Source organism: Nocardioides bizhenqiangii (assembly GCF_034661235.1).
Classification (GTDB): Bacteria; Actinomycetota; Actinomycetes; order Propionibacteriales; family Nocardioidaceae; genus Nocardioides; species Nocardioides bizhenqiangii.
Window position 1 is genome coordinate 622461 of the sequence record NZ_CP141059.1, and the last position, 452264, is coordinate 1074724.

Sequence of the window (452264 nt, forward strand, 5' to 3'; positions counted from 1 at the left end):
TCTCGCCCTCGTCGATGGTCTCGAGCCGGTTGATCGCACGGCACAGCGTCGACTTGCCGGCGCCGGAAGGCCCGATCACGACCACGACCTCGCGGCGGTCGACCTCGAGGTCGATGTCCTTGAGCACGTGAACGTTGCCGTAGTGCTTCTGGACCCCTGACAGCCGCACCAGCGGCTGATCGGTTCCACCTGCCGGCGTGGCAGCGTGTTCCTCCTGCACCGTCATGTCAGGCGACGCTAGCCCTGCGCTAGACCATTCGGCTAGACCGCCACTCCGGACGGGATCATTCTGTGACCCGGCGCCCGCCCTCGACGTACCGGCTCAGAGATCCCGCACGTAGCGGTGGCACGGTACGGCGATCGGCCCGTCGGGACCGTCCGCCTGGTAGTCGAACCCACCGTCATCGACCCAGCCGCTGCGCTCGTAGAACCGCCGCGCGCGGGCGTTCCCGGCCGCGACCGCGAGCCAGGCTCGAGAGTGCCCGTTCGCGGCGATCTGCCGCTCCGCCTCGGCCAGCAGGAGGCCTGCGATCCCGGAGCCGCGGGCGGCGCGGTCGACGTACACCTGCTCGGCCTCGTCGTCCACGATCACCGTGAAGCCGACGACGTCGCCGTCGATCGTCGCCACCGTCGTCTGCGGCACCCGCTCCACCGCCCGGTGGTCGAACGACGCGTCGGTGCGCGCCTCGATCAGCGCCGGCGGCGTGTGCCCGAGGTGCCCGTCGCGCCACCCCTCTCGCCAGATCCGTGCGATCTCAGCCGCGTCCGCCAGCGTCGCCGGCCGGCGCTCGGGAGTGCTCATGCGGCGAGAGTACGACGGCAAATGCGCGCGGCCCCGCCAAGGACTGACGGGGCCGCGCTCGAGGGGTGGATCAGCCTCCTCGGGTGAGGCGGCGGTACTGCCGCGCCACCTCTGACCCGCTGAGGTCGGTGTCGAAGAACATCAGCGTGTCCATCCGGCAGTTGCACGGGTTGCGCTCGGTGCCGTTCTGGGGGAACGAGCCGCCGATCTTGATGCCGCGCGGGTCCGTCGGCGACGTACCGCTGCCGTCGAGCTGCCAGGGGTCGCCCGCGTTGGTGTAGAAGCCGTCGAGGGCCTCACCGTTGCGGTAGAGCGCCATCTCACCGGTCGTGTAGTCGAAGGTCGCGGCGATGTGCACCCACTCGTCCTGCGGGAGCAGGTCCCGCCAGTCCTCCGACGCGGCGAACGTCTGCGACGCACCGGTGTCGATCCGCCGGCCGAGCGCGACGAGACGCAGCTCGCCGTTGACCTGGATCAGCTCCAGCAGGGCGCGGACGCCGTGTCCGTCGGAGTTGCCGCTGAGCACTCCGGCGAGACCGATGGCGTTGTAGCCGGCCGTGGGGTTGGTGCCGGTCATCTTGAACCAACCCATCACCGTGATGCCCTTCGCGCCGTTGAAGGCCGAGAGCGACTCCTCACCGTCCGCGTCCCACACGCCGGCTTTCCACGCCTGGCCCGTGGGCGACTCGGCGGCACTGTGGATCTGCAGCGCGTTGTTGCTGCCCGGGTAGGCGCCGTCGTCGACGCGCATCCGCTCACCGCCGTTGATCAGCTGCAGCAGCGTCCCGGACGACCCCTGGTCCTCCTCGTAGGCGTCGTTGGCCGCGAACGGGTGCTCGAAGTCGTACGCCGCCACCAGGTCGTCGGCCAGGCCCGGCTCGATCTCCTTCGGGACGGGCGCCCGCTTGGTGTCGACGACCTTCCAGATCTTGCCGTTGCCCTTGGCGAGCAGGAACAGGTTGTTCTCGGAGTCGGTGCCGAACCGCAGGTCGATCCGACCGTCGCCGACGAAGTCGGGCATCCGCATCCGGGTGCCGTCGGTGTCGTACAGCGCGAGCTCGTGGATCGGCGCCTCGGTCGCGGCGTCGTCGTCCATCTCCTCCAGGTCGGTGTAGAAGACACGCCCCTCGACCAGGTCACCGAAGACGTACTTGCCCTTCAGACCGCTGAGGTCGCCACGGTGGACGAGGCCACCCGAGATCGCGTGCCCGGAGTCGGAGTTGCACGGCCAGTTCGCCGGCGGGTCGTGGTCGTAGGAAGCGACCGGGTAGTCGTAACCGGCCTGCGCCATCTCATCGGTGAGCGGGTAGAGGTAGCACTGGTTCTCGTTCCGGTAGGCGAGCCGGCCCTCGATCACCGGCCAGCCGAAGTTGTCGCCGGCGTCGACGTCGTAGACCGCCTCGACCGCGTGCTGGCCGATGTGCCCGAGGAACATCCGGTGCTCACCGCCGACGTCCCAGCTGAACCGGTGCGGGTCGCGCATACCGACTGCGTAGATCTCGCCGAGCGCACCCGGCTCGTCGACGAACGGGTTCGTCTCAGGGATGCCGTACTGGCCGTTCGGGCTGTTGTCGCCCAGCGGGTCGATCCGCAGGATCTTGCCCGACGGGGTCGACATGTCCTGCGGCACGTCGCTGCTGACACCGATGCCGCCGTCGCCGACGGCGAGGTAGAGCAGGCCGTAGTCCTCGTCACCCGGAGCAGCGGTGTGGTTGAAGTCGATCTGCTGGATCGCGTGGATCTGGCCACCGAACCGGAACCGGAAGATCTCCCGGCTGGTGCCCGCGAAGGTGTCGGCCGACGGGTCGTCGGCGGTCCACTCCGTCACCACGCTGGTCACCGAGCTCGACGTCAGCCGTTGCGGCGGGTACGTCGACTCGCCCGGCGCCGTCGGCACCTCGGTGTGGACGGTGTACAGCTTGCCGTTCTCACCGAACTCCGGGTGGAAGGCCGCGAAGCCGAAGCCGGACCCCAGTCCGCGCCAGGACAGGAAGTGGGGGAACCGCTGCTTCACGTCGAGGTAGACGTGCTGCTGCCCGTCCTCGAGCAGGTAGAGCGTGCCGTTGAGGTCCGGCACCTGCAGGCGGCCCGATCCGTCCGGCAGCTCGCCGACGTAGTTGATCCGGTTGTGACGGCTGCCGATCCGGCCATCGGTCACGGGCCCGTTCGGCGTCGATGCCGGCAGCTGGGCGTACTCCTCGAGGACGAGACCGAGCGTGGACGGCACCGGGTCCTGGGGGATCGGATCGGTGATGGGTGTGTCGAAGTGGTCGTCGGCGGTCGCCGGCGACGCGAGCGGGTTGAGGGTCGCGGCGAGCAGCAACGCTGCCGCGGCACCCACCCACGATCGGGTCGTGCGCATGGAATGGTGTTCCTTTCCGAGAGGGTTTCAGCGAGCAGTGCCGACGACGGCCGGCAGCAGCGTGGCGGGAGGCTCAGCCGGAGACACGCTCGACCCCGATGACAGAGAAGTGCCTGGTGCGGCCGTAGTTGTCGAACGATCCGAAGCCGACGCGACCGCCGGCGTACGTCGTGTCGGTTGCGGTCATCAGTGGTTCGGACGAACCGTCGACGTAGACGGCGATCTCGCCGGTCGTCGCGTCGTAGTCGACCCGGACGTCGTGCCAGTCGGTGTCGTCGATGGCGGGCGGCGCGCCGACCGAGCCGTTCCATTGGTCGTCGATCCGCCGCCGGTCCGCGTTGTCGACCACGAAGATCCCGTTGTGCGGGTAGATCGTGTTGTCCTGCGAGAGGTGCGCGTAGTAGAAGCGGGTCGGTGACTGGTAGTTCCACACCACGATGACGTCGCGGTTGCTGAACTCGACCGGCTCGTCGATGCGCACCTCGGCGGTGATGCTGACCGAGGACAGCTCCGGACCCTGGGTGACGACGGCGTACTCGAACGGGCGTCGCGGTCCGCCGGGATTGGTGCCGCGCTCGGTGAGCACGACCTGGCCCCGCTCGAACGCCCACTTCGCGTCGGTGAGCGGGTCCCAGTGCTGCGGCGTGGGTGCGGCTTGCACCCGGACCGTGGGTGGGGCGACGACCTCGTCGGCCGCCGCCCCACCAGGGGCAACCACCAGTGCTGTCCCGAGAACGGCACCGGCGGCGAGGCCGGCGGCGCGCTTGCGTGTGCGATGCATTTGCTCAGTCCTTCCGAGTAGGCGAGATTCCCCCATGGGTCCGGGTTGGCTACACGTGCGGCTCCACGAGCTCGACGTAGCGGCGGGCGAGGGTGTCGAGGACGGCGTGGCCGTCGGCCTCCCACACCTCGGCGTTGAAGATCTCGACCTCGACGTCGCCGCGGTAACCGGCAGCGGCGACGCAGCGGGACAGATGGGCGAAGTCGATGTGTCCGTCGCCCATCATCCCGCGGGAGAGCAGCGCGTCCGGGGGGAGCGGCGTGATCCACTCACACACCTGGTAGCTCGCGATCCGCCCGGCAGCACGGGCGATCTGGTCCTCGATGCCCGGCTCCCACCAGACGTGGAACGTGTCGACGACGACACCGACTGCCTCGGTGGGCAACGGCTCGGCGATGTCGAGCGCCTGCGCGAGCGTGGAGACGACGCCGCGGTCGGCCGCGAAGATCGGGTGCATCGGTTCGATGGCGAGGCGCACGCCCACCTCGAGCGCGTGCGGCACCAGGTCCGCGACCGCCTGGGCGGCGCGGGCACGAGCACCGCGCAGGTCCCGGTCGCCGGCGGGCAGACCGCCCGGCACGAGCACCAGGCACGGTGCACCGAGGGCTGCCGCCTCGTCGAGCGCGCGGAGGTTGTCGTCGTGACGTGACCGCCGCTCCGCACCGTCCGCCGCCGTGAAGAACCCGCCCCGGCACAGGGAGGAGACCCGCAGGCCGGCGTCGCGGATCATCGCCGCCGCAGCGTCGACGCCCGCTACGGCGAGCGGCTCGCGCCAGACGCCGATCGCCGGGATGCCGTGCGCGGCGCAGGCTTCCACGGCCGTCCGCAGCGACCACCCGTCGACGGTCTTCTGGTTGAGCGACAGCCGAGCCAGCCGCGGGTCGCCCGGTGCGGGTGTGTCCATCCGCGCGGGCGCACGCGACGGCACGTCGAGCGCGGTCGTGTCTTGTGGGGTGCTCATCGTGCCGCCCCGGCGGACTCGAGCCACAGCCGCATCCGGTGCGCCGCCAGTGCCGGGTCGGGCAGCAGCCGGGCGTCGTTGGCGAGTGCGAACAGCCGGCCGAGGTGGACCACGCTGCGCGCCGACTGCAGGCCGCCGACCATGGTGAAACCGGGCTGGTGGCCGCAGAGCCACGCGAGGAACGCGATGCCGGTCTTGTAGTGCCAGGTGGGCGTCTCGAACACATGCCGCGAGAGGGGCAGGGTGGGCGCCATCTCGGCGTCGTACGTCGCGAGGTCGCCGCGGTCGAGCGCGGCCAGCGCCGCCGAGGCTGCCGGGGCGATCGCCGCGAAAGCCCCGAGCAGGGCGTCGGAGTGGTGGCTGCCGTCGCCGCGGATGAGGTCGGGGTAGTTGAAGTCGTCGCCGGTGTAGAGCCGTACCCCGGCCGGCAGCGCGGCGCGGAGCGCCGTCTCGTGCTCCGCGGACAGCAGCGAGACCTTCACGCCGTCGACCCGGTCCGCGTGCGCCGCGACCAGCTCGAGGAAGGTCGCCGTCGCCTCCGCGACGACGGGCGACCCCCAGTACCCGCGCAGCTGCGGGTCGAACGCCTCGCCGAGCCAGTGCAGGATCACGGGCTCGCGCACCTGGCCGAGCAGGTCGGCGTAGACCTTGAGGTAGTCGTCGGGGCCGGTGGCGGCCGCGGCCAGCTGGCGTGACGCCATGACGATCACCTGCGACCCGGTCGACTCGACGAACCCGACCTGGTCGAGGTAGGCCTCGCGCACGTCTGCCACCGTCCGCAGGTCGGCGCGGTGGTCGGTGCCCGCACCGGACGCGATCCGGGCGCCCAGGTCCTGTGCCTGCTCGGCGCTGCGCCGGACCAGCTCCTGGACCGCGGGCCAGTCCAGTCCCATGTTCCGTTGTGCGGTGTCCATCGCCTCGGCGACGCCGAAGCCGTAGCGGAACAGGTGGCGCCGGAAGCCGAGAGTGGCGTCCCAGTCGACGACCGCCGGCGCCCCGGGCACGTTCTCCCCGCGTGGATCGGCGACCACGTGGGCCGCGGCGAACGCGACCCTGCTGGTGAACGGCTGGGGGTGCTCGACCCACGCGCGGTGCTCGTTGAGCACGACGCCCTCCCACCCGCCGTCGGCGAGCGGGATGTCGACCCGGTCGGTGGGCGTCATCGCGCCGGCAGCTCGATCCGGCGGCCCTCCGCGGACGACCGGAGGCCGGCGTCGACGAGGCGCAGTCCGCGCACGCCCGCGGCGAAGTCGTACGGGTGCGGCCGGCCGTGGTGCACGTCGAGCAGGAACTGCTCCCACTGCGCGCGGAAGCCGTTGCCGAAGGTGCGGTTGTCCGGCACCTCCATCCACTGGGCACGGAAGTCCTCGGCGGTGGGGACGTCCGGGTTCCACACCGGCATCGGCGTCAGCTCCCGCGGCTGCACGCGGCAGCCGAACAGGCCCGCGACCGCCGAGCCGTGGGTGCCGTCGACCTGGAACTCGACCAGCTCCTTGCGATCGACCCGCACCGCCCAGGACGAGTTGATCTGGGCGATCACGCCACCGGCCAGCTCGAAGATGCCGTACGCCGCGTCGTCGGCCGTGGCTTCGTACCTCCGGCCCTCTTCGTCCCAGCGTTCGGAGATGTGGGTCACGGCCTTGGCGGTGACCGCCTCGACCGCGCCGAACAGGTTCTCGAGCACGTAGTTCCAGTGGCAGAACATGTCGAGGACCATCCCGCCGCCGTCCTGGGCACGGTAGTTCCAGCTCGGCCGTTGGGCCGGCAGGTAGTCGCCCTCGAACACCCAGTAGCCGAACTCGCCGCGGACCGAGAGGATCTGGCCGAAGAAACCGCCGTCGATCAGCCTCTTCAGCTTGATCAGCCCGGGCAGGTAGAGCTTGTCGTGGACGACGCCGTTGACGATGCCGTGCTTCTCCGCGGCCGCGACCAGCTCCTCGCCCTCGGCGACGGACTCGGCGATGGGCTTCTCGGTGAAGACGTGCCTGCCGGTGGCGGCAGCCTTGAGGATCGCCTTCTTCCGCTCGGTGGTCAGCTGCGCGTCGAAGTAGATCGTCGCCGGGTCCTCGGCGAGCACGGCGTCGAGATCCGTCGACCAGTCCGCGATCCCGTGCTCGTCGGCCATCCGGGCCAGCTTGTCGGCGTTGCGGCCGACGAGCACCGGCTCCACCTGGAGCCGACCGCCGTCCGGCAGCGGGACCCCGCCGTCATCGCGGATCGCCAGGATCGAGCGGAGCAGGTGCTGGCGGTAGCCCATCCGGCCGGTGACGCCGTTCATCAGGATGCGGTAGGTGGTTTCAGGCATGTCTGTCCTCGTCGTGGGTCCGGGGTCGCCGGTCAGCTCTTGGTGGTCACGGGCTTGGGTCGGCCGCCGAGGTAGAGCTCGGCCAGCTGCGGGTCCCGGAGCAGCTCGGCGGCGGGACCGGAGATGTGGACCCGGCCCAGGTCGAGCACGCAGCCGAGGTCCGCGGTCTCGAGCGCCCGGCGGGCGTTCTGCTCGACGAGCAGCACGGCGGTCCCGGCATCCCGCATCCGCACCACCTGCTCGAACACGGTGGCGGTCGCCTTGGGGTCGAGGCCCATCGAAGGTTCGTCGAGCAGCACCACCCGCGGGCTGACCATGAGCGAACGGGCGAACTCCACCTGCTTCTGCTGCCCGCCCGACAGCGCGCCGGCGAGGGCACCCCACCGCTCCGCGACCACCGGGAACAGGTCCTTGACGAACCCGATCCGCTCGGCGATCTCGGCCTTGTCGGTCAGGGAGTAGGCGCCGAGGCGGACGTTCTCCTCGACCGTCATCTCCTTGAACACGCTGTGTCCCTGGAGGACGTGGGAGAGGCCGGCGTGCAGCATCTGCTGCGGATTGCGGTCGGTGACGTCCTTCCCGGCCACCCGGATCGTCCCTGCCCGGGGCCGCAGCATGCCGCTGGCGACCTTGAGCACGGTCGACTTGCCGGCACCGTTGGGTCCGACCAGGCAGACCACCGCGCCCGGCGGCACCTTGACCGTGAGACCGCGGAGCACCAGCGCCGCGCGTCCGTAGCCCGCCTCGATGTCCTCGAGCTCGAGCAGGTACTCAGATGCCAAGGTAGGCCTCCAGGACTCGGGGGTCGTTCTGCACGACCGATGGCGTTCCCTCGCAGATGGGCCGGCCCCGGTCGAAGACGACCACGTGGTCGGACAGGCTCATGACGAGCTCCATGTTGTGCTCGACGACGATGAACGTGCGGCCCTCGGCGTTGAGGGACCTGATCAGGCCGGCGATCCGGTCGATCAACGCCGGGTTCACACCGCCGGCGGGCTCGTCGAGCATGATCGTCTCCGGCTCGGCCATCAGGACTCCTGCCAGCTCGAGCAGCTTCTGCTGCCCGTAGGACAGGTCACGCGCCTCCGTGCGCTCGAGGTGCTCGATCCCGACCCTGGTGAGCAGCTCCCGCGCCCGGTCGATGTCGGCGGGATGGTGGGCAGAACGGACCAGGCGCGGGAGGCTGGTCGCCCGCACGGCGGCGAGCACGTTCTCCAGCACGGTCATCCGCGGGAAGATCCGGCACAGCTGGAAGCTGCGCCCGATGCCCGCCCTGGCGATCCGGTGGGGAGCCCTGCCCGTGATGTCCGTGCCGTGGAACGTCACGGTGCCGGCGTCGGGTCGGATCATGCCGGTGACGCAGTTGAAGAACGTCGTCTTGCCCGAGCCGTTGGGCCCGATCAGGGCGTTGACCTTGCCGCGGTGGAAGCCGACCGATGCGCCGTCGACGGCCTTGACGCCGCCGTAGGACTTGCGGAGCCCGTCGGTCGCCAGGGCGATCTCGACCTCCGTTGCCGGCGTCGCGGGGTGTTCCTGGGCGGTGGTCATGAGGGTGCCCCTTCCGTGACGCGCCGTGCGGTGCCGGGCTGCTCCTCGTCCTTGCGTCGCTCCTCGGCGAGCTCGGCCTGGCTGACCTCGCGGATCGATGAGGCCTGGGGCCGGAACCGTCGGATCTGCTGGCTCACCGCCGGGATGATGCCCTCCGGCATGAACAGCACGACGATGCCGAGCAGGAGCCCCATCGCGACGATGTGGAACTGCGAGTCGCCGTACTCGGCCTTGAAGAACTCGACGGCGTAGCCGACGATCACGGCTCCCAGCAGCGGACCGAAGAGGCTGCGGATCCCGCCGAGGAGACTCATCAGCACCATGTAGGCGCCGGCCAGGATCGAGAACTGGAACACCGGGTCGAGGAAGCCGAACCACAGCGCGTAGAGGCCGCCGCCGAGGGCGGTGATGAAGGCCGAGATCACGAACGCGACCAGCTTGTAGTTGAAGGTCGGGACGCCGAGGGCCTGCGCCTTGTCCTCGTCCTCGCGGATCGCCTTGAGGCCGATGCCGAACTGCGAGCGGTCGATGAGCCACCACAGCAGCAGCGCGCCGGCGAGGAGTGCCGCGTGAAGGTAGTAGAAACGCTCGTGCTGCTCGGGGCGGAGCACCTCCGGGCCGAAGGGGCGGGGGATCCGCAGGCCGTTGGAGCCACCGGTGAGCTCGCTCCAGGACTGGAAGACCAGCAACAGGATCAGCACGAGTGCGATCGAGACGATCACGAACGACGCGCCGCGCACCCGGAGGCTGGCGATGCCGATGGGGACCGCCAGGACGGCGACGAACAGGCTGCCGCCGACCAGCGCGACCCACGGGTCCCAACCGGTCTCGATGATCAGCAGGCCGGTGGCGTAGCCGCCGAGGCCCGAGTACGCCGCGTGCCCCAGCGACATGTAGCCGGTGAGCCCGCCCATGAAGTTCCAGCCGGTGGCGAGCACTGCGTAGCTCATGATCACGACGCCGACCGAGAGGATGAACGGGTTCGCGGCCATGCTCGGGAAGGACAGGATCGCGCCGGCGAGGACGAGCAGGCCGAGCACCTTGAGCGCCACGGCCAGGCCGTTGCGGGACGTGCGTGCGTGCTCAGAAGCGCTGGGCAAGACGACCTCCGAAGAATCCCTGGGGACGGACCATCAGGGTGAGGAACAGGGCGATGTAGAAGAACGTCTGCGCCCAGGTGGTGCCGAGCGGGATCTGCAGCAGGCTCTGACCCAGACCGAGCAGCATCGCCGCGATCGCGGCGCCGGGGATGCTGCCGAGACCACCGACGACGATGATCGCCATCAGCGGGCCGATCCAGTGCCAGTGCAGCGAGGGGTAGATGGTCGCGTCGAGCGACAGCGCGGTGCCGCCGATCGCCGCAGTGGCCAGGCCGATGCCGAACCCGTAGCCGGCGATCCGGTCGGTGTTGATGCCGACCAGGCGGGCCGCCTCGGGGTGCTGGATCGTGGCCCGCAGCGCCTGTCCGAACTTGGTCCGCGTGAGCAGCAGGAAGAGCGCCAGCAGCGAGACGGCAGCAAGGCCGAAGGCGATCAGCTTGACGACGGCGATGTTGGCTCCGAAGATCTCGAAGTCGCCGCCGCCGTAGGACAGCCGCACGCGCCGCTGGGTGCCGGACCAGACGAAACCGAGCATCCCCTCGATCACCAGGGCGATCGAGAAGGTGAGCAGCACCGACATCATCGTCAGGGACGACGGGTTGAGCCGGCTGATCAGGAGTCGCTGGACCGCGACACCCATGACGAAGAACAGGGGCACCGTCCCGATCAAGGACACCAGCGGATCGATCCCGGTCTCGGTGGAGAACCACCAGGCGAGGTAGGCGGCGAGGATCAGGAACGCGGAGTGCGCGATCATCACCACCCGCATCACGCCGAAGTAGAGGGTCAGCCCGGCCGCCAGGAGGGCGTAGAGCCCTCCCAGCAGCACGCCGAGCACGATGCTCTGCAGGAGCAGGGACATGGGGTTCAGGCCTCGCTTCGGGTCACCAGCGGGGCTTGACCGGGATGAACTCGGCCTCGGCCAGGTCCTCGGGCAGGACGATCCGGATCTCCCCGTCGACCCACTGCTGGATCATGTGCGCGCCCTGCGGCCGGCCCTGGTCGTCCCACGTCAGGGGACCGACGACAGTGTCGACCTCGTTCTCACGGAGCCAGTCGATCAGCTGCTGCTGGCACTCCGGATCGGGGTCCGCACACTCGACAGCCTCGACTGCCGCCGCAACCACCTGGCCGGTGGTCCACGCGTTGGCCTGGTCCTCGGCCGGCGGCTCGCCGTGCAACTCGGTGTAGAAGTCCACGAACTCCTTGTTGGTCGGGTAGTCCGAATGCGGCGTGTAGCCAGTGGGCGCGATGATGCCCTCGGTGTTGCCGCCGATCGCGCTCTCGAACTCCGGCTCGGTAGGCGCCGTCGAGAACGCGGCCATCTCCGGCTGGTAGTCGAGCTGCTGGAGCGCCAGGATCATGTTCACGGCGTCCTGGTACTGCGTGCCGCCCACCACCATGTCGGCGTCGCTGTCGGCGATCTTGGCCGCGATGCTGTCGAAGTTGGTCGTGTTCGGCGGGTAGACCTCGTCGACCACGATCTCGACGCCCATCTCCTCGAGCCGGTCCTTGAGTCCGTAGGCCGTGCCCATCGCGAACGGGTCGTCCATGGACGCGACCGCGGCGGTCTCGGGCCGCTGGTCGGCGGGCATCTGCTCGATGTGGTCGGCCAGGTAGTTGTAGTGGTCGTCCGCCACGGCCGGTGCCGCGTAGAAGAGGTTGTCGAAGCCCTGCTCGAAGACCTCCGGCGCGGCGCCCGCCGGCTCGACGAACAGGAACCCGTAGTCCTGCGCCACCTGGGCGGCGGGGATCACGAGGCGCGTCGAGAACGGGCCGACGACGAGGTCGACCCCTTCCTGGTTGATCAGCCGCTCGTAGTCGGAGGCCACCCGGTCGGCGCTCGACTGGTCGTCGAGGATCTCGAGCTCGACCTGCTTGCCGAGCAGACCGCCGTTCTCGTTGATGTACGCGGCCCAGGCCTCGTAGCCGCGTTGGATGCCCTTGCCGGGTTCGGAGTAGTCACCCGTCAGCGGCAGGGAGATGCCGATGGTGATCGTGTCGTCGTCGCCGGACCCGCCTTCGTCACCGGAGCTGATGCAGCCGGTGAGGGCGAGGCTGCCGGTGACGGCGAGTGCGGTGAGCCGGAGGCGGGGGGAGACCTTCATGTCGCTCCTCGAAGAGTGGGACGTAAGCGCTTTCGCAAGCGCTTTCAGGTACTCTATGCACACCGATCGGCCTGTGGCAAGGGTCACAACCCCGTCCATGGACGCCGATCCTCTATCGCGAAGGGGTGGGGCGTTGGCCAAGCCGCAGTCGAGCGTCCGGCTCCAGGACGTCGCCGAGGAGGCGGGGGTCTCGATCGCCACGGCGTCCCGGAGCCTGTCCGGCACGGCCGGCGTGAGCGAGTCCGTGGCCGAGCGGGTCCGGGAGGTCGCGCAGCGGATGGGGTACGTCGTCAACGTGCACGCCCGCAGCCTGGCCGCGGGCACGTCTCGCTCGGTCGGGCTCGTCGTGCACGAGATCGGCGACCCCTACTTCGCGGAGATCGCGAGCGGTGTGCTCCGCGTCGGGACCCGCGAGGGACTGACCGTGCAGATCTGCCACAGCGGCCGCGACCCGGACCGCGAGCTCGAACAGATCAGGATGCTCGTGGCCAACCGCGTGGGCGCCATCATCATCGCCGGGTCGGGGTTCGTCGACCCGGCGTTGCAGGCCGCCGCGAAGCGGGACCTGCAGGCCTACCGCGACCAGGGTGGCCGGGTCGCCGTCATCGGGCGGCACCACCTCGGGGTCGACGCCGTCCTCCCGGAGAACGTCAAGGGCGGGCGGGCGATCGCCGACCACCTGATCGGTCTGGGTCATCGGCGGATCGCCGTAGCCACGGGCTCGACCGCACTGACAACGATCGCCGACCGCCTCGCCGGTGTCGAAGAGGCGTGCGCGGAGGCCGGTATCAGCTTCGCCGACGTACCCGTGGTCGTCGCCGAGTTCACCCGCGAGGGCGGCAAGCTCGCGGCCGAGGAGATCCTGCGCGATCACCCCGACGTCACGGCGGTGCTGTCGCTGAACGACGACATGGCCATCGGCGTCCTGTCCGTGCTCCGGGCACGCGGCGTCGCGGTGCCGGAGCGGATGTCGGTGTCGGGGTTCGACGACGTGGCAGTGGCCGGCGACCTCGCTCCTTCGCTCACCACGATCCGGCTGCCGATGGTCACGATGGGCGAGCTCGCCCTCGAGCTGGCGCTGAAGGCTCCGGGCAACCGACCGCGTCGTCGCTCGGCCGGCCACGAGCTCGTGGTGCGCGACTCGACGGCGCCGCCGCCGGCATGACCGGACGGACCGCGCGGGTGATGCTGGCGCCCGACAAGTTCAAGGGCTCCCTCGACGCGGCCGGGGTCGCGGCAGCCGTCGCCGGTGGGCTCCGGCGGACCCGGCCGGACGTGGAGGTCCGCTGCCTCCCGGTCGCCGACGGCGGTGACGGCACCCTGTCGGCCGCGCGCGCCGCCGGCTTCGCGCTGGTGCCGGTGGCGGTGCACGGGCCGACGGGTGAGCCGGTCGACACCGCGTTCGCGCGGCGCGGCGCGACGGCGGTGGTCGAGATGGCCGACGCCTGCGGGCTGGGCCGGCTGCCGGGTGGGGTCGGCGCGCCGCTGACCGCGTCGTCCCGGGGGCTCGGTGAGGTCCTCGTCGCGGCACTCGACGCCGGCTGCCGGGAGCTGGTGGTGGGCATCGGCGGCAGCGCGAGCACGGACGGCGGCGCCGGGATGCTGGCGGCTCTCGGAGCACGGGTGCTGGACGAGACCGGAGAGGTCGTCGCCGACGGTGGAGCGGCGCTCGCAGCGGCGGTGACCCTGGACGTTGAGGACCTGCACCCCGGCCTCCGGGACGCCAGGATCCTCGTCGCCTGCGACGTCGACAACCCGCTGACCGGCCCCGAGGGTGCGGCCGCGGTCTACGGTCCCCAGAAGGGCTGCACGCCCGCGGACGTCGTCCTCCTCGACGCGGCCCTCGATCACTGGTCCGACGTCGTCGCCGACGCCGCCCCGGAGGTTGCCGACGCCCGCGACGTCCCGGGCGCCGGCGCCGCCGGCGGCGTCGGCTTCGGGCTGCTCGCCGTGCTCGGAGCGGAGCCGCGCCCCGGCATCGACCTGCTGCTCGAGCTGCTCGGTTTCGACGAGGCGCTGGAGGACGTCGACCTTGTCGTCACGGGCGAGGGCTCCTTGGACGACCAGAGCCTGCGAGGCAAGGCGCCCATCGGAGTGGCCACCCGCGCCCGGGCCGCCGGCATCCCCGTGGTCGCCGTCTGCGGCCGGCGTCTGCTGACCGACGCCGAGCTCCGTGCCGCAGGCATCCTCCGCGCCTACGCGCTGACGGACATCGAGCGCGATCTCGACACCTGTCTCCGCTCACCCACGCCTCTCCTGGAGCGCATCGGCCAGCAGATCGGGCACACCCACCTCCCCCCGACTGCCAACTAGGTGGGGCCGCGGTGCGCCGACGGGGTCTCCGAGCGGCGACGGTCACGTCGCGCGACTCACGAGAACAGGTCGGCTCTTCTCGCACTTCAGAGCGGGTCGCAGGGCGCGAGGTTGTCCGGCTCGTGCGCGATCTGCGGGCCGAGGAGCTTGTTGAGCCGGTTGTAGGCCCACCGGGAGTAGAGCCCGATCGTCACCTGGTCCGACTGGGAACCGCCGCCTCCGTTGCCCCAGTCGTCCGAGCCGAGCCAGGCGGCGTAGCGTGTCGTGCCGTCCTCCACCCAGGTCGCGGTCATCTCCTTGTTGTGGGTGAAGACATAGGGCCGGCTCCTGCGCCCGGTCCTCCAGCAGCCGTCCTCGAGCCTGGCGCCCGCCTCGCGCACTGTCCGCACGACCGAACGCGCGACGTCAGGTCCCACGACCACGGTCAGGCGGGCGCCCGCCTCGACCATCGCGGCCAGCTTGCGGGCCAGCCAGGCACCGCGGAAGCCCTGCCAGGAGTACATCGCGATGGTCATGCGGGTGCCGGAACGGGCGGGGATCGATCGGAGCCGTTCGAGGACGGGGTCGTTCGCCCTGGTGATCGACGTCGACGGGAAGAAGTAGAGGTCCCAACCGTCACCGGACTTGCGCCTCTGGGGGTTCCCGCCGACGTACCGGTCCTTGGCCGAGACCTGGAAGATCCTCTGCACGGGGTCGTACAGCTCCGGACCGGGCAGGGTCACCATCGCGGAGTACGAACGGCTGTCCGGTGGGTCGCCGTTGTTGTACGAGCCGATCATCGTGACCTTCCTCGTCCGACCGACCCTCGAGAACTGCCAGACCTTCGCGTGCATCGCCGAATTGCCGATGTCGTTGCCGCGGGCGGTCTTGCGGGTCCACACCACCCAGGAGCCCCGGCGCCCACGGGCCCGGCCGGCGCGGATCATCTCGGTCAGCCGGGCGCCCTCCCAGGACACGGGGATCGGGCGCCCGTCCGGTCCGCCGTACAGGACCGCACGGATGTTGACGCCCCGCCGGTACGCCGCCCGCAGGGCGGGCCAGGTGATCGACGACGACAGGAAGAACGACATGATCGAGATCGTCGAGCCCCGCGGCGCGTGCTCGATGTAGGTCCGGAGCTGCCGGGCGACGTTGCCGCGGCTGCGGATCGGGTCGCTCATCGTCATCCTCGGGGCGACGGTGAAGGCGCGGTCCTGTGCCACGGACTTCGCTGCCTGCGGCAGGTCCCCGGCGGCAGGAGCCATCGTGGGCCCCGCCAGGAAAGGAAGCAGTACGGCGAGCGTGGCCGCCCATCGGATCACGACTGCGAGACTAGCCGCGTCGGAGAGTCCTTGGTTGCGCTCGGCTGACCTCTCCGAGTTCTTCCACGGGCCTACCCTCGCCGTACCCTGGAGGACGCCATGACCACCACCGCAGCGCCCCGTACCTACGAGGTCCGCACCTACGGGTGCCAGATGAACGTCCACGACTCCGAGCGACTCTCGGGGCTGCTCGAGGACGCGGGTTACGTCCCCTCGGGTGACGGTGACCAGGCCGACGTGGTCGTCTTCAACACCTGCGCCGTGCGGGAGAACGCGGACAACAAGCTCTACGGCAACCTGTCCCACCTGGCGCCGATCAAGGCCGCCAACCCCCACATGCAGATCGCCGTCGGCGGCTGCCTGGCCCAGAAGGACCGCTCGACCATCACGGCCAAGGCGCCGTACGTCGACGTCGTCTTCGGCACCCACAACATCGGGTCGCTGCCGGTGCTGCTCGAGCGCGCTCGGGTGCAGGAGGAGGCGCAGGTCGAGATCCTCGAGTCTCTCGAGGTCTTCCCGTCGACGTTGCCGACCAAGCGGGAGTCGGCGTACGCCGCCTGGGTGTCGGTGTCGGTCGGCTGCAACAACACCTGCACGTTCTGCATCGTCCCGAGCCTCCGCGGCAAGGAGAAGGACCGCCGGCCGGGCGAGATCCTCGCCGAGATCGAGGCGCTGGTGGCCGACGGCGTCTCCGAGGTCACCCTGCTGGGGCAGAACGTCAACAGCTATGGCGTGGAGTTCGGCGACCGGCAGGCGTTCTCCAAGCTGCTGCGCGCGTGCGGGCAGATCGAGGGGCTGGAGCGGGTGCGCTTCACGAGCCCGCACCCGGCCGAGTTCACCGACGACGTGATCGAGGCGATGGCCGAGACGCCCAACGTGATGCCGCAGCTGCACATGCCGCTGCAGTCCGGCTCCGACCGGATCCTGAAGGCGATGCGCCGGTCCTACCGGCAGACCAGGTACCTCGGCATCATCGACCGGGTCCGTGCCGCGATGCCCGAGGCCGCGATCACGACCGACGTCATCGTCGGCTTCCCCGGCGAGACCGAGGACGACTTCCAGGCCACGCTCGACGTGGTGCGGGCGGCGAGGTTCTCCGGTGCGTTCACGTTCCAGTACTCCAAGCGCCCCGGCACCCCCGCCGCCGTCCTCGACGACCAGGTCCCGCCCGACGTCGTGAAGGATCGCTACAACCGCCTGGTCGACCTCGTCAACGAGATCGCGTGGGAGGAGAACAAGAGACTCATCGGCCGCGACGTCGAGCTCATGGTCTCCGAGGGCGAGGGCCGCAAGGACGCCGCGACCCACCGGCTCTCCGGACGCGGTCCCGACAACCGCCTCGTCCACTTCGAGGCCGACTTCAGCCAGGTCGACGGTGAGGCCCGGCCCGGGGACCTGGTCACGGTCGGCATCACGTACGCCGCCCCGCACCACCTGGTCGCCGACGGACCGGTGCGCGCGCTGCGCCGTACTCGGTCGGGCGACGCGTGGGCCCTCCGCCAGGGCATGGCGCCCGAACCCGCAGGTGTCACGCTCGGCATGCCGTCCGTCGGCGTACCGGCCCCGCTGCCCGACGCGCCAGTCTGCGGCTGAACGTCGGACCTAGGATCGGCGGGTGCCCGCTGACGCTCCCACGATCCTGGCCACCTCGGGTGGCGCCGTCGCCGCCGACCGGATCCGGTGGTCGGTCGGACCGCTGACCGACTACGCGATCGAGCTGTCCGGCGTGACCGGCCGCGCTCCGCGGGTCTGCTTCCTGGCGACCGCGACGGGCGACAACCCGCAGATGATCCGCGACTTCTACGACATGGCGCAGGAGGCGGGGATCCACGGCAGTCACCTCCAGCTGTTCACCATGCCGAACGTCGACGACATGCGGGAGCTGCTGCTCGGGCAGGACGTGATCTGGGTGTGGGGTGGCAGCGTCGCGGGGCTGCTGGCGATGTGGGAGCTGCACGGCGTCGACGACCTGATGCGGGAGGCCTGGCAGGCCGGCGTGGTGCTCACGGGCGTCTCGGCGGGCTCGATCTGCTGGCACGTCGGCGGCACGACGGATTCCTTCGGGCCGGACCTGCAGCCGATCACCAACGGGCTCGGTCTCGTGCCCTACTCCAACGGCGTGCACTACGACTCCGAGGAGCAGCGACGGCCGCTCTTCCAGTCCCTGGTCGCCGACGGCACGCTCCCGGCGGGCTACGCCACCGACGACGGCGTCGGCGTGATCTACCGCGGCACCGAGTTCGTGGAGGCGCTCGCCGAGCAGAAGGACAAGGCCGCCTACCTCGTGGAGCGCGGGCCGGACGGTGCCGTCGAGACCCGCCTCGAGACGCGACTCCTGCGCTGATGGATCCGTTCCTCGAGGCGGGCATGTCGCTGACCCCGCTCGACGGCGGCTGGTCCGGGGAGACCTTCCTCGCCGACGCCGGCGGCGAGCGGACCGTCGTCCGCATCTATGCCGACCCGCGGCACCCTGAGCACGCGGCCGAGATCACGGCGTCCCTGCTCCGACTGGTGCGCGGCCTGCTGCCGGTGCCCCAGGTCCGGGAGGTACGGCGCGCCGACTCCGTCGGCGGCACCCCCGCGCTGCTCGTGACCGAGCTGCTGCCCGGGGTCAGGGGAGACCTGCTGCTCCCGACGCTCGACGGGACGGGGCTCCGTCGTACCGGCGCCGCCGTCGGGGAGATCGCCGCCCGGCTCGCGGGGATGCCGACGCTGCGGGCCGGGATGTTCGTCGACGGCGACCTCACGATCGGGCCGTTCGACGCCGACCTCCAAGCGTGGGTCGACCGCAACCGCTCCGCGCTCGCAACACACGGCTGGACGGACGCCGACCTCACCCGGCTGGCGGCGCTCGCCGATCGGGCCCAGGCGACGCTCGACACCGTCGTCCGCACCAGCCTCGTGCACTCCGACCTCAACCCGAAGAACCTGCTCCTCGACCCCGGCACCCTGGCCGTCACCGGCGTCCTCGACTGGGAGTTCGCACACAGCGGCCATCCGTTCACCGACCTCGGCAACCTGCTGCGGTTCGACCGGCACCCCGACTACGTCGCCGGTGTCCTCGCCGCCTGGACGTCCCGGCACGGGACTCCCGACGACGAGGCGTTGGACCTCGCCCGCGCCGCTGACCTGGTGGCACTGGTCGACCTCGCCGCCCGCAGCGGGACGAACCCGGTCGCCACCGCCGCCGCGACGCTGCTCCACGCCATCGTCGACGCCGACGACTGGCACGCAGCGCCCGACTGACCGAAGACCGCGTCCACCGCGCGCGCTCGCGCCATCCAACCCGAGGCCGCCCCGCCCGAGCGATCCCCCGATCGACTCGGACGGGACGGCGGTCCCTCTCCCCGGTCCGCCCGATCGAACGAGCCCCACACTCGCTCGATCTGGGCGGCTTCTCGCTCCCTGTGTGTTGGCTGGGTTGGTTTCGTGTTCAGACCACCGAGAGGTGCGGCCGGGCCGGATCGAGCGCCCCCACGGTGCGCTCGGTCGGCCCGGCCGACCTGTCGGTCCCACCGTCGACGCCGGCCCGAGCGGCCCCCCAGCGCTGCTCGGACCTCGACGACGGGGTAGTTGGCACGTCTCGCTCCTGGAGCAAGCGGGAGGTGCGTGCCATCCGCAGCATCAGCGATGCCGACGGAGTGACGTTTCCCGAGATGTAGGTGGAGAGGCGAGACGGCGAGGTGCCCACCCAGAGGGCGAACTCCCGCTGGGTCACGCCACTGTGGGACACGATCCGGCGCACCTCGCCGGCGACCTGCTCGCGCTCGTGCTCCTTGTCGTGCTCGCGACACATCTCGGTGAACCGGTCGACGACCTCGGCCACCTCCGGCCGGGCCGCCTGCCGCGCGAGATCGACGAGGAGACGGGAGTACGGCGACCACGGGGTGGCCGCGATCATGGCGAGGTGGTGGCGCCACTCGAGGACGCTGCCACCGTCGACCACCCCGACCAGCTCTGCCTCGGTGCGGATCACCGGGAGGTGGAGGTCGAGGTCGACACCCTCGAGCAGGAGGGCGATCGTCGAGTCGTGGATCGGTCCGGCGACCGGGTGCGGCGACGCCGCGACCATCCGGCGGAGGGCGATCGTCGTGATCGGAAAGGTCGGGTTGGGCTCGATGAACCGCGCCGCACGGTGCTGGACAGCGGCGAGCCGTTCGACGCCGAGCAGGCAGCCGAGCTCCGTCAGGGTGACGAAGTCGGGGTCGTCGCCGAACGCTGCGATCCCGACCAGGTTGGCCAGGACCCCGCAGTTGAGCGATGCCTTCGGGTTCTGGCGGTGCCGCTCGACCAGACTCAGGAACCGGTTCCACTCCCGGCAGTGGGTGTCGGGCACCCGGTCGCTCCGGGCGAGCACCGCGGCCACCATCCGGTGGAACTCGCCGCCCCGGGAGTCGGACTCGGCGGCGGCGGCGTAGGAGGCGTGCAGAGCAGCCGCATCCAGCGTGGGACCAGCGACGTCGGCGGGTCCCGGCTGCGGGCCACCTGCCGCGGCAGTGCGGGAGCGGGCACGGTAGGCAGCAAGGGACGCGGGTGCGGCCGCGGGTGCGCGGTGCGGATTGACCATCGGATCCCGTCCTCTTGCTGGTGCGGTGGCTCTGATGGCCACCGCGTTCTCCCACCAAGACGGGATGAGCCCGCGAACATCACGCTATTTCCGAAATTGCTCCGAGAAACTTCTCGGCAGGCATGATGGTGAGGTCCCTCGTTCCTCGGAGCGGGGGTCGCATCGTGGGGCGCATCGGGTGCCTCCCGGCTATCACCGAGGCAACCCATGGCTGATCTCCCTCCCAGCAGCGGGCACGACGCGCACACCGCGCTGCTCGAGCGCGCCCGCGCGGGGGACCGGGACGCCTTCGGTGAGCTCTACGCCCGCGAGGTCGACGCCGCCCGGCGGCTGGCCCGGATCCTCGTGGGGGAGCAGGGTGCCGACGAGCTGGTCTCCGAGTCGTTCGCGCGGGTGCTCACCCAGCTGCAGGCCGGCCGCGGGCCCACCGACGACTTCCGTGCCTACCTCCACGTCACCATCCGCAACGGCTTCCGTGACGGCCTCCGCGCTCCGAAGGAGTCGCCGTCCTCCGACCAGCCGTGGCTTCTCGACGACGTGCTGCCGCCGGTCGAGGAGCTGGTCGATGACCTCGACCGCGAGGTCGCGGTCACCGCGCTGGCGACGCTGCCCCTGTCGTGGCAGCGGGTCTTGTGGCACCTCGAGGTCGAGGGCCGCAAGCCTGCCGAGGTCGCCAACATCCTCGACATGGACGCCGGCGCGGTCTCGTCGCTGGCCTACCGCGCTCGCGAGGGCCTGAAGCGCGCCTACCTCGACCAGCACTTCCGGGCGGCGACGGGCGGGCAGTGCGGCTGGACGCAGAGTCGGCTGTCGCAGTACGTCCGCGGCGACCTCAGCCCCCGGGCCCAGCAGAAGGTCGCCGACCACCTCGACGACTGCGACGCATGCCGCGCGGCCTTGGCCACGCTCGACCGGGTCAACCGGAAGCTCGCGGCCTGGCTGTTCCCCGTCGTCCTCTGGGGTGCCGCGAGCGCGGACAAGGGCGCGCTGGCGTGGCTTGTCGCTGCGGGCGGTGCGGGCGCGGCCGGGGGAACGGCGACCACCGGTACGGCGACCAGCGGACCCGCCGGATGGGTCAGCGGCGCGACGTCCAATCCGATGGTCCTCGGCGCGGCCGCCGTCGTAGTCGCGGCGGCCGTCGTCGGTGGAGCCTTCGCCCTCGCGGGGGACGATGACGAGGGCGGACCGAGCGACAGCATCGGTGCCGAGCCTTCTGCCACCGATGCTGCGGCGCCGCCGTCGAGCGAGCCCCCGACCCAGCAACCGCCAGGCAGTCGATCACCGGCCAACCGTCCGCCGACCGAGGCGGTGGCGCCGGCCGGGGTGCCGACGGATATCCCCTCCTCGCCGACGCCCCCCGTCGACCCGCGCCAGCCCATCGAGCCCACCGGCCCGATCGAGCCGACGGAGCCGACCGAGCCGACCGAGCCCACCGAGCCGACCGATCCCACCGGGCCTCCGACCGAGCCGCCCGTCATCGTCGTGCCGGAGTCACCGATCGCGATCGAGATCTCGCTGTGCGGTGTGCTCGGTTCGCTGGTCATCCCCGATACCGTTGGCGTGCACTACGAGCTCGTGCTCGGTGACGGCCTCGAGGGGCGCTGGGTGGTCGAGGCGACGGCGCTGAACGGCTACGTCCTGGCCGCGGGCTCGGTCAAGGTGTTCACGGGCAACCTCGGCGACTTCCTGCCGTGCCTGCGCATTCTCGGGACCGAGGCCACCCCGACCGCTGCTCCCGACGCGGACCCGTGGACCCTCACCGCGACGACGGACATCGTGGACCGCACGTCACATCACGTCGCTGCGACCTGGAACTTCTCCGACGACATGATCGTGCAAGCCGCGACTGCGGGATGGGCCTGCGATGCGCCCGGAGGTCTCTACTTCGTCTACACCTGCACGTTCGACTACACGACTGATCCGCCGCCGCCGTTGAGCTTGACGGTGGTCGACGACCAGCCCGTGCCGAGGGACTCTCCCATCGGCACGGTCTCGCTTTTGGTGGACGGCTCCGTCGTCGACTCCTCCCTGTTCGACGGCGGCGCCGTGGCCGCCGTGCGGCAGAGCCGGCGCGGCCCCGGCGACGGCACGGAGCGGACGGTGACCGAACCGCCGCCGGCCGCAACCCCGACTCCGCAACCGGAGCCAGAGCAGGGGCCGGCGCCTTCGCCGGTCCCCGAGCCGGAGCCCGAGCCCGCGCCGCAGCCCGAGCCGGCACCCGAGCCGGCACCCGAGCCCGCACCGGAGCCGGAGCCCGCACCCGAGCCGGAGCCCGCACCCGAGCCCGAGCCTGAGGAGTCACCGGCACCACCGCCGCCATCGACCCCGGAGGAGTCGATGCCGCCGGACCAGCAGGTCGAGCCGGACGTCTAGAAGCCGAAGTGCGTCAGCGGCGGCACCGTGCCCGCGCGCAGCGCATCGAGCACGAGCCGTTCGTGCGGCACGACCGGCTCGGGAAGCGCGTCGTAGGAGAACCAACGCAGGTCGGCGCACTTGCCGGGTTCCACGATCCGCGGCTCACCGCTCCAGGAGCGGGCGGCGAAGAAGAAGTCGATGCGCTCGTCGATCGGGAGGTCGTGCGCCGTCCGTTGCATCGCGGTGAGGAACTCGAGCTCGACGTCGGTCACGTCGACCTCCTCGGCGGCCTCGCGGCGCGCCGCGTCCTCCGCGGTCTCGCCGCGCTCGACGTGGCCGGCTGCCGCGGCGGCCCAGTGCTCGTCCATGTAGCCGGTGCCGCGCCGCAGCTGGAGCAGCACCTCGGTGCCGGCGCCGGGACCGGCACGCAGGAAGAAGACGTACGACGCCGGGACCACCACGAAGCGCTCCGCGCCCGTGGCAGGGTCGTGCACCGTCACCTGATGTCGTCGTTCTTGCCGTCGAGACGGTCGAGGGCGTCCTTCGCCTTGTCGGCACCGGTGTCGAGCTTGTCGCCGTGCTTGCCGCCGGTCTTCTTGTCGACCGCGTCGGCCGCCTTGTCGATGCCGTCGGCGATCTTGTCACCGTGGCTGTCGACGGCCTTGGTCAGCTTGCCCTTGGCCTTGTCGAAGAAGCCCACGAGACACCTCCTGAGGTCGGCCGACCCGTCCGGGCCGCGTCCGATCAACATTATCGGGTTGGCAGACTGCGACCATGGACGAGCGCGGCAGCCGACGAGCGGTCACCCCGATCGTCGCGATCGTCGGACCGACGGCGGCCGGCAAGACCAGCCTCTCGCTCGACCTCGCCGAGCGACTCGGCGGCGAGGTCGTCAACACCGACGCGATGCAGCTCTACCGCGGCATGGACATCGGTACGGCGAAGCTCCCCGTCGCCGACCGTCGTGACATCCCGCACCACCTGCTCGACCTGCTGTCGGTCCGCCAGGCCGCCACGGTCGCAGAATTCCAGGGCTGGGCGCGCACGGTGATCGGCGACCTGCGGGCAGCGGGGAAGGCGCCGGTGCTGGTGGGCGGGTCGGCGCTCTACACCCGGGCGGTGCTCGACCGGTTCGAGTTCCCGGGCACCGACCCGGACCTGCGCGCGAAGTGGGAGGCCGAGCTCGCCGTACGCGGCTCCGCCGACCTCCACGCCCTCCTCGCCGAGCGCGACCCAGAGGCCGCCGGACGGATCCTTCCCGACAACGGCCGCCGGATCGTCCGCGCGCTCGAGGTTATCGAGCTCACGGGCCGGCCGTTCTCGGCGACCCTCCCGCGCCTGGAGTACGTCGATCCCGCCACCGTGCAGGTCGGCCTCCGGATCGACCGCGAGCTGCTGGAGCAGCGGATCGAGCAGCGGGTGGCGGAGATGTTCGACGGCGGGCTGGTCGACGAGGTGCGCCGACTACTCGCCGAGGGCCTCGCCGACGGCCGGACGGCGTCCCGCGCGATCGGCTACCAGCAGGTGATCGCCCACCTGGCCGGTGATCTCACCCTCGACGAGGCCCGCGCCCGCACGGTGATCGCGACCCGTCAGTTCGCCCGCAGGCAGCTGGCCTGGTGGAAGGACGACCCCCGGATCACCTGGGTCGAGCACGACGCCCCCGACCGGGTGGAGCAGGCGCTCGCAGCAGTGCGAGCCCTTCCGGTGGTCGAGTAGGCCGAGCGCCCTGGCGCGAGGCCGTATCGAGACCCCGCGACCGGAACCGGTGGTCGAGTAGCCCGAGCCGCCAGGCGAGGGCGTATCGAGACCCCGCGACCGGAACCGGTGGTCGAGTAGCCCGAGCCGCCAGGCGAGGGCGTATCGAGACCCCGCGACCGTGCCTGCTCGCGGTGGGTTGGTCGCGTAGCGGCGTCTCGATACGTCGCTCGCTGCGCTCGCTCCTACTCGACGACCGGAACCGGTGGTCGAGTAGCGGCGTCTCGATACGTCGCTCGACTGCGCTCGCTCCTACTCGACGAGCGGAGCGGAGCAAGAACGGTCAGGCGCACACCAGCCCGTCGGGGTGAGACTGGGTGCATGACCGACACCCCGCGCGACCGGCTGCGCGAGCTGCTCGATGCCGTGCTCGACGAGGACAACCGCACCCTCGACGACATGGCGGGCGACGCCTACGCGTCGCCGTACCACTTCAACCGGCTCCTCTCCCGCAACGCCTACGAGGCACCGGTGACGATGCGCCGCCGGGTGATGCTCGAACGGGCGGCGTGGCAGATCCGGCAGGGCATGAGCGTCACGGACGCGGCGTGGGAGGCGGGGTACGAGTCGGTCGAGGGCTTCAGCCGCGCCTTCACCCGGGCGTTCGGGCATCCGCCGAGCGCCCCCGCTGACACCCACTGGCTGCCGGCGAAGAACGGGATCCACTTCCACCCACCGATGTCGCTGTGGGTGCACACCACGGAGCAACCGATGAACCCACTGACCGGACAGCTCGTCGAGCACGACCTCGACGACACCCGCCAACTGCTCGAGATCGCCAAGGGCCTGCCCGACGAGGAGTACCGCAAGGAGCGCTTCCCCGCCCACACCGTGCTCCGCTGGGACGGCGAGGACTCCTCCATCGTCAACGTCCTCGAGCACCAGGTCTTCACCAAGGAGGTCTGGCTGGCCGCGATCGAGGGCACCGACTTCCCGCAGGAGAGGGCCAACGACCCGGCCACGCTGCTGGAGCGGCACGACGCTGCCGCCGCACGCTGGCTCGGCTTCGTCCGTGACACCGAGAGCCGCGGCGCCTGGGACGACCGGCTGATCGACGCGCTCTGCGACCCGCCGGAGAGCTTCCAGATTGGCAGCGTGGTCGCGCACGTGCTGACCTTCGCGGCGCACCGGCGCCAGCTGGCGCGGCAGATGCTGCGCGGCGCCGGCGTCGACGTCGACGACGGCGACCCGATCAACTGGCTCCGCGCCCGCCGCGGGGAGGACCGAGGAGACGGAGCAGACGGAGCATGACGAAGCTGACCTACTACACCGCCACCACCCTCGACGGCTACATCGCCGACCCCGACGACTCGCTCGAGTGGCTGTTCCGGCAGGACCAGGACGAGAAGGGCCCGCTCAACTACGACGAGTTCATCAAGGACATCGGCGCGATCGTCATGGGCGCGACGACGTACGAATGGGTCCGGGCGAAGCACCCCGACCAGTGGTTCTACTCGATGCCGTCGTGGGTGATGACCCATCGCGACCTGAAGCCGCCGGTCATCGAGGGCGTGGACGCCGACGTGCGGTTTGCGTCCGGCAGCGTCCGCGAGGTGTACGACGCGATGGTGGCTGCCGCGGGTGGCAAGGACCTGTGGGTGGTCGGTGGAGGCGAACTGGTCGGCCAGTTCGCCGACGAGGGGCTGCTCGACGAGGTGATCACCTACATCGCGCCGGTCACGCTGGGCGCCGGCCGGCCGATCCTCCCGCGCCGGCTCGACCTGGAGCTCCTCGAAGCCACCCAGAACAAGGCGTTCATCGCCGCCCGCTACCGCTACGTCGGGCCGCTCACCGAGGACCGTCGACCGGCCGCTGACTGAGCCGCGAACGCCCTCGACATCCGGGGCGCCCGGGAGCAAGGTAGGGGCCACGGCTTCGATCTCTCGGGAGGATCCATGCTCCGTCGTACCGCCGCGCTGGTTGCTTGCGGCGCCCTCACCACGACCCTGCTCACGTCTCAGGTCGCCGACGGCAGCAGCCCCGGCGCGACGCAGGTGGCCGTCCAACGGCCCGCGCCGCCGAAGGACCCCGTCGCGGTCGGGCGGGGCGGAGCAGTGAGCTCGGTCGACCCCTACGCCTCGCGGATCGGACGCGGCGTGCTGGCCCGCGGCGGCAACGCGGTCGACGCGGCGGTCGCGATGGCGGCAGCCCTCGGCGTGACCGAGCCCTACAGCGCAGGGATCGGCGGGGGCGGCTACTTCGTGTTCTACAACGCGAAGACCGGCCGGGTGACCACCATCGACGGCCGCGAGACCGCACCCGCGGCGATGGAGCCCGATGCGTTCATCGACCCCGCGACCGGCGAGCCGTACCCGTTCTCCCCGGACCTGGTCACCAGCGGCGTCTCCGTCGGTGTGCCCGGGACACCGGCGACCTGGGCGACGGCGCTCCGCCGGTGGGGCACGCTCTCACTGCGGTCGGCGCTCCGGCCCGCCGCCGGGCTGGCCCGCGACGGCTTCGTCGTCGACCGGACCTTCCGGCTCCAGACCAAGGAGAACGCGGCAAGGTTCCGCACCTTCGAGCCGACGTTCGACCTGTTCCTCGACGACGGCCTGCCGGTGGTCGGCAGCCGGTTCCGCAACCCCGACCTCGCCCGCACCTACGAGCGACTCGGCAACCAAGGGACCGACTGGTTCTACCGAGGTCGGCTGGCAGCGGAGATCGCGGCAACCGTCCAGGACCCGCCGCTGAGCGGCCGGACCGACCTGCCGGCACCGCCGGGAAGCATGACGAGAGCTGACCTCGCTGCGTACGAGGCGCTGCTGCAGGCGCCGACCCGGGTCGGCTACCGCGGCTACGACGTCTACGGCATGGCGCCGTCGTCTTCCGGCGGGACGACGGTCGGCGAGTCGCTCAACATCCTCGAGCAGTTCGACCTCGGCGCGATGCGGCGGCGGGACGTGCTCCACCACTACCTGGAGGCGACCGCGCTCGCGTTCGCCGACCGCGGTGCGTACGTCGGCGACCCGGCGTACGTCGACGTCCCGACCGAGGAGCTTCTCGACGACACCTTCGCCAGGGAGCGGGCCTGTCTCATCGACCCCGACACCGCCGCCACCAAGCCGGTCCCGCCCGGCGACGTGTCGTCGTACGACGGGGTCTGCGCAACGCCGCGTGACGGTGCGACCGATCGCGACACCGAGGGCCGGTCGACGACCCACCTGACGGTGGCCGACCGCTGGGGCAACGTGGTCGCCTACACGCTGACCATCGAGCAGACCGGGGGTTCGGGGATCGTGGTGCCGGGCCGCGGGTTCATCCTCAACAACGAGCTGACCGACTTCTCGACGGTCTACGACCCGGACGACCCCAACCGGATCCAGCCCGGCAAGCGGCCGCGCAGCTCGATGTCGCCGACGATCGTGCTGCGTGAGGGGCGCCCGGTGCTGGCGCTCGGATCGCCCGGCGGGTCGACCATCATCACCACCGTCCTCCAGGTGCTCGTCAACCGGCTGGACCTCGGCATGACGCTGCCCAACGCCGTGGCCGCGCCGCGCGCCTCCCAGCGCAACACTGCCGCCGTGACCGCCGAGCAGGCCTTCATCGACACGTGGGGCCCGGTGCTCGAGGACTACGGGCACCAGCTCGTGGTCGCGGGGCCACCCGGCACCAGCCGCGCGGAGATCGGGGCGGTGGCCGCGATCGAGCTCGGCCGGCGGGGGGCGATGACCGCCGTCGCCGAGCCGACGCGGCGGGGCGGTGGCGCGGCGTACGTCGTCCGCCCTGCCGGATGACCACCCCTGTGGTCGAGTGCGAGGCCGCCCGCGGCCGAGCCTCGAAACCACCTACCCTTGAGTGGTGACCTGGACCGAGATCTCCTCCGAGGCCGAGCTGACCGCCCTGCTGGGCGAGCCCACTGCTGCTGCGCTCGGGAAGGAGCGGTCCGCGTTGGCCGACGTGGATCGGGCCTGGTTGGCGGCTTCGCCGTTCTGCGTCGTCGCGACCGCGGACGCCGCCGGCAACCTCGACGTCTCGCCCAAGGGTGATCCGGCCGGCCTGCTCGCCCACGTCGTCGATGACACGACGATCGCGATCGCCGAGCGGCCCGGCAACCGCCGTGCCGACGGCTACCGCAACATCCTCAGCAACCCGCACGTCGGCCTGAGCTTCCTCATTCCCGGCCGCGGCGACACGCTCCGGATCAACGGCCGCGCCCGGCTGGTCAGCGACGCCCCGTTCTTCGACGCGATGGTCGTGAAGGGTCACCGGCCGCTGCTCGCGGTGGTCGTCGAGATCGACACCGTCTTCTTCCACTGCGCGAAGGCGTTCCTGCGCTCGCAGCTCTGGGACCCGGAGACCTGGGATCCCGACGGCGTCGTCCCGCGCCGCGCCGTGATCTCGCACCGGATGGAGAAGAAGGACAAGAGCGTCGCCGAGCTCGACGCCTACTACGGCGAGAGCTATCTCAAGGGGCTGTACGGATAGCAATGGACAGCTATCCCTTCCTCAAGGGGCACGGCACCGAGAACGACTTCGTGCTGCTGCCCGACCACGACGGCACCGTGCACGGCGAGCTCGGCGCGGAGCGGGTGCGCGCGCTGTGCGACCGGCGGGCCGGCATCGGCGGTGACGGCGTGCTGCGCGTGATCCGCACCGAGCAGATCGACGCGGGCCGGGGCCAGCCCGCCGAGTGGTTCATGGACTACCGCAACGCCGACGGGTCGCTGTCGGAGATGTGCGGCAACGGCATCCGGCTCTTCGGGCGCCACCTCGCCCTGGACGGTCTGGTCGACCCGGCCCAGCCGGTGCCGATCGGCACCCGCGACGGCATCAAGACGCTCACCTTCGCCGGCGGCCGCGCCGACGGCGAGATCACCGTCGACATGGGTACGCCGAAGGTGCTCGAGGAAACCGAGGTCTCCGTCGTCGTGGCCGGCGTGGAGCGCCGCTGGCCGGCGCTGCACGTCGACATGGGCAACCCGCACGCCGTTGCCTGGGTCGACGACCTCTCCGACGTCGGGCCGCTCCACGACGCACCCGTCCACGACGATGCGGTCTATCCCGACGGCGTCAACGTGGAGTTCGTCGTACGGCGCGGGCCGGCCCACGTCGCGATGCGCGTCCACGAGCGCGGCTCCGGCGAGACCCGTTCCTGCGGCACCGGAGCGTGCGCGGTGATGGTCGCGGCGGCCTTCGCCGACGACGCGGCACGCGACACCGACTACCGCATCGACCTCCCCGGCGGCTCCCTGCGGGTCAGCTGGACCGCCGACGACCGGGTCCTGATGACCGGCCCCGCCGTCCTCGTCGCCCGCGGCAGCACCGACCTGTAGCCGAGAGCTAGGGACCTTGGTCCTGCCGGATTCCCGAGACGGTTCTCACACGTCCATGGGATTATCGGAAGCGGCACCGAGGGTGCTGGCGCGTCCGGACCACGGGCGGTCAAAGGGGGAAGCGGCATGGATGCCGAGAGGAATGCAGGCGGGGCGTACGTCGCTCTCGGCGGTGGCCTCGCGATCATCGCGCTGTTCGGCGTGCTCATGGGCAGCACCGCCGGCACGGTCGTCTACCTGCTCGGCGGGGCGTACGGGACGACGTTGTCGATCGTGGGGGCCCGGCGGATGCCTCCGGCGCGCCGACACATCTGGTGGGCGTTCGCCGTCGCACAGATGATGTGCCTGCTCGGAGACTCCCTCTTCTCGCTCTACGAGGACGTCCTGCACATCGATCCCTTCCCCTCGATCGCAGACCTCGCCTATCTGGCTCAGTACCCGGCGCTCGCGCTCGGCATGTTGTGGCTGATCCGGAAGCGCCGACGAGGACGTGACCGAGCGGCGTTCCTCGACGCCGCCATCCTCACCACCGGGCTGACGGTCGTCGGGACCGTCTTCCTCGTCACGCCGGCGGCCGCCCTGGGAGGGACGACCCGGCTGAGCCAGTTCGTCGCCGCGGCGTACCCCGCCGGTGACCTGCTGGTCCTGGCGCTGGCGGTTGGCATGCTCACGGCAGGCATTGCGCGTAACGGCGCCCTCTGGACGCTGGTCGTGGCGATGGCAGCGCTGCTGGTCGCCGATGTCGTCTATGTAGCGAGCGTCGTCAACGAATCGGCCTATCCCAGCTGGATCGACTTCGGCTACCTGATCTCCTACATGGCGCTGGGCTTCGCTGCTCTCCACCCGTCCGCCGACCTGCTCTCCGAACCGGGACCCGACCGGCCGTCGCAGGTCACCGTGCTGCGGCTGGCCATGCTCGGCGGCGCGCTCATGATGGCGCCGCTCACCAGCCACGTCGCCCACCTGACCGGCGTCAGCCACGGCAAGTGGGTGGTCTTCGTCGGTGGCTGCGTCGCTGCGTTGCTCGTGGTGCTCCGTCTCGGGGACCTGGTGCAGGACCTCCAGCGCAAGGCGATCCAGCTGGCCGCCCTCGCCCGGCGGGACAGCCTCACCGGCGTGCCCAACCGTCGTACCTGGGACCACGAGCTGTCCCGTGCCTGCGCCATCGCGCGCGAGGAGGGAACGCCGTTGACGGTGGCCGTTCTCGACATGGACAACTTCAAGCGGTTCAACGACACCTTCGGTCACCTGAAGGGCGACCTGGTCCTGAAGGAGACGGCGGCGGCGTGGTCCTCGATCCTCCAGGGCCGGGGTGTCCTGGCGCGGTTCGGGGGCGAGGAGTTCACGGCGCTCATCCCGAACGTCGCGGCGCACGACTCGACGGCGGTGCTCGAGGAGCTGCGGCGAGCGGTGTCGCACGGTCAGACCTGCTCGATCGGCGCGGCCACCTGGGACGGCGTCGAGACCCCGGGGGGCCTCGTGTCCCGCGCCGACCAGGCGCTCTACCACGCCAAGCGCTCGGGCCGGGACCGGATCGCGATGGCAGAGGGACAGTCGGCCGCGGTCGTCGCCCAGATCGATCTCGCCGACCCGGCACTGCCCTCGCTGCGTTCGGTCTACCAACCCATCGTGGACCTGCGGTCGGGGGAGATGGTGGGGCGTGAGGCACTCAGCCGGTTCGCCGGCCAGGAAGCGGGCGAGGTCTTCGCCCGCGCCGCTCGCGACGGCACCGGGAGCTGGTTGGAGACGGCGGCGATCCGGTCCGCTCTTGCCGGCTGGGACGGTGAGGGGTTGCTGGCTCTGAACGTCAGCCCGCACGCCTTGCTGAAGCCGCACGTGCGCGACGCGTTGCCTCCGGACCTCGACGGGATCGTCATCGAGATCACCGAGGCCGACCTCGACACCTACACGACCGAGGTGATGCTCGTGATCGACGAACTGAGGGCCGCCGGCGCGCTGATCGCGATCGACGACTTCGGGGTCGGCTTCTCCAACATCCACCGGGTCGTCACCATCCGCCCCGACATCGTCAAGCTGGACATGTCGCTGATCCGCGGCATCGACGCGGACTCGGGGCGGCAGGCCGTGATCGCCGGCGCGATGGTCTTCGCCACGCAGACGAAGTCGCAGGTCGTCGCCGAAGGCATCGAGACCCCCGCGGAGCTGGACTGCCTCATCCGCCTCGGCGTCCGGTTCGGCCAGGGCTACCTGCTCGGCATGCCGGAGCCGCTCCTCATCACCCCGCAGCAGGCAGATCCCGCCATCCGGTAGCGGAATCTGTTCTCGATACAGTCCGCGCCATGGAACTCACCGGATCATCCGCCATCGTCACGGGGGGCGCGTCGGGCATCGGCGCCGCCTGCGCCCGTCAGCTCGCCGCACGCGGAGCGACCGTGGTCGTCGCCGACCTGCAGGCCGACAAGGGCGAGGCCCTCGCCGAGGAGATCAAGGGCGTCTTCGCCCAGGTCGACGTCACCAGCACCGAGCAGATCGCGGCGTCGGTCAAGGCCGCTGCCGAGATCGCCCCGCTGCGCGCACTGGTCAACTCGGCCGGCATCGGCTGGGCCCAGCGCACCATCGGCCGCGACGGCACCGTCGAGTCCGCGCACTCGCTCGAGGCCTTCCAGAAGGTGATCGCGATCAACCTGGTCGGCACCTTCGACATGGTGCGCCAGGCCGCGACCGCGATGAGCACCAACGAGCCCGACGCCGACGGCTGCCGCGGCGCGATCGTCAACCTGGCGAGCGTGGCCGCGTTCGACGGCCAGATCGGCCAGGCGTCGTACTCCGCCTCGAAGGGTGGTGTCGTCGGCATGACACTTCCGGTCGCCCGTGACCTGGCCGCATCCGGCATCCGGCTCAACACCGTTGCTCCCGGGCTCATCGACACCCCGATCTACGGCGAGGGCGAGGCGTCGGAGGCGTTCAAGGCCAAGCTCGGCGAGAGCGTGCTCTTCCCGAAGCGCCTCGGCGTCCCGGACGAGCTCGCGTCGATGGTGATGGAGTGCCTCACCAACTCCTACATGAACGGCGAGGTCGTCCGCGTCGACGGCGGCATCCGGATGCCACCGAAGTAAACCCGGAGGTTTCCCGGCGCGGGGGACCAAACAGGGCGACCATGGGCGCAAGATGTCGCGCGCAGGACGGTTTCTCGTGGTCACCGCGGCCTGGGCGATCCCGCTCGCCTGGATCGTGGTCGCGTTGCTGTCCGGACCCTCCGACGGCACGGCCGTGTCGGTGAGCGCCACCGACGAGGACCAGCGCTCGGGCTCGGGCGTCAAGGTGCTCCGTGCGTACGGCGACACGCCCCTGGCCGAGGGCGACACCGTCCTGGGGATCGGGGGACGCGCTGTCGACGACTGGCTGTCGGCGGGCGGCTCCGGCAACTGGGCGTCAGGCGAGACCGTGAGCTACGAGATCCGGCGCCCGGCAGCCGAGATCGACCACATCATCGATGTCGAGGTGACGCTCACCCGGTACCCGATCGCTGATGCGGTCGGAGCGAACCTGTCCACGATCTCGCTCGCACCGATGCTGCTCGCGTTCGCCTCGTTCGCCTTCTGGCGCCGACCCGGGTCGATCGCCGCGTGTGCGTTCCTTGCCGCCGCGGCCCTGTTGCCGGCCGGGTTGACGTCGTGGCCCCTCGGCCCGGGTGCCATCGACCTCGCCGGCTCTCGCGGGACCTGGCCGCGGATGGTCGGCGAGGGGGCCTTCGCGCTGGGGTGCGGAGCGTTGCTGCTGGCGGCGCTCGCACTCGGCCCCCCGGCGGAATGGTTCCGGCGCCGGCCGTGGGTGGTCCCGGCCGTGGTCGCGGTGCCGTTCGGCGGGTACCTCGCCTGGGTGCTGGCCGTCGCGAACCGACATGACGCGCAACCCGATCGCCTGCCCGTGCTCATCTCGGCCGCGGTCCCGGCGTTGGTGGTCGTCCTCGTGCTGACCTACGTCCGCGCGGAGCGACTCGAGGAGCGGCTCGCCCTCAGGCTGCTGCTCCTTGCCGTGGTCGGCGGGGTCGCAGTCCGCATCCTCCTCGTCGACGTGCCCTCCCGCCTCGGTGACTCGGCACTCGTGCCGTGGGAGATCCTCGGCCCTCCACTGGTGGCGGCGGTGCTGGCCAGCGGAGTCGTCGCGGTGCTGCACTACCGGCTCGAGGAGGTCGAGCCGACGGTACGGCGGGCGCTCGTCCAGGCCTTGCTCGCGACGCTGGTCGGCAGCGTGTTCGTGGCGCTCGTCGGCGCGGTGAACCTCGCCTCGGACACGTCCTTCGAGGCGATGGTCGCCGGCGGAGTCCTCGCCCTGTTGATGCTGCCCGTCGCCGTGGCGCTGCGGCAGACGGTCCGGCGACTTGTCTACGGCGACCGGGCGTTCCCGGGCCGCGTGGTGTCGGAGCTGCGGCGGCTCGACCCGCTGACCGTGCCGGCGGAGGCGCTCGAGGAGATGCTCCGGCTCCTCGCCCGGCGTCTTCAGCTCGCCTATGCGTCGATCGAGGTCTTCGGCGAGAGCGGGCTCGACCCGATCGAGGCATCGATCGGCGAGAAACGGGGGCGGACGACGGACATCGACCTGGTTGCGGGCGGCGCCACGCTGGGCCGGATGCAGCTCCAGGTCGCCGCCGGCCGTGACCCCTTCGGGCCGGGCGACCGCCGACTCCTGGCGGACGTGGGTAACCAGGTGGGCGCCCTGGTCCAGGCGGTGTCGATCAACCGGGAGCTCCAGCGCTCGCGGCAGCGCATCGTGAGCGCGCGGGAGGAGGAGCGTCGCCGGGTGCGACGCGACCTCCACGACGGCCTCGGGCCTTCCCTGGCGACGCTCGCGATGGGCATCGACGCCGCCCGCGACCTGGTCGCCGACGATCCCGCGAAGGCTGCGGCTCTGCTCGGCCAGCTGTCGGACCAGACCCGCGCGGAGATCACGGAGGTGCGCCGGCTCGTCGACGGCCTGCGACCCCCTGCGCTCGACCAGCTCGGGCTGGTCACGGCGCTCCGGCAGCGCGCCGACCAGCACAACCTGACGGCCGGCTCGACGCCGCGGGGCGGGCTCACCTGGTCGGTCGAGGCCGACGACGACGTCGAGCCACTGCCCGCGGCGGTCGAGGTGGCGGCCTACCGGATCGTGATCGAGGCGGTCGCCAACGCCGTCCGGCACAGCTCGGCGGGGAGCTGCGTCGTGACCCTCCACCGGGACGACGACGCGCTCCGGATCGAGGTGCGGGACACCGGCGTCGGCATCCCGTCGGATCCCGTGCCAGGCGTCGGCCTCGGCTCGATGCGGGAGCGCGCCGAGGAGCTCGGCGGCACCTGCACGTTCTCGCCAGGTCCCGACGGCACGGTCGTCACCGTGCGGCTCCCTCTGGAGCCGCCGTCACACGGAAGCACGAGGTAGCCATGGAACGGGTGCGCGTCATGGTGGTCGACGACCACGACAACTTCCGGCGGGGCCTGGAGGCGATGCTCTCCTCCGCCGACGGGTTCGAGCTCGTCGGCACAGCCGCGGACGGGCGTACGGCGGTCGAGCTGGCGCTCGAGCAGCAGCCCGACGTCATCCTGATGGACCTCCACATGCCGCGGCTCAACGGGGTCGAGGCAACGGCCCGGATCGTGCAGTCGTCACCACACATCGGCGTCCTGGTGCTGACGATGATGGAGGACGGGGACTCGGTCTTCGCGGCAGTCCGGGCCGGGGCACGGGGCTACCTGCTCAAGGGAGCCAGGCGCATCGAGATCCTCCGTTCGATCGAGGCGGTCTGCGACGGCGAGGTGATCTTCGGGCCCGGCATCGCGGACCGGATGATGACGTACTTCCGCGGGGTCCGGATCAAGCCCACGACGCAGGCCTTCCCGCAGCTCACCGAGCGGGAGCGGGTCATCCTCGGCCGGATCGCCGAGGGCCTGGAGAACGCTGAGATCGCCCGTGAGCTCGGGTTGTCGGTCAAGACGGTCCGCAACCACGCCAGCAACATCTTCGCCAAGCTGCAGGTCGCACATCGGGCGCAGGCGATCATCCTCGCCCGCGAGGCCGGCCTCGAGTGACGGACCCGCTAGCAGCCGCGGTCGACGCGGGCGTCGTTGCGGACGTCGTCGCCGATGCGTTGAGCCGCTGCCTCGTCCGGGATCAGCACCTGCGCGCCGCCCGACGTGATGTCGTCGGTGCCGGTGAGGACGCACGTGGTGACCCGGTCGGGGCGGATCTGCGTCACGGCCTGGGCGAGCCGGTAGAGGTCGGTCGGGGCGAGATTGGTGTCCAGACCCTGAAGGGCCGCCAGCGCGCCGCCCTCGATGAACCCTTCCTCGTCCTCGCGGGCCAGGAGCCGGCGCAGGATCCCCATCATGATGTCCTGCTGATGGGCGGAGCGGGCGAAGTCGTCGCCGGTGACGTCGCGGGTGCGGGCGTAGGCAAGCGCTTCGGCGCCGTCGAAGTCGTTGGGTCCCCGTCGTACGCCGAGGTCGGGAACCGGCTCGTCGGCCTCGACGGTGACGCCGTCGACGGTGTCCACCAGGTCGCGGAAGCCGTCGAACCCGGCGATCACGAGGTAGTGCGGCGTGATGCCCACCAGCCCGGCCACCAGGTCCAGGACCAGCCCCTCGCCGCCTACTTTCAGCGCGGCGTTGATTCGGTCGGACCCGTCCGGGAACTCCATCCAGAAGTCGCGGGGGATGCCGATGCCGGCCGCCCGGCGGGACGGGATGTTCAGCCCGACGAGGTGGATGGCGTCGGTGTTGCCCTCCTCGTCCGAGCCGAGCACCAGGATCCAGACGACGTCGTCGGCGAAGTCGACGGTCCGGGCGGTCTCGACCTCGGTGAGGCTGATCCGGGTCGGATGCACTGCCGAGTCCGGCACGACCAGGCCACCGATGGCGAGCACCGCCGCGAGTGACACCAGTCGGGTCAGGGCGCGACCGCTCATCACGAGACCGCTCCCTCGACGGTCCCGCCGTCGTCGAGCGCGACGTCGTACCCGAAGACCGACCAGGCACCCCGCTCGCGGACCAGCATCAGCCGACCCTGGAGCGTGGCCGTCGACGTCGTGCCGTCCTGGGTCACTTCGAACCGGAAGTCGACGGCGGCCGTGGCTGCCACGACCCCCTCCGGCGGCGCGAACAGGGACAGCCGGGCGCTGAGGGATGAGGCCCGCACCGAGGAGGCGTCGTCGAACCCGGTGCCGGTGAGGACCTCGATGTGGGTCGTCGCGGAGCGGGCCGCTCGCGGTGTGAAGTCCTCGAAGGACCCGATGAAGTCCTGCCGCGGATAGTCACCGAGGAAGGCGCCCGAGACGTAGCGGGACAGCACGTCACCGACCTCGGTCTCGACCTCGATCCGGGCGTCGCCGTCGAGGTCGTCGGCGCCGTAGGCCAGCTCGAGGTGGAGGGCGACCTCGTCGTCCGTCGGGGTGCTGTCCTCGGGGTCGTCCCCCGAGCAGGACGAGAGCGCCAGCAGGCATGCGGCCGACGCCACGGCGACGCGGGTCAGCATCCCGGCGGAGCCGGTGCCGCGGTTGCTTCCCGGCGTGCGGGCCATGGCAGCCATGATGACGCATGCTCCCAGGCCCGGGATCAACTCGCCGACACTGTGTTGTAGGTCGGCAGGTCGAACTCGTCGAGATTGTCGTGGGCCGGGTGCCGGAGGCCGACCGGGCCCACGGCGTACCCCCGCAGCAGGTTCTCGGTCACGGTGCCCACGAAGCTCCTCGCCCGGTCGCCGAGCGGGTCCTCGCAGGAGTCGATGAGGGCGCAGCCCCACCGCAGCGTGCCCGCCGCGAAGACGCCGGCGCCGGACGGAGTGGTGTAGTAGACGGACTGGCTCGACGTGATGACGCCACGGCAGTCGTACGTCGTGTGGCTGAGCACCTGCATCGGGCGCGGCGTGAGCCGGTCCGGATACACCCGGTCGGCCTCGAGCCCGACGAGCTCCTCGATCCGGTCGCCGCGCTCCATGCCGGTCCCGCGGAACGCCCACCAGCCCGGCGTGACCACGACGTAGTCCTCCTCGACGGGGTAGCACTCGTACTGCATGCCGACCAGGTCGTGCTCGGGACGAGCGACCGGCGGATCGCGGAACCGCGACGTGGCGTTGGCGGGATCCCGGTCCCGCAGCGGATCGAGGTAGGCGTCGCTCCGGTAGCCGACGACGGTCCGGTTCGCTCCCGACGGACCTGACGAGAGCCGGATCCTCCAGTACATCGTGTTGGCACCGAGGAACGCGAGGTTGGTGCCGGCGTCGCGAGCCTGCATGACGGTCCGGCGCATCCCGGTCGTCCAGTACTCGTCGTGGCCCATCGAGACGTACCCGCGGGCACCCGCCAGGACGGCCGGACGGGCATCGAGGTCGATGTTCGCGAAGTACGAGAGCGGGATCCCGAGGCTCTCGGCGCGCACCACGATCGGCAGGGCCGCAGAGCGGTAGTCGTTGGCGCCCGGCGCGCCGTTGTAGGGCCGGTCGAAGCTGACGGCCCAGCTCCGCGCGCCGCCGTCGGGACCCTCGTACAGGCTGTAGCCGCCCCACTTGTTGTACGCCTGCCAGGTGGTCACCGGTGCCACCAGCGCAACAGTCCCCTCGGCGGATCGCGAGGACACGACGTAAGGCACCTGCGTCTCGGACCCGGTGCCGGTGCGGAGCTTGAGCACGTAGTAGCCCTCCGGCCAGCCGGTCGTGTCGAGGACCAGGCTGCGGCGCCAGGGGGCGACCACGGTCCGGGTGGCCGCCGGAAAGAGGACCGCCTCCGCCTGCCGCTGGCCCTGCTGACGCCTCGATCGCCAGACGAGGTGTCCCCAGCCGTGCCGGTAGGCGCCGATGCGGTACGCCGACACCCGCCAGGTGTCCGCGGACGTCGAGACCTTGAGACCGACCCGGGTCCCCGCGGGCGCGCTGGCGCGCGTCGCGTACGCCTCGATCCGGCCGTCGAACGCACCGGGACCCAGTCGCCAGTCGTCACTACCGACGAAGTCCTCGGCCGATTCGTCGTCCGGAGCGTCGGCATCCACGACCGGTCGTTCTCCGTCAGGTCCGGCCGCCCGCTCCGCGCGCTCCGCCTGCTCCGCCCGCTCCGTCGGACCCGCGGACGACCCGGATCCGCAGCCGGAGACCAGGAGAGCTGCCGCAACGCCCGCCGCCACCATCGACGTCCTCATCAGGACCACCTCCTCGCGGTGGCTGGTCCACCGCTGAGGTGACGCTGCGCCGCGGGCGTGTCCCGCGAGATGAGCCCGCAGTCCCGGTCGTCCCGGGAGGATCGGTCAGCGGCGTCCCGGGTCCGGGACCGAAGCGCCAAGAGTTGCCCGGCCGGTCATCCGGCTTTCCGCCGCCGCATCCCACCCGGTCGCTCGCCGCCGATTTCGTCGGGGCACGTGGGAATGCTCTGGGACCACCAGTCCACTCTCGGCGAACTGCGGGTCGGGCGACGGGCGACCGTCGCGAGCGGCCTCGGTGTGACCGCGGTCCCCCTGCTCGGGCTGATGGGCCGGGGTCCGTCGCTGGTCAGCCGCCGTCGCGACCTGACCTCCGGCGCCCGGAGCGGCGAGGTCACCACGAGCTCCGCCGTGCTGTGGTCGCGCGCGGCCGAGCCGGGCCGGATGATGGTCCGGCTCGGCAGCGGCGCGCGGCGCCGTACGATCCGCGGGCCGTGGACCGACGGCCGCACCGACCTCACCGCGCGGATCCACCTGACCGACCTCGCGCCGGGCCGCGAGTACGACGCCACGGTGTGGTTCGAGGACCACGACGGCTCGAGGAGCGTGCCGCACCCGCTGACGTTCCGCACCGCGCCGATCCACGCCGCCGCGCAGTCGATCGCCTGGGCGGGCGACATGAACGGCCAGGGCTGGGGCATCGACCGGGCGCGCGGCGGCATGACCACGTTCCGCCGGATGCTCGACGTCCGGCCCGACCTCTTCGTCCACGTCGGCGACACGATCTACGCCGACGAGCCGATGGTGGAGTCGGTGGAGGTCGAGGACGGCTCGACCTGGCGCAACGAGCTGACCGCCGAGGTGATGGTGGTGGCGCAGACGCTGGCGGAGTTCCGCGGCCGGCACCGCTACCCGCTGCGCGACGACAACGTGCGCGACTTCTACGCGGCCGTGCCGTCGGCGGTGCAGTGGGACGACCACGAGACCTGCAACAACTGGTGGCCGGGGGAGATCATCGACGACGAGAGGTACGACGAACGCCGCGCCGACGTCCTCGCGACCCGCGGGCGGCGGGCCTGGCAGGAGTACCAGCCCGTCCCGGTGCGGCGCCTGGTCCCGCGCGACGGCGACGGGTTCGTGCCGACCCGGATCTACCGGAGGATCCCGCGCGGGCAGCACCTCGACCTGTTCCTGCTCGACACGCGCAGCTTCCGCGGACCGAACCCGGACGTCGACCCGGCCGTCGTGCGTCGCCGGCTCCAGGTCGGCCTGCTGGGGACCGAGCAGGAGGACTGGCTGATCCGGGAGCTCCGCGCGTCGACCGCGACCTGGAAGATCATCTCGGTCGACCAGCCGCTGTCCGCGCCGCCGTCGCGGACCTACGACCTCGACGGCGTCTCCAACGGCGACGACGGCCGGCCGCTGGGACGCGAGCACGAGATCGGGCGGGTGCTCTCGGCGATCAAGCGCCATGGGATCAAGAACGTCGTCTGGATCACCGCCGACGTGCACTACACCGCCGCTCACCACTACGCGCCGGAGCGAGCGACGTTCACCGACTTCGAGCCGTTCTGGGAGTTCATCTCCGGTCCGCTGCAGTGCTCGCCGTTCACGTTCCGCAGCGACGAGATCGACCGCACCTTCGGCCCGGAGACGGTCTTCGCCCACGGCAAGGTGGAGGACCTGGACGTGATGATCGCGCCCCGGCCCGACAACCAGCACTTCGGCGCCCTCGACCTCGCGGCGAGCGGCGATCTCACCGTCCGGCTGCACGACGGGACGGGAGCGGTGCTGTGGCAGACCACGTTGGAGCCCGAGCCCGGGTCCCGGCAATCGTCGGTCTGAGGCACACTGCTCCGGTGCACCCGGGAGTCGTCGCCGTCACCGGAGCGACCGGTCGGGTCGGCGGCCGCGCCGTCTCACGCCTCGCCGCGGCCGGCGTGCCGGTGGTCGCACTCGCCCGGGATCCGTCCCAGGTCGCGGGCGGCGTCGCGTGCCGGCTGTTCGACTACGACGACCCGGACTCGATGAGGATCGCGTTGGCGGAGGTCGCGGCCCTGGTCTTCGTGTCGAGCGACGGTGAGGCGGACGTCGTGCTCCGGCAGCACCTGGCGGTCGTCACCGCGGCCGCCGACGCCGGCGTACGACGGGTCGCCTACCTGAGCAGCATCGACGCCGATCCCGGCTCGCCGTTCTGCTACGGCCGCACCAACGGGGCGACCGAGCGGGCGCTCCTCGCCGCGATCGAGGACGTCCGGGTCGTGCGGGCTGGGCTGTTCATCGACTTCGTCCACGCGCTGATGGGCGACGGTGCGGTCCGGCTCCCGGACGCCGGCCGGTTCGCCACGGTGACCCGCGACGAAGCGGCCGACGCGCTGGCCGACGCCGTGCTCGAGGACGGTCCGACGATCCGGACCGCCGCCGCGCCGGGCGACCGCAGCTTCGCGGAGATCGCCGCCGAGCTCGACCGGGAGTTCGTCGCCGTCACCCTCGACGACTACCGCACCGCATTGATCGCCTCCGGGGAGGACCCGTGGTGGTGCTACGCCTACACCTCGATGATGCAGTCGATCGCGGAGGGCCGCTGCGTGCCGTGACGAGCGCTCACTCGGCCAGCTCGGCCCGCTCCGCGTCGGTGTAGGCCTCCATCATCGGCGCGGGGGCGGCGGACCCGGCCGCGGCGTGGGCCGCGCGGGAGGTCCGGAGCTTCGCCATCTTCTGCGAGCTCATCGCCATCGCCTCCTTGGTCTTCCCGCGCCCGTAGGTGACCGAAGCGGCGGCGGAGACGCCGAGGCTGACCCCGACCTCGATCGCGTCCTGGTCGGCGCCCATGTAGAGGAACTGCCAGGAATAGTCCTTGGTCTGCTGCTCGACCAGCGCCTTGATCGCGGGGTGGGTCCACTCCTGGCTGGCGTTCTCGTAGCCGTCGGTCATCACCGCGACGATGACGGTGCCGGGCCGCTGGTCTTCGGGCAGCGCGGCCAGCTCGGCGCCGGCCGTCGTGATCAGGCGGCCCATCGCGTCGAGCAGCGCGGTCGAGCCGCGGGGCTGCAGGTCGAGCGGGGGTACGTCGGCGATCGGGCGGTCCGAGTAGACGACGCCGTACTCGTTGTCGAACTGCGCCAGCGTCACCCGGCACTCGCCGGCGGTCTTGCGCTGCTCGTCGACGAACGCGGCGAATCCGCCCTCGGTGTCGGTCTTGATCGACTGCATCGACCCGCTGCGATCGAGGAGGAAGTAGAGGTGGGTGAGGTCCGCTCGGGTCATCGTGACTCCGTCCCGGGAGCGAGCGTTCCCCGCTCCCTACTTGGTGGGTCGACGCGGCTTGAACCGCATCGGGGCCGGTGCCGCCGCCGGTTGCCGCGGCACCCCTGACTCCAGGTCGTACTTCGCTCTCTCGACGCCCGAGGCGGTCACCCGGCCCCGGTCGTCGGCGTAAGCGCTGAGGGTGCGGGTCCGGGCCAGCCGCGGGCCGACGGCGTTCTCCGTCAGCCCGGCCTGCGCCCCGGCACTCCGGAGCGACGCCTGGCCGGTCAGCACGGCGGCCGCCATCGACTCGTCGATCAGCTCGGTCAGCCGGTCGGCCGCTTCCCGGAGGTAGGGGAGGGCTCCGACGGAATCCTTGCCCTCTGCTTCGTCGAGAGCGCGGCGTACGCCCGCCAGTTGAGCCGACCCCACCCTGTCGGGCCCTTCCGCAACATCCGACGGGTGCGGGTCGACCGGTTGATCCTGGGTCATGCCGGCGACGGTACCGCACAAACTGCGGATACGCAAGAAATGCGGTAGCGCACTTCGTGCGGGCTTCCGCGATCCAGCCGATAATCGGGAAGCCATTACCGTGCCCCGTGGTTACGCTGGACAGACTTATGACGAACCACGCAGAAGACTTCTCGCTCGACGCCGAGCTCAGGCAGACCGCCGACTGGGAGGCCGACGACATCGACCTCGCCGCCGACGGCGACGAAAGCTGGCAGTCCGGCTACGCAGACCCCGACCCCGAAGAGGTCACCAGCGGTGACCTCGACCTCGCCGCGCGCCACGAGCTGCGCCGCGTCGCCGGGCTCCGCACCGAGCTCGAGGACATCAGCGAAGTCGAGTACCGCCAGCTCCGCCTCGAGCGCGTCGTGCTGGTCGGCGTCTGGACCGACGGCACGATCGAGGACGCCGAGAACTCCATGGCCGAGCTCGCGCTGCTCGCCGAGACCGCGGGCTCGGAGGTGCTGGACGCGATCTACCAGCGCCGCCAGAACCCCGACCCGGCGACGTACGTCGGTCGCGGCAAGGTCGACGGCATCCGCGAGATCGTGCAAGCGACCGGCGCCGACACGGTGATCTGCGACGGCGAGCTCGCACCGAGCCAGCTGCGCAACCTCGAGGACAAGCTCAAGGTCAAGGTGGTCGACCGCACTGCGCTGATCCTCGACATCTTCGCCCAGCACGCGAAGTCCAAGGAGGGCAAGGCCCAGGTCGAGCTGGCCCAGCTCAACTACATGAAGCAGCGGCTCCGCGGCTGGGGTGGCAACCTCTCCCGCCAGGTCGGTGGCCGGGTCGCCGGCGGTGCCGGCATCGGTGGCCGCGGTCCTGGCGAGACCAAGATCGAGACCGACCGGCGGCGGATCAACGACCGGATCGCCAAGCTGCGCCGCGAGCTGAAGGCGATGACCGGGACCCGCACCACGATGCGCCAGGAGCGGCGGCGCAACCTCGTGCCTTCCGTCGCGATCGCCGGCTACACCAACGCCGGCAAGTCCTCGCTGCTCAACCGGCTGACCGGGGCGGGCATCCTCGTCGACGACTCGCTGTTCGCCACGCTGGACCCGACCACCCGGCGCACCCAGGCGTCGGACGGCCGGGTCTACACGTTGAGCGACACCGTCGGCTTCGTCCGCCACCTCCCGCACCAGCTGGTCGAGGCGTTCCGCTCGACCCTCGAGGAGGTCGCCGAGTCCGACCTGATCGTGCACGTGGTCGACGGCTCCCACGTCGATCCAGAGGGACAGATCAGTGCCGTGCGCGAGGTGCTGGCCGAGATCGGCGCCGCGGGGATCCCCGAGCTGGTCGTGATCAACAAGGCCGACGTCGCCGACCCGCTGGTCGTGGCCCGGCTCCAGCAGCGCGAGCCGCACTCCGTCGTGGTCTCCGCCCGCACCGGCGAGGGCATCGACGACGCGCTGGCGGCCATCGAGGCCGACCTGCCGCGGCCGCAGGTCGAGTTCGACGCCCTGGTTCCCTACGCCCGCGGCGACCTCGTCGACCAGATCCACCGGCTCGGTGAGATCGACAAGCTCGAGCACACCGCCGACGGCACCCGGATCGCCGGGCGGGCCACCGCGGCACTGGCGGGCGAGCTCGCGGCGTACGCCGTCTGAACCAATCAGCCGGCTTGACTTCAAGTTCGGTTGAACTTGAAGACTCGTCCGCATGACGACGACAGCCGACACTGCCGCAGCTGTTCCGACCGCTTCCGAGCGATCGGGCCGACGGGCGACGATCGTGGCGCTGACGGTGATCGCGGGGACGGTCATGATCCCGCTCGACGTGACCGTGGTCGCCATCGCACTGGCGCGGCTCTCGGAGGAGACGGGCGCGTCGCTGCCGGTGATCCAGTGGGTCAGCACGGGCTACACGCTCGCGCTGGCCACCGTGATCCCGGCGGCGGCCTGGGCGATGGGGAGGTACGGCGCGCGCGGCGTGTTCCTCGGCGCGATCGGAGTGTTCACCGCCGGCTCGCTGCTCGTGGCCTGCTCGTGGGACGCGGGGAGCCTGATCGCGTTCCGGGTGGTCCAGGGGCTCGGCGGCGGGTTCGTGATGCCGGCCGCGATGACGCTGGCCCTGCGCGCAGCGCCGGAGGGTGAGCGCGGCCGGGTGATGTCGCTGCTCGGCCTGCCGATCCTGGTGGGTCCGGTGCTCGGGCCGCCGCTCGGCGGCTGGCTCCTCGACAACCTCTCGTGGCGGTGGATGTTCCTGGTCAACCTCCCGGTCGGGCTGCTCGCGATCTGGCTGGCCCGCCGCAACCTCCCGAAGCTGCCGGGCGACCGCTCGGTCGGCCTCGACCAGCGGGGCCTGCTGCTGCTCGCGCCGGCGATGGCGCTCCTGGTCCTCGGCACGTCCCTCGCGGACGGGTCCCTGGTCACGGTCGGCGTGCTCCTGCCCGTCGTCGCTGGATTGATCCTGCTCGTCGGGTTCGCCCGGCACTCGCTCCGTGCCCGGCATCCGCTGCTCAAGGTGCGGCTGCTCGGCAACCGGCTCACCGGAGGCGGCGCGCTCGTGCTCGTGCTGTTCGTCGGCGGCTACTTCTCGACGCTGCTGCTGGTGCCGCTCTACTTCCAGGTGGCGCGCGGTGAGTCGGCCACCACCGCCGGGCTGCTGATGGTGCCGCAGGCGGTGCTCGCCGGTCTCTCGATCCAGGTCTCGGGCCGCCTGGTCGACCGGGTCCCCGCGCTGCGGGTCATCGGCACCGGCATCGCCCTCGCCGCGGCCGGCTACGGCGGCTTCGCACTCATGCTCGGGGCCGAGACGTCGTACTGGGTGCTGGTGCCGTTCCTCATGCTGGGCACGACCGGAGCGGGCGCCACGATGCTGCCGACCATCACGATGGCGACGCGGCACCTCGCGGACGCCGACATCCCGTCCGGCAGCACCACGATCAACGTGCTCAACCAGCTCTCGACCTCGCTGGTCACCGCGGCGGTCGCGGTCGTCCTCGCCGCCGCCCTCGCGTCCCGGCTGCCCGCGCTGGCCGACGGCGGGATCGGCGATCTCCAAGCACTTCCCGCGGCCGCGCGGCTCGCCGCCGCCCCTCAGGTGAGCGACGCCGTCCAGGTCGCGATGCTCCTCCCCGTCGGACTGATGCTCGCCTCGCTCGTCGTGGCGGTCGGCGTGTTCCGCAGTGCCGGCCGATGACGGGCTGCGGCGGGCTGACAACGATTCGGGGATTCGGCGGACAGGAGAGGCCCGGCCGTCGGACCATCTCCGGGTGCGCATCCGGGGAGCATGGTTGGTCGCGGTCGGCCTGACCGTCGCCGTTGCGACGACCGGACTCCTCGTGATGACACACGCCGGTGCCGACACCGACCGGTGCACCGAGTTCCGCGCGGCGGCGAGGGAGCGAGCGGAGCTTGTGACCGGCACCGGGGACGACGTGCTCGTGATCGGCGACTCCTACTCGGTCGGACTCGGGGTCCGGGCGGCCGAGAGCTGGCCGACCCGGCTGGCCGGCCGGGTCGAGGTGGACGGGTTCTCCGGGTCGGGCTTCAGCCGCGACGCGAGCTCGTGCGGTTACCTCTCGTACGCCGTTCGCGCCGCCCGCTCTCTCCCCGACGAACCGGGACTGGTGGTCGTCGAGGGCGGTCTCAACGACGTCGACCAGCCCCGGCAGGCGATCAGGGAGGGCTTCGCTGCCCTGGTGTCGGCACTGCGCGGACGACAGGTGCTGGTGGTCGGCCCCGCGCCCGCGCCGGACCGGGCCGCCGCCGTCCCCGCTGTCGACCGGCTGCTCGCCCGCCTCTCCGAGGAGCACGGCGTCGGTTATCTCTCGATGCTCGACACCGACCTGCACTACCTGCCCGACGGCCTCCACCTGACCGCGGACGGCCACCGGGAGTTCGGCGACCGTGTCGCCGCGGCGCTGTCTGCCGGCGCCGCTAGGTTGACCGGGTGAACGAGACCCTCCAGCTCACCGCGCTCGTCGCTGCCACGATCACGATGGGCCTGTCCGCGGGCGTCTTCTTGCTCTATGCGCACACGATCATGCCCGGGCTCAAGACCACTGACGACCGAACCTTCGTGGTCGCCTTCGGCGCGATCGACCGGGCGATCATCAACCCGGTCTTCATGGTGTCCGCGTTCTTCGGCGCGCTGGTCTTCACCACCGCGGCCGCGCTGCTGCAGCTCGACGAGGAAGCGTTCGGCTGGATCGCTGCCGCGCTCGTGCTCTACGCCGCCCTGGTGGGCATCACCGTGCGGGTGCACCTGCCCCGCAACGACGCCCTGAAGGCGGCCGTCGCCGAGGGCGAGCCGGACGACCCGGCTGCGACGCGGTCGGCGTTCGGCGAGGCGACCTGGGTGCGCTGGAACTGGGTGCGGGTGGCGCTCAACCTCAGCGCCTTCGGCCTGCTCTGCTGGGCGCTGGTGGTCGCCGGCGACGCCGCTGGTTGAGGACGGCCTCTGTCCGTGAGGTGGTTTCGAGGCTCCTCGCTGCGCTCGTCGCACCTCAACCACCGGGCGGTGCGCCGCTGGTTGAGGCGTGAGGCCGCCCGCGGCCGAACCTCGAAACCAAGGCCCGTCGGTCAGTTCGCTGTCTCGCTCTGCTTGCTGAACACTGCGTCGAACGCCGTCGCGGGCGGGTCGTAGTCGAACCTCCGGAGGAACGCCAGCGCCTCCGGAGCGCCGTGGAGCCGGTCCATCCGGGCGTCCTCCCACTCGACCGAGACCGGCCCGTCGTACCCGACCGCGGTGAGCGCGCGGAAGCAGTCCTCCCACGGCACGTCGCCGCGGCCGGTCGACACGAAGTCCCAGCCGCGGTGCTGGTCGCCCCACGGCAGGTGGGAGGACAGGATGCCGTTGCGGCCGCCGCCCATCCGCATCCGGGTGTCCTTGCAGTCGACGTGGTAGATCCGGTCGGCGAAGTCGGTGATGAACGCGACCGGGTCCAGGCCCTGCCACATCATGTGGCTCGGGTCCCAGTTGAGGCCGAACGCCGGCCGGTGCTCGATCGCCTCGAGCGTCCGCACGGTGGTCCAGTAGTCGTAGGCCATCTCGTTGGGGTGCACCTCGTGCGCGAACCGCACGCCGCACTCGTCGAAGACGTCGAGGATCGGGTGCCACCGGTCCGCGAAGTCCTGGTAGCCGGCCTCGATCCGGTCGGCGGGCGCCGGCGGGAACATCGCGACGTACCGCCAGACCGACGACCCGGTGAACCCGACGACGGTGTCGACGCCCATCTTCTGCGCGAGCCGCGCGGTCAGCCGCATCTCTTCCGCGGCCCGCTGCCGCACGCCCTCGGGGTCGCCGTCGCCCCACACCCGGTCGCGCACGATCGCCTGGTGGCGGAAGTCGATCGGGTCGTCGCAGATCGCCTGTCCGGTCAGATGGTTCGAGATCGCCCAGCAGCCGAGCCCGTGCTTGCGCAGAATCTCGAGGCGCCCCTCGACGTAGCCCTCCTCGTCGACCCGCCACGCGTCGAGGTGCTCGCCGGACACGGCGATCTCGAGCCCGTCGTACCCCCACCCGGCCGCCAGCTCCGCGACCTCCTCGAGCGTGAGGTCGATCCACTGGCCGGTGAAGAGCGTGAAGCGCTTGCCCATCGGTCCTCCTCGTGTTCTGCGGCTCGGTCTACGGCTGAGTGTGTACGACGTCCACGCGCCCGCCGCGTTGCCCGGCCGACTCCTCGATCGCTCCGAGCACCTTCTGCACCGCGAGGCCGTCCGCGAACGACGGGGCCGGGTCGGTGTCGGACGCGATCGCTGTCAGCAGCTCGGCGGCCTGGATCGTGAACGTGTGGTCCCACCCGAGCACGTGGCCGGGCGGCCACCACGCGCCGACCCAGGGGTGGTGCGGCTCGGTGACGACGACCCGGCGCGCGCCGGCCGCCTCGCCGCCGGGGCCTTCGAGCACCTGCAGCTCGTTGAGCCGTTCGAGGTCGAACGTGATCGACCCGTGGTCGCCGTACACCTCGAGGGCCAGGGCGTTCTTGCGCCCGGTCGCCATCCGGCTGACCTCGACGCTCGCCACCACGCCGTTCGTGGTCTCGAGCGTTGCCCACGCCGCGTCGTCGACGGTGACCCGCTCCGGACCGTTCGGCCCCGGGCGGGTCGGCACGAACGTCCGCAGGTGGCCGGCCGCCGACACCACGCGATCGCCGAGCAGGTGCTGCACCTGGTCGACGACGTGCGAGCCGAGGTCACCGAGCACGCCGGAACCGGCGGACTCCTTGCGCAGCCGCCAGGTCATCGGAGCTGCGGGATCGGTCAGCCAGTCCTGGAGGTACGACGCTCGCACCTGCCGCACGCTGCCGATCCGGCCCTCCGCGATCAGTCGTCTGGCGAGCTCGAGCGCGGGCACCCGCCGGTAGTTGAAGCCGACCATCGTCCGCTGTCCGTGCTCGCGCGCGGCCTCGGCCGCGGCGACCATCCGCTCGGCCTCGGCGACGGTGTTGGCCACGGGCTTCTCGACCAGCACGTGCTTGCCGGCCTCGAGCGCGGCGAGCGTGATCTCGGCGTGGGTGTCGCCGGGCGTACAGATGTCGACCACGTCGACGTCGTCGCGGGCGATCGCCGCGCGCCAGTCGGTCTCGGCGTCGGCCCAGCCGTACCGCGTCGCGGCGGCCTTCACCGCCGCGGCGTCCCGGCCGACGAGCACCTGCTGCCGGACCGCCGGGGTGTCGGGAAAGAACGCGCCGACGTTGCGCCAGGCGTTGGAGTGGGCCTTACCCATGAATGAGTAGCCGACGACGGCGACCCCGAGCGGCTTGCCATGTCTGCCGGTCATCGGGTGCCTCCGGTCGGTGCGGCGGGCTGGACGGCGCGCAGGAAGGCGAGGCCGTCGCGGGCGAGGTCGTCGGGGGAGGCGGCCAGCGGCCGCCAGATCGACGCGGCCACGGCGATCGCGGCGTTGTCGGGGGTGAAGCTCTCGATGTTCAGCGGGCCGTCGTAGCCGACCTCGTCCAGCGCCGCGAGCAGCGCCGGCCAGTCGGTCTGGTCGCCGCCGGGGGCTCCGCGGTCGCTGCCGCAGACCTGGACGTGGACGAGGTGCTCGCCCGCGCGCCGCACGGCGTCGGCGCTCGATCGCTCCTCGACGTTGAGGTGGTAGCTGTCGAGCGCGAGCCCGAGGCCGGGCCCGAGCAGCGGACCGAGGCCCTCCAGCGCCTGGTCGACGGTGTTGACCAGCGAGGTCTCGTAGCGGTTGAGCGGCTCGATCCCGATCCGCACGCCGCGCTCGCCGGCGTACGCGACGACCGGCGCGAGATTCGTCCGCCACTCGTCGTACGCCGCCGCGCGCGTGTCGTCGTCGAGCCGCCAGACCCGTCCTGTCTGGGCGTAGAACGGCCCGCACACAGCCGCTGCTCCGACGCCCTCGGCGAGGTCGACGCAGGCTCGCAGGTAGTCCTGGGTGCTGGTGACGGTCTCCGGGGAGGTGGAGACCAGGTCGCGTCCGGGAGCCATCGCCCCGACGACGTACGGCGTCAGACCGGTCTCGGCGAGCACGTCCCGCGTCGGACCGGCGCTGATGTCGCCGTCGTTCTCCAGCGGCAACTCGACCGCGTCGAAGCCGAGCGCGGCGATGTGCCGGAGCAGGTCGGGGAGGTTCGCGTCCGTGAGCGGGGAGGTCCACACCCACGTGTTGACGCCGATGGCTCTCACGGTGAGGCCTTTCTTGGGGGGAAGGTGCTCGACGGGCGGCCCCGCACCTCAGCCACCGATGGAGCCGATGGCTGAGGTGCGAGCGCCGAGCCCGCTACTGGCGTCTTACGGGATCTACCGGTCCTGCCACGCGTCGGGATAACCCGGCAGGTCCTCGCCGCCGAACTTGGCGTAGTGGCCCTCGGGCATGCCCTCGTTGGCCTCGAGGTACTGCGCGCGCTCGTCCTCGGTGATCGGCTCCTGCGGGAGCACCCACTCGGCGGGGATCTCCTCGCCCTTGGCGATCTTCTCCACGGCCAGCAGCGGGGTGCGCCACTGGAAGTTGGAGTAGACGGGGGCCAGGCCGGTCAGGCCGGTCTCCTCCCACGCCCGGAGGAAGCTCATCTCGTCCTCACCGGTCATCACCGGGTACTCGACGCCCTGGTCCTCGAACGCCTCGATCGCCGCGACGGCGCCGTCGCCGGCGTCCATCCACACCCCGTGGACCTCGCCCTGCACGAGCGCGTCGGTGATGATCTTCTTGATCTCGGCCGGGTCGGCTCCGGTGAAGTGGTCCTCCGCCTCGATGCCGTTCTCCTCGAAGATCTTCTCCGCGGCGGCCCAGCGGGTCTCGAGCACGTCGACGCCCGGGAGGATGCGCAGCGCGATCACCCGGTCACCTTCCTCGAGGTTGTCCACGAGGAAGTTCGCCGTCGCGATGCCCCACGCGTAGCCACCGATCGGGTGGATGAACGTGGTCGCGCAGTCGGTCTCGACACCACGGTCGAAGACGATCACCGGCTTGCCGGTGTCGCACGCCCGCTCGACCGCCGGGGTCAGCGCCGCCGTCGAGTTCGGCGAGATGATGAAGACGTCGCAGTTGCCCTCGCTGATGAAGTAATCGATGTCGGCGATCTGGGTGTTGTCGTCGTCACCGGCGTCGCGGGTCTCCATCTCGGAGATGACACCGCTCTCCTCCAGCACCTCGAGCTGCTGGTTCATGGTGATCCAGCCGGTCTGGCGCCACGGGTTGGAGATCGACGCGTTGGCGAAGCACACCTTCATCGCCTCCTGCGTGGCGAACTGCGAGGTGTCGGTCATCGGCCCGTCGATGTACTGCAGCCACGGCTCGTCGGGGTTGCCCTCGAACGTGGCGGTCATCTGCTGTTCCTGCTCGTCGTAGTCCGCCTGGACGAACCACTCGTCGCTGGAGGACTCACCACCCTCCTCCTCCGACGTGCTGTCGGTGGCGCCGGTCTCCTCGTCCGGCTCCTCGGTCGAGCACGCAGTGAGCACGGCTAGCACCGCCACCCCCGCGAGCACGCCAGTGATCTTCGATCTCCTCATCGGTTTTCTCCTGTGTTCGTGCCCGGGGCGGGCGGTGTGGGTTCGGTGGGTGTGGGGGTCGAGGGACGACGCCCGAACGTCCAGGCGCGGGCCGCGACGGCGACCGCGACGATGATGATCAGGCCCTGCACGGTGTCGCGCCACGTGGACTCGACCTCGAGGACCGTGAGGAGCGTGAAGAGCAGCTCGAGCGCGAACGCGCCGGCCGCGGCGGAGAGCACCCACCCGCGTCCGCCGCCGAGGACGACGCCGCCGAGGACGACGGCCGTGATGGCGGCGAACTCGTAGCCCTGACCAACGCTCGGGTGGACGCCGGCGTACCCCACGAGAAGCACCCCGGAGACGGTGGCGGCGATCGAGGAGAGCATGAAGGCCCGGGTCTTGACCCACCACACGCGGGAACCGGCGACGTGCGCGGCTTCGGGGTTGTCCCCGACGGCGAGCAGGGTCCGGCCGAACGGGCGGCGCATCAGCCAGGCGGCCGCGACGGACAGCACGGCCAGGATGATCAACGGGTAGGGGATGACCTCGACGACGGGCACGTCCTCGATGACGCCCCGGCCGAGCTGACGGAAGTCGTCGTTGGGCGGGGCGTCCGCGGCGCCACCGGACTGGTAGCGGACCAGGCCGGTCAGGGCGAGCATCATCGCGAGCGTCACGATGAAGCTGGGCACCCGGAGCAATGTGGTGACCAGTCCGTTGACCAGGCCGATGAACGCCCCGAACCCCAGCATGATCACGAGCCCGGTCAGGTTGCGGCCGGTGTCGTCGCCGATGTAGTTGCCCGCGATCACGACCTGCGCGGCGATCACCGCGCCCATCGAGAGGTCGAACTCGCCGGAGACGATCACGTAGTACTGACCGATGGCGGCGATGGCGATCGGCGCGGTGCGGCCGAAGAAGCGGATGATGACGCCGGGGTCGCCGAAGTTGGGGTTGGCGATGATCGTCGCGACGAGGAGGGCGATCGCGAGGAGGAACACCGCGCCGCCCGGCATGCTGACCGCGGCCAGCGTGCGAACGGCGAGCCCGTGCGCGTGGTTGGGGAGGACATCGCGCGGCGGCGTCGTCGTACCGGTGGTGCTCACTTCGCCTCCTGGAGCGCCGCGTCGAGGACTCCTGGCCGCTCGAACCGAGCGGGTCTGCGGTCGATGTCGCGGCGGGCGTAGACCGCGACCGCGGCGACGATGACGACCCCGCGCACCACGTTGCGCAGGAACGAGTCGGTCTGCATGACCGCCATCACGTTGTCCATGACGGCGAAGATGGTGACGCCGGCGATGGTGCCGGTGATGTTGCCCTTGCCGCCGGCGAGCAGGGTGCCGCCGAGGACGACCGCAGCGATCGACATCAGGTCGTACTGGCCCTGGCTTCCGATGGTCGGGTTGCCGACCGAGAGCCGAGCCAGGAGCAGCAGGCCGGCGACGGCGGCGAGCAACGAACAGAGCACGTGGGCCGTGATGATCGGCACCGACGTGCGGATGCCCGACAGCCGCGCGACCTCGGCGTTGCCGCCGACGGCGTAGAGGTGGAGGCCGGTGCGGGTGCGTCGCAGCAGGACGATCGCCACCGCGGCGCACCCCAGCATGATCAGTGTCGAGACCGGCACCGGACCGATGAAGGAGATGCCGATGGTGCGGAACGACTGCGGCGCGGAGCCGTGGTTGCCCTGGTAGTTGGTGGCGATGTAGCCGCTGATGATCAGCCCCATGCCGAGCGTCGCGATGAAGCCGTGGACGTGCAGCAGGCTGACGAGCATGCCGTTGACGAGCCCGATCGCCGCGGCGATGGCGAGCGCCAGGAGCACCGCGGGCAGCACGTTGCCCGGCTGGCCGTCCATGGTGCCGGCCGCGATCACGCCGGTCAGGCTCGCGACGAAGGGCACCGACAGGTCGAGGCTGCCACCGAGGACGACGAGGGTCTGTCCGATGGCGATGAAGCCGAGGATGCTGGTGGCGGTCAGGATGTCGCGCAGGTTGCCGGTGCTGAAGAAGTTGCGGCCCTCGATCGCAGTGAGGACGAAGCCGAGGACCACGGCGGCGACCAGCACCAGCAGCACGATCCCGGTCGAGGTGAGCCGTGCGGAACGGCTGGCGAGGCGTGTGCGTTCGGACGCGTGGGTCGCGCTCATCGGTCCTCTCCCTTCGAGGCCGCGGCGCCGGTCGCCAGCTGCAGGACCGTCTCCTCCGAGGAGCCGGCCGGCAGCTCCCCGGCGAGGCGCCCGTCGCGCATGACGAGGATCCGGTCGGCCATGCCGATCACCTCCGGCAGCTCGCTGGAGACCATGAGGATCGCGACCCCCTCCTTCGCCAGCACCCGCATCAGCTCGTAGATCGCGTGCTTCGCTCCGACGTCGATGCCGCGGGTCGGCTCGTCCATCAGCACGACCTCGGGCCGGGTGGCGAGCCAGCGGGCGAGCACGACCTTCTGCTGGTTGCCGCCGGAGAGGAACTGCACCTCCTGGTCGAGCGCGCGCGCCGCGACCGCGAGGTTGCTCAGCAGGCCCGGGACCTCCCGCCGCGCCCGCCCGGTGCGGCGCGGGAAGACCGCGCGGACGGGGCCGAGCGCGTTGTCGAGGATCGACTGGTTGAGCGCGAGACCGGTGGCCTTGCGGTCCTCGGTGATCAGCGCGATCCCCGCCCGGACAGCCGATCGTGGCGACCTCGGTCGGACCGCCCGCTCGTTCACCTTCATGGTGCCGCGGGTGAACGGGGTGACGCCGAAGACCGCCTCCATCAGCTCGGTGCGACCCGAGCCCTGGAGGCCGGCGATGCCGATGATCTCGCCGGCGCGGAGGGTGAGGTCGATGCCGTCGACGTAGCCGTTGCCGGCGCCGTGCAGCTCGAGTCGGGTAGTGCCGACCTCGGTGCCGGCGACCGGGTCGGGGAAGAACGACGACATCTCCCGGCCGACCATCAGCCGCACCAGCTCGGCCTCGTCGTACTGGGACGCCGGCCGGGTGGCGACGTGCCGGCCGTCCTTGAGCACGGTGATCGTCTCGCAGAGGTCGAAGATCTCCTTCAGCCGGTGGGAGACGTAGAGGATCGCGACCCCGCGGGCCGTCAGGCCGCGGATGATCGAGTAGAGGAGGCCGACCTCGTGGTCGGCCAGCGCTGCCGTCGGCTCGTCCATGGCGATGATCCGCGCGTCGAAGCTGACCGCCTTGGCGATCTCGACGATCTGCTGCTCCGCGACGGAGAGGCTGCGCACCCGCTGCTGCGGGCGGAGGCCGGTCACGCCGAGGTCGTCGAGCAGCGTCTGGGTGTCACGCTGCATCCGGCCGACGTCGACGAACCCGCGTCGACGCGGCTCGCGGCCCAGCCAGATGTTCTCGGCGACGGTGCGCTCGGGGAGCAGGTTGAACTCCTGGAACACCGTGGAGATGCCCGCGCCCTGGGCCTGCGTCGGGTGGTGGAAGCTCACGGTGCGGCCGTCGAGCTCGACGGTGCCGCGATCGGCGGTGTGCACCCCGGCGAGGATCTTCATCAGCGTCGACTTGCCGGCGCCGTTCTCGCCGACCAGGCCGTGCACCTGCCCGGCGCGCAGGTCGAGGTCGACGTCGGCCAGGACGGTGTTGCCGACGAAGCTCTTCGTGAGTCCCCGGGCACGGAGCACGACGGGGGCCTCGTCGACGCGAGCGGGATCGGTCTCGGTGGGCCGATCGGTCTGCAGCGGGTGCGGCACGCGGTCACTGTGGCACGCGTCACCCACTTCTGTCGAGAGGTTGTCAAAAGTTGATTGCTGGACGTACTGAAGTCCGCGTGGTTGACTCCTGGCGTGCGGCCCAGCGACATCTTCGACCTCCTCAGGGACGGTCAGCCGCGGACCCGGGCCCAGCTGGTCGAGGCCACCGGACTGGCCCGATCGACCATCTCCGCCCGGCTGGACGCGCTGATGCGCCTCGGCCTGGTGGTGCCGTTCGGCGGGGTCTCGACGGGCGGTCGCCCGCCCTCGCTGCTGGCGTTCAACCCCGGTGCCCGGGTGGTGGTCGGCGTCGACCTCGGCGCCACCCACGCGACCGCCGCGATCGCCGATCTCGACGGCCGGATCCTCGCCGAGCGGTCGGTGCAGCTCGACATCGCGCTCGGGCCGGAGCGGGTGCTCGGCTGGGTCGACGACGTGGTCCGGGAGCTGCTCGCCGACCAGGGCCGCGACGTCGCCGAGCTGGCCGCGATCGGGATCGGGCTCCCCGGGCCGGTCGAGCACTCCACCGGCCGCGCCATCAACCCGCCGATCATGCCGGGATGGGACCGGTACGACGTGCCGGGCCACGTGCAGCGGGCGTTCGCCGTACCCGTGCTCGTCGACAACGACGTCAACATCATGGCTCTGGGCGAGCAGCACGCGCACCTGCGGGAGGTCTCCGACCTGGTGTTCATCAAGGTCGGCACCGGCATCGGCGCCGGCATCATCTCCGGCGGCACGCTGCAGCGTGGCGCCCAGGGCACCGCCGGCGACCTCGGCCACGTCCACCTGCCCCGCGCTGCCCACGTGACCTGCCGGTGCGGCAACCAGGGCTGCCTGGAGGCGATCGCGGCGGTGCCGGCGCTGGCCGCGGCGGTCCGCAGCGCCGGCGTCGAGCTGGCCCACGACCACGACGTCGTGGCCCTGGTCCGCGGCGGCGACCAGCAGGCGATCCAGGTGGTGCGCCAGTCCGGCCGGGATCTCGGCGAGGTCCTCGCCACCCTCGTCAACCTGGTGAACCCCTCGGTCATCGTGATCGGCGGTGGCCTGGCGGCCGCCGGTGAGGGGCTGCTCGCCGGGATCCGCGAGGTGGTCTACCAGCGGTCGCTCCCGCTGGCGACCGAGCACCTCCGCATCGTCACGTCCCGCGCCGGTGAGCGGGCCGGCGTGATCGGCGCCGCCGCGCTCGCCATCGGACACGTGCTGGCGCCCGAGTCGATCGACCGGGCCGTCGAGCGTGCCGCCACCGCGGAGATGTCCGGCGTGTCCGCTGGTTGAGCTGTCGCCGCTGGTTGAGGTGCGAGCGCAGTCCGCTGGTTGAGCTGTCGCCGCTGGTTGAGGTGCGAGCGCAGTCCGCTGGTTGAGGTGCGAGGCCGCCCGCGGCCGAGCCTCGAAACCAAGAACTCCTTGTGGAGGCGGCGCTGTAGGTGTCCGCGTCAGCGCCTAGGGTTCCGGGCATGCCTGGGGTCGACCACGAAGCGCTGCGCGCCACGCTCGCCGCGGCCGTCGAGGCGCTCGGCGGCAGCGAGCGGCTGGGTCAGATCGCGATGGCCGAGGCGGTGGCCGAGTCGATGGCGGCACCATCGGGGCGCCGTCACCTCCTGGTCCAGGCCGGCACCGGCACCGGCAAGTCGCTCGGCTACCTCGTCCCCGCCCTGCATCACAACAAGCGGGTCGTCGTCGCCACCGCGACCCTGGCGCTGCAGCACCAACTCGTTGAACGTGACCTGCCGCGGCTGACCAAGGCGGTCGAGGGCCGGACCGGCGTCGACACGTCTTACGCCGTGCTGAAGGGCCGTTCCAACTACGCCTGCCTCCACCGGATCCGCGAGGGCGTGCCGGACGAGCAGGGCGAGCTGATCAAGGCGGAGGCCGCGCTCGGCGCGCTCGGCAAGAAGGTGCTCGCGCTGCGGGAGTGGGCCGAGGGCGAGGCGAAGGCCGAGGGCACCGGCGAGAAGGACGCCGCCCCGCGCCACACCGACCGTGAGTGGCGGCAGGTCAGCGTCACCGCGCGCGAGTGCCTCGGCGCCACGAAGTGCCCGTTCGGCGAGGAGTGCTTCGCCGAGCGCGCGCGGGAGAAGGCCCATCGCTCCCACCTGATCGTCACCAACCACAGCCTGCTCGCCATCGACGCGATCGAGGGCGTGCCGATGATCCCCGACTACGACGTCGTGGTGATCGACGAGGCGCACGAGCTCACGGCCCGGGTGACCCAGGCGGCCACCGACGAGCTCTGGGCGTCGGAGGTCGAACGGGCGGCCCGCCGCTCGGCGCGGCACGTGAAGTCCGACTCCGGCGACCCGGCCGGCGACCTCGAGGACGCCGCCGGCGCGCTGCGGGCCGCAATCGGCGAGGCCCGGCCGGGCCGGTTCGACGCGGTGCCCGACGACCTCGCCGACGCGCTGTCGCTGGTGCGCGACGCGGCCCGTGCCTTGGCCAGCGCCTTCCCCAAGGCCGACGCGAGCGACGAGGCCGACGCGGGGCTCACCCAGGCCAAGGGCAACGTGCAGGAGCTGTTCGCGACCGCCGACCGGATGGCGGCCAACGCCGACTCCGACGTGCTGTGGCTGACCGAGGGCACCGACCGATTGCCGCCCCGGCTCTGCATCGCGCCGCTCCAGGTGTGGGGTCCGCTGCGCGACATGTTGCTCGCCGACAAGACCGTGGTGATGACGTCGGCGACCCTGATGCTGGGTGGCGACTTCACCTCCGTCGCCACCTCGGTCGGCCTGAAGGCCAGCGAGCGGGTGCCGCTCGGATCGGTCGAGGAGATGGAGGACGACGCCGAGCCCTGGGTTGGCCTCGACGTCGGCAGCCCGTTCGACTACGGCAAGCAGTCGATCCTGTACGTCGCCCGCCACCTGCCGCAGCCCGGGCGCGACGGCCTCGGCACCGCCCAGCTCGACGAGATCACCGAGCTGGTCGACGCCGCCGACGGCCGCACTCTCGGCCTGTTCTCGAGCCGGCGAGCGGCGGAGACGGCGGCCGACTACGTCCGCGAGAAGTTGCCCCACCTCACGACGCTGGCCCAGGGCGACGCGCAGCTGCCCGAGCTCGCGCGGCAGTTCGTTGAGGACCCGCACACCTGCCTGTTCGGCACTCTCGGCCTGTGGCAGGGGCTCGACGTCCCGGGCGACACCTGCCAGCTGGTGATCATCGACCGGATCCCGTTCCCCCGCCCCGACGACCCTCTGATGAGCGCCCGTCAGAAGGCGGCCGACCAGGCAGGCGGCAACGGCTTCATGCAGGTCGCCGCGACCCACGCGGCCCTGCTGCTCGCGCAGGGGTCCGGCCGGTTGATCCGCACCCACGAGGACAGAGGTGTGGTCGCCGTACTCGACCCGCGGCTGGTCACCGCCCGCTACGGCAGCTTCCTCAAGGCCAGCCTGCCGCCGATGTGGACCACGACCGATCCGGCCGTCGTCCGCAAGGCGCTGACCCGTCTGTCCGGGACGACGGAGTGAGACCGGGCCGCCCAGACCCGGATCACGCCACGTTGCGCCGGCGGAGGTAGGCGGTGAGCGGTGCGGGCAGCTCCGCGGGACGATCGCCCCAGTCGTAGACCACGACGGTGCCGGCGAGCACGTCGTGCAGTGCGCGATGCCGACTACTGGTCAGGATGGGCAGCAGGCCGAGGCCGAGGAGCGCCGTGCTGAAGGGGAAGGTCAGCGCCCGGAGGGCCGCGGCCCCTGGCCGTAGTGGCGAGGTGTCGCGGCTGACGATCTTCAGGCCGACCAGGGCCTTGCCGACGGTGCGACCGGTGATGGTCGTCGCCGTCACGATGTAGACGACGGCCCAGGCGCCGAGTGCGATCGCCGCGACGAGCCCGGAAGCACCGCGCACCGAGACGTCGAACAGCGCCTGGCCCACGAACTCCGTCAGGCCGACCAGCGCCGAGTAGGACAGCAGGATGACACCGAGGTCCACGCCGGCGGCGACCGCGCGACTGGCCGCTCCCGCGAACCGACCGCTCACCTGCTCCCTGTGCGATGAACGGGATCCGGGCACGACCGCCGGCGCGACCGGGTCGGGTGGCCGGCGGCGCATCGCCCGGATGAAGATCCGCTCCAGCAGGGTGTCGACACCCACGAGCTGCCGGCGCGCAGAGTCCAGCACGCCTCCGGCGAGCTGGCCCGACGTCTCGGCAACCAGCTCGGGGATGCCGGCCCGACGGACCAGCTCAGCCAGCTGGACATCACTGAGCAACGCATTGAGATCGACCCTGGCCAACAGCCGGTCGACGTCGATCCGGTCGAGCAGGTGGTTGATGTCGATGCGGTCCAGGAACGCGTCGAGGTCGAGGTGATCCAGGATCACCTCCGGCGGTACGGCGTCGACCACCCGGCCGGTCACCGCACCGGCCATCCGCCCGATGAGCCCGGGTCCCTCCGCCGACGCCATGGACACAGCCTCCCACGCCCGTTCCGGTGTAGTTTCCGAAAGCGATGAGTCGTTCCGCGGCGGGTCCTACCGCCTTCGTCCTGGGCGGAGGCGGGCTGCTGGGCGCGGTCGAGGTGGGGATGGTCCGAGCCCTGTTCGAGCGCGGGATCGTCCCTGACCTGGTGGTGGGCACCTCGGTCGGTGCGCTCAACGGCCTGGTGGTGGCGAACGACCCGACGTCCGCCTGCGTCGACCGGCTGCGTGACCTCTGGACCGAGATCGCCGAGGGGGGCGACGTCTACGCCGATCGGGCGTGGACGCAGCTGCGCCGCGCGTGGCGGACCGGCACTCACCTGCACTCGGCGGAGCCGTTGCGTCAACGCCTGGAGAGGGAGTTCGCGGGCGTCCGGTTCGAGGACCTCGCGGTCCCGTTCCAGTGCTGTGCGTCCCACATCGAGCGGGCGTCGGAGCACTGGTTCACGACGGGCCCGGTCGTCCCGGCGGTGCTGGCCTCGGCCGCCGTACCAGGGCTGTTGCCGCCGGCGGAGGTCGACGGCGAGCACTACCTCGACGGTGGGATCGTGAACTCGATCCCGGTCGGGCGCGCTGCCGAGCTGGGCGCGCGCCGGATCTTCGTGCTCCAGGTCGGTCGCGCCGAGCGGCGGTTGAGCCCGCCACGCCGGCCCTGGGAGGTCGCCCGGGTGTCCTTCGAGATCGCCCGCCGGCACCGGTTCCATCGCGAGCTGGACGCGTTGCCGGCCGACGTCGACGCCTATGTCCTGCCGTCCGCCGTCACCGCGGACGACGACTCGCCGTTGGCCTACCGGGACGCCTCGGCAGTCCACCGGCGGATCGAGGCGGCCTACCGGGCCGGACTCACCTATCTTGCGGAGGTCGCATGATCCATCCCGCGATCGCCTGGGTCATCCGACGGTTCGTCCTCGCGCCGCTGCTCATCCTGCTGACCGTGACCCTGTGGACCAGCCTGCCGCTGTGGTTGCTGGCGACCGGGATCGCGTCGGCGTTCGTCCCCGGCTGGTTGCGACCGGTGCGCCTGCTCTGGGTCGGGCTGCTGCACCTGACGCTGGAGACCCTGGCCCTGGTCGCCCTGTTCGCGCTGTGGATCGGCTCGGGATTCGGTTGGCGGCTACGCCGGCCGTGGTTCGAGCGGATGCACTACGCGATCATGCGGACCTACCTGGTGGTCTTCTTCCGGGAGGCGCGGCGCGTGCTGCGGCTGAAGATCGAGACGGTCGGCACGGCGCCGGACGCGTTCCCAGGGCATCCGCTGCTGGTGTTCTGTCGTCACGCCGGCGTGGGCGACTCGTTCTCGATCATGTACGCGTTGATGCACTGGTACCACCGCGAGCCGCGGATCGTGCTCAAGGAGATGCTCGCCTGGGACCCGGCGCTGGGCGTGATGCTCGCGCGGGTGCCGAGCCGGTTCGTGTCGCACCGTCCCGGTCGGGATCTCGAGGCCGAGGTCGGCGACCTCGCCCGCCACCTCGACGCCAACGACGCGTTCGTGATCTTCCCCGAGGGAGGCAACTTCACGAAGGGGCGGCGCACCCGGTCCATCGCCCGGCTCCGGAAGCTCGGCCGCGAGGACATGGCTGTCCGCGCCGAGGCGATGTCCCACGTCCTCGCGCCGCGACCGGGCGGCGCGCTCGCAGCGCTCGAAGCATCGCCCGAGGCAGACGTCCTGCTGGTCGCGCACACCGGGCTCGACCACATCGACTCGCTCGGCGACATCTGGCGCGAGCTGCCGATGGACAAACGGCTGCAGATGGGGTGGTGGCGCGTGCCCCGGGATGAGATCCCCACGGGTCGCGAGGAGCAGATCACCTGGCTCTTCGACTGGTGGCAACGGATCGACGACTGGGTCGACGAGCACAAGCCGGAAGAGCTACCGCGCTAGCGATCACACCCGCCGGAGGACCGCCGTCACCTTGCCGAGGATCGTCGCGTCGGTGCCGTCGATCGGCTCGAACGCGTCGTTGTGCGGGAGCAGCCAGACCCTGCCGTCCTTGCGCTGGAAGGTCTTCACGGTGGCCTCGCCGTCGATCATCGCGGCGACGATCTCGCCGTTCTCGGCGGTCGGCTGCTGGCGGATCACGACGTAGTCGCCGTGGCAGATCGCGGCGTCGATCATCGACTCACCGCTGACCTCGAGCAGGAACAGTTGGCCGTCGCCGACGAGCTGGCGGGGGAGCGGGAAGACGTCCTCGATCCGCTCCTCGGCGAGGATCGGGCCACCGGCCGCGATCCGGCCGACCATGGGCACGTTGGTGGGGACGGGAGCGGAGTCGCCGAAGCCGGTCTCGTCGTACGACGTCTCCGACGCCGAGCCGACCGCCTGCCGGCGCATGGTCTCGGGCAGCACGACCTGGAGGGCGCGGGGGAGGCTGGGGTCCTTCTTGAGGAAGCCCTTCTCCTCCAGCACGCGCAGCTGGTGGGCGACGCTCGAGGTGCTGGTCAGGCCGACGGCCTTGCCGATCTCGCGCATGCTCGGGGGATAGCCGCGCTGGTCGATGCAGTCCTTGATGTGCTGGAGCACTCGCTGCTGCCGCGGCGTGAGCCCGCTCGCGTCGGGCGGGCCGTCGGGAAGCTCGCTGACCTTCTTCGCCCTGTCGTTTGGCATGGCTCGACGGTAACCCCAATCACACCTCGGTTTCAAACATCTGTTCGAACCTGCGTGTCGCGACACGCCCTCGAACAAACTTTCGAGCCGGTCCTTGAACCGTTCGAACAAGTGATCTAGTCTCGTACATGTGTTCGATCGAACTGTTGATCGAACGGTCTCTGTCGGAGGTCCTCGATAGACATCACTCGAACACACCAGATCCCCCGGGCTCCGAGAGTCGGAGCCCTTCCCCCGGAGGTCACACGATGAGCACGATCACTTTCACCCCGCAGGTCAGCTACAGCGCTCGTCAGGTGCGCCTCACCCGGCGTGGCCGGCTGGTGGTCTTCGGTTTCGGGGTGCTGCTGGCCTTCGCGCTGGGCGTGTGGTTCGCGGCCGGTTCGGTCGCCACCCAGGACGCCGGCGTCAAGCAGGTGGAGGTCGTGACCGTCGCTCCCGGCGAGACCCTGTGGGACATCGCCGCCGACGCCACCGCCGTGACCGGCGAGGGCGACGTGGGCGCCATGGTCGAGCGCATCCAGGAGATGAACAGCCTCGACTCGAGGATGGTCCTCGCCGGCCAGACGCTCCGGATCCCCACCGACTGACGACCCGGTGGTCGAGTAGCCCGAGCCGCCAGGCGAGGGCGTACCGAGACCCCGCAACTGAACAAACTTCGTCCGCGACCTCGACCCCCGCGGACGACAGGGCCCACTGCCCGGGCCCGAAGGGGAAGACGAAGGGCGGACCCGTGACCCCGGGTCCGCCCTTCGCGCCTTTCGTCGGTGGTCGAGTAGCCCCGAGCCGCCAGGCGAGGGCGTATCGAGACCTAGCCGCCGTAGCCGACGAGGGTCGGTCTGGCTTCGATCGCTTCCAGGTTGGCGGGCGCGCCCTCGATCGTGACGCTGCCCGGTACCGACTGCCACGCACCGCCACCGACCCGGTAGTCCGCAACCCAGGTGGTGTCCATCGCCGGCCGGTAGTCGCCCTTCTTCAGGTAGTTGTGGGTGATCAGCAGCTTCGGGTACGGCGCGCCGGGCTTGCTGGTCGTGATCGACTCGCCGTCACCGAAGTGCCAGGTGTACGAGTGCGCCCAGATCCGCAGGTCGACCCGCTGCCCGAGCAGGGTGACGGTCCGGTTGAGCGTCCGCTCCTCGGTGAAGAAGTTCGTCTTGAAGTTCACCAGCGTCTGGCCGCCCGGAGGCTGGATGGAGAAGGTCGAAGGCGGGAGGGAGATCCGACGGAATGCGGTGGCGACGACATCGTCGGTGACGACCGGCGGCCCGCCATCGGAGGGGCACCAGTAGGAGTCGTTCACGCGCTGCCCGTTCGGGAGCTCAATCCACGAATGGATCTTGAACGTGCCGTCCGGACAAGTGAGCTCGCCAGTGCACACTCCGACACACGCTGGCTCTTGGCGGTAGGTCCCCACTTGCTGAACAGGGTCGGTCGACGGCGGGACGGTCGACCCGCCGTTCGACTCTTTTACGCCAGTCGCAAAGCTGTCCTCGTCGGCATCGACCCATGGATCGTCGAGTGCTGCTGCGTCGCCGAATCGCAAGGTCAGCACAATCAATATGAGCGCAAGTAGGCGACTCATGGGACGTCCAAGAATGTGATCTGCCACGAGCCGTTTGCACGCTCCAGCCCGAAGAGGAAGTTGAGCTCGCCAGCTCGCACGTTCTGGTTGAGGTCGCCCGCGCCAACGGTTCGGGAGCGGTTCACCTTGACGCGCGTCGACACGTTCCAAGCACCGCTCGGCGTTTGCCCAGGAATCGCCTTCTTGAGTTCGAAGCTGCCGCCGAGAATGCGGCCTCCTCGCTTGTAGACCCGGCTGATGGATTTGATCCCGCCGTTGCAGCCTTCGCACGAGGGGACCGACAGGGTGCTGAGAAGGCGGACATCGCCTGTGCGGCGGGCAAAACTGACGACCTGCCAGTAGTACTGGACGAACGCCGTAGCCCCTTCCTTCGTCTCTGGTTCGGCTTCGACCGGAAGTGTCGGTTCCACCGGCCCGGTCGGGGTGGGCTCGGTCGTCGCACTGGTGGGAGGCGGAGCAGGCTTGCTGCTGGACTCGAGCGGCTGCGGGGGATCCTCTTCGTCCTCACAGCCCGCCACAAGCCCGGCGATCAGCAGCGCGGTGACTCCGATTGCCGATCGTCCGCGGAGAGTCACGGTCATGCAGGCCTCCCGAGATGAAACGCCGCCCTGACCCACGGGCGGGGGCACGAAAGTACCGCGGAATCTCGTTCCGCCGACACCCCTCGATCTGCTCTGTGGAGAGTGGGCGCTCGACGCGAGTTGCCGCTACGTATGGCTGTCGACCGCCCTAACGAGCAGCCCGCTTGCCGCCCTTGGGCGCGCCCGGATCCTTCTTCGGCTTGGGATCCGGTGCTTTGGTGAAGCCGAGCGCGCGGGAGAACCGCGCGACCAGCATGAAGCCGAGGAACAGGCAGGCGACGGCGCCGACGGCCGCGACCGCGAGGTAGCCCCATGCTTCGGAGTCGTTCTCGTGGCGGGCGGTCGAGCCGAAGTCGATCGCGGCGTAGACCAGGTAGCCCCAGGCGACCACACAGAGGGTGATGCCGATGGCGAGGAGGAGCAGCACAGGGCGGAATCCCTGCTTATGGCGCTCACCCGCGCGCTTCCCGCCGCTCACTGGGGCATTCTGTCCGATGCACCAAGCCCGAATGGTCAGGACCCGCCAACCGGCCCAGGACCGCTCATGTCCCCACAAACGCTGAGCGGTCCCGGACCGGAGGACTCTCCGACGTTACGCCCGATCGCCGCCGGACGCCATCAGCCATCAGGACGGTTTCGCGTGCTACTTCGGCGCCACCAGGTAATTGACGATGACGCGGTTGGAGTCGGTCACGGAAAGCGTGACCGTGTGGGAGGCCGTCGCGTAGACGCCGCTGATCGCGCTGCCGTTGTCGACCGGCTCCTGCACGACCGTGGCGCCCGCGCCGGTGAGCGTGGCCTCGGCGTCGTCGTACGCCGCCTGCTTGTCGCCGCCGGCGGGTCCGACCTCGACCGTAGTGGTCCAGGTCTTGGAGTTCTTCGCGTAGGTGCCCTCGATGATCTCGCCGTCGACGACCGGCACCTCGTCGACCGGGAAGTCCTTCGGCAGCTCACCGGTGGTGACGTTGAAGTCGGTGCCCTCGATGTTGATGTCGCTGCCGTCGATGTCGGCGTCGATGCCCTCCTCCTCGAGGGCCTTCTCCGCGGCGTCCTCGCCGATGTTGCTGCAACCGACGAGGGAGACGGCCAGGAGCGCCGTGGGGACGGCAACGAGCAGGCGGCGGGTACGACGGAGCTGGTGCATGACGGCCTCCAGGGCTGCGCAGAAGTGGGGTGCGACATGGGTTCGGTCGCGCGGCCTCGAGGCCAGGTCGAACGTTAGCGACGGGAGGCTTCCCCGGGATCGCCCTTTCGAACGATTCGACCCCCATCTGAGACGGTTGTGAGACGTCGACACGCAGGTCGACACGCCGCACTTCCGGCGGTCAACAAGCCCCTGACCTGCGCAAACGTGACCCAGACAACATTCCTCGGACCAGTTTCCGGCGTTCGCTTGCACGCCTAGTGGCAGAGGCGTAGTGTCACCACAACATCTAGTACTTACAACGGTGTAGTTCTCCACATCTAGTTCACAGAACCGGTGCCCGAACTGCACAGCTAGAGCCGGATTATCCACAGGAGCGGCCCGATCGAGGGTCTAGTTCGCCATGCCCAACGCACGCCGAGCTTGTCGAGGCGCCAGAGAGGGGGATCGTCGCATGCACTGCCCGTACTGCAAGCACGTCGACACCAAGGTCCTCGACTCCCGGGTGTCCGACGACGGCTGCTCGATCCGGCGCCGCCGGATGTGCCAGGACTGCGAGAAGCGGTTCACCACCGTCGAGCTGATGCAGCTCACGGTGCTCAAGCGCTCCGGCGCCACCGAGCCGTTCAACCGGGAGAAGGCAGTCGCCGGCGTCCGGAAGGCGTGCAACGGCCGGCCGGTCACCGAGGACGAGCTCGCCCGCCTCGGTCAGGAGGTCGAGGACCAGCTGCGGCTCGCCGGGAGCCCCGAGATCGCCGCCCACGAGGTGGGCCTGGCGATCCTGGCCCCGCTCCGCAGGCTCGACGAGGTCGCCTACCTGCGCTTCGCGAGCGTCTACCGCGGCTTCGAGTCCGCCGACGATTTCGAGGCAGAAATCGCCCTGTTGCGGATGGAGCGAGCCGACGCGGTTGTTGTACAGGAGACACCCGCACCAGCCCCCTCGGGCTGACCCCAGACGCCCGGGCAGGTAGTGGGGAAGCTGCCTGTCCGGGCCACCAACTTCCGGCATCGAACTGTCGGTGCCACCAGCAACACTCATAACCGATGCGGACACCCAGCCAGGGGGATCAGGAGAGTCATGACCGAGACGGCCAGCTCAGCAGCGACAGGTACGACGGGCGCCCGCAAGGGCCTCACCATCAACCGCGTCTTCAGCAGCGAGGGCGTGCACCCCTACGACGAGATCAAGTGGGAGCGGCGCGACGTCGTACAGACCAACTGGAAGACCGGTGAGACGGTCTTCGAGCAGCGCGGCGTGGAGTTCCCGGACTTCTGGTCGGTCAACGCGAGCACCATCGTCACGACGAAGTACTTCCGTGGCGCCGTCGGCACCCCCGAGCGCGAGACCGGCCTCAAGCAGCTGGTCGACCGGGTCGTGAAGACCTACACCAAGGCCGGCGTCGAGCACGGCTACTTCGCGACCCCGGCCGACGCGGAGACCTTTGAGCACGAGCTCACCTGGCTGCTCGTGCACCAGTACTTCTCCTTCAACTCCCCGGTCTGGTTCAACGTCGGCACCCAGTCGCCACAGCAGGTGTCCGCCTGCTTCATCCTCTCCGTCGACGACTCGATGGACTCGATCCTGAACTGGTACAAGGAAGAGGGCTTCATCTTCAAGGGCGGCTCCGGTGCCGGCCTCAACCTCTCCCGGATCCGGTCGTCCAAGGAGCTGCTGAGCAGCGGCGGCACGGCGTCCGGCCCGGTGTCCTTCATGCGCGGTGCCGACGCGTCCGCGGGCACCATCAAGTCCGGCGGCGCCACCCGTCGCGCGGCGAAGATGGTCGTGCTCGACGTCGACCACCCCGACATCGAGGAGTTCGTCGAGACCAAGTGGCGCGAGGAGGACAAGATCCGCGCCCTGCGCGACGCCGGCTTCGACATGGACCTGGGCGGCAAGGACATCACGTCCGTGCAGTACCAGAACGCCAACAACTCGGTCCGGGTCACCGACGAGTTCATGCGCGCGGTCGAGGACGGCAGCGAGTTCGGGCTGCGCGGACGCAAGACCGGCGAGGTCATCGAGTCCGTCGACGCCCGCACGCTGTTCCGCAAGATCAGCGAGGCCGCGTGGGCCTGCGCCGACCCGGGCCTGCAGTACGACGACACGATCAACGACTGGCACACCAACCCGGAGACCGGTCGGATCACCGCGTCCAACCCGTGCTCGGAGTACATGAGCCTCGACAACTCGTCGTGCAACCTGGCGTCGCTCAACCTGCTGAAGTTCCTCAAGGACGACGACACCTTCGACGCCCCGCTGTTCGCGAAGGCCGTCGAGCTGATCATCACCGCGATGGACATCTCGATCTGCTTCGCCGACTTCCCGACCGAGGCGATCGGCGACACGACGCGTGACTACCGCCAGCTCGGCATCGGGTACGCCAACCTCGGCGCACTGCTGATGGCGATGGGCCTGGGCTACGACTCCGACGGCGGTCGGGCGATGGCGGCCACCATCACGAGCCTGATGACCGGCACGTCGTACCGCCGCTCGGCGGAGCTCGCCGACATCGTCGGCCCGTACGCCGGCTACGCCCGCAACGCCGAGGCGCACAACCGGGTGATGCGCAAGCACCAGGCGGCCAACGACGAGGTGCGCACGTTCCACATCGCCGACGCCGACGTGCACAAGCTGGCGACGGAGGAGTGGGCGCGGGTCGTCGAGCTCGGCAAGGTCAACGGCTTCCGCAACGCGCAGGCTTCGGTGCTCGCGCCGACCGGCACCATCGGCTTCATGATGGACTGCGACACGACCGGCATCGAGCCGGACTTCTCGCTGGTCAAGTTCAAGAAGCTGGTCGGCGGCGGCTCGATGCAGATCGTCAACCAGACGATCCCGCGGGCGCTGAAGAAGATGGGCTACGACGAGGAGAAGATCGAGGCGATCGTCGCCTACATCGCCGAGCACGGGCACGTGGTCGACGCGCCTGGTCTGAAGACCGAGCACTACGAGGTGTTCGACACCGCGATGGGTGAGCGGTCCCTCAAGCCGATGGGCCACGTGAAGATGATGGCGGCCTGCCAGCCGTTCCTGTCCGGTGCGATCTCGAAGACGGTCAATCTGCCGGAGTCGGCGACGGTCGAGGAGATCGAGGACATCTACCTCCAGTCGTGGAAGCTTGGCCTCAAGGCCACCGCGATCTACCGCGACAACTGCAAGGTCGGCCAGCCGCTGTCCGACGGTGGCGGCAAGGCCAAGAAGGACGCCGCCGACGCTCTCGACGCCGCAGCCGCGGTCGTGGAGAAGGTCATCGAGAAGGTCGTCTACGCCCCGACCCGCAAGCGGCTGCCGAAGTCGCGCCAGTCGCGGACGACGTCGTTCACCGTGGGCGGCGCCGAGGGCTACATGATCTCCGGCGCCCACGACGACGGCCAGCTCGGCGAGGTCTTCCTCAAGCTCGGCAAGCAGGGCTCGACCCTGGCCGGCGTGATGGACGCCTTCTCGATCGCGGTCAGCGTCGGCCTCCAGTACGGCGTGCCCCTGGAGACCTACGTCTCGAAGTTCACCAACCTGCGCTTCGAGCCCGCCGGCCTCACCGACGACCCCGACGTGCGAATGAGCCAGTCGATCATGGACTACATCTTCCGCCGCCTGGCCCTCGACTACCTGTCCTTCGACGCCCGCTCCGCCCTCGGCATCTACTCCGCCGAGGAGCGCCAGCGCCACCTCGAGACGGGCAGCTACGAGCCCGTCGAGGAGACCGGCTCTGCGAGCGAGCTCATCGAGGACCCGGCACCCTCCGCTGGTCGAGTAGCGCCGAGCGCTAGCGAGGCGCGTATCGAGACCCCGGAAGTCGAAGAGGCCGAGATCGTCATCGCCGACAAGGCCCCCGGAGTCCCGCAGGCACGCACGTCAGCCGAGCTCCTCGAGCAGATCACCGGCCACGCCGTCGACAGCCCGCTCTGCATGACCTGCGGCACCAAGATGCGGCCGGCTGGTTCGTGCTACGTGTGCGAAGGCTGCGGCAGCACCAGCGGTTGCAGCTGATCACCAAGCGGGCTCGGAGGGCGGTCGCCGACTGAGGCCGCCCTCTGCCTCTTGGTGCAGAGGTAGTCCAACGGCTCAAAGAGTTGCGACTCAACCCGGGGAGGGGTGGCGCATCGGCGACACGACGCCCTCATCGCACACACCCGTGCGTTCTGATGTCATCTGCGCAGTGTCAGGGAGCGGACAACCCCTTGAGCTTCTTACTCTTGCCACGTAAGGCCACCTTGCGCGGACGAGCGAGTTCGTCCTTATCCGGGACAGCTGCAGTTGTGGTCAGCGCATCCATGTGAAGGATGTAGACGTTCCGGAACCGTTGGACGTCGAACACGTCGCTCGCCACCGGGCGGCGCTTAGCGGTGACGAGGCCAGCGCGTCGAAGTTCTTGGAGGCCGGCGGAGCGGGTGTCGTGAGAAAGGGAGTAACGGAGATTCGCGACCTCGGGTGAGAACCAGAGCTCCTGATCGTCCCTCTTGCCTACTTGTTCGGCGAGCAGGACGAGAAACATTGCGGTGCCTGCGGCGGAGAGTGTCGCCATCCAGCCAGAGGTCCAGAACGTCGGTGGTACCTGTACGTATCGATCACCGGCGAGGGAGGCTAGGTCGGCGCCCTTCGTCCTGGCCTTGTTGAAGACCTCGCCGGGTACGCGATACCTCTTGCCTGTTCCAAGCTCGTTCAGCAGGGTCACTCGGTTCGGCAGCCCGGCCTGCGCTGCGACGGTCACGAAGTTGTTCTCTTCGAGCCAGGAGATTGCGTCGTTGACACGACGGGCGCCCTTTCCACTCGGGTCAGGGAGGTCGAGGAGGGTTGCCCAAGCGCGCGCTGGATACGCGACATCGTGGGGCGGAGCCGCGGCCAACCACAGCATGGACAAGTAGGTCTTCATTCGGACTTGACCCCCACGGCCCCCCCGCAGCATCCGCGCGAGTGGCGTGGGGCCACTCGTGTCGTTGCGTTCGATGAAGACGCGGCGAAGCTGCGCGGTTCGGTCTCGGCTGCGGTGCGAGAGCGACAGCGCCGCCGCCAAGGCGTCTGGAGACGGTCTGCGCATGGTCACCTCGCGTTGCTTGCGTCGCGCCGGGCGGTAATAGTTAGTCATTAACCGGTAATTAATTAGCTATCACGTAGTGGTCAATACAAGCGTATCTTCTACTGCGATGCAAGGGTAGGGGTAGCTGCGGGCTACAACCGCTCATTATCGGTACAAGGGTGGTAGTGATGCACCCCAGGAACGCTAGACCTGGATCCACCTGCGAGTGTACTGTCGAGGGACGGCGGAGGGACATCGATCCGGACCTGTCACTGGCGGCCTGAGGTAGTCCTCAGGAGGTGGCTGGGACGGCACCGGAGAGAACCGAAGTCGAGCGGCGGCAGCATCCATGGGCTATGTCCTAGGCCGGCAGGCGAGCCAGGATCCGGCGGCAGATAGGGGCCGGGGGTACGTGTCCCGAGTTCCCATATCCGCCCCGGGCCGCCGCGCCCCACATCGTCGGCGACGCCGGAGGAGATCGAGGACATCTACCTCCAGTCGTGGAAGCTCGGCCTCAAGGCCACCGCGATCTACCGCGACAACTGCAAGGTCGGCCAGCCGCTGTCCGACGGTGGCGGCAAGGCCAAGAAGGACGCCGCCGACGCCGCCTCCTTGCTGGTCGAGCCTGTCGAGACCAAGGTCATCGAGAAGGTCGTCTACGCACCGTCCCGCAAGTGGCTGCCGAAGTCGCGCCAGGCCCGCACGGCGCCGAGGGCTACATGATCTCCGGCGCCCACGACGACGGCCAGCTCGGCGAGGTCTTCCTCAAGCTCGGCAAGCAGGGCTCCACCCTGGCCGGCGTGATGGACGCCTTCTCGATCGCGGTCAGCGTCGGCCTGCAGTACGGCGTGCCCCTGGAGACCTACGTCTCGAAGTTCACCAACCTGCGCTTCGAGCCCGCCGGCCTCACCGACGACCCTGACGTGCGGATGAGCCAGTCGATCATGGACTACATCTTCCGCCGCCTGGCTCTGGACTACCTGTCCTTCGACGCCCGCTCCGCCCTCGGCATCTACTCCGCCGAGGAGCGCCAGCGCCACCTCGAGACCGGCAGCTACGAGCCCGTCGAAAAGACCGGCAGCCCGTCGGAACTCATCGAGGACCCCGCGCCCTCCGCCACGACCGCCGGTGGTCGAGTAGCGCCGAGCGCCAGCGAGGCGCGTATTGAGACACCCGAAGCCGAGACGCCGACGGTGATCGATGCCGAGGTGACCGAGGATCCCCTCGCCGGCGCCCCGAAGGCCGCCCGGTACGTCAGCCGAGCTCCTCGAGCAGATCACCGGCCACGCCGTCGACAGCCCGCTCTGCATGACCTGCGGCACCAAGATGCGGCCGGCTGGTTCGTGCTAAGTGTGCGAAGGCTGCGGCAGCACCAGCGGTTGCAGCTGAGCAACACACAAGAAGCACGCCGAAGGGCGGTCACAACAGGCGATCGCCCTTCGGAACCCCTTTGGCGTCGATCAGGCATCGACGCTGATCTGCCGGGTCTTTCGCGGCTTGCTAGACACTTCTCTGCAGGATCGGTTCTGACCAGCCTCGGTCTAGGTGTCCGGCGGAGGGTTCTGTACGCGGCTCCCATCGAGCTGGGTGTGGCTCTCTTCCGGTCTGCAATCCGTAGGGCACCGTGGCGAGCCGCAACGCGCGGGTGGTGCCAAGGTCGGAGCAGCAGTTCCCACCCTCGCCGTCACTATCAGTATGAGGCGGGGATGGAGACACTATTGCGCGTCTGATTATCGGGGTCGACGTTCACAAGCTCTCAGCGACCATCAAGGTCGTCACCCGACAGAACTGCTCGGAAGTGGCCGATTCAGCGCCGGCCCTGCCGGTTGCACCGAGGTAGGTCTACGCGAAAGCCAGGCAGGACACCGGCGCCGGGCGGCCGAGGGGAGCAACACGCCCGGCGCTTTGTGTTGTACCTGCTCGAGGCTGGTGAGGAGGTGGTGGACCTGACGGCCAGGCTGGCGGCTCGGGCTCGCCTCTCCGATACCGGCCATAACCGCAAGACCGATGTCCGCGACGCCCATTCCATAGCGATCTCACGGGGTCTGCACCACCGAGCTTCGCGTGCCGTGGCCGACGGTGAGCTCGAAGCAGCTGCGGATCTGGGCGCCGGGGTCAGTGGGCCGAACAGAAGCAGAATGAACTGCCGCAGGCGTAGCAACTTGGACGCCCACTGCATCGCTTACAACCACAGCCGAGAATCGGCTCAGTGTGGTGCCGCACGTCGACGTCGTTGGTGTTGTCGTAGTCGACGTGACAGGTGGGACAGGTCAGCACCGACGTTCCCCTCGTAAGTGGTTCAGCTTCGCAAGAATCTGGAGTCCTAGCGATTGGGTCGCTCCACCTCGCAACCGTACCAACTTCCAAGGCCTTAAGGCCGACATAGCCCGCTCATCGGCGATGATTGCGGGCGACGCAAACGTTCGCCAGGTGAGACTCCAAGTTGCTACGAAGCGGCTGCGGAGAAGTCTAGCCTCGTGCTCAGCGTGCTGATGTCTGCAGCGACGGCGCTTGGGGATGCCTGATTGCGAAGCTTGCGCGCGCGATTTAGCTAGCAGTGGGGCGCGGCAATCTGGGCTCGAGAAAGAGCCGAACGGGCGGCCTGAAGTCGTCCCTGACGGGAATGGTTCCGCGGTAATCGATCTCTCGATTTTCGTAGTACCATGCGTCGTTCCCCGACACCGCCCCAGGTTGCCAGCGGCTAATTCCACGCCGTCTTCCGTCGAATACGACCAAATACCCCTTAACCTCGTGGCCAGGATTGCGTTCGTACGCATCATCCAAGTAACCCGATAGTTGTGGCACTCCCTCACGCGCACGCGAATCCGCGTACGAGTAGGAAGCCAGTCGGGTGTTTGTTTCTTCCAAGCACTTGCCGACCCATTTTACCTCGAGCAGCGCGATGTGTGTGGTAAGCGACCAAGTGACTTCGATATCGACCGGTTCCGTCTCCGACTGATTCTGTTCCTCGTTGACCCGGATCGCTTGATGATCTCGTAGGGAGGACCTCAAATGTTGTGCCAAGGATTCGCGCATGATGATTTCGGGATGATTGACGAAAGCCAGCCTGCGTCCTTGCCCGTCGTCTGCCCACACCGTCTTCAAGATCTTGCATGTGCCCTTGCTTGCGAGCCGTTCGTGATACCAGCTTAAGGAGTCCTCGAGTTCCCAAAATGTTGGCGAGGCAATTGCGCTAGGATATCCATTCGGATTCGGCACACTAACGTGCCCGTCAGGCAGAACAATTGCCTCGGTCCCGTCGCCGGAAGCGTTCGAATACCAGTACACGACCGCCGACAGCGCCATCGCGTTGATATCATCTGAACCGAGGGGTCGTCCGCGTGCCGTGCCGTCGGCCATGACTTCGACGACTGCCCCGGCCGAAAGGCTGTTCAGTTTGTAAGCCGTATCGAGCTGGCTGCTAACGCTGGGGTCAAGCACACCCCCTGGAGCGATACTCGCTACAACAACGAGGCCCTCCGGAAAGCTCTGAGGCGACCGAACTCGGTAGATCCTCTTCACGGTTGCAAGAACAGCCTGCAATCGCTCAACACCAGGCGCTCCATGGGCGCGCTCGACGTGAACTTCGAACAACTGCTCGGCGATCCCCGCCATGACCTCACTGTCGTAAGTCATCCGCCGACCTGTCGGTCCGGATCTGCCGCGAGGTAACTTAGCCAAACCACTGTGGGTACCATCAGGTTTGACCGTGAGGATCCGTCGCCAACAGCTTCGCGCAACCCGTCGAATTGCTCGATTACCAACCCGAGGCTGGTGTCGTCAAGGAGTCGTTTGCGCCGCATGAACGCGATGGCGCGCCGCAGTCCCGGCTCCCGATTTAGCGCGTCCGAAATTGATGGAAGTGTCATCGACATCGAGGCCGCGATGCTCGCGGAGAGGTATCTAACGCGCCTCATGTTAGGGGCAAGCCTGCTTTGAAATGCTACCTCTTCGCGGCCGGCCGCCGAGGCCTGAAAGATCTTCTCGGAGCGGACGATCCATCCGACCCGCTGGCATTGCTGCGCGGCCTCGTTCAGAGTGGTCGAAAAGGGGGCGCCGAGATCGGTGACTGAAAAGCCGAACTCCCATGCCGATGCATCTTCCCCGTCGTAGACGGACATCAAGCATCCAAGATAGTCCAACGTCTGCAATTCAGCCACTGACAATCCAGTGTTCGGATCCGCCGAGCTGACCAGGAACAACGTGTCGAACACTGCAGGAACCGAGATCAATTGGATGCGCCGTTCAATCGTGCCTCGATGTCACCGTAGGCTGCCTCAAAGTCCGCCTGGGCGTCTTGTTGAACCGACGTTAGATCTGACCACTCCGTCATCCGAACGAGTTCCATCTTTTCGTTCCTGCAGATCGTTGCCAGTTCTAGCAGCAATTTCGACGTGTTGATGTTCGCCGTCATGATCACGTGATCCTCTGCTCCTGCGAACAAGCCGAACATCCGTCCGGCGCGGCCCTCGTACGCAATGTCGAGTGAGCCCTCAGGTGTGTCGATGTAGAGCGTGGCGGGCGCCTCCAGGCTCGACAACTTACGTGCGAGTGCCATACGGAGAGCAATGTCGACAAAGAATCGCTGGCTTTCGGAGAGTGTGTCTGCCGCGGGCCGCTGGGTTCCCTGCAGCGTCAGGGACAAGCCCAAGTGGTGGCCCCGTCGCTCCAGGTCGACTTGCAACGGCACCCCCAGGAACTCGAACGCCAATTCTTGGAGCAGGGGAACGAACTCGTTCTCCATCTCAGCAAAGCGCCTGCCGAGGTCCTGGCGGAGGACATCAAGAGAGGCGATAGCCTGATCGCGGCGTTGAAGTGCCTGCTCCTTCTGTTGCAGGAGGTCCGCGATTTCTCGTCTAAGTCCGGCACGGGCGTCGTCGACGACGCCGGCATCGCCGCTCCCGCGCAGCAATGCGCGGGTGTTCGCCGCGCGGAAGGTCTCGAGTGTCGTCCGAGCACTTCGGATGCGCGCGTCCGCCTCGTCCAGAGCGCGGACCTTTCGAGACACATGTTCCCGCAGGGATCGGACATCTTCGCCCGCGTCGACCAGGCGTTGACCGAGTTCGGTCAGCCGTGTGGCGAGCGCCGCGGCACCTTCAGCTGTCTCCGCGCTCAGGGCGGATGTGCATAACGGGCACCTCGAGGACTGAAGTAGGTCATTCACAGCGTCGCGAACGGCTACGTCAGCCGTGCCGCAAATGCCACAGGTTTGCTCCTCGAGGGCCGCAATCACGAGCGGATGCAGCCGTGCGGCAGACGCCAGGGCGACTCGCTCGCGGAAGGCTTCTTCGTACGCCTGCCTGGCAGCAGCCTCACCGATTCCAGCTTCGTCCAGTCGGGCTTGGGCATCTTGCACAGATGCCACGAGCTCGCCGTGTTCGGCGCCGGCAGCGTCTAGTTCGGTCAGCATCCGTTGATGCTCGGCTTCTAGGTCCCCATCCTCACTTTGAGATTCACCTCCCAAAGCTGCCTCTAGGGCGTCGAGGCGCTTGCGAACTCCGGTGGCCTGCCACTGGAGATTTCGGACCTTCGACTCGCTCGAGTCGTAAGCGCGTTGCAGAGCCTCGGCGCGCTCAGCTGATTCCGCCGAGTAACCGAAAGCGAGGAAGAGTGCTTGCTCGGAGATCCGATCGGACCAAAAGAGCAAATGACGTTGCTCATCGAAGGTCAAAACAAACCATTGGAGGAACACCAGTTGAGCGAAAGAGTTGAGGCCGGTAGCTTCGATGATCTCGTTGACATACCTGCCGTGGCGCTCGGCATCGGTCACTTCCGCTCCAGAGAAGTCGATGGTTTCTCCATTCTCGCGAGTTATCGAAAACGCTCGCAGACCCGTCGGCGAGAACATGCCCCTGGTGAGGTGGAACCGTTGCGTCCCGACCGCCAGTTCGATCTCTACTTCCGCAATTTCGTGATCATTTGGCGAGATTCGACCGTCGAAGTATTTGGTTGAGTAACCTGAAATATCTTCATAGAATTTTGAGGCTCCGAGGAAATTTGTCCCCGGCTTGGCCACCGTGCCGGTGACGGCAAAATTGAGCGCGGACAGAAAGGTCGATTTTCCCAGGCCGTTCGCGCCTGCCAAGCAGAAGACCGACTTCTCAAAAGCGACCTCTATCGTTCGGGCTCGGCTGTAAAGCGAGAAGTTCCGCAACGTCATTCGGGTCGGCACCGGCAATGTGACCGATCGGTGGTCTGGCATTTGCGCTCCTTGTCCGGAAACTTCGGCTACCTCGATTGGCAGTTCGTCGCGAGTGGGCATCAATGAGGGCTTACTCCGACGCTGGCTTCGACGCAAAAATCGCCGTCTCGCGCAGGAATCGGGAAGCTGACCGACGCCGCGTCGGAACCCGCGCCACCTCAAGTCGGTCCACGTTGAGCCCTGCTAGCTCGGAAAGTCGGGCGATAAGGAGATCTGCTGCAATAAGAAGTTGCTGATCGTGGGATCCGTGCAATGAGTTTCCCACAACGCAGACCATCTGCCCGCCCTTTCGCAAGCATCGTTCTACTTTTAACAGTGTGGTGAACATGTCGTCGACATAGCCTAAGACCAATTGTCGTCGTGCCGACCTATATCGGTCCGCCGGTATTACCGCCAACAGTGGGCTGACAAGATCTTCGATCTCTCGCCGGTGGGTCGAATCGTGAAATCTGTATTCCTCCTGCCACTTCAGACTTCCGTGGCTCCGAAGGGATGTGCGCCGCTGAGCCCGGAACTCGTCGTGACTATTAATGAAGTTCAGGAACCAGGTTTCTAGTTTGTACACTTCGGTGTAATCAATATTGTTGGGGTACGGCGGCGAAAAAAGGGAGAGATCGCTCGCGGCTTCGTCTGTTGGCGGTACCTCAAAATCACGGACGTCGCCGTGATGGGACCGGCCCGTGATTGAAACGGGACGCCGAGGGAGATCCTCATGAACGATCTCGGCGATAGCCTTGAACCAACCGAACGGATCGTTCGTGCGAGGTTCTGTGACCCGCCTCAAGGCCCGACCGTCTTTTCGCAGGAAGCTCGATGGTTCGATAGTTGCTGCCAGGCAAATCATCAGCAGCCTGCGTTCCACACTTGAGGCCGGCGACCCCTTGATTGCCTGACGGAGCCGGAGAAGGCCTAACAGGCTGTCCGAATCAAAGTAGCCGGACCTGAAGGTAGCGAGGGCGGGCGCCTCGAGCGAGTCTGGATCGACGACTTGGCTAGCCTCGACGACAGAAGCCGCGAGCGCGTCGAATTCCGTTGGGGGATGCTGCGCTGCGGCCAACTTGGCCGACGAGAGTAGGTGCAAGAAGGGGTTGGCCTCGAGCCCCATATACGAGGCCCGCGACAACTGACCGTCGGTGATCATCTGGACCAGAGTTGCAGCGACGGTGCCAGAACCAGCAAACGGTTCGAAAACCGTCAACTCCTTTAGGTCCGCGAGCCCTGTATCTTTGAGGACGCGTGGTAACAACTGATACGAAAATGCTTCCTTTAGGTGGAACCAACGGTGCATCGGCTCGTCGGAGTTTCCAGTCGGAACAACCAAGGCGCCGTAGTCCCCAGTGGAAGCCTCCTCGAAGCACTCTGCGACTTCCTCGTAGTGCCGCTCGAGACGATCTGCGGCACTCATGCGTTCCACCCAGCGAGGCTTGTCACGGTGCGTAGTACGTCGCGATCCATGGCACGCGTCAACGATAGAGCCAGTGGACGCTGCGGGGGGTGAGCATCGCAGATTTGCGTCGGCACGGGCCCGTGATGAGGGAAGTCGCTGTCATCGCCGGTCCCGGGTAGCCACAGAGTTGTGATGCCACGGGTGCCTTGCCGCACGCCGGCGATCGGTTGGAGGCCGCTCCATGGTGGGTGGAACGGCGCGCAAGGGCGGCAGATCACTGTGTCCTCGCACCCCTATTCTCTGTAACGGTGGGATGGAAGTAGTCGTAGAGGGCGACGTCGATCGGATCGTTGAACCGAAGCATCATGCGCACGACATTGAGCGGGTGACCGTCGGCGTTGGGCATCGTCGTCTCCTCCCCGTCGTGCGACGTTGCCTGACCGAGGTAGTACGAGCCACTACCTTCGGCATCGTCCTTCTTGACAAAGACGTGGATGGCGACCGCGTTGTTGACGATCGGGACGACCTCGCGGCTCTTGAGCGTGAGGCGGTTGCGCGTGTACCAGAGCATTGTGGTCCGGTCGACGAGCCGGTCTCCGTAGGCCGTGCTGACGGCGATGTCGTCCGCTTTGTGCAGCGTTACGAAGACAGGGCACACCCCGGTCTCGACCTCGGTCTTGTAGCCATAGAGCGTCGAAGCCCAGTTACGCGGCCAGCCGAGGAGACGGCACACCTCCTTGCGCGAATACTGGAGGCCGGGGGTGAAGACCTTGGTTGGGTGGTAGCGAGCTTTGACCAGCTCGGCACCGGTCGTCCGGAGGTCATCGACAGCTGCACGGAAGGTGTCATTGCCGCCGTACGAGGCGATGAATGCTTCCGAGAGGGATACCGAGCCGTCGCCGCGTCGTGTGACGATCGGATCCTGGTAACGCTTGATGTCAGCTTCGGCGTGACGCTCAAGCGTGAACGTGTCGATCGCGCTGGCGACGACCCGGTCGTCGTGAGTGAGACCAGCCTCGTTGAGGCGAGCTTGGATGGTGGACGGCTCGACCCGTCCGCCTGCCAGCAGGGTGCCGAGGAGAACGAGTTCGTGTCCGCGCTTCGCGGGCAACACCTCGTGGGAGAGCAGGCCTAGCGCCCGCGTTTCGGCGGGGGAGAGGCCCGACTCGACCTTCAGGATTGCCTGCACCAATGCCGGGTAGTGCTCCCGCTTCGTCGCCAAGAGGATCGGGTCGACAGATTCGAATCGGAAGAAGTCACCCAGGGTCGGTACCCCGCCCACTCTGTCCTGCATCTCCAGCATGGCCGCCTTGATGCGCTGCATCTTGTCTAGCGTCGTTTCGGCTATTGCCTTCAGGACCCGCTGCTGAGAGATCTTGTCGAACCGGACACTCGATAGGCCGGGCAGGACGCCCGACTCTTCTGCAGCGATCAGATTCTTCCGTAGCGACTCCTTGTTGAGCGACTCGTCTCCGAAGAGCGCGATCGGGATGAGGAAATTGTTCGCGTAGTTGCCGATGAAGTCGATGACGACTAGGTACTCCTTCGCCTCCGCCTTGCGGAGTCCTCGGCCGAGCTGCTGCACGAAGACGATCGCGGACTGCGTCTGACGAAGCATGACGACCTGATTGATCGACGGGATATCGACGCCTTCGTTGAAAACGTCGACGGTCAGGATGTAGTCGAGCTCGCCGTTCTCGAGCCGCGCAACCTCGGCCTCTCGGTGTGGGATCGAGTCGTCGCCAGTGAGCGCGACCGTGCGCAGGGTCTGTCCGCGCAGCGTGCGCTTGTTGAGCTCGTCCGAGAGTGCCCTCGCCTCGGCCTTCCTGCTACAGAAGATCAGGCCTCGCGGCGGGACCCCGGCCTGGCCGTAGGTCTCGAGGGCACCGATGAGGTGCTTGATGCGATCCGGAGCGATGAGGACGGCGAGATCGCTGTCGTCAGTGATCGTCGTCCCGTCGTCGTAGACCACCTCCGCCACGCCGTAGTAGTGGAACGGACTCAACATGTCTTCCTCAAGCGCGTGATTGAGGCGGATCTCGTACGGCACGTTGTAGTCGAATAGTTCGTAGACGTTGAGACCGTCGGTGCGCTCGGGTGTTGCGGTCATGCCTAACAGGAAGCCGGGGGTGAAGTGCTCAAGGATTCGCCGATACGTTGTCGCGCTCGCCCGATGCGCCTCATCGATGATGATGTAGTCGAAGTCGTCCGATGCGAACTCAGCAAGAACCTGAGGCTGCGACAGTGTCTGACTGGTTGCGAACACGAACGGACGGTCGCCCTGCTTGGCGGCGCCGGTCAGTTTGCCGAAGTCGGAGCTCGGTCGTTCCAGCACCCGTTGGTATTCGCGGATCGTGCGGTCCAGGATCTGTTCGCGATGGACGACGAACAGCATGCGAGCGGGACCGCACGCGCGCACGTCGAAGGCCGACAGCATCGTCTTGCCTGTGCCAGTTGCCGAGATGACGATGGCCCGCTTTCCGCCCTCCGCCCTGACGTCCGCGAGCGCTCTGATCGCGTCTCGCTGCATGCGGTTCGGCAGAATCTCGACCACCGCCGGGTCGGTCGAGCCCGCGGCGTGGGTTGGCACAACTCGAGGCGGCGGTGCAACGTACTGAGTTGTGTATTCGTCGATCCATCCCTGGGTCAGTGGCACGGAGATCTCAATCTCCCGCGCCACCAAGGCCGTGATCTGGTCTGCGAGGTCGCTTCCGAGCGCTGCGCTGACCTTCAGATTCCATTCGTGGTTGCGGACTAGCGCCGTCTCAGTGAGGTTCGAGCTGCCAACCATTGCCGTAACACTGTCGCCGTGCTCGAAGATGTAGCCCTTCGGATGGAAGGCGCTCGAGGAGTGGATGCGTACATCGACGCCGAGGTGCTTGAGGTTGTGCAACTCGGCGAATGCCTGCGGTGTGTTAAACGCCAAGTAGTCCGAGGTGATGATCGTGCCTTCGCCGGCGAAGTCCACGAGCTCTTGCTTGAGGAGCGCGATCGCTCTTGTCGAGACGAAGGCAACTGAGAAGGTGAAGCGATCGCACCGCGCGAGCTCCTCGCGCAAGGTCCGCAGGACCGAGGCACCGCTCTGGTTGAGGACAACTCGAGGGTGCCGATGCCGCGGGGCCGTGATGTCAGCAGCGAGGTAGCCAAACTGGACGTCGCGCGCCAGCGGCTCGTCCCAAGACAGGTCAACTGTCATGCGCCGAGATCGATCCGGAGTTGGTCGACTGCGGGGACATCCGCGGGTGCCCAAGGGAGCTCGGCCATCTCGGATGGGGTGCACCACCTCACGTCTGCGTGCTCGGTGAGCTGCGGTTCACCCTCAACGAGTTCGCAATAAAACGTCGTCAGAGTGACGATCGCAAAGTCGTACTCGTGCGTCGTTGTCGCGACCTCAGCGCCCACCTCGACCCGACACAAAAGCTCTTCGACGATCTCCCGTTCGAGTGCCGACCGCGGAGTCTCGTCCAACTCGATCTTCCCCCCCGGAAACTCCCACAGCCCGTCCAGAGCTCCCGCTCCCCGCTGGGCGCAAAGGACTCGCCCCCCGCGCACCACGACCGCTCCGACAACGTTGATGTGCTTTTTCACCCGTCACCCTTCGCTCTCGACGGGGCGAGCCTAGTTCGGGGTCCGACTCAACTGAGGGGATTGACGCCCGCGTTCCTCAGCGGTTCCGGCCAAGGCCGGGGGCTCCGCCAGATATCGTTCGGATTGAGACGCGATCCTGAGGAGTGCACACGTCGCACAAGGACCGCCGCTCTTCGGCCCAGACGTACTGCTTGCAGAGTCGGCATCGAAGCGTCAGCCGCGGCGACCTTCGGCTCACCTCGGTCGTGACCTCCGCGGGAGGCGGGGCGGGCTGGGACCGTGCGTCAGACTCCTGCCACTTCGGAGGTTCGCCGACCTCGGCGATCAACGCCTTTAGCTTCTGCTCGCGTTCGTCTATTGCTAGCTCGTACTCGTATCGAAACTCATAGGGCAGGCGATCGATCTCTGCGCGGAGGCTTGGCAGCATTTCGCGCACATGCCAGACCTTTCTCTTGCGCAGCCACGAATCGACGACCGGGAGCTGCGTGTCGAGTCGCATCTGGGGGTCCTTCGGCGGCACCGGACCAAGGTGTCAAATCTGGGCGGCGCATGAGACCGAACGAATGGATTTCTCTGGGCGGCAGATGGGTTGTCGTCGGCGAAGGCCGATAGCGAGTCGGGCGGGTGAGCGCGATCGTTGGATCGCTCGCGGGCCGTCCAACTACTCAGCTCTTCACGCACATGAGCGTGGTGAGGCGGGCGACGACCTCCACGAGGTCGGTCTGGGCCTCGATGAGGGACTCGAGGTCCTTGTAGGCGCCGGGGATCTCGTCGATCGCGCCGGCGTCCTTGCGGCACTCCACGCCCACGGTCTGGGCGGCCAGGTCGTCGAGGGTGAAGGTCCGCTTGGCCCTCGACCGCGACATCCGGCGGCCGGCGCCGTGGGAGGCGGAGCAGTACGACGCCTCGTTGCCGAGACCACGTACGACGTACGGGCCGGTGCCCATCGAGCCCGGGATCTGGCCGAACTGGCCCGCGCCGGCACGGATCGCGCGCCGTGGGGACACGATCAGCGCGACGCCATAGGAACGGAACCGGGTCTCGATACGCCCTCGCCTGGCGGCTCGGGTTACTCGACCAGCGGCGGTGACCGCGCTCCGCGAACGCCCGAACGACCACCTCGCAGAACAGCGCCATGACGGCGCGGTTTGCGGGCGGCGTATTCCTGCGCCCCGTAGAGGTCGCTGAGGTAGGCGTCCATCTCCGCCGTACCGGCCAGGAACACCGCGAGGTCACGGTCGGGCAGGCCCCAGGTTGGCTCCGCCAGGCCCGTCGGCGACGACTTTCGCAATTTGGCCTCCTCCGGCACGAGAGGAGGAGCAACCTCTACTAAGCCCAGTTAGAGGCGCGGAGGCCCCGATGTCAGACCCCCACACCAGCCAGCAACTCCCCGAGTGCGACGTCATCATGAAGGGCGGGATCAGCTCGGGGATCGTGTACCCGCGAGCAGTGGTCCACCTGTCCGGCAGGTACCGCTTTCGCAGGCTCGGCGGCACCTCCGCCGGCGCGATCGCGGCGGTTGCGGCCGCGGCAGCCGAGTACGGCCGGAGCGGTGGCGGCTTCACGAAGCTCGACGGGCTCCCGGACAAGCTCGGCAAGGCGATGGCGGACCTGTTCCAGCCGACGCTCCCGACCAAGGCGGTCTTCCGGCTCGGGCTCGACTGGCTTCAGCCGAAGTGGGGCCTGCCGACCAAGCTGCTCAGCACCGTACGACGACTGGTGGCTGCGGCACCGGTGCTGTTCACCGCCGTGCTCGTCGTCTTTCTGCTCCTTGGCAGTCTGCTCGTCTGGTCGCCGGCAGAACTGCCTGACAGCATCCTTCGCTGGGTGGCGTTCGTCGTCGGAGCGGCGGCGTGGGTGCTCATCTCGTTCGTGATCGCACTGGGCGCCGCAGGTGCGTGGATGCTGCTCCGAACGCTGAAGACGCTGCCCAAGCAGGGCTTCGGGATCTGCGACGGCCACACCCGCGACAAGGGCGCCGCCGTACCTCCGTTGACGGACTGGATGCACGAGCAGTTCCAAGATCTCGCCGGCCGTACGACGGACGAAGCGCCGCTGACCTTCGGCAACCTGTGGGGCGAGGAGGCTGTGAAGGCGTTCCAGGAGCTGCGCGGGAAGGACGGTGTGCTGCCGCGGCAGTGGCGCGAGGTGGCCGCGCTCCGTCGCATCGACCTCGAGGTGATGACCACCAACGTCACGCTGGGGCGGCCGTACCTCTTCCCGTTCCGCGAGCGGATCTTCTACTTCTGCGCCGAGGACTTGAAGTCCTACTTCCCGAAGGCCGTCGTCGACCACCTGGTCGACACGTCGGAGGAGGCGGAGGACCAGACCCGCGACGACGAGAACGGCCGGCCGGTTGTGATTGCGATGAAGTGCCCGCGCCACAACCTTCAGGTGCGCTCCCTCCCCGAGCCGCAGGACCTCCCCGTGCTCATGGCGGCCCGGATCAGCCTCAGCTTCCCGATCCTGCTCAGCGCCCTCCCGCTGTTTTGCGTCGACTGGGCTCGCGGCCCCGGCAAGCAGGGGCTGATCCAGACCTGGTTCTCCGACGGCGGTATCTCCAGCAACTTCCCGATGCACCTCTTCGACTCGCCCCTGCCCAGCCGGCCCACCTTCGGGTTCAACCTCGGCCCTGCGCACCCGGACTACCCCGACCTGGTCTGGGCGCCCCGCGAGCAGGGTCGCTCCGGCAGCCTTCCGCGGAGTCAGGAGATCGCCTCGGTCCCGAACTTCCTCCGCGCCGTCCTCGGCTCGATGCAGAACTGGGGCGACAACACCCGGATCACCATGCCCGGCTTCCGCGACCGGGTCGCCATCATCCGGCAGAAGGACGGCGAGGGCGGCCTCAACCTCGCGATGCCGCCTGAGGTCATCAAGGCGCTCGCCGACCGCGGTGCCGAGGCCGCCGCCCTCTTCGACGACTTCGACCTCGACCTGCACAAGTGGGTGCGGTACCGCGTCTCCATGGCCGCGACCGACGAGCTGCTCGCCACACTCTGCACCGGGTACGACTGTGGGTTCGGCGACTACCTTGCGGCCTACCGGCCGAACACGACCCGGTTCAAGCCTGCCGCCAAAGACGGCGAGGCGACCGCCGCCGTCATCGCCACTGCTCGCCTGTTGGCTGAGAAGAAGCACCCTGGCACCGGAGGCACAGTCCCGCGCCCCGTGCCCGACCTCCGCGTCACGCCGAGGCTCTGATGAACGGGTGGTGCCTCGCCGCGGGCGTCGCACTCGGGACGACCACGGTCGTGACCGCCGCCCTGATGAGAGGCCCGATCCGCACGATGAAGAGCGCGAGCGGCGTCAGTATCGTGCCGTTCGAGTTGGCCGGCACAGACCAGCGCGCCCGCGAGATCCTCGCAGGGTGGGGCGATGACGGCGTCGACGCGGCGAGGCGCAGCCTCTACCTCGACTTTCCCTTCCTGCTCGGGTACGCCGGGCTGGGCGCTCTCCTGGCCGCGGCCAGTGCCGAACCGGTCGGTGACGCGGGCCGGGCATGGCTGACGCCCATCGGGTGGGGAGCGGCCGCGGGCGCCGTACTCGCGGGAGTGCTGGACGCCGTCGAGAACCTCGCGCTCCTCCGGACGATCCGAGCCTGGCGAGATCCGGGTGCCGATCTCGGCCAGGAGGCGCGGCTGGCCCGGCAGGCGGCAAGGACGAAGTTCGGATTGGTGTATCTGGTGGCCGGCTGGCTGCTCCTCATCGTGACCCCCGTGCTGCTTTTGGATCGACTGGAGGCATTGTGATTCGTCGAGAGCGCCCCGAGGCGGTGCCGCCGAGCCTGAAGGAACGGCGGGAGCCGGCACTCGAACAACTGCGCGCGTACGACGCTCGTCGCACCGTGATGAAGTCCCAGCGCAGGTGGCCGATCGATCCCTCGGTCATCGAGGGCAAGGACGTCGTCGCCGCCCTGCGCGCGCTGTTCTTCGACAAGTGCGCGTACTGCGAGAGTGCCGTGGACCGGGACGACCGGGTGCCCTCGCGGCACCGCCCACCGGAGGAAGCGGCCCAGCTCGATGGGACCGTGTCGCGGGACCACTACTGGTGGATGGCCTACGACTGGGAGAACCTCTACCTGGTCTGCCCGACCTGTCGCAGCAACAAGGGCCGGCTGTTTCCCACGAACTCTGGACGCGTGAGGGCCGAGAACCGAGCGTGGGTGGACCTCATCCTCGAGCAGGCACTCCTGATCGATCCCTGCTTCCACGACCCGACCGAAGACCTCGGCTATCGGCACGACGGCACGATGCAGGGCCTGACGCCGCGCGGTACGACGACCATCGACGTTCTCGGTCTCAACCGGCCGGACCTGGTCGAAGCGCGCGCGGCTGCGGCAAGTGAGGTGTGGGAGGCCATTGACCGTCTGCCGGTCAGCAAGCGGGAGGGAACGCTGCCAGCCGCGGTCACCAAGCTGGTGGCGGATCGCAAGCCCTACCTCGGCATCCGACGGTGGGCGCTGGACAACCACGACCGGGAGGGCATCCGGCCCGAGGGTGCGCAGGCGAACGTCCAGCCGGTGGCGCCGCCTTCGCTGTCACGCGCCCGACTTCGAGCCGTGACGATCACCAACTTCAGGGCGATCCGCGACACCAGCGTCGAGTTCCCGGAGCCCCGATCCGAGGAGGAGCCATGGCTGCTCCTGCTGGGTGAGAACGGTGTCGGGAAGAGCACCCTGCTGAAGGCGGTCGCACTCGCACTGGTCGACGACGAGACCCGGCGCCGGCTCGTTCCCGACGCGTCGACCTGCGTACGCCGCGGTGCCCGTCGTGGCCGGGTGCGGCTGGAGTTCACCGACGGCTCGGTGGTGGAGATGCGGTTCCGCCAGGACAGCGGCGAGTTCGAGGTCGAAGGTACGACACCCCCGCTCGTCGTCCTCGGCTACGGACCCACGCGCCTGCCCCCGCAGGCGAACCACGTCCCGCCGCCTTTCGCCCGGGTCGACGTCGACAATCTCTTCGATCCGTTCAGTCCGCTCAGCGACGCCGAGAAGTGGCTGGCCGACGCGGACGCCGTACCCACCCGGCAGTTCAACCTGCACGCGACCTCCCTCAAGGCACTGCTCCCGATGACGCCCGAGGACCGGCTGTCGAGACGCAACGGCCGGCTCTACGCGACGTCGCACGGCACCTCCGCACAGCTGGAGGAGATGAGCGACGGCTTCCGCTCCGTGATCGCGATGGCGGCCGACATCACCATGCAGCTCTCCTCGGCGTGGGAGAGCCTGTCCTCCGCTGAGGGCCTGCTGCTGCTCGACGAGATCGAGGTGCACCTGCACCCGCAGTGGCGGTGGAGCATCGTTTCCATGCTGCGGACAGTGTTCCCGCGATTGCGCGTCATCGCGACCACGCACGACCCGTTGTGCCTGCAGCAGACGCGGTCGGGCGAGGTCATGCTGCTGCGCCGTGACCCGGTCGAGGGCGTCCGGGCACTGCCGCTCGACGTACCTCCCGGGCTACGCGCCGACCAACTCCTTACCGGCGACTGGTTCGGGCTCACGACGACCACCGACCGCGGGACCGCCGGACTGCTCGAGCGGCACGGTCGGCTGCTCGTGCAGCCCCAGACCTCGAAGGTGCGCGCCGAGCGGGCCGACCTCGAGGACACACTGCGGGAGCGCGTCGGCTCATTCGCCGAGACGTCGATCGAGCGGATGGCGCAGGAAGTCGCAGCCGAGGTCGCCAAAGAGGAGCGGGTCGACATCAAGCAGGCCGGCGAGCAGGTACGCCGACGCTTGGCCGATTCGGTTCTCGAGGCGGTGGCGGAGAAGCGGGCGGCGTCGCGATGATGCGCTACCCACGGCCGGTGCTGAACCCGACGTTCGAGGCGCGGGTCCAGGCCGAGCGCGACAAGATCCGGGCGGCCATCCTGGCCGGACAAGTCCCGAGGATCGAAAAGACGCTGTGGCAGGACTTCAAGGTCGACTTCAGCCTGCAGCAGCAAGGGAAGTGTGGCTACTGCGAGATCAACGTCATGGTGGGCCACTTCGGCGATGTCGAACACTTCGCGCCCAAGAACGAGGTGGCGGAGTTCAACGCGGGCGACAACGAGGGGTCGGAGATTGAGGGCCTCGCCAGCTTGAAGGGTCGCAGCCCTTCGTTGAAGGTGGCTCCCGGCTACTGGTGGCTGGCCTATGAGTGGGAGAACTACCTGCTGTCCTGCGGCATCTGCAACCAGACCTGGAAGAACTCACTCTTCCCGGTCAAGCATCCGCCGCCCCGGGCAGGCGCGCCGCTGGAGACGGTCCCGGAGTCCTTCCTGCTGCTCAACCCGTACGGCACCCGCGACCCCGCGCGGCACCTCCGGTTCGACATCAACGGTTTCGTCGAGCCGCGCAACAGCAGCATCTACGGCCGCGAGACCATCCGCACCTGCGGCCTCAACCGACTCGCCCTCCTGAACGCCCGCCAACCTGTGGCCGAGCGGGCGTTCGCCGCCGTCGTCGACGCGCAGCTGGCCGAGCAGGACGGCGTCGCTCCAGCAGACAACGAAGGCCTGCAGGATCTTCACCGGATGGGTCAGGACGGCAAGACCGCGGTCCATCCCGGGATGGTGCGGGCGATCATCCTCGCCGAGCTCGAGCCCCTCACGTGGGAGGTCCTCGACGCGCTCTTCGCCTGAGTCGCGCTCCACCGGCAACCGGCGCCGGCGGAGAAGGCTAGTTGATCGGGAAGTCGGCGTAGACCGTGTTGAAGTTCTCGTCGTCGGCCTCGACCGTCAGGATGCCGCCGTTGATCGTGTCGGCCGGTATATCGAAGACCACCTGTTGCTCGACTGTCCCGCCGGCTCGGGCCTCGTACGGCCATTCCTGAGCGTCGGCCGGCGTCGTTTGATACGCGCTGTCGAACACCTTTGACGTGGATGACGTGAAGGACCAAGTGAGATCAAACGTGACGTCCGCGGTGCGTTCGGTTCCGGTGTAGGTGGCCGCATAGGTGACCAGGACGTACTGGTCACGTGGCTTGTCGTTGTAGAAGTTGGGATTCGCCAGGATCTCGTTCGCGTTCTTGACGACCTTGGTGACCTTGATGTCCCACGGGCCGACGGAGACCTTTTCGCCGATCTGGGTTGTCGGGCTCGGTTCCTCGGTCGCGGGCGGCTCCGTGGTTGTCGTGTCCTCGGGCGCGGCCTCGGATCGCTCGTAGCCGAAGTCACCTTCAGTGACGCACGGCAGCTGCGCCAGGTCGGACTCGCCGAGGCTGTCGTAGTTGCCGCCGAAGCTCGTGACGATGTCGTCGGTGTCGAGGAAGACGGTGAAGTCGTATGCGCCGAGGGACCAGTGGAGCTGCGGATCGGCGTCGTCCTCGATGCCGAGCTCGCTGGTGGGCTCACCCATCAATGCAATCGCCTCGTCTCGGCTCATGCCGGTCTGGACACTGCACCAGGAGGCGAGCCATCCGTCCGCGGTGGCTTGAGCCTCCTCCTCGCTCAGCTCAGTCTCTCCGTCTGAAGCGTCGGCTTCGCCTTCCGAGTCGACCAGCCACCGGTCGTCCTCGTACACCAGCCCGTAGGTTTCCTCTTCGCCGTCGTCGTACGACACTTGGACCGTTGCCTTGTCGCCGTCGACTTCGGCGTCGAACTCTGCGTCCTCCAAGTCGACTTCGAAGGCGTCCATGAAACCTTGCGCCTGCTTGACGCGGTCGGGGCAGTCGATGCCCTCTTCCCAGAACTCGTTCGACTCCTCGCGGTACCTCTTCGTCTCCATGTCGCAGGCGTCGTCGTCGCCGTTGGCGAGCTCGTGAAAGTAGTCTTCGAGCGCCTCCTCAGCGCCGTCGGCGTCCTTGGAGTAACCGCCGCTGCAGCCCATGAGGAGGAGCGCGGGTGCGACCAAGGCGGCGAGGCCGCGGCGAATGGTTTTGGGCATCTTGTGGTCGCTCCCGGGAGTGTGGATGGATCGCCCAGTGGCGTTTCGTGTCGTCGACAAGGTGGCAACTTCTGAGGACCGTAGCCGGGATCGGCGCAGGGTGTGCTCGGTCCGAGAGAAGTCGTATGAACCGTCGGACGCTCCGCAACCGCACCCATTGCAGGAGTCGAACCTGCAGGCTCCGCGTTCGTAGCGCGGCACTCGCGCTGGCTGAGCCAAAGGGGTTGTTGAGCGGCGGCGACCGTTCGGCGTACGGCGCGGCCTAGCGACTTCTGAGCGCCAGCGGTGAGCGGGACCTCAGCCGCAGCTGTCGCACACGCCGGCGGGCAGCAAGGCCATGTTGCAGGTCGGGCACACCTTCGCGGCGGGAGGATTGGCCTTGCGCTTCCGGGCGGCTGACGCTGCCAGCTTGGGCGCGAGGGCGGCCCGGCCGCCGTCCGCTGGGAGACCCGCTGCTTCCGCCCAGCGGTAGCACTCGAGCCGCGACTGTGCGGCGTGGCTCTCCTTCTGCATCGGGTCGTCGATCGGGGCGACCCCGGTGGCGGTCAGGACGGCGTCGTACCCGTCGCCAACCATGCCGGTGTCCTTGCGGACGACGAGCGCCGTCAGGGGCGGGATGTCCTCGCTGGCGCAACGGTCGGCGACCAACCCGAGCACTCCAGGAATCCAGTTCCTGACCGCCTTGGTGGTGGCCACTCCGCTGCGCTCCTGGATCTCGTCGCCGAGCTGGGTGTACTCAACGACGGCGTGGTAGCGCCCGGCGACCCCGACCAGGATGTCGTAAGCACTCTCTGCCCAGGTCTCGCGATCGGTCTTCATGTCGGGTCGTCGTCCTTCGCTGGGTGCTCCGGTCGGGGCAGTAGGCCGCGCCTGAGACTCGAGATCGTGCGGCCGGCGGACAACAAGGTCCGAGACGACACCTGCTCATTGTGCGCCCACTAGCTCCAGACCGCCGCATCCGTCGCGACGTGTGGGTGGTTTCGAGGCTCGTCGCTAGCGCTCCTCGCACCTCAACCACCGGCAAGCACCCGCTACTAGCGCTCCTCGCACGTCAACCACCGGAAGCACCGGACGACGGATCCGACCCGGCCTCGTGCCTTCGGCCGCGGAATCGGTCGTCCGAGGGCCGCAAAGGAAGGGGAACCTGACTTTTCTGCGACCTATTGACTCGAACACCCTTTCGGGTTCTGATCATCCGCGGAGGGAGCGCTCCAGTCAGCGGCGCTCACTTCTCGGATCACTCGGCCCTGGAGGCATTTCTGTGTCGTATTCACGTTGGACGAAGGTGCGCAACCGCACCCTCACCGCTCTCGCGGCAGTCGGCTTGGTGGCAGCAACCCTGACCATCGCCGCACCCGCACAAGCCGCACCTGACCCCGTGCAAGATCGCACGTACAAGGACGGCAACTACCTCGTCATGCTGGTCGACACCCCGGCCGGCGCCTACCCCGGTGGCATCAGGGGTTACGCCAGGACCCGGCCGGCGCCGGGCAAGAAGTTCGACGCCACGTCGTCCGCGGCCGTCAAGTACCGCGCGTTCCTCAAGGCGAAGCACAACCGCCTCCTCAACAGGGTCGGCGCCGAGTCCTACTACGACTACACCGTCGCCCTCAACGGCTTCGCCGCCCACCTGACGTCGAAGCAGGCGGAGACGCTCGCCAAGACGCCCGGCGTCCTGGCCGTGGTCCCCGACGCGATCCGCAAGCCGGACACGTTCAACAGCCCCGAGTTCCTCGGACTCCGCGACCAGGGCAGCCTCTGGGACCAGGTCGGCGGCCAGTCGAACGCCGGCAAGGGCGTCATCGTCGGCGTCCTCGACACCGGCATCTGGCCCGAGAGCAAGTCCTTCGCCGGCAAGTTCGTCAAGCGCAACGCCGCTGGCCAGATCATCCCCGGCCAGGGCATCCGCGCCACCTGGCGCGGCATCTGCCAGGAGGGCGAGCGCTGGAACGCCCAGGACTGCAACGACAAGCTGATCGGCGCCCGCTACTACGTCGCCGGCTTCGGCAAGCGCGACGTGGACCCCTCCGACTTCTTCTCCCCGCGTGACGCGGACGGCCACGGATCGCACACCGCGTCCACCGCCGCCGGCAACGCGGTCCCCGACGTGAACGTCGACGGCAAGGAGTTCGGTGACATCAGCGGTATGGCGCCGGCGGCCGACATCGCGGCGTACAAGGTCTGCTGGACCGGCCATATCAAGCGCGGCATCCCGGACGGCTGCTCGAACTCCGACTCGGCTGCTGCGGTCGACCAGGCCGTGATCGACGGCGTCGACGTGCTGAACTACTCGATCGGCGGCACCAGCGAGCCTGGCACCTTTGACGCGGTCGACGTGGCGTTCTTGTTCGCCGCAGAGGCCGGCGTCTTCGTCGCCACCTCTGCGGGCAACAACGGCCCGAACGCCAGCACGCTCGGCAAGTGGCCCACCCCGTGGACCACCGGCGCCGCTGCGAGCACCCACTGGATCGCGGAGCAGAAGCTCGTCCTCGGCAACGGCGACGAGTACATCGGCTCCTCGACGACGGGCAGCCTGACCACTCCCACTCCGATGGTCGCGGCCCGGGCGTCCGGTGCGGCCGGGGTCCCGGCCAACAACGCCGCGCTCTGCCTCCCCGGCAGCCTCGACCCGGCCAAGGTCAGCGGGAAGCTCCTCGTCTGCGAGCGAGGAACCAACGCCCGCATCGAGAAGTCGTTCGTCGCTCGCGACGCCGGCGCCGTGGGCATGGTTCTCGTGAACCCGACGCCGAACTCGCTGAACGGTGACCTGCACGCGATCCCGACGGTGCACATCGGCAACGAGGCGTACGACCCGCTGTACGACTACCTCGACACCGCCAACCCGGTCGGCAGCATCGTGCCGCTCGCGCCCGGCGAGTCGACGACCGAGGTGCCCGAGGTGGCTGCCTTCTCGTCGCGTGGTCCGTCGATCACCACGAGCGGCGACATCCTCAAGCCGGACATCTCGGCCCCGGGTGTCGACGTACTGGCTGCGGTCTCCCCGGTGGGACCGACCCACTACGGCCGCAACTACGACCTGATCTCCGGTACGTCGATGGCGTCGCCGCACATCGCCGGTCTGGGTGCTCTGCTCTACCAGAAGCACAACGACTGGAGCCCGATGATGATCAAGTCGGCGCTGATGACGACGGCTGTCGACCACGCATCGACCGGTGCGGAGGACGGCGGGGTCTTCGCCCAGGGCGCGGGCTTCGTCCAGCCGAACCCTGCCGGTGACCCGGGCATCGTGTTCGACAGCGGTCTCATCGACTGGCTGGGCTACCTCGAGACGGTCGTGGGTGACCTCGACGCGTCGTTCGGCACCACGATCCCGACCGTGGACGGCAGCCAGCTCAACCAGGCGTCGATCGCGCTCGGCAGCCTGACCGGTGTCGAGACGGTGGTCCGGACCCTCACCAACGTGAGCGACCAGACCGAGACCTACACGCCGTCCGCCGACATCGACGGGATCTCGGTCGAGTTCGACCCGGCGACCGTCACGATTCCGGCAGGCGAGTCGCGGGACGTCGAGATCACGTTCACCCGTGAGGACGCGGCAGCAGGTGAGTACGCCACCGGCAGCCTGACCTGGGACGGCGACAACGGCCACAGCGCGCGGATGCCGCTTGCGGTGCGTCCGGTCGACATCGCCGCCCCGGCAGAGGTCACCGGAGACGGCGCCTCGGGCAGCGTGGAGATCGAGACGACCGCCGGCTTCAGCGGGACCCTGGGCACCGAGGTGCACGGGCTCGTCGGAGCGACTCCGTCCGCGGAGTCGGTGACGGTCGGACCGTTCGACGACGCGAACCCGGTGGCAGACGCTGACACCGATCGCTTCGAGGTGACGGCCACCGGCGCCAAGGCGATCAGGTTCGACGTCGACGGGGCGGCCAGTGCCGACCTCGACCTCTGGGTCTACCAGGTGGTCGACGGCGAGGAGGAGCTCATCGACCTCAGCGCCGACGGTGACGCCGACGAGACCGTGACCCTGCGTGACCCGGAGGACGGCACGTACGTCGCCTACGTCAACGGGTTCGCCGGCGACGGCAACTACCAGTGGACCCAGTGGGTCGTCGGAGACGCCGACGCGGGCAACCTCGTCGTCACTCCCGACAGCCAACCCGTCACCGTGGGCGAGACCGTCACCTTCGACGCGTCCTGGAGCGGGCTGGACACCACGAAGCGCTGGTTCGGTGTGATCGGCTGGACCAGGGACGGCGCCGAGGAAGTCGGCGGCACGCTGGTCTCCATCGGCTGAGGCCTGCACAACCGGAGAGGGGTCTCGTCTGCGGACGGGGCCCCTCTTCGGTGCCGCGCTCCCGCGCGACCTAGCGATAGCCGAGTAGTTCGCGAGGATGAACTTCGGGCGTCAACGGCATGGCCTGCGCTCGAGCGGGCGATCTTGGGGCTATGACCCAGCAACCCACCTGGCACCCCGGCGCTCCTCCGCCCCCGCAGCGCAAGCGGGGATGGCTCGTCGGCCTGCTGGTGGCCGGCGTCGTCGTACTCCTCGCCCTGGTGGTCGCCGTCGCGATCGTCGTCGTCCGTCCGTGGGAGGACGACGACACGGCCGCCGACGCGAAGCCGGAGCCCCCGCCGCCGGGCGAGATCGCTGGTGACATCGACGGGGACGGCCTCGGTGACGCGGTTGCCGTGTACGCCGACCTGGAGGACCTGTCCACCTCCACCCACATCTGGAGCAGCACCGGTTCGTCGTTCGAGGGGCCGATGTCGGAGGACCTGCCGTTCGGCTCTGCAGACGAGCCGCTCATCGGAGACTGGGACGGCGACGGCGCGCGCACCGTGATCGGCTGGGATCCGGTGTCCGGGAACATCCGGGCCTGGGACGAGTCCTTCGACGACGTCGAGTTGACCGACGTCGGCGGCGACGACGACTTCTCCCTGGTCGCCGGCGACTTCGACGGGGACGGTCGGACGGACCTCGCGGCGTCCGACAGCGAGACGGACGGCGAGATCACGATCTTCGTGCTCCTCAGCAACGGCGACGGCTTCGATGCGCCTGCGGAGTGGGTGACCGTGGGTGACCTCGAGGGCTCCGGCAGCGTGCTGGCGCCGGGAGACTTCAACGCGGACGGCGTCGACGACCTGCTCGCGTTCGTCGACTCGCCCTTCAACGGGACAGCCGAGGAGTCCGCAGACGCCTGGGACACGACCCTCCTGACGTCGACCGGGACGTCCTTCGAGGTGGGTGAACTGGCCGCCGCTCCGGAGGTCGACCTCGAGGAGTACGAGGCGCTGGTCGGGGACTTCGACGGCAGCGGACGGCCGCAGGTCCTCTCGCAGGAGTACGACGACGACACGACGTCGGTGCGCGTGTTCACCTGGGACGGCGCGGCGTTGCAGGAGGACCTGGCCTTCCAGGTCGACACCAACACCGCTGACGGCGAGCTCGTCGAGACCGTGAGCCTGAGCGTGAGCGACGTCGACGGCGACGGCCTCGACGACCTGGTCGGGATCGCTCGCGACACCGATCGCGAAGAGACCGGCGTCGTCGTCTTCCGGTCGACCGGCGCCGGGTTCGCCGAGGGCGAGACATGGGGTGAGGTCCCGGACTGCGACAACTGCACCTCGTGGATGGCGCGGGGGCGGTAGGCCCGCGCCACGCGAGCTTCAACGAGAACGGCGTCGTCCGGCTGCGCGGGCAGGCTACGCGGGCGAGACCTGCACGACGTAGGCGTCGTGGTCGGAGAGCAACCCGTGCTGGTCCTCGGCACGATGCTGCCCGGCAGCGCACACGGTCCAATGCGCCGGGACGGCGACGTGGTCGATCGATTTGTCGTTGCCGGCCTGGATGTCGAGATGTTCCGTCGCGATCCTCAGCTGCAGGCGGTCGGCCGCCTTCCGCAGGACCTCGCGGGACCCTCGGGCTCCCGTATATCCGCGGGGTGCGAACGACGCGTTCCAGTCGCCACCCCAGATCAGCGGCTCGACCTCGATGATGGAATCAACGGCGTACGAGATCCGGCCGTGGCTGTCATCCCCGCCCCACGGGTAGTAGGGCCGCGACCCCTGCCATGGCAGGACCGACGAGCAAACGCGGAGGCCTTCCACCTCGGCGAGCGCCGCGGCCGGGTGCGGGTCAGGGAGACGCCAGAGGTCGGGGGCGTAGACCGCTGCCCATGACTGGCCCGGCGCCATCTTGTGTGATGAGTGGTGACCGACCATGCCGCGGAGGTCCACCTCCGGCGGGACCTCCGTCAGGAGCAGGACGTCGCACTCGAGCCGCTCGAGGAAGTCTCGGTGTCGGGACGTCCACCGCGCGTCGAGGTTCCACGTGCCGATGCGCATGCCGAAGGATGGCGCGAACGCCCGACGGATCGATGTCTCCGCGCCGAGGTTGTGTCGGACGTATGCCACAGAGTGCAGCCAAGACCTCGCCACGACTCGGGCTGACACAAGGACATCGCCATGGACGTGCGCTTCGACTCCGGCAGCCGACGGCTCGTGCTGATCGACATCGAGAACGTCGCCGGCGGGCTCGTGTGCAGCGAAGAGACTGCCGAGCACGCCCGCGGCTCGATCGCTCAGGCGGTCGGCACACACCCGATGGATCAGGTCGTCGTGGCGACGTGCCACAAGGGCTACCAGCACGTCGCGTGGTGCTGGCCGAAGGCGCGGCGGCTCGTGCGGTCCGGCCCCGATGGCGCCGACCTCGAGCTTCTCGACGTCCTCCAGGAGGACGTGCCGGACCACTTCCGACACGTCGTGCTCGTCTCGGGAGACGGCATCTTCACCGACGCCGTCACCGAGCTCGGAAGTGGCGGCGTGCGCGTCACTGTCGCTGCTCGGCGCGGTCGCCTGAGCAAGCGGCTCCGGCTTGCTGCCGCAGAGGTGGTCTATCTCAACGGCATCTGGTCGTCGGAGCGCAGCGTCGGCTGAACTTCGGTGACATGACGGTGGGGACGGCGGCAGCAGCAGTTGCGGCGTCTCGATACGCCCTCGCGCCAGAGCGCTCGGACTACTCGACGACCGGGGGGGGTACCGGCGGTGGGGCCGGCGGCAGCAGCAGTTGCGGCGTCTCGATACGCCCTCGCGCCAGAGCGCTCGGACTACTCGACGACCGGGGGGTACCGGCGGTGGGGTCGGCGGCAGCAGCAGTTGCGGCGTCTCGATACGCCCTCGCGCCAGAGCGCTCGGGCTACTCGACGAACGGGCCGCGCTCGGGCTACTCGACAACCAGCGCGGGCGGTCGGGCTACTCGACGACCGCGGACCACAGGTGGGCGGCGACCAGCTCGGGGATGAGGGTCTCGGTCAGCAGGCGGACGTCGTCGATGTCGTCGTGGGGATACCGGAAGGTGAGGGCGGCGTCGGGGAAGTCGCCGCCCACGGCGACGACCGTCGTGCCGCGGGGGCGGGTCCACTCGAGGATGCCGTCGTCCCAGCGGGAGCCGGCGAAGACGAGCAGGCGGTAGTCGGTGTTCTTGGTCAGGTAGACATCGACGTGCGCCCAGTCCCCGGCCTCGCACGCGACCGCGGGACGACGGGGGCCCTCGCGCAGCATCAGCGCACCCTGCTGGGCGGACGACATCCGCCGGGCAGGAGCGGCCAGGTGGGTGCCGTCGGGACCAGCCACCAGATCAGCAACGGCGGGCAGCCAGGCGTCGGCCGTCGACAGCAGGTGCTCGGACGCATCGGCGGCCTTCTCGACGAGGTCGGCGAGCGGGGCGAGCGGTCGCCCGGTCAGGCGTGCCTCGAGCGCGGAGAGCAGGACCAGGGTGTGCTGGAAGCTGCGGCAGGCGACGCCGCCCTCCTCGACGCCGGCGTGCATCTGCACGGTGTGTGCGGCCCGCTCCGTCAGCGCCGAGGCGTCGGTGTTGGTCAGCGCGACCACCGTCGCGTACGGATGCGAGTCCAGAGCAGCGAGCGTCTCCCGGGAGCCGCCGGTGGCCGAGATCGCGACGACCGTCGTGCCCGGGCCCCACTGCGGCTGGAGGTCGCTGCTGGCGAGCTCGCACACCGCCCGCACCCCGTGGGCACGCAGCCGGGCGGCCGCCACGCCACCGGCGTACGCCGACGACCCCATCCCGAGCAGCACCACGCCGTCCACGCCGGGGGAGAGGAACGCCCACGGGTCCTCGCTGCGGAGGTGCGCGGCCAGGTCCCGCAGGGCGGCGGGCTTGCGCTGAAGGTCGGCGAGGAACAGGGCGGGATCCATGTCAGCTCTCCTCGAGGGCCATCGGCAGCGCGGCTTCGGGCACGTAGGACCAGCGCGGCAGGTGGGTGGCGGCGTAGGTGAACTCGCGGCACACCTGCCGCAGCGCGAACGGCCGGAGCAGCCGCTTGTCCAGAAGAGCAGCGTCGCCGAGCCGCGCCCGATAGGCGTCAAGGAACGCCGCACGACCTGCTGCCGCCGCGGCCGTCACCGCTACGGGAGCGAGGTCGGGGTTGTGCTTGCGGGTGACGATGCCGGCGTGCGTGAACGACTGCGCCATCCCTGCCACGTCCAGCGCGGCCGGCTGCTCCCGGATCCGCTCGGCGGGCGCTACGACCGGGTTGCCGTCGAAGTCCGTCAGCCGGTAGTCGTACGGCGCCGCCCCTCCCGCGCGCAGCACCTGGCCCACGTGCAGGTCGCCGTGCACGCGCATCACCGAGCCGCCCTCGGGGATCTCGGCGAACGCCGCACGCACGGCGTCGGCCTGGCGGACCAGGAGATCGTGTGCCGCACCGTCGGTGACCTCGATCGCCCGCTCCAGGTCGGCGAAGGCACCCGAGCGCCAGGCCGCGACCTCGTCCGCCGACGCCGGCCGGGCAGTCGGTGCCAGCGCCCGGTGGAAGTCAGCGATCAGGCGCCCTACGGCTTCCCCGCCCCCGGCGGTCCCGGCTCGGACGTCCTCGACGGCCCAGGTCCAGCCGTCGACCGCGTCCGCGACGTACTCCGCGACGGTCGCGAGCAGCCGAGGCTCCGCCTCAGGAGACGGTGACCACTCGACGACGCCCCAGGGCTGCGGCATCCCGGTGAATCCCGCCGCCTCCAAACTTTCCAGCAGGGACGGCGCCGGGTGCCGGCCCTCGGGCACCTGGGTCATCCACTTGACCACCGCGGCGTCGCCGACGATCACGGACTCGTTGGTCTGGTCGACGGTCACGGCGCGCTCGCCCGACACCGCGACTCCGCGCCAGGCCCGCACCCGGAACTTGCCGATCGCAGCGTCACCTTCGGCGAGGAGAGCCACCAGTCCCTCGGCCGCCCCGTCGCCCGCACCTGCGCGCGACTCGGCGACCAGCGGTACGACGTGCAGGCCGGCGTCCCCGTCAGCGACCACCGAGAGCGACAGGCCGTGCCCGAGCGGCAACGCATCGACCAGGGACGGCGACCCTGGAGGCGTCGCATCCCGGTAGTCGCCCGCCGCCGGCAGCAGAGCCGACCAGGAGAGGGTCACGCGCGGCTGCGGGCGTGCTCCAGGCCGACCCGCTCGATGATGTCGGCGCCCCGGGTGAGACCGTCGGCCGCCCGGATCCGCTTGCCGATCGCCTCCAGCCGCGCTCGCAGATCACCATCCGCGAGCAGCGTCTCGACCGCGCCCTCGAGCTGCTCGGGAGTGAACTCGTACGTCGCGAGCCGGATGCCGAACCCGAGCTCGTGCATGCGCTGCGCGTTGTCGTACTGGTCCCAGAACAGCGGCAGCAGCACCATCGGCTTGCCGAAGTGCAGCGCCTCGGTGGTCGTGTTGTTGCCGCCGTGGGTGATCACCAGGTCGACCTGCGGGATGACCTTGGTCTGCGGCATCGTCTGCTCGCCGACCATGTTGTCCGGCAGCGTGATCTTGTCGGCCTGCGGGCCCTTGCTGACGATGAACCGGTGCCGGCTCCCGGCCAGCGAGTCCACCAGCCGCTGCATCAGCTCGACATCGGCGCCGCCCAGCGACCCGAGGGAGAGGTAGACGAGCGCGCTGTCGTCGGGACGGTCCGCAACAGCAGGCGGTACGACGTACTCCTCGTCGGTGAGGCGCACGCTGGAGTCGATCCGGTGCCAGCTGTCGCCGAGCGGCCGGGCGTCCGTGTAGTCGGCCTCCTCGGGGTAGACGTAGATGTTCGCGGCGTTGTCGCGCGGCATGAACTCCATGTCGGGCAGCGCCTCGGCGCCCTGCTCCTGCACCCAGGCGTTGAACGCCTCCCACATCTCCCGGTGGGTGCGCTCGAACTCGTCGCGGAAGGGCACCCAGCTGTCGGGCGCGTCCATCGGGAGTCCGGAAAGGCCCGGCGGGATCCCCGGCCCCGGGATCTCGAGCGGGTTGCACGACACGATCCGCACGAACGGCGCCCCGCTCGTCGCGAGTGCCGGGAACAGCACCACGTTGTCCTCGACGAGCACGTCGGGGCGGACCTCCTCGACGATCGCCCGCAGCGCCGGCTCGCAGTACATCGCGCCGTCGATCAGCGCCTGGTAGGTCGGCTGGATGAACGTGGTCAGCTGCTCGGTGGTGGACTTCCGGAACTCCGGCGCGGTCTCGGCGATGAAGTCGGTCCAGAACTGACCGGCGTCCTCTCCGCCCCCGTCCGGGGACGGCGGTGCCAGATCGACCAGGCGCTCCTCGAAGCCGAGAGGCGACAGCTTCCCGGCCCACGACGCCTCGGACGCGAAGACCACCCGGTGGCCGCGCTTGAGCAGCAGGTCACCGAGCCCGATGCACTGGTTGGTCGGGCCGTAGGCGGACTCGGGGAGGAACAGGACGGTCAGCTGCTCGGGCATCTGGACTCCTTAGCTTGATGCGGCGGCGGGGAGGTCGAGCGGGTGCCCGGTCGCGATCCGGGCGTAGGACAGGATCAGCTCGACCGCGGCGGCGTAGTCGATCGAACCGTGCCGGGCCACCATCCGGTAGCCGTAGGCGTCCTCCAGAGCGACGATGTTGCGGCCGATCGTCTCCGAGTCGCTCCGCAGGTCGAAGTCGCCGGTGGCGGACCCCGCCTCGAGGATCACCTGGTACATCGCGACCTGACGGTCGAAGAGCGAGGTGAGCATCGCGGCGTACGCCGGGTAGCGCGAGGCCGCGCCGCCGAGCGCGCAGAGCAGCTTCACGTCGGCGTCCTCGGCGTTGACCGGCAGTCCGCCGGCGACGGTGACCACCAGCTTCTCGGCCGGTGACGCCAGGCCGCGGATCGCCTTGACCCGGTTGTCCAGGAAGCGCTCGATGACGGCCTGGTTGGCCTCGAGCAGCAGCGACTGCACGTCCGGGTAGTGGTAGAGGATCGCCCCCGACGTCAGGCCCGCCATGTCGGCGATGTCCTTGAGGCGTACGTCGGCACCCCGCATCACCACGGCCTGCTGGGCGGCCGTGAACAGCCGGTCCTTGCGCTGCCGCTGACGGGACGTCGCCATCGGTGTCCTCCATCGTCTCGGGGTCCGCGGCACGCTCCCGCGCGGTGCCTCAGGGCCTCGGCGCTCACCCTGACACACGGGCGGCGGACTTTGAAGCCCTCTTCACAATTTTGCCGAATGTGAGGGTTCCAGGCTGGAAATGGGTCTTGTGGTTTTTGAACGGGCGTGGAATGTTCGCACCAACCGGCATCGTGCCAGGCGGTGCAGGCCTCACCCGAGGGGAACCGAAGAACATGACCACTCGAACCCTGCGCCGCCGCGGTACCGCGGCCGCCGCCCTCGTCTCGCTGGTCGCGCTCACCTTCGCGGCCTGCGGAGGCGACGACTCCGACGAGCCGTCCGAGCTCGACCCGGACGCCGACCTGAGCAAGCAGACGATCGTCGTCTCCAACTGGGCCGACTACATGCCGCCCGACATCGCCGAGAAGGTCGAGCAGGAGACCGGGGCGAAGGTCGAGATCACCGAGCACGCCACCAACGAGGACATGGTCGCCAAGGTGGTCGGCTCCGGAGGAGAGGGTCTCGACGTCGTCTTCGGCTCCCAGCCCTACCTGCAGGCGTTCGCCGAGGAGGGACTGCTGGAGCCGCTCGACACGGAGTACCTGGAGAACTGGGACTCGCTCGACCCCAAGGCCCAGGACCTCGCCGAGGTCGACGACCAGCCGTACTTCGCGCCGTACACCTGGGGCACCACCGGCATCTGCTACCGCACCGACCTCGTCGACGAGGCGCCCACCAGCTGGTACGACCTGCTGGAGCCGGAGGAGCAGTACCGCGGCAAGATCACGATGATGGGCACCGAGCGCTGGGCGGTGCTCCCTGCGCAGAAGGCTCTCGGCTACTCGGTCAACACCACCGACGAGGACGAGATGGAGGACGTCAAGGAGCTGATGCTCGCGGCGAAGCCCCACCTGCTCGCCTACGACGACACCACGTTCTACGAGCGTCTGGTCAGCGGCGAGGCCGTGATGGTCGAGGCCTGGGACGGCTGGTGCAACTACGGCATCGCCGAGAACCCCAAGATCGACTTCGTCGTGCCCGAGGAGGGGTCCGACCTCTGGGTCGACGCCATCGGCATCCTGAAGTCCTCGGAGAACAAGGAGGCGGCGTACGCCTTCGTCGACACGATCCTCGACCCCGAGAACCACGCCTGGGCGTCGGAGAACATCCTCTACAACGTGCCCAACGACGAGGCGGTCAGCCTGCTCCCCGAGAAGCTCACCGAGCAGTACGCCACTCTCGGCGCCCGGCGCGAGGAGATGCTCCAGGGCGAGAACATGGTCGACATCGGCGACGCGTCCTCGCTCTACAACCGGATCATCACCGAGGTGACCGCGTCGGATGAGTGACCTCCGGCAGCGGCAGCGCCGGCTGGCGCGGCTCGCCGAGCCGGCGGTGCTGCTGACGCCGGGGCTGCTGTTCACCGCGATCTTCGTCGGGGCGCCGGTCCTGCTCGTCCTCGCGTACATGTTCGCGGAGCGGGGCCGGTTCGGCGGCGTCGAGTGGACGTTCACCCTGGAGAACTTCCGGCGTGCGAACGACGCGCTCTACCTGGACGTGCTGTGGAGCTCGATCGGGATCGCGGGTACGGCGACGGCGATCGCGCTGGTGATCGGCTACCCGACGGCGTACGCCATCACCCGGTTGCCGCGGCGGTGGCGCACCGTCGCGCTGGTGCTGGTGGTGGTGCCGTTCTGGACCAACTTCCTGATCCGGATGTATGCGTGGATCGTCCTGCTCAACTCCCAGGGCGTCGTCAACGACACCCTGGTGGGGAGCGGGGTGACCGACGAGCGCAGGAGCTTCCTCTACACCGACGGGGCGGTGGTGGCGGGGCTGGTCTACGTCTACCTGCCGCTGATGATCCTGCCCCTCTACGCCGCCATCGAGCGGGTCGAGGGCGAGCTGATGGAGGCCTCCTCCGACCTCGGCGCCAGCAAGGTCCGGACGTTCTGGAGCGTGCTGCTGCCGCTGACGCTCCCCGGCGCGATCACCGGCTCGATCCTGGTCTTCGTCCCGAGCCTCGGGAACTTCGTCGTCCCCGAGCTGCTGGGAGGCGGCAAGACGGTGATGGTCGGCAACCTGATCCGCGACCAGTTCCTCAAGGTTCAGGACTGGCCGTTCGGATCGGTGCTCGCGTTCGTCGTGGTGGTCGCGCTGTTCGTGATGTTCCTGCTCCAGGCCGTGGTCACCCGCCGGATCGAGGGAGGTGGCCGTCATGCCTGACACCGGCGTGCGTCGCCGCGGCCTGTCCTGGCAGTGGCTCCCGCTGGTGGTCTGCGGCGCGTTCCTCTACATCCCGATCGCGGTGCTGGTCGCCATGTCGTTCAACGACGGCGGCTCCGCCTACTCCTGGGACGGCTTCAGCTTCCGGTGGTACGGCGAGCTGGCGGCCGACGACCGGATCATCTCCGCGCTCGGGAGCTCGTTGGCCATCGCCGCCGGAGCCACCGCGATCGCGACCGTCCTCGGGACGCTGCTGGCCGTCGGGCTCGCGCGGCACACCCGGTCGAAGCTGCTCGAGGCCTCCGCGATGGCACCCGCGATCCTGCCCGACCTCCTGCTCGCCATCGGGCTCCTGTCCTTCTACTACGTCGCGGAGATCCCGAAGTCGGCGACGACCGTGCTGCTCGGCCACGCCGCGTTCGGCACCGCCTTCGTGGTGGCGGTCGTGCGCGCCCGGCTGACGGGGATGGACAGCAGCGCCGAGGAGGCGTCGCGAGACCTCGGTGCGAACGCCCTCACCACGTTCGTGCGGATCACGATCCCGAGCATCGCGCCCGCGATCGTGGCGGGCGCGCTGCTGGTGTTCACGCTCTCCCTCGACGAGTTCGTGATCGCCTTCTTCACCGCTGGACCCACCACCCAGACGCTGCCGATCGCCGTCTACTCGATGGTCCGGGCCGGCGTCACCCCTGAGATCAACGCACTGGCGACCGTCCTGGTCGTCGTCAGCGTCGCCGTCGTCGTACTGGCGGCGAAGACCGTCCGGAGGAGCGAAGACGCATGACAGCCACCCCCACCCCGGCTGCGGCCCTGCTGGAGGTCGTCGACGTCAACCGCCGGTTCGGCGACGTCGCCGCCCTCGACGACGTGTCGCTGACGATCGCGGAGAACGAGTTCTTCGCGCTGCTCGGCCCCTCGGGGTGCGGCAAGACCACGCTGCTGCGGTCGATCGCCGGCTTCGAGCAGCCCGACAGCGGGGCGATCCTGCTCGGCGGCGACGACCTGCTCGGGCTGCCGCCGAACCGCCGACCGGTCAACCTCATGTTCCAGTCGTACGCGCTGTTCCCGCACATGACGGTCGAACGGAACGTCGCCTACGGGCTGCAGCGGGAGGGGCTGGGACGGGCCGAGGTGCGGGCGCGGGTCGACGAGGTGCTTGAGACGGTCGGCCTCACCGCGCTGACCAAGCGGCGGCCGCGCAACCTCTCCGGCGGCCAGAAGCAACGCGTCGCCCTGGCGCGGGCCATCGTCAAGCGCCCCCGGCTGCTGCTCCTCGACGAGCCGCTCTCGGCGCTCGACCGCAAGGTCCGGATGGAGATGCAGCTGGAGCTCAAGCGGCTCCAGCACGAGGTCGGCATCACCTTCGTCCTGGTCACCCACGACCAGGAGGAGGCGCTGTCGATGGCCGACCGGGTCGCCGTCATGGCGGACGGACGGGTGCAGCAGGTCGCCACCCCCGTCGACCTCTACCGGCGACCGGCCAACCTCTTCGTCGCCGACTTCATCGGCTCCAGCAACCGGTTCGCCGGTCGGGTCGACGGGGGAGTGTTCGTCTCCGAGCTGCTCGGCAAGCTGCCCGGGGCCACGGACGCCCAGCAGATGGAGCGCGCCCACCTCGTCGTACGGCCCGAGGACATCAGGATCTTCTCGTCGACCGACGGCGGCGGCACGCTGCAGGGCCGGGTGATCGACGTCCAGTTCAAGGGCGGGTCGAGCCACGTGGCGGTCGACGTCGCCGGTGCGCTGACCCCCCTCCTTGTCTCGGTGGCCGGCACCGCCGACGTCGACCGCGGGGACGACGTGGCACTCGACTGGTCGGCCGCCGTGGTCGTCTCGGAGGAGCTGGCGTGACCCACGGACGGTCGGCGCTGGCCGACGCCCGACCGCTGCCGGTCTGGTGGGAGGGGCGCGATCCGGGTGCCGTGAGCGAGCCGCTCCAGGGCACGGCGCAGGCCGAGCTGCTCATCGTCGGCGGCGGCTTCACCGGTCTGTGGGCGGCCATCCAGGCGGTCGAGGAGGATCCCGGCCGGTCGGTGATGGTGATCGAGGCCCAGCACGTGGCCGCCGGCGCGTCCGGCCGCAACGGCGGCTTCGTCTCACCCTCCCTCACCCACGGGCTCGCGCACGGGCACGCGCACTGGCCCGACGAGATGCCCGAGCTGCTGCGGCTGGGCCACCAGAACCTCCTCGAGGTCGAGGAGTTCCTCGCCAAGGAGCAGGTCGCGGCCGACCTTCGGCTGTGCGGCAAGACCATGTTCGCGACCCGGCCGCACGAGGTCGACGCGTTGCGGGAGAGCCACCGGCTGCACCAGCGGTACGACGAGGAGACGGTGCTCCTCGACGCCGACCAGGCCCGCGCCGAGGTGCACTCGCCGACCTACCTCGGCGGCCTCACCGTGGCGGCCGGCGGGCTGGTCGACCCGGTCACCCTCGCCCTCGGGCTCCGGGAGGCTGCCCTGAGCCGGGGCGTCGTCCTGCACGAGCAGACCACGCTGCGGCAGATCGGCCGCGACGGCACGGGGCTCCGCTGCCTCACCGACCGCGGCGTCGTACGCGCCGAGCAGGTGCTGCTGGCCACCAACGCCTTCCGGCCCCCGTTGCGCCGGATCAGGGCGCACGTGCTGCCGGTCTGGGACCACGTGCTCGCCACCGAACCGCTGACCGCGGAGCAGGTCGGCCGCATCGGCTGGGGCGCCGACCAGGGCCTCACCGACGCCGGCAACCAGTTCCACTACTACCGCCGCACCTCGGACGACCGGATCGTCTGGGGCGGCTACGACGCGATCTACTACTTCGGAAACCGCACCGACGCCGAGCGGGAGCAGCGCGACGAGTCGCACCAGCTGCTGGCCCGCCAGTTCCGCGAGACCTTCCCGCAGCTGGCCGACGTCGCGTTCACCCACCGCTGGGCGGGCATGATCGACACCACGTCCCGGTTCACGCCCGTCTTCGGCACCGCGTTCGGCGGCCGGCTCGGGTACGCCGTCGGCTACACCGGGCTCGGCGTCGCGTCGTCGCGGTTCGGCGCGCGGGTCGCGCTCGACCTGTTGGCCGGTCGGGACACCGAGCGCACCGGGCTGCAGATGGTGCGCCACCGCTCCGTGCCGTTCCCGCCCGAGCCGCTGCGGTGGCCGGCGGTGCAGATGACCCGGCGGGCGCTCGCCCGCGAGGACGAGACCGGGCGTCGCGGCCTGCTGCTGCGGACCATGGACCGGTTCGGTGTCGGCTTCAACAGCTGAGGGAGAAGCAATGAGGCAGGGGATGCACGTCGGCGGCGTCGCGCGCGACGGGTCGGGGACGGAGCGCTCGCTCGTCGACCCGAGCACCGGCGAGGTCGCCGGCAGCTACCGGGAGTCGGACGCCTCCGACGTGGAGGCTGCCGTCGAAGCCGCGGCGGCCGCGTTCGCCGAGTGGTCGGCGCTCACCGCCGGAGAGCGGGCGCGGGCGTTGCTCGCACTCGCCGACCGGATCGAGGCCGACACCGACACCCTCACCGCGCTCGAGGTGGCCGAGGCAGGCAAGCCGGTCGCGGTGTTCCGCGACGGCGAGCTGCCGTTCGCCGTCGACAACCTCCGGTTCTTCGCCGGAGCCGCGCGCTCGCTCGAGGGATCCGGCGCCGGCGAGCTCAGCCGCGGATTCACCTCGATGCTGATCCGCCGACCGCTCGGCGTGGTCGCCGGGATCGCGCCCTGGAACTTCCCGCTGATCATGGCGGTCTGGAAGCTCGGCCCCGCCCTCGCGGCGGGCAACACGATCGTGCTCAAGCCGTCCCCGCAGACGCCCGGGACCACCCTCCGGATCGCCGAGCTGGCCATCGACGCCGGTCTGCCGCCAGGGGTGCTGAACGTCGTGACCGGCGATGCCGCCGTCGGCCAGGCGCTGGTGCGGCACCCGCAGGTCGCGATGGTCTCGATCACCGGCTCACCGGGTGCCGGACGAGCGGTGATGGAGGCAGCGTCGTCGTCGACGACCCGGGTCCACCTCGAGCTCGGCGGCAAGGCTCCGGCCATCGTCTACGACGACGCCGACCTCGAGGCCACCGCGGCCGCGGTCACCCTCGCCGGCACCTACAACTCCGGGCAGGACTGCACCGCGGCCACCCGGGTCTACGTCCAACGCGCGGTGGCCGACGACTTCGCCGAGCTGCTCGCCGCCAACCTGCGGCGCGTCCGGGTCGGGGATCCGCAGGACCCGGGCACGGACATCGGCCCGCTGGTGTCGGTCGAGCACCGGGAGCGCGTGCACGGCTTCGTCGAGCGGGCCCGTACCGCCGGTGCGACGGTGATGACCGGTGGCGTGGTGCCCGACGGCCCCGGCGCCTACTACCCGCCGACCCTCGTCACCGGCGCCGCCCAGGACTCCGAGATCGTGCAGCAGGAGGTGTTCGGCCCGGTCCTCGTCCTCCGGACGTTCGACGACGAGGACGAAGCCGTGCGGCTGGCCAACGACAGCGCCTACGGTCTCGCATCCTCGGTGTGGACCAGCGACGTCGGTCGCGCGCTCCGCACCTGCCACCGGCTCGAGGTCGGCGTCAGCTGGGTCAACGACCACCTCCCGATCGCCTCCGAGGCGCCGCACGGCGGCGTCAAGGCCAGCGGCTTCGGCAAGGACATGAGCCACGAGGCGATCCTCGAGTACACCGCCACCCAGCACGTGATGCTGAAGCACGCCCAGCGCGAGGCGCACGACACCTTCCGTCCGGCCTAGGTCGGGGCTGAGTCACGCCTCCTCGGCGGCGTGCCACTCCCAGAGCCGCCGCAGTCTCTCCGCCACGGCCGGTGACGTCAGCCGGCCGGAGCTGTAGACCTTCCGCCACGCGAACTCCGGCATCAGCGCCTCCAGCTGGTCGATGCCGAGGGCGTGCTCGACCGGCACGGCCTCCTGGAGCTCCACGTCCACGATCTTGGTCGTCACGCCCCGCCGCGCTCTCGTCTCGTCCCAGTGCGGAGCCGGGCCGGGGTGGCTGCGGATGGTCCCGCGGGCGACGATCCCGCGACCGTGGGGGCCCTGCCGGTAGAGGAACGCGTCGACACCCGGCTCGATGCCGTTGTAGTGGTGCGCCACACCCCACGTCGTCCGCACGGGACGGTGCTCCCGGCACGGGACGACGACCTGGCCGGCCCACGCGTCAGGAGTCCACACGTAGTCGTTGTCGCGACCAGGGTTCCAGGTGAGCAGGACGGCGTGCACGCGACCTCAGGCCTCCTCGGCCTGCACCACCTTGCCGAGCGCGTCCGCGACGACCCGCACCTCGTCGGCAGTGAGGTGTGCGAGGTAGTGCTCCCGCACAGCCGCGAGGTAGATCGGCGCGGCGGCCCGCAGCCGCCGCCGACCCTCCGTCGTGATCGCGGCGTACGACGACCGCTTGTCGTCGGGGTTGGGCTGCCGCTCCACCAGGCCCGCGCGCTCGAGCTCGGAGACCACCCGGCTGACCCGCTCCCTGCTGACGACGGCCCGGCGCCCGAGCTCGGTCATCCGCAGCCGACGTTCGGGTGCCGCATTCGTCACCAGCAGGACGTCGTACCAGGTGAGGGGGAGGCCGGTCGGCGCCAGGGCGCGCTCCAGCTTGGGGAGGACGGCCGCGTGCGTGCGGAGCACCCCTGCCCAGGCGGCGACGGGGTCGAAGTTCTCCATGGCGCCCACGTTAGTCCAGAAAAATGTGCGCACGCACGCATTCTGTGGAATAATGTGCGTGCGCACGCACTTGTATGCCTCACAACCACCTCACCCAAGGAGATCAACATGAGTGTCACCAGCAACGCCCCCACCCGCAGCATCGACGGGCACCTTCTCCCCGCCGCCGGCACCTGGGAGATCGACCCCGGCCACACCGACCTCGCCTTCACCGGCCGTCACTTCATGGTCACCAAGGTGCGAGGCCGGTTCACCGGCGTGACCGGAGCCGTCGAGATCGGCGAGGACCTCCGGGTCTCGCGGGTCGACGTCACCATCGACATGACGAGCGTCGAGTCCGGTAGCGAGACCCGCGACGAGCACCTCCGCTCGGCCGAGCTCTTCGACGTCGCCCGTTACCCGACGGCCACCTTCCAGAGCGTCGACGTCGAGTGGCGCGGGACCAGGGGCACCGTCCACGGCGACCTCACCATCCACGGTGTCACCCGGCGGGTCCCGCTCGATGTGGAGTTCGAGGGCTACGTCCGCGACCCCTGGGGCGGCGACCGGACCGTCTTCAGCGCCCGCACCCGGGTCAACCGCGAGGACTTCGGGATCACCTGGAACGTCGCGCTCGAGGCCGGCGGGGTCCTGGTGTCGAAGGAGGTCCAGATCGAGATCAACCTGGAGACGGTCCTCCGCGGCGGCTCCTGATCGAGGACGCCCAAGGCGACGGCCTGAACCTCCGGTCCATGGCCGTCGCCTGCTCGGCGGCCCGGCAGCCGCCCTCAGAGCCGGTAGACCGCCCGGGCGTTGTCGTGGAAGACCTTCCGCAGGAGGTCCGGCCCGTACGGCGCCAGCAGGTCGGCCAGCGCGCCGAGGACGGTGCCGTAGGTGGCGATCGCCTTGTCCATCGGGTAGTTGGAGCCGAAGACGAGCCGGTCCTCGCCGAAGACCTCGGTGGTGTGCTCGACCAGCGGCGCCACCCGCTTGGCGAGCTGCTCCCGGCCGATGCCGGGCTGCTGGTGACCGAGTGTCGGGAACGCGAGGCCGGAGTGCTTCGCCACGACGTTGGGGCAGCTGCCGGCGAGCTGGGAGATGTCGTCCTTCCACCGCGCCAGCAGGTCGGCGCGGTCCGCGTCCGTCCGGCCGGTGGACCTGCCCATCGGCCCGCAGTAGCCGACGGGCGGCGCGTAGTGGTCGAGCACGATCGTGGTGTCGGGGTACTCCTTCGCCAGCACGACCACCTCGGGCAGCTGGTGGGAGTACACGTAGGCGTCGTAGGTCAGGCCCCTCTCGGCGAGCGCCGCGAAGCCCCGGAGGAACGCGGCAGACGTCATCACGCCCTCCTCGTCGATCCAGTTCTTGACGCCGCGGTCGGGGTGCCAGGTGGTCATGAACCGGATGCCGCGGAAGCGGTCGCTCGCGCGGGCGTGCGCGTCCAGCACGGACGCGAAGTCGGGGTCCCGCGGGTCGGCGTTGCCGACGATCGCCGCGAGACCGGGGTGGCCCGCGGTCCCGAACGGCAGCGCGTCGAGCCACGCCGTCTCCTCAGACTGGTCCGGGTGGTGCCAGCCGCACTCCACGTGCACCGCGGCCTCCACCGGCACACCCACTGCCTCGACGGCGCCGGCTGCGTCGGCGGCGTAGTCGGCCGGGAGGTAGGGCCGTGCGACGTGCTCCGCGGTCAGGATCAGCTCGCGCTCCGGCTGCCGGACCAGCACCGGCGTCAGCCGCTCGAAGACCCGCGGTGCCCGCCGGTAGAGCGGCGCGAGCCGCGAGGCCTCCCGCGGAGTGGTGAACGGGTCCCACTGGTGGATGTGGGCGTCGATGATCCCGGGCACGATCCCGGACAAGACCTGCGTCATGCGTGGCTCCTGTCGTCGGGCGTCACCGTAGACGAGCAGCTGTGCGACGTCCTCGACCGGCGTGGGATTAGTGTGAATCGGATGAGGGAGCAGGCAAGGCCGTTCGACGTACGTCGGGCCGGGGTGCTGCTGCACGTGACGTCGCTGCCGGGGGAGGGGAACCTCGGGGACGAGGCCTACCGGTTCGTCGACTTCCTCGCCGAGGCCGGCTGCTCGGTCTGGCAGGTGCTGCCGCTGGTGCCGACCCACGACGACGACGGGTCGCCGTACAACTCGCCCTCGGCGATGGCCGGCAACCCGGACCTGATCGACAGCACGCGCAGCGAGCAGCTCGACGACGCCGCGTTCACCGCGTGGTGCGCGCAGCAGCGCGACTGGCTCGAGCCGTACGCCGAGTACGCCGCGCTGCGCGAGCTCCGCCGCACCCCGTGGCACACCTGGGAGCCGGCGCTGCGCGACCGCGACCCGCAGGCCGTGGAAGACGCACTCGCGCCGCTCGCCGAACGGGTGGAGGACCTGAGGCTCGAGCAGTGGGTCTTCGCCCAGCAGTGGGCGCGACTGCGGGAGTACGCAGCGGAGAAGGGCGTGCTGCTCTTCGGCGACCTCCCGATCTTCGTCTCGCTCGACAGCGCCGACGTGTGGGCGCATCGCGAGCTGTTCGAGCTGGACGCCGACGGTCGGCCGATCACCGTGACCGGGTGCCCGCCCGACTACTTCGCCGCAGACGGCCAGCGGTGGAACAACCCGCACTACGACTGGGCGGCGATGGCTGCCGAGGGCTACGCCTGGTGGCGGCGTCGGATCGCACGGCAGCGCGAGCTGTTCGACCTGGTGCGGATCGACCACTTCCGCGGGTTCGAGGCCGCCTGGCACGTGCCGGTAGCGGCGCCGACCGCTCGCGACGGGCGGTGGGTGAAGGGGCCGGGGGAGGAGATCCTCTCCGCGCTGGTCGAGACCGCCGGGCCGGGGACACTGGTGGCCGAGGACCTCGGCGTGATCACCCCGGAGGTCGACGAGCTGCGCACCCGCTTCGGGCTGCCCGGGATGAAGGTGCTGCAGTTCGCGTTCGACGGCTCGCTCGACAACCCCTACCTCCCGGCCAACCACGGGGAGCTGAGCGTCGTCTACACCGGCACCCACGACAACGACACCACGGCGGGCTGGTGGGACAAGCTCGACGACCGCACCCGCGCGCAGGTGGCGTCGCACCTGCTCGACCCCGCTGAGCTGATGCCCGGCGCGTTGATCCGGCTGGCGATGGAGTCCACCGCGCGGCTCGCCGTCGTACCCGCCCAGGACCTGCTCGCGCTCGGCAGCGAGAGCCGGATGAACACACCCGGCACCGACGCCGGCAACTGGCAGTGGCGGGCGCAGGACGGAGCATTCGACGCCGAGCTCGCCGCGCAGGTGCGCGCGCTCGTGGAGCACGCCCGCCGTGCCCGGGCCGCGGGGGCGTAGTCTCGGGACACGGGGCCATTCAGGCTTCCTCTCAGAGAGATCCCCGCCATGAGCGACAAGTCACCACGCCAGAACATGTCCAAGAAGTCCGGGAAGTCGATCAAGGAGAAGCGCGCCGAGAAGCGCAACAAGGGGTCCCAGGACACGACCTTCACTGAACAGATGCACCCGACGAAGAAGAAATGACGCTATTGAGACTCGGAGTCATCGGCTCCTCTGCCAAAGAGAACGAACACCGACTCCCCCTCCATCCAGAACACATCCCGCACCTCGACGCCGACCTGCGCGAGCAGATCACCCTCGAGCACGGGTACGGCGCCCGGTTCGGCGTCGACGACAAGGCCCTCGGTGAGCACGTCGCCGGCTTCGCCTCGCGCGACGAGATCCTGGCCGGCTCCGACGTCGTCCTGCTCCCCAAGCCGCAGCACTCCGACGTCGCCGCCCTGTCGCCCGGCCAGGTGCTGTGGGGCTGGCCGCACTGCGTCCAGGACGCCGAGCTCACCCAGCTCGCAATCGACCGCGAGCTCACGCTGATCGCCTTCGAGGCGATGAACCACTGGACCCGCGACGGCTCGGTCGGGCTCCACGTGTTCCACAAGAACAACGAGCTCGCCGGCTACTGCTCGGTGCTCCACGCGCTCGAGCTGGCGGGGCTGACCGGCGACTACGGACGACGGCTGACCGCGGTGGTGATCGGGTTCGGCGCCACCGCCCGCGGCGCCGTGACCGCGCTCAACGCGCACGGCGTGCACGAGGTCGCGGTGCTCACCAGCCGCGGCGTGGCCGCGGTGGGCGCACCGATCCACTCGGTGCGGATCCGGCAGGTCGACCACGACCCCGAGGGCGGCCCGAGCTTCGTGATCACCGAACGCGGCCGCGAGCCGCTGCCGGCGTACCTCGCCCAGGCCGACATCGTCGTCAACTGCACCCTGCAGGACCCCAACAACCCGCTGATCTACCTCACGACCGACGACCTGGATGCGTTCCGGCCGGGCAGCGTGATCGTCGACGTGTCCTGCGACCTGGGCATGGGCTTCGACTGGGCCCGCCCAACGACCTTCGAGGACCCGGCGTTCGTGGTGGGGGACAACATCCTCTACTACGCGGTCGACCACAGCCCGTCGTACCTGTGGAACTCGGCGACCTGGGAGAACAGCAACGCGCTGATCCCGTTCCTGCGGCCGGTGCTCGAGGGCTCCTCCTCGTGGGACGCCGACGAGACCCTGATCCGGGCGATCGAGATCCGCGACGGACGGATCGTCAACCCGGCGATCCTGGCCTTCCAGGGACGCGAGGCGGAGCCGCCGCACCGGATCACCTGAACCGACATCGACCGTCGCCAGCGCGGCGCGGTCGACGTCGAACGGCCCGCAGAATCATCCACCTGGGCGATTCGGCGCGGATCGAACGGTGTCACGCTGCCATGGCTGGAGCGCCGGCAACCTGCAACTTCCGAACGGATCGGCGCCCGGTCCCGGTCTCACGGAGGTGGCATCCATGCACCCGGTCGCCCATGCACAACAGGCTCCCTCGTCGACGCGACGTCGACGGTTCCGTCGTCCGCGTCGATCCAGGATCGCGGTGCTGGCGGCGATGGTCGTCGCCGTCGCCGGACTGGTGCCGCTCACCGCGACGCCGGCCGAGGCGCTCACCGTCGACGTCCGGGTCACCATCTCGCAGGTCGACGCGCTCGACTCGTTCGAGGAGCCGGGCGACGCCGACTTCTATGCGGTCACCACGATCGACGGGACGGAGCGGACCTCCGACCAGTGCCAGTTCGAGGACGACGACCACATCACACCGAACTGGGAGTTCAAGAAGGAAGGCGTCGACCTGAGCGAGGGCTCGGTGACGGTGTCGATCGAGATCTGGGACGACGACGACCCGTGTGACGAGCCGTTCTCCTTCCGCGGTGACGACGACCAGGGCGACATCACCCCGACGGCCGGCCGCACCCTGACCTTCGAGGTCGACCTCGCACCGTGTGCGCTGACCGGTGGCGTCACCGCCAACTGCATGACGAACGTCCAGTCGGCCGGCACGGCGGACGACGACATCGCCAGCATCGTCTTCCAGGTCGGCATCGCGGAGCCGCCGTCGGCGCCGGGACAGAACATCCGGTGCATGCACTCGCCGTTGTGGCCCCAGCCCGGCGACACCGTGACGATCCGCGCGGAGTACCTGGACGGCAACCTCCAGCCCGACGTCAAGATCGCCGACAAGATCCAGGTCTTCACCGGCAACAACATGGCCGCACCCGCAGGTGAGGTGTCGGGGGCCGAAGAGTTCACCTTCACCACGCCGGCAGTGGGCGCGCCGAACCTCAGCTACGCCTGTCGCCTCGTGGACGACGGCAGTCCCATCTGGACCGGCTGGCGCACGGTGAACGTCGGGCCACCCCCGGTCGCCGGCGGCGCCGTACCCGTCATGCTGACCGGCCCGATGCGCAGCCGCATCGACGTGGTGCTCATCCCGGACAAGGACGACTACACCGGTCCCAGCGACCCCGCGTTCCTGACCGACATGGGGACGTTGATCGACCAGGCGTACTTCGCCCAGGGCGACGGGACGGCGAACGCATCGATCCTGTTGTCCAACCAGGACACCTTCAACTTCTGGATCGCCGGCGGCACGGGCGACGCCCGCGGTGTGGTCGACGACAAGTGTCAGAAGGATCCACCCGGCAACTGGGACACCTTGCACTCGTTCGCCGACGTGGGCGCGATCATCCACACGGTCTCGTTCCGCGACTGCGCGAGCGGCAACACGTTCTCGGCAGAGAACACCGACTTCCAGGTCTTCCGGCACGAGCAGGGCCACCGGCCGTTCGGCCTGGCGGACGAGTACTGCGACAAGCGGCCCGGCTCGATGTCGTCGGTCTGCGACGGCGGCTACTTCCAGTCCGACCCGCACCCGAACGTCTACGAGGACGGTGGCGACTGCGAGGCCGACCTGGGCAACCTCGGCCGGTCCGGCGGCAGCTGCGACCGCTGGCAGGAGGACGGCGGTGACGAGGACTTCTTCGAGACCTCCGAGCCCGTCAACGGCGACCTCATGGTCGACAACACGACCCCACAGGAAGCCGACATCAGACGGATCGACTGGATGCTCAACACCCAGTGCGCTTCCGGGAACTGCTGAGAGGGCGAGCGATGAACATCAAGCACCTGAAGCGACTCGCCGTGACCGTCGGCGCCACCGGTCTCGCGGTGGCCGGCATCCACGCGGCCGAGGCCGACCACAATGCCGACCCGAACGCCCACCCGTTGCCCGTCATCGACTACGGCCTCGACGAGAAGGCGATCGTGGTCAAGCTCCGGATGACGGGCGACGGGTCGGCGACCATGCAGGACGCCGAGGTGTTCTACGGCACCCCCGGCACCAACGTCGGCAACCCGCCGCTGCTGGACATCAAGATCATCGACGACAAGGGCGCCCAGGCCCAGCACTTCGACGAGTGGGACCCGCGCTGGGAGGAGCTCGAAGGCACCACCCAGGGCACGTTCTCCACCAAGGTGGCGGACGCCGCGACCGGGTCGATCATCTTCCCGTTCGAACCCGACCTGCGTGACTTCCGGGTCACCAACCAGGATGCCGGCATCTTCGTCGGCAGCTACGACCTGGCGCCGGCGATCCTCGAGTTCTGCACCGACAACCCCGACGACCCGGACTGCACCACGGACCTGTCCGTGGCCAAGACCGACAGCCCCGACCCGGCGGTGGCGGGCGAGAGCGTGACCTACACGTTGACCGTCACCAACCACGGGCCCAACCCGGCGCAAGCCGCCCAGGTCGTCGACGAGCTCCCCGCGGGCCTGACGTTCGCGTCGGCGAGCAACGGGTGCACGGCGGTCGGGCAGGAGGTCACGTGTGACCTCGGCGCGATCCCGTCGGACACGACCCGCGACGTCACCATCACCGCCGACATCGACCCGTCGCTGGTGTACGACGCCGGCGCGCCGGTCACGGTCGAGAACACCGCGACGGTCGACAACCTGGCCGGCGACGACTCGAACGGCGCCAACAACTCCGACACCGAGGAGACCCTCGTCGTGGCCGAGGCCGACGTCTCGATCGACGGCGTGACGGCGAACGAGCCGCTCGAGGTGCTCATCGGCGAGCCGGCGGACTTCACCGCGAAGGTCGACGTCTCCAACGCCGGTCCGTCGTCGCCGATCGACGCCGTCCTGTCCCGGACCACGACCTCGTCGGCCGGTCTCACGATCACTCCTGCCGACAGCACCCACGCGGTCACCCGGCTCGAGATCGGCAGCCCGCAGACGATCGACGATGCCTACGAGCTGACCTGCACGACGCCCGGGGTGAAGACGGTGACGCTGTCCTACGAGCTCGCACTGAAGAACTCCGAGGACACCGATCCCGACCTCACGGACAACACCGCCTCGGCGTCGTTCGACATCGACTGCGTGGTGCCGATCGCGATCAACGTCCGACCCCAGGGCTTCCCCAACTCCATCAACCTCAACACCGACGCCACCTTGGCGGCGCTGACCACGGAGGCGGGCGAGTACGGGCTTCCGCTGGACTTCGACGCGGCGACGATCGAGATCGACACGGTCCGTTGGGGCGTCCGGTCGTTGCTGTTCAACGTCGGCACCGTCGGCGGTGCGCAGGAGCGGCACGGGAGGAACCACCTCGAGCGCTCCTACGAGCTCGACGAGCGGACGCGGGACGCCGACAAGGACGGCGTCATGCACTTCAAGCCGCCGGGCAGCGGCCTGGAGCAGGGCGTCACCGAGGGCTGCCTGAAGGGCAGGTACGACGCCGGCGGTGGCCAGACGTACACGTTCTTCGGGTGCGACTCGGTGCGGATCGTGCCCCCGCACTAGGAGGGCCCACCCGAGGGGGATCCAGGTCGCGCTCCACCGGCATCAGGTGCCGGTGGGGCGCGACTGAGGAGCCCGCACTCCTAGCGCGGCATCATCTTGTTGCTCGCCTTGACGGTGTTGCGCTTGACCCGCTCGGCCAACCTGCCGAGCGAGCCGGCGATGGCGCCCGGCGACGCGGGGGCCTCGAAGTCGACCGCGTCGCCGACGCGCAGCGTGCCGCCGGAGGCGACGTCTGCGTAGACGCCGAAGCAGCGGTCGCCGTGGCGGGACACGGTCTTCATGACCTGGGGGTCGGCAGGCACCCCCGCCTGCTCCCGCAGCGGCATCGTGCACCGGATGGTGGGGATCTCGACCCGCATCGTCACCTCGCCCGCTCGGAGCACGCCGCCGAGCCACTCCTGCTCGGCCAGCCCCTCCAGGTCGCTGTCGACGACGATGTTCGGGCGGAAGCGTCGCACGTCGAAGTCGCCGCCCAGCGCCGCCATCGTCCGCAGGCTCGACGTGGTCACGATGTGGAGCGGGTAGGCGTCGGCGAAGATGCCGACCGGTGTCGCGTAGATCGCCAGCGTGGCGAGCTTGCTGAGCGGGAACATCGAGAAGTCCGGCAGCGGCTCGTCGTCGGGGACGCCGAACTGCTTGCGGATGTCCTTCTTCGTCGCGAGCACGCCGCGGTAACCGGCCTTGTCGTCCAACGGTGGCAGCGGCACGAGCGCGACCTTGGTGCCGGTGAGCTCGCTGAGGCGGGCGTCCATCGTCTCCGGGTCGGTGCTCGTGACCTCCGTGCCGTCCGGGAACGTGACGACGACGTGTGCGACATCGCCGGGGCCGACCCCGGCGGGTGGTTCGTCGACGAACCGAGCGGTGCAGCCCAGCAGCGTCGGCAGCCTGCGCGCCGTGGTCACGGCGCCGAGCTCGAGGTCGCGCACCGCCCACATCCGGTCGGCGTGGAGCGCGCGCTGGTCGACCACCGACGAGCCGACCTGCTCGCCGCCCATCGACTTGACCGGGTAGCGCCACAGCTCGGTCACGGTGCCGACTGAAGTGGGGGGAGCCTCCACGGGCAACGACGTTACGACGTCGAGCACCCCTCCGTCAGCGGAAAGGAGCAGCCGGCACTGACAACCGATCCGGCCGGGTGATCGGCTGGCTACCGGTTCGCGTGGGCGCGGAGCGCGGCGCGCTCGCGCAGGTCCCGCCTCGCCCGGCGGTACTCGACCTCGAGGATCAGCGCCACCCGGGCAGGACGCAGCGGGCGGACCGCGGGGCGGTCTGCGAGCCGGGTGCGCTGGACGGTGGTCACAGCACGAGCGTAGGGAGGGACGGGGGTTGCGTGCTACCGACTTAAGGATGATTCAGGGTCGGACCAGGGGAGTACGTGAGGTCGCGACACGGGTTGTCCACAGGGCAGCTCGAGGCGGGTGGCGCCGAGGTCGTGCTCCGTCCGACAGTCGGTCATGCCCAAGTCTCGGAAGCGTCGGAAGCCGAAGCAGTCCAGTCGTCGTGCACGCGGCCCGGCCCGCACCGGCCCGCCGAAGCTTGCTTCCGGGCACCTCGGCGACCGGCTGCCCTACTTGGCACAGATGGCGGCCGTCGACGAGGCCGAACGGCGTGGCGATGCCCGCGCTGCACTCGACCTGATCGAGGAGCGACTGCTCGACACCGACGGCAACCTGTTCTGGCGGGGTGATCGGATCATCCGCCTCACCCAGCTCGCCAGCCTCGGGCCGTTGCTGCCGCGCTGGGCCACGTCGCGATGGCTGCTCGAGCAGGCACTCCAGGAACTGGGTCCGTCCGGGCGCCCGATCGTCGGTCAGGCGCTGCAGGCGGTGGCCGATGTCCACGGCGGCCTCGGTCACGTGCGACGGCCGTCCGGAGAGGATCCGCGGATCAAGGTCCTCGAGCACGACTGGGTGTTCCGGCAGTGCCTGCTCTACGAGCTCGGTGGTCTCGCGTCGTACCTCCGCCGCGTGCCCCTCCACCTGGTCACCGGCGCGGACCGGGTGGACGAGTGGGCACGGGCGCCGATGGGCGGCTATCGCTTCGTCGAACGCGGATCGGCGGTGACGGTGTGGGAGGACGTGGCGTCGGGTGACCGCACGGAGACGGCCAACATCGGGAGCGCTGCGATGCTGCTCCTCGGAGAGTGCGCGATCGGCCGCCTGGTCCCGATCGACGGCGGTCGGATGTTCGAGACGGTGCCCCTCCGGGTGCCCGAAGGCGTCGCCTGCGCCGTCGCCGCCGAGCCGGCGGGATGGCTCTCGGCGCTGCGGGACGCGGTCCGAGCAGGGGAGCGGATCGAGACCGGTGGCACCCGGTTCGGCTTCCTCACCGATGTGCCGAGAGTGGCCAGCGTCCTCACCGTGTACGACGAGCTCGACCTGCTCGATCGCTACCCCGAGCGTGCCGAGAAGCTGCTCGCCTGCGTTCGCGAGGCGTTCGACGAGGAGCCGACCAAGGACCCGGATGCTGTCGACGTCTGGGCCTGCGTCGCCGCCGAGCTGCTGCACCCCAGCGTGCTCTCAGCCCTCGCCGACGGGTTGCGCCCGTCGGACGCCGAGCTCTACACGCGGCTGGCGCAGACCGTCGCAGAACCCGCCGCGACGCTCGCGCGGCTGCTGGCGAGCGAGGCGCGCGATGTCGCCTGAGGTCGTGTGACCTCTCGGTGGAAATGAGGAAGCCGCGCGGGTCAGACTGCCGGCATGCCACCCACACTCCGGCTGAACACGGTCCTGGTCACCGACGACGGGCCCCGCTACCTGGTCGAACGCAAGCTGGGCGCGGGCGGGTTCGGTACGACGTACGTCGGCCACCGCATCACCAAGAGCGGGCGCCTCATGGCGCTGGCGAAGGTCTGCATCAAGGTGTGCAGCAGCCGGAAGGACTGGCACGGCGAGGCGTTCTTCGGCGAGCTGCTGGCGGACGATCCGCGCGTCGTACGACTGCGCGACGCGGTGGTCCGGACGACGGGCAGCGGGACGTCGCAGCGGCGCAAGTACATCCTGATCTTCGACTTCATGGACGGCGGGACGGTCTCCGACGCGGTCAAGCGCCAGGACCCGCGCTGGACCGAGGCGCGGACCCGGCGGGAGATCAAGGCCCTGCTCACGCTGCTCGCGCGGCTCCACGACGCTGGCGTCACCCACCGCGACCTCAAACCGGACAACGTCTACCTCCGCGACGGCAAGCTGGTCCTCGGCGACTTCGGGATCACCAAGCTCGACCTCGACCCCCGGCAGAGCTTCGCCTACGCGCTGTCGCCGAAGTTCGCTCCGAAGGAAGCCGTCGCGACCTGGCGGTGGGGCCAGGCCGACGACGTCTTCCAGGTCGGGCTGCTCGCAGCGACCCTGGTGTCGGGCCGGATCTGGGGGACCGAGACGGTCTCGGCCTCTGCGATCTCGAGGCTGCCGGTGAGCGACGAGTTCAAGAGCTGGATCTGGCACGCGACGGGTGCGAGATCGAAGCGCTACTGGGACGCGGGCGACGCCGCCGAGGCGCTCGACGCACTGCGGAGGACCAGTCTCGCGCCGGGCCGCGCGCCGCGGTCACTGGCCGGCCACGGCCTGGTGTTCACCGGAGCCATCGACGGCCTGCCACGTCGGGAGGCCAGCGAGCTCGCCCGGCGGTCGGGGGCGATCGTCCAGAGCGCGGTCGGCGACGCCACGACCCTGGTCGTCGTCGGCAGGCTCAGGAGCGACGCGGCCGGCGCCAACGAGGGCATCAAGCTCTTCGCCACCCGGGAACGGCTGCGCCGCGGGCAGGGCATCCGCGTCATCGGAGGCGACCAGTTCCGGCGAATTGTCAGATCAGATACTTCGGCGAACCCGGTGCTAGCCTGATCCGGCTCCACGCACCGCTCCAACCGATGGGCTCCATGGCTACCGTCTTCGTCCGCACTCGACTGCGCACCTTGCTCGTCGCGATGATCGGCCTGGTCGCGATGCTCGGCCTCGTCGCACCGGGGCTCCCGAGCGCCCATGCGGTCCCCACCGACAGCCCGGTCGACACCGTAAGCCTGCGCGGCGAGGTCGTCTACGACCTCGCTGTGCTCGACAGCGGCCGGGTCATCGTCGGCGGCAGGTTCTCCGCTGTCGGCGCCTACCCGCGCTCCAACCTGGGCGCGATCCTCGCCAACGGCAACGTCGACCCCGACTTCGCGCCGACCACGAACGGCGACGTCCACGCGATCGCCGTGTCCACCAACGGCAACCGGATCTTCATCGGCGGCGCCTTCACCGAGGTCAACGGCCAGCCGCGCCACAACCTCGCCGCGATCGACGCCGTCACCGGCGCGCTCATCCGCGGTTGGCGGGCCGACACCGCCGGTGCCAACCCCGCCGTCAGGTCCCTCGCGGTCAGCGGTGGCCGGCTCTACGTCGGCGGCAAGTTCAACGGCATCGACGGCTTCGACAAGCAGAAGCTCGCCGCGATCGACGCACGTTACGGTCACGTGCTGCACTGGGCCACCTGGCTCAACGGCGGCGTGAACGAGGTGCGGGTCGCTCCCGACGGCACCGTCTGGGTCGGCGGCGAGTTCACCAGGATCCGCGGCCAGAGTCGTCCGTACGTCGGCGGGATCGATCCCGTCACCGGACAGCCGACCGGCTTCGTCGCGACGGGCAACGACAGCCGGATCATCACCCTCGGGCTCAGCGCCGACGGCGACTGGGTCTACACCGGCAACAACTCGAACCGGGTGAATGCCTACCGGCCGTCGCAGTCCGGCGCGCCCGTCTGGACGCGCCGCCCCGACGGCAACACCCAGGGCTTCGCCGTGTCGGGCACGCACGTCTACCTGTGCGGCCACATGAAGGGCTTTCCCGACGACGGCAGCGTGCACAGGTACTTCGCCGCCCTCGACCGCTCCACCGGCGCGACGGCCGCCTGGGACCCGCGCGCCACCGGCTACTTCAAGGGCTGCTGGTCGCTCGCCATCGACGGCGGCGACCTCTACGCCGTCGGCGGCTTCACGAGGTTCGACGGAGTCACGCAGCGCCTCTTCGCAAAGTTCGGCGGTACGGCGTAGCCGCCCACGAGGCCGCAGTCCTACCCTCAACGGATGGACGTCGTCCGCACCCCTGAGTCCCGGTTCGACGACCTCCCCGGCTACCCGTTCGCGCCGCACCACGTCGACGTCCAGGCGTCGGAAGGCCCCGCCGTCCGGATGCACTACGTCGACGAGGGCCCCCGCGACGGGCCGCCCGTCGTGCTCCTGCACGGCGAGCCGACCTGGAGCTACCTGTACCGGACCATGATCCCGCCGCTGGTCGACGCGGGACGCCGGGTGCTGGCGCCGGACCTGATCGGCTTCGGCAAGTCCGACAAGCCCACCCGGATCGAGGACTACACCTACCTGCGTCACGTCGAGTGGGTCACCGACTGGTTCGAGAGCCTCGACCTGACCGGCGTCACCGCCTTCGTGCAGGACTGGGGCGCGCTGATCGGGCTGCGGATCGCCGCCGAGCAGGAGCACCGGTTCGGCCGGCTGATGGTGGGCAACGGATTCCTGCCGACCGCACAGCACAGCACGCCGCTCGGCTTCCGCGTCTGGCGCGCGTTCGCCCGCTACACCCCGGTTTTCAAGGCGGGCCTCATCGTGCAGGCCGCGACGGTGACCAGGGTGCCGCGCGCTGTCATGGCGGCGTACGACGCCCCGTTCCCGAGCTCCGAGCACCTGGCCGGTGCGCGCGCCTTCCCGCAGCTGGTGCCGACCGAGCCCGACGATCCTGCGGTGCCCGCCAACCGGGCGGCGTGGGACGCGCTCGGCAGGTGGGAGAAGCCGTTGCTCTGCGTCTTCGGCGCCCACGACCCGATCCTCGGCAAGGCCGACCGGGCGCTGATCGAGCACGTCCCCGGCGCCAAGGGGCAGCCGCACGACCGGATCCGGGCCGGCCACTTCATCCAGGAGGACGCTGGTCCCGAGCTGGCAGCGCGCCTGCTCACCTGGGGATGAAGCGCGCTCTCAGTCCGAGGTGTAGGCCATCGAGGGCCCGCGGAAGAACTGGGCCGCGTTGACCAGCAGCGACTCGGCGTAGCTCAGCTCGAGGCCGGTGACGACCTCGGCCATCGCCAGGGCGACGGCGAACTCGTCGGGCGCGTCGTCGTCGCGGCCCTGTTCGAAGAGTGGTCGCAGCTCGGTCGGCACGACCTCCGGCTCGTCGACACTCAGGAGCTCGTGGGCGTCGAAGAGGACCTCGGCATCGCGGGCGCAGCCGAACCTCACGTGCGCCTCGACGTTGCTGCGGACGACCGCCGCCGCGGCGCCGTCGCGCGACATCGCCTGCAGGGCGTCGAGGCTGGGGTCGCCGTAGCCGGTGTACTCGACACCCAGGATGCCGCCGTCGATCTCGACCAGAGCCCACGCGGCGTAGTCGGAGTCGTGCTTGTTGTCCCAGGGATGAACGACCGGCTCGTGCAGGTCGACGTCGAGCGCGCGGGCGACCGCGTCACGGGAGGCGCCGGCGACGACGAGGACGGTCAGCGACTCGGGATCCCCGAGCGAGTCCATCAGCTCGTCGTAGTACTCCACCGTCGCGGCCACACTGCGAGCGTAGAACGAGGACGGCGCCCTCGTCAGCCGGTTACCGAAGGATGGTCCAGCGCCGCGCGCAACGCGGCGACCGCCTGCAGGTCCGACGGCAGCCAGTCGACCGACCCCAGTTCGTTGGCGGTGAGGCGGCGCAGCTCGTCGTGGTCCTCGCTGCGGTGGAGGTCGCCGGCCGTGACGACGGCGAAGTAGAGGCGGAGGACGTACTGCTCGGAGATCGGCCACCCGCCGTCCGGCCCGGGGAGCTCGGCGCCCACCGCGATCTCGACGCCGAGCTCCTCGCGGATCTCCCGCGCCAGCGCGGCCTCCGGCGTCTCGTCGGCTTCGACCTTGCCGCCCGGGAACTCCCACTTGCCCGCGAGCGCGGGTGGCTTGGTGCGGCGGGCGGCGACGACGTACGACGGTCGGTCGACCGAGTCGACGACGATCGCGCCGACGACGGTCCGGGGCACGGGGCTACGCACCTCGACCTCGGAGCTTGGCGACGAGCCGGCGCCCCCAGAGGAACGGGAGGATCAGCAACGGCAGGCCGAGCCCGAGGAGGACCAGCGGCAGGGTGAGGGAGCGGCTGTAGAGCTCGTCGCCGCGCAGGGTGGCGGTGACCGTCTCGCCGACCTCCTGGTCGCCGGACCCCTGGATGGGACCGATCCTCTCGACGCCGTCCTCGGTCCAGCGGGCGGTGCAGTGCTGCGACGACGTCTTGTACCTGATGTCGAAGTCGCAGGTGATCACCTCGGCCTCGACCGTCTCACCGGTCTGCCGCTGCCAGAGCAGCCAGCCGCCCGCGCCGACCAGCACGAAGGGCACGACCATGAAGGCGGTGAGGAGGACGTCGACGACGATCCGCATCGTCATCGTCTCCTGGGCAGGCGCGTCGGCCATGCCCCGATGATGGCACCCCTGCTCGTCGAGTAGCCGCCGCGAAGAACGAGCGGCGGCGTATCGAGACGCGGTGAGGTGCCCGCGGTGCTGAGGTGGGTGCTCGGGTGCGGGCGTCTCGATACGCCCTCGCCTGGCGGCTCGGGCTACTCGACGAGCGGATGGTCGTCGATTAGCCGCCGCGAGGAACGAGCGGCGGCGTATCGAGACGCGGTGAGGTGCTCGGGTGCGGGCGTCTCGATACGCCCTCGCCTGGGGCTCGGCTACGACGACCTAGCCGCAGTTGTCGCAGATGCCGGTCGCGGGCAGCGCCATGAAGCAGGTCGGGCAGACCTTCGTCACCGGCTCCGGCTTGCGGGGCGTGGCGGGCTTCGCCGTCGCGACCCGGACCCGCTTCGGCTTGGCGGGTGTGACGGGCGCGATCGGGACCGGCGGCGGGGGAGGGGGCTCCCAGCCCGGGGGCTCCGGCGCGGTGATCCCGAGCCCGGCCAGGACCTCGCGAGCAGCGTCGGTCGGCCGGTGCTTCGGGGTGGTCACAATGTCGTGCGGCGACGCGCCACCCTCGAGGAACGCCTGCGCGTCCGGGCGCATGCCCGGCGGGATCCGCCGGTGCCGCCACCGCGCCTGGGCCGTGCCGCGCTGGGTGATCGTCACCAGGTCGGGGCGGGACCAGCCGACGAGGGTCCAGTCGTTCTCACGGCTGACCGCCCAGACGCCGACCGGTCCGTCGCCCGCCTCGCCGGCCGCGCGCAGCGCGATCCGCTCGGGGTTGAGGAACCGGCCCTCGACCCGGAGCGCGGCCGGCAACGGCCGCGTGACGTCGTACCCCTCCTCGCGCAGGTAGTACGTCGCGTAGGCCAGGAGGTCTTCGGTCGGGTCCGGGGGTGTGTCCATCGCGCTTCGGACGTTATCCCGGCCGCGCAAGCCCTGGGTAACCGGGCCGTACCAGCGGCGACGCCCTACGCCAGGCCACCCAGGTCGTCGGGCACGTCGACGGCGTTCTCCCGCAGCGCCTCGAGCGGGATGATCTGGAGCGCCCGCTCGTTGGTGGAGGCCAGTACGACGGGCGCGGGCACGCCGTCGCCGTGCGCCTGCAGCCAGCGGGGCGCCACGACGCACCAGCGATCGCCGGGTGTCAGACCGGTGAAGCTCCACTCCGGTCGCGGCGTCGTCAGGTCGTTGCCGACCGCCTTCTGGTGAGCGAGGAACTCGTCGGTCATCACCGCGCAGACCGCGTGCAGCCCACTGTCCTCGGGGCCGCACGAGCAGTTGCCGTCGCGGTAGAAGCCGGTCATCGGGTCGGTGCCGCACGGTTCGAGCTCGCCGCCGAGGACGTTGCGTTCGGTCACGGCCACGAGCCTCCCACGGCACGGCACCCGTCGTCGTGGTCGGGGTTGGCCGTCGGCCACGCTGGGTACCTTGCGGCCCATGAGCACCGCGATCGATCTCGGGCGACCGACCTCTGGTGACGTCATCGACCTCATCACCGACGACCACCGACTGTTCGAGCGGCTGCTGGCGCAGCTGCGGGACACGACGCAGGACCTCGACGCGGTGCGGAGGGCGTTCGCCGACGTCCTCATCGCCCATGGTGAGGCCGAGGAGGAGCTGGTCTACCCCGTCCTGAACCGCAAGAGCGCCGAGGTCGACCAGGACGATGTGGAGCACGGCCACGAGGAGCACGCCGAGGGCAACGAGGCGCTGCTCGAGGTGCTCGAGCTCAAGGGCACCGACACCCAGGCCTTCGCCGACGCCGTCGAGAAGCTCAGCAACCTGATCGCGCACCACATCGCCGAGGAGGAGATCACCATCCTCAGCCCGGCCCGCAAGGAGGTCGGGCTGCAGGTGCGCGCCGAGCTGGGCGAGAAGTGGGCGGCCCGCCGCAACGCGCTGATCGACGCGGGCTGCGGGGCCGTCGACAACGTGCGGCGGGTCGTGGCAGCCGCCCGGCGCGAAGGGCTGCTCGACGACGAGGACGACGACTGACCTGCCGGCGTCGACCGGTCAGTGCTGGGTGATCTCCACCCGGTCGCGATAGAACGCCAGCCGTCCGGCGATCTCGGGTACGGCGTCGTGCGGGTCCTCGTAGGACCAGACGGCATCCGGCAGCAGGCCGCCGTCGGTGCGGATGCTGAAGTACGACGCCTCGCCCTTGTAGGGGCAGTAGCTCGCCGACTCGGACGGCTCGAGCGCGCTCATGTCCGTGTCCTCACGCGGGACGTAGATCACCGCCGGGTAGACCGACTCCTTGAGCGTGAGCGCCCGGGTGGTGTCGACGATGGTGCGGCCGCCCGCGGTGACCGTCACCCGGCCGTCGGTCGGGGTGACGGTGATCGGGTGGAGTGCGCCCGGTTTGAGGATCGGCCGTGTCATGGGATCGACGGTAGCGCCGGGACTCAACAGCGCGAGATCACGCCACCATCGTCGAGCCGCTCTCGACGACGTCGCGGCCGATGGTGCGGCGGACGATGGTGCGGTAACGCCAGATCTGCAGGGCGCCGAGGCCCCACAACAGGTACTGCACGCTCATCGCGGCCCGGAAGGCTTCCGGCGTGTACTCGGTCGACGACCCCGACGTCATCAGGTCGAGCACCCCGCCGATGGCGAAGACGGCGACCACCGCGGCGAAGAACCCGCCGACGTTGATGATGCCGCTCGCGCTCGCCATCCGGTCCGGCGGGTTTGACGTGCGACCGACGTCGAAGCCGATCATCGACGCCGGTCCGCCGCAGCCGCACGCCACCACCAGCAGCACGAGCAGCCACAGCGGGGCATCGCCCGGCCACGCCAGCACCGCCGTCCAGACCGCCACCATCGCGACGATGGTCCCGAGCGCCACGGTGGACCGGTGCCACGGGTGACGTCCGACCACCCAGCCGAGCACCGGGCCGGACGCGACCACCGCAACGATGATCAGGCTGAGCAGGGCCCCGGCCACCGTCTCCGACACGCCCTCGCTCAGCACGAGGAACGGGAAGCCCCAGAGCATCACCAGCACGTGCGCGCTGAACGGTGTCGTGAAGTGCACCCAGAAGCCGAGCCGGGTGCCGGGCTGCGCCCACGACGCGCGCAGGCTGGCGAGCAGCGCCCGCCGCGACATCGGGTGGCCGCGCACGTGCCGTGCCTCGGGCGAGTCGCGGACGAAGACCAGCAGGGCGGCCAGCAGCACCGGTCCGAGCGCCGCGGAGACGAGGTAGGCGGCGGTCCAGCCGAGCTCCGACAGTGCCCAGGTCATCGGCACGGCGGCGGCGATCGACCCGATCTGGCCGGTGCTGCCGGTGAGCTGGGTGACCAGCGGGATCTGCCGCGCACCGAACCAGCTGCTCACCAGCCGCAGCACGCAGATGAACGTCATCGCATCTCCGAGGCCGACCAGGACCCGGGCCGTCAGCGCCTCCGGGTACGACGTCGCCAGCGCGAACCCCGCCTGCGCCAGGCTGATCGTCACCACGCCTGCGGTCAGCACCGTCCGCGGTCCGAAGCGATCGACCAGCAGGCCGACCGGCACCTGCATGCCGGCGTACACCAGCAGCTGCAGCATGGTGAACGCACCGAGCTGGCTCGCCGACAGGTCGAACCGCTCGGTCGCGGCGAGGCCGGCCACGGCCAGGCTGGTGCGGTGGAAGATGACGACCACGTAGATCGTGAGCGCGACCCCCCAGACCAGCCAGGCGCGCCGCGGAGTCTCCACGCGGAGACGGTATCGAGCGTGCCGGGCTCAGCCCGAACTGACCATCAGCGACGCCGGTCCGCGCACGGTCGTCGCCGGTCGCATCGTCGGCTCGCCCACCACCCGGAGGCCGGGGAGCCGCTCCGCCAGTGCCCGGAGCGCGACGGTGGCCTCGAGCCGCGCCAGCGGGGCGCCGATGCAGTAGTGCGCGCCGCCCGAGAACGCGAGGTGGGCAGGGGTGCCCGGGTCGGCGTACCGGTCGATCCGGAACTCCCGCGGCGCGTCGAAGACCGCCGGGTCCCGGTTGGCGCCACCGATCAGGCCGACCACCCAGGTGCTCTTCGCGATCGGATGACCGCCGAGCTCGGTGTCGTCGAACGCCGCCCGGATGGTGCGCTGCACCGGTGGGTCGTAGCGCAGCGTCTCCTCGACCGCGAGCGACGCGAGCGCCGGGTCGGCGACCAGCGCCTCCCACGCGCCGGGCGTGCGCTGGAGCGCGAGCACGGCGTTGCTGATCAGGTTGACGGTCGTCTCGAAGCCGGCGACGAGCAGGAGCTGGCACATCGCCAGCAGCTCCCGCGGGCTCATCCGTCCGTCGGCCTCGGCCGCGACCAGGTAGCTGACCAGGTCGTCCCGCGGGTCGGTGCGGCGTAGCTCGAAGAGCCGCTCCAGGATCCGCTCGACCCGGAACGACGCCATCGCGCCCTGGCGCGCGTGCTTGAGGCTGGTGATCCCGTCGAGGATCGACGCCAGCGTCTGCCCGTACTTCTCGAACGCCTGGACGTCGGTGTCCGGGAGGCCCAGCAGGTCGCTGATCACGCCGATCGGCAGTGGCGCGGCGACCGCATGGACGACGTCGGTCGTGCTCTGCCCTTCGACGGCGTCGAGCAGCGCCTCGACCCGCTTCTCGATCGCCACCTCGTAGGAGGCCAGCTGCTTGGGGCTGAAGCCGTGGGAGGCGAGCCGCCGCAGGCGGGTGTGGTCGGGCGGGTTGAGCCCGAGGATCGAGCGGTCGATGCTGTCACCCTGGTAGGTCGCGCCGTGCACGACGTTGGTCGCCGGGTCGCGGACCCCGAAGTCCCGCCGCCGGACCAGGTCGTGGCACAGCTCGTAGTCGGCTGTTGCCGCGTAGCCCGGCATGCCGTGCACCACCCGTCCGAGCGAGCGGATCTGCTCGTGGATGGGGTAGGGATCACGACGACCCGCGTCGGTCTCGAACTGGGCCAGGGGCGAGCCCGACCGGTGCGCCTGCCAGTCCCACAGCCGCGAGCGGAAGATCCCGACGACGAACTGCGCGGCTTCCTTCGGGTTCTGCGGACCCTGCCTCATGGATCCACGCTAGATCGCGGCGGACGGTGTCGCATCCCACCACGGTCGGACCTGGCCTCGTGAGGCAGCCGTCGGCAGCCGCCTGGCCTGTTCGGGCCAGGCGCACCCTGAACGGACCAGTCTCGCGATCCCAAACGGGCCATGGTCCGGGGGCGGAGCCGGTGTCACCATCGAGGTATGGCGCTGTTCGACGTCGCGGCCGATTCCTATGTGAGGTTCATGGGCCGCTTCTCGACGCCGTTGTCGGTCCCGTTCGCCGACATCGGGCTGGCGGGGGTCGACTCGTCGGCGCGGGTGCTCGACGTCGGCTGCGGTCCCGGCATCCTGACCAGCGAGCTGGTGAAGCGCCAGGGCGAGGCCAACGTGAGCGCGGTCGACCCGGTCGAGGCGTTCGTGCAGGCGGCCGCTGCGTCGTACCCCGCCGCCGACGTACGCGTCGCCGCGGCCGAGGCCCTGCCCTACCCCGACGACACCTTCGGAGCGACCCTCGCCCAGCTCGTCGTCCACTTCATGAGCGACCCCGTCGCCGGGGTCGGCGAGATGGTGCGCGTGACCGCACCCGGCGGTCGCGTCTCCGCCTGCGTGTGGGACAACGCCGGTGGCACCGGCGCATCGTCGTCGTTCTGGCGGGTGGTGCAGCGATACGACCCGGAGGCCGAGGGCGAGAAGGCGCGGCCGGGCTCGTGGGGAGGCGACCTGACCCGGATGTTCACCGACGCCGGCCTGCAGGACGTCGAGGAGACCCTGCTGACCGTGCGCCGGGATTTCGCCACCTTCGAGGAGTGGTGGGAGCCGTTCACCCTGGGCGTCGGCCCGGCCGGGGCCTACGTCCGCAGCCTCAACCAGATCGAGCAGACCGGCCTGATGGGCGCGCTGCGCGAGGAGCACGGCGGCGGCCCGATCACGATCCAGGCGAGTGCCTGGACCGCGACCGGGCTCGTCTGACCGGACGACGCCGTCAGGCCGCGGTGCCTACCTTCGGCGGCCGGCCCCGACGCGGAACGCCGGCCTGCGGCTTGCCGCTTTCCAGCAGCACGCCGCCCCAGACGCCGTACTCGTCCCGTGCCTGGCCGAGGGCGAGGCAGAGCTCCCGCACGGGGCAGGCGGCGCAGATCGCCAGGGCCGCCGCAAGGCTCGCGTCGTCGGTCGGGTGGAACAGGTCGGGGTCCGGGTGGTCCGCGCAGGCCCACACGAGCGTCGGGTCGTGCGGGGTCGGTGCGGTGAAGGCGATGGTCACGCCCTTGGTGTCGAACCGGTCCTCGTGGATCGAGATCTTCCGTGCCGTCATCGCCTGTCACCTCCTCGTGGTCGGGGGCGATGGGTGGGATGGGTGCTGTCGAGAAAAATGCAGAAGGGCCACTCCTGCGGCGATGCGCTGGAGCGGCCCGGTGTCCCGGTGCGATGGATGCACCTACTCCACGGGCGACTCCAGCGTGAGCGGCAGTTCCTGGCCGTCGGTCCTGCGCGCGCGCAGGTCGAGGCCGGAGCCGCCGAGCTCCGGGCACTTGTGGGCAGCACCCGACGCGCGGACCGCACTGCGGTTCGCGTCGATGAAGGTGCGATAGGTGCCCACGTCATGTCCCTTCTGGTGATGCTGCTGGTGGCGCGCCCGGGTACGTCCCGGACAGGAAAAGGGTAGAACCCCCGATGCGCTCCGGCCTAACGCATTACCCGCGAATCGGGAGAGTTGGACCCGCGAATCGTGGAAGATTGCCCGTCGAGTCCGGACGACTCGACGGGCAAACCTCACCGATTCGCGGCGCCAACTCCATCGATTCGCGGGGGAATCTTCGACGATTCGCGGTCAGGTCTCGCGCCGGGCGCCGGGTGCGCCGGGGCCGGGCACCGAGCCGGGGGGAGGTGGCCCGAGCTGTCCGGTGCGGATCCAGTCGATGGCGAAGTCGTGCGGGTTGAGCGGATCGACCATCACCCCGAGCTTCGAGCCGGGCTGCATCCGGGCCATGTGCATCGCCGCGACCACGTGATCGCAGGTGACGATGTAGGGCTCGGTGCCGTCCGCGCGCTCGACGCGTGCCTGGATGCGGACGACGGGCGAGGTGTTGGCGTAGGTCCCCACCTGCCACGACCCGTCCACGGTCGCCACCGCCGGCAGTCCCTCGCCGTTGGTGAGCTGGAGGTGCCGTGACATCCGCAGGCCGAGGTCGGTGTTGTCGGCCGCTTCCTTCATCTGGTTCGGGATGTCCGCGATCTGTCCGAAGAACGACGACGGCTTGCCCTGTTGCTCGAGGTGCTGCTGGTTGGCGCGGTACATCCGCTGCCAGTCGCCGAAGAGTCCCATGGTCGGGTGCCCGGTCAGTAGCCGAGGAACTTGCGGAACTGCTGCCCCACGGCCTGCGACTGGCCCATCCGGGCGACCCAGCCGTCCAGCGCTGCCTTGGCATCCGCGGCGGACACGCCCTTCTCGCCCGCGAGGGTGATCAGGCCGGCCTCGTCGTTGATCCCGCGCGTCTGCGCCTCGCGGGCCCAGTCGGCGTAGTCCTGGAGCGACACGCCGTTGATCGGCTCCCAGATCGGGTCGTTCTCCGCGACCGAGCGGGTCGACGGCCCGCCGAACGCGGCCGGGTCGACCGGGCCGGCGCCCTGCACGTGCACCATGCCGTCGCCCTGGCCTTGCTGGCCCTGTCCCTGCGCGGCCTGCTGGGCCGCCGCGGCCTGACCGGTGAGCGCGTCCTTGGCCTTGCTGAAGAATCCCATCATGTCCCCTTCCGGCCGCCTCGCGGCCTTGGTCAACCCCCACCCGAGAAGGTAGAGCCCGCGAGTGGGGCCCGACAGGACCTCACGTCTCAAGGTCGTCTCAAGAATGTAAAGACCATCCCGATGGGCCATGTTCTCCGGCGCCGTCGTGCCCTACTTTTCGGACCATGGCAGACCAGCCGGACCCACCGGACCCACCGGAGAAGTGGCGCGTCTACGAAGAGGACAAGACCCCGGACCCGGAGCCCCCACCGGAACCGCCCAAGGTTCCGTACGGCGACGCGCCGCCTGCCGTGCCCTACGGACAGCAGCAGTCCTACAACCCGGTCTTTGTGACGACGTCCTCGAGCTCCGCGCCGAAGATCGTCCTGCTCGTGGTCGCCGTGGCAGTCCTCGGCGTCGTCGCGGCCGCTGCGGTCGCGATCTTCGCCGCGGTCGACGGTGGGGTGGCCGGCCTCGGCGGGATCGACGCCAAGAGCCCCGACGACTTCGAGGAGTTCGTCGACCAGGTGGAGGAAGACACCGGGAGCACGGAGGTGTTCTGGGTCGGGCTCTACGACGGTTACATCATCGTGGATGTCCCCTACACCGACGAACCGGGTGAGGATCGAGAAGTCAGCTACCGCTGGGACGGGGGTGGACTGGAGAAGTCGAGCCAGGGGACCTCCACCGACCAGCTGTTCGACCTGACGGAGATCAATCCTGAGATCATCGACGGCATCTGCGACCCGCTCCTCGACCTGGCACAGGGTGCGACGGCGGCAGACTGCTACGTCTTCATCACCAAGCCCGGGCCACCGTTCGGCGGTGAGGCCTGGTTCCGCACGAGCGCACAGGACGAGTTCAACCGGAACTACAGCATCGACTACGACAAGGACGGCAACGAAGTCGGCCGCACCGTTCCGTAGCAGCGCTGCCTGGTCGAATCGTCGGCTTCCGGTGGATCAGGCGCTCAGGCTGTCGATCTCGTCCAGCGGCACGGGCACCAGCCGGTCGTCGTTGGCAGCGTGCACGACCTCGCACGGGACTCCGGCTACCTGCGCGGCGGCGTACAAGGCCGCTGCCCAGAGCCGGTCGGACCGGTCGAGGCCGCCGCGGCCCGGCCGGGTCCGCAGGAACGCCACCCGCCCGCCCGGCACCTGGTCGGTCGTCCACTCGGCGAGGAGGTCGAGCAGCTCGGGGGCGGTCGGATCGGGCACCAGCCTGCCGTCGGGGACCGGCACCTCGATCAACGTCTTGTGCGGCCGTCCGTCGGGATGGAGGAAGACGATCCAGAGGCTGGTGCGGGTGAAGCCGAGCGGTTCCATCAGTCCCCGCCAGACCCGCTCGAGGTCGGCCTGGCTGTTGATGTGCTCATCGGTCATGCCGGACACCCTGCGCGGCTCCGGCGGCATGCGGCAGGGGGTCGGTCAGCTGTCCACAGGGTCTCGATACGCCCTCGCCTAGCGGCTCGGGCTACTCGACCACCGAAAGCCCGGCGGCACGGGCGACCTCGACGTACGCCCTGGCCAGGCTCTCCACCGTCTCGTGGGCGTTGAGGCCGCTCGGGTTGGGCACGACCCACAGCTCGGCGCCGGCGAGCGGGGTGGGCTGGCGGCCGAGGACGGCCTTCGGGAGGCCGAAGGCGGTCCGGTAGGCGGTGATCCCGGCGACCGCGACCACCCGCGGCCGGAGCCGCTCGACCAGCGCCGTGAGCGCGGCCCCGCCCTCCTTCAGCTCGGCAGGGCTGAGCTCGGAGGCCTTGGCGGTGGCCCGCCGCGCCAGGTTGGTGATGCCGATGCCCCGCTCGCGGAGCACGTCGCGCTCGGCGTCGGTCATCCCGGCTGCGGCGTCGATCGGCTCGGTGATCACGCCGCCGCGCAGCAGCGCCGGATAGAACCGGTTGCCCGGGTGCGCGAAGTGGGTCTGCGTCGCCGCCGTCCACAGACCCGGGTTGATGCCCACGAAGAGCAGCTTGAGGTCGTGCTCCGGGGCCGTCGGCAGCAGGTCGGGGACGACGGCATCGCGGAAGGACTCGAGCTCGGCGCGGGAGAAGGTACGACGCACCGGCCCAGTCTGCCTGCTTGTAAGCCGAGCGCGTCTCCGGTGCCGCCGCCGAGAATTGGCAAGCCGTAGCCAGCTTGCAGCGAGGCGACCGGCAGCGACACCTCCCGCCGCGCTGCCGGCGCCGGGTGAGGAACCGAACCCCGGGCGCTACCGTCCGAGTCATCATGAAGCGCTACCTCGGGACCCTCGTCCTCATCGGCGCCCTCGTCGGCTTGGCCGGCTGCGGCGACGACCCCGACGACCGCGCCGACGTTCGCGCCGACGATCCGGCGAACACGCCGCCGAGTGAGACGGAACAGCCCGCCGACCTGGAGGTCGTCGACATCGTCTCCGGGGTTGCTGCCGGCGGCGACGTGGCGGAGACCGCGACCATCATCGAGAGCGAGGCCGTGCTCGGGCGCTACCTCGACCAGTTCCGGTCGCCGACCCTCGTCGACGAGCTCATGGCCGTGGTCGAGACCGCCGACCCCGTCGAGGGTCGGGTGATCGGGCTGGCGGTCATCGAGGTCTCCTGCAACGAGCCGCCGTCGGCCCACGTGACGCAGGTGGGCGGCCGGTTCTTCGTCACCGCCGGCAAGGTCGTGAACCCCCACCCCGAGTGCTACGCCCCCGTCACCAGCGTCGCCGTCCTGGACCTCCCGGCCCGTTGAACGGCAGCGGTCACGGGTTGTAGACGACCTCGAGCCCGTTGGGCACCGGCCGTTGCGCACCGTCGGACGGCGAGTTGATGACCCGGAGGTCGCCGTTGCGGACCGCCGCGAGCGTGGTGGATCCGCCGCCGTCGAGGTTGAGGGCGTCCTCGGCGCCCAGGCGCATCATCATCCGCCCGAGCTCGACCATCGTGAAGCCGCGGCTGAAGTCCTGCCGGCCGTCCACCACGAGGAAGATCAGCTCCTTGGTATCCCGATCGACCCCGACCGCCGTACGCGGGTGCATCTCGCCGTCGTCGGACACCAGCAGCTGACGCTTCTTGATCAGCAGCGCGTTGCCGGTGATCGCTACCGCCACCTTCCCACCCAGCCGACGGCGGACCGCGACCCGGGTGCCGACCTTCAACGCCTCGAGCTTGTCCTCGGCATGGTCTCCGCGCGCGATCAGGAAGATGCCCTTGATGCCGGTCCTGCTCGGGAGCGCCTCCCGGTTGGCGACCACCGTGCCGTCGACGATCTGCACGAACCGCACCTGTCGGCGCTGCTCGTCGGTCCAGCCGTAGCCGACCGCCCGCCCGAACCGCCAGTCGTAGATGCCGGTGCCGCCGACCTTGACCCGCGGCGAGTTGTAGTTGGTGACGACGATCCCGGGTCGGTCCACGACCTCGGCCACCAGCGGGAGCTCGCCCACGTGCCACTTGCCCTCGGTGTTGACCGAGAGCGCGTTGTTCCATCCCGAGTCGATCGCGTTCCAGAGCACGTCGCCGCGGCGCTCGCGACCGATGCCGAGCGGGGCGCCGGTGTCGTAGATGTCGAAGAAGTCGCCGTTGATCCCCGCCACGACCTTCGGAGTGCTGGACAGCATCGAGGTGACCGTCTGCCGGCGGCGGACGCGGTCGCCGTTGGAGTAGTCGACCCTGATGCCGGGCGCCCTCCACCTCACCCGCGTCACGAAGTAGCGCACCGGGCCGCGGCGGGTGCGCGCGTCCCACGCGGTGATGGTGACCCCCGGCGCCGGCTTGTAAGAGAAGCGTTGGGTCCGCCCCAGCACGGCGCGCTGTCCGGGTACCGCCGGCGGCGCGATCGGCCCGCGCACCTGGTCGGAGGTCTGCCACGTCTGCGGGTCGTCGGGGTCCGACCCCGGTGCGACCCTCGGAGCCGCTGCCTGCTGGGCCGCCGGCGGCTTGGACGGGTCCGAGGGGCCGTCGTCGAGGAAGACCACTGCGCCGGCGGTCGCCAGGAGGGACAACACGACGAGTTCCGGCAGCAGGCGACGCATGCCGTCCAGGTTAAGAAATCTGGCGGCCACGTCCGGGATGATGGGTCGCGTGTCGAGCGGTCCGTGCAACACCTTCGCCGAGGGCGACAACCTCGAGGTGCTCGCCGGCCTGCCCGCGGCGTCGTACGATCTCGTCTACATCGACCCGCCCTACAACACCGGCAGCGCGTTCGCCTACCGCGACAGCTTCGCCGGGCACCAGGCGTGGACGGACATGATGCGGCCGCGGCTCGAGGCCGGTCGGCGGGTGCTGGCCGACACCGGCGCGATCTTCGTCAGCATCGACGACCACGAGGTCGCGCACCTGCGGCTGCTGCTCGACGAGGTGTACGGCGAGCCCAACTTCCTCGCGCAGGTCGTGGTCAACCTCAATCCCAAGGGACGCCAGCTGGGCAGCGGCTTCGCGACGTCGCACGAGTACGTCCTCGTCTACGCCAAGGACGCGCGGCAGTGCGTGCTCGACGCGTCGAGCACCGACCTGGTCCTCGAGGGAGACTTCCCGCTGGTGGCCGAGGACGGGCGTCGCTACCGACGGCTGCCGCTGCGCAACACCAACAAGAAGTTCAATCCGCTGACCGCACCGACGCTGCACTTCGCGATCTGGGGCGACCCGGAGACCGGCGAGGTCCGGACCTCGCCGTTCGACGGCGCGGGCGAGATCAAGCCGGTCTTCGGTGACGGGTCGCCCGCGGTCTGGCGCTGGTCGCGGCCGCGGATCGACGAGCGTCCCGGTGACCTGGTGTGCCGCCGGGTGCGCGGCGCGACGGGCGACCGGGTCGACGTCTTCCAGCGCGACTGGCGGCACCCGACCGGCGGCGCGCGCCGCAAGAAGCTGCGCACCATCTGGCTCGCCGAGGAGGTCGGCTCGACCGACACGGCGGTCGCCGAGCTGAAGGAGATCCTGGGCCACGTCTTCGAGTCACCGAAGCCGACCGGGCTGGTCCGCCGGATCCTCGACACCATGCCCGACGACGCCCGGGTCCTCGACTACTTCGCGGGCAGCGGGACCACGGGACACGCCGTCGCGCTGGCCAACGCGGCCGACGGCGGGCGTCGTACCTGCCTCTCCATCAACCAACCGGAGCCGGTCCGCCCGGGCTCCAACGCCGACCTGGCCGGCTTCCGCACCGTCGCCGATGTCACGCGCGCCCGGCTCCGCGCGGTGGCGGAGCGGGTGGGCGGGGGATACGCGGAACACTCGGTCGTCGAGTAGCCCGAGCCTTCACGCTGGTCGTCGAGTGGCCCGAGCCTTCACGCCGGTCGTCGAGTAGCCCGAGCCTTCACGCCGGTCGTCGAGTAGCCCGAGCCGCTAGGCGAGGGCGTATCGAGACGCCGCAAGCTGTCCGTGCTCACCGTCGTGGCGCGTCTCACCGCGTCTCGATACGCGCGGTCACGACCTCGTCCCTCGGTCGTGCGCGCTACTCGACCACCGAGGCTTGCTGACCGCGCGCCGGCCGCTCGCAAGCTCGCGGTGGCGGGCGGTCAGCTGACGCCGGCGGCCTTCTCGAGCGCGGCGAGCTCGGCGTCGAGGAACGTCAGCAGGCGCTGGAGGTGCGGGACGGTACGCCGGCAGCCGGTCAGGCCGAACCCCATGCTGCCGTCGTACGACGTGCAGGTGATGTTGAGAGCCATGCCGTTGATGGGGATGGACAGCGGGTAGTTGCCGACCAGCTTGGCACCGTTCCAGTAGTGGGTGGTCCGAGGGCCGGGCACGTTGCTGATGATCAGGTTGTACGGCGACCGGATGATCCCCTGCATCTTCAGTGCCGGCCCGAGGATCGCCGGGGCCTGGCCGATCGCGCTCATCGCGAGCACCTGCACCGGGGTCAGTGACTGGAGGGCGTCCTTGCCGTCCTTCATCGACTTCTGGACCGCCACGAGCCGCTCGCCGGCGTCCGCCTGGTCTGTGCCGAGCCGGGCCATCACCGCACCGACGGCGTTGCCGCCCTCGGCCGACGGCAGGTGCGACTCCTTCGCCTTCAGCCCGACCGGGACCATCGCGACGAGAGGGGAGTCCGGGAGCGCGTCGTTCTCGAGGAGGTAGGTGCGGATCGCGCCGCCGCACATCGCGAGCACGACGTCGTTGATGGTGGCGCCGGTCGCCTTGCCGACTCCCCGGATCCGCTCGACCGGCCAGTCCTGGGCGGCGAACCGGCGGGCGCCAGTGATGGAGCGGTTGAACATCGTGCGGGGCGTGTGGAACGACACCGTCGACGTCTCGTTGCGGGCGCCCTTGGACAAGGTCTTGATGAGCGCGCCGGGCATACCGGCGGCCTCCGCGGTGATGCCGAGCGCGGTGCGCAGCGCGTCGCCGGGGAGCCCGGCCAGGGTGTGCGCGGCCTCGGTCATCGGAGCGTCGACGTCGCCCTTCGTGTCGGCCTTTGCCCGGCGGATCGCCCGCTTCGTCCACGGCGCGGCCATGCCCCGCTCGTCGGGGTCCGTCGACAGGGTGCTCTGCAGCAGCCGCATCGCGGAGATGCCGTCGACCAGGCCGTGGTGGATCTTGGTGTACATCGCGACCCTGCCGTCGGCGAGACCTTCGATGAGGTGGGCCTGCCACAGCGGGCGTTCCCAGTCGAGCCGGGTGCTGTGCAGGCGGGAGCACAGCTCGAGGAGCTCGCGGACGCGTCCCGGGGACGGAAGTGCGTTGTGGCGGACGTGGTGCTCGATGTCGAACTGGTCGTCCTCGCGCCAGAACAGCTGGCCGGCCGTCTTGATCGACCGGTGGGGGTGCTTGAGGAAGAGCGGCATGACCTCGTCGTCGTTCGACGTCGCCGCCTCGAACAGCTCGCGCACGAAGTCGGGGCCCGCGTCCTCCGGCCGCTCGAAGAGCTGCAGCCCGCCGACGTGCATCGGCTGGTTCTTGCTCTCCGCGAGCAGGAACGCCGCCGACGGCGGATCGATCGGGCGGAGCTTGGGGAGAGAGACCACGGAACAAACCCTTTCGTCGTGACGGCCGATCCTCCCGCCTGGTGACAGTCGCCACAAGTAGGAGGGTTCGAGCCGGGGCTCCTGATGGAAGGATGCCGCCCGTGAGCAACGACCAGCCGCCGGGGGAGCCGGCGCGGGACGACGATCCCCCGCGACCGCCGCCGCGGCCGGTGGCGCCACCCGGGCAGGTCTCGACGCCGGACCAGCTGCCGACCGTCGAGCCCGGCGAGTGGCCGGCGCAACCGCGCAGAGCGCCCGTGCCGCAACCGGCACCGCCGCCGGCTCCCGCGCCGGCACCGGTCCCCACCTCGGCACCGCCGGCACCGGGCCCGCCCGCCCCGCCCCCCGTGGCACCGGCGAAGCGGAGCCTGGCCTGGCTGTGGGTCACGTTGGCCGCGGTCTTCGTGCTCGGTGTCGGGACGGCCGCCACCCTGGTCGTCGTCAGGCCCTGGGAGGACGACACCAGCGACCGCGACACCGCCGGCGCTCCTCCCGACTCCGAGCAGCAGGCCGAGCCGTCGGACGAGGTCCCGGAGGACCCGGCTCCGACAGCCTCGGCGACTCCGACACCACCGAGCGCTCCGGCCGCCCAGGTCACCGCGGACCTCGACGGCGACGGGTACGGCGACGCGGTCGCCGTCCTCGGCTCGAGCAGCAGCATCGAGCGCGTCGTGCTGTCGAGCACCGGGAGCTCGTTCGAGGTCGCTCGCGAGCCGGTCGCGGCGTTCGAGGACCGGACCTGGGCCGACTTCGACGGCGACGGTGAGCTGGACGAGGTCTCGTGGACCTACGAGCTCGGTGGCACCCTCAACCTCACCTCGGACGACCTCGACCTCCGTGAGCGCAACCTCCGGCTCCGCCTCGATGACCGGCAGCCTTTCGTCAGCCTGAAACCGGGCGACTTCGACGGTGACGGCGCCGTCGACCTGGTCGCCTACGGCGCGACGGGGCGGAGGACGGTGGGCGTCTGGATCATCCGCAACGAGGCCGGCAGGTTCGCCGAGCCCGAGCAGTGGGTGCAGATCCCCAACGCGACTTATGCGACGACCACGCTGCTCCCGGCCGACTTCGACGCCGACGGTCGCGCCGACGTCGCGGCCCGGGTGCCGAGCAGCGGTCTGCCGCGGGACCTGGGGCCTTCGAGCCGGATCGAGCTCGGCATCGCGCTGCTGACCTCGTCCGGGACGGGGTTCGTCCCGGGCCCGGTCGAACGCCCGACGGGTCTCCTCGACGGCGGCGAAGCCGTCGTCGGAGACTTCACCGGCGACGGGCAGCCGCGGGTGCTGCTGATCGACCGCAGTCGCACCGGCGTCCAGGTGCACGGCCTGCGCGCGGACGGCGACCGGCTGGTCCTCGAGCCCGGTCTGGTGCTGCAGATCGGTGGCCGGCGGGGCGACGTGGTCGACGCGGTCGTGTCCGACGTCGACGGCGACGCGGTCGACGACGTCGTCTACTCGACGGTCGACGAACGCGGTCGGTCGTACGACGGGTTCCGGGTGCTGCGGCTCGACGAGCGCGCGACCGCGCCGAGCGAGGTCTGGGCGCCGACGCCGCGGTGTCCGTCGGGCGACTGCTCGTTCTACTTCGAGAACAGCTTCTGACCCGACCGGCCACCGGCACAGGGAGTTTGTCCGACCACTGAGCGTGGGACGATCCCGCCATGACGATCGGTGACGGCGGCTCGGCAGCGCCACCAGGTTGGTATCCGGACGGACCGGGCTGGGAACGGCGGTGGGACGGCGTCGCATGGACGGCCGACCGGCGGCCGGTGTCGCCGGCGCAACCGCCGGTCCAGCCGCCTGCCCAGCCACCGGCGCAGCCGCCGACCCAGCGACCGGTCCAAGCCTCCCGCTCGCCCTGGGCACCCCCGTCCGCGGGTGCACCGGCCGGGAGCCCGGCACCGTCGCCCTTCCGCCCGGCCTCGCCACCCCCGGGCCAGGTGCCGCCGGGCTCGCCGCAGGGACCGCCGCCCGGGCCGCCGTTCGCCACACCGGGCGGGCCGTCGTACCCGGCGCCGCCCCAGAAGAAGAGCCTGCTGTGGCTGTGGGTCGCACTCGCCGTCGTGCTGATCGTGGTCGTCGCGACCGTGGTGACCCTGGTGGTCGTCCAGCCGTGGTCCGACGACGGCGACGGCAGCAAGGGCGGCGGCGCCACAACCGAGCCGACCGAGACGGAGCCGGCCGCCGAGCCGGTCCGCGGCGACATCGACGGCGACGGGAGGGGCGACGTCCTCGGCCGGTTCTACGACTCCACCGAGAGCCGGCTGACCCTCACCAACGCGGACGGCTCCTTCCAGCTGGCGAAGGAACCGGTGCAGCAGGAGGAGAACCTGGTCGTGGCCGACTTCGACGGCGAGGGCGGCAATGACGTGGGCTCCTGGTTCGACTCCGGCGGCACCCTCCAGTTCGAGATCGAGGACAGCGACCTGTCGGTGACGCAGGCCTTCGACCTCTGGTTCAAGGTCGAGGCGGTCAACGCCGCGTTCGGTGACTTCGACGGCGACGGTCTCACCGACATCGCGGCCTACGGCCAGCAGCACCGCAGCCAGGTGGCGGTGTGGGTGCTGCGCAACAGCGGAGACGGGTTCGAGGCGCCGGTGAAGTGGGCCGCGCTGCCCAATGCGACGTACGGCTCGACCGAGCTGATCGTCGGTGACTTCAACGGCGACGGCAGCGACGACGTGATGGCCGTCGCGCCGGACGAGCCGGTGGTCCGCGGCGACTTCGACAACCTCTACTGGTACGGCGACTTCGGGGTCGTGCCGCTCATCGCCCGGGCCGGCTCCTTCGCCCGCGGCACCATCGCACCGGTCGAGACCGACCTCTTCGACCAGGAGTACACCGTCGGCGACTTCGACGGCGACGGCAAGGAGACGCTGGTCGCTGACAACTTCTACGAGGACACCTTCCTCCTCTACGAGTACGACGGCACCACCTTGCGTCCGACGGGGGCGACCGTTCCGTACGGCGTGGCCGGCGACGGCGTGATGGATGCGGTCACCGCCGTCGACCTCAACGGCGACCAGCTCGACGACCTCGTGCTCACCAGCGTCAACATCGACGACTACAGCTTCTACGGGGTGTGGGTGGCGACCGCCGACGCGGAGGGGGGCATCGACACCCCGACGAAGTGGGCGGACCTGCCCAGCTGCTCGAACGACTACTGCGAGGTCGACTACTTCGTCGCGCGCTGAGCGGGAAGCGGACCCGCAACCGTCCACAGGCATCGCGCCGGCGCCGGCTGTGCACAGCCGCGACGCCGGCGCGGGGCCGTCGTCGGGCGACGCTCCTAACGTCCCGTCGCGACGCCGGAACTCGCCGGCGCGTGACCCTCGGGAGCACCCTTCATGTCCGACTTCGTCCTGCGGCGCCTCGCCGCTTTCCTGCTGGCCCTGCTGGCCGTCGGTGGGCTCGCCGCCTCTGCGACCGCCGGCCCGTCCACCACCCACACCGACCCCTACGTCCCACCCGCCGACACGATCGTCCAGGTCGAGGGCGACGCCGCCAACGGCTTCGGCATCCGGCACTACGACGGCTCGTGGCACTACCCGCCGACCGACTCGGAGACGATGGCCGAGTGCGGCGAGTACGACCGGGAGATCCGGCGGTTCCGCTGCAAGGTGGCCAACCGCGCCTGGTTCCGCGCTCTCGCCGGCTTCAAGGAGACGACGCGTTACTACCGCTCGCTGCAGTAGCCCTCAGCTTTCGGTCGTCGAGTAGCCCGAGCCGCTAGGCGAGGGCGTATCGAGGCCCGGTCGGCTCGAACTGGCACCATCGCCCCATGGGCTGGGTGCTGCACGTCGATCTCGACCAGTTCATCGCCGCGGTCGAGGTGCTGCGGCGGCCCGAGCTGGCCGGGCTCCCGGTGATCGTCGGCGGGCGCGGCGACCCGACCGAGCGCGGCGTGGTGGCGACCGCCTCCTACGAGGCCCGGCGCTTCGGCGTCGGCTCCGGGATGCCGCTGCGGCTCGCGGAGCGGAAGCTGCGCAAGTCGGAAGAAGAGGCCGTCTTCCTGCCGGTCGACAAGGACGCCTACGACGCGGCCTCGGCCGAGGTGATGGACGTGCTGCGCAGCCTCGACTGGGGCGGCGTGCCGGTGCTGGTCGAGGTCCTCGGCTGGGACGAGGCCTTCGTCGGTCCGGGACCGGACCACGGCGAGCTCGGCTCGCCGGTGGAGTTCGCGGAGCGGATCCGAGCCGCCGTGCTCGACCGCACCCGGCTGACCAGCGCGGTCGGGATCGGCAACAACAAGCTCCAGGCCAAGCTCGCGACCGGGTTCGCGAAGCAGCGGGTGGAGGGTGCGTTGGCCCGGGAGGCGGGTTCCGGGATCGGCGAGGAGTCGGGCCCCGGCGGTCAGGAGCGCGGCCGCGGGACCTACGTCCTCACCGACGAGGGCTGGTACGACGAGATGGGCGACCGCCCGACCAGCGCGCTGTGGGGCATCGGCAAGAAGACCGCCGACAAGCTGGCCCTCCTCGGCATCGCCACGGTCGAGGACCTCGCCCGTGCCGACGCCGCGATGCTGGCCGAGCGGATCGGGCCGACCACCGGACCCTGGCTGCGCCGGCTCGGCCGTGGCGTCGCGTCGAGCGAGGTCGACGCCACGCCGTACGTCGCCCGCGGGCACGGCCGCGAGGAGACGTTCCAGGAAGACCTGACCGACTGGGCCGAGGTCGAGCGAGAGGTCGACCGGATCGCGCGCCGGGTGGTCGCCGACATCGCGGCCGAAGGCCGCCCGGCGGTCCGGGTGGAGCTCAAGCTGCGCTACCGGCCGTTCTTCACCCTGACCCGCAGCCACAAACTGCCGGCGCCGACGACCGATGCCGACGAGCTCGCTGCCGAGGCGGTCGCCCTGCTCGACCGGGTCGAGAAGGACCGCCCGGTCAGGCTGCTCGGCGTACGCCTCGAGATGGCCGATCCCTCCTGACCGCGCTTTCTTCGTTGGTCGAGAGCGCGAGATCTTCGTTGGTCGAGTAGCCCGAGCCGCTAGGCGAGGGCGTATCGAGACCCCCGGGGGTTTCGTTGGTCGAGTAGCCCGAGCCGCTCGGCGAGGGCGTATCGAGACTGCGAGTCCTTGTGGATGACTGTTCGACACCACAGCCGTCCCCACCAACCATGTCGCTGTGACTGCCTACGTCTACATCCTGCGATGCGCGGACGGTTCGTACTACGTCGGCAGCACCCGCGACCTGGAGAAGCGGCTGTGGGAGCACCAGATTGGCCTGGGAGCGTCGTACACCCAAAGACGACGACCGGTAGAACTCGTGTGGAGCGCGGAGTACCCCAACGTGGGTGAAGCCTTCTTCTGGGAGAAGAGGATCCAGGGCTGGTCGCGCGCCAAACGGGTTGCACTCATCAACGGCGAGTACGACAGGTTGCCTGGCCTTGCCAAAAAGGACTTCGGTGGGGCGGGCGATCGCTCCCTGCGCCGGGGCGAGCCGCTCGCCACCGATCCGCTAGCTACGGTGAAGGCCATGACACGTCCGGCCGAGGTCGTCGCCGTCACCGACGAGTTTCTCGCTCAGATCGAAACGGACCGGCCGGGCCTCGTTCATGGCTTGTACCTGCACGGCTCGCTTTGCTGGGGAGAGTTCTACGCCGACAGCGACATCGACTTCGTGGGTGTGCTGAGCCGGCCCGCCTCCGTCGGAGACCTGGCAGCACTAGAGGCCGCTCACGCCCGGGTGCGGGAGGCGGTGCCGGAACGTCGCTATGAAGGCTTCTACTGTCAGGAAGGCGACCTCGCGTGCCCGGCCTCAGATGTGGGCCTGGTGCCGGTGCATTATCAGGGATCCTTCGACTTGGCCGGGCGGCTCGACGCCAATCCCGTGACGTGGCACGAACTGGCCGAACGCGGAATCATCGTGCGAGGCGGCAAACCCAGGATTCACACCGACATGGATGAATTGCTGGACTTCACCCGCGACAACCTGACGAGCTATTGGGAGCCTCTTCTCTCTCGGATGGGGGAGGAAGGTGACCAAACCGTAGGACGGGACGACGATGCCGTGGTCTGGGTGACGCTCGGCGTCGCTCGGCTCCATCATCTGCTTGCACGCGCTGCGCTCACGTCGAAAAGCGGCGCGGGTCGCTACATCCTCGACGCGCTGGAGCCGCGCTGGCACCGGCTGGCGGATGAGGCCCTCGCCCTGCGGGAACGGCCAGGGACGTCATCGTCGTACAGCGATGTCGCGACGCGCGGTCGGGACGCCCGAGAGTTTCTCGCCTGGGCCATCGCGGACGGGCGACGTCTCCGCTGAGGAGACAAAGGTCTCGATATGCCCTCGCCTAGCGGCTCGGGCTACTCGACCAACGAAAGCCCCGCGGGGGTCTCGATACGCCCTCGCCTAGCGGCTCGGGCTACTCGACCAACGAAGGCGCGGGGTCTCGATATGCCCTCGCCTAGCGGCTCGGGCTACTCGACCAACGAAAGCCCCGCGGGGGTCTCGATACGCCCTCGCCTAGCGGCTCGGGCTACTCGACCAACGAAAGCCCCGCGGGGGTCTCGATACGCCCTCGCCTAGCGGCTCGGGCTACTCGACCAGCGAAGGCGGGGGGTCTCGAGACGCCCTCGCCTGGCGGCTCGGGCTACTCGACCAACGAGAGGGGTCAGCGGAGGTCGTCGCGCAGCTCTTTGACGACCGAGTCGACGACGGCGACCAGGTCGCCGTCGGTGCGCTCGGCGACGGCGCGCTGGCGCTGGTACGACGCCCCACGCTTCGGGATCTCGAGCACCGAGGCGAGCTCGGCGGTGCAGCCGAGCCGCTCGGCGACCGGCTCGAGCCGCACCACGAGCTCGGCGAGGTCCTCGGTGACCAGCCGCTCGTTCGACTCGGCGTCGAGGATGACGATGGCGTCGACGCCGTACCGCGCGGCTCGCCACTTGTTCTCCTGGACGTGCCAGGGGGGCATGGTGGGCAGTTTCTCGCCGGCCGCGCAGCGTTCATCGAGCCAGACGACCAGGCAGTGCATCAGCGCGACCAGGGCCGCCATCTCGGCGAAGGTGGAGACGCCGTCGCAGATCCGGTTCTCCAGGGTGCCGTGGCGGACCGACGGGCGCAGGTCCCACCGGATCTCCGCCAGCTCCTCCACCACGCCGGTGACCTGCTGGTCGTGGACGAACGCCTCGTACTCCTCCCACCGCTCGAACTGGAACGGCAGGCCCGCGGTCGGGAGCTGCTGGAACATCAACGCCCGGTTGGAGGCGTAGCCGGTGTCGACGCCGGCCCAGATGGGGGAGGAGGCGGAGAGCGCCTGGAGGTGGGGGTACCAGTTGAGCAGCGCCGACAGCACGGGCATCACCCGCTCCTGGGCGGGCATCCCGACGTGCACGTGCACGCCCCAGATCAGCATCTGCCGCCCCCACCACTGGGTGCGGTTGATCAGCTCCTCGTAGCGGTGTCCCTCGGTCAGCTGCTGCCGCGTCCAGGACGCGAAGGGGTGGGTGCCGCCGCCGTACAGGTCGAGGTCGAGCTCGTCGCACGCCGGTACGACGTACTCCAGGGTGCGACGCAGATCGGCCATCGCCTCCGGCACCGTGTGGCAGACGCCGGTCACCACCTCGACCGTGTTGCGCAGCAGCTCCTTGTGCAGCCGCCCGGGATCGGGCATCCGCGCCTTGGCCCGTGCGAACAGGTGGGCCGCCTCGTTGCGCAGGTCGCGCGTCCGGCGGTCGACGAGCGCGAACTCCCACTCGACACCGAGAGTCGGCTCCGGGGAGCCGTGGAAGTCGATCCGCACCTGCCCAGCGTTCCACAGGTCGCGGCCGTGGGACGATCGGCGGGTGGAGGTGCCCCTCGATCGGATGTGGGAGCGCAGTCGGCTGTCGGTCCGCGGGCGGGTGGAGCGCTGGCGCCGCAAGCTGTTCGCCGTCGTCCAGTGCGCGATCGCGGCCGGCGTGGCGTGGTGGCTGGCGGCGGACGTGTTCGACCACCAGACGCCGTTCTTCGCGCCGATCGCAGCGGTCGTGTCGCTGGGCACCTCGTACGGCCAGCGGCTGCGGCGGGTCGCCGAGGTCACCTTCGGGGTCGCGATCGGGGTGTTCGTCGCCGACCTGCTCGTGGTGTCGATCGGCACCGGCGCGTGGCAGCTCGCCCTCATCGTCGGGCTCGCGATGTCGGCGGCTCTGCTCCTCGACGCCGGGAACCTGTTCGTGACGCAGGCTGCCGTGCAGTCGATCGTGGTCGCGACCCTGCTCCCCGATCCCGACGCGGCACTGACCCGGTGGACCGACGCGCTCATCGGTGGTGGGGTCGCGCTGGTCGCCGCCACTGTCGTTCCCGCGGCGCCGCTGCGCAAGCCGCGCGAGCAGGCCGCCTCGGTCGCCCGCAAGATCGCCGAGCTGCTCCGCGCGGCCAGCCACGTGATGATCGACGGCGAGACCGACCCTGCCCTCGACCTGCTCGCCGACGCACGGGCGACCGATCGGATGATCCGCGAGCTCCAGGCCGCAGCCGAGGAGGGGGTCTCGGTCGTCGCCTCGTCACCGTTCCGCGTGCGCCATCGAGAAGGTCTGCGGCGGATGGTCGAGCTCGTCGACCCGCTCGACCGCTCGCTGCGGAGCACCCGGGTACTGGTCCGGCAGGCGGCGGTCGCCGCCTACCGGCACCGGCCGGTGCCGTCGTCGTACGCCGACCTGACCGCCGACCTCGCGCTGGCCGTGGACGCGGTCGCCGACGAGCTCGCAGCCGACCGGATGCCGGAGGCGGCGCGGCCCCGGGTCCTCGCGGTCGGCGAGGCGACCGGGATGGTGGAGCGCAGCCCGTCGCTCTCGGGCGACGCGATCCTCGCCCAGCTGCGCTCGATCGTGGTCGACCTACTGCTCGTCACCGGGATGGGCCAGCTCGAGGCGACCGACGCGCTGCCGCCGCCGCGCCGCTGACCGACGGCATTACCCACGTCAGCGATGAACATCCGTCTTGACGTTTTCGGTGAACAGTTGTTCTCTGGAGTTCATGTCGAGCACCATTCCCTGGGAACGCGTGCGTCGGTCCGCGTCGAAGCTGACGACACCGCTCCACCCCGACGACTACCTCCGACTGGTGAACCCGCTCTGGAGCTCACGTGAGCTCCGCGGGCGGATCGAGAAGGTCATCCCGGAGACCGAGGACGCCGCGACGCTGGTGATCAAGCCCGGCTGGGGCTGGCGGTACGACCACAAGCCGGGTCAGTACGTGGGCATCGGCATCCAGGTCGAGGGCAAGTTCCAGTGGCGGTCCTACTCCGTCAGCTCGCCCCCCGAGCGGCGCCGCGGCACGATCACCATCACCGTGCGCGCGATGCCGGAGGGGATGCTCTCCAGCCACCTGGTCAAGGGGCTCGAGCCAGGCACCATCGTCCGGCTTGCGCTCCCGGAGGGCGACTTCGTCCTTCCGGACCCGCCGCCCGAGAGGATGCTCTTCCTCGTCGGCGGCAGCGGTGTCACGCCGGTGATGGCGATGCTCCGCACCCTCGACCGCCGGGGCACGATGCCCGACGTCGTCATGCACTACTCCTCGCCGACCAAGGACCGGATGATCTTCCGGGACGAGCTGGACCGGCTCGAGCAGAAGCACCAGGGTCTGACCCTCCACCGGCTCGAGACCGACATCGACGGGATGCTCGACCTCGCCGACCTCGAAGAGATCTGTCCCGACTGGCGAGAGCGCGAGACCTACGCGTGCGGACCGGGGCCGATGCTCGACGCGATCACCGAGCACTACGAGGAAGAGGACGTCGTCGAGCACCTGCACCTCGAGCGCTTCTCCCTCGAGCTCGGCGGCGAGGGCGGCGAGGGCGGGACGATCACCTTCCAGAACTCCGGCAAGTCGATCGAGGCCGACGGCGCCACCACCGTGCTCGAGGCCGGCGAGGAGGCCGGCGTCGGCATGCCCTACGGCTGCCGGATGGGCATCTGCCACACCTGCACGCTGACCCTCATCTCGGGCAAGGTGCGCGACCTGCGCAACGGCAGCGAGTACGACAGCCCCAACGAGCCCGTTCAGACCTGTGTCACCGCCGCCGTCGGCGACTGCAAGCTCGACATCTGACCTATCTGACCTATCTGACCTATCTGACCTATCTGACCTAGAGAAGGGAGCCGCTCATGGCTATTTCGGACGTCAAGGAGTACACCCACCTCACCGAGGACGAGGTCGACCAGATCGGGCGTGAGCTCGACCAGATCCGCACCGAGATCGAGGAGTCGCGCGGTGCGTCGGACGCGGCGTACATCAACCGCCTCATCAAGATCCAACGCGCGCTCGCCGCGGCCGGCCGGGTCACCCTGCTCGTCGGCACGCAGACCAAGGAGACCCGCAAGCCGGCCCTCGTGCTCGGCACCGCACTCCTGGGTCTGCACAAGATCCTCGAGAACATGGAGATCGGCCACAACGTCATGCACGGGCAGTGGGACTGGATGAACGATCCGGAGATCCACTCGTCCAACTGGGAGTGGGACACCGCGCAGCCCGCGGAGCAGTGGAAGCACTCGCACAACTACATCCACCACCAGTTCACCAACGTCCTCGGCTACGACAACGACATCGGCTACGGCATCCTCCGGATGGCGCGCGAGCAGAAGTGGTCGCCGTACAACCTCGGGCAGCCGGTCTACAACGGCCTGCTCGCGACCCTCTTCGAGTGGGGCGTCGCCCTCCACGACCTCGACATCGAGCGGATCCGCAAGGGCGAGAAAGATCCGAAGGAGATGAAGCGGCAGCTCAAGCAGATCTTCCGCAAGGGTCGCAACCAGATCGTCAAGGACTACGTCGTCTACCCGGCGCTGGCCGGGAAGCAGTGGAAGTCGGTTCTCGCCGCCAACGCGACCTCCAACATCATCCGCAACCTGTGGTCCTACATGATCATCTTCTGCGGTCACTTCCCCGACGGCGCGGTGCACTTCACCGAGGAGGAGATCGAGGACGAGACGAGGGCGGAGTGGTACCTCCGGCAGATCCTCGGCTCGGCGAACTTCGAGGGCGGGAAGCTGCTCCACATCCTGTCGGGCAGCCTCGGCTTCCAGATCGAGCACCACCTCTTCCCGGACCTGCCGAGCAACCGTTACCCGGAGATCTCGGAGAAGGTCCAGGCGCTGGCCGCCAAGTACGACATCCCCTACACGACCGGTCCGCTCTACCGGCAGTACGGCCAGGCACTGCGCACCATCATGAAGCTCTCGCTGCCGAACTCGTGGACCAGCAGCGACCAGCCCGAGCCGCCGACACCGCCGCACGACCGGAAGCGTCGCGGCGACGGCGAGCGTCCCTCGCGCCGGACCGAGCTCGGAGGGTGGTCCCGCTCGCACTCGGAGGCACGGGGTTGATGGCGATGCAGACGCCGAACGGCATGGACGGCCCGTTCGCCTGGGACCCTTCGCCAGAAGGCGGACTCGGGGAGCTGGTCGGACGTCGGGTGACGCAGTGCGCGCTGAGCAGGATCTGCGGTGTGTGCGCGGAGTCGCTGGGCCGACCGGTGGCCTTCGTCGGCACGCCCGACGAGGTCGGTCGCAACGCCTTCCACGCCCCACCGCTCCACAGCGCCTGCGCCGACGCGCTGCTCCGCGACCCCGGCGCCGATCCCGACTGGGAGGTCGTCGCGACCGCCGGCTTCGAGTTCGTCCGGCCCGCCCGTGAGGACGAGGACCGGCGACCGACGTTCCAGCCCAACTCGCTCCTAGGCGCTTCTTCGGCCGTCGAGTAGCCCGAGCGCCTCCGCGCTGGTCGTCGAGTAGCCCGAGCGCTCTGGCGCGAGGGCGTATCGAGACGCCGCAACTGTGACCGCTCGCCGTCGGACTCTTCGGTCGCGGCGTCTCGATACGCCGGCGCTCGTTCCTCGCGCCGGCTACTCGACGAGCGACGAGAGCCACCGGTCCGCGGTGCCGTCGTACGGCGCCACTCCTGTCCGTACGGCGGCCAGCACCTCCGCTGCGGAGCGCTCGGCCATGGCGACCACGTCCGGCGGGTAGCCGAAGGACACCCGGTGCTCGGCGAACTCGTCCTCGTCGTCGAGGACGACGGAGCCGTCGCGCAGCTTGATCACGTCGAGGTCGAGGTCGACCGCCCGCAGCACCGACCCGTCCCACACGGGGGGAGTGGTCATGTCGACGTAGATCCACGCCTTGGCATGCGCGTCGTTGAACGCGGCCAGGTGTGCGGCGCCGTCCACCGGGACCAGGACCACTCCGGCGAAGTCCGAGACGAACTCCATGCCGGGCCGGGAGTAGAACGTGCCGATCGGGCAGCCGAGCCAATGGCCGTGCTCGTCGACGCCGAGGTAGCGGGCGTCGTACTCCCAGTGCGGCCGGTCGCCCCACTTGCTCATCACGACACGGATCGGCTGGTCGGGAGTCACGTGAATCTCTCTACCAGAGCCATGCCAGCATGGCGCGCATGGCCGATGCCCGGGAGCTGACACAGCGCCTCGACCTCTGCCTCCGTGTCGGCGAGATGCTGCTCGCGTCGGGTGCGGGAGCCGCCGACGTGACGGCCACGATGCGGGCGCTGGCGCAGGCGCTCGGCGTCCGACGCACCGAGGTCGACGTGACGTTCACCCAGCTGGCGATGAGCGCGCAGCCCGAGCCGGACGTGCCGGCGATCGTGCAGATCCGCTCCGTGACGCAGCGGGAGATCGACTACGACGACCTCACCAGGGTCGACCACCTGGTCCGCGACGTCCTGGCAGAGCGGATGGGACTGCGCGACGCGCGCGCCGAGATCGCCCGGATCGCGTCGTCAGGCCATGCGCGTCCGCGGTGGGCAGCGACGCTCGGCTGGGGCCTGATGTGCGCGGGGATCAGTCTGCAGCTGGGCGGGACGCCTGCCGTGGTCACGGTCGCGTTCATCGCCGCGGTCGTGATCGCCAGGTTGCAGCACGCGATGACGAAGCGGCGACTGCCGTTCTTCTACCAGCAGGTCGTCGGCGGCGCGGTCGCGACCCTGCTGGCGGCGGCCGCCACCCGTGCCGCCGAGCCGGTCGTCACCATGGACGCCTCCCTCGTGGTGAGCGCGAACATCGTCATGCTGCTCGCCGGCATCGGTTTCATGGGGGCGATCCAGGACGCGATGTCAGGCTTCTACGTCACCGGCGGCGCGCGGCTGCTCGAGGCCGTGCTCGCGACCGCCGGCATCATCGCCGGCGTCAGCGGCGGGTTCAGTCTCGCCATCGCGGTCGGGCTGGACCTGCCGCCGCTGGAGCCGGCACGGGCCGACCTGGTCGGCGTCACCGTCGCGGCGCTCGGAGCGGCGGTCGCGGCGGCGGCGTTCGCGTTCTCGTCGTACGCGCCCTGGCGGACGCTCGCGCCGGTCGGCCTGCTGGCGGGCGGTGCAGCTGCGATCAGCGAGGCGGTCGCCCGCCAGGATTTCGGACGACCCTGGGCGGTCGGTGTCGCGGCATTCGCTGTCGGCCTGGTCAGCTACACGGTCGCCGGGCGGCTGCGGGTGCCGCCACTGGTCGTCGTGGTCTCCGCCGTGGTGCCACTGCTGCCGGGTCTGACGATCTACCGCGGGCTCGCGCTCCTCGGTGCCAACACCGACCCGGCTCCGGCCCAGGGGCTGCTGGCCATGGTGACCGCGGCCTCGGTGGCCACGGCCCTCGCGGCCGGCGTGATCCTGGGGGAGTACGTCGCCCAGCCGGTCAAGCGCGAAGCGCGCCGGGTCGAGACCCGGCTCGCCGGACCACGCCTGGTCGGCGTGACCCGGTACCGCCGGCGCCGCCGGCGCGGCCCGGGGCAGACGGACAGGCAGCCGAACGGGCAGCCGGACGGGCAGACGGACGGGCAGACGGAGGAGTAGCGGGTCAGACGATCGTGGCCTTCTTGGGGAGGATCCGCTTGGAGCCATAGGCGATGACGTCCTGGTAGCGCGACCCGGCGAGCTTGCCGAACGTGTGGACCAGGTGCGCGTCGACGCCGACGAGGACGCGGGCCTGGTTCCTGGTGATGCCCTTGACGATGATCGCCGCTGCCTTCTCGGGCGTCATCCGGGCGAGCTTCTCGTCGAACAGCTTGGCGGTCGCGGCCTTGTCCTCGTGCTCGGAGACCCGCGCGTTGCGCGCGATGGCGGTCTTGATGCCGCCGGGGTGGACGGCGGTCACGCCGACCTTGTGCCCGGAGATCAGCATCTCCTCGCGGATCGCCTCGGTCATGCCGCGGACGGCGTACTTCGACGCGTTGTACATACTCTGGCCCGGCATCGAGACCAGGCCGAAGAGCGAGGAGATGTTGACCAGGTGGCCGTCGCCGGACTCGATCAGGTGCGGCAGGAAGAACTTCGTGCCGTGCACGACGCCCCAGAAGTTGACGCCGATGATCCAGTCGATGTCCTTCATCTCGAGGTCGACGAAGTCGCCGGCCAGCGCGACGCCGGCGTTGTTGATGACCACGTTGACCCGGGCGAACTGCTCGGCCACGGAGTCGGCGTACGCCGCGAACGCGTCGCGGTCGGCGACGTCGAGCCGGTCGCTGCGCACCTCGGCGCCGGTCTTCTCGGCCAGCACGACGGTCTCGGCCAGGCCGGCCTCGTCGACGTCGGACAGCGCGAGCCTCGCGCCCTTGCCCGCCAGGTCGAGCGCGAGTGCGCGACCAATGCCCGACCCGGCCCCGGTGATGACGACGACCTTGTGCTTCAGGGACTTCATGCGACTGCCTCCTCGGCGATGTTGCTCGGGGTGAGCGCGGAGACGTCGTACCTGTCGACGTCGAAGCGCGAGAGATGGCTCCGGAACGAGAACGTCTGCCCCGGCCACAGTGTCGTGTTGTTGCCGAACTTGTCGAGGTACCAGCTCGCGCAGCCGCCGGTAGTCCAGACGGTCGGCTTCATCCGCTCCTGGATCGTGGCCGTCCACTGCTCCTGGGCCGCCGCGGTCGGCTCGATCGCGCCGAGCCCCTCGCGCCGCATGGTGCGGGCGGCATCGACGATATAGCGCACCTGCGACTCGATGATGAAGATCATCGAGGAGTGACCGAGCGCGGTGTTGGGGCCGACGATCTGGAACAGGTTGGGGAAGCCGTGGATGGTCGTGCCCTTGTAGGCGGCCATGCCGGCCTCGCCCCAGACCTCGGCCAGGGTGCCGCCCTCGCGCCCGGTGATGTGCTGCGCGATCGGCGGCTCGGTGACGTAGAAGCCGGTGGCGACGACGAGCACGTCGATCGGCCGTTCCTCGCCGTCGGCGGTGACGACCGCGTCGCCGGTGACCTTGACGATCGGGTCGGTGACCAGGTCGACGTTGTCGGCGGCGAGCGCGGGGTACCAGGAGTTGGAGATGAGGATCCGCTTGCAGCCGGCGCGGTAGGTCGGCGTGACCTTCGCGACCAGCTCGGGGTCGTCGATCGCCTTCGCGATGTTCTTCTTGCACTGGCTCTCGACGACCTTGAGCAGTGTCGGGAACCGGGTGAACGCCGGCGCCCGGCTCTCGAGCAGGGCGTAGACCGCGGCCCGTGCGGCGCGCTGGGCACCGGGGACGTGCCGGAAGATCGCCTTCTCGACGCGAGTGAACCGCCGTTCGTTGCGGGGGATGACCCAGTTCGGCGTGCGTTGGTAGACATCGACGTGGCCGAGGTGGCCAACGACCTTCTGGAGCTCGGGGACGAGCTGGATCGCGGACGCGCCGGTGCCGATGACGGCGACCCGCTTGCCGGCGAGGTCGACGTCGTGGTTCCACCGGGCCGAGTGGAAGATCTCGCCCTGGAAGGACTCGATGCCGTCGATCTCGGGGAGCCGCGGCTCGGACAGGCCGCCGGAGCCGGAGATGAGGGTGCGGGCGGCGTACTCACCGTCGGTGGTGGTCACCCGCCAGCGCTGTGCGGCGTCGTCCCACCTCGCGTCGACGACCGCGGTGTCGAAGACGAAGCGGTCGAGGACGCCGGACTCCTCGGCGACCCGCTTGGTGTAGTCCCAGATCTCCGGCTGGGGAGAGTAGACCTTCGACCAGTCCGGGTTGAGCGCGAAGGAGTAGCTGTAGAGCTGGCTCGGGACGTCGCACTCCGCGCCGGGGTAGGTGTTGATGTGCCAGGTGCCGCCGACGTCGCTGTCCTTCTCGATCACGAGGAAGTCGCGCTCCCCGGCTTCCTGGAGCTTGATGGCAGCGGCGAGGCCGGCGAACCCGGCGCCCACGATGAGGTGGTCGACGAGCTGCGCCGTCGACGGGGCGCCGGTCTCCGGAGTGGTCTTCTTGGCCATGCCGACGAACGTACTGGCGCTATTGAACATTCGTCAATAGAGTGTCCGCGTGACCGCCACCACGCGCACCCGGCTCGCGCCCGACCAGCGCCGCGAGCAGCTGCTCGGCCTCGGGCTGCGGCTGTTCGCGGGCAGCTCGATCGAGGACATCTCCATCGACCGGCTCTGCGAGGAAGGGGGGGTCTCGCGCGGGCTGCTCTACCACTACTTCGGCAGCAAGCAGGGTTTCCACGAGGCGGTCATCCAGCGCGCGGCCGACGACCTGATCGCCCAGACCGCGCCGCCGGAGGGCGACGATCCGATCGCGAAGCTGTCGGCCTCGTTGACGGCGTACGTCGACTACGTGATCGCCAACCACCAGGGCTATCGCTCGCTCGTGCTGGCCGCCGCCGGCGGCAACGAGGGGGTGCGCGCGATCTACGAGCAGGCCCGGGCCGTCATGATCGACCGGACCTTCGAGACGCCCGGCGTCGAGGCGCTGCTGGTCGACACCCCGGCCACCCGACTGGTCGTGCGGGGCTGGGTCGCGTTCGTCGAGGACACCGTCCTCACCTGGTGCGACACGCCCGACGGTGTCACCCGCGACGAGCTGGCGCGGATCGTGACCGATGCGCTGCCCGCGCTGGTCGCCACCCTCCGTTGAGCGAAGCTGGCTACTTCGACGGCTTCGGGGTCTTGCAGTCGACCTTGGGGTTGACGCCGACGTAGTTGAGCGGTCCCGCGACGATCGTGAGCGCGGTGTCGGCGAAGTCGCGACAGCTGACGTCCTTGTCCGGGTTGAAGTACCCGCGCTGGAACGCTGCCAGCACTCCGATGATGAGCCAGATCACCACGATCACGCCAACGACTCCACTGCCTCGCCTCATGACTACCTCCCTGGTGGGAGGGAGGTACCCACGACGACGCTGTCCAGCCGGGCCGGGGCGTTCAGCCGAGGACGGCGGCCAGCTGGTCGATGCCCCAGTGCAGGTCTTCGTCGGAGATCACCAACGGGGGAGCGAGCCGGATCGTGGAGCCGTGGGTGTCCTTGGCAAGGACGCCGCGCGCCATCAGCCGCTCGCAGATCTCGCGCCCGGTGCCGATGGTCGGGTCGATGTCGACGCCGGCCCACAAGCCACGGGAGCGGACGGCGATCACGCCGTGCCCGACCAGCGCGTCGAGCCGCTCCCGCAGCACGAGACCGAGCTCGGTCGCCCGGGTCTGGAACTCGCCGGTCGCCAGCATGCTGACGACCTCGCTGCCGACGGCGCAGGCCAGCGGGTTGCCGCCGAAGGTCGAGCCGTGCTGGCCCGGCTTGAGGACGCCCAGCACCGAGCGGTCTCCGACGACCGCCGACACTGGCACGATGCCGCCGCCGAGCGCCTTGCCGAGCAGGTAGAGGTCGGGGACGACACCTTCGTGGTCGCACGCGAACGTGCGTCCGGTGCGCCCGAGACCGGCCTGGATCTCGTCGGCGGCGAGCAGCACGTTCTCGCGGGTGCAGACCTCGCGCACGTCGCGCAGGTAACCATCGGGCGGGATGATCACGCCGCCCTCGCCCTGGATCGGCTCGATGAGCACGGCCACGGTGTGCGGCGTGATCGCCGCCTCGAGCGCCGCGAGGTCGCCGTACGGGACCATGTCGAAGCCCGGGGTGAACGGGCCGAACCCGTTGCGTGCGTCGGGGTCGTCGGAGAACCCGACGATGGTGGTCGTGCGGCCGTGGAAGTTGCCGCCCGCGACAATGATCCGGGCCTGGTCGGCGGGGACGCCCTTGACCTCGTAGCCCCACTTGCGGCTGACCTTGATCGCGGTCTCGACGGCCTCGGCACCGGTGTTCATCGGCAGCACCAGCTCCTTGCCGCACAGGTCACCGAGCGCGGCGCAGAAGTCGGCGAACACGTCGTGGATGAACGCGCGGCTGGTGAGGGTCAGCTTGTCGAGCTGGGCGTGTGCCGCGGCGACCAGGCGCGGGTGGCTGTGACCGAAGTTCAGCGCCGAGTAGCCGGCGAGCAGGTCGAGGTAGCGGCGGCCGTCGACGTCCGTCATCCAGGCGCCCTCGCCGTGCGCGAGCACGACCGGCAGCGGGTGGTAGTTGTGCGCCGTTCGCGCCTCGGCGCGCTCGATCGCTGCCTGCACCGTCGGCGTGCTCGCCGACGTACCGGTGATGATGGTCATGGTCGCCTCCCTCGCTGCTCTGTCTGCGGCCTGTCTATCACGCATTGTCTGACAATCTGCAAACCACGGTAGCGGGTCGACGCAACTCGCCGAATCTTTGCCGGCCAGTTCTGGCAGTCGTTAGATGCCGCCGGCCCCACCCCGCTCCAAGGGTGGGACCGGCGACGGTACCGACGAGGGCAGAGCCTCAGTCGGAGCTGACGTCGCGCAGGGGGGCGCCGACGTCATGCATGTGCCGCAGCCCGATGGCGTAGGACTCCAGGAGGTTGGTCTCCATGTAGGAGATCCCACGCTCGTGGCAGTGGTTCTCGATGATCGGCTGGGCTCGCCTGAGGTTCGGGCGCGGCATGCTGGGGAACAGGTGGTGCTCGATCTGCAGGTTGAGCCCCCCGAGTGCGAAGTCGACGGCAGGACCACCGCGGACGTTGCGCGAGGTCAGCACCTGGCGTAGCAACGGATCCGTGGCCTCCTCGGGGGTCAGCGGCGGCATGCCCTTGTGCGCCGGGGCGAACGAGCTGCCGAGGTAGACGCCGAAGAGCGCCTGGTGGATGGCGAGGAAGACCAGGCCCTGGGCCCAGGTCATGGTGCCGATCAGCAGTGCGAAGTAGAGGACGAAGTGGCCGAGCAGCAGCGCGATCTCCGTCTTCCGGTAGCGAAGCCCGGGCCGGATCACGGCCCGTACGCTCGAGACCCGCAGGTTGAGGGCCTCCAGCGTCAGCATCGGGAAGAACAGTCCGGCCTGGTGCCGCGTCAGCCATCCCGCCATGCCCTTCCGGGCACGGGCCTGGTCGGCGTCGAACACGAAGGCGCCGACCGCGACGTCAGGATCGGACTCGAGGTCGTTGGGGTGGGCGTGGTGGGCGTTGTGCTTGGCATGCCACCACCCGTAGCTCATGCCGATGAGCAGGTCGCCGTGCACCAGGGCGAGCAGAGCTGTCGCCCGCCCGCCCTGGGCGATCTGGTGGTGAGCGGCGTCGTGGGCGAAGAACGCGATCTGGGTGGACATGAACGCAAACGCGGGGGCCAGCAGGATGGCCCACCACGAGTCGCGCAGCAGCACCATGCCGCCCACGATGAGGGCGAGACCCAGCAGATTGAGGCTCCCCAACAGGGAATAGAACCGGGGTCTACGGTGGAGGAGTCCTCTACTTCTGATTTCCCGAACCAGATCGCTGTAGCCGCTCTCGATGGAGCCGCTGTGGGGGCGTTGACGGACTGACTCGGTGGAGGACATGAAAATCCCGGCTGCTCGCTGATTGCGCCGCCGGGGTCCGAGGTGGCCTTGTTCTCTTTGAGGCTACTCCTACTGCCTGAGGGGTGGAAGCGTGAGGACCACCGCCCAGATCCTCGACGCGATCTACACAGACGGCTCGGGGGGCAACCTGCCCGCGCTGCTGTGCGTCGACTGCACGACGGTCCTCGACCTCAGCGCGACAGGGATGGCCCTGATCAACGACGACGGTCACCAAGGGGTGCTCGGAGCGTCGGGTCCGCTCGCGACCCGTCTGGAAGACCTCCAGTTCGAGCTGGGCGAAGGACCCGGACTGGACGCATTCCGCGCCAACAGTCCGATTCTCGAGCCAGACCTGAGTGTCAACGCGATGACCCGCTGGCCGGGGTTCGGATCCTCAGCCTTGAGTGAGGGGGTACGCGCGGTCCTCGCGCTTCCGCTCCAGGCGGGCGCGACCCCGATGGGGGCGCTCTGCCTGTATCGCTCGACTCCCGGCCGTTGGGACGATGACGGGACGGCGAGCGCCCTGGCGTACGCCGATGCGGCGGTTGCGGTGCTGCTGCGGCTGCAGGCGCAGCCGGGGCCGGCGCTCCACCCTGACCTGGCCGCGCCGGTGGCATACCGCGCCGTGGTGCACCAGGCCACCGGCTTCCTCGCGGTCCAGGCGTCGGTCGGTCTGGCCGAGGCGCTCCTGTTGCTGCGCGCGCACGCGTACGCGTCCGAGCGCCCGCTGCTGCAGGTTGCCCGCGAAGTACTCGCCGGAACGCTTCGCATTCAGCCAGGGGAGGGCGAAGATGATTGAACAACGTGACCGCGGATCTCGGCAGACCACTCGAAAGCAATCGTCATGACCACTGAACAGCGGCTCAGCCAGGTGTTCGTCGAGCTCGCCGACACGCTCGTCGCCGAGTTCGATGCGCTGGACTTCCTGTCCACGCTGACCGAGCGCAGCGTCGAGCTCCTCCACGCTGACGCGGCGGGCGTGATCCTCAACGACATGCGGGGGAGCCTGCACGTCGTGGCTTCGACAACTGATCGAGCTCAGGTGCTCGAGCTCTTCGAGCTCCAGAACGACGAGGGGCCCTGTCTCGACTGCTTCAACCACGGTCGCGCGGTGGTCAACGTCGGACTGTCCGACGCACGCATCCGTTGGCCGCGGTTCAGTGAAGCCGCAGCCGAGGTGGGCTATCAGTCGGCGCATGCGATCCCGCTGCGACTACGGGACTCGGTGATCGGCGCCATGAACCTGTTCAGTGCGGCCGTCGTCGAGCTCACCGACGAGGATGTCGCCCTCGGCCAGGCCCTGGCGGACATCGCCACCATCGGCCTGCTCCAGGAGCGCGCGGTCCGCCAGTCGGGCCTCATCGCCGAGCAGCTGCAGACCGCGCTCGGCAGCCGCATCCTGATCGAGCAGGCCAAGGGGGTCCTGCTCGCGAGCGCCGGCGTCGGTGTGGACGAGGCATTCCGGCTGATGCGCGACTACAGCCGCCGCAACCATGAGCCGGTCAAGACCGTCGCTCGCCGCGTGATCGACCGCGAGCTGACTGCCGACGACCTCCGCTAGGGCACGTCTCCTTATCCTGCGCCTGCTGCGCGACGTTTCCGCCTCGATCTGGCTGCGTTGGCGTCGCTCGATGGGCGGACGAGCACGACTTCGCTCCGCCGCCTTGCCAGATCGGCCGGAAACGCCGCTCGCGACGTCGCCGGATAAGGAGACGCGCCCTAGCGGTTCGGGAGCAGCGTCCCGAGCGGTCCGAGATCGAGGTTGAGATCCTCAGCGGTGAGGTCGTAGCGGGACTTGAGATCTTCCATCGCCTCCTCGAGCTTCATCAGCCCGAGACCGAGCGACTCGACCTGCTCCTCGGTGAGGTCGCCCTCGTCGACCCGGCGCAGCGCCTGCTTCTCCATCAGCTGCCGGATCAGCTCGATGATCGTGAGGACCAGCTTGAACAGGTCGCGCTCCACCGACTCGGGGTCGGTCTCGAGCCGATGCGCCAGCGCGTGCCGGCGGTTCATTGCGTCATCTCCGCGCGCACAGAGCTGATCAGCGCGTGCAGCTGCACCTGCACCAGGTCGACGCCCGCCAGGCTGATGACCACGTCCCCCGAGATCACCACGCCCGTCCCCAGCAGTCGGTCGAGCAGGTCGACGAGTGCGATCTCGCCGTACCCCTGGTCCTGGGTCGCGAGGGTCACTGTTCCTCCACGGTCGCGAAGGAGTACGGCGGCCAGGGCCCACCGCACGCGATCGACACCTCCGGATGGCCCGCGACCAGCGCCGCGACCTGCGCGGTGAACTCCGGTGCCGCGTGCTCGTCGACCAGGTAGGCGCCGTTGAGCAGCATCGTCTCCTCGACGCCCGACAGCCTCGGGTCCTGGGCGCGGAGGTGTCGGGTGGCGACGGCGAGCCCGCCCAGCGCCCGGTCGACCTCCTCGGCCGCGGCCATGGCCCGCGCCTCCGCCGTCCGGCGCTCCTCGGCTGCCGTCTTCTTCTGACGGAGGTAGGCGGCTCCGCTCGTCACAGCAGGCTCGGCCTCCGGCGCCCGCTGCCGCGCGGAGGTGTTCGCGTATACCTTCACACTCCACTCCTGCCGGCGCGCGACGCGGTTGAGAGCCTCGACCAGCGCGTCGTACCAGAGCTCGAGCTGGCGCCGGACGCTCCCGTCGTCCAGGTAGATCGTGGTCATCCTCATCGGTGCGGTCGGAGCATGGTGCCCGCACGCCTGGACCACGGCGTCGTGGCGGCGTGCCGTCTGCTCGACCCAGTCGAGCTTCTCGAGGTTGGACCGGAGGCCGTCCTCGCCGAACTCGTCGAGATCGACGGTGCTCACGACACCCTGGAGGTCGAGGACCTCGACGATCTCCAGCGGCTCCTGCCCGACGGCAGGGACACCGGTCAGCGCGGACGGGTCGAGGCCGCGGCACACCGCGTAGAGATAGCGGCCGCGGTCACCCATGCCGGGCCTCCAGCGCGTCGAGCCGTTCGCGGAGCTCCTTGTTCTCCTTCTCGAGCTTCTCGTGGTCGCCGGAGAGCATCGGGTCGCTCTTCCACCAGTTGATGCCCATCTCCTCGGCCTTGTCGACCGACGCCACCAGCAGCCGGATCTTGATGGTGAGGAGCTCGATGTCGAGCAGGTTCACCTGAATGTCGCCGGCGATCACGATGCCCTTGTCGAGCACGCGTTCGAGGACGTCGGCCAGCGACTGCGGTCCGGACTGCCGCTCGTAGGGCGACCCCACCGACGACGGCCCGGGCCGCGACGCCGGGACCCGTCCTGGTTCGCGCCGGTCTTCGTTGACGGAGCTGTCGGTCTGCCGTTCGGTCATGTCATTCCCTCTCGGTGCTCCCGCGGACGTAGCGGTGCAGTCGTCGGCAACCCGACAGCCCGCCATCGTCGTCGAGCAGGACTTCGTAGGTCGCGAGCACGTCGGTCGTCTGCGGCACCCGTTCCAGCTCGAGCACGTCGACCAGGATGGTCCAGCCGTCGTCGCCCTTCTCCAGGCCGATGACGCCCTCGACCTCCTTGCCGGTGAGTCCGCGCACGTGGTGACGGGCACGCTTCACCGCTTCAGGTCCGGTCACGCTCGGTCCCTTCGATCAGGCGCTCGAGGAGAGTCTCTTCCCACCACTCCGCCTCGGCGTCGCTCAGCGCGCCTTCCTCGTGCATCCGCTCGACGGATTCCAGCTGGCGCTTGATGACCGCCGGGTCGTAGAAGGCTTCCTCGGCCTGGTGCAGGACCTGCTCGCCGATCGCGATCGTCCCTCGCAGGGGCGCCAACGGGAGGCCGAGGATCCCGGTGATCAGCCCCATCGGGCGTCACCCACGAAGTCGTAAGGCGCCAGCGGACCGAGCAACCGCAACCGGATCCGCTCGTGCACGGCCTCGGCGTAGGACTCGAGCGCCTCCTCGAGCTCCGCACGGCGCTCGTCGTCCACCAGGAGCGCGACCTCGACCACGTGGTCGAGGCCGGTGCCCCGCACCTCGCGGTGCTCCACGGCGTACGGCAGCACGAGGTCGAGCAGGTCGGCGGCGTCGTCGTGGCGACGCCGGTCCACGGCCTGCGCCACCAGCTCGCCGAGGCGCATCCGCTCCGCCCACGACGCCTGCTCCGGCACGCCGCGGGTGCGGTCGTTGAGGTCGCGGATCACCGGGTCGTCGGCAACCACCTCGGCCAGGACCGCCTCCTCGACGTAACGCGCGCGCAGCGTGAGCTGGCTGCGGCCCTCCAGTGCGTCCAGCAGGGCGACCAGCTCGTCACTGCGGCGCAGCAGGCCGTCGATCACGCCCTGCTCGTCGGGGAGTGCGGAACCGAACCGCACCGGCACCACCGGGCCTTCCACCGCGAGGCGGTCGAGGACCTGGTGGTACGCCGTCAGGTCGGCCTTCCGCATCACCGACTCCTCGACGTCGACCTCGCCGACCACTGCCATGACGTCGCCGTGGACGACGGCCGTGATCGGGTTGCCGGCCACGCCCTTCATCCGCGGGAGGTCAGCATCGGCCCGGGCCACGCCGTACACGAACAGCGCCGACGTCGCGGGGGCCTCAGTGTGAGCATCACGACCGGTCACGGTCACGACCTGCTCCTCGAGCTACGACGCGAGGAGCTGCGACTCCTGCTCTCCTTCTCCTTCTCCTTGTCGTCATCGTCATCGTCGTCGTCGTCCTTGTCGCTGCTGCCCGGCGTGAGCGCCTCCTTGACGCCGCCGAGGGCGCCCTTCGTCTTCTTCTTGGCGCCGCCCTCGCGCAGGTCGTCCAGCACGGCGGGGAGGTCCTTGCCTTCCGCCGTCCCGAGGTCGAGACGGTTCGTCGCCTCCGCGAAGCGCAGGTAGGTGTCCACGCTCGCGATGACGATGCGGGCGTCGATGGTGAGCAGCTCGATGCCGACCAGGGAGACCCGGACGTAGGCGTCGATCACGATTCCCTTGTCGAGGATCACCTCGACTACATCGGCGAGGCCACTGGGGGCCGGCCGCTCCAGGTAACCGCCGCCCTGGCGGCGGCTCGTGGTCTGAACGGTCATGAGGCTCGTCCCTTCTCATCGGCGTACTCGTCGTCGATCTCGTCGGTCGTCTCGTCGTCCTCGTACTCGTCCTCGTCCAGCTCGTCGTCCTCGTCGTCCTCGTCGTCCTCGTCGTCTACGTCTTCGTCCTCGTCGTCTACGTCTTCGTCCTCGTCGAGCTCGTCCTCGTCGTCGTACTCGTCCTCGGGCTCGTCGACGTCGTCGTCCTCGTCGTCTTCTTCGTCGTCGTACTCGTCCTCGGGCTCGTCGACGTCGTCGTCCTCGTCGTCTTCTTCGTCGTCGTACTCGTCCTCGGGTTCGTCTTCGTCCTCGTCCTCGGGCTCGTCCTCGTCCTCGTCCTCGTCCTCGTCGTACTCGTCCTCGGGCTCGTCGACGTCGTCGTCCTCGTCGTCCTCTTCTTCGTCGAGCTCGTCCTCGGGCTCGTCGTCCTCGTCGCCCTCTTCTTCGTCCTCGTCCTCGTCGTACTCGTCCTCGGGCTCGTCGACGTCGTCGTCCTCGTCGTCCTCTTCTTCGTCGAGCTCGTCCTCGGGCTCGTCGTCCTCGTCCTCGTCCTCGTCGTACTCGTCCTCGGGCTCGTCGACGTCGTCGTCCTCGTCGTCCTCTTCGTCGTCCTCGTCGTCGTACTCGTCCTCGGGCTCGTCGACGTCGTCTTCGTCGTCCTCGTCGTCGTACTCGTCCTCGGGCTCGTCGTCGTCCTCGTCGTCGTCCTCGTCGTCGTACTCGTCCTCCGGCTCGTCGCCCTCGCCCTCGTCGTCGGCCTGCTCGGCATCCTCGTGGCTCTCGACTACGTCGCCGTCCTCGATGGTGCCGCGCCAACCCTCGATGCTGTCGGGGTCGAGCAAGGCGTGCGCCATCACGTGACGGCGGAAGTGCTGGAGCTCGGCGCGGACCCGACGACCCTGCGCACGCCAGATGTTGCCGGTGCGCTCGAAGAGGCCTTGCGGGTGGTACTCGAGCACGACGATGATCCGCGTGAGGTTGGGCGTGATCTCGTGGAAGGTCACGGCGCCGTCGACGTAGCCCTTCTCGCCCTCGGACTTCCAGACGATGCGTTCCTCGGGCTGCTGCTCGAGGATCGTCGCCTCCCACTCGCGGTGAGACCAGAGGATCTGCGCCTTCCACTTGATCTTCTGGTCCTCCTCGGCGTGCGCCTTCTCGACCTTCCTCAGGAAGGACGGGAACGAGCCGAACTCGGTCCACTGGTTGTACGCCAGCTCGATCGGTACGCCGACGTCGATCTGCTCGATGATGTTGGTGACTTTCGCCTCGCTGCCACCTTTGCCCTTGCCGCCGCCGAGACCGGGGATGGCGTCCTTCACCTTGCCGACGGTCTTGGCGACCGACCCCACACTGGACACCGCCGAGAGCAGCCCGGAAGCTCCTCCCCCGGAAGGCGCGGCGTCCTTCACCTTCGACGCGGTGTCCTTGACGGCGGACGCGCCGCCCCCGAGCTTGTCCTTCAACCCGCCTGACGGCAGCTGGAGCCCGCCGTTGGAGGCCATCGTCTCCATCTTCGAGGTCAGGTCTCCGACCTTGTCCTCGACCGCGCCCATCGCGCGTTCGCCCAACGTGTCGAAGAGCGCCTTCGAGGCGTCGCGCAGCCTGTCCTGGGAAGTGCTGGAAGACATCTTCATCACCCCTTCGAGGATGCGGTTGCGCGCGAGGACGAGCCCGACCCGGACTGAGAGCTGCTGCTCTTCTTGGCCGGTGCCTTCTTGGCCGGTGACTTCTTGGCCGCGGCCCTGTTGGCCGGTGCCTTCCTGGCAGCGGTCTTCTTGGCCGCTGCTTTCTTGGCGGCGGTCTTCTTGGCCGGTGCCTTCTTGGCCGGTGCCTTCTTGGCCGGTGCTTTCTTGGCAGCGGTCTTCTTGGCTGGGGGGGTCGACTTCTTGGCCGGGGTCGACTTCTTGCTCGCGCTGCTGGATCCACTGGAGGTGGACTTCTTGGCCGGGGTCGACTTCTTCGTCGATCCGTTGGAGCCGCTAGTCGAGCTGCTGGACCCGCTGGACCGGCTCGAGGTGGACTTCTTCGCCGGGGCGGACTTCTTGGTCGATCCGCTGGAGCCGCCGCTGGAGCCGCCGCTGGAGCCGCCGCTGGAGCCGCCGCTGGAGCCGCCGCTGGAGCCGCCGCTGGAGCCGCCGCTGGAGCCGCCGCTGGAGCCGCCGCTGGAGCCGCCGCTGGAGCCACCGCTGGAGCTCGACCTCGTTGCCGCGGCCGACTTCCTGGTCGATCCGCTGGAGCCGCCGGACCTACTGGACCGGCTCGAGCTCGACCGGCTCGAGCTGGACTTCTTCGCCGGTCTCGACTTCTTGGTCGAGCCGTTCGAGTCGCTGCTGGAGCTGCTCGCAGACCTTCTCGAGGAGCTCGACTTCTTGCGCGGCTCGCTGCCCGACGACGACCTCTTCTGCGCCGAGCGGGAGCTGCTCCCAGTCTTCTTCTTCTTCGAGCTGCTGCGCTCGTCGGAGTTGTCGTCCTCGTTGGCCGGTCCGCCGACGTCCCCCAGCCTCTGGGTGACGGCCTCCACGCGGGAGGCGGCGGTGGCGAGAGCGAGTTCCTTGGCTGCGCCGGTCAACCGCTGGCGCAGTTCGGGGCTGCTGCCGGCGATCTTGCTCGCGAGCGCCTTCGGGTCGCCTGCGAACTTCTTGCCGGCCAACATGCCGGCAAGGGTGAGCGCGAGCCTCATCTTCTTAGTGCGTCCCAGCAGGTATCCGCCGGCGACGCCGGCTGTGATTTTCGTGGTTGCAGACATCAGTTTGTGAGCCGTCTCCGGCATCCCCTCCAGGACACTGGGCGACCCCTCCTCCCAGAGGCCCAATAACCGGATCGTGTGATCCCAAACACTTCCGGCGGCATGTGATGACCACGTGTGGTACTTCCGCTACGGCCTGACCGGGAAACCGAATGGCCGGTTTCGGGGGCAGCAGGGAGAATGCGACCTGCCGTGGACATCACCTACCCGCCGGAGCTGCCGGTCAGCGCCCGTCGCGCCGACATCGCGCAGGCGATCCGTGACCACCAGGTCGTGATCGTGGCCGGCGAGACCGGCTCGGGGAAGACCACTCAGCTGCCGAAGATCTGCTTGGAGCTCGGCCGCGGTGCGCCCGGTCCCGACGGCCGACCGCGGATGATCGGGCACACCCAGCCCCGCCGGATCGCGGCCCGTTCGGTGTCGGAGCGGATCGCAGAGGAGCTCGGCACCGAGCTCGGCGGCGTGGTCGGCTACCAGGTCCGGTTCACCGACCGGACGTCGAAGGCCAGCCGGGTCAAGGTGATGACCGACGGCATCCTGCTGGCCGAGCTGCAGCGCGATCGGACGCTCAAGCGCTACGACACGATCATCATCGACGAGGCGCACGAACGCAGCCTGAACATCGACTTCCTGCTCGGCTATCTCCGGCAGCTGCTGCCCAAGCGGCCGGACCTCAAGCTGATCATCACCTCGGCGACGATCGATCCACAGCGGTTCGCGGAGCACTTCTCCGACGAGAGCGGGAAGCCGGCACCGATCGTCGAGGTCTCCGGCCGCACCTATCCGGTGGAGATCCGGTACCGGCCGCTCATGGCGTTCTCCGAGGAGGACGAGGAGGGCGAGCCCATCGTCCGCGACCAGACCGAGGCGATCGTCGACGCGATCAAGGAGCTCTCCGCGGAGGGGTCGGGCGACGTCCTCGTGTTCCTGCCCGGTGAGCGCGAGATCCGGGACACGGCCGAGGCCCTGCAGCCGCTCACCGACGGACCCCGTGGCATCGACGTACTGCCGCTCTTCTCGCGGCTCTCCGCCGCCGAGCAGCACCGGGTCTTCGCGCCGGCGCGCAGCTCCCGCCGGCGCGTGGTCCTGGCGACGAACGTCGCGGAGACGTCGCTGACCGTGCCCGGGATCCGGTACGTCGTCGACACCGGCGTCGCCCGCATCTCGCGGTACTCCTCCCGGACCAAGGTGCAGCGGCTGCCGATCGAGCCGATCAGCCAGGCGTCGGCCAACCAGCGGTCCGGTCGCTGCGGCCGGGTGGCGGCGGGAGTCGCGATCCGGCTGTACAGCGAGGAGGACTTCGAAGGCCGGCCGGAATTCACCGACCCCGAGATCCTCCGTACCAACCTGGCGTCGGTCATCCTGCAGATGACCGCGCTCGGCCTCGGCGACGTCGGCCGGTTCCCGTTCGTCGAACCGCCGGACCGCCGCAACGTCCAAGCGGGCCAGCAGCTGCTCGAGGAGCTCGGTGCCCTCGCCGACCCGTCGCGTTCAAACGAGCCGGGTCGGCGTTCAGATGAGCCGGGTCGGCGTTCAGATGAGCCGGGTCGGCGGCTGACCAAGATCGGGCAGCGGTTGGCGCGGCTGCCGATCGATCCGCGGTTGGGCCGGATGCTGCTCGAGGCCGAGCGGCTCGGTTGCGTGCGCGACGTCCTCGTCATCGTGGCGGCGCTCTCCCTCCAGGACCCGCGTGAGCGGCCCGGCGCAGACCGGCCCGCGGAGCAGGCGAAGGCCGACCAGGCGCACGCACGGTTCAAGGCCGAGGGCTCGGACTTCCTCACCTGGCTCAACCTGTGGCGCCACCTGCGCGAGCAGCAGCGCGAGCTGTCGGGCAGTGCGTTCCGGCGGATGTGCAAGCGGGAGTACCTCCATTACCTCCGGGTCCGCGAGTGGCAGGAGTTCCAGAGCCAGCTGCGGCAGGTCGCCAAGGAAATGGGTCTCGATACGCACGGCGCTCGTTCCTCACGCCGCGCTACTCGACCACCGGCCGTCGATCACGTGGCCGGCGACATCGACGCCGACGCGATCCACCAGGCGCTGCTCTCGGGCCTGTTGAGCCACGTCGGCGTGCGCGAGGAGCGTGAGAAGCCGCGGCCCGGCCAGAAGCAGCCGCGCAGGGCTGGTCCGCGCGAGTACCTCGGCGCCCGCGGTGCCAAGTTCGCGATCTTCCCCGGCAGTGGGCTCGCCCGGAAGAACCCGCCGTACGTCATGGCGTTCGAGCTGGTCGAGACCGGCCGGCTCTGGGCCCGGCAGAACGCCGCGATCGAGCCGGAGTGGGCGGAGCGGCTCGGCGGGCACCTGGTCAAACGCACCTACTCCGAGCCGCACTGGTCGCAGAAGCGGCAGGCGGTCATGGCCCGCGAGCGGGTGACGCTGTACGGCGTACCCCTCGTCACCGACCGGCTCATCTCCTACGGGAAGGTCGACCGCGAGCTGGCACGGGAGATCTTCATCCGGCACGCACTGGTCTACGGCGAGTGGTCGACCCGGCACCAGTTCTTCCACCACAACCGCAAGCAGCTCGCGCAGGCAGAGGAGCTCGAGCACCGCGCGCGGCGGCGTGACCTGGTCGTCGACGAGCACACGCTCTTCGACTTCTACGACGCCCGCGTCGGGCCGGACGTGGTGAGCGGTGCGCACTTCGACCAGTGGTGGAAGGGAGTGCGGCGCGAGCACCCCGACCTGCTGACCTTCGACCCCGCGATGCTGACGCATGACGCCGCGGCCGAGGTGACCGAGCAGGACTACCCCGAGCAGTGGGTCGGCGACGGCGGCCTGACCTTCGACCTCGCCTACCACTTCGAACCGGGCGCAGCCGACGACGGCATCACCATCGACGTCCCCGTCGCGGTGCTCAACCGGGTCGGCGACGAGGACTTCTCCTGGAACGTCCCCGGCCTTCGCGAGGAGCTGGTGACCGAGCTGCTGCGCAGCCTGCCCAAGCAGCTCCGGGTCAACTTCGTGCCGGCGCCCAACACAGCGCGGGAGTTCCTGGCGGCCGTGCCGGCGGGGGAGGAGCCGCTGCTCGACGCGCTCGAGCGCTTCCTGCGCTCCACCACCGGGGTGCACGTGCCGCGCGGGGCTTGGGGCCTCGACACCCTGGCACCGCACCTGCGCCCGACCTACCGGGTGGTCGACGACCAGGGCCGGGAGCAGGCACGCGGCAAGGACCTGACCGCGCTCAAGGCCCCGCTGCGACCGCGCTTCGAGCGGGCGATGGCGGAGGTCGCGGCGGACAGCGGCGTCGGCCGGACCGGCGAGATGTCGTGGACCTTCGACGACATCGCTGCGACCGCCACCTGGACCCGCGCCGGCCACGAGGTGGAAGCCTTCCCCGGCCTCGTCGACGAAGGAGAGTCGGTCGGGCTCCAGGTGTTCGGGTCCGCCGGCGAGCGCGACGCCCGGCATCGCCAGGGGCTGATCCGGCTGTTGCTGATCGGTCTCGGCGACGCGCCGGTCGGCGGACTCGTGGCCGGCTTGTCCAACGAGGAGAAGCTCCGCCTGGCCGGCACGTCGTACCCCTCGGTGCAGGCGCTGCTCGCCGACTGTCTCCGGGCGGTCGTCGCCGACGCGGTCGACGCCGCGCAAGGGCAGGGGATCGTCCGCACCCGGCAGCAGTACGACGCCCTCCTCGCCTCGCTCCGCGCCGACGCCGCGGGCGCCGTACGGGCGCTGCTGCCCGACCTGCTCCGCGTGCTCGACGCGCACCGCGAGACCGACCGGCTGCTCAGTGGTCGCGCCGAGCTCGCGCTGCTGCCCGCCCTCTCCGACATGCAGGCGCAGCTCGCCCGGCTGGTGCCCGTCGGTTTCGTCGGCGACGCCGGCGCCGCCCAGCTGCGGCGCTACCCCGTCTACCTCGCCGCGATCCGCCGCCGCCGCGAACAGCTCGGCGAGGGCGGCATCGCCGTCGCCCGCGACCGGGAGTGGCTCGACCGGGTGCAGCCGCTGCAGGAGGCCTACCTGCACCGGGTCGACGCGTTGCCCGAGGGTCGGCCGCCCGGAACCGCGCTCCGTCAGGTGCGGTGGCAGCTCGAGGAGTTCCGGGTTTCCCTGTGGGCACCTCAGCTCGGCACCGCCGGCAAGGTCAGCGACGTCCGCATCCGCAAGCTACTGGAGAGCGCTGACGGGCCGGGAGCGCGGTAGTCCCTGACGATTCTGTCGTGATATCCGCGAATCGACCGCAGATACGTCAGGGACGACCCCGCCCGCCGTACGCTGACGACGTGTCAGAGGGAGGGCGCCACCACCGACCGATCGCGCGGACCGCGGACTTCTTCGACGCGCTCGCGTCGGGCACGGATCCGGAGCTGCTGCGCGAGGCTGCTGACCGCGCCGCGACCCTGCTGGTGCGGGGCGCGCGGGAGAGCAACGACAGTGCCGTCGCCGACCGGCTCGTGCACCTTGCCGACACCGAGGGCATCGAGGCGATCGCGGAGGTGTGGTCCGGCTCCGCGCCCGACTCGCTCGCGGGCTGCCTGTGGCGGCTCTACCTCCTCCGGTCATGGGTGTACGCCGACCCGTCTGCCGTCGCGCGCGAGTTCGAGGCCGGGCGCGGCGCTGCCCAGGTGGCGCGGGTCGTCGCCGGTGTCGCCGACCCGCCCGGCCCCGACGAGCTCCGCTCGATGATCGACTCGGTGCTGCGCGGGATCGCCGCCGGCGACTTCGCCGACGTCCTCTTCCGCGCCGCCGCGTTCGCCCGGGTGGTCGCCACCGGCCGGGCCGCCCTGCCCGGCACCAGCGACGACGGCGTACGCCGAATGCTCGGCCTGGCCGAGCAGCTGGAGACAGCCGGGCACGTGGAGCTCGAGCGCGGGTTGGGGTGAGGGGGCGGCTCGCTCGCTCGCCGACCCGGCGCAATACGCCCTCCCCCGCTTCGCTCCTCCGGTGCGTTTCCGCCGGGTCGGCTCGCGGCTTCGGTCGCTGCGCTCCCTCGCACGCTCTGCTCGGGCTGGGTCGTCTGCCGGTCGAGTGCGCTGGACCGGGAGCGCCTCACGGCGCGTGGCCGCTCATGGCGGCTGATTTTGGGACCCGGGGCTGCCGCGGCCCAGCGCACTCGAGGACCCAGTGTAGTGCGGCGACCCGAGGAAGCGGTTCAGGACGGCTGTGATCGATGTGGCGGGTTCTTGCCGCGACCTCGTAAGTCCGTCGTGCGGTGTCCCTACCGCTGGGTAGGGTGGGCGGCTGGCGGCCGGGGGGCCAGTACATGACAGGGAGAGATCGCAACCGATGTTCAGCTTGGCGCGTTTCGACTGGCGCACGTTCGTCGCCGTCGTCGTGGTGGCTGTGAGCGTGGTGGTGGCGATGGTTCTCTACTCCGACGGCGACGGTCCGCCCCCCAACGGCGGCCACGGCCCGACCCAGCCGTCGTCCGGGATGTCGCGGCTGGTGTTCGCGGTCTGGGGCAACGAGACCGAGATCGAGGCCTACCGCAAGATCGTCGCCGACTACAACGAAGACTCGGTCGTGGTCGACGTCCACGTCGAGGCGTGGCCCGACTCGTCGTCGATGCTGGCCGACATCCGCTCGGGCGATGTCGCTCCCGACCTCTACATGCTCCCGCGCGAAGAGCTCGCGGAGACACTCGAGACCGAGCGCAACCGACCCGTGCTCGACCTGCTCGACGCGCGTGGGGTGGCCTTCGGCGACGAGTTCCCGCGTGAGGCTCTCTCGGCGTTCACGGCCGACGACAACCTGCAGTGCATGCCCTACACCAGCTCGCCGATGGTCATCTACTACAACACCGACCTGATCGACTTCGAGCGGATGGCTGCCCGCGACCTCCCCGTGCCTCCGGAGGACCTGGAGTACTGGACGCTCGACATGTTCCGCGCCGCCGCCGCGTTCGCCAGCCGACCGCGCAAGGAGTCCAAGGGCGTCTACATCGAGCCGACGATGCGGGGGCTGGCACCGTTCGTCTACGCGGGCGGCGGCAGCGTGTTCGACGACGACACCGATCCGACGTCGCTCGCCCTGTCCGACGAGGACAACGTCGACTCGATCCGCGAGACCCTCGAGGTGCTGCGCGACCCGACCATCACCCTCACCAACAAGCAGCTGCGCGAGGAGTCGGCGCTGCACTACTTCGAATCCGGCGAGCTCGGCATGATCGCCGGCTTCCGTGACCTCACGCCGCGGCTGCGGCAGGTCGCCGGGCTCAACTTCGACGTGATGCCGATGCCCGAGCTGGACGACGACGCCACGATCGGCGACCTCGCCGGAGTCTGTGTCGCCGAGGGCCCGCAGGAGCGGGTCGAGCAGTCGGCCGACTTCCTCGTCAACCTGCTCAGCGACGAAGCCGTGACGACGATGGCTGCCACCGGTTACCTGATGCCGACCAAGCTCGACGTCAGCTTCTCCGACGCCTTCCTGCAGCCTGACCTCCAGCCGGCCAACTCCCGCGCGTTCGTGAGCTCGATCCGGTCGATCGTGCTGCCGCCGTTGCTCGCGGTGTGGCCCGACCTCGAAGCCGCCGTCGACCCCGACCTCGAGCGGCTCCTGACCCAGCCGTCGATCGAGGATCTCGAGGCGGAGCTCGAGGCGATCGACGAGAAGTCCCAGACCGTGCTCGACCCGGAGCAGCCGGAGGAGTCAGAGGACCCGAGCGAGTCGGTCAGCCCGTCCGACTAGGCGTCGGGCTGCTGGTCCGCCGACTCGTCCGCTTCGTCCGTCGAGCCGTCCGCAGACGGCTCCTCGGCCTTCTCGTCGGCCCTTCCCTTGGCCTTGGTCCTTGCGTTGCTCTTGGCGTCGCTCTTGGCGTTGTCCGAGCCCTTGTCCTTCGCCCAGGCGTCGGCCTCGAGCACCGCCTGGGCGAGCGCGGACGCGGTCAGCCCGATCTGCCAGCTCCTCGAGCCGAGCGCACGGAGCTGGTCGATCAGCCGCTCGAGCAGCTCGACCGGGTCGCGGGTCGAGGGCGGCTCCCACATCACCCGACGCAGGTGGTCGGGAGTGAGCAGGTTCTCAGCGGGAAGGTCGTGGTGCTCGGCGAGCGCGGAGACCGCCGCCCGGGCCAGCTCGAGCCGGCGTGCCGCAACCGGGCTTTTCTCGGCCCACGCCCGGGGCGCCGGCGGGCCGTCGCCGCGCGGGGTGCGGCTCGGCAGGTCGGCCTCGTCCATCTCGGCTGCCGACCGGATCGCCTGCAACCACGTGGAGGCGAACCTCGAGGCGCCGCGGCCGTGGAACCCCTGGGTCGACATCAGCGCGCCTCGGGTGGTGGGCATCGCGGTGGCGGCGGCGACGATAGCGGAGTCCGGGATCAGCCGGCCGGGCGTCACGTCCCGTTCGCGGGCGAGCTCGTCGCGGGCCTCCCACAGCGCCCGGACCGCGCCCAGCGACCGGCGGCCGCGCACCCGATGGAGACCCGACGTACGACGCCAGGCCTCCGTGCGCACCGCCGGCACGAACGACCGCAGGTTGTCGAACTCCTGCCGGGCCCAGTCGTCCTTGCCGGCCTCGACCAGCTGGTCGGCCAGCACCTGCCGGAGCTCGACCAGCACCTCCACGTCGAGCGCGGCGTACTCCAGCCACGGCTCGGGCAGCGGCCGGGTCGACCAGTCGACGGCGGAGTGCTCCTTCTTCATCCGCGCACCGATCAGGGTCTCGACGAGCGTCGCGAGCCCCACCCGCGGATAGTTGAGCAGCCGGCCGGCCAGCTCGGTGTCGAACAGCGCCGCCGGCGTCAGCCCCACCTCGGCCAGGCACGGGAGGTCCTGCGTCGCCGCGTGCAGGATCCACTCGGACTCGCCGATCGCCTCCTGCAGCGGCGCGAGCGACGACAGCGGGATCGGGTCGATGAGAGCGGTGCCGGCACCCTCGCGGCGGATCTGGATCAGGTAGGCGCGGTTGGAGTAGCGGTAGCCGGACGCGCGCTCGGCGTCGATCGCGACCGGTCCGGTGCCGGCGGCGAGCTGGACGACGTACTCCGCCAGCGCCTCGTCGGTGTCGATGACCGGCGGGAGACCGTCGGCGAGAGTGAGCAGCGCGACCTCGGGCTCGGCCGCAGGCTCGGTCGCGGGGTCCGGCGCGGGCACGGTGTCTTCCGGCGCGTCGGCGTGGGGAGTGTCCGGCATCAGGAGGTGGAGCCCCGCTGGCCACGCCGCGACGGCATCACCGCGACTCCGTCCGGGACCGGCTCGAGCCCGCCCGCCGTGCAGAGCAGCTCACCCCACGCCTCGACGTGCGCGGCCAGCGCCGGCGCGTCGGTCGGCGTCCAGGACGCCCGCACCTCGAGCTGCGCGGAGCCGCCGTCGCCGGCCATGGTGCCGTAGCTCTCGGTCGCGACCCGGGTCACCGTCCCCGACAGAGTGGAGTACGCCGCGCCGTGGGCCTCGAGCGCGTCGGTCAGCCAGGTCCAGCCGACATCGGTCAGCATCGGGTCGGTCGCGAGCGCGTGGTCGATCTCGGCCCGGCAGTAGGCGACGCACCGGAAGGTTCCGTCCCAGGCGTCGTTGCCGGCGGGGTCGTGGAGCAGCACGATCCGCCCGGTCGCCACCTCGTCGCCGTCGAGGGTGACGTCGGCGGACAGAGCGGTCGCGAACGGCGCGATCCGCTGCGGGGCAGGCATCTCCTCGCAGAGGATCTCCGGCCGGAGGATCGCCGCGCGCATGGCCGCGACCGCAGCGCTGAACTCCGGGGGTTCACCGGCCGCGCCGGACCCCTGGTGCGTCTCCTGGCGGGCGACCATGGAGCCACCATAGGAGACGTCGGCGGGTTCGGGCCCGCGGCACGCCGCCCCCGCGATGTGCACCAACCCGACCCGCCTGAGACGCTGTGCCCGATATGAGCGACCCTCACGACCTCAGCGACAGCGCGTTCCTCCGGGCAGTGCGCGGTGAACCGGTGTCGCACACCCCGGTGTGGTTCATGCGCCAGGCCGGCCGCTCGCTGCCGGAGTACCTCGCGGTCCGCGAGGGCACCAACATGCTCGAGTCGTGCATGAACGCCGAGCTGGTCACCGAGATCACCCTCCAGCCGGTCCGGCGGTACGGCGTCGACGCGGCCATCTTCTTCTCCGACATCGTGCTGCCGCTCAAGGCGGTCGGGGTCGACCTCGACATCAAGCCGGGCGTGGGGCCGGTCGTGGCCCAGCCGGTCCGGACCCTCGCCGACGTGGCTGCGATCCCGGACCTGACGCCCGAGCACGTGCCGTTCATCACCGAGGCGGTGCGGTCGCTGGTCGGTGAGCTGGCCGGGATGAACGGCGGCACGCCGCTGATCGGGTTCGCCGGGGCGCCGTTCACCGTGGCGTCGTACCTCGTCGAGGGCGGGCCCTCCAAGGAGCACGCGAAGACCAAGGCCCTGATGTTCGGCGCGCCGGAGGTCTGGGACGCGCTGATGCGCAAGATCGCCGGCATCTCCGCGACCTTCCTCGAGGTGCAGGCCGCGGCCGGTGCGTCCGCCGTCCAGCTCTTCGACTCGTGGGCCGGCGCGCTGACGCCCGGCGACTACGAGCGCTACGTCATGCCGCACTCCGCCGCCGTGCTCGCGCGCGTGGGCGCCCTCGGCGCGCCGCGCATCCACTTCGGCGTCGGTACGACGAACCTGCTGTCCCTGATGGGCACGGCCGGTGCGGACGTGGTCGGCGTCGACTGGCGCACGCCGCTGGGGTCGGCGATCCAGCTCGTCGGTGACCGGGCCGTCCAGGGCAACCTCGACCCGACCCTGGTGTTCGCCCCGACCGGCGTCATGACCGCCCGCGCGGCCGAGATCATCGAGGCGGGGCGCGCCGCCAAGGGGCACGTCTTCAACCTCGGCCACGGGGTCATCCCGTCCACCGACCCCGACCAGCTCGCGCGGCTGACGGAGTTCGTGCAGTCCTACTCGCTGGGCTGACCGGGTCTCAGTCGGCCTGCTTCTTCGCCGCGGACTTCTTGGCGGCCTTCTTCGCCGGCGCCCTCTTCTTGAGGCTGACCTGCATCCCGCTGCCGCTGCCGGTCACCGTCAGGTAGCCCTGCGCCTGCAGGAGCGCCGACAGCTTGGAGTGGCCGTAGAGCCGCGGGTCGAACGACGTGCTCACCGAGCGCAGGTAGTTCCCGAGTCCGCTGACGCTGACCGTCCCGTCCTCCTGAGACGCGCTGTTGATCGCCTTGGTCAGCAGGCTCTGCAGGTTGGGGACCGGTGCCTCCTCGCTGGTCGGGTCTTCCGACTCGGGCACCGACTCGCTGCCCAGGACCTCGAGGTAGATGAACCGGTCGCAGGCGGCCACCAGGGACGCCGGCGTCTTCCGCAGCCCGAGCCCGTAGACGGTCATCCCCGACTCCCGCAGCCGGGTGGCCAGCCGGGTGAAGTCGCTGTCGCTCGACACCAGCGCGAACGCGTCGAGGTTGCCGGAGTAGAGCAGGTCCATCGCGTCGATGATGAGCGTGGAGTCGGTGGAGTTCTTGCCGGTCGTGTAGGCGAACTGCTGCACCGGCACGATCGCGTGCTGGTTGAGCACGCTCTTCCAGCCGTTGAGCTGCGGCGTCGTCCAGTCGCCGTACGCACGCTTGACGCTCGCCACGCCGTACGACGCCAGCTCCTCCAGCAGGGCGCCGGCGTGCTTCGGCGACGTGTTGTCCGCATCGATCAGGACAGCCAGGCGCTGGTTCGGTGTCGACATGCCCTTCATCATGTCCTGCGCGCGTCTGCCACGCTGGACCGGTGCGGCGGTTCATCGTGGTGGGTGGTGGGATCAGCGGGCTGACCGCTGCCCGCGACCTAGTCGCCGCCGGCCACGAGGTGCTGGTCCTCGAGGGATCGGACCGGCTCGGCGGCAAGCTGCGGCGCGGCGAGGTCGCCGGGATCAGCGTCGACGTCGGCGCCGAGGCGATGATCAACCGACGGCCCGAGGGCGTCGGGCTCGCCACCGCCACCGGCCTGCCCGTGACCCACCCGACCGGCGCCACCTCCCGGATCTGGACGCGCGGTGCGCTGCGGCCGCTGCCGCGCACCCTGATGGGGGCGCCGCTCGACCTCGACCAGCTCGAGGAGAGCGGCATCCTGTCGCCGGACGGCCTGCAGCGCGCGCGGCACCAGCAGGTCCCTCGTCCCGACGGCGACGTCTCGGTCGGCGAGCTCGTCGGCGCGAGGTACGGCGACGAGGTGGTCGACCGTCTGGTCGAGCCGCTGCTCGGCGGGGTCTATGCGGGCCACGCCCGCGGCATCTCCGCGCGAGCGGCCGCGCCACAGCTGGTGGACCTGCTCGCCCGGGAACAGGTCGACGTGCCGCCGGCGCCGGCCGTCCCGGTCTTCGCCGGCGTCCCGGGCGGGATGTGGCAGCTCCCGGACGCGATCGCGGGCGAGCTGGCTGCGAGCGGCCGGGCCGAGGTCCGGACGGACGCGGTGACGCGGGAGGTGCGCCGCACGCCCGGCGGGTTCGAGGTGGTGATCGACCAGCTCGGGGTCCGCGAGGTCGAGGCCGCGGACGGTGTGGTGGTCGCCACCCCGGCCGCCCCGACCGCGCGCCTGCTCGCCGACCTGGCGCCGACGGCCGCCGCCGAGCTGGCCGGCATCGGCTACGCGTCGTCCGCCGTGGTGACCTTCGCCTTCCGAGCCGACCCCGCGGTCACCGAGGCGATCGACATCGGGGCGTCCGGCTTCTTGGTGCCACCGGTCGACGGCCGCGCCGTCAAGGCGGCGACCTTCTCCTTCGCCAAGTGGGACTGGGTCCGCGCGGCCGGTGCCAGCGGCGACAGAGACCTGCTGGTCTTCCGCACGTCGCTCGGCCGGTACGGGGAGGAGCAGACCCTCCAGGTCCCTGACGACGACCTGGTGCGGGTCTCGCTCGCCGACCTCGCGGAGGCGACCGGGCTCGTCGCGACTCCCGTCGACACCGTCGTCGAAAGATGGGGCGGGGGACTCCCGCAGTACGCCGTCGGCCACCTCGACCGCGTCGCTCGGATTCGCGCCGCCGTTGCCGCCGTACCCGGGCTCGCCGTCTGCGGGGCGGCGTACGACGGCGTCGGCATCGCCGCCTGCATCGGCTCCGGACAGAGGGCTGCTGCCGAGCTCGGCACGACCGCGTAGTCCCGGGAGGTCTGCCCACCTGTCCCTGGGAGCCGGGACACCGGGACCGGCACCGTCGGGTCATCGCAGTCCACCCGAGAGAAAGAGGAAGCGATGACCACCCAGACCGTCACCCACCCGGTGCGTTCGGACGTGGGCGCCGGACCAGCGCCGGCGCCCGGAGCCCGGACCAGCACCCGATGGGCACTCGCCGGCGTCGGTGCCGGCATCACCGGAGCCGGCGCGATCGCCGCGTCGCTGTCGATGAGCGCCGTCTACGACGAGAGCCTCGGCGGCGACACCACCAAGATCGCCGACAAGCTCAGCGACTACGTTCCCAACCTGATCGTGTTCCACGTCCTGGGCATGCTGAGCGCGGTGCTGATGATCGTCTTCGCCGCCGGCCTCTACCGACGGCTGCGGGCGACCGCGCCCACCGACAGCATCGCTCCCATGATCGCGACGTTCGGCCTGCTCGGCACCGCGTTCGTCATCGTGATGGGGACCGGCCTCGACACCGAGTTCGTCTTCGGGGTCGGGGACGAGAAGATCGTGTCGCCCGACAACGCCGCGTTCTACAACCACTGGGTCGGCACCATCCCGTGGTGCTGGGGCCTGCTCGGTCTCTCAGGGATCGCCCTGTTCGCGCTGGCCCGCTCCGGCGGCGTGGCGCGGTGGCTCGGCCTGGTCGGCCTCCTCGGCGGTGGCATCACGTTGGCCTTCGGCATCTCCCCGCTGCAGTACATGGCCGGCTTCACCGGTCCGATCGGCCTGATCGTCGTGGCGCTCGGGTTCCTGGTCGGTGACAAGGCGTACCGGGGTCGGTGACCCGCAAGCTGAGACATGAGACGGCAGCCGATCCGGCCCCTCAGGGGTCGGGTCGGCTGCACACTGTCCCGGTGCTCCAAGAACAGGGATCCAGGTCTCCGGCCGCGGCCATCGCGGTCCCGGTGGCCTGCAGCGTGCTGTTCGCCCTCGCGGTCGTGCTCGACGCGGCTGCGCCGGAGACCGGCGCCGGCGTCCGGTACGCCGGCGACCCGGGCTGGCCGTTCGCACTCAACGGCGTGATCCTCGGGTTCCTCGCGGCGCCGATCCTGCTCGGGCGCGAGGCGCGGATCTTCGGCTGGCTCCTCGGCCTGCTCGGGCTCTTCTGGGTGCTCGACGGGCTCGCCCAGTCCTACATCAGGGCCGGCATCACCGACGATCGGCTGTGGCCCGGGATGACCTTCTCGGTGTGGTTCCTCGAGCGGTTCGGAGTGTTCCTCCCGATCTCGATCATGGTGCTGCTGCTCGTCTTCCCCAACGGGCGCTTCCTCCCGGGCGCTGCCGGGGTGATCGGACGGACGGCTCTCGTCGTCTCCGTGTCCTGCGGCCTGGTGATCCTGGTGATGCCGCTCGAGCAGGAGCTCGCCGCCAACATGCGGATGCTCCCACCGGAGATCAACGTCGACCCGGTCACCATCAACTCCCTGGCCGGGAGCGAGGACACGCTCAGGCCGGTCGTCCTCGGCATCCTCCTGGCGGCGTTCGCGACCGCACTGGCCCTCGTCGTGGTCCGCTACCTCCGGTCGGAGGGGATCAGCCGCGACCGGATGCGCTGGCTCGCGTGGAGCGTCGTGGTGATCGCGGCCTACGAGGCCGTCACCGCGTTCGTGGTCGAGGTGGAAGGCACCGACTACGCCTCGATCATCGTGGCGATGGTCCTCCCGGGGGCTGCGATGACGGTCGCCGTCGTCCGCCCGCAGCTGGTCCCGATCGAGGACCTGCTCGGCCGCACCCTCGTGCTCGCCGTGCTGCTCCTCGTCCTCATCGGCGCGGACGCCGCCCTCCTCACCGTCCTCACGCTGGTCCTCGACGACGACCTGACCCAGGCCCAGGTGGTCGCGGTCGTCCTCATCGTCGCGGTCGTGCTCTACGGCCCGCTCCGGCAGCGGCTCTCCGCCGCCGTCCGCCGCCGGATGCTCGGCGAGCGCGGCAACCGGTACGACGCGCTGGCCGGCCTCTCCTCCACCCTCGAGAACACCGACGACGCCGGCGAGCAGCTCGCGGCGGTGGCGCGGGCCGTGGCGGCCGCGTTCCGCGTCCGGTTCGTGAGCCTCGAGGTCGACCGCAGCAACGGGGAGCGGATGGTGACGACCCACGGCGAGCGGCCGGCCGATGTCCGCACCCTCCCCATCACCTACCGCGGCTCCGACGTCGGCCGACTGGTCCTCCCTGCCAAGGGCATCCGCAGCCGGCTCACCGCGCGGGACGAGGAGCTGCTCGGAGACCTGGTCCGGCAGGCGGCGACGGCCGTGCGCACCAGCCAGCTCGCCGAGGAGGTGCAGCACAGCCGCGAGCGCCTGGTGACCGCCCGCGAGGAGGAGCGGCGGAGGATCCGGCGCGACCTGCACGACGGCCTCGGCCCGGCGCTCAGCGGCATGGTGTTCCAGCTCGAGGCGGCTCGCCTCCAGGTCGACACCGACCCCGACCGCGCGCGCTCGCAGATCGAGGACGTCAGCCAGCACGTCCAGGGCGTCGTGGCCGACGTACGTCGCCTCGTGCACGACCTGCGCCCGCCCGCGCTCGACGACCGCGGTCTCTCCGGTGCGATCCAGCAGCAGGCGGACCGGCTCGACGTCCCGCTCACGGTGGTCGCGCCCGAGCTTGACGGCCGACTGCCCGCGGCCGTCGAGGTCGCGGCGTACAGGATCGCGAGCGAGGCGCTGACCAACGTCGCTCGCCACGCCCGCGCGAGCCGCGCCATGCTCACCCTCGCCCTGGTCGACGACGCGCTCGTCGTGGAAGTCGCCGACGACGGTGTCGGTATCGACCACGACCGACAGGCCGGCGTAGGGCTGGTCAGCGTGCGGGAGCGTGCGGCCGAGCTGGGTGGGCGCGCCGACGTGACCTGCCCGGAGGGTGGTGGCACTGTCGTCCGCGCCCGACTTCCTCTAAGGCCCACCCCACGAAGTTCTTCGCCTCCGCCAGGCGGCCCCACGTCGGAAGTCAACCGAGAGCTTCTGTCCTCCGGCGAACAACTTCGCGGGGACCCCGGAAGGAGCGCCTCATGAGCACCGCCGACACGATCCGCGTCGTGGTCGTCGACGACCACCAGATCGTCCGGGACGGGCTGACCGCGCTGCTCGGCGCACTCGAGGGCGTCGAGGTCGTGGGTGCCGCCGCCGACGGCCGGGAGGCGCTCCACGTCGTCGGGGAGGCAGCGCCCGACGTCGTCGTGATGGACATCCAGATGCCGCTGCTCGACGGCGTCGAGGCGACCCGGTTCCTGGTCGGGCGCGACCCCGCGCTGAAGGTCCTCATGCTCACCATGAACGAGGACGACGACACGGTCCTGAGCGCGATCCGGGCCGGTGCCTGCGGCTACCTGCTCAAGGGCTCCGGCGCCGCCGAGGTGCACAACGCGATCCGTACGGCGGCCGCCGGCGGCATGGTCTTCGGTGCTTCGATGGCCCACCAGGTCGCCGCCCTGCTCGCGAACGGCGGTCCCCGCGGCGGCTCCGAAGAGCCGTTCCCCGAGCTGACCGAGCGCGAGCGTTCGGTGTTGCAGATGGTGGCGCGCGGCTCCTCCAACGACGACATCGCCGGCGAGCTCTACGTGTCCAACAAGACCGTCCGCAACACGGTCTCGGCCATCTACGCCAAGATCGGCGTCTCCGGTCGGGCGGACGCGATCGTCAAGGCCCGCGAGGCGGGCTACGGGCGGGAGTAGGTCTCGATACGGCCTCGCGCAGAGCGCTCGGCCTACTCGACCAACGGGGGGTCGCTGGTCGAGTAGCCCGAGCCGCTAGGCGAGGGCGTATCGAGACCGAGCACAATGGGGACATGAGCGACCCGCAGGCGGACATCAAGTCCAACGCCGCCAAGATCAACGAGCTCAACGACACGATCCGCTTCACGATGTGGTCGGTCTTCAAGCTCGAGCGGCCGATCGGCTCGGATGATGTCGTCCGCAAGAGCGAGGCGGCAGAGGTCGAGGCGCTGCTCGCCGACCTCGCTGGTCCGTCGGGCGACGAGGTCGTGGTGCGGGGTGTCTATGACGTCGCCGGACTCCGCGCCGACGCCGACCTGATGGTGTGGTGGCACGCCGCGAGCAGCGACCAGCTCCAGCAGGCCTACCACCGGCTCCGTCGTACCGCATTCGGCACCCGGCTCGCGCCGGTCTGGTCGCAGATGGCGCTGCACCGACCCGCGGAGTTCAACCGCAGCCACCTGCCGGCGTTCCTCGCCGACGAGCGTGCCCACGCCTACGCAGCCGTCTATCCCTTCGTCCGTTCCTACGAGTGGTACCTCCTCGAGGAGACCGAGCGCCGCCGGCTGCTGGCCGAGCACGGCCAGATGGCCCGCGACTACCCCGACGTCCGGGCCAACACCGTCCCGTCGTTCGCGCTCGGCGACTACGAGTGGATCCTCGCGTTCGAGGCCGACGACCTCACTCGGATCGTCGACCTGATGCGCCACCTGCGCGGCTCCGAGACCCGCCGCCACGTGCGCGAGGAGGTGCCGTTCTACACCGGCGCCCGGGTGGAGGTCGCCGACCTCCTCGACCGGCTGCCCTGACGCTGGACCCGCCGAATGCCTTAAGTTTGGAAAGGCTATCGACTTAATGCACTATGGGGTGCATGGCCCATTCCCTTGCCACCCCGCCCGCCGTATTGCCCCTGCTCGAGCTGGTGCGTGACGCCGCAGACCCCGAGCTCCTCGACCTGCTCGACCCCCATCCGGCCGATCGCTCCTGGATCCGGTTGCTCGCCACCGAGGACCACGAGCTCTGGCTGATCTCCTGGCCGGCGGGCGCCGCCACCGACTGGCACGACCACGGCGCCTCCGCGGGCGCCTTCACCGTGCTTCGTGGCACCCTGACCGAGCACACCTTCGACGGTGGCGGCCTCCAGCTCGTCGACCACCACGTCGGCGACGCGAAGGCGTTCGGTGCCGGCTACGCGCACGACGTCCGCAACGCGAGCGACCACCCGACACTCTCGCTGCACGCGTACTCGCCCCGGCTCACCACCATGACCCGGTTCCGCTTCCTCGGCGACCGGCTCGAGATGCTCGGCGTGGAGCGTGCGGGCGAGGAGTGGTGAAGCGGTACAACGGGGTCGACGCGCTGCTCGCCGACGCCCGCACCCGCCTCGACCGGGTCACCCCGAGCGCCGCCTTCGAGGAGCTCACCACACGAGACGCGGCGCTCGTCGACATCCGACCGGCGGCCCAGCGTGCCACCGAGGGAGAGGTCGCTGACACGCTTCCCGTGCTCGTCGTCGAGCGGAACGTGCTGGAGTGGCGGTTCGACCCGCGCAGTGACGCCTCGATCCCCGAGGCGTCCTTCGACCGTCGCGTGATCGTCCTCTGCCAGGAGGGCTACACCTCCTCGCTGGCCGCGGCCGCGCTGCAGAGCATCGGCATCCACCGCGCCACGGACGTGATCGGCGGGTTCGCCGGGTGGCGGGATGCCGGGCTGCCGGTGACGGCTTGATGGAGTCGGCGCGCGTCGGCGGCTGATCGACCGCCGGGAGAAAGCGCGGTAGCGCTGCCAGTCCTGTCTCGCCCGCCTAGGGTGGCGCGCATGCTTGCGGGGATCCGGGTTCTGTCCACTGTCGTGCTCGCCGGTGTTCTGGCCGTCGGCGCCGGTTGCGCCGAGGATCCGCAGACTGCCGACTCGAGCGGCAGCAGCTCGAAGCCTCAGGGGGACGGGTCGGACTCGAGCAGCCCGGTGGGATCAAGTGACTCGAAGAGTCCGGTTGGCGACGACTACCAACCATTGACCGCGCAGACCTTCGCGGCCTCCCTGACCGAGGCGATGTACGGCGCGGGCACCGTGCACATGCTCATGACCTCCGAGGGGAAGTCGATCGCGGAGGTCGACTACCGCTTCAGCGCGACCGGCGACCCGGCGATGCACGGCACCGCCGAGTCCGACGAGGGAACGGTCGAGATGATGTTGGTCGACGGCGCCTTCTACGTCCGCGAGGAAGCCGAGCGGAGCTGGATGCAGCTTCCCCCAGAGCTTGCCGACCAGATCCTGGCAGGGACGCAGGCCGGAGACCCGACCCAGCTGATCGAAGTCTTCGAGTCCGGACTGGACGAGGTGACCTACCTCGGTTCCGAGGACATCGACGGCGAGGAGCTCTACGGCTACGACGTGTCCTTCAGCGCCGAGTACCTCGCCAGGGAGATGGACGTCCCGACGAACGAGGTCCCCGCCATCTCCTACGAGCTGTATCTCGACGGGGCCCACCTCCTCCGGAAGATGACGATCAGTGCGGCCGGCGTCGAGGGTGTAGTCCGCCTGAGCGACTGGGGTGAGCCGGTGGAGATCGAGACGCCTCCGGCAGATCAGGTGGAGCCGTTCGAGCTGCCGTCGGGATGACGCCCGGACCCAGGAATCTTTACCCGACCCCGGCGTGAGCCGAACAGCGCGTGGGTAGCCTCGATGGCATGACGTACAACGTGGACAAGACCGACGAGGACTGGAAGGCCGAGCTCTCTCCGGAGGAGTACGCCGTGCTCCGCCAGGCCGGCACCGAGCGGGCGTTCAAGGGCGAGTACACAGACACCGAGACCAAGGGCGTCTACCGCTGCAAGGCCTGCCAGGCGAAGCTCTTCGAGTCGGACACGAAGTTCCACTCCGGGTGTGGCTGGCCCAGCTTCTACCAGCCGATCAGCGACACGATCGAGTACATCGAGGACGACTCGCACGGGATGAAGCGGACCGAGGTGCGCTGCTCCAACTGCGGTTCGCACCTCGGCCACGTCTTCCCCGACGGCTACGGCACGCCGACCGGGGACCGTTACTGCATCAACTCGATCAGCCTGACGCTCGAGCCCGCCGACCCAGCCTGATCGGCGCTCGCACTCGGCGGCCCTGCAGGGATCGCCGCCGCCGACGTGGGCTCGTCCTGCTCCGGATGCCTGTTGTGGGGGATCCCTGGAGAAAAGGGCTAACCCTGATTCGGCGTACGACGAGCTGGCCTAGCGTTCCGGCATGACCTCGACATTCTCGCCCCGCCGCGCGCTCGTCGCGGCCGCACTCGCCACCGCGACCGGCGGTTCCCTGCTGCTCGCGGCAGCCCCGGCCTCCGCCACGCCGGCCGACGGCCGCGTCAGCGCCTACGGCTACTACCGGGACGTGGCGGGTGGCGCCTGCAGCTTCTTCGAGTCCAACAACGGGCAGGCGACCAAGGTGTTCACGCCCGCAACCGGTCGACGGACTGCGCGGACCGGGACCAGCTTCCGGGCGACCCCGCCGGGCGACCCGGTGAGCGCGCACGGTCGCGTCGAGAACGACACCTCGGGGGTGGCCGACGCCAACGACGGCGCGTTCGACGTCGTGCGGTTCACCGCGGACCACCTGGTGCGACTCACCGACGACACCGGCTTCGACTGCGGGATGGGCCTGATCGCCGACTCCCAGTCCAGCGCCGAGGTCAGGGTCCGTCGGCGCGGTCAGGTCCGCCTCGAGTGGGACCGGGGAGCGGCGGGACAGATCGAGCAGATCTTCGTCTCCCGCAACGGCAACCCGGTGGTCGACCGGATCCGCCCCAACGCGCACGGCGACCTGACGTTCAATGTCCGTCGGGGAAAGTACCTGATCTTCGTGCAGTTCGTGACCCGGGCCAACGAGCGGGACATCCCAGTCGGCCAGACGCTGACCAAGCGCGCTCACTTCCGGGTGGTCGCCGACTACCGACGCTGACCCGCCTGGTCACCAGCCGACCAGGGGTCGGTGGTTGCGTCGCCGCCGGCGGCTGCGTCGTCGCCGGCGGCTAGGGTCGCATCATGGCAAAGACCGCTGCCGCGGAGGTGCGGGCCGGCGAGCGCGCCGTCCGGATCTCCAGTCCCGACCGGGTGATCTACGAGGCCACCGATCGCACGCCCGAGGTCACCAAGCTGATGGTGGCGGAGTACGTCGTCAGCGTCGAGGACGGGCTGATGCGGGCGCTCCGCGACCGGCCGACCGCGCTCGAGCGGTGGCCGAGCGGCGTACGAGAAGGCTTCAAGCTGGCCACCGGTCCGTCGGACAAGGACGCCGAGGCGTTCTACCAGAAGCGGGTGCCCAAGGGGGCTCCCGACTACCTGGAGTCCGTCGGCATCACCTTCCCGTCCGGCCGTACCGCCGACGAGATCTGCCCGACCGAGATCGCTGTGCCGGTGTGGTGCGCCCAGATGGGCGCGCTCACCTTCCACCCGTGGCCGGTGCGGCGCACCGACGTCGACCACCCCGACGAGCTGCGGATCGACCTCGATCCGCAGCCCGGCACCAGCTTCGCCGATGCGGTGCGCGTCGCCGACGTCGCCCGCGAGGTGCTCGAGGAGCTCGGCATCCGGGGCTACCCGAAGACGTCGGGCAACCGCGGCGTCCACATCTACGTGCGGATCGAGCCGCGGTGGACGTTCGAGGACGTCCGGCACGCGGCGATCGGCTTCGGCCGCGAGCTCGAGCGGCGCGACGAGGGCGTGACCACCGCGTGGTGGAAGGAGGAGCGCGGCGAGCGGATCTTCGTCGACTACAACCAGAACAACCGCGACCGGACCATCGCCTCGGCCTACTCGCTGCGGCCGATCCCGGGCGCCCCGGTGTCGACGCCGGTGACCTGGGACGAGCTGGCAACGGTGACCGACCCGCGCGACTACAACCTCTTCACCGTGCCCGACCGGGTGGTCGACGGCGATCCGTGGGCGACCATCGACGACGAGGCGTTCTCGCTCGAGCCGTTGCTCCGGCTCTGGGAGGAGCTGCCGGGCGGCGAGCTCAACTTCCCGCCGGACTACCCGAAGATGCCGGGCGAGCCACCCCGGGTCCAGCCGAGCAAGAAGGTCGCCGAGCACTGGGATGACGAGGGCAACTACGTCGGACCCGATCGTGGCTGAGGACCAGCGGATGGCACGCAACAGCGCGGAGCCGTCCAAGACGGGGGACGCCGGCGCCGTGCGCTGGTCCGACTACCTCGACTGGGTGCGTGCCGAGATGGTCCGCGGCGTACTCGGCCTGACCCCGGAGCAGCAGCGCACCACCCGCGTCCCCTCCGGCTGGACGCCGCTCGAGCTGCTCAGCCATGTCCTGCACATGGAGCAGCGGTGGTTCGCGTGGGGCTTCCTGGGCGAGCAGGTCGACGACCCCTGGGGCGACTGGGACGTCGACGAGCCGTGGCGTGACGGCGTCGACGGCCGCTGGCAGGTTGCCGACGGCGTCACCGCGGAGGAGCTCGCCGACCGGCTGGAGGCGGTGGGTGCGCGGACCCGGGAGGTGCTGTCGTCGTATGCCCTCGACACGGCGGGGTCGACCGGTGGCCGGTTCGGCGAGGACCCTCCCACCCTCGAGTGGATCTGCTTCCACGTGCTCGCCGAGTACGCCAGGCACGCCGGGCACCTCGACATCGTGGTCGAGCTCTCTGACTGATCAGACGCCGGTGACGCCCTCGCCGCCGCCTGCCTGCTCGTCGAAGTTCTCGTGCTCGAGCAGGTGCAGGACCGGGACGCCGAGCTTGCGTCGGGCGCGGGAGGTCCAGTCGACGTGGAAGAACTCTGCGACGACGTGCGGGCGGGTCAGCACGATCGCCTCCCGTCCGTCGACCTCGGTGACCTTCGCCGCGAGGGCGTCGACCGGCGGGTCGCTGACCACCGCGGCGCTGCCGACTTCGGCGCCGGCGGCGCGCAGGGCGTCGGTGGTGACGGTGAGGTCGTGCTTCGCCTGGTCCTTCTGCTCCTCGCGCAGCGCGGCCAGGTCGTCCGGACTGGGCGTCATCGGCGGTGCCAGCAGGTCGGCGCCACCGATCGATCCCAGCGAGGCCTCGACCGCAGCGGCAGCGTCGACCAACGGCAGCAGCACGTGATAGACGACGTGGGCGTCGAAGTCCTCGTGCAGCGAGCGCACCTGCGCCGCGTCCGGGGCGGTCAGCGGCTGCTCGATGAGAAGGACGACGTCGTACTTCTCCGATGCGGTCTCCATGGCTCAGTCCTACACCCGTTGGGGCCCGTCAACCAGCGCCCCCGCCGAGCACGTCGGAGAGGTCGTAGGAGACGGGCTGCTCCAGCTGCTCGTAGCCGCACGACTCGGGGTCGCGGTCCTCACGCCAGCGCTTGAAGTGGGCGGTGTGGCGGAAGCGACGGCCCTCCATCGCGTCGTACTTGACCTCGAGCACCCGTTCCGGCCGCAGAGGCGTGAAGGAGAGGTCCTTGCCCTGGCTCCAGCGGCTCTGGGTGCCGGGCTGGCGGCCGGGGTTGGCGACGAGGAACTCCTGCCACCTGCCCCACGGGTGCTCCTCGATCGGTACGACGAGGGCCTGCATCTCCTGCCACAGCTCCGCGCGTCGCTTCTCGGTGAAGCTCGCGCTCACACCGACGTGCTGCAGCTCTCCGTCGTCGTAGAGGCCGAGCAGCAGGCTGCCGAGCAGCGGCCGCTCCGGCGTGCTGGTCTTGTGCTCGCGCATGCCGGCCACCACGACGTCGGCGGTGCGCTCGTGCTTGATCTTGAGCATGGTGCGGGCGTTCGGCTGGTACGGCGCGCCCATCGGCTTGGCGACCACGCCGTCGAGGCCGGCGCCCTCGAACTGGTGGAACCACTCCTCTGCCACCGCCGGGTCAGTGCTGGTCCGGGTGAGGTGGCACGGCCCCTCCGGCGGCAAGTCCGCGAGCGCCTCCACGAGTGCCGCCCGCCGCTCCGAGAACGGACGGTCCATCCACGACTCGTCGCCGAGGGCGAGCAGGTCGAACGCGACGAAGCTCGCGGGCGTCTGCTCGGCCAACAGGTTGATCCTGCTGGCGGCCGGGTGGATCCGTTCCTGGAGGACCTCGAACTGCAGCCGGTCCCGACCGTCGGTCGGCAACGCTACGAAGATCTCGCCGTCGAGGACGCACCGGTCGGGCAGCTGGTCCCGGGCGGCAGTCACGAGCTCGGGGAAGTAGCGGGTGAGCGGCTTGGTGTTGCGGCTGGCCAGCTCGACCTCGTCGCCGTCCTTGAAGAGCAGGCAGCGGAAGCCGTCCCACTTCGGCTCGAAGCTCAGCCCCAGCCCGTCGTAGGTGCCGTCGGGGTCGTACTTGGCCGGGTCCGGCACGCCGGTCACCGCCTTGGCGAGCATCGGCTGGACGGGCGGCATCACGGGGAGATCCACGGTTGCTGAGACTAGTCCGCCGCCACCAATTCATCGGGCCGGTTCGGGAGCACGTTGGCGATGTAGTCAGCGGCGGAGTCGAAGATGTCGACCTCGTGGCCGGCCTGCTCCGACAGGAACCAGCGGTGCACCAGGACCTCGTGGAAGAACTCCGGAGGCTCCAGCTTGCCGCGGTGGTCGGCGGGCATCATCGCGACCAGAGGCTCGTAGATCGTGGTCAACCACTGGTTGGCCACCACCGCCCGGTCCTCCCGACCGAGGTCGTGGTGCGCGGTGAAGGAGGCGAGGTCGTTGAGGAGCCGCCGCGCCTGGGCATCCTCGACCCCGAGCCCGGTCAGGCCCTGGAGCTCCCGGCTGTAGTGACCGGCTTCGACGACCTTCGGCTGGATCCGCACGGTGTCGCCGCCGAGATCGGTGATGATCTCGAGCTCGTCGACGTCGAACCCGAGCTCGTTGAGCCGCTCGATCCGCTGCTCGATGCGCCACATCTCGGCAGTGTCGAACTCCTCGACCGCGGTCAGCTGACCCCACAGCGCGGCGTAACGCTCGGCCAGCAGGTCGACGATCTCGTGCGCACCGACGTCGGGGTCGAGCTCCTCGCCGGCCTGCAGGTCGAGCAGCTCGGCGAAGACGTTCTCGCCGGCGACGGTGACGTCGTACTCGCGCATCCCGTCCGACAGGCTCGACTTGAGCTCGCCGGTCTCGGCGTCGACGAGGTAGGCCGCGAAGCCACCTGCGCTGCGGCGGAACAGGACGTTGGAGAGCGAGACGTCGCCCCAGTAGAAGTCGGCGAGATGCAGCCGCACCAGCAGTACGACGAGCGCGTCGACCAGCTCGGGGAGGTTCTCGGCGCCGAGCCCGTGCCGGAACAGGCTGCGGTAGGGGAGTGAGAACTGGAGGTGCTCGGTCACCAGCGCGGCCGGTAGCTCGTTGCCGTCCGGGTCGGTCCGCCCGGTCACCACGCCCTGGGGCACCACCGTCGGGAGGTCGAGCCGGCGCAGGTCGCGCAGCAGGCGGTACTCCCGCATCGCGATCTCCGGCTCGGTCTCCTTCACCGCCAAGGTCGAACGACCGGCGCGCACGATCCGGACCACGTGGCGGGAGAGGCCGCGCGGCAGCGGGACGACGTACTCCTCGGGCCACTCGGCCAGCGGAGTCGCCCAGGGCAGGGTCAGGAGGGCCGTCTTCTCGGCCGGCCCGACCCGGTTGGCGATGACGTGCAGCGCCATGCCCGCGACCCTACGCCGTCGCGAGCACCACCGTTGGTCGAGGAGGTCGCTCTGCGACCGTCACGAGACCTCAGGGCTCCAGCAGCACCGCGCCCTTGCCGCCCAGCTCGCCCGCGACATCGCCGGGGTTCATCAGCGAGCAGCTCTTGAGGCTGAGGCATCCGCAACCGATGCAGCTGTCGAGCCGCTGCTCGAGGAGCCGGATCCGACGGATCTGCTCCTCCAGCCGCGGCTTCCACTCCCTGCTGATCCGGTGCCAGTCGGACTTGGTGGGCGCGCGGTTGTCGGGGAGGGTGGCGAGCGCCGCCGCCACCTCCTCGAGGGTCAGCCCGACCCGCTGGGCGGCCCGCACGAACGCCACCCGCCGCAGCGTCGACTGCTCGTAGCGCCGCTGGTTGCCGGTCGTCCGCGTCGAGCGGATCAGCCCCTTCTCCTCGTAGAAGCGGATCGCGCTGGTCGCCACGCCCGACCGTTCGGCGAGCTGTCCGATGGTCAGCAAGGTCATGGGAGGATGGTGCCGCGCTCTGACCTCAAGTTCAAGTGAGGTTTAATATTTTCGGAGTCGACGATGCCGTCAGTACGACTGGCCGTTCGCGTAGCGCTCTCTGCGGTAGTGACGACCCTTGCCCCGGTTTCGGCTCTTGAACGTGGGAAGTTGAGAGTCGCAATTCGGGCAGATCATCCGCAGGTTCTCGCGGCGGTTGTTGGACGCGACGCCGTCGATGTGGTCCAGCACCAGCACGAGGGGAAGGTCGTTCCACTGGTCGACGACGACGCAGATGGCGCAACACCCGTCCTGTTCATCCAGGATGTGGAGACGGATGTAGTGGCTCTTGTAGCCGCCGACCACCGCTTCGCCGGACTTCAACCACGCTGCCGTCTTGCGCACTCGTTCGAGTGATCGTTGGCATTTGAAGCTGCAATAAAGCTTCTGACTTGGCTTGACGAGCTGCCGTCCGCACCCGAGACACTGCCGCATGTCCGGAAGTTAAATCGAACCTCCGGTACAAATGCTGGAGCCGCGTGTCGGAATCGAACCGACGGCACTCGACTTACAAGGTCGACGCTCTGCCAACTGAGCTAACGCGGCATGCGCCCGTGAGACGCGCGGCAATCGTAGTCAGCGCGGACGCCGAGCGCCGAACCGGAGCGATCCGAGCGATAAGTCGTTGACGACGGTGACTGGCACTGGTGAGGATCGGCTCGTGCCTGCTCACTGAGACCCGCCACCGCTCGCGCCGACCACTGTCGGCCGCGCTGGCGTGCCGCCGTCCGGTCTCACCGAAGGAGCACGCATGTCACCTGCACCGATCTTCCAGCACCCACTCGCCTACCTGCTCGGCCTCCAGGGCGTCGCGCTGATGCGGGCCTACGCCGGCGACTACGACCGAGACTTCACCCTTGCCCGGCTGGCCGAGGTGCGCGCGCTGCTCGACCGGGCCGACCAGCTCGGCGACGGGGTCGTGGTGCCACCGCTGCCCACCGACGACGGGTACGGCACATGGGCACCGTCGTACGACGGAGACAATCCGTTCTTCGCGATGGACGAGAGTCAGTTGCTGCCGATCCTCGATGCGCTCGCGCCGGGTGTTGCGGCCGACGTTGCGTGCGGCACGGGGCGCTACACCGCGCACCTGGCCGCGCGTGGCTTCGACGTGCGGGGCTTCGACACGTCGCCCGGCATGCTCGAGATCGCCCGCGTCAAGGTGCCGGCCGCCGACTTCGGACTCGCCGAGATGGCCCGTCTCCCCATCGCTGACCACAGCGTCGACATCGTCGTGAACACCCTCGCCCTCAGCCACGTCGAGGACCTGGCGCCAGCGTTCGCCGAGGCCGCGCGAGTATTGCGGCCGGGCGGCCACCTGCTGGTCTCGGACGTCCGCGGCTACTTCCTCGGCTCCCGGCGGACACCGCTCCTCGGACAGAACGAGCTGGGCCCCGGCTACATCCCCGGCTGGGCGCACCCGACCGGCGAGTACCTGCGCGCCGCTCTCGCTGCGGGTCTGGTGGTCCGTGACTGCCAGGAGCTGGTTGCTCCCGTGGTCGACCGGCCGGAGGACGAGATTCCCGTCCCACCGACCCCCGGCGAGCCGGCGAGCATCTGGGATCTCCATCCTTGGGCGCCGGTCGCGGCCCGTGCGGTCCGGGACGACCGGGTCTGTCTCATCACCTGGAACTTCGTGAGGGAGTGATCAGCGCAGGCGCTCCGCGGCGAACCGAGCAGGTGGATCCGCGATCGCGTCCTGGGCGGGGATCAGCGCGAGCTCGCGAGTGCCGGCGGCCAGCGTCGCCTCCAGCACGGCGAACACCGCGTTGGTCGTGCGCTCGAGCGCGGTCGCCGGCGAGCCCGTCTCCAGCAGGTGCGCGAGGTAGAGGGCGGCGGTCAGGTCGCCGCCGCCGTTCGGGCCGATCGGCAGCAGGGGAGTGGTCACCGCCCACGCGCCGTCGTCCGAGACCGCCACCACGTCGAGGTTGTCACCCGTGTCGGGGTAGCGCACCGACGTCACCAGCACGTCGCGGGGTCCGCGCGCGCGGAGCTCGTCGACCGCGGCCAGCAGCTCGTCCGGGTTGGTCGTCGTGCGGCCGGTGAGGAAGTCCAGCTCGAAGTGGTTGGGAGTAATGATGTCGGCGCGCGGCACCACCGCGTCGCGGATGAACTCCGGGATCCCTGGCCGCACGAACACGCCCCGCCCGACGTCGCCGATCACCGGGTCGCAGCAGTAGACCGCGGCCGGGTTGAGCGACTTCACGTCCGCGACGGCGTCCAGGATGACCGCGCCCATCGCGGGATCGCCCTGGTAGCCGGAGAGGACGGCGTCCGCCGTACGGAGCACGTCGCGGTCGCCGAGTCCGGCGATCACCTCGCGCACGTCTTCCGGCGCGAGGAGCGGTCCGCGCCAGTCGCCGTACCCGGTGTGGTTGGAGAAGTGCACCGTCAGCACCGGCCAGACCTCGTGCCCGAGGCGTTGCAGCGGGAACACCGCTGCGGAGTTCCCGACGTGCCCGTAGGCGACCGAGGACTGGATGCTCAAGATGCGCACGAGGACGATCCTCTCAGCGTCGACATACGAAACCCTTTCGTACGGAAACTAGAACGCGTTACAGTTACCCGACCGCCGTACGTCGAAGGGGACACACATGCCCAAGCGCAGGGAGCCGCGCAGCAACGAAGCCGACTATGTCGTGGTCGGCTCCGGGAGCTCCGGATCGATCGTTGCGGCCCGCCTGGCCGAGTCCGGCGCGACGGTGATCATGCTCGAGGCCGGGAAGTCGGACGAGCAGATGCTCACCAAGATCCCCGGGATGATCGGCCCGATGCACGCGGAGCCCAAGATCAAGACGCTCAACGACTGGGGCTACTACTCGGTGCCGCAGGAGGGCCTCGACGGCCGCCGGATGCCGGCGCCCCGTGGCAAGGTGCTCGGCGGCTCGAGCTCGGTCAACGGCATGGTCTACGTGCGCGGCAACCGCGCCAACTACGACTCCTGGGCCGCCGAGGGCAACACCGGCTGGAGCGCCGACGAGGTCAACCCGGCGTTCAAGCGCTACGAGGACTTCGAGGACGGCGAGAACGACTACCGCGGCGCCGGCGGACCGATCCGGATCACCCGGTGCAAGACACCGCAGGAAGCCACCGCCCAGTTCATCCAGGCGACCGCCGACACCCTCGGCGTCAAGGTCCTCGACGACTACAACGCCGCGGAGCAGGAGGGCATCGCCCGGATGCAGCAGAACGCTGCGAACGGGCTGCGCTACTCGTCCTCGCGCGGCTACGTGCACCACCTCGCGCCTCGGACGCTCGAGGTGCAGACCCGGGTGCAAGCCACCCGGATCGTGATCGAGAACGGCCGCGCCGTCGGCGTGGAGGTCGCCGACCTCGACAAGACCGGCACCGTCGCTACCACCCGCAGGCTGATCCGAGCAGGCAAGGAGGTCATCCTCTCCGCCGGCTTCATCGGCAGTCCGCAGCTGCTGATGCTCTCCGGCATCGGGCCCGCCGACCACCTCGCGTCGGTCGGCATCGACCCCGTCGCGGAGCTCCCGGTCGGCGACAACCTGCACGACCACCTGTTCCACCCGCTGACGTTCCACGTGCCGACCGTCACGCACCGGGGCACGGCGATCTACTTCGGCAAGGGCCTGATCAAGGAGAAGGTCCGCGGCGGGTCGTTCCTCGCCAACTCGGTGTTCGAGTCGGTCGGCTTCGTGCGCACGTCGTTCGCCAAGGACATCCCCGACCTGCAGCTGCACATGCTGCCGTGGTCCTACCCGAGCCCCAACCAGGACGCCCCGATCCGGCACGAGGTCGACCCCCGGCCGAGCATCAGCGTCTTCTCCACCCTGATCTACCCCCGCAGCCGGGGCACGATCCGGCTGGCGTCGTCCGACCCGCTCACCGCACCGCTCATCGACTACGGGTTCTTCCGGGAGAAGGACGACATCGAGGTGCTCGCGGAGGGCACGGAGATGATCCGGGAGATCATGGCCGGCGCGGCATTCGGCGGGACGGTCAAGGAGGAGATCAACCCGGGCGCGACGCTGAAGGGCAAGGAGCTGCGCGAGGCGCTCAAGCTGCGCTCGACATCGGTCTACCACGGCGTCGGCACCTGCCGGATGGGCGTCGACGAGCGCGCGGTGGTCGGTCCCGACCTCAAGGTCCGGGGCATCGACGGGCTGCGGGTGGCGGACGCGTCGATCATGCCGTCCATCACCGGCGGCAACACCAACGCGCCGTGCTACATGATCGGCGAGAAGGCCGCCGAGATCATCCTGGGCGAGCGATGATCAGCCCGCGGAGAGGTACGACGACGACGCGCCCCGCGGCGCTCACCGACGACCTCCTGGAGAGCCTGGTCGCCCGCGTGCCCGGATCGTCCGGCGCGACCTGGAAGCTCACCGAGGTCTACACCGGTGAGCTGCTCGTGGAGCTGCCGCAGTCGACGCAGGAGGACATCGAGCGCGCGTTCCGCGAAGCGCGCGCCGCCCAGCGGCTGTGGGCCCAGTGGCCGGTGAAGAAGCGGCTCGAGGTCTTCGAGCGGGCGCACACGCTGCTCCTCGACAACGCGCTCACCACGACCGACCTGATCCAGGCGGAGAGCGGGAAGAACCGGCGGATGGCGGTCGAGGAGACCTGCGACCCGCCGATGATCATCAGCCACTACCTCAAGCGCGCCCCCAAGCTCTTGACGCCGAAGAAGCACGGCGGCCCGGTCCCGTTCCTGTCGTCGTCGACCGAGGTGCACGTCCCCAAGGGGGTGGTCGGGATCATCGCGCCCTGGAACTTCCCGTTCGCCACCGGTCTCTCCGACGCCATCCCGGCGCTGATGGCCGGCAATGCGGTCGTCGTGAAACCCGACAACAAGACCGCCCTCAGCCCGCTCTACGGCATCCGTCTGCTCGAGGAGGCGGGACTCCCGAAGGGGCTGTTCCAGGTGGTTTGTGGCGAGGGGCCCGACGTGGGCCCCACGCTCATCGACAACGCCGACTACGTCATGTTCACCGGTTCCACCGCGACCGGTCGGGTGATCGGCGAGCGGGCCGGTCGCAACCTGATCGGCTGCTGCCTCGAGCTCGGCGGCAAGAACCCGATGATCGTGCTCGACGACGTCGACGCCGAGGAGTGGGTCGAGAGCGCGACCTTCGGGGTGTTCGGCAACACCGGCCAGATCTGCATGCACATCGAGCGGATCTACCTCCCCGAGAGCCGGTACGACGAGCTGCGTGACGTCTTCGTCCGGCGGGCGGCCAACCTGAGGATCGGCGCGTCCTACGACTTCGGTCCGGAGATCGGCAGCCTGGTCTCACCCGACCATCGCGACCGGGTGGCCTCCCACGTCGAGGACGCCGTCGCCAAGGGCGCGACGGTCCTGACCGGCGGCCGCGCGCGGCCCGACCTCGGGCCCGCGTTCTTCGAGCCCACCGTGCTCGAGGGCGTCACCCAGGACATGCTGGCCGGGAAGACCGAGACGTTCGGTCCGGTCGTCGGCCTCTACTGCTACCGGACCGTCGACGAGGCGATCAAGCTCGCCAACGACACCGACTACGGCCTCAACGCGTCGGTGTGGAGCGGTGACATCGCCCGCGCGGAGGCGGTGGCCGAGCGGATCGACTCCGGCAACGTCAACATCAACGACGCGCTGGCGACGGCGTACGCCTCCAAGGCCACGCCGTCCGGTGGCGTCAAGAACTCAGGAGTCGGCGCCCGGCACGGCGACCAGGGTCTCCTGAAGTACACCGACGTCAAGAACGTCGCGGTGCTCAAGAAGCAGGTGCTGGGCGCGCGGCCGGGCCAGGACTACGACTCCTACGTCAAGCAGATGCTCAGCTCCCTGAAGCTGATGCGACGACTCCGCGTGCGCTGAGGACAGGCTCCAGGCCCGGTCGAGCGTGTCGACCGAGCCTGGCTCCCCGGGTCAGGCCTCGATGGCCTGCGTCTCGACCTTCGGCGCGGAGCCGGCGATCTCGATCTTGCGCGGCTTGGCCCGCTCGGCGACCGGTACGACGAGCCGGAGCACGCCGTTCTCGTAGCCGGCCTCGATCTTGGTCAGGTCGAGGTTGTCGCCCAGCACGAGCTGGCGGCTGAACTGGCCGTGGGTGCGCTCGGACGCGAGCCGCTGCCAGTCGCCGTTGCCGGCCACGCGCTCGGCCCGCACCGTCAGCACGTTGCGCTCGACGTCGATGTCGACGCTGTCCTTGCCGATGCCCGGCAGGTCGAACTCGATGACGAACCGGTCACCCTCGCGCCACGCGTCCATCGGCATCACGGCGGGGCGGTTCGTGGTGCCCGCGGAACCGAGCAGCTGGCTGGCCAAGCGGTCGAAGTCACGGAACGGGTCGGTGGATCGCAGCAACATGGTTCCTCCTTCGTTGACGGTCGGACAGGTCGTCCGACGGCTCCAAGATCTGTAACACTGGTTATAGATTATCTGTTCCAGTAGAGTCAAGCCCTGGCGGAGGAGGTGATGGCAGTGGCAGGTGAGCAGGTGCGGGGTGTCTACGCCATCTCCGTCGCGGCCGACCTGGTCTCGATGGAGATCCAGAACCTGCGCGTCTACGAGCGCCGCGGCCTGGTCGCCCCGGCGCGGTCCCCCGGCGGCTCCCGGCTCTACAGCAGGGCCGACATCGAGCGGCTCCACCGGATCCGCGAGCTCCTGGCCGAGGGCCTCAACCTCGCCGGGATCCGGCGGGTGCTCGAACTCGAGGCGGAGGTTAAACGCCTCCGTGGCGAGAACTCCGCACTCCGAGAGCGACTCTGACAGCACGGCGAATGAGGTTGCGGGGGTGCCGAGGGGGTACCGCTGGTGCAGGTCGCGTCCGCGGCCCGGGCTCTTTGAGGGAGGGACCCAGCATGGAAATCCTAGGTGTCATCATCGCGGGCATCATCATCGGTCTGCTTGGCAAGTTCGTGGCCCCCGGCGACAAGGACAACATTCCGATCTGGCTCACGATCGTCTGCGGGATCGGTGGAGTTCTCATCGGATGGTTCGTCTACGACGCTTTCGGCGGCGACACTACTTCGGGGGTCGACTGGGTGCGCTGGGTCGTCGCGATCATCGTTGCGGCCGTTCTGGTCATGATCGCCTCCGCTGTCACCGGCAGGAACACGTCCAAGACGTCGAAGCTCAAGCACAAGGTGACCTGACGCAACGTGGAACGTCACGAGCCCCGACCGAGTAGTTGGTCGGGGCTCGTGCCGTTCGAGGTCTCGAGTACCCTCGTCCGGGGGACGGGCGACCGCCCGGAACTGCTCAGGCGACCTGCAGCGACCGCTTGGAGAGCCCCATCCAGAAGCCGTCGACGACCTGGAGACCGGGCGCACCGGGATCGGTCGCGGCGCCCAGCGTGACGAACAGCGGGCTGTAGTGCTCCACCGTCGGGTGGGCGTAGGGCATGCCCGGCGCCTTGGAGAGGTACGACGACAGCTCGTCCACGTCGCCGCGCGTCAGTGCCTCCGCCGCCCACTGGTCGAAGTCGGCGGACCACTGCGGCACGGCGGCTTCGATCCGGAATTCCTTGAGGAACGGCAGGCCGTGGGTGAGGAACCCGGAGCCGATGATGAGGACGCCCTCGTCGCGCAGCGGTCGCAGCCGCTCACCGAGCCTGAGCAGCCGCTCGGGGTCGTGGGTCGGCAGCGACATCTGCAGCACCGGGATGCCCGCATCCGGGTACATGATCTTCAGCGGCACCCAGGCGCCGTGGTCGAGCCCCCGCGAGGTGTGTTGGTGCACCGGCTCGGTGTCCGGCATCAGCTTCGCGATCCGACCGGCGAGCGCGGTCGCGTCGGGCGTGCGGTAGGTCATCCGGTAGTACTTCGGATCGAACCCGCCGAAGTCGTAGACCAGCTCGGCGCCGCTCGCGCTCAGCGACACCGGCGCCGACTCCCAGTGGGCGCTCACGATCAGGATCGCCTTCGGGCGGGGGAGATCCGAGGCCCACGCGGCGAGCTGGCCCGACCAGACAGGGTCGTCGAGGAGCGGCGGCGCGCCGTGCCCGATGTAGAGAGCCGGCATCCGCCCGTCGGCCGCCGTCGTTGCTTCGGTCATGACCACCTCAATGGTTGAGGATTCAACTTTATTCCATCGGGAGCGACCAGTCCACCGGGTGCGCGCCCCGCTCGACCAGTAGGTGGTTGACCCGGCTGAACGGCCGCGACCCGAAGAAGCCCTTGCTCGCGGCCAGTGGCGACGGGTGCGCCGACTCGACGCAGGGGATCGTGCCCAGGTGCGGCTTGAGGGTCTGCGCCGCCCGCCCCCAGAGGATCGCCGCGACCGGTGCTCCGGCGTCCGCTCGACGTACGACCGCCTCGATCGCGCACGCCGTGACGTGCTCCCACCCCTTGCCCTTGTGGGAGTCCGAGACGTGCGGCTGCACGGTGAGGACGCGGTTGAGCAGCATCACGCCCTGGTCCGTCCACGCGGTGAGGTCGCCGTGCGGCGGCGGCGTCACGCCGACGTCGGTGGCGAGCTCCTGGTAGATGTTCGCCAGGCTGCGCGGGATCGGGCGCACGTGCGCATCGACGGCGAAGCAGAGGCCGATGGGGTGCCCGGGGGTGGGGTAGGGGTCCTGTCCGACGACCAGCACCCGGACCTCGGACAGCGGCCGGCGGAACGCGCGGAACACGTGGTCCCCGGCCGGCAGGTAGGACCGCCCGGCAGCGAGCTCCTCCCGGAGGAAGGCGCCCATCGCGGCGATGCGTTCGTCCACCGGCGCCAGCGCCTCTGCCCAGTCCGGGGCCATCAGGCCCTTGGCCACGAGTCCCGCCAGCGCGCTCATGACCACATTCTGTCGGCTCTGGCCGAGCGTGTCGCAGACGGAGCTCGGCGCACGGACCATCGCTTCGCTCGGCCCGCGGCCTTCGCACCGTGCGGCTTCGCCGCGGTGCGCCACGCTGCCGGCCGTAGGCTCTTCCCATGACCGACACCCCGGTGACGAACAACATCGAGCGCAAGCGGTTCGAGATCCACGTCGAGGACGGTCGGCTCGCCGGGTTCGCCGAGTACGTCGGGCGCGACGGCGTGCGCGAGTTCGTCCACACGGTCGTCAAGGACCAGTTCGAAGGTCAGGGGATCGGCGGCAAGCTCGCCCGGGCCGCCCTCGACCAGACCCGGGCCGACGGCCTCAAGGTGGTCGCGACCTGCCCGTTCATCAAGGGCTGGATCGGCAAGCACCCGGACTACGAGGGCCTGCTGGTCTGAGGCCGTGCGGTCCAGCCATCGGTGGTAGCGGTCGCGAGGACCTCACCGGGTCTCGATACGCCCGGTTCCGGGCTCGCAAGCTCGCCCGGACGGGCACTCGACCTCCCGTCCTGATCTCCGGCTTCGCGAGCTCAGCCGGAGGACGTGAAACGGCGCCCCTCTCCCTCCTAGGGGCGCCGCCTGACACGCAGCTCCGACGCGGGCCACGAAGAAAACTTCACTGGACCGCCGGCGGCGCCAAGGGCACCGGCCAGGCGGGCTCCCTCCAGGGGTGGCCCTCATGACCCGCGTCGGTGACCACGACTGTAGGAGCCGGACACCCCGTGACGGATCGGACGTACGGATGGTCCATGTAGTCACAAATGACTAGATGGATCGGGACCCCGGCCTGCGCTACTTCTTCAGCGCGCGGGACGCCGACGAGGTGTGGCGGCGGGTGGGGTTGGTGCCGATGGCGGACGCCGTGCTCGAGGACGTCCCGCGGGTCGTCTTCTTCGCGGGTTGCTGGGTCGCCGTCTTCTTGACGGCCTTCTTGGTCGTCTTAGCAGCGGCCTTCTTGGCCGCCTTCTTGACCGCCTTCTTGACCGGCGCCGGCTCCGGGTCGGCCGTCGACCACTGGCTGATCCACTCGTCCATGACGACCCAGGTCGTGTGCCGGGCGGCTCGGCCGGTGAGCATGCCGAGGTGTCCGCCGGGGACGATCTCGAACCGGACCTCGGACGAGCCGGTCAGCAGTGGCACCACCGCCTTGACCGCGGGGACCGGGGCGATGCCGTCGGTCGAGCCGCCGAAGACCAGGACGGGCACCTTGATCTCGCCGAGCCGGATGATGCGGTCGTCGAGCTCGAACTCCCCGGTCGCGAGCTGGTTGCCCTTGGCGAACCGGTGGTAGAGCTGCCCGAACGTCCGGCCGGGGTAGGCGATCATGTTGTCGGTGAACCGGTCGACCGCCTCGATCTGCGCGAGGAACTCGGCGTCGTCGATGTGGCTCGCCAGCGCGAGTGGCTTGGTCACCAGCTTCTGGAACGACGACATCTGGAATGCCCACTTCACGACCGGCTTCGGAGCGCCGCCCAGCATCCGGTAGCCCTTGGTCAGCGGACCCCTGCCGTTGAACCAGTTGAGCAGCGGCCGCAGCGGCGCGACCAGCGGCACCAGCGACACGTCGATCGGCGAGCCGGCCGTGGTCAGCGAGGCGATCGGGAGGTCGGGCTGGTCGGCGGCGGTGAGCAGCGAGAAGAGGCCGCCCAGGCTCCACCCGATGACGTGGACCGGACGGCCGCCGGCGTGCGCGGACACCTCACGGATCGCCGTCGGCACCACCTCGTCGATCCAGTGCTCCATGCCGAGGTTGCGGTTGCGGAAGGACACCTCGCCGTACTCCACGAGGTACGTCGGCCGCCCGCCGGTCACGAAGTGCTCGACCAGCGAGCAGCCGCGGCGCAGGTCGTAGCAGATCGCCGGCGCGGCGAGCGGGGTGACGAGCAGGACCGGATCGCCGGTCTCCTTCACCGTGCCGGACGGGCGGTAGTGGTAGACCTCGCGGAGGGTCCCGTCGTCAATCAGGGTGCGCGGCATCGGCCGCAGGTCGGCGAGACCGCCGTAGAGCATCTTGTGCGCCACGTTGCTGGCCGCGGAGACGACCTGATCAGGCTTCGGGATCAGATCCATGGGCGAAAGTTACCTCGCCGGGAGCAGGCAGGGCAGCGACGTCCGGAGACCGGCTGCGCCGATCCGGGGCCCGCTCAGGACCGGGTCGCGGGGCGGGGGTTCTTCGTGTGGCCACCGACGTCCTCGAGCTCGGTCATGAAGCTGGCCGCCCAGGCCTTCACGTCGTGCTGGCTGATCGTCTTCCGCATCGCCCGCATCCGCCGGGTGAGCTCCTTCGGTTCCGCGGCGTACGCGTCGAGCAGTGCGGACTTCATGCCGTTGATGTCGTAGGGGTTCACGAGCCAGGCCTGCTTCAGCTCCTCCGCCGCGCCGGCGAACTCCGACAGCACGAGGGCGCCGTCCTCCTCGACCCGGCAGGCGACGTACTCCTTGGCGACGAGGTTCATGCCGTCGCGGTACGGCGTCACCACCATGATGTCCGCGGCGCGGTACAGGGCGGCCATCTCGTCGCGGGGGTAGGAGGTGTGGAGGTAACTGATCGCCGGACGCCCGATCCGGCCGAGGTCGCCGTTGATCCGGCCGACCAGGCGCTCGATGTCGTCGCGGAGGATGCGGTACTGCTCGACCTGCTCACGCGACGGGACGGCCACCTGGACGAAGACGGCGTCCTCGACGTCGAGGTGCCCGTCGCGCATGAGCTCGCTGAACGCGCGCAACCGGGCGTAGATGCCCTTGGTGTAGTCGAGCCGGTCGATGCCGAGGAAGATCCGGCGCGGGTTGCCGAGCGCCTCGCGGATCTCCTTGGCGCGCTGCACGACCTGCCCTGAACGCGCGAGCTCCTCGAAGCCGGCGGAGTCGATCGAGATCGGGAACGCGGCCGCGCGCACGGTGCGGCCGTCCGGCAGGTAGACGAGGTCGCGGTGGGTCTTGTGCCCGACCCGCTGCCGGACCAGGCGGACGAAGTTGGCCGCGGCCTCGGGGAGCTGGAAGCCGACCAGGTCCGCGCCGAGCAGTCCCTCGAGCAGCTGCCGGCGCCACGGGAGCTGCTGGAAGAGCTCGGCCGGCGGGAACGGGATGTGGAGGTAGAACCCGATCCGGAGGTCGGGGCGCAGGTCGCGGAGCATCTGGGGCACCAGCTGGAGCTGGTAGTCGTGGACCCAGACGGTGGCATTCTTGGCAGCGAGCTCGGCGGCCTTCTCGGCGAAGCGCCGGTTGACCTTGACGTACTCGTCCCACCACTCGCGGTGGAACTCCGGCTTCGCGACGAGGTCGTGGTACAGCGGCCACAGGGTCGCGTTGGAGAAGCCCTCGTAGTGGCCCTCGATCTCGTCCTGCGACATCGACATCGGTACCAGGGAGAGGCCGTCGTCCTCGAACGGCTTCAGCTTCTGGCCGGCGCCGCCGGGCCACCCGATCCACACGCCGCCACCGTGGGTGCGCATCACCGGTTCGATCGCGGTGACCAGGCCGCCGGGGGAGCGGCGCCACACCTTGCGCCCTGACGGCAGCGTCTCGCGGTCTACCGGCAGTCGGTTGGCAACGATCACCAGATCGTGGGTCACGGGTGCCACCTTAGTTGTGCGCGACCGCGCGGCTGCGACACGCTCGCGTCTTTCGGCTCTGCGCGGCAGCGTGGCGCACCGCGGCGGAGCCGCACGGGGCGCAGCCCCTGGGCCGAGCTTGCGATGGCCCGGGCGGCAAGCTCCGTATGCGACACGCTCGCGCCTTTCAAATAGTCCTGTTGGCTGGATGGTTCGGGCGTCGGCGCGTTCCTAGCGTTGAGGACATGACCGACACGATGCTGATGCCCGTGGTACCCACTTCCGACCGGACCATCGCGCGCCGGGTGCTGCTCGACAGCGCCTACGCCTTCACGGCGTTCGTGCTGGCGATCCCGGCGTTCGTCCTCGTGGTGGCGGGTGTCGCGGCGGGGCTGGGGACGATGGTCGTCGCCGGACTGGGCCTGGCGGTGCTGCTGGGGACGGCGTACGTCGCCCGCGGGTTCGCGCACGTCGAGCGGCTCCGGCTGCGCTCGATGGTCGGGGTCCCGGCGCCGCTGCCGTCGTACCAGCGGGCGCAGCCGGGGGACAGCAAGGTGCGCGCAGTCCTGACGCCGCTGCGTGACGCACAGTCCTGGCTCGACATCCTGTGGTGCCTGATCGGGTTCGTCACCGGCGCCTTCGCGTTCGCGGTCACCCTGGCGTGGTGGGCGACCACGCTCGGCGGGCTCAGCTACTGGTTCTGGGAGCAGTTCGTCCCCCGTGGACCCGACAACCGGTCGCTGGCCGACATGATCGGCCTGGGCGAGAGCCGGTCGGCCGACGTCACACTTCAGACGGCGGTCGGACTCGTGGCGCTGGTGACGCTCCCGTTCGCGGTGCGGATGGCGGCCGCGACCCACGCCGCGGTGTCACGGGTGCTCCTGTGCAGTCGGGTCGAGCTGATGGACCGGATGGTCCGGATGGAGGAGAGCCGCGACTCGGCCCACCGTGCCGAGGCGCACTCGCTCCGCCGCCTCGAGCGCGACATCCACGACGGCCCGCAGCAGCGGCTGATCCGGCTCGGGATGGATCTCGGCCGGGCCCGGCGCCAGCTCTCCGACGATCCCGAGCTCGCCGCGGACACGATCGACGCCGCTCTCGCTCAGACCAGGGAGACGGTGGATGAGCTGCGTGCCCTGTCGCGCGGGATCGCCCCGCCGCTGCTGGTGGACCGCGGCCTCGAGGTGGCCGTCCGTGAGATGGCAGCGGGCCAGGCGATCGCCGTCGACGTCGCGGTCGACGTGCCGACCTTGACCGAGCCGGTCGAGACCGCCGCCTACTTCACGGTCGCCGAGGCGCTCACCAACATCGCCAAGCACAGCGAGGCGACCCGTGCGCAGGTGGCGTTGCGCGCGGAGGACGGGATGCTCGTCGTGACCGTCGACGACGACGGTCGCGGTGGTGCGCGGGTCGTGCCCGGGCGCGGTCTCGACGGGCTGCGCGAGCGGCTGGCCGGCGTCGACGGCGACCTCGTGGTCGCCTCGCCCGACGGCGGGCCGACCCGGCTCCGCGCTGAGGTCCCGCTCCGGTGAGGCAAGGACGAGGCCCGCGGCCCGATGGCCTGCTGCGCGACGCCCCGCGGGCGTCTCGCGGCGTTGCCGACGCTCGCAGGACGGACCAAGTACAGCATCGCGACGGCGCCTTGCGAGACACTCCGCGGATGCGCCGCTCGCAACGGCCCCGGACCCCGGGCCTCGCCCTCGTCATCGCCGACGACTCGGTGCTGCTCCGCGAGGGCCTCCAGCTGCTCCTCGGCGAGGCCGGCCACGAGGTCGTCGCCACCGTCGGCGACGGCCCGGGACTGGTCGACGCCGCCCTGGAACATCGTCCGGACCTCGCCGTGGTCGACGTCCGGATGCCGCCGACGCACACCGACGAGGGCCTGCGCGCGGCGCTCGCCGTACGCCGCCGCTGGCCGGAGGCGCGGCTCCTGGTCCTGTCCCAGTACGTCGAGGTGTCGTACGCCGACGACCTGCTCGCCACCGGCGAGCGCGGGATCGGCTACCTGCTCAAGGACCGGGTGACCGACGTCGACGAGTTCCTCACCTCCGTCGACGCCGTGGCCGCCGGGGGCACGGTGCTCGACCCGATGGTGGTGCGGCAGCTGATGGCACGCCGGAGCGACCCGGTCGCCCGGCTGACGCCGCGCGAGCGCGAGGTGATGGCGCTGATGGCGGAGGGCCGGTCGAACGGCTCGATCGCCGAGGCGCTCACGGTCACGCTGGGTGCGGTCGAGAAGCACACGCAGCGGATCTTCGCCAAGCTCGACCTCGCTCCGGACGACGACGCGGCCCATCGCAGGGTGCTGGCCGTGGTGCGCTTCCTCCGCGCGGCGGGCTGACCCGGCTTCGATTGCTCGCAACACCCCGGGCGCCCGAATGACATCGTTGTGATTCGACGTCTACAGTGGGCCCAGACCACTGTCGAACATCGGGGGAGAAGCGAATGGACCCGCAGCGGAGTACCCCGGCCCCAGAGGCCGGCGGGACCACCGCGGCCGAGCTCAGCGATCGCGACCGGGAGATCCTCGAGTTCGAGCGCCAGTGGTGGAAGTACGCCGGCGCCAAGGAGACCGCCGTGCGGGACAAGTTCGACATGAGCTCCACCCGCTACTACCAGGTCCTCAACGCCCTCATCGATCGTCCCGAGGCGCTCGCCGCCGACCCGCTGCTCGTCCGCCGGCTGCGCCGGCTCCGCTCGCAGCGGCAGCGCCAGCGCTCCGCCCGCCGCCTCGGCTTCGAGGTCTGAAAGGTCGGAAAGCCCATGCATGGTCGTCCTTCCCCCGACCAGGTCCGCCACCGCGACCAGCGCGGCGCCGTACTCCCTTCGCCCGTCGTGTGGCTGAGCATCATCGCCGTGGTGGTCGCCGCCGTCGCCTTCGTCGCCACGCGCGACGCCGACCCGGAGGAACGTGAGATCACTACCTCGTCCTCCAACGGCGAGACGTCCGACTCCCCGACCCCGACCGATGAGGAGCCGGAGTCGGACGACCCCACCGAGACCACCACTCCTGACGAGCCGGAGAAGACCAAGCCGCCGGTGGTGCGCAGCGAGGTCGGTGTCGTCGTCTTCAACAACACGAGCATCAGCGGCCTGGCCAGCGAGACCCTCGCCCGGGTCCAGGAGATCGGGTGGAACGGCCTCGCGGCCGACGACTGGTACGGCACCATCCCGGCGACCACTGTCTACTTCCCGCCGGGCATGCGCGACGCGGCGCAGAAGCTCGCCCTCGACCTCGGTGTCCAGCGGCTGATGCCGGCCGACGCGGGCATGAGCGACACCAACCTGACCGTGATCCTCACCGGCGCGCTGAGCTGAGGACCTGAGCCCCCGATCGGCACGGGTTTCACCCTGCGCCACCCGGGTGCTTCGCGTTTCGTGATTGGCTTGGGCACGTGCAGTTCTCGTCTATGGAGGGTGAGCATCGCTACGCGGACCTCGTCCGCGTAGCCGACCGCACCATCGTCGGCCTCGACTTCGACGGCACCCTCTCCCCGATCGTCGACGATCCCACCCAGGCGAAGATCCACCCGGCGGCCGCGGAGGTGCTGATCGAGCTCGCGCCCCACATCGCGGCCATCGCGGTGATCACCGGGCGACCGGCCCGCCAGGCGCTCGACCTCGGAGGTCTCGAGGACGTCGGCGACGCGATCCAGGCAGCCGGTAAGGAGCTCTACATCTTCGGGCAGTACGGCAACGAGCGATGGTCCTCGCGGCAGCGGCGGATCGTCGCGCCGCGTCCGCCGCGCGGTCTCGCCACCTTCGAGCGGGACCTGCCACGGACCCTGCGCCTCGCCGGAGCCACCGACGCCTACGTCGAGGACAAGGGCCTCGCCGTCGCCGTCCACACCCGTCGGCTCCCCGACCCGCAGGCAGCGTTCGAGCGGCTGCTGCCGCCGCTGCGCTCCCTGGCCGAACGCCACGACCTGGTGGTCGAGCCCGGCCGGAGCGTGATCGAGGTCCGCTCGCCCGGCTCTCACAAGGGGCTCGTCGTGGAGAAGCTGGCGGCCGAGCTGGACGCCCGTGGCTTCCTCTTCGCCGGCGACGACCTCGGGGACCTGGAGGCGTTCGAGGCCGTCGCGGAGCTCGAGAAGCAGGGCCTCGCGACGGTCCGGGTCTGCTCGGCCTCCCAGGAGCAGAGCGCGCTGCTGCCGCTGTCCGACATCGTGGTCAAGGGACCCGAGGGCGTGGTCGCCCTGCTGCGTCAGCTGCGGCTCGACATCACGCAGGGGTCAGCGACCGGCTGACGGGGCGCGAGCAGGCACGGCGGCCCTCAGGCCAGCTCTGCCCGCCGCCGGACCAGGTGGGCGCGCTCGGCGTCGTTGGCGCAGAGCGTGATCGCGGTGTCGTACGCCGCCCGCGCGCGGGCATGGTCGCCCAGCCGGAGCAGGAGCTCGGCGCGCACCGCGGGGAGCCGGTGCCCGGGAAGGGCGACACCGGCGAGCGCGGTCAGGCCCGCCTCCGGTCCCTCCGCCTCCGCGACCGCGATCGCCCGGCCGAGCCGGACCACCGGGGTCTCCCGCAGCGCGAGCAGCTCGTCGTAACGCTCGACGATCCGCTCCCACGCGGTGTCGGACGGTGTGGCCGCGATCGCGTGCTCGGCGGCGATCAGCGCCTGCAGCAGGTAGGGCGCCGGTGGCGCCCCCGTGAGTGGCCGGAGGAGGTCGAGCGCCTCGCCGATCTCGTCTCCGTGCCAGCGGGAGCGGTCCTGGTCAGGCAGCAGGACCAGCGCGCCGTCGTCGGTCACGCGCGCGTCCCGTCGCGAGTGCTGGAGGAGCATCAGCGCCTGGAGCGCCGTGAGCTCGCTGTCGTCGTACGGCAGCAGCGTGCGCAGCACCCGCACCAGCCGGATTGCCTCGCCGGCGAGCTCGGTGCGCACGACGTCGGGGCCGGACCCGGGCGCGTAACCGGCCGTGAAGGCCAGGTACGCGACCTGCGCGACCACGCCCACCCGGTCGACCAGATCGGCCCCCGTCGGTACGACGAACCGCTCGCCCGCCAGCTTTCTGCGCGCCCGGGTGAGCCGGGCCGCCATCGTCGGCGTGGTCTGGAGGAAGAGCCGCGCGATGTCGTCGGTGCTGATGCCGAGCACCAGCCGGAGGGTGAGGGCGGCGGCCGCCTCCCGCGAGAGCCGCGGGTGGGCGCAGAGGAGGACCAGCCGTAGCCGCTCGTCCAGCAGCTCGTCGCCGGGATCGGCCATCACCCGCTGTGCCTCCTCGGTCAGCTCGGCATCGACGGCGAGCCGCGGCATCGACCGCGCCAGCACCTCCTCCGAACGGAGCCGGTCCAGCACCCGGCGACGGGCCGCGGTGAGCAGCCACCCTCCCGGGTTGCCCGGCACGCCGGCGTCGGGCCAGGTGCGTGCGGCCGCCTCGAACGCGTCGGCCAGGCCGTCCTCGGCGAGGTCGAGCCGGCGGAAGCGGGCGACGAGCAGGGCCAGCAGCCGGCCCCACTCGTCACGCAGCGCCCTGTCGAGGGCGGTGCCCGCCTCGCTCAGCTCAAGCTCCGTCGCCGCTGTGGTCGACGGCCGCGCGGACCTCGACCGGCGCGCTGCCCGGCTCGGCGAGGATGGCGCACACCTCGATCAGGTCGTCGAGGTCGTCGGAGTCGACGACGTAGAAGCCGCTCAGCTGCTCGACGGTCTCGGCGTAGGGCCCGTCGGTGACCAGAACGCTCCCGTCGGCGTCCCGCGCGACCTTCCGGGTGGTCCGGGAGTGCGTCAGCTCCTCCCCGCCCTTCACGGTGTGACCCCGCTGGGCCAGCGCCTGGCTGAACTCCTCGTGCTTGGCGAAGACGGCGGCTTGTTCCTCGGGAGAGGCGTTCTCCCACGCGGTCTCGTCACCGGGCAGCAGTACGACGTACGTGGTCATGATGGGAACCTTTCAGTTGTCGGCTGGTCTGTCACCGGGATGACGCGCCGAAGTCCTCGAAATCGACGATCGACCCCGAACTCGGCCCTGCGTCTCGCATCGCGGACGGCGATCTCGAATGGCGGGATCCGGATTCGGCTCCACGCACCGCTGCCGATAGTTTGTGGACCGCTCATCCAGAGGGACTGAGGGAACGGCCCTGCGAAGTCCCGGCAACCGCCACGAGCCTCCGCCTCCCGGCCGATCAGGGTCGGGGAACGGACGTGGAGACGGTGCCAAATCCGACCCGACGCGACGGACGTGCCGGGGCAGATGAGAAGGAGGAACCGTGAGCGCTGTCGTGACCGAGGCCGACCGTACCGCCGAGCCGAGCCCGGCTTCCGGCCCCCGCGAGGGCGCGTTCGGCAACGCCGTCGCCCTCGTCTGCCGTGAGTGTCGCCACGAGGTGGGGCTGGGTCCGTACTACGCCTGTCCGGAGTGCTTCGGCCCGCTCGAGGTCTCCTACGAGTTCCCGGCGATCACCCGTGCGGAGATCGAGGCCGGCCCGCGGAACATCTGGCGCTACCAAGCGCTGCTTCCGGTGCCCACCGACATCGAGAGCAGCCCCAACACCGAGCCCGGCTTCACCCGGCTCCTCCGCGCCGACAACCTCGGTCGCGAGCTCGGCATCGAGAACCTCTGGGTCAAGGACGACTCGACCAACCCGACCAACTCCTTCAAGGACCGGGTCGTGGCCTGCGCGCTGAGTGCGGCCCGAGAGCTCGGCGCCAAGGTCTTCGCGTGTCCCTCGACCGGCAACCTCGCCAACGCGGTCGCCGCCGCGGGCGCCCGGGCCGGCATCAAGACCGTCGTGTTCATCCCGAGCAACCTCGAGCAGCCCAAGCAGGTCAACTCGGCGATCTTCACCGAGAACCTCGTGGCCGTCGACGGCAATTACGACGACGTCAACAAGCTCGCCTCCGAGATCGCCGGCGAGGAGGAGGGCTGGGCGTTCGTCAACGTCAACGTGCGCCCCTACTACGCAGAGGGCTCCAAGACCCTCGGCTACGAGATCGCCGAGCAGCTCGGCTGGCGGCTGCCCGACCAGATCGTGATCCCCGTGGCCTCCGGCTCACAGCTGACCAAGGTCGACAAGGCCTTCCAGGAGCTCATCAAGCTGGGGCTCGTCGAGGACAAGCCCTACCGCGTCTTCGGCGCCCAGGCCGAGGGCTGCGGCCCCGTCGCCACCGCGTTCAAGGCCGACACCGACGCCATCCGTCCGGTGAAGCCCGACACGATCGCCAAGAGCCTCGCGATCGGCAACCCGGCCGACGGCATCTACGTCCTCGACATCGCCCGCCGCACCGGCGGCGCCGTCGAGGAGGTCACCGACGAAGAGATCCGCGAGGGCATCGTGCTGCTCGCCCGGACCGAGGGCATCTTCACGGAGACCGCCGGCGGCACCACGCTCGCGGTCACCAAGAAGCTGGTCGAGACCGGCGTCCTTGACCCGACCAAGGAGACTGTGGTGATCAACACCGGCCACGGGCTCAAGACCCTCGACGCGGTGTCCGGCCAGGTCCGAGCGGCGGCCACCATCGCGCCGTCGTACGCCGCCTTCAAGGCCACCGGCATCTGAGCCGGCGAACGAACGAGAGAGAGAAGCAGCGACATGAGCGTCAGCGTCCGGATCCCGACGATCCTGCGCACCTACACCGGCGGCGAGTCCGAGGTGAGCGCCACCGGCGCTACCCTCGCCGAGGTCCTCGACGACCTCGACGCGAACTACTCCGGCATCAAGGGCAGGATCCTCGACGAGGACGGCAAGCTCCGCCGCTTCGTGAACGTCTACGTCGGTAACGACGACGTCCGCTTCCAGGACGACCTGGCGACCCCGACCCCGGACGGCACCGAGATCTCGGTCATCCCCGCGGTCGCCGGAGGCTGCTGACGTCATGGCCGGCCGCCGCTCCGTCCCCGCGCTGGTGGCCGGGTGACCGACCACCACTACGCCCTGGGCCTGACCTGGCTGGGCAACCGCGGCAGCGGCACCAGCGGGTACCGCGACTACGACCGCGACTGCGTGCTGACCGCGGACGGCAAGCCCGACCTGCTCGGGTCGGCGGACGTCCCGTTCCGTGGCGACGGGTCCCGGTGGAACCCGGAGGAGCTCCTCGTCGCGGCGCTCGCGCAGTGCCACCTGCTGTCCTACCTGCACTCGGCGGTCACCCGCGGCATCGTCGTCACCGCCTACGCCGATGCCCCCGTCGGCACCATGAGCCAGATCGGTCACGGCGGCCACTTCACCTCGGTGGTGCTCCGCCCGCGGGTCACCATCGCCGACCCGGCGCAGGTCGAGCTCGCGCAGGCGATCCATCGCGAAGCCAGCGACAACTGCTTCATCGCCGCCTCGGTCAACTTCCCCGTGACCCACGAGCCCGAGACGCTGGTGGGCTGAGACGACGGCCTGGGCCTCACCCGGACGCGCGCGCCGATGCGCCGAACCCGGGCCGACACTGACCCGCCATCGTGGCTCCACCGGCGGTTCAGGTTGCTCTGATTGACAGTGCCCGTGAGTCGCAGACGGAGGGTGGCAGGCGTCGCGGTGGTCCTCGCCGGCCTCGGCGTCACCGCGGCCGGCGGTGGCCGCGAGCTGTTGCGACGTCAGGCGACGATCGCCCGCCGACGGATCGGCAAGCCGCTCGGCGAGGACGCGATCGACGCCGACAAACTCTGGAAGAAGGCGTACGGCGACCCGCTGCGGCTGCTGCTCCTCGGCGACTCGATCGCAGCCGGCCTCGGGGCCGAGCGGCGCAAGGACACGCTGGGCGGCCGGCTCGCGCGCGGGCTCGCCAAGGAGCTGCACCGCTCGGTCGACCTGCGCACGGCGGCCGTGGTGGGCTCGGAGTCCTCGGCGCTCGCGGTGCAGATCGACGCGCTGCCGCCGTCGTACCGCCCCGACGTCGCGGTCATCGTCATCGGCGGCAACGACGTCACCCACCGGGTGCCGATCAGCGAGTCGGTCCGGCACCTCGAGGAGGCGATCACCCGGCTGCGCTCGCGGGGCGCGGTCGTCGTGGTCGGCACCTGCCCCGACCTCGGGGCGCTGCGGGACGTGCCGCAACCGCTGCGAGCCCTCGGGTCCCGGATGTCGCGGCAGCTGGCGGTCGCCCAGAAGGCGGCGGCGATCCGTGCGGGCGCACACGCGGTGTCTCTCGCCACCGTGGTCGGACCGTTCTTCATCACCAACCCGGACGAAATGTTCAGTCTCGACCGCTTCCACCCGAGCGCGTTGGGCTACAAGCGCACCGCCAGGGCGCTGCTGCCCTCCGTGCTCACCGCGCTCGGCATGAGGGACGAGGTGCCGTTCGGCCACCACGTGCCGGGGGCGGGCTGACGGCCGGTGGCGCCCAGTCGAGGGATCAGCGATGCAACCAATTGACGCCGCCGTCAGTTGTTACAGTCACAGTCCTTCTTCGAGAGGTTCGTGCCATGTGGACAATCTTCTTCATCGGTCTCGGCGTGTTCCTCGTCGGATCTCTAATCTACCTGGAGTTCCGCCCCCAACGGCGCGGTCTCCGCGACCGATGGGCCGACCCGACGGCCAACAGGTTCAACCACCAGGCGCACTCGAACAGGCTCGGCAACTCGGGCAGCCGTCGCTGAGCCCGGCGCTGCGGCGTACCCTGCCGCGGTGCCTACCGTCCTGCTCGTCACGTTCAACCTGATGCCCGAGGGCGAGCCCGGGTTCGCCGCGCTCGCGGACGCCTTCGAGGAGCGCGGGATCGACGCCCGCTGGGTGTGCTGGGACGACCCGGGTGTCGACTGGGCGGCGGCGGACCTGGTCGCGGTCCGCTCCACCTGGGACTACCACCGCAGGCTCGACGCCTTCCTGGCCTGGGCGCGTGACGTCGAAGCGGTGACCCCGGTGCTCAACGGAGCCGAAGTCTTCGCCTGGAACGCCGACAAGGCCTATCTCGCAGAGCTCGCTGACGCGATGCCGGTCGTGCCCACTGCGCTGCTCGACGACGCCACCCTGATCGGCGGGCTGACGGCGTCCTTCGAGCGTTGGGGGACCGTGGTGGTCAAGCCCCGGGTCGGTGCGGGCGGCCGCGGCGTGGTCGTCGTCGGCCGGCTCGACGACTGGAGCCTCTTCGACCTGGCGCCCGGCCCCTGGGTCGTGCAGCCCCTCGTCGAGTCGGTGCGCACCAGCGGGGAGACCTCGATCTACGTCCTCGACGGTCACGCCGTCGCCCAGGTCGACAAGGCCGTCGCCGGGGACGAGGTGCGGGTGCACGAGATGTACGGCGGCAGCAGCCGGCCGGTCCCGCTCGATCCAGGTCGTGGCCAGGTAGCCGAGGACGCCGTGCAGACGGTCGCGAAGCGGCTCGATGCCGACCTCTCCTACGCCCGCGTCGACCTGATGGAGTGGGACGGCGCGTGGGTGGTGAGCGAGCTCGAGCTGATCGAGCCGGGTCTCTACCTCGACGTCGCCCCTGAGATCGCAGGTCCGTTCGCCGACCTGGTGGCCGCCCGGCTCGCCCGCTGACGTTGTCGGGGTTGCGGCCTCGAACGCGCTGGACCTCCAACCTCACGAGCCTCCTGTGCGTTGATGGAGTGTGACCACCGACGAGGAGTCGTTCCGCCGCTGGGCGGGCGAGCGCCAGCTGGCGCTGCTGCGCACCGCGCTGCTCCTTACCGGTGACCACCACCGCGCCGAGGACCTGGTCCAGGAGGCACTGGCCAAGGTGGCGCTGCGCTGGCGTCGGCTCTCCGGTGGCAACCCCGAGGCCTACGCGCGGCAGATCATCGTCCGCGACAACATCTCGGCGTGGCGCAAGCGGCGGCGGGAGGTCGTCGTCGCCGAGCCCGGCGAAACGCTGACGCCTGACATCACCGCCGGTGTCGACCGCCGGATCCTGCTCGACCAGGCGCTGGCCACGCTCACCCCGCGGCAGCGCGCGGTCGTCGTCCTGCGTTACTACGACGACCTCACCGAACGCGCCGCCGCCGACGCGATGGGTGTCAGCGTCGGCACCGTCAAGAGCCAGACCAGCCTCGCCCTCCGGCGGCTGCGCGAAGCGGCACCGGAGCTGGCCGAGCTGCTGCGGGAGGAGTCCTGATGACCGACCAGCGACTGCGCGAGCTGCTCGAGGAGCGGGTCGCCGACCTGACCCCGATCGACCTGGTCGACGGAGCATGGGAGCGGGCGGCCGTCGTACGACGCCGGCGGCACGCGGTTGCGGGTGCTGCCGTCGCGGTCGTCGTGGTCGTCGGCACGACGACCGTGGTCGTCTCCGGCCGCGGTGACGAGGCGCCGCCGCCCCCGACCACCAGCTCCACGGAGTCGCCCGCTCCCGGACCGAAGGCCGAGCGCGGCGGGCCGTACGGCGGAGCCGAGGTGTGGTGGGCGCCCGCGACCGATCAGGAGACGGACCTCCCGCGGCTGACCGGCTCCGGCCTGCCGGAGCGGATCGACCTGTCAGAGACCGAGGGCGAGGTGCCGACCGGTGTCCGCGCGGTCGGCCTGTTCCAACTGTGGGGGGACGAGCCCGGCGATGTTGTGGTGGTCGGCGCCGACGGGGCGTCGTACTCGCTCGACGTCAGTCGGCTCGAGCCCGTCACCGACGGAGGCGGCTTTCGACCGCCGGTGACCCAGGAGAGCCTGTCCCCCGACGGGCGCCACGCGTTCTTCGTGCAGCGGAACTGGCTGGAGGTCTACGACTTCGAGACGGCAGGGTGGTCGCGGGTGCCTGCCTCCGAGGGGCTCGGCGCGACGGCGAAATGGACGAGCGACGGTCGCACGATTCGAATCCTCTCGGCCAGCCTTCCCGACGGCACCGAGGTCGAATGGATGCTCTACGACCCCGTGGGCAATGCGATCCGATCGACCTCGCGGCCTGACTCCTACGGCGGTCCGCAGGAGGTCGACGACTTCCATGGCCCGATCAAGCGTGACACCGAGGGCGGTGCGCGCGGCCTCTTCCTGGCCGGTCCGGTCCCGGACCCCGACGGTGGCAAGGGCTACACCCTTGACGCGGTGGGAGCAGGTGGTCGGACGACGCCGGAGGCGATCCTCGCCATGCCGCTCGAGATGGTTGACGGGCGCTGGAAGCAGTGCTGCCCGGTCGTGGGCTGGCTCGATCCCGAGACCGTGCTCTTCGAGTCGCGTCACGAGGACGCCCGGATCCTCGCCTGGCGGGTCGGCAGGCCCGATGTCTACCGGGTCTCCGACATCCGCGGCTGGACGCCGGGCAAGGAGTCGTACGTCGCCAGCTTCGCCGACCCGTCGCTGCCGCCGGCCACCGAGCCGGTCGACCTGCCCACTGCCGAGCGCGGCCCGGCCTACGGCGGCGCGAGCATCTGGTGGGCGCCACCGGCAGGTGAGGAGACCTCTCTCCCCTGGCTCGGCGACTCGCCGCTCCCGCAGACCATCGACCTCTCCGAGGGGCTCCCACCGGTCCCCACCGGCCGACGTGCGGTCGGCGTCTTCCAGATCCGGAGCAGGGGCGTGGTGCTCACCCACGATGGAACGACGTACTCCTTCGCCATCGACCACCTCGACCCGGTCGCCGATGAGGAAGGCAACGCCATCGGCTCCCTCGGTGACGTGTCGCCGGACGGCAGACACGTCTTCTTCGTGCAGCGGAGCTCGCTCGAGGTTTACGACTTCCTCCAGGGCACCTGGTCGACGATCGAAACCCCCGACTGGCTCGCCGAAGGTGCTGCGTGGTTCGACGACCGACGGATCTGGGTCCCTGAGGCCCTCGGGGCGACTGACGGCACGGCATACTCCGTTGACGGCGATTCCGAGGCGGCGCCGTACCCCCGCGACGGCGACATCTGGGGCGCACCGGGAGCCCAGGCGGTGCTTCCCGCGATAGACAACGGTGACGCCTCGCCGTACGCCGAGATGGTCGCCCAGGACTACGTGGTCTCCGAACCGATGACCGGACCCGACGGCACCTCGACCGGTGGTGCCCATGTCCTGCTCGTCGGCCAGCCGGACAGCGACTGGGCTGCAGGACTTGCGTACCCGTTCGTCGACGGCGACCGCGGGTTGGGGAGTGTGGCCGTGCTGGACTGGGTGACGCCGACGCAGGTCCTGTACTGGTCGGCGAGCGCCAGCACCGGCCGGCGGATCCTGGCCTGGGACCCGGGGACCCGCTGGCTCGCCCGGGTGTCCGAGCTGACCGGTCTCACCGACCGCGACCCGTTGGCGTCCAGCTTCGCCGACCTGACTCCTCCCGGGGACTGACCCCGCTTCTTGCACTCGTAGGGGTCGAGTGCTAAACATGGCATTGGCACTCTCCTAGGGAGAGTGACAGAAATCCCGGCTCGGGGAGTCGAGGTCAGCAGCGTCGGCGGGAAGGGTCCGCCGGTTCGGTCTGGCCGTCCGTCGCGGGCGACGATCCGGGCCCCCAGACATCTCTAGCGAAGGAATCGCAGGAGTCATGCCGAAGCTGATTGCTTTCAACGAGGAGGCCCGGCGCGGTCTCGAGCGAGGAATGAACACCCTCGCCGACGCCGTCAAGGTCACCCTCGGTCCCAAGGGCCGCAACGTCGTGCTCGAGAAGAAGTGGGGAGCCCCCACGATCACCAACGATGGTGTGTCCATCGCCAAGGAGATCGAGCTCGAGGACCCCTACGAGAAGATCGGCGCCGAGCTGGTCAAGGAGGTCGCGAAGAAGACCGACGACGTCGCCGGTGACGGTACGACGACGGCGACCGTCCTTGCCCAGGCGATGGTCCGCGAGGGCCTGCGCAACGTCGCCGCGGGTGCCAACCCGATGGGCCTGAAGCGCGGCATCGAGGCCGCCGTCGAGGCCGTGTCCGAGCAGCTGCTCGGCATGGCCAAGGAGATCGAGACCAAGGAGCAGATCGCCTCCACCGCGTCCATCTCCGCCGCTGACACCACGGTCGGCGAGATCATCGCCGAGGCGATGGACAAGGTCGGCAAGGAGGGCGTGATCACGGTCGAGGAGTCGAACACCTTCGGCCTCGACCTCGAGCTCACCGAGGGCATGCGTTTCGACAAGGGCTACATCTCGGCCTACTTCGTCACCGACCCGGAGCGGATGGAGACGGTGCTCGAGGACCCCTACGTCCTCATCGCCAACTCCAAGGTCAGCAGCGTCAAGGACCTGCTGCCGCTGCTCGAGAAGGTCATGCAGTCGGGCAAGCCGCTCGTCATCATCGCCGAGGACGTCGACGGCGAGGCTCTCTCGACGCTGGTCGTCAACAAGATCCGCGGCACCTTCAAGTCCGTCGCCGTCAAGGCCCCGGGCTTCGGAGACCGCCGCAAGGCCATGCTGCAGGACATCGCGATCCTGACCGGTGGCCAGGTCATCTCGGAGGAGGTCGGCCTCAAGCTCGAGTCCGCCGGCATCGAGCTGCTCGGCCAGGCCCGCAAGGTCGTCATCACCAAGGACGAGACCACCATCGTCGAGGGTGCCGGCGACACGGCCCAGATCGAGGGTCGGGTCAACCAGATCCGCGCCGAGATCGACAAGTCGGACTCCGACTACGACCGCGAGAAGCTCCAGGAGCGCCTCGCCAAGCTGGCCGGCGGCGTGGCCGTCATCAAGGTCGGCGCGGCCACCGAGGTCGAGCTCAAGGAGCGCAAGCACCGCATCGAGGACGCCGTCCGCAACGCGAAGGCTGCCGTCGAGGAGGGCATCGTCGCCGGAGGTGGCGTGGCGCTGGTCCAGGCCGGCCTGGGCGCGTTCGCCAAGCTCGAGCTCGAGGGCGACGAGGCCACGGGTGCCAACATCGTCAAGGTCGCCATCGAGGCCCCGCTCAAGCAGATCGCGATCAACGCCGGTCTCGAGGGTGGCGTCGTGGCGGAGAAGGTCCGCGGTCTCGAGGCCGGGTTCGGACTCAACGCCGCCACGGGTGAGTACGTCGACATGATCGCCGTCGGCATCATCGACCCCGCCAAGGTGACCCGCTCCGCGCTGCAGAACGCCGCCTCCATCGCGGCGCTCTTCCTCACCACCGAGGCCGTGGTTGCCGACAAGCCGGAGAAGGCGCCCGCCATGGGCGGCGACCCGTCCGGCGGCATGGGCGGCATGGACTTTTAGTCGCCTTCGTTCGGACAGGTCCGCGAGCTTGCTCGCGGCCTGACCGGACGAGCACAGCGGCAAGGTCGAGTAGCGCCGGCATCGACCGCGCGTCAGCGCGGGACGTGCGGCGCATATCGAGACCAGTCCGGTCACGCATCAGCTTCACCATCAGGGCCCCTGCTCCGGCAGGGGCCTTGATGCATTTCGACGAGGCGCTCGGCCTGACCGGTCACCAGTGGTACTGCGAGTAGTCGCGGTCCCGCTCGTCCTCCTCGTAGTCCTGCTCCTCCTCGATCGCGTCCTCGTTGCGCTCCTCCAGCCGGCGCTCCTTGCGCTCCTGCTGGCGCTGCTGGCGCCGCTCCTCGGGGGTCTGCTCCTGGTCGTCCTGCTGCTGTTGCTGCTCTTCCTGCTGTTGCTGTTGTTGTTGCTGCTGCAGCTTGTCGCGCAGGCGTTGGTCGACGGCCGCGGCGTCGCGGGTCTGGTCCTCGCCGCGGCCGGAGTCGGTGGGGCAGTCGCCCTCGGCCAGGGCGTCGATGCCGGCCTGCCACCAACCGGCCGCCTCGTCGGCGTCGCCGGCCTCGTGTGCGGTGTCGCCCAGCGTCTCGTCGGCCAGCGCGATGTTGATCCGCACCGTGCACTCCTCCTCGACCGGCACGTCCTCGAGCGCGGTGGCGTAGCGCTCGAGCGCGCCCTCCAGGTCGCCGTCGGCGTGCCGCGCGGCGCCCTCGTCGAACGCGGAGATCCACGGCTCGAACCAGTTGACCGAGCCGTTGGCCGAGAACTCGTCGGCTGCCCCCAGGTAGTCGGTGTCCTCGAACTGGCTGCGGCCGTCACGGTCGTGGGAGAGCATCGCCACCACCTTCACGGCGAACAGGAGCGCGACCAGCGCCGGCACGATGCCGGCCAGGACGAGGATCATGCGCAGTCTGGTGCGGGTCATGCCGCCTCGTTCCGGGCCGGCGCGAGGGAGTGGTGGGCGGTCCAGAGCGCCCGCCACGACGTCCGCAGCTCGAGCAGCACCAGTCCGAGCAGGACCAGGCCGAACAGCCAGGTCAGGTCGTGCTTCGCCGGAGCATCCGCCCCCTCGTCCAGGGTGTACGACGCCTCGAAGTCGTCGGCGATCGCAGTCATCCCGCCAGGCTCGGTGCGGTGGGCGTAGTCGATGCCGAGCTCGGACGCGATCGACCGAAGGTTGTCCTCGTCGATCCGCGAGACGGCGTCCTCGCCGCGTTCCTGGTCGTAGATGTAGCCGTCGTCCGTGGACAGGTCGTCCGACTCGGGCATCTTGGCGCCTTCCTCGGTGCCGTAACCGAGGACGACCCCGGCGTCGACCAGGTCCTCGAGCTCCGCGAACGACGCCTGCTCACCGTCGGCGGTGTTCTCGCCGTCGCCGACGAAGACGACCACCCGCTGCCGGTCGGGATGCTGCTCGTCCGCGCGCTCGAGGATGTCGCGCATCGCCTCCAACGGGCGGTCCGCCCGCGAGCCGCTCCCGTCGAACGGGCCCTCCAGCCGCAACGTCTCGATCGCCGCCCGGAAGGTCGTCGCGTCGCTGGTGAACGGCAGCTCGAGCTCCACGTCGGTGCCGTAGGTGAGAAACGCGAACCGGGCGCCGGGGAGTGCGTCCGCGAGCTCCTCCAGGTCACGCTGGGCGCCGTAGACCCGCGGGCCGCCCTGGTAGTCGAGCGCCGCCATCGACCGGGTCCGGTCGACGACGACGAGCACCTCGATGTCGGAGAGCTGGCTCGGAGCGGCGCGGGTGCCGAACCCCGGCTGCAGCAGCACCAGCACCAGGGCGACGACGATCCCGATCCGGCGCGCGAGGACGAGGGCGGTGCTCATCGCGTCGACCTCCGAGCGGCCAGTGCGATCAGGCCCTGCGCCACCCAGACGAGCACGAGCAGGCCCACGCCGATCCCGGCGATGACCTGGCCGGCGCGCGGCGCGTCGAGGGTCTGGACCAGCGGCGGACGCTCGATTTTCGCGGCCTCGAGCTCGTTGATCTCCTCGACCACCTCCTCGGCCGAGCCGCCGGTGCCGAGCTGCGCGAACGTTCCGCCGGTCACCTCGGCCGCAGCTTGGAGCCCGTCGATGTCGCCCTCCACGTCGGGCTCGCCGGGGTTGGCGATCACGTGGACGACGACCCGGTCGTCAGCGGCGTACGCGGCGGCCTCGTCGAGGTCGTAGACGCTCCGCCCGCGCTGCTCGCCGTCGGTGGCGAACACCAGGGCCCGGCCGCGGTCCTCGTCGAGCCGGTCGAACCGCTGCACGCACGAGACGAGGCCGTCGGCGACCAGGGAGGACTGGTACTGGCGTTCCTCGCTCCAGGTGCCGGCCGTGAAGTCGTCGAACGCCTCGCTGGGGAGGATCTCGCTCCAGCCCGCGAACGCCTCCTCCGCCTCGTCGAGCCGGTCGAGGACGAACGCGTAGTCGTCGGTGAGGGGGAACTTCGTGATCGCGGCGTTGTTCCAGACCGTCAACCCGATCCGCTCGCCCTGGAGGCCCTCCACGATGTTGCGGAACTCCTGGATGACGTCGACGTTCCAGGGAGCGGTCGACCCCGACGCATCCAGGCAGAGCATGATGTCGCGCGCCGCCTCGTCGCGATCCATCACCTGGGTCTCCTGGACCCGTCCGCCGAGCACGATCCCGCCGACGCACGCGACGAGGGCGGCGAGCGAGCCGAAGCCGCCGAGCAGCCGGCGGCGCTGGACGAGGACGCGGTAGCGGGGGAGCGCACGGAGCCGCGCCGCATGGGCAACGTACGACGCTCCCGACGGCTGCCGTCGCCACCAGGTCCGGACCCAGAACGCCAGCAGCACGACCACGAGCAGGACCAGCAGCACGACCAGCCACGGCCACTTCAGCTCGCTGTCGCTCGTCGTCCAGCTCAGCTCCACGACGCCACCAGCTGTCGGGCTCGGGCCAGCGCGTCGTCGAACCGCTCGCGCGCCTGGCCGACCTCGTCGGGAGCGAACTCTGGGGGATACATGAGCTCGATCGCCTCGGTGAGCGCCGGCGGCGCCTGGTGGCGGAAGTCGGCCAGCGTCATCGTCGGTGCCGGGATCGTGCTCACCGCGCCGACGTAGGACCGGACGGTCTCGCTCAGCTGCTGGTGACCGTCCCGCGCCGGGACCTGTCCGGTGCGCACGGCAGCCTCGATCCGGGCGATCCGGTCCAGGTGCTGCTGGCGGACCGACGGCACGTCGGCACGGGTCCACGAGACGACCCCGCGCACCGACCGGTCCCGCGTGAACCAGACCACCGCGAGGTAGTACACCGCCACCAGGCACAGGCCGAGCAGGGCGAGCCACAGCCAGCGGTCGCCGTACGCCACCGGGCCGTTGAACTCGTCCTGCAGCTCGAGGGCATGCAGCTCAACGTCTGCGAGCATGGCGGTGCCTCTCCAACGCTCGGAACACGGCGGTGATGGCGGACTCGGTGTCGCGGACCCGCTCGTGCACGACCCCGAGCTGGTCGAGGCGTCGGCGCAGCTGGGACTCCTCGCCGGCGACGAGCGCGGCGTACTCCTCCTGGAGCCGGGCATCACCGCGGAGCCAGGACGGCACCTCCGCACCGACGTCGACATCGACCAGCCGGCGCGGGGCGCCGGCGGTGATCGTCGGGTCGAGGTCGCCGATCGTCAGGAAGAGGACCTCGTGCTGGGCGGTCAGCCGGCGCAGCGAGTCGGCGAGCTCGTCCGAGACGTGCGTCTCGTCGGAGACCACGACCAGGATCGTGCGCCGCCGGATCGCACGGGCGACGTAGTCGAGGACCGCGGTGAGGTCGCTCGGCGGAGCCGTGGGTGTGATCGCGTCGTGCACCCGGCCGAGCAGCCGTTCGAGGTAGAGCTCGCCGCTGTCGGGCGGGCGCACGTGCTGACGCCGGGCGTCGCCGTGGACGAGCGCCACCAGGTCGCCGTGCCGGACGGCGAGGTAGCCCATCACTCCCGCCACGAAGACCGCGAGATCGCGCTTCGAGTGCCGGGCGTCGTTCATCGCCGCCATGCTGCGACCGGTCGACACGGCGAGCACGACCGTGTGCTTGCGCTCCGCGACGTAGCGCCGCACCAGCAGCATCCGGGTGCGCGCCGATGCCTTCCAGTCGATGTCCTTCACGTCGTCGCCGCGGACGTACTCGCGCAGGTCGTTGAAGTCGATGCCCCGCCCGACCTGGATCGCGGCGTACTCACCTTCGAGCAGCCCGCGCACCTTGCGGTGGGCATGGATCGAGAGCCGAGCCTTGACGCGGGCCAGATGAGCCACCGTGTGCCGTCTCCTCTACATCCCGGTCACGGCGTGGGTACGGCGCGGAACACCGCGTCGATGATGCTCTCGGGCTGCACCCGGTCGGCCAGTGCCTCGAAGCTGAGGTGGATCCGGTGCCGGAGCACGGCGTGCCGCAGCTCGCGGATGTCCTCCGGGATGACGTAGTGGCGGCCCTGGATGACGGCCATCGCGCGTGCCGCCTGGAAGAAGGCGATGCTGCCGCGCGGGCTGGCGCCGATCTCGACGTAGGCGCCGAGCTCGGGCCCGAGCAGCTCGCCGACGTGCCGGGTCGCGCGCACCGCGGCGACGACGTAGCGGCGGATCGCCGGGTCGACGTAGACGCGCCGCACCATCGCCTGCACGTCGATGACGTCGCCGATGGTGGCCACCGGCTCGACCTTCGTGGCGTGCTGACCGAGCGTGCCGTCGTCGATCCGGTCGAGCACCATCAGCTCGTCGGACTCGTCGGGGTAGTCGACGATCTCCTTGAGCAGGAACCGGTCCATCTGGGCGTGGGGGAGGACGTAGGTGCCCTCCTCCTCGATCGGGTTCTGCGTGGCGAGCACCATGAACGGTCTCGGGAGCGGGTGGATGGTCCCCGCGATCGAGGTCTGGCGCTCCTGCATCGCCTCGAGCAGCGCCGACTGCGTCTTGGCGCTCGCCCGGTTGATCTCGTCGAGGAGCACGAAATGGGCGTGCACCGGGCCGAGCTGCGTCTCGAACTCGTGCCGCCGCGGGTCGTAGACCTGGGTGCCGATGATGTCGCTCGGCAGCAGGTCGGGCGTGCACTGGATCCGCGAGAACTCGGCGCTGACGGCCTGCGCCAGCGTCGCCGACGCGAGCGTCTTCGCGAGCCCCGGCACGCTCTCGAGCAGGACGTGGCCCTCGGAGAGGAGGGTGACCAGCAGCGCCGTGCGGATCCGCTCCTGGCCGACGACCCGGCTCGACCACGCCGTGGAGATCCGGTCGATGGCGTCGCTCGCGCCGGCGACGTCGGCGGCGGTGAGCGGGGTCGTCGGCTGGGCGGACCGGGTAGTAGTCATCGGCGGCAAACCTACCCGTCAGTCCCGAGCGGCAAGCCTCGAGCGGAACTCGTCGTCCCGGCGCAGCCGGGCGAGGTCCCGGTCGCGACGCTCGGCGATGACGGCACCGAGCACCATCTCCGGCGGCGCACCGGTCGGCGGCGCCGGTGCGACGTACCGCCGGACCTCGGCCAGCAGGTCGGTGCCGACCCGGTGCCGCGAGTGCGGGTCGAGGGCGGGCAGCCGCCCGAGGAACTGGCGTACGGCGAGCGCCAGGCCGGTCGGGAGGCTCGCCAGGTCCGCGTTGCGCGCCCAATGGGCGAGCTCGGGCGGCATCGGGGGCGGGGGCGGAAGCCGGAGCGCGACCCGGTCGCGGATCACGTAGGTACCGGCTGCGAAGTCGCCCAGCCGCTTGCCCTTGCTGCTGACGAGCATCGAGAAGAACGCGAGGACGCCCGAGCACACGATGATCTCGACGTAGCCGATGAGCGCCCGCACGAGGGCGTGGTGGAACGAGATGGGGCCGGCGTCGTCGCGGACGGTGCGCAGTCCCAGCGCCAGCTTGCCGAGTGAGCGACCGCGGGTGAGGGTCTCGAGCACCGTCGGGTAGACGGCGAACGTGATGATGGACGCCGCGACGATGGCGGCGTCGACCAGCGCCTGGTCCACGTTGATGGTGGCGACGAGCAGCACCAGCAGGCTGGTCGTGAACAGCACGACCATGACGACCAGGTCGATCAGCCCGGAGGCCAGCCGCAGCCCCAGGCTGGCGGGGGGCAGGTCCAGCGCGACGCCCTCACCGGTGACGAGGTCGTCGGTGGTGATCGTGGCGAACTCGGTCGCAGGCTGGATCGCGGGCTGGGTCGACATCGTGGTCAGGTTACGGGGTCTCGATACGCCCGTCGGCGGACCTCGTTCCTCGGTCGCCGGGGCTACTCGACCTCCCGCCCCGGACCCCGACCTCGCAAGCTCGGTCGCGGGGGCGTGAACGCCGTACCCTGTCCCCGTGCCGCGCATCGACCTCGACGCCTACGTCGTCGCGCACTCGCACGAGTGGGCGCGGCTCGAGCAGCTCGTGAGCACCCGACGCCCCGACGGCCCCGAGAGCGACGAGCTGGTGGACCGCTACCAGCAGGTGGCGACCCAGCTCTCGGTGATCCGCACGTCGGCGCCGGACGCCGAGGTCATCGCCTACCTGTCCTCGCTGCTCAGCCGGGCACGGATCAAGATGATCGGTGCCCGCATCCTCAGCTGGCAGGCGGCCGGGCGGTTCTTCACCGAGCAGTTCCCCGCCGCGCTCTACCGGCTGCGCTGGTGGTGGCTCGGCTGCCTGGCCGGCAACGTCGCCCTGACGGCCGTGCTGATGTGGTGGCTGCTCGACAACCCCGCGATCGAGCAGACCCTCATCCCTCCCGGTGAGGTCGACAACTACGTCAACGAGGACTTCGAGAACTACTACAGCGAGAACGCGCAGGGCGCCTTCGGCACCCGCGTCTGGCTCAACAACGCCTGGGTCGCCGCCCAGTGCCTGGCGCTCGGCATCACCGGGGTCGGCGTCATCTTCGTGATGTTCCAGAACGTGACGGTCCTCGCCGGCGCCGGCGCGATCATGACCAACCACGGTCGGGGCGACGTGTTCTGGGGGCTGATCCTCCCACACGGCCTCCTGGAGCTCACCGCGATCTTCGTCGCCGGCGGCATCGGGTTGAAGCTGTTCTGGTCGTGGGTCGAGCCGGGCGGGCTCAGTCGCGCGAAGGCGCTGGCGCAGACCGGCCGGACGATGGGCACGGTCGCGCTCGGGCTGGTCGCCGTGCTCCTGGTCAGCGGCATCATCGAGGCCTTCGTGACGCCGTCGCCCCTGCCCACCTGGGCGAGGATCGCGATCGGGGTCCTCGCCGAGGTCGCGTTCTTCCTCTACGTGTTCGTCGTCGGCCGCCAGGCCTTCCTCCGCGGCCACACCGGCGACATCAGCGCCGACCTCCTCGAGGACCGGGTCGCCACCCAGGACTGAGTTGAATTGGCCGAGCGTGTCGCGGATCGTGCGACACCGCACGGACCATCGCTTCGCTCGGCCCGCGGGCGCCGCACGATGCGGCTTCGCCGCAACGCGCCACGCTGCCGGCCCGCAGTTGGCTAGGCGTCGGTTGAGGTTCGCTGGCGTCCTCAGGCCGAGTTTGTCAGAGAAGCCCCTGCGCCTTGAGAGTGAGGTAGTGGTCGGCGAGCGCGGGCGGCAGCCGCTCGGCGTCGGCGTCGACCACGTCGACGGCGAGGCGGCTCAGCACGTCGGTCGTCCAGTCGCGGCGGCGGATCTCCTGCTCGGCCGCGGCGGCGTCGTAGACGTCGTCGACCGTGCCGCGTTCGTCGGCGAGCCGGTTGAGCTCGGGGTCGCGGACGGAGGCGATGACCACGCGGTGGTGGCGGGTGAGCGCGGGCAGCACCGGAAGCAGGCCCTGTTGGATGGCCGAGGGCTCCGCCGGGGTGAGGAGCACGACGAGCGCCCGCTGCTTGCCGAATCCTTGGACCGCGCCCGCGAGCGCGTCCCAGTCGGCCTCCGCGATGACCGGCTCGAGGTCGGCCATCGACTCCTGCAGCCGGGCGGCGATGTCGCGCGCGCCGGCCGCGCGGAGCCGGGCGCGGATCCGGCGGTCGCCGGCGACGAAGTCGATGCGGTCGCCCGCGCGGGAGGCGAGCGCCGCCAGCAGCAGGGCGGCGTCCATCGCCGCGTCGAGGCGCGGCACCCCGTCGGCGCCGCCGACCCGGGCCGCGGCGGTGCGGGAGGTGTCGAGCACGAGCACCACCCGCCGGTCCCGCTCCGGCTGCCAGGTGCGGACGACGACGTGGGGCGTGCGCGCTGACGCACGCCAGTCGATCGAGCGCACGTCGTCGCCCCGGACGTACTCGCGGAGCGAGTCGAACTCGGTGCCCGCGCCGCGGATCCGCACCGCCGCCCGCCCGTCGAGCTCGCGGAGCTGCGCCAGCCGCGAGGGTAGGTGCTTGCGCGACTCGAAGGGTGGCAGCGAGCGGACCGTCCCCGGCACGTCGTACGTGTGCTGCTTGGCGGCCAGGTGAAGCGGTCCCCACGAGCGGACGGTGACGCCGTAGGCCCGCAGGTCGCCGCGCCGCCACGGTCGCAGGGAGGTGCGCAGCGGCCGCCGGTCGCCCGCCGCCACCGCCAGCCGGTGCCGGTTATCGGTCGCCCCGGCAGTCGGCTGCCACGCGTCGCGCACCTCGAGCCGCAGCGTCCGGTTGCCATCGTTGGCGACGGTCACCACCGACTCCGCGGGGTAGCCGAGTCGCACGGTGCCGGGCGGTCGCCGGTGCAGCCCCGCCGTGGCGGTCGACGGTGCGAGCAGCAGGTCGGTGCCGACCAGGAGCGTGACGGCGACCAGCCAGAGCACCACCGTGCCGGCCGACGGTCGCAGCACCACGGCCACGACGCCGAACAGGAGGAGGAGCGGCACCCGCCCTGAGATGACCACGGTCTAACGCGGCACCGGGACCGAGCCGAGCGCGGAGGACAGGACCTTGGCGACGTCGACTCCTTCTAGCTCGGCCTCGGGACGCAGCCCGAGCCGGTGCACGAGGGACGCGTGGGCGAGCGCCTTGACGTCGTCCGGGGTCACGAAGTCCCGGCCCGACAACCAGGCCCACGCCCGTGCCGCGCGCAAGAGCGCGGTGGCGCCGCGCGGGCTGACGCCGAGGGAGAGCGACGGCGACTCGCGGGTGGCCCGCGCGATGTCGACGATGTACGTCGCGACCTCGGGCGAGACCTGCACTCCCTTCACCGCGACCTGCGCGGCCTCGATGTCGGCTCCGGATGCCACTGCCGTGACGCCGGCGGCCGCCACGTCACGAGGGTCGAAGCCCTCGGCGTGCCGGGTGAGGATCGCGATCTCGTCGGTGCGCGGCGGCACCGGCAGCACCACCTTGAGGAGGAACCGGTCCAGCTGGGCCTCCGGCAGCGGGTAGGTGCCTTCGTACTCGACCGGGTTCTGGGTCGCCGCGACGAGGAACGGCCGGGGGAGGGGACGCGTGACACCGTCGGCGGACACCTGGCCCTCCTCCATCGCCTCGAGCAGCGCCGACTGGGTCTTGGGCGGGGTCCGGTTGATCTCGTCGGCGAGCAGCAGGTTGGTGAAGACCGGGCCTTCGCGGAACGACAGCTCGTTGCCCTCGCCCGCCGAGCTGTGGATGACGAGCGACCCGGTGATGTCGCCGGGCATCAGGTCGGGCGTGAACTGCACCCTTCGGGTGTCGACGGCCAGCGACGCCGCCAACGTGCGCACCAGCAGGGTCTTCGCCGTACCGGGCACCCCCTCCATCAGCACGTGCCCGCCGCACAGCAGCGCGACGAGCAGTCCGGACACCGCGGCGTCCTGACCGACGACGGCCTTGCCGACCTCCTGCCGGACGGCGAGCAGCCGCTCGCGCAGCGCGGCGTCCGTGCCGGGGGTGGTGGTCGGGGCGGGCGGAGCAGACATGGACTCGGGGACGTGGTCGGTCATCCGCGGCGTACCTCTCTGTCGAGCTGGGTGAGTTCCTGGGCGAGCTGGACCAGTCCGGAGTCCGAGCCCGGGACGGGTGCGTGCGCGGCGAGCAGCGCGCCGATCTCCTCCTCGCGGCGCCCGAGGTGCCGGGCGACGGCGCCGATGACCTCGGTCTCGGACGCACCGCGCCCGAGCCGGAGATGGTCGGCCAGCCGGCGCCGGCCCGCGGCGCGCAGTGCCGCGGCGGCGTAGGGACGGTCGTCCGCGCGCCGGTACATCCGCCCGCGGCTGCGCGTCGTCTCGACGGCCCGGACGACGACCGGCAGCGGCTCGGTCGCCAGCTTGCCGATCCGGCGGCCACGCCACCACATCAGGGCGAGCGCGGAGAACAGCACCAGCCACAGGGACGGGAGTACCCAGTCGGGCGCGAACGTCCACACGCTGGACGTCTCGTCGTCGGCGGCGTCCTCGTAGCTCGGGAGGTACCAGACCAGCCGGTCGTGCCCGCCGAGCAGGCGCAGCGCGACCGCGGCGTTGTCGCCCCGCAGCACCTGGTCGTTGGTCAGTGCCTCGCCGGCGCCGAAGTACGTCGTCGCGTCGGCGCCGGTCGCCAGCACGAAGCCGTCGTTGCTGGGGAAGCAGCCGTCCGCGGTGTCGTAGCTGGCGGCCGAGTCGACCTCGAGACGGAGGTCGTCGAAGCGCTCGTCGCCGCAGTCACCGGACGTCTCGTCGTCGGCGTAGGCCGACCGCACGTCCTGCTGCAGCACCTCGACGACGTAGTCGGGCGGGTCGGCGAGCACGACCTCGGCGCCGGCGGCGTCGCGGCGCAACCGACGGGTGGTGCTCTCCGCCAGCTGCTCGGTGCCGGTGACCAGGACCGTCGTCCGGCTGTCGATGTCGGCGTCGTGGAGCTCGTCCGCCGAGCGGACGATGGTGACGTCGACGCCCTCGTCCCCCAGCACCTGGGCCAGCGCCTGGGCGCCGTCGGGGTCGGGGTTCTGGGGGTCCAGCGGGTCGGAGTAGCGCTGGTCGCCCTGGGTGGCCCAGACCGACACGACGAGCGCGAGCACGAGCGCGACCCCGACCACCAGCCAGATCCGGTTGCGGCGGAGGAAACCCGCCCGGACGGGCCCGTCCCCGGCCGCGAGGGGCGGCGCCGGAGGGGGAGCGGTGCGCGTCGTCGTCATCGCACCCGCTCCCGGCGGCCGGCGAGCTCGTCGTCGAGCGCGAGCACGTCGAGGGCCTGCTCGCGGCTGGCGGGGTGGTCTCCGTAGAGGACCGCGTCGAACAGGTCGGCGCTGCGGTCGACGAGGTGCCGCTGAGCCGGGAACTCCACGCCGAGGCCGGCCGCGAGCTCGTGCGCCGTCGCCTGGGGCAGGTCCTCGATCCGGCCGCGCTCGACCTGCCGGACGGCGAGCGCCCGGTAGGCGTCGACCAGGGCGTCGTCGTAGCGCCCCTCCGCGAGGGCGGCCTCGGCGCGCTGGCGCAGCGCGGCCGCGGTGACCACCTCGTCGGTCAGGGCCGGAGCGCGGTCGCCGCGGGCTCGAGCGGTGCGGCGCGCACGGGAGACCAGCAGCCCGATGGCGACGACGATCAGCAGGAGGATCACGATCGCCGCGAACGTGCCGAGCGGGGGGATGTCGGCCGCGGCGCCGACGCTGTCGTCGAACAGCCGGCCGAGCCAGTTCTGGATCCGCTCGACCAGGTTGGTGTCGTGGTACTCCGGGTTCGCGAGCTCCTGGCGCAGCAGGGACCGGGCCTCGTCTGCGCTCGGGTCGAGCGGCGGGTCGGCGAGGCGCACCGGAACGGCCGGGTCCAGGGGGATCACCGCGGGATCAGCCCGGCCTCGCGCATCAGCTCGACGTCGTACGCCTCTTTGCGCATCCGCTGATCGAGGTACTGCAGCGAGGTGACCGCCGCCGTGAACGGCGCGACGAACGCGTTCTGGAGCACCAGCCCGATCGCCTGCCCGACGGTGAGGATGAGGAAGAAGTACTCCGGCACGAGGGCAGCGCCGATCTGGCTCCCGAACGCGAACGGCGTGCTCAGGATGCTGCCCGCGACGCCGACGATCAGCAACGTGAGCAACCCGATGCCGAGGATCCGCCAGAACTGCCCGACGCTGAGTCGCCAGTTCCGGCCGAACGACGCGAAGACCCCGATCGGCTCCAGCATCAGCGCGGGCGTCGCGAGGAACACCAGCTTGATCCATAGCCAGACCAGGAGGGGGATGCCCCCGGCAGCGACCGCGAGGGCGAGCAGCACCGTCAACAACGCGTCACCGGTGACGACCGCGACGAGCACGACGACGCCGACCAGGAGCCCGATGGCGACCAGGCTCGTGACTCCGACGAGCACGGCCTGTCCGATCAGGCGCCAGCGCTTGCCGTGGGTGGCGGCCCACGCCTCGGCGAGAGTCAGCCGCCGGCCGACGGCGGCGGCATGGGTGACGTGGGCGACCATGCCTGTGACGAAGATGATGCCGATCTGCGCGGCGTAGGTGCCGATCAGCAACGACCCGAGCGAGCCGAGCACCGCGAGGGCCTCGGCCGTGCTCGCGTCCTCGTCGATCTCGCCGCTGGAGTTGACGCCGCTGCCGACGGTGAACGCGAGCACGGCGCTCACGGCGATCGGAAGGATCATGGCGACCGCCGTGACCAGGACGGCCGCGCCGACCGTCGCCTTCGGGTTGAACCGGATGATCCGGAACGCACCGTCGTACATGCTGCCGAGAGTCAGCGGCCGGAGCGGGATCGCGCCCGGCTTGTGCGCGGCGCCGAGCATGCCCAGCGGGGGCGCGGCGTACGACGGGGGCGGCGCGTAGGGCGCGTGGGGCGCGTGGGGTGGCGCCTGCCCGACCGCGGCACCGAGCGGCGGGGCCCCCGGTGGCGGTGCGCCCGGTGGCGGTGCGCCCGGTGGCGGTGCACCCGGTGCGGCGAGCTCCTCCGGCGGCGGCGCTCCGGGCGGGGGGAACTGGTGCGGTGAACCCGTCATCGCACTCCTTCATGCACGCTCGCTCGGCCAGAGAAACCCCGAGCGAGCGGGGGCGTCGTCCGGGATCGTCGCCCATCCTTGCACCCGGGCGTCTTCGATTTTGTGACTGGGCGCGATCTCTGCCAAGATATCCAGGTTGCTCCGGCGGGTTGCCGGGGTGCGGTACATCTTGACTACTGAATCGCGTCTCCTGAGCAGGCGTCTCTGAGTTGGATCTCAGGGCTCGCCCTCCTGGACTGCGGCCGGTGGTGCGGTTGCGCCGGACCCAGGGAGACCCGATCAGCCCGACGAACCGTCGGGCGCCCCAACAACAAACACCAACGAGTTCCGCTCAGGCGGACGTGTGCGTGAAGCTCAGCAATTTTCTGGGCAGCGACACGCCCGACCTCGGGGGTCGGCGGTGCGGGGCGAGGAACAGGGCGGGGCCGACTCAATACCGAGGACGCACCGAGACATCGGCGGATGAGAAGAAGGACGAGAGAGACCTATGGCGGGACAGAAGATCCGCATCAGGCTCAAGGCCTATGACCACGAGGTGATCGACACCTCGGCGCGGAAGATCGTGGACACCGTCACCCGCACGGGTGCGAAGGTCGCCGGCCCGGTGCCGCTGCCGACCGAGAAGAACGTCTTCTGTGTCATCCGCTCGCCGCACAAGTACAAGGACTCGCGCGAGCACTTCGAGATGCGCACGCACAAGCGCCTCATCGACATCATCGACCCGACCCCCAAGACCGTCGACAGCTTGATGCGGCTCGACCTGCCGGCCGGCGTCGACATCGAGATCAAGCTCTGAGGAAGTTGCTCATGACGATCGAACGCAACGTGAAGGGGCTGCTGGGCACCAAGCTCGGCATGACCCAGATGTGGGACGAGAACAACCGCATCGTCCCGGTGACCGTGGTCGCGGCCACGACCAACGTGGTGACCCAGGTCCGCCAGCCCGAGCCGGACGGCTACAACGCCATCCAGATCGGCTACGGCGAGATCGAGGGCCGCAAGGTCAACCAGCCGCAGGCGGGTCACTTCGCCAAGGCGGGCACGACCCCGCGCCGGCACCTGATCGAGATCCGTACGGCGGACGCCCCGGCCTACACCGTGGGCCAGGAGCTTCCTGTCGACACCTTCGAGCCGGGCCAGGTCATCGACGTGACCGGCACCAGCAAGGGCAAGGGCTTCGCGGGTGTCATGAAGCGGCACGGCTTCCACGGCGTCGGCGCGTCGCACGGCGCCCACCGCAACCACCGCAAGCCGGGCTCGATCGGCGCCTGCGCCACCCCCGGCCGCGTGTTCAAGGGCATGCGGATGGCGGGACGGATGGGCAGCGACACCGTCACGACCCAGAACGTCACCGTGCACGCGGTCGACGTCGAGAAGGGCCTGATCCTGCTCAAGGGCGCCGTTCCCGGCCCCAAGGGTGGCGTCATCGTCCTCCGGACCTCTGCGAAGAAGGGCTGATCGACATGGCCACCAAGAACGCCAAGACCGCGAAGGTCGTCAAGGTCGAGCTCCCCGACGAGATCTTCGACGTCGACGTCAGCATCCCGCTGATCCACCAGGTGGTCGTCGCGCAGCAGGCTGCCGCTCGGCAGGGCACGCACGCCACCAAGACTCGCGCCGACGTGCGCGGCGGTGGCCGCAAGCCCTACAAGCAGAAGGGCACCGGCCGCGCCCGCCAGGGCTCGACCCGCGCTCCGCAATTCGCCGGCGGTGGCGTCGTCCACGGCCCGCAGCCGCGTGACTACAGCCAGCGGACCCCCAAGAAGATGAAGGCCGCCGCGCTCCGCGGTGCCCTCACCGACCGGGCCCGCAACGGTCGGATCCACGTCGTCGAGGGCCTCGTCTCCGGTGACAAGCCGTCGACCAAGGCTGCTCTCACCGCGCTCGGCTCCCTGACCGACCGCACCAACTACCTCGTGGTCCTCGAGCGCACCGACACCGTCGCCTGGCTGTCGCTGCGCAACGCGCCCGAGGTGCACCTGGTCGCCGTCGACCAGCTGAACACCTACGACGTGCTCGCGAGCGACGACGTCGTGTTCAGCAAGGGCGCGTACGACGCGTTCGTCTCCGGCGCCGCCTACGGCAAGAAGACGGACTCGACTGGGTCGGCCGAGCCGACGAACCAGGAGGCAGACAAGTGAGCACCCTGCACAAGGACCACCGCGACGTCCTGATCGCACCGGTGGTGTCGGAGAAGAGCTACAGCCTCCTCGACGCCAACAAGTACACCTTCCTGGTGCACCCCGACGCCAACAAGACCGAGATCAAGATCGCGGTCGAGAAGATCTTCAACGTCAAGGTCACGTCGGTGAACACGCTCAACCGCCAGGGCAAGACGCGGCGGACCCGCTACGGCATCGGCAAGCGCAAGGACACCAAGCGCGCCATCGTCAGTCTCGCCGAGGGTCACCGCATCGACATCTTCGGAGGACCGAACTGATGGCAATCCGCAAGTACAAGCCGACCACGCCGGGCCGTCGCGGCTCCTCGGTGGCCGACTTCGTCGAGATCACCCGGACCACGCCGGAGAAGTCGCTGACCCGTCCGCTGCCCAAGAAGGGCGGCCGCAACAACCAGGGCCGGATCACCACCCGGCACCAGGGCGGTGGCCACAAGCGCGCCTACCGCATCATCGACTTCCGTCGCTACGACAAGGACGGCGTGCCGGCCAAGGTCGCGCACATCGAGTACGACCCGAACCGCACGGCTCGGATCGCGCTGCTGCACTACGCCGACGGCGAGAAGCGCTACATCATCGCGCCGAAGGACCTGGTCCAGGGCATGCGCGTCGAGTCCGGCGTCGGCTCCGACATCAAGCCCGGCAACAACCTGCCGCTGCGCAACATCCCGGTCGGCACGACCATCCACTGCGTGGAGCTGCGTCCCGGCGGCGGTGCCAAGATGGCCCGCTCCGCCGGCAACAGCGCCCAGCTCGTCGCCCGTGAGGGCTCGCGCGCCACGCTTCGGCTGCCCTCCGGCGAGATGCGCTTCGTCGACGTCCGCTGCCGCGCGACGGTGGGCGAGGTCGGCAACGCCGAGCAGTCCAACATCAACTGGGGCAAGGCCGGCCGGATGCGGTGGAAGGGCAAGCGCCCGACCGTCCGCGGTGTCGTGATGAACCCCGTCGACCACCCGCACGGCGGTGGCGAGGGCAAGACCTCCGGTGGTCGCCACCCGGTCTCGCCGTGGGGCAAGCCGGAGGGCCGCACGCGTCGTCGCAAGGCCTCCGACGCCCAGATCATCCGTCGTCGCAAGTCCGGCAAGGGTAGGAAGTAACTGAGATGCCTCGCAGCCTGAAGAAGGGCCCCTTCGTCGACGACCACCTCATGAAGAAGGTGGACGCCGAGAACGAGAAGGGCAGCCACAACGTCATCAAGACGTGGTCGCGCCGCTCGATGATCGTCCCCGCGATGATCGGTCACACGATCGCCGTCCACGACGGTCGCAAGCACGTGCCGGTGTTCGTGTCCGACTCCATGGTCGGTCACAAGCTGGGCGAGTTCGCCCCCACCCGCACCTACCGCGGTCACGTCAAGGAAGACCGGAAGGGACGTCGTCGATGACCACCACCGACCGCCGGCGCACCAGCGCCCGCCGCGAGACCCTGCTGGGTGACCAGCCGGGTGCCTTCGCGAGCGCGCGCTACGTCCGGATCACCCCGATGAAGGCCCGCCGGGTCGTCGACATGGTCCGCGGCCTGCCCGTGGACGAGGCTCAGTCGATCCTCGCCTTCACCCCCCAGGCCGCTGCCAAGACCGTCGGCAAGGTGCTCGCCAGCGCCGTCGCGAACGCCGAGACCACCGAGGGCCTGCCCACCGGCGACCTGGTCGTGTCCGTGGCGCACGTCGACGAGGGCCCCACGATGAAGCGGTGGCGTCCGCGTGCGCAGGGCCGGGCCACCCGGATCAACAAGCGCACCAGCCACATCACCATCGCCGTCCAGCCGGCCGATGTCGTCAAGAAGGCGGGTAAGTAATGGGCCAGAAGATCAACCCGAACGGCTTCCGTCTCGGCATCTCCACCGACCACAAGTCGCGGTGGTACGCCGACAAGCTGTACAAGGCATACGTCGGCGAGGACGTCGCGATCCGCAAGCTGCTCTCGAAGGGCATGGAGCGGGCCGGCATCTCCAAGGTCGAGATCGAGCGCACCCGTGACCGGGTCCGCGTCGACATCCACACCGCCCGGCCGGGCATCGTCATCGGCCGCCGCGGCGCGGAGGCCGACCGGATCCGCACCGAGCTCGAGAAGCTCACCGGCAAGCAGGTGCAGCTCAACATCCTCGAGGTCAAGAACCCCGAGGTCGACGCTCAGCTCGTCGCGCAGGGCGTGGCCGAGCAGCTGTCGGGCCGCGTCCAGTTCCGCCGTGCGATGCGCAAGGCCATGCAGACCTCGATGCGTTCGGGTGCCAAGGGCATCCGGATCCAGTGCTCGGGCCGCCTCAACGGCGCCGAGATGTCGCGCACCGAGTTCTACCGCGAGGGCCGCGTCCCGCTGCACACGCTGCGCGCCGACATCGACTACGGCTTCTACGAGGCCCGCACCACCTTCGGCCGGATCGGCGTGAAGGTCTGGATCTACAAGGGCGAGGTCGCCGGCACCCGTGCCGAGCGTCAGGCCCAGGCCGCTGCCCGCGCCGGTGTCCCCGGCCGCGGGGGCCGCCCCAGCCGCGGCGGTGACCGCCCGACCCGTGGGTCGCGCGGAGACCGTCCGACCCGCTCGGACCGCGAGTCCGCGCCCACGGGCGCCACGGACGCGCCGGCCGCCGAGCCGAGCACCGGAACGGAGTCCTGAGCCATGTTGATGCCGCGTCGCGTCAAGCACCGCAAGCAGCACCACCCGAAGCGTCGGGGTGCCGCCAAGGGTGGCACCACGCTCGCGTTCGGTGACTTCGGGATCCAGGCGGTCGAGGGTCACTACGTGACCAACCGGCAGATCGAGTCCGCACGTATCGCCATGACTCGTCACATCAAGCGTGGCGGCAAGGTGTGGATCAACATCTACCCGGACCGCCCGCTCACCAAGAAGCCGGCCGAGACCCGGATGGGTTCCGGCAAGGGCTCGCCCGAGTGGTGGGTCGCCAACGTCAAGCCCGGTCGCGTCATGTTCGAGCTGTCCGGTGTGCCGGAGGACATCGCCCGCGAGGCGATGCGCCGCGCCATCCACAAGCTGCCCATGAAGTGCCGCTTCGTCACCCGAGAGGCTGGTGAGTTCTGATGAGCCAGGACCTGAAGGCCCACGAGCTCGACGAGCTCAACGACGTCGACCTGGAGGCCAAGCTCCGCGAGGCCAAGGAGGAGCTGTTCAACCTCCGGTTCCAGGCGGCCACCGGCCAGCTGGAGTCGCACGGTCGGCTTCGCACGGTCAAGAAGGACATCGCCCGGATCTACACCGTGGTGCGCGAGCGCGAGCTCGGCATCCGGACCGCTCCGGGCTCCGAGGAGGAGAGCGCATGAGCGAGAAGCAGGGCGAGACCGTGGAGCGCAACTCGCGCAAGACCCGTGAGGGCCTGGTCGTGAGCGACAAGATGGACAAGACCGTGGTCGTCTCCGTCGAGGACCGTGTCAAGCACGCCCTCTACGGCAAGGTCATGCGACGCAACACCCGCCTCAAGGCGCACGACGAGCAGAACGAGTGCGGCGTCGGCGACCGCGTCCTGATCATGGAGACCCGGCCGCTGTCCGCTACCAAGCGTTGGCGCGTCGTCCGCGTCCTCGAGCGCGCGAAGTAACCCATCGAGTTCGGCAAGGCTCGTCACCCGCTGTGGCGGCGAGAACCGGCACGACATAGGAGAAACTGATGATTCAGCAGGAGTCGCGACTGAAGGTCGCCGACAACACCGGTGCCAAGGAGATCCTTTGCATCCGGGTTCTCGGCGGCTCGGGTCGTCGCTACGCCGGGATCGGCGACGTCATCGTCGCCACCGTCAAGGACGCGATCCCCGGCGGCAACGTCAAGAAGGGTGACGTCGTCAAGGCGGTCATCGTGCGCACCGTCAAGGAGCGCCGGCGGCCCGACGGCTCGTACATCCGCTTCGACGAGAACGCCGCGGTGATCCTCAAGAGCGACGGCGAGCCGCGCGGCACCCGCATCTTCGGCCCCGTAGGCCGTGAGCTGCGTGAGAAGAAGTTCATGAAGATCATCTCGCTCGCCCCGGAGGTGCTGTGATGGCCAACAGCCAGAAGAAGTCGCCGAAGATCTCCATCAAGAAGGGCGACACCGTCAAGGTGATCGCGGGCAAGGACAAGGGCGCCGAGGGCAAGGTCATCAAGGTGCTCCGTGAGGAGCAGCGGGTGATCGTCGAGGGCGTCAACCGGATCAAGAAGCACACCAAGGTCGTCAACCAGGGCGGTCGCGCCGGCAACACCGGCGGGATCATCACCACCGAGGCCCCCATCCACGTGTCCAACGTGATGCTGGTCGAGGGTGATGGCGTCACCCGGATCGCATACAAGCGGGTCGAGGTCACCAAGCGCCGCCCGGACGGCTCGGAGTACCCGTCGACGCGCAGCGTCCGGATCTCCCGCAAGACGGGGAAGGAAATCTGATGAGCGAGACCACTGACGCTCCGGTCGCCGAGCGGGTCACCCCGCGCCTGAAGACCAGGTACCGCGAGGAGATCCTCCCCGCGCTCCGGTCGGAGTTCGAGATCGCCAACGTCATGCAGGTGCCCGGCCTGACCAAGATCGTGGTCAACATGGGTGTCGGCGAGGCTGCCCGCGACTCGAAGCTGATCGAGGGCGCGATCCGCGACCTGACGGCGATCACCGGCCAGAAGCCGGCCGTCACGAAGGCCCGCAAGTCGATCGCCCAGTTCAAGCTGCGCGAGGGCATGCCGATCGGCACGCACGTCACGCTGCGGGGCGACCGGATGTGGGAGTTCCTCGACCGGCTGCTGACGCTGGCGCTGCCGCGCATCCGTGACTTCCGTGGCCTCAGCCCGAAGCAGTTCGACGGCAAGGGCAACTACACGTTCGGCCTCACCGAGCAGGTCATGTTCCACGAGATCGACCAGGACAAGGTCGACCGGCAGCGGGGCATGGACATCACGATCGTCACCACCGCCACCAACGACGAGCAGGGACGGGCGCTTCTCAAGCAGCTCGGGTTCCCGTTCAAGGAGAACTGAGAGATATGGCGAAGACTGCGCTCAAGGTCAAGGCCGCGCGCAAGCCCAAGTTCGCGGTGCGTGGCTACACCCGTTGCCAGCGCTGCGGGCGCCCCAAGGCGGTCTACCGCAAGTTCGGCCTGTGCCGGATCTGCCTGCGGGAGATGGCCCACCGGGGCGAGCTGCCCGGCGTCACCAAGTCGAGCTGGTAATCACCACTAACAGCTGAAGGTCCGCTCCTCACCCCCGGGTGCGGGCGGAAACCGCAGCAGAAGGAAAACACAAACCATGACGATGACCGACCCGATCGCAGACATGCTCACTCGTCTGCGCAACGCCAACCAGGCGTACCACGACGCGGTGGCGATGCCGTACAGCAAGCTGAAGCAGGGCGTCGCGGAGATCCTCAAGCAGGAGGGGTACATCACCTCCTTCGACGTGGCCGACAACGAGAACGGCGTCGGCAAGACGCTGACGATCACGCTCAAGTACGGCCGCAACCGTGAGCGCTCCATTGCCGGCGTCCGCCGGATCAGCAAGCCGGGCCTCCGGGTCTACGCCAAGCACACGGGCCTCCCGAAGGTGCTCGGCGGCCTGGGTGTCGCGATCATCTCGACGAGCCAGGGCCTGCTGACCGACCGGCAGGCCAACCAGAAGGGCGTGGGTGGGGAAGTCCTCGCCTACGTCTGGTGACGAGACCAGGAAGAGAGGAATAGCAATGTCGCGCATTGGCAAGCTCCCCGTCCCGGTCCCGTCCGGCGTCGACGTGGCGCTCGATGGCCCCGTGGTGACGGTGAAGGGCCCCAAGGGGACCCTGACCCACACGGTCGCCGACCCGATCGTCGTCGAGCGCAGCGACGAGGGCGGCTCCGTCGTCCTCGACGTCAAGCGTCCGAACGACGAGCGGATCAGCAAGTCGCTCCACGGACTGACTCGCACCCTGATCAACAACATGGTCGTGGGCGTGACCGAGGGCTACGAGAAGAAGCTGGAGATCGTGGGCGTCGGCTACCGCGTCCTGTCCAAGGGCCCGACCCAGCTGGAGTTCCAGCTCGGCTACTCGCACCCGATCGTCTTCGACGCGCCGGAGGGCATCACCTTCACCGTCGACGGTCCGACCAAGCTGGGCGTCCTCGGCATCGACAAGCAGCAGGTCGGCGAGGTCGCCGCCAACATCCGCAAGCTCCGCAAGCCCGAGCCGTACAAGGGCAAGGGCGTCCGGTACGCCGGCGAGCATGTCCGCCGCAAGGTCGGAAAGGCTGGTAAGTGACCATGGCCATCACACTCAAGCACCAGCGGCACCTCTCGGCGCGCGCCAAGTCGCGGCTGCGCCGGCAGATCAGGGGCCGCAAGAAGATCTCCGGCACCGCCGAGCGTCCGCGCCTGGTGGTGACCCGGTCGAGCAAGCACATCACCGTCCAGGTCGTCGACGACCTGGTGGGCAAGACCCTGGTCTCTGCCTCCACCATGGAGGGCGACCTGCGGTCGTTCGATGGCGACAAGACCGCCAAGGCGAAGAAGGTCGGCGAGCTCGTTGCCGTCCGTGCCAAGGAGCTCGGTGTCGACTCGGTCGTCTTCGACCGGGCCGGCAACAAGTACCACGGTCGCATCGCGGCCCTGGCCGACGGCGCCCGCGCCGGTGGCCTGACCTTCTGATCGCGATAGCAAGGACTGAGGAGAAATCATGAGCGGACCCCAGCGCGGACAGCGTTCCGGTGGCGACCGCGGACGCGGCGGTCGCGACGACCGTCGCGGCGGCGCGGACAAGAGCCAGTACGTCGAGCGGGTCGTCGCGATCAACCGCGTCGCCAAGGTCGTGAAGGGTGGTCGTCGCTTCAGCTTCACCGCCCTCGTGGTCGTCGGCGACGGTGACGGACTGGTCGGCGTCGGCTACGGCAAGGCCAAGGAGGTGCCCGCGGCGATCGCCAAGGGTGTCGAGGAGGCGAAGAAGAACTTCTTCCGCGTCCCCCGGATCCAGGGCACCATCCCCCACCCGGTGCAGGGCGAGAAGGCGGCAGGCGTCGTCTTCCTGCGTCCGGCCGCACCCGGTACCGGTGTGATCGCCGGCGGCCCGGTGCGCGCCGTACTCGAGTGCGCCGGCATCCACGACGTGCTCAGCAAGTCGCTGGGCTCGTCCAACCAGATCAACATCGTGCACGCGACCGTTGCGGCGCTGCAGCTGCTGGAGATGCCCGAGACCGTGGCCTCCCGCCGTGGCCTCCCGGTCGAGGACGTCGCCCCGTCGGCGCTCCTCAAGGCCAAGGCGCTGGGCGAGGCCGAGGCTGCTGCCGCCAAGGCAGCGGCGGGGGTGACCTCCTGATGGCTCAGCTCAAGGTCCAGCAGAAGAAGTCGTCGATCGGCTGCAAGCAGAACCAGCGCGAGACGCTGCGAACGCTTGGTCTCAAGCGGATCGGTGACGTCGTCGTCAAGGAGGACCGCCCGGAGATCCGCGGCATGGTCCAGACCGTCCGTCACCTGGTGACGGTCGAAGAGGTGAAGTGAAATGACGCTCAAGCTGCATCACCTGCGCCCGGCGCCGGGGGCCAAGAAGGCCAAGGTCCGGGTCGGCCGCGGTGAGGGTTCCAAGGGCAAGACCGCGGGTCGCGGCACCAAGGGCACGAAGGCCCGCAACCAGGTGCCCGTGTCCTTCGAGGGTGGGCAGATGCCGATCCACATGCGGCTGCCGAAGCTCAAGGGCTTCAAGAACCCCTTCAAGGTCACCTACCAGGTCGTCAACCTCGACAAGATCAGCGCGCTCTTCCCGGACGGCGGCGACGTCACCCCGGAGCAGCTCGTGGCTCGTGGCGCGGTCCGCAAGGGCGAGCCCGTCAAGGTGCTCGGCCAGGGCCGGCTGTCGGTCAAGGTCGCGGTGAGCGCCAACGCCTTCTCGGCCTCCGCCAAGGAGAAGATCGAGGGCGCCGGCGGTAGCGTCACCGTCCTGTGACGAACTCGTGAGATGAGGCGCGGTCGACCTGGTCAGCAGGTCGGCCGCGCCTTTCTCGCTCCCTGTTAGGCTTCCCGACGGCCCTCAGGTGTCGACGGCCCCGTGAGAAAGAGGACCCTCAGTGCTCAGCGCGTTCGTGAACGCATTCCGGACTCCGGACCTGCGGCGCAAGCTGCTGTTCGTCCTGTTCATCATCTTCGTCTTCCGGCTGGGCTCCCAGATCCCGGCCCCCGGCGTGAACGTCGCCAACGTCCAGCACTGCCTCGGCGACGAGGCCAACAACACCGGCATCTACAACCTGATCAACCTGTTCTCCGGCGGCGCGCTGCTGCAGCTGACCGTCTTCGCGCTCGGGATCATGCCGTACATCACGGCAAGCATCATCCTGCAGCTGCTGGTCGTCGTGATCCCGCGGCTGGAGGCCCTCAAGAAGGAGGGCCAGGCCGGCCAGACCAAGATCACGCAGTACACGCGCTACCTGACGCTCGGTCTCGCGCTGCTCCAGGCCACCGGCATCGTCGCGCTCGCGCGCACCGGCACCCTGCTCCAGAACTGCGACACCGAGACCTACCCGCTGCTGCACGAGGACAACACCACGACCTTCCTGGTCATGGTCACGACCATGACCGCCGGCACCGCGGTGATCATGTGGCTCGGCGAGCAGATCACCGAGCGCGGCATCGGCAACGGCATGTCGATCCTGATCTTCACGCAGGTCGTCGCGACCTTCCCGGCCGCCCTGTGGTCGGTCGGCAAGACCCGCGGCTGGTGGACCTTCGGCATCGTCATCGCGATCGGACTCGTGATCGTGGCCGGCGTCATCTTCATCGAACAGGCGCAACGCCGGATCCCGGTCCAGTACGCCCGCCGGATGGTGGGCCGCAAGATGTTCGGCGGCAGCTCGACGTACATCCCGTTGAAGGTCAACCAGGCCGGCATCATCCCCGTCATCTTCGCGTCGTCGCTGCTCTACCTGCCGGCGATGGCAGTCCAGTTCAACCAGACGAGCGACTCCGCCTGGGTGAGGTTCGTCGCCGACTACTTCGTCGTCGGTGACCACCCGCTCTACATGGCGACGTACTTCCTGCTCATCATCTTCTTCACCTACTTCTACGTGTCGATCACCTTCAACCCACAAGAGGTGGCAGACAACATGAAGAAGTACGGCGGCTTCATCCCCGGAATCCGGGCGGGCAAGCCGACCCAGGACTACCTGTCCTACGTCCTCTCCCGCATCACGCTGCCGGGGGCTCTCTACCTGGGTCTGATCTCGCTTATCCCGCTGATCGCGCTGGTGTTGATCGAGGCTAATCAGAACTTCCCGTTCGGCGGCACGTCCATCCTGATCATGGTGGGCGTCGCGCTCGACACGGTGAAGCAGATCGAGAGCCAGCTCCAGCAGCGCAACTACGAAGGATTCCTTCGATGAGGCTGATTCTCATGGGCCCCCCGGGCGCCGGCAAAGGCACCCAGGCCAAGTTCATCGCCGACCACTTCGGGGTCCCGGCGATCTCGACCGGCGACATCTTCCGTGCCAACGTCTCCCAGGGCACGCCCCTCGGCGTCGAGGCGAAGCGGTACATGGAGGCGGGTGAGTACGTCCCCGACGAGGTCACCAACCAGATGGTGCGCAACCGCATCTCCGAGCCCGACGCGGACCCGGGCTTCCTGCTCGACGGCTACCCGCGGACGCTGGCCCAGGTCGAGGAGCTCGACGCGATGATCGCCGACACCGGCCACCAGCTGGACGCGGTCGTCGTCATCAAGGCCGACTCCGACGAGCTGGTCCAGCGGTTGCTGGCCCGCTCCGAGATCGAAGGTCGCGCCGACGACAGCGAAGAGGTCATCCGGCGCCGCCAGGAGATCTACCTCGCCGAGACCGAGCCGCTCATCGCCGTCTACCTGCAGCGTGGCCTTGTCCACGAGATCGACGGCATGGGCGAGGTCGAAGAGGTCACGAAGCGGATCTTCGAGGCGCTCGACCAGATCGACCAGAGCTAGTCCGTCGACCGACGTTGTTCGGCTCGAGCCTGGAGATCAAAGCTCCTGACCAGATCCTGCTGATGCGGGAGGCGGGACTGGTGGTCGCCGACGCCCTGGCAGCGGTCCGTGACGCCGTCCGGCCCGGGGTCACGACGGCCGAGCTCGACCGGATCGCGGACGAGCTGATCCGGGCGCGGGGGGCGCGGCCGTCGTTCCTCGGCTACGGCGTCCCGCCGTTCCCGGCCACGATCTGCGCGTCGGTCAACGACGCGGTCGTGCACGGGATCCCGGGTGGGCAGGTGCTGGCCGAGGGCGACGTCGTCTCCATCGACTGCGGGGCGATCGTGGCCGACGACTCCGGGCAGGGCTGGCACGGCGATGCCGCGATCACCGTCGCCGTCGGTGCCGCCCCGGCCGAGGTGACCGAGCTGATGCGGGTCACCGAGGAGGCGCTCTGGCAGGGCATCGCCGCGGCCAGGCCGGGTGGCCGGGTCGGCGACATCTCGCACGCCATCGAGCGCTACGTGCGCGCGGAAGGCGGCTACGGGATCGTCGAGGACTACACCGGGCACGGCATCGGTACCGAGATGCACCTGCCGCCCGACGTACCCAACTACGGGCGGGCCGGTCGCGGACCCCGGCTCAAGCACGGCCTCGCGCTCGCCGTCGAGCCGATGCTGACCCTCGGCACCCATGCGACCGAGGTGGCTGCCGACGAGTGGACCGTGGTCACCGCCGACGGGTCGGTCGCGGCCCACTTCGAGCACACGTTCGCGCTCACCGACGACGGTGTGTGGGTCCTCACGGCCCACGATGGCGGCCGGGCGGACCTCGAGCGGCTGGGTGCGCCGTACGGCGGCCCCACGTGACTCCCGAACGGCCCGTCTTATCATCGAGCATGGCCCTGCCCCCGCGTCCGCTGCTGTTCGCCTCCGGCGAGGACGCCTACCTCGCCGACCGGGTGCTGCGCACCTGGATCACGCCTGACGGAGCCGACCCGGGCTGGGCCGACCAGGTCGTCGCCGAGCTGCAGCCGGGGGAGCGGGCGATCGGCGCACTGTCGTTCGCAGCCGGTGCGCCAGGCATCCTGCACCAGGTCATCGGCTCCGAGCGGCCGCTGCGCCGTCCCGTGTCGACCCCCCGCGAGCGCGCCTCCGAGGTACGCGAGTTCCCGACCGCTGAGACCTACGCCGGCATGGTCCGCGCCGTGCTCGACAAGATTGAGGCCGGCGTGGTCCGCAAGGTCGTCATCGGCCGCTGCCTCGACGTGACCAGCGACCCCCCGCTCGAGCCCGCCGAGGTGATCGACCGGCTGCTGGTGACCCGGCCGGGTCGCTACGTCTTCTCGGTGCCGTTGACAGAGTCTCTCGACGACGGCCCGCTGCTCGTGGGTGCGAGCCCCGAGCTTCTCGTCAGCCGCGAGGGCGACCGGATCTCCTGCACGCCGTTGGCCGGCTCGGTGCCGCGGTCGGCCGATCCCGACGAGGACGGCCGCCGCGCCGCCGCACTGCGCGAGTCGGACAAGGACCTCGCCGAGCACGCGTTCGTCGTCGACGCCATCGTGCACGCGCTCAAGGAGGTGTGCGTCGACGTCGAGCCGCCGACCGGCCCGACCCTGCTCGCGACCGACACCGTCTGGCACCTCGCCTCCCCGATCACGGCGAGGCTCGAGGACCCCGCGAGCGGACCCAGCGCGCTCCGCCTCGCACAGATGCTGCACCCGACCCCGGCAGTCGGCGGAGTGCCGGCCGCGGCCGCCGCCGAGGCGATCGCCGACATCGAGGGCGACCTGCGCGACTACTTCGCCGGCTGTGTCGGCTGGGTCGACGGCACCGGCGACGGGGTCTTCGCGATCACCATCCGCGCCGCCGTGATCGACGGCGCTCGGATGCGGCTCTTCGCCGGCGCCGGCGTCGTCGCCGGCTCCGACCCCGCCTCCGAGGTCCGGGAGACCGGCGCCAAGCTGGAGACGATGAGGCGCGTGGCCGGCCTGTAACCGCGCGCTTCGCGCGCGGTCTTTTCCGCGCTTCGCGCGGGTTTGGGTTGGTGGGTTGTCGCCTGGTGGGTGTGGCGGGCGTGGCCGGTTGGGGGCGGTGCGGGGCATGGGCCCCGACGGGCTGCAAACCGTGGCCTGCCGGCCGGACCCACCCATCGGGCCGGATGCCCCATGGCATGGGACAGCCGGATGAGGTTCCTGCGACAGGGGCGATCAGCACAAGCCGGCAGGCCCCGACTTGCCCGCCGGGCCCCACGCCCCGCACCGCGCCAAGGCGGCCGCGCCCGCCACACCCACGGCTCGAGGTTCGGGGAGGATGAGGTTCACCCATGTCCTCCGGGTCGGCGCCCTGGCAGGAACGGACCCACCACGGGGTCGGTCGTCCTCTCCCACACGAGCGGCCGGTCCGACACAGGGAAACCCACCCACCCCGAGCCCCCTGAGCCGTGGGAGTGGCGGGCGGTGCGGTGGCCGGTGCGGAGCGGGACCCCGGGCGGGCAAGTCGGGGCCTGCCGGCCTCTCTTCGTCTGCCCTGTCGCAGGAACGGCATCCACCCTTTCCCATGACACGGGACGTCCAGCCCGTGTCACATCCAGGCCGGCAGGCCACGGTTTGCAGCCCGCTCGGGGTCTCGCCCCGCACCGGAAGCCACCGCACCGCCCGCCACACCCACCCAGGCGACGACCCACCAACCCACCCCCCGCGCGAAGCGCGGAAAACCCGGCGCGTAGCGCCGGGAACGACCGGCCCGGACCACATCTGCCTCGGCGGTGTCCGCGAGGAGATGGCGATGCGGGAGCCCGCCGGGGGCTGTGGAAGGATGACTTCACCAGAGGGGAGTATTCCTCCGCTGCGTTCTCGTCAGTACGGTCGGACCTACGGGTTCGGGCCCGGGAGCGCAGGTCGCCGGTCGGTGGCGGAAGAGACCTCGGGCGACCGGCCGACCCCCGATCACCGAGAGGCTCTCAGTGGACGTCACCACCCTGGAATGGACCATCACGATCGCCGCCACCATCGGCGTGCTGTTGTTCGACGTCATCGTCATCGCCCGCGACCCGCGCGAGCCCTCGATGAGGGAGTGCGCGGTTGCGCTCAGCTTCTACATCGGTGCGGCGCTGGCGTTCGGACTCTTCGTGTGGCTCCACCACGGCCAGGACTACGGCATCGAGTTCTACACCGGCTGGCTGACGGAGTACTCGTTGTCGATCGACAACCTCTTCGTCTTCATCATCCTGATGGCGGCGCTCAAGGTGCCCAGGAAGTACCAGCAGGAGGCGCTGCTCGTCGGCATCGTGCTCGCGCTGATCTTCCGCGGCATCTTCATTGCGCTCGGCTACGCCCTCATCGAGAACTTCAGCTGGGTGTTCTACATCTTCGGGGCATTCCTGGTCTACACGGCCTACGGGCTGGTGAAGTCGTACCGCACCCATGAGGACGAGCACCCCGAGGACAACGTGGCGGTGCGGTTCGCCCGCAGCCACCTGAAGGTCGGCGAGTCGTACCACGGGCTGAAGCTCTGGTACCACGAGAACGGCGTCCGCCTCGTGTCGCCGATCGTGATCGTGATCATCGCGCTCGGCGTCACCGACATCCTGTTCGCGCTGGACTCGATCCCGGCGATCTTCGGGATCACCCAGGAGCCGTACCTCGTCTTCACGGCGAACGTGTTCGCCCTGATGGGCCTCCGGCAGCTCTACTTCCTGCTCGGCGGACTCCTGCAGCGGCTGGTCTACCTCTCCCTGGGCCTGGCGTTCATCCTCGCGTTCATCGGCGTGAAGCTGGTGCTGCACGCCCTGCACGAGAACGAGCTGCCCTTCATCAACGACGGTCACCACGTGACGGCCGCCCCGGAGATCTCGTCTCTGGTCAGTCTCGGCGTCATCATCGCGACGCTGGTCCTGACCGCCGTCGCCAGCCTGGCCAAGTCCGCCAAGGACGACCGCGAGGCCGAGGCCGTGGCGAGCGATCTCGACGACACCCCGGGCGCGGACTGGAAGGACTGACCCGCCCCAGGCTGGGCACCGTTAGGGTTCTGCTGCACTTCCCGCTTCCAGACTCCCGACGAGGCCCATGACGAACGCACCCAGCCGTCACGCCGGCCGACCGCACCTGCGGGTGGAGTCGGCCGGGATGACGAGGACGTACGACGGCGACCGCGTGCTGATCGGTCGCGAGGCCGACTGCCAGGTCGTCGTCAGCGAGCCCAGCGCGTCGCGGCACCACGCCGTCGTGCAGCGCGAGGGTGACGGCTGGATCGTGGTCGACACCAGCAGCAACGGGACGTTCGTGCGAGGTCAGCGGATCGACCGGATGGCCGTGCCGGTGAACCCGCTGAGCCTCCACGTGGGCGGTCCGGCGGGCGAGGCAGTGGTCGTCAGCCTGGTCGATGTTCCCGCCCCGGGGCCGGCGTCGCGACCCGTCCGGCCTCCTCAGCAACCCGCTGCCACGAGCCCGCCTCCGCCGTACCAGCCTCCCTCGAAACAGCCGTCGTCGCCGGACTCCGAGTGGTGGCGCAACCTGCCGCCGCCCCAGCTGCCGGCGGGCGCGGCGCCGGCGGACGCCTGGCAGCCGCAGGAGGTGGTCCCGCCCGGCCAGCTGCCGCACAACCAGTCGGTCGTGCTCCCGCAGCAGGTCGCCGCAGGGAAAGCGCTCACCATCGGCCGCGGCCAGGACAACGCCGTCGTCCTCGATGATCCGCTCGTCAGCCGGCACCATGCCGTGCTCCAGCCCGGCGGTCCCGGGCAGCCGGCCGTCCTGCAGGACCTCGGCAGCTTCAACGGCACCTTCGTCAACGGCCGCAAGGTCGAGGGGTCGGCGCAGCTCGCGGTGGGCGCCGAGGTGATCTTCGGCAACCAGACGTTCCGCTGGGACGGCACCCAGTTGCTGGCGTCCGCGACGACCCACGAGTTCACGCTGTACGCGGACGGCCTGACCACCGTCCTCCCGGACGGACGGCAGCTGCTCCAGCACGCGTCGTTCAAGCTCCGGCCGTCGAGCCTGACCGCGGTGATCGGTCCGTCCGGTGCCGGCAAGTCGACGCTTCTCGGTGCCCTCACCGGCCTCCGGCCCGCGACGCACGGACGGGTCATCTGGCAGGGGCACGACCTCTACGCCCACTACGACCAGCTCCGGTTCCAGATCGGACTGGTGCCGCAGCAGGACATCCAGCACCCGCAGCTCAAGGTGCGCCAGGCGCTCCGGTTCGCCGCCCAGCTCCGGCTCCCACCTGACACCAGCAGGCCCGAGCAGGACGCCCGGGTGCACCAGGTCGCCGACCAGCTCCAGCTGACGTCGCGGCTCGACAACCGGATCGGCACCCAGCTCTCGGGCGGCCAGAAGAAGCGGGTGTCGATCGCTACAGAGCTGCTCACCGCACCGCCGCTGCTGTTCCTCGACGAGCCGACGTCCGGGCTCGACCCGGGACTCGACCTCGAGGTGATGAAGCAGCTCCGTGGCCTCGCCGACGGCGGCCGGGTGGTCATGGTCGTCACCCACTCCGTGCTGGCGCTCGACGTCTGCGACGACGTCATGGTGCTCGCGCCGGGTGGCCGGATCGCGTACTTCGGACCACCGTCGGGCGTGCTCGCCCACTTCGGTTGCGCCAGCTATCCGGAGGTCTTCGACCTCCTCGACGACCCCAACCTCTGGCAGCGGATCCCCGCACCGGCCCCGCTCGCGGCGACGACCGGCGCGCTGCCACCGCCCACCGCGGGCGTACCGGCCCCGCCTCGTCAGTCGCTCGGCCGCCAGCTGTCGACACTGGTCCGCCGCAACGCCGCGGTCGTCGTCTCGGACCGGCTGCTCCTCGGCATGTTGCTCCTGCTGCCGCTGATCCTGGGCGGGCTCAGCCGGCTGGTGCCCGGCTCGAGCGGCCTCTCGCTCGACGACACCCGACGCTGTCCCGGTCAGACCGAGCGGATCGGCGACGGGATGTGCCAGGCCTTCCAAGGGGAGACGCCGGTCGGCCCGCCCGTCCGGATGATCTTCGACCCGGGCGAGGCGACCCAGCGACTGATCGTGCTCCTGGTCGCCGCCTGCCTGATGGGCACCGCGATCGCCATCCGGGAGCTGGTGGGGGAGCGGCCGATCTTCCGCCGGGAGTACGCCGTAGGGCTGTCGCCCGGGGTCTACTTCCTCAGCAAGGTGCTGGTGCTCGGCACCGCGGCGTTCGTCCAGGGTCTCCTGGTCACGTTCATCGCCGTCGTCGGCCTGCCGGGCGCCGACGGCCAGCTGGGCACGCTGCGGGTCGCGTTCACGATCGGTGCGCTCGCGTTCACCATGGCGGTCGTGGGGCTGGCGCTGTCGGCCCTCGTGACGAGCACCGAGCAGACGATGCCGACCCTCGTCGGCGTCATCATGATCCAGCTCGTGCTCTCCGGGTCTCTGTTCGCGATCGCCGGCCGGCCGGTCCTCGAGCAGGTCGCCTGGCTCTCCCCCTCCCGGTGGGGCTACGCCGCCTGTGCGTCGGCGATGGGACTGGTCCGCGGCCAGGTGGACCGCGAGGACGAGGACTGGATCGCGCTCGCCGGCGCCGGTCACTACTTCATGGACCTCGCTGTGCTCGGCTTCCTCGGCGCGGTCGCGTTCGGCATCGGCATGTGGCTCACCTACCGCAGCGCTACGGAGGACTGATCCGGATTGCGCGAGCGCGTCGCACCATCGTGCGGCACCGCACGGGCCATCGCTCCGCTCGACCCGCGGGCACCGCACGATGCGGGTTTCGCCCGCGGTGCGCCACGCTGCCGCGCGACCAGCCGGCGGGCTGGGAATGTCCCGGGCGCTCGCAGTCTTGTTATTGGAGATGCCATCTCCCGTCCTCTCCGTCCTCGACCTGGTCCCGGTCCGCTCCGACCAGACGTCCGCCGACGCCGTCGCCGCCTCCATCGAGCTCGCGCGCACGGCCGACCGGCTCGGGTTCCGCCGCTACTGGGTCGCCGAGCACCACAACATGCCGGCGGTCGCCGCCACCAACCCGCCGGTCCTCGTCGGACTGCTGGCCGGGCGGACCTCGCGGATCAGGGTCGGTTCCGGCGGGGTGATGCTCCCCAACCACGCCCCGCTCGTCGTCGCCGAGCAGTTCGCGCTTCTCGAAGCGGCCTTCCCGGGCCGGATCGATCTCGGCATCGGCCGGGCACCGGGCACCGACCCGGTCACGTCGTGGGCGCTGCGGCACGGTGCCGGCGGTGTCAGCGACGAGGCGGTCAACCGGTTCCCTGAGTACGTCGACAACGTGCTCGCGATGATGGAGCCGGACGGCGTCGGCCTCGCGCTGCGTGGCCGCACCCACGTGCTGAAGGCGACCCCGTCGGCCGGGTCGGTCCCGCAGATCTGGTTGCTCGGCTCGTCCGACTACTCCGCCCGGCTCGCGGCCGAGAAAGGGATGCCCTACGTCTTCGCCCACCACTTCTCCGGGTCGGGCACGGCCGAGGCGCTGGATCTCTACCGCAGCACCTTCCGCCCCTCGCCCGAGCTCGAGGCGCCGCGCACCTTCCTCACGGTCAACGCCGCGGTCGCGGACTCGGTCGACGAGGCCGAGCGGCTGGCTCTTCCGCAGCTGCTGCAGATGGTCGCGCTCCGCACCGGGCAGCCGCTGACCGCCCAGCGCCTGGTCGAGGACGCCGAGAAGGATGTCGCCGACGGACTGCCGGAGTCGCACCAGAGCCTGATCGACGCCATGCGGCGCCGCTGGGTGATCGGCGACGCGGACGGTGCTCTGGCGGAGATCGAGCGGCTGGCGGCGTCGTACGACGTCGACGAGGTGATGGTGCACCCGGTCGCGGGCGCCGTGGCCGGCACCGATCCGGGCAGCGCGCCGGCCCGGGTGCGGACCCTTGAGCTGCTCGGGAGCTGAGCACCGCTAGCCTGCGCGGCGTGGTGCGCTCGATGCTCGCGGCCGGTGCAGCCGCCCTGTTCCTCTCCGCGTGCTCGGGTGACGACGGATCCGCGAGTGGCGGGACGGACGACCCGGAGCCGATCGACGACGTCTGCGCGCTCCTCCCGCCGGAGGACGCCACGCGTATCGTCGGGGCGAGCTACCTGCGCGCCCGTGAGCCCGCCCCGGACCTGCCGTTCCGGCTCTGCTCCTACCGGCAGTCCGAGGACGAGGCGCCGTTCACCCTGACCGTCAGTGCCGGGGAAGGGGACCTCGACCAGGTCGTGCGGGGCCTCGAGATGTACGGCGAGGTGAGCGAGCAGCCGATCGACGTACCCGGCGCCGACGACGCGGTCGTCCTCTCCACCGACGACGGCGACCTGGCGATCGAGCAGGTGGCCGCCGAGGCGGACGGCAACGCGTACGTGGTGACCTTCGGTGGCTCGACCGAGGTCGCCGTCCGGCTACTGTCGGCGACGCTCGGCGAGGACGCCGTCGACCACTCGGGTGCGCCGGTGCCCGACGTGTGTGTGCTTGATCCGCAGGTCACCTCCGTCCTGGGGCGCCGGGCCGAGCGGGAAGCCGGCCCGGCGGAGGAGGCGTGGTCCTCGTGTTCCTGGGAGACCGGCACGGGCACCAGCGCGACCCTCAGCACGGCCCGCGACGCCGGCGACCTGGACCGCTACCTCGCCGAGCACGGGTACGTCCCCGAGGGCGTCACGCTCCAGCCGATCCAGGTGCCGGGGGCCGACGCCGCGTTGCTGGTCCGGGGCCCTGCCGCTACGGTGAGCCAGGCATCCGGCCTGGCCCAGGTCGGGCCCGTGATCTACGAGGTCGAGGTCGACGATCCCGCGACCGGCCGAGCGGCCGAGATCGCTCGCGAGCTGCTTGCCGCCGCGATTGGGAGTTCGTGAACAGATTCCACTAAACTGGCGTGTCGGCCCAACGTGGGTCTACGTCGTCATGCTCGCGGCTGCCCGTCGGAGTCAAGTACTCAGCGGGTTTTGAGCGCGGCGATGTGGCTGCACGAGGTCCACCGGCTCCGCTTCCGGGCGGAGCAGGAGGTTCCCGGGCCACCGGAAGACGAACCCAACCTGAAGGACGGCATGGCGAAAAAAGAAGGCGTCATCGAGATGGAGGGCTCCGTTGTGGAGGCCCTTCCTAACGCGATGTTCCGCGTCGAGCTGAGCAACGGCCACAAGGTCCTTGCTCACATCAGCGGAAAGATGCGCCAGCACTACATCCGGATCCTCCCCGAGGACCGGGTCGTCGTGGAGCTTTCGCCGTACGACCTTTCCCGGGGCCGGATCGTCTACCGCTACAAGTAACGAACCGCCGCAACCAAGAAAGGGCTGACATGAAGGTCAACCCGAGCGTCAAGCCGATCTGTGACAAGTGCAAGGTGATCCGTCGCCACGGCCGAGTCATGGTGATCTGTGAAAACCCGCGCCACAAGCAGCGCCAGGGCTGATTTGAACGGGCCGAGCGTGTCTCCGCAACTAGGTGGAGGAAGCAAGCTTCCGAAAGAGTTGCTCCCGACACGCTGCCGGCCGGAGTTGGATCGGTCAGGGCCCGGCGCACACAACTGAATAACCTCTGCAGCGTGATCGCACTTCCGTCTTACGACGGGAGCCACCGTCGGAACTGAGGCCGGCGCCGTCCTTCGGACGGGAGCATCACGCACGACACCTCAGTGGAATCCCAAGGAGAAACGCCAAACATGGCACGTCTCGTCGGAGTCGACCTGCCGCGCGACAAGCGCATCGAGGTCGCACTCACCTACATCTACGGCATCGGCCGTACCCGCGCCCAGAAGCTGCTGGAAGCCACCGGGGTCAGCCCCGACCTGCGCGTCCACGAGCTGGGTGATGAAGAGCTGGTCAAGCTTCGCGACGCCATCGACGGCGCGGACATCAAGATCGAGGGTGACCTCCGTCGCGAGGTCCAAGCCGACATCCGTCGCAAGATCGAGATCGGCAGCTACCAGGGTCGCCGCCACCGCCAGGGCCTTCCGGTCCGCGGTCAGCGCACCAAGACCAACGCTCGTACCCGCAAGGGCCCGAAGCGCACGGTTGCCGGCAAGAAGAAGGCCAAGTGATCTGAACAGTCGCTGCCTCCGGGCACCGCACTGTCTGCAGTCACTGGCACACCGACCAGCTTTCTCAAGGAGTTAATGCATGCCTCCCAAGGCTCGCGCGGCCAAGAAGGTCCGCCGCAAGGAGAAGAAGAACGTCGCTCAGGGCGAAGCCCACATCAAGAGCACGTTCAACAACACGATCGTCACGATCACCGACCCGACCGGTGCGGTGATCTCGTGGGCGTCCGCCGGCACCGTCGGCTTCAAGGGCTCCCGCAAGTCCACCCCGTACGCCGCGCAGATGGCCGCCGAGGCCGCCGGTCGTCGGGCGATGGAGCACGGCATGAAGAAGATCGACGTCTTCGTCAAGGGCCCGGGCTCGGGCCGCGAGACGGCGATCCGGTCCCTGGGTGCCATCGGCCTCGAGGTCGGCACCATCCAGGACGTCACCCCTGCCCCCCACAACGGTTGCCGCCCGCCCAAGCGCCGGCGCGTCTGACCCGACACTGAAGAAGGAGAGCGAACGATATGGCCCGCTACACCGGCCCCATCACCAAGAAGTCGCGCCGTCTCGGTGTCGACCTGATCGGCGGCGACGCCGCATTCGAGAAGCGTCCCTACCCGCCGGGCCAGCACGGCCGCGCGCGGATCAAGGAGAGCGAGTACCGCAACCAGCTGCAGGAGAAGCAGAAGGCGCGTTACACCTACGGCATCCTCGAGAAGCAGTTCCACAAGTACTACGTCGAGGCCGCTCGCCGGCAGGGCAAGACCGGTGACAACCTGCTCCAACTGCTGGAGTGCCGTCTCGACAACGTGGTCTACCGCGCCGGGTTCGCCCGCACGCGTCGTCACGCCCGCCAGCTGGTGACCCACGGTCACTTCCTGGTCAACGGCAAGAAGGTCGACATCCCCTCGTTCCAGGTCACGCAGTACGACATCATCGACGTCCGCGAGAAGTCGCTGGAGATGACGCCGTTCATCGTCGCCCGGGAGACCCACGGCGAGCGGATCGTGCCGGCCTGGCTCGAGGCGCTCCCCACGCGGATGCGCATCCTGGTGCACCAGCTGCCGGTCCGGGAACAGATCGACATCCCGGTCCAGGAGCAGCTCATCGTCGAGTACTACTCGAAGAAGTGATGTGAGTGGGGGGCCGTGCCTGACCAGGCCCCTCACCACCCAATCCCAGCTCCAACCGTCCAAGCACCACGTCTGGGCCCTCATATAGCGGTCGGTCCGGAAAGGATAAGAACACAGTGCTCATCGCACAGCGCCCCACCCTGTCGGAGGAAACCGTCGACCAGTTCCGGTCGCGGTTCGTCATCGAGCCCCTCGAGCCTGGCTTCGGCTACACGCTCGGCAACTCGCTCCGCCGTACCCTCCTGTCGTCCATCCCGGGCGCGTCCGTCACCAGCATCAAGGTCGACGGCGTGCTCCACGAGTTCTCGACGATCGACGGTGTCAAGGAAGACGTCACCGAGATCATCCTGAACCTCAAGGGCATCGTGGTCTCCTCGGAGCACGACGAGCCGGTCACCATGTACCTCCGCAAGTCCGGTGCCGGTGACGTCACCGCGGCCGACATCGCGCCCCCGGCCGGTGTCGAGGTGCACAACCCCGACCTCAAGATCGCCACCCTGGGCGACAACGGCAAGCTCGAGATGGAGCTCGTCGTCGAGCGTGGCCGCGGCTACGTCTCGGCCGTCCAGAACAAGGGTGCCGACAACGAGATCGGCCGGATGCCCGTCGACTCGATCTACAGCCCGGTCCTCAAGGTGACCTACAAGGTCGAGGCCACCCGTGTCGAGCAGCGCACCGACTTCGACAAGCTCGTCATCGACGTCGAGACCAAGCCGTCGATCCTGCCCCGCGACGCGATCGCGTCGGCCGGCAAGACGCTGGTCGAGCTCTTCGGCCTGGCCCGTGAGCTCAACGTCGAGGCCGAGGGCATCGACATCGGCCCGTCGCCCGTCGACGAGCAGCTCGCCGCCGACCTGGCCCTGCCGGTCGAGGACCTGCAGCTCACCGTCCGGTCCTACAACTGCCTCAAGCGCGAGGGCATCCACACCGTGGGTGAGCTCATCAGCCGCTCGGAGCAGGACCTGCTCGACATCCGCAACTTCGGCGCGAAGTCGATCGACGAGGTCAAGGCGAAGCTGCACGAGATGGGCCTGTCGCTCAAGGACAGCGCTCCGGGCTTCGACCCGCACGCCGCCCTCGCGTCGTACGGCGACGATGACGACGACACCTTCGTGGAAGACGAGCAGTACTGAGTTGAATTTGGGCGAGCGTGTCGGAAACGGTGCGCTGCCGCCCTCGCAGTTACGTAGACGCAGATACAGCGTCGTTGGCGGCTGCAGGCCGAAACACAAGTTCAGATTGATTGGCGGCCTCCGACCGACACGCGGTCGGGGCCTTGATCCCCGGTACCTGACACGGCCGGGGGGATTGAGAGTCAGAGATGCCCAAGCCCAAGAAGGGTCCCCGCCTCGGCGGTAGCCCGGCCCACCAGCGGCTCATCCTCCGCAACCTGGCCACCGCGCTCTTCGAGCACGGCCGGATCACGACCACGGAGGCCAAGGCCCGCACCCTGCGGCCCTACGCCGAGAAGCTGATCACCAAGGCGAAGAAGGCGCACCTGGGTGAGAACCCGCTGCACCAGCGTCGCGAGGTGCTGCGGGCCATCACCGACAAGGGTGTCGTGCACCACCTCTTCACCGAGATCGCGCCGACGTACGCCGAGCGTCCGGGTGGCTACACCCGGATCACCAAGATCGGTCCGCGCCACGGCGACAACGCCCCCATGGCCGTGATCGAGCTCGTGAACGAGGCCTACAGCCCGAAGCCTTCGACTGCGAAGAAGAAGGCCGAGCCTGCCGCTCCGGTCGAGGTCAGCAAGGCCGACGAGGACGCCCCGGCCGAGGTCGAGGCGACCAACGAGGCCGGCGACACCGAGGTGCTGTCCACGGAGGCGACCGAGGTCGAGACGGCTGAGGCGGAGTCCACCGCCGAGGCGACCGAGGACCCTGCAGAGACCGAGGAGGAGGCCCCCGAGGCCACCGACGAGGCTGCGGACGAGTCGGAGACCGACGAGAAGGCCTGATCCGCTCCATCTTCGCCGACCCGTCGCGTTTGAACGCGACGGGTCGGCGTCGTTTTGCGACGGGTCGGCGTCGTTTTGCGACGGGTCGGCGTTGAGATGGGCCGGGTCGGCGTTGAGATGAGCCGGGTCGGCGTTGAGATGAGCCGGGTCGGCGGGATTCGGGCATGAGGAGGAGCGGAACTAGGATGGGGGCCATGACGATCGACCTCGGCAACCCGCGCGTCCTGTCGCCTGACGACGCCGGCCGGCAGGTGCTGCTGGCCGACCCGCGGGGCTACTGCGCGGGGGTCGACCGGGCCGTGGTGACGGTCGAGGAGGCGCTGGACCTCTACGGCGCGCCCGTCTACGTCCGCAAGCAGATCGTCCACAACAAGCACGTGGTGTCGAACCTCGAGAAGCGCGGCGCGATCTTCGTCGAGGAGCTCGACGAGGTGCCGCCGGGCGCAACCGTCGTCTTCTCGGCGCACGGTGTGTCGCCGGCGGTCCACCGCCAGGCGGCCGAGCGCGAGCTCAAGACCATCGACGCCACCTGTCCGCTGGTGACCAAGGTCCACCGCGAGGCGGTCCGCTTCGCCCGCGAGGGCTACACCATCCTGCTGATCGGCCACGCCGGGCACGAGGAGGTCGAGGGCACCGCGGGTGAGGCGCCCGACCAGACCGTCCTCGTCGAGCACCCCGACGACGTCGACAACCTGGAGTTCGCTCCCGACGCCAAGCTCGCCTGGCTCTCCCAGACCACGCTCAGCGTCGACGAGACGATGGAGACCGTACGCCGGCTCCGGGCGAAGTTCCCTCAGCTGGAGGACCCGCCGAGCGACGACATCTGTTACGCGACGCAGAACCGGCAGGTCGCCGTGAAGGAGATCGGCGCCACCGCGGACCTGGTGATCGTGGTCGGGTCGGCCAACTCCTCCAACTCGGTCCGTCTGGTCGAGGTGGCGCTCGAGGCGGGCGCCAAGGCGTCCTACCGCGTCGACGACGTCTCCGAGATCGACGAAGCCTGGCTCGAGGGAGCCCGCACGGTCAGCGTCACCTCCGGTGCCTCCGTGCCCGACGACCTGGTGCAGGGCGTGCTGGAGTACCTGGCCGAGCGCGGCTACCCGGACGCCCGCCCCGTGCAGACGGCGGAGGAGTCGCTGGTGTTCTCCCTCCCCAAGGAGCTGCACCGCGACCTCAAGGCCGCCGGCCGGCCGTAGCACCGTCGTGGCTGCCCCCTGATGGCGAAGTACCTGGACGTCCACCCGGACAACCCGCAGCCCCGGGTGCTCCAGCAGATCGTGGACGCGCTCCACGAGGACGCGCTGATCGCCTACCCGACCGACTCCGGCTACGCCCTCGGCTGCCGGGTCGGCAATCGCGACGGCCGGGACCGGATCCTGAGGATCCGCGGCCTCGACGAGCGGCACCACCTCACCCTGGTGTGCCGCGACTTCTCGCAGCTCGGCCAGCTGGTGCACGTCGACAACGCTGCGTTCCGGGCGATCCGCTCGGCGACACCCGGTCCCTACACGTTCATCCTGCCGGCCATGCCCGAGGTGCCCCGGCGGCTGATGCACCCCAAGAAGCGCACCGTCGGCGTACGGATCCCCGACCACGGTGTGGTCCGCGCGATCCTGGACCTGCTGGGTGAGCCGCTCCTGTCGAGCTCGCTGATCCTGCCCGGCGAGACCGAGCCCCGCACCATGGGGTGGGAGATCAAGGAGGAGCTCGACCACCAGGTCGACATCGTGGTCGAGGCGGGGGAGACCCCGGCCGAGCCGACCACCGTCGTCGACTGGTCGGAGGGCTACCCGGAGATGGTGCGCCGCGGCGCGGGCGATCCCGACCGGTTCGTCTGAACCTGGTTGCGGACGGCGAGCACCCCGAGGCAGAGCAGGTAGCCGATCACGAGGGCGATCGCGTGCCCCGACAGGCCGGACACGGTCGCTTGTACGACGCCGTCCCGCTCGCGTGCGACGGCTCCCGGCTGCGCGATCGCGAGCAGCGCCACGCTCGCCAGCATCGCGAGCGGGGGCAGCACACCCACGGTGAAGAAGTCGGCGGGTCGGACCATCAGCGCGGCTCGCGCACACACGGTGACGAAGGTCAGGTCGAAGAGCAGGCCGAGCCGGTCGCCCAGCGCCAGATCGATCGTCATCGCGGTCAGCAGCAGGGCGACGGCGAGCGCAGCGACCTCGTGGCCGGGCTCCTCGCCGGACTCCCACAGGGTGCGCGATCTGCTCGTCACGTTTCTCACGCTAGGTCTGCGGCTGCGCAGGGCGCGCGCGGCGCGCCGTAGGCAGACCCCGCGTCGCCTCAGGCGTTCAGGCGCCGGCCGGTCTCGGTGTCGAAGAGATGCGCCCCGTGCTGCGGCACCGCGACGTGGATGGTGGTGCCGACCGCGGCGGGGTCGCGCCGCGGGAGCCGCACCGAGACGGTCCGGGTGCGATCGCCCAGCTGGGCCGAGCCGTAGGCGAAGCTGTCCGAGCCGAGCTCCTCGACCAGGTCGATCCGGACCGGGATCCCCTCGTCGGCACCGACCAGGTCCCACCCTTCCGGACGCACGCCGACCGTGACCCGGCGGACGGAAGCCACGTCGGCCGTTGCCTCGAGCCGGATCCGGTGGGTGCCGAGGAAGAGCCCGGTGCCGTCGAACCGGACGTCGAGCAGGTTCATCTGGGGCGACCCGATGAAGCCCGCCACGAACAGGTTGGCGGGGCGGTCGTAGAGCGCAAGCGGAGTGTCGATCTGCTGGATCTCACCCTCGTGCATGACGGCCACCCGGTCACCGAGGGTCATCGCCTCGACCTGGTCGTGCGTGACGTACACGGTCGTGACACCGAGCTCGCGCTGCAGCCGGGCGATGTCTCCACGGGTCTGCACCCGCATCTTGGCGTCGAGGTTCGAGAGCGGCTCGTCCATGCAGAAGACCTGGGGCTGACGCACGATCGCGCGACCCATGGCCACCCGCTGCCGCTGGCCGCCCGAGAGCTCCTTCGGCTTGCGGTCGAGGAGGGCGGTGAGCCCGAGCGTGTCGGCCGCGACGGCGACCCTCTGCTCCCGCTCGGGGCGCGCGACCTTCGCCATCTTGAGCGCGAAGCCGAGGTTGTCGCGGACCGACTTGTGCGGGTAGAGCGCATAGCTCTGGAACACCATCGCGATGTCGCGATCCTTCGGCGGCACCCGGGTCACGTCCCGGTCGCCGATGCGGATCCGGCCGCTGTCGACGGGCTCGAGGCCCGCCAGCATCCGCAGGGTCGTCGTCTTGCCGCAGCCGGACGGGCCGACGAGGACGAGGAACTCGCCCTCGGGGACCTCGAGGTCGATTCCCGGTACGGCGGGCCGCTCTGCTCCGGCGTACCAGCGCTGGGCTTTCTCGAACGTGATGCGCGTCATAGGTAGACAGGCTATATGTAAGTATGCTGAACTAACAAACATGTCCTGGCGCAGCCCCACCGATCGCCCCTTGCGTGACCGCACGAAGCTCCACCGAGCGGACTCGCGGCGGCACCACCGGTCGATGCTGTTGCAGCAGCTCTTCGGGCACGGCCCGGCCAGCCGCGCAGACCTGGCCCGGTCCAGCGGGCTGACCCGGGTCACGGTGTCGGAGCTGGTGGGCGAGCTGCTGGCCGAGGGCCTGGTCAACGAGCTCGGCACGCCGGTGGAGAGCCGGGTGGGCAAGCCGCCGACGCTGGTCGGCCTGGTCCCGGATGCGAAGCACATCCTCGCGATCGATCTCTCGGTCGACGAGCAGATCGTCGGTGCCGTGCTCAACCTCGCCGGCGAGGTGATCACCCGCCACGCCGAGCCGCTCGCCGGACGACGCGGCGACGAGGCCGTCGAGGCCGTCCGGGCGTTCGCCGCCGACCTGATCAAGGGCGCGACCTCTCCGCTGCTCGGTGTCGGCGTGGCCAGCCCCGGCGTCGTGAGCCCCGAGGGCGTCGTGGTCGACGCCCCTAACCTGGGGTGGCGCGACGTGAAGCTCGCGGAGACGCTCGGCAGCGCCCTCGGACAGCCGGTCTACGTCGCGAACGACGCCAACGTCGCCGTCCTGGGCGAGTTCACCTTCGGCGGGGGCGCCGAGGGCGGCCTGATGCTGATCCGACTCAGCACCGGTGTCGGCGCCGGCCTGGTGCTCGGCGGAAACCTGCTGCACGGGCACGGTGGGGCCGCAGGCGAGATCGGACACGTCCAGGTCGACCCCGACGGCGAGGCCTGCGCCTGCGGCCGCCGTGGATGCCTCGAGACCTTCCTGGCGGTGCCCCGCCTGCGTCGCCTGATCTCCGCGGGCGGCGCCGACCAGGTGCTCGACCGCGCCGCCCACCAGCTGGCGACGGCACTGGCGCCGGTGGTCGCCACCCTCAACCTCGGCGAGCTGGTCCTCAGCGGGCCTTTGGACCTCGTCGAGCCGCTGGCGCGGATCGCCGCGCCCCTCATCCGCGAGCGGGTCATGCCCGTCAGTGCGGAGCAGTTCGTGGTCCGGGCGACGACGCTCGGCGACGACGGAGTACTCGTCGGCGCGACCGGTCTGGTCCTCGCCGCCGAGCTGGGGGTCTCGTGATCCCCAAGCCGCGCAACCCACAGCGGGTTCGCGTCCCAGTAAGGAAGCAGAGGAACTAGTGGTGCGCAACAAGAAGATTCTGGCCATCGCGGCCGTCACCGCCCTGCTGGGCGTGACCAGCGCTTGCGGCTCCGACGACGACGACTCGTCGCCCACCAGCGGAGGACCGGACCAGGCCGACATGGTCGTCTGGCTCAACGGCGCCGACACCCCACAGGCAGCGCGGGACTGGCTCAAGGAGACGTTCGAGGAGGAGCACCCCGGCTCCACGCTCACGATCGAGGAGCAGGAGTGGGACGGCCTGGTCGAGCGACTCACCACCGCGCTCTCGTCGGAGGACCAGACCCCGGACGTGGTCGAGGTCGGCAACACGCAGGCGCCGACGTTCACGACCGCGGGCGCGTTCAGCGACCTCACCGAGGACCTCGACGAGTTCGGCGGCGACGACCTGCTGCCCGGCTTCGTCGAAGGCGCCACCATCGACGGCAAGACCTACGCCGTGCCGTACTACGCGGGCTCGACGTACGTGTTCTACCGCAAGGACCTCTTCGACAAGGCCGGCCTCCAGGTGCCGACCACGATGGACGAGTTCGTCTCGACGGCAATCGCACTGAAGGCGGCCAACGACGAGCCGGACTTCTCGGGCTACTGGCTGCCGGGCCAGGACTGGCGCGACGGCGCCGCGTTCCTGTGGGACGCCGGTGGTGACTTCGCGACGGCCGACGGCGACGGCTGGAGGGGCACCCTGGCCTCGCCGGAGTCGATCGAGGGTCTGACCACCTTCCAGACCCTCTTCGAGGAGGCATCCGGAGCCCCGGCCGACGCCAACGAGGCCGACCCGGTCACGCCGTTCTGTGCCGGCAAGATCGGCATGATGTCGCGTCCCGGCTGGGTCATGGGCCTGCTGACCGACCCGGAGGCCGGTTGCCCGGACCTGGCCAAGCAGGTGGGCGTGTTCGCACTGCCCGGCTCCGACGGTGAACCGGCGCCGGTGCTGCTCGGCGGTTCCGACATCGCTGTCGCCGCCCAGACGCCCAACCAGGACCTGGCCCGGGACATCGTCGCCCTGATGCTCAGCGACGAGTACCAGGGCATCCTGGCCGAGAACGGGCTGACCCCGGCCCGCACCTCGCTCCAGTCGCTGCTCGGCGACGACGAGTTCGCCCAGGCGACGATCGAGGCGGCCTCCAACGCAAAGCTGACGCCGGCTGCAGCGAACTGGGCGACCGTCGAGGGCACCCGCATCCTCGAGGACCTCTTCAGCCAGATCGCCCAGGGCGGTGACGTCGAGGACCTCGCGTCCGAGGCCGACGATCGCATCACCGAAGAGCTGAACTGACGCCCGGGTCGGGGGCGCGCTGACGGCCCGCAAGCCGCCAGGCGTCCTCGACTGCAGTCCACCTCGACTGCGGCGCGGCAGCGTGTCGCACCGCGGCGAAGCCGCACGATGCGGCGCCCCTGGACCGAGCTTGCGATGGTCCGGGCGGTGCCGCACCGTATGCGACACGCTCGCGCAATCAGAAGGAGAGTTGGTCCATGAGGGGCAGACACCCGGCCGTACGGCGTACGCCGCTGCCTGCCGGCCTCGTGCTGCCTGCCGCGGCGCTCCTCGCTCTCGCGCTGGGCTATCCGCTGGTGCGCCAGGTGGTCCTGTCCCTGCAGGAGTTCGGCCTCGCGCAGCAGTTCGGCAGGCCGCCGGAGTGGGTCGGGCTGGGCAACTACCGCGAGCTGCTCGGCGACTCCTACCTCTGGACCGTCGTGCTGCGCACGGTGGTGTTCTGCTTCGTCAACGCCGCGCTGACGATGGGCGTCGGCGTGGGCATCGCGCTGCTGATGACGCGGATGAGCCGATGGGTGCGGCTCGCCGTCCAGGGCGGCCTGCTGCTGACCTGGGCGACGCCGGTCGTGGCGGCCATGATCGTGTGGCAGTTCCTCTTCGACACGCAGTACGGCGTCGTCAACTCCGTCCTCACCTCGCTCGGCTCGGACCACGACGGCCACTCCTGGCTCATCGAGCCGATGTCGTTCTTCACGGTCGCCACGATCATCGTGGTCTGGATGAGCGTGCCGTTCGTGGTGTTCACGGTCTATGCCGCGCTCACGCAGGTGTCCGAGGACGTGGTCGAGGCGGCCGAGATCGACGGTGCCGGGGCCTGGCAGCGGATGGTGCACGTCGTCATGCCGACGATCCGGCCGGTGCTGCTCGTCGTCCTGCTGCTGCAGGTGATCTGGGACCTCCGGGTCTTCACCCAGATCTACACGCTGCAGAAGGCGGGCGGCATCACCCGCGACACCAACCTGCTCGGCACCTACATCTACACGCTGGGCATCAAGGGCGGCGACTTCGGTACGGCGGCGGCGGCCGCCATGTTCATGCTGGCGCTGACCGTCGTGCTGACGGCGCCGTACCTCCGCATCATGTTCCGCCAGGAGGACGACTGATGTCCCGCCGTACGCCCGCACCGTCGCGGTTCGCCGCCGACGCGCTGGGGATCGTCATCCTCCTCGTGAGCGTGTTCCCGGTCTACTGGATGATCAGCCGGTCGTTCCTGCCGCGCAACCGGATCCGCAGCGACGAGCAGACCTGGCTGCCGCTCGACGGCACGCTCACCAACTACGACCGCATCCTCCAGGGCGAGGGCTTCCGCAACGCGCTGGTCACCAGCCTCTCCGTGACGCTGCTGACGGTCGGGGTGGCGTTGCTGTTCGCGTTCCTCGCGGCGGTGGCAGTCAGCCGGTTCCGGTTCCGCGGGCGTACGTCGTTCATCCTCACCCTGCTGCTGATCCAGATGATCCCGGCCGAGGGGCTGTTCATCAGCCAGTACAAGATGCTCGAGGGCGTGAGCCTGCTCAACTCGGTCCTCGGACTGACGTTCGTGTACGTCGCGAGCGTGCTGCCGTTCACCGTCTGGACGTTGCGCGGGTTCGTCGACGGCGTGCCGCGCGAGCTCGAGGAGGCCGCGATGATGGACGGCTGCTCGCGGGTGCAGGCGTTCTTCAGGATCACGCTGCCGCTGCTCGCGCCGGGTCTGGTCGCGACCGGTCTGTTCGGGTTCATCCAGGCGTGGAACGAGTTCACGCTCGCGCTGGTCGTGATGACCGACCCGGTCAAGGAGACACTGCCGGTGTGGCTGGTCGGGTTCTCCGAGTCGCGGAGTCGTGGCGTCGACTGGGGCGCGATCATGGCCGCCTCGACGCTGATCACGATCCCGGTGATCGTGTTCTTCCTGATCGTCCAGCGGCGGATGGTCTCCGGGCTCACCGCGGGCGCGGTGAAGGGATGAGCGTCGAGTCGCACGCGCTCGGCGTCCTGCTGCCGTCGTTCCGCGGCCCGGAGCTGCCGCCGGCGTGGGCGCGCCTTCTGCAGGACGGCCTCGGTGGGATCTGCCTGTTCGGCTCGAACCTCACCGGCAGTATCGGCGACGCCCGCGCGCTCACCGACGCCGTACGACGGGCCCGCCCGGATGCGCTGGTCGCGGTCGACGAGGAGGGCGGCGACGTCACCCGGCTGCATGCCCGCACCGGGAGTCCCGTCCTCGGAGCGGCTCAGCTCGGCGCGGTCGACGACCTGGCCCTGACCGCCGCCGCCGGACGCGCGGTCGCGGCGGACCTCGTCGCCGCGGGTGTCGACCTCGACCTCGGCCCGGTCGCGGACGTGAACAGCAACCCGGACAATCCCGTGATCGGCACCAGGAGCTTCGGCTCCGATCCGATCCACGTGAGTCGCCACGTGGCGGCCTGGACCGGTGCCCTCCAGGCGGCGGGTGTGGCCGCCTGCGTCAAGCACTTCCCCGGCCACGGCTCCACGGCGCAGGACAGCCACCTCACCCTGCCGGTGATCGGTGCCTCCGCCGCGGAGATACGGGCCCGGGAGCTGCCGCCGTTCCGCGCAGCCGTGGAGGCGGCGGTCGCAGCGGTGATGACCTCACACATCGCGGTCCCCGCGCTCGACCCGGACCTGCCCGCGACCTTGAGCACGGCGGTCCTGCGCGTCTTGCGCCACGAACTCGGGTACGACGGCGCGATCGTCAGCGATGCCCTCGACATGGCCGGGGTCTCGGCCGGCCGGGGCATCCCCGAGGCCGCCGTGCTGGCCCTGGTCGCCGGTGCCGACCTGCTCTGCGTCGGTCCGGACAAGGACCCGTCACTGGTGCGCGAGATCCAGCAGGCGATCGTCGACGCCGTTCGGTCCGGACGGCTGAGGGAGGAGCGGCTCGCCGACGCGGTCGCGCGCACCAGCCGGATCCGGAGGCCGGTGCCCGCCGAGCCGGTCGTCGGCGACGTCGGCACGGCGATGGCCGAGGCCGCCCGGCGAGCACTGATCGTCGAGCGCCAGGTGCCGGACCTGACCGGCGCGCGGGTGGTGACCATCAGCACGCCCGCCAACATCGCGGTGGGCGAGGTCCCGTGGGGGATCCCGCCGGACGTCGTGGTCGCCCCGGGCGCCGAGCTGCCCGCCGGGCCGGTCGTCGTCCAGGTTCGTGACGCGCACCGCCACCCGGACGTGAGCGCGATGCTGGCGACGCTGCCGGAGGGCGCTCTCGTCATCGAGTGGGGCTGGCCGGGACCGCGGACCGGCTGGGAAGACCGGCAGATCGCCAGGATCTGCACCCGGGGCAGCTCGCGGCCGGTGGTCGCCGCAGTCGAGGAGATCGTGCGGAAGGCGGGGTGGCACCGGTGACGGCGGCGACGGCGAGGGTCGGGCTCGACATCGGGGCGACCAAGACGCAGGGCGTGGCCGCCACTCCCGACGGGGTGGTGCTCGCCGAGGTCCTCGCGACCACCCCGACGGGCGGCGACGACGTCGTGGCCGTTGCGGCCGGCGTGGTGGCCGAGCTGCGGGCCCGCCTCGGCGCCGATCTCGACGGCGTGGTCGGCGTCGGGGTCCCCGGTCTGGTGGACGCGGCCAGCGGTTCGGTCAAGCACGCCGTGAACCTCGGTGTCGACGACTGGTTCCCCATTGCCGAGCGGCTGGCCGAGCGCACCGGCACCAGGGTCGTCGTCGACAACGACGTCAACGCCGCAGCGCTCGGCGCGGCCCAGGTCACCGGTCACCACGACCTCGTCTACCTCAGCCTCGGCACCGGTCTGGCGGCGGCGTCGATCCTCGACGGCCGGTTGCGGCGAGGGTTCCGGAGCGCGGCCGGCGAGATCGGTCACGTGCCCGTCGACCCCGGTGGCCGGCCCTGCCAGTGCGGGCAGGTGGGCTGCCTGGAGACCGCAGCTTCGGGATCCGCGGTCGCCGAGGCCTGGCCGGTCGAAGGGGTCGCTCCCGCGCAGGCACTCTTCGACGCCGCCGCCGCCGGCGATCCGCGCGCGATGGGGATCCGGGACCGGTTCGCGGCCCGGGTGGCGGACGCCGTCCGACTGGTCTGCCTCACGGTCGACCCGGAGTTCGTCGTCCTCGGGGGCGGCGTGGCCCAGGTCGGCGAGCGGTTGCGGGTCTCGGTCGCGCACGCCCTCGCGGAGCAGGCCTCGTCATCGCCCTTCCTGCGGTCGTTGGACCTGCCGGGCCGGGTGCTTCTCGTCCCGAGCGGGGTGCCGGTCGCGGCGCTCGGCGCCGCCCTGCTCCCGAGCGCCGAGACATGATCTCCCACGACATGAGCGACCTGATCGTCCGAGGGGCTCGGGCATCCGACGGCTCGCCGTCCGACGTCGCGGTCGTCGGCGGCCGGGTCGCCGAGCCGGGTAGCGCCACCGGTACGTCCTACGACGCCGCCGGCCTGACCGTGCTCCCGGGCCTGATCGACCTCCAGGTCAACGGTGTCGCGGGGATCGACCTCACCCTCGAGCCCGAGCGGCTCTGGGAGGCGGCCGCCGCGCTGCCGGCGTACGGCGTGACCGCGTTCCTGCCGACGGTCATCACCTCCGCACCCGACGCGCGGGACCGGGCGCTCGCCACCTTCGTGGACGGGCCACCGGCCGGATGGGCGGGTGCGCTGCCGCTCGGGCTGCACTTCGAGGGGCCGATGCTGGCGCCGGCCAGGAAGGGCGCCCATCCCGAGCGGTGGCTCCGACCGCCCTCGACCGAGCTGGTCGCGGACTGGTCACGAGCGACGGGGGTGACGATGGTGACCATCGCGCCGGAGCTTCCCGGCGCGCTCGAGGTGATCTCGGCCCTCGTCGCCCGCGACGTCATCGTCGCGATCGGGCACACCGAGGCCACCGCCGCGGAGGTGACGGCCGCGGCGGGGCGCGGTGCCAGGGCCGTCACCCACCTCGGCAACGCCATGCCGGCGCTCGCGGCCCGCGAGCCCGGCGCGTTCGGCGCCGCGCTCGCCGACCCGCGGCTCGTGGCGGGCGTCATCGCCGACGGTCACCACCTCGATCCGGTGACGCTGTCCGTGCTGTGGCGGGTGCTCGGAAGGGAGCGGCTGGTCGCGGTCACCGACTGCACGGCGGCGCTCGGCATGCCCGACGGCCCGGCCCGGCTCGGCGACCAGCGGGTCGTGGTCCGGGACGGCACGGTCCGGCTCGCGGACGGCACCCTCGCCGGATCGGCGGCCTCGCTGCCGCAGTGCCTGCGGGTCCTGCGCGAGGCCACCGGCTGCAGCCTGGAGGAGGCGGTCGCGACCTGCACCACGACCGCCGCTCGCCTGGTCGGTGACCACGAACGCGGACGGCTCACGCCCGGCGCGCGCGGCGACCTCACCCTCGTCGACGACGACCTGCACGTCGTCGCGACGGTCGTCGGCGGCCGGCTCGTCCACGGGGGGCAGGCCTGATGGAGGTCGTCCCGCTCGAGTCCGACACCGAGGTGGCCACGCTCGCCGCGGACACCATCGAGGCCGCGGTCCGCACCCGGCCCGATGCGGTGCTCGGCCTCGCGACCGGGTCGACACCGCTGCTGACCTACCGGGAGCTGATCCGCCGCCACCACGCGGGGACCGGTCCGTCGTACGCCAGGGTGTGGTGCTTCACGCTCGACGAGTACGTCGGCCTGCCGCCGGGGCACCCCGGCAGCTACCGCGCGACGATCGCGCGCGAGCTCACGGATCCCCTCGGGATCCCCGCCGAGCGCGTCCGCGGTCCGGACCCGACGGAGGCCCACCTGGCCTCCGCCGGCGAGCGGTACGAGGCGGAGCTGAAGGCAGCCGGGGGAGTGGAGGTCCAGCTCCTCGGGATCGGGTCCGACGGCCATCTCGCCTTCAACGAGCCCGGCTCGTCACTGGGGTCATTGACCCGGATCAAGACCCTTGCCGAGCAGACTCGGCAGGACAACGCCCGGTTCTTCGGGTCGTCCGACGAGGTGCCGCGACACGTGCTGACCCAGGGCCTCGGCACCATCCTGCGAGCCCGGCACCTGCTGCTCCTGGCGACCGGCCCCGGCAAGGCGCACGCATTGGCCGCGGCCGTCGAGGGCCCGCTGTCAGCCACGTGCCCGGCCTCGGTGCTCCAGCTCCACCCCCACGCCACCGTGCTGGTCGACCCCGCCGCGGCACAGGGCCTGGAGCGCCGCGCGCACTACCGGGAGGTCTACGACGCCAAGCCTGCCTGGCAAGGTCTCTGAGGAACGCGGCTCAGCCGATCGACTCCAGCGCGGCGCGCGCCAGCGAGACCGCGGGAGCCTTGCCCGGTGCGGTGATCCGCGCGACCTCGACCAGGACCAGGTAGCGGCCGCGACGCACCCAGATGTCAATGGTGTTGAAGTCCGGCACCTCGTCGCGGTCGGGGTCGTTCTGCACGCGGGTCCGCCACGCGACGGGCGGCTCCGACCCGAGCGCGGGCACGGTAATGCCTCGTCGGACACGCACCCGCTCGCCCGCGGCGAACCGCCCGTAGCAGCGGGTCACGTTGTCCCTGATCCTGCCGAGCACCTGGTGCGCGCGGGACAGGCTGTTGAACCGGTAGATCTCGACCCGGGGCTCCGCACCCCCGTCATCGAGGGGTGAGGGGTTGTCGTCACCGCCCCAGTACAGCGCGTAGCCACCCGACGGTGCGGTCGGTCCGACGCGGTCGTGGAGGCAGTCGCTGCTGACCAGGATGAGTTCCGGGTCGTCCACCACCTGGCGCCCGCCGCCGTCGTAGAACGGGTAGATCGCCGCGACGTCGGCCACTGTGGGGAAGTCGGCGTCGTCGACCGCCGGCGCGGCTGCCGCCTTCGAGCCAGCGAGCGGCAGGACCAGGCCGAGGGCGGCGAGTGCCGTCCCCAGGAATCGAATAGATCGCTTGTGCATGTGTGTCTCCGCTCGGTCGCGCTCTGCCCCCTGTAGAGCAAGACGCGCGGGACCGTCCGAGGTTGCCTCGCGACGAGATCAGGCCACGTCGACCACGACCGGGGCGTGGTCGGAAGCACCCTGCCCGGCGCGCTCCTCGCGGTCGATGAACGCACCGGTCACCCGCTCCGCGAACGTCGGCGAGCCGAGGACGAAGTCGATCTTCAGGCCACGGTCCCGCTCGAACCGCTGCCGGTAGTAGTCCCAGTAGGTGAAGCCCGGCGCGTGGGCGCGGGTCACCTCCGACCACCCGTCGTCGAGGAAGGCCTGGAACGCCCCGCGCTCGGCGGGCGTCACGTGGGTGGAGTTCCTGAACTGGGCGGCGTCGAAGACGTCGTCGTCCGTGGGGCAGATGTTCCAGTCACCGACGAGTGCCGTCGGCCGGTCCTGCCACGCGTGTGCGGCCTCGCGCAACCGGCTCAGCCAGTCCAGCTTGTAGCGGTAGTGCGGGTCGTCGGGCTTGCGACCGTTGGGGATGTAGAGGCTCCAGACCCGGACCCCGCCGCAGGTCGCACCGATCGCCCGCGCCTCCGGAGCCACCGGCTCGCCCCAGCCGGGCATGCCGGGGAACCCGATCTCGATGTCGTCGAGGCCGACCCGGCTGATCAGCGCGACGCCGTTCCACTGGTTGAAGCCGGCCGCGGCGACCTCGTACTCCCGGGCCTGTAGGCCCATCAGCGGCAGCTGGTCTTCGCGTGCCTTGGTCTCCTGCAGCGCGAGGACGTCGATGTCGTGCCGATCGAGGAGCGCCTCCACCCGGTCGATCCGGGAGCGGAGGGAGTTGACGTTCCAGGTCGCGATCCGCACCCGGCCACGGTAGCGGCGGTGCAGAACCCTGCAGTGTGAGGGGCTGCGCATTTGTGAGGCGGAGAACCTCTTGTCGATTCTGATATGCGGCTGCTTAATGAGGCCGGAAGGGTTCGCCGAAGAAGGGTTTTCAATGAAGTTCTCGGGATTCAGCAGGATTTCCGCCGGGGCAGCGTGCCTGGTGGTGGCGTTCGCAGGCGCAGCGATCGCCAACGACGGGGGTGTGCCGACGTACAAGGAGTTCAAGGCCGACACGTACGTCGACCGCGACGGCCAGTACATCGTCAACGGTGACGAGCCGGTCAGCAGCGACGGCGCCCTCAAGCAGTTCTACACGTCGATGGTCGGCAAGAACTCGACCACGAGCAAGGCGGGTGACGACGGTCTCGTCGTCAACACCGTCAACGGCCGGGACGACAAGTGGTCGGCCAGCCAGGCGTTGAACCTGACCTACTGCGTCAGCACCCGGTTCGGCACCCGGCACGCCGACGTCGTCAACGCGATGGCCGGTGGCGCCGGGCTCTGGGAGTCGGCGACCTCGCGCGTCAACTTCGTCTACGTGTCCTCCCAGAACGGCAGCTGCAACACCCGCAACACCAACGTGTTGTTCTCGGTGGAGCCGGTGAGCACCTCGCAGTACATCGCCCGGGCGTTCTTCCCGAGCTCGTCGAAGCGATCGCGCAACGTGCTGATCGACGACTCGATCTGGAGCTCGGGCAGCTGGGAGCCCGTCGACATCCTCGCCCACGAGCTGGGCCACGCGCTCGGCTTCCGGCACGAGCACACCCGCCCCGAGGCCGGCACCTGCTTCGAGGACAACAACTGGCGCCCGCTGACGCCGTACGACAACAAGTCGATCATGCACTACCCGCAGTGCAACGGCGGCTCGTCCGACCTGGAGTTCCAGGCGTCCGACGCCGCAGGGGTGCGCGCTCTCTACGGGTCCTGAGGATCCGCCGCCGGCGGCACGCCGCCCTCCTCTCCGGACAGTCCATGGGGGACCAGTCGGAGAGGACGGGCGGCGTGCCGCACTTCTCTTTTCGTCTCCTTTCGCTGCTTGATCAGCTCCCGATCCGGTAGGCGCGGACGCCCTCCGGCACGGGCCGCTCGGAGTGCGAGCGCTCGATGCAGAACTCGTTGCCCTCGGGATCGGCCATCGCGACCCATCCCGACCCGTCCTCCTTGCGGAAGTCGCCGATCACGGTGGCGCCGAGCGACAGCGCCTGGTCGACGGCTGCGTCCCGGGTTCGGTCGGACGGCTGCAGGTCGAGGTGCAGCCGGTTCTTCGCGGTCTTGCCCTCGGGCACCGGGATGAAGAGCATCGTCGGTCCGGTGGGCGGGAAGTGCGGGGCGACCATCACCTCCGGATCGTCGTCGTAGAACACGACCCAGCCGGTGAGCGCGGCCCAGAACCGTGCGAGGGCGGGAGCGTCGGAGCAGTCGAACGTCATGTTGTTCACGGTCATCGCCATGTCGCTCACTCTGCCTGCGAGCGCCGCCCGGGGCCACGGGGTTTCGACCGCCCGGTCGGATCGATGCCGCCGGACCTGGGTACCTGCAGGGCATGGCTCCCGGAATCGTTCTCATCATCGTCGGTGCGATCTTCACGTTCGCGCTCAAGGCAGAGTCGACCTGGCTCGACGTGCGGGTGCTCGGGCTGATCCTGATGCTCGGTGGTGCCGCGTTCATCGCCCGCGCCCGGTTGAAGAGGCGCGAGGTCGTGACGCGCGAGAGCTCGCCCGGCGAGCAGGCGGAGGAGAAGCAGGTGGTCGAGCGTCGGGTCGAGTGATCGCGGCGGGTCCGCATGATTCACGGGCGCGCCGTACTCCCTCGTAGAGTGACCGCCCGTGGCACTCACCATCGGCATCGTCGGCCTCCCCAACGCGGGCAAGTCGACCCTCTTCAACGCGCTGACCAAGAACGACGTGCTCGCGGCGAACTACCCGTTCGCGACGATCGAGCCCAACGTCGGTGTCGTCGGCGTCCACGACGACCGGCTCCCGAGGCTGGCGGAGATCTACGGGTCACAGAAGCAGCTGCCCGCGACGGTGGAGTTCGTCGACATCGCCGGCATCGTGCGTGGCGCGTCGCAGGGGGAGGGTCTGGGCAACAAGTTCCTCGCCCACATCCGCGAGGCCGCCGCGATCTGCCAGGTGACGCGCGTCTTCCGCGACGAGGACGTCACGCACGTGGACGGCAAGGTCGACCCCGCCAGCGACATCTCCACGATCCAGACCGAGCTGATCCTCGCCGACCTCGAGACCGTGGACAAGGCGATCGCCCGGCTGGAGAAGGAGTCGCGCAAGGTCAAGGACCTGGTCGCCAACCTCGAGGCTGCGAAGCAGGCGAAGGAGGCGCTGGAGGCCGGTACGCCGATCACCGCGACGTCGATCGACCGCGGCCTCATCCGCGACCTGTCGCTGCTCACCGCCAAGCCCTACATCTACGTGTTCAACTGCGACACCGACGAGCTCGCCGACGAGGAGCTCAAGGAGCGGATGCGTTCCTTGGTCGCCCCCTCCGAGGCCATCTTCCTCGACGCCAAGCTCGAGTCGGACCTCGTCGAGCTCGACGACGACGAGGCCCGCGAATTGCTGGCCGAGGTCGGCATCGACGAGCCCGGGCTCGACGTGCTGGCCCGGGTCGGCTTCGACACCCTCGGGCTGCAGACCTACCTCACCGCAGGACCCAAGGAGGTCCGCGCGTGGGAGATCCGGAAGGGCGCGACGGCGCCGGAGGCCGCGGGTGTGATCCACACCGACTTCCAGAAGGGCTTCATCAAGGCGGAGATCATCTCCTACGACGACCTGATCGCGATGGGCTCGGTCCTCAAGGCTCGCGAGGCGGGCAAGGTCCGGATGGAGGGCAAGGACTACGTCATGCAGGACGGCGACGTGGTGGAGTTCCGCTTCAACGTCTGACCCGGCTGGACCGCTCCTGCCCAGGCACGTCTTCGGCAGGTTGGTGGAGTCGGTCGAACCCGGCGATGGAGAGGGCGCCCGCAGGCATGAGCCCACCATGCGGCACCCTTCAGCGTGCCCGGCCCGGGTCGCTCTCGGGTAGCGCGCTGCTTCCCCGTGGCCACTCGTCAGTCGTCCGGTTTCTCGTCCTCGTCGTCCTTCGGCCCCGCCTTCGGGAGCTGGTCGAGGACCTGCTGCGCCGCGTCGAAGATCCGGTCCGCCTCTTCGTCGCTGAGGTCGCCCTCGACCCGCGCCTGCGCCGCCTCGGCGATCAGGTCCTCCACGGCGCGCCGAGCCTCGTCGGGCTCACCGGCCTCGATCGCGGCGTCGACCTCGTCGAGATGCTGCTCGAGCGCGGGCACGGACTCGCTGGGCGGAGGATCGTCGGCGCACCCGGTCGGGGCGAGCAGCACCACAGCGGCGACGACGGCCGCTCGCCATCGTCCCCGGAGCAGGCGCGGCATCACTCCTCCTCCCCGTTGATCGCGATGTGCAGCTCGGTGAGGGGCTCGCGCAGGTCGGCCGGGGTGTTGTCCGGAATAGTGGGCGCGGACTCGTCGCCGCTCGCGACGGCGAGGACGATCAGCAGCACGACCAGGGCACCCAGAGCGGCCGCGACTCCCCACGCCTCCGAGGACAGCGTGCGCAGCCGTGCGGTGAGCTTCCGTACCTGACGAGCGAGGGCATCGCCGGTGCGGTCGATCACCGCGGTGCGGGGCTGCGCCGGTGCGGCCGCGTCGGGGCTGGTCATCGGTTTCGTCACTCCCGCGCCGCTCACGGGCGGTTGCGGGCTCGCGGCGAGGATCGGTGAGGTGGCGGCGTCCGGAACGCCGACGGTGCCGACGGGTGCCGGTTCGGTCAGGCCGGCGCGCAGCCACGCCGCGACATCGGCCGCGCTCGGCCGGTCGCTCGGGTCGAGGGCGGTCATCCCGGTCAGCAGGTCGTGCCAGCCCGGGTCGAGGGCGGGGATCTCGGGCGGCCGGTGGAGCCGGGCCAGGGCGGCCTCGGCAGGGGCGCCGGCGTACTCCCTGCGCCCGGTGATCGCCTCCAGCAGGACCAGCCCGAAGGCGTACACGTCGGCAGCCCCGTCGACCGTCCCGCCGTTGACCTGCTCGGGAGCGATGTACGCCGCCGTACCGATCGCCATCCCGGTGCGCGTGTGGTGGCTCCGCTGCTCGACCAGGCGCGCGATGCCGAAGTCGGCCAGCTTGACCGCCTGGTCGTGCCCGACGAGCACGTTCGCGGGCTTGACGTCGCGGTGGACGACGCCACGGGCGTGCACGTAGGCCAGTGCGTCGGCGACCTGCGCCGCGATCGGGGCGAGGTCGGCGATCGACATCGGCCCGTCCTTCATCAGCCGGCCCAACGTCTGGCCCTCGACCAGCTCCATCACCAGGAAGGGCCGGTCGTGCTCCTGGCCACCGGTGACGGCCCGCTGTTGGTTGCTGGTGCCGAAGCCGGCGTCCAGGACGGTGACGAGACCGGTGTGCGAGAGCATCGCCAGCGTCTTCGCCTCGGCGATGAACCGCTCGCGGTCGGTCTCGTCGCCGGCGCCGTCGAGAAGGATCTTCACCGCGACCAGCCGTGCGAGCTTGAGGTCGTCGGCGCGGTACACCTCGGCCATGCCGCCGCGGCCGATCACCTCGCCCAGCCGGTAACGGTCACCCAGGACGACCGGCTCGGGCGGTGGCCGGAACTCGACCGTCGCGTCCAGGGCAGGCTCGGCGGTTCCCGACGATGCGTCGGGTGTGGTCACAGCGGGGGTCGGACGTCCCGGCGCTCCTCGACCACGGTGTGACGCGAGCGCTGCTGGTTGACGATCAGCGAGATCACGATGGCCAGGGCGCCGGCTACCAGGAGGATCCAGCCCAGGGTGCCGGTGTCGATGGCAGAGGTGTCGATGTTCACGACGTCGAGGACGAGGATGAGTCCGACGACGATCAGGACGATTCCGAGGCCGATGGCCATGGCTGGTGCTCCTTCGATCTGTGATCACCCGGTCTCGGGAACCGGGCGTTGCTAACGCATTGCAGTACCCGATGTCAGACCCGGTATCCGGTCAGCCCGACGGCTGCAGCACGCCGCCGGTGCCGCGGACGACCAGCCCGTCGGCGACCGCGAACGCGAGGGCGCGGTCGAACCGACCGCTCTCCCAGTACCGGGCCCCCACCAGGATCTCGAGCTCTTCGGGCCCGCACGGACCGGAGTCCTCCAGCGCCCGCGCGATCTGACCCATCTCGTGGAACACCTGGCGGTCGCGACGGCCCTCCGTGGTCGCTTTCGGAGGTGGCATCGGCATTGCGTACTCCTTCCTCAGACGGTTTGCGGGTCGGTGTGCGTGCGGTCCCTCGGATCGGGGTCGTCGTCCTCGGCCGTGAGCGGTCGGGCGATGCTCTCGAGCGACTGGCCCTCGGCCTTGACGCCGAGCACCGCGGCCACGAGTCCGCCGATGATCATCAGCGCGGCGCCGATGTAGTAGCCGAGGGCGATCGCCGAGATCCCCTCGCCGCCGGTCACCGCGTCCTCGATGAGCTTGCCGAACAGCAACGGCCCGGCGATACCGCCGGCGGCGGTTCCGATCGCGTAGAAGAACGCGATGCAGAGCGCGCGCGTCTCCATCGGGAACACCTCGCTGGCGGTGAGGTACGCCGCGCTGGCGCCGGCGGACGCGAGGAAGAAGATGATGCAGCCCATCATCGTGAGGGTCGTGGCGGTGTAGGTGTCCAGGGTCAGCCCGGTGTAGAGCAGCAGCCCTCCGGACAGCACGTAGGTGCCTGTCAGCATCTTCACCCGCCCGATCGTGTCGAAGAGCGGGCCGAGCACCAGGGCGCCGATGAAGTTGCTGACCGCGAACACCGCGATGTAGTAGCCGGTCTGGGTGACGCCCATGAACTCGATGAGGGTGTCGCCGTAGGTGAAGAAGAAGGCGTTGTAGAGGAACGCCTGCCCGACGAACAGCGAGAAGCAGAGGACGGTGCGACGCGGGTAGAGCGTGAACACGGTCTTTGCGATCAGCGGCAGGGGGATCGTCTTGCGCTGGCGGATCGTGATCGTCTCCGAAACCGACGGCAGGTCCTTGCCCGTCTCCGACGACACCTTCTGCTCGATCTCCTTGACGATCACCTCGCCCTCGTCCTCACGGCCGTGGATGAACAGCCACCGTGGGCTCTCCGGCACCGAGCGGCGGACGATGAGGATGCCGATCGCCAGGATCGCGCCGAGCCCGAACGCCAGCCGCCAGCCCCACTCCTGGTCGACCTTGGTGGGGTCGAGCAACGGGATGGTGAGCAGAGCACCGCCCGCCGCGCCGACCCAGAACGAGCCGTTGATCGCCACGTCGACGCGTCCGCGGTACTTGGCGGGGATCAGCTCGTCGATCGCGGAGTTGATCGCGGCGTACTCACCGCCGATTCCGGCCCCGGTGATGAACCGGGCGACGAAGTACCACAGCGGCGTCATGGAGAACGCCGTCAGCACGGTCGCCGCCGTGTAGACGCCGAGCGTGATGAGGAAGAGCTTCTTGCGACCGAACCGGTCGGTGAGCTGTCCGAAGAACAGGGCGCCGATACAGGCTCCGGCCACGTAGACCGCACCGGCCAGCCCGACGTCGAAGCTGCTGAGGCCCAACCCGGTCTTGGGGTTGGCCAGGGCGTCGGTCATCGAGCCCACGATGGTGACCTCGAGGCCGTCGAGGATCCAGACCGTGCCGAGACCGATCACCACGGTCCAGTGCCAACGGCTCCAGGGCAGTCGGTCCATCCGAGCAGGGATGTCGGTCGTGATCCGGCCGGTCTCAACCTGATGGGACATCGTCGTCGCCTTTCTTTCCCGAGATGGCGGCCGGATGCGTTTCCGGTCGATCTCATTCGGTGCTACCCGGGTCGAGGCGGCCTCATACGGACGGCGTTTGGACCGGGCCTCGGATGAGGAACTGCCAGAATCCGTCGACTCCCGGCCAACGCGTCCGGGCCGGCAATAACCGATCGCGCCGAGCGGTTCCGCCCTCGTAGGGTCCGGGCACAGGCGTCATCGGCGGGAGTCTCGTGGACACAAAGGCAAAGGTCTGGCTGGTCGCGGCGGCGCTCGCCATCGTCTACGTCGTATGGGGTTCGACGTACCTGGCGATCCGGGTCGTGGTCGAGGAGATGCCGCCGCTGACGGGGATGGGCAGCCGGTTCGTCATCGCGGGGGTGCTCCTCGGAGGCCTGCTCAAGCTGCGCGGGGTGGACATCCGGGTCACCCGCCGGCAGCTGGCGGGCGCGGCCCTGGTCGGGCTGATGCTGCCGTTGCTCGGCAACGGCCTCGTCGCCATCGGCGAGAGCATGGGGACTCCGAGCGGGGTCGCGGCCCTGCTGGTCGCCTCTGTCCCGCTGTTCATCACCGCATTCCGCTTCCTCGCCGGCGAGCGACCGCGCCTGTGGTCGGTCGTCGGGGTGCTGCTGGGCTTCGTCGGGCTGGCCTGGCTGGTCCTCGGCGGCAACGACCAGGGGAACGTTCCGCTGGGTGGCGCGGCCTTCGTGCTCGCCGCGAGCGTCTTCTGGGCCCTCGGATCGTGGCTGCAGCCACGACTGACGCTCCCCGACAACATCTTCGTGCTCGCCGTCCACGAGATGTGGACGGGCGGCGCCATGATGGTCGCGCTCGGTCTCGCGCTAGGTGAGGACGTCAACCTGGCCGAGTACGGCGGCGAGACCTGGCTGGCGTGGGCCTATCTCGTGGTCTTCGGGTCGATGCTCGCCTACAGCGCGTACGTGTGGGTGCTGTCGAACGCACCGATCGGTCTCGTCGCGACCTACGCCTACGTCAACCCGGTCGTTGCCGTCCTCCTCGGCTGGCTGATCCTCTCCGAGCGGATCACGAGTGCCGTGCTGGTCGGCGGTCTCGTCATCGTCGCGGCGGTCGCGGTGGTGATCTCGGTCGAACGGACGCCGAAGCGCGAGGAGGAGTCCACGCTCGAGCCGGTCTGACCGCGGATCCGTCCCGTCAGGACGCGGCCACCTGGTCGCCGACGATCTGGGGACCGTCGCCGGTATCCTGCACGGTGATCAGGCGGGTCTCGGACTCGGTGCCGCTCGCCGTGGTGTAGGTCAGGTCGACCGTGACGGTGTCCGTCGAGTCGACGGAGGTGTCGTCGACGGTCACGGCCTCGACGGTGCGCCAGAACCCCTGGTAGGAGCCGTAGCTGCCGACCTCGTCCTGCATCTCGTCCGAGAGCAGCGCCCAGGCTCCCCTGGTGTCGTCCGGCAGGAGCGCGTAGTAGTCGGTCACGAACTGCTCCGGCGAGGTCGACGCGAGCTCGTCGGTGCTCGACTCAGTGGTGGGTGGCGGGTCGCTCTCGGGTGTGGACTCGGGTGTGGATCCATTCGTCGCGGCGGTCGAGCCGGGTGTGTCCTCGGACCGCCGTTGCGCGGCCGAGGTGGCGTCCGACTCGTCCGCGGCCGGGTCGCCGTCGTCGCCTCCGAACAGGTCGCCGGCGACGAACGCGGCGGCGACGACGACGAGGACCGCCGCCACGACGCCCAGCAACGGGAGCAGCCACCGCCGTGAACGGTCGGCCGACGCGCCGTCGTCGCCCGTGTCCGGACCCGGCGGCGGCGGCTCCACGGGTCGGACCGGGAGCGCGAGCGCCGCCGCGACCGGTCGCGTCGGGGTGGCTGGCTCCGGGACCGCCGGCGCAGGTGGGGGGACCGGTAGCACGGCGGTCCGCTCGGCGTCGGCCTGCGCGGCCCGCGCGAGGTCGCGCAGCTCGTGGGCGACCTCGGTCATCGAGGGCCGGTCCTCGGGGTCCGTGGCCATCATCCGCCGGATGACCGGCGCGAGCGGCCCTGCCTGCCGCGGTTCGGGCGCAGCATGCTCGGCGATGTGGACCAGCAGGGCGAGCGAGTTCTCTTGCGACGGCCACGGCGCCTCGCCCTCGACCGCGGAGTAGAGCGTCGCACCGAGGGCCCACACGTCGTCGGCCGGCGTGGCGGTCAGCCCCCGCGCCAGCTGCGGCGAGAAGTACATCGGCGTGCCGGTCACCATCCCGGTCTGCGTGAGCGTCTCGTCGTCGACCGAACGGGCGATCCCGAAGTCGGAGATCTTCGCGAGGTCGCCGTCGCCCACGAGCACGTTGCCGGGCTTGACGTCGCGGTGCACGGTCCCGCGATCGTGGGCCGCGGCGAGTCCGTCGGCGATCTGGGCTCCGACGTGGGCGGCCCGAGCGGGGGTCAGCGGGCCCTCCTCGCGGGTGAGCTGCGACAGCGTCCGGGACGGGAGGTACTCCATCACCAGCCAGACGTGACGCCCCTCCTCCACCGCGTCGTAGATCGACACCACGTTGGGGTGGCTGAGGGCCGCCGAGGTGCGCGCCTCGCGCAGCGCCCGCGCCAGGTGCGGGGTCGACTCACCCGGAAGGCCGCCGAGCTGCTTGGCCGCGACCTCCCGTCCGAGGAGTCGGTCGTGGCACAGATAGACGGCTCCCATGCCGCCACGGCCGATCTCGCGCTGTACCTCGTAGCGGCCGCCGATCGTCTCCGGTGGCATCCGTGCTCCTTCACTCGGCTTGGGCAGCAGTACCCGGCCCGCCGGTTCGCAGGCGGGGGCCACCCCGACCTCCTAGTCTGTCCGGGTGCCCCATCGGATCCAGGTCGGGGGGCTCCAGGTCGCCGAGGAGCTCCACGCGTTCATGCGCGACGAGGCGCTGCCCGGTGCCGGTGTCGAGGAGGGTGCGTTCTGGGACGGGTTCGCAGCGATCCTCACCGAGTTCACCCCCCGGAACCGGGAGCTGCTCGCTCGCCGCGACGAGCTCCAGAGGCAGCTCGATGAGTGGCACACGACGAATCCCGGCCCGGTCCGAGACCAGGCGGCCTACCTCGAGATGCTGCGCGACATCGGCTACCTCGTGGCGGAGCCCCCTCCGTTCACCATCGAGACCGGCGACGTCGACGACGAGGCCGCGGTGCAGGCCGGGCCGCAGCTGGTGGTCCCGGTCCTGAACGCCCGGTTCGCCGCCAACGCGGCCAACGCGCGCTGGGGCTCGCTGTACGACGCGCTCTACGGCACGGACGTGCTGCCCGAGGACGACGGTCGCGAGCGCGGCGCGTCGTACAACCCCCGGCGCGGCGCCATGGTGATCGCGCGGGCGCGGGCGTTCCTCGACGACCACTTCCCGCTCACCTCCGGGAGCCACGTCGACGCCCGCGGCTACACCGTCGAGGACGGCGCGCTCGCGGTCGAGCTCGAGGGCGGCGTGACGAGGCTGGCCGACCCGGGCCAGTACGTCGGGCACCGCGGCGACCCTGCCGATCCCGAGGGAGTCCTGCTGGTCCACCACGGGCTGCACGTCGAGATCCAGGTCGACCGCGACCACCCGATCGGCAAGGACGACGACGCCGGCGTCAAGGACCTCCTGGTCGAGGCAGCCGTGTCCACGATCATGGATCTCGAGGACTCGATCGCCGCAGTGGACACCGCCGACAAGGTGGCGGCGTACCGGAACTGGCTGCTCCTCAACCGCGGCACGCTCAGCGTGCAGATGGCGAAGGGGGGCGAGACCTTCACCCGGAGGCTCGCGCCGGACCGGTCGTACGACGGTCCCGCGGGGCAGGTCGTCCTCCCCGGCCGGTCGCTGCTCTTCGTCCGCCAGGTCGGGCACCTGATGATGACCGACGCCGTGCTCGACGCGGCCGGCGACGAGGTCCCGGAAGGCATCCTCGACGCGGTCGTGACCGCCCTGTGCAGCCTGGTCGACCTCCAGGGCCGGGGAGAGCTGCGCAACTCGCGGACCGGGTCCATGTATGCGGTGAAGCCGAAGATGCACGGCCCCGACGAGGTCGCGTTCACCGACGACCTGTTCGCCCGCACCGAGGACCTGTTGGGGCTGCGCCGCGGGACCATCAAGCTCGGCATCATGGACGAGGAGCGGCGTACCTCCGCGAACCTCGAGGCGTGCATCCACGCCGCCCGCGGTCGGGTGGCGTTCATCAACACCGGCTTCCTCGACCGCACCGGTGACGAGCTGCACACCTCGATGCTCGGCGGGCCGATGGTCCGCAAGGGCGACATGAAGTCCCAGCCGTGGATCAAGGCCTACGAGGACCGCTCCGTCGACATCGGCCTGGAGTGCGGTTTCCACGGCCGGGCCCAGATCGGCAAGGGGATGTGGGCGATGCCGGAGGAGATGGCCGCCATGCTCGAACAGAAGGTCGGGCACCCGGAGGCAGGAGCGACCTGTGCCTGGGTGCCGTCGCCGACGGCGGCGACCCTGCACGCTCTGCACTACCACCAGGTCGACGTGGCAGCGCGCCAGCAGGAGCTCGCCGGTGCCCGCCGCGCCACGCTCGAGGAGCTGCTGACGGTGCCGATCGGGGACGCCTCCTCCTGGTCCGAGGAGGAGCGGCAGGCCGAGATCGAGAACAACCTCCAGGGCATCCTCGGCTACGTGAAGCGGTGGATCGACGAGGGCGTCGGCTGCTCGAAGGTTCCCGACATCCACGGCACCGAGCTGATGGAGGATCGCGCGACCTGCCGGATCTCCAGCCAGCACGTCGCCAACTGGCTCCGCCACGGCGTCGTGACCGCCGACCAGGTCGAGGAGGCGCTGCGCCGGATGGCCGACGTCGTCGACCAGCAGCAAGCGGGGCCGGGCTACGAGCCGATGGGCCCGTCGTACGACGGCGAGGCGTTCCTCGCCGCCCGCGACCTGGTCTTCGAAGGACTCCGTCAGCCCTCGGGCTACACCGAGCCGATCCTGCACCGACGCCGGCGCGCGAAGAAGCAGCAGCTGGGGTCGGTCGAGACCTGATGACCTTCGAACGAGGGAGCACCTGATGGCCAACAAGCTGGGCGTCAACCAGTACGGCAAGGCCGAGAGCCGGGTCGTCCGGATCGTGCGCGACACCGCACGGCACGAGATCCGGGACCTCAACGTGTCGACCTCGCTGCGCGGAGACTTCGAGGACGCCCACATCACGGGCGACCAGGCGGCCGTTCTGCCGACCGACACCCAGAAGAACACCGCGTTCGCCTACGCCAAGCTGCACGGCATCTCCTCCATCGAGGACTACGCGCTGGCGCTGGGCCGCCGGCTACTCGAAGCGTGCCCGGCGGCGAGCGACGCCCAGGTGCGGGTCGAGGAGTACGCCTGGGACCGGCTCGGCGACCACTCGTTCGTACGGCGGGGCGGGGCGGTGCGCACCTGCGTGGTGACCGTCGGTCGCGAGGATGCCGTCGTCCTGTCCGGGATCTCCGACCTGGTGGTGCTCAACTCCACCGACTCGGAGTTCCGGGGGTTCCTCAAGGACGAGTTCACGACCCTCCCGGAGACCGACGACCGCGTGCTCGCGACGTCCCTCGTCGCGAAGTGGCGGCACACCGCGGTCGAGGGGGTCGACTGGAACGCGTCGCACGCGGCCGTGCTGCAGACCCTGCTCGATACCTTCGCCGGCACCTACTCGCGCGCGCTGCAGGAGACGCTGCACGCCATGGGGTGTGCCGTGCTCGACGACCAGGAGGAGATCGCCGAGATCAGGTTCTCCGCTCCCAACAAGCACCACTTCCTCGTCGACTTCAGCGGCTTCCAGGTCGAAGGCCTGACCAACGACGGAGAGGTCTTCATCGCCGCGGACCGGCCCTACGGCCTGATCGAGGCACAGGTCACCCGCGACGACGCTCCACCTGCCGACGACGCCTGGCTGCACGTGCCCGGCTTCTGCTGATGACCAAGTTCAAGGAATCGTGCAAGCGAGCGGCGCTCGGGGCGTGCGCTGGCAAGGCGCCGATGCGCCGGCAGACTGGGTGTCTTTCAAGCGTCGGCAACGCCGCCAGTGTGCGCGCTGGGCGTCGCGCAGCGCACGAGTCCTTGGACTTGGTCATCTAGATGGCAGCAGATCTCGACGTGGTCCTCCGGGCCCGGCGCGCGATCGTCGACGGCGCCGAGGTCGCGGCGTGCGTGGGCGTGCGCGGGGAGCGGATCGCCACGATCACGCCGTACGACGACGTTCCCGCCGCCACTCACACGGTGGATCTCGGCGACGACGAGGTGCTCCTGCCCGGTCTGGTCGACACCCACGTGCACGTCAACGAGCCCGGCCGCACCGAGTGGGAGGGCTTCGCCACCGCCACCAGGGCGGCCGCCGCCGGCGGGGTGACCACGATCGTGGACATGCCGCTCAATTCGGTACCGCCGACCACCACGGTCGAGCACCTGGACATGAAGAGAGGCGTCGCGGAGGGCCAGGTGACGGTCGACGTCGGGTTCTGGGGCGGTGCCGTCCCGGACAACGTGGAGGACCTGGAGCCGCTGCACCGCGCCGGCGTGTTCGGCGTCAAGTGCTTCCTCCTCGACTCGGGCGTCGAGGAGTTCGGCGCCCTCTCAGCCGAGGAGTTCGCGCTGGCGATGCGCGAGATCGCCCGGATCGACGGGCTGATGCTCGTGCACGCCGAGGTCGGCGAGCTGCTGGACGAGACCGCCCTCGACGGACCGCACTACGCGGGCTTCCTCGCGTCGCGTCCGCGTGCCGCCGAGGACGCCGCGATCGCGCTGGTCGTCGACCAGGCCCGGGCGACCGGCGGTCGGGCGCACATCGTGCACCTGAGCAGCTCCGACGCCGTGCCGATGCTGCACGCGGCCCGGGCCGACGGGGTCGACGTCAGCGTCGAGACCTGCCCGCACTACCTGACCTTCGCCGCCGAGGAGGTGGCCGACGGCGCGACCGAGCTGAAGTGCTGCCCACCGATCCGCGAGGCCGAGAACCGCGAGGCCCTGTGGGGCGCGCTCGACGCCGGCGACATCGACTTCGTCGTCTCCGACCACTCGCCGTGCACGGTGGACCTCAAGCGGCAGGGCGGCGGCGACTTCGGTGCCGCCTGGGGCGGCATCGCCTCCGTCCAGGTCGGCCTGTCGTCGGTGTGGACCGGCGCCCGACGGCGCGGTCACGCGCTGACCGACGTGGTGCGATGGATGGCCACCGCGCCTGCCGATCGGGTCGGCCTGAGCCACAAGGGGCGGATCGAGGTCGGCGCCGACGCGGACCTGGTGCGGTTCGTCCCGGACGAGCAGTTCACCGTCGACGTCGCCGCGCTGCACCACCGCAACCCGGTGTCGGCGTACGCCGGGCGCCGGCTCGACGGCGTGGTTCGCGAGACCTGGCTGCGCGGTGCACCGATACTGCTGGGAGCCGGCGACGCCCCCCGTGGCCGACTGCTGAGGAGAGGCGTCCGATGACTTACCACGTGCCCCAAGGCGGGCTGCCACCTCAGACCGCGCTCACGACCGACCGGGCGCGCTTCACCGAGGCGTACGCCGTCATCCCGGCCAGGACGTTGAGCGACATCACCGCGTCCTACCTCCCGCACTGGGAGCAGACCAGGCTCTGGGTGCTCGCCCGGCCGCTGTCCGGCTTCGCCGAGACGTTCAGCCAGTACGTCGTCGAGGTCTCGGCCGGCGGCGGCTCGGACCAGCCGGAGGACGACGCCGACGCCGAGGCCGTGCTGTTCGTGGTCGACGGTTCGCCGAGCGTGACGATCGCCGGCGAGGAGCACGCACTGGGTGCGGGTTCCTACGTCTACCTCCCGCCCGGCGTCTCCTGGACGCTCCGCAACCCCGGCGAGGCGACGGCGACCTTCCACTGGATCCGGAAGGCCTACTCCCGCGTCGAGGGGGTCGGGGCGCCGGAGCCGTTCGTCACCCGGGAGCAGGACGTCGAGCCGATCCCGATGCCCGGGACCGAGGGTGCGTGGTCGACGACCCGCTTCGTCGACGTCGCCGACCTCCGGCACGACATGCACGTCAACATCGTCAGCTTCGAGCCCGGCGGCGCCATCCCGTTCCCGGAGACCCACGTCATGGAGCACGGTCTCTACGTCCTGGAGGGCAAGGCGGTCTACCTACTGAACGAGGACTGGGTGGAGGTCGAGGCCGGCGACTTCATGTGGCTGCGCGCCTTCTGCCCACAGGCCTGCTACGCCGGCGGTCCCGGGCGCTTCCGCTACCTGCTGTACAAGGACGTCAACCGGCACGTCGGGCTCAGCCTGTAGCGGCGCGAGCGAGGATCTCGCGAGCGAGGTCTGCCTGCCGGACCAGGAACTCGGCTTCGTCGAGCTTCTTGCGGCGCATCCAGGTGGTGACCTCGGCGTTGCACTTGCTGGCGTTGCACGAACGACAGGCCGGCACCACGTTCGCGAGCGTGTAGCGGCCGCCGCGCGAGATCGGGAGGACGCAGTCCTTCTGGAGCTGTGGGTCGTCGGCGCCGCAGTAGGCGCAGCCGCCCCACGCTGCTCGAAGGCGGACCCACTGTGCGTCGGTCAGGTCGTGCTCGACCTTCGCCATCCTCCGCTGCCGACGCCGGGCGTACGTCGCGGCTCGGCTTCGCGATGTCATGGGGTGAAGGTACGGCGTCGAGCGTGCGATGTTGCGGCACCACGTGACCCGAGATCACCCGCCGACGGCCACTAGGCCTCCGCGGCCGCCTTGATCCGGTCCAGCGTCTGCCGCATGCCGGTGCGGAGGGACTCGGTGAAGGCGCCCTGGCCTCCCATGAACGCGTCCGTCCACTCGAGCGACAGGTCGGAGATGCCCTCGGGCGTCTCGCGGCGCTGGGTGAGCACGGTCGCCCCGTCGGCGGCCTCGAGCAGGAAGGACCACACGACCCAGTTCTCGGCGATCCGGAACGCGACCGCCCGCTCGGCGTCGTACCTCGTGATCTTCCCGTGGGTGATCCACTCCAGCTCGCCCTCGTGGTTGCGGCTGGTGAACTCCGCCCCCAGCTCGCAACGCTCGTAGCCGGTGCGGAGGCGGGTCGACATCACCTGCGGACTCCACTCGGGCATCCGGCGGACGTCGCCGACCAGGTCCCAGACCCGCGCAGCAGGCGCCCCGATCTCGATCCGGTCCTCGAGCAGCGGTTCGTAGACCGTGTCCATGCGTCCTCCTGTGCGAACTATGCGACCGATTGATCGTAATGGTCCGAGGCTAGTCCATCTCCGGCGCCGACGCCGACCCTGGCGCGCCCACCGCGTCGACGTCTTGACCAGCTGCCCCTGATCCGGGACGTCGACCCTGCCGGTCGTGCCCGGACGCAGGTACGGTCGGGGCGTGCCCGCCGTACCGCCTCCTGCCTACGCCGTCGCCGGCCTCGTCGCGCAGCACCTCCTCGCCGACAACGGCCGCGCCGGGCCGGTCCGAAAGGTCGCCGCTGGTGCGGTCGCGGCCGCCAGCGCCGCGCTGGCGGTGGGCAGCATCCGGCGGTTCCGCGCCGGTGGCACGACGGTCGAGCCGTTCCACCCCGAGCGCGCGAGCGCACTCGTGACCAGCGGTCCCAACGCCCTGACCCGCAACCCGATGTACGTCGGCATGGCGGGCCTCCTCGCCGCCCACGCACTCGTGCGCGGTGGGTGGCTGCCGGCAGTTCCGGTGGCCGCGTTCGTCGCGGTGATCGACCAGACGCAGATCCGTCCCGAGGAGGCGGCGCTGCGCGCGCTCTTCGGGCAGGAGTACGACGAGTACTGCGCGCGCGTCCCTCGCTGGCTGACCGGACTGCCGCTCTGAGGAGGCGCGGTGAGCCTCGAGGACAACCCCTTCTCCTACCGCGTGACGAAGGACGGTCGGGTGCTGGTCAGCCGCGGCGGCCGGCTGGTCGTCACCGTCGGCGGGGCCCGTGCGGAGCGGCTGGTCGCGCTGCTCGGGGAGGACGACGCACAGGACCAGGAGCTCCTCGCCCGGGCGACCGGCAACTACCGGCGAGGCAACGAGCGCCGAGGGCTCTGACACCCGATGCAACCAATCGGGCCGCTCGTGCGTCATAAGGGGTATCAGCTCGGCTGAGGGAGGTCGCTGTGCGCCAGCAGGCGAAGCCACATCTGTCGTTCATCGGACATGTCCAGCACCTCAAGGTGCTGCTCGCCTGGGTGACCCGCCGACTCGCCGGAGTCTGACCCCCCGACTGGGGTGCCGTCGCGAGCGGCGCGACGTACCGTTCACCCTATGGGCACGTCTCCTCATCCCGCGCCTGCTGCGCGACGGTTCCGACTCGATCTGGCTACGTTGGCGTCGCTCGATGGGCGGACGAGCACGACTTCGCTCCGCCGCCTTGCCAGATCGGCCGGAACCGCCGCTCGCGACGCCGCCGGATAAGGAGACGTGCCCATGGACGAGCCGCTGGTCACCGTCAACGGTGAGGCACGGAGCCTGGCCGGCGCCGAGCCGCCGACGACGGCTCTCGACTGGCTGCGCGGCATCGGCCTGACCGGCGCCAAGGAGGGTTGCGCCGAGGGCGAGTGCGGCGCCTGCTCGGTGCTGTTCGCCCGCCCGGGCGTGGACGCGCCGACCGAGTGGACGGCGGTCAACGCCTGCCTGGTCCCGGCCGCGGCCCTGGCGGGCCAGGAGGTGGTGACGGCGGAGGGCCTCGGCGAGCCCGACGCGCTCCACCCCGTGCAGCGGGAGATGGCGGTGCGCGGCGGCTCGCAGTGCGGCTACTGCACGCCGGGTTTCGTCTGCAGCATGGCCGCGGAGTACTACCGCCCGGGGCGCTGCGAGAGCGGAGTCTTCGACAATCACGCGCTCTCCGGCAACCTGTGCCGCTGCACCGGCTACCGACCGATCGTGGAGGCGGCGGAGGCCCTCGGCGCGCCGGCCGACGGCGACCACCTGTCGTTCCGCACGACGGCGCCGCCGCCGGCCGTCGAGCCGGTGCAGGTGCCCGGCTACGTGCGGCCGGCGTCGCTCGCCGAGGCCCTCGCGTCGCTCGCCGAGCCGGGTGCGGTGCCGCTCGCCGGAGCCACCGACCTGGGGGTCGAGGCCAACCTGAGCGGCGCCCGGCCCGGCCTCCTGGTCGCCGTCGACCACCTCCCCGAGCTGCGGGTGCTCACCCGGGGCGAGGAGTACGTCGACATCGGCGCCGGCCTGTCGCTGACGGAGATCGAGCGTCGGCTGGACGGCGCGGTGCCGTTGCTGGATGCGGTGTTCCCGCAGTTCGCGTCGCGGCTGATTCGCAACGGCGCGACCATCGGCGGCAACGTCGGCACCGCTTCGCCGATCGGCGACCTGCCGCCCGCGCTGCTCGCGCTCGACGCGTCGGTGGTGCTGGTGTCGGCTGACGGGGAGCGGGTCGTGCCGCTGGCCGACTACTTCACCGGTTACCGCGAGACGGTCCTGCGCCCGGGCGAGCTGATCGCGAGCGTGCGGCTGCCGCTTCCGCTCGCGCGGCTGACCGGGTTCCACAAGATCGCCAAGCGGCGGTTCGACGACATCTCCTCGGTGGCGCTGGGGTTCGCGATCGACGTCGTCGACGGCACGGTCGAGCGAGCGGCGATCGGCCTCGGCGGCGTCGCCGCGACGCCGATCCGCGCGACGGCCGCAGAGGCGGCGCTGGTCGGGCAGCGGTGGGACGAGGCGACCGTCGGGACGGCCGCCGACGCACTGGCCGAGGCCGGCACCCCGATCGACGACCACCGGGCCAGCGCGGCGTTCCGGCGGGCGATGCTCGGCCAGGCGCTGCGGAAGCTGTTCGTCGAAGCGGGTGCCGCATGAGCCGGCTGTCCGATCGCCCCGTGACCGCCCTGGTCGGCGAGACCCGGCCGCACGAGTCCGCGTCCCTCCACGTCACGGGACGGGCGCTCTACACCGACGACATCGCCCTGCGCACGCCGTACCTCCTGCATGCGCACCCGGTGAACGCACCGCACGCGCACGCCACGATCACCCGGCTGGACCCGAAGCCGGCCTACGACGTGCCCGGGGTGGTGCGGGTCCTCACCGCCGAGGACGTGCCGGGCGTCAACGACTCGGGCACCAAGCACGACGAGCCGTTGTTCCCGACCGAGGTGATGTTCCGCGACCAGGCGGTCGCCTGGGTGCTGGGGGAGTCGCTCGAGGCAGCGCGGGTGGGCGCGGCCGCGGTGGAGGTCGACTACGAGCCGTTGCCGTCGATCGTCACGGTGGTCGAGGCCATCGAGCAGGAGAGCTTCCAGGGCGTCCAGCCGCGCATGGAGCGGGGCGACGTGACCACCGGCTTCGCCGACTCGACCCACGTGTTCGAGGGTGAGATCGACTTCGCCGGCCAGGAGCACTTCTACCTCGAGACACACGCCTCGCTGGCGATCGTCGACGACGACGGTCAGGTCTTCATCCAGTCGAGCACCCAGCACCCGACCGAGACGCAGGAGATCGTCGCGCACGTGCTCGGGCTGGCGAGCCACCAGGTGACCGTGCAGTGCGTGCGGATGGGCGGCGGGTTCGGCGGCAAGGAGATGCAGCCGCACGGGTTCGCGGCGGTCGCAGCGCTCGGTGCGCGGCTGACCGGGCGACCGGTGCGGATCCGCCTGACCCGGCAGCAGGACATGACGATGAGCGGCAAACGGCACGGCTTCCACGCATCGTGGAAGGTCGGGTTCGACGACGACGGACGGCTGCAGGCGCTCGAGGCCACGCTGACCTCCGACGGTGGCTGGAGCCTTGACCTGTCCGAGCCGGTGATGTCGCGCGCGCTGTGCCACGTCGACAACGCCTACTGGATCCCCCACGTCCGCGTCGACGGCCGGGTGGCGAAGACCCACAAGACGTCCCAGACGGCGTTCCGCGGATTCGGCGGGCCGCAGGGGATGCTCGTGATCGAGGACATCCTCGGCCGCTGCGCCCCGGTGCTCGGCATCGATGCGACCGAGCTGCGCCGGCGCAACCTCTACGAGGAGGGACAGGCGACGCCGTACGGTCAGCCGGTCCGGCACGCCGAGCGGCTCGTGCGCGCCTGGGACCAGGTGGTCGCGACGTCCGACTTCGCGCAGCGACGCGAGGAGATCGCGCGCGCCAACGCCGAGAACCCCCATTCCAAGCGGGGTCTGGCGATGACACCGGTCAAGTTCGGCATCTCCTTCAACTACACGTCGTTCAACCAGGCCGGGGCGCTCGTGCACGTCTACAAGGACGGCTCGGTGCTCATCAACCACGGCGGCACCGAGATGGGGCAGGGGCTCCACACCAAGATGCTGCAGGTCGCCGCCACCGCCCTCGGCCTGCCGATCGAGCGGGTCCGGCTGGCCCCGACCCGCACCGACAAGGTGCCCAACACCTCGGCCACCGCCGCCAGCTCCGGCGCCGACCTCAACGGGGCTGCGGTCAAGGACGCGTGCGACCAGATCCTCGCCCGGCTGGAGACGGTGCGCGACCGGCTCGGGCCGACGGCGACGTGGGAGGAAATGGTCACCGACGCCTACTTCCACCGGATCCAGCTCTGGGCGGCGGGTTTCTACAAGACCGAGGGGCTCTCGTGGGACGCCCAGTCGATGCAGGGCGAGCCGTTCAAGTACTTCGCCTACGGCGTCGCTGCGGCCGAGGTCTCCGTCGACGGGTTCACCGGCGCCTACGAGGTCGAGCGGGTCGACATCGTCCACGACGTCGGAGACAGCCTGTCGCCGCTCGTCGACATCGGGCAGATCGAGGGCGGATTCGTCCAGGGCGTGGGTTGGCTGACCCTCGAGGACCTCCGCTGGGACGTCTCGGACGGGCCGGGACGCGGTCGGCTGGCCACCCAGGCGGCGTCGACCTACAAGCTGCCGAGCCTGTCGGAGATGCCGCGCGACCTGCGGGTGACCCTGCTCGACCGCGCCACCGAGGACGGTGCCGTCTACGGGTCGAAGGCAGTCGGGGAGCCGCCGTTGATGCTGGCGTTCTCCGTGCGCGAGGCCCTGCGCGACGCGGTTGCGGCGTTCGGGGTCTCGACAGGCTCGACCACCAAGCCGTCGGTCGAGCTGGACTCGCCGGCCACGCCGGAGGCCGTCTACTGGGCCATCGAGCGGGTCCGGGGAGGCTGAGATGGACTGGCTGCGGGCGCTGCACGAGTGCCGCGAGCGCCGTGATCCCTGCGTGCTGGTCACCGTGACCGACGTGCGCGGCCACGCCCCGCGGGAGGCGGGTGCCAAGCTGGTGGTCACGGCCGATCGGACCTGGGGCAGCGTCGGCGGCGGCAACCTCGAGGAAGCGGCCGTACGACGCGCGCGCGGCCTGCTGCGGGGGATGCAGCTCAGCGGGTCGGCAGCACCGGTGACCGAGCGGCACACGCTCTCGGACAAGGTGGCGGTCGAGCACGGAGTCCAGTGCTGTGGTGGCGAGGTCACGTTGCTGCTCGAGCCCATCGGCGTCCGGCCGTCGGTCGCGGTCTTCGGGATGGGCCACGTCGGCTACGAGATCGGGCTGCTGCTGAGCCGGCACGAGCTGGACGTCCACCTGGTCGACTCGCGAGCCGACCAGCTGGACGACGAGCGGTTGGCACCGTTGCTGGCCGGCCCCGCCGACGTGCACGTGCACCAGGTCCCGGTGCTCCCCGAGCTGGTCGTTGCCGAGCTGCCGCCCGGGACGCACGTCCTCGTGCTCACCCACGACCACGCCGAGGACCTCGCGATCCTCGATGCGCTGCTCCGCTCCGACGTCCCGGCGACGGTCGGCCTCATCGGCTCCTCGGCGAAGTGGACCCGCTTCCGCGGCAAGCTCGCCGAGCTCGGCCACAGCCCGGACGTCATCGAGCGGGTGCGCACGCCGATCGGTGATCCGGCGGTCACCGGCGTGGCCGGCAAGTCTCCGGCCACCATTGCGGTGTCCGTCACAGTGGAGGTCCTTGGGCTGGTCGGAGCGACGGCGGTCAGTACGCTCGAGCGGTGACCAGCACGACCGAATCCGCGTCCCTGTCGGAGTTCGACCGCGACATCACGATCACCCCGGAAGGCGACGACTTCACCGGCACGATGTCGGACGGGTGGCGCGTCGGCGGTGGCATCAACGGTGGCTTCCAGCTGTCGTTCATCGGCAACGCGATCCGGTCCGCGCTGCCCGACCACCCCGACCCGGTCGCGGTCAGCGCCTACTTCGTCTCGCCGGCCGTCGCGGGGCCGGCGCGCGCCGCCGTACGACCGCTGCGGGTGGGCGGCCGTACCGCCACCGTGGCCGCCGACCTGAAGCAGGGCGACGACGTGCGGCTCACCGTGCTGGCGACGTACGGCGACCTCGCGGGGTTCCCGACCGACGACGTGCGGACCACCGCCGAGCCGGTGTCGCTCCCGCCGCGGGACCAGTGCGTGCCCAACACGATGGCGCCGGACGAGATCAAGCAGATGGCGCCCTTCACACAGCGGTTCGAGATGCTCTTCGACCCCGACGAGGTCGGCTGGGCGGTCGGTGAGCCGAGCGGACGCGGCCAGATCAGCGCCTGGTTCCGCCTGGCCGACGACCGCGAGCCGGACCCGCTGTCGTTGCTGATGGCCGTCGACGCGCTGCCGCCGGTGACGTTCGACCTCGGGCTGATGGGCTGGGCGCCGACGGTCGAGCTCTCCGCCCATGTCCGCGCCAAGCCCGCGCCGGGGTGGCTGCGGCTGCGTCACCGCACCCGCAACGTGGCGGGCGGGATGTTCGAGGAGGACTGCGAGGTCTGGGACTCCACCGACCGGCTGGTCGCCCAGTCGCGACAGCTGGCCCTGCTGCCACGTTGAGCCGCGCTTCGTCGTACGGCTAACCGGCGACGGTGTTGATGCCCGGCGTCTCGTCGGCCCTGGTGAACTCGACGAACTCGGTGTCCTCGTCGATGTGGACGTTGTGGCCGGGGCGGATGTAGTAGGCCTCGCCGGCCCCGATCGTCTCGTCAGCGCCGTCGTTGAAGCGGACCGTCACGCTGCCCTTGACGCAGTAGCCCCAGTGCGGCTCACTGCACGCGCCGCCCGGCAGGTCGGCGAACATCGGGCCGGTGTCGAGACCGGCCTTCCACTGCTCCAGGGCGACGAACATGTCGCCGGCCCGAGTGCGGTGCTGCTTGCCGAATCCGTCGAGCTCGATCGCGAGTTCGGTGTTGTCCCGGGTGAAGGTGCCCATCGTTCTTCTCCTTGATCGGGACCGCTGATCGGCCCGTTGCCAGCGGAACGTAGGGCATGAACCGCGGTGCAATGTCAAGCACTTGACCTTGAACCCGGGTTCAAGGTCTACCGTGGGCAGATGCGGATCTCCGAGCTCGCCGAGCAGGTCGGGGTGGCCACCTCGACGGTGCGTTACTACGAGCGGATCGGCCTGCTGTCCGGGCCGTCGCGAACCGCTTCGGGCTATCGCGACTACGACGAGGATGATTCGGCGAGGTTGCTCTTCGTCACCCGAGCACGACGGATGGGTCTGAGCTGCGACCAAGTCAGCTCCTTGCTCGGCATCTGGGCGGGCTCGCACTGCGCCAATGCAGCAGAGCGGGTCGGCCAGCTGATCGACGAGAAACAGGCGGAGATCGTCGAACGGATCGAGGAGCTGCACGGTTTCGCCGCTCAGTTGGACAGCGTGCGCGACGCGTTGCGGGCGTCGTCACCGCCGGACGGGTGCCGGACCGACCTCACCTGCTGCGTGCCAGAGTCGCCCGGCCCCGTCGTGCTCGACCTGGTGCCGCGGGCGCGCTGACCCTCAGTAGGCGATCCGGTCGGACTTGGCGAGCCAGGCGTCGAAGGGCGCGAACCCGTCGGGGAGCGGGTGGGCCGCCACTCTCATCGGCCACTCCGACCGGGGCTTGCTGAAGAGGTCGTAGAACGCGCGGTCGTCGAAGCCGCCGCGGGCCGCGTCGTCGCGGTCGGCGGCGTAGACGACGCGGTCGAGGCGGGCCCACAGGGACGCGGAGAGGCAGAGCGGGCAGGGCTCGCACGAGGCGAACAGGGTGCAGCCGGCGAGGCTGAAGTCGCCGAGCACCGAGCAGGCCGAACGGATCGCGACGACCTCGGCGTGCGCCGTCGGGTCCAGGTCCGGCGTCACCCGGTTCTGCCCGCTGGACACCAGCTCGTCGCCGCGCACGATGACCGCACCGAACGGGCCACCGCCGTGCTCGACATTGGCGGTCGCGAGATCGACGGCGTGGGCGAGCCACGTTGCATCGTCTGCGGCCATCACTCCACCTCGCCCATCCGCTCGTAGGTCTCCGTGATCTCGCGGACCCGGCGGGTCCCGCTGCGTCCGCACGCCCCGAGGACCGCGTCCGCCAGCACGCTGACCAGCGCCATCGGTGCGGCGTAGCTGTCGAAGGCCAGCGAGTGCTGCAACGGGCACTCGAGCCAGATCGACACCTGCGACGCGTGGGCGACCGCGGTCGGGTCGCCGATCAGGATGACGGAGGCTCCCGTCGACGCGGCCTCGTTGAGGAAGTCGCCGAAGCCCTGCGGGCGGCGCCGGAACCCGACCACCACGATGACGTCCTCGGCACCGAGCCCGACCAGCTCCTCGCCAGTGGTCTGGCCGGGCACCGGTCCGATGAGCACGTCGGACCGGGACTGCGCCAGCTGCTCACGGAGATGGAGCGCGACCGGGTAGCTGTTGCGCCAGCCGATCACGAACACCCGGCGCCCCAGCGCCAGAAGGCCGGCGACTTCGGGGATCCGGGGGTGCTCGATCGCGCGCAGGATCGAGGCCTGCTCGATCGCCGCGAGGGCTTCGGCGTTGGGTGCCCCGTCGACGCGGCGCGGCTCGCCGGCGCTGCGGAGCCCCCGGAGGTGCTCGCGGACCTCGTCGAAGTCCTCGAAGCCGAGGCTGCGGAAGAGTCGGCTCATCGTCGCCCGGCTCACGCCGGCCAGCTCGGCGAGCTCGGCGGCACGGTAGGTGGCCAGGTCGTCGAGGTGCTCGAGCAGCGCCGCGGCCGCGCGACGCTCCTGCGGAGTGAGCCCGTCGTGCCGCTCCGCGATCCGCTGGTCGATCCGCATCACGACCCCCGGTAGGTCGTGTAGGAGAAGGGACTCAGCAGCAGCGCGACGTGGTAGTGCGGCTCGCCCTCGGTCACCGTGAACCTGATCGCGACCGCCGGGTAGAAGGTCTCGAGACCCTGATCCGCGAACCAGGTGCCGGTGGCGAAGGTGAGCTCGTAGTCGCCGGGCCGCAGGTCGACGTCGAAGCGCGCCCGCCCGTCGCCGTCGGTCTCGGCGGCGGCAATCGGGGTCCCGTCGGCGGTTGCCAGGAGGACGGCGACGCCCGCCCCCGGCCGACCGAGGGCGGCGTCGAGGACGTGGGTCGAGCAGGTGCTCATGCGCTCACCGATTCGGTCGCGAGGAGGTCGGTCAGGCGGAGGAGGGCGATCTCGGCGAGCTGTTCCTTCGTGACCGCCAGCTCGGTGGCCGGGTCGTTGACGAGCCGCTCCTCCAGGAGCGCCAGCAGCTCCGCGCCGGTGCGGCCCTTCGCGCGCGCCAGGTAGATCCGCCCGAACTTCTCCTCGTAGGCCAGGTTGCCCATCCGCAGGCGGTCAGCGAGATCGGCGTCCGCGGGATCCAGTCCGCCCTGCTCACGGCGGGAATGGTCAGCGGCAGTGCCGGAACCGGTCGGTCGCTCGCCGATCCGGGGATGGTCGGCCAGGGCGCCCTCGATCTCGGCCGGTGTCCAGGTCGCGGCCTGAGCACGGGCGGTGGCGAACAGGTCCGCCGGCTCGCCGTACGGCCGGGCGACGGCGAGCACGTGCGTCCAGGAGTCGATGGCGACGCACGCCCGCAACGCTGCCTCGGCCTCGTCGCCGGGCAGCGCGTTGAACTCCTCGATCCGCAACCGTTCTCCTCCTGCCGGATCTTGCAAATCCCGTGCGAGGAGAACGTACGCCGAAACAGGCGTTTCACGCTGGCTTATGCGGGTGTCGGTCAGGTCTTGAGCAGGCGGGAGCGGTCCATCGCGAAGACCCAGCGCCAACCGGGGTGCTCGCTGAGCGACCAGAGGAGGTCGGTCTCCGGCCAGTAGACGAGGTCCTCGGGACCGGGCGGCGTCGCCCACTTCGTGGTGCGGAAGTCGCCCGGGCGCCCGACGTGCATGCTGCCGTACGACGTGCCGTGGGACGAGGTGACGAAGTAGGTGCCGTCGACGACGGCCGTCCCCTGCATCCGGGTCAGTCCGTCCTCACCGTCGAGGATGGGTCGGGAGACGCCGTCCTCGCCCGTCGACAGCAGACCGGTCCCGGGATCGGTCGGGAAGCGGGCCAGCCGCCGGGTCTGCTTGCTGTTGCCGTACTCACCGACGACGAGTGAGGGCGGTTCGGTGCTGCGGTCGAGCGTCATGAACGAGAAGCGGAGCCGGGTGACGCCCTCCTCGTTGGCTGCGCGGTAGGCGAACCGGACCGGCAGCACGTAGTCGTGTCCGTACGTCGCGAGACCCGCTGCCCCCGGCACCCTCATCACCTCGTCGACCCGGCAGGTGAGGAAACCGCGTCCGGTCGCCGCGACGTGGAGGTAGGGGCCGTGCCAGACCACGCCGCCGGCGTGCGCCTTGAGCGGTTTGAAGCCGGGCACGCCGTCAACGAGGGTGGGCTCGACCAGCAGCACGTGCCGGTAGCGCCGGGCCGCCAGGTCGATGAAGCTGACCCGGGAGCCCTCGTCCTTCTTGGAGTACCACGACGTCACCAGCACGTCGCGCTCGACCTCGGTGCGGACCGACGTACTGATGCCCTGCGGGTACCACCGCAGGTCGCGGCGATCGCGGCGCTCCCACGTGATCGCGCGGTCGACGGCTCGCCCCAGCAGGCGTGGCCACGGCAGGAAGGTACGCCGCATCCGACGGTCGAGGTCGCCGAGCACCCCGGAGATCCCGACCCTTCCGCCGCCATGCTCCTGCAACCGGGCCCCGAGCGCGTCGATCTCTGCGACGTTCTCCTCGGTGCGGGTCAGGTGAACGCCGAACCCTTCGACAGGCTCAGGAGGGTCCGGCGGCGGTGCGGTCTGGTCCACGGCGCTCCAACGTAGATGATGGGCGGCGTGAGGGGCATCTTCTTCGAGGAGGACGACGCGCGGGCGGCCGCCCTGGCGCTCGTCCGCGGCGGCTTCGAGGCCACCGTGGTCCGCGAGCGGCTGGCCGGCGAGGACGACGACGAGGACCACCCGTGGGCGGTCGTCACCGACGCGCCGATGATCCAGCTGGAGATGCTGGTGGAGACGTACGACGGCTGGCTGGACCTCGACGAGGAGACCCCCGTCGAGCCGCTGCCGCTGCCGGACGAGCCGAAGAAGGTCAAGCGGCCCGGGACCTGATCAGCCGGCGTCCTCGGCCAGGCACACGCCGGGCCCGGAGCTGGCCGACTCCGCGACGGTCGCCTGTCGCGCACCGCCGTCGAAGTCCTCCTCGATGAGGACGAACTCGCCGTCCTGGTCGACCGAGAAGTCGCCGAGGTCGTCGAAGGGCCGCTGGGATCGGAGGTCGAGGCCGTCCTCGATCAGAGCCTCGCGCTCCTCGAGGTCGTCCTCGGCAGCGTCCGCGCTCGCGAACTGCAGCGCCAGCAGCACGTCGGCGTCGTCGCCCGCGACGAAGAGGGCGCGTGCCTCGGGCACACCGAGACCGTCGTACTGGTCTGCGAGCTCCTCGGGGAACCCCGGACCGGAGCCGATGCACACCGACGCCTCAGCGGTGGTCATCCAGGCGAGCTCGGGATCGTCCTCAGCGGTCTCGAGGAGGTCGTCCATGCTGCCCGCGTCGGCGAGCGAGTCACTGTCGTCGGCGATCACCGCAGCGAGGTCCTCCAGCGCCTCCGGAGTGGTCCCGGCCGCGACCACCTCCTCGTCCTCGTCGAGGAGGACGTTGAGCATGAGCGGCGCGGGATAGGTGCCGCCGACCGTGGCGGTGATCTCGTCGCTCTCGGCAGCGTCGATCGAGTAGACGGTGAGGTCGCCGGCACTGCTCGCGCCGTAACCCTTGCCCTCGAGGTCGGCCGCCAGCGCCTCGAAGTCGAGGTCGTCGCCGACCTTCCACACCGTCGCGCCCGCCGCCGAATCACCGGCGCCCCAGAACACCCGGGCCTCCCACTCCACGTCGAACGCGTTGATCGGCGCGTCCTTCATGTCACGCAGGTAGGGGTCCAACGCGGTGGCGGCGACGGCGCTCTCCTCGTCCTGGAAGAGACGGCCGTAGTCGTCGACGTCGGCGTCGCTGACCTCGCGGGGGTCGGTGCCCTCCACGTCGAGCCGCTCCGCCATCGCTCCGCGATCGACGAACGAGACCGTGACGGCGTCGGCGGGGAGGGCCTCGAAGGCGTCGTCGACGGTCGAGCCGCCCTCGAGGAGCCCGCACCCGGTGACGGTGGGCACGACCAGCGCGAGCACGAGGGAGGGGCGACCGAGACGCATGGGGACCATCATTACGCTCGTGGGCATGACCGACTTCGCGGCACACCGACTGCTCCTGGTCCACGCCCACCCCGACGACGAGTCCATCGGCCAGGGCGCGACGATGGCGAAGTACGTCGCCGAGGGTCGCGGCGTGACGCTGGTGACCTGCACGGCCGGCGAGATGGGCGAGATCCTGGTGCCCGAGCTCGAGCACCTCGCCGCCGACAAGGACGACGGGCTCGGCCTGCACCGGCGCGGCGAGCTGGACGCGGCGATGGCCGCGCTCGGCGTCACCGACCACCGGTTCCTCGGCGGTTTCGGCACCTACCGCGACTCCGGCATGAAGTGGCACGAGGACGGCCACGCCATCCCTGCGGACGAGGTGCACGAGAACGCCTTCTGGCACGCCGACCTCACCGAGGCCGCCAGCCACCTGGTCAGCGTGATCCGCGAGGTCCGGCCGCAGGTGCTGGTGACCTACGACGAGTTCGGCGGCTACGGCCACCCCGACCATATCCAGGCCCACCGGGTCGCGATGTACGCCGCGCAGCTGGCCGCCGTGCCGTCGTACCGCCGTGACCTGGGGGAGGCGTGGGAGATCGCGAAGATCTATTGGGGCGCCATGTCCGACAGCCGGTTCCGCGACGGCCTTCGGAAGCTCCGCGAAGCAGGCGACTCGACGTCGTTCGAGGGGATGGATCCCGACGGCTACCTGCCGCCGTTCTTCCTCGCGGACTCCGACATCACCACCGAGATCGACGCCGTCGACTTCACCGAGCGGAAGATGGCCGCGCTCGCGGCCCATGCGACCCAGATCGAGACCGACGGCCCCTTCTTCGCGCTGTCGAACAACGAGGGTCAGCTGGTCTGGGGCCGCGAGCTGTTCCGGCTGGTCAAGGGCAAGCCCGGCCCGGTCGGCGACAACGGCTGGGAGACCGACCTGTTCGCCGGCATCGAGGGGTGAAGGGCGCGTACGTCGCGCGACCCGCGGTCGCGGTCCTCGCCCTGGCCGGCGGTGCCGTCGTCGGCGTCTGCGTCGTCGCCCTGCACACCTACTGGTGGGGTCTCCTGGTCGGTATTCTGACGACGGTCGCCCTGCTGGTGGCGATGCCGGGCGGCTGGTGGCGGCGACTGCCGTTCGCGCTCGGCTGGTCCGCCGCCGTGGTCGTGCTGACCGTCCAGCGTCCCGAGGGGGACTACCTGGTTGAGCAGTCGGCGAACGGCTACCTGTTGCTCGGCGCGGGCGTCGGGGTGCTCCTCGGCGGCGTCGTCGGGCTACGCCACCACGCGGCGCCGGAACCCCGCGATTAACGGTCCCGCCGCATCGACTTCCTAGGATGCAGGACGTGACGTTGTTGGAAGAGGCCGCTGCGGGCAAGTCCGGCAAGCCAGAGAAGCGCGAACGGCTGGGTGGCAAGGTCGTCGCGCTGGTGCTCGTGCTGCTCGTGGCACTGGTGGCCGGTGGCTACGCGGCCGCCCATCAGGTCGCCGGCGACAAGGTGCCGCTCGGCACCACGGTCTCCGGTGTCGACATCGGTGGGATGAGCCGCGCGGACGCGATCGCCGAGCTCCAGGAGGCGTTCGCCGCTCGAGGAGCGGAGCCGATCCGGGTCGAGGTCGCCGGCCCTTCGACAGGCTCAGGAACCAGGGGCGCCGACGTGCGACCCGACGAGATCGGGCTCGCCATCGACTACGCCGCCACCGTCGACGCTGCGGGAGCCGAGGACAGCTGGAGCCCCGGTCGGCAGTGGGACTACTTCACCGGCGGCGACGACCTCGACGCGGTCGTCGACGTCGACGACTCCCTCCTGTCCGCACGGCTGGCCGAGCTCTCGGAGGGCCTCGGGGTGCCGCCGAAGAACGGTCGCGTCGAGTTCGAGGACGGCCGCGTGTCCGTGGTCGACCCGGTCCCGGGCGAGGCGGTCGACACCGAGGCCGCGGGGGAGGCGCTCACCGCGGCGTACCTCGACGGGGACGACTCGGTGGAGCTGACGGTCACCGAGGCCGAGGCCGACATCGACGACGCCGACGTCCAGGAGGCCCTCAACGGCTTCGCCAACCCTGCGATGGCGTCGGCGGTGACCCTGGTCTTCGGCCGGTCCGAGGTCCGGTTGCAGCCGAGCCAGTACTCCGACGCGCTCGCGATGGTGCCCGAGGACGGCGAGCTGGTCCCGCAGATCGACGAGCGCAAGATCACCCGCCTGGTCGAGGGCGCGACGAGCAGCGGCGAGCCGGTCGACGCGACCGTCGAGCTCGTCGACGGTGAACCGAAGGTGATCCCGGCGAAGCCCGGTGTCGAGTTCGAGCCGGACGACGTGGTCGCGGTGTTCACCGACCTGCTGTCGGCGCCCGAGGGTGAGCGCACCGGGAAGGTCGAGGCCACGGTCCGCGAGGCCGACTTCACGACCAAGGAGGCCAGGGCGCTCGGGATCAAGCGCAAGGTCTCGGGGTTCACGACGTACTACCCGCACGCCGACTACCGCAACACCAACATCGGGCGCGCCGCCGAGCTGATCAACGGCACCATCCTCGAGCCAGGTGAGACCTTCTCCCTCAACGACACCGTGGGGGAGCGGACCGCCGAGAACGGCTTCACCATCGGCTACGTGATCTCCAACGGCGTCCTGGTGCAGGACTACGGCGGTGGCGTCTCGCAGATGGCGACGACCACGTTCAACGCGATGTTCTTCGCGGGTCTCGAGGACGTCGAGCACAAGCCGCACTCGTTCTACATCGACCGCTACCCGGAGGGTCGGGAAGCCACGGTCGCGTGGCCCGACCTCGACCTGCAGTTCCGCAACGACACCGACTACGGCGTGCTGATCCACGCCACGGTCACGCCGAGCACGTACTCGACCCAAGGTGTGGTGACCGTCGAGATGTACTCGACGAAGGTGTGGGACATCGAGTCGATCACCAGTGAGCGCTACAACTACCGCGCGCCGGCCACGCGGCACCTGACCACACCGGACTGCGAGCCGTTCACCGGTTACTCCGGCTTCGACGTCGACGTGACCCGGGTGTTCCGGGAGCACGGCGAGGACGCGGTCCACCACACCGAGGAGTTCCACACCGCCTACACCGCCGCCGACACCGTCGTGTGCGGGCGGCCGCCCAAGCAGGACTAGAGGCAGGACAGGGAATGCTGCTCCGTGCCGCTCTCGTGCCTCCGGAGGAGGCGCTCTCCGAGCTGTGGACGGCGACGGACGCGCTGCGGAAGGTGCCCGGCACGACACCAGTGCCGCCGGAGCACCTGGACATCCCGATCGTGTCCTTCGGAAACCTGCTCCCGCCCGACTGCGACCGGCTCGCCGGCGTCCTGCGCTCCGCCTGCGAGGGCGCCGAGGGACCGGTCGTGCGGTTCCAGGACGTGACCCTGGAGGACGAGACGACGGTCGTCGTCGCGCTCGGCGGTGACACCGGGCCGGTCGCCGATCTCGCGCGCTTCGTGACCGAGGCCGCCGAACGGCTGGGACTCTACGTCGACCGGCGCCGCTTCTCCCTCCAGATCATGCTCGCGTCCGTCGCGCCGACCTCGTCACCGACCCTGCTGTCCGGGGCGCTCGCGTGCCTCGAGGACTGGACCGGCAGCCCCTGGTCGGTGCCCGGACTGTCGCTGATCCGGACCCGCTGGTCGCAGGGCAAGAGCCGGCCGGAGGAGTACGACCGGATCGCGATGCGCTGACCGGGTCAGGCCGCGGCCGCGTAGGTCGCGACGCCGAACAGGGCGCCCCCGGCGAGCAGGACGGCGTAGATCAGCCACCACCACAGGCTGCCCTCGAGCGAGCCGGCGGCCCACATGCTGACTCGCGCCCGGGCGGCCTTCCGCTCGGCCTTGGTCGGGCTCCTCTCCGGATCGAGCTTGAGCTTCGCGCGGAGGTTGCTCCTGAGGGCGGCGAACATCGCCCACCACGCGGGGAGAGCCATCGCCCAGAACACCACCCCGCACACGAGGAACGCGACCTCGACGCCGTCGGCGAACCCGAACTCGAGGAAGTTCCACCCGAGCGAGGTGAAGAGCAGCGCCCACATCGGCAGCAGCGTCGCCGGGGCTCCGATCGACATGCCGACGCCCGATCCGAGGAACATCGAGACGAGCAGCAACGGGATCCCCAGCGCGATCAACCACGAGCCGTCGGGACAGGGCGTGGAGATCTCGTAGGCGCCTCCGCTCCCACAGCTGCCACCGACACCGGCGACCGCGCGCATGGAGAGGAAGGCCCACGTCAGCGCCATCCCCATCACGACGACGCAGGCGTAGGTCACCAGGAGCTTGACGTACGGCGTGCCGGCCGCCCGCGGCTCGGATGCCGACCGTGCTGGCGGCTCGGATGCCGGCCGCGCGGGCGGCTCCGGCAGCCAGTCGGACGGCGGCACGGACTCTGACTCGTTGGCCACGGAGTCACCGTAGGGCGCGAACGCGGTCTCGTTGGGCATTTGGCATCCGCTAGAGTGAGAACACGTTCTAGTTTTCCCGAAGGTGGGCGGATGACGACCTCTACGCCGGCGGTGGCCGGGTGGTTCACGACCGGTGACGACCCGCGGCTCGTCGCCTCGCGGTGCACGTCGTGCGGCACCCTCGTCTTCCCGCCGCCGCCCGCTGAGGCCGCGAGCTTCTGCCGCAACCCGGCGTGCGAGGGCGAGACGCACGAGCCGGCGGAGCTGTCCCGGATCGGCCGGGTGTGGTCCTACACCGACGCGCAGTACCAGCCGCCGGCGCCGTACATCCCCACGACCGACCCGTTCCAGCCGTTCGCGCTGGCCGCTGTCGAGCTGCCGGAGGGGCTGGTGGTGCTCGGCCAGGTCGCCGAGGGCTACGGCGTCGCGGACCTCGCGGTCGGCGCGGAGGTGGAGCTGGTGGTCGAGACCCTCTACGAGGACGAGACCGGCGCTCGCACGACCTGGCGCTGGAAGCCTGTGGTGGAGCTGGGCGAGGAGGCCGACCAATGAGCAACGCGATCGCCGTCGCCGGCGTGGGCATGCATCCGTGGGGCAAGTGGGGCCGCCCGTTCGTGGAGTACGGCGTGCACGCCGCCCGTGAGGCGCTCGCCGACTCCGGCATCGCGTGGAGGGACGTCGACTTCGTGGTCGGTGGCGAGACGGTGCGCAACGGCTACGCCGGGTACGTGGCGGGCTCGACCTTCGCGTCGGCGCTCGGTTGGAACGGCGCGCGGATCGCGACGTCGTACGCCGCCTGTGCGACGGGTGCCCAGGCGCTCGACACTGCGCGGGCGCGGATCCTCGCCGGCCTCTGCGAGGTCGCGCTGGTCGTCGGCGCCGACACCACGCCGAAGGGCTTCCTGGCGCCGAACGCGGGGGAGCGGTGGACCGATCCCGACTGGCTGCGGTTCCGGCTGCTGGGCATGACGAACCCGGCGTACTTCGCGCTCTACGCGCGCCGGCGGATGGATCTCTACGGCGCGACCATCGAGGACTTCGCGCAGGTGAAGGTGAAGAACGCCCGGCACGGACTGGAGAACCCCAATGCCCGCTACCGCAAGGAGGTCGCGGTCGCCGACGTGCTCGGCTCGGCGATCGTGTCCGACCCTCTCCACCTGCTCGACATCTGCGCGACGTCCGACGGCGCCGCGGCCGTCGTGCTGACCAGCCTCGACTACGCCCGACGGCACGGCATCGCCGACCCGGTGCGCGTGGAGGCGGTCTCGACGGTCACGCCGACCTTCCCCAACGCGGTGATCGACATGCCGCTGCTGGCGACCGATCACGCGGCTGGCGGGGCGCCGGAGCGGAGCTTCAAGGAGTCGATCGCCCACGCGGCCTACGAGGAGGCCGGCATCGGCCCCGACGACGTCGACGTCGCCGAGGTCTACGACCTGTCGACCGCCCTCGAGCTGGACTGGATCGAGGACCTGGGCCTCTGCAAGCGCGGCGAGGCCGAGGTGCTGCTCCGCGCCGGCGACACGACCGTCGGCGGCCGGATCCCGGTCAACCCGTCCGGCGGGCTCGCCTGCTTCGGCGAGGCGGTGCCGGCCCAGGCGCTGGCCCAGGTCTGCGAGCTCACCTGGCAGCTCCGCGGCCAGGCCACCGGTCGCCAGGTCGACGGCGCCCGGGTCGGGATCACCGCCAACCAGGGGCTCTTCGGCCACGGCTCGTCGGTGCTGCTCGTCCGCTGAGATCTATCCGGCCGGAACGACCCGCCACACGACGTGCTCGCCCGGGAGTCCCTTGAGCTCGATGGGGTCGGTCGGGTCGATCAGCGCGACCGCGGCGTCGTCGTCCAGCGCCGCGCGGACGGCGTCGCTGCAGAGCACCTCGCCGCCGGAGGCGAGGTCGGCGACCCGGGCGGCGAGGGCGACGTTCTCGCCGAAGTAGTCGCCGTCCTTGGCGACCACCTGGCCCGTGTGGATCCCGATCCGGACCCGGACCTTGCCGTGCCGGCGGAGCACCTCGGACGGGCGCCGCAGGTCGCTCTGGATCCCCACCGCGGCGCGACAGGCGGCCTCGGGGTCGCGGAAGACGAACATGAAGCCGTCACCGGCGGTCTTCACGACCTGCCCGCGGTACCGCGCGATCCGTCCCCGCAGGACCGAGTCGTGTGCCTCCAGCACCCGTACCCAGGTCTTGTCGCCCATCCGGGCGTTGAGCTGGGTGGAGTTCTCGATGTCGGAGAAGCAGATGGTCACAGTGCCGTCGGGCGCCGCCATGTGCACGATCTCTGCTTCCTCCTCGCGCGCCCACGCGGTCATCTCCTCGATGGTGCTCTGGATGACGCCGGTGATGCCCTGCTCCCGCACCTTGCTGGCGGTCCGGATCATCCGGCTGATCGCGCGCTCGGTCGGGTTCTGCGCCGGTCGCGGACGGAGCGCGGCGTCGAGGTCGGCCTCGAGTTGCTCGACGTGCGCGACGTGCGCGGTGAGGTCGACCTGCTGGCGTCGTACGACGACCGCCAGGGCGATCACGGCGGCCAGCAGGATCACGCACAGCACTGCGAGCATGACCGTCACGGGCGTCACTTTATTGCCCGCGGCTGTTGCTCCCCTGGGTAGCGTGAGTTCGTGGCCAACGAACTTGGTGCCCCCGCGATCGCCACCCTCGGTGAGCTGCGTGCTTCGGGGCACGTCCTGAAGACGCTCCGCGAGGAGATCCGCGACAACCTGCTGAGGAAGCTCGCCGCCGGCGAGGATCCGTGGCCCGGCTTGCACGGCTTCGAGTCCACGGTCGTCCCGCAGCTCGAGCGGGCCCTGCTCGCCGGGCACGACGTGGTCCTCCTGGGCGAGCGCGGCCAGGGCAAGACCCGCCTGTTGCGGACGATCGTCGGCCTGCTCGACGAGTGGACCCCCGTCATCTCCGGCTCCGAGCTGGGGGAGCACCCCTACGAGCCGATCACCGTGGGATCGAAGTCCGCCCTCGCCGCGCACGGCGACGAGCTGCGGATCTCGTGGCGCCACCGCACGGAGCGCTACGCCGAGAAGCTGGCCACGCCCGACACCTCGGTCGCCGACCTGATCGGCGACGTGGACCCGATGAAGGTGGCCGAGGGCCGGTCGCTCGGGGACCCCGAGACCATCCACTTCGGTCTCATCCCGCGCAGCCACCGTGGGATCGTCGCGATCAACGAGCTCCCGGACCTGGCCGAGCGGATCCAGGTCGCGATGCTCAATGTGATGGAGGAGCGCGACATCCAGATCCGCGGTTACGTCCTGCGGCTCCCGCTCGACGTGCTCGTGGTGGCCTCGGCCAACCCCGAGGACTACACCAACCGCGGCCGGATCATCACGCCGCTCAAGGACAGGTTCGGCGCGGAGATCCGCACCCACTACCCGAGCGAGCTCGACGCCGAGATGGCCGTGATCCGCCAAGAGGCACATCTCGTCGCCGACGTACCCGAGCCCCTGCTCGAGGTCCTCGCCAGGTTCACCCGCAACCTGCGGGAGTCGACCGCGGTCGACCAGCGCTCCGGCGTCTCGGCGCGGTTCGCGATCGCCGGCGCCGAGACCATCGCGGCGTCCGCCCTGCGCCGGGCGACCCTGCTCGGTGAGGACGTCGCCGTCGCCCGCGTCGTTGACCTGGAGACCGCGGTCGACGTGCTCGGCGGCAAGATCGAGTTCGAGTCGGGCGAGGAGGGCCGGGAGGCCGAGATCCTCACCCACCTGCTCCGCACGGCGACCGCCGAGACCGTCCGCGAGCACTTCCGCGGTCTCGACTTCGCGCTGCTCGTGGAGGCGATCGAGGAGGGCGCGACCGTGATCACCGGGTCGGGCGTCTCCGCGCGCGACGTGCTCGCAGGCCTGCCGGTCTTGGGCGAGTCCGAGCTCTACGACGAGGTCTGCGAGCGGGTGCTGGGTGCCGGCGGCGGCCAGACGGACGGCGAGCGCGCCTGCGCGATCGAGCTCGCCCTCGAAGGCCTGTTCCTGGCCCGCAAGATCGGCAAGGACACCGACGGGAGCGAGACGATCTATGGCTAGACACCCCACGACGTTCTCCGTCTCCCCCAACCGGTCCGCACTCTGCAGCGAACCCGCACACTCAATCCTCCGGCGAACAACGCCGCGGGGACCCCGAAAAGCTAGGCAGCGCCGGACATGAGCCGCTACCGCCGGTACGACGGCGGCGACCCGCTCGCCCCGCCCGTCGACATCGCCGAGGCCCTCGACGCCATCGGCGAGGACGTCATGGCCGGCTACAGCCCGGAGCGGGCGATGCAGGAGTTCCTCCGCCGCGGCGGACAGGACCGTGACGGGCTCGACGACCTCGCCCGCCGGGTGGCCGAACGGCGCCGCGACATCCTCCAGCAGCACAACCTCGACGGCACGCTCGCGCAGGTACGTGAGCTGCTGGAGCGGGCCGTGCTCGAGGAGCGCAAGCAGCTGGCCCGCGACGCGATGATGGACGACGGCGATCGCGCGTTCCGGGAGATGCGTCTCGACAACCTCCCGACGTCGACGGCGGCCGCGGTCACCGAGCTGTCCGATTACGACTGGCAGTCGCCGGACGCCCGGCAGGCCTACGAGGAGATCAAGGACCTGCTCGGCCGCGAGTTGCTCGACCAGCGGTTCGCCGGCATGAAGCAGGCCCTCGAGGGCGCGACCGACGAGGACCGGGCGGCGATCCAGGAGATGCTGACGGACCTCAACGAGCTGCTGGAGAAGCATGCCGCGGGTGAGGACACCCAGCAGGACTTCGACGACTTCATGAGTAAACATGGAGACTTCTTCACTGGGCCTAATGGGAACCCCCAGAACGTCGACGAGCTGATCGACGCGATGGCCCAGCGGTCGGCCGCCGCGCAGCGGATGCTCAACTCGATGAGCGCCGAGCAGCGCGAGGAGCTGATGCAGCTGTCCGCGCAGGCGTTCGGGTCCCCGCAGCTGACGCAGCAGCTCGCCCGCCTCGACGGCAACCTGCAGGCGTTGCGGCCAGGGGAGGACTGGAACGGTTCGGAGCGGTTCCAGGGCGACCAGGGGGTCGGCCTGGGCGACGGCACTGGGATGCTGCAGGACCTCGCCGACCTCGACGCCCTCTCGGACCAGCTCTCCCAGTCGTACGGCGGCGCCCGGCTCGATGACGTCGACCTCGACAAGCTGGCCCGCCAGCTCGGCGACCAGGCCGCCGTCGACGCCCGGCGCCTCCAGGAGCTCGAGCGCGCGCTCCGGAAGACCGGCACGATGGAGCGGGGCTTCGACGGCGAGCTCCGGCTGACCCCGAAGGCGATGCGCCAGCTCGGCAAGGCGCTGCTGCGCGACGTGGCCCAGCGGCTCTCGGGCCGGCAGGGACAGCGCGACCTGCGCCAAGCCGGTGCGGCGGGCGAGCTGTCGGGGTCGACGCGGCAGTGGGTGTTCGGTGACACCGAGCCGTGGGACATCCCGAGGACGATGCTCAACGGCGCGCTGCGACGGGCTGGTGATCCGTCGGGTCCGCGGCTGTCGATCGAGGACGTCGAGGTCGCCGAGACCGAGGCCCGCACGCAGGCCGCGGTGGCGTTGTGCGTCGACACCAGCTTCTCGATGGCGATGGACGGCCGCTGGGTCCCGATGAAGCGCACGGCGCTGGCGCTGCACACGCTCATCGGCACCCGGTTCCGCGGCGACTCGCTGGAGCTGATCGGGTTCGGTCGGCACGCGGAGACGATGGACATTGAGCAGCTCACCGCGCTCGACGCCCGCTGGGCGAAGGGCACCAACCTCCACCACGCCCTGCTGCTCGCCAACCGGCACTTCCGCAAGCATCCCAACGCGCAGCCGGTGCTGCTCATCGTCACCGACGGTGAGCCGACGTCCCACCTCGAGCCCGACGGCGAGGTGTTCTTCAGCTACCCGCCCCACCCGATGACGATCGCGCTCGCCGTGCGCGAGCTCGACAACGCCCGCCGGCTCGGCGCGCAGACCACCTTCTTCCGCCTCGGCGACGATCCCGGCCTCGCCCGCTTCATCGACTCGATGGCCCGCCGTGCCGAGGGCACGGTGATCGCCCCCGAGAGCGACGACCTCGGCGCCGCCGTCGTCGGCTCCTACCTCGGCTCCCGCGCCCCGCAGGACCGGTTCGGCCCCGGTTCGTACGGCGACTGGTTCGGCGGCCGGGGGTTCTGGGTCGGCTGATGGGGATGCCATGAGCAGACCGGTCGGCCGCGCACCGGGCGACGTGCTCATCCATCTCCGCCGTGCTCGCGACCGGATCGACCGGCACTACGCGGAGCCGCTCGACCTCGACGACCTCGCCCGCACCGCGGGCATCAGCAAGTTCCACTTCCATCGCCTCTTCACCGCGACGTACGGCCGCACCCCCGCGGCGTACCTCTCCGAGCGTCGGATCGAGCGCGCCCAGGACCTGCTGCGTGCCACCAACCTGACCGTGACCGAGGTCTGTCACGCCGTCGGGTTCGCAAGCCTCGGCTCGTTCAGCTCGCGGTTCCGGCAGGTGGTGGGGGAGACGCCGAAGGCGTTCCAGGAACGGTGGGGTGCGGAGGCCCCGCGGATACCCGGTTGCTTCGTCCTGATGTGGGGCCTCGCGGAGCGGGCGCGCTCCGCAAGCCAGGAGAAGCCAGTTGTCGACGACCGCAACTAGCGTCGAGGCATGATCACGAACATCGGCATCACGAGTGTCTTCGTCAAGGACGTCGACGAGTCCAAGAAGTTCTACCTCGAGGTCCTCGGGTTCGACGAGGGGACCGACATCACCCTCGGTGACGGCTACCGCTGGTGCACCGTCGTCCACCCGAGCCAGCCCGAGCTCCAGGTGCACCTGACCGTCCCGGGTCCCCCTCACTCGCCGGAGATGGTCGAGGCGATCAACCGCGCGCTCGACGAGGGTGGCATGCACGGGCTCGGCCTCAACGTGGACGACTGCCGCAAGACGGCCGACGAGCTCCGCGAGCAGGGCGTCCAGTTCATCCAGGAGCCCGAGGAGCGCCCCTACGGCGTCGAGGCGGTCATCCGCGACAACAGCGGCAACTGGATGGTGCTCGTCGAGCCGAAGGACTACAGCGCCGCCGACTTCGACTGACCATCCGTCGACGGACGCGCTCAGGGGTGCAGGACGGCGGCCAGCTCCTCGATCCCGTCGACCAGCCGCGTGCCGGGCCGCGCCCAGGACGCGTTGGCGTCGACGGCGTGCACAGGGACACCGGCGGGTAGGCGTCCGCGTCGTACGACGTCGTCGGCGAGCTCCTGCGCACCCGCGCGGTCGTAGCCGCAAGGAGCCAACACGATCAGGTCGGGCCGGGCGTCGGTGACGGCCTCCCACGTCGTCCGCACCGACTTCTCGCCCGCGGTGCCGAGCACGCACTCGCCGCCCGCGAGCTCGATCATCTGGGGGATCCAGTGGCCCGGGGCGAACGGCGGGTCCGTCCACTCGAGGAGCACGACGCGCGGCCGGTCACGCCCCGCCACCCGCGCGCGGACCGCCGCGACGCGGTCCCGCTGCGCAGCGACGAGCGCGACCGCCTCGTCCTCCCGGCCGGTCGCGCGGCCCAGCGTCACGATCGACTCCAGCACCTCGTCAAGGGTGTGCGGGTCGCAGGTGAGCACCTCGGCGGTACAACCGAGGTGGGCGAGCGCGTCGTCGACGACCGACACGTCGACCGCGCACACCGCGCACAGGTCCTGGGTCACCACGAGATCGGCGTCGAGCCCGGCGAGCGCGCCGGCATCGAGGTGGTAGAGGTCCTCGCCACGACGCATCGCGTCAACGACGTACTCATCGATCTCCCGCGGCGTCAACCCCTCCGGCATGGCCGACGTCGACACGATCCGTCGGTCCCGCGCCTCTTCCGGGTGGTCGCACTCGAAGGTCACGCCGACCACGTCGTCGCCCGCTCCGATCGCGAACAGGATCTCGGTGGTGGAGGGCAGCAACGACACGATTCGCACGCCCCCGACAATAGGGGCGATGTCCGATCCCACCGTGACCGTCCTCGTCCTCCTCGGGTTGGCCGCGCTGGCGGCCGGGTTCGTGGACGCGGTCGTGGGCGGCGGCGGGCTGATCCAGCTGCCCGCGCTGCTCATCGGCCTTCCGGGCGCGTCGCCGGTCCAGATCCTCGCTACCAACAAGGTGGCCTCCATCTGCGGGACGACGGCGGCCTCGGCGACGTACTACCGGCGGATCCGGCCCGACCCCCGCACCTTCGGGCCGCTGATGATCTGCGCGCTGGTCGGCTCCTTCGCCGGCGCGCTGGTCGCCTCGCAGATCCCGCGCGAGGCGTTCGAGCCGATCGTGCTCGTCGTCCTGATCGTGCTCGGGGCGTACGTCGTGCTCCAGCCCGACCTCGGGGAGGAGACCCTGCTGCGGTTCGCCGGCGGCCAGCACCTGGCCGCGGCGATGGCGGTCGGTGCCGTGATCGGGTTCTACGACGGCGCGCTCGGTCCGGGCACCGGCACTTTCTTCGTGATCGCGCTGGTCGGCCTGCTCGGCTACGACTTCCTCGAGGCGTCGGCGAAGGCCCGGCTCGCGAACTGGGCCACCAACCTCGGCGCCCTGCTGCTCTTCATCCCTACCGGGGCGGTCCTGTGGAAGGTCGGGCTGCTGATGGGCGTGTGCAACCTCGCCGGCGGCTACCTCGGTGCGCGGACGGCGGTCGACAGGGGAGCCAAGTTCGTCCGCGTGTTCTTCATCGTCGTCGTCTCCGCGTTCATCGTCCGCATCGGCGGTGACGTGTTCGGCGCCTGGTGACCCTGGTGACTCGTGAGCGTCGGTAGCGGGTCGTAGGTTGGCTGGCGTGCCGCCCACCTGGATCACTGCCTTCCTCGACTTCGCCCCGGACGGCTTCGACGACGGCGTCCGCTTCTGGTCCGCCCTGACGGAGTACGACGTCAGCAGTCGCCGCGGCGACGCCGACGAGTTCGCCACCCTCGTGCCGGGCGACGGCGCTGCCTTCCTCCGCGTGCAGCGGCTGGAGACCGGGGCGGACCGGATCCATCTCGACCTGCACGTCGAAGCCCCACGCGCCGCCGCCGACGACGCGATCGACCTCGGGGCGACCGAGGTCGCCGACCACGGGTACGTGGTCCTGCGATCTCCCGGCGGATTCACGTTCTGCTTCGTGCCGCACCGGGCATCGACCCGGCCCGGACCGACCGCCTGGCCCGACGGGCACTCCTCGCTCCTCGACCAGGTGTGCCTCGACATCCCGGCGTCGTCGTACGAGCGCGAGAGCGAGTTCTGGCGGGACCTGACCGGTTGGGAGGAGCGGGCTTCGTCGGTGTCGACGGAGTTCCACTCGCTGCTGCGTCCCGAGGGGCACCCGCTCCGGCTGCTGCTCCAACGGCTCGGCGAGCAGACCGGTGATGTCCGTGCGCACCTGGACTGGGCCACGACCGATCGCAGCGCCGAGACCGCCCGCCACGTCGGCCGCGGGGCGGCTGTGGTTGCCGTGCACGAGGGGTGGACGGTGCTCGCCGATCCGAACGGGCGCGTCTACTGCATCACCGACCGCAAACCCGCCACCGGCCTGCCCGGCTGACGATCCGCAAACCAGGGTGCGGCTGTTGTCGGTCGCGGCTAGGGCACGTCTCCTTGTCCGGCGGCGTCGCGAGCGGCGTTTCCGGCCGATCTGGCAAGGCGGCGGAGCGAAGTCGTGCTTGTCCGCCCATCGAGCGACGCCAACGCAGCCAGATCGAGGCGGAAACGTCGCGTAGCAGGCGCGGGACAAGGAGACGTGCCCTAGCGTCGCGGCCATGGACGCTGCTTCCCGGACCGACCCACCGCTCGAAGCCGACGAGGCCACGATGGTGCGTGCCTTCCTCGACTACCACCGCGACACGCTTCGGTGGAAGGTCGCCGGGCTCACCCGGGAGCAGCTCGGTCAGACGCTCCCGCCGAGCTCGATGACACTGGGCGGGATGGTCAAGCACCTCGCGCTGGTGGAGTCGGACTGGTTCGAGGTGGTGCTCGCGGGCGGTGACCTGATGCCGCCGTTTCCTGACGTCGACTGGGATGCCGATCCCGACTGGGAGTGGCGGACCGGTGCCGACGACGGTCCGGAGGCGCTGATGGCGCTCTTCGACGACGCCCTGGCCCGCGCCGACCGGGCCATCGACGAGGCCGTCGCGAAGCCGACCGGGCTCGACACCCGCTCGGTGCAGCCGTCGAGGAGGGGAGACGGGTACTTCACCCTGCGCTGGATCCTGCTCCACATGATCGAGGAGTACGCACGGCACAACGGCCACGCCGACCTGCTGCGGGAGTCGATCGACGGCGTGACGGGGGAGTAGCGGTCAGGCGGCCGGCTCGGCGAAGCCGGGGAGGTACTCCGCCATGATCGCCTGGAACGGCGCTTCGGCCTCCAGTTGGCTCATCACCCCGACGCCGCCGAGCCAGGTGCGGTGGATGAGGAGGTACGACGGCGGCAGGTTGAGCTTGATCGTGACCGCGTAGGTCGGGTCCTTCGGGTTGTTCAGCCGCTGGAACTGCTCGCGCATCCACGCCCGCGAGAACCGGAACCGCTCGGTCCGCCCAGGCTCGACGAACGGCGCGAGGTAGTCCATCAGCAGCTGCGGGTCGAGATTGATCCGCTCCTTGAGGAACCCCTCCTCGCGGAGCCCGGCGAGGAGCGCGTCGCCGTCGCCGTCCGCGCACAGCCGGACCAGCCGGCCCAGCGGCTCGGGCAGGCCGCCCTCGGACAGGCGCGCCACCGCGCCGTAGTCGAGCACCCCGAGCCGGCCCGGCGACCCGTCGGCGTTCGGGATGATCCGGTAGTTCCCCGGGTGCGGGTCGGCATGCAGCAGGCCGGTGCGAGCCGGCCCAGAGAAGAGGAACCGCACGTAGAGCTCGCCGTAGTGGTCGCGCTCCTCCGGTGTCCCGCTGGTGATCACTGTGGCCAGCGATGCCGGCGTCTCGAGCCACTCGGTGATGAGCACCCGCGGTCCGACCGCGACCACCTCGGGCACGACGATCTCGGGGTCGTCGGCGAACGCCGCCGCGAACGTCCGCTGTGCCTCCGCCTCGAGGGGGTAGTCGAGCTCCTCCATGGCCCGCGCCTGGATCTCCTCGATCAGCGGCTTGATGTCGACGCCGGGCATCAGCGGCGCGATCGTGCGCGCCGCCCGGGCGAGCGTCTTGAGGTCGGAGTCGATGGCGGCGCGCGCGTCGGGGTACTGCACCTTCACCGCGACCTCGCGGGAGTGCCCCGTCTCCGGGTCGTGCCAGCGCCCCTTGTGCACCTGCCCGATCGACGCGGCGGCGGCCGGCCCACCGTCGAGCCAGACCAGCTTGGTCTTCCAGTCGGGACCGAGGTCGGCGGACAGGATGTCGCGCACGGTCTGGGTCGGCATCGGCGGCGCGGAGTCCTGCAGCTTGGTCAGGTGCTCGCGGTAGGGCGCCGCCATCTCCTCCGGCAGCGCACCCTCGAGGATCGACAAGGCCTGGCCGAACTTCATCGCCCCGCCCTTGAGCTCACCCAACGTGCGGAACAGCTGCTCCGCCGTCCGCTGCTGGATGTCGTTCATCACCGCCTCGGCGGGCGCACCCCCGAGTCGCCTGCCGAACCCGATCGCCGTGCGGCCGGCGTACCCGAGCGGGAGCCTGGCCAGGCGAGCGGTGCGCGCGGCTGCGGTGCGAGGGAGGTCGGCCATGACGTCATTCTCGCGGATCGTTGGTGAGCCCGGGTCGCGGGCACACGTGCGGACCGGTCACCGGTACGGCGCGACCTGCCCCTCGACCGCCCGCGTCTCCTGCTGGTCGCGCACGCACTTGGCGAGCGCGAACGACGAGTTCACCAGGAACAGGGCGCCGAGGCACAGGAAGGCACGGATCCAGCCGTCGGCCGGCAGGAAGTAGATGCCCCCGATGAGGAACAGGAGAGCGGCGCCGAAGGAGATCGCCGATTGCAGGTAGAACGCGTAGGTCGTCTTGGTCATGCCCCAAGCCTCGGGCGTACGACGGGCGCTCCGCCTGAGTCGGCGTACTCAAAACCTGATCGCTGAGGTGACTCAGTCGACGCAGATGCAGAACGGATGGCCGGCCGGGTCGAGGAACACCCGGAAGCTGTTGCCGGGCTGGTGGTCGGCTTTCGTCGCACCCAGCCCGACCACCGCGGCCTCGCCCTCGTCGAGGTCGTCGACGATGACGTCGAGGTGCATCTGCTGAGGCCCGCCCTGGCCCGGCCACATAGGTGCGCGGAAGTCCGCAACCTGCTGGAATGAGATGCAGTTGGACCCGTCGGCCGGCCGGATCTCTGCCCAGTCGTCGCCCTCGTCGACCTTGACGTCCCACTCGAGCATCGCGCCGTAGAACGTCGCGAGGGCGGCCGCGTCGGGGCAGTCGATCACCAGTCCGGGAAAGCGTGCGATAGCCATGCCGGGCACGCTAGGCGTGGGCACCGACATCGATCGAGCGCGTTGGGCGCCCTCAGGCGACCCGCTTGCGCTGGGCCTCCAGGAAGGACCGTCCCGCCTTCAGCAGCTTCCCGGCGCGCTTGCGGGCCGGGCTCAGGTCGACGTCCGTGTCCTTGACCGACTCGACGGCGTCCGAGCCCTTGCTCCGCGCGGACTTCCCGAGCTCCTCCACGGGGTGCCTCACCTTGCGCGGCACGAAGAACACCATTGAGTAGGCGAACAGCTTGCGCGCCAGCATCAGCACCGGAATTCCGACCGGCAGCAGGATGAGCGTCGCGCACAGCACCACACCGACGAGACCGAGGATGCCCGCAAGTACCCACAGCAACGAACCAACCAGAGCACGAAGAAGCTTCATCGTGCTCACCTCCCTCCGCTCGTGCGGTACCCGCATCGGAGGAGGTCAAGCGCTCCCGCGAGCCGCGACGGCGACCCGGGTGTCAGGCAAGGTACTTCTAGTGGTGAATCCCGGTCACCGGGACCGACCCGTCGGCGTGCGCCCGGGGTTGCCGGGCATCATGAGGTTCCCGCCCGGCAGGCAACCGTCGATGTAGCGGTCGATCGACTCCATCCAGTCGATCCGCCCGTCGCGGTAGCCGCCCTGGCCCACGTCATATCCCTCGCCGCCGTCGAGGCGATCGTTGCCCTTGTCGCCCACCAAGTAGTCGTCGCCCGGCCCGCCGAACAGTTCGTTCGGGGCGCCGTCCATCAGGCCGGCCGTGTCATAGGAATTGATTCCGATCGCGCAGAACAAGGCGGCGTAGATCTCGTCGTCTCCAGGGCCACCATCGAGGTAGTCGCTGTCGCTCCAGCCCTCGAGGTTGTCGTCGCCTTGCTCGCCGTACAGCCGGTCCGGGCCCGTCGAGCCCAGGCCGTAGTCCGAGCCCGGCCCGAGGTAGAGGCGATCCGCGTGCTGTCCTCCGTCGACCGAGTCGTCGCCGGCGCCCGCACGGACCACGTCGGGACCGGCCCCGCCACTGATGCCGTCACCGCCGGCGGTGCCGAGGAGGGTGTCGGAGTGGCGGCTGCCTGTCAGGCACCAGAAGTTGACCAGGCGGTCGCGTCCCTCACCGCGTGCCCGGCCTCGAGCCAGGTCGACGCGCACCGGTCCGGCGGCGCCTTCGTAGCTCAGGCACGGGGCGTTCTCGGGGTAGTAGGGGTGATTGGTCATCATCGACTGCAAGTAGTCCGCGCCGGGGCCTCCGGACAGCTGCCCGGGCCCACGCACGAAGATCATCCGGTCGTCGCCGGAGCCGCCCAGGATCTCGTCTGCGTTGACGACGCGGACCCGGTCGTCGCCAGACCCGAGGTCGATACCCCAAACAGCCGGGAATCCCTTGTGTGTCGAACGAACCCGGTCGTTGCCGGCGCCGCCGCAGACGTAGTCCGCCTCGCCGAGGCCGGTCACGACGTCGTCGCCTCCGCGCGCGACGATCACGTCCCGTCGTCGGGTGCCTGTGATCCGGTCGTCTCCTGGGCCTCCTAGGAGGGTCGCGCGGCGGCCGAAGCACTCAGGCAAGCTGTCGAATCCCGGCTCGCCGTCGCGTGGCGCACGTGTGCCTGCGTTCGTCGGGGCAGGCTCCCACGTCGCCGACGACACCTCCGTGGACGACTCCGGCTTCGAGGGGCGGAGCGACGAATCCGAGGAGCTTTCACCCTCAGTCCCGGCTGTGCAGCTTGCCGACACCGCTGACAGGACCGCAACGATCAGCACACAGCCGACTCGTGTGGCCATCTCGAAGCCCTCCGCTCCGATGATGACACGAGTTGCGCGCGCTGTCCCCGGACGAGTCGCAGCGCGCCTCGCATGGGCAGGTGGTCGCGGTGCCGCCTACTCGGGCACGCCCCCGAAGCGCCGTACCTCCTGCGGCCACCCGCAACCCTCGGCGACCTTGCCGGCCCAGACCTTGGCTTCCTCGTCGTCGGACGCGGACACCACGCAGAACCCGCCGAGGTGCTCCTTGGTCTCGACGTAGGGCCCGTCGGTGATCATCGTCTCGCCACTGGTCGCGTCGGCGGCGTAGACAGGCGCGTCCTCCTCCAGCCCGCCTCCGAACACCCAGACACCGGCCGCCTTCATCTCGTTGACGACCGCCATCGACGGTTCGACGCGGCCGCGGAACCACTCCTCGGGGTGGTCGCCCACCCACTGCTGGTTGAAGTAGATGAGGTACTCGGGCATGCCTGCTCCTTCGCTCAGGGCAGGCCGGATGCCCGCCCGTCACCAAGGCTACGAACGGGGTCCGCCGGATCCGACAGCTTCAGGAAGGAAATTCCACGCCGGCGCCCGCGTCACGTCGTGCCTCGCGCCTGCTCGCGGAGAAAGTCGCTCGCCGGCTTCGGATCGATGCCGCGCTGCCGGAGCGGCCCGTCGTCCCAGGTTGCTGGTTGGAGGTCCTGGAGCAGGCCGGCGCCGAAGGCCGACGCCAGTGCGTCCTTCCCCTGGGGCAGCAGGCGAATGGCCAGCCGGGCAACGGCTCGCGGCATGTGCTGCACCTTCAGTCGCCGACCGGTCACCTCCTCCACGATGGCGACCGCCTCGTTCTTCGAGATCGCCTCGGGCCCGCCGACGGTGACGAGCTCGGGCGGGTCGGGTTCGACAGCGAGGCTGGCGGTGAGCGCCGCCACGTCCGCTGTGCTGATCCAGCGTCGCTTGCTGTCGCCCCTGCCGATGATCGCGACCTTCCCCGCCGCCACGTCGAAGCGCGCCGCGGCCGTCAAGTGGATCTCCTGGAAGGCGTCTGCGCGGATGATCACAGGTCGCAGTGACCCCCTGCGCAGCCGCTCCTCGATCGCCAGCTTCGCCCGCTCCAGCGGCGTGCCGACGGCCCGGTCGACGCCCGGGAAGGAGAAGTAGACGAAGTGCTCGACTCCTGCGGACTCGGCCGCCCCGACCATCGATGCCATCCCCGCCTCGTCGACCTCCTTGATCGTCGGTGTGCTGGCATCCTCGAACCGGCGTGCGATAGCCGTCGCCGTGGCGATCACCGAGTCCACACCGTCGCAGGCAGCGCCGAGCGAGTCGGGCTCCGTGAGATCCCCACGAGCGACGTCGACGCCGAGTTGCCGCAACGTCGAGTCGTCGACCTGGTGGCGGACCAGGCACCGCACGCCGACCCCCTGCTCGCGAAGGAGCCGGACGATCCGTCCGCCCAGATCGCCGGTGCCGCCTACGACCAGGATCATCGAATTGGTGCCTCAGGAGGTCTCGGGGAACGGGACACCGGTGTTGGCGTGGCAGCGGTAGCCGTACGGGTTCTTGTGGAGGTACTGCTGGTGGTGCGCCTCGGCGTAGTGGTACGAGCCCGCGGGCGCGATCTCGGTGGTGATCTCGCCGTACCCGCGACGGGTGATCTCGTCGCCGTAGATCTTGGTCAGCTCGCGGGCGGTCTGCTCCTGCTCGGGAGAGTGGAAGTAGATCGCGGAGCGGTACTGGGTGCCGACGTCGTTGCCCTGGCGCATGCCCTGGGTCGGGTCGTGGACCTCGAAGAACCTCTTGACCAGGTCGGCATAGGAGACCTGGTCGGGGTCGAAGACGATCCGGATCGCCTCGGTGTGCCCGGTGCGTCCGCTGCAGACCTCTTCGTACGTCGCGTTCGGCGTGGTGCCGCCCGCGTAGCCCACCGACGTCGACCAGACGCCGGGGACCTGCCAGTAGATCTCCTCCGCACCCCAGAAGCAGCCGAGGCCGAACTCGGCGACCTCGAGACCGTTGGGCACGTCGTCGGTGACGAGCGGTGCGTCGAGGACGGCGTGCTTCTCAGGAAGGGCGAAAGCGGGCTCGGAGCGCCCCGGGAGCGCCTCGGCAGGGTCGACCATCTCGGTCTTGCGGCGGGAGAGGAACATGCCTCCAGTCTCCCCGCCTGCGCAAGGTCTACGCCGCTCTCAGGAAAGTCTTAACCGAGAGGTCATTCCTGGCCGTGCGCGGCGCACCAGGCGTCGCGGCGGGTCGAGTCGGGGATCTGGAACAGCTGTCGGATGACCAGCGCCTGGAGGGCGGCGTAGGTCTCGATCTCGCGCTGCGCGAGCGTGCGCTGGGCGGGGTTCCGGGACAGCGCGAGCAGCTCGGCGTGCCGCCACACCATCTCGCGCCAGCCGCGCATGATGACGCCCGCGATCGTCTCCTCGACGGTGCCGGCGTCGACGTCGTCGAAGGTCGGGTCGAACCGGCGCGCCTCCTCCGCGAACACCGGCGCGTAGAGCGAGTCGAGACGCTGGTTGTAGCGGTTGTGGTCGGCCTTGTGGCTGGTCCCGTCCGGTGCGGTGAGTCCTACCCTGGCGATCACGTAGGGGAAGTCGCGGTTGATGTGCGCGTTCATCGCCAGCATGAAGTTCCCGAGCCCGCTCACCGCCCGGTCGTCCTCCGCCTGGAGCGCGATCTTCCACGCCGCCGGGATGTTGGTGCGACGACCGCTCTCCCACCGGGAGGTGACGTCGAAGTAGAGGTCGGCGAACACGGTGTCGACCCGGTTGAGCCACTTCGCGTCGTCGAAGTACCCCGACCGGACGGCGTCGCGGACATTCTCGGTCACACGGAGGTAGGCCAGGGAGAAGATCGCGCTGTGCGAGCAGGTGCGCACCAGGCGGTCGAGCCGCACCTTCATCCGGGCGATCACCCGGTCGATGCACGCCCCGCTGCCGGACCGGCAGAGGTCGCCGGCATAGTCCGCACCCGGCACCGGTAGGGGTGGCAGCAGCCCGATCACCGAGTCCAACGGCGGCAGCACCAGCCCGCGGACCGGGTCGGGATCGGCCGGCGGCGCCGGGTCGTCCGCGGAGGCCGGGACCAGCGGCGCCGCGGAGAGCACGAGCGCGACGAAGGCGGCCAGGAAAGCGCGGGTCAGGGAGCTCACAACAGAGTCCAACGAGAACGAGTTGCAACGGCTACGAAGGGTACGACGCCCTGCCGGTCCCGCCGCCGTCGTGAGTAGGCTCGCCGGGTGAGCCAAGAGCATCGCCAGAAGAGTGGTTTCGAGACCCGCGCCATCCATGCGGGCTACGAGCCGGACCCGACGACCGGAGCGGTGATCCCGCCCATCTACGCGACTTCGACGTACAAGCAGGACGGGGTCGGCGGCCTGCGCGGCGGGTACGAGTACAGCCGCAGCGCCAACCCCACCCGGACCGCCCTCGAGGGGGCGCTCGCGGCGGTCGAGGAGGGCGAGCGTGGCTTCGCGTTCGCCTCCGGGCTCGCCGCCGAAGACACCCTGCTGCGGGCGCTGTGCCTGCCCGGCGACCACGTGGTCATCCCGAACGACGCGTACGGCGGCACCTTCCGGCTCTTCGAGAAGGTCGCGGTCCCGTGGGGGCTGAGCCACAGCCCCGCCCCGGTCGACGACGTCGACACGGTCCGCGCCGCGATCCGGCCGGGTCAGACCAAGCTCGTCTGGGTCGAGACGCCGACCAACCCACTGCTCTCCATCGGCGACATCGAGGCACTCGCCGCGGTCGCGCACGACGCCGGAGCGCTGCTGGTGGTCGACAACACCTTCGCGTCGCCGTACCTCCAGCAGCCGCTGCGCCTCGGTGCCGACGTCGTCGTGCACAGCACCACCAAGTACGTCGGCGGCCACTCCGACGTCGTCGGCGGCGCGCTCGTCGTCCGCGATCTGGAGGTGGCGGAGAAGGTCGCCTTCCACCAGAACGCGATGGGTGCCGTCCCGGGGCCGTTCGACTGCTTCCTGACCCATCGCGGGCTCAAGACGCTCGCGGTCCGGATGGACCGGCACTGCGACAACGCCGAGCGGATCGCCGACTTCCTCACCAGCCACCCCAAGGTCGATGACGTCATCTACCCCGGCCTCGAGACACATCCCGGGCACGAGGTCGCCCAGCGCCAGATGAAGCGGTTCGGCGGGATGGTGTCCTTCCGCTGCACGGGCGGCGAGGAGGCCGCCCTCCGGGTCTGCGACCGCGCCGAGGTGTTCACGCTCGCCGAGTCGCTCGGCGGCATCGAGTCGCTCATCGAGCACCCGGGGCTGATGACTCACGCCAGCGTGGCCGGCACCGACCTCGAGGTCCCCGCCGACCTGATCCGGCTCAGCGTCGGGATCGAGACCGTCGACGACCTGATCGCCGACCTGGAACAAGCGCTTGACTGACCCGGCGTCGTCGGCGGTCGGGTCTGGGGAGACCGTCCTGTGTGTCGACGTCGGCTCCACCTACACGAAGGCACTGCTCGTCGACCTGGGCACGGCTTCGGTCGTCGGGGCCTCCCAGCGGCCGACGTTCGGCAGTGGTGACGTGCTCGACGCGGTCGGGGCCTGTCGGGCCGAGATCGCTGCGGTCGACGGGCGGGCGTCGGACGCCGAGATCCTGGCCTGCTCGAGCGCGGGCGGCGGGCTCCGGGTCGCCGTCGTCGGTCACGAGGCGCTGGTGACGGCGGAGGCCGGGCGCCGGGTGGCTCTCTCGAGCGGCGCCAAGGTGGTCGGGGTCATCGCGACGGCAGCCGTCGGGCACGACGTGGGCGCGAGGCTCCTCGCCGAGCTCGTCGCCCCCCAGCCACCGGCGTCGGGGGTGGACCTGGTGCTGCTCACCGGCGGCACCGACGGCGGCAACCGCGCCGCGCTGGTCGATGCCGCCCGAGCCGTGGCGGGCTCGGGCTTCGACGGACCGGTGGTCGTCGCCGGCAACGTCGACGCCCACGACGAGGTCGCCGAGGTCCTCGCCGGTGTGCCGCACGTGCTCGCAGGCAACGCCGTACCCCGGATCGGCGTGCTCGCACCCGAGAGCGCGCGGGCCGCCGTCCGCGCGCAGTTCCTGCAGCACGTGATCGCGGGCAAGGGCCTCACCGCCCGCGGCGACGAGCTGGCGCGGTTGGTCCAGGGGCCTACGCCGGACGTCGTGCTCGCGGGAGTCGAGATGCTCGCCCTCGGCATCGACGACGAGCGGCCGGGCATCGGCGACGTCGCCGTCGTCGACATCGGTGGCGCGACCACCGATGTCTACTCCGTCGTCACCCTCGACGCCGAGCGCTCGGACGACGGGCTGGCGCACGAGGTCGTCGCGCCGACCGTCGCCAACCGGACCGTCGAGGCCGACCTCGGGATGCGTGAGTCCGCCGGGCTTCCGGGATCGTTCGTGCCGACCACCGACGAGGAGTACGCCGCCGACGAGGAGATCGCGCGAAGCGCCGCCGCCACCGCCGTACGACGACACGCCGGCCGGTCGCGCGTCGTGCTCTCGCCGGACGGCCGGGTGGTCGAGCGCAGTGGCGTCGACCTGCGCGAGGTGGCACTGATCGTCGGCAGCGGCGGCGTGCTGCGGCACGGGCGGCCGGGTGTCGCCGAGCGGGTGCTCGGCGGGCTCGTGACCGCCGACGACCCGGAGGGCTGGCAGCTGCCGGAGCGCGCGCGGATCGTCGTCGACCAGCAGTACCTGCTGATGGGAGTGGGGCTGCTCGCCGACCGGCACTCCGACGTCGCCTACCGATTGGCGATGTCGCTGACGACCGATCGATCTAGGGTGGCCCCGTGACTGACGACGAGCCCGGGGGAGGGGCGGCCGCGGAGCCGCGCGACGGCGCCGCCGACCCGGTCGAGCCTGTCGACCCGGTCGAGGACGAGCACCGGCAGCGGCACCTCTTCCCGCGGCGGCGACGCACCGGGGAGCTCGAGGAGGACGCCGAGCGCGAGAGCGTCGAGAGCATCCTCCAACGCTTCGCGCACCAGTGGGCCGTGGCGCGCGAGGAGCGACGCGGCGGCCCTGCTCCGATCCTGACCGGCCCCTCCCGCACCGGCCGGGCGGAGGTCCCGTGGGGCTTCGACCTCGCCGCGGCGTGGGCCTGGCGGTTGCTGGTCATCGTCGCGGCGGCGTACATCGTGCTGTGGCTCGTCGGCTTCTTCGCCGTGATCACCATCCCGCTCGCCGTCGCGCTCCTCGTCAGCGCGCTCTCGTGGCCCCTGGTCCACGCGCTGACCCTGCTCCGGATCCGCAAGAGCATCGCGGCGCTGCTCGTGGTGCTCGGCGGGCTGGCGGCGGTGGGCGCGCTGCTGACGTTCGCCGGCCAGCAGGTGGCGACCGGAGCCTCGGACCTGGCCGACTCGACCGTGCAGGGCCTGGAGGAGATCCGCGCCTGGCTGCGCGACGGTCCGGTCAACGCGAGCGACTCCCAGATCAACGAGTGGATCGGCGGCGCGCAGGACCTGATCCGGGAGCGCTCGCAGGACGGCGAGACCATCGGGGCCGTCACCGAGCTCGGCGCCGCGGTCGGGCACGTCGTCGCCGGGTTCTTCATCACCCTGTTCGCGACGTACTTCTTCCTCGCCGACGGCGACCGGATCTGGTCGTGGATCGTCCGGCTCGCCCCGCGCGCCGCCCGCGAGCGGGTGGACAGCTCCGGCAAGGTCGCGTGGCTCTCGCTCGTGCAGTTCGTGCGCGCGACGGTGATCGTCGCGGCGGTGGACGCGATCGGCGTGATGATCGGCGCCGCCGTGCTCGACGTGCCGTTCGTCCTCGCGATCGGGGTCCTGGTCTTCCTCGGCGCGTTCGTGCCTCTCATCGGAGCCACCATCGCCGGGATCGTCGCGGTGCTGGTCGCCCTCGTCGACCAAGGCCCGATCACCGCGCTGATCATGCTCGGCGTCGTCATCGGCGTGCAGCAGCTCGAGGGCCACATCCTCCAGCCGTTCCTGCTCGGCCGGTGGGTGGCGCTGCACCCGCTGGGCGTGATCCTCGCGATCGCCGGCGGGGTGCTCGTCGCTGGTGTGGTGGGGGCGCTGGTCGCGGTACCGCTCGCAGCAGCGGCCAACGCCGTCGTGCTCCACCTGGCCGAGCTGGCGCAGATGCCGGTCGAGGAGGCCGCCGACGAGCTGGAGGACGACGTCATCTACCCACCCGACGAGGCGAGCCATGCCTGAACCCACGGTCACCCTCGCCGACATCCAGGCCGCCCGTCCGCTGGTCGAGGCGGTCGCCGTCCGGACCCCGATGCTCGAGTCGCGTTGGCTCTCCGGCCTCACCGGCGTGCCGGTGCACCTCAAGTGCGAGAACCTACAGCGCACCGGCTCCTTCAAGGTCCGCGGCGCCGCCGTCCGGATCGCCCGGCTCTCCGAGGAGGAGCGCGCCCGCGGCGTCGTCGCGGCTTCGGCCGGCAACCATGCGCAGGGCGTCGCGCTGGCCGCACAGCGGCACGGCATCGCGGCCACCGTGTTCATGCCCGACGGCGCGCCGATCCCCAAGGAGCGGGCGACCCGCGGCTACGGGGCCGACGTCCGCTTCGCGTCGGGTGTCCTCGAGGACTGCCTGGCGGCGGCGACCGAGTTCGCCGAGCAGACCGGGGCCGCACTCATCCACCCGTTCGACCACCACGACATCGTCTCCGGCCAGGGCACCCTCGGTCTCGAGATCATCGAGCAGGTGCCCGACGCCGCCACCGTCGTCGTGCCGACCGGCGGTGGCGGGCTGCTCGGCGGTGTCGCGATCGCCGTGAAGGCGCTGCGTCCGGACGTGCGCCTCGTCGGCGTGCAGGCCGCCGGCGCGGCGGCATACCCGCCGTCACTCGCCGAGGGACACCCGGTCCGGCTGTCGCAGATGGCGACCATGGCCGACGGCATCGCGGTCGGCCAGCCGGGCGAGCTGACGTTCCGCCTGGTGCGGGAGTACGTCGACGACCTGCTCACCGTCTCCGAGGAGGCGCTGTCGCGCGCCCTGGTCGCGCTCGTCGAGCGGGAGAAGCTGGTCGTGGAGCCGGCGGGCGCGGCTGCGGCCGCGGCGCTGTGCGAGGAGCCGAACCGGTTCACGGGCCCGGTCGTCGTGGTGCTGTCGGGCGGCAACGTCGACCCGCTGCTGCTCGGCAAGGTGATCCGGCACGGCATGGCCGCCGCGCGGCGCTACCTCAACCTGCAGGTCACGCTGGCCGACGTGCCCGGTGGTCTGGCCCGGCTGCTGACCCAGATCGGTGAAGCGGGCGCCAACGTCATCGAGGTCGCACACGAGCGGATCTCACCGAGCCTGCTGCTCGACGAGGTCGACGTGCACCTCCAGCTGGAGACCCGCGGGGAGCCGCACGCCGAGGCGGTCATCGCCCGCCTCCGCGAGCACGGCTACACCGTGCTCGACCGCGGCTGACGGAGTGGATCAGCCGACGTACGGCTTGGCGTCGAGGATGACGACGGTCAGCGGCTTCCCGTTGACCTCGTAGGTCACCGTCTCGCCCTTCTTGCGGCCGTTGATCGCCTCGCCGAACGGCGACTGCGGCGTGTAGACCTTGAGCCCCTCGGGCTCGACCTCGCGGGCGCCCAGCAGCAGGAACGTCTCGGCCTCGTCGTCGGCGTCGCCCTCGAACTTGAACGTCACGACCATGCCCGGCTCGACGACGCCGTCGTCCGGCGGCGTCTCGCCGACCTCGGCCTTGCGCAGCATGTCCTCGAGCTGGCGGATCCGGCCCTCGATCCGGCCCTGCTCGTCCTTGGCCGCGTGGTAGCCGCCGTTCTCCTTGAGGTCACCCTCGTCGCGGGCCGCGCTGATCCGGGCGACGATCTCCTGGCGCTGGGGACCCTTGAGGTCCTCGAGCTCAGCCTGGAGCTGGTCGTAAGCGTCCTGGGTCAGCCAGATCGTCTGGTCGGTCTGCGTCATCGGGTACTCCTGGATAGGCGAATCTTGTCGAGCGTGGTCCGGTCGTCTCGCCCGTTTGGTGGTGCGGGCCCCGAGCGGTCGGGATGCGTTCGGTCGGGAGGCGCCGCCGGTGGTCATGTCACCAACCCGGTGGGCGCCGGCACGGAGCCGGACAGAAGAATCAGTCTAACAAGGAGGCACCCGTGCCGCCCATTCGTCGACCGCGACGTTCAGCGGGGGCGGGGCTGCCCATCGGCGGTGCAGCCGATGTTCTCCACGGCCGTCGCCCGGCGTTCGGTCGCGACCTCGACCTCGTAGTCCGGACCCGCGTCAGGATCGGGCACGAAGGTGTGCTGGCCGACGATCGCCTTGTCCTGGGCGATGGCGCGGACCGTGCACTCGGCGTCGACCGCTTCGTCGCCCCACTGGACCCGGATCACGGCGGTCGCGGTGTGGTCGTCGACGATCTCGGACGTGATCAGCTCGGAGGACACCGGAGGGTCCGACTGCGCGATCGTGATCCACGTCCAGACGGCCGCGAACGCACCCACCACGACCATCACGAAACCGATCAGCACGTACCGCCGCCAGCGCGGTGGAGCGCCGTACCGCTGTGGCAGGGAATGGCTGTGCACCGTCACCGGTTCATGCTCGCATGGCCGGGACTTCTACCATTCCCCGCATGTCCCCCCGCACGTCTACTGCCGAGCCTGCCCGCACCGGCCTGCGCCTGATGCACGTGCACGCGCACCCCGACGACGAGTCGAGCAAGGGCGCGGCGTCGACCGCTCGCTACGTCGCGGAGGGTGTCGACGTGCACGTGGTGACCTGCACGGGTGGGGAGCGCGGCTCGATCCTGAACCCGAAGATGGATCGCCCCGGGATCCTCGAGAACATCCACGAGATCCGGCGGCAGGAGATGGAGCGCGCTCGCGACATCCTCGGCGTGACGCAGGACTGGCTCGGCTTCGTCGACTCCGGGTGGCCGGAGGGCGACCCCAAGCCGCCGCTGCCGGAGGGCTGCTTCGCCACGATCCCGGTCGAGGAGGCGGCAGCGCCGCTCATCCGGCTGGTGCGCAGCTTCCGGCCGCAGGTGATGACGACGTACGACGAGAACGGCGGCTACCCGCACCCCGACCACATCATGTGTCACCAGGTGTCGGTGTTCGCCTTCGAGAAGGCGGGCGATCCGTCGTACGCTCCCGAGCTCGGCGAGCCGTGGCAGGTCAGCAAGCTCTACTACCACCACGGCTGGAGCTACGCGCGGATGGTGGCGCTGCACGAGGCGATGGTGGAGCACGGGCTCGAGTCGCCGTACGCCGAGCGGCTCGAGCAGTGGAAGCGCGACCCGGAGTGGGACAAGCGGGTCACCACCCGGGTGCCGTGCGGCGACTACTTCGGCGTGCGTGACCAAGCGCTGCTGGCGCACGCGACCCAGATCGATCCCGACGGCTTCTGGTTCGCGGTGCCGCGCGAGCTCCAGGTGGCGGTGTGGCCGACCGAGGACTACGAGCTGGTCACCAGCCACGTCCCGACCGAGCTGCCCGAGGACGACCTGTTCGCCGGCATCGAAGACCCGGTGGGAGAATGACGGCATGGTCGTCGATCTGAGCTGGGTCTCCCTCGTGTGGCTCGCCGCCCCCGAGGACGAGGACGTCGTGGCCGGCCCGATCGGCTTCGTGATCTTCATCGGCCTCGTGATCGCCGTCGCGTTCCTCGGCTGGAGCCTCAACAAGCACCTCAAGAAGGCGCACCGGGCCGCCGACGAGGGCGTCTTCGGTGACCCGGTCGAGTCGAGGTCCGACCAGGGGTCCGACACGGGCTCGGACAAGGGCTCCGACAAGGAACCGACAGAGCAATGATCGGCTTCGACCAACTGCTCGGGTTCGGGCTCGCCGCCCTGGTCCTGATCGTCATCCCCGGCCCGAGCGTGGTCTTCGTGGTCGGGCGGGCGGTGTCCTACGGGCACCGGATCGCGTTGGCGAGCGTGGTCGGCAACACTCTCGGGCTGTTCCTGGTGATGACCCTGGTCGCAGTCGGCCTCGGCGCCGTCGTCGCGGAGTCGATCACGGTCTTCACCGTCATCAAGCTGCTCGGTGCGGCGTACCTGGTCTGGCTCGGCATCCAGGCGCTCCGTCACCGCCGGCAGATGCGGGTCGACACCAGCGCCGCCCGCACGCCGCTGTCACCGCGCGCGGCGGTGCGGCAGGGGTTCGTCGTCGGCGTCAGCAACCCCAAGGCGTTCATGATCTTCGCGGCGCTGCTCCCGCCGTTCGTCGACTCTGGTCGTAGCGTGCCGACGCAGATGTTCCTGCTCGGCTCGGTTGCGGTCGTCCTCGGCCTGGTGTGCGACTCGGCCTGGGCGCTCGCGGCGGGACGCGCGCGCGACTGGTTCGCGGGGTCGGCGCGCCGCGGGAGCGCGCTCGGTGCGATCGGCGGCACCTCGATGATCGGGCTCGGCGTCGGGATGGCGCTCACCGGTCACGAGAGCAGGTAGCCACTCACCATCGCGACGATCTCGTCGAGCAGCTGGTCGCGGGTGATGTCGGGTTGGTCGAGCACCCACCGGGTGGCGAGGTTCTCGATCGCGAGGACGGTCACCCACGTCGACACGGCAGGGACCGGGCGCCGGCTGTGCTCCGGCCGGGCGATGAGGTACGTCGACGCGAGCCCCCGCACCCGCTGCTCGAGCGCCTCGCGGCGGGCCTTGCTGCGGGCGAGCGGCAGCTGTTCTGCGACGACGTGCAGCAGGGCACGGTCGGCCTCGAGCGCCGAGACCAGCGCGTCGACGATGTCGCGGACGACGTCCAACCCGGCGCCGCCCATCCGGTCCGCCATGGCGGCCGCGACCCGGTCGGCCGTCTGCTCGGTGTAGCGGTCGATCACGACGTCGAGGATCGCGGCCTTGTCGGGGAAGTACTGGTAGAGCGACCCCGGGCTGATGCCGGCGGCCGCGGCGACCCGGTTGGTCGAGAACGCGTCGTACCCGTCCGTGACCAGCACCTCCCGGCCGGCCGCGACGATCCGCTCGACCATCTCGCGGGAGCGGGCCTGCCGTGGTGTCTTCCGCATGATGCGAATTGTATGCGAGTGATGACTCGCGTAACAATCGGGGCATGACAGCACTGGAGACCGGGCCGGTCCCCGTCGGCGCCTACCCCCGGCGGTTCCGGGAGGCGGAGGCGCGCGGCGTGCGGCTCGGCGTCCCGCTACGGGTGCTGGGCCGGGTCAAGGACGTCGACGAGCGGCTGATGGACCGGATCGGTCGCGCGTTCGGCGAGCGCGACGAGCCCGGGGCTGCGCTCGCGGACGCGATCCGGACGCGAGCAGGACAGCCCGGCCGGGTGTCGATGGAGCAGCTCCGCACCGCCCTCGCGGGCGGGATCGACGCCGTACCCGACGCGCCGCCGGCCCTCGCCGCGTTCTTCGCCGAGGTCTCGGCCACTCCCGACTGGGTCGACTGGGACCTGCTCGACGAGGGTGCGCTGGTCGCCCGCCGGCTCGGCCAGAACGCCGCCGACGCCCTCACTCAGCTCGCGCTCATCGGCGGCTACCGGTTCGGGGGGCCGCCCGACCTCCTGGTCGCCACCGGAGGCCTGGTCGGCGACAGCACGCGCCGCCGGCTCGGCGAGACCCAGAAGTGGGTCGTCGAGCTGACGAAGCCCGGCTCGCTCCGGCCGCCGGCGGCAGGCGGACCCGGCGGGGAGGCGTGGCGACTCACCGTCCACGTCCGCGCGATGCACGCCCTCGTGAACGCGGCGTACCAACCCCGGTGGGACTGCGCACGCTGGGGCCTCCCGATCAACCAGGCCGACCAGGCGTCGACGCTCTTCCTCTTCGACGGCATCCTCATCCTCGGCTGCCGCGGCCTCGGCGTGCGGGTCACCGCGCGCGAGTCGCGCGCGCTGATGCACCTGTGGAAGTACGTCGGCTGGCTGATGGGCGTCGACCCCTACTTCCTCGTCGACGACGAGTGGGAGCGGCACCGGATGAGCTACCACGTGCTGCTCGCCCAGTCCGACATCTCCGGCGCCGGGCCCCAGCTCGTGCGGTCGATCGTCGAGGCCCAGCGTCGGCGCCGCTACCCGCGGTGGCCGGAACGGCTCCAGGGCGTGCGCGCGCGCTACGAGCAGGAGCGGATGCTGAGCATGTTGACGACCTTCCTCGGCCCGACCAGCATGCGCGACCTCGGCCTGCCGCTCCGCCCGCCCTGGGCGCACGCCTACATCTTCGTCCTCAACACCCTGCGCTACCGCGCGCTCGGACGTACGTCGTGGGGCCGGCGCCGGCTGCTGGCCTGGGGCGACCGGGTCAGCCAGGAGATCCTCGACAGCCACTTCCTCGAGGAGGATCAGACCGTCGGCGAGCTCAAGGCCTGAGCCGCGGGCGCAGGAGCGTCCGCACCGCCGGCCCGCGGCGTCAGGTCGAGCAGGTGGTCGGCGACCGCGCCTGCGAGGTCCCGGTCGTGGGTCACGAGGAGCAACGCGCAGTCGCGCTCGGCGAGCTCGGCCATCAGGCAGTCCGTGGTCGCCGCCTGGGTGACCAGGTCCAGCCGTGAGGTCGCTTCATCGGCGAGCAGCAGCTTCGGCCCGGGCAGCATCGCGCGGACGATCGCCAACCGCTGGAGCTCCCCGCCCGACACCTGGCTGGGACGCCGGTCGAGCAGCTCCTCGGGCAGGCCGACCCTGTCCAGCAGCGAGCGCAACCGGTCGGGCCGCACCCGGTGCCGCAGGAGGACGTCGTCGACCGCCGCGCGGAGGGGTACCCGAGGCGGGAACGACGAGGCCGGGTCCTGGTAGAGCTTCTGGACCCGCCCCGGCTCGAGCGCGGGTCCGTGCTCGACGTGGCCGCGGTCGGGTCGGCCCAGCCGCAGGAGCAGGTTGCCGAGGGTGGTCTTGCCGACGCCGCTGGGCCCGTTCACGGCCCAGCGTTCACCGGCGTGGACGGTCAGCGAGAGGTCGGTGAAGAGGGGGTGGGCGCCGTACCCCTTGGTCAGTCCGGTCGCGGTGACCAGCGGCTCGGTCGTCCGCGCCGGCGGTGCGGACCGCATCCAGGGATAGTGCCAACGGCCGGGTTCCGCGGCCAGCAGCCGCCGGGTGTAGTCGTGCGCCGGCCGGCTGAGCACGTCGACGGCCGCGCCGCGCTCGACGATCGTGGCGTCCCGCATCACCAGCACGTCGCCGCCGAGCTGCCGGGCTAGCCGGAGGTCGTGCGTGATCGTGAGGAGAGCGCCGCCCGCGGCGCAGTGCTCGGTCAGCAGCGTGGCGAGCTGGTCGAGGGCGACGGGGTCGAGACCCTTGGTCGGCTCGTCCACGATCAGGATGCGTGCGCCGCCGACCGTCGTCGCGGCGAACGCGACCCGTTGCGCCATCCCGCCGGACAGCTGGTGGGGGAACGCGCGGCCGGCCCTGGCGAGGCCGAGGCGGCCCAGCGCCGCGTCGGCGACCTCGCCCGCCCGCCGGTCCCGCGACCGGAAGCCGGGCACGCCCTCGGCGACCTGCCCGCGGACCCGCATCGTGGGGTCGAGCGCCTGCGCCGGCTCCTGGGGCAGCAGCGCGAGCTCGCGGCCCCAGAGCGCCCGCCGGCTGTCGAGGTCGGCGGCGTCGAAGTGGCGTCCGCCGACGCGCAACGACCCGCGGACGTCGAGCTCGGTCGGGATGGTGCCCATCACCGCGTGTGCGAGGAGCGACTTGCCCGATCCGCTCTCGCCGATGATCGTCGTCGGCCGCCCCGGCCTGATCGTGACGTCGCCGGCGTCGACGAGCAGGGCCCCGCGGTGCCGGACCGTGATCTGGTCGATGGTCAACATGGACTCCGTCATGAGTCCTCCGTCCGTCGCAGGCTCAGGAAGCAGATGGTCAGGATGAACAGCACGGCCACCGGGGCGAGCGACAACCAGGGCGCCACGTCGTAGAAGGGGAACGACTCGGTGATCATCAGGCCGAGCTCGGCGCGCGGTGGCTGGAGGCCGACCTTGACGAAGCCGAGGGTCGACATCGCGAGGATCGAGGTGACCATGCCGAGCGATGCGAGCGTGACGAGCAGTGGGCGCAGGTCCGGCCAGAGGTGACGCCGTACGACGTGCGGCCAGCCGAGCCCCAGGAGCCTGGCCGCCTCGACAGCGGGTGACCCGAGCAGGAGTGCGGAGCGGGACCGGACCACCCGGAAGTACTCCACCCACTGGGCGAGCGCGAGCCCGAGGTACAAGGTCCACACCCCGCCGTCGGGCGACGACGCGGCGACGAGGAGGACCACGAGCAGGGCGGGCATGGCGACGAACACCTCCGACGTCGAGCGGAGGGCGACGTCGACCAGGCCGCCGCGCCAGCCGGCCAGGATCCCGGTCGCGGTGCCCAGCAGCAGCGCGGTGCCGACGCAGGCAGCGGCCAGCAGGAGGGACAGCCGCGTCGCGTGCGCGAGTCGCGACACGACACTGCGGCCGTACTCGTCGCGGCCGAGCGGCTCGGTCAGGCTGGGCCCCTCGAGATAGCGGTCGAGGGACTGGGCTGCAGGATCGGCAAGCACGAAGGGCCCGACGAGGGCGAAGAGGACCAGCCCGGCGAGCATCGCCAGGCAGATGCGACGGGTGACTGTCGCCGCCCGCGACCTCCTGGCCGGCGGGTGCAGCGCGAGCTCGGCGAGTGCTGTCATCGGAGGGCCTCCTGCCCACGCGGACGGGGATCGAGCCACAGCACGGTGAGGTCGGCCAGGGTGTTGACGGCGACCACGAGCAGGGCGAGCACCAGTGCACTCGCCTGGAGGACGGGGATGTCGCGCCAGAACACGGCGTGCACGAGTGCGTGCCCGAGCCCTTGCCAGGAGAACAACGCCTCGACGACCACGACGCCCTCGATGATGATCACCGCCTGCACACCGATGTAGGGGACGAGGACGACGGCCGCGTTGCGCACCACGTGGCGGAGCAGCACCAACCGGCCCCCGAGCCCCTTGGTCCGCGCGAACCGCACGTAGTCGGACCGGCGCACCTCGACGACCGCGTCCCGGGTCACCCGTGCGAACAGGCCGGACAGGCCGAGCGCGAGGGTCAGGGCCGGCAGGATGATCGTGGTGGATCCCCCCTGGCCCGCGGACGGAAGCCACCGCAGGTGCACCGAGAGCACCACGATCAGCAGCAGCCCGAGCAGGAACGCGGGCAGTGCGCGCACCCCCGCAACCCAGAGGTCGGTCAGCCGGTCGACCACGCCCCCCGGCCGGCGTGCTGCCGCCGTCCCGAGAGCCGCTCCGATCGCGACCGCGAGCAGGAGTGCGACCGCCGCGAGCTGCAGCGTGCCGGTGAGGAAGTAGCCGACCTCGGACAGGACCGGCTGATGGGTGACCAGCGACCGTCCGAAGTCGAGGCGCACCAGGTCACCCAGCCAGTGCAACAGCTGCTGCCACGCCGGCTGGTCGAGACCGAGCTCGCTGCGGACCCCCGCGACCGCCTGCTCGTCGACCAGGTCGTAGCCGTACCGCCCGGCGGCGATCCGGTAGGCGATGTCGCCGGGCAGCCGTTGAACCACGAGGAAGCAGAGCCCGGACACGAGCACGGCGACGCCGACCGCCTGTAGCGCCCGGCCCGCCAGCACCCGCGCGAGTCGCGCGGGTGCGGCGGAGGAGGTCATGAGGCCCACCGGACCTGGGAGAAGTGCCACGAGGTCTCGAGGGGGTCGAACACGAAGCCCTCGACCCGGTCCTGCACCGCGGCGTTCATCCGGTACCAGGCGACGGGCACCAGCGGGAGCTGCTCCTGGGCGATCGTCACGATGGTGGCACGCAGCTCCTCTGCCCGGTCCTCCGAGGGGCCGGTGAGGAGCTGGTCGACCGCGGCGGTGAGCTGCGGGTCCGACCAGTTCTGGACGCCCCACTCGGAGCCTGCCGGCGCGAAGGTCTCGGCGACGGTGACCAACGGGTCGGACACCAGCGCGAAGTGCCGCGCGACGAGCGCCAGCTCGAGGGTGTCGTCGGCGTGCCGGACCGGGATCTCGCTGGAGTTGGTGACCTCGACGTCGATCTCGATGCCGACCTCCTTCGCCGACGCCTGGATGGCGGTGGCAAGTGCGGGCAGCTCGGGGCGGTCCGGATAGGTCAGCAGGTTCAGGCGGAGGGCCTCGCCGTCCTTGGTCAGGACGCCGTCGTCGTCGGCCTCCCAGCCTGCGGACTCGAGCAGCTGGCGCGCCCCGTCCGCGTCGTGCTCGAGCGGGGCGAGGTCGGGCTGGCTCCAGGTGGTCAGCGACGGCGGCATGAGCTGGGTGGCGGCCAGCTCGGGCTCGCGGAGCACAGCCTCCGCCATCGCCTCGCGGTCCAGCGCCATGCTCAGCGCCCGGCGGACGTCCGGGTCGCCCAGGATCGGGTGGTCGTTGTTGACCTTGAGCATGATCGTCCGCGGCTGCAGGGTCGACGCCATCGAGACCCCGTCGGACGCCTCGACCTTCTGGCGCCCGGCCGGCTCGAGGTGCCAGACGACGTCGGCGTCGTCGCTCGTCGCCATCAGCGCCCGTGACTCCGCGCGGCTGACCGACTGGAAGCTGACCTTCTCGATCTCCGGAGGCGTCCCTCGCCAGTCGTCGAACCGGGTGACCTCGATGGAGGCGGGCAGCTCGATCCGGTCGATTCGGTAGGGACCGGTCCCGATCAGCTCGGAGACGTGATCGTCGTCGTCGTACGCCGCCGGAGCCAGGATCATCGTGCTGTAGTGCGTGAGGACCGCGGGCAGGGTGAGGTTGGGTTCGCTCAGCTCGAACCGCAGGCCGGTGTCCGTGGCGGCGATCTGCTCGATCGGCGCTGCGGCCAGTGGACTGGCCTCGTCGCGCCGGACGGTCTCGAGCGAGTCCACGGCTGCCTCCGGCGTGAGCGGAGTCCCGTCGTGGAACGTCACGTCGGGGACGAGCTCGAAGGTCCACGTCCTACCGCCCTGCGACGGGGACCAGTCGCTGGCCAGGCCCGGGGCCAGGTTGCCCTCGAGGTCCGCGGTCACCAGGGTCTCGGCCACCTCGAGCCGAGTGAAGAACCCGCTCGTCGCGGTCGGCTCCAGGCTGTGGATCTCGAACGGGCCGACGACGCGCAGCGTGTCGCCGCCTCGATCGTCCGCCCGGGTGGCGCCACAGCCGGACGCGAGTCCGACCACCATGACGACCGTCACTGCTGCGCTGATACGCCGGAACCTCTGCAACGTCGTGCCTTTCGTAGGGGAGAGTCCGGACGATAATGAGAACCGTTCTCAAAAGGCAAGCCGGCGCATTGTGGTGTCGCCGGGCTGTGGCAGATTGCGGTTCGTGCCCGCCCGTCCCGACGTCCCGCTCGCCTGGGTGGAGCGGCTGCGCTCCCTCTTCGAGGGCTTGCCGGAGTGCTACGAGGAAGCCGCGTGGACCGGTGTCCGCTGGCGGGTCGGGCACGCGACGGTGGCGCACGTGTTCGGCGGCGAGGACCAGCTGTTCCGGATCACGTTCCGGGCGGAGCCCGACGAAGTGCTCGCGTTCGAGCACCTGGGTGCGCCGTACTTCAAGGTCAGCTGGGGGGGCAACGTCGTCGGCATGCTTCTCGACGACGACACCGCCTGGGACGAGCTGGCCGAGCTGCTCACCGACTCCTACTGCCTCCAGGCCCCGCAGCGGCTGGCCGACCTGGTGGAGCGGCCCGGCATGGCAGGCTGACCGGCGCCGGCGCCGGCGCCGGCGCCGGCGACCGGGTGTCGGCGCACGTCCTCGACGTCATCGATCGCAATGCCGTGGCTGCGCTGCCGGCCGAGGTCGTCGCACGCCACGGTCAGGTCGACGGCCTGGTCATCTAGTCATACGTGTAGAAGCCCCGGCCGGTCTTCCGGCCGAGCAGGCCGGCGGAGACCATCCGGGCGAGCAGGGGCGGGGGAGCGTAGAGCGGTTCCTTGAACTCCTCGTAGAGCGACTCCGCCACCGCCTTGGTGGTGTCGAGGCCGATCAGGTCGGCCAACGCCAGCGGCCCCTGCGGGTGCGCGGCCCCGAGCACCAGTCCGTGGTCGATGTCCTCGGCGGTCGCGAATCCGGACTCCATCATCCGGATCGCCGACAGAATGAACGGGATCAGCAGCGCGTTGACCACGAAGCCCGCGCGGTCCTGACACAGGATCGCCTGCTTGCCGAGGCCCTCCTCGACGAAGGCCCGCGCGCTCGCGGTGGTCTCCTCGGCGGTCATCAGGCTCGGCACCAGCTCGACCAGCTTGAGCACGGGCACCGGGTTGAAGAAGTGGATGCCGAGCACCTGCTGCGGTCGCTGGGTGACGACCGCCAGCTTCATGATCGGGATCGACGAGGTGTTGGACGCGAGGATCGCCCCGGGCTGGACGATCTTGTCGAGCTTGGAGAAGAGGTCGACCTTGACCTCCTCGTTCTCGACGATCGCCTCGATCACGAGCTCGCGATCGGCGAGGTCGTCGAGCTCGGTCGCGAAGCGGATCCGCCCGAGGACACTGTCCGGGTCGTCGACCTTCCCGCGCTCGGCCGCGCGTCGGAGTGACTTCTCGATTCGCGCTCGGGCGGCTTCTGCGGCCGGGGCGTTGGCCTCCACGACGATCACGTCCCGTCCCGAGCGCGCGCAGACCTCCGCGATGCCGGACCCCATCAGTCCGCCGCCCACTACGCCGATCCGTTGCGTCATCGTGCTCCTCTTTCGCCGTTGCCCCCGATCGGCCACCGTATTGGCTACCGGTGGGTCAGCAAATGTGACGAGGTCAGCGGGACGCGTGCAGCCCTTGGAACAGGACGCCGGCGACGGCCGCGGCGATGGTGTCGGGCGGGATCGGCCCGTCGGGGCGGTACCAGTCGGTCAGCGAGTTCACCATGCCGAAGACGAGCCGGCTGATGACCTCCGGGTCGACGTCGTCGCGCAGGTCCCCTTCTGCTGCTGCCTGACGGACCAAGGTGGCCAGCTGCTCGTCGATGTGTCGCCGCCGCTCGAGCGCGGACATCTCCAGGGGACTGTTGCCGCGCACCCGCAGCAGCAGGGTGACCGCCGGTAGGTGCGCGACGAGGATGTGGACGGCAGCCTCGACGGTCGCCCGCAGCCGGTCGTAGGCGCTCTCGTCGCGGGTCGCGTCGGCGGCGGCAGCGACCGCGGAGCTCAGTCCTTCCAGGGCCTCGTCGAGCGCAGCGGAGAGGAGCGCCTCCTTGCTGTCGAAGTGGTGGTAGAGCGCGGACTTCGAGACGCCCAGGTCGACGGCGAGGTCGTTGATCGACGTCGCGTCGTAGCCCTGGCGGTTGAACAGCTCGATCGCCCGCCGCAGCACGGTGTCGCGGTCGTAGCCCGGGCGCCCGCGCGGGCGGCGACCGGGTTGGCCGGGTGCTTCGACGTCGACATCGGACATGGCGCCATCGTCCCAGAGCGGACGTCCCGACGGCTTCACCTGGCAGCCGTGGCGTGAAGCCGTGTTCCGCAAAGCCAGCCCATGCGTTTGGGTAACTCAAAGGCTACAGAAGTTGCAGTTGAGCGCAGTCGTCTTCGCGCCTACCTTGCTTGGACAGTCAGAGCGAGGAAAGGCGAGCCATGATCCAGGTCCCGTTGGGAACATCTGGTTGGGAAGTCAGCGAGTTCGTGTTCGGAGCCGGCTCGATCGGCGGTGTCGGTACGTCATCCGCGACCCGCGGCAAGGGGATCAGCAGGGAGGAGGGCCTGGCCCGTCTCGACGAGGCGCGGGGATTCGGCATCACCCTCATCGACACCGCGGACGCGTACGCTGGCGGCGAGAGCGAGCGGGTGGTCGGCGAGTGGCTCAAGGATCGTCAGCCGGACGATGTCCTCGTCTCCACGAAGGTCGGGCTGATCAGCCGGCCCGACGGTTCGCGTGCGATCGACAACTCTCCCGAGCACATCGAGAGAACCCTGAAGCAGAGTCTGGAGCGTCTCGGTCGGGTGGACCTTCTCCTTTCCCATGCCCCCGACCGTGAGACGCCGCTCGACGTCACCCTGGCCGCGTTCGCCAAGGCCCAGGAGTCGCGCTCCATCCAGGGATACGGGGTCAGCAACGTCGACGCGGCTCGGCTGGTCGAGGTTCTCGAAACGGCTGATCGACTGCGACTGCCCAGGCCCGTCGTCATCGAGAACCGGCTGAACCTGCTGGACCGTGCCGACGAGGCCGAGCTGTTGCCGATCGCTCACAGCGAAGGAATCGGCTACACACCCTTCTCGCCGCTGGCGGGAGGCGTGCTGTCCGAGCGGTATCTCGACGGCGCCCCGCCTCCGCCCGACAGCCGGATCGCCGTCGCCGGTGAGATGTACTACCGGGGCTTCTACACGCCCGAGAACCTCGAGCGCGTGACCGCCCTGCGTGAGGTAGCGAGGGAGGTCGAGGTCGGTGTGTCTGCGCTGGCGCTCGCGTGGCTTCGGGACCACCCCTCGGTGACGGCGCCCATCATCGCTCCGAGCACGTCGGCCCAGTGGGAGGCTGTCCGCGAGGCCGCCGTCGTCCGGGTCGAGGGAGACCTGCGCGACCGCGTCTCGGCCATCTTCGACTGAGCCGGCGTAGTCGGGGCTTAGGCGGCCTCGCGTCCGAACAGCTCGTCGAAGGACTCGTGCATCTGGGAGCGGAACCAGGAGTGCGCCTTGTCGTTGGTGTAGCGCTCGTGCCAGGCGAGGTAGAGCGGGACCGGGGGCAGCTCGATCGGCAGCGCCCTGGTGCGCAGGCCCAGTGCTTCGATCGTCGCTCGGCAGACGTGTTCGGGTACGGCGACCACGAGGTCGGTGTGGCGCACGTAGTAGAGCCCTGCGGTGCTGGTGGGGGCGGAGGCCAGGACGCGACGGCTGAGCCCCTGTGCCGCCAGTGCCTCGTCGATCGGGTCGTGGAGGCGCCCGCGCCGCGAGACGATGAGGTGGCTGGCGCCGGCGAAACGCTTGGCCGTGAAGGCGCCTCGGACCAGTGGGTGATCCGCGCGCATGGCGACGACCAGGCGGTCGTGGCCGAGCAGGTCGGCGCGCACCTCCGGCAGCTCCGGTTCGTTGGAGCCCACCTCGAGGTCGACCCGGCCGTGGCGCAGGTCGTTGGTGTCTGCGCTCGCCTCGGCCAGCAGTCGCACCGAGACGCCCGGAGCGTGCGCCTGGACCACAGCCATGAGCCGGGGGCCGATGGCGGTCGTGACCGCGTCGTGGCCGCGGATCGTGAAGATCCGCTCCAAGGAGTCGAGATCCAGCTCCCGTTCCGCCTGGAGCACGTCCCGCGCGCGCTGCACGAGGTCGTGCACCTCGGCGCGCATCTCCGTAGCTCGCGGAGTGGGCGTCATCGTGCGGCCGGTCCGCACGAGGATCTGGTCGCCCGTCGCCCGCCTGATCCGTCCCAGGGTGCGACTCATCGCCGGCGCGGAGAGGTGCATCCGTTGAGCCGCGCCGGCCACGCTCCCCTCTTCGAGCAACGCGTCGAGGGCCGTCAGCAGGTTCATATCCAATTGCACGTGGGTAAATCTACGACTAGCAAGGTTGCACTGGCAAGACATCGTCGTCCGCTCTACGTTCAAGCCATCACACAGCGAGAGCGAGGGGCGATGGAGATCTGGCAGCTCACAGCGACCGAGGTCGCCGGTGCCGTTCGTACCGGCGTCGTTTCCGCGGAGGAGGTCACGCGGTCAGCTCTCGACCGGGTGGCTGCCGTGAACCCCGCGGTCAACGCCCTGGTCGAGATCCGCGAGGAGGCGATCGAGGAAGCTCGTCACGCGGACGAGCTCCGCAGGCGTGGTGAGCCGGTCGGGACGCTGCACGGGTTGCCGGTGACCTCCAAGATGAACACCAACGTAGAGGGCCTGCCGACGACCGACGCGGTCGCGGCCTACGCGGACCACGTCGCCCCCGAGACCGACCCTCAGGTGGCGAGCCTGCTCTGTGCCGGCGCCATCCTGATCGGTCGCACGAACTGCCCGCCGTTCGCCACTCGTTGGACGACGGAGAGCGATCTCTACGGCGCCACGATCAACCCGCTTGCTCCAGGAGTCACGCCCGGCGGGTCGAGCGGTGGTGCCGCGGCGGCGGTGGCCACAGGGATGGGGGTCCTGGCGCAGGGCAATGACATCGGCGGCTCGCTGCGCTATCCGGCGGCGTGCTGCGGTGTCATTGGCCTGCGCCCAAGCCCCGGGCGGATCCCGGGCTGGGCCGGGCCGGTCGCGTTCGACCCCCCGATGGCCTACCAGGCGTTCGTCGAGCAAGGGCCGATCGCCCGCACCGTCGCCGACGTCCGTCTGGGGTTGACCGCGATGGAGGCGTACGACCCCCGGGACCCCCGCGCGGTCGCCAGCGTCAGCCGCATCCCGGCCGGCTCCGGCCTGCCGCGGGTAGGTGTCCTCACCGACCCGGGTGGCGGCGGCCTCCGCGGATCGTCGACACCAGCGAGTGTGGCCGCCACCCGCCGCGCCGCCGCGTGGTTGGCTGAGGCCGGCTACGAGGTCGAGGAGGTCGAGCAACCGATCTTCGGTGACGCCTCTCGTCTGTGGTGGGAGCTGGCGCTGACGGAGTTCGCGATCGCGGTCCGGGCGGAGGTCGCGCGGGTCGGCGAACCAGGCTACCGACGCTTCTTCGACTACATGTACAACGTCTACGAGCAGGAGTTCGGTGATGTCGACCTGTCGCAGTTCGTCGCCGGCTGGGCGAAGCGCGGCAGGCTGCGCCGGGAGATCTCGGTGTTCATGGATCGCTATCCGCTGATCCTCACACCGGTGTCGGGCGAACCGCCGTTCCCGATGGGGGCGGACGCGGAGAGCGTGGACCGGCTGGCGGAGATCATGAGCCATCAGTGGCCGTCGATGTCCGTGCCGACCCTCGGTCTGCCGGCTCTCGGCATGCCGGCCGAGCTTCCGGCCGACGCTGCCCCGCTGGGCGTGCAGATCGTCGGCCGGCCGTTCGAGGACGAGGCGGTGCTCACTGCCGGCGAGGTCGTCGAGGCCCGGCTCGGGCTCTCGCGTCCCGTGGATCCCCGGCAGGGAGACCGCTGACGTGGCAACCGAGCGGACGCCGGAGACACAGCTCGACACGGAGGACAGCGGCGACGCCGGCCTGTTGCCGGACATGGCCGCCGCGATCAAGGCCGCCGGCGCCGCGATGGTCGAGCGGACGACCGAACGCCCGGACTTCCGGACCCGTTCAGACGTGGTGCGAGCGATCTACGACAACGACGACGCCTCCCTCGCGCTGCTGAGACCGCGCCTGAGCAGCCTCCGCCCGGATGCGGGTTGGGTGGACGACGAGCTCGAGAGCGGTCTGCTGCCACCGGGTGAGTGGTGGGTGACCGACCCGGTGGAGGGAAACATCAATCACGCGCACGGTCTCCCGGACTGGGGCGTCACCGCGACCCTGGTCCGCGACAACGTCCCGGTCGCCACCGCTGTCCACCTGCCGCTCACCGACGAGACCTACGTGGCTGCGGTCGGCCATGGCGCCCGCGTCAACGGCCGGCCCCTGGTGCCGTCGGCGAAGCGCGAGCTCAATGCGGCGATGGTCGGCACCGGCCAGGCAGCCCCCGGCGAGTCGGCCGCGACGTTCGACCGCATCGGCACGTCCGTGACCGTGATGCTCAACCGGAGCATGGTGCTCCGGGTCTCCGTGCCGGCAACCCTCCAGCTGCTCCAGGTGGCTGCCGGGCGGATGGATGCGTTCTGGCAGTTCAGCCAGGTGCGCTCCGGGCTGCTCGCCGGTGCGCTGATCGTCGCCGAGGCCGGGGGAGTCGTGTCGGACACCCGCGGCCGGCCGTGGGACCTCGGGAGCCCGGACTTCCTGGCGACCACGACCCACCTACACGAAGCGGCCGTTGCCGCCCTGTCCACCGTGGACCGGATCTCGTACGACGACCGACCGACCCCTACCTGAAGGAGAAACCCATGACCACCATCGCGATCCTCGGCACCGGCCGGGTGTCCCGCACGCTCGCCACCGCCCTCCTGGGCGCCGGCCACCAGGTGTTGATCGGCAGTCGGGACGCCGAAGCCGCCCGGGCCGGATGGGCAGGCACCGGTGTGACCGTGACCGACGTCGCCGACGCGGCCGGCAGCGCCGACGTCGTCGTCAACGCAACACCAGGGGACTCTTCCGTCGAGCGGTTGAGCGAGCTGCGTGCGGAGCTTGCCGGGAAAGTGCTGCTCGACGTCGCCAACGCCTCGGCGCGCGGCGCCGACGGAATGCCGACGGGGCTCCTCTACCCGGGTGAGAGCCTCGGCGAGCGGCTGCAGAGCGCACTCCCGGAGTCGAAGGTCGTCAAGGCCCTCAACACCATGCTGTTCCCCGTCATGGGCGCACCGGACAGCCTGTCCACGCCGGTCACCGTGTTCGTGTCCGGAGACGACGATGCCGCCAAGCAGGTCGTCACCGGCCTGCTCACCGACCTCGGTTGGAAGCCCGACCTGATCCTCGACCTCGGCGGGATCAAGTCCGCGCGCGCCCCGGAGGCTGCGGTCGAGATCGTGCCCGCCGTGCTCAGGGCACGGGGCATGGTGCCCTTCGCGATCACTGTCGTCGGATGAGCGTCCCGCTCGATGTCGCTGCCGCGTCCCTCGAGGCCTGGGCGGGTGCCAGTGATCACCGGCGGGACGCCGGACTGCAGGAGGCCGGCCGACAGGCCGCCCGAGCGGCCGAGACGCACGGCGCGTTCATCACCGTTGCGCAGGACGTCGGCTCCCCTTCCGCCGGCGAGCTGCGCGGGGTGCCGATCGCGGTGAAGGACAACATCGACGTGGTCGGTCTGCCGACGACGGCCGGAAGCCCGCTCCTTCGCGGCTACCTGCCCGAGGTGGACGCGAGCGTCGTCGCCGCGCTCAAGGAGGCGGGCGCCGTCGTCGTGGGCAAGACCAACATGCACGAGCTCGCCTTCGGCATCACCTCGAACAACGCGGAGTTCGGTCCGGTGCGCAACCCGGTGGACAGGTCGCGGGTCGCCGGCGGCTCCAGCGGTGGCAGCGCGGCGGCGGTGGCCCTGGGCGTCGTCCCCGTCAGTCTCGGCACGGACACCGGCGGCTCGGTGACGATCCCCGCGGCGTTCTGCGGCGTCGTCGGCTTCCGCCCGACGACCGGTCGCTACCCGGGAGACGGCGTGGTGAACCTGTCATGGACCCGCGATTCAGTCGGGATCCACGGGCGCACCGTGCGAGACGTACGCGCGCTGGACCGCGTGATCGTCCGTGACGCCGACGAGGACGGTACGCCGCTGAACCGTCTGGTCCTCGGCGTGCCTCGCTCCAGGTACGAGGGCCTCGACGAAAGGGTCGCCGCCGCCTGCGAGCAGGGGCTCGAGGCGCTGGCCGCCAGCGGCGTGCAGCTGGTGGACGTCGAGGTACCCGACGATCTCCAAATCGGGAACGGCGCGGGGCTGGGAATGGTGCTCTTCGAAGCGGAGCGCACCATCCGGTGGCGCGCCGCCGGCTCCGAGGGCGGCGAGCGGTTCCGCACGTTCGCCGACATCGTCGAGCACGTCGCGTCCCCCGACGTGCGTCGCCTCGCCGAGATGATCGTGTCCGAGCCCTTCGCGCCCGAGTCGTACGAGCAGGCCCGTCGGTCCCGGCTTTCCCTTCGCCGGGGCTACGCCGACATGTTCCGCACGACCGGCGTGCACGCGCTCGTCGCTCCTGCCGTTCCCGTGACCGCCCCTCCGATCGGTGCCGACGACGTCATCGACGTGAACGGCGAGGAGCTGCCGACCTTCCCGACGATCACCCGCAACACCGCTCCCGGAACCGTCGCCGGCGTTCCGATGCTCACGCTCCCTCTCGGGCGCCTCCCCACCGCGCTGCCGGTTGCGCTCACGTTCGAAGGCGCATTCGCGTCTGACGTGGAGCTGCTTGCGGTCGGCGAACGCCTGGAGCAGGTGCTGCTCCAACGCGGGTGACGGTCATCGTCTCCGGACCGATCGGATTCACGGCCCCGACGTCATCGAGCGGTGTAGACCGGCTCGCGGTCCTCTTGCATGGCCGCGAGCCGCTCGGCGAAGTCGGCGCTGCCGATCAATGAGTACATGGCCGGGAGCAGCTCGCCGTAGACGTGGTGCGCGGCTCCCTCGTAGGCGCGGCGGCCGATGCGCAGCGTCTCCCGTACGGCGAGGGGTGGGTGGGCGGCGATCACCGCAGCGAGCTCCTGTGCTCGCTCGACCTGGCGACCTGCCGGCACCACCTCCTGGACCAGCCCCAGACGCAAGGCCTCCTCGGCCGGCCAGTCCTCGGCGGTGAGCAGCCACCGCATGGCGTTGCCCCAGCCGACCTCGAGCGGCATCCGTACGCTGGCGCAGCCGGCAGGCGTCGTACCTCGGCTGACCTCGCCCTGACCGAAGCAGGCATCGTCCGCCGCGATCCTGAGGTCCGCAGCCAGGATCAGCTCGTGGGCCATCGCACCCACAGTTCCCTGCACGGCCGCGATCAGCGGCTTGGAGAGCCGGGACGACGTCCCGAAGGGATTGATCCGCCCCGGGGCGTCCAGGCTGAACAGGCGCTTCTGCAGCGCCGGGAGGAAGGCGTTCGGGTCCAGTCCGACGGAGAAGTCGGCTCCGGCGCCGCTCAGCACCACGACCCGGACATCGCTGTCGTGCTCGGCCCGGTGGTAGGCCTCGCCGAGGGCGGCGAAGGTGTCCGGGTCGATGGCATTGGCGTGCTCCGGGCGGTGCAGCTCGACGGTCGCGACGTGCGCGGCGGATTGGTAGCGGATGGTGCGGGCCTGCTTCATGGGGGTTGTCTCCCTGATCAGTCGGCTGCCGCCGGACCGGCGACGTAGTCAAGGTAGGGACTACGGATCACCCAACTCAACTGCATGTCTGATAGCGGAAGAGTTACTGCGATGCATTCCAGATGGCAGCGGACTCGAGTGCGTGTGAGTAATCCATTCGATAGCAACGTTGCACTGGCGTATCACTGCCGGCGTACCTACCGTCGAGGCATTCCTTCGGCGGGAATCACCCGCCCCAATCCGATCGGGGACCGATGGCTACGGCGTACCGGCAGCACTCGACAGGACTCTCGGGCGGCGCGGTCGACGCCGAGCCGTCGATCGTGGTGCGCGATCTCGGCAAGACCTTCGACAACGGGGTCCGGGCGATCTCGAGTGCCACGCTGCACGTGGCGTCCGGAGAGTTCGTCTCCATCGTCGGTGAGAGCGGCTGCGGGAAGTCGACCCTGCTCCGGATCGTGGCCGGCCTGACCCCGCCGAGCGACGGCAGCGTCGAGGTGAGCGGGACGCGGGTCGTCGGTCCGAGGCGAGACGTCGGCCTGATGTTCCAACGGCCGGCTCTGCTGGACTGGAAGACCGCACTCGAGAACGCGCTCCTGCCGGTCGGGATCCATCGGCGGGTCACCCGGGCCGACGTCAGCGAGGCGATGGGGCTCCTGGAGCTCTTCGGGCTGAAAGGTTCGGAGTTCCGGTTCCCTCGTCAGCTCTCCGGCGGCATGCAGCAGCGCGTGGCGCTGGCGCGGTTGCTGATGACTGGCGCCCAGGTCCGTCTCCTGGACGAGCCGTTCGGCGCGGTCGACGAGCTCACCCGCGAGCACCTGAACGTGGAGCTGCTCCGCATCCACGATCTCGACGTCTCCGCGACGCTGCTGGTCACGCACAACATCACCGAGGCGGTGTTGTTGTCGGACCGCGTGATCGTGATGGGGCCCCGCCCTGGCCGGGTCGTCGGCGACATCGCGGTGAACCTGCCTCGTCCTCGCTCGGCCGAGACAACCCAGTCGCAGGAGTTCCAGCGCCTGGTCGGAGCGGTCCGCGCGCGGCTGGTCGAGGACAGCAACGGAGGGGCGGCATGAGCGTCGACACCGTTCCGAGCAGCCGCGGAGCCAAGGCCCGCGAGCGGATCGTGGCCCCGGTCGTATTCCTCGGCGTGCTCCTTCTCGCGTGGCACCTGGCCACCTCCCAGGATTGGGTGAGCTCTCTCGTGCTCCCTCCGCCCAAGGACGTCGTGGTCTCGACGTACGAGCTGTTCGAGACCGGCCTCATCTGGGAACACCTCTTCGCAACCCTCTACGAGACCCTCGCCGGTTTCGCTCTCGCCGCATCGGTGGCGCTCATGCTGGCACTCGCCGCAGGTTGGTCGACGCTGCTCCGCAACATGATCCAGCCCTATGCGGTCGTGCTCCAGGTGATGCCGATGCTGTCGCTGGCGCCGATCATCATCTCCACGTTCGGGTTCGGGTATCAGTCCAAGATCGTCGTGGCCGCGCTCATCTCGTTCTTCCCGGTGTTCGTCAACACCCTCACCGGACTCCTCCTCCCCGATCCGCAGGAGGAAGAGCTGTTCCGTTCCCTCGGCGCCGGTCGGGCCAAGACGTTCAGGTACGTGCTGATGCCCACGGCAGCGCCGCTGATCTTCGCCGGACTGCGGATCGGCCTCACGCTCGCCCTTGCCGGCGCCATCGTCGCGGAGTTCGTGTCAGCCCAAGTCGGCCTGGGGCTGCTCGTGCAGCGGTTCAGCTACCAGCTCAACCTCGACGATGCGTTCGCGGTCATCTTCGTGCTGACGGCGATGGGGCTGGCGCTCTACGGGCTGATCGCCCTGGTCGGACATCTCGTCGTGTTCTGGCGACGCGAGGCAGCGCTCAACCGGCGGAGCGCCGCCCGGATGCGGCGCTACCAACGACGCATCGGAGGCGGGGTCGCGCCTGCCGTCGAACCGGCAGCGGTGCCGGACACACGGTCGTACTCGGGTGGAAACCACGAGAACCCAACCCAACTGGAGGCGAAACGATGACAGCCACGAAGGCGCGACGGACAGGAGCGGTGATCGGGATGATCACGCTCGCCGCTACTTCGCTCGCAGCGTGCAGCGACGGGTCCGGGGGAGCGGCAACGGAGAGCGGCAGCGTGCGCGTCGCCAGCCCAGCGCCGGACTCGCTGTTCACCTACAACGAGATGGTGGCCCGCGAGCTCGGCTTCTACGCGGACGAGGACCTCGAGGTCGAGCTGGTCGCGCTGTCCGATGCCATCCCGGCAGCGGCACTGGTCCAGAACGGTGAGGCCGATGCCGCGCTGATCTCTGCCACGGACGCGCTGGCGGCCGCCTCGAAGGCGGAGGACCTCCGACTCGCGTACGACGAGCGCACCGGCGGTACCGACTTCATCTACGGGATCGTCGTGCCTTCCGAGAGCGGCATCGAGGACCTCACCGAGCTCGAGGGGGAGAACATCGGCCTTGCCTCTCCGGACCAGGATCTCGCTCTCCTCGCGTCGGCGCTCGAGCAGGTCGACATGACGCTCGACGACGTCGAGACCACGGTGGTCGGCCCGGGTGGATCGTCGGTCGCCGAGTCGCTGCGTTCCGGCCGGATCGCGGGGTACGCCGGCACCCTTCAGGACTTCGCGGCCTTCGGGGATGCGGGACTCGAGGTTGACAACATCCTCCCGGAGGGGCTGGAGGGACTACCGGTCGGCGGCTACGTGACCACCACCAGCACGCTCGAGGCCGACGACGACATGGTCAAGTTCCTGCGGGCGCTCGCCAAGGGCACGTACGTCGCGCTCGAGCGACCGGAGATCGCAGCGCTGGTCACCCAGGAAGGTGCGCCGGAGCAGTGGCGTGAGCCCGAGGTCGCCGAGTTCCTTCTCGAGGGCCTGGCAGCGACCCTCGTGCCCTTCGACGGCGAGACCTTCGGCGAGATCAAGACAGACCGATGGCAGAACGCCCAGGACCTCCTGATCGAGGTCGGCGTCATGGACGACCCGGCCGACCTGGACGTGCTCCTGGACGACGACCTGATCGAGGAGATCAACGACTGGGACCGTGAAGAGGTGCTTGCCCGTGCAGACGAGTGGCTCGCCGAGCACGGGGCCTCCTGAGTGATGGTCGGGGACGTGAGCACCGACCGCCCCGCCGGGAAGGCCAGGTTCGCACCGCCCGCGCAGGAGGAGCTCGACCCCGCCGAGAGGATGGGTCGGGACGAGCTCGAGGCGCTGCAGCTAGAGCGGTTGCGCGACGTCGTCACCCACGCGTACCAGCACGTAGCGCCCTACCGGGTGAAGCTGGACGCGGCCGGAGTCTCGCCCGCTGAGATCCGGAGCCTCGACGACGTACACCGGCTCCCCTTCACAACGAAGGAGGATCTGCGCGTCACCTACCCGTTCGGCATGTTCGCCGTGCCCATGGAGCGGATCGCGCGGATCCACGCATCGTCCGGGACGACGGGACGGCCCACCGTGGTCGGCTACACCTCGGCCGATCTCGACACCTGGGCCTCGCTGATGGCGAGGTCCCTCAGGGCCGCGGGCGTGCGCCCCGGAATGATGGTGCACAACGCCTACGGCTACGGCTTGTTCACCGGAGGACTGGGCGCGCACGCCGGCATCGAAGCGCTGGGTGCGACGGTCGTGCCCGCGTCCGGTGGGCAGACCGCCCGACAAGCCCAGATGATCGAGGACTTCGCACCACAGGTGGTGCTGTGCACGCCGACGTACCTGCTCACCCTCGCCGACGCGCTCGAGGAGCGCGGTGTGGACCCTCGCTCGACGAACCTACGTGTCGCAGTCCTCGGCGCCGAACCGTGGACGAACGAGATGCGGGAGGAGCTCGAGACGCGCCTCGACCTGGACGCCGTCGACATCTACGGACTCAGCGAGGTGATGGGACCCGGGGTCGGGAGCGAGTGCATCGACACGAAGGACGGGCCGCACCTGTGGGAGGACCACTTCCTCCCTGAGGTGGTCGACCCGGTCACGGGCGAACCGGTCCCGGACGGGGAGCGGGGAGAGCTGGTGCTCACGACGCTGACCAAGGAAGCGTTCCCTGTGCTCAGGTACCGCACCCGCGACCTCACCCGGTTGCTGCCGGGCACGGCGCGACCGGCCATGCGACGGATCGAGAAGATCACGGGACGCAGCGACGACATGATCATCCTGCGCGGGGTCAACCTCTTCCCGACCCAGGTGGAGGAGCTGGTCCTGGCCGCGCCCGGTCTCGCTCCTCACTATCTCCTCGAGCTCACCCGCAGGGGAAAGCTGGACCACCTCACCGTCTGCGTGGAGCCCTCCAGCGGGCGGCCCGCGGACCCCGACGCGGCCGCGGAGGCTGAGGCTCTGGTGCGCCGGGTCAAGGACAGCATCGGGGTCTCGGTCGAGGTGCGGTTGGAGGAGCCGGGAGCTCTGCCGCGCAGTGAGGGGAAGCTGCAGCGGGTCCGCGACCTACGGGCGTCGACCTGACCGATGAGCGTCCTCGTCGTCGAGCACGTGCCCTGGGAGCCGGCCGGCCGCATCCACATGCAGTGCCTCGCCGAGGGCCTCGACGTGCGCACGGTCAACGCGTTGCGAGGCGACCGGTTCGGCGAGGTGGAATCGCTCGCCGGCGTGGTGGTCATGGGTGGGCCGATGCGTGCCACCGACTGGCGAAACCACCCGCGCCTGGAGGACGAGGTGGCGCTCCTACGGGATGCGGTCACGGCGGACGTTCCGTGTCTGGGGATCTGCCTCGGGCACCAGCTGCTCGCCCTCGCCTGCGGAGGCTCACTGGAGACCGCCCAGACGGCAGAGATCGGTGTCGCACCGGTCGAGGTCATGGCTGAGTCGGTCCTCGGGCGGGTCGGTGACCGCGTCGATGTACTCCACTGGCATGCGGACGTGGTGTCGTTGCCGTCGGGCGCCGACCTGCTGGCACGGTCCGACCAGTGCGAGAACCAGGCCTTTCGGCTGGGGTCTGCCGTAGGCCTTCAGTTCCACCTCGAGGTCGACCAGGCGTTGTTCGCCCGCTGGCTCAGCGTTCCCGAGATGGCGGCCGAGCTGCCCGCGGGGATCGACCACGAAGCCGCTCTGAGAGCTGCGGAGCCGACCATGGCCGAGCTCGCGCGGATGGTCTTCTCGGACTTCACCTCCCGAGCTTCCGCCCGGGCCGGTCAGCTGAGTCAGTCGGGACCCGCGAGCACCGACTGAAGGGCCCGCAGCTCACGGTCGACGCCTTCCATCTCCGCGAGGATCGCCTGCTCGGGGGTCCCCGCGGGAAAGACGATCGTGAAGGTCACGTGGGATCCGAGCCCGTCGGGAAGCACGCGGAGGAAGGCGCCCAGTCCCGAGTCGTCCGCAGAGACGAAGTCCACGACGCCGAGGCCGGGGGCCGTCCGGACGCGCACCATTCTCGAACCGGTGCCCTTCGACACCTGCCAGAGACCAGCCTGCTCAGTGACCGACTCGGCGAAGTCGGGCGCCCACTCCCGCAGGTTCCGTGGGTCGGCCAGGTAGTCCGTCACGGCCGACGGCGCGCTGGGGATGTGCGCCGCGCGGGTCGCCGAACGTCGGGACGTGCGTGTCTGTCCGAACATCCCATCAACGTATTCCAGACCGCTCGGTCAGGAAATGCGGTTGGCGTGCATTCCGGTAACGCCTGGGCGTGCCGAAAGCGCAGTTCCGGAGGGATGGCACGGACGCCTACGGTGGATCCACTCCCAGCACGAGAGGTTTCCCATGAAGATCGCCGTCCTCGGCGCAACCGGTGGAGTCGGTCGCGAGGTCGTCAGCCAGGCACTCGACCAGGGCCATGACGTGGTCGCGGTCTCGAGGCACGCAGCGGAGGCGCTGGACCTCGAGCCCGGCGACCTTCTGCACAAGGTCTCAGCCGACGTCACAGAGCCTGCGGCAGTGGCCGAGGCGATCAGTGGTTGTGACGCGGTCATCGGGACGTTGGGCGTGTCCCGCGGCGAGGAGCCGGGCGTCCTCACGGCGGGGGCCCGCTCGCTGATCGCGGCGAACCCCAAGCGGGTCGTGTGGTTGGGGGCCTACGGCACCGGCGCCTCGGCCGAACGAGCGGGCGCCCTGACCCGCGCCGTCCTGAAGCTGGCGATGAAGGGCGAGCTGCCCGACAAGGAGGCCGCCGACAAGCAGGTGCTCGACGCGGGAGGCATCGTCCTGCACTCGGGACCCTTCAAGAACGGTGCGATGAGTCCCTCCCACCGCGCCGTCCCGCTGCAGGACGCACCGCACCGGCTCTTCCCGGCACGGGTGGCCCGGGCCAGCGTTGCCGCCTGCCTGCTGGAAGCCGCAGCCGCCCCCGCCACTGCCGGGGTGCTGGTCCCACTCGAGAGCTGAGGACGCCTGCCCGCGGATCGGCGGGTCGTGCGCTCAGCCGCGGCCGACCGGTGCGCCGCTGGGTTCCGGCTCCTCGAAGACCAGCAGGGTGCGGGTGCTGATCACACCGTCCATGCCCTGGATCTCGTCGAGGACGAGACGGCGCAGGTCGGCGTTGTCGCGCGCCCGCACGAGCAGGACCACGTCGAACTCGCCACCGACCAACGCGATGTGGGTGATCCCCGGCAGCTCCCGCAGCTGCGCCGCGATCTGGCGCCACGACGCCTGCCGGACGTTGAGCGTGACGTACGCCGACGTACCCAGGCCGCTCAGCGCCGGATCGACCTCGGCACGGAAGCCACGGATCACTCCGGTCTCGCGGAGCCGCTCGACCCGGGCGTAGGCGTTCGCGCGCGAGATGTGAAGGGTCTCGGCCAGCGTCCGCATCGACATCCGGCCGTCGGTGGTGAGCGCGTCGAGGATCCGGTGGTCGGTGTCGTCGAGGGGGCTGGCCATGTGTCTCGTCCTCGTGGGTCGGCGTGCGGTGCTTCTGGACGAACGGCACATCTTCGAGGCGTCCGTGTAGACATCTTCTCGCATTTCTGTCGCCAGTGGAATCCAGTTGGCATCCGGAGGAGGCTGAGTCCATGACAGGTGATCTGGACCTCATGCCATCGGACACGCCGGTCCAGCTGATCGACCCGTCCGGACGCGCGACCGGCCGCGAGGGCTTCGCCGTCCCTGGCGACGCGGCGTTGCTCCGGGCGTACGGCGCCCTGGTCGCCGCACGTCGGCTCAACGACCAGGCCTACGCGCTGGTGCGGCAGGGCCGGCTCGCGGTCTACCCGTCGTCCCACGGGCAGGAGGCCTGCCAGGTGGCCGCGGCGCAGGTGCTCGACGACGAGGACTGGCTCTTCCCGACCTACCGCGACACCGCCGCCATCGTCGCCCGCGGCGTCGACCCGGTCGAAGCACTCGTGCTCCTCAAGGGCGACTGGCACTCCGGCTACGACCCCTACGCGAAGAAGGTCGCGCCGCAGGCGACCCCGCTGGCCACCCAGCTGCCGCACGCGGTCGGGGTCGCCCATGCCGCCAGGCTGCGTGGTGAGTCGACGGTGGTGATGGCGCTCTGCGGCGACGGGGGGACGAGCGAGGGCGACTTCCACGAGGCGCTCAACTTCGCCGCCGTCTTCCGGGCACCCGTGGTCTTCTTCGTGCAGAACAACGAGTACGCCATCTCCGTCCCGCTCTCCCGGCAGACGGCCGCCCCGTCGATCGCTCACAAGGGCGTCGGGTACGGCGTCCCCGGCGAGCGCGTCGACGGCAACGACGTCGCGGCGCTGCTGGCTGTCCTCGGCGACGCCGTCGCCCGCGCTCGGGCCGGCGAGGGCCCGCAGCTGGTCGAGGCGCACACCTACCGCATCCAGGCCCACACCAACGCCGACGACGCCACGCGCTACCGCCGGGACGAGGAGGTCGCCGCCTGGGCCGGCCGCGACCCGATCCTCCGGATGGGGGCCTACCTGCGCGAGCACGACCTGCTCACTGACGAGCAGGCGACGGCGTACGCCGAGGCCGCCGACGAGGTCGCCTCCCACACCCGCGACGGACTCAACACCGACGTCTCGCCGAGGCCCGACGACCTCTTCGACCACGTGTACGCCCGCCGCACCCCGCAGCTGAAGGAGCAGGCCGCCATGCTCGCCGACGAGCTGGCCAGGGAGGTCGCGCGATGACGCACGAGAAACTCACGATGGCGCAGGCCCTCAACCGCGCACTGCGCGACGCTCTCGCCGAGGACCCCTCCGTCCTGGTCTTCGGGGAGGACGTCGGACCGCTTGGCGGCGTGTTCCGGATCACCGACGGGCTGACGGCCGAGTTCGGCGACGACCGTTGCTTCGACACCCCCCTCGCCGAGTCCGGCATCGTCGGCATGGCGGTCGGCCTGGCGATGAACGGCATGCGGCCGGTCGTCGAGATGCAGTTCGATGCCTTCGCCTACCCCGCCTTCGAGCAGGTCGTCAGCCACGTCGCCAAGCTCCGCAACCGCACCCGCGGCAAGGTCAGCGTGCCGATCGTGATCAGGGTGCCGTACGCCGGCGGCATCGGCGGCGTCGAGCACCACTGCGACTCCTCGGAGGCCTACTACGCCCACACCCCCGGTCTGCACGTGCTGGCGCCGGCGAACGCCGCCGACGCCTACGGCCTGCTGCGCGAGGCGATCGCCTCGCCCGATCCGGTCGTCTTCCTCGAGCCCAAGAAGCTCTACTGGGCAAAGGACGAGGTCGATCTCGCAGCCCCCGTCCCGGGCGTCGGCAAGGCGGCGGTGGTGCGCGAGGGCACGGACGCGACCCTGATCGCCTACGGCCCCTCGGTCCCCACCGCGCTGGACGCCGCCGAGGTCGCTGCCCAGGAGGGCCGCAGCCTCCAGGTCGTCGACGTCCGGTCGATCGTGCCGTTCGACGACGCGACGGTCTGCGACGCGGTCCGCTCGACCGGCCGCGCCGTCGTCGTGGCCGAGGCGGCCGGGTTCGCCAGCGTCTCGTCCGAGATCGTCGCCCGGGTCACCGAGCGGTGCTTCCACTCCCTCGCCGCTCCGGTCCGACGGGTCACCGGCTTCGACATCCCCTACCCACCGCCCAAGCTCGAGCACCTCCACCTGCCCAGCGTCGACCGGATCCTCGACGCCGTGGACGACCTGCAGTGGGAGCACTCATGACCACGTCGACCGCGGGCGCCCAGGTGTTCAGGCTCCCCGACCTGGGGGAGGGGCTCACCGAGGCGGAGATCGTGCGCTGGCTCGTCGCCGTCGGCGACCAGGTCGCCGTCGACCAGGCGATCGTCGAGGTCGAGACCGCCAAGTCCCTCGTCGAGGTGCCGTCGCCGTACGCCGGCCGGGTGGCTACCCTGCACGGCGCCGAGGGCGCGACCGTGCCCGTGGGCTCGCCGCTGATCACCGTCGACGCGGCCGACCCGACAGATCCCCCAGACCCCGTGGTCTCCACGGACGCTGCCACGACTCCCGCGGCCGAGGCGTACCGCGAGGAGGAGCGGGCCGGTTCGGGCAACGTGCTCATCGGCTACGGCACCGCCGAGGCCGGCGGCCGCGGTCGCAAGCGCAGGCCGCGACCGGTCGCGTCTGCTCCCGTGAAGGTGGCGGCGGCGCCGTCTCCGCCACCCCCGTCCCCGGCAACGGGTCCGGGCAAGCCGCCGCTCGTCATCTCGCCCCTCGTACGACGCCTGGCCCGGGACGGAGGCGTAGACCTCGCCGACGTCACCCCCACCGGCGAGGGCGGCGTGATCACGCGCAGCGACGTCGTGCGCGCGCTGGCCGACCGCGAGAAGCCGAGTCCCGCCACGCCCGCGGCAACGCCGAGCGGCACCGGCGAACGCCGTACACCGCTCAACGGCTTCCGCAAGGCGGTGGCGGCGCAGCTGAGCCGCAGCCGCAGCGAGATCCCAGAGGCGACGGTCTGGGTCGACGTCGACGCCACGGCCCTGTGGGAGCTGCGGGAAGGCACCCGCACGGCCGCTGATCCCGGCCCCGGGCTGCTGGCCTACCTCGCCCGCTTCGTCGTCGCCGGCCTGAAGCAGTACCCGGTCCTCAACGCGCGCCTCGACGTCGAGCGGCAGGAGATCGTCGAGCACGACCACATCCACCTCGGCCTCGCCGTGCAGAGCGAACGCGGGCTCGTCGTGCCGGCGGTCCTGAACGCCGAGACGATGACCACCGACCAGCTCGACGCCGCGATCCGCGCCCTCACCTCGCGTGCCCGGGAAGGACGGGCGACGGCCGAGGAGCTGGCCGCCGGGACCTTCACCCTCAACAACTACGGCGGGTTCCGGGTCGACGGCAGCGCGGCGATCATCAACCATCCCCAGGTGGCGATCCTCGGGTTCGGGCGGATCCTCGACCGACCGTGGGTGGTCGACGGCGCGATCGTGCCCCGCAAGATCACCCAGATGTCGTTCGTTTTCGACCACCGAGTCTGCGACGGCGGGACGGCCGCCGGCTTCATGCGCGTCGTCGCCGACGCGATCGAGGACCCTGCCGCCGCGATCCGCGGCCTCTGATCCACGAGGGGCAGCGCCTAGGCCGTCGGCGAATCACCCGCGAACACCGGCCGCATGAAGGTCCGCTCGTAGCGGACCACGCACCCCGACTCGTCGCGGATGCGGTCGGCGGCGATGAACTCCGGGTGCTCGCCGAACAGGGCGCGGAACTCCTCGTACCGCGCCAGCGACGGGAAGGTGAAGAGCGCCAGCGCGCGGTCGCTCGCGCCCTCGGCGGGCAGGAAGTAACCGTGGTGCTGGCCGCCGTGCTCGTTGACCAGCCGGATCCACTCGGCGGCGAACCGCTCGAAGTCGGCCGTCTTGGCGGGATCGATCGTGTAGTCGATGACGCAGGTGATCACGGGCGCACGCTAGTTGGTAGCGGCGTCCTCCTGCGGCCAGGTCTTCGCGACCAGCGTGAGCACGTCGTACGTCGCGACCGGCGCGTCGTCCTGGTTGGTGACCACGGCGTCCCAGCGGACCTCGCCGTAGTCGGCGGACGTGCGCGGGGTGACCTGCTTGACGGTGAGCGTCACGCGGATGGTGTCCTCGGCCTTCACCGGGGTCAGGAACCGCAGGTTGTCCACGCCGAAGTTGGCCAGCACCGGGCCGGGGTTCGGTTCGACGAACAGGCCGGCGGCGAGCGACACGACCAGGTAGCCGTGGGCGACGATGCCGCCGAACAGCGGGTTGGCGGCCGCGGCCTCGGGGTCGGTGTGGGCGTAGAACGTGTCGCCGGTGAACTCCGCGAAGTGGTCGATGTCGGCGAGGGTGACCGTGCGTGAGTCCGACACGATGCTGTCGCCGATCCGCAGCTCGGCGAGGCTCTTGCGGAACGGGTGGCCCTCGTCGACCCGGCGCTCGGCACCCGTCGTCCAACGGCCGGTGATCGCGGTGAGCATGTCGGGCGACGCCTGGATCGCGGTGCGCTGCATGTGGTGGAGCACGCCGCGGATGCCGCCGAGCTCCTCACCGCCGCCCGCGCGACCGGGGCCGCCGTGGACGAGGTTGGGGAGCGGGCTGCCGTGGCCCCCTGCCTGCGCTGCCTCGGCCGCGTCGTCGCGGTCGAGCACCAGCACCCGGCCGTGCCACGGGGCGAGACCGAGGGTGACCTGGCGGGCGATGGCCGGGTCGTGGGTGACCAGCGATGCCACCAGGCTGCCCCTGCCGCGGGCGGCGAGGGCGACCGCCTCGTCGGTCGTGGAATACGTCAGGACCGTGGAGACCGGGCCGAAGGGCTCGACGTCGTGCGGCTCGGTGGCGCCGGGGTGTGCGCGCAGCAGCACGGGGGAGAGGAACGCGCCCTGCTCGGCGTCCGCGTCGACGACGTCGACCCGGTCGGGGTTGCCGTACACGATGTCGGCGCTGTTGCGCAGCGCCTCGATCGCCTTGCGCACCTCGTCCCTCTGGCTGCGGCTGGCCAGCGCGCCCATCCGCACCGACTCGTTCGCCGGGTTGCCGACGGCGATCTTGGCGAGCCGGTCGCTGATCGCGGTGACCACCGTGTCGGCCAACGCGTCGGGCACGATCGCCCGTCGAATGGCCGTGCACTTCTGCCCGGCCTTGACCGTCATCTCCGTGACGACGCCCTTGACGAAGAGATCGAGCTCGGGGTCCTCCGCGGTGACATCGATGCCGAGGATCGAGCAGTTGAGCGAGTCCGCCTCGACACCGAGCCGCACGCCCCGGTGGAGCACCGACCGGTGGTTGCGCAGGATGGCGGCGGTGTGCGCCGATCCGGTGAAGGCGACCGAGTCCTGCTCGTCGAGCTCGTCGAGCAGGGTGCCGGCGCTGCCCGCCACCAGCTGCAGGCTGCCGGCGGGCAGGATCTCGGACTCGATGATCCGGCGGACGACCGCCTCGGTGAGGTAGGCGGTCTGGCTGGCGGGCTTGACGATGCTGGGCAGGCCCGCGAGGAAGGCCGGTGCGAGCTTCTCCAACATGCCCCAGACCGGGAAGTTGAATGCGTTGATCTGGACCGCGACGCCGGTGCGCGAGGTGTAGACGTGCTGGCCGACGAACGCGCCGCCGCGGCCGAGGGGCTCGGTCACGCCGTCGAGCACGACCGTGTCGTTGGGCAGCTCACGGGTGCCCTTGCTCGAGTAGGAGAACAGGGTGCCGATGCCGCCGTCGATGTCGACCATCGAGTCGCGCTGCGTGGCACCGGTGCGGAGCGACAGCGCGTAGAACTCGTCCTTGAACCCACCGAGGTGCTTGGCCAGCGCCTTGAGCATGCCGGCCCGCTCATGGAAGGTCAGTCGGCGTACGGCGGGACCGCCCACCTCGCGGGCGTGGGCGACCAGCGCGGCGAAGTCGAGGCCGCGGGTCGACACCCGGGCGACCTCTTCGCCGGTGACCGCGTCCAGGAGCGGTTCGCCCTCGTCCTGGGCGCGGAACCAGTGGCCCGCGACGTAGCTCTCCAGCAGTGCGCTCACGGTTCGCAACCTTTCGATCCGGGTGGGGGCGCGCCGTTGCGCGACCCGGGATGCGTGTGTCACAGTATTACAGACCGTTCGGTCAGTAAATAGGTCTCAGCTGCCTCGGAGGTACTCATGTCGTCGGCCGTCGCGGAGTCCGAGCTCGCCGCCCAGTTCGAGGCGACCATCGACCGCAAGGACCGCATCGAGCCGCGTGATTGGATGCCCGACGCCTACCGGAAGACGCTGGTCCGCCAGGTCGCCCAGCACGCGCACTCGGAGATCATCGGCATGCAGCCGGAGGGCAACTGGATCGGCCGGGCGCCGTCGCTGCGCCGCAAGGCGATCCTGCTCGCCAAGGTGCAGGACGAGGCCGGCCACGGGCTCTATCTCTACTCGGCCACCGAGACCCTCGGGGTCTCCCGGGACGAGCTGACCGAGATGCTGATCTCGGGGAAGCAGAAGTACTCCTCGATCTTCAACTACCCGACGCTGTCCTACGCCGACGTCGGGACCATCGGCTGGCTGGTCGACGGCGCGGCCATCTGCAACCAGGTCCCGCTGTGCCGTACGTCGTTCGGGCCCTACGGCCGCGCGATGATCCGGATCTGCAAGGAGGAGTCCTTCCACCAGCGGCAGGGCTACGAGCTGCTGATGACGATGATGCGCGGCACGGACGAGCAGCGCGCGATGGTGCAGGAGTCGGTGAACCGGTTCTGGTGGCCGGCGCTGATGATGTTCGGCCCGCCGGACGACGCCTCCCCGAACACCGAGCAGTCCATGGCGTGGGGCATCAAGACCCACACCAACGACGAGCTGCGCCAGCGTTTCGTCGACATGTCGGTGCCGCAGGCCGAGGCGCTCGGCGTCACCTTTCCCGATCCCGACCTGGTCTGGAACGAGGAACGGCAGGCGCACGACTTCGGTCAGCCCGACTGGGACGAGTTCTGGGACGTCGTCAAGGGCAACGGGCCGTGCAACGCGCAGCGGATCGCCCACCGCAAGCAGGCGTGGGACGACGGCGCCTGGGTGCGTGAGGCGGCCCTCGCGTTCGCCAGAGCGACCCCCTCGACCAACGACGGGAGCAGGGCATGAGCAACGAGGTGCGGGGCGAGTGGCCCCTCTACGAGGTGTTCGTGCGCGGCAAGCGCGGCCTCAACCACGTCCACGTCGGATCGCTGCACGCGGCAGACGACGAGATGGCCGTACGGCACGCGCGCGACGTCTACACCCGTCGCAACGAGGGCGTCTCCATCTGGGTGGTCCGCTCCGAGGCGATCACCGCCTCGAGCCCCGACGAGAAGGATCCGCTCTTCGCGCCCAGCGGCGACAAGGTCTACCGCCATCCCACCTTCTACGAGATCCCCGACAACGTCCCCCACATGTGACGGCTGAGGAACGACATGTCGAACATTCACACCCATGAGCCGGACGACCACGAGTCGGCGTACTCCGGACTGCTGGTCAACGACTCCCACTGGGCGTTCGGGACCGACTTCGAGGACCCTCTCGCCGGCGTCGACACCACGGTGCCCGACGGGGTCGACCCGGGCGTGCTGGCGACGTACTGCCTGATGCTGGGCGACGACGCATTGATCCTGTCGCAGCGCCTGGCCGAGTGGTGCAGCCGCGCCCCGGACCTCGAGGAGGACATCGCGCTCGCCAACATCGCGCTCGACCTCTTGGGACAGGCGCGGCTGCTGCTGGCGCGGTCAGCGGCGGCCGACCCCGGCGTCGTACCCGCGCTGCCCGACGGTTCCCCGGTCCCCGACGAGGACCGGCTGGCGTTCTTCCGTGACGACCAGCAGTTCCGCAACGTGCGTCTCGCCGAGGTCCCCAACGGCGACTTCGCCGAGACCGTGGTCCGGATCCTGCTCTTCTCCTCCTGGCGGCTCGCGCTCTTCGAGCGAATGGCGGGGAGCCGGGACGCGGTGCTCGCGGCCGTCGCCGCGAAGGGCGTGAAGGAGCTGGCCTACCACCGTGACTTCGCCGGGCGCTGGTTCCTGACCCTCGCCCAGGGCACCGAGCAGTCGCGGCGTCGGCTGCTGACCGCGCTCGACGGGCTCTGGCCGCTGTGGAGCGAGCTCTTCGAGTCCCACGACGTCGAACGCGCTGCCGCGGCGGCCGGTGTCGGCGTCGACCCGAGCGACGTCGCGGCCGAGGTCGACGTCGTGCTCGAGCAGGTCTTCGCTGCCAGCGGGGTCGAGCGACCGGAACGACCCGGACTGGCCGGCGTGCAGGGGCGGAAGGGTCGCGACGGCCGGCACACCGAGGCGTTCAGCCTGCTGCTCGCCGAGATGCAGGTCGTGGCCCGCGCACATCCCGAGGGTCAGTGGTGACCGCCGTCCTCGACCGCGCCGAGGTCCTCTCGCGCGCCTGGGCGGCAGCGGCCACGGTCGTCGACCCCGAGCTGCCGATGCTCACGCTCGTCGACCTCGGGGTCCTCCGCGACGTGACGATCGACGAGGACGGCGGGGTGGTCGCGGCCATCACGCCGACGTACTCCGGCTGTCCGGCGATGGCCACCATGCGCGACGATTTGATGCGGACGCTTCGCGACGCGGGATTCCCCGGGGCGCGGGTCCGGGTCGCCCTCCACCCCGCCTGGACCACCGACTGGATCACGCCTGCCGGCAGGGCGGCGCTGGCGTCGGCCGGCATCTCACCCCCCGGATCCGCGCCGGTGAGGACCGGACCGGTCCCGCTCCAGCTGACGCCGACCCGCCGCGCGGTCCGATGCCCCCGGTGCGGCACCGACGACGTCGGCCTCACCTCGGAGTTCGGGTCGACCGCCTGCAAGGCGATGTACCAGTGCCGCGGGTGTGGCGAGCCCTTCGACCACGTGAAGGAGATCTGAGGTGACCACCGCCGCGCCTCCCGAGCCGCGCACCCGGGCCGGGTTCCACACGCTGACCGTCAGCGACGTGGAGCGGCTCACCGACGACGCGGTCGCGGTGACCTTCGCCGTCCCCGAGGACCTGGCGGACGTCTTCGCGTACGACGCCGGGCAGTCCCTCACCCTCCGGCGGACCATCGACGGCGTCGAGCACCGACGGACTTATTCGATCTGCTCGCCGGCGGGCGCTTCCCCGCGCATCGGCGTGCGCGAGATCCCCGGCGGGCTCTTCTCGACCTGGCTGGTGCGCAAGGTGAAGCCCGGTGACCGGATCGACGTGCAGGCCCCGTCGGGCAGCTTCCGCGCGGACCCGCACGGTGCCGGCCGGCACCTCTGCATCGCCGCCGGCTCCGGGATCACGCCGATGCTGTCCATCGCCGCAACGGTGCTCGCGAACCCCGACACGCAGGTGACCCTCCTCTACGGCAACCGCACGACGACGTCGGTGATGTTCGCCGAGGAGCTGGCGGACCTCAAGGACGCCCACCATCGTGCGCTCGACCTGGTCCACGTGCTCTCGCGCGAGCCGCGCGACGTCGAGCTCTTCTCCGGCCGCCTGGACGCCGACCGGCTCCGTGCGATCCTCACCATGCTGGTGCCCGTCGCGGACGTCGACCACGTCTGGATCTGCGGACCGATCGGCATGCTGGCGGACGCCCGCGAGGTGCTTGCGGAGCTCGGCGTCCCCCACGACCGCGTGCACTTCGAGCTGTTCTACGTCGACGAGCCACCTCCGCAGCTCCGACACCCCGACCGGGTCGTCGACGGCGTCACCAGCGAGGTCACGATCACCCTCGACGGGCGGACGACGACCACGCCGATGGAGCGCGGGAAGACGATCCTCGACTCGGCGCAGGAGCTGCGGGCGGACCTGCCGTTCGCCTGCAAGGGCGGCGTCTGCGGCACCTGCCGGGCGAAGGTGTGCGACGGCGAGGTCGACATGGTCCGCAACTACGCCCTCGAACCCGACGAGGTCGCCCGCGACTTCGTCCTCACCTGCCAGACCTTCCCGGTGAGTCCGGAAGTCACCATCGACTTCGACGCCTGACCGGACCCAGGACCCCAGGAACCCAGGAACAAGGAGCCCCCTTGCCCGAGGCATTCATCCTCGACGCCGTCCGGACGCCGATCGGCCGGTACGGCGGTGCGCTGTCAGCGGCACGTCCCGACGACCTCGCGGCGCTGGTGGTGCGAGCCGTGGTCGACCGGAGCGGCATCGACCCGACGGACGTCGACGAGGTCGTCCTCGGCGCCGCCAACCAGGCCGGGGAGGACAACCGCAACGTCGCCCGGATGGCCACGCTTCTCGCCGGCCTGCCCGACTCGGTCCCCGGATTCACGGTGAACAGGCTGTGCGCATCCGGTCTGACCGCGATCGCGACGGCACGGCAGATGATCGCGTCCGGTGACGCCGACGTCGTCGTCGCCGGCGGGGTGGAGTCGATGACCCGCGCCCCGTGGGTGATCGAGAAGCCGGCCCGTGCCTGGGCGAAGCCCGGCCGGAGCTGGGACACCTCGATCGGCTGGCGGTTCCCCAACCCCGCCTTCGACGCCGACACCACCCTCACCATGCCGCAGACCGCGGAGCGCGTCGCCGAACGCTGGGGCCTGGGACGCGAGGAGCTCGACGCGTTCGCGCTGCGGTCGCACCAGCGGGCGCTGGCCGCGCAGAAGAACGGGCACTTCGACGCCGAGATCGTCGCGGTCGGCGAGGTCACTCAGGACGAGGGGCCGCGGCCCGACACCACGGCGGAGAAGCTCGCGCAGCTGCGGCCGATCCACGGGCCGGACGGCGTCATCACGGCCGGCAACTCGAGCTCGCTCAACGACGGTGCTGCTGCCGTCGTGCTCGTGAGCGAGCGGTATGCCGAGCGGGTCGGCCTCCGACCTCGCGCCCGCGTCGTCGCCGGAGCCAACGCCGGCGTCGCGCCGGACATCATGGGGATCGGCCCCGTGCCGGCCACCCGCAAGGTGCTCACCCGCGCCGGGTGGACGATCGACACCCTCGATGCCGTCGAGCTCAACGAGGCCTTCGCCTCCCAGTCGCTCGCCTGCATCCGTGACCTCGGGCTCGACGAGGAGATCGTCAACGCCGACGGCGGCGCCATCGCGCTCGGCCACCCGCTCGGGTGCTCGGGGACCCGCCTGACGGTCACCCTGCTCAACCGGCTCGAGCGACTGGACGCCCGTCGTGGCCTCGCCACCATGTGCGTCGGTGTCGGGCAGGGTTCCGCTCTGCTGCTGGAGCGGCCATGACGGACCCCGTGCTGGTCGAGGAGCACGCCGACCGGGTCGTCATCCGGCTCAACCGACCCGAGGTGCGCAACGCGATCGACCTGGCGACGGTCGAGGCACTGCACGAGGCGTGCCGCACCCTGGAGGCGACGCCGCTGGTGGCGCTGCTCGCCGGGTCGGGCGGCACCTTCGCCGCTGGCGCCGACATCGCCCAGCTGCGCGAGCGCCGGCGGGAAGACGCACTGGCGGGGATCAACTCCGGGATCTTCGAGCGCATCCACAAGCTGCCGATGCCGGTGGTCGCGCTGATCGACGGCTACGCACTGGGCGGCGGCGCCGAGCTGGCCTACGCCTGCGACTTCCGGATCGGCACGCCCACGGTCCGGATCGGCAATCCCGAGCCCGGGCTGGGGATCCTCGCCGCCGCGGGCGCGGCCTGGCGGCTCAAGGAGCTGGTCGGTGAGCCGTTGGCGAAGGAGATCCTGCTGGCCGGTCGCGTCCTCGACGCGGACGAGGCGCTCTCCGCCCGGCTGCTCAACGAGGTCGTGCCCGCCGAGGAGCTCGACGCAGCCGGCCATCGTCTGGCCGACCGCATCGCCGGCCAGGCACCGCTCGCCGTACGTCTCACGAAGTCGGTCTTCCACGCGCCGCGCGACGCCCACCCGCTGATCGACGACGTCGCGCAGGCGGTGCTGTTCGAGACCCAGGAGAAGCACGACCGGATGACGTCGTTCCTCGAGCGGCGTTCCAGATCGGACGAGGAGAAGCGATGACCGCGACGACACTCCCGGACGCCGTCGGCGTGTACGGCGGCGGTCGGATGGGCGGCGGCATCGCCCACGTGTTCGCCGTCGCCGGCGCCCGGGTCACCGTCGTGGAGAGCGACGCGGAGACCGCTGCAGCGGCACGGGCGCGGATCGAGACGAGCCTGGCGAAGGCCGTGGCCAAGGGTGCCGTGGTCGAGGGCGCCGTCGAGGTCGTCGACGACCCGGCCGCGCTGGCCAGGTGCCCGCTGGTCGTGGAAGCGGTGCCCGAGCTCGTCGACGTGAAGCGCCAGGTCCTCGAGCGCATCACCGCGGTCGCACCCGACGCCGTCATCGGCAGCAACACCAGCTCGCTGTCGATCGACCAGTTGGCCGATGCCCTGCCGGACCCCTCGCGGCTGGTCGGCCTCCACTTCTTCAACCCGGTCCCGGTGAGCGACCTGGTCGAGATCGTCGTCGGCGCGCGGACGGCACCGGGCCTCGTCGCGGATGCGCAGGCCTGGGTCGCGGCCCTCGGCAAGACCGCCATCACGGTGCGGGACTCACCCGGGTTCGCGAGCAGCCGACTCGGCGTCGCGCTCGCGCTCGAGGCGATGCGGATGCTCGACGAGGGGGTGGCCTCCGCCGCCGACATCGACACCGCGATGACGCTCGGCTACCGGCACCCGGTGGGGCCGCTGCGCACCACCGACATCGTCGGTCTCGACGTCCGGCTCGCCATTGCCGAGCACCTCGAGCGCGAGCTCGGCCCGCGCTTCGCTCCGCCCCAGGTGCTGCGGGACAAGGTGGCTGCGGGTCACCTCGGACGCAAGACCGGTCAGGGGTTCTACCAGTGGTGAGCGAGGTGGCCGACCCCATGGCGCTGGCGACGGCGTGCGCCGAGACCATGTGGGCCTCCGACCGTGCCAGCCAGTCGCTCGGCATGGTGCTCGAGAGCGTGACCCCCGGCCGCGCGCGGCTGTCCATGGCCGTGCGCCCCGACATGGTCAACGGCCACGACCTGTGCCACGGCGGTCTGATCGCGGCGCTGGCGGACAGTGCTTTCGCCTTCGCCTGCAACAGCCACGGCACCGTCACCGTCGCCTCCGGCTTCGCCGTCGAGATCCTCGAGCCCGCTCGGCTCGGCGACCTGCTCGTCGCCGACGCGCGGGAGGTGGCGCTCCGCGGCCGGTCCGGTGTCTACGACGTCACGGTCCGCTGTGGTGAGAAGGTGGTCGCGGAGTTCCGCGGCCGCAGCCGGTCGCTCGGGCGACCCGTCCTGGAGGAGCAACGATGACCGTTGACGACACCGCACCCGTCCTGATCGCGCGTGACCAAGCGGTCGCGACCGTCACCCTCAACCGCGGGGACCGCCGCAACGCGCTCACCGTCGAGCTCAAGCGCGCCCTCGTGGAGGCGCTCGACGCGGTCTCGGCCGACGGCGACGTGCGGGCGGTCGTGCTCACCGGGGCGGGGCCGGCGTTCTGCGTCGGGCAGGACCTCGGCGAGCACGCCGCCGCGCTCGAGGCCGACCCGGCGACGGCGTTCGACACCGTGGCCCAGCACTACTCGCCGATCGTCACGGCGCTCGCGACCATGCCGAAGCCGGTGGTCGCCGCGGTCAACGGCACCTGCGTGGGCGCCGGGCTGGGCTTCGCCCTCGCCTGCGACCTGCGGGTCTTCGCCGCGGGTGCCACCCTCGGCACGGCCTTCTCGGGCATCGGGTTGACCTGCGACTCCGGTCTATCGAGCACGCTGCCGCGGGCGGTCGGCGAGGCGCGCGCCCGGGAGCTGGTGCTGCTCGGTCGCAACTTCACGCCCGAAGAGGCGGTGCCGTGGGGCATCAGCGGTGAGATCGTGCCGGCCGACGAGGTGCAGGCCGCCGCGACCAGGACCGCCGTCCGGCTGGCGGCCGGCCCCACCCTCGCCTACGCCGAGTCCAAGCGGTTGCTGGCCGTCGGCCTCGACCGGCCCCTCGCCGACATGCTGGGCGAGGAGGCGGTCGCCCAGGCCCGGTGCGGCATGACCCAGGACCACATCGGCGCGGTCACCGCCTTCCTCAACCGCGAGCGGCCGACCTTCGCCGGGGAGTAGCCGGCGCGGGTCAGGTGGTTGACCCGTCGGCACACTCCTGCTTTCCTATGAGCCTAGGAAAGCAGAGGAGATAGCGCATGTTCGTCTTTCGCCTGGAGACCAAGACCGGCGTACCGCCTTATCTCCAGCTCGTACATCAGGTACGTCAAGCGGTGCTGCTGGGCTACCTGGAGGACGGCGACCAGTTGCCGATGATCCGCGAGGCCGTCGAGCAGCTCGCGATCAACCCGAACACCGTCTCCAAGGCTTACCGCCAGCTGGAGCAGGAGGGCCTGGTCTCGGCGAAGCCCGGCGTCGGCACCTTCGTGACGGGTGCACCCCGGACGACGATCCCACCGGCGCGCTACGCCGCCCTCCGGCGGGCCCTGGAGCGGTGGCTGGCGAGTGCCGAGGACGCTGGCCTGGATGACGACGCGATCGCGGCGCTGATCGCCATCGTGCGCCGGGAATTGGCCGAGGAGGGAGCCGCGTGAACGTGGCGCTGGCCGCGTCCGGCCTCGGCAAGCGCTACGGCAGCACCTGGGCGCTCCAGGACTGCGACCTCTTGCTGCCGACTGGAGCAGTGATCGCCCTGGTCGGGCCGAACGGCGCGGGCAAGACGACGCTGCTCCAGCTGGCTGCCGGTCTGATCCGACCCTCCACGGGAACGGTCGCCCTGCTGGACGAGCTGGCGCCCGACCGGTCGCCGAGGGCGCTCGCACAACTGGGCTACGTCGCCCAGGACCACCCGCTCTACCGCCGATTCCGGGTCCGCGAGCTCCTTCACCTGGGCCGCTCACTCAACGAGCGCTGGGACCAGGCCCTCGCCGAGCGCCGGCTCGCCGAGCTCGGGATCCCGATGGATCGGCACGCCGGGCGTCTGTCCGGCGGCGAACAGGCGCAGCTGGCGCTCACCCTGGCTCTCGCCAAGTCGCCGCGGCTGCTGATCCTCGACGAACCGGTCGCCAGCCTGGACCCCCTGGCGCGGCGCGAGTTCATGCAGCAGCTCATGGGCACCGTGGCCGACGGCGACCTCACCGTGCTCCTGTCCTCCCACAACGTGGGCGAGCTCGAGCGAGTGTGCGACCACCTCGTGCTCGTTGCCGACGGACGGGTGCAGCTGGCAGGTGATATCGAGACCCTCCTCGACAGTCACCGGATGGTGACCGGGCCGGGGGCGGAGGTGCCCGACTGGCCAGGGGTCGTCCACGTCGACCAGGCCGACCGCCATGCTCACGTCCTCACCCGTATCGACTCGGCCTCCCCGATGCCGGGTTGGGAGCCCCATCCGGTCGGGCTGGAGGAACTGGTGCTCGCCTACCTGAAGCGCTCTCAGGACGACAGCCGACCGGCGTACGAACAGGCGGCCAAGCCATGACCTGGCTGGTCTGGCGGCAGCACCGGGGTGAGCTCCTCGGCGCCGGAGTCATCCTGGTCGGACTCGGCATCCTGCTGGTGCTGCACGGCATCCCGATGCACGAGGCGTACGACCGCGACGGAGTCGCGGCATGTCACGCGAAGATGGTTCTCTCGGAGGACACCGGCTCCTGCAGCGACGTCCTGGCCGACTTCGACAGCCGATACGGCTTCCTGCCGGGACAGTTCGCCGCCTATCTGCCCTTCCTGCCGATGCTGGCAGGCATGCTCATCGGAGCGCCCCTACTGGCCCGCGAGTACGAGCAGGGCACCTGGCAGCTGGCCTGGACGCAAGGTGTGACCCGGCGTCGGTGGTTGGCCGCGAAGCTCGCGCTGGTCCTCGGCGGCGTGCTGGCTGTCTCGGTGGTGTTTGCCGCAGGTGTGACCTGGTGGTTCGCGCCCACCGCGCCTCATCAGTTCACCACGGCGAAGTTCAACCATGCAGTCCTGGTGTTCCCGGCATACGTCATCGTGGCGGTCGCGATCGGGATCCTGGCCGGTCTCGTCGTGAGGCGGACGCTGGTGGCCGCCGCCATCACCGTCGCTGGTTACCTCCTGGTCCGTCTCCCCGTCGAGTTCCTCCTCCGTCCTCGCTACCGCGAACCCCTGACGACGGACGACCCGGCAGTAGAGATGAAGGGCCTGCCGATCCACGACGTGGTGGTGGAGGGACCTGTCGACGGCCCGACCGCTCCGACATCCCTCGTCCGTTTCCATCCGGCCGACAGGTTCTGGGAGTTCCAGCTGATCGAGAGCGCGATCCTCGCTGGGGTCACGATCGTGCTGCTCGCGGTCACCTGGCGCCTCGTCGTGGGATCAAGGGCACCGGTCAGTCATCCCGCTCCACAGCGAACGCCGGCACGCCGTTGACGCACCTCGCCTCGATCTCGACCCGGCGGTCGCCGTCGATGGAGCGGAACCGCACCTCGAGCTCGCTGCCGCTCCTCCGCTCGTTCTTGTCGATCTCGTAGCCGTCCTGAGGCGTGGCCCCCTCCAACTGCAGGTCATGGCCTGTGCACGAGACCCGGAGCAGTCCCTCCTCGCCCTGCCAGGTGCTGGTACGCCGCACCGGCGCCGGCTGCTCAGGGGATCCGGCCGTCGACTCCGCAGTGGTGGGCGGGGGTGCGGAGGTGTCCGGCGGCGGCGCGGTGGTCGGTCCGTCGGTCGCGCTCGCGGACGGCTGCGGCCGAGCACTGCCGGACGCGGACGGGTCGGGTGCGGTGGTGTCGGATGCGTCCGGGGTCGGCGTGATCACCTCACGGGCAGGCTGGGTCAGGACGCTCTCTCCGGCATCGTCGATCACCCACCACGCGACCAGCGCGACGACCGCGACGACGCCCACCCACGCGAGCGGCGCCGTGATCAGCCATCGTCTCTTCATCGCACCCATTCTCGCGTGTCTTCGTGCGGGCGGGCGGGTTCCCGTACCTTCGAGCCATGGCGAGCGTCGTCGTCGTCGAGGACGACCCGGGGATCCGTCGCGGGCTGATCGGCGGGCTGACCGAGCGCGGCCACGCGGTGACGTCGTACCCGTCCGGCCTCCCCGTCCTCGAGCTGGTCGTCAAGGACCGGCCGGACGTCGTCATCCTCGACCTGGGGCTGCCCGACATCGACGGTCGCAAGCTGCTCGCGATGATCCGCGCCGTCTCCGACGTGCCGGTGATCGTGGTGACCGCGGACGACGACGACCAGTCGATCGTGGCGACGCTGGACCAGGGTGCCGACGACTACGTCGTCAAGCCTTTCGGGATCGAGCAGGTGGCGGCGAGGATCCGCGCGGTGCTTCGCAGGTCGGCGACCGGTCCGGACGGCGGACCGATCGAGATCGGGGAGCTGGTGATCGACTCCCGTGCCCGTCGGGCGAGCCTGGCCGGGCGGGAGCTCGAGCTGGCGCGCCGGGAGTTCGACCTGCTGCTCGCCCTGGCGGAACGCGTGGGGGAGGTGGTCACCAAGCGGGAGCTGCTCGCCGAGGTGTGGCAGCAGCCGTACGGCGGGGCCGACCGCACGCTCGACGTCCACCTGTCCTGGCTGCGGCGCAAGCTGGGTGAGACGGCCGCCGAGCCGCGTTACCTGCACACCGTGCGGGGAGTGGGTGTCCGGCTCGCCCCACCCGAGGGCCCGACCGGATGAGGCGGCGCATCGGCTGGCTGGTCGCGGCGACGACATCAGCGGTGATCCTCGGGTTCGTGATCCCGCTGTGCCTGCTGGTCCAGACGCTGGCCCATGAGCGGGCGGTCAGCACGGCCCGGGACGACGCCGACGACGTGGCCCTGATCGTCTCCGGGCTGCACGGCGACCCCGGTCTCCCCGACGTGGTCCGGACCGCCACCGCGAGCACGTTCGCCGCCACCAGCGTGGTCACGCCCCGCGGCACGGTGATGGGTGACGGTGACGCCGACCTGCCGACCGATCCCGACGTCGAAAGGGCCCGCGAGGGCGCTGCCTTCACGACCTCCGACGACGACGGCGTCACCATCCTCTCGCCGGTGGTGACGGCCGACGGTACCTATGTCGTCCACGCCCAGGTGAGTGACGAGCAGCTGTCGGCGGGGGTGACCCGCGCCTGGTTCGCGCTCGGGCTGCTCGGCCTCCTCCTGATCATCGCCGCGCTCGTGATCGCCGACCGGTTCGCGCGGCGCATCTCGACCCCGGTGACCGCGCTCGCCGACGTCGCGCTGCAGCTCCGCGACGGTGAGCTCGACGTCCGTGCGGTGCCGAGCGGCCCGCCGGAGACCGTCGAGCTGGCCGACGCCCTCAACCAGCTGGCCGACCGGATCAGTGAGCTGCTGGTCGCCGAGCGGGCAGCGGTGGGTGATCTCTCCCACCGGCTCCGGACGCCGGTGACCGCGTTGCGGCTGGACGCCGAGGCGGTGGCGGATCCCGGTGTCGCTCAGCGGCTCCAGGAGCACGTCGCCCACCTCCAGCGCACCGTGGACGCCATCGTCCGCGACGCCCGGCGGCCGGTGCGGCACACGATCCGGGCCGGCTGCGACGCCCGCACCGTCGTCGCCGACCGGATGGCGTTCTGGTCCGCGCTGGCCGAGGACCAGGGACGCCCGGTGCGGGTGCGACTGACGGACGGCCCGGCGCCGGTGGCGGTCGATGCCGCCGACCTCACCGACGTGCTCGACGTCCTCGTCGACAACGTCTTCGCCCACACACCGGAGGACGCAGCGATCGACGTGACCTTGGAGGCTCCCGGCGGCCAGGTGTTGATGGAGATCTCCGACACCGGCCCGGGGATCGGCTCCCCGGGCGACGCTGGTGAGCGGCCCGGCTCGACCGGGCTGGGGCTGCAGATCGCGCGGCGTACGGTCGCGGCGATCGGCGGCACCATGGACATCCGGTCCGGCGCAGGGACGACGGTGACCTTGACGCTGCCCGCCGCGCAGCACGCGACCGCCTGAGAGTCAGTCGTCGCGGTCGTCCCGGTCGTCATCGTCGTCGTCATCGTCATCGTCGTCGTCGTCGTGATCGTCGTCGTGGTGATCGTCATCGTCGTGGTCGTCGTGATCGTCGTCGTGGTCGTCGTGGTCGTCGTGGTCGTCGTGGTCGTCGTGGTCGTCGTGATCGTCGTCGTGGTCGTCGTGGTCGTCGTCCGGCTCGTCCACGTGGTCGTCGACGTCGTCGTGGTCGTCCGGGTCTCGCGCGTCGTCGTCCCGATCCCCGGACGGGCTGTGCTCGCCGGTCGGGTCGGTGGTGGTGGCGACCGCGCTCTGCTGCGTAGGTGGCGCGGGCGCGGCGACGTACTCCGTGAGGACGCGCTCCTCGGTCCGGATGCAGAACTTCCCCCGCAGCACGGTGTCGCGGGGGCAGTCGGCGAACTGGGTGACGCGGCTCGACCGCGCCTTCGTGCCCGTGGGTGCGGCTTCGGCGGACGGCGCCTCGGCCGGGGCGAACGCCTCGTACGAAGCGACGCCGGTCGTGACGGCTGCTGCCGCGCTGACGGCCATGACGGCCAGACTCGTGAGCTTCATGCCCGCAGCATCCGGGCGCGAGGGATAGGAGCACATCGCGGGAGCATCAAGGCCGCGTCAAGGATCGCCGCCCGCGTCGATCGGTCATGACCTGTTCTTAACGGAGGGCTGAGGACGTCCTACGGTCCGCGCTCCGACGATCGTCGTCGTCCCCTTCGGAGGAGGAACGAGATGACGTACGACGCGAAGCGCCGCGACCGCTACCGGTTCGCGGTCGCAGCGGTGACCGGGCTGGCCACCTGCGCGGTGGCCGGCGCGACCGGAGCGGCCACGGGCATGGCCGAGGCCAAGACCGCGCGGGAGGCGGCCGAGAGCGCCGGCAAGCAGGCGGCGTCGCCTGCCGCGGCCAGACCGCGACGGCCGCGGGTCAAGACGTTGGAGCGGCCGGTGAAGACGGAGGTGGTGACCCGGGTCGTCCAGGTCACGGTCGGCGGTGGCGAGGTGAGCGCCCCGGCCTCCACCAGCACGTCGAGCTCGACCAGCTCGACCAGCTCGACCAGCTCCAGCAGCTCCGGCAGCAGCTCGAACGGCTCGAGCGCGAACTCCGGTCCGGGCGGTCCGGCCCCGCAGCCGGCGCCCCCGCCCCCTCCGCCGCCGGCGGACTCCTCGGGCTCCTGACATGGGCTACGGCGTGAGCAGGTGGCGGGTGTGGAGCACCTACGTCCAGCTGTGCGTCTCGGACGACCGGATGCTGCTGCGGGCCGAGGTGCTGACCCGGCGACTCCTGGCGGCCGTGGACCGGACCTGCAGCCGGTTCCGCGCCGACTCCGACCTGTCGCGGCTCAACGCGGCGCCCGGCCGCTGGGTGGAGGTCGACCCGCTGCTCGTCGAGGCCACCCGGGTCGCCGTCGAAGCGGCGCGCATCACCGACGGACTCGTCGATCCCTGTGTCGGACGGGCGCTGGTCAGCTGGGGCTACGACGTGGACCTGGAGCAGCTCGTGCGACGGCCCGCGCGCGCCGTACCCGAGGTCGTGGAGCCGACGGCCGACTGGCGGGAGATCCGGTGGGACGTCGGCGCGCTCTGGTTGCCGCCCGATTGCCTCCTTGACCTCGGTGCGACCGCCAAGGCGTGGGCCGCCGACCTGGTCGCGGACACCGTGGCCGCCGAGCTCGGGTGCGGGGTGCTGATCAGCCTCGGCGGCGACGTACGGGTCGTGTCTCCGGCGGACCTGTCGTGGCCGGTCCGGGTCACCGAGACCGAGGGGAGTCCGGTCGGCCAGACCGTCGACCTGGGCAACGGCGGGATGGCGACGTCCACCCTCCTGGCCCGCCGGTGGCGCACCGAGGACGGCTGGGCCCACCACCTGATCGACCCGCGCACGAGCGCGCCGGTCACGGGCGAGGTGCGCACCGCGACCGCCCTCGGCGAGACCGCCGTCGGGGCCAACGTGGCGTCGACGGCCGCGCTGGTGCTCGGCGACGAGGCGGAAGCGTGGCTGGCCGCACATGGCGTGCACGCCCGTCTGGTGCTGGCCGACGGCACCGTCCGCCGCGTCGGGAGCTGGCCGGCGGCATCGTCACAGGAGACAGCGGCATGAGCGACGCAATGCTGTGGTTCCTCAACCGGGGCACGGGATTCGTCCTGCTCGGCGTCCTCACCGCGACCGTGGTGCTCGGGGTGCTGGCCGTGAGGGGGCGGGCCGGGTCGCTCCTTCCCGCCTTCGTCTCGCGCTCGCTGCACCGCAACCTGAGCCTGTTCGCCGCGGTGCTGCTGGTCGCTCACATCCTCACCGCGGTGCTCGACGAGTTCGTCGACATCCGCTGGTGGCACGCGTTCGTCCCGTACGGCGCGGCGTACGAGCCGCTCTGGCTGGGCGTCGGCACCCTCGCGACCGACCTCATCCTCGCGGTGTTGGTGACCACCGCGGTGCGGGCGCGGCTCGGGCTGAGCGCCTGGCAACGCGTGCACCAGCTCGCCTACCTGGCCTGGGCGCTGGGTCTCGTGCACGGCCTGATGATCGGCACCGACAGTGGCGAGACCTGGGCGCTGATCGGCTACTCGGCAGCGGCGTTCGTCGTGGCCGTCGCTGTCCTCGTGCGCCTGGCGTCCGCCAGCGCGCCCGGAACGGAAGGAGAACCGGCATGACCGCACGAGTGCTGGGTCCCATCGGCGTCGACGTGGAGCGCGGGCCCGCGCTCCTCTCGGCGATCGACGCGGGACCGTCCCTGGCTGCTCACCGCTCGCGGCACGGGGAGCCCGGTCGCCCACAGCTCACCCCGCTCCTCGCCGACCTCGAGCGGGTCGGGCTGCGTGGCCGCGGCGGGGCGGGTTTCCCGTTCGGCCGCAAGCTGGAGGCCACGGCCGAGGCGTCCGGCCGGCCGTACGTCGTCGTCAACCTCAGCGAGGGGGAGCCGGCCAGCTGCAAGGACGCTGCGCTCGCGCTCACGGCCCCGCACCTGGTCCTGGACGGTGCGGTCGTTGCCGCGCGGGTGCTGGGGAGCCGGGAGGTGCACCTGGTCGTCCCGGGCACCGACCTCCAGGTCCGCGCGGCGATCGAGACGGCGCTGCGCGAGCGTCCGGACGAACGGATCGGTTTCGTCGTGCACCGCGCGGACGAGGCCTTCGTCGCAGGCCAGGCGACGGCCGTGATCGAGCTGATGGCCGGTCGGCCGAACAAGCCGGTGACGTCATGGCAGCCGGCGGCGGTGCGCGGCCACCGCGGTCGCCCCACGCTGTTGTCGAACGGCGAGACCTTCGCCCAGCTGGCGATCCTGGTGCTGCACGGTGTCGACGCCTACCTGGCACACGGCACCCCGGAGGAGCCGGGCACGGCGTTGCTGACCATCCACGACGACCTCGGCCGCCGGGTCGTCGAGGTCCCCTTCGGGACGAAGTGGGAGGCGGTGCTCGCGCAGGACGGAGTCGACCGTCCGGTGCTCCTCGGTGGCTATCACGGCACGTGGGCCGATGCGGGCGAGCTGCGCGACCTGACGGTGTCCCGAGCCGGACTCGGCGCGGTGGACCTCACCCTCGGTGCCGGCGTGGTGCTCGTGCCCGACGGCTGTCCGCTCACGTTCGCCACCTCGATCACGTCCTACCTGGCCGGCGAGAGCGCGGGCCGCTGCGGGCCCTGCCGCAACGGCCTGCCGGAGCTGGCCCGGGCGCTGGAGCGGGTGACGTCGGGCATCGCCGGTCTGGCCGAGACCGAGCGGCTGTGCGGGCTGGTCGAGCGGCGGGGCGCCTGCGCGCATCCCGACGGCACCGCGCGGATGGTCCGCTCGGTGCTCACCCGGTTCCACGGCGAGGTCGAGCGGCACGCGCGCGGTGGGTGCTCCTACCGGCGGGACCGGATCGGGAGGTCGGCATGAAGACCCAGCGACTGCGGGTCGACTGGCCGTCGTGCCAGGCGCGCGGACTCTGCTACGAGCTGCTTCCCGAGGTGATCGAGCTGGACGACTGGGGCTTCCCGGTGGTCACCGGCGAGGTCACGCCGGAGCTGGTGTCCGCGGCGCGGTCAGCCGTCCAGGGGTGCCCGCGGATGGCCCTGCGACTCGTCAAGTGACCGGCTCGGCGCCAGCGCCGGGCCGAGCCATCGCCGTACCAGCGCCCGGAGCTCGTCCGCGGACCGCGGGGGGTCCGCCGGATGCTGCAGGAACGACACGAACAGCCGCATCAGGATCTCGGCGAGACCGTCCAGCTCGTCGGCGGCGACCCCGATCTCCGACCAGTCGACCGGGACCCGGCGCAGGATGTCGGCGCCCACCGCGACCGCCATCGACGAGGTCACGTCCCTGCTGAAGATCTCGGTCTCCCCGGCCTGGAAGAGCGCGCCGATACGCCGTTCGCGCGGGATCGCCTGCACGGCGAACACGATCGACTCGATCGCTACGTCGGACGGAGTCGTGAAGGTCGAGAGGTGGCGCTGCATGCGGTCGACGAAGTCCTCCAGGCCGGCCTGGGCGACGGCGCCGAGGAGCTCGGCGAGGTTGGCGTAGTAGCGGTAGACCGTCTGCCGGGTGACTCCGAGCTCGCTCGCCACGTCGGAGAGCGTGGTCTTGGCGGGCCCGAACTTCTCGAGGCAGGTGGCAGCCGCGGCGACGATGCGCTCCCGTGCCTCGACCTCCGTCCGCGGTGGGTTGCCCTGCCAGCCGTGATGACCCATCGGCGCTCAGCCCACCTCGACCGGCGTACGACGACGCGCGGTGTGGAGCACCGCCAAGGTGGCTGCCGCTCCGGCGAAGCAGGCGATCGTGTACCAGCCGCTGCCCACCGGCGTGCCGTCGCTGGTGATGCCGCCGTCGGCGTCGAGGAAGGCCGGCAGCGCCGCCAGCCAGCACGCGCCCATCGCGACCAGGTAGACCACGGGGTAGATCCGTGCGAACGCCGTCATCGGCTCGGGTTCCTCGACGTCGCGTCGCCGGACCTGGCTGACCAGGATCCAGAGGCCGGCCAGCCACACCAGACCGAGCTCGATCCCGAGGACCCACGCCTGGGCGGTGACGTTGGGCGTCTCGCCGCCGAAGATGCCGGAGGGGATGCCGAACAGCGCCATCGACGGTGGCGTGAGCACGCCCGCCACCGCGATCCGCCAGGTCAGCGACCACCCACGGCGTGGTCCGCCGTCCGGGGCCGTCGACCCGGCCAGCTTGACGGCGAGGAAGGTCATCACACCGAAGGACACGGAGGCGAAGAGCAGCATGCTGTTCATCGGCACCGAGGCCAGCGCCGGATGGTTGACGTCGGTGTTGGCGTCGTTCCACCCCCACCACTTCAGCTGCGGGCCGACCTGGTCGAAGATCTCGTAGAATACCTGGCAGACGAACGCCACCAGGACCGAGCCCACCAGGGCGCCACGGTGCTTGAAGACCCCCATCACCCGGACCACCTCGTAGACCAGCTGGCTCAGTGCCGGGTAGATCGCGATGATGTAGAGCGGCAGCCGGTCCCACATGAACTGCACCGTGAAGACGTTGTGGGCGAAGATGAAGCCGTACTGCTCGTCCAGGCCGAACCACTCCGGGAAGTAGAGCGGCGGCTCGGTGACGAACAGGTAGATCAGCGACGCGCACCAGATCGCGAGGTTGACCGGATCACCCGCACGCAGCCGGCGTACGGCGTGCACCAGCGCCCACACCGCCCCGGCGATGATGACCAGCTCGAGCAGCGGCATCGTGCCGTTCGCCAGGTCGAACGGGTTGCGGACGGAGGCGACCGGACTCACGTCATGGCAGTCGAACCCGAGGCTGCGGGTGACCTGCTCGGCTGCCTCCTCGCAGGTGGTGCTCATCGGACTCCTGCCATCTCGGTCGGCTGGCTGTCGACGCCGGGAGTCCAGTCGGTGCCGGGCGGGTCTTGCTGCGGGTCGAACCCGAACGGGACCTTGTTGCGACCGAGCAGCGAGTTGACCTTGAAACGAACGAGTCCGGCCAGCACCCGGGGGCTCCTCATCATGTCGCCGAGGGACTCGTCGAGGTTGAAGACGCGCGCGAAGTGCTCGTCCACGACCGCGTCTTCGCGGGCCGCGCCGGTGATCAGGTTGAAGGCCGGCCAGGTCATCGAGGCGAGGATCTTGCGCTTCCAGGCCGGGAGGGTCTCCGTCCCGGTGGCGCACTCGTAGCCGCGGTCGCGCGCCATCGCCATGCTCCACGGGACCTTGAGGCCCTTGCGCTGCTCGGCGAGGAACCGCTTGAAGAATCGCTGGTCGAGCGGCCGGCCGGAGTCGGCGGCCGCCTGGAGGTGCGACCTCAATGTGAGGGCAGAGCCGGCGGCGGAGCTGATGCCTTGTGCGTAGAAGGGGTTGAACGCGCAGATCGCGTCCCCGATGAAGACGATGCCCGACGGGACCTCCGGTAGTCGGTCGTAGCGCCGCCACTTGTTGCCGGTCGAGCGGGTGAGGTGGACGTCCGAGATCGGCTCGCACTCGGCCATGGCCGCGGCGAAGAGCGGGGTCCGGATCCGCTCGGCCGAGGCCACGAAATCGTCGGGCGTGCGCGGCATGTCGATGCCCCATGAGCCCATGCAGGCGATGGTCCTGCCGCCCTCGATGGGGAAGAAGTTGACCAGGAACTCGTGCTCGGGTGGGTGGTCGCCCTTGTCCTGCGTCGGCATGATCACCAGGTGCTGCCACCACCAGGAGGTGGGACGCGCCTCGGGCGCCGGCAGGTCGTACCACCGTGAGGTGTAGGTGACCTTCGCGTCGAGCGCCTGCACGGGGGCCGCGGGCCAACCGGCGGCCACCAGCCAGTCGGAGACCGACGAGCCGCGGCCCATCGCATCGACCACGAGGTCGGCGTCGATGCGTTCTTCGTCGCCTGCTGCCGTGGAGAAGACGACGCCGGAGACCTTGCCCTGGGCGGTACCGCCTGCCGCGGTCTGGATCCCTCGCACCGAGACGCCCTCGCGGATGGCGACGTTGCTCACCTCACGCACCTTGTCGCGGAGCACCCGCTCGATCAGGACCCGCGAGCTGTAGACCATCGTCATCGACGACTGCTTGCGTGAGGCCCAGCCGGTGCGCTCGAGGTAGGCGGCGTCCATCGACGGCATCAGGTGGAGGCCACCGGCAGCGATCAGGTCGTCCTCGAACCCCGGGAACAGCGCGCTGATCGCGCGGCGTCCGGAGTTGAGCAGGAAGTGCGGGTGCTTGCTCTGGGGTACGCCGCGGCGGTGCTCGGCGTCTGCCGGCAGGCTGTCCCGCTCGAGGACCACGACCTCATCGAAGTGCGGTGCGAGCGCACCGGCGGCGCACAGGCCCGCGATGCTCCCGCCGAGGACGACGACGGTCTTGCCCAGGCTCATGTGATCTCCACTCATTCATACAAAGTCTGGATGAATGTATGAATGAATGGACCGGCTTGTCAACGGGTGCCATGCTGACGCCGTGACCGCGGACGTCTCGCTCTACGACGACATCGGCGGGCTGCCTGCGCTCCGTCGCCTCAGCAACGCCTTCTACGAGCGCGTGCTCGCCGACGAGGTGCTGGCGCCGGTCTTCGCCGGCTTCGAGCTGCGCCACGTCGAGCACGTCGCGGTCTGGCTCGGCGAGGTGTTCGGTGGACCCGCCGACTTCACCGGACAGCTTGGCGGCCACCAGTCTCTCCTGCGCAGCCACCTCGGGCTCGAGATCCGCGACGAGCACCGGACCCGGTGGCTCGAGCTGATGGCTGCCTCGATCGACGACGTGCTGCCAGGCCGGCCGGAGCTCCGATCGACGCTGATGGCCTACTTCGAGTGGGGCACCGCCATCGCCCAGAAGATCTCGCAGGCCTCACCTGGCACCGACCTCGGCGATCCCGGCCCCACGCCCCGCTGGGGACACGGCGGGCTGGTCTGACCGCCTAGTCCTCGATCACGGACTCGCAGTCGGCGTCGACGGCGTCGCGGCCGCCTTGACGGCGCCGCCGCACCTCGCCGAATCGTGGATCGCTCACGTCACGATGAGGAACGCGTGACGACCGCCGCTCAGGCAGATCGATCGTCGGCCACGGGCACGTCGACCCGCTCGGCTCCGGCATAGATGTTCATGCCGCCGTCCCGGACGAAGCCGGCCACGGTCATCCCGGCTTCCACTGCCAGGTCGACGGCTAGCGTCGAGGGCGCCGACACCGCCGACAGGACCGGCACCCCGGCCATCCACGCCTTCTGCACCAGCTCGAAAGACAGGCGACCGCTGACCTGCAGGATGCAGCCGCGCAAGGGGAGCCGGTCGGCGGCCAGTGCCCAACCGACCACCTTGTCGACGGCGTTGTGGCGCCCGACGTCCTCCCGCAGGCACAGCAGGTCGCCGTTCGCCGTGAACAAGCCGGCCGCGTGCAGCCCGCCGGTCCGTTCGAACACCGCCTGTCCCGCCCGCAGCCGGTCCGGCAGCCCGGCCAACAGGGTCGAGCTCACGCGGGCGGGGTCGTCGGCCACGGACCAGCGCGCGGAGGTGCGGACCTGGTCGAGGCTGTCCTTCCCGCACACTCCGCACGCGCTCGAGACGAAGAGCCGGCGAGCGTCGTCCGGCACCGCGACGTGCGCGGCGACCGTCACGTCGACCTGGTTGTACGTCCGGTCGGGGCGCCCAGTGGCGCAGTACCGCACCGCGACGACGTCCCGAGCCGCAGTCAGCATGCCTTCCGAGACGAGGAACCCGGTCGCGAGCTCGAAGTCATCGCCGGGCGTGCGCATGGTGACGGCGACCTGCCTACCGCCGACGCGGATCTCCATCGGCTCCTCCACGGCGAGGCTGTCTCCTCTCGACGACGTGGCCCCTGCCCGTAGTCGCAGCACTCGGCGCCGGTCGGATCGCCTGCCCATGTCAGCCCGGCACCGTCTCTCGCATCCGGACGGTGACGGGCATGACTCTCCTTCGGATGGAACGGGTCGGGGCGGGCTGGTCAGCGGAAGACGACGGTGTGGGTGCGGTCCAGGAGCACTCGGTGCTCACTGTGCCAGCGGATCGCCCGGGCGAGGACCTGCGCCTCGACGTCGCGGCCGGCCGAGGTCATCGCCGCCGGGTCGAGCGAGTGGTCGACGCGGACGACGTCCTGCTCGATGATCGGGCCCTCGTCGAGGTCCGCGGTGACGTAGTGCGCGGTCGCGCCGACCAGCTTGACGCCACGGGCGTGCGCCTGGTGGTAGGGCTTGGCGCCCTTGAAGCTCGGCAGGAACGAGTGGTGGATGTTGATCGCGCGGCCCTCGAGCTTGCCGCACAGCTCGTCGGAGAGCACCTGCATGTAGCGCGCGAGCACCACGAGGTCGACGTCCAGGGTGTCGACCAGCTCGAGCAGCCGCGCCTCGGCCTCCGGCTTCGTCTCCCGCGTGACCGGCACGTGGTAGAAGGGGATGCCGTTGGCCTCGGCGACGCCCTCGAAGTCGCGGTGGTTGGACACGATCCCGGGGATCTCGATGTTCAGCGCGCCGGTCTGGGTGCGGAACAGCAGGTCGTTCAGGCAGTGCCCGAACTTGGAGACCATCAGCAGGGTCCGGGTGGGCGTCCGCACGTCGTGCAGCTGCCAGGCCATGGCGAACTGCTGCGCCACCGGGGCGAACTCCTGACGCAGCTGCTCGGGGTCGGCGTTGTCGAGCCGGAATTGGACCCGCATGAAGAAGCGGTCCGTGAGCCGGTCGTCGAACTGCTGGCTGGCACTGATGTTGCCGCCGTGCTCCATGACGAAGCGGCTGACGGCGAACACGATGCCGGGGGCCTCCGGACAGGTCAGCGTGAGCACGTACTCGTCGCTGGTCGAAGGGTGGTTCATCCGGATCTCCTTTTGCGTAATACACAACACGCTGAGCGATACGCAACAGCCTGCCGTACCAACCAACGCCTGGTCAAGAGGTGATCTCGATCGTTGGGGAACAAAAAGGCGACGCGCCCGGCCGGGGTAGATCCCCGGTCGGGCGCGTGCTGGTGCTGTCGTCGGACAGCGTCCGATCAGATCACTGGGGAAGCCAGGCCTCGACCTTGTCGGGGTTCTCCTCGATCCACCGGGCGGCGGCGTCCTCGGGCGACATGCCCTCGGACGTGATGTAGGAGGCGACCTGGTTCTGGTCCTCGTTGGTCCAGGAGAAGTTCTGCACCAGCGCCGCGGCGGTGGAGTCGGACTCGATGAACTCGGTGCGCGCGACCTTCTTCAGCTCGGTCTCCGCGTAGTCGCAGGCGACCGCGGACTTGTCGGCGTCACAGCCTTCCTCGTACGGCGGCAGCGAGACCCGCTCCATCGGCACCTCGGCGTGGATGTACTGCGGCTCCCAGAAGTAGCCGATCAGCCATTCCTTGTTTTCCTGGGCCTTCTTGAACGCCTGCACCGTCGCGGTCTCTCCACCCGAGAAGACCACCTTGTAGTCCAGGTCGAGGTTCTCGACGATCGCCTCGTCGTACTGGGTGAAGGTCGGGTCGGACCCCAGGAACTGGCCCTTGCCGTCGGACTCCGAGGTCTCGAACTCGTCGGCGTAGTCGTTGAGGTTCTCCCACTCCATGATGTCTGGGTGGTCCTCCGCGAGCCACTGGGGGACGTACCACCCGATGATCCCCACGTTGCCGGGCGAGCCGACGTCCTGGGCGTAGCCCCCGTCCTCGGCGGCCTTCAGTTCCTCGGCGTGCGACCACTCCTCGAGGATCACGTCGCCGTCCCCGGACTTCAGCGCCTGGTACGACGGGCCGCCCTCCTTCAGGTCGAGGTAGGTGACGTTGCACGCCAGCTTCTCCTCGGCGACGGCGCCGACGACGTAGGCGTCCGCGGTGAAGCCGACCCAGGGGTTGACGATGATGTTGAAGTCCCCGCAGGTGCCGCCGGCCTCGGCGATCTTCTCCTCGTTGGCCTTCGTCTCGTCACCCACCGAGCCTCCCCCACAGGCCGTGAGCACCAGCACCCCGCTCGAGGCGAGCGCGGCGAGCCCGGCCCACCGCTTGTTCAGATCAAGCACTTTCTACTCCCTTTGATTTGTCCCTTGTGCGTGCCGCGTTCGCGGCACTGTCCTGCGTCGGTGACACCCGACCTACCCAGAGCGGCGCCACCCCCCGAAGCCACGGCTGCGCACCGAGCCGGAGCGGGCCGGAGCGCCCGCACCTGCCCGCTCCGCCGCCGACCGCATCACGCGGTCGATCATGATCCCGAGCAGGACGATCGAGAGGCCGGCGGCCAGTCCCTTGCCCGCGTACTCCCCGTTGGCCAGACCGAAGACCACGTCGTAGCCGAGTGCTCCGGCTCCCACGAGGCCGCCGATGACGACCATGGCGAGCACGTAGAGCAGACCCTGGTTGGTGGCCAGCACCAGCGACCCCTTCGCCATCGGCAACTGGACCTTCGTGATCTCCTGCCAGGTCGTGGAGCCGGTCGACCGGCCCGCCTCCACCACCTCGGGTGACACCGCGCGGACGCCGTCGGCGACCAGCTTGATCGCCGCGGGCGCGGCGTAGATGACCGCCGCCACGATCGCGGTGAAGCGCGTGGGCCCGAAGAGTGCGAGCACCGGGATGAGGTAGACGAAGGCCGGGATGGTCTGACCCCCGTCGAGCAGCGGTCGGAGGGCGAGGTCGACCGCCCTGCGACGGGCCATCCACACCCCGAAGACCACGCCGAGCACCATGACCAGCAAGGTGGCCACCAGGGTCATGTTCAGGACGACCATGGTGTCGTGCCAGAGGTCCAGCTGGTAGATAACGGCCAGGCACAGCACGGTGGGCACGATCGCCTTCCGGCCCCCGATGACCACCCCCAGCAGCAGCAGCCCGGCACAGCTCAACCACCACGGCGAGTCGGCCAGCAGTGACTCCATGGGGTTCAGCAGTCCGTAGGAGACCAGGTCGGCGAGCTTGCCCGCCACGGTGTCGAGGACGGACGTGATCGAGCCCATCCACGAGTTGGCGACGTCGGCCGTCGAACGTCCCCACGTCGTCGCCGGGAAGTTCGCGGCGTCGATGGCGTAGCGGGAGTACCAGACCGCGACCGCGACGGGGACGAGCAGTGCGCCGAGCACGAGCCGCCGGCGCCGCGGGTCCTCGCCGCCACCACGCGCGACGCGCTCCGAGCGCTCGCTGGCTGCCGTCGTGGTGCGGTCGAGCATGATTCCCGTCAGGACGATCAGTAGCCCCGGCACCAGGCCCGCGCCGAAGTCGTTCCGCGTCAGCGCCGACAGCACCGGCTTCCCGAGCCCGGGGCCGTTGATGTACGAGGCGATGATGGCCATCGACAGCGCCGCGAGGATGGTCTGGTTGAGGCCGAGGATGATGGTCTTGCGCGCCATCGGGATCTGTACCTTGACCAGCCGCTGCCACGTCGTCTGCCCGAGCGAGTCCGTCGCCTCGATCGCCGCCGGCGACACGTCGCGGATGCCGAAGCCGGAGATGCGAACGATCGGCGGCAGCGCGTAGGCCAGCGTGCAGATCACCGCGGTCGGGGCACCGATGCCGAAGAGGATGACGACGAAGATCAGGTAGACGAACGTCGGCATCGTCTGCAGCAGGTCGAGGCCGAGCGTGACCACGCGGGCCGCCGTGGAGCTCAGCGCGATCAAGATGGCGAGCGGGAAGCCGATGACGACGGCGAAACCGACCGACACCAGCGTCACGATCAGCAGGTCGATCGAGTCCTCCCAGAACCCGAAGAGCCCGAACGCGAGGAAGGAAGCGGCGACCAGCAGCGCGATCCGCCAGTTCGCGACGGCGTACCCGACCCAGGTGGCGACGGCGGTGACGCCGAGCCACCCGATGGTCGGTGCCGGCCGCGGCGGCGTCGGGGTGGCGATGAGTCCGCGGAGGGAGTCGATGATCGCGTTGATGAAGTTCGCGATCCCCTGGGTGACCGGGTTGTCGCCGAAGGTGCCGACCCGGTCCGACAGTCGCGCGTGGAAATCCGTCTGGTCCTGGCCCGAGAGGGCGAGGGTGTCGGTGCCCTTGGTGAAGCTCCACACCACGATCCAGCCGGCGAGGATGGTCAGGACCCACACCCAGCGCGGAATGCCCTGGGTCGGCTCGGTCGGCGGGGGGACGGCGCCAGGCTGGACCTGCTTGGCCGGCGCCACGGTTGCGGTGGTCATCAGCGCTCCTCGGCCACGACCACCCGCAGGATGTCCTCGTCATCCACCATGCCGACGATCCGGTCGCCTTCAGCGACCCGGACCGGTCCGTGGTGGGCGAGCACCACCCGAGCGGCCTCCCGCACGATGACGTCGGACTGCAGCACCGGGGCGTCTGAGGGGACCTGGTCGGTCACCGGCCGCATCACCCAGCGCAGGGTGAGGACATGCGACCTCGGCACGTCGCTCACGAACTCCCTGACGTACTCGTCGGCCGGGGCCGCGACCACCTCGTCCGGGCGACCGATCTGGACGATCTCGCCGTCGCGCATGATCAGGATCCGGTCACCCAGCTTGAGGGCCTCCGACAGGTCATGGGTGATGAACACCATGGTCTTGCGGAGCTCCTGGTGGAGGCGGATGACCTCGTTCTGCATATCGCGCCGGATGAGCGGGTCGAGCGCGGAGAAGGGCTCGTCGAAGAGCAGCATGTCGGGCTCGTTGGCCAGGGCGCGGGCCAGGCCGACGCGCTGCTGCATGCCGCCGGAGAGCTGGTCGGGGTAGGAGTTCTCGTACCCGGTGAGGCCGACCAGGTCGACCATCCGCATGGCGCGCTCCCGACGCTCGGCCTTCTTCTCCCCCCGCACCTCGAGCCCGTAGGAGACGTTGTCGACGACCTTGCGGTGCGGGAGCAGCCCGAAGTGCTGGAAGACCATCGAGACGTGGTGGCGACGCAGGGCACGGAGCTGGCTCCCGGTGGCCGAGGTGATGTCCTGGCCGTTCAGCACGATCGAGCCGTAGGTGGGTTCGATGAGCCGGGTGAGGAGGCGCACCAGGGTGGACTTGCCCGATCCCGACAGGCCCATCACCACGAAGACCTCGCCGGGCGACACGTCGAAGCTGACGTCCTTGACGCCGACGACGCACCCGGTCCTGGCCTTGAGCTCGGCGCGGGAGAGGTCGGCGTCCGGAGAGCCGATGACCCTGTTAGCTCGCGGGCCGAAGATCTTCCAGAGGTTGCGCACCGACAGTGCGTACTCCGCGCTGTCGGCCGTGGATTCCTCCTGGCGCTCGGACAGGATCGTCATGGCTGCTCCTCGTTGTTGCGGCTGTCGCCGGGCGGGTAGAGAGGCGTGTCGTCGCGGTAGCGGTAGAACGGCACGTCAGCCGGGGGGAGGGGAGTGTTGCCGGCGATCAGGTCAGCAGCCTTCTCGGCCACCATCATCACCGGCGCGTAGATGTTGCCGTTCGTGACGAACGGGAAGACCGAGGCGTCGACGACGCGCAGGCCCTCGGTCCCGTGCACCTTCATCGTGCCGGGATCGACCACCGACATCTCGTCGATGCCCATCTTCGCGGTGCACGAGGGGTGGAGGGCGGTCTCGGCGTCCTCGGCGACCCACTCGAGGATCTCCTCGTCGGTCTCGACGGACGGTCCCGGCGAGATCTCCCCGTCGTTGTACGGCGCGAACGCCGGCTGCGTGAGGATGTCGCGGGCGACCCGGACCGCCTCCACCCACTCCTTCCGGTCGGTCGGGGTCGACAGGTAGTTGAACAGCAGGGAGGGGTGCTCGCGCGGGTCCTTGGACCTGATCCGCACGTGACCGCGGGTGTCGGCGTACATCGGGCCGATGTGCACCTGGTAGCCGTGCCCCTCGATGGGCGAGGAGCCGTCGTACCGGATGGCGATCGGCAGGAAGTGGAACATCAGGTTGGGGTAGTCGACCTCGTCGTTGCTTCGCGCGAAGCCGCCGCCCTCGAAATGGTTGGTCGCGCCGAGGCCCTTGCGCTGGAACAGCCACTGGTAGGCGATCTTCGGTCGCTGGTGCCAGCGGAGGCCCGGCGCGATCGAGACCGGCTGCTTCGAGGCGTACTGGATGTAGACCTCGAGGTGGTCCTGCAGGTTCTCACCGACGCCCGGGAGGTCGTGGACGACGTCGATGCCGAGCCCGCGCAGGTGCGCCGCGTCGCCGACGCCGGAAAGCTGGAGCAGCTGAGGGGTGTTGATCGCGCCACCGCAGAGGACGACCTCACCGGCCTCGACGCTGCGGCGTCGGCGACCCGCGCGCTCGTAGTCGACTCCGACCGCGCGCTGGCCACGGAACCGGACGCCGGTCACGAACGCCATGGTCTCGACGTCCAGGTTCTTGCGGTGCCGCACGGGGTGCAGATAGGCGCGGGCAGCGGAGAGCCGGCGACTGCGGTAGACGTTGCGGTCGAAGCGGGCGAAGCCCTCCTGCCGGTAGCCGTTGACGTCGTCGGTGAGGGGGTAGCCCGCCTCCTGCGCAGCCTGGAAGAACGCGCCGAACAGCGGATTCTCGGCAGGCCCGCGCTCGAGCTTGAGGGGGCCGTCGCCGCCGCGCCAGTCGTCGGCACCGGCCAGGCAGCTCTCCATGCGCTTGAAGTACGGCAGGCAGTGGAGGTAGTCCCACTCCTTCATCCCGGGCTCGGCCGCCCAGCGCTCGTAGTCGAGCGGGTTGCCCCGCTGGAAGATCATCCCGTTGATGCTGCTCGAGCCGCCGAGCACCTTGCCGCGAGCGTGGAAGACCCGGCGGCCGTTCATGTACGGCTCGGGGTCGGTCTCGTACTTCCAGTCGTAGAGCCGGTTCCCGATCGGGAACGGCAGCGCGGCCGGCATGTGGACCAGGGGGTCGATGCGGTAGTCGCTGTGGCCCGCCTCGAGCACCAGCACGCTGGTGCCGGGGTCGGCCGAGAGCCGGTTGGCGAGGGCGCATCCCGCCGAACCGCCGCCCACGATCACGAAGTCGTAGCGCTTGGAAGCCATCTCGTCGTCCTTATCCCGCGAACCAGCGCTGCTCGGCCGGTCGGATGTTGTGCCAGACGTGCTTGGTCTCGCGGTACTCCTCGAGACCGGCCAGCCCGAGCTCGCGCCCGATGCCGGACTGCTTGAACCCGCCCCACTCCGCCTGCGGGACGTAGGGGTGGTAGTCGTTGATCCAGACCGTGCCCATCCGCAGCCGGCCCGCGACCCGCTGCGCCTTGCCGGCGTCCTGGGTCCAGACCGCGCCCGCGAGCCCGTAGATGCTGTCGTTGGCGATGGCGACCGCGTCGTCCTCGCTGGTGAACGTCTCCACGGTCAGCACCGGGCCGAACGACTCGTCCCGGGTGACCCTCATGTCGCGCCGGCAGCCGTCGAGGACGGTCGGCAGGTAGTAGTAGCCGTCGGACAGGGCGGGATCGTCCGGACGCCGGCCGCCGCAGCGCAGCACGGCTCCTTCGGCCAGGCCCGCGGCGACGTACGCCTCGACCTTGTCGCGGTGGGCAGCGCTGGTGAGGGGGCCGGTCTCGGCCTTCTCGTCGAAGGGCCCGCCGAGCCGGATCCGCTCGGCGCGCTCGACGAGGGCGTCGACGAACGCGTCGTGCACCGACTCCTCGACCAGGAGCCGGGCTCCGGCGGAACAGACCTGGCCCGAGTGGAGGAAGACCGCGGTGAGGGCGAAGTCGAGGGCCACGTCGAGGTCCGCGTCGGCGAACACGATGTTGGGGTTCTTGCCGCCGAGCTCGAGGGCGACCTTCTTCACGGTGCCAGCCGCGGCGGCCATCAGCAGCTTGCCGGTGGCGAGCCCGCCGGTGAACGACACGAGGTCGACACGGGGGTCCTCCGAGAGCGGTGCGCCGGCGGTGGGACCGGCACCGAGGACGAGGTTGCCGACACCGGCGGGCAGGCCCGCCTCGGCAAGCAGCTTCATCAGGTGGATCGCGGTGTGGGGCGTCAGCTCGCTCGGCTTGAGCACGAAGGAGTTGCCGGCGGCCAGGCAGGGCGCGACCTTCCAGGACGTCTGGAGCAGCGGGTAGTTCCACGGGGTGATCAGGCCGCAGACGCCGATCGGCTCGCGCACGACCCGGCTGACGACGTCGGCGTTGCCGGTGTCGACGACCCGGCCGGAGTCCTCGGCGGCGATCCGGCCGTAGTGCCGGAAGACCCCGACGACGTCGTCGACGTCGTACTCGGACTCGACCAGGCGCTTGCCGGTGTCCAGCGACTCGAGCCGGGCGACGACGTCCTTGTCGCGCTCGAGCAGGGCGGCGACCCGCAGCAGGAGGTCTCCGCGCTCGCGGCTGGAGCTCCGCGGCCACGCACCCTCGTGGAAAGCCCGGTGCGCCGCGTCGATAGCGTCCTCGGTGTCCTCGCGGCCGGCCTCGTCGACCTCGCCGGCCAGGGTGCCGTCGGCCGGGCAGCGGATCTCGCGGCGCTGCCCCGAACGGGCGGCCACCCAGTGACCATCGACGTACAGCACGGGCACGATCCGCCCTACCTCTCCCAGTTCAGCAGTAGCGCAATGCGCTACCCGTTGCTTCCTTCGCAACTTGTTGGTGGGTTGAGAGTGGTGGCGCCGAGTGCCCGTGTCAAGGGTTCGGGCAGCCGTAACGCAACGTTCACCGGCGTCGGCGCCTGCATGAAACCTCGGAGGCGGTCGCGCACGACGAAGGCCGGGACCGGCCCGCGTGCGGACTTGGTCCCGGCCGTGAGGGGGTCGGGCGAGCTGCGCCTACCCGAGCCAGCCCAGGCGCTGGCTGATGCGCTCCCCGCCGGCCTTCAGGTCGTCGATGATCGCCTCGATCCGCGCCCGGTCGAAGCGGTAGGCGGGGCCGGAAGCGGCAACCGCGGCGACGACGACCCCGGTGTGGTCCCGGACCGGGACGGCCGCCGCGTTGAGGCCGGTCTCGAGCTCCTCGTACGCCGTCGCGAAGCCGTTCACCCGCGCGTCGGCCAGCTGCTTCATCAGGGTCTTGCGGGAGGTGATGGTGTGTTCGGTGTAGGCCTTCAGGCCGGCGGCGGCGAGCACGCTCTCGAGCTGCTCCTCGCCCATGTGGGCCATCAGGATCTTCCCGCTCGACGTCGCGTGCAGCGGCGTGAGCTGGCCGACCCAGTTCTGGCTGGCCACCGCCGCCGAGCCCAGGGCCTGCTGGACGTGGACCGAGTAGTGCTCGCGGACCACCGCGAGGTTGATGGTCTCGTCGAACCGCTGGGCCAGGTCGTCGACGACCGGCCGAGCCTGCCGGACCATGTCGAGGCGCGAGGGGATCGCGCTCGCGAGCCGCAGCACGCCGAACCCGAGCTGGTACTTGCCCCGCTCGGAGTTCTGCTCGACGAGGTCGCGCTCCTCGAGGGCGGCGAGGAGCCGGAATGCCGTCGACTTGTGGACGCCGATCTCGGCGGCCACCTCGCTCACGCCGGCGCTGCCCTCGCGGGCAAGGATCTCGAGCACGCTGACTGCCCGGTCGACCGACTGGACTCCGCCGGGGGCCTCGCCGGCGCCCCGACCGTTCGCCTTCTGCTTACCGTTGCTCATGGCGCAACTGTACGGGATGGACCGCTGGATCGGGCGCTAGAACGGGTCATGTGACCCGGATCATCGTCCGACCTGGGCGACAGGTCCCGCGATCACCCCCTTGACAGGGCATCGCGTCGCCTCCCAGACTGTTGCGCATCATGCACATCGTTGTGCAGTTCGCACCAAGGTGGAGAAATGATCCGAGTCTGCCCGCTCTCTGCACTCCCCCCGGGGGTGGCCCTCCAGCTCCGGCTCTCCGGTCGGTGGCGCCGGCCAGTTCAACGTTGCCCCGTGCCGGCCTGAGATGAGCAAGATGACCACTGCGACACGGATCGACGGCAAGCGGGTTGCCGCTGACATCAAGCAAGCGCTGGCCGTGAGGGTGAGAGCCCTGCACGGTCACGGAAGCCGACCGGGGCTGGGCACCATCCTGGTCGGCGAGGACCCGGGTAGCCACGCCTACGTGGCCGGGAAGCACCGCGACTGCTCCGACGTCGGGATCGCCTCGATCCGGGTCGAGCTGCCGGCCACCGCGAGCCAGGCCGAGGTCGAGGACGCCGTACGCCGCCTCAACGACGACCCGGGCTGCACCGGCTTCATCGTCCAGCTCCCGCTGCCGGCGCACATCGACACCCATCGGGTGCTCCAGCTGATCGACCCCGACAAGGACGCAGACGGGCTGCACCCGACCAACCTGGGCAAGCTGGTGCTCGGGATGCCCGGCCCGCTCCCGTGCACGCCGCGGGGGATCATCGAGCTGCTCCGCCAGCACGACGTGCCGATCACCGGCCAGCGGTTCTGCGTGATCGGCTGCGGCCTCACCGTCGGCCGACCGCTCGGCCTGATGCTCACCCGGCCCACCGAGCACGCGACCGTCACCCTGTGCCACGAGGCGACCGTCGACGTCGCGGCGCACACGCGCGCCTCCGACGTGGTGGTCGCGGCGGCCGGCGTCGCGCACCTGGTCAAGCCGGACTGGGTGCTGCCCGGCGCGACCGTGCTGTCCGTCGGGATCACCCGCACCATCGAGGGGATCCTGGGCGACGTCCATCCCGAGGTCGACGCGGTGGCGGGCAAGGTCAGCGGCGCGACCGGAGGCGTCGGTCCGATGACGCGCGCCATGCTGCTCACCAACATCGTCGAGATCGCCGAGCGGAGCCTCGAGCAGCAGTCCGGCAACGGCCTGGCCGCGCCCTCCCTCGAACCGGCATGACCACGCTCCAGCACCCGCCGCACGCGCGGTCGTCGGCACCCGAGGCCGCGCGGTGCCGCGTGATGGGCATCGTCAACGTCACGCCCGACTCGTTCTCCGACGGGGGACGGTACGTCGACCCCACGGCCGCCATCGAGCACGGCCTCGCCCTCGTGCGGCAGGGTGCCGACCTGGTCGACGTCGGCGGCGAGTCGACGCGACCCGGCGCCGAGCGGGTGGCCGAGGAGGACGAGCTCCGGCGGGTCCTGCCCGTCGTACGAGCGCTGAGCTCGGCCGGCGCCCAGGTGTCGATCGACACCATGCGCGCGTCGGTCGCTGCTGCCGCGGTCGATGCTGGTGCCACGCTCGTCAACGACGTGTCGGGAGGCCTGGCCGACCCGGAGATGCTGCCGTTCCTCGCGGAGGCCGGCGTGGGCTGCGTGCTCATGCACTGGCGGGCGCACTCGAAGCTGATGCAGGAGCGGGCGACGTACCGCAGCGTGGCGGAGGACGTCCGCACCGAGCTCGCTCGCCGCTGCGACGCGGCCATGGCCGCCGGGGTCAGCGCCGACCGGATCATCCTCGACCCCGGCCTGGGGTTCGCCAAGGCGCCGGAGCACAGCTGGTCGCTGCTGGCGCGCCTGCCCCGGCTGATGTCCTTGGGCTTCCCGCTGCTGGTGGGGGCGTCCCGGAAGCGCTTCCTCGCCGAGTGCGTCGGCGGCGGTGACCTCGACGCAGCGCACCCGACCGACCGGGACGCCGTTTCGGCCGCCGTCGCCACGGTGGCGGCGCTCACGGGTGCCTGGGGTGTGCGCGTCCACGACGTGCCCGCCGCGGTAGCCGGCGCGCGGGTCGCTGCGCGGCTGGCCGCCGAGTGGCCGGAGAGGTAACGGCTCCGATGCTCACCCGCACGCGCTCCGACGTCGTACGACGCCTGCTCGACAACGCCCGCTTCGAGGTGCTCCCGACCGCGCGGGTCGAGGAGGCCGTTGTCACCCACCTCGCGCCCGGCCGCACGGTCACTGTGACGGCCTCGCCGTCACAGGGCCTGGAGGCGACCCTCGCGCTGACCGAGCGGCTCGCGGCCCTCGGCTACGACGTCGTGCCCCACCTCGCGGCCCGGATGATCGCCGGTCGTTCCGAGCTGGCGGAGATCTCCGACCGCCTCCTGGGGTCGGGCGTGACGACGGTGTTCGTGCCGGGCGGTGACGCCGACCCGGTCGGCCCCTACGCCGGAGCACTGGACCTGCTCGACGATCTCGCGTCGATCGGCAACCCCTTCGCGGAGGTGGGGATCACGGGCTACCCCGAGTCCCACCCGACCATCCACGACGACGTCACGGTCCAGACCATGTGGGACAAGCGACGCCACGCCACCCAGATCGTCAGCAACCTGACCTTCGACCCGCGCGTCCTGGGCTCCTGGGTGCGGCGGGTCCGGGCGCGCGGCGTGACCACGCCGATCCTCGTCGGTCTCCCCGGCCCGGTCGACCGCACCAAGCTCCTGACCATGGCCACCAAGATCGGTGTGGGGGAGTCGACGAAGTTCCTCGCGAAGAACCGTGGCGTCTTCGGCCGGATCGCCGTGCCCGGAGGCTACGACCCGATGCGCCTGCTGACCCGTGCGGCGGGGGTCCTCGGCGACGACCGGATGCACGTCCGTGGCCTGCACCTCTTCACCTTCAACCAGGTGGCCGAGACCGAGGCCTGGCGCCGCGAGCAGCTGGCCCGGTGGGAGCGGTGAGCGCGGTCGCGGCCGGGGCGCCGGAGATGGCGCTGGCAGACGTGGAGCAGCAGCTGCTCGCCCGCTGGCCCGAGACCCGGATGGATCCCACGCTCGACCGCGTGGCCATGTTGCTCGGCCTGCTCGGGAGGCCCGAGACGGCGTACCGGTCGATCCACCTGACGGGCACCAACGGCAAGACCAGCACGGCTCGCATGGTCGAGGCGCTGCTCGCTGCGTGCGGGAGCCGGACCGGGCGGTTCACCAGTCCCCACCTGGAGAGCATGCGCGAGCGCATCTCCCTCGACCTGCACCCGATCGACGTCGATCGTTTCGTCCGCAGCTACCAGGCGGTCGCCGAGCAGGCCGCGGTGGTCGACTGCGCATCGACGCACCCCGTGTCCTTCTTCGAGATGACCGTCGCCATGGCGTACCAGGCGTTCGCCGCCCACGGCGTCGACGCGGCTGTCGTCGAGGTCGGCATGGGCGGCCGGTGGGACGCGACCAACGTCATCACGGCCGACGTCGCCGCGATCCTTCCGGTCGCGCTGGACCACACCGACTACCTCGGCCCGACCGTGGAGGCGATCGCCGCGGAGAAGGCGGGCATCATCAAGGCGGGCGCCGCCGCGGTCTCCGCACGCCAGCCGGACGACGTGTCGGCCGTCCTCTGCGCTCGTGCCGACGCCGTCGGCGCCGAGCTCGCGGTCGAGGGGCGGGATTTCGCGGTGACGCGCCGCTCGCCGATGGCGAGCGGCCAGCTCCTGTCCTTCCGGGGACTCCACCGGCAGTACGACGACGTCCCGCTCGCCCTGCACGGTGAGCACCAGGCGCAGAACGCCGCGGTGGCCATCGCCTCGGCCGAGGCGTTCCTGGGCGGCCCGCTCGACGTCGACCTGGTGCGGACGGTGCTGGGACGCGTCGCCTCGCCCGGGCGGTTCGAGATCCGGCCCGGCACGCCGCCGGTGGTCCTGGACGCCGCGCACAACCCGCACGGGGCCCGCGCCCTCGCGCGCAACCTGGCGGAGCAGGTGTCGGGTCGCACGATCGCCGTGCTGGCGGTCATGGCCGACAAGGACTACTCGGCCGTGCTCCACGAGCTGGAGGGCGTGGTCGACCTGGTCGTCTGCACCCGCAACTCGAGCCCGCGGTCCCTGCCCGCCGACGAGCTCGCGGCCCAGGCGACCGACGTGTTCGGCCCGAGCCGTGTCCATCTCGCGGCGGACGTGGCCTCCGGCCTCGCCGCTGCCCGCGCCCTCGCCGACGCCCGTCCGGGTTCGACGGACGTCGTCCTCGTCACCGGGTCGGTCGTCACCGTCGGAGATGCGAGCAGCGGGCCCACCGACGGCTGACGGGTCGCTGCGAGAGCAGCACTGCCCTGCCCGGGCTCACCCGTCAGCTCGGGGTTGGGTGTCGACGTCTCCGTCGGCGCCCAACCCCACCCAGGTCAGGGCCCGGAGCACCTCAGGGGGCGCAGCGGAGGAAGTTCTGGACCAGCCGGGCGCCGTACTGGCTCAGCACCGACTCGGGGTGGAACTGAACACCGTGCAACGGGCGGCTGCGGTGACGGACCCCCATCACCACGGTGCCCTGGTCGTCATCGCTGCACGTTGCGGTGACGACGAGGTCGTCGGGGACCTTCGTCGCGGAGAGCGAGTGGTAGCGCACCGCGGGGTACGGCGACGGGATCCCGGCGAAGACCCCTGCGCCGTCGTGGTGCACCGAGGCGACGGCGCCGTGCGCCGGCCGGACCCGCTCGACGACGCCGCCGAAGGCCGAGACCAGGCCCTGCATGCCCAGGCAGACGCCGAGGACGGGCACCGTCGCCGAGCGAACGACCTCGCCGCCGACCGCGAAGTCGCTCGCGTCGAGGGGATGCCCGGGGCCGGGGGAGAGCACCACCCGGTCGTAGGAGAGGACGTGTGCGGGTGTCGTCGCGTCGTGCTGGACGACGTCCGGAAGCACGCCCGTCACGGCAGCGACGAGGTGCACGAGGTTCCACACGTAGGAGTCGTGGTGGTCGACCACGACGACGCGGGGAGTCGGCATCACGGGCGTCCCTCCCAGTCCTCGTCGAATCGGAGCCAAATCGGGCGCTCAAGCCCCTTGACGGCACACTCCAGCAGACGGCATTGTTGCTGTCAACGCAATGCGATGCAGATTACGCAACAGGAGGAACCCCATGGCTGGTCGACGGACCGTCATCATCGGTGCGGGAGTGGTGGGGGCCGCGCTGGCCGATGAGCTGTCCGCGCGCGGCTGGACGGACATCACCGTCGTCGACCAGGGCGACCTGCCGGTGACCGGTGGTTCCTCGTCGCACGCGCCGGGCCTGGTCTTCCAGGCCAGCGGCTCCAAGGTGCTCACCGAGATGGCCCGCTACACGGTGGAGAAGTTCGTCTCGTTGCAGCACGAGGGCCAGTCCTGCTTCCTGCAGGTCGGCGGCCTCGAGGTCGCGACCACGCCGGAGCGCCTCGCCGAGCTGCACCGCCGGCACGGCTGGCTCACCTCCTGGGGCGTCGAGGCCGAAGTCGTCGACGCCGACCGCTGCGTGGAGCTGCACTCGCTCGTCGACCGCGGCCAGGTCCTCGGCGGCCTGTGGTGCCCGACCGACGGTCTGGCCAAGGCGCTGTGGGCCGTCGAGGCGCAGATCGAGCGGGCGAAGGGCCGTGGCGTGAAGTTCCTCGCCCGCCACGAGGTCACCGACATCCGCGTCGAGGACGACAAGGTGGTCGGCGTCGTGACGGACCACGGAGAGCTCCCGGCCGACATCGTCGTCTCGTGCGCGGGCATCTGGGGCCCGAAGGTCGCCGCCCTGGTCGGCCTGGACCTCCCGCTCACCCCTCTCGCGCACCAGTTGGCCGTGACCGGCTCGATCCCCGAGGTCGCCGGCCAGACCGACGAGGCAATCCGCCCGATCCTGCGCCACCAGGAGCATGGCCTCTACTACCGCGACAACTTCGACGGCCTGACCATCGGCTACTACCACCACGAGCCGATGCCGATCTCGGCTTACGACATCCGGGCGGTCGACGAGACCGAGGAGATGCCGTCCGTCCTCGAGTTCACCCCGGAGGACTTCGAGCCGGCCTGGGCCGAGACGCAGGCCCTGCTCCCCGCCACCAACGACACCAAGGTCGAGGAGGGCATCAACGGCCTCTTCTCCTTCACCACCGACGGCATGCCGCTGCTCGGCGAGTCGCGTGAGGTCAAGGGCTTCTGGGTCGCCGAGGCCGTGTGGGTCACCCACTCCGCGGGTGTCGGCCGTGCCATGGCCGAGTGGCTTGCCAATGGCCACTGCGAGACCTTCGACATCCACGAGTGCGACGTGAACCGCTTCGAGGACTACCAGATCGCCCCGGCGTACGTGCTCGAGCGCGACTGCCAGAACTTCCGCGAGGTCTACGACATCCTGCACCCGCTGCAGCCGATGGACTCCCCGCGCAACGTCCGCCTCTCGCCGTTCTTCAGCCGCGAGGAGGAGCTCGACGCCTTCTTCCTGCCGGCCAATGGCTGGGAGCGCCCGCACTGGTACGGCGCCAACGCCGGCCTGGTCGAGCGCTATGACATCCCGACCCCCAACGACTGGGCCGCGAGGTACTGGGACCCGATCGTCGGCGCCGAGGCGAAGGCGACCCGCGAGGGCGTCGCGATGTACGACATGACCGCCCTCAAGCGGATCAACGTCACCGGGCCCGGCGCCGTCGACTTCCTGCAGCGCCTGTGCACCAACGACGTCGACAAGTCGGTCGGCGCGGTGGTCTACACCCTGCTCCTCGGCGCCGACGGCGGCATCCGTAGCGACATCACGGTCGCCCGTCTGGGCAAGCACCATTACCAGGTCGGTGCCAATGGTGCGCTGGACATCGACTGGTTCGAGCGCCACCTCCCCGAGGACGGCACCGTCCAGGTCACCGACATCACGCCGGGCACCTGCTGCATCGGCCTGTGGGGCCCGAAGGCCCGCGACGTGCTCGCCGGCATCACCGACGCGGACATGACCAACGACGGTCTCAAGTACTTCCGCGCGAAGTCCCTCACCATCGGCAACGTCCCGGTCACCGCCTGGCGCCTGTCGTACGTCGGCGAGCTGGGCTGGGAGATCTACACGACCGCCGACCTCGGCCAGCGCCTCTGGGACACCCTCTGGGAGGCCGGCCAGGAGCACGGCATCATCGCCGCCGGCCGTGGCGCCTTCAACAGCCTCCGCCTGGAGAAGGGCTACCGCTCGTTCGGTGGCGACATGACCAACGAGCACGACCCGTACGAGGCCGGCCTCGGCTTCGCGGTGAAGCTGGACAAGGGCGACTTCATCGGCCGCGACGCGCTGATCGCCCGCAAGGAGCGCCAGACCCGGACGCTGGCCTGCCTGACGATCGACAGCACCGAGGACGTCGTCCTCGGCAAGGAGCCGGTCTTCGCCGACGGCAAGCCGGTCGGCTACGTCACCTCCGCGGCGTACGGCTACACGATCGAGAAGGGCATCGCCTACGCCTGGCTGCCGCTCGAGGTCGCCGAGGTCGGCACCGAGCTCGAGATCGGCTACTTCGACAAGCGGGTCAGGGCCGTCGTCACCGCCGAGCCGCTCTTCGACCCGAAGATGACCCGCCTCCGCGGCTGATCACCCCGTCTCTCATTCCTTCTCAACCCTTCTTCCTTCGGAGGTTCCCTGTGAGTTTCAAGACCGCCCCCGCGGCCAACATGGCCGAGATCGCCGCCCTGGTCGAGCGCCGTGAGGTGGGCTACAGCCTGGAGTCCGCCTTCTACGCCAGCCAGGAGGTCTACGACCTGGACATGAAGGCGATCTTCGGCCAGCACTGGCTCTTCGTCGCCACGGAGGCCGAGATCCCGGAGGCGGGTGACTTCGTCACGGTCGAGATCGGCACCCAGTCGCTGATCATCGTCCGCGACGACGAGGAGGAGGTCCGCGCGCTGCGCAACGTCTGCCGCCACCGCGGCTCGCGTCTCCTCGAGGAGCCGTGTGGTGCGATCGGCAACCTGGTCTGCCCCTATCACCAGTGGACCTACCGCGCCGACGGCGAGCTGGTGTACGCCGAGAGCCAGCCGCCGTCCTTCGACAAGAGCAAGTTCGGCCTCAAGCAGGTCCACGTGCGCACCGTCGGCGGCCTGATCTTCATCTGCCTCGCCGACGAGCCACCAGCCGACTTCGACGAGGTCGCCTCGGTCATCGAGCCCTACCTGCGCTCCTACCGCGTCGCGGAGGCGAAGGTCGCCCACCAGACCGATCTGGTCGAGGCGGGCAACTGGAAGCTCGTCATGGAGAACAACCGCGAGTGCCACCACTGCGACGCTTCCCACCCGGAGCTGATCACGTCGTACTTCCCGTTCCTCCGGTACGACGAGTCGGACATCACGCCGCGCCTCCAGCCGCTCTACGAGCGCTACCTGAAGGCGACCGAGGACCTTGACGACGTCTGCAAGTCCAACGGCGTTCCGCGGGAGCTGGTCCACGAGCTCGACACCCGCGAGACCGGCTTCATGATCATGCGCCTTCCGCTGGACGGTGACGGTGCATCGTTCGGCATCGACGGCGCCCAGGTCTGCAAGAAGCTGATCGGCGACTCGCCCACTCCGAAGTTCGGTGACCTCTCCCTGCACATGCAGCCCAACTCGTGGTTCCACATGCTCAGCGACCACGTGATCGTCTTCAGCGTCCTGCCGATCGCTCCGGACAAGTCGATGGTCCGCACGACGTGGCTGGTCCACCCGGACGCCGTCGAGGGCGAGGACTACACCATCGAGGGGCTGACCGGCGTCTGGAAGGCCACCAACGACCAGGACCGCGCGCTGGTCGAGAAGGCCCAGCGCGGCGTCACGGACCCGAGCTACGTGCCCGGTCCCTACGCGCTGGTCGAGGACGACGTCGAGTCGTTCATCAACTGGTACGTCGGCCGGCTCCGCGACTCCCTCGAGCCGCGCCGCGAGAGCGCCGATCGGCTCGGTCACCTCAACGCGGTCGCGGCCCAGTAGTCACCTGATCTCCGGGGAGAAAGAAATGTCGTCCACCCAGGCACTCGAGAGCCTCGTGCCGTCCCTGCAGTCTCAGGTCTGCTGGGCGGACGAGGACCGGACCGTGCTGGTGTGCACAGCGGTCAGCGACGTCACCCACGACGTCAAGAACTTCGTGTTCGAGCCCGAGGGCGACCAGCTCTTCGAGTTCGACGCGGGCCAGTTCCTGACCCTGATGCTCGACATCGACGGCACCCGGGTGAACCGGTGCTACACGATCTCCTCGCCGCCGACCCGCCCGAACCGCATCGCCATCACGGTGAAGCGGGTCGTGGGCGGCACGGTCTCCAACTGGGTCCACGACAACATCGTGCCCGGCAGCAAGGTCACCGCACTGGCGCCGCTCGGTGCCTTCACGCTCACCAGCCGGCCGGCGGAGAAGCTCCTCTTCCTCTCCGCGGGCAGCGGGATCACCCCGCTGATGTCGATGCTGCGGACGCTCTACGACCTCGGGTCGGACGCCGACGTCGTCTTCCTGCACAGCGCGCGCACGCCGAGCGACATCGTCTTCCGCAGCGAGCTCGCGGCCATCGAGACGCTCATGCCCAACCTCCGCGTCGTACACGTCTGCGAGGCCGACTACCCGTCCGAGCGCTGGGGCGGCATGCGGGGACGCCTCTCGCCGACCATGCTCCACACGATCGTCCCCGACCTGCTCGAGCGGACCATCTTCAACTGCGGCCCGGTGCCGTACATGGACGCCGTACGCCGGATCCTCGGTGAGCTGGACTACGACCTCGGCAGCTACCACGAGGAGAGCTTCACCTTCGACGACCCGGCCATGCCGGGTGCGACGCCGCCTCCCGAGGGGGTCGCCTACGAGGACATCGCCGTCGCGGCGCCGCCCGCCGGCGACGACGGGGTGGCGACGTACTCCGTCGAGTTCACCAAGAGCGGCCGCACGGTCACATGTCGCGCGGACGAGAACGTGCTCGACGTGGCGCTCGCCGCCGGCGTGCGACTCGCGTCGTCCTGCACCCAGGGGATGTGCGGCACCTGCAAGATCCCAAAGCTCTCCGGCGAGGTGGAGATGAACCACAACGGCGGCATCCGCCCCCGCGAGGTCGCCGCCGGAAAGATCCTCGCTTGCTGTTCCAAGCCGCTCAGCGACCTCTCGCTCGACGCCTGATCGCGTCAGCAATTCACCCCCCATCACCGAATCAGAAACGGAGTCACACCCCATGGCTGACAACAGAGTCGTCGTCTACGCGGGACCTGGCCAGGTCGCGATCGAGAACACGGAGTTCCCCAAGCTGGAGATCCCGAGTGAGGTCGCCGACGGGCTCGGCATCAAGCAGGCCGCCCCGCACGCCGTGATCCTCAAGCTCGTCACGACCAACATCTGCGGCAGCGACCAGCACATGGTCCGTGGCCGCACGACGGCACCCGTGGGCCAGTCCCTGGGCCACGAGATCACCGGCGAGATCGTCGAGATCGGCGACGACGTCCTCTTCCACAAGGTCGGCGACATCTGCTCGGTGCCGTTCAACATCGCCTGCGGTCGCTGCCGGATGTGCAACGAGGGCAAGACCGGCATCTGCCTCAACGTGAACCCGGCGCGCGCCGGCGCGGCGTACGGCTACGTCGACATGGGCGGCTGGGTCGGCGGCCAGGCGGAGTACGTGATGATCCCGTTCGCCGACTTCAACCTGCTGAAGTTCCCGGACCGGGACGCGGCGCTCGAGAAGATCCTCGACCTCACGATGCTGTCGGACATCTTCCCGACCGGCTACCACGGTGCCTACACCGCCGGCGTCACCACCGGCTCCACGGTGTACGTCGCCGGTGCCGGCCCGGTGGGGCTCGCCGCGGCGTACTCGGCGCAGCTCCTGGGGGCCTCGACCGTCATCGTCGGCGACATGAACGCCGACCGCCTCGCGCAGGCCGCCAGCTTCGGCTGCGAGATCGCGGACCTGTCGAAGGGTGACTCGCTGGTGGACGTCGTTGCCGACATCCTCGGCGAGCCGGAGGTCGACGCGGCTGTCGACGCCGTCGGCTTCGAGGCGCGCGGCCACGGCAAGGACGCCGCCGAGGCGCCCGCCACGGTGCTCAACGACATCATGAACGTGTCGCGTGCCGGTGCCTCCCTCGGCATCCCGGGCCTCTACGTGACCGGCGACCCGGGCGCGGTGGACGACGCTGCGAAGGTGGGCCAGATCGGCGTGCGGCTCGGCCTCGGTTGGGCGAAGTCGCACACCTTCGTCACCGGCCAGTGCCCGGTGAAGCAGTACAACCGCCAGCTGATGAACCTGATCCTCGCGGACAAGGCGCACATCGCGAAGGCCGTGAACGCGACCCCGATCAGCCTCGACGATGCCGCGCTCGGCTACGCCGCGTTCGACAAGGGCGCCGCCCAGAAGTTCGTCATCGACCCGCACGGCATGGTCCGGGCCTGACCGATGAAAGATGTCATGTCTTCGCCTTCTTCCGTTCTCGACCGCACCCTCGCCGACTTCGACCCCGAGGTCGCCGAGCAGATCGAGCGCGAGCTGGTCCGCCAGCAGACGACGCTCGAGATGATCGCCTCGGAGAACTTCGCTCCGAGGTCGGTCATGGAGGCCCAGGGCTCGGTCCTGACCAACAAGTACGCCGAGGGCTACCCCGGCCGGCGCTACTACGGCGGCTGTGAGCACGTGGACGTGATCGAGCAGCTCGCGATCGACCGGATCAAGGAGCTCTTCGGCGCAGAGGCGGCGAACGTGCAGCCGCACTCCGGCGCCCAGGCGAACGCCGCAGCGATGTTCGCCCTGCTGGACCCGGGCGACACGATCCTCGGCCTCGACCTGGCGCACGGCGGCCACCTCACGCACGGCATGCGGCTCAACTTCTCCGGCAAGCTCTACAACGTCGTGGCCTACCAGGTCTCGGCGGAGGACTTCCGCATCGACATGGCGGAGGTCGAGCGGCTCGCGGTCGAGCACCGCCCGAAGCTGATCGTCGCCGGCTGGTCGGCGTACCCCCGCCAGCTGGACTTCGCCGAGTTCCGCCGCATCGCCGACCTCGTTGGCGCCTACCTGATGGTCGACATGGCGCACTTCGCCGGCTTGGTGGCCACCGGGCTGCACCCGAGCCCGGTGCCCTACGCCGACATCGTCACCACCACCACGCACAAGACGCTCGGTGGTCCCCGCGGTGGCGTGATCCTGAGCAAGCAGGCGCTGGCCAAGAAGATCAACTCCGCGGTCTTCCCGGGCCAGCAGGGTGGTCCGCTGGAGCACGTGATCGCCGCCAAGGCGGTCGCGTTCAAGATGGCGGCCTCGCCGGCGTTCCGCGAGCGGCAGGAGCGCACCCTCGAGGGCGCCCAGATCATCGCCCGCCGGCTCTCGCAGGCCGACGTCGCAGAGGCCGGGATCTCGGTCCTGAGCGGCGGCACCGACGTCCACCTGGTGCTGGTCGACCTGCGGCACTCCGAGCTCGACGGCCAGCAGGGCGAGGACCGCCTGCACACGGTCGGGATCACGGTGAACCGCAACGCCGTGCCGTTCGACCCGCGTCCGCCGATGGTCTCCTCGGGGCTCCGGATCGGCACCCCGGCGCTGGCCACCCGCGGCTTCGACGCCGGCGCCTTCGAGGAAGTGGCCGACATCATCGCCGCCACCCTCGCCGGGGCCGGCGACGAGGACCAGCTCGCTGCGCTGCGCGGCCGGGTCGAGGCACTCGCGGGGAAGTTCCCGCTCTACCCCACGCTGGAGGACTGATGGCCAAGCTGCTTCCGGAGCACCCCGCCTGGCTCTGGCGCGACCCCGACCCGAAGTCGTCGTACGACGCCGTCGTGGTCGGTGGCGGCGGCCACGGCCTCGCGACCGCCTACTACCTGGCCAAGAACCACGGCATGACCAACATCGCCGTGCTGGAGAAGGGCTGGCTCGCGGGCGGAAACATGGCCCGCAACACGACCATCATCCGGTCGAACTACCTGTGGGACGAGAGCGCCGCGATCTACGAGTTCTCCCTCAAGCAGTGGGAGCAGCTGCCGGCCGAGCTGGACTACGACTTCCTGTTCAGCCAGCGCGGCGTCCTCAACCTCGCGCACACGCTCCAGGACGTCCGTGAGGCGACCCGGCGCATCAACGCGAACCGCCTCAACCGGGTCGACGCCGAGTGGCTCGAGCCCGACGAGGTGGCGAAGGTCTGCCCGATCGTCAACGTCTCGCAGGACGTGCGCTACCCGGTCCTCGGTGCGACGTTCCAGCCGCGCGCGGGCATCGCCAAGCACGACCACGTGGCGTGGGCCTTCGCCCGGGCGTGCGACGCGATGGGCGTCGACATCATCCAGAACTGCGAGGTCACCGGCTTCATCAAGGACGGCGACCGCGTGGTCGGCGTCGAGACCAGCCGCGGCCGGATCAACGCCGGCACCGTCGGGCTGGTGGCCGCCGGGCACAGCACCGTCCTGGCCGAGAAGGCCGGCTTCCGGCTCCCCGTGCAGTCGCACCCCCTGCAGGCCCTGGTCTCCGAGCTCTACGAGCCGGTCCACCCGACGGTGGTCATGTCCAACCACGTCCACGTCTACGTGTCGCAGGCCCACAAGGGCGAGCTCGTCATGGGCGCCGGTGTCGACGCCTACAACGGCTACGGCCAGCGCGGCTCCTTCCACGTGATCGAGCACCAGATGGCCGCGGCGCTGGAGCTGTTCCCCATCTTCGGGCGCGCGCGCCTGCTGCGCACCTGGGGCGGCATCGTCGACGTTTCCCCCGACGCCTCCCCGGTGATCGGCCCGACGCCGCTGGAGAACCTCTACATCAACTGCGGATGGGGCACCGGCGGGTTCAAGGCGACGCCCGGCGCCGGCTGGGCGATGGCCCACACCATGGCGACCGGCGAGCCCCACGACCTGAACCGTGCGTTCGGGCTCGAGCGGTTCGTCTCCGGAGCGCTCATCGACGAGCACGGCGCCGCCGCCGTGGCCCACTGACCTTTCACAACCGAGGAGCTGCTCACGATGATGCTGCTGACCTGCCCGTGGTGTGGCCCGCGGGACGAGACCGAGTACCACTACGGCGGCCAGGCCCACGTGGCCTACCCCGAGAACCCGAGCGACCTGTCCGACGAGGAGTGGGCGGAGTACCTCTTCTTCCGCGACAACCCCAAGGGCCCGTTCGCCGAGCGGTGGTCCCACAGCGCGGGCTGCCGTCGTTGGTTCAACGTCGTCCGTGACACCGCGACCTACGAGGTCCTGGAGGTCTACACCAACGCCGACCCGCGGCCCGTGGTCGGCTCCCCAGCAGGAGGCTCCCGATGAGCACCCAGTCCCACCGTCTCCTCACCGGAGGGCAGATCGACCGCGACCGGGTCCTGACGTTCTCCGTGGACGGGGTGGACTACACCGGTCACCCCGGCGACACCGTCGCCTCCGCGCTGCTGGCCAACGGCCGGGTGAGCGTCGGCGACTCCATCTACCGGCGCCGGCCCCGTGGCATCCTGGCGGCCGGGGTCGAGGAGCCGAACGCGCTTCTCCAGGTCGGTGGCGACTACCCCGAGCCCATGGTCCCCGCGACCACCCGCGAGCTGGTCGACGGCTTCACCGCGTCCACGCTGTCCGGGCTCGGCGTCCTGGACCCGGTGGCCGACGACTCGATCTACGACAAGTGCTTCCTCCACGCCGACGTCCTCGTCGTCGGCGGAGGACCCGCCGGCCTCGCCGCAGCGTTGTCCGCAGCCCGATCCGGCGCGCGCGTCGTCCTGATCGACGAGCAGCCCGAGGTCGGTGGCTCGCTGTTGTCGAGCCGGCACGAGCTGGTCGACGGCAAGCCTGCGCTGCACTGGGTCGCGGCAACCGCGGCCACGCTCGACGCGGCCCCCGAGGTCACGGTGCTCAACCGCACCGTCGCGCTCGGCTCGTACGACGCCAACTACGTGCTGGCCGTGCAGAACCGCACCGACCACCTCGAGGACGCCGCTCCGCTGGGCGTCTCACGGCAGCGGGTGTGGCACATCCGCGCCCGTCAGGTCGTGCTGGCGACCGGCGCCCACGAGCGTCCGCTGGTGTTCTCCGGCAACGACCGTCCCGGCGTGATGCTCGCCGGCGCGGTCCGGACCTACATCAACCGGTACGCCGTCAGGCCCGGCGACCGCGCGGTCGTGGCCACCACCAACGACAGCGCCTACGACATCGTCGACGACCTGCTCGCAGCCGGTGTCGGCGTCGCGGCCGTGCTCGACGCCCGCGACGTGCTGTCCGGGCGGGCGGCCGAGATCGCCGCGCACGGCGTACGGGTGATCCCGTCCAGCACCGTCCAGGACACCGACGCCGATCCTCGCACCGGCCGGCTGACCCGGGTCCACGTCGGAACCCTCGGCGACGACGACGCGGCCACCTCGTGGGAGAGCCTGGACTGCGACCTCCTGGCCGTGTCGGGCGGTTGGAGCCCGGTGGTGCACCTGCACAGCCAGCGCAGCGGAAAGCTGCGCTGGGACGACCGGCTCGCGGCCTTCGTGCCCGACGGCCACGTCGAGGACCAGCAGGTCGTCGGAGCGGCTGCCGGCACCGTGACCCTGGACGCGGGCCTGCAGGAGGGTGCGGTCGCCGGAGCCGAGGCGGCGACGCGCGCAGGCTTCCCGACGACTCGGTTGAGCATCGGAGGTTCGGCGCCGCTGACGGAGGCCGGCGAGGTCCGCCAGCTCTGGCTGGTCCCCGGCCGCGAGGGCGACCCCGGCGACTGGGACGAGCACTTCGTCGACCTCCAGCGCGACCAGACCGTCGCCGACGTCTGGCGGGCCGCCGGCGCCGGCATGCGCAGCGTCGAGCACGTGAAGCGCTACACCTCCATCGGCACGGCCCACGACCAGGGCAAGACCTCGGGCGTCAACGCGATCGGAGTGATCGCAGCGGCACTGAGCGGTTCGACTTCGGACGGGCCCGGCGTGGGCGAGATCGGTACGACGACCTACCGGGCGCCGTACTCGCCGGTGTCGTTCGCCGCCCTCGCGGGCCGCGAGCGCGGCAACCTGTTCGACCCCGAGCGCACCACGCCGATGCACTCGTGGCACGTCGCGCGCGGCGCGGAGTTCGAGATCGTCGGCCAGTGGCTCCGGCCGCGGCACTACCCGCTCGCCGGGGAGGACATGGACGTCGCCGTCGACCGAGAGTGCCGCGCAGCGCGCACCGGCGTCGCCATGATGGACGCGTCCACCCTCGGGAAGATCGAGGTCCAGGGCCCCGACGCCGGCGAGTTCCTCAACCGGGTCTACACCAACGCTTTCAAGAAGCTCCCGGTCGGCTCGGCGCGCTACGGCGTCATGTGCAAGCCCGACGGGATGATGTTCGACGACGGCGTCACCCTGCGCCTGGCGGACGACCGCTACTTCATGACCACCACGACCGGCGGAGCGGCGAACGTCCTCGACTGGCTCGAGGAGTGGCTGCAGACGGAATGGCCCGAGCTCGACGTCTACTGCACCTCGGTCACCGAGCAGTGGTCGACGATCGCCGTGGTCGGCCCGAAGTCGCGCGAGGTCATCGCCCGCGTCGCTCCGGACGTCGACGTGAGCAACGAGGCGTTCCCGTTCATGACGTTCCAGGAGACGACGCTCGCGTCGGGGGTGCCGGCGCGGATCTGCCGGATCTCCTTCTCCGGCGAGCTCGCCTTCGAGGTCAACGTGGCCGGTTGGTACGGCCTGGCCGTCTGGGAGCAGGTCTTCGCGGCCGGTCAGGACCTCGGCATCACGCCGTACGGCACCGAGTCGATGCACGTGCTGCGGGCGGAGAAGGGCTACCCGATCGTCGGTCAGGACACCGACGGCACGGTGACCCCGCAGGACGCCGGCATGGAGTGGATCGTGTCGAAGCAGAAGGACTTCATCGGCCGCCGGTCGTACTCCCGGATCGACACGCAGCGCCCCGACCGCAAGCACATGGTCGGCCTGCTGCCGGTGGACCGCACGACCGTCCTCCCCGAAGGCGCCCAGCTGGTCGAGACGGGGACGGTGATCACCGACGGTCCCGACCCGGTCCCGATGCTCGGTCACGTCACCTCCAGCTACCACAGCGCAGCTCTCGAGCGCCCGTTCGCCCTCGCGCTCGTCGCGGGTGGCCGGGACCGGCTCGGCGAGCGACTGCTCGCCCCGCTCGGTGACGACCTGGTCGAGGTCGAAGTGACCTCGCCCGTTCTCTACGACCCCGAAGGGACGAAGCGAGATGGCTGAGCTCACCCACAGCTTGATCGGGATGCGCCGCAGCCCGCTGGCCGGCATGGCGCGGGACCTGATGGACAACGCCGTCACCGGCGAGCGCAACGTGCGCGTCTCGGAGTGGCGGTTCACCACCATGGTGAGCCTCCGCGTCGACCCCGCGTCGCCGGCAGCCGCAGACCTGGAGAAGGTGCTCGGGACCACGCTCCCGCGGAACTCCGGCGAGGTCAGCAGCCACGGCCAGCACAGCGTGCTCTGGCTGGGACCGGACGAGTGGCTCGTGGTCTCGCAGACGTCGGCTGACGACCTCGTCCCGGCGCTCGCGGCCAGCGTGGCCGGGGCGCACGCGGCGGTCGTCGACGTGTCGGCCAACCGGACCGTGCTGGAGCTCCGGGGCGCGTCCGCGCGCGCCGTGCTCCAGAAGGGGTGCCCGCTCGACCTCCACCCGCGGTCCTTCGGCCCCGGGCAGGCGGTCTCGACGACGCTGGCGCGGATCCCCCTCGTGCTGTGGCAGGTCGGCCCGGACAGCTACCGGCTGCTGCCGCGCGCGTCGTTCGCCGAGTACGTCGCGCGGTGGCTGCTGGACGCCACGCAGGAGTTCGCCTCTGCCTTCCAGGACGGTGGACGCAGCGAGTGACACTCTCCGCCTTCGACCTCTACTCCGTCGGCATCGGGCCCTCGTCGTCCCACACAGTGGGTCCGATGCGTGCTGCCAAGCGCTTCGCCGACAACCTGTCCGAGTCGGGACGACTGGTCGATGTGGTGCGGGTGCGCGCTGAGCTGTTCGGCTCGCTCGGCGCCACCGGTCACGGGCACGGCTCGCCGAAGGCGGTCGTCCTCGGCCTCGAGGGTGAGGACCCCGCGACCACCGACCCCGACCGCGCATCCGGCCGGCTCGACGAGATCAAGAACAGCGGCGAGCTGCTCCTCGGCGGCGCCAGGCCGATCAGGTTCGACGTCGACTCCGACCTGCTCATGCACCGGCGCAAGAGCCTGCCGGCCCACCCCAACGGCATGACGTTCGCGGCGTACGACGCGGACGACGCCGAGATCGTGCACAGCACGTTCTACTCCGTCGGGGGCGGATTCGTCGTCGACGAGGCCGCCACCGGGGCCGACCGGGTCGTCCTCGACGACACCCCGGTCAAGTTCCCGTTCTCCACCGGCGCGGAGCTCCTCGAGATCTGCGCCCGCGAGCAGCTGTCCATCAGCGACGTCATGCTCGCCAACGAGCAGTCCTGGCGCAGCGAGTCGGAGATCCGCGACGGCATGCTGCACCTGTGGTCGGTGATGGCCGAGTGCATCGAGAACGGCTTCCACCGCGAGGGGGTCCTCCCCGGTGGGCTCAAGGTCCCGCGCCGGGCCCCCGCCCTCTTCCGGGACCTCACCGCGCAGGGCGACGCCGACCCGCTCCACGTCGTCGACTGGGTCAACCTGTACGCCCTCGCCGTCAACGAGGAGAACGCCTCGGGCGGCCGCATCGTCACTGCGCCCACCAACGGCGCAGCCGGCATCATCCCTGCGGTCCTCCACTACTACATCCGTTTCGTCCCCGGCGCCGACGACGACGGCATCGTCCGCTTCATGCTCACCGCGGCCGCGGTCGGGATCCTCTTCAAGACCAACGCCTCGATCTCCGGCGCCGAGGTCGGCTGCCAGGGAGAGGTCGGCTCGGCCTGCTCGATGGCAGCCGGGGGGCTCGCCGAGGTGCTCGGCGCGAACCCACGCCAGGTGGAGAACGCCGCCGAGATCGGCATCGAGCACAACCTCGGCCTCACCTGCGACCCGGTCGGTGGCCTCGTGCAGATCCCCTGCATCGAGCGCAACGCCCTGGCCTCGATCAAGGCGATCAACGCCGCCCGGCTCGCCATCAACGGCGACGGCACGCACAAGGTCAGCCTCGACAAGGCGATCAAGACGATGCGCGACACGGGTGCCGACATGAAGACCAAGTACAAGGAGACCGCCCGCGGCGGTCTGGCCGTCAACGTCATCGAGTGCTGATGGGGGCCGACGACAGCCGGCTGCTCGGCTCCGCGGACGAGTCCGAGCTCGAGGTCGAGGACCCGCACGACCACGCGGCCGGGCTGAAGGCCGTCACGGTGGCGATGCAGCGCGCCGTGGGGCAGATGGGCCCGGTCCGTACGGCGCGCGCGCTGCTGCGCCTCAACCAGGCCGACGGCTTCGACTGCATGAGCTGTGCCTGGCCCGACCCGGACCCGGAGCACCGGCACCGTGCCGAGTTCTGCGAGAACGGTGCGAAGGCGGTGGCCGAGGAGGCGACGAAGGCGAGGGTGACGCCCGACTTCTTCGCCCGCAACAGCATCAGCGACCTGCTGGAGCAGACCGACCACTGGCTCGGCCAGCAGGGTCGCCTGACCCACCCGATGGTCAAGTGGCCGGACTCCGACCACTACCAGCCGATCGGCTGGGACGAGGCGTTCATGCTCGTCGGCGACCACCTCGGAGCGCTGGGCTCTCCGGACGAGGCCCTCTTCTACACGTCCGGCCGCGCCTCCAACGAGGCCGCCTTCGCCTACCAGCTGTTCGCGCGTGAGCTCGGGACCAACAACCTCCCCGACTGCTCGAACATGTGCCACGAGTCGAGCGGCGTCGCCCTGATCGACACCATCGGCATCGGCAAGGGCAGCGTGAGCCTGGAGGACCTCTACCGGGCGGACCTGATCGTCCTCGCCGGCCAGAACCCCGGGACCAACCACCCCCGGATGCTCTCGGCGCTCGAGATCGCCAAGCGGCGGGGCGCCAAGATCATCTCGATCAACCCGCTGCGCGAAGCGGGCCTGGTGAACTTCCGCAACCCGCAGTACCCGCGCGGCGTCGTGGGCAAGGGAACCGACCTCACCGACCTGCACCTGCAGATCCGTCTCAACGGAGACCTCGCGCTGTTCCAGGCCATCGGGTCGCTCCTGGTCGAGTGGGGGGCGGTCGACCACGACTTCGTCTCCGCACACACCGAGGGCTTCGACGCGTGGCGCGCCCACGTCGCCGGCGTCGAGTGGGAACAGGTCGTCGCGGCGACCGGGCTCACGCGCGACCAGATCACGGAGGCGGCGCGGATGATCGCCGACTCCGACGCCACCATCTACTGCTGGGCGATGGGACTGACCCAGCACCGCAACGCCGTCGCGACCATCAAGGAGGTCGTCAACCTCGCGCTCGCGCGCGGTGACATCGGCAAGCCCGGCGCCGGTCTCTGCCCGGTCCGCGGTCACTCCAACGTCCAGGGCGATCGCACCATGGGCATCTGGGAGAAGCCGCCGGCGGCGTTCCTGGACGCGCTGGCCGACGCCTACGGCTTCGAGCCTCCCCGTCACCACGGCTACGACACCGTGGAGTGCATCCACGCCATGCTCGAGGGCAAGGCGTCGGTGTTCGTCGCCCTGGGCGGCAACTTCCTGCACGCCGCGCCCGACACCGCGCTCACCGCGGCGGCGCTGGAGAAGACCGCGCTCACCGTGCAGATCTCCACCAAGCTCAACCGGTCGCACCTGATCACCGGCCGCACCGCCCTCATCCTGCCGACCTTGGGTCGTACCGAGCGCGACGAGCAGGTCGGGGGACCGCAGTTCGTCACGGTCGAGGACTCCATGTCGGTCGTGCACGCCTCCCGCGGCCGCCTGGATCCCGCCAGTGAGCACCTCCGCTCCGAGGTCGCGATTGTGACCGGCATCGCCGAGGCCGCCTTCGGCGCGGACTCGGTCGTGGACTGGGCGGCCCTGCGCTCCGACTACCGGCTGATCCGGGAGGGCATCGAGCGCGTGGTACCCGGCTTCGAGGACTACGAGCAGCGGGTCGTCCAGCGGACCGGGTTCGTGCTGCCGCACCCTCCGCGCGACAGCCGCAGCTTCACCACCCCGTCCGGCAAGGCGCACTTCACGGCGTCGGCGATCGAGACGCTCGAGGTGCCGCCCGGTCATCTGGTGCTGCAGACGCTGCGCAGCCACGACCAGTTCAACACCACCGTCTACGGGCTGAGCGATCGCTACCGCGGCATCGAGGGCGGCCGGCTGGTCGTGATGGTCAACCGCCGCGACCTGGAGGCGATGGGCCTACAGGACGGTGACCGGGTGGACATCGTCGGCTGCTGGGACGACGGCCGCGACCGTCGGGTCCGGGACTTCCGTGTCGTCGAGTACGACACCCCGGTCGGAACCGCGGCGGCCTACTATCCGGAGACCAACCCACTCGTACCCCTAGGCTCCGCGGCAGTGGGCAGCAACACCCCGACCTCGAAATCGGTCCTGGTGCGGCTCGAGCCGACCCGCTGACCTCGGCGAAAAATGACTCCGGCCGTGCGCGATGCGCACGGCCGGAGCGGTTCAGGAGCAGACCTAGCTGTGGTCGCTCTTCCCGTTGGTGCACTCGACGGTGAGGGCGAAGTCGTCACCGTGCTCGGTGACGCCGGCGATCACGGCCTGCGCGACCGCGTCCTCGCCGTACTTGCGACGAACCATCAGCGGATCCTTGCGCAGATCCTTCACCAGAGATACGGCGAGCCCGACCATGACGAGGACGAACGGCAGAGCCGCCACGATGGTGATGGTCTGCAGGCCGCTGAGCGCGTCGGCTCCTCCGACCAACAGCATGACCGCCGCGGAAGCACCCGTTGCGACACCCCAGAAGATCACGTTGAGCCGGCTCGGCTCCTGGGTGCCCTTCTCGGACAGGGTGCCCATCACGATCGACGCCGCGTCGGCGCCCGAGACGAAGAAGATCGCGACCAGCACCATCACCAGCACCGACGTGACGGTGGCGAGCGGGAAGGATTCCAGCGTGGTGAACAGCTGCGACTCCAGGCCGCCGGCGCCCGCGATGTCCACACCGTCCAGCTGGAGATCCATGGCGGCGCCGCCCATGACGCAGAACCAGATGACACTGACCAGGCTCGGAACGACCAGGACACCGGTGACGAACTGCCGGATGGTGCGGCCGCGGGAGATGCGCGCGATGAACATGCCGACGAACGGCGTCCAGGACAGCCACCACGCCCAGTAGAAGACAGTCCAGCCCTCGAGCCAGGCCTGGGTGTCGGCACCCTCGGCGCCGGTGCGGGCCGACATCTCGGGAAGCGTCTGGACGTAGCTGCCGATCGACGTCGGGACCAGGTCGAGCATGAAGATCGACGGGCCGACGACGAACAGGAACAGGGCGAGGGTGATTGCCAGCACCATGTTGATGTTGGAGAGCCACTGGATGCCCTTGGCGACCCCGGACACGGCGGAGACGACGAAGGCGGCGGTGAGGACGGCGATGATGCCGATGAGCAGGGCATTGCCCGTCGTCCCGATGCCGCCGACGATCTCCATGCCCGTCCGGATCTGCAGCGCGCCCAGGCCCAGCGAGGTCGCGGACCCGAACAGGGTCGCGAAGATCGCGAAGATGTCGATGACCTTGCCCACTCCGCCGTGCGCCCGCTTGCCGAGCAGCGGCTCGAACGCGGAGGAGATCAGCTGCAGGCGACCCTTGCGGTAGACGCCGTACGCGATTGCGAGGCCCACCACGGCGTAGAGCGCCCAGGGATGCAACGTCCAGTGGAAGAGGGTGGTCGCCATCGCGTTCTGGACCGCTTCCGGGTTGCCGGCATCGCCGGTGCCCGGGGGAGGGGTGGCCAGGTGCGAGATGGGCTCGGCCACGCCGTAGAACATGAGACCGATGCCCATGCCGGCGCTGAACATCATGGCGACCCACGAGATGGTCCGGAACTCGGGCTCCTCGTCGTCACGACCGAGGGGGATGGTCCCGTAGCGGCTCGCCGCCAGCCAGATGACGAAGACGACGAACGAGCTCGAGGTGAGCACGAACAGCCAGCCGGCGTTGCCCATCACCCAGCCGAGCGCGTCACCCGACGCGGTGCTCAGCGAGTCGGTGCTGACCATTCCCCACGCGAGGAACGCCAGCGCGACGACAGCGCTGACTCCGAAGACGACCTTGTCCAGCCCGGCCTTCTCCCTACCGCGCAGCTCGGGCTTCAAGTCGAGCGCGGGGTGGGGGATCGGGTCCGCCACGGGCGTCCTGAACGCGTCCTCGACGGCGTCGTGCACTACCTGCGCGGTTGACCTGCCGTTCGTCACCGGCGGCCGGCGACGCGGCGTCTCGGGTGTCGTAGTCATGCGTGTGTCCCTTCGAGGTCGACGTGCCCGGGCGTATCGCGACATTAGACCTTTGTTGCGATAGACGCAATAGAATGCTTAGAGTGCAACAAAGTTTTGACTATTGTGTGAAGTCCCTCACAAGAAAGGCGCTGACGCGCGCCGTCCGGGGCTCGCAGTCACTCGGCAGGGAGGATTCGCGCGACCACCTCGGTCGACACGTCGAGCATGAGCATCTCCTCGCCGGTGGCGTCGAAGGACGTCTCTCCTCCCACCCGCATCCGCTGGCGTTCCCATTCGCCACCGGGGTGCTGGTACCACCAGGACTGCCGAGAGCCGAAGGGGGTCTCGAAGGCGACGACTGCGACGCCCGCGTCCGTCAGCAGTGCTTCGCCCGTGCCGTAGAGGCCGAGCTCATCGACAGTCGTCCATCCGGTGTCGACGTCGAACCGGGCGGCGTGGCCGGCGTACCCGTTGTTCTCGACCGTGGACCAGGCGGCCAGCACGTCGCCGCTGCTGTTCACCGCAAGTGCGATGCCTTCGACGCCCCAGATCGAGGGCTTGGCGCGCTCGTCGAGATAGCTGGTGCTCGTCCACGTCGTCCCGTCCGGCCCTGATACCGCCCAGGCCAGGTACTTCTGCTCGAGCTCCTCCCAATCCGGGTCGAGTCCCCACATGACGAGTGCCCGACCCTCCTCGTCGAGCGATACCGCGAGGTCCAACACATAGAAGAGCTTGCTTCGCAGTCTCTCCCCGACGGTCCACTCACCGTCGCGGGCACGGAACGCGGTCGTCACGCCACCCGCCTCCCAGGCAAGGACCACGTCGCCCCGCTGGTTCGCCGCCAGGTCGAAGTTCTGCACGTACGTGCGGGCACGTATCCGGGTGACCTCTCCCCAGGACCCGCCGGCAGCCCGTGAAACCACGCGGACCACGCGATCGGGCGCCCACGCGACCGTCATGGTGCCCCAACGGTCGATGGTTGCCTCGACGGGGCCGCTCCCGCCGTGGCCCAGCCTCGTCGGTGAGCTCCACCTTCCGTCCACGAGGTGCTGCTCGAAGAGCGAGCCGCGACCGTCGGACGACGCGTTGCGAGGTGCCAGCCACGTCACGAGGGCCGTGCCGTCCGGTCCGACCGCCACGGCATTGGGCCACGCATCGGGGACCACCGGCTCCAAGTCCCAAGGTTCGCGACCGGGCCGCACGCCGAATCGGACGCCCTCGCTGACCTCCCAGGACGCCACGGCCCAGTCCCCCAGGACTGCGACACGACCTGCGAAGAATCCGTCGGACCCGCGCTGCCCGCGGGCTACCGACTCGGGAGGTCCCCACTCCGGCGCCGGGGAGTCGGCCGGTGCGCTCGATGACTGCGGTAGGTCCTCACGGTCGGAGGACCCCGAGCAGCCGGCGATCGCGGCCAGGACGCACACCACTGCGGTCGCGGTCGCCGTTCCGTTCCTCATCCGACTCGGCATCGGCGCTGCCCTCTCGTCGGGACGCCCGGGCCCGAGAGGGCGGCTGTGGATCTCTCACTATGCGCCCAATTCCCGGAAGGTGCGACGCACCCACCCGTGATCGCTCGCCGGGCCTGGTCAGGGCGCCGCGGCTAGCGTGGAGTCGTGGCCAACCGACTGCGGGACGCGACGTCGCCGTACCTCCTCCAGCACGCCGACAACCCCGTCCACTGGTGGGAGTGGGGACCCGGCGCGTTCGCCGAGGCGCGGGAGCGCAACGTCCCGGTGCTGCTGAGCGTGGGTTATGCCGCCTGCCACTGGTGCCACGTGATGGCGCACGAGTCGTTCGAGGACGACGCGACCGCGGCGTACATGAACGAGCACTTCGTCAACGTCAAGGTCGACCGCGAGGAGCGGCCCGACGTGGACGCCGTCTACATGCAGGCGACGACCGCGATGACCGGGCACGGTGGTTGGCCGATGACCGTCGTGCTCGACCACGACGGAGCGCCGTTCTTCGCCGGCACCTACTTCCCCGACCGGCCGCGGCACGGGCAACCGGCGTTCACCCAGGTGCTGCAGGCGCTGACCGAGGCCTGGCAGGACCGCGGCGAGGAGGTACGACGCGTCGCCGACCAGCTCCGCGAGCACCTCGCCATGTCCGCCCAGCTGCCGGCGGGTGCGGTGACCGCGGAGCTGCTCGACGGCGCGGTGGCGACGCTGGCCGAGGAGTTCGACCCGATGGCCGGTGGTTTCGGCAACGCGCCGAAGTTCCCGCCCACGATGGTGCTCGAGTTCCTGCGCCGCTACGCGTCGGGCGAGGAGACCGAGTCGGTCCGGCAGGCGAAGCACATGCTCGCCCGTACGACGGCAGCGATGGCCGGCGGCGGCATGTACGACCAGCTCGGAGGCGGCTTCGCGCGGTACGCCGTCGACCGCGGCTGGGTGGTGCCGCACTTCGAGAAGATGCTCTACGACAACGCACAGCTGGTCGGGCTCTACGCCCGGCTCGGGACCGAACCCGGAGACCGGATCGCCCGCGAGACCGCCGACTTCCTGCTCCGCGAGCTGCGCACCCCGGAGGGCGGCTTCGCGTCCGCTCTCGACGCCGACAGCCCCGACCCGGCAACGGGGAAGAGCGTCGAAGGAGCCTTCTACGCGTGGACACCGGCGCAGCTCGTCGAGGTCCTCGGTGAGGAGCGGGGTCAGTGGGCGGCGGGCGTCTTCGCGGTGACGGAGAACGGCACCTTCGAGCACGGCATGTCGACCTTGCAGCTGCGGCACTACCCCGTCGGTGCCGAGGACCAGGGGCGGCTGGCCGACGTACGCGACCGCCTGCTCGCCGCGCGCGCCGAACGCCCGCGCCCCGGGCTGGACGACAAGGTGGTCGCGGCGTGGAACGGCCTGGTGATCACCGGTCTCTGCGACGCGGGGCTACTGCTCGCAGACCAGCAGTACGTCGACGCCGCCGTCGTCGCAGGAGAGCTCCTCGAGCGCCTCCACCTGGTCCCGACAGACACCGGCGATCGGTCGATCCTGCGCGTCTCCCGGGATGGCGTGGCCGGGTCGCACGCGGGAGTGCTGGAGGACTACGGCTGCGTGGCGTCCGGGTTCCTCTCGCTCGTGCAGGCGACCGGCGACGCGAAGTGGCTCACCCTCGCGACGGCGGTGCTCGACCACGCGCTCGCGGGCTTCCGTGCACCGGACGGGGGGTTCTTCGACACCCACGCCGATGCCGAGGCGCTGGTCGCCCGGCCCCGCGACCCTGGGGACAACGCCTCGCCGAGCGGCTTCAGCAGCATGATCCACGCGCTGGTGACAGCCCATGCGCTCACCGGCGAGGGTCGCTACCGCGACGCTGCGGAGGAGGCGCTCGCCACGATCGCGGGGCTCGCCGAGCGGGCGCCCCGCTTCGCGGGGTGGTCCCTCGCCGCCGCCCACACGATGCTCGCCGGGCCGCTCGAGGTCGCGGTGGTCGGACCCGCCGGCGCCGAGCGTGACGCCCTCGCCGATCGTGCTCGCCGCATCCCCGGCGCAGTCGTGGTCGTCGCCGACGGACCGCGCGACGACGTACCCCTGCTGGTCGGGCGCACTCCGGTCGACGGCAGACCGGCTGCCTATGTGTGCCGCGGGTTCGTCTGCGAGCGTCCGGTGACATCCCCCGACAAGCTCCCATGAGCCGACCTCTCAGCGAGCGCTGGCGGTCGGGTCTGGCGCTTCTGATCAGCGTCGTCGTGCTGAGCGGGATCATCCTGTTCGCGCCGGCCGACGGTCCGGCCGCGCTCCGGCGGTTGTTCGGCCTCGGCGAGGACCGACTGCGGGACCCCGCGGACGTCCCGCCGGGCGGCACCTACGCGTTCCTCGAGACCCAGCCGAACAATCCGGGTGAGCCGGTGGCGTGGGACCCGTGCGACGAGATCCACTACGAGATCAATCCCGACGGTGCCCCCGAGGACGCCGACGACACCGAGGAGTTCGTCGAGGAGGCGTTGGAGGTGGTCTCGCACTACACCGGCCTCGAGTTCGTGTACGACGGCCGCACCGACCGCCGCCCGGAGTGGGACCGCGCCTTCGTGCCGTCGATCGGCCGGCACGAGCCGGTGCTCATCGCATGGGCGACCGAGGACGAGGTGCCGCAGCTCGAGGACGACGTCGCCGGGATCGGCGGCGCGGTCGCCGTCGAGGTCGACCCGGGGGGATGGCTGCGCTACGTCACCGGCGGCGTCACGCTGGACAGCGACGCCTTCGAGGACATCGGCAGCGTGTTCGGCGACGGTGGCGAGCGCCGGGCGATCCTGCTGCACGAGCTCGGCCACCTGGTGGGGCTCGACCACGTCGACTCCCGCGAGGAGCTGATGTACGCCGACAACATCGGCGTCCGCGACTTCGCGCTCGGGGACCAGAACGGGCTGATCGCCGTCGGCAGCGGCAGGTGCGCCTGACCCGGTTGCCGCCCGGCTAGCGCAACAATCGGAGCATGGAGCTCGGGCCCACCACCCCCCAACCCTCGGCGTTCTACGACGGCGGCCTGCCACCCGGGAACCCGCGTCCCGACCTGCCGGCCAAGATCATGCTCGAGCGGATCGAGACCGTCTCCGGACGGGAGCCGCGCGAGGCATTCCGGATGATGCGGCGGATCGCCTACCGCGACGAGGAGTACGGCGAAATCCTGGTGCCGGCCGACCTCGACTCGTTCGAGACCGACTTCGCCTCGGTGCCGACCCTGCTGACCTGGCTGGTGCCGAGGACCGGCACCCACCTGCCGGCCGCACTGATCCACGACGGACTGGTGGGCGGCAGCGACTACGTCGCCACCCGGTACCCGCCGGGCACCGATCCGATCGACCGGGTGGGCGCGGACCTGGTCTTCCGCCGGGCGATGCGCGACAGCTACATCCCACTGATCCGTCGCTGGCTGGTGTGGTCGGCGGTGACGCTCGGGACCATCTGGGACGGCTCCGAGAGCTGGTCCCGGAGGCGGCACCTGCGCTACCTCGTCGCCGCCCTCGGCAGTCTCCTCGTCGTGGCCGCCCTCGGAGTCGCCGCGACGCTCGACCTGTTCGACGTCGTCGCCTGGCTGCCGTGGATGGGCGCCGACCGGGGGTTCTTGCTGGAGCTGGTCGGAGGCCTGGCCGGCGCGGTCGTGATCCCGCTGCTCCTCGGCGTGACCTGGGGACGGTTCGCCGTCGCCGGGGTGGTGACGGGCATCGCCCTCGCCGTCCTCCTGCACGTCACGTTCCTGCTGCTCGGGCTGACCGCCTTCTACCAGGTGGCAGAGCGGGTGGCCCGCCGGACGCCGGTCGCCGCCCTGGTCGCGGCGGCGGTGGTGCTGGCCGCCAGCCTGGTGCTGACCGTGCTGCTGGTCGGCACCTCCGGGTGATCAACGGCGCGCCGTAGACGTCGATCGAAGTGCCTCTACTGCCGGTGAGTGTGCACGACTTTGAGTAGCGGGCAGAGCGCCGGCGGCGGAAGGCGTGTCGATGTCTACTCCCTGGTTGCCACCACCAGGTACCCCTCGACCTCTGGGTTGAACGTGCTCCTCTCGACGCCTAGTCCGACGCTCTGCAACTCCGACGCGAGTTCGTCGTACCGGTACGGCCACGACGACAGCCGCTCGGAGTGGACCAGGACCGACCTGTCCTTTCCTACTTCCGCGACGGCAATCTCGATGTGGTGCTCTTGCTCCCACCGTGGCGCTATCTCCCAGCGATAGATCACGACGGCATCGCGGCCATTCCGGTGAACCAGGCGGTCACGGATGTCCAATCGGGAGCCGCCGGCGCGTACGAGCTCCCAGGTGCGGGATGTCAGAACCAACTGTCCTCCGCGACGCAGCAGCCGTGACATCGACTTCAACGCAGCCAGCCGGCCGCTCGCACCCTCCGCATGGTGCAACGAATTGCCGACGCAGAACACCATGTCGAAACTCGCGTCGTCGAAGTGGCCGGGCAACTCATCCCAGGCGGCTCGAACCGTCCGCAGCGAAGCACCGAACTCCCGAGCCAGCTCTCCAGTCCGACGAACCATGGCTTCACTGGCATCGGTCGCGACAACCTGCATGCCGAGACCGGCGAGTCCAACCGCCAGCTGCCCGGTCCCGCACGCGCAATCGAGGACTGCAGCGGCTGTCGGAAGGGGCTCGATGACGTCATCGAAGGTCGCGACGAACTCGGCGGGTGTGAGCCTCGCATCCGAGATGAGCCACTCGTAGACCTCTGCCAGTGCACCGTAGTCCGCCACCGAGACCACCTCCATCAACTCGTCGACCACAGGCGGACATCCAGTACAGCGGTGGGGTGGTGCGCTCACCACTGCATTTCGAGGGACGCGGCCGCTACTGCCGCTGCGCGTGCGTGCGCAGCCGCAGACCCGATGACCCTGTGGTCAAGTGCCAGCTCGCCCCTTCACGACGCCCAAGTCGACCTCCTCGACTCGCACCTGGCGTCAGGACGTCCGCAGCAGGTCCCAGCTCCAGGTGTTCGAGCCCTCCGGAGCGTGGTTCGGGACGTAGGTCAGGTTGCCGTTGAGCCGGGTGACCGGAGCAGCAGGGAGCGCCTGGACGTCGGCCTCGCCCACGTTGGTGTTGAGCGCCCGGTAGAGGATGGTCTCCGGCTCTTCGTTCGGGCAATCGACCTCGACCTCCACGTGCGACGTCGTGCTCCAGACCGTCAACGAGTACTCACCCTCCTCCTCGAAGATCGCGAGCTCGGCGCGTCCATTGAGCGCGGCCGAGCCGTCGTAGACGCAGCCGGTGTCGGAGGTGCCGGAGACGGTCCAGGCGATGTCAGCGTCGCCCAGCCAGTAGTAGCCCGGGGACAGCTCCTCGAGGTCGATGGCTGCCGACCAGGACTCGATGATGCCGCCGGAGTGCTCCAGGGTGCCGTCGGCCGTGCCGGCCCAGTCCCCCTCCTGGCCGCGGCAGTTGCGCTTGGTCTCGACGTCATCGAGGCACAGGTCCGGGTCGTCCGGGCTCGGCTCGGGGGTGCCGAGCGGGCCGCCGTCGCAGAAGTCGTCCCCGGACCCGCCGTGGCAGACGTCGACGCCGAGCTCGCCCCACATCTTGTCGTCACCCTCGCCGCCGGAGAGGGTGTCGTCACCCTCCCCACCGCGGATCTTGTCGAGACCCGGACCGCCCACCAGGACGTCGTTCCAGATGCTCCCGGTCAGCGTGTCGGCGTTCGCCCCACCGTCGGCCCGTGAGCCGATCTCGGTCAGGGCCAGGGTGTCGTTGCCGTCGTCGCCGAGCAGCCGCGTGTTCTTGGTCGTGCCGGTCGTGAGGTCGTCGTTGCCGGGCCCGCCGTGCGCCCAACCGCCGTCACCGGAGCCAAGGTCGACCTGGTCGTTGCCTTCCCCAGCGTCGACCCAGTCGGTTCCGCCCTCGCCGTGGATGACGTCGTTGCCGGTACCACCTCGCACCGGCCGCTGGGTACTGCCGTCGTGGCCGCCGTCCAGGTCGACCACGTCGTCGCCGGGCCCGGCGTCGACATCGAAGTCCCTGCCGGCGTAGCCGTCGATGAAGTCATTGCCGTCGCCGCCGTAGAGCGACAGCTGAACCGATCGGGCCACGAGTCGGTCGGCTCCCGCACCGCCGTCGAGGAGGATGCCCTCCACGTTGCCGGTGAGCAGGTCGTCGCCCGTCCCGCCCTCCAGGACCGAGTGCGGGCTCCAAGTGGTGAGGTCGTCGTCGCCCTCGCCGCCCAGGACGAGGTCGATCTCGCCGGTGCCGCCGTGGAGGTCGTCGTCGCCCGTCCCGCCGAAGACGCGGTCGGTTCCGACGCCGGCGTCGACCCGGTCCGAGCCGGGGCCGGCGCAGATCACGTCGTCGCCGCCGCGGCTGTCGATCCGGTCTCCACCGCCACCCGCCCAGATCACGTCGCGACCGTTGGTCCCCCTCAAGTCGTCGCGACCCGCGGTGCCGACGATGGTCGCGCGGTGGCCCTCGCAGCGCGGCGCCGCGGCGGCGTCAGCGGGGGGCGTCGCGACCACCGCGAACGAAGCGACGGCGGCGGTGAGCAGCGCGGAGCGCAGGTGCAGCAAAGTCCTCATGCACCAACGATGCCCACTGCTGTCCTCGGAGTTGCCGAAACCGACCCAGGATCATTCTCGAGGACGACCGAGCCCTGGCAGTGCAGCCGGGGGACTCATGATGCAGGTCCGGTCAGGGCTGCGCGAGCACCGGCTCCTCGAAGCCGCCGTCGAGCTTCACGAGCTGCGGATCCGTGATCGGCAGGGGGTGCTCGGCGAGCGGGTGGTCGGTGGTGACGGCGCTGGACCACTGGCCGTCGACGAGCGCGGCGGCGTACCCGCCGAACTGCGGCTCGGCGTCGACCGTCGTCCCGTCGACGTCGACGACGACGCACGCCCCGTCCGGGACCGTGACCTCGTTGAAGGAGCCGGTGAGCACGAAGGGTTCGCCCCGGTAGTGGCCCACGACCACGTCGGGCTCGCCGGCCTCCGCCGAGTCCTGCCGGTGCTGGGCGCTGAAGATGCTCCGCACCTCGTCGAGGTCGGCCGCGTTCCACTGCTCTGCGCACTCATGGAGCGGCTCGGCTGCCGCAGTACTGTCGCTCTCCGACGGCGATCCGGATCCCTCGTCCGACGGCGACGTGGGCTGGTCGGCGGACGACTGCGGGTCGTCGCCGCCGCTGTCGTCGTCGTCACCGCAGCCGGTCAGGCCCAGCGCGAGGGCGAGCGCGGCGGCGAGGGCACAGGTGGCACGGAGCCGGCGGGAAGCATCCACGTGCGACACCGTAGGAGGCGGGGACAAGTGGCGTCCCGAGATCGGAGGAACGCGCCGCGGGCCGGTCTGACTGCGACCGTGGTCGGATGCGGTGGATCCGGGGTCGCAGTAGTTTTCGCACCATGACCACCGTTGCGTCCGAGACCGCCACGTTCGACTCGCTGAACCCTGCGACCGGCGAGGTCCTGAGCACCCATCCGATCCACGACGCCGCCCACGTGAACGCCGTGGTCGACCGCGCCCGGATCGAGGCGAGCTGGTGGGAGAGCCTCGGGTTCGACGGTCGCAAGGAGCGGCTGATCCGCTGGCAGAAGTACGTCGTGCAGCACATGGACGAGCTCGTCGAGCTGATGCACCTCGAGAACGGCAAGCCGGCCGGTGACGCCGCACTCGAGATCACGCTCGCGATCGACCACCTCCACTGGGCGGCCACCCACGCCGGGAAGGTCCTCAAACGACGGAGCGTCGCACCTGGCCTGATGATGGCCAACAATGCGGCGACGGTGGGCTACCGCCCGTTCGGCGTGGTGGGGGTGATCGGACCGTGGAACTACCCGGTCTACACGCCGATGGGTTCCATCGGCTACGCCCTCGCCGCCGGCAACGCGGTCGTCTTCAAACCCAGTGAGCACACGCCGGGCATCGGCGAATGGCTCGCCCGGTCCTTCCTCGAGGCGATCGGCCGACCTGTGCTCCAGGTCGTCACCGGCTTCGGCGAGACCGGCGGCGCCCTCTGCGCCGCCGGCGTCGGGAAGGTCGCGTTCACCGGGTCGCCGGCCACCGCGCGCAGGGTGATGGCCGCATGCGCCGAGACGCTCACCCCGGTCCTCATCGAGGCCGGCGGCAAGGACGCGTTGATCGTCGACGAGGACGCCGACCTCGACGCTGCTGCCGACGCGGCGATCTGGGGAGCCGCCGCCAACGCCGGCCAGACCTGCGCCGGGGTCGAGCGGGTCTACGTGCACGAGCGGGTCTACGACGACTTCCTCCGCGAGCTCACGGACAAGGCCAAGGACCTCGCTGCCGAGCCGGGTGGGCAGCTCGGACCGATCACCATGCCCGCGCAGATCGACATCATCCGGCGCCACATCGACGACGCCCTCGCGCGCGGAGCCCGGGCGGTCGTGGGCGGCCCGGAGTCGGTGGGGGAGCGCTACGTCCAGCCGACGGTGCTGGTCGACGTCCCCGACGACGCCGCGGCGATCACCGAGGAGACCTTCGGCCCGACCGTCACCGTCACCAAGGTGCGCGACATGGACGAGGCGGTCGCCAAGGCCAACGCCACCGCCTACGGCCTGGGCTCGACGGTCTTCGGCAAGGCCCGGGCGGTCCAGGTCGCCGAGCGGCTGCGGGCGGGGATGACCGCGATCAACGGGGTGCTCACCTTCGCCGGAGTGCCGAGCCTGCCGTTCGGCGGGATCGGCGAGTCCGGCTTCGGACGCATCCACGGTCCGGACGGGCTCAAGGAGTTCACCTACTCCCACGCGATCACCCGACAGCGGTTCAAGCCGGCGCTGGCGATGACCACGTTCCGTCGTACGACGAAGGACGAGGAGCGGGCCGGCAAGCTGGTCAGTGCGCTCTACGGGCGGAGCAGCAAGAAGGGCTGAGCCGTTCGTTCAGCCGGCCGACCGCCGGACCTCGTTGAGGACGGTGATCTTCTGCCACACCTTGCGCGACATCCCGATCGTGAGGGTCTCGATCGTCGACACCGTGTCGAGCACGACCGCGTCCCGCGACTCCTCGGCGCACAACGCCGCCGTCTTGCCGACCAGGCTGAGCAGCTCGGAGCAGTACTCGAGGTAGTGCTCGAGCTCCTCGAAGGTGAGGTCCATCGGCGGACTGACCGGCGTCGGCGTGAACGACGCCCGCAGCCGCTCCGGGTCCTTGTTGAGCTGGTGCATGTCGATGACGTGGGCGAGCGACCGGAGCTCGTGGAGCAGGGCGAGGGTGTCGGCCCGGCGCATCCGCTCGGGCACGGTGTAGAGGAACCAGATCGCGATCGCCGCGAACACCAGGTCGTTGACGCCGCTCTCCAGCAGCGTCAGCCACTCGACGTCGTGCGCCGGGCCACCGTCGACGATCGCGGCGCGCAGGGCGAAGCCGAGGGCCAGGACGGTGAGCACGCCTACGACGGCGATCAGGGCCCGCGACCCGATGCGCACCATCCGGAGGCGATCGCGGTTGCGGGCCTCGCTCATCGCGACGGTGCTGGCCAGCGTCAGCAGCTCCCCGGAGACGCCGTAGAGGCCACGCTTGGGGAACCGCGCGCCGATCCGGGTGCGGAGCTGGCCGAGCGTGGTGAGCACCGGCTCCGCCTCGAGCCGTTCCAGCGCGGGTGCCATGGCCGCAGCCTAGGCCGCGCCGACCCCACCTAGCATGGGGTGGTGACCGGTCTCCTGCTCCAGTGCGGGCACTACGACCGGTTCGAGTGCCGCTCGTGCACCTGGCTCGAGCGCCCGTACGACGCGCAGCTCGCCGACAAGCAGACGGCCACCCGCGAGCACCTGTCCGCCGTCCTCGACGGCAGGCCGGAGCCGACCTGGCTGCCGCCGGTCGCGAGCGCCCCGGCGGGGTTCCGCACCAAGGCCAAGATGGTGGTCGGCGGGACGGTCGACGAGCCGACCCTCGGCCTGTGGGATCCGCAACGCGGCGCAGTCGACCTGCGCGACTGCGCGCTCCACACCGCGGGGATCCGGTCCGCGCTGCCGGTCCTCGCGGCGTTCGTGACCCGCGCCGGGCTGGCGCCGTACGACGTGCCGACGCGCAGCGGCGAGCTCAAGCACGTGCTCGTCACCGAGTCCCCTGCGGGGGAGCTGATGGTGCGCTGGGTGCTCCGCTCCACCGAGGCCGATGCGCGGATCCGCAAGCACCTCCCGTGGCTGCTGGACCGGGTCCCCGGGCTGCGCGTGGTGACCCTCAACATCCAGCCCGCCCATGCCGCGCTGCTGGAGGGGGAGCGGGAGGTGGTGCTGACCGAGCAGGCCACGCTGCCGATGCAGGTCAACGGGATCCCCCTGCACCTCGGCCCGCGCAGCTTCTTCCAGACCAACACCGACGTGGCGGCTGCGCTCTACCGCACCGCACGGGAGTGGGTGGACGAGATCCAGCCGGCCACCGTGCACGACCTCTACTGCGGGGTGGGCGGGTTCGCGCTGCACGTTGCTGCGCCCGGCCGGACCGTGACCGGGATCGAGATCAGCGTCGATGCGGTGGCCGCTGCGGAACGCGGACGGAAGGGCGCCGGTCTGTCACCGTCTCAGGTGCGGTTCGTGGCGGGGGACGCGACGTCGTACCTCCTCGAGGAGCGCGCCGACCTGGTCGTCGTCAACCCGCCGCGGCGCGGCCTCGGCGTCGACCTCGCGACCCGGCTCGAGGAGGCAGGGCCGGCCGCGGTGCTCTACTCCAGCTGCAACCCGGAGACGCTGGCGCGGGACGTCGCGGTGATGCGTTCCTACGCGCCGGTGCGGGCGCAGGTGCTGGACATGTTCCCGCAGACCGCGCACCTGGAGGTGCTGGTGCTGCTCGCGCGAGTGGGCTAGCGCAGCGAGTACGTCGCCAGCGAGACGCCGACGTAGTGCGCCACGAACGCCACGATCGTGAACGTGTGGAACACCTCGTGGAAGCCGAAGTAGCGCGGCGACGGGTCGGGCCACTGGAACCCGTAGACGAGGCCGCCGACGGTGTACAGCGCTCCGCCGACCGCGATCAGCACGAAGACCGCGACGCCGATGCCGACCCCGAGGGCGACGGCGCCGTCGAAGAACGCCGGGATGAAGAAGACCGCGGCCCAGCCCATCGCGATGTAGATGGGCGCGGACAGCCACCGCGGCGCCGTCGGCCAGAACAGCTTGAACCCGATGCCGAGCACCGCCGCCGTCCACACCACCGACAGCAGCAGGACCTGTTGCGTCCCGTCGAGGAGGATCAGGCTGAACGGCGTGTAGGAGCCGGCGATCAGCAGGAAGATGTTGGCGTGGTCGAACCGGTTGAGGAACCGCCACATCCGCGGTGACCAGGTGCCGCGGTGGTAGACCGCGGAGACGCCGAAGAGCAGCAGCGCGGTGGAGGCGAAGAGCGCGGAGCCGATCCGGGTGGTCGCGGTCGGCGACAGGACGATGAGCACGATGCCGGCCGCGAGGATCAGCGGGGTGGCGGCGGCGTGCAGCCAGCCGCGCAGCTTCGGCTTGACGTCGGCGATGGTCTCGCGGATCTCGTCGCCGATCTGCTCCAGGCCCGCACGAACGCGTTCGTTCGCGTTGTTCAGGGCCTGGTTCATGTTCGAAGGCTATCCGGCGCACCCAGCGCCCGGGGTGCCACCGTCGACGTGACGACGGACACCATTCGACTGGCCGAGCGTGTCTCCGGTGGCACCGCCCGGTTTTGGCAAGCCGTCGTCTGCTGACGGGCCCGCTACGGGCGGCACCACCTCCCGCCACGCTGCCGGCTGGGGGCGTGCGGCTCCGCCTAGTGCGTATGCGGCGGGACGGTCCCGCCCTCGGAGGGCTGCACGATGACGAAGCCCTGACCACCGAACGCGACCTGGAACGCCTCGCCCGAGCCGCGGCCGATCAGCGCACCGGCGGTGAACGACTTGACGATCGACGTCTGGAGGTCGACGGACCAGGCCACGACGGCGTCGGTGTCGGCGAACGTCGGAGCCTCGCCGGCGTTGAGCACGACCGGCTCGCCGTCGGTCGTGATAGCGACCCAGCCGCTGCCGCGCAGGGTGGTGTTGAACAAGCCGCCGGCGGCGATGCTGCCGCCCTTGACCCGCTCGACGTTCCAGTCGAGGTTCCCCGAGAAGGCGAGCACGTGGTTGCCGTTGATCGAGATGCCGCTGTTGTTGAGGTGCAGGATGTGGACGTGCTCGGCCCCGTTGGCCAGGAACACGTCGCCGGCACCCTCGACCCGCATCAGCGAGAGGCCCTCGCCGGTCAGGGCCTTCTTGAGGAACTTGCCGGCGCCGCCGCCCTGGTAGGCGAAGCCGACCTGGCCCTGGTAGGCCACCATCGAGCCCTGTCGCGCCATGAACGGCTCGGCGACCCGGACCCGGAGGAGCCTGCCGTTCTGCAGCGACGGGCCGACGCCGGTCTCCTTCTCGGAGAACCGACCATCGACGAGGTCGCCGGAGATGCCGGGCATCGCGGAGTAGCCGGGCTGCGCGGCAGGAGCGGCCGCCGGAGCGGCGGCGTACGACTGGCCGGCGTACGGGTCCGCGGCCGGTGCGGGTGTCGCGGCCGGAGGCGCTTCGGCCAGGGGCGCCTGCGCCATCGGGGCTTCGGACGGCGGCGCTTCGGCCGCCGGTGCCTCCTCGGCCGGCGCCGAGGCCGGCTGCTCGGTCGGCGGCGGCGACCCGACCACCCGGGTCTCCATCATGAACGCGTCGTCGGCAGGCGACTCGTCCATCTGCCCCTCGGGTCGGTCGGTGGCCGGTTCCTCGGCCGCCGGAGTCTCCGTGCTCTGCGCGGCGGCGGTGTCGGCGGCCGGCTCCTCGGGTGGCGTGAGAGGCGACGTCGACTGCACCCCGCCGTCGGAGACGTGCTCGGTCCACTGGGATCCGTCCCAGTAGCGGAGCTCGTGTCGGCCAGTCGGGTCCGGGTGCCAGGCTGCGGCGGTCATCGTCGATTCCTCTCAACGGTCAGGTTTGTTCTCGCGCCCATCGTGTCAGCCCCCGCAACTGCCGCGGAAGAACATCTACCCGAACGCGCGAATGGCTACGATCGTCGGGTGGTCGACTGGAAGCGGGGCGTGCGCCGGGTGCTCTACCCCGCCTACGAGAACCGCGTCCTGCGCCGGATGCCCGACAACCTCCCCAAGCACGTGGGCGTGATGCTCGACGGCAACCGCCGGTGGGCGAAGGCGGTCGGCCGCGACACCGCGCACGGGCACCGCGCCGGCGCCGCCAACATCGAGCCGCTGCTGACCTGGTGCGAGGAGATCGGCATCGAGGTGGTCACCCTCTGGCTGCTGTCGACCGACAACCTCAACCGCCCTGCCCCGGAGCTCGCGCAGCTGCTCGAGATCATCGAGGAGGCCGTCGACAGCCTCGCCGACCAGAGTCGGTGGCGGCTCAACCCGGTGGGAGCGCTCGACCTGCTGCCCGACCAGACCGCGGCCCGCTTGAAGACGGCGGCCGAGCTCACGGCCGACGTCGACGGGATGATCGTCAATGTCGCCGTGGGGTACGGCGGTCGTCGCGAGATCGCGGACGCCGTACGGTCCCTCCTCCAGGAGCACGCCGCCAAGGGCACCTCGTTGGAGGAGCTCGCCGGCATCATCGACGTCGAGCACATCGCCGACCACCTCTACACCAAGGGCCAGCCGGATCCCGACCTGGTGATCCGCACGTCCGGCGAGCAACGGCTCGGCGGCTTCCTGCTCTGGCAGAGCGCGAAGTCGGAGTTCTACTTCTGCGAGGCCTACTGGCCGGACTTCCGGCGGGTCGACTTCCTACGTGCGATCCGCGCCTACGCTCTGCGGGAGCGCCGCTTCGGGGCCTGACCAGGGCGCAGCCTAGGCTCGACGACGTGTCCAAGCCGATCACCACCCTGTCCGTCACCGCGAACGAGCAGCTCAGCCCCGGCATGGTCCGGCTCCACTTCCGCAGCGACGACCTGTCGGCGTTCCTGGGCAACGACTACACCGACCGTTACGTGAAGCTGATCTTCGGCGACCCGGAGCTGCTGGCGCAGGGCGAGCGCCCGCCGATGCGGACCTACACCGTGATCGACCCCGACCCGGAGGCCGGCACCCTGGCCATCGACTTCGTCGTGCACGGCACCGAGGGGGTCGCCGGCCCGTGGGCGTCCACCGCGCTGCCGGGCGACACCATCTCGGTTCGCGGACCGAGCGGCGCCTACGCCCCCGACCCGGACGCCGCCTGGCATCTCTTCGCCGGCGACGAGGCCGCCGTCCCCGCGATCCGGCAGTCGCTCGCGGCGCTGCCCGACGATGCGGAGGGCTACGTCGTGGTCGAGGTCGAGGCACCGACGTACGTCCAGCCGCTCGCCGCCCCGGACAAGATCGACGTCACCTGGCTCTACCGGTCCGATCCGCAGCAGCCGGGCCTGGCCGACGCCGTCCGCGCCCTGCCGTGGCGCGAGGGCCGGGTGCACGCGTTCGTGCACGGCGAGGCGCATGCCGTGATGCACGAGATCCGGCCCTACCTGTTCACGGAGCGCGGCGTCCCGCGTGCTGATGTCTCGATCTCGGGCTACTGGCGGCGGGGCCGGTCCGAGGAGGCGTTCCGCGAGTGGAAGGCCGAGCTCGCCGCGGCCGAAGACGCCTGAGGGAACCACCGACGTGGCCGTCCACGTCAGACAGACGTGATCACCCGCAGAGACACGATCCGACTTGCCGCACTGGCGGCGCTGGTCCAGCCACTGTTGAGCGCGTGCGGTGGAGGCAGCAGCGACGACGGCAGGCACGCGGGACCGCCCGTGGGTGACGGCGGCCCGCTCGAGCTGGTCCGGTCGTACGTCGACCGGGTGCCCGGGGACGCCCGCTCGATCCCGGACGTGGTCGCGGCGATGCACCGCTTCGCGGGCGGCGTGTACGGCGCCCTGCCGAGCGACGGCAACCTGGTGCTGTCGCCGTACTCCATCGCGGTCGCGCTCGGCATGACGCTCAACGGCGCCGGAGGCACCACCGCAGAGGAAATGCGCCAGGTGCTCGGCGCAGACGACCGGTTCCACGCCGGCCTCAACGCGCTGACTGCGCACGTCGAGGGTCTGGCCGGCAGGCAGCGGCGGGCCGACGGCAGCGAGGCCGAGGTCGCCCTCGACACCGCCAACCAGCTGTTCGGACAGCAGGGCGTCGGCTGGGAGGAGGGGTTCCTCGACCCGCTGGCAAAGCAGTACGGCGCCGGGATCCGCATCGTCGACTTCGAGAACGCGTTCGAGGAGGCCCGGATCCTCATCAACGACTGGGTCGAGCAGCAGACGCACGACCGGATCGTGGACCTGATCCCGGACGGAGTGCTCAACGACCTGACCCGGTTGGTGCTGGTCAACGCGGTCTATCTCAAGGCGCCTTGGGAGAAGCCGTTCGAGAAGGAGCTGACCGCGCTCGGGCAGTTCCATCTCGCCGACGGAAGCACCGTTGACGTCGATCTCATGAGCGGACCGGAGGTCGACGGGCAGCTGGCGAGCGGCGACGGCTGGCGGGCCGCTCGGCTCTCCTACGCCGGGAGCCGACTGGCGATGACCGTGGTCCTGCCGGACGATGGGCGGCTCGCCGACGTCGAAGGGCTGATCGCGGCCGGCGCGCTGCCCGACGTCCTGGCCGGCGGTCGGAAGGCCAAGCTCGATCTGTTGCTGCCGAGGTGGACGAATCGCACGAGCGCCCCGCTCGGCGAGATCCTCAAGGAGCTCGGAATGCCGACCGCCTTCGACCCGGACGCCGCCGACTTCCGCCCGATGACGAGTGAGCACCTACAGCTCTTCATCGCCGCAGTCCTGCATCAGGGGTTCATCGCTGTCGACGAGGACGGCACCGAGGCAGCCGCGGCCACGGCGGTCGTCGCGCAGCTCGAATCGATGCCGGTGACGACGCCGTTCCACGTCGACCGCCCGTTCCTCTACGTCATCCACGACGTGGAGCACGGCACCCCGCTCTTCCTCGGTCGGGTCGTCGACCCGACCGAGGAAGGCTGAGCTGAGCTAGTCGTCGTACGCGGCGACCTCCGTGGTGTCCATGAACTGGCAGCCGGCGTAGTCGAACGGACAGCCGCTCCAGTCGGGGACCTGCGGCGAGAGCATCACGTACCGGACGGCGCCGACGTTGGGGATCGGTGCGCCTACCGGGATCTCGACCATGGTGCCGCGATCCTCCGGCGTGAACGTGCCGTCCGCGACGGGCGCGCCCCACGGGCCGGACGGCGTCGGAGCGACGTAGATCTCGTAGCCCGCGGTCGACGCGCTGCCCGGGTCACCACAGGTGTTGGACGGGTTGACGCCGAACTCGGTGAGCGTGATCTGCTGCGGCAGCTCGATCACGATCTCCTTCGGGTCGACGTCGTCCTCGCTGTCCGCGGGATCGCCGGTGGCCGTCGTGTCGCTGCCCCAGCCGGAGCCCTGCGAGAGGTCGATCGCTTGGATCGGTCCGCAGCCGATGTCCGTGAGATCCGGCCCGGTGAAGCTGGCGATGCTGGCACCGCCGCTGGCCGACGCCCAGTCCCGCCGGAGCGATGGGTTGAAGTCGGTCGTCTGCTGTCCGACCACGGTGACCGCCTCCGACTCGGGCTCGTAGCCGTCGAGGGTCGCGACCACCTTCGGCCAGGTGCCCGCGACGACCCCCGAGATCTGGTACTCGCCGTCGGCGTCGGTCACGTCGGAGTACTCGCTGTGGCCGGCGACCCGGACCACGGCACCCGCGAGCGGGTTGCCGTCGCGGTCGGTCACCGTTCCGGCGATCCTGCCCTTCAGCGTGCCCGGCGGAGGCGGCACGTTGAAGTCGGCGACCGGGGCGGCGTCGGCGCCGTCGTCCGAGCCGGCGTAGAACCCGAAGCCGCGGTCGGCGAACTTCCGCCACAGCGCGTCGACGTGGGCCCCGCCGTAGATCGCCTCGTCGGCAGCGATGATCGCGTCGCGCATGTCGAGCATCGACGGGTCGTCGGGTGCCAGCCGCATGCCCTCGGTGACCACGGTCATCGTGACCCCGTGACGGAGGCGCTCCCGGATGTCGAAGAGCGTCTGCGCCCAGGCTTCGCCGGCGGCGTGCACCTGGGTGCCGAGCTGGCCGTCCCCGACGTCGTCGTAGGTGTAGCCGCCGTCGTCGCCGGTGAGGATCTGCACGCACCGCGGTGAGGCCTCGTCCAGTCCGCAGTCCATCGCCTGGGTGCGGGTGACGACGGCGCCTTTGGCGAGGTACAGGTCCAGGCTGAGCTCGCCCGGCTCCGGGGTGTCGGTCGTGTAGTCACGGAAGAGCAGGTAGTCGAACGCGTAGAAGTCGCTCCAGCCCTCGCCCATCGCGCCGGCCTGGTAGCTGTTGAGCGTCGAGTGGTTGTTGGAGTTGACGACCAGCCGGTTGGACAGGCCGTGGGTGAACTCGTGTCCGAGGGTGAGGAAGTCGTCGCTCGAGCTCGCGGCCAGGTACGGGCTGTAGTTGAGGTACATCTGCATCCGCGGGCGGCGACCGTCGGGCGGGGTGCTGAAGTTGGCGTTGTTGACATGGTTGCCGTCGGGGAAGCCGTCGGCGGTGTTGGCGCCGTCGATCGCGTTGAGGTCGACCGGGTCGCCGTCCTTGCGGGTGAAGTTGCCGCTGGAGCGATCGAAGCCGAACGGCGGCCGGGAGAGCCACTTGGCGAACCTGCTCGTGAGGTAGAGGCCCTGGATCGCGTCGTGGGCCATGTTCTTCCGCCAGGAGAAGGCCTGGGTCGGGTCCCACGAGCACTTGTAGCGCGGTGAGCAGCGGAGCTCGTCCTGTGCTGTGGGGAATCCCTTCAGCCGCATCCGGTACGCCTGCCTGCGGTTCTCGGGCAACGGCGTGGTCTCGCGGGCCTGACGCTTGTCGTCGTCGTTGAGGTCCGGCCAGACGGTCGCGTACTTGCCCTTCGGGAAGTTCGCATTCGGCAGCAGGAACCCGCGCTTGATCAGGTTCACGTGGTGCGCACGACCACCGCGCGACCTGCCGGTCGCGCCCGGGTAGTTCTCGTGCACGAACGCGTCGCCGTCGAAGTTGACGGTCGAACGACGGTAGAGCGTGGAGCCGGTGGCAGAGTCGATCACGTGCTCGTAGCCGGCGGCCGAGCCCGGCTCCGTGTAGGTCAGCCAGGCCGGGCGCAGGCCGCCCGGAGCGAAGAACCACACCCGGTCGGCCGTGGCGCCGGGCCGTAGGTCCGGTCGGGCGAGACGGGTGTCGGTCACGGCCTTGCGGATGGCGGCGGAGCGCCCGAGGTGGGAGGACGGCGCCCGGCGGGCAAGGATGCCGAGGCCGGCGATCGGGGCACCCTGCACCGAGATCAGGCGGCCCCTGCGGTCGACATGGGCACGCAGCCCGTTGCCGAACACCCGGTCACCGGCGACCTGCTGGGCCCAGTAGACGTGGGTGACGCCGTGGATGTCGGTGTACTCGCGCACCTTCACGAAGGTGGAGAGGTCGGCCCGCTCGAGGCCGAACGCGGCGAGGTGGGCGCGCACGAAGTCGAGCGCCACCGAAGCGGCAGGTCGGCTGCTGGGACCGGTCAGCATCGTGGTCCGACCGGCCACCTGGTCGGGTGTGCCCGTCAGGGGATCGATGTCGATCACGGCGTCGGGACCGATGCTCCGGCTGAGCCGGGCGACAGCCTTGCCGTTGGCGCGCACCTGCCGGGCATCGGCACGGGCCCGCCGGTCACCGCTGAGGATGCGCACGTCGTAGTTGGTGAGGGCGGTGGCATCACCGGAGCGATCCGTCGGCCCCGGCGTCGCCCGGCTGGCAGCCGCGCCGTCCGACGGTCCCGGTACGCCCATGCTGACGACCGCGACGGCGGCCACCGCCCAGGCTCCCACCCACTTCCTGCGGCTGGTGATGAGTGATGCCGACGAGTTCATCGCGCCTCCCGACGTTGTGCGTGCGGTGCTGCAGCGTCGCTGCCCTGTGTTGTCTGCGTAGCCGACCTCCGCACCATAAGCGCACCCACCCCCCGGGAGGGAGGATCAGGGAAAAGTCGCCGACGTACACTGGCCCCCCGTGACCCTCGCCGGACTCGCCGACCTCGTCCTCGCCGATCCGGCGCTCGCCGCAGCGATGGCGGACGCCGCCGACGGGCGGCTCCCAGCGCACGAGCTGACCGGCCCCGAGCCGTTGCGTCCGTTCATCGTCGCCGGGCTGGCGCGCACCGGGCGTCCGGTGCTCGCGGTCACCGCGACCACCCGGGAGGCGGAGCAGCTGGTCGCCGAGCTCGGCGACATGATCGACCCCGAGACGATCGGTTACTACCCCAGCTGGGAGACGCTCCCGCACGAGCGGCTCAGCCCCCGCAGCGACACCGTCGGTCGCCGGCTCGCGGTGCTGCGGCGGCTCTGCCACCCGGGGACGGAGCCGGGCACCGGGCCGCTCTCGGTCGTCGTCGCACCGGTGCGCTCGTTGCTGCAGCCCCAGGTGAAGGGGCTCGGCGACCTGGCGCCGGTCGAGCTGGCTGTGGGGGAGTCTGCCGACCTCGAGGACGTCGTCGCCGGCCTGGTCGGGGCGGCGTACTCGCGCGTCGACCTGGTCGAGCGGCGCGGCGAGTTCGCCGTCCGCGGCGGCATCGTCGACGTGTTCCCGCCGACCGAGGAGCACCCGCTGCGGGTGGAGTTCTGGGGCGACGAGGTCGAGGAGATCCGGTCGTTCGCGGTCGCCGACCAGCGGACGATCGCGACCCAGCCGCGACTGTGGGCGCCGCCGTGCCGCGAGCTGCTCCTCACCGACGACGTGCGGGCCCGGGCCGAGGACCTCGGCCGCGACCACCCCGAGCTGCGGGAGTTCACCGACAAGCTTGCGCAGGGCATCGCGGTCGAAGGCATGGAGGCGCTGATCCCGGCCCTCGTCGACGAGCTCGAGCTTCTCGTCGACCTGCTGCCCGCCGGGACCCAGGTGCTGGTGCTCGACCCCGAGCGGGCCCGCGCCCGCGCTCACGACCTGGTCGCGACCAGCGAGGAGTTCCTCGGCGCGTCCTGGGCGGCCGCCGCCGGCGGCGGCCAGGCACCGATCGACCTGCAGGCGGCGTCCTACCGTGAGCTCGCCGACGTACGCGCCCACGTCCTCGAGCACGACCGGTCCTGGTGGACCTTCTCGCCGTTCGGCCTGGGCGACGGTTCGTTGGTCGAGCTTGTCGAGACCTTTGAGGGGGCCTCGACAAGCTCGACCAACAAGGTGGCGGCGCGGCCGACGGAGCCCTATCGCGGCGACGTCGAGCGGGCGTTCGCCGACGTCGGGAAGTGGCGGTCCGAGGGGCACACGGTGGTCATCGTGCACGCCGGCCACGGTCCGGCCGAGCGGATGGTAGAGGCGCTGGGGGAGCGCGACGTGCCGGCGCGGCTGGTCGAGGACCTGCCGGTCGGCACCCGGCCCGACCCCGACGTCGTCACGGTGACTTGCGGCAACCTCGCCCACGGACTCGTCGACGACGGGCTGCGGCTCGTCGTCCTCACCGGCGAGGACATCGTCGGCCAGAAGGCGTCGACGCGGGACATGCGGGCGATGCCGACCCGGCGCAAACGGCAGATCGACCCGCTCGAGCTCAAGGCCGGCGACTACGTCGTGCACGAGCAGCACGGCGTGGGCCGGTTCGTCGAGATGAGGCAGCGCGAGGTCAACGGAGCGACCCGCGAGTACCTCGTCCTGGAGTACGGCGCCAGCAAGCGCGGCGCCCCGCCGGACCGGCTGTTCGTCCCGGCCGACTCCCTCGACCAGGTCACCCGCTACGTCGGCGGCGAGCAGCCCAGCCTCGACCGGCTGGGCGGCGGCGATTGGACCAAGCGCAAGAACCGCGCGAAGAAGGCGGTCCGCGAGATCGCCGCCGAGCTGATCAAGCTCTACGCCGCTCGGCAGGCCACGAAGGGCCACGCGTTCGGGCCGGACAGCCCGTGGCAGCGCGAGCTCGAGGACGCCTTCCCGTTCCATGAGACCCCCGACCAGCTCACGACCGTCGACGAGGTCAAGGGCGACATGGAGCGGACCATCCCGATGGACCGGCTGGTCTGCGGCGACGTCGGCTACGGCAAGACCGAGATCGCGGTGCGGGCGGCGTTCAAGGCGGTGCAGGACGGCAAGCAGGTGGCGGTGCTGGTGCCGACCACGCTGCTCGTGAGCCAGCACCTGTCGACCTTCACCGAGCGGATGAGCGGCTTCCCCATCCTGATCAAGGGCCTCAGCCGGTTCCAGACCGACAAGGAGGCGGCCGAGGTGATGGCCGGGCTCGCCGACGGCACGGTCGACGTCGTCGTCGGCACCCACCGGCTGCTCAACCCCGACATCCGGTTCAAGGACCTGGGCCTGATCATCGTCGACGAGGAGCAGCGGTTCGGCGTCGAGCACAAGGAGCAGATGAAGCGCCTCCGGACCAGCGTCGACGTGCTGAGCATGAGCGCGACGCCGATCCCGCGGACGCTCGAGATGGCGATCACCGGCATCCGCGAGATGTCCACGATCACCACCCCGCCCGAGGAGCGGCACCCGGTGCTCACCTACGTCGGTGGCTACGAGGACCGCCAGATCGTCGCCGCCGTACGACGGGAGCTCCTGCGCGACGGCCAGGTCTTCTACATCCACAACCGGGTGCAGTCGATCGAGAAGGCCGCCGCCAAGCTCCGCGAGCTGGTGCCCGAGGCGCGGGTCGCCACCGCCCACGGCCAGATGGGCGAGCACCAGCTCGAGCAGGTGATGCTCGACTTCTGGGAGAAGCGGTTCGACGTGCTCGTATGCACCACGATCGTCGAGTCCGGCCTCGACGTGTCCAACGCCAACACGATGATCATCGAGCGTGCCGACACCCTCGGCCTCAGCCAGCTGCACCAGCTGCGCGGCCGGGTCGGCCGCAGCCGCGAGCGGGCCTACGCCTACTTCCTCTACCCGACCGAGAAGCCGCTCACCGAGACCGCGCACGAGCGGCTGGCGACCCTCGCCCAGCACTCCGACCTCGGCGGCGGCATGGCGATCGCGATGAAGGACCTCGAGATCCGCGGTGCCGGCAACCTGCTCGGCGGCGAACAGTCCGGACACATCGCGGACGTGGGCTTCGACCTCTACGTGCGCCTCGTCGGCGAAGCGGTCCGCGACTTCCGCGACGACGCTCCCGAGCAGCTCGACGAGATCCGGATCGAGCTCCCCGTCGACGCGCACCTGCCGCACGACTACATCCCGAGCGAGCGGCTGCGGCTGGAGATGTACAAGCGGCTGGCCGAGGTCCGCACCGACGCCGACGTCGACGAGATCAACGAGGAGCTCGACGACCGGTACGGCGAGCCGCCGATGCCCGTCGTCGCGCTGATGCTGGTCGCCCGGTTCCGTGCCCGGGCCCGTCAGGCCGGCCTCAGGGAGATCACCGTGCTCGGCAAGAACGTCCGCTTCGCGCCGGTGACGCTGCCCGACTCCCGGGTGGTCCGCCTGCAGCGGATGTATCCCAAGTCGATCGTCAAGACCCAGGTCGAGTCGATCCTGGTGCCGCGCCCCGGCACCCCGGGTGCCACCGGGCGTCCGCTCGAGGGCATCGCCCTGCTTGAATGGGCGCGCGTTGTGATCGACGCCGTCATCGACCCGACTAGTTGAGAGAGAAGGGGAGTCGAGCGTGAAGCACGTCGGCCGGACCCTGTCTGCGGTGGCCACGACGATCGGCCTCGCCCTCGTCGCCACCGGCTGTGCGAGCAACGTCATCGGCGACGACGGACCGCGGCCGGGCATCGCGGCAGCGGTCGAGGACACCGAGATCACGCTCGACGAGCTGACCGCCGTGGTCGACGGGCTGTGCACGCTCCAGGAGACCAACCCCGACCCCGCCGCCGTGGGCACGAGCCGCGAGTACGCGCAGTCTCAGATCTTGCAGCAGTGGATCGCCGCTCTGGTCGACGCCGAGTTCGCCGACGACCAGCAGATCGAGGCGACGGCGGAGGACCCCGGTCTCGAGCTCGCGCCCGGATGGGACGACGTCGACGAGGACGACCGCGAGGCGCTGCAGGACTACGCCGACACGGTCCTCTACTCCTCGGCGGTCCGGCAGGAGGTCGAGGAAGGGGAGGCCCCGGATCCCGCCGACTACGACATCGCGATCAACCCGCGCTTCGACGTCAGGCTCGAGGGAGCCGAGTTCGTGCCCGCGGGCGAGCAGCTCTCGGTACCGGTGAGCGACGAGGCAGCGACCGAGATCGAGGCACCGACGCCCGAGGCGCTCCGGGAGCTCCCCGAGGACGAGCTGTGCGGCAAGCGACCCGACCCCGCGGCGGCGCCGCCGGTCCCGCTGGGCTGACGCCCGACCCGTGATGGCGTCACCTCCCGACGACGCGCTCGCGGAGTTCGTCGCAGTCATGCGCCGGCTGCGGGCCGAGTGCCCGTGGAAGCAGCAGCAGACCCACCGGTCCCTCGCGCGCTACCTGCTCGAGGAGACCCACGAGACGCTCGAGGCGATCGACACCGGCGACGTCGAGCACCTGCGGGAGGAGCTCGGCGACCTCCTGCTCCAGGTCGTCTTCCACGCGGTGATCGCCGAGCAGGCGGGGGAGTTCGACCTCGACGACGTGGCGCGTGACATCACCGCCAAGATGCGGCGCCGCAACCCGCACGTCTACGGACCCCCTCACGACTCGGCCGGAGCGCCGCCCGATGCCGCGTCGGTCACCGAGGTCTGGGAGGCCATCAAGGCCACCGAGAAGCACCGCGACCGGGTCACCGACGGGCTGCCGCCCGGACTGCCGGCGCTGCTCTACGCCGACAAGGTGCTCGACCGGCTCGAGCGGGCCGGCCAGTCGGTGGAGCAGCGCCCGACCGACGACCTCGGCGACCGGCTGCTCGCCCTCGTCGCGGAGTCGCGGCAGCGGGGAGTCGACCCGGAGCAGGCGCTGCGCGACGCCGTACGCCGCCTGCTCTGAGCTGGTCTGGACCGGTCGAGCAAATTTAGCCATCCAGAGATTTGGTTTCGCTCCGGCGCCACAGCGCGCGGAGGACCATGCGAGACATGCTCACCACCCGCTCCGTGGTGGCCTCGACGATCTTCGCCGCCGCTGCCGCACTGACCGTTGCGCCGCTCGGGACCGCAGTCGCGGACGACCCGAAGCCCAAGCCCCCTTCCGCCGCGTCGTCCGCGCCCGACTCGGACACGGCGCCCAGGCCGAGTCGCGACGCCGTCGCAGCGGCCGCAGCGGCCGACATCGTCACCGCCCGCGTGCCTCAGCTCCACCTCAGCCGCTACGACAAGGTGCACGCACAGGAGACCCTGCGGTCGGCCCAGCTCCGGTTCGTGCCCTACGAGCGCACCTACCGTGGCCTCCCCGTCGATGGCGGCGACTTCGTCGTGGTGGTCGACGGTGACGGCAACGTCGTCTACACGAGCGTCGCCCAGACGGCGAAGGTCAGCCTGGCCGACGTCCAGCCCTCCGTCGCGGCCACGACAGCGCGCACCAGGTCCGCCGGCAAGGTCAACGACGCCCGGCTCGGCCGCAGCCAGCTCGTGGTCCTGCAGCGAGGGTCCAGGTCCGACCTGGCGTGGCGGACCACGGCGACCGGCCGGCGTGCCGGCGAGCCCTCCCGGCTCGACGTGTACGTCGACGCGGACAGCGGCGAGGTGCTGCAGACCCTCGAGGGTGTCGCCTCCGGCGACGGCAACGCCGGCTGGTCGGGCCCCAACCCGGTGCCGATCCAGACCCGCAAGGTCGGCAGCACCTACGAGATGACGATGAAGACCGCGCCCACGATGACCTGCCAGGACCTGGCGACGAACCTGACGTTCACCGGGCCCGACGACGTCTGGGGCAACGGCGACCCGACGAACAAGGAGACGGCCTGCGTCGACGCGCTCTACGGCGCGCAGCAGATGAACAAGATGATGGCCAGCTGGTTGGGCCGCGCTGGCATGAACGGCAGCAATGGCTGGCTGCCGATGAGGGTAGGACTCGCCGCCCAGAACGCCTTCTACGACGGCACCCAGGTCCAGTTCGGCTTCAACCCCTCGGGGCAGTGGGTGTCCTCGCTCGACGTCACCGCTCACGAGTTCGGTCACGGCGTCGACCACCACACACCGGGCGGGATCTCGCGGGGCAGCACCCAGGAGTTCATCGCCGACACCTTCGGCACCTCCACCGAGTGGTTCGACAACCAGCCCGCACCGCACGACGTGCGCGACTTCCTCATCGGCGAGGAGATCAACCTGGCCGGTCACAATGAGATCCGCAACATGGCCAACCCGTCGCTGGAGGGCCACCCCAACTGCTACTCGCCGGCCATGGACACGAGCGACCAGGTGCACGCCAACGCCGGGCCGGGCGACCACTGGTTCTACATCGCCTCGCAGGGCACGAACCCCGCGAGCGGCCCGGTGAGCCCGACGTGCAACGCCACGACCCAGCTCGGGATCGGCATCCAGAAGGTGATGAAGGTCCTCTACACGGCGATGCTGATGAAGACCACCGCGTCGTCGTACCCGAGGTACCGGGCGTGGACGTTGATCGCCGCCCGCCATCTCTACGGACAGGCGAACTGCACGGAGTTCAATCGGATCCGCGCGGCGTGGAACGCGGTCTCGGTGCCCGCCCAGGGTGATGAGGGCACCTGCACGAAGAACGCCGGCGGGGCGGCCGTCACCAACGCCACTGCACGCACGGCGACGGCAGGTTCGCCGTTCACGCCGTTCACGATGACCGCGACCGGTGGCACCGCGCCGTACACGTGGTCCGCCCTCGGGCTGCCGACCGGCCTGTCGATCAACCCGTCCACGGGGCAGGTGTCGGGCACCCTCAACAAGGACACGGCCGGGACCTGGGTCGTCGAGGTCACGGCAACTCCCGCGGCCGGAGCTGCCGGCAAGGCCTGGTTCACGTTCTACGTCGCGAGCCCCACGACGCCCGCGTGCTCCGGCCAGCGGCTCGGGAACTCCGACTTCGAGCTTCCGTCGGACGCGCCGTGGACGACCTTCGCCGGCAAGATCGGGCCACACGGAGCATCCCTGTCGAGGACGGGCGTCAAGCACGCCTGGCTCGGTGGCTACGGCAGCGGCCCGACCAACCACCTCGGGACGCGGATCGACACGCTGACGCAGTCCGTGACGGTCCCGGCGGGCTGCAAGGCGACGCTGGTGTTCTACGTCTGGTCGCTGACGGACGAGGACTCCTCGACCACGGGGTTCGACACGCTGACGGTCAAGGCGGGCAACACGACGCTGCTGACCCGGAGCAACCTCGACGCGATCAACGTGGAGGCCTGCGGGTCCTGTCCGAAGACGTACGCCAAGGTGACCAAGGTATTGCCCGGCGGCCTCGCCGGGACGACGTTCGAGCTGTCGTTCAACACCAATGAGAACGACGTGTTGTTCACGAACTGGCACATCGACGACGTGACGCTGAAGATCTCCCCACCCTGAGTCTCGGCCCCAGTCAGGGAGGGGTCGCGCGTCCCCCACAGGTGCGCGACCTCTCCCCTCTCATCCCTCCCCGGGAACCGGGGCAGCGGCCCGCCCGTCCGAGGAGGCATGAAACAGCTCCTGCTTCCGCTGGCCTCCCTGTCCGTGCTGGTCGCCGCGCTGGGTGCGTGCGGCGCCGATGACGGCGACGGTGGCACGGACGCGGGCTCCGACGGACTCGCGTCGGTCGAGCTGACGGAGGACCTCGGCTGCGGCTACGGGTTCGCCGTCTCCGACAAGGCCGAGCGGGCGCTGCTGAGCGTCCACCACAACGCCGAGCCCGGCGCGATCGAGCGCACCGTCTCCCTACCCGACCCTGCCTGGGACGCCCAGGTGCTGGTCGGCACCCACCTGGCCGCGAACTGGTGCAACGACCTGATCGAGGAACCCCAGGCCGAGGTCGACGAGACCTGGGAGATCGTCGAGGGCACCCTCGAGTTCGTCGGGGAGGTCCCGGCGACCGGCGACTCGCCCGCGGACCAGCCGGTGCGCGCCGAGCTGAGCGGGGTCGTGGCCCAGAGCCCTGACGGCGAGCGCGTCGAGCTCGGCGACCTCTCCCTGACCAACGGGGCCTGGGGATTCTTCGCCGGCTGACCTCAGCCGCTCCGGCACAATGCAGCTGTGAATGCCGCCGTGCTCATCGTCCTGATCAGCATCCTCAGCGTGGTGGCGGCGATCGCATTCATCGGTGCCGTGCTGTGGGCGGTACGACGCGCGTCCCGTGACCGTGGCGCCGAGGTCCGCGCTGCTCATCCGGACGCCGAGCTCGGTCCGGAGCTGGGGCAGTACCGCGGCGGCACCGGCGACTTCCCACGCGCCCGCAACACCAGCTGGGTCGTCCTGACACCGACCACGCTCGTCGTACGCCCGATCCTCGGGAACGCCGTCGAGCTGCCGATCAGCGAGATCACCGGCACCCGGATCCAGCAGCACTTCAACACGCACTGGAACGGTCGACCGGTCCTGGTGGTCGAGACCGGCCGCGGCGAGGTCGGGCTGACCGTCGGCAGCACCGACCGGTGGCGGACCGCGCTGGCTCGCTAGTCGAGGGACTCCGCCAGGTCGATCAGGGCCTGCTTCAGCTCACCCTGGTCACCGGTGTCGTCGAGCAGCCGGATGGCGCTCTCGAGCTGGTCGACCGCGGACCCAGGCTGACCCTCGAGCTTTTCGGCCTTCTCGAGGTGCTTGCCGACCTTCTCGAGGGTCTTGCCGCTCAGCTCCCCGGAGCGGACGGCCTGGTCGAAGTAGGCGCCGGCCACGTTGAAGCTCGGCTCCCACTCGATCATGGGCTGGTGCTGGCTGTTGAACTGCTCCAGCACGACCTCCCGCGCCGCGTCGATCTCGTTCTCCGACATCTGGTCGCTGGGCAGCAGGCCGAAGGTGTCGAACCCGCGCGCGATCTCCGTGCCGTAGATCTGGCCGTTGTACCAGTACGTCGACCAGAGTCCCCCGAGGTTGAGGCCGTTGGGGTTCGGCACGTCGATCGGCCCGCGGTCGAAGTACGCGATCTCGACGGGGTTCGCCGTGTCGGTGAAGTCGATCACCGACATGCCGCCCTGGTACCAGGCCTGCACCAGGATGTCGCGGCCCGGCACCGGCACCAGGGAGGAGTTGTGGGCCACGCAGTTCTCCTGCGTCGTCTGCACGGCGGGCATCTTGAAGTAGCTGCGGAACTCCATCTCGTCGCCGACGATGTCGAACCACGCGTCCGCGCCCCACTCGGGCTGGTCGGTGGCCCGGCACCGCGCCGTCGTACCGCCACCCCACTCGTCGGTGAACATCACCTTGCTGCCGTCGTTGTTGAAGCTCGCCGAGTGCCAGTAGGAGAAGTTCGGGTCGGACACGGCGTCGATCCGGACCGGGTTCACCGGGTCCTCGGCGTCGAGGAGGATCCCGTTGCCTTGGCAGGCGCCGGCGACCAGCTCACGTGCCGGGAACGACGTCATGTCGTGGCAGGTGTTGGTGTTCGGGAGCGGCGAGTACGGCGTCCCCGAAGGGTGCAGCGTGCCGGACGGGGTGTTCTGCAGCCCGTTGAAGGCCCCGGTCAGCGGGTTCTTGAAGATCCGCGGCTGACTGACGATCTCCGCCGCGGCCGGGTCGTCCAGCGGGACCTTGATGACGTCGATCCGCCATGGCGTCGGGTTGCCGGTGGTCACCGGGGCCTGGTTGTTGGTGTTGGCGTTCTCGCAGCCGGGCAGCTCGGCCGCCGACCGCACCGACGACGTGCCGGAGTTGTAGATGTAGATGTTGTCCGGGTCGTCCGGGTCGGTGACGATCGTGTGGGTGTGCGAACCGCGGCAGGTCTGCACGCCGGGAAGCTGGACCGGGTTGTCGATGTCGCTGATGTCGAAGATCCGCACTCCGCGGAACCGTTCCAGGTTCACCGGTCCGGGCGCGCCCTGGGTGCCGCAGTCGATCCGCGCCCGGGTCTCCTCCACGGAGATGAACAGCAGGTCGCCGTAAACGGACGGGTCACCCTGGCCGCCGGGGCAGACGAAGGACGAGCGCAACGTCGGGTTGGTCTGGTCGGAGATGTCGTAGACCTGGAAGCCGTTGAAGTTGCCGGCGATCGCGTGGTCCCCGGTGAAGGCGAGGTCGGAGTTGACGAAGCCGAAGTTGCCGGGAGGGGCGTCGAAGGGCGCTACCCGCGGGTCGTTGTCGAGCAGCTCGATGTTGCTGCTTGCCTCCGACCAAGGGAAGTAGCCGGGCGCCAGTCCGACGCGCGGGTCCTCCTCGGCGAAGGCCGCTGCCGGGGCGAGGACCGCGACGAGGAGCGCCGTTCCTGCGAAGCCGATGAACCGCCGGTTGTTCTGGATGCCACGCCTGCGCAGGGATGCCATCGTCCCACCCTCCTGGAGTCGGCCAGCCCGAGAAAGTGCCGTGCGACATGGGGGGTCAGCCGTGGTTAGGATCAAACTAGACCCCGCTTTCCCAGTCCGCCAGACCTTCCCGCGGACCTTTCCCGTTGAATCGCGCGATCCCGGAGGCACGTTCATGAGGACGACGCTTCGCCTGCTGGCGGCTGCCTCCGCGGCCGCGCTGGCACTGAGCGGGTGTACGTCGGACGGCGACGACTCCGAGCCTGAGTCGGACAGCCCGGTGGTCCAGCTGGGAGCACCCGGCGAGACCAACCGGACGCTGTCTCCCGAGGAGGTCGAGGGGCTGGACCAGCCCGAGCACACCGAGGCCGACGTGGCGTTCGTGCAGAACATGCTTCCGCACCACCAGCAGGCGCTGACGATGACCGCGATGGTGGACGAGCGGTCGGCCTCGAGGAAGGTCGGTCTGCTGGCCGAGCGGATCGAGATCTCCCAGACCGACGAGATAGCCCAGATGGAGGGCTGGCTCACCGAGCGCGACGAGGCGCTGCCGGGCGAGCACGCCCACCACGGCGGCCACGCCGAGCTGATGCCGGGCATGCTGACCGGGCCCGAGCTCGCGCAGCTCCGCGCCGCCCGAGGGGAGCGCTTCGACCGGTTGTTCCTGAACTACATGATCCGCCACCACGAGGGCGCGGTCATCATGGTCGAGGACCTGCTCACCGGTGAGGACGGCGGACAGGAGCCCGAGGTCTTCCAGCTCGCCCGTCACATCGAGTCCGACCAGCTGGTCGAGATCGCCCGGATGAAGCGGATGCTGGTCGACGGGTCGTCCTAACCCTTCCTCCACAGCCTGCGAATCACCTCTCGCGTTCGGCGGCTCTGTCCTCTAACGTTCAGGAGCCGCCGGATCTCATTCTCGGGAGAGTCGTCTTGGCCATGCTGCAGCCCACCCAGCCGCCACCGTCCGCCGTGCCCGAGCGTCGAGTCGCGGTGCTGCGCACGCAGGACGACGTGGTGGGCCATCTCGACGAGGCGTTGCGTGCCGCCGTCCGACGCGACGGCCTCGACCCGCAGCGCGAGGTTGCCGCCGTACGACGGCTCGCGGAGACCCTGGTCCGCGACCACGACGACCGCAGCCTGACCGGAATGGTCGCACCTGTGGCCGACGTCGACGGCATGGTGGCCGAGCTGGTCGCCCGCGTTTCCGGCTTCGGTCCGCTGCAGCCGCTGCTCGACGACCCGACCGTCGAGGAGGTGTGGATCAACACGCCGGACCGGGTCTTCGTCGCCCGCAACGGTCGGCACGAGCTGACCAACCTGATGCTCACCGACGCCCAGGTCGCCGAGCTGGTCGAGCGGATGCTCAAGACCACCGGTCGCCGGGTCGACCTGAGTCGTCCGTTCGTCGACGCGATGCTCCCGCAGGGGCACCGGCTCCACGTCGTGCTCCAAGGCATCAGCCGGGGTTTCTCGGCCGTCAACATCCGTAAGTTCGTGGTCCGCGCCTCTCGGTTGTCGGAGCTGGTGGACCTCCAGAGCCTGACGCCGTCGGCCGCGCTCTTCCTCGAGGCCTCCGTCCGGGTGGGGCTGAACATCCTGGTCAGCGGCGGCACCCAGGCCGGGAAGACGACGATGCTGAACTGCCTCGCGGCGGCGATCCCCGGTGGGGAGCGGGTGATCTCGGTCGAGGAGGTCTTCGAGATCCGCTTTCCCCATCCTGACTGGGTTGCGCTTCAGACGAGGCAGAACGGGCTCGAGGGCACCGGCGAGATCCGGCTGCGCGACCTGATCAAGGAGTCGCTCCGCATGCGGCCGAGCCGGATCATCGTGGGCGAGGTCCGCGCGGAGGAGGCGCTCGACCTCCTGCTCGCGCTCAACAGCGGATTGCCCGGCCTCTGCACGATCCACGCCAACAGCGCGCGGGAGGCGCTGACGAAGGCGTGCACGCTGCCGCTGCTCGCGGGCGAGAACATCTCGGCGCGGTTCGTGGTGCCGACGGTCGCATCGTCGGTCGATCTGGTCGTCCACCTCGAGGTCGATCACCGCGGTGCCCGCCGGGTCACCGAGATCGTCGCCGTGCCCGGCCGGATCGAGCAGGACATCATCGAGTCCGAGCCCGTGTTCGAGCTCCGCGACGGTCAGCTGCGGCGGGGCATCGGGATGGCCCCGCGAGTCGAGCAGTACGAGCGCGTGGGCATCGACGTACGACGTCTCCTCCACGAAGCAGAGTGACATGGGTGCGCTGGTCGGTCTGGGGTTCGGGCTCGGAGCCCTGCTGATCTGGTCCGCATTCGCGACACCCCGGGCGCCTCGGCCGGAGACCCCGAAGGCAGGGCGTCTCGAGCAGATGCTGGGGGAGGCCGGCATGGGCGGGGTGGCGCCGCGGTCGATGCTGCTCTTGTGCTGCGCCGTCGGCGGGATCGTCTGCGTGGTCGTGCTCGTGGTCTCGCGCACCGCTCCGCTGGCGGTCGTGGTGGGTGGGCTGGCGGCCTACCTCCCGATCGCGGTGGTCGTCGGCCGGGTACGTCGGCGGCGGCGCGAGTTCGCCGAGGTCTGGCCCGAGGCCGTCGACGACCTGACCTCCGCGGTGCGGGCCGGGATGTCGCTGCCCGACGCGGTCGCCGCGCTGGCAGTCCGCGGGCCGGAGCCGCTGCGTCCGGCGTTCGAGGCGTTCGCCCTCGACTACCAGGTGTCGGGCCGGTTCGGGGACTGCCTCGACCGGCTCAAGGACCGGCTCGGCGATCCCGTCGGGGACCGCGTGATCGAGGGCCTGCGGATCGCTCGAGAGGTCGGCGGTGGCGACCCGCTCCCCGAGATGGGTCGCAGGCTGTCAAGGTCGGCAAGCCCGCCTCCAGGGACGACTCCCTCGACACGCAGTCCGGGGTACTTGGTGTCGTCGAGCAGGGTCACCCGGACGCGCAGCAGGCGCAGCACCTCGGCCTGTTGGTCGAGGTCGAAGTGCGGCAGGTTGGTCCGCGCCTGCTCGGCCAGTCGGGTCAGTGCAGAAACCCGCGACTCTTCGGCCTGTTCCACCTCGCGGTGCTGCTCCATCGTCGCCCGGTAGGCCCGCAGCGCTTCAATCTCAGCGTCGATCTGCTCTACAGCCGAGGCGAGCACGTTGGCATCCAGCCCGATCCTGAGGCATTCGGCCACCTTGTCGGTCTTGTTGCGCTCCAGCGTGGAGATCTTGGCGTCCAGCGAGCCCAGCGTCGCGGCTTCGGCAGGCGCGACATCAGCCCGCAGGTTGAGGTAGTCGGACGCCAGTCCGAGTAGCCGGTCGGGGTCTGACAGTGCCTCGCAGACCGCCCGCCATATGGCGGAGTCGAGCGCATCGGCGTTGAACCGAACGCAGGTGCACGGCTGGTAATCAGTGGCGCGCCACTTGCGGTTGCTGCATCTGTATTGCCGTGCGCGTTCCGGGCTGCTGATGCCGCCGAGCGTCCCGCCGCAGATGGTCGCAGCACCTCGGTTGGGGTAGGTCTTGGCGTCAGATTTCACCCCGTACGCGGTCGCGTCGAGCGCCCGCTGAACGGCTTCGAAAGTCTCGGTGTCGAGAGGTGGATCTGGGAGCTTAATGAGCACTGCATCTCCGTACTTCGGCTTGCCACCCTCCATCCGGGTGACCCGAGAGGCACTGCCGTCCGGGCGCTTCTGCGACTTGCGTGTCTCCTGGCCCCAATAGGTCTCGCCTACGAGAGCACGCTTTCGCAGCATCTCGCGGACCCGTTGGTGCTTCCACAACGCACCTGGCCGACCAGCGGTGCCGCGTCCCCGGTGGCCGAGCGAGTTCAGCAGGTTCGCGGCGTCCGCAGTCGAGCGGCCGTTCAGGACGGTCTCGACACACAATCGGATCACTTCGCGCTCCTCTGGGTCAGGAACAAGCTTGACGTCGTTGGCGGTGCCGGTCTGCTTCTTTCCCTTGCCCTCGATCTTCCAGCCGTAGGGGGCGGTCCCGCCCGGCCAGCGGCCTTGCCGCGCCATTTGGCGCATCGACCCGGCAACGCGCTCTGCGATGGTGTCGCGTTCCAACTCCGCGAACACGAACGAGACGCCGAGCATCGCCCGGCCCATCGAGGTCGTTAGGTCAGGCAGCGGGTCCTTGACGGAGACGACCGCGACCCCGGCCTCAAGGAGGTTCTGAACTTCGGTCAGTCCATGCCGTGCGGTACGGGCGAACCGATCCAACTTCTTGACGACCAGCACGTCGAACTCGCGGCGCTGAGCAGCGGCCAGCATCGCTCGCCAACCGGGGCGGTTCGGGTTCGTTCCGCTGATGCCCTCATCGACGTACTCATGCGCGGGGTCGATGGTCCAGCCGCGCTTGGCAATGAGTTCGCGTGTGTCGTGCGTCTGCTCGTCGAGCGAGAAGCCCTCGACCTGTTCCTCTGTGGAGACGCGCCGGTAGGTCGCCGCGCGCAACAGTTGGCCGGTCATCGCGCGGCCCGGTTCTCGAACTCATTGGCGGCGACTTCTAGCGGGTCGCGGTAGCCGTCTGCGGCCCGCAGGACCTCGACGTTCGGCGCGACCCAGGCGAGCCACTCTGGGCCGAGCATCTCTGCAACGGCAGGCGCAGCAGCGAGTTGGGGTTCGCCGAGGGCCTGCACGACTCGCACCAGCTGCGCGCGACGGTAGGCGCGGGTCAGTGCGCCCCGCAGTCGCTGGTTATGGCCCGGCACGAACATCCGCTGCAACGGGCCCGGAGTGCCGCAGCCGCAGGTACAGAACAGCGGACGCAGATCGACCGTCGTTCTTGACTCTGAGGCAAGCCCAAAACGGGAAGGGTCGGGAACGGTAGACGCGGGGTATCTGGCCTGGCTTGAGCGCTCGGAGACGTCCGAACCGGGGGGTGTCTTCATGGCTTCTCCTGCGGGTCTGGGCCGGGGCGGTCTCCCGCCCCGGCCTCTGGGTTGTCTGCTGGGCGGCGTCAAGCCGCGCTCTCGGCCTCGGCCTTCGCCCTCTGCGCCTTCGCCTCGGCGTTGGCCCGGACGCGCTCGGCCTTTGCCTGCAGCGCCTCGCTCATCCCGGCGAGAGCGGCAAGCGCGGCTTTGTCCTTCGGGTTGGCGGCGAGCGCGCGGCCGGTCGCGCCTGCGTGTCTCGCGTCGTGGCCGGGGCGGAACGAGGCGCGAGGCGAGACGGCCGCCCCGCAGCCGCAGCCGCAGGCGCGCGCCTCGGGCTCGGGGGTTGGGGCGGGGGTCCGTGCGGCCTTGGCGCGGGTGGGCTTGCTGGTCGTCATGCTGGGTTCTCCTTGGTGTGCGGGTTGGGTTGGGCGGTTCGGGCCGGGAGGCCCGAGAGGACGGCGGCAGAGCGCCGAGAGGACAGGACCGGGGACCGAGGGGCGGACCCGGCGGGAGCGAGAGGCGAGCCACCCGACCCGACGACGCCCACGGGCGAGGGCACCGGGCGAGAGGGCGAGGGGCGAGGGGGCCGAGGGCGAGGGCCACACGGCAGCGGGCCAAGGGGACGAGAGGCGAGGGGGCGAGAGGCGAGGGGACGAGAGGCGAGGGGACGAGAGGCGAGGGGACGAACCCGAGCGTGCGAGGGGGCGAGGGCAGGGGAGCGGGGCGAGGCGAGGGCAGGGGAGGCCGACCCCGAACGGCCAGAGGCGGAGGGCGAGGGCGCAGAAGGCGAGAGGCCACACGCCCGCGGGGCCGAGGGGAGAGGGGCAAACGGGCCAGCCACCCGCGGCGCCCCCAGGCGAGAGGCCGACAGGCGACGGACCGAGAGGCGACCGGCGCGGGAGCCAGAGGCGAGCAGCGAGAGGCACCGGGGCGAGAGGCGAGGCGCCGACGCCGAGGGGGCGAGGCGCGCGGCCCGACCAGACCGAGCCCGCGAAAGGGCGAGGGCGAGCAGGCCGACGCCCACGGGCCTACGCGGGCCGGGCGCGGCGGGAGCCGGGCTCACGCCCGGGCCTCCGCTGCTTCGGCCTCCGTCGCACGGAGGAAGGACGCGACAGCGCCGTCCGCAAGCGGGCCTTCCGGGGCGGGGTCCGCGGGGTGCGTGAAGCCGGGCTGCGCGGCGTGCGCGGTGTTCGCGGCCTGCTCGGCTGCGCGGCACGCGGAGGCCCAAGCCCGGCGTGCGCGTCCTCCGGCGGCGGGGGCCTCCGACGCGGCAGCGAAGGCCGAAGCGGCGGCGGCGTCCGCACGGGCCACGAGGACGGCAAGCGCGGGGGTGCGCGGGGCCCCGGCGGCGGCGCGGACGGCGGCGGCGGACGCGATGCGACGGCGTACGGCGGCGGGCGGGACGGGGGCGGAAACGGGGTTCATGACGGGCTCCTGGCTGGAAGGAAAAAAACCCCATCAAAACACGCAAAAGGCCGCCTTCATAAGTCATTGGTCCGTCCCTCGGACGGCGTGTCGTGCGACCCCGCGGAGGGCGGTGCCTGCCCCCTGAGACCCAGGAGCGAGCCACCGGATCCGCGCTCTCATGACGCCCGACGACGTGCTCGCTCACGCTCACGCCATGCGGGGTCGAAGCGAAGGCGAGCTGCCTTGTAGTGCAGCAGGCACAAGCCCTTTGCTCGCTTCTCGCGGTCGCAGCCCGGCACGGCGCAAGGCTGCTTTGGCGGACCAAGCGGCAGCCTCAAGATCTCGTGCCAGTGGTCTTCGGCCCAAGTCATGACAGCGAACTTCCTGCTTCGCGCGCGGAGGTTCGTGTCGCGTGAAACTGTCTCCCCAGACGAGCGGGCGGGAGCGGGGTCCGCCTGCTCCGCGTCCCGGTGCTCTCCGACGCACAACCTTTGAAGCGTGCCCAGGGCCGTGCCCCGTGCCCGCCCTCCGGGCGCGGCACGGCACGGCACGTGTGCCCGGTGTGCTCGGCACGTGCTCGGCACGCTGGGCACAATCCGCGTTTTGCGATCATGACGCCTCCTCTGGGCTGGTGCTCGGTAGCGTGGGCTGGTCGATCACGAAGTGCTCGTGGGTGTTGCCCTTGATGACCACCCGGAGCTCGCCCGCCACCTGCGCCCGCTCGACAAGGCGGTCGACGGCCGCGGAGCCGACGCCTGTCACGCAGCGCCGGACAGAGCGCGATCCGACCCCGGGGTTGGCCCGGACGAACTCCAAGATCTGCCGCAGCGTCTCTGCGTCCTTCGTCGGGCTCGGGCCCTTGGCGGCGCGAGCAGCCATCGCGGCGGCCTCGTCGCGCTCGATGCCGGTGAAGTCAAGCTCCAGCCTGCCGCCGCCCGACGTGACCTCGACCTTCCAGACATCGCCTTGCGTCATCTCGCCGAACCTGTCCTTGTGGCAAGTGATCAGGAGCGTCCCGGACCGTTGCTTGCTGAACGGCTCCTTGACCTCGATTCCGAACGCGGAGTCTGCGGCGCTGATCTTTGATCCGGCCCCACGCGCCCACCTGCGACCCTCATCGGACTTGACCACGTGGTCGATCACGACGACTGCCGGGTGGTGTCGCATCCGAGCGACCGGCAGCAGCGCCCTGGCGATGAAGTCGGCAACGTCGCCGTTGTCGTTCTCCTTCCTGCCAGCCAGCGTCAGGTGTAGGGACGCCGAATCCACGATCACCAGACGGGCACCGGTCGCTGCCACCTTCTCCACCAGCCGGTCGGCGTCGCGCAGGAGGTTCCGCCCGGACGGCTGCAAATAGTGGAGCCGTGCGCGATGCTCAGGACGCAAGCCGAGTGCGCGGAACTTGGCGGCCACGTCTCGGGCCGTTGTCTCCTCGTCAACCAGCAGCACGTGCCCGTTCTCGCGGATGACGTCCATCGCCCAGCCGTAGCAGAGCACGCTCTTGCCGCTTGACGGGTCGCCGTAGAACCACGTCAGTGAGCCCTCGTAGATCAAGCCACCCTTGCCAAACCGAGGGATCGGCTCGGGCTCCTTGACCAGCAGGTCGCCCAGGTCCACGTCGTCCCAAGCGTCTGTCGACGCCACTGTCCGACTCGACGCGTCCTTTGGCCCGTAGACCGGTAGCAGCATCCCTCGTCCCATCCCTGATTCGATCGTTGCGAGCACGGCGCGTTGGCCGTCCTCGGCCCACAGCCCATTTGCCTTGCTGGCCTCTGTGAGTTCTTCTCGAACGGTCGCCTCGGCGAGTAGGCCGCCAGCGACCCGCCGGCCGAACTTGTAGGCGGTCGCGTTCAGTTGGTCGTTGCGGCTCCCGTTCGCTGTCGCGAGGCGTGCTATCTCGCGCTCAAGCCCGGCTTCGGCCCACCGCCGCCCGCGCTCGGTCGCTTCGCCCGATGCCGTCTCGGCGCGGAGCGGGGTGGTCTGCTTTGCCGGTGGTGGCGGACCAGTTGCCTCTGATCGTGCGAGACGTCCGACCCACGCACCGGGCAGATCTGGGAACTCGTCCGGGGTTGGCACTCGGTCGGCAACCTCACCGGACGGGTTGAACCAGATGTACTGATGGCCGGAGCCGTCCCGTGTGACGACGCTTGGCCAGACCACCGCAAACCTGAGGTGCCATGCGATGACCTCGACATCGAGGCCGAGGTCGCGCCAGCAATGGCCAGTCGGCGTCTTGAACCACCGGATACCCGACACCGGGTCGTTAGGTCGGCTGGTGCTGCGCCAGGAGGCGGGGAGCGGACCACTCTCGCTCTCCGCGTCGGCCAAGGTCTGCGCGCCGACCTTCGGTTCGTAGGCGTCAACGTCGATGCCGATGATGCCGTCCTGCGGCACAAGCACGAGATTGGCCAAGGGCCTGCTTCGACACCAGTTGCCGACGACCTTCGGACTCGGGTACTTGCGGTTGTAGCCGTGGTACCCCGACAGGTTGGGCCGCTTGCCGCCCTCTGGGACTGGGATGGGCGCAACCCATCCCACCGCGAGGTACAGGGGCGCGGCCTGTCCGTAGCCCAGCGGAGGATCTGGTGTCTCCGCGACGCGGGAGGGGGTCTCCCGCGACCTCGTGCCCTGTGGCCGGGCCCGGAGCCCGCCGCGTGCGTGCTGATTCGCGGGAGAACTGCTCTGCGAAGTAGATCCGATCGACGCGTTCTGGCCGGGTTCCGGTAGGGCGAATGTCTGGTGCTCGGTCACCGGTCGTCGTCCTCCATGTCGAACAGGAGGGGACGGACCAGCACACGCACGGTCTCGCGGATCACCAGCACCATGTAGGGCGGATCGGTCAGCTGCTCGTGCACGTCGGGCCCGAACTCGCCAGGGATCATGGCGCGCACAGTGATGCGGGCTTTCGGATGGTTGGCGAACCAGTCGGCGTCGATGATCTTGGCGAACTTGTCAGCGCTCATGCCGCGTCACCTGGCACCGAGCCGGGGCAGAGGGAAGGATCCAGACCTCCGCCCCGGCATCGGCTTCCCGCGCGGGTGCCTACATCACCCACCTCCCCACTGCTGACATCGAGAGCATTGGGGGAGTCAAATAGCAGACGGAGAAGGCGGTCGTGATCGGACGTGGACAGCGTCTCCGTCGCGAAGTGCGCGGCGACGCGGTTGCTGGCAGATGACATTGGCGGTCCTGAACTTGAAGGACGCGAGCCGGGTGCGCACCGCAGGTTCACCGGCAAGGCAGTTGAGCTCTCCGCCCTGCGTGCCGCCTCTGCCTTAGTCCGATCGCCGTCGGCTACTCCGCCCTCTGCCAGGGCCGGAGCGTGGCTGCTGCCGCAAGTACACCATGATGGCGGAATCCGCCGCAAGGCGATCTGGACCCGCCCCGGGGGCCCCCACCACGCAGGCCAAGACCCCGGTCGGGGCTACCGAACCGGGGTCTTGGAATCAGGATCGGAGCCTCTGCCAGGAGCCACCGCCACCACCCAGGAAAGCATGCGGATTCAGCGGTCCACAATCCCGTGCAGGGTGTGCAGGGCGCTGGCGGTTCAAAGTTCTAGCCCGCGCTCCCGAGCCCACGTGCGGACATCGTCTGCCATCACGCGACGAGCGGTGCGCAGCACGGGGGACGGCGCGGACACCTTTGAGAGGTTCATCGGTGGCTGCAAGACGCCAAGCACCGAAGTCTCGACGGCGTCCAGATCGACGTTAGCCGGCTTCGACCAAACAGCGAGCTGCAAATGATTGAGCATCCAAGTCGTCAGCGCATTGTCATGCTCGGGCGACAGACCGTAGTTGGCGGGTCGCTCGGGGTTGTTCACATTCCTCGGCACACCTCGGAGGCCATGTTCCTCACGCAGGAGGGCGGCGAACGAGCGTCGGAGCGTAGACGATCCAGTCCTGCCGGACGCGAAGTGTGTCTTGATGTCACGCGAGACGAGGCTGCGCTCCGCTTTACCGACGTACAGAGGCAAGTCGCTATCGGCGGAGCCAAGCTGGAGTTGACGCCAGACACCCTGCGAGCCGTACACCGCGTAGAGCCCAGCGGCGTCCGGGACCTGATCCTCCGCTTCCTTGATTCGGTGACGACGACCCGTCAGAAGGCTCGACAACGCAGCGTCGATGATCTGTTGCGGTGCTGGAGACATGCCTGGCGAGTTCCTACTTGCTCACTCGAGACCAGCCGTTGCGCCACTTGCGAACCTGCTCGGGGTAGATCGCGGAGTGCTTGCTGTTGGGGTTCTTCGGTCGCACCCCGCCCTTGCTGGCCACGAAGTCATCATGACGCTTGCGCACGTCAGAACGGAGCTTGTCGCCCGGGCAGATGTAGAACTCACGAAGGCCGTCGGTCACGTCGACCAGCAGGTAGAAGCCGAGGTTGTCAGAGGTGAACTGGTCGACGTCCGCAATCTGCCAAGCGCCCTTGGCCGCGACGAGGATGCGAGCCTTATGACCGTTGATCTCCACGAACGTGCTCGGTCCTACCACTTTGGCTGGCACTCCTCGCAGGAGAGCTTGTGCGACGGCGAGATGTCGGCCCGCTTGGTGCACTTGTTGATTCGTAGGCTTCGCCATCCTGTGATGCTAGTGAGAGGACGTCGCTCGTTGGCGACATCGGCGAAGATCGTCCACATGACCGAGCGGACCGTAAATGCGCGACAACTGGAAGTCCTCAAGTGGATCGTTGACGGCTGTCCCGAAGGGGTCATGACCGGAACCACACACAAGACCACGGCGGTAGCACTTCAAGGTCGCCGACTCGTCAAGGTGTCGAAGAAGGGCGGCGTATG

The 452264-nt window shown here is 70.3% G+C and carries 451 protein-coding genes, 2 tRNA genes, 1 pseudogene and 1 riboswitch (2 of these 455 cut by a window edge); of the genes and pseudogenes, 259 read left to right on the forward strand and 195 right to left on the reverse strand.

Translation table 11 applies throughout. The features are described from left to right. The 12 genes from SHK19_RS03055 to SHK19_RS03110 form a co-directional block, all read right to left on the reverse strand. Nucleotides 1–226 carry the start of an amino acid ABC transporter ATP-binding protein gene (locus SHK19_RS03055; protein WP_405030453.1) on the reverse strand. The gene continues 557 nt to the left of window position 1, outside the view, so the window shows 226 of its 783 coding nt (coding positions 1–226); it begins with the start codon at nt 224–226; the stop codon falls past the left edge of the window. A gap of 96 nt (nt 227–322) precedes the next feature. Then, entirely contained in the window at nt 323–802 is a 480-nt protein-coding gene (locus SHK19_RS03060) for a GNAT family N-acetyltransferase (protein WP_322937804.1), read from the reverse strand. Nucleotides 803–872: 70 nt separating this feature from the next. Next, nucleotides 873–3164 (reverse strand): PQQ-dependent sugar dehydrogenase, encoded by a 2292-nt coding sequence (locus SHK19_RS03065; RefSeq protein WP_322937805.1) that lies wholly within the window; start codon nt 3162–3164, stop codon nt 873–875. A gap of 73 nt (nt 3165–3237) precedes the next feature. After that, the gene (locus tag SHK19_RS03070; RefSeq protein WP_322456981.1) at nt 3238–3945 is read right to left on the reverse strand and encodes a hypothetical protein; all 708 of its coding nucleotides are present in this window, start codon (nt 3943–3945) and stop codon (nt 3238–3240) included. Between the two features lie 49 nt (nt 3946–3994). After that, nucleotides 3995–4906, reverse strand: a complete 912-nt coding sequence (locus tag SHK19_RS03075) for a sugar phosphate isomerase/epimerase family protein (protein WP_322937806.1) — start codon at nt 4904–4906, stop codon at nt 3995–3997. Then, entirely contained in the window at nt 4903–6069 is a 1167-nt protein-coding gene (locus tag SHK19_RS03080; RefSeq protein WP_322937807.1) for a dihydrodipicolinate synthase family protein, read from the reverse strand. Before SHK19_RS03080 ends, SHK19_RS03075 begins: the two co-directional genes overlap by 4 nt. Further along, entirely contained in the window at nt 6066–7211 is a 1146-nt protein-coding gene (locus SHK19_RS03085) for a Gfo/Idh/MocA family protein (RefSeq protein ID WP_322937808.1), read from the reverse strand. The genes SHK19_RS03080 and SHK19_RS03085 overlap by 4 nt, the downstream gene beginning before the upstream one ends. A gap of 32 nt (nt 7212–7243) precedes the next feature. Next, entirely contained in the window at nt 7244–7993 is a 750-nt protein-coding gene (locus SHK19_RS03090) for an ABC transporter ATP-binding protein (RefSeq protein WP_322456977.1), read from the reverse strand. Further along, nucleotides 7983–8759 carry an ABC transporter ATP-binding protein gene (locus SHK19_RS03095; protein ID WP_322937809.1) on the reverse strand — a complete coding sequence of 259 codons (777 nt, stop codon included), beginning with the start codon at nt 8757–8759 and terminating at the stop codon, nt 7983–7985. The genes SHK19_RS03090 and SHK19_RS03095 overlap by 11 nt, the downstream gene beginning before the upstream one ends. Next, a complete protein-coding gene (locus SHK19_RS03100) occupies nt 8756–9859 on the reverse strand; it encodes a branched-chain amino acid ABC transporter permease (protein WP_322937810.1) in 1104 nt (367 codons plus the stop codon). Before SHK19_RS03100 ends, SHK19_RS03095 begins: the two co-directional genes overlap by 4 nt. After that, nucleotides 9843–10721 carry a branched-chain amino acid ABC transporter permease gene (locus tag SHK19_RS03105; protein WP_322456974.1) on the reverse strand — a complete coding sequence of 293 codons (879 nt, stop codon included), beginning with the start codon at nt 10719–10721 and terminating at the stop codon, nt 9843–9845. Before SHK19_RS03105 ends, SHK19_RS03100 begins: the two co-directional genes overlap by 17 nt. Nucleotides 10722–10743: 22 nt before the next feature. Beyond that, nucleotides 10744–11967 carry an amino acid ABC transporter substrate-binding protein gene (locus tag SHK19_RS03110; protein WP_322937811.1) on the reverse strand — a complete coding sequence of 408 codons (1224 nt, stop codon included), beginning with the start codon at nt 11965–11967 and terminating at the stop codon, nt 10744–10746. A gap of 133 nt (nt 11968–12100) precedes the next feature. On the opposite strand from SHK19_RS03110, the gene SHK19_RS03115 reads away from it, so the two are divergent. Then, on the forward strand, nt 12101–13132 hold the full coding sequence (locus tag SHK19_RS03115; RefSeq protein WP_322456972.1) for a LacI family DNA-binding transcriptional regulator: 1032 nt from the start codon (nt 12101–12103) through the stop codon (nt 13130–13132). Then, nucleotides 13129–14280, forward strand: coding sequence for a glycerate kinase (locus SHK19_RS03120; protein WP_322937812.1), 1152 nt, complete (start codon nt 13129–13131; stop codon nt 14278–14280). Before SHK19_RS03115 ends, SHK19_RS03120 begins: the two co-directional genes overlap by 4 nt. 86 nt (nt 14281–14366) lie before the next feature. Here SHK19_RS03120 and SHK19_RS03125 read toward each other — a convergent pair whose 3' ends face one another. Continuing rightward, entirely contained in the window at nt 14367–15581 is a 1215-nt protein-coding gene (locus tag SHK19_RS03125; protein WP_322937813.1) for a phospholipase D-like domain-containing protein, read from the reverse strand. A gap of 99 nt (nt 15582–15680) precedes the next feature. Here SHK19_RS03125 and miaB point away from each other — a divergent pair, with 99 nt between their 5' ends. The 3 genes from miaB to SHK19_RS03140 are packed head-to-tail and all read left to right on the forward strand — an operon-like array spanning nt 15681 to nt 18827. Continuing rightward, nucleotides 15681–17174 carry a tRNA (N6-isopentenyl adenosine(37)-C2)-methylthiotransferase MiaB gene (gene miaB, locus SHK19_RS03130; protein WP_322937814.1) on the forward strand — a complete coding sequence of 498 codons (1494 nt, stop codon included), beginning with the start codon at nt 15681–15683 and terminating at the stop codon, nt 17172–17174. Nucleotides 17175–17196: 22 nt separating this feature from the next. Continuing rightward, entirely contained in the window at nt 17197–17925 is a 729-nt protein-coding gene (locus SHK19_RS03135; RefSeq protein WP_322937815.1) for a Type 1 glutamine amidotransferase-like domain-containing protein, read from the forward strand. Next, nucleotides 17925–18827, forward strand: coding sequence for a phosphotransferase family protein (locus SHK19_RS03140; RefSeq protein WP_322937816.1), 903 nt, complete (start codon nt 17925–17927; stop codon nt 18825–18827). The genes SHK19_RS03135 and SHK19_RS03140 overlap by 1 nt, the downstream gene beginning before the upstream one ends. A 187-nt stretch (nt 18828–19014) precedes the next feature. Here SHK19_RS03140 and SHK19_RS03145 read toward each other — a convergent pair whose 3' ends face one another. Continuing rightward, entirely contained in the window at nt 19015–20148 is a 1134-nt protein-coding gene (locus tag SHK19_RS03145) for a helix-turn-helix domain-containing protein (RefSeq protein ID WP_322937817.1), read from the reverse strand. A 207-nt stretch (nt 20149–20355) separates the two neighbouring features. Between SHK19_RS03145 and SHK19_RS03150 the strand changes: the two genes are divergently transcribed. Continuing rightward, nucleotides 20356–22521 (forward strand): sigma-70 family RNA polymerase sigma factor, encoded by a 2166-nt coding sequence (locus SHK19_RS03150; protein ID WP_322937818.1) that lies wholly within the window; start codon nt 20356–20358, stop codon nt 22519–22521. Here the strand turns inward: SHK19_RS03150 and SHK19_RS03155 are convergent. Both SHK19_RS03155 and SHK19_RS03160 read right to left on the reverse strand, forming a co-directional pair. Then, the gene (locus tag SHK19_RS03155) at nt 22518–23003 is read right to left on the reverse strand and encodes an NUDIX domain-containing protein (RefSeq protein ID WP_322937819.1); all 486 of its coding nucleotides are present in this window, start codon (nt 23001–23003) and stop codon (nt 22518–22520) included. The two genes, SHK19_RS03150 and SHK19_RS03155, sit on opposite strands and share 4 nt — an antisense overlap. Continuing rightward, nucleotides 23000–23203 (reverse strand): antitoxin, encoded by a 204-nt coding sequence (locus SHK19_RS03160; protein WP_322937820.1) that lies wholly within the window; start codon nt 23201–23203, stop codon nt 23000–23002. The genes SHK19_RS03155 and SHK19_RS03160 overlap by 4 nt, the downstream gene beginning before the upstream one ends. Before the next feature lie 74 nt (nt 23204–23277). Here SHK19_RS03160 and miaA point away from each other — a divergent pair, with 74 nt between their 5' ends. The 10 genes from miaA to SHK19_RS03210 all read left to right on the forward strand — a co-directional run bounded on the left by miaA (nt 23278) and on the right by SHK19_RS03210 (nt 35560). Continuing rightward, nucleotides 23278–24222 carry a tRNA (adenosine(37)-N6)-dimethylallyltransferase MiaA gene (miaA, locus tag SHK19_RS03165; RefSeq protein WP_322937821.1) on the forward strand — a complete coding sequence of 315 codons (945 nt, stop codon included), beginning with the start codon at nt 23278–23280 and terminating at the stop codon, nt 24220–24222. Between the two features lie 360 nt (nt 24223–24582). Beyond that, nucleotides 24583–25512, forward strand: coding sequence for a helix-turn-helix domain-containing protein (locus SHK19_RS03170; RefSeq protein ID WP_322937822.1), 930 nt, complete (start codon nt 24583–24585; stop codon nt 25510–25512). Further along, nucleotides 25509–26081 carry a dihydrofolate reductase family protein gene (locus SHK19_RS03175; protein WP_322937823.1) on the forward strand — a complete coding sequence of 191 codons (573 nt, stop codon included), beginning with the start codon at nt 25509–25511 and terminating at the stop codon, nt 26079–26081. Before SHK19_RS03170 ends, SHK19_RS03175 begins: the two co-directional genes overlap by 4 nt. Before the next feature lie 75 nt (nt 26082–26156). Then, nucleotides 26157–27995 (forward strand): gamma-glutamyltransferase, encoded by a 1839-nt coding sequence (ggt, locus tag SHK19_RS03180; protein ID WP_322937824.1) that lies wholly within the window; start codon nt 26157–26159, stop codon nt 27993–27995. Nucleotides 27996–28059: 64 nt separating this feature from the next. Further along, complete coding sequence (locus SHK19_RS03185) at nt 28060–28686, forward strand: pyridoxamine 5'-phosphate oxidase family protein (protein ID WP_322456958.1); 627 nt, start codon at nt 28060–28062, stop codon at nt 28684–28686. A 2-nt stretch (nt 28687–28688) separates the two neighbouring features. Beyond that, nucleotides 28689–29534, forward strand: coding sequence for a diaminopimelate epimerase (gene dapF, locus SHK19_RS03190; RefSeq protein WP_322937825.1), 846 nt, complete (start codon nt 28689–28691; stop codon nt 29532–29534). 126 nt (nt 29535–29660) lie between these two features. Next, nucleotides 29661–31805: an EAL domain-containing protein gene (locus SHK19_RS03195; RefSeq protein WP_322937826.1), complete on the forward strand. Its 2145-nt coding sequence runs from the start codon at nt 29661–29663 to the stop codon at nt 31803–31805. A gap of 29 nt (nt 31806–31834) precedes the next feature. Then, the gene (locus SHK19_RS03200; RefSeq protein ID WP_322456955.1) at nt 31835–32611 is read left to right on the forward strand and encodes an SDR family NAD(P)-dependent oxidoreductase; all 777 of its coding nucleotides are present in this window, start codon (nt 31835–31837) and stop codon (nt 32609–32611) included. Nucleotides 32612–32687: 76 nt separating this feature from the next. Continuing rightward, complete coding sequence (locus tag SHK19_RS03205) at nt 32688–34913, forward strand: sensor histidine kinase (protein ID WP_322456954.1); 2226 nt, start codon at nt 32688–32690, stop codon at nt 34911–34913. A 2-nt stretch (nt 34914–34915) separates the two neighbouring features. Next, the gene (locus SHK19_RS03210; RefSeq protein WP_322937827.1) at nt 34916–35560 is read left to right on the forward strand and encodes a response regulator transcription factor; all 645 of its coding nucleotides are present in this window, start codon (nt 34916–34918) and stop codon (nt 35558–35560) included. 8 nt (nt 35561–35568) lie between these two features. Here the strand turns inward: SHK19_RS03210 and SHK19_RS03215 are convergent, their stop codons facing one another. From SHK19_RS03215 to SHK19_RS03225, 3 genes are read right to left on the reverse strand one after another with little or no spacing between them, the layout of a single operon-like run. Beyond that, a complete protein-coding gene (locus tag SHK19_RS03215; RefSeq protein WP_322456952.1) occupies nt 35569–36435 on the reverse strand; it encodes an LCP family protein in 867 nt (288 codons plus the stop codon). Then, a complete protein-coding gene (locus tag SHK19_RS03220) occupies nt 36435–37055 on the reverse strand; it encodes a hypothetical protein (RefSeq protein WP_322937828.1) in 621 nt (206 codons plus the stop codon). Before SHK19_RS03220 ends, SHK19_RS03215 begins: the two co-directional genes overlap by 1 nt. A 26-nt stretch (nt 37056–37081) precedes the next feature. Continuing rightward, nucleotides 37082–38656, reverse strand: coding sequence for a N,N-dimethylformamidase beta subunit family domain-containing protein (locus SHK19_RS03225; RefSeq protein ID WP_322937829.1), 1575 nt, complete (start codon nt 38654–38656; stop codon nt 37082–37084). Between the two features lie 297 nt (nt 38657–38953). On the opposite strand from SHK19_RS03225, the gene SHK19_RS03230 reads away from it, so the two are divergent. Together SHK19_RS03230 and SHK19_RS03235 are read left to right on the forward strand one after the other, a co-directional pair. Further along, a complete protein-coding gene (locus tag SHK19_RS03230) occupies nt 38954–40498 on the forward strand; it encodes an alkaline phosphatase D family protein (protein ID WP_322937830.1) in 1545 nt (514 codons plus the stop codon). Nucleotides 40499–40512: 14 nt separating this feature from the next. After that, entirely contained in the window at nt 40513–41250 is a 738-nt protein-coding gene (locus SHK19_RS03235) for an SDR family oxidoreductase (RefSeq protein WP_322937831.1), read from the forward strand. Nucleotides 41251–41257: 7 nt separating this feature from the next. Here the strand turns inward: SHK19_RS03235 and SHK19_RS03240 are convergent, their stop codons facing one another. Together SHK19_RS03240 and SHK19_RS03245 are read right to left on the reverse strand one after the other, a co-directional pair. Further along, nucleotides 41258–41920: a vWA domain-containing protein gene (locus SHK19_RS03240; protein ID WP_322937832.1), complete on the reverse strand. Its 663-nt coding sequence runs from the start codon at nt 41918–41920 to the stop codon at nt 41258–41260. A 36-nt stretch (nt 41921–41956) separates the two neighbouring features. Beyond that, nucleotides 41957–42391 carry a hypothetical protein gene (locus tag SHK19_RS03245; protein WP_322937833.1) on the reverse strand — a complete coding sequence of 145 codons (435 nt, stop codon included), beginning with the start codon at nt 42389–42391 and terminating at the stop codon, nt 41957–41959. A 128-nt stretch (nt 42392–42519) separates the two neighbouring features. Here SHK19_RS03245 and hflX point away from each other — a divergent pair, with 128 nt between their 5' ends. From hflX to SHK19_RS03265, 4 genes are all read left to right on the forward strand, one after another. Beyond that, on the forward strand, nt 42520–44022 hold the full coding sequence (gene hflX, locus SHK19_RS03250) for a GTPase HflX (RefSeq protein WP_322937834.1): 1503 nt from the start codon (nt 42520–42522) through the stop codon (nt 44020–44022). A 52-nt stretch (nt 44023–44074) separates the two neighbouring features. Then, nucleotides 44075–45556, forward strand: a complete 1482-nt coding sequence (locus SHK19_RS03255) for a DHA2 family efflux MFS transporter permease subunit (protein ID WP_322937835.1) — start codon at nt 44075–44077, stop codon at nt 45554–45556. A 73-nt stretch (nt 45557–45629) separates the two neighbouring features. Beyond that, nucleotides 45630–46313, forward strand: a complete 684-nt coding sequence (locus SHK19_RS03260) for an SGNH/GDSL hydrolase family protein (protein ID WP_322937836.1) — start codon at nt 45630–45632, stop codon at nt 46311–46313. Then, entirely contained in the window at nt 46310–46810 is a 501-nt protein-coding gene (locus SHK19_RS03265; protein WP_322937837.1) for an anthrone oxygenase family protein, read from the forward strand. The genes SHK19_RS03260 and SHK19_RS03265 overlap by 4 nt, the downstream gene beginning before the upstream one ends. A 131-nt stretch (nt 46811–46941) precedes the next feature. On the opposite strand, the gene SHK19_RS03270 is transcribed toward SHK19_RS03265, so the two are convergent. From SHK19_RS03270 to SHK19_RS03300, 7 genes are all read right to left on the reverse strand, one after another. Further along, the gene (locus tag SHK19_RS03270; protein WP_322937838.1) at nt 46942–47958 is read right to left on the reverse strand and encodes a sugar phosphate isomerase/epimerase family protein; all 1017 of its coding nucleotides are present in this window, start codon (nt 47956–47958) and stop codon (nt 46942–46944) included. Nucleotides 47959–47986: 28 nt separating this feature from the next. Beyond that, nucleotides 47987–49141: a Gfo/Idh/MocA family protein gene (locus tag SHK19_RS03275; RefSeq protein ID WP_322937839.1), complete on the reverse strand. Its 1155-nt coding sequence runs from the start codon at nt 49139–49141 to the stop codon at nt 47987–47989. After that, a complete protein-coding gene (locus SHK19_RS03280) occupies nt 49138–50013 on the reverse strand; it encodes a sugar phosphate isomerase/epimerase family protein (protein WP_322937840.1) in 876 nt (291 codons plus the stop codon). The genes SHK19_RS03275 and SHK19_RS03280 overlap by 4 nt, the downstream gene beginning before the upstream one ends. Nucleotides 50014–50127: 114 nt before the next feature. Then, a complete protein-coding gene (locus SHK19_RS03285) occupies nt 50128–51339 on the reverse strand; it encodes a substrate-binding domain-containing protein (RefSeq protein ID WP_322937841.1) in 1212 nt (403 codons plus the stop codon). Continuing rightward, on the reverse strand, nt 51336–52427 hold the full coding sequence (locus tag SHK19_RS03290) for an ABC transporter permease (RefSeq protein ID WP_322456938.1): 1092 nt from the start codon (nt 52425–52427) through the stop codon (nt 51336–51338). The genes SHK19_RS03285 and SHK19_RS03290 overlap by 4 nt, the downstream gene beginning before the upstream one ends. Beyond that, nucleotides 52424–53470 carry an ABC transporter permease gene (locus tag SHK19_RS03295; RefSeq protein ID WP_322937842.1) on the reverse strand — a complete coding sequence of 349 codons (1047 nt, stop codon included), beginning with the start codon at nt 53468–53470 and terminating at the stop codon, nt 52424–52426. The genes SHK19_RS03290 and SHK19_RS03295 overlap by 4 nt, the downstream gene beginning before the upstream one ends. Next, a complete protein-coding gene (locus tag SHK19_RS03300) occupies nt 53467–55023 on the reverse strand; it encodes a sugar ABC transporter ATP-binding protein (RefSeq protein WP_322937843.1) in 1557 nt (518 codons plus the stop codon). Before SHK19_RS03300 ends, SHK19_RS03295 begins: the two co-directional genes overlap by 4 nt. 93 nt (nt 55024–55116) lie before the next feature. Between SHK19_RS03300 and SHK19_RS03305 the strand changes: the two genes are divergently transcribed. Beyond that, nucleotides 55117–56301, forward strand: a complete 1185-nt coding sequence (locus tag SHK19_RS03305) for an ROK family transcriptional regulator (protein WP_322456935.1) — start codon at nt 55117–55119, stop codon at nt 56299–56301. 179 nt (nt 56302–56480) lie between these two features. Next, nucleotides 56481–58487, forward strand: coding sequence for an ATP-dependent DNA helicase (locus SHK19_RS03310; RefSeq protein WP_322937844.1), 2007 nt, complete (start codon nt 56481–56483; stop codon nt 58485–58487). A 22-nt stretch (nt 58488–58509) separates the two neighbouring features. On the opposite strand, the gene SHK19_RS03315 is transcribed toward SHK19_RS03310, so the two are convergent. Further along, nucleotides 58510–59424 carry an RDD family protein gene (locus tag SHK19_RS03315; protein ID WP_322937845.1) on the reverse strand — a complete coding sequence of 305 codons (915 nt, stop codon included), beginning with the start codon at nt 59422–59424 and terminating at the stop codon, nt 58510–58512. A 44-nt stretch (nt 59425–59468) separates the two neighbouring features. Between SHK19_RS03315 and SHK19_RS03320 the strand changes: the two genes are divergently transcribed. Further along, complete coding sequence (locus tag SHK19_RS03320; protein ID WP_322456932.1) at nt 59469–60305, forward strand: patatin-like phospholipase family protein; 837 nt, start codon at nt 59469–59471, stop codon at nt 60303–60305. After that, entirely contained in the window at nt 60302–61321 is a 1020-nt protein-coding gene (locus SHK19_RS03325; RefSeq protein WP_322937846.1) for a 1-acyl-sn-glycerol-3-phosphate acyltransferase, read from the forward strand. The genes SHK19_RS03320 and SHK19_RS03325 overlap by 4 nt, the downstream gene beginning before the upstream one ends. 3 nt (nt 61322–61324) lie before the next feature. Here SHK19_RS03325 and lexA read toward each other — a convergent pair whose 3' ends face one another. Beyond that, a complete protein-coding gene (gene lexA / locus SHK19_RS03330; RefSeq protein WP_322937847.1) occupies nt 61325–62044 on the reverse strand; it encodes a transcriptional repressor LexA in 720 nt (239 codons plus the stop codon). Nucleotides 62045–62292: 248 nt separating this feature from the next. Here lexA and SHK19_RS03335 point away from each other — a divergent pair, with 248 nt between their 5' ends. Next, the gene (locus SHK19_RS03335) at nt 62293–62634 is read left to right on the forward strand and encodes a LysM peptidoglycan-binding domain-containing protein (protein WP_322937848.1); all 342 of its coding nucleotides are present in this window, start codon (nt 62293–62295) and stop codon (nt 62632–62634) included. A gap of 221 nt (nt 62635–62855) precedes the next feature. On the opposite strand, the gene SHK19_RS03340 is transcribed toward SHK19_RS03335, so the two are convergent. From SHK19_RS03340 to SHK19_RS03355, 4 genes are all read right to left on the reverse strand, one after another. Beyond that, a complete protein-coding gene (locus tag SHK19_RS03340) occupies nt 62856–63344 on the reverse strand; it encodes a PKD domain-containing protein (protein ID WP_322937849.1) in 489 nt (162 codons plus the stop codon). Nucleotides 63345–63622: 278 nt separating this feature from the next. Then, entirely contained in the window at nt 63623–64207 is a 585-nt protein-coding gene (locus tag SHK19_RS03345) for a DUF6318 family protein (protein ID WP_322937850.1), read from the reverse strand. Between the two features lie 148 nt (nt 64208–64355). Further along, nucleotides 64356–64634: a hypothetical protein gene (locus SHK19_RS03350; RefSeq protein WP_322456926.1), complete on the reverse strand. Its 279-nt coding sequence runs from the start codon at nt 64632–64634 to the stop codon at nt 64356–64358. Nucleotides 64635–64850: 216 nt separating this feature from the next. Beyond that, entirely contained in the window at nt 64851–65351 is a 501-nt protein-coding gene (locus SHK19_RS03355; RefSeq protein WP_322937851.1) for a hypothetical protein, read from the reverse strand. 454 nt (nt 65352–65805) lie between these two features. On the opposite strand from SHK19_RS03355, the gene nrdR reads away from it, so the two are divergent. After that, a complete protein-coding gene (nrdR, locus tag SHK19_RS03360; RefSeq protein WP_322456924.1) occupies nt 65806–66300 on the forward strand; it encodes a transcriptional regulator NrdR in 495 nt (164 codons plus the stop codon). Nucleotides 66301–66429: 129 nt separating this feature from the next. Further along, nucleotides 66430–69339, forward strand: a complete 2910-nt coding sequence (locus tag SHK19_RS03365; RefSeq protein ID WP_322937852.1) for a vitamin B12-dependent ribonucleotide reductase — start codon at nt 66430–66432, stop codon at nt 69337–69339. A gap of 172 nt (nt 69340–69511) precedes the next feature. Here SHK19_RS03365 and SHK19_RS03370 read toward each other — a convergent pair whose 3' ends face one another. Continuing rightward, nucleotides 69512–70222, reverse strand: coding sequence for a hypothetical protein (locus SHK19_RS03370; protein ID WP_322937853.1), 711 nt, complete (start codon nt 70220–70222; stop codon nt 69512–69514). A gap of 603 nt (nt 70223–70825) precedes the next feature. Between SHK19_RS03370 and SHK19_RS03375 the strand changes: the two are divergent. Continuing rightward, nucleotides 70826–71716, forward strand: a pseudogene (locus SHK19_RS03375) (TSCPD domain-containing protein); the annotation flags it as partial. A gap of 1197 nt (nt 71717–72913) precedes the next feature. On the opposite strand, the gene SHK19_RS03380 reads toward SHK19_RS03375, so the two are convergent. The 7 genes from SHK19_RS03380 to SHK19_RS03410 all read right to left on the reverse strand — a co-directional run bounded on the left by SHK19_RS03380 (nt 72914) and on the right by SHK19_RS03410 (nt 82550). Next, nucleotides 72914–73981, reverse strand: a complete 1068-nt coding sequence (locus tag SHK19_RS03380; protein ID WP_322937854.1) for a hypothetical protein — start codon at nt 73979–73981, stop codon at nt 72914–72916. A gap of 17 nt (nt 73982–73998) precedes the next feature. Beyond that, on the reverse strand, nt 73999–74580 hold the full coding sequence (locus tag SHK19_RS03385) for a hypothetical protein (protein WP_322937855.1): 582 nt from the start codon (nt 74578–74580) through the stop codon (nt 73999–74001). Nucleotides 74581–74594: 14 nt separating this feature from the next. After that, entirely contained in the window at nt 74595–76568 is a 1974-nt protein-coding gene (locus SHK19_RS03390; protein ID WP_322937856.1) for an AAA family ATPase, read from the reverse strand. Nucleotides 76569–76638: 70 nt separating this feature from the next. Next, nucleotides 76639–77982, reverse strand: coding sequence for a hypothetical protein (locus SHK19_RS03395; protein WP_322937857.1), 1344 nt, complete (start codon nt 77980–77982; stop codon nt 76639–76641). Nucleotides 77983–78229: 247 nt separating this feature from the next. After that, nucleotides 78230–81151 (reverse strand): DUF3427 domain-containing protein, encoded by a 2922-nt coding sequence (locus tag SHK19_RS03400; protein ID WP_322937858.1) that lies wholly within the window; start codon nt 81149–81151, stop codon nt 78230–78232. Next, nucleotides 81148–81543, reverse strand: a complete 396-nt coding sequence (locus SHK19_RS03405; RefSeq protein WP_322937859.1) for a (deoxy)nucleoside triphosphate pyrophosphohydrolase — start codon at nt 81541–81543, stop codon at nt 81148–81150. Before SHK19_RS03405 ends, SHK19_RS03400 begins: the two co-directional genes overlap by 4 nt. A gap of 665 nt (nt 81544–82208) precedes the next feature. After that, nucleotides 82209–82550, reverse strand: a complete 342-nt coding sequence (locus SHK19_RS03410) for an RtcB family protein (RefSeq protein WP_405030454.1) — start codon at nt 82548–82550, stop codon at nt 82209–82211. Between the two features lie 352 nt (nt 82551–82902). On the opposite strand from SHK19_RS03410, the gene SHK19_RS03415 reads away from it, so the two are divergent. From SHK19_RS03415 to SHK19_RS03430, 4 genes are read left to right on the forward strand one after another with little or no spacing between them, the layout of a single operon-like run. Then, entirely contained in the window at nt 82903–84744 is a 1842-nt protein-coding gene (locus SHK19_RS03415) for a patatin-like phospholipase domain-containing protein (protein ID WP_322937860.1), read from the forward strand. A gap of 50 nt (nt 84745–84794) precedes the next feature. Beyond that, nucleotides 84795–85292: a hypothetical protein gene (locus tag SHK19_RS03420; RefSeq protein ID WP_322937861.1), complete on the forward strand. Its 498-nt coding sequence runs from the start codon at nt 84795–84797 to the stop codon at nt 85290–85292. Next, complete coding sequence (locus SHK19_RS03425) at nt 85289–87331, forward strand: AAA family ATPase (RefSeq protein WP_322937862.1); 2043 nt, start codon at nt 85289–85291, stop codon at nt 87329–87331. The genes SHK19_RS03420 and SHK19_RS03425 overlap by 4 nt, the downstream gene beginning before the upstream one ends. A gap of 17 nt (nt 87332–87348) precedes the next feature. Then, the gene (locus SHK19_RS03430; protein ID WP_322937863.1) at nt 87349–88164 is read left to right on the forward strand and encodes an HNH endonuclease family protein; all 816 of its coding nucleotides are present in this window, start codon (nt 87349–87351) and stop codon (nt 88162–88164) included. 37 nt (nt 88165–88201) lie between these two features. Here SHK19_RS03430 and SHK19_RS03435 read toward each other — a convergent pair whose 3' ends face one another. The 3 genes from SHK19_RS03435 to SHK19_RS03445 form a co-directional block, all read right to left on the reverse strand. After that, complete coding sequence (locus SHK19_RS03435) at nt 88202–89467, reverse strand: nuclear transport factor 2 family protein (RefSeq protein WP_322937864.1); 1266 nt, start codon at nt 89465–89467, stop codon at nt 88202–88204. Between the two features lie 91 nt (nt 89468–89558). Next, nucleotides 89559–89632 (reverse strand) — tRNA-Arg (locus SHK19_RS03440). Nucleotides 89633–89704: 72 nt separating this feature from the next. Further along, the gene (locus tag SHK19_RS03445) at nt 89705–90226 is read right to left on the reverse strand and encodes a hypothetical protein (protein ID WP_322937865.1); all 522 of its coding nucleotides are present in this window, start codon (nt 90224–90226) and stop codon (nt 89705–89707) included. 466 nt (nt 90227–90692) lie between these two features. Between SHK19_RS03445 and SHK19_RS03450 the strand changes: the two genes are divergently transcribed. Both SHK19_RS03450 and SHK19_RS03455 read left to right on the forward strand, forming a co-directional pair. After that, on the forward strand, nt 90693–93665 hold the full coding sequence (locus SHK19_RS03450; RefSeq protein WP_322937866.1) for a S8 family peptidase: 2973 nt from the start codon (nt 90693–90695) through the stop codon (nt 93663–93665). Nucleotides 93666–93817: 152 nt separating this feature from the next. Beyond that, entirely contained in the window at nt 93818–95020 is a 1203-nt protein-coding gene (locus SHK19_RS03455; RefSeq protein WP_322937867.1) for an FG-GAP repeat domain-containing protein, read from the forward strand. Nucleotides 95021–95074: 54 nt separating this feature from the next. On the opposite strand, the gene SHK19_RS03460 is transcribed toward SHK19_RS03455, so the two are convergent. Continuing rightward, on the reverse strand, nt 95075–95716 hold the full coding sequence (locus SHK19_RS03460; protein WP_322937868.1) for a hypothetical protein: 642 nt from the start codon (nt 95714–95716) through the stop codon (nt 95075–95077). A gap of 120 nt (nt 95717–95836) precedes the next feature. Here SHK19_RS03460 and SHK19_RS03465 point away from each other — a divergent pair, with 120 nt between their 5' ends. Then, nucleotides 95837–96307: an NYN domain-containing protein gene (locus tag SHK19_RS03465; protein WP_322937869.1), complete on the forward strand. Its 471-nt coding sequence runs from the start codon at nt 95837–95839 to the stop codon at nt 96305–96307. A gap of 315 nt (nt 96308–96622) precedes the next feature. Here SHK19_RS03465 and SHK19_RS03470 read toward each other — a convergent pair whose 3' ends face one another. The 4 genes from SHK19_RS03470 to SHK19_RS03485 are packed head-to-tail and all read right to left on the reverse strand — an operon-like array spanning nt 96623 to nt 100747. Further along, on the reverse strand, nt 96623–97585 hold the full coding sequence (locus SHK19_RS03470) for an SIS domain-containing protein (RefSeq protein WP_322937870.1): 963 nt from the start codon (nt 97583–97585) through the stop codon (nt 96623–96625). Nucleotide 97586: 1 nt separating this feature from the next. Beyond that, nucleotides 97587–98810, reverse strand: coding sequence for a hypothetical protein (locus tag SHK19_RS03475; protein WP_322937871.1), 1224 nt, complete (start codon nt 98808–98810; stop codon nt 97587–97589). Beyond that, the gene (locus tag SHK19_RS03480; protein ID WP_322937872.1) at nt 98807–100120 is read right to left on the reverse strand and encodes a glycosyltransferase; all 1314 of its coding nucleotides are present in this window, start codon (nt 100118–100120) and stop codon (nt 98807–98809) included. Before SHK19_RS03480 ends, SHK19_RS03475 begins: the two co-directional genes overlap by 4 nt. 9 nt (nt 100121–100129) lie before the next feature. Further along, nucleotides 100130–100747 carry a TetR/AcrR family transcriptional regulator gene (locus SHK19_RS03485; RefSeq protein ID WP_322456897.1) on the reverse strand — a complete coding sequence of 206 codons (618 nt, stop codon included), beginning with the start codon at nt 100745–100747 and terminating at the stop codon, nt 100130–100132. Nucleotides 100748–100980: 233 nt separating this feature from the next. On the opposite strand from SHK19_RS03485, the gene SHK19_RS03490 reads away from it, so the two are divergent. The 6 genes from SHK19_RS03490 to SHK19_RS03515 are packed head-to-tail and all read left to right on the forward strand — an operon-like array spanning nt 100981 to nt 107680. After that, nucleotides 100981–102096: a polyamine ABC transporter substrate-binding protein gene (locus tag SHK19_RS03490; protein ID WP_322937873.1), complete on the forward strand. Its 1116-nt coding sequence runs from the start codon at nt 100981–100983 to the stop codon at nt 102094–102096. Next, nucleotides 102089–102973: an ABC transporter permease gene (locus tag SHK19_RS03495; protein ID WP_322456895.1), complete on the forward strand. Its 885-nt coding sequence runs from the start codon at nt 102089–102091 to the stop codon at nt 102971–102973. Before SHK19_RS03490 ends, SHK19_RS03495 begins: the two co-directional genes overlap by 8 nt. Next, nucleotides 102966–103757, forward strand: coding sequence for an ABC transporter permease (locus SHK19_RS03500; protein ID WP_322456894.1), 792 nt, complete (start codon nt 102966–102968; stop codon nt 103755–103757). Before SHK19_RS03495 ends, SHK19_RS03500 begins: the two co-directional genes overlap by 8 nt. Further along, complete coding sequence (locus tag SHK19_RS03505; protein ID WP_322456893.1) at nt 103754–104824, forward strand: ABC transporter ATP-binding protein; 1071 nt, start codon at nt 103754–103756, stop codon at nt 104822–104824. The genes SHK19_RS03500 and SHK19_RS03505 overlap by 4 nt, the downstream gene beginning before the upstream one ends. Beyond that, a complete protein-coding gene (locus SHK19_RS03510; RefSeq protein ID WP_322937874.1) occupies nt 104821–106212 on the forward strand; it encodes an NAD(P)/FAD-dependent oxidoreductase in 1392 nt (463 codons plus the stop codon). Before SHK19_RS03505 ends, SHK19_RS03510 begins: the two co-directional genes overlap by 4 nt. 10 nt (nt 106213–106222) lie before the next feature. Then, entirely contained in the window at nt 106223–107680 is a 1458-nt protein-coding gene (locus SHK19_RS03515) for an aminobutyraldehyde dehydrogenase (protein ID WP_322937875.1), read from the forward strand. A gap of 12 nt (nt 107681–107692) precedes the next feature. Here the strand turns inward: SHK19_RS03515 and SHK19_RS03520 are convergent, their stop codons facing one another. Continuing rightward, nucleotides 107693–108163 carry a hypothetical protein gene (locus tag SHK19_RS03520; protein ID WP_322937876.1) on the reverse strand — a complete coding sequence of 157 codons (471 nt, stop codon included), beginning with the start codon at nt 108161–108163 and terminating at the stop codon, nt 107693–107695. Between the two features lie 6 nt (nt 108164–108169). Then, nucleotides 108170–108607, reverse strand: coding sequence for a MarR family winged helix-turn-helix transcriptional regulator (locus SHK19_RS03525; RefSeq protein ID WP_322456889.1), 438 nt, complete (start codon nt 108605–108607; stop codon nt 108170–108172). Nucleotides 108608–108715: 108 nt separating this feature from the next. On the opposite strand from SHK19_RS03525, the gene SHK19_RS03530 reads away from it, so the two are divergent. Beyond that, nucleotides 108716–109300 carry a YceI family protein gene (locus tag SHK19_RS03530; RefSeq protein WP_322937877.1) on the forward strand — a complete coding sequence of 195 codons (585 nt, stop codon included), beginning with the start codon at nt 108716–108718 and terminating at the stop codon, nt 109298–109300. Nucleotides 109301–109374: 74 nt separating this feature from the next. On the opposite strand, the gene SHK19_RS03535 is transcribed toward SHK19_RS03530, so the two are convergent. Further along, nucleotides 109375–110454 carry an amidohydrolase family protein gene (locus SHK19_RS03535; RefSeq protein ID WP_322937878.1) on the reverse strand — a complete coding sequence of 360 codons (1080 nt, stop codon included), beginning with the start codon at nt 110452–110454 and terminating at the stop codon, nt 109375–109377. An 81-nt stretch (nt 110455–110535) separates the two neighbouring features. Here SHK19_RS03535 and malQ point away from each other — a divergent pair, with 81 nt between their 5' ends. The 5 genes from malQ (at nt 110536) to SHK19_RS03560 (ending at nt 116762) form a co-directional block, all read left to right on the forward strand. Beyond that, nucleotides 110536–111912: a 4-alpha-glucanotransferase gene (malQ, locus tag SHK19_RS03540; RefSeq protein WP_322937879.1), complete on the forward strand. Its 1377-nt coding sequence runs from the start codon at nt 110536–110538 to the stop codon at nt 111910–111912. A gap of 48 nt (nt 111913–111960) precedes the next feature. Beyond that, nucleotides 111961–112098, forward strand: a complete 138-nt coding sequence (locus tag SHK19_RS03545; protein WP_322456885.1) for a hypothetical protein — start codon at nt 111961–111963, stop codon at nt 112096–112098. Further along, nucleotides 112095–113234 (forward strand): N(5)-(carboxyethyl)ornithine synthase, encoded by a 1140-nt coding sequence (locus SHK19_RS03550; protein ID WP_322937880.1) that lies wholly within the window; start codon nt 112095–112097, stop codon nt 113232–113234. The genes SHK19_RS03545 and SHK19_RS03550 overlap by 4 nt, the downstream gene beginning before the upstream one ends. Nucleotides 113235–113493: 259 nt before the next feature. Beyond that, nucleotides 113494–115053, forward strand: coding sequence for a hypothetical protein (locus tag SHK19_RS03555; RefSeq protein ID WP_322456883.1), 1560 nt, complete (start codon nt 113494–113496; stop codon nt 115051–115053). Between the two features lie 11 nt (nt 115054–115064). Beyond that, nucleotides 115065–116762: a DUF11 domain-containing protein gene (locus SHK19_RS03560; protein WP_322937881.1), complete on the forward strand. Its 1698-nt coding sequence runs from the start codon at nt 115065–115067 to the stop codon at nt 116760–116762. An 80-nt stretch (nt 116763–116842) separates the two neighbouring features. Here SHK19_RS03560 and SHK19_RS03565 read toward each other — a convergent pair whose 3' ends face one another. Together SHK19_RS03565 and SHK19_RS03570 are read right to left on the reverse strand one after the other, a co-directional pair. After that, a complete protein-coding gene (locus SHK19_RS03565) occupies nt 116843–117790 on the reverse strand; it encodes an MOSC domain-containing protein (RefSeq protein ID WP_322456881.1) in 948 nt (315 codons plus the stop codon). Nucleotides 117791–117909: 119 nt separating this feature from the next. Further along, complete coding sequence (locus tag SHK19_RS03570) at nt 117910–118062, reverse strand: hypothetical protein (protein WP_322456880.1); 153 nt, start codon at nt 118060–118062, stop codon at nt 117910–117912. Nucleotides 118063–118216: 154 nt separating this feature from the next. Between SHK19_RS03570 and SHK19_RS03575 the strand changes: the two genes are divergently transcribed. Genes SHK19_RS03575 through SHK19_RS03590 form a run of 4 tightly spaced genes read left to right on the forward strand, consistent with a single transcriptional unit; the run spans nt 118217 to nt 122712 of the window. Next, the gene (locus SHK19_RS03575) at nt 118217–119407 is read left to right on the forward strand and encodes a hypothetical protein (RefSeq protein ID WP_322456879.1); all 1191 of its coding nucleotides are present in this window, start codon (nt 118217–118219) and stop codon (nt 119405–119407) included. Nucleotides 119408–119461: 54 nt separating this feature from the next. Continuing rightward, complete coding sequence (locus tag SHK19_RS03580; protein WP_322456878.1) at nt 119462–120598, forward strand: serine/threonine protein kinase; 1137 nt, start codon at nt 119462–119464, stop codon at nt 120596–120598. Nucleotides 120599–120633: 35 nt separating this feature from the next. Beyond that, on the forward strand, nt 120634–121785 hold the full coding sequence (locus SHK19_RS03585; RefSeq protein WP_322456877.1) for an outer membrane protein assembly factor BamB family protein: 1152 nt from the start codon (nt 120634–120636) through the stop codon (nt 121783–121785). A 33-nt stretch (nt 121786–121818) separates the two neighbouring features. Beyond that, the gene (locus tag SHK19_RS03590; RefSeq protein WP_322456876.1) at nt 121819–122712 is read left to right on the forward strand and encodes a haloalkane dehalogenase; all 894 of its coding nucleotides are present in this window, start codon (nt 121819–121821) and stop codon (nt 122710–122712) included. Nucleotides 122713–122721: 9 nt separating this feature from the next. Here the strand turns inward: SHK19_RS03590 and SHK19_RS03595 are convergent, their stop codons facing one another. The 5 genes from SHK19_RS03595 to SHK19_RS03615 form a co-directional block, all read right to left on the reverse strand. Then, entirely contained in the window at nt 122722–123300 is a 579-nt protein-coding gene (locus tag SHK19_RS03595; RefSeq protein ID WP_322456875.1) for a hypothetical protein, read from the reverse strand. A 32-nt stretch (nt 123301–123332) separates the two neighbouring features. Next, complete coding sequence (locus SHK19_RS03600) at nt 123333–123758, reverse strand: (deoxy)nucleoside triphosphate pyrophosphohydrolase (protein WP_322937882.1); 426 nt, start codon at nt 123756–123758, stop codon at nt 123333–123335. A 4-nt stretch (nt 123759–123762) separates the two neighbouring features. Further along, nucleotides 123763–124188, reverse strand: a complete 426-nt coding sequence (locus SHK19_RS03605; protein ID WP_322937883.1) for a hypothetical protein — start codon at nt 124186–124188, stop codon at nt 123763–123765. 270 nt (nt 124189–124458) lie between these two features. Next, the gene (locus tag SHK19_RS03610) at nt 124459–125079 is read right to left on the reverse strand and encodes a hypothetical protein (RefSeq protein ID WP_322937884.1); all 621 of its coding nucleotides are present in this window, start codon (nt 125077–125079) and stop codon (nt 124459–124461) included. A gap of 65 nt (nt 125080–125144) precedes the next feature. Beyond that, nucleotides 125145–125534, reverse strand: a complete 390-nt coding sequence (locus tag SHK19_RS03615; protein ID WP_322937885.1) for a DUF2237 family protein — start codon at nt 125532–125534, stop codon at nt 125145–125147. A gap of 79 nt (nt 125535–125613) precedes the next feature. Here SHK19_RS03615 and SHK19_RS03620 point away from each other — a divergent pair, with 79 nt between their 5' ends. Then, entirely contained in the window at nt 125614–126171 is a 558-nt protein-coding gene (locus tag SHK19_RS03620) for a hemerythrin domain-containing protein (protein ID WP_322937886.1), read from the forward strand. Nucleotides 126172–126189: 18 nt separating this feature from the next. Here SHK19_RS03620 and SHK19_RS03625 read toward each other — a convergent pair whose 3' ends face one another. Genes SHK19_RS03625 through SHK19_RS03635 form a run of 3 tightly spaced genes read right to left on the reverse strand, consistent with a single transcriptional unit; the run spans nt 126190 to nt 129184 of the window. Next, entirely contained in the window at nt 126190–126558 is a 369-nt protein-coding gene (locus SHK19_RS03625; RefSeq protein WP_322937887.1) for a DUF427 domain-containing protein, read from the reverse strand. Nucleotides 126559–126595: 37 nt separating this feature from the next. After that, the gene (locus SHK19_RS03630) at nt 126596–127876 is read right to left on the reverse strand and encodes an MFS transporter (RefSeq protein ID WP_322456868.1); all 1281 of its coding nucleotides are present in this window, start codon (nt 127874–127876) and stop codon (nt 126596–126598) included. A 27-nt stretch (nt 127877–127903) separates the two neighbouring features. Continuing rightward, nucleotides 127904–129184 carry a cytochrome P450 gene (locus SHK19_RS03635; RefSeq protein ID WP_322937888.1) on the reverse strand — a complete coding sequence of 427 codons (1281 nt, stop codon included), beginning with the start codon at nt 129182–129184 and terminating at the stop codon, nt 127904–127906. A 177-nt stretch (nt 129185–129361) separates the two neighbouring features. On the opposite strand from SHK19_RS03635, the gene SHK19_RS03640 reads away from it, so the two are divergent. Next, complete coding sequence (locus tag SHK19_RS03640; RefSeq protein WP_322456866.1) at nt 129362–130129, forward strand: class I SAM-dependent methyltransferase; 768 nt, start codon at nt 129362–129364, stop codon at nt 130127–130129. Between the two features lie 13 nt (nt 130130–130142). On the opposite strand, the gene SHK19_RS03645 is transcribed toward SHK19_RS03640, so the two are convergent. The 4 genes from SHK19_RS03645 to SHK19_RS03660 form a co-directional block, all read right to left on the reverse strand. Then, a complete protein-coding gene (locus tag SHK19_RS03645) occupies nt 130143–130472 on the reverse strand; it encodes a WhiB family transcriptional regulator (protein WP_322937889.1) in 330 nt (109 codons plus the stop codon). Nucleotides 130473–130595: 123 nt separating this feature from the next. Further along, nucleotides 130596–130757: a hypothetical protein gene (locus SHK19_RS03650; RefSeq protein WP_322937890.1), complete on the reverse strand. Its 162-nt coding sequence runs from the start codon at nt 130755–130757 to the stop codon at nt 130596–130598. A 231-nt stretch (nt 130758–130988) separates the two neighbouring features. Further along, nucleotides 130989–131483, reverse strand: coding sequence for a hypothetical protein (locus SHK19_RS03655; protein WP_322456863.1), 495 nt, complete (start codon nt 131481–131483; stop codon nt 130989–130991). Between the two features lie 14 nt (nt 131484–131497). Beyond that, on the reverse strand, nt 131498–131902 hold the full coding sequence (locus SHK19_RS03660) for a hypothetical protein (RefSeq protein WP_322937891.1): 405 nt from the start codon (nt 131900–131902) through the stop codon (nt 131498–131500). 164 nt (nt 131903–132066) lie between these two features. Between SHK19_RS03660 and SHK19_RS03665 the strand changes: the two genes are divergently transcribed. Further along, nucleotides 132067–132807, forward strand: coding sequence for a hypothetical protein (locus tag SHK19_RS03665; RefSeq protein WP_322456861.1), 741 nt, complete (start codon nt 132067–132069; stop codon nt 132805–132807). Between the two features lie 36 nt (nt 132808–132843). On the opposite strand, the gene SHK19_RS03670 is transcribed toward SHK19_RS03665, so the two are convergent. Then, a complete protein-coding gene (locus SHK19_RS03670; RefSeq protein ID WP_322937892.1) occupies nt 132844–133263 on the reverse strand; it encodes a hypothetical protein in 420 nt (139 codons plus the stop codon). Between the two features lie 91 nt (nt 133264–133354). Next, nucleotides 133355–133945: a mismatch-specific DNA-glycosylase gene (locus SHK19_RS03675; RefSeq protein ID WP_322937893.1), complete on the reverse strand. Its 591-nt coding sequence runs from the start codon at nt 133943–133945 to the stop codon at nt 133355–133357. A gap of 164 nt (nt 133946–134109) precedes the next feature. Here SHK19_RS03675 and SHK19_RS03680 point away from each other — a divergent pair, with 164 nt between their 5' ends. Then, nucleotides 134110–134595, forward strand: a complete 486-nt coding sequence (locus SHK19_RS03680; protein ID WP_322937894.1) for a lipoprotein — start codon at nt 134110–134112, stop codon at nt 134593–134595. Nucleotides 134596–134605: 10 nt separating this feature from the next. Here the strand turns inward: SHK19_RS03680 and SHK19_RS03685 are convergent, their stop codons facing one another. Then, a complete protein-coding gene (locus SHK19_RS03685; protein ID WP_322937895.1) occupies nt 134606–135874 on the reverse strand; it encodes a phosphodiester glycosidase family protein in 1269 nt (422 codons plus the stop codon). Nucleotides 135875–135923: 49 nt separating this feature from the next. Between SHK19_RS03685 and SHK19_RS03690 the strand changes: the two genes are divergently transcribed. Further along, nucleotides 135924–137087, forward strand: coding sequence for a site-specific DNA-methyltransferase (locus SHK19_RS03690; protein ID WP_405030455.1), 1164 nt, complete (start codon nt 135924–135926; stop codon nt 137085–137087). Nucleotides 137088–137356: 269 nt separating this feature from the next. Here SHK19_RS03690 and SHK19_RS03695 read toward each other — a convergent pair whose 3' ends face one another. Continuing rightward, nucleotides 137357–138805 (reverse strand): WS/DGAT/MGAT family O-acyltransferase, encoded by a 1449-nt coding sequence (locus SHK19_RS03695; protein WP_322456856.1) that lies wholly within the window; start codon nt 138803–138805, stop codon nt 137357–137359. Between the two features lie 101 nt (nt 138806–138906). Here SHK19_RS03695 and SHK19_RS03700 point away from each other — a divergent pair, with 101 nt between their 5' ends. The 5 genes from SHK19_RS03700 to SHK19_RS03720 all read left to right on the forward strand — a co-directional run bounded on the left by SHK19_RS03700 (nt 138907) and on the right by SHK19_RS03720 (nt 145064). Beyond that, nucleotides 138907–140406 carry an FG-GAP repeat domain-containing protein gene (locus SHK19_RS03700; protein ID WP_322937896.1) on the forward strand — a complete coding sequence of 500 codons (1500 nt, stop codon included), beginning with the start codon at nt 138907–138909 and terminating at the stop codon, nt 140404–140406. Nucleotides 140407–140465: 59 nt separating this feature from the next. Further along, nucleotides 140466–141998 (forward strand): FG-GAP-like repeat-containing protein, encoded by a 1533-nt coding sequence (locus SHK19_RS03705; RefSeq protein ID WP_322937897.1) that lies wholly within the window; start codon nt 140466–140468, stop codon nt 141996–141998. A 153-nt stretch (nt 141999–142151) separates the two neighbouring features. Next, nucleotides 142152–142499, forward strand: a complete 348-nt coding sequence (locus SHK19_RS03710) for a hypothetical protein (RefSeq protein ID WP_322456853.1) — start codon at nt 142152–142154, stop codon at nt 142497–142499. A gap of 86 nt (nt 142500–142585) precedes the next feature. Beyond that, nucleotides 142586–143731 (forward strand): DNA polymerase IV, encoded by a 1146-nt coding sequence (locus tag SHK19_RS03715; protein WP_322937898.1) that lies wholly within the window; start codon nt 142586–142588, stop codon nt 143729–143731. Nucleotides 143732–143927: 196 nt separating this feature from the next. Continuing rightward, nucleotides 143928–145064: a GIY-YIG nuclease family protein gene (locus tag SHK19_RS03720; RefSeq protein ID WP_322456851.1), complete on the forward strand. Its 1137-nt coding sequence runs from the start codon at nt 143928–143930 to the stop codon at nt 145062–145064. A 349-nt stretch (nt 145065–145413) separates the two neighbouring features. On the opposite strand, the gene SHK19_RS03725 is transcribed toward SHK19_RS03720, so the two are convergent. Then, nucleotides 145414–146544: a glutamate--cysteine ligase gene (locus SHK19_RS03725; RefSeq protein WP_322456850.1), complete on the reverse strand. Its 1131-nt coding sequence runs from the start codon at nt 146542–146544 to the stop codon at nt 145414–145416. Nucleotides 146545–146587: 43 nt separating this feature from the next. Here SHK19_RS03725 and SHK19_RS03730 point away from each other — a divergent pair, with 43 nt between their 5' ends. The 4 genes from SHK19_RS03730 to SHK19_RS03745 all read left to right on the forward strand — a co-directional run bounded on the left by SHK19_RS03730 (nt 146588) and on the right by SHK19_RS03745 (nt 150483). Continuing rightward, a complete protein-coding gene (locus tag SHK19_RS03730; RefSeq protein WP_322456849.1) occupies nt 146588–147685 on the forward strand; it encodes an FUSC family protein in 1098 nt (365 codons plus the stop codon). A gap of 73 nt (nt 147686–147758) precedes the next feature. After that, nucleotides 147759–148832, forward strand: a complete 1074-nt coding sequence (locus SHK19_RS03735) for a ferredoxin reductase (RefSeq protein WP_322456848.1) — start codon at nt 147759–147761, stop codon at nt 148830–148832. A 56-nt stretch (nt 148833–148888) separates the two neighbouring features. After that, on the forward strand, nt 148889–150106 hold the full coding sequence (locus tag SHK19_RS03740) for a fatty acid desaturase family protein (protein WP_322937900.1): 1218 nt from the start codon (nt 148889–148891) through the stop codon (nt 150104–150106). Further along, nucleotides 150106–150483: a hypothetical protein gene (locus SHK19_RS03745; RefSeq protein WP_322937901.1), complete on the forward strand. Its 378-nt coding sequence runs from the start codon at nt 150106–150108 to the stop codon at nt 150481–150483. Before SHK19_RS03740 ends, SHK19_RS03745 begins: the two co-directional genes overlap by 1 nt. 141 nt (nt 150484–150624) lie before the next feature. Here SHK19_RS03745 and SHK19_RS03750 read toward each other — a convergent pair whose 3' ends face one another. After that, nucleotides 150625–151134 (reverse strand): DUF402 domain-containing protein, encoded by a 510-nt coding sequence (locus SHK19_RS03750; protein ID WP_322937902.1) that lies wholly within the window; start codon nt 151132–151134, stop codon nt 150625–150627. Nucleotides 151135–151172: 38 nt separating this feature from the next. Here SHK19_RS03750 and SHK19_RS03755 point away from each other — a divergent pair, with 38 nt between their 5' ends. Beyond that, nucleotides 151173–152573: a threonine/serine exporter family protein gene (locus tag SHK19_RS03755; protein ID WP_322937903.1), complete on the forward strand. Its 1401-nt coding sequence runs from the start codon at nt 151173–151175 to the stop codon at nt 152571–152573. Between the two features lie 4 nt (nt 152574–152577). On the opposite strand, the gene SHK19_RS03760 is transcribed toward SHK19_RS03755, so the two are convergent. After that, the gene (locus SHK19_RS03760) at nt 152578–153417 is read right to left on the reverse strand and encodes an SDR family NAD(P)-dependent oxidoreductase (protein WP_322937904.1); all 840 of its coding nucleotides are present in this window, start codon (nt 153415–153417) and stop codon (nt 152578–152580) included. Further along, entirely contained in the window at nt 153414–154958 is a 1545-nt protein-coding gene (locus tag SHK19_RS03765) for a flavin-containing monooxygenase (RefSeq protein WP_322937906.1), read from the reverse strand. The genes SHK19_RS03760 and SHK19_RS03765 overlap by 4 nt, the downstream gene beginning before the upstream one ends. A 49-nt stretch (nt 154959–155007) precedes the next feature. Here SHK19_RS03765 and SHK19_RS03770 point away from each other — a divergent pair, with 49 nt between their 5' ends. Beyond that, nucleotides 155008–155601, forward strand: a complete 594-nt coding sequence (locus SHK19_RS03770) for a TetR/AcrR family transcriptional regulator (protein ID WP_322937907.1) — start codon at nt 155008–155010, stop codon at nt 155599–155601. 10 nt (nt 155602–155611) lie between these two features. On the opposite strand, the gene SHK19_RS03775 is transcribed toward SHK19_RS03770, so the two are convergent. The 3 genes from SHK19_RS03775 to SHK19_RS03785 form a co-directional block, all read right to left on the reverse strand. Next, a complete protein-coding gene (locus tag SHK19_RS03775) occupies nt 155612–155824 on the reverse strand; it encodes a hypothetical protein (protein ID WP_322456840.1) in 213 nt (70 codons plus the stop codon). Between the two features lie 61 nt (nt 155825–155885). Beyond that, on the reverse strand, nt 155886–157115 hold the full coding sequence (rocD, locus tag SHK19_RS03780; RefSeq protein ID WP_322456839.1) for an ornithine--oxo-acid transaminase: 1230 nt from the start codon (nt 157113–157115) through the stop codon (nt 155886–155888). Between the two features lie 187 nt (nt 157116–157302). Then, the gene (locus SHK19_RS03785) at nt 157303–158223 is read right to left on the reverse strand and encodes a fatty acid desaturase family protein (RefSeq protein ID WP_322456835.1); all 921 of its coding nucleotides are present in this window, start codon (nt 158221–158223) and stop codon (nt 157303–157305) included. A gap of 217 nt (nt 158224–158440) precedes the next feature. Here SHK19_RS03785 and SHK19_RS03790 point away from each other — a divergent pair, with 217 nt between their 5' ends. Together SHK19_RS03790 and SHK19_RS03795 are read left to right on the forward strand one after the other, a co-directional pair. Beyond that, on the forward strand, nt 158441–159148 hold the full coding sequence (locus tag SHK19_RS03790) for a GAF domain-containing protein (RefSeq protein ID WP_322937908.1): 708 nt from the start codon (nt 158441–158443) through the stop codon (nt 159146–159148). Between the two features lie 45 nt (nt 159149–159193). Then, complete coding sequence (locus SHK19_RS03795; RefSeq protein ID WP_322456833.1) at nt 159194–159910, forward strand: GAF and ANTAR domain-containing protein; 717 nt, start codon at nt 159194–159196, stop codon at nt 159908–159910. 158 nt (nt 159911–160068) lie between these two features. Here the strand turns inward: SHK19_RS03795 and SHK19_RS03800 are convergent, their stop codons facing one another. The 9 genes from SHK19_RS03800 to SHK19_RS03840 are packed head-to-tail and all read right to left on the reverse strand — an operon-like array spanning nt 160069 to nt 164998. After that, nucleotides 160069–160362, reverse strand: coding sequence for a gas vesicle protein K (locus SHK19_RS03800; protein ID WP_322456832.1), 294 nt, complete (start codon nt 160360–160362; stop codon nt 160069–160071). Continuing rightward, nucleotides 160359–160541: a gas vesicle protein gene (locus SHK19_RS03805; RefSeq protein WP_322937909.1), complete on the reverse strand. Its 183-nt coding sequence runs from the start codon at nt 160539–160541 to the stop codon at nt 160359–160361. Before SHK19_RS03805 ends, SHK19_RS03800 begins: the two co-directional genes overlap by 4 nt. Beyond that, the gene (locus SHK19_RS03810; RefSeq protein ID WP_322937910.1) at nt 160538–161302 is read right to left on the reverse strand and encodes a GvpL/GvpF family gas vesicle protein; all 765 of its coding nucleotides are present in this window, start codon (nt 161300–161302) and stop codon (nt 160538–160540) included. The genes SHK19_RS03805 and SHK19_RS03810 overlap by 4 nt, the downstream gene beginning before the upstream one ends. Beyond that, nucleotides 161295–161672 carry a gas vesicle protein gene (locus SHK19_RS03815; RefSeq protein ID WP_369075861.1) on the reverse strand — a complete coding sequence of 126 codons (378 nt, stop codon included), beginning with the start codon at nt 161670–161672 and terminating at the stop codon, nt 161295–161297. The genes SHK19_RS03810 and SHK19_RS03815 overlap by 8 nt, the downstream gene beginning before the upstream one ends. 1 nt (nt 161673) lies before the next feature. After that, nucleotides 161674–161928, reverse strand: coding sequence for a gas vesicle protein GvpO (locus SHK19_RS03820; RefSeq protein WP_322456829.1), 255 nt, complete (start codon nt 161926–161928; stop codon nt 161674–161676). After that, nucleotides 161915–162157, reverse strand: a complete 243-nt coding sequence (locus SHK19_RS03825; protein WP_322456828.1) for a gas vesicle protein GvpG — start codon at nt 162155–162157, stop codon at nt 161915–161917. The genes SHK19_RS03820 and SHK19_RS03825 overlap by 14 nt, the downstream gene beginning before the upstream one ends. Then, a complete protein-coding gene (locus SHK19_RS03830) occupies nt 162148–162924 on the reverse strand; it encodes a GvpL/GvpF family gas vesicle protein (RefSeq protein ID WP_322937911.1) in 777 nt (258 codons plus the stop codon). Before SHK19_RS03830 ends, SHK19_RS03825 begins: the two co-directional genes overlap by 10 nt. Further along, nucleotides 162921–163370, reverse strand: coding sequence for a gas vesicle protein GvpJ (gene gvpJ / locus SHK19_RS03835; protein WP_322456826.1), 450 nt, complete (start codon nt 163368–163370; stop codon nt 162921–162923). The genes SHK19_RS03830 and gvpJ overlap by 4 nt, the downstream gene beginning before the upstream one ends. Continuing rightward, nucleotides 163367–164998: an SRPBCC family protein gene (locus SHK19_RS03840; RefSeq protein ID WP_322937912.1), complete on the reverse strand. Its 1632-nt coding sequence runs from the start codon at nt 164996–164998 to the stop codon at nt 163367–163369. The genes gvpJ and SHK19_RS03840 overlap by 4 nt, the downstream gene beginning before the upstream one ends. Nucleotides 164999–165070: 72 nt before the next feature. Here SHK19_RS03840 and SHK19_RS03845 point away from each other — a divergent pair, with 72 nt between their 5' ends. The 4 genes from SHK19_RS03845 to SHK19_RS03860 all read left to right on the forward strand — a co-directional run bounded on the left by SHK19_RS03845 (nt 165071) and on the right by SHK19_RS03860 (nt 172743). After that, nucleotides 165071–166126 carry a hypothetical protein gene (locus SHK19_RS03845; RefSeq protein ID WP_322937913.1) on the forward strand — a complete coding sequence of 352 codons (1056 nt, stop codon included), beginning with the start codon at nt 165071–165073 and terminating at the stop codon, nt 166124–166126. Between the two features lie 170 nt (nt 166127–166296). Then, nucleotides 166297–170259, forward strand: coding sequence for an ATP-dependent RNA helicase HrpA (gene hrpA, locus SHK19_RS03850; RefSeq protein ID WP_322937914.1), 3963 nt, complete (start codon nt 166297–166299; stop codon nt 170257–170259). Nucleotides 170260–170339: 80 nt separating this feature from the next. Further along, on the forward strand, nt 170340–170939 hold the full coding sequence (locus tag SHK19_RS03855; RefSeq protein WP_322937915.1) for a hypothetical protein: 600 nt from the start codon (nt 170340–170342) through the stop codon (nt 170937–170939). 403 nt (nt 170940–171342) lie between these two features. Then, nucleotides 171343–172743 carry an extracellular solute-binding protein gene (locus SHK19_RS03860; RefSeq protein ID WP_322937916.1) on the forward strand — a complete coding sequence of 467 codons (1401 nt, stop codon included), beginning with the start codon at nt 171343–171345 and terminating at the stop codon, nt 172741–172743. Here the strand turns inward: SHK19_RS03860 and SHK19_RS03865 are convergent. After that, entirely contained in the window at nt 172740–174182 is a 1443-nt protein-coding gene (locus SHK19_RS03865) for a ribonuclease D (RefSeq protein WP_322937917.1), read from the reverse strand. The genes SHK19_RS03860 and SHK19_RS03865 overlap by 4 nt on opposite strands. After that, on the reverse strand, nt 174182–174796 hold the full coding sequence (locus SHK19_RS03870; RefSeq protein WP_322456819.1) for a DUF3000 domain-containing protein: 615 nt from the start codon (nt 174794–174796) through the stop codon (nt 174182–174184). The genes SHK19_RS03865 and SHK19_RS03870 overlap by 1 nt, the downstream gene beginning before the upstream one ends. Nucleotides 174797–174891: 95 nt before the next feature. Between SHK19_RS03870 and hemE the strand changes: the two genes are divergently transcribed. Then, a complete protein-coding gene (gene hemE / locus SHK19_RS03875) occupies nt 174892–175944 on the forward strand; it encodes a uroporphyrinogen decarboxylase (RefSeq protein ID WP_322937918.1) in 1053 nt (350 codons plus the stop codon). A 7-nt stretch (nt 175945–175951) separates the two neighbouring features. Here hemE and SHK19_RS03880 read toward each other — a convergent pair whose 3' ends face one another. Beyond that, a complete protein-coding gene (locus SHK19_RS03880; protein ID WP_322456817.1) occupies nt 175952–176710 on the reverse strand; it encodes an NYN domain-containing protein in 759 nt (252 codons plus the stop codon). Between the two features lie 41 nt (nt 176711–176751). Between SHK19_RS03880 and SHK19_RS03885 the strand changes: the two genes are divergently transcribed. The 12 genes from SHK19_RS03885 (at nt 176752) to SHK19_RS03940 (ending at nt 187498) form a co-directional block, all read left to right on the forward strand. Then, the gene (locus SHK19_RS03885; protein WP_322456816.1) at nt 176752–178116 is read left to right on the forward strand and encodes a protoporphyrinogen/coproporphyrinogen oxidase; all 1365 of its coding nucleotides are present in this window, start codon (nt 176752–176754) and stop codon (nt 178114–178116) included. A 93-nt stretch (nt 178117–178209) separates the two neighbouring features. Beyond that, nucleotides 178210–178923 (forward strand): hypothetical protein, encoded by a 714-nt coding sequence (locus SHK19_RS03890; protein WP_322456815.1) that lies wholly within the window; start codon nt 178210–178212, stop codon nt 178921–178923. A gap of 71 nt (nt 178924–178994) precedes the next feature. Next, nucleotides 178995–181148 (forward strand): sensor histidine kinase, encoded by a 2154-nt coding sequence (locus SHK19_RS03895; protein WP_322456814.1) that lies wholly within the window; start codon nt 178995–178997, stop codon nt 181146–181148. Then, complete coding sequence (locus tag SHK19_RS03900) at nt 181145–181807, forward strand: response regulator transcription factor (RefSeq protein ID WP_322456813.1); 663 nt, start codon at nt 181145–181147, stop codon at nt 181805–181807. Before SHK19_RS03895 ends, SHK19_RS03900 begins: the two co-directional genes overlap by 4 nt. A gap of 113 nt (nt 181808–181920) precedes the next feature. Continuing rightward, a complete protein-coding gene (gene hemQ, locus SHK19_RS03905) occupies nt 181921–182655 on the forward strand; it encodes a hydrogen peroxide-dependent heme synthase (protein ID WP_322456812.1) in 735 nt (244 codons plus the stop codon). Nucleotides 182656–182717: 62 nt separating this feature from the next. Continuing rightward, complete coding sequence (locus SHK19_RS03910) at nt 182718–183182, forward strand: cysteine dioxygenase (protein ID WP_322456811.1); 465 nt, start codon at nt 182718–182720, stop codon at nt 183180–183182. Continuing rightward, a complete protein-coding gene (locus SHK19_RS03915) occupies nt 183179–183574 on the forward strand; it encodes a rhodanese-like domain-containing protein (RefSeq protein WP_322937919.1) in 396 nt (131 codons plus the stop codon). The genes SHK19_RS03910 and SHK19_RS03915 overlap by 4 nt, the downstream gene beginning before the upstream one ends. Nucleotides 183575–183664: 90 nt before the next feature. Then, entirely contained in the window at nt 183665–184468 is an 804-nt protein-coding gene (locus SHK19_RS03920) for a DUF7537 family lipoprotein (protein ID WP_322456809.1), read from the forward strand. Nucleotides 184469–184536: 68 nt separating this feature from the next. After that, nucleotides 184537–184941, forward strand: coding sequence for a peptide-methionine (R)-S-oxide reductase MsrB (msrB, locus tag SHK19_RS03925; protein ID WP_322456808.1), 405 nt, complete (start codon nt 184537–184539; stop codon nt 184939–184941). Nucleotides 184942–185083: 142 nt separating this feature from the next. Next, nucleotides 185084–185794: a hypothetical protein gene (locus tag SHK19_RS03930; protein ID WP_322456807.1), complete on the forward strand. Its 711-nt coding sequence runs from the start codon at nt 185084–185086 to the stop codon at nt 185792–185794. Between the two features lie 83 nt (nt 185795–185877). After that, nucleotides 185878–186969 carry a DNA polymerase domain-containing protein gene (locus tag SHK19_RS03935; protein WP_322456806.1) on the forward strand — a complete coding sequence of 364 codons (1092 nt, stop codon included), beginning with the start codon at nt 185878–185880 and terminating at the stop codon, nt 186967–186969. A gap of 10 nt (nt 186970–186979) precedes the next feature. After that, the gene (locus SHK19_RS03940) at nt 186980–187498 is read left to right on the forward strand and encodes a mycothiol transferase (protein WP_322456805.1); all 519 of its coding nucleotides are present in this window, start codon (nt 186980–186982) and stop codon (nt 187496–187498) included. On the opposite strand, the gene SHK19_RS03945 is transcribed toward SHK19_RS03940, so the two are convergent. From SHK19_RS03945 to SHK19_RS03970, 6 genes are all read right to left on the reverse strand, one after another. After that, complete coding sequence (locus SHK19_RS03945; protein ID WP_322456804.1) at nt 187499–188047, reverse strand: hypothetical protein; 549 nt, start codon at nt 188045–188047, stop codon at nt 187499–187501. A 28-nt stretch (nt 188048–188075) separates the two neighbouring features. Continuing rightward, complete coding sequence (locus SHK19_RS03950) at nt 188076–189209, reverse strand: ATP-dependent DNA ligase (protein ID WP_322456803.1); 1134 nt, start codon at nt 189207–189209, stop codon at nt 188076–188078. A gap of 11 nt (nt 189210–189220) precedes the next feature. Next, on the reverse strand, nt 189221–190438 hold the full coding sequence (locus tag SHK19_RS03955) for a DUF4032 domain-containing protein (protein WP_322456802.1): 1218 nt from the start codon (nt 190436–190438) through the stop codon (nt 189221–189223). 70 nt (nt 190439–190508) lie between these two features. Then, a complete protein-coding gene (soxR, locus tag SHK19_RS03960; RefSeq protein WP_322456801.1) occupies nt 190509–190943 on the reverse strand; it encodes a redox-sensitive transcriptional activator SoxR in 435 nt (144 codons plus the stop codon). Nucleotides 190944–191012: 69 nt separating this feature from the next. After that, nucleotides 191013–191327: an HNH endonuclease gene (locus SHK19_RS03965; RefSeq protein ID WP_322456800.1), complete on the reverse strand. Its 315-nt coding sequence runs from the start codon at nt 191325–191327 to the stop codon at nt 191013–191015. Between the two features lie 125 nt (nt 191328–191452). Then, nucleotides 191453–191528: transfer RNA gene (locus SHK19_RS03970), tRNA-Thr, on the reverse strand. A gap of 205 nt (nt 191529–191733) precedes the next feature. Between SHK19_RS03970 and SHK19_RS03975 the strand changes: the two genes are divergently transcribed. Then, nucleotides 191734–192630, forward strand: coding sequence for a class I SAM-dependent methyltransferase (locus tag SHK19_RS03975; RefSeq protein ID WP_322456799.1), 897 nt, complete (start codon nt 191734–191736; stop codon nt 192628–192630). On the opposite strand, the gene pdxY is transcribed toward SHK19_RS03975, so the two are convergent. Further along, nucleotides 192631–193479, reverse strand: a complete 849-nt coding sequence (gene pdxY / locus SHK19_RS03980; protein ID WP_322456798.1) for a pyridoxal kinase PdxY — start codon at nt 193477–193479, stop codon at nt 192631–192633. It lies immediately after the preceding gene. A gap of 97 nt (nt 193480–193576) precedes the next feature. Between pdxY and SHK19_RS03985 the strand changes: the two genes are divergently transcribed. Both SHK19_RS03985 and SHK19_RS03990 read left to right on the forward strand, forming a co-directional pair. Beyond that, nucleotides 193577–195223 carry a GMC family oxidoreductase gene (locus tag SHK19_RS03985; RefSeq protein ID WP_322456797.1) on the forward strand — a complete coding sequence of 549 codons (1647 nt, stop codon included), beginning with the start codon at nt 193577–193579 and terminating at the stop codon, nt 195221–195223. Continuing rightward, nucleotides 195220–196800, forward strand: a complete 1581-nt coding sequence (locus SHK19_RS03990; protein WP_322937921.1) for a succinic semialdehyde dehydrogenase — start codon at nt 195220–195222, stop codon at nt 196798–196800. Before SHK19_RS03985 ends, SHK19_RS03990 begins: the two co-directional genes overlap by 4 nt. A 51-nt stretch (nt 196801–196851) precedes the next feature. Here the strand turns inward: SHK19_RS03990 and SHK19_RS03995 are convergent, their stop codons facing one another. Beyond that, a complete protein-coding gene (locus tag SHK19_RS03995) occupies nt 196852–197292 on the reverse strand; it encodes an Hsp20/alpha crystallin family protein (protein ID WP_322937922.1) in 441 nt (146 codons plus the stop codon). Between the two features lie 114 nt (nt 197293–197406). On the opposite strand from SHK19_RS03995, the gene SHK19_RS04000 reads away from it, so the two are divergent. Both SHK19_RS04000 and SHK19_RS04005 read left to right on the forward strand, forming a co-directional pair. After that, complete coding sequence (locus SHK19_RS04000; RefSeq protein WP_322456794.1) at nt 197407–197694, forward strand: MerR family transcriptional regulator; 288 nt, start codon at nt 197407–197409, stop codon at nt 197692–197694. A gap of 92 nt (nt 197695–197786) precedes the next feature. Continuing rightward, nucleotides 197787–198080: a GlsB/YeaQ/YmgE family stress response membrane protein gene (locus tag SHK19_RS04005; RefSeq protein ID WP_322456793.1), complete on the forward strand. Its 294-nt coding sequence runs from the start codon at nt 197787–197789 to the stop codon at nt 198078–198080. A 106-nt stretch (nt 198081–198186) separates the two neighbouring features. On the opposite strand, the gene SHK19_RS04010 is transcribed toward SHK19_RS04005, so the two are convergent. Both SHK19_RS04010 and SHK19_RS04015 read right to left on the reverse strand, forming a co-directional pair. After that, on the reverse strand, nt 198187–198981 hold the full coding sequence (locus SHK19_RS04010) for a dioxygenase family protein (RefSeq protein WP_322456792.1): 795 nt from the start codon (nt 198979–198981) through the stop codon (nt 198187–198189). Nucleotides 198982–199009: 28 nt separating this feature from the next. Beyond that, on the reverse strand, nt 199010–199711 hold the full coding sequence (locus SHK19_RS04015) for a uracil-DNA glycosylase (RefSeq protein WP_322456791.1): 702 nt from the start codon (nt 199709–199711) through the stop codon (nt 199010–199012). A gap of 137 nt (nt 199712–199848) precedes the next feature. Between SHK19_RS04015 and SHK19_RS04020 the strand changes: the two genes are divergently transcribed. Further along, a complete protein-coding gene (locus tag SHK19_RS04020; RefSeq protein WP_322456790.1) occupies nt 199849–200133 on the forward strand; it encodes a GNAT family N-acetyltransferase in 285 nt (94 codons plus the stop codon). A 393-nt stretch (nt 200134–200526) separates the two neighbouring features. Here SHK19_RS04020 and SHK19_RS04025 read toward each other — a convergent pair whose 3' ends face one another. Together SHK19_RS04025 and SHK19_RS04030 are read right to left on the reverse strand one after the other, a co-directional pair. Next, entirely contained in the window at nt 200527–201804 is a 1278-nt protein-coding gene (locus SHK19_RS04025) for an alpha/beta fold hydrolase (protein WP_322456789.1), read from the reverse strand. Between the two features lie 74 nt (nt 201805–201878). Further along, the gene (locus tag SHK19_RS04030) at nt 201879–203306 is read right to left on the reverse strand and encodes an alpha,alpha-trehalose-phosphate synthase (UDP-forming) (RefSeq protein WP_405030456.1); all 1428 of its coding nucleotides are present in this window, start codon (nt 203304–203306) and stop codon (nt 201879–201881) included. Between the two features lie 224 nt (nt 203307–203530). On the opposite strand from SHK19_RS04030, the gene SHK19_RS04035 reads away from it, so the two are divergent. The 5 genes from SHK19_RS04035 to otsB all read left to right on the forward strand — a co-directional run bounded on the left by SHK19_RS04035 (nt 203531) and on the right by otsB (nt 207532). Beyond that, nucleotides 203531–204817: a sensor histidine kinase gene (locus SHK19_RS04035; RefSeq protein ID WP_322937923.1), complete on the forward strand. Its 1287-nt coding sequence runs from the start codon at nt 203531–203533 to the stop codon at nt 204815–204817. Between the two features lie 128 nt (nt 204818–204945). Beyond that, nucleotides 204946–205626, forward strand: coding sequence for a response regulator transcription factor (locus SHK19_RS04040; RefSeq protein WP_322456786.1), 681 nt, complete (start codon nt 204946–204948; stop codon nt 205624–205626). A gap of 104 nt (nt 205627–205730) precedes the next feature. Beyond that, nucleotides 205731–206033: a DUF3263 domain-containing protein gene (locus SHK19_RS04045; RefSeq protein ID WP_322456785.1), complete on the forward strand. Its 303-nt coding sequence runs from the start codon at nt 205731–205733 to the stop codon at nt 206031–206033. 15 nt (nt 206034–206048) lie between these two features. Next, nucleotides 206049–206603: a LytR C-terminal domain-containing protein gene (locus tag SHK19_RS04050; protein ID WP_322456784.1), complete on the forward strand. Its 555-nt coding sequence runs from the start codon at nt 206049–206051 to the stop codon at nt 206601–206603. Between the two features lie 77 nt (nt 206604–206680). Beyond that, on the forward strand, nt 206681–207532 hold the full coding sequence (gene otsB, locus SHK19_RS04055) for a trehalose-phosphatase (RefSeq protein ID WP_322456783.1): 852 nt from the start codon (nt 206681–206683) through the stop codon (nt 207530–207532). 26 nt (nt 207533–207558) lie between these two features. Here otsB and SHK19_RS04060 read toward each other — a convergent pair whose 3' ends face one another. Together SHK19_RS04060 and SHK19_RS04065 are read right to left on the reverse strand one after the other, a co-directional pair. Beyond that, nucleotides 207559–208782, reverse strand: a complete 1224-nt coding sequence (locus SHK19_RS04060; protein WP_322938671.1) for an RNA polymerase sigma factor — start codon at nt 208780–208782, stop codon at nt 207559–207561. 1 nt (nt 208783) lies between these two features. After that, nucleotides 208784–209155 (reverse strand): YciI family protein, encoded by a 372-nt coding sequence (locus tag SHK19_RS04065; RefSeq protein WP_322937924.1) that lies wholly within the window; start codon nt 209153–209155, stop codon nt 208784–208786. Between the two features lie 169 nt (nt 209156–209324). After that, nucleotides 209325–209474, forward strand: a riboswitch (SAM riboswitch). A gap of 9 nt (nt 209475–209483) precedes the next feature. On the opposite strand from SHK19_RS04065, the gene thrC reads away from it, so the two are divergent. The 8 genes from thrC to groL all read left to right on the forward strand — a co-directional run bounded on the left by thrC (nt 209484) and on the right by groL (nt 218217). Next, complete coding sequence (gene thrC / locus SHK19_RS04070; RefSeq protein WP_322937925.1) at nt 209484–210773, forward strand: threonine synthase; 1290 nt, start codon at nt 209484–209486, stop codon at nt 210771–210773. A 33-nt stretch (nt 210774–210806) separates the two neighbouring features. Continuing rightward, nucleotides 210807–211085, forward strand: a complete 279-nt coding sequence (locus SHK19_RS04075; protein ID WP_322456779.1) for a MoaD/ThiS family protein — start codon at nt 210807–210809, stop codon at nt 211083–211085. A 42-nt stretch (nt 211086–211127) separates the two neighbouring features. Further along, nucleotides 211128–211592: an OsmC family protein gene (locus SHK19_RS04080; protein ID WP_322937926.1), complete on the forward strand. Its 465-nt coding sequence runs from the start codon at nt 211128–211130 to the stop codon at nt 211590–211592. A gap of 132 nt (nt 211593–211724) precedes the next feature. Further along, nucleotides 211725–212531, forward strand: a complete 807-nt coding sequence (locus tag SHK19_RS04085; RefSeq protein ID WP_322456777.1) for an SGNH/GDSL hydrolase family protein — start codon at nt 211725–211727, stop codon at nt 212529–212531. Between the two features lie 297 nt (nt 212532–212828). Then, the gene (locus tag SHK19_RS04090) at nt 212829–213683 is read left to right on the forward strand and encodes an ATP-grasp domain-containing protein (RefSeq protein ID WP_322456775.1); all 855 of its coding nucleotides are present in this window, start codon (nt 212829–212831) and stop codon (nt 213681–213683) included. Between the two features lie 70 nt (nt 213684–213753). After that, the gene (locus SHK19_RS04095) at nt 213754–214257 is read left to right on the forward strand and encodes a SigE family RNA polymerase sigma factor (RefSeq protein ID WP_322456774.1); all 504 of its coding nucleotides are present in this window, start codon (nt 213754–213756) and stop codon (nt 214255–214257) included. Then, entirely contained in the window at nt 214257–216392 is a 2136-nt protein-coding gene (locus tag SHK19_RS04100) for a hypothetical protein (RefSeq protein WP_322456773.1), read from the forward strand. The genes SHK19_RS04095 and SHK19_RS04100 overlap by 1 nt, the downstream gene beginning before the upstream one ends. Before the next feature lie 196 nt (nt 216393–216588). Beyond that, nucleotides 216589–218217, forward strand: a complete 1629-nt coding sequence (gene groL, locus SHK19_RS04105; RefSeq protein ID WP_322456772.1) for a chaperonin GroEL — start codon at nt 216589–216591, stop codon at nt 218215–218217. Between the two features lie 211 nt (nt 218218–218428). Here the strand turns inward: groL and SHK19_RS04110 are convergent, their stop codons facing one another. From SHK19_RS04110 to SHK19_RS04140, 7 genes are read right to left on the reverse strand one after another with little or no spacing between them, the layout of a single operon-like run. Further along, nucleotides 218429–219139, reverse strand: a complete 711-nt coding sequence (locus SHK19_RS04110) for a hypothetical protein (RefSeq protein ID WP_322937927.1) — start codon at nt 219137–219139, stop codon at nt 218429–218431. Then, nucleotides 219136–220041 carry a vWA domain-containing protein gene (locus SHK19_RS04115; protein WP_322937928.1) on the reverse strand — a complete coding sequence of 302 codons (906 nt, stop codon included), beginning with the start codon at nt 220039–220041 and terminating at the stop codon, nt 219136–219138. The genes SHK19_RS04110 and SHK19_RS04115 overlap by 4 nt, the downstream gene beginning before the upstream one ends. Beyond that, nucleotides 220038–221099 carry a vWA domain-containing protein gene (locus SHK19_RS04120; protein ID WP_322456769.1) on the reverse strand — a complete coding sequence of 354 codons (1062 nt, stop codon included), beginning with the start codon at nt 221097–221099 and terminating at the stop codon, nt 220038–220040. The genes SHK19_RS04115 and SHK19_RS04120 overlap by 4 nt, the downstream gene beginning before the upstream one ends. Beyond that, nucleotides 221090–221593, reverse strand: a complete 504-nt coding sequence (locus tag SHK19_RS04125; RefSeq protein WP_322456768.1) for a hypothetical protein — start codon at nt 221591–221593, stop codon at nt 221090–221092. Before SHK19_RS04125 ends, SHK19_RS04120 begins: the two co-directional genes overlap by 10 nt. After that, nucleotides 221577–222464 (reverse strand): DUF58 domain-containing protein, encoded by an 888-nt coding sequence (locus SHK19_RS04130; RefSeq protein ID WP_322456767.1) that lies wholly within the window; start codon nt 222462–222464, stop codon nt 221577–221579. Before SHK19_RS04130 ends, SHK19_RS04125 begins: the two co-directional genes overlap by 17 nt. A 26-nt stretch (nt 222465–222490) precedes the next feature. Next, nucleotides 222491–223510: an AAA family ATPase gene (locus SHK19_RS04135; RefSeq protein ID WP_322456766.1), complete on the reverse strand. Its 1020-nt coding sequence runs from the start codon at nt 223508–223510 to the stop codon at nt 222491–222493. 18 nt (nt 223511–223528) lie between these two features. Then, the gene (locus tag SHK19_RS04140) at nt 223529–224359 is read right to left on the reverse strand and encodes an RDD family protein (RefSeq protein ID WP_322456765.1); all 831 of its coding nucleotides are present in this window, start codon (nt 224357–224359) and stop codon (nt 223529–223531) included. A gap of 136 nt (nt 224360–224495) precedes the next feature. Between SHK19_RS04140 and SHK19_RS04145 the strand changes: the two genes are divergently transcribed. Next, nucleotides 224496–225500, forward strand: coding sequence for a stage II sporulation protein M (locus SHK19_RS04145; protein WP_322456764.1), 1005 nt, complete (start codon nt 224496–224498; stop codon nt 225498–225500). Nucleotides 225501–225666: 166 nt separating this feature from the next. Here the strand turns inward: SHK19_RS04145 and SHK19_RS04150 are convergent, their stop codons facing one another. The 5 genes from SHK19_RS04150 to SHK19_RS04170 are packed head-to-tail and all read right to left on the reverse strand — an operon-like array spanning nt 225667 to nt 230970. Continuing rightward, on the reverse strand, nt 225667–226950 hold the full coding sequence (locus tag SHK19_RS04150; RefSeq protein WP_322937931.1) for a DUF58 domain-containing protein: 1284 nt from the start codon (nt 226948–226950) through the stop codon (nt 225667–225669). 21 nt (nt 226951–226971) lie between these two features. Continuing rightward, nucleotides 226972–227994, reverse strand: coding sequence for an AAA family ATPase (locus SHK19_RS04155; RefSeq protein WP_322456762.1), 1023 nt, complete (start codon nt 227992–227994; stop codon nt 226972–226974). Continuing rightward, nucleotides 227991–229163: a DUF4350 domain-containing protein gene (locus tag SHK19_RS04160; RefSeq protein ID WP_322937932.1), complete on the reverse strand. Its 1173-nt coding sequence runs from the start codon at nt 229161–229163 to the stop codon at nt 227991–227993. Before SHK19_RS04160 ends, SHK19_RS04155 begins: the two co-directional genes overlap by 4 nt. Then, nucleotides 229160–229804, reverse strand: coding sequence for a DUF4129 domain-containing protein (locus SHK19_RS04165; protein ID WP_322456760.1), 645 nt, complete (start codon nt 229802–229804; stop codon nt 229160–229162). The genes SHK19_RS04160 and SHK19_RS04165 overlap by 4 nt, the downstream gene beginning before the upstream one ends. Beyond that, entirely contained in the window at nt 229801–230970 is a 1170-nt protein-coding gene (locus SHK19_RS04170; protein WP_322937933.1) for a hypothetical protein, read from the reverse strand. Before SHK19_RS04170 ends, SHK19_RS04165 begins: the two co-directional genes overlap by 4 nt. A 487-nt stretch (nt 230971–231457) precedes the next feature. Between SHK19_RS04170 and rpsJ the strand changes: the two genes are divergently transcribed. The 38 genes from rpsJ to SHK19_RS04360 all read left to right on the forward strand — a co-directional run bounded on the left by rpsJ (nt 231458) and on the right by SHK19_RS04360 (nt 257888). Beyond that, nucleotides 231458–231766, forward strand: coding sequence for a 30S ribosomal protein S10 (rpsJ, locus tag SHK19_RS04175; RefSeq protein WP_007078637.1), 309 nt, complete (start codon nt 231458–231460; stop codon nt 231764–231766). 11 nt (nt 231767–231777) lie between these two features. After that, nucleotides 231778–232428 (forward strand): 50S ribosomal protein L3, encoded by a 651-nt coding sequence (gene rplC, locus SHK19_RS04180; protein ID WP_322456758.1) that lies wholly within the window; start codon nt 231778–231780, stop codon nt 232426–232428. A 5-nt stretch (nt 232429–232433) separates the two neighbouring features. Beyond that, a complete protein-coding gene (gene rplD, locus SHK19_RS04185; RefSeq protein ID WP_322456757.1) occupies nt 232434–233111 on the forward strand; it encodes a 50S ribosomal protein L4 in 678 nt (225 codons plus the stop codon). Next, entirely contained in the window at nt 233108–233410 is a 303-nt protein-coding gene (rplW, locus tag SHK19_RS04190) for a 50S ribosomal protein L23 (protein ID WP_322456756.1), read from the forward strand. The genes rplD and rplW overlap by 4 nt, the downstream gene beginning before the upstream one ends. Further along, a complete protein-coding gene (gene rplB / locus SHK19_RS04195; RefSeq protein WP_322456755.1) occupies nt 233410–234246 on the forward strand; it encodes a 50S ribosomal protein L2 in 837 nt (278 codons plus the stop codon). The genes rplW and rplB overlap by 1 nt, the downstream gene beginning before the upstream one ends. A 5-nt stretch (nt 234247–234251) precedes the next feature. After that, entirely contained in the window at nt 234252–234533 is a 282-nt protein-coding gene (rpsS, locus tag SHK19_RS04200; protein WP_109694766.1) for a 30S ribosomal protein S19, read from the forward strand. Then, nucleotides 234530–234946, forward strand: a complete 417-nt coding sequence (gene rplV, locus SHK19_RS04205; RefSeq protein WP_322456754.1) for a 50S ribosomal protein L22 — start codon at nt 234530–234532, stop codon at nt 234944–234946. The genes rpsS and rplV overlap by 4 nt, the downstream gene beginning before the upstream one ends. Beyond that, entirely contained in the window at nt 234946–235764 is an 819-nt protein-coding gene (gene rpsC, locus SHK19_RS04210) for a 30S ribosomal protein S3 (protein WP_322456753.1), read from the forward strand. Before rplV ends, rpsC begins: the two co-directional genes overlap by 1 nt. Nucleotides 235765–235767: 3 nt before the next feature. Further along, nucleotides 235768–236187 carry a 50S ribosomal protein L16 gene (gene rplP, locus SHK19_RS04215; RefSeq protein WP_322456752.1) on the forward strand — a complete coding sequence of 140 codons (420 nt, stop codon included), beginning with the start codon at nt 235768–235770 and terminating at the stop codon, nt 236185–236187. Next, nucleotides 236187–236426, forward strand: a complete 240-nt coding sequence (gene rpmC, locus SHK19_RS04220) for a 50S ribosomal protein L29 (protein ID WP_322456751.1) — start codon at nt 236187–236189, stop codon at nt 236424–236426. The genes rplP and rpmC overlap by 1 nt, the downstream gene beginning before the upstream one ends. Next, the gene (gene rpsQ / locus SHK19_RS04225) at nt 236423–236701 is read left to right on the forward strand and encodes a 30S ribosomal protein S17 (protein ID WP_322456750.1); all 279 of its coding nucleotides are present in this window, start codon (nt 236423–236425) and stop codon (nt 236699–236701) included. Before rpmC ends, rpsQ begins: the two co-directional genes overlap by 4 nt. Before the next feature lie 68 nt (nt 236702–236769). Continuing rightward, entirely contained in the window at nt 236770–237138 is a 369-nt protein-coding gene (gene rplN / locus SHK19_RS04230) for a 50S ribosomal protein L14 (RefSeq protein ID WP_157341741.1), read from the forward strand. After that, nucleotides 237138–237518: a 50S ribosomal protein L24 gene (rplX, locus tag SHK19_RS04235; RefSeq protein ID WP_322456749.1), complete on the forward strand. Its 381-nt coding sequence runs from the start codon at nt 237138–237140 to the stop codon at nt 237516–237518. Before rplN ends, rplX begins: the two co-directional genes overlap by 1 nt. Next, nucleotides 237518–238099, forward strand: a complete 582-nt coding sequence (gene rplE / locus SHK19_RS04240) for a 50S ribosomal protein L5 (RefSeq protein ID WP_322456748.1) — start codon at nt 237518–237520, stop codon at nt 238097–238099. The genes rplX and rplE overlap by 1 nt, the downstream gene beginning before the upstream one ends. A gap of 5 nt (nt 238100–238104) precedes the next feature. After that, entirely contained in the window at nt 238105–238290 is a 186-nt protein-coding gene (locus SHK19_RS04245; protein WP_011757321.1) for a type Z 30S ribosomal protein S14, read from the forward strand. A gap of 76 nt (nt 238291–238366) precedes the next feature. Continuing rightward, nucleotides 238367–238771 carry a 30S ribosomal protein S8 gene (gene rpsH, locus SHK19_RS04250; RefSeq protein WP_322456747.1) on the forward strand — a complete coding sequence of 135 codons (405 nt, stop codon included), beginning with the start codon at nt 238367–238369 and terminating at the stop codon, nt 238769–238771. 25 nt (nt 238772–238796) lie between these two features. Continuing rightward, nucleotides 238797–239348, forward strand: coding sequence for a 50S ribosomal protein L6 (gene rplF, locus SHK19_RS04255; protein ID WP_322456746.1), 552 nt, complete (start codon nt 238797–238799; stop codon nt 239346–239348). A gap of 2 nt (nt 239349–239350) precedes the next feature. Continuing rightward, entirely contained in the window at nt 239351–239734 is a 384-nt protein-coding gene (rplR, locus tag SHK19_RS04260; RefSeq protein ID WP_322456745.1) for a 50S ribosomal protein L18, read from the forward strand. Between the two features lie 28 nt (nt 239735–239762). Further along, nucleotides 239763–240398 (forward strand): 30S ribosomal protein S5, encoded by a 636-nt coding sequence (gene rpsE / locus SHK19_RS04265; RefSeq protein ID WP_322456744.1) that lies wholly within the window; start codon nt 239763–239765, stop codon nt 240396–240398. Next, the gene (gene rpmD, locus SHK19_RS04270; protein ID WP_322456743.1) at nt 240398–240580 is read left to right on the forward strand and encodes a 50S ribosomal protein L30; all 183 of its coding nucleotides are present in this window, start codon (nt 240398–240400) and stop codon (nt 240578–240580) included. The genes rpsE and rpmD overlap by 1 nt, the downstream gene beginning before the upstream one ends. Before the next feature lies 1 nt (nt 240581). Further along, on the forward strand, nt 240582–241022 hold the full coding sequence (gene rplO, locus SHK19_RS04275; protein ID WP_322456742.1) for a 50S ribosomal protein L15: 441 nt from the start codon (nt 240582–240584) through the stop codon (nt 241020–241022). Between the two features lie 121 nt (nt 241023–241143). Then, complete coding sequence (gene secY, locus SHK19_RS04280; protein WP_322456741.1) at nt 241144–242451, forward strand: preprotein translocase subunit SecY; 1308 nt, start codon at nt 241144–241146, stop codon at nt 242449–242451. After that, nucleotides 242448–243023, forward strand: coding sequence for an adenylate kinase (locus SHK19_RS04285; protein ID WP_322456740.1), 576 nt, complete (start codon nt 242448–242450; stop codon nt 243021–243023). Before secY ends, SHK19_RS04285 begins: the two co-directional genes overlap by 4 nt. Before the next feature lie 14 nt (nt 243024–243037). Further along, the gene (gene map, locus SHK19_RS04290; protein ID WP_322456739.1) at nt 243038–243874 is read left to right on the forward strand and encodes a type I methionyl aminopeptidase; all 837 of its coding nucleotides are present in this window, start codon (nt 243038–243040) and stop codon (nt 243872–243874) included. Between the two features lie 29 nt (nt 243875–243903). Then, nucleotides 243904–245001, forward strand: a complete 1098-nt coding sequence (locus tag SHK19_RS04295) for an isochorismate synthase (RefSeq protein ID WP_322456738.1) — start codon at nt 243904–243906, stop codon at nt 244999–245001. Nucleotides 245002–245969: 968 nt separating this feature from the next. Further along, nucleotides 245970–247004 (forward strand): TerC family protein, encoded by a 1035-nt coding sequence (locus tag SHK19_RS04300; protein ID WP_322456737.1) that lies wholly within the window; start codon nt 245970–245972, stop codon nt 247002–247004. Nucleotides 247005–247071: 67 nt separating this feature from the next. After that, entirely contained in the window at nt 247072–249633 is a 2562-nt protein-coding gene (locus SHK19_RS04305; RefSeq protein ID WP_322456736.1) for an FHA domain-containing protein, read from the forward strand. 169 nt (nt 249634–249802) lie between these two features. Further along, nucleotides 249803–250852, forward strand: a complete 1050-nt coding sequence (locus tag SHK19_RS04310) for an LLM class flavin-dependent oxidoreductase (RefSeq protein ID WP_322456735.1) — start codon at nt 249803–249805, stop codon at nt 250850–250852. Nucleotides 250853–250872: 20 nt separating this feature from the next. After that, the gene (locus SHK19_RS04315) at nt 250873–251787 is read left to right on the forward strand and encodes a hypothetical protein (RefSeq protein ID WP_322937935.1); all 915 of its coding nucleotides are present in this window, start codon (nt 250873–250875) and stop codon (nt 251785–251787) included. 192 nt (nt 251788–251979) lie between these two features. Beyond that, entirely contained in the window at nt 251980–252201 is a 222-nt protein-coding gene (gene infA / locus SHK19_RS04320) for a translation initiation factor IF-1 (RefSeq protein ID WP_028656368.1), read from the forward strand. A 29-nt stretch (nt 252202–252230) separates the two neighbouring features. After that, the gene (gene rpmJ / locus SHK19_RS04325) at nt 252231–252344 is read left to right on the forward strand and encodes a 50S ribosomal protein L36 (RefSeq protein WP_004008316.1); all 114 of its coding nucleotides are present in this window, start codon (nt 252231–252233) and stop codon (nt 252342–252344) included. A gap of 249 nt (nt 252345–252593) precedes the next feature. Continuing rightward, the gene (rpsM, locus tag SHK19_RS04330; protein WP_118925179.1) at nt 252594–252971 is read left to right on the forward strand and encodes a 30S ribosomal protein S13; all 378 of its coding nucleotides are present in this window, start codon (nt 252594–252596) and stop codon (nt 252969–252971) included. A 79-nt stretch (nt 252972–253050) separates the two neighbouring features. Next, nucleotides 253051–253449: a 30S ribosomal protein S11 gene (rpsK, locus tag SHK19_RS04335; RefSeq protein ID WP_149751605.1), complete on the forward strand. Its 399-nt coding sequence runs from the start codon at nt 253051–253053 to the stop codon at nt 253447–253449. 29 nt (nt 253450–253478) lie between these two features. Beyond that, entirely contained in the window at nt 253479–254087 is a 609-nt protein-coding gene (gene rpsD, locus SHK19_RS04340; RefSeq protein ID WP_322456733.1) for a 30S ribosomal protein S4, read from the forward strand. A gap of 116 nt (nt 254088–254203) precedes the next feature. Further along, nucleotides 254204–255220, forward strand: a complete 1017-nt coding sequence (locus tag SHK19_RS04345; RefSeq protein WP_322456732.1) for a DNA-directed RNA polymerase subunit alpha — start codon at nt 254204–254206, stop codon at nt 255218–255220. Nucleotides 255221–255408: 188 nt separating this feature from the next. Further along, complete coding sequence (gene rplQ, locus SHK19_RS04350) at nt 255409–256050, forward strand: 50S ribosomal protein L17 (protein ID WP_322937936.1); 642 nt, start codon at nt 255409–255411, stop codon at nt 256048–256050. A gap of 194 nt (nt 256051–256244) precedes the next feature. After that, entirely contained in the window at nt 256245–257246 is a 1002-nt protein-coding gene (locus tag SHK19_RS04355) for a 4-hydroxy-3-methylbut-2-enyl diphosphate reductase (protein WP_322456730.1), read from the forward strand. A 21-nt stretch (nt 257247–257267) separates the two neighbouring features. Beyond that, a complete protein-coding gene (locus SHK19_RS04360) occupies nt 257268–257888 on the forward strand; it encodes an L-threonylcarbamoyladenylate synthase (RefSeq protein WP_322456729.1) in 621 nt (206 codons plus the stop codon). Here SHK19_RS04360 and SHK19_RS04365 read toward each other — a convergent pair. Then, the gene (locus tag SHK19_RS04365) at nt 257837–258277 is read right to left on the reverse strand and encodes a DUF6542 domain-containing protein (protein WP_322456728.1); all 441 of its coding nucleotides are present in this window, start codon (nt 258275–258277) and stop codon (nt 257837–257839) included. The genes SHK19_RS04360 and SHK19_RS04365 overlap by 52 nt on opposite strands. 68 nt (nt 258278–258345) lie before the next feature. After that, complete coding sequence (locus SHK19_RS04370) at nt 258346–259425, reverse strand: ABC transporter ATP-binding protein (protein WP_322937937.1); 1080 nt, start codon at nt 259423–259425, stop codon at nt 258346–258348. Nucleotides 259426–259495: 70 nt separating this feature from the next. Here SHK19_RS04370 and SHK19_RS04375 point away from each other — a divergent pair, with 70 nt between their 5' ends. The 8 genes from SHK19_RS04375 to SHK19_RS04410 all read left to right on the forward strand — a co-directional run bounded on the left by SHK19_RS04375 (nt 259496) and on the right by SHK19_RS04410 (nt 268100). Further along, nucleotides 259496–260590 (forward strand): ROK family transcriptional regulator, encoded by a 1095-nt coding sequence (locus SHK19_RS04375; RefSeq protein WP_322937938.1) that lies wholly within the window; start codon nt 259496–259498, stop codon nt 260588–260590. 61 nt (nt 260591–260651) lie between these two features. Further along, nucleotides 260652–261929 carry an extracellular solute-binding protein gene (locus tag SHK19_RS04380; RefSeq protein ID WP_322456725.1) on the forward strand — a complete coding sequence of 426 codons (1278 nt, stop codon included), beginning with the start codon at nt 260652–260654 and terminating at the stop codon, nt 261927–261929. A 197-nt stretch (nt 261930–262126) separates the two neighbouring features. Then, nucleotides 262127–263032 carry a carbohydrate ABC transporter permease gene (locus SHK19_RS04385; protein ID WP_322456724.1) on the forward strand — a complete coding sequence of 302 codons (906 nt, stop codon included), beginning with the start codon at nt 262127–262129 and terminating at the stop codon, nt 263030–263032. Further along, nucleotides 263032–263874 carry a carbohydrate ABC transporter permease gene (locus SHK19_RS04390; protein ID WP_322456723.1) on the forward strand — a complete coding sequence of 281 codons (843 nt, stop codon included), beginning with the start codon at nt 263032–263034 and terminating at the stop codon, nt 263872–263874. The genes SHK19_RS04385 and SHK19_RS04390 overlap by 1 nt, the downstream gene beginning before the upstream one ends. Next, the gene (locus SHK19_RS04395) at nt 263871–265271 is read left to right on the forward strand and encodes a glycoside hydrolase family 3 N-terminal domain-containing protein (protein ID WP_322937939.1); all 1401 of its coding nucleotides are present in this window, start codon (nt 263871–263873) and stop codon (nt 265269–265271) included. The genes SHK19_RS04390 and SHK19_RS04395 overlap by 4 nt, the downstream gene beginning before the upstream one ends. Continuing rightward, nucleotides 265259–266179, forward strand: a complete 921-nt coding sequence (locus SHK19_RS04400) for an ROK family protein (protein WP_322456721.1) — start codon at nt 265259–265261, stop codon at nt 266177–266179. The genes SHK19_RS04395 and SHK19_RS04400 overlap by 13 nt, the downstream gene beginning before the upstream one ends. Next, nucleotides 266176–267315: an N-acetylglucosamine-6-phosphate deacetylase gene (gene nagA, locus SHK19_RS04405; protein ID WP_322937940.1), complete on the forward strand. Its 1140-nt coding sequence runs from the start codon at nt 266176–266178 to the stop codon at nt 267313–267315. The genes SHK19_RS04400 and nagA overlap by 4 nt, the downstream gene beginning before the upstream one ends. After that, nucleotides 267315–268100 carry a glucosamine-6-phosphate deaminase gene (locus tag SHK19_RS04410; protein ID WP_322937941.1) on the forward strand — a complete coding sequence of 262 codons (786 nt, stop codon included), beginning with the start codon at nt 267315–267317 and terminating at the stop codon, nt 268098–268100. Before nagA ends, SHK19_RS04410 begins: the two co-directional genes overlap by 1 nt. A gap of 10 nt (nt 268101–268110) precedes the next feature. On the opposite strand, the gene SHK19_RS04415 is transcribed toward SHK19_RS04410, so the two are convergent. After that, nucleotides 268111–268767, reverse strand: coding sequence for a hypothetical protein (locus tag SHK19_RS04415; RefSeq protein ID WP_322937942.1), 657 nt, complete (start codon nt 268765–268767; stop codon nt 268111–268113). Nucleotides 268768–268845: 78 nt separating this feature from the next. Beyond that, nucleotides 268846–269613 (reverse strand): exodeoxyribonuclease III, encoded by a 768-nt coding sequence (locus SHK19_RS04420; protein WP_322937943.1) that lies wholly within the window; start codon nt 269611–269613, stop codon nt 268846–268848. A gap of 133 nt (nt 269614–269746) precedes the next feature. Between SHK19_RS04420 and SHK19_RS04425 the strand changes: the two genes are divergently transcribed. After that, a complete protein-coding gene (locus tag SHK19_RS04425) occupies nt 269747–270562 on the forward strand; it encodes a M57 family metalloprotease (protein ID WP_322937944.1) in 816 nt (271 codons plus the stop codon). Between the two features lie 112 nt (nt 270563–270674). On the opposite strand, the gene SHK19_RS04430 is transcribed toward SHK19_RS04425, so the two are convergent. After that, nucleotides 270675–271085: a VOC family protein gene (locus SHK19_RS04430; protein ID WP_322456715.1), complete on the reverse strand. Its 411-nt coding sequence runs from the start codon at nt 271083–271085 to the stop codon at nt 270675–270677. A gap of 92 nt (nt 271086–271177) precedes the next feature. Here SHK19_RS04430 and SHK19_RS04435 point away from each other — a divergent pair, with 92 nt between their 5' ends. Both SHK19_RS04435 and ychF read left to right on the forward strand, forming a co-directional pair. Further along, nucleotides 271178–271402, forward strand: coding sequence for a hypothetical protein (locus SHK19_RS04435; RefSeq protein ID WP_322937945.1), 225 nt, complete (start codon nt 271178–271180; stop codon nt 271400–271402). Between the two features lie 58 nt (nt 271403–271460). Then, nucleotides 271461–272534: a redox-regulated ATPase YchF gene (gene ychF / locus SHK19_RS04440; RefSeq protein ID WP_322937946.1), complete on the forward strand. Its 1074-nt coding sequence runs from the start codon at nt 271461–271463 to the stop codon at nt 272532–272534. Nucleotides 272535–272701: 167 nt separating this feature from the next. On the opposite strand, the gene SHK19_RS04445 is transcribed toward ychF, so the two are convergent. From SHK19_RS04445 to SHK19_RS04465, 5 genes are all read right to left on the reverse strand, one after another. Continuing rightward, the gene (locus SHK19_RS04445) at nt 272702–273037 is read right to left on the reverse strand and encodes an FIMAH domain-containing protein (protein ID WP_322937947.1); all 336 of its coding nucleotides are present in this window, start codon (nt 273035–273037) and stop codon (nt 272702–272704) included. Then, a complete protein-coding gene (locus tag SHK19_RS04450; RefSeq protein ID WP_322456711.1) occupies nt 273037–274329 on the reverse strand; it encodes a serine/threonine-protein kinase in 1293 nt (430 codons plus the stop codon). The genes SHK19_RS04445 and SHK19_RS04450 overlap by 1 nt, the downstream gene beginning before the upstream one ends. Continuing rightward, the gene (locus tag SHK19_RS04455) at nt 274326–274541 is read right to left on the reverse strand and encodes a DUF6458 family protein (RefSeq protein ID WP_322456710.1); all 216 of its coding nucleotides are present in this window, start codon (nt 274539–274541) and stop codon (nt 274326–274328) included. The genes SHK19_RS04450 and SHK19_RS04455 overlap by 4 nt, the downstream gene beginning before the upstream one ends. Before the next feature lie 91 nt (nt 274542–274632). Further along, nucleotides 274633–274872, reverse strand: coding sequence for a hypothetical protein (locus SHK19_RS04460; RefSeq protein ID WP_322456709.1), 240 nt, complete (start codon nt 274870–274872; stop codon nt 274633–274635). A gap of 14 nt (nt 274873–274886) precedes the next feature. After that, nucleotides 274887–276383, reverse strand: coding sequence for an MFS transporter (locus SHK19_RS04465; protein WP_322456708.1), 1497 nt, complete (start codon nt 276381–276383; stop codon nt 274887–274889). Between the two features lie 233 nt (nt 276384–276616). Here SHK19_RS04465 and SHK19_RS04470 point away from each other — a divergent pair, with 233 nt between their 5' ends. Then, complete coding sequence (locus tag SHK19_RS04470) at nt 276617–277540, forward strand: EamA family transporter (RefSeq protein WP_322937948.1); 924 nt, start codon at nt 276617–276619, stop codon at nt 277538–277540. 16 nt (nt 277541–277556) lie between these two features. On the opposite strand, the gene SHK19_RS04475 is transcribed toward SHK19_RS04470, so the two are convergent. Further along, nucleotides 277557–279098, reverse strand: coding sequence for a serine/threonine-protein kinase (locus tag SHK19_RS04475; protein ID WP_322937949.1), 1542 nt, complete (start codon nt 279096–279098; stop codon nt 277557–277559). A gap of 85 nt (nt 279099–279183) precedes the next feature. Between SHK19_RS04475 and SHK19_RS04480 the strand changes: the two genes are divergently transcribed. The 4 genes from SHK19_RS04480 (at nt 279184) to SHK19_RS04495 (ending at nt 284591) form a co-directional block, all read left to right on the forward strand. After that, the gene (locus tag SHK19_RS04480; RefSeq protein WP_322937950.1) at nt 279184–281358 is read left to right on the forward strand and encodes a malate synthase G; all 2175 of its coding nucleotides are present in this window, start codon (nt 279184–279186) and stop codon (nt 281356–281358) included. Between the two features lie 25 nt (nt 281359–281383). Beyond that, nucleotides 281384–282271 (forward strand): factor-independent urate hydroxylase, encoded by an 888-nt coding sequence (pucL, locus tag SHK19_RS04485; RefSeq protein ID WP_322937951.1) that lies wholly within the window; start codon nt 281384–281386, stop codon nt 282269–282271. A 161-nt stretch (nt 282272–282432) separates the two neighbouring features. Continuing rightward, nucleotides 282433–283779 carry an allantoinase AllB gene (allB, locus tag SHK19_RS04490; protein ID WP_322937952.1) on the forward strand — a complete coding sequence of 449 codons (1347 nt, stop codon included), beginning with the start codon at nt 282433–282435 and terminating at the stop codon, nt 283777–283779. Next, on the forward strand, nt 283776–284591 hold the full coding sequence (locus SHK19_RS04495) for a bifunctional allantoicase/(S)-ureidoglycine aminohydrolase (protein WP_322937953.1): 816 nt from the start codon (nt 283776–283778) through the stop codon (nt 284589–284591). Before allB ends, SHK19_RS04495 begins: the two co-directional genes overlap by 4 nt. Here SHK19_RS04495 and SHK19_RS04500 read toward each other — a convergent pair. Both SHK19_RS04500 and SHK19_RS04505 read right to left on the reverse strand, forming a co-directional pair. After that, nucleotides 284581–284934 carry an HNH endonuclease gene (locus SHK19_RS04500; protein WP_322456700.1) on the reverse strand — a complete coding sequence of 118 codons (354 nt, stop codon included), beginning with the start codon at nt 284932–284934 and terminating at the stop codon, nt 284581–284583. The genes SHK19_RS04495 and SHK19_RS04500 overlap by 11 nt on opposite strands. Nucleotides 284935–285005: 71 nt before the next feature. After that, nucleotides 285006–285476 (reverse strand): SRPBCC family protein, encoded by a 471-nt coding sequence (locus SHK19_RS04505; RefSeq protein ID WP_322937954.1) that lies wholly within the window; start codon nt 285474–285476, stop codon nt 285006–285008. A 172-nt stretch (nt 285477–285648) separates the two neighbouring features. On the opposite strand from SHK19_RS04505, the gene SHK19_RS04510 reads away from it, so the two are divergent. The 6 genes from SHK19_RS04510 to SHK19_RS04535 all read left to right on the forward strand — a co-directional run bounded on the left by SHK19_RS04510 (nt 285649) and on the right by SHK19_RS04535 (nt 292028). Next, a complete protein-coding gene (locus tag SHK19_RS04510; RefSeq protein WP_322456698.1) occupies nt 285649–286101 on the forward strand; it encodes a methyltransferase family protein in 453 nt (150 codons plus the stop codon). Between the two features lie 9 nt (nt 286102–286110). Then, nucleotides 286111–286320, forward strand: coding sequence for a hypothetical protein (locus tag SHK19_RS04515; RefSeq protein WP_322456697.1), 210 nt, complete (start codon nt 286111–286113; stop codon nt 286318–286320). A 378-nt stretch (nt 286321–286698) separates the two neighbouring features. Beyond that, nucleotides 286699–288081, forward strand: coding sequence for a xanthine dehydrogenase small subunit (locus SHK19_RS04520; RefSeq protein ID WP_322937955.1), 1383 nt, complete (start codon nt 286699–286701; stop codon nt 288079–288081). Further along, on the forward strand, nt 288078–290360 hold the full coding sequence (gene xdhB / locus SHK19_RS04525; RefSeq protein WP_322937956.1) for a xanthine dehydrogenase molybdopterin binding subunit: 2283 nt from the start codon (nt 288078–288080) through the stop codon (nt 290358–290360). Before SHK19_RS04520 ends, xdhB begins: the two co-directional genes overlap by 4 nt. Before the next feature lies 1 nt (nt 290361). Further along, nucleotides 290362–291204, forward strand: coding sequence for a xanthine dehydrogenase accessory protein XdhC (gene xdhC / locus SHK19_RS04530; RefSeq protein ID WP_322937957.1), 843 nt, complete (start codon nt 290362–290364; stop codon nt 291202–291204). Further along, nucleotides 291201–292028 carry a thioesterase family protein gene (locus SHK19_RS04535; protein ID WP_322456693.1) on the forward strand — a complete coding sequence of 276 codons (828 nt, stop codon included), beginning with the start codon at nt 291201–291203 and terminating at the stop codon, nt 292026–292028. The genes xdhC and SHK19_RS04535 overlap by 4 nt, the downstream gene beginning before the upstream one ends. Nucleotides 292029–292047: 19 nt before the next feature. On the opposite strand, the gene SHK19_RS04540 is transcribed toward SHK19_RS04535, so the two are convergent. After that, a complete protein-coding gene (locus tag SHK19_RS04540) occupies nt 292048–292404 on the reverse strand; it encodes a cupin domain-containing protein (protein WP_322456692.1) in 357 nt (118 codons plus the stop codon). Nucleotides 292405–292524: 120 nt separating this feature from the next. On the opposite strand from SHK19_RS04540, the gene SHK19_RS04545 reads away from it, so the two are divergent. Further along, nucleotides 292525–292968, forward strand: a complete 444-nt coding sequence (locus tag SHK19_RS04545) for a MerR family transcriptional regulator (RefSeq protein ID WP_322456691.1) — start codon at nt 292525–292527, stop codon at nt 292966–292968. A 3-nt stretch (nt 292969–292971) separates the two neighbouring features. Here SHK19_RS04545 and SHK19_RS04550 read toward each other — a convergent pair whose 3' ends face one another. From SHK19_RS04550 to SHK19_RS04570, 5 genes are all read right to left on the reverse strand, one after another. Next, nucleotides 292972–293445, reverse strand: coding sequence for a nucleoside deaminase (locus SHK19_RS04550; protein ID WP_322456690.1), 474 nt, complete (start codon nt 293443–293445; stop codon nt 292972–292974). Next, entirely contained in the window at nt 293445–294251 is an 807-nt protein-coding gene (locus SHK19_RS04555) for a MurR/RpiR family transcriptional regulator (RefSeq protein WP_322456689.1), read from the reverse strand. Before SHK19_RS04555 ends, SHK19_RS04550 begins: the two co-directional genes overlap by 1 nt. Further along, nucleotides 294251–294571 (reverse strand): hydroxyisourate hydrolase, encoded by a 321-nt coding sequence (gene uraH / locus SHK19_RS04560; RefSeq protein WP_322937958.1) that lies wholly within the window; start codon nt 294569–294571, stop codon nt 294251–294253. Before uraH ends, SHK19_RS04555 begins: the two co-directional genes overlap by 1 nt. Then, complete coding sequence (gene uraD, locus SHK19_RS04565) at nt 294568–295080, reverse strand: 2-oxo-4-hydroxy-4-carboxy-5-ureidoimidazoline decarboxylase (RefSeq protein ID WP_322456687.1); 513 nt, start codon at nt 295078–295080, stop codon at nt 294568–294570. Before uraD ends, uraH begins: the two co-directional genes overlap by 4 nt. An 89-nt stretch (nt 295081–295169) precedes the next feature. After that, nucleotides 295170–296246 carry a hypothetical protein gene (locus tag SHK19_RS04570; RefSeq protein WP_322937959.1) on the reverse strand — a complete coding sequence of 359 codons (1077 nt, stop codon included), beginning with the start codon at nt 296244–296246 and terminating at the stop codon, nt 295170–295172. A 27-nt stretch (nt 296247–296273) separates the two neighbouring features. On the opposite strand from SHK19_RS04570, the gene SHK19_RS04575 reads away from it, so the two are divergent. After that, nucleotides 296274–296546 (forward strand): hypothetical protein, encoded by a 273-nt coding sequence (locus tag SHK19_RS04575; protein WP_322937960.1) that lies wholly within the window; start codon nt 296274–296276, stop codon nt 296544–296546. Here SHK19_RS04575 and SHK19_RS04580 read toward each other — a convergent pair whose 3' ends face one another. Continuing rightward, a complete protein-coding gene (locus tag SHK19_RS04580) occupies nt 296547–297635 on the reverse strand; it encodes a hypothetical protein (protein ID WP_322456684.1) in 1089 nt (362 codons plus the stop codon). Nucleotides 297636–297660: 25 nt separating this feature from the next. Here SHK19_RS04580 and mshB point away from each other — a divergent pair, with 25 nt between their 5' ends. Genes mshB through SHK19_RS04600 form a run of 4 tightly spaced genes read left to right on the forward strand, consistent with a single transcriptional unit; the run spans nt 297661 to nt 301302 of the window. Beyond that, nucleotides 297661–298581, forward strand: coding sequence for an N-acetyl-1-D-myo-inositol-2-amino-2-deoxy-alpha-D-glucopyranoside deacetylase (gene mshB / locus SHK19_RS04585; protein ID WP_322937961.1), 921 nt, complete (start codon nt 297661–297663; stop codon nt 298579–298581). Next, nucleotides 298578–298928 (forward strand): hypothetical protein, encoded by a 351-nt coding sequence (locus SHK19_RS04590; RefSeq protein WP_322937962.1) that lies wholly within the window; start codon nt 298578–298580, stop codon nt 298926–298928. The genes mshB and SHK19_RS04590 overlap by 4 nt, the downstream gene beginning before the upstream one ends. 35 nt (nt 298929–298963) lie before the next feature. Further along, nucleotides 298964–300745, forward strand: a complete 1782-nt coding sequence (locus SHK19_RS04595) for a VanW family protein (protein WP_322456681.1) — start codon at nt 298964–298966, stop codon at nt 300743–300745. 14 nt (nt 300746–300759) lie between these two features. Next, nucleotides 300760–301302 carry a 2'-5' RNA ligase family protein gene (locus SHK19_RS04600; protein WP_322937963.1) on the forward strand — a complete coding sequence of 181 codons (543 nt, stop codon included), beginning with the start codon at nt 300760–300762 and terminating at the stop codon, nt 301300–301302. 5 nt (nt 301303–301307) lie between these two features. Here the strand turns inward: SHK19_RS04600 and SHK19_RS04605 are convergent, their stop codons facing one another. Beyond that, complete coding sequence (locus tag SHK19_RS04605; protein WP_322937964.1) at nt 301308–302054, reverse strand: hypothetical protein; 747 nt, start codon at nt 302052–302054, stop codon at nt 301308–301310. Between the two features lie 51 nt (nt 302055–302105). Between SHK19_RS04605 and SHK19_RS04610 the strand changes: the two genes are divergently transcribed. Next, complete coding sequence (locus SHK19_RS04610; protein ID WP_322456678.1) at nt 302106–302567, forward strand: Zn-ribbon domain-containing OB-fold protein; 462 nt, start codon at nt 302106–302108, stop codon at nt 302565–302567. Next, nucleotides 302564–303751, forward strand: coding sequence for a lipid-transfer protein (locus SHK19_RS04615; protein WP_322937965.1), 1188 nt, complete (start codon nt 302564–302566; stop codon nt 303749–303751). Before SHK19_RS04610 ends, SHK19_RS04615 begins: the two co-directional genes overlap by 4 nt. Before the next feature lie 3 nt (nt 303752–303754). On the opposite strand, the gene SHK19_RS04620 is transcribed toward SHK19_RS04615, so the two are convergent. Beyond that, complete coding sequence (locus SHK19_RS04620) at nt 303755–304573, reverse strand: adenylate/guanylate cyclase domain-containing protein (protein WP_322938672.1); 819 nt, start codon at nt 304571–304573, stop codon at nt 303755–303757. A 60-nt stretch (nt 304574–304633) separates the two neighbouring features. On the opposite strand from SHK19_RS04620, the gene SHK19_RS04625 reads away from it, so the two are divergent. From SHK19_RS04625 to SHK19_RS04640, 4 genes are all read left to right on the forward strand, one after another. Then, nucleotides 304634–306043, forward strand: coding sequence for a magnesium chelatase (locus SHK19_RS04625; RefSeq protein WP_322937966.1), 1410 nt, complete (start codon nt 304634–304636; stop codon nt 306041–306043). 117 nt (nt 306044–306160) lie between these two features. Then, entirely contained in the window at nt 306161–308173 is a 2013-nt protein-coding gene (locus tag SHK19_RS04630) for a VWA domain-containing protein (RefSeq protein WP_322456675.1), read from the forward strand. 10 nt (nt 308174–308183) lie between these two features. Continuing rightward, nucleotides 308184–308639 carry an AraC family transcriptional regulator gene (locus SHK19_RS04635; RefSeq protein ID WP_322456674.1) on the forward strand — a complete coding sequence of 152 codons (456 nt, stop codon included), beginning with the start codon at nt 308184–308186 and terminating at the stop codon, nt 308637–308639. A 9-nt stretch (nt 308640–308648) separates the two neighbouring features. Further along, the gene (locus SHK19_RS04640; protein WP_322456673.1) at nt 308649–309077 is read left to right on the forward strand and encodes a VOC family protein; all 429 of its coding nucleotides are present in this window, start codon (nt 308649–308651) and stop codon (nt 309075–309077) included. Nucleotides 309078–309097: 20 nt separating this feature from the next. Here the strand turns inward: SHK19_RS04640 and SHK19_RS04645 are convergent, their stop codons facing one another. Next, the gene (locus SHK19_RS04645; protein ID WP_322937967.1) at nt 309098–309943 is read right to left on the reverse strand and encodes a cobalamin-binding protein; all 846 of its coding nucleotides are present in this window, start codon (nt 309941–309943) and stop codon (nt 309098–309100) included. A 19-nt stretch (nt 309944–309962) separates the two neighbouring features. Between SHK19_RS04645 and SHK19_RS04650 the strand changes: the two genes are divergently transcribed. The 3 genes from SHK19_RS04650 to SHK19_RS04660 all read left to right on the forward strand — a co-directional run bounded on the left by SHK19_RS04650 (nt 309963) and on the right by SHK19_RS04660 (nt 312283). Beyond that, entirely contained in the window at nt 309963–310742 is a 780-nt protein-coding gene (locus SHK19_RS04650; RefSeq protein ID WP_322456671.1) for a TSUP family transporter, read from the forward strand. A gap of 46 nt (nt 310743–310788) precedes the next feature. Continuing rightward, on the forward strand, nt 310789–311532 hold the full coding sequence (locus tag SHK19_RS04655) for a VOC family protein (protein WP_322456670.1): 744 nt from the start codon (nt 310789–310791) through the stop codon (nt 311530–311532). A 214-nt stretch (nt 311533–311746) separates the two neighbouring features. Further along, complete coding sequence (locus SHK19_RS04660; protein ID WP_322456669.1) at nt 311747–312283, forward strand: DinB family protein; 537 nt, start codon at nt 311747–311749, stop codon at nt 312281–312283. 3 nt (nt 312284–312286) lie between these two features. On the opposite strand, the gene SHK19_RS04665 is transcribed toward SHK19_RS04660, so the two are convergent. The 9 genes from SHK19_RS04665 to SHK19_RS04705 form a co-directional block, all read right to left on the reverse strand. Further along, nucleotides 312287–313642, reverse strand: coding sequence for an ABC1 kinase family protein (locus SHK19_RS04665; protein WP_322456668.1), 1356 nt, complete (start codon nt 313640–313642; stop codon nt 312287–312289). A 57-nt stretch (nt 313643–313699) separates the two neighbouring features. Next, nucleotides 313700–313927: a YiaA/YiaB family inner membrane protein gene (locus SHK19_RS04670; RefSeq protein ID WP_322456667.1), complete on the reverse strand. Its 228-nt coding sequence runs from the start codon at nt 313925–313927 to the stop codon at nt 313700–313702. Between the two features lie 72 nt (nt 313928–313999). Continuing rightward, nucleotides 314000–314365, reverse strand: coding sequence for a VOC family protein (locus SHK19_RS04675; RefSeq protein ID WP_322456666.1), 366 nt, complete (start codon nt 314363–314365; stop codon nt 314000–314002). Between the two features lie 52 nt (nt 314366–314417). Beyond that, on the reverse strand, nt 314418–314762 hold the full coding sequence (locus SHK19_RS04680; RefSeq protein WP_322937968.1) for a hypothetical protein: 345 nt from the start codon (nt 314760–314762) through the stop codon (nt 314418–314420). A gap of 114 nt (nt 314763–314876) precedes the next feature. Beyond that, entirely contained in the window at nt 314877–315842 is a 966-nt protein-coding gene (locus tag SHK19_RS04685) for a calcium-binding protein (protein ID WP_405030457.1), read from the reverse strand. 393 nt (nt 315843–316235) lie between these two features. Then, a complete protein-coding gene (locus tag SHK19_RS04690) occupies nt 316236–316586 on the reverse strand; it encodes a YciI family protein (protein WP_322937970.1) in 351 nt (116 codons plus the stop codon). A 110-nt stretch (nt 316587–316696) separates the two neighbouring features. Continuing rightward, the gene (locus SHK19_RS04695) at nt 316697–317590 is read right to left on the reverse strand and encodes an SDR family oxidoreductase (protein ID WP_322456662.1); all 894 of its coding nucleotides are present in this window, start codon (nt 317588–317590) and stop codon (nt 316697–316699) included. 12 nt (nt 317591–317602) lie between these two features. Next, on the reverse strand, nt 317603–318250 hold the full coding sequence (gene msrA / locus SHK19_RS04700) for a peptide-methionine (S)-S-oxide reductase MsrA (RefSeq protein WP_322937971.1): 648 nt from the start codon (nt 318248–318250) through the stop codon (nt 317603–317605). 62 nt (nt 318251–318312) lie between these two features. Then, nucleotides 318313–319257 (reverse strand): DUF5995 family protein, encoded by a 945-nt coding sequence (locus SHK19_RS04705; protein ID WP_322456660.1) that lies wholly within the window; start codon nt 319255–319257, stop codon nt 318313–318315. Nucleotides 319258–319344: 87 nt separating this feature from the next. Between SHK19_RS04705 and SHK19_RS04710 the strand changes: the two genes are divergently transcribed. From SHK19_RS04710 to ilvA, 4 genes are read left to right on the forward strand one after another with little or no spacing between them, the layout of a single operon-like run. Then, entirely contained in the window at nt 319345–320505 is a 1161-nt protein-coding gene (locus tag SHK19_RS04710; protein ID WP_322937972.1) for a cystathionine gamma-synthase, read from the forward strand. Further along, nucleotides 320498–321880: a glutamate mutase L gene (locus SHK19_RS04715; RefSeq protein ID WP_322937973.1), complete on the forward strand. Its 1383-nt coding sequence runs from the start codon at nt 320498–320500 to the stop codon at nt 321878–321880. Before SHK19_RS04710 ends, SHK19_RS04715 begins: the two co-directional genes overlap by 8 nt. Further along, nucleotides 321877–323262, forward strand: a complete 1386-nt coding sequence (locus SHK19_RS04720; RefSeq protein ID WP_322937974.1) for an AI-2E family transporter — start codon at nt 321877–321879, stop codon at nt 323260–323262. Before SHK19_RS04715 ends, SHK19_RS04720 begins: the two co-directional genes overlap by 4 nt. Next, the gene (ilvA, locus tag SHK19_RS04725) at nt 323255–324472 is read left to right on the forward strand and encodes a threonine ammonia-lyase (protein ID WP_322456656.1); all 1218 of its coding nucleotides are present in this window, start codon (nt 323255–323257) and stop codon (nt 324470–324472) included. Before SHK19_RS04720 ends, ilvA begins: the two co-directional genes overlap by 8 nt. A 9-nt stretch (nt 324473–324481) precedes the next feature. On the opposite strand, the gene greA is transcribed toward ilvA, so the two are convergent. Further along, on the reverse strand, nt 324482–324979 hold the full coding sequence (greA, locus tag SHK19_RS04730) for a transcription elongation factor GreA (RefSeq protein ID WP_322456655.1): 498 nt from the start codon (nt 324977–324979) through the stop codon (nt 324482–324484). Between the two features lie 209 nt (nt 324980–325188). Beyond that, nucleotides 325189–325599 carry a DUF4307 domain-containing protein gene (locus SHK19_RS04735; RefSeq protein WP_322937975.1) on the reverse strand — a complete coding sequence of 137 codons (411 nt, stop codon included), beginning with the start codon at nt 325597–325599 and terminating at the stop codon, nt 325189–325191. Between the two features lie 41 nt (nt 325600–325640). On the opposite strand from SHK19_RS04735, the gene mca reads away from it, so the two are divergent. Genes mca through SHK19_RS04750 form a run of 3 tightly spaced genes read left to right on the forward strand, consistent with a single transcriptional unit; the run spans nt 325641 to nt 327455 of the window. Further along, on the forward strand, nt 325641–326549 hold the full coding sequence (gene mca, locus SHK19_RS04740; RefSeq protein WP_322456653.1) for a mycothiol conjugate amidase Mca: 909 nt from the start codon (nt 325641–325643) through the stop codon (nt 326547–326549). A 4-nt stretch (nt 326550–326553) separates the two neighbouring features. After that, nucleotides 326554–326820, forward strand: coding sequence for a hypothetical protein (locus SHK19_RS04745; RefSeq protein WP_322456652.1), 267 nt, complete (start codon nt 326554–326556; stop codon nt 326818–326820). Then, nucleotides 326817–327455, forward strand: coding sequence for a LysE family translocator (locus SHK19_RS04750; protein WP_322456651.1), 639 nt, complete (start codon nt 326817–326819; stop codon nt 327453–327455). The genes SHK19_RS04745 and SHK19_RS04750 overlap by 4 nt, the downstream gene beginning before the upstream one ends. Here the strand turns inward: SHK19_RS04750 and SHK19_RS04755 are convergent. Then, on the reverse strand, nt 327440–328030 hold the full coding sequence (locus tag SHK19_RS04755) for a TetR/AcrR family transcriptional regulator (protein WP_322937976.1): 591 nt from the start codon (nt 328028–328030) through the stop codon (nt 327440–327442). The two genes, SHK19_RS04750 and SHK19_RS04755, sit on opposite strands and share 16 nt — an antisense overlap. Before the next feature lie 44 nt (nt 328031–328074). Between SHK19_RS04755 and SHK19_RS04760 the strand changes: the two genes are divergently transcribed. After that, complete coding sequence (locus SHK19_RS04760) at nt 328075–329337, forward strand: oxygenase MpaB family protein (protein ID WP_322456649.1); 1263 nt, start codon at nt 328075–328077, stop codon at nt 329335–329337. Here the strand turns inward: SHK19_RS04760 and SHK19_RS04765 are convergent. From SHK19_RS04765 to SHK19_RS04780, 4 genes are read right to left on the reverse strand one after another with little or no spacing between them, the layout of a single operon-like run. After that, complete coding sequence (locus SHK19_RS04765) at nt 329310–330779, reverse strand: ABC transporter ATP-binding protein (protein WP_322937977.1); 1470 nt, start codon at nt 330777–330779, stop codon at nt 329310–329312. The genes SHK19_RS04760 and SHK19_RS04765 overlap by 28 nt on opposite strands. After that, nucleotides 330776–331609: an ABC transporter permease gene (locus SHK19_RS04770; RefSeq protein WP_322456647.1), complete on the reverse strand. Its 834-nt coding sequence runs from the start codon at nt 331607–331609 to the stop codon at nt 330776–330778. Before SHK19_RS04770 ends, SHK19_RS04765 begins: the two co-directional genes overlap by 4 nt. Continuing rightward, a complete protein-coding gene (locus tag SHK19_RS04775; RefSeq protein ID WP_322456646.1) occupies nt 331606–332580 on the reverse strand; it encodes an ABC transporter permease in 975 nt (324 codons plus the stop codon). Before SHK19_RS04775 ends, SHK19_RS04770 begins: the two co-directional genes overlap by 4 nt. After that, nucleotides 332577–334097 carry an ABC transporter substrate-binding protein gene (locus SHK19_RS04780; protein ID WP_322456645.1) on the reverse strand — a complete coding sequence of 507 codons (1521 nt, stop codon included), beginning with the start codon at nt 334095–334097 and terminating at the stop codon, nt 332577–332579. Before SHK19_RS04780 ends, SHK19_RS04775 begins: the two co-directional genes overlap by 4 nt. A 133-nt stretch (nt 334098–334230) precedes the next feature. Between SHK19_RS04780 and SHK19_RS04785 the strand changes: the two genes are divergently transcribed. Beyond that, complete coding sequence (locus SHK19_RS04785) at nt 334231–334608, forward strand: MmcQ/YjbR family DNA-binding protein (RefSeq protein WP_322937978.1); 378 nt, start codon at nt 334231–334233, stop codon at nt 334606–334608. A gap of 133 nt (nt 334609–334741) precedes the next feature. On the opposite strand, the gene SHK19_RS04790 is transcribed toward SHK19_RS04785, so the two are convergent. Beyond that, nucleotides 334742–335587 (reverse strand): 3-hydroxybutyryl-CoA dehydrogenase, encoded by an 846-nt coding sequence (locus tag SHK19_RS04790; protein ID WP_322937979.1) that lies wholly within the window; start codon nt 335585–335587, stop codon nt 334742–334744. A 73-nt stretch (nt 335588–335660) separates the two neighbouring features. Then, complete coding sequence (locus tag SHK19_RS04795) at nt 335661–336293, reverse strand: TetR/AcrR family transcriptional regulator (RefSeq protein ID WP_322456642.1); 633 nt, start codon at nt 336291–336293, stop codon at nt 335661–335663. Between the two features lie 179 nt (nt 336294–336472). On the opposite strand from SHK19_RS04795, the gene SHK19_RS04800 reads away from it, so the two are divergent. Beyond that, a complete protein-coding gene (locus SHK19_RS04800) occupies nt 336473–337441 on the forward strand; it encodes an aldo/keto reductase (RefSeq protein ID WP_322456641.1) in 969 nt (322 codons plus the stop codon). A gap of 17 nt (nt 337442–337458) precedes the next feature. Here the strand turns inward: SHK19_RS04800 and SHK19_RS04805 are convergent, their stop codons facing one another. Further along, nucleotides 337459–338358, reverse strand: a complete 900-nt coding sequence (locus SHK19_RS04805) for a LysR family transcriptional regulator (protein WP_322456640.1) — start codon at nt 338356–338358, stop codon at nt 337459–337461. Between the two features lie 102 nt (nt 338359–338460). Here SHK19_RS04805 and SHK19_RS04810 point away from each other — a divergent pair, with 102 nt between their 5' ends. From SHK19_RS04810 to SHK19_RS04825, 4 genes are read left to right on the forward strand one after another with little or no spacing between them, the layout of a single operon-like run. Beyond that, nucleotides 338461–339897, forward strand: a complete 1437-nt coding sequence (locus SHK19_RS04810; RefSeq protein WP_322456639.1) for an amidase — start codon at nt 338461–338463, stop codon at nt 339895–339897. Nucleotide 339898: 1 nt separating this feature from the next. After that, a complete protein-coding gene (locus tag SHK19_RS04815; protein ID WP_322937980.1) occupies nt 339899–340768 on the forward strand; it encodes an inositol monophosphatase family protein in 870 nt (289 codons plus the stop codon). An 11-nt stretch (nt 340769–340779) separates the two neighbouring features. Next, nucleotides 340780–341418, forward strand: a complete 639-nt coding sequence (locus tag SHK19_RS04820; protein WP_322456637.1) for an NADPH-dependent F420 reductase — start codon at nt 340780–340782, stop codon at nt 341416–341418. After that, nucleotides 341415–342776: an amidase family protein gene (locus tag SHK19_RS04825; RefSeq protein WP_322456636.1), complete on the forward strand. Its 1362-nt coding sequence runs from the start codon at nt 341415–341417 to the stop codon at nt 342774–342776. Before SHK19_RS04820 ends, SHK19_RS04825 begins: the two co-directional genes overlap by 4 nt. Before the next feature lie 41 nt (nt 342777–342817). Here SHK19_RS04825 and SHK19_RS04830 read toward each other — a convergent pair whose 3' ends face one another. Continuing rightward, nucleotides 342818–343603 carry an enoyl-CoA hydratase-related protein gene (locus SHK19_RS04830; RefSeq protein ID WP_322456635.1) on the reverse strand — a complete coding sequence of 262 codons (786 nt, stop codon included), beginning with the start codon at nt 343601–343603 and terminating at the stop codon, nt 342818–342820. A gap of 254 nt (nt 343604–343857) precedes the next feature. Here SHK19_RS04830 and SHK19_RS04835 point away from each other — a divergent pair, with 254 nt between their 5' ends. Genes SHK19_RS04835 through SHK19_RS04855 form a run of 5 tightly spaced genes read left to right on the forward strand, consistent with a single transcriptional unit; the run spans nt 343858 to nt 348784 of the window. After that, a complete protein-coding gene (locus tag SHK19_RS04835; protein ID WP_322456634.1) occupies nt 343858–344679 on the forward strand; it encodes an ABC transporter ATP-binding protein in 822 nt (273 codons plus the stop codon). Next, the gene (locus tag SHK19_RS04840) at nt 344676–345620 is read left to right on the forward strand and encodes an ABC transporter permease (RefSeq protein WP_322937981.1); all 945 of its coding nucleotides are present in this window, start codon (nt 344676–344678) and stop codon (nt 345618–345620) included. The genes SHK19_RS04835 and SHK19_RS04840 overlap by 4 nt, the downstream gene beginning before the upstream one ends. Continuing rightward, on the forward strand, nt 345617–346705 hold the full coding sequence (locus SHK19_RS04845; protein WP_322456632.1) for an ABC transporter substrate-binding protein: 1089 nt from the start codon (nt 345617–345619) through the stop codon (nt 346703–346705). Before SHK19_RS04840 ends, SHK19_RS04845 begins: the two co-directional genes overlap by 4 nt. 15 nt (nt 346706–346720) lie before the next feature. Continuing rightward, nucleotides 346721–348061, forward strand: coding sequence for a phenylacetate--CoA ligase PaaK (gene paaK / locus SHK19_RS04850; RefSeq protein WP_322937982.1), 1341 nt, complete (start codon nt 346721–346723; stop codon nt 348059–348061). A gap of 3 nt (nt 348062–348064) precedes the next feature. After that, nucleotides 348065–348784 carry a type 1 glutamine amidotransferase gene (locus tag SHK19_RS04855; RefSeq protein ID WP_322456630.1) on the forward strand — a complete coding sequence of 240 codons (720 nt, stop codon included), beginning with the start codon at nt 348065–348067 and terminating at the stop codon, nt 348782–348784. On the opposite strand, the gene SHK19_RS04860 is transcribed toward SHK19_RS04855, so the two are convergent. Then, complete coding sequence (locus SHK19_RS04860; RefSeq protein ID WP_322456629.1) at nt 348757–349170, reverse strand: SRPBCC family protein; 414 nt, start codon at nt 349168–349170, stop codon at nt 348757–348759. The two genes, SHK19_RS04855 and SHK19_RS04860, sit on opposite strands and share 28 nt — an antisense overlap. A 142-nt stretch (nt 349171–349312) precedes the next feature. Between SHK19_RS04860 and SHK19_RS04865 the strand changes: the two genes are divergently transcribed. Then, nucleotides 349313–349933: an NAD(P)-dependent oxidoreductase gene (locus tag SHK19_RS04865; protein WP_322456628.1), complete on the forward strand. Its 621-nt coding sequence runs from the start codon at nt 349313–349315 to the stop codon at nt 349931–349933. Nucleotides 349934–349966: 33 nt separating this feature from the next. Here the strand turns inward: SHK19_RS04865 and SHK19_RS04870 are convergent, their stop codons facing one another. Then, on the reverse strand, nt 349967–350428 hold the full coding sequence (locus SHK19_RS04870) for an Lrp/AsnC family transcriptional regulator (protein WP_322456627.1): 462 nt from the start codon (nt 350426–350428) through the stop codon (nt 349967–349969). Between the two features lie 131 nt (nt 350429–350559). Between SHK19_RS04870 and pdhA the strand changes: the two genes are divergently transcribed. From pdhA to SHK19_RS04885, 3 genes are read left to right on the forward strand one after another with little or no spacing between them, the layout of a single operon-like run. Next, complete coding sequence (gene pdhA, locus SHK19_RS04875; RefSeq protein ID WP_322456626.1) at nt 350560–351648, forward strand: pyruvate dehydrogenase (acetyl-transferring) E1 component subunit alpha; 1089 nt, start codon at nt 350560–350562, stop codon at nt 351646–351648. Beyond that, nucleotides 351645–352631: an alpha-ketoacid dehydrogenase subunit beta gene (locus tag SHK19_RS04880; protein ID WP_322937983.1), complete on the forward strand. Its 987-nt coding sequence runs from the start codon at nt 351645–351647 to the stop codon at nt 352629–352631. Before pdhA ends, SHK19_RS04880 begins: the two co-directional genes overlap by 4 nt. Beyond that, entirely contained in the window at nt 352628–353986 is a 1359-nt protein-coding gene (locus tag SHK19_RS04885; protein ID WP_322937984.1) for a dihydrolipoamide acetyltransferase family protein, read from the forward strand. The genes SHK19_RS04880 and SHK19_RS04885 overlap by 4 nt, the downstream gene beginning before the upstream one ends. Before the next feature lie 17 nt (nt 353987–354003). On the opposite strand, the gene SHK19_RS04890 is transcribed toward SHK19_RS04885, so the two are convergent. Both SHK19_RS04890 and paaZ read right to left on the reverse strand, forming a co-directional pair. Beyond that, nucleotides 354004–354327 (reverse strand): NIPSNAP family protein, encoded by a 324-nt coding sequence (locus SHK19_RS04890; protein WP_322937985.1) that lies wholly within the window; start codon nt 354325–354327, stop codon nt 354004–354006. Nucleotides 354328–354336: 9 nt separating this feature from the next. Continuing rightward, the gene (gene paaZ / locus SHK19_RS04895) at nt 354337–356400 is read right to left on the reverse strand and encodes a phenylacetic acid degradation bifunctional protein PaaZ (protein ID WP_322937986.1); all 2064 of its coding nucleotides are present in this window, start codon (nt 356398–356400) and stop codon (nt 354337–354339) included. 117 nt (nt 356401–356517) lie between these two features. Here paaZ and paaA point away from each other — a divergent pair, with 117 nt between their 5' ends. The 13 genes from paaA (at nt 356518) to SHK19_RS04960 (ending at nt 366615) form a co-directional block, all read left to right on the forward strand. Further along, complete coding sequence (gene paaA, locus SHK19_RS04900; protein WP_322456621.1) at nt 356518–357477, forward strand: 1,2-phenylacetyl-CoA epoxidase subunit PaaA; 960 nt, start codon at nt 356518–356520, stop codon at nt 357475–357477. After that, a complete protein-coding gene (paaB, locus tag SHK19_RS04905; RefSeq protein WP_322456620.1) occupies nt 357474–357770 on the forward strand; it encodes a 1,2-phenylacetyl-CoA epoxidase subunit PaaB in 297 nt (98 codons plus the stop codon). Before paaA ends, paaB begins: the two co-directional genes overlap by 4 nt. 15 nt (nt 357771–357785) lie before the next feature. Next, entirely contained in the window at nt 357786–358721 is a 936-nt protein-coding gene (paaC, locus tag SHK19_RS04910; protein WP_322456619.1) for a 1,2-phenylacetyl-CoA epoxidase subunit PaaC, read from the forward strand. Next, nucleotides 358718–359239, forward strand: coding sequence for a 1,2-phenylacetyl-CoA epoxidase subunit PaaD (gene paaD, locus SHK19_RS04915; protein WP_322937987.1), 522 nt, complete (start codon nt 358718–358720; stop codon nt 359237–359239). The genes paaC and paaD overlap by 4 nt, the downstream gene beginning before the upstream one ends. 1 nt (nt 359240) lies before the next feature. Then, a complete protein-coding gene (gene paaE / locus SHK19_RS04920; protein ID WP_322937988.1) occupies nt 359241–360326 on the forward strand; it encodes a 1,2-phenylacetyl-CoA epoxidase subunit PaaE in 1086 nt (361 codons plus the stop codon). A gap of 41 nt (nt 360327–360367) precedes the next feature. Further along, nucleotides 360368–361534, forward strand: a complete 1167-nt coding sequence (locus SHK19_RS04925; protein ID WP_322937989.1) for a thiolase family protein — start codon at nt 360368–360370, stop codon at nt 361532–361534. Continuing rightward, complete coding sequence (locus SHK19_RS04930; RefSeq protein ID WP_322937990.1) at nt 361531–362286, forward strand: enoyl-CoA hydratase/isomerase family protein; 756 nt, start codon at nt 361531–361533, stop codon at nt 362284–362286. Before SHK19_RS04925 ends, SHK19_RS04930 begins: the two co-directional genes overlap by 4 nt. After that, nucleotides 362283–363116, forward strand: a complete 834-nt coding sequence (locus tag SHK19_RS04935) for a 3-hydroxyacyl-CoA dehydrogenase family protein (protein WP_322456614.1) — start codon at nt 362283–362285, stop codon at nt 363114–363116. Before SHK19_RS04930 ends, SHK19_RS04935 begins: the two co-directional genes overlap by 4 nt. Then, nucleotides 363113–363553 carry a hydroxyphenylacetyl-CoA thioesterase PaaI gene (paaI, locus tag SHK19_RS04940; RefSeq protein ID WP_322937991.1) on the forward strand — a complete coding sequence of 147 codons (441 nt, stop codon included), beginning with the start codon at nt 363113–363115 and terminating at the stop codon, nt 363551–363553. The genes SHK19_RS04935 and paaI overlap by 4 nt, the downstream gene beginning before the upstream one ends. Then, entirely contained in the window at nt 363550–364350 is an 801-nt protein-coding gene (locus SHK19_RS04945) for an enoyl-CoA hydratase/isomerase family protein (RefSeq protein ID WP_322937992.1), read from the forward strand. The genes paaI and SHK19_RS04945 overlap by 4 nt, the downstream gene beginning before the upstream one ends. A gap of 77 nt (nt 364351–364427) precedes the next feature. Beyond that, the gene (locus SHK19_RS04950; protein WP_322456611.1) at nt 364428–364823 is read left to right on the forward strand and encodes a GntR family transcriptional regulator; all 396 of its coding nucleotides are present in this window, start codon (nt 364428–364430) and stop codon (nt 364821–364823) included. Further along, a complete protein-coding gene (locus tag SHK19_RS04955; protein ID WP_322456610.1) occupies nt 364820–365707 on the forward strand; it encodes an ABC transporter ATP-binding protein in 888 nt (295 codons plus the stop codon). Before SHK19_RS04950 ends, SHK19_RS04955 begins: the two co-directional genes overlap by 4 nt. Then, on the forward strand, nt 365704–366615 hold the full coding sequence (locus SHK19_RS04960; protein WP_322937993.1) for an ABC transporter permease: 912 nt from the start codon (nt 365704–365706) through the stop codon (nt 366613–366615). Before SHK19_RS04955 ends, SHK19_RS04960 begins: the two co-directional genes overlap by 4 nt. Here SHK19_RS04960 and SHK19_RS04965 read toward each other — a convergent pair. Beyond that, nucleotides 366575–367126: a hypothetical protein gene (locus SHK19_RS04965; protein WP_322456608.1), complete on the reverse strand. Its 552-nt coding sequence runs from the start codon at nt 367124–367126 to the stop codon at nt 366575–366577. The genes SHK19_RS04960 and SHK19_RS04965 overlap by 41 nt on opposite strands. A 56-nt stretch (nt 367127–367182) precedes the next feature. Here SHK19_RS04965 and SHK19_RS04970 point away from each other — a divergent pair, with 56 nt between their 5' ends. Together SHK19_RS04970 and SHK19_RS04975 are read left to right on the forward strand one after the other, a co-directional pair. Beyond that, nucleotides 367183–367875, forward strand: a complete 693-nt coding sequence (locus tag SHK19_RS04970) for a response regulator transcription factor (protein WP_322456607.1) — start codon at nt 367183–367185, stop codon at nt 367873–367875. Continuing rightward, the gene (locus SHK19_RS04975) at nt 367872–369152 is read left to right on the forward strand and encodes a sensor histidine kinase (protein WP_322456606.1); all 1281 of its coding nucleotides are present in this window, start codon (nt 367872–367874) and stop codon (nt 369150–369152) included. Before SHK19_RS04970 ends, SHK19_RS04975 begins: the two co-directional genes overlap by 4 nt. Before the next feature lie 3 nt (nt 369153–369155). Here the strand turns inward: SHK19_RS04975 and SHK19_RS04980 are convergent, their stop codons facing one another. Continuing rightward, nucleotides 369156–369722, reverse strand: coding sequence for a hypothetical protein (locus tag SHK19_RS04980; RefSeq protein ID WP_322937994.1), 567 nt, complete (start codon nt 369720–369722; stop codon nt 369156–369158). Between the two features lie 171 nt (nt 369723–369893). Here SHK19_RS04980 and SHK19_RS04985 point away from each other — a divergent pair, with 171 nt between their 5' ends. From SHK19_RS04985 to SHK19_RS05005, 5 genes are read left to right on the forward strand one after another with little or no spacing between them, the layout of a single operon-like run. Then, nucleotides 369894–370340 carry a hypothetical protein gene (locus tag SHK19_RS04985; protein WP_322937995.1) on the forward strand — a complete coding sequence of 149 codons (447 nt, stop codon included), beginning with the start codon at nt 369894–369896 and terminating at the stop codon, nt 370338–370340. 1 nt (nt 370341) lies between these two features. After that, a complete protein-coding gene (locus SHK19_RS04990; protein WP_322937996.1) occupies nt 370342–371262 on the forward strand; it encodes an FAD:protein FMN transferase in 921 nt (306 codons plus the stop codon). After that, nucleotides 371259–371810, forward strand: a complete 552-nt coding sequence (locus tag SHK19_RS04995) for a ferric reductase (protein ID WP_322456602.1) — start codon at nt 371259–371261, stop codon at nt 371808–371810. The genes SHK19_RS04990 and SHK19_RS04995 overlap by 4 nt, the downstream gene beginning before the upstream one ends. Further along, complete coding sequence (locus SHK19_RS05000; RefSeq protein ID WP_322937997.1) at nt 371807–373033, forward strand: NADH-ubiquinone oxidoreductase-F iron-sulfur binding region domain-containing protein; 1227 nt, start codon at nt 371807–371809, stop codon at nt 373031–373033. The genes SHK19_RS04995 and SHK19_RS05000 overlap by 4 nt, the downstream gene beginning before the upstream one ends. Continuing rightward, entirely contained in the window at nt 373030–373227 is a 198-nt protein-coding gene (locus SHK19_RS05005; protein WP_322456600.1) for a ferredoxin, read from the forward strand. The genes SHK19_RS05000 and SHK19_RS05005 overlap by 4 nt, the downstream gene beginning before the upstream one ends. Here SHK19_RS05005 and SHK19_RS05010 read toward each other — a convergent pair. The 3 genes from SHK19_RS05010 to SHK19_RS05020 are packed head-to-tail and all read right to left on the reverse strand — an operon-like array spanning nt 373180 to nt 376478. Further along, nucleotides 373180–373827 carry a TetR/AcrR family transcriptional regulator gene (locus tag SHK19_RS05010; protein ID WP_322456599.1) on the reverse strand — a complete coding sequence of 216 codons (648 nt, stop codon included), beginning with the start codon at nt 373825–373827 and terminating at the stop codon, nt 373180–373182. The two genes, SHK19_RS05005 and SHK19_RS05010, sit on opposite strands and share 48 nt — an antisense overlap. Before the next feature lie 6 nt (nt 373828–373833). Next, nucleotides 373834–374952, reverse strand: coding sequence for a hypothetical protein (locus SHK19_RS05015; RefSeq protein WP_322456598.1), 1119 nt, complete (start codon nt 374950–374952; stop codon nt 373834–373836). Then, nucleotides 374949–376478, reverse strand: a complete 1530-nt coding sequence (locus tag SHK19_RS05020) for an FAD-dependent oxidoreductase (RefSeq protein ID WP_322937998.1) — start codon at nt 376476–376478, stop codon at nt 374949–374951. The genes SHK19_RS05015 and SHK19_RS05020 overlap by 4 nt, the downstream gene beginning before the upstream one ends. A 67-nt stretch (nt 376479–376545) precedes the next feature. Here SHK19_RS05020 and SHK19_RS05025 point away from each other — a divergent pair, with 67 nt between their 5' ends. Next, nucleotides 376546–376998 carry a group II truncated hemoglobin gene (locus SHK19_RS05025; protein ID WP_322937999.1) on the forward strand — a complete coding sequence of 151 codons (453 nt, stop codon included), beginning with the start codon at nt 376546–376548 and terminating at the stop codon, nt 376996–376998. Between the two features lie 128 nt (nt 376999–377126). Here the strand turns inward: SHK19_RS05025 and fdhD are convergent, their stop codons facing one another. The 8 genes from fdhD to SHK19_RS05065 all read right to left on the reverse strand — a co-directional run bounded on the left by fdhD (nt 377127) and on the right by SHK19_RS05065 (nt 387481). After that, a complete protein-coding gene (gene fdhD, locus SHK19_RS05030) occupies nt 377127–377963 on the reverse strand; it encodes a formate dehydrogenase accessory sulfurtransferase FdhD (protein ID WP_322938000.1) in 837 nt (278 codons plus the stop codon). Between the two features lie 80 nt (nt 377964–378043). Further along, nucleotides 378044–378907: a formyltetrahydrofolate deformylase gene (gene purU / locus SHK19_RS05035; RefSeq protein ID WP_322938001.1), complete on the reverse strand. Its 864-nt coding sequence runs from the start codon at nt 378905–378907 to the stop codon at nt 378044–378046. 181 nt (nt 378908–379088) lie between these two features. Further along, nucleotides 379089–380075, reverse strand: a complete 987-nt coding sequence (locus SHK19_RS05040; RefSeq protein ID WP_322456593.1) for a glycine betaine ABC transporter substrate-binding protein — start codon at nt 380073–380075, stop codon at nt 379089–379091. 72 nt (nt 380076–380147) lie between these two features. Then, on the reverse strand, nt 380148–382187 hold the full coding sequence (locus tag SHK19_RS05045; RefSeq protein ID WP_322938002.1) for an ABC transporter permease: 2040 nt from the start codon (nt 382185–382187) through the stop codon (nt 380148–380150). Further along, nucleotides 382187–383254, reverse strand: a complete 1068-nt coding sequence (locus SHK19_RS05050) for a quaternary amine ABC transporter ATP-binding protein (protein WP_322456591.1) — start codon at nt 383252–383254, stop codon at nt 382187–382189. The genes SHK19_RS05045 and SHK19_RS05050 overlap by 1 nt, the downstream gene beginning before the upstream one ends. Beyond that, complete coding sequence (betA, locus tag SHK19_RS05055; RefSeq protein ID WP_322938003.1) at nt 383251–384951, reverse strand: choline dehydrogenase; 1701 nt, start codon at nt 384949–384951, stop codon at nt 383251–383253. The genes SHK19_RS05050 and betA overlap by 4 nt, the downstream gene beginning before the upstream one ends. A gap of 10 nt (nt 384952–384961) precedes the next feature. After that, nucleotides 384962–386431, reverse strand: coding sequence for an aldehyde dehydrogenase family protein (locus SHK19_RS05060; RefSeq protein WP_322938004.1), 1470 nt, complete (start codon nt 386429–386431; stop codon nt 384962–384964). A 246-nt stretch (nt 386432–386677) separates the two neighbouring features. Beyond that, a complete protein-coding gene (locus SHK19_RS05065; RefSeq protein WP_322938005.1) occupies nt 386678–387481 on the reverse strand; it encodes an IclR family transcriptional regulator in 804 nt (267 codons plus the stop codon). Nucleotides 387482–387776: 295 nt separating this feature from the next. Between SHK19_RS05065 and SHK19_RS05070 the strand changes: the two genes are divergently transcribed. Genes SHK19_RS05070 through SHK19_RS05085 form a run of 4 tightly spaced genes read left to right on the forward strand, consistent with a single transcriptional unit; the run spans nt 387777 to nt 391730 of the window. Next, nucleotides 387777–388676: a bifunctional methylenetetrahydrofolate dehydrogenase/methenyltetrahydrofolate cyclohydrolase gene (locus SHK19_RS05070; RefSeq protein WP_322938006.1), complete on the forward strand. Its 900-nt coding sequence runs from the start codon at nt 387777–387779 to the stop codon at nt 388674–388676. Then, nucleotides 388673–389545 (forward strand): dihydropteroate synthase, encoded by an 873-nt coding sequence (folP, locus tag SHK19_RS05075; protein ID WP_322456586.1) that lies wholly within the window; start codon nt 388673–388675, stop codon nt 389543–389545. Before SHK19_RS05070 ends, folP begins: the two co-directional genes overlap by 4 nt. A gap of 8 nt (nt 389546–389553) precedes the next feature. Continuing rightward, nucleotides 389554–390399: a methylenetetrahydrofolate reductase gene (locus SHK19_RS05080; RefSeq protein WP_322938007.1), complete on the forward strand. Its 846-nt coding sequence runs from the start codon at nt 389554–389556 to the stop codon at nt 390397–390399. Continuing rightward, nucleotides 390387–391730, forward strand: coding sequence for a bifunctional folylpolyglutamate synthase/dihydrofolate synthase (locus SHK19_RS05085; RefSeq protein WP_322938008.1), 1344 nt, complete (start codon nt 390387–390389; stop codon nt 391728–391730). Before SHK19_RS05080 ends, SHK19_RS05085 begins: the two co-directional genes overlap by 13 nt. Nucleotides 391731–391842: 112 nt before the next feature. Here the strand turns inward: SHK19_RS05085 and SHK19_RS05090 are convergent, their stop codons facing one another. After that, nucleotides 391843–392427 (reverse strand): anthranilate synthase component II, encoded by a 585-nt coding sequence (locus SHK19_RS05090; RefSeq protein ID WP_322456583.1) that lies wholly within the window; start codon nt 392425–392427, stop codon nt 391843–391845. Nucleotides 392428–392560: 133 nt separating this feature from the next. On the opposite strand from SHK19_RS05090, the gene SHK19_RS05095 reads away from it, so the two are divergent. Genes SHK19_RS05095 through SHK19_RS05145 form a run of 11 tightly spaced genes read left to right on the forward strand, consistent with a single transcriptional unit; the run spans nt 392561 to nt 408827 of the window. Further along, nucleotides 392561–394999 carry a GcvT family protein gene (locus tag SHK19_RS05095; protein ID WP_322938009.1) on the forward strand — a complete coding sequence of 813 codons (2439 nt, stop codon included), beginning with the start codon at nt 392561–392563 and terminating at the stop codon, nt 394997–394999. Nucleotides 395000–395049: 50 nt separating this feature from the next. After that, nucleotides 395050–396369 (forward strand): aromatic ring-hydroxylating oxygenase subunit alpha, encoded by a 1320-nt coding sequence (locus tag SHK19_RS05100; RefSeq protein ID WP_322938010.1) that lies wholly within the window; start codon nt 395050–395052, stop codon nt 396367–396369. A gap of 25 nt (nt 396370–396394) precedes the next feature. Next, a complete protein-coding gene (locus SHK19_RS05105) occupies nt 396395–397537 on the forward strand; it encodes an FAD-binding oxidoreductase (RefSeq protein ID WP_322456580.1) in 1143 nt (380 codons plus the stop codon). Nucleotides 397538–397589: 52 nt separating this feature from the next. Next, entirely contained in the window at nt 397590–398804 is a 1215-nt protein-coding gene (fdhA, locus tag SHK19_RS05110; protein WP_322938011.1) for a formaldehyde dehydrogenase, glutathione-independent, read from the forward strand. Between the two features lie 15 nt (nt 398805–398819). Beyond that, nucleotides 398820–400106 (forward strand): serine hydroxymethyltransferase, encoded by a 1287-nt coding sequence (gene glyA / locus SHK19_RS05115; RefSeq protein ID WP_322938012.1) that lies wholly within the window; start codon nt 398820–398822, stop codon nt 400104–400106. Beyond that, nucleotides 400106–401323, forward strand: a complete 1218-nt coding sequence (locus tag SHK19_RS05120) for a sarcosine oxidase subunit beta family protein (protein ID WP_322456577.1) — start codon at nt 400106–400108, stop codon at nt 401321–401323. Before glyA ends, SHK19_RS05120 begins: the two co-directional genes overlap by 1 nt. 27 nt (nt 401324–401350) lie before the next feature. Next, nucleotides 401351–401650 carry a sarcosine oxidase subunit delta gene (locus SHK19_RS05125; protein WP_118926569.1) on the forward strand — a complete coding sequence of 100 codons (300 nt, stop codon included), beginning with the start codon at nt 401351–401353 and terminating at the stop codon, nt 401648–401650. Continuing rightward, nucleotides 401647–404553 (forward strand): sarcosine oxidase subunit alpha family protein, encoded by a 2907-nt coding sequence (locus SHK19_RS05130; protein ID WP_322938013.1) that lies wholly within the window; start codon nt 401647–401649, stop codon nt 404551–404553. The genes SHK19_RS05125 and SHK19_RS05130 overlap by 4 nt, the downstream gene beginning before the upstream one ends. Next, entirely contained in the window at nt 404546–405175 is a 630-nt protein-coding gene (locus SHK19_RS05135; RefSeq protein ID WP_322938014.1) for a sarcosine oxidase subunit gamma, read from the forward strand. Before SHK19_RS05130 ends, SHK19_RS05135 begins: the two co-directional genes overlap by 8 nt. Beyond that, a complete protein-coding gene (locus tag SHK19_RS05140; RefSeq protein WP_322938015.1) occupies nt 405172–406542 on the forward strand; it encodes an L-serine ammonia-lyase in 1371 nt (456 codons plus the stop codon). Before SHK19_RS05135 ends, SHK19_RS05140 begins: the two co-directional genes overlap by 4 nt. Next, nucleotides 406542–408827, forward strand: coding sequence for an FdhF/YdeP family oxidoreductase (locus SHK19_RS05145; protein WP_322456573.1), 2286 nt, complete (start codon nt 406542–406544; stop codon nt 408825–408827). Before SHK19_RS05140 ends, SHK19_RS05145 begins: the two co-directional genes overlap by 1 nt. A 63-nt stretch (nt 408828–408890) precedes the next feature. On the opposite strand, the gene SHK19_RS05150 is transcribed toward SHK19_RS05145, so the two are convergent. After that, nucleotides 408891–410669 (reverse strand): BCCT family transporter, encoded by a 1779-nt coding sequence (locus SHK19_RS05150; protein ID WP_322456572.1) that lies wholly within the window; start codon nt 410667–410669, stop codon nt 408891–408893. Between the two features lie 158 nt (nt 410670–410827). Next, nucleotides 410828–412111 carry a hypothetical protein gene (locus SHK19_RS05155; RefSeq protein WP_322938016.1) on the reverse strand — a complete coding sequence of 428 codons (1284 nt, stop codon included), beginning with the start codon at nt 412109–412111 and terminating at the stop codon, nt 410828–410830. A 156-nt stretch (nt 412112–412267) separates the two neighbouring features. Between SHK19_RS05155 and SHK19_RS05160 the strand changes: the two genes are divergently transcribed. Genes SHK19_RS05160 through SHK19_RS05170 form a run of 3 tightly spaced genes read left to right on the forward strand, consistent with a single transcriptional unit; the run spans nt 412268 to nt 415982 of the window. Further along, nucleotides 412268–414280, forward strand: coding sequence for a thioredoxin domain-containing protein (locus tag SHK19_RS05160; RefSeq protein WP_322456570.1), 2013 nt, complete (start codon nt 412268–412270; stop codon nt 414278–414280). After that, complete coding sequence (locus tag SHK19_RS05165) at nt 414277–415044, forward strand: matrixin family metalloprotease (RefSeq protein WP_322456569.1); 768 nt, start codon at nt 414277–414279, stop codon at nt 415042–415044. Before SHK19_RS05160 ends, SHK19_RS05165 begins: the two co-directional genes overlap by 4 nt. Nucleotides 415045–415079: 35 nt before the next feature. Continuing rightward, nucleotides 415080–415982: a DUF1353 domain-containing protein gene (locus SHK19_RS05170; protein WP_322456568.1), complete on the forward strand. Its 903-nt coding sequence runs from the start codon at nt 415080–415082 to the stop codon at nt 415980–415982. Between the two features lie 104 nt (nt 415983–416086). On the opposite strand, the gene SHK19_RS05175 is transcribed toward SHK19_RS05170, so the two are convergent. From SHK19_RS05175 to SHK19_RS05185, 3 genes are all read right to left on the reverse strand, one after another. Then, nucleotides 416087–416872 (reverse strand): class I SAM-dependent methyltransferase, encoded by a 786-nt coding sequence (locus SHK19_RS05175; protein ID WP_322456567.1) that lies wholly within the window; start codon nt 416870–416872, stop codon nt 416087–416089. A gap of 174 nt (nt 416873–417046) precedes the next feature. Further along, nucleotides 417047–418648: a calcium-binding protein gene (locus tag SHK19_RS05180; RefSeq protein ID WP_322456566.1), complete on the reverse strand. Its 1602-nt coding sequence runs from the start codon at nt 418646–418648 to the stop codon at nt 417047–417049. Between the two features lie 112 nt (nt 418649–418760). Further along, on the reverse strand, nt 418761–419342 hold the full coding sequence (locus tag SHK19_RS05185) for a hypothetical protein (protein WP_322456565.1): 582 nt from the start codon (nt 419340–419342) through the stop codon (nt 418761–418763). A gap of 122 nt (nt 419343–419464) precedes the next feature. Here SHK19_RS05185 and SHK19_RS05190 point away from each other — a divergent pair, with 122 nt between their 5' ends. Next, entirely contained in the window at nt 419465–420952 is a 1488-nt protein-coding gene (locus SHK19_RS05190) for an aldehyde dehydrogenase family protein (protein ID WP_322456564.1), read from the forward strand. A 9-nt stretch (nt 420953–420961) separates the two neighbouring features. On the opposite strand, the gene SHK19_RS05195 is transcribed toward SHK19_RS05190, so the two are convergent. Continuing rightward, complete coding sequence (locus SHK19_RS05195) at nt 420962–421687, reverse strand: hypothetical protein (RefSeq protein WP_322456563.1); 726 nt, start codon at nt 421685–421687, stop codon at nt 420962–420964. 42 nt (nt 421688–421729) lie between these two features. Between SHK19_RS05195 and rlmC the strand changes: the two genes are divergently transcribed. Further along, nucleotides 421730–422884 (forward strand): 23S rRNA (uracil(747)-C(5))-methyltransferase RlmC, encoded by a 1155-nt coding sequence (gene rlmC, locus SHK19_RS05200; protein ID WP_322938017.1) that lies wholly within the window; start codon nt 421730–421732, stop codon nt 422882–422884. Here rlmC and trhA read toward each other — a convergent pair. Both trhA and SHK19_RS05210 read right to left on the reverse strand, forming a co-directional pair. Next, on the reverse strand, nt 422881–423621 hold the full coding sequence (trhA, locus tag SHK19_RS05205; protein ID WP_322456561.1) for a PAQR family membrane homeostasis protein TrhA: 741 nt from the start codon (nt 423619–423621) through the stop codon (nt 422881–422883). The genes rlmC and trhA overlap by 4 nt on opposite strands. Nucleotides 423622–423809: 188 nt before the next feature. Further along, nucleotides 423810–424964 (reverse strand): AIM24 family protein, encoded by a 1155-nt coding sequence (locus SHK19_RS05210; RefSeq protein ID WP_322456560.1) that lies wholly within the window; start codon nt 424962–424964, stop codon nt 423810–423812. A gap of 108 nt (nt 424965–425072) precedes the next feature. Here SHK19_RS05210 and SHK19_RS05215 point away from each other — a divergent pair, with 108 nt between their 5' ends. From SHK19_RS05215 to SHK19_RS05225, 3 genes are read left to right on the forward strand one after another with little or no spacing between them, the layout of a single operon-like run. Then, nucleotides 425073–425846: an isoprenyl transferase gene (locus SHK19_RS05215; RefSeq protein WP_322456559.1), complete on the forward strand. Its 774-nt coding sequence runs from the start codon at nt 425073–425075 to the stop codon at nt 425844–425846. 26 nt (nt 425847–425872) lie between these two features. Continuing rightward, nucleotides 425873–426634 (forward strand): siderophore-interacting protein, encoded by a 762-nt coding sequence (locus tag SHK19_RS05220; protein ID WP_322456558.1) that lies wholly within the window; start codon nt 425873–425875, stop codon nt 426632–426634. A gap of 36 nt (nt 426635–426670) precedes the next feature. Next, nucleotides 426671–427999, forward strand: coding sequence for a serpin family protein (locus SHK19_RS05225; protein ID WP_322456557.1), 1329 nt, complete (start codon nt 426671–426673; stop codon nt 427997–427999). A 6-nt stretch (nt 428000–428005) separates the two neighbouring features. On the opposite strand, the gene SHK19_RS05230 is transcribed toward SHK19_RS05225, so the two are convergent. Further along, entirely contained in the window at nt 428006–430876 is a 2871-nt protein-coding gene (locus SHK19_RS05230; RefSeq protein WP_322938018.1) for a M36 family metallopeptidase, read from the reverse strand. A gap of 196 nt (nt 430877–431072) precedes the next feature. Between SHK19_RS05230 and mfd the strand changes: the two genes are divergently transcribed. The 6 genes from mfd to SHK19_RS05260 all read left to right on the forward strand — a co-directional run bounded on the left by mfd (nt 431073) and on the right by SHK19_RS05260 (nt 439452). Beyond that, nucleotides 431073–434573: a transcription-repair coupling factor gene (gene mfd, locus SHK19_RS05235; protein WP_405030484.1), complete on the forward strand. Its 3501-nt coding sequence runs from the start codon at nt 431073–431075 to the stop codon at nt 434571–434573. Nucleotides 434574–434592: 19 nt separating this feature from the next. Then, nucleotides 434593–435267 (forward strand): hypothetical protein, encoded by a 675-nt coding sequence (locus tag SHK19_RS05240; RefSeq protein ID WP_322938020.1) that lies wholly within the window; start codon nt 434593–434595, stop codon nt 435265–435267. A gap of 13 nt (nt 435268–435280) precedes the next feature. Beyond that, nucleotides 435281–435886 carry a MazG family protein gene (locus tag SHK19_RS05245; protein WP_322458211.1) on the forward strand — a complete coding sequence of 202 codons (606 nt, stop codon included), beginning with the start codon at nt 435281–435283 and terminating at the stop codon, nt 435884–435886. 86 nt (nt 435887–435972) lie between these two features. Beyond that, the gene (locus SHK19_RS05250) at nt 435973–438369 is read left to right on the forward strand and encodes a M4 family metallopeptidase (RefSeq protein WP_322938021.1); all 2397 of its coding nucleotides are present in this window, start codon (nt 435973–435975) and stop codon (nt 438367–438369) included. A 108-nt stretch (nt 438370–438477) separates the two neighbouring features. Beyond that, nucleotides 438478–439002 carry a hypothetical protein gene (locus SHK19_RS05255; RefSeq protein WP_322938022.1) on the forward strand — a complete coding sequence of 175 codons (525 nt, stop codon included), beginning with the start codon at nt 438478–438480 and terminating at the stop codon, nt 439000–439002. Nucleotides 439003–439029: 27 nt separating this feature from the next. Beyond that, nucleotides 439030–439452 (forward strand): hypothetical protein, encoded by a 423-nt coding sequence (locus SHK19_RS05260; RefSeq protein ID WP_322938023.1) that lies wholly within the window; start codon nt 439030–439032, stop codon nt 439450–439452. Here the strand turns inward: SHK19_RS05260 and SHK19_RS05265 are convergent. After that, nucleotides 439449–441248, reverse strand: coding sequence for an LVIVD repeat-containing protein (locus tag SHK19_RS05265; RefSeq protein ID WP_322938024.1), 1800 nt, complete (start codon nt 441246–441248; stop codon nt 439449–439451). The genes SHK19_RS05260 and SHK19_RS05265 overlap by 4 nt on opposite strands. Nucleotides 441249–441402: 154 nt before the next feature. Here SHK19_RS05265 and SHK19_RS05270 point away from each other — a divergent pair, with 154 nt between their 5' ends. Together SHK19_RS05270 and SHK19_RS05275 are read left to right on the forward strand one after the other, a co-directional pair. Further along, nucleotides 441403–442065, forward strand: coding sequence for a DUF305 domain-containing protein (locus SHK19_RS05270; protein ID WP_322458186.1), 663 nt, complete (start codon nt 441403–441405; stop codon nt 442063–442065). A 101-nt stretch (nt 442066–442166) separates the two neighbouring features. Beyond that, entirely contained in the window at nt 442167–443462 is a 1296-nt protein-coding gene (locus tag SHK19_RS05275; RefSeq protein ID WP_322938025.1) for a CpaF family protein, read from the forward strand. 450 nt (nt 443463–443912) lie between these two features. Here the strand turns inward: SHK19_RS05275 and SHK19_RS05280 are convergent, their stop codons facing one another. The 8 genes from SHK19_RS05280 to SHK19_RS05315 form a co-directional block, all read right to left on the reverse strand. After that, nucleotides 443913–445664: a recombinase family protein gene (locus tag SHK19_RS05280; RefSeq protein ID WP_322938026.1), complete on the reverse strand. Its 1752-nt coding sequence runs from the start codon at nt 445662–445664 to the stop codon at nt 443913–443915. Next, complete coding sequence (locus SHK19_RS05285; RefSeq protein WP_322938027.1) at nt 445661–446086, reverse strand: hypothetical protein; 426 nt, start codon at nt 446084–446086, stop codon at nt 445661–445663. Before SHK19_RS05285 ends, SHK19_RS05280 begins: the two co-directional genes overlap by 4 nt. Nucleotides 446087–446154: 68 nt before the next feature. Then, nucleotides 446155–446463: a hypothetical protein gene (locus tag SHK19_RS05290; RefSeq protein ID WP_322938028.1), complete on the reverse strand. Its 309-nt coding sequence runs from the start codon at nt 446461–446463 to the stop codon at nt 446155–446157. Nucleotides 446464–447127: 664 nt separating this feature from the next. Continuing rightward, nucleotides 447128–447493 carry a hypothetical protein gene (locus SHK19_RS05295; protein WP_322938029.1) on the reverse strand — a complete coding sequence of 122 codons (366 nt, stop codon included), beginning with the start codon at nt 447491–447493 and terminating at the stop codon, nt 447128–447130. Between the two features lie 591 nt (nt 447494–448084). Continuing rightward, complete coding sequence (locus tag SHK19_RS05300) at nt 448085–449887, reverse strand: AAA family ATPase (protein ID WP_405030458.1); 1803 nt, start codon at nt 449885–449887, stop codon at nt 448085–448087. Between the two features lie 335 nt (nt 449888–450222). Continuing rightward, entirely contained in the window at nt 450223–450438 is a 216-nt protein-coding gene (locus SHK19_RS05305) for a hypothetical protein (RefSeq protein WP_322938031.1), read from the reverse strand. A 584-nt stretch (nt 450439–451022) separates the two neighbouring features. Further along, the gene (locus SHK19_RS05310; protein WP_322938032.1) at nt 451023–451622 is read right to left on the reverse strand and encodes a GIY-YIG nuclease family protein; all 600 of its coding nucleotides are present in this window, start codon (nt 451620–451622) and stop codon (nt 451023–451025) included. A gap of 13 nt (nt 451623–451635) precedes the next feature. After that, nucleotides 451636–451962: a hypothetical protein gene (locus tag SHK19_RS05315; RefSeq protein ID WP_322938033.1), complete on the reverse strand. Its 327-nt coding sequence runs from the start codon at nt 451960–451962 to the stop codon at nt 451636–451638. Between the two features lie 144 nt (nt 451963–452106). On the opposite strand from SHK19_RS05315, the gene SHK19_RS05320 reads away from it, so the two are divergent. After that, nucleotides 452107–452264, forward strand: the beginning of a protein-coding gene (locus tag SHK19_RS05320) for a hypothetical protein (protein WP_322938034.1). Its footprint extends 1234 nt past the window's final position; the window shows 158 of its 1392 coding nt (coding positions 1–158); the start codon lies at nt 452107–452109; the stop codon falls past the right edge of the window.

Coding starts and splice junctions, on each gene's coding strand:
- SHK19_RS03060 (WP_322937804.1), bottom strand. CDS start 802: ATGAGCACTCCCGAGCGCCGGCCGGCGACGCTGGCGGACGCGGCTGAG.
- SHK19_RS03065 (WP_322937805.1), bottom strand. CDS start 3,164: ATGCGCACGACCCGATCGTGGGTGGGTGCCGCGGCAGCGTTGCTGCTC.
- SHK19_RS03070 (WP_322456981.1), bottom strand. CDS start 3,945: ATGCATCGCACACGCAAGCGCGCCGCCGGCCTCGCCGCCGGTGCCGTT.
- SHK19_RS03075 (WP_322937806.1), bottom strand. CDS start 4,906: ATGAGCACCCCACAAGACACGACCGCGCTCGACGTGCCGTCGCGTGCG.
- SHK19_RS03080 (WP_322937807.1), bottom strand. CDS start 6,069: ATGACGCCCACCGACCGGGTCGACATCCCGCTCGCCGACGGCGGGTGG.
- SHK19_RS03085 (WP_322937808.1), bottom strand. CDS start 7,211: ATGCCTGAAACCACCTACCGCATCCTGATGAACGGCGTCACCGGCCGG.
- SHK19_RS03095 (WP_322937809.1), bottom strand. CDS start 8,759: ATGACCACCGCCCAGGAACACCCCGCGACGCCGGCAACGGAGGTCGAG.
- SHK19_RS03105 (WP_322456974.1), bottom strand. CDS start 10,721: ATGTCCCTGCTCCTGCAGAGCATCGTGCTCGGCGTGCTGCTGGGAGGG.
- SHK19_RS03110 (WP_322937811.1), bottom strand. CDS start 11,967: ATGAAGGTCTCCCCCCGCCTCCGGCTCACCGCACTCGCCGTCACCGGC.
- SHK19_RS03120 (WP_322937812.1), top strand. CDS start 13,129: ATGACCGGACGGACCGCGCGGGTGATGCTGGCGCCCGACAAGTTCAAG.
- miaB (WP_322937814.1), top strand. CDS start 15,681: ATGACCACCACCGCAGCGCCCCGTACCTACGAGGTCCGCACCTACGGG.
- SHK19_RS03140 (WP_322937816.1), top strand. CDS start 17,925: ATGGATCCGTTCCTCGAGGCGGGCATGTCGCTGACCCCGCTCGACGGC.
- SHK19_RS03145 (WP_322937817.1), bottom strand. CDS start 20,148: ATGGTCAATCCGCACCGCGCACCCGCGGCCGCACCCGCGTCCCTTGCT.
- SHK19_RS03150 (WP_322937818.1), top strand. CDS start 20,356: ATGGCTGATCTCCCTCCCAGCAGCGGGCACGACGCGCACACCGCGCTG.
- miaA (WP_322937821.1), top strand. CDS start 23,278: ATGGACGAGCGCGGCAGCCGACGAGCGGTCACCCCGATCGTCGCGATC.
- SHK19_RS03170 (WP_322937822.1), top strand. CDS start 24,583: ATGACCGACACCCCGCGCGACCGGCTGCGCGAGCTGCTCGATGCCGTG.
- SHK19_RS03175 (WP_322937823.1), top strand. CDS start 25,509: ATGACGAAGCTGACCTACTACACCGCCACCACCCTCGACGGCTACATC.
- ggt (WP_322937824.1), top strand. CDS start 26,157: ATGCTCCGTCGTACCGCCGCGCTGGTTGCTTGCGGCGCCCTCACCACG.
- dapF (WP_322937825.1), top strand. CDS start 28,689: ATGGACAGCTATCCCTTCCTCAAGGGGCACGGCACCGAGAACGACTTC.
- SHK19_RS03195 (WP_322937826.1), top strand. CDS start 29,661: ATGGATGCCGAGAGGAATGCAGGCGGGGCGTACGTCGCTCTCGGCGGT.
- SHK19_RS03200 (WP_322456955.1), top strand. CDS start 31,835: ATGGAACTCACCGGATCATCCGCCATCGTCACGGGGGGCGCGTCGGGC.
- SHK19_RS03210 (WP_322937827.1), top strand. CDS start 34,916: ATGGAACGGGTGCGCGTCATGGTGGTCGACGACCACGACAACTTCCGG.
- SHK19_RS03215 (WP_322456952.1), bottom strand. CDS start 36,435: ATGAGCGGTCGCGCCCTGACCCGACTGGTGTCACTCGCGGCGGTGCTC.
- SHK19_RS03220 (WP_322937828.1), bottom strand. CDS start 37,055: ATGGCTGCCATGGCCCGCACGCCGGGAAGCAACCGCGGCACCGGCTCC.
- SHK19_RS03225 (WP_322937829.1), bottom strand. CDS start 38,656: ATGAGGACGTCGATGGTGGCGGCGGGCGTTGCGGCAGCTCTCCTGGTC.
- SHK19_RS03240 (WP_322937832.1), bottom strand. CDS start 41,920: ATGACCCGAGCGGACCTCACCCACCTCTACTTCCTCCTCGATCGCAGC.
- SHK19_RS03245 (WP_322937833.1), bottom strand. CDS start 42,391: ATGACCCAGGATCAACCGGTCGACCCGCACCCGTCGGATGTTGCGGAA.
- hflX (WP_322937834.1), top strand. CDS start 42,520: ATGACGAACCACGCAGAAGACTTCTCGCTCGACGCCGAGCTCAGGCAG.
- SHK19_RS03255 (WP_322937835.1), top strand. CDS start 44,075: ATGACGACGACAGCCGACACTGCCGCAGCTGTTCCGACCGCTTCCGAG.
- SHK19_RS03270 (WP_322937838.1), bottom strand. CDS start 47,958: ATGGGCAAGCGCTTCACGCTCTTCACCGGCCAGTGGATCGACCTCACG.
- SHK19_RS03275 (WP_322937839.1), bottom strand. CDS start 49,141: ATGACCGGCAGACATGGCAAGCCGCTCGGGGTCGCCGTCGTCGGCTAC.
- SHK19_RS03285 (WP_322937841.1), bottom strand. CDS start 51,339: ATGAGGAGATCGAAGATCACTGGCGTGCTCGCGGGGGTGGCGGTGCTA.
- SHK19_RS03295 (WP_322937842.1), bottom strand. CDS start 53,470: ATGAGCGCGACCCACGCGTCCGAACGCACACGCCTCGCCAGCCGTTCC.
- SHK19_RS03310 (WP_322937844.1), top strand. CDS start 56,481: ATGCCTGGGGTCGACCACGAAGCGCTGCGCGCCACGCTCGCCGCGGCC.
- SHK19_RS03315 (WP_322937845.1), bottom strand. CDS start 59,424: ATGGCGTCGGCGGAGGGACCCGGGCTCATCGGGCGGATGGCCGGTGCG.
- SHK19_RS03320 (WP_322456932.1), top strand. CDS start 59,469: ATGAGTCGTTCCGCGGCGGGTCCTACCGCCTTCGTCCTGGGCGGAGGC.
- SHK19_RS03325 (WP_322937846.1), top strand. CDS start 60,302: ATGATCCATCCCGCGATCGCCTGGGTCATCCGACGGTTCGTCCTCGCG.
- lexA (WP_322937847.1), bottom strand. CDS start 62,044: ATGCCAAACGACAGGGCGAAGAAGGTCAGCGAGCTTCCCGACGGCCCG.
- SHK19_RS03335 (WP_322937848.1), top strand. CDS start 62,293: ATGAGCACGATCACTTTCACCCCGCAGGTCAGCTACAGCGCTCGTCAG.
- SHK19_RS03345 (WP_322937850.1), bottom strand. CDS start 64,207: ATGACCGTGACTCTCCGCGGACGATCGGCAATCGGAGTCACCGCGCTG.
- SHK19_RS03355 (WP_322937851.1), bottom strand. CDS start 65,351: ATGCACCAGCTCCGTCGTACCCGCCGCCTGCTCGTTGCCGTCCCCACG.
- nrdR (WP_322456924.1), top strand. CDS start 65,806: ATGCACTGCCCGTACTGCAAGCACGTCGACACCAAGGTCCTCGACTCC.
- SHK19_RS03365 (WP_322937852.1), top strand. CDS start 66,430: ATGACCGAGACGGCCAGCTCAGCAGCGACAGGTACGACGGGCGCCCGC.
- SHK19_RS03370 (WP_322937853.1), bottom strand. CDS start 70,222: ATGAAGACCTACTTGTCCATGCTGTGGTTGGCCGCGGCTCCGCCCCAC.
- SHK19_RS03380 (WP_322937854.1), bottom strand. CDS start 73,981: ATGGCGGGGATCGCCGAGCAGTTGTTCGAAGTTCACGTCGAGCGCGCC.
- SHK19_RS03390 (WP_322937856.1), bottom strand. CDS start 76,568: ATGCCAGACCACCGATCGGTCACATTGCCGGTGCCGACCCGAATGACG.
- SHK19_RS03400 (WP_322937858.1), bottom strand. CDS start 81,151: ATGACAGTTGACCTGTCTTGGGACGAGCCGCTGGCGCGCGACGTCCAG.
- SHK19_RS03415 (WP_322937860.1), top strand. CDS start 82,903: ATGTCAGACCCCCACACCAGCCAGCAACTCCCCGAGTGCGACGTCATC.
- SHK19_RS03445 (WP_322937865.1), bottom strand. CDS start 90,226: ATGAAGACCGATCGCGAGACCTGGGCAGAGAGTGCTTACGACATCCTG.
- SHK19_RS03455 (WP_322937867.1), top strand. CDS start 93,818: ATGACCCAGCAACCCACCTGGCACCCCGGCGCTCCTCCGCCCCCGCAG.
- SHK19_RS03460 (WP_322937868.1), bottom strand. CDS start 95,716: ATGCGCATCGGCACGTGGAACCTCGACGCGCGGTGGACGTCCCGACAC.
- SHK19_RS03465 (WP_322937869.1), top strand. CDS start 95,837: ATGGACGTGCGCTTCGACTCCGGCAGCCGACGGCTCGTGCTGATCGAC.
- SHK19_RS03470 (WP_322937870.1), bottom strand. CDS start 97,585: ATGGATCCCGCCCTGTTCCTCGCCGACCTTCAGCGCAAGCCCGCCGCC.
- SHK19_RS03480 (WP_322937872.1), bottom strand. CDS start 100,120: ATGCCCGAGCAGCTGACCGTCCTGTTCCTCCCCGAGTCCGCCTACGGC.
- SHK19_RS03485 (WP_322456897.1), bottom strand. CDS start 100,747: ATGGCGACGTCCCGTCAGCGGCAGCGCAAGGACCGGCTGTTCACGGCC.
- SHK19_RS03490 (WP_322937873.1), top strand. CDS start 100,981: ATGACCACTCGAACCCTGCGCCGCCGCGGTACCGCGGCCGCCGCCCTC.
- SHK19_RS03495 (WP_322456895.1), top strand. CDS start 102,089: ATGAGTGACCTCCGGCAGCGGCAGCGCCGGCTGGCGCGGCTCGCCGAG.
- SHK19_RS03500 (WP_322456894.1), top strand. CDS start 102,966: ATGCCTGACACCGGCGTGCGTCGCCGCGGCCTGTCCTGGCAGTGGCTC.
- SHK19_RS03505 (WP_322456893.1), top strand. CDS start 103,754: ATGACAGCCACCCCCACCCCGGCTGCGGCCCTGCTGGAGGTCGTCGAC.
- SHK19_RS03515 (WP_322937875.1), top strand. CDS start 106,223: ATGAGGCAGGGGATGCACGTCGGCGGCGTCGCGCGCGACGGGTCGGGG.
- SHK19_RS03525 (WP_322456889.1), bottom strand. CDS start 108,607: ATGGAGAACTTCGACCCCGTCGCCGCCTGGGCAGGGGTGCTCCGCACG.
- SHK19_RS03530 (WP_322937877.1), top strand. CDS start 108,716: ATGAGTGTCACCAGCAACGCCCCCACCCGCAGCATCGACGGGCACCTT.
- SHK19_RS03535 (WP_322937878.1), bottom strand. CDS start 110,454: ATGACGCAGGTCTTGTCCGGGATCGTGCCCGGGATCATCGACGCCCAC.
- malQ (WP_322937879.1), top strand. CDS start 110,536: ATGAGGGAGCAGGCAAGGCCGTTCGACGTACGTCGGGCCGGGGTGCTG.
- SHK19_RS03545 (WP_322456885.1), top strand. CDS start 111,961: ATGAGCGACAAGTCACCACGCCAGAACATGTCCAAGAAGTCCGGGAAG.
- SHK19_RS03550 (WP_322937880.1), top strand. CDS start 112,095: ATGACGCTATTGAGACTCGGAGTCATCGGCTCCTCTGCCAAAGAGAAC.
- SHK19_RS03560 (WP_322937881.1), top strand. CDS start 115,065: ATGAACATCAAGCACCTGAAGCGACTCGCCGTGACCGTCGGCGCCACC.
- SHK19_RS03575 (WP_322456879.1), top strand. CDS start 118,217: ATGCCCAAGTCTCGGAAGCGTCGGAAGCCGAAGCAGTCCAGTCGTCGT.
- SHK19_RS03580 (WP_322456878.1), top strand. CDS start 119,462: ATGCCACCCACACTCCGGCTGAACACGGTCCTGGTCACCGACGACGGG.
- SHK19_RS03585 (WP_322456877.1), top strand. CDS start 120,634: ATGGCTACCGTCTTCGTCCGCACTCGACTGCGCACCTTGCTCGTCGCG.
- SHK19_RS03590 (WP_322456876.1), top strand. CDS start 121,819: ATGGACGTCGTCCGCACCCCTGAGTCCCGGTTCGACGACCTCCCCGGC.
- SHK19_RS03605 (WP_322937883.1), bottom strand. CDS start 124,188: ATGGCCGACGCGCCTGCCCAGGAGACGATGACGATGCGGATCGTCGTC.
- SHK19_RS03610 (WP_322937884.1), bottom strand. CDS start 125,079: ATGGACACACCCCCGGACCCGACCGAAGACCTCCTGGCCTACGCGACG.
- SHK19_RS03620 (WP_322937886.1), top strand. CDS start 125,614: ATGAGCACCGCGATCGATCTCGGGCGACCGACCTCTGGTGACGTCATC.
- SHK19_RS03625 (WP_322937887.1), bottom strand. CDS start 126,558: ATGACACGGCCGATCCTCAAACCGGGCGCACTCCACCCGATCACCGTC.
- SHK19_RS03635 (WP_322937888.1), bottom strand. CDS start 129,184: ATGAGGCAGGGTCCGCAGAACCCGAAGGAAGCCGCGCAGTTCGTCGTC.
- SHK19_RS03640 (WP_322456866.1), top strand. CDS start 129,362: ATGGCGCTGTTCGACGTCGCGGCCGATTCCTATGTGAGGTTCATGGGC.
- SHK19_RS03645 (WP_322937889.1), bottom strand. CDS start 130,472: ATGACGGCACGGAAGATCTCGATCCACGAGGACCGGTTCGACACCAAG.
- SHK19_RS03655 (WP_322456863.1), bottom strand. CDS start 131,483: ATGGGACTCTTCGGCGACTGGCAGCGGATGTACCGCGCCAACCAGCAG.
- SHK19_RS03660 (WP_322937891.1), bottom strand. CDS start 131,902: ATGATGGGATTCTTCAGCAAGGCCAAGGACGCGCTCACCGGTCAGGCC.
- SHK19_RS03665 (WP_322456861.1), top strand. CDS start 132,067: ATGGCAGACCAGCCGGACCCACCGGACCCACCGGAGAAGTGGCGCGTC.
- SHK19_RS03670 (WP_322937892.1), bottom strand. CDS start 133,263: ATGACCGATGAGCACATCAACAGCCAGGCCGACCTCGAGCGGGTCTGG.
- SHK19_RS03680 (WP_322937894.1), top strand. CDS start 134,110: ATGAAGCGCTACCTCGGGACCCTCGTCCTCATCGGCGCCCTCGTCGGC.
- SHK19_RS03685 (WP_322937895.1), bottom strand. CDS start 135,874: ATGCGTCGCCTGCTGCCGGAACTCGTCGTGTTGTCCCTCCTGGCGACC.
- SHK19_RS03705 (WP_322937897.1), top strand. CDS start 140,466: ATGACGATCGGTGACGGCGGCTCGGCAGCGCCACCAGGTTGGTATCCG.
- SHK19_RS03710 (WP_322456853.1), top strand. CDS start 142,152: ATGTCCGACTTCGTCCTGCGGCGCCTCGCCGCTTTCCTGCTGGCCCTG.
- SHK19_RS03715 (WP_322937898.1), top strand. CDS start 142,586: ATGGGCTGGGTGCTGCACGTCGATCTCGACCAGTTCATCGCCGCGGTC.
- SHK19_RS03735 (WP_322456848.1), top strand. CDS start 147,759: ATGTCGAGCACCATTCCCTGGGAACGCGTGCGTCGGTCCGCGTCGAAG.
- SHK19_RS03740 (WP_322937900.1), top strand. CDS start 148,889: ATGGCTATTTCGGACGTCAAGGAGTACACCCACCTCACCGAGGACGAG.
- SHK19_RS03745 (WP_322937901.1), top strand. CDS start 150,106: ATGGCGATGCAGACGCCGAACGGCATGGACGGCCCGTTCGCCTGGGAC.
- SHK19_RS03755 (WP_322937903.1), top strand. CDS start 151,173: ATGGCCGATGCCCGGGAGCTGACACAGCGCCTCGACCTCTGCCTCCGT.
- SHK19_RS03760 (WP_322937904.1), bottom strand. CDS start 153,417: ATGAAGTCCCTGAAGCACAAGGTCGTCGTCATCACCGGGGCCGGGTCG.
- SHK19_RS03765 (WP_322937906.1), bottom strand. CDS start 154,958: ATGGCCAAGAAGACCACTCCGGAGACCGGCGCCCCGTCGACGGCGCAG.
- SHK19_RS03775 (WP_322456840.1), bottom strand. CDS start 155,824: ATGAGGCGAGGCAGTGGAGTCGTTGGCGTGATCGTGGTGATCTGGCTC.
- rocD (WP_322456839.1), bottom strand. CDS start 157,115: ATGACCATCATCACCGGTACGTCGGCGAGCACGCCGACGGTGCAGGCA.
- SHK19_RS03795 (WP_322456833.1), top strand. CDS start 159,194: ATGACCACTGAACAGCGGCTCAGCCAGGTGTTCGTCGAGCTCGCCGAC.
- SHK19_RS03800 (WP_322456832.1), bottom strand. CDS start 160,362: ATGAACCGCCGGCACGCGCTGGCGCATCGGCTCGAGACCGACCCCGAG.
- SHK19_RS03810 (WP_322937910.1), bottom strand. CDS start 161,302: ATGGGTGACCGCGGCCGCTATCTCTACGCGGTGTGCCGCGGCCTCGAC.
- SHK19_RS03815 (WP_369075861.1), bottom strand. CDS start 161,672: ATGACCGAACGGCAGACCGACAGCTCCGTCAACGAAGACCGGCGCGAA.
- SHK19_RS03825 (WP_322456828.1), bottom strand. CDS start 162,157: ATGGGGCTGATCACCGGGATCCTCGGCCTCCCGTTGGCGCCCCTGCGA.
- gvpJ (WP_322456826.1), bottom strand. CDS start 163,370: ATGACCGTTCAGACCACGAGCCGCCGCCAGGGCGGCGGTTACCTGGAG.
- SHK19_RS03840 (WP_322937912.1), bottom strand. CDS start 164,998: ATGTCTTCCAGCACTTCCCAGGACAGGCTGCGCGACGCCTCGAAGGCG.
- hrpA (WP_322937914.1), top strand. CDS start 166,297: ATGCGACCTGCCGTGGACATCACCTACCCGCCGGAGCTGCCGGTCAGC.
- SHK19_RS03860 (WP_322937916.1), top strand. CDS start 171,343: ATGTTCAGCTTGGCGCGTTTCGACTGGCGCACGTTCGTCGCCGTCGTC.
- SHK19_RS03865 (WP_322937917.1), bottom strand. CDS start 174,182: ATGCCGGACACTCCCCACGCCGACGCGCCGGAAGACACCGTGCCCGCG.
- SHK19_RS03870 (WP_322456819.1), bottom strand. CDS start 174,796: ATGGTCGCCCGCCAGGAGACGCACCAGGGGTCCGGCGCGGCCGGTGAA.
- hemE (WP_322937918.1), top strand. CDS start 174,892: ATGAGCGACCCTCACGACCTCAGCGACAGCGCGTTCCTCCGGGCAGTG.
- SHK19_RS03880 (WP_322456817.1), bottom strand. CDS start 176,710: ATGTCGACACCGAACCAGCGCCTGGCTGTCCTGATCGATGCGGACAAC.
- SHK19_RS03890 (WP_322456815.1), top strand. CDS start 178,210: ATGACCACCCAGACCGTCACCCACCCGGTGCGTTCGGACGTGGGCGCC.
- SHK19_RS03900 (WP_322456813.1), top strand. CDS start 181,145: ATGAGCACCGCCGACACGATCCGCGTCGTGGTCGTCGACGACCACCAG.
- hemQ (WP_322456812.1), top strand. CDS start 181,921: ATGAGCGACCCGCAGGCGGACATCAAGTCCAACGCCGCCAAGATCAAC.
- SHK19_RS03910 (WP_322456811.1), top strand. CDS start 182,718: ATGGCCCATTCCCTTGCCACCCCGCCCGCCGTATTGCCCCTGCTCGAG.
- SHK19_RS03920 (WP_322456809.1), top strand. CDS start 183,665: ATGCTTGCGGGGATCCGGGTTCTGTCCACTGTCGTGCTCGCCGGTGTT.
- msrB (WP_322456808.1), top strand. CDS start 184,537: ATGACGTACAACGTGGACAAGACCGACGAGGACTGGAAGGCCGAGCTC.
- SHK19_RS03930 (WP_322456807.1), top strand. CDS start 185,084: ATGACCTCGACATTCTCGCCCCGCCGCGCGCTCGTCGCGGCCGCACTC.
- SHK19_RS03935 (WP_322456806.1), top strand. CDS start 185,878: ATGGCAAAGACCGCTGCCGCGGAGGTGCGGGCCGGCGAGCGCGCCGTC.
- SHK19_RS03940 (WP_322456805.1), top strand. CDS start 186,980: ATGGCACGCAACAGCGCGGAGCCGTCCAAGACGGGGGACGCCGGCGCC.
- SHK19_RS03945 (WP_322456804.1), bottom strand. CDS start 188,047: ATGGAGACCGCATCGGAGAAGTACGACGTCGTCCTTCTCATCGAGCAG.
- SHK19_RS03955 (WP_322456802.1), bottom strand. CDS start 190,438: ATGGCGCTGCACGTCATCGCCAACCGGGTCGGGCCGGCCGAGAAGACG.
- soxR (WP_322456801.1), bottom strand. CDS start 190,943: ATGACCTTGCTGACCATCGGACAGCTCGCCGAACGGTCGGGCGTGGCG.
- SHK19_RS03975 (WP_322456799.1), top strand. CDS start 191,734: ATGTCACCTGCACCGATCTTCCAGCACCCACTCGCCTACCTGCTCGGC.
- SHK19_RS03985 (WP_322456797.1), top strand. CDS start 193,577: ATGCCCAAGCGCAGGGAGCCGCGCAGCAACGAAGCCGACTATGTCGTG.
- SHK19_RS03990 (WP_322937921.1), top strand. CDS start 195,220: ATGATCAGCCCGCGGAGAGGTACGACGACGACGCGCCCCGCGGCGCTC.
- SHK19_RS03995 (WP_322937922.1), bottom strand. CDS start 197,292: ATGTTGCTGCGATCCACCGACCCGTTCCGTGACTTCGACCGCTTGGCC.
- SHK19_RS04005 (WP_322456793.1), top strand. CDS start 197,787: ATGGAAATCCTAGGTGTCATCATCGCGGGCATCATCATCGGTCTGCTT.
- SHK19_RS04010 (WP_322456792.1), bottom strand. CDS start 198,981: ATGACCGAAGCAACGACGGCGGCCGACGGGCGGATGCCGGCTCTCTAC.
- SHK19_RS04015 (WP_322456791.1), bottom strand. CDS start 199,711: ATGAGCGCGCTGGCGGGACTCGTGGCCAAGGGCCTGATGGCCCCGGAC.
- SHK19_RS04020 (WP_322456790.1), top strand. CDS start 199,849: ATGACCGACACCCCGGTGACGAACAACATCGAGCGCAAGCGGTTCGAG.
- SHK19_RS04025 (WP_322456789.1), bottom strand. CDS start 201,804: ATGGATCTGATCCCGAAGCCTGATCAGGTCGTCTCCGCGGCCAGCAAC.
- SHK19_RS04035 (WP_322937923.1), top strand. CDS start 203,531: ATGACCGACACGATGCTGATGCCCGTGGTACCCACTTCCGACCGGACC.
- SHK19_RS04040 (WP_322456786.1), top strand. CDS start 204,946: ATGCGCCGCTCGCAACGGCCCCGGACCCCGGGCCTCGCCCTCGTCATC.
- SHK19_RS04045 (WP_322456785.1), top strand. CDS start 205,731: ATGGACCCGCAGCGGAGTACCCCGGCCCCAGAGGCCGGCGGGACCACC.
- SHK19_RS04050 (WP_322456784.1), top strand. CDS start 206,049: ATGCATGGTCGTCCTTCCCCCGACCAGGTCCGCCACCGCGACCAGCGC.
- SHK19_RS04065 (WP_322937924.1), bottom strand. CDS start 209,155: ATGACCACGTACGTCGTACTGCTGCCCGGTGACGAGACCGCGTGGGAG.
- SHK19_RS04075 (WP_322456779.1), top strand. CDS start 210,807: ATGAGCGTCAGCGTCCGGATCCCGACGATCCTGCGCACCTACACCGGC.
- SHK19_RS04100 (WP_322456773.1), top strand. CDS start 214,257: ATGACCGACCAGCGACTGCGCGAGCTGCTCGAGGAGCGGGTCGCCGAC.
- groL (WP_322456772.1), top strand. CDS start 216,589: ATGCCGAAGCTGATTGCTTTCAACGAGGAGGCCCGGCGCGGTCTCGAG.
- SHK19_RS04110 (WP_322937927.1), bottom strand. CDS start 219,139: ATGACCCGCACCAGACTGCGCATGATCCTCGTCCTGGCCGGCATCGTG.
- SHK19_RS04115 (WP_322937928.1), bottom strand. CDS start 220,041: ATGAGCACCGCCCTCGTCCTCGCGCGCCGGATCGGGATCGTCGTCGCC.
- SHK19_RS04125 (WP_322456768.1), bottom strand. CDS start 221,593: ATGCTCGCAGACGTTGAGCTGCATGCCCTCGAGCTGCAGGACGAGTTC.
- SHK19_RS04135 (WP_322456766.1), bottom strand. CDS start 223,510: ATGACTACTACCCGGTCCGCCCAGCCGACGACCCCGCTCACCGCCGCC.
- SHK19_RS04140 (WP_322456765.1), bottom strand. CDS start 224,359: ATGTCGACCCAGCCCGCGATCCAGCCTGCGACCGAGTTCGCCACGATC.
- SHK19_RS04155 (WP_322456762.1), bottom strand. CDS start 227,994: ATGACCGACCACGTCCCCGAGTCCATGTCTGCTCCGCCCGCCCCGACC.
- SHK19_RS04160 (WP_322937932.1), bottom strand. CDS start 229,163: ATGACGACGACGCGCACCGCTCCCCCTCCGGCGCCGCCCCTCGCGGCC.
- SHK19_RS04170 (WP_322937933.1), bottom strand. CDS start 230,970: ATGACGGGTTCACCGCACCAGTTCCCCCCGCCCGGAGCGCCGCCGCCG.
- rpsJ (WP_007078637.1), top strand. CDS start 231,458: ATGGCGGGACAGAAGATCCGCATCAGGCTCAAGGCCTATGACCACGAG.
- rplC (WP_322456758.1), top strand. CDS start 231,778: ATGACGATCGAACGCAACGTGAAGGGGCTGCTGGGCACCAAGCTCGGC.
- rplD (WP_322456757.1), top strand. CDS start 232,434: ATGGCCACCAAGAACGCCAAGACCGCGAAGGTCGTCAAGGTCGAGCTC.
- rplB (WP_322456755.1), top strand. CDS start 233,410: ATGGCAATCCGCAAGTACAAGCCGACCACGCCGGGCCGTCGCGGCTCC.
- rpsS (WP_109694766.1), top strand. CDS start 234,252: ATGCCTCGCAGCCTGAAGAAGGGCCCCTTCGTCGACGACCACCTCATG.
- rplV (WP_322456754.1), top strand. CDS start 234,530: ATGACCACCACCGACCGCCGGCGCACCAGCGCCCGCCGCGAGACCCTG.
- rpsC (WP_322456753.1), top strand. CDS start 234,946: ATGGGCCAGAAGATCAACCCGAACGGCTTCCGTCTCGGCATCTCCACC.
- rplP (WP_322456752.1), top strand. CDS start 235,768: ATGTTGATGCCGCGTCGCGTCAAGCACCGCAAGCAGCACCACCCGAAG.
- rpmC (WP_322456751.1), top strand. CDS start 236,187: ATGAGCCAGGACCTGAAGGCCCACGAGCTCGACGAGCTCAACGACGTC.
- rpsQ (WP_322456750.1), top strand. CDS start 236,423: ATGAGCGAGAAGCAGGGCGAGACCGTGGAGCGCAACTCGCGCAAGACC.
- rplN (WP_157341741.1), top strand. CDS start 236,770: ATGATTCAGCAGGAGTCGCGACTGAAGGTCGCCGACAACACCGGTGCC.
- rplX (WP_322456749.1), top strand. CDS start 237,138: ATGGCCAACAGCCAGAAGAAGTCGCCGAAGATCTCCATCAAGAAGGGC.
- rplE (WP_322456748.1), top strand. CDS start 237,518: ATGAGCGAGACCACTGACGCTCCGGTCGCCGAGCGGGTCACCCCGCGC.
- SHK19_RS04245 (WP_011757321.1), top strand. CDS start 238,105: ATGGCGAAGACTGCGCTCAAGGTCAAGGCCGCGCGCAAGCCCAAGTTC.
- rpsH (WP_322456747.1), top strand. CDS start 238,367: ATGACGATGACCGACCCGATCGCAGACATGCTCACTCGTCTGCGCAAC.
- rplF (WP_322456746.1), top strand. CDS start 238,797: ATGTCGCGCATTGGCAAGCTCCCCGTCCCGGTCCCGTCCGGCGTCGAC.
- rplR (WP_322456745.1), top strand. CDS start 239,351: ATGGCCATCACACTCAAGCACCAGCGGCACCTCTCGGCGCGCGCCAAG.
- rpsE (WP_322456744.1), top strand. CDS start 239,763: ATGAGCGGACCCCAGCGCGGACAGCGTTCCGGTGGCGACCGCGGACGC.
- rpmD (WP_322456743.1), top strand. CDS start 240,398: ATGGCTCAGCTCAAGGTCCAGCAGAAGAAGTCGTCGATCGGCTGCAAG.
- rplO (WP_322456742.1), top strand. CDS start 240,582: ATGACGCTCAAGCTGCATCACCTGCGCCCGGCGCCGGGGGCCAAGAAG.
- SHK19_RS04285 (WP_322456740.1), top strand. CDS start 242,448: ATGAGGCTGATTCTCATGGGCCCCCCGGGCGCCGGCAAAGGCACCCAG.
- SHK19_RS04295 (WP_322456738.1), top strand. CDS start 243,904: ATGGCCCTGCCCCCGCGTCCGCTGCTGTTCGCCTCCGGCGAGGACGCC.
- SHK19_RS04305 (WP_322456736.1), top strand. CDS start 247,072: ATGACGAACGCACCCAGCCGTCACGCCGGCCGACCGCACCTGCGGGTG.
- SHK19_RS04310 (WP_322456735.1), top strand. CDS start 249,803: ATGCCATCTCCCGTCCTCTCCGTCCTCGACCTGGTCCCGGTCCGCTCC.
- infA (WP_028656368.1), top strand. CDS start 251,980: ATGGCGAAAAAAGAAGGCGTCATCGAGATGGAGGGCTCCGTTGTGGAG.
- rpmJ (WP_004008316.1), top strand. CDS start 252,231: ATGAAGGTCAACCCGAGCGTCAAGCCGATCTGTGACAAGTGCAAGGTG.
- rpsM (WP_118925179.1), top strand. CDS start 252,594: ATGGCACGTCTCGTCGGAGTCGACCTGCCGCGCGACAAGCGCATCGAG.
- rpsK (WP_149751605.1), top strand. CDS start 253,051: ATGCCTCCCAAGGCTCGCGCGGCCAAGAAGGTCCGCCGCAAGGAGAAG.
- rpsD (WP_322456733.1), top strand. CDS start 253,479: ATGGCCCGCTACACCGGCCCCATCACCAAGAAGTCGCGCCGTCTCGGT.
- rplQ (WP_322937936.1), top strand. CDS start 255,409: ATGCCCAAGCCCAAGAAGGGTCCCCGCCTCGGCGGTAGCCCGGCCCAC.
- SHK19_RS04355 (WP_322456730.1), top strand. CDS start 256,245: ATGACGATCGACCTCGGCAACCCGCGCGTCCTGTCGCCTGACGACGCC.
- SHK19_RS04360 (WP_322456729.1), top strand. CDS start 257,268: ATGGCGAAGTACCTGGACGTCCACCCGGACAACCCGCAGCCCCGGGTG.
- SHK19_RS04370 (WP_322937937.1), bottom strand. CDS start 259,425: ATGACGCGCATCACGTTCGAGAAAGCCCAGCGCTGGTACGCCGGAGCA.
- SHK19_RS04385 (WP_322456724.1), top strand. CDS start 262,127: ATGAGGGGCAGACACCCGGCCGTACGGCGTACGCCGCTGCCTGCCGGC.
- SHK19_RS04390 (WP_322456723.1), top strand. CDS start 263,032: ATGTCCCGCCGTACGCCCGCACCGTCGCGGTTCGCCGCCGACGCGCTG.
- SHK19_RS04395 (WP_322937939.1), top strand. CDS start 263,871: ATGAGCGTCGAGTCGCACGCGCTCGGCGTCCTGCTGCCGTCGTTCCGC.
- nagA (WP_322937940.1), top strand. CDS start 266,176: ATGATCTCCCACGACATGAGCGACCTGATCGTCCGAGGGGCTCGGGCA.
- SHK19_RS04410 (WP_322937941.1), top strand. CDS start 267,315: ATGGAGGTCGTCCCGCTCGAGTCCGACACCGAGGTGGCCACGCTCGCC.
- SHK19_RS04415 (WP_322937942.1), bottom strand. CDS start 268,767: ATGCACAAGCGATCTATTCGATTCCTGGGGACGGCACTCGCCGCCCTC.
- SHK19_RS04425 (WP_322937944.1), top strand. CDS start 269,747: ATGAAGTTCTCGGGATTCAGCAGGATTTCCGCCGGGGCAGCGTGCCTG.
- SHK19_RS04430 (WP_322456715.1), bottom strand. CDS start 271,085: ATGGCGATGACCGTGAACAACATGACGTTCGACTGCTCCGACGCTCCC.
- SHK19_RS04435 (WP_322937945.1), top strand. CDS start 271,178: ATGGCTCCCGGAATCGTTCTCATCATCGTCGGTGCGATCTTCACGTTC.
- SHK19_RS04445 (WP_322937947.1), bottom strand. CDS start 273,037: ATGCCGCGCCTGCTCCGGGGACGATGGCGAGCGGCCGTCGTCGCCGCT.
- SHK19_RS04455 (WP_322456710.1), bottom strand. CDS start 274,541: ATGGCCATCGGCCTCGGAATCGTCCTGATCGTCGTCGGACTCATCCTC.
- SHK19_RS04460 (WP_322456709.1), bottom strand. CDS start 274,872: ATGCCGATGCCACCTCCGAAAGCGACCACGGAGGGCCGTCGCGACCGC.
- SHK19_RS04465 (WP_322456708.1), bottom strand. CDS start 276,383: ATGTCCCATCAGGTTGAGACCGGCCGGATCACGACCGACATCCCTGCT.
- SHK19_RS04475 (WP_322937949.1), bottom strand. CDS start 279,098: ATGCCACCGGAGACGATCGGCGGCCGCTACGAGGTACAGCGCGAGATC.
- pucL (WP_322937951.1), top strand. CDS start 281,384: ATGGCCAACAAGCTGGGCGTCAACCAGTACGGCAAGGCCGAGAGCCGG.
- allB (WP_322937952.1), top strand. CDS start 282,433: ATGGCAGCAGATCTCGACGTGGTCCTCCGGGCCCGGCGCGCGATCGTC.
- SHK19_RS04495 (WP_322937953.1), top strand. CDS start 283,776: ATGACTTACCACGTGCCCCAAGGCGGGCTGCCACCTCAGACCGCGCTC.
- SHK19_RS04500 (WP_322456700.1), bottom strand. CDS start 284,934: ATGACATCGCGAAGCCGAGCCGCGACGTACGCCCGGCGTCGGCAGCGG.
- SHK19_RS04505 (WP_322937954.1), bottom strand. CDS start 285,476: ATGGACACGGTCTACGAACCGCTGCTCGAGGACCGGATCGAGATCGGG.
- SHK19_RS04520 (WP_322937955.1), top strand. CDS start 286,699: ATGGACGAGCCGCTGGTCACCGTCAACGGTGAGGCACGGAGCCTGGCC.
- xdhB (WP_322937956.1), top strand. CDS start 288,078: ATGAGCCGGCTGTCCGATCGCCCCGTGACCGCCCTGGTCGGCGAGACC.
- xdhC (WP_322937957.1), top strand. CDS start 290,362: ATGGACTGGCTGCGGGCGCTGCACGAGTGCCGCGAGCGCCGTGATCCC.
- SHK19_RS04540 (WP_322456692.1), bottom strand. CDS start 292,404: ATGGGCACCTTCACCCGGGACAACACCGAACTCGCGATCGAGCTCGAC.
- SHK19_RS04545 (WP_322456691.1), top strand. CDS start 292,525: ATGCGGATCTCCGAGCTCGCCGAGCAGGTCGGGGTGGCCACCTCGACG.
- SHK19_RS04550 (WP_322456690.1), bottom strand. CDS start 293,445: ATGGCCGCAGACGATGCAACGTGGCTCGCCCACGCCGTCGATCTCGCG.
- SHK19_RS04555 (WP_322456689.1), bottom strand. CDS start 294,251: ATGCGGATCGACCAGCGGATCGCGGAGCGGCACGACGGGCTCACTCCG.
- uraH (WP_322937958.1), bottom strand. CDS start 294,571: ATGAGCACCTGCTCGACCCACGTCCTCGACGCCGCCCTCGGTCGGCCG.
- SHK19_RS04580 (WP_322456684.1), bottom strand. CDS start 297,635: ATGCGTCTCGGTCGCCCCTCCCTCGTGCTCGCGCTGGTCGTGCCCACC.
- mshB (WP_322937961.1), top strand. CDS start 297,661: ATGACCGACTTCGCGGCACACCGACTGCTCCTGGTCCACGCCCACCCC.
- SHK19_RS04600 (WP_322937963.1), top strand. CDS start 300,760: ATGCTGCTCCGTGCCGCTCTCGTGCCTCCGGAGGAGGCGCTCTCCGAG.
- SHK19_RS04605 (WP_322937964.1), bottom strand. CDS start 302,054: ATGCCCAACGAGACCGCGTTCGCGCCCTACGGTGACTCCGTGGCCAAC.
- SHK19_RS04610 (WP_322456678.1), top strand. CDS start 302,106: ATGACGACCTCTACGCCGGCGGTGGCCGGGTGGTTCACGACCGGTGAC.
- SHK19_RS04615 (WP_322937965.1), top strand. CDS start 302,564: ATGAGCAACGCGATCGCCGTCGCCGGCGTGGGCATGCATCCGTGGGGC.
- SHK19_RS04620 (WP_322938672.1), bottom strand. CDS start 304,573: ATGCTCGCAGTGCTGTGCGTGATCCTGCTGGCCGCCGTGATCGCCCTG.
- SHK19_RS04630 (WP_322456675.1), top strand. CDS start 306,161: ATGAGCCGCTACCGCCGGTACGACGGCGGCGACCCGCTCGCCCCGCCC.
- SHK19_RS04635 (WP_322456674.1), top strand. CDS start 308,184: ATGAGCAGACCGGTCGGCCGCGCACCGGGCGACGTGCTCATCCATCTC.
- SHK19_RS04640 (WP_322456673.1), top strand. CDS start 308,649: ATGATCACGAACATCGGCATCACGAGTGTCTTCGTCAAGGACGTCGAC.
- SHK19_RS04650 (WP_322456671.1), top strand. CDS start 309,963: ATGTCCGATCCCACCGTGACCGTCCTCGTCCTCCTCGGGTTGGCCGCG.
- SHK19_RS04660 (WP_322456669.1), top strand. CDS start 311,747: ATGGACGCTGCTTCCCGGACCGACCCACCGCTCGAAGCCGACGAGGCC.
- SHK19_RS04665 (WP_322456668.1), bottom strand. CDS start 313,642: ATGGCCGACCTCCCTCGCACCGCAGCCGCGCGCACCGCTCGCCTGGCC.
- SHK19_RS04670 (WP_322456667.1), bottom strand. CDS start 313,927: ATGACCAAGACGACCTACGCGTTCTACCTGCAATCGGCGATCTCCTTC.
- SHK19_RS04675 (WP_322456666.1), bottom strand. CDS start 314,365: ATGGCTATCGCACGCTTTCCCGGACTGGTGATCGACTGCCCCGACGCG.
- SHK19_RS04680 (WP_322937968.1), bottom strand. CDS start 314,762: ATGAAGCTTCTTCGTGCTCTGGTTGGTTCGTTGCTGTGGGTACTTGCG.
- SHK19_RS04690 (WP_322937970.1), bottom strand. CDS start 316,586: ATGCCCGAGTACCTCATCTACTTCAACCAGCAGTGGGTGGGCGACCAC.
- SHK19_RS04695 (WP_322456662.1), bottom strand. CDS start 317,590: ATGATCCTGGTCGTAGGCGGCACCGGCGATCTGGGCGGACGGATCGTC.
- msrA (WP_322937971.1), bottom strand. CDS start 318,250: ATGTTCCTCTCCCGCCGCAAGACCGAGATGGTCGACCCTGCCGAGGCG.
- ilvA (WP_322456656.1), top strand. CDS start 323,255: ATGCCTGAACCCACGGTCACCCTCGCCGACATCCAGGCCGCCCGTCCG.
- greA (WP_322456655.1), bottom strand. CDS start 324,979: ATGACGCAGACCGACCAGACGATCTGGCTGACCCAGGACGCTTACGAC.
- mca (WP_322456653.1), top strand. CDS start 325,641: ATGTCCCCCCGCACGTCTACTGCCGAGCCTGCCCGCACCGGCCTGCGC.
- SHK19_RS04745 (WP_322456652.1), top strand. CDS start 326,554: ATGGTCGTCGATCTGAGCTGGGTCTCCCTCGTGTGGCTCGCCGCCCCC.
- SHK19_RS04750 (WP_322456651.1), top strand. CDS start 326,817: ATGATCGGCTTCGACCAACTGCTCGGGTTCGGGCTCGCCGCCCTGGTC.
- SHK19_RS04755 (WP_322937976.1), bottom strand. CDS start 328,030: ATGCGGAAGACACCACGGCAGGCCCGCTCCCGCGAGATGGTCGAGCGG.
- SHK19_RS04760 (WP_322456649.1), top strand. CDS start 328,075: ATGACAGCACTGGAGACCGGGCCGGTCCCCGTCGGCGCCTACCCCCGG.
- SHK19_RS04765 (WP_322937977.1), bottom strand. CDS start 330,779: ATGACGGAGTCCATGTTGACCATCGACCAGATCACGGTCCGGCACCGC.
- SHK19_RS04770 (WP_322456647.1), bottom strand. CDS start 331,609: ATGACAGCACTCGCCGAGCTCGCGCTGCACCCGCCGGCCAGGAGGTCG.
- SHK19_RS04775 (WP_322456646.1), bottom strand. CDS start 332,580: ATGACCTCCTCCGCCGCACCCGCGCGACTCGCGCGGGTGCTGGCGGGC.
- SHK19_RS04790 (WP_322937979.1), bottom strand. CDS start 335,587: ATGACGCAACGGATCGGCGTAGTGGGCGGCGGACTGATGGGGTCCGGC.
- SHK19_RS04795 (WP_322456642.1), bottom strand. CDS start 336,293: ATGTCCGATGTCGACGTCGAAGCACCCGGCCAACCCGGTCGCCGCCCG.
- SHK19_RS04800 (WP_322456641.1), top strand. CDS start 336,473: ATGATCCAGGTCCCGTTGGGAACATCTGGTTGGGAAGTCAGCGAGTTC.
- SHK19_RS04805 (WP_322456640.1), bottom strand. CDS start 338,358: ATGAACCTGCTGACGGCCCTCGACGCGTTGCTCGAAGAGGGGAGCGTG.
- SHK19_RS04810 (WP_322456639.1), top strand. CDS start 338,461: ATGGAGATCTGGCAGCTCACAGCGACCGAGGTCGCCGGTGCCGTTCGT.
- SHK19_RS04820 (WP_322456637.1), top strand. CDS start 340,780: ATGACCACCATCGCGATCCTCGGCACCGGCCGGGTGTCCCGCACGCTC.
- SHK19_RS04825 (WP_322456636.1), top strand. CDS start 341,415: ATGAGCGTCCCGCTCGATGTCGCTGCCGCGTCCCTCGAGGCCTGGGCG.
- SHK19_RS04830 (WP_322456635.1), bottom strand. CDS start 343,603: ATGAAGCAGGCCCGCACCATCCGCTACCAATCCGCCGCGCACGTCGCG.
- SHK19_RS04835 (WP_322456634.1), top strand. CDS start 343,858: ATGGCTACGGCGTACCGGCAGCACTCGACAGGACTCTCGGGCGGCGCG.
- SHK19_RS04840 (WP_322937981.1), top strand. CDS start 344,676: ATGAGCGTCGACACCGTTCCGAGCAGCCGCGGAGCCAAGGCCCGCGAG.
- SHK19_RS04845 (WP_322456632.1), top strand. CDS start 345,617: ATGACAGCCACGAAGGCGCGACGGACAGGAGCGGTGATCGGGATGATC.
- SHK19_RS04855 (WP_322456630.1), top strand. CDS start 348,065: ATGAGCGTCCTCGTCGTCGAGCACGTGCCCTGGGAGCCGGCCGGCCGC.
- SHK19_RS04860 (WP_322456629.1), bottom strand. CDS start 349,170: ATGTTCGGACAGACACGCACGTCCCGACGTTCGGCGACCCGCGCGGCG.
- SHK19_RS04865 (WP_322456628.1), top strand. CDS start 349,313: ATGAAGATCGCCGTCCTCGGCGCAACCGGTGGAGTCGGTCGCGAGGTC.
- SHK19_RS04870 (WP_322456627.1), bottom strand. CDS start 350,428: ATGGCCAGCCCCCTCGACGACACCGACCACCGGATCCTCGACGCGCTC.
- pdhA (WP_322456626.1), top strand. CDS start 350,560: ATGACAGGTGATCTGGACCTCATGCCATCGGACACGCCGGTCCAGCTG.
- SHK19_RS04880 (WP_322937983.1), top strand. CDS start 351,645: ATGACGCACGAGAAACTCACGATGGCGCAGGCCCTCAACCGCGCACTG.
- SHK19_RS04885 (WP_322937984.1), top strand. CDS start 352,628: ATGACCACGTCGACCGCGGGCGCCCAGGTGTTCAGGCTCCCCGACCTG.
- paaA (WP_322456621.1), top strand. CDS start 356,518: ATGTCGTCGGCCGTCGCGGAGTCCGAGCTCGCCGCCCAGTTCGAGGCG.
- paaB (WP_322456620.1), top strand. CDS start 357,474: ATGAGCAACGAGGTGCGGGGCGAGTGGCCCCTCTACGAGGTGTTCGTG.
- paaC (WP_322456619.1), top strand. CDS start 357,786: ATGTCGAACATTCACACCCATGAGCCGGACGACCACGAGTCGGCGTAC.
- SHK19_RS04930 (WP_322937990.1), top strand. CDS start 361,531: ATGACGGACCCCGTGCTGGTCGAGGAGCACGCCGACCGGGTCGTCATC.
- SHK19_RS04935 (WP_322456614.1), top strand. CDS start 362,283: ATGACCGCGACGACACTCCCGGACGCCGTCGGCGTGTACGGCGGCGGT.
- SHK19_RS04945 (WP_322937992.1), top strand. CDS start 363,550: ATGACCGTTGACGACACCGCACCCGTCCTGATCGCGCGTGACCAAGCG.
- SHK19_RS04950 (WP_322456611.1), top strand. CDS start 364,428: ATGTTCGTCTTTCGCCTGGAGACCAAGACCGGCGTACCGCCTTATCTC.
- SHK19_RS04960 (WP_322937993.1), top strand. CDS start 365,704: ATGACCTGGCTGGTCTGGCGGCAGCACCGGGGTGAGCTCCTCGGCGCC.
- SHK19_RS04965 (WP_322456608.1), bottom strand. CDS start 367,126: ATGAAGAGACGATGGCTGATCACGGCGCCGCTCGCGTGGGTGGGCGTC.
- SHK19_RS04970 (WP_322456607.1), top strand. CDS start 367,183: ATGGCGAGCGTCGTCGTCGTCGAGGACGACCCGGGGATCCGTCGCGGG.
- SHK19_RS04975 (WP_322456606.1), top strand. CDS start 367,872: ATGAGGCGGCGCATCGGCTGGCTGGTCGCGGCGACGACATCAGCGGTG.
- SHK19_RS04980 (WP_322937994.1), bottom strand. CDS start 369,722: ATGAAGCTCACGAGTCTGGCCGTCATGGCCGTCAGCGCGGCAGCAGCC.
- SHK19_RS04985 (WP_322937995.1), top strand. CDS start 369,894: ATGACGTACGACGCGAAGCGCCGCGACCGCTACCGGTTCGCGGTCGCA.
- SHK19_RS04990 (WP_322937996.1), top strand. CDS start 370,342: ATGGGCTACGGCGTGAGCAGGTGGCGGGTGTGGAGCACCTACGTCCAG.
- SHK19_RS04995 (WP_322456602.1), top strand. CDS start 371,259: ATGAGCGACGCAATGCTGTGGTTCCTCAACCGGGGCACGGGATTCGTC.
- SHK19_RS05000 (WP_322937997.1), top strand. CDS start 371,807: ATGACCGCACGAGTGCTGGGTCCCATCGGCGTCGACGTGGAGCGCGGG.
- SHK19_RS05005 (WP_322456600.1), top strand. CDS start 373,030: ATGAAGACCCAGCGACTGCGGGTCGACTGGCCGTCGTGCCAGGCGCGC.
- SHK19_RS05010 (WP_322456599.1), bottom strand. CDS start 373,827: ATGGGTCATCACGGCTGGCAGGGCAACCCACCGCGGACGGAGGTCGAG.
- SHK19_RS05015 (WP_322456598.1), bottom strand. CDS start 374,952: ATGAGCACCACCTGCGAGGAGGCAGCCGAGCAGGTCACCCGCAGCCTC.
- SHK19_RS05020 (WP_322937998.1), bottom strand. CDS start 376,478: ATGAGTGGAGATCACATGAGCCTGGGCAAGACCGTCGTCGTCCTCGGC.
- fdhD (WP_322938000.1), bottom strand. CDS start 377,963: ATGGGCAGGCGATCCGACCGGCGCCGAGTGCTGCGACTACGGGCAGGG.
- purU (WP_322938001.1), bottom strand. CDS start 378,907: ATGAACCACCCTTCGACCAGCGACGAGTACGTGCTCACGCTGACCTGT.
- SHK19_RS05045 (WP_322938002.1), bottom strand. CDS start 382,187: ATGACCACCGCAACCGTGGCGCCGGCCAAGCAGGTCCAGCCTGGCGCC.
- SHK19_RS05050 (WP_322456591.1), bottom strand. CDS start 383,254: ATGACGATCCTGTCCGAGCGCCAGGAGGAATCCACGGCCGACAGCGCG.
- betA (WP_322938003.1), bottom strand. CDS start 384,951: ATGGCTTCCAAGCGCTACGACTTCGTGATCGTGGGCGGCGGTTCGGCG.
- SHK19_RS05065 (WP_322938005.1), bottom strand. CDS start 387,481: ATGAGCAACGGTAAGCAGAAGGCGAACGGTCGGGGCGCCGGCGAGGCC.
- SHK19_RS05070 (WP_322938006.1), top strand. CDS start 387,777: ATGACCACTGCGACACGGATCGACGGCAAGCGGGTTGCCGCTGACATC.
- folP (WP_322456586.1), top strand. CDS start 388,673: ATGACCACGCTCCAGCACCCGCCGCACGCGCGGTCGTCGGCACCCGAG.
- SHK19_RS05080 (WP_322938007.1), top strand. CDS start 389,554: ATGCTCACCCGCACGCGCTCCGACGTCGTACGACGCCTGCTCGACAAC.
- SHK19_RS05090 (WP_322456583.1), bottom strand. CDS start 392,427: ATGCCGACTCCCCGCGTCGTCGTGGTCGACCACCACGACTCCTACGTG.
- SHK19_RS05095 (WP_322938009.1), top strand. CDS start 392,561: ATGGCTGGTCGACGGACCGTCATCATCGGTGCGGGAGTGGTGGGGGCC.
- SHK19_RS05105 (WP_322456580.1), top strand. CDS start 396,395: ATGTCGTCCACCCAGGCACTCGAGAGCCTCGTGCCGTCCCTGCAGTCT.
- fdhA (WP_322938011.1), top strand. CDS start 397,590: ATGGCTGACAACAGAGTCGTCGTCTACGCGGGACCTGGCCAGGTCGCG.
- glyA (WP_322938012.1), top strand. CDS start 398,820: ATGTCTTCGCCTTCTTCCGTTCTCGACCGCACCCTCGCCGACTTCGAC.
- SHK19_RS05120 (WP_322456577.1), top strand. CDS start 400,106: ATGGCCAAGCTGCTTCCGGAGCACCCCGCCTGGCTCTGGCGCGACCCC.
- SHK19_RS05125 (WP_118926569.1), top strand. CDS start 401,351: ATGATGCTGCTGACCTGCCCGTGGTGTGGCCCGCGGGACGAGACCGAG.
- SHK19_RS05130 (WP_322938013.1), top strand. CDS start 401,647: ATGAGCACCCAGTCCCACCGTCTCCTCACCGGAGGGCAGATCGACCGC.
- SHK19_RS05135 (WP_322938014.1), top strand. CDS start 404,546: ATGGCTGAGCTCACCCACAGCTTGATCGGGATGCGCCGCAGCCCGCTG.
- SHK19_RS05145 (WP_322456573.1), top strand. CDS start 406,542: ATGGGGGCCGACGACAGCCGGCTGCTCGGCTCCGCGGACGAGTCCGAG.
- SHK19_RS05150 (WP_322456572.1), bottom strand. CDS start 410,669: ATGACTACGACACCCGAGACGCCGCGTCGCCGGCCGCCGGTGACGAAC.
- SHK19_RS05155 (WP_322938016.1), bottom strand. CDS start 412,111: ATGAGGAACGGAACGGCGACCGCGACCGCAGTGGTGTGCGTCCTGGCC.
- SHK19_RS05165 (WP_322456569.1), top strand. CDS start 414,277: ATGAGCCGACCTCTCAGCGAGCGCTGGCGGTCGGGTCTGGCGCTTCTG.
- SHK19_RS05170 (WP_322456568.1), top strand. CDS start 415,080: ATGGAGCTCGGGCCCACCACCCCCCAACCCTCGGCGTTCTACGACGGC.
- SHK19_RS05180 (WP_322456566.1), bottom strand. CDS start 418,648: ATGAGGACTTTGCTGCACCTGCGCTCCGCGCTGCTCACCGCCGCCGTC.
- SHK19_RS05190 (WP_322456564.1), top strand. CDS start 419,465: ATGACCACCGTTGCGTCCGAGACCGCCACGTTCGACTCGCTGAACCCT.
- SHK19_RS05195 (WP_322456563.1), bottom strand. CDS start 421,687: ATGGCACCCGCGCTGGAACGGCTCGAGGCGGAGCCGGTGCTCACCACG.
- trhA (WP_322456561.1), bottom strand. CDS start 423,621: ATGAACCAGGCCCTGAACAACGCGAACGAACGCGTTCGTGCGGGCCTG.
- SHK19_RS05210 (WP_322456560.1), bottom strand. CDS start 424,964: ATGACCGCCGCAGCCTGGCACCCGGACCCGACTGGCCGACACGAGCTC.
- SHK19_RS05230 (WP_322938018.1), bottom strand. CDS start 430,876: ATGAACTCGTCGGCATCACTCATCACCAGCCGCAGGAAGTGGGTGGGA.
- mfd (WP_405030484.1), top strand. CDS start 431,073: ATGGCGGACGCCGCCGACGGGCGGCTCCCAGCGCACGAGCTGACCGGC.
- SHK19_RS05245 (WP_322458211.1), top strand. CDS start 435,281: ATGGCGTCACCTCCCGACGACGCGCTCGCGGAGTTCGTCGCAGTCATG.
- SHK19_RS05250 (WP_322938021.1), top strand. CDS start 435,973: ATGCTCACCACCCGCTCCGTGGTGGCCTCGACGATCTTCGCCGCCGCT.
- SHK19_RS05255 (WP_322938022.1), top strand. CDS start 438,478: ATGAAACAGCTCCTGCTTCCGCTGGCCTCCCTGTCCGTGCTGGTCGCC.
- SHK19_RS05265 (WP_322938024.1), bottom strand. CDS start 441,248: ATGGCATCCCTGCGCAGGCGTGGCATCCAGAACAACCGGCGGTTCATC.
- SHK19_RS05270 (WP_322458186.1), top strand. CDS start 441,403: ATGAGGACGACGCTTCGCCTGCTGGCGGCTGCCTCCGCGGCCGCGCTG.
- SHK19_RS05275 (WP_322938025.1), top strand. CDS start 442,167: ATGCTGCAGCCCACCCAGCCGCCACCGTCCGCCGTGCCCGAGCGTCGA.
- SHK19_RS05280 (WP_322938026.1), bottom strand. CDS start 445,664: ATGACCGGCCAACTGTTGCGCGCGGCGACCTACCGGCGCGTCTCCACA.
- SHK19_RS05285 (WP_322938027.1), bottom strand. CDS start 446,086: ATGAAGACACCCCCCGGTTCGGACGTCTCCGAGCGCTCAAGCCAGGCC.
- SHK19_RS05290 (WP_322938028.1), bottom strand. CDS start 446,463: ATGACGACCAGCAAGCCCACCCGCGCCAAGGCCGCACGGACCCCCGCC.
- SHK19_RS05295 (WP_322938029.1), bottom strand. CDS start 447,493: ATGAACCCCGTTTCCGCCCCCGTCCCGCCCGCCGCCGTACGCCGTCGC.
- SHK19_RS05305 (WP_322938031.1), bottom strand. CDS start 450,438: ATGAGCGCTGACAAGTTCGCCAAGATCATCGACGCCGACTGGTTCGCC.
- SHK19_RS05310 (WP_322938032.1), bottom strand. CDS start 451,622: ATGTCTCCAGCACCGCAACAGATCATCGACGCTGCGTTGTCGAGCCTT.